This is a genomic window from Aquimarina spinulae, assembly GCF_943373825.1.
Classification (GTDB): Bacteria; Bacteroidota; Bacteroidia; order Flavobacteriales; family Flavobacteriaceae; genus Aquimarina; species Aquimarina spinulae.
In genome coordinates, this window is the sequence record NZ_CALSBP010000002.1 from 1527916 (window position 1) to 1989288 (window position 461373).

Annotated in this window: 398 protein-coding genes, 4 tRNA genes, 1 pseudogene and 2 riboswitches (1 of these 405 only partly in view); of the genes and pseudogenes, 188 read left to right on the forward strand and 215 right to left on the reverse strand. The window is 33.1% G+C overall.

Annotation, left to right across the window (positions count from 1 at the left end; translation table 11 throughout):
- The 3 genes from NNH57_RS12360 to NNH57_RS12370 all read left to right on the forward strand — a co-directional run.
- Positions 1-143: the 3' portion of an STAS domain-containing protein gene (locus NNH57_RS12360; RefSeq protein ID WP_024771957.1), read on the forward strand. Its footprint begins 154 nt before the window's first position; 143 of the gene's 297 nt are visible here — the last part of the coding sequence; its start codon lies beyond the left edge, outside the window; the stop codon is at positions 141-143.
- A gap of 26 nt (positions 144-169) precedes the next feature.
- Complete coding sequence (locus NNH57_RS12365) at positions 170-469, forward strand: hypothetical protein (protein WP_108809112.1); 300 nt, start codon at positions 170-172, stop codon at positions 467-469.
- Positions 470-742: 273 nt separating this feature from the next.
- Positions 743-1960, forward strand: coding sequence for a glycosyltransferase (locus tag NNH57_RS12370; RefSeq protein WP_108809111.1), 1218 nt, complete (start codon positions 743-745; stop codon positions 1958-1960).
- Positions 1961-2052: 92 nt separating this feature from the next.
- On the opposite strand, the gene NNH57_RS12375 is transcribed toward NNH57_RS12370, so the two are convergent.
- Genes NNH57_RS12375 through NNH57_RS12385 form a run of 3 tightly spaced genes read right to left on the reverse strand, consistent with a single transcriptional unit; the run spans position 2053 to position 7921 of the window.
- A complete protein-coding gene (locus tag NNH57_RS12375) occupies positions 2053-3597 on the reverse strand; it encodes a cellulase family glycosylhydrolase (RefSeq protein WP_328515254.1) in 1545 nt (514 codons plus the stop codon).
- Complete coding sequence (locus NNH57_RS12380) at positions 3597-4832, reverse strand: hypothetical protein (protein WP_234423446.1); 1236 nt, start codon at positions 4830-4832, stop codon at positions 3597-3599. Before NNH57_RS12380 ends, NNH57_RS12375 begins: the two co-directional genes overlap by 1 nt.
- A complete protein-coding gene (locus NNH57_RS12385; protein ID WP_074407463.1) occupies positions 4832-7921 on the reverse strand; it encodes a hypothetical protein in 3090 nt (1029 codons plus the stop codon). Before NNH57_RS12385 ends, NNH57_RS12380 begins: the two co-directional genes overlap by 1 nt.
- A 332-nt stretch (positions 7922-8253) precedes the next feature.
- On the opposite strand from NNH57_RS12385, the gene NNH57_RS12390 reads away from it, so the two are divergent.
- A complete protein-coding gene (locus NNH57_RS12390; protein WP_074407462.1) occupies positions 8254-9075 on the forward strand; it encodes a dolichyl-phosphate beta-glucosyltransferase in 822 nt (273 codons plus the stop codon).
- Between the two features lie 123 nt (positions 9076-9198).
- Here the strand turns inward: NNH57_RS12390 and NNH57_RS12395 are convergent, their stop codons facing one another.
- The 5 genes from NNH57_RS12395 to NNH57_RS12415 form a co-directional block, all read right to left on the reverse strand.
- Positions 9199-9852 (reverse strand): class I SAM-dependent methyltransferase, encoded by a 654-nt coding sequence (locus tag NNH57_RS12395; RefSeq protein ID WP_074407461.1) that lies wholly within the window; start codon positions 9850-9852, stop codon positions 9199-9201.
- An 18-nt stretch (positions 9853-9870) separates the two neighbouring features.
- On the reverse strand, positions 9871-10590 hold the full coding sequence (locus tag NNH57_RS12400; RefSeq protein WP_074407460.1) for a DUF4198 domain-containing protein: 720 nt from the start codon (positions 10588-10590) through the stop codon (positions 9871-9873).
- A gap of 58 nt (positions 10591-10648) precedes the next feature.
- Positions 10649-12229 carry a thrombospondin type 3 repeat-containing protein gene (locus NNH57_RS12405; protein ID WP_074407459.1) on the reverse strand — a complete coding sequence of 527 codons (1581 nt, stop codon included), beginning with the start codon at positions 12227-12229 and terminating at the stop codon, positions 10649-10651.
- Positions 12230-12328: 99 nt separating this feature from the next.
- Positions 12329-13627 carry a DUF4374 domain-containing protein gene (locus NNH57_RS12410; protein WP_108809109.1) on the reverse strand — a complete coding sequence of 433 codons (1299 nt, stop codon included), beginning with the start codon at positions 13625-13627 and terminating at the stop codon, positions 12329-12331.
- Between the two features lie 23 nt (positions 13628-13650).
- Positions 13651-16038, reverse strand: a complete 2388-nt coding sequence (locus NNH57_RS12415) for a TonB-dependent receptor (protein WP_108809108.1) — start codon at positions 16036-16038, stop codon at positions 13651-13653.
- Between the two features lie 110 nt (positions 16039-16148).
- On the opposite strand from NNH57_RS12415, the gene NNH57_RS12420 reads away from it, so the two are divergent.
- A complete protein-coding gene (locus tag NNH57_RS12420; RefSeq protein ID WP_108809107.1) occupies positions 16149-17162 on the forward strand; it encodes an AraC family transcriptional regulator in 1014 nt (337 codons plus the stop codon).
- Between the two features lie 44 nt (positions 17163-17206).
- Here NNH57_RS12420 and NNH57_RS12425 read toward each other — a convergent pair whose 3' ends face one another.
- On the reverse strand, positions 17207-17566 hold the full coding sequence (locus NNH57_RS12425) for a hypothetical protein (protein WP_074407455.1): 360 nt from the start codon (positions 17564-17566) through the stop codon (positions 17207-17209).
- A 96-nt stretch (positions 17567-17662) separates the two neighbouring features.
- On the opposite strand from NNH57_RS12425, the gene NNH57_RS12430 reads away from it, so the two are divergent.
- Positions 17663-18211: a flavodoxin gene (locus tag NNH57_RS12430; RefSeq protein ID WP_074407454.1), complete on the forward strand. Its 549-nt coding sequence runs from the start codon at positions 17663-17665 to the stop codon at positions 18209-18211.
- A gap of 5 nt (positions 18212-18216) precedes the next feature.
- Here NNH57_RS12430 and NNH57_RS12435 read toward each other — a convergent pair whose 3' ends face one another.
- The 14 genes from NNH57_RS12435 to NNH57_RS12500 all read right to left on the reverse strand — a co-directional run bounded on the left by NNH57_RS12435 (position 18217) and on the right by NNH57_RS12500 (position 38647).
- Positions 18217-19044 (reverse strand): crotonase/enoyl-CoA hydratase family protein, encoded by an 828-nt coding sequence (locus NNH57_RS12435; RefSeq protein ID WP_074407453.1) that lies wholly within the window; start codon positions 19042-19044, stop codon positions 18217-18219.
- A gap of 4 nt (positions 19045-19048) precedes the next feature.
- Positions 19049-20161, reverse strand: coding sequence for a heparan-alpha-glucosaminide N-acetyltransferase domain-containing protein (locus NNH57_RS12440; protein WP_074407452.1), 1113 nt, complete (start codon positions 20159-20161; stop codon positions 19049-19051).
- A gap of 6 nt (positions 20162-20167) precedes the next feature.
- A complete protein-coding gene (locus tag NNH57_RS12445; RefSeq protein WP_074407451.1) occupies positions 20168-21106 on the reverse strand; it encodes a sterol desaturase family protein in 939 nt (312 codons plus the stop codon).
- A gap of 36 nt (positions 21107-21142) precedes the next feature.
- Positions 21143-22984 carry an IucA/IucC family protein gene (locus NNH57_RS12450; protein ID WP_074407450.1) on the reverse strand — a complete coding sequence of 614 codons (1842 nt, stop codon included), beginning with the start codon at positions 22982-22984 and terminating at the stop codon, positions 21143-21145.
- Positions 22977-23600: a GNAT family N-acetyltransferase gene (locus NNH57_RS12455; protein WP_199915448.1), complete on the reverse strand. Its 624-nt coding sequence runs from the start codon at positions 23598-23600 to the stop codon at positions 22977-22979. The genes NNH57_RS12450 and NNH57_RS12455 overlap by 8 nt, the downstream gene beginning before the upstream one ends.
- A gap of 10 nt (positions 23601-23610) precedes the next feature.
- Positions 23611-26070: a GNAT family N-acetyltransferase gene (locus NNH57_RS12460; protein ID WP_108809106.1), complete on the reverse strand. Its 2460-nt coding sequence runs from the start codon at positions 26068-26070 to the stop codon at positions 23611-23613.
- Positions 26071-26079: 9 nt separating this feature from the next.
- A complete protein-coding gene (locus NNH57_RS12465; RefSeq protein ID WP_234423445.1) occupies positions 26080-27267 on the reverse strand; it encodes an MFS transporter in 1188 nt (395 codons plus the stop codon).
- A gap of 52 nt (positions 27268-27319) precedes the next feature.
- Positions 27320-28651 (reverse strand): lysine N(6)-hydroxylase/L-ornithine N(5)-oxygenase family protein, encoded by a 1332-nt coding sequence (locus tag NNH57_RS12470; RefSeq protein WP_074407448.1) that lies wholly within the window; start codon positions 28649-28651, stop codon positions 27320-27322.
- A gap of 12 nt (positions 28652-28663) precedes the next feature.
- Positions 28664-30166 (reverse strand): pyridoxal phosphate-dependent decarboxylase family protein, encoded by a 1503-nt coding sequence (locus NNH57_RS12475; protein ID WP_074407447.1) that lies wholly within the window; start codon positions 30164-30166, stop codon positions 28664-28666.
- Positions 30167-30530: 364 nt separating this feature from the next.
- On the reverse strand, positions 30531-31361 hold the full coding sequence (locus NNH57_RS12480; protein ID WP_108809105.1) for a DUF5694 domain-containing protein: 831 nt from the start codon (positions 31359-31361) through the stop codon (positions 30531-30533).
- Between the two features lie 278 nt (positions 31362-31639).
- Positions 31640-32743, reverse strand: coding sequence for an alkaline phosphatase family protein (locus tag NNH57_RS12485; RefSeq protein WP_074407445.1), 1104 nt, complete (start codon positions 32741-32743; stop codon positions 31640-31642).
- A 151-nt stretch (positions 32744-32894) separates the two neighbouring features.
- Complete coding sequence (locus NNH57_RS12490; RefSeq protein WP_108809104.1) at positions 32895-34331, reverse strand: SusD/RagB family nutrient-binding outer membrane lipoprotein; 1437 nt, start codon at positions 34329-34331, stop codon at positions 32895-32897.
- 10 nt (positions 34332-34341) lie between these two features.
- Positions 34342-37551, reverse strand: a complete 3210-nt coding sequence (locus tag NNH57_RS12495) for a SusC/RagA family TonB-linked outer membrane protein (protein ID WP_108809103.1) — start codon at positions 37549-37551, stop codon at positions 34342-34344.
- Between the two features lie 367 nt (positions 37552-37918).
- A complete protein-coding gene (locus NNH57_RS12500; protein ID WP_074407442.1) occupies positions 37919-38647 on the reverse strand; it encodes a LexA family transcriptional regulator in 729 nt (242 codons plus the stop codon).
- 310 nt (positions 38648-38957) lie between these two features.
- Here NNH57_RS12500 and NNH57_RS12505 point away from each other — a divergent pair, with 310 nt between their 5' ends.
- The 5 genes from NNH57_RS12505 (at position 38958) to NNH57_RS12525 (ending at position 57114) form a co-directional block, all read left to right on the forward strand.
- The gene (locus NNH57_RS12505; protein ID WP_074407441.1) at positions 38958-39236 is read left to right on the forward strand and encodes a hypothetical protein; all 279 of its coding nucleotides are present in this window, start codon (positions 38958-38960) and stop codon (positions 39234-39236) included.
- A 406-nt stretch (positions 39237-39642) separates the two neighbouring features.
- Entirely contained in the window at positions 39643-40308 is a 666-nt protein-coding gene (locus NNH57_RS12510; protein ID WP_254504169.1) for a hypothetical protein, read from the forward strand.
- A 231-nt stretch (positions 40309-40539) separates the two neighbouring features.
- Positions 40540-41232, forward strand: a complete 693-nt coding sequence (locus NNH57_RS12515; protein ID WP_074407439.1) for a hypothetical protein — start codon at positions 40540-40542, stop codon at positions 41230-41232.
- Between the two features lie 233 nt (positions 41233-41465).
- Positions 41466-45071, forward strand: coding sequence for a hypothetical protein (locus tag NNH57_RS12520; RefSeq protein ID WP_108809102.1), 3606 nt, complete (start codon positions 41466-41468; stop codon positions 45069-45071).
- A gap of 73 nt (positions 45072-45144) precedes the next feature.
- Entirely contained in the window at positions 45145-57114 is an 11970-nt protein-coding gene (locus NNH57_RS12525) for a LysM peptidoglycan-binding domain-containing protein (protein ID WP_108809101.1), read from the forward strand.
- Between the two features lie 262 nt (positions 57115-57376).
- Here the strand turns inward: NNH57_RS12525 and NNH57_RS12530 are convergent, their stop codons facing one another.
- The 11 genes from NNH57_RS12530 to NNH57_RS12575 form a co-directional block, all read right to left on the reverse strand.
- Positions 57377-58237, reverse strand: a complete 861-nt coding sequence (locus tag NNH57_RS12530) for a polysaccharide deacetylase family protein (RefSeq protein ID WP_108809100.1) — start codon at positions 58235-58237, stop codon at positions 57377-57379.
- Positions 58238-58602: 365 nt separating this feature from the next.
- Positions 58603-59265, reverse strand: a complete 663-nt coding sequence (locus tag NNH57_RS12535) for a CPBP family intramembrane glutamic endopeptidase (RefSeq protein WP_074407436.1) — start codon at positions 59263-59265, stop codon at positions 58603-58605.
- Positions 59266-59389: 124 nt separating this feature from the next.
- Positions 59390-60226, reverse strand: a complete 837-nt coding sequence (locus NNH57_RS12540) for a LytR/AlgR family response regulator transcription factor (protein ID WP_074407435.1) — start codon at positions 60224-60226, stop codon at positions 59390-59392.
- Between the two features lie 217 nt (positions 60227-60443).
- Positions 60444-61487 carry an adenylate/guanylate cyclase domain-containing protein gene (locus NNH57_RS12545; RefSeq protein ID WP_108809099.1) on the reverse strand — a complete coding sequence of 348 codons (1044 nt, stop codon included), beginning with the start codon at positions 61485-61487 and terminating at the stop codon, positions 60444-60446.
- Positions 61488-61671: 184 nt separating this feature from the next.
- Positions 61672-61803, reverse strand: coding sequence for a hypothetical protein (locus tag NNH57_RS26460; protein ID WP_255412092.1), 132 nt, complete (start codon positions 61801-61803; stop codon positions 61672-61674).
- A 59-nt stretch (positions 61804-61862) separates the two neighbouring features.
- Complete coding sequence (locus tag NNH57_RS12550; RefSeq protein ID WP_108809098.1) at positions 61863-62165, reverse strand: hypothetical protein; 303 nt, start codon at positions 62163-62165, stop codon at positions 61863-61865.
- Between the two features lie 69 nt (positions 62166-62234).
- Positions 62235-62612, reverse strand: coding sequence for a DUF2200 domain-containing protein (locus NNH57_RS12555; protein WP_074407432.1), 378 nt, complete (start codon positions 62610-62612; stop codon positions 62235-62237).
- A gap of 203 nt (positions 62613-62815) precedes the next feature.
- Positions 62816-63094 (reverse strand): hypothetical protein, encoded by a 279-nt coding sequence (locus NNH57_RS12560; protein WP_108809097.1) that lies wholly within the window; start codon positions 63092-63094, stop codon positions 62816-62818.
- Between the two features lie 216 nt (positions 63095-63310).
- Entirely contained in the window at positions 63311-63697 is a 387-nt protein-coding gene (locus NNH57_RS12565; RefSeq protein ID WP_074407430.1) for a DUF4345 domain-containing protein, read from the reverse strand.
- 68 nt (positions 63698-63765) lie between these two features.
- Positions 63766-64467 carry a helix-turn-helix transcriptional regulator gene (locus NNH57_RS12570; RefSeq protein ID WP_074407429.1) on the reverse strand — a complete coding sequence of 234 codons (702 nt, stop codon included), beginning with the start codon at positions 64465-64467 and terminating at the stop codon, positions 63766-63768.
- 192 nt (positions 64468-64659) lie between these two features.
- A complete protein-coding gene (locus NNH57_RS12575; RefSeq protein WP_108809096.1) occupies positions 64660-65373 on the reverse strand; it encodes a hypothetical protein in 714 nt (237 codons plus the stop codon).
- A 516-nt stretch (positions 65374-65889) separates the two neighbouring features.
- Here NNH57_RS12575 and NNH57_RS12580 point away from each other — a divergent pair.
- The 7 genes from NNH57_RS12580 (at position 65890) to NNH57_RS12610 (ending at position 69931) form a co-directional block, all read left to right on the forward strand.
- Positions 65890-66597: an inorganic diphosphatase gene (locus NNH57_RS12580; RefSeq protein WP_108809095.1), complete on the forward strand. Its 708-nt coding sequence runs from the start codon at positions 65890-65892 to the stop codon at positions 66595-66597.
- Positions 66598-66621: 24 nt separating this feature from the next.
- The gene (locus NNH57_RS12585) at positions 66622-67236 is read left to right on the forward strand and encodes a protein phosphatase 2C domain-containing protein (RefSeq protein WP_199915447.1); all 615 of its coding nucleotides are present in this window, start codon (positions 66622-66624) and stop codon (positions 67234-67236) included.
- 82 nt (positions 67237-67318) lie between these two features.
- Positions 67319-67732, forward strand: a complete 414-nt coding sequence (locus NNH57_RS12590; RefSeq protein WP_132066211.1) for a hypothetical protein — start codon at positions 67319-67321, stop codon at positions 67730-67732.
- 181 nt (positions 67733-67913) lie between these two features.
- Complete coding sequence (locus tag NNH57_RS12595; RefSeq protein ID WP_074407686.1) at positions 67914-68477, forward strand: Crp/Fnr family transcriptional regulator; 564 nt, start codon at positions 67914-67916, stop codon at positions 68475-68477.
- A gap of 131 nt (positions 68478-68608) precedes the next feature.
- Entirely contained in the window at positions 68609-68803 is a 195-nt protein-coding gene (locus tag NNH57_RS12600; protein WP_074407424.1) for a tautomerase family protein, read from the forward strand.
- Positions 68804-68808: 5 nt separating this feature from the next.
- Positions 68809-69552 (forward strand): SDR family NAD(P)-dependent oxidoreductase, encoded by a 744-nt coding sequence (locus tag NNH57_RS12605; protein WP_074407423.1) that lies wholly within the window; start codon positions 68809-68811, stop codon positions 69550-69552.
- Between the two features lie 10 nt (positions 69553-69562).
- On the forward strand, positions 69563-69931 hold the full coding sequence (locus NNH57_RS12610; RefSeq protein WP_074407422.1) for a nuclear transport factor 2 family protein: 369 nt from the start codon (positions 69563-69565) through the stop codon (positions 69929-69931).
- Positions 69932-70015: 84 nt separating this feature from the next.
- Here NNH57_RS12610 and NNH57_RS12615 read toward each other — a convergent pair whose 3' ends face one another.
- Genes NNH57_RS12615 through NNH57_RS12625 form a run of 3 tightly spaced genes read right to left on the reverse strand, consistent with a single transcriptional unit; the run spans position 70016 to position 74208 of the window.
- Positions 70016-70780, reverse strand: a complete 765-nt coding sequence (locus NNH57_RS12615) for a LytR/AlgR family response regulator transcription factor (protein ID WP_132066213.1) — start codon at positions 70778-70780, stop codon at positions 70016-70018.
- Positions 70781-70784: 4 nt separating this feature from the next.
- Positions 70785-71819 carry a sensor histidine kinase gene (locus NNH57_RS12620; protein WP_074407420.1) on the reverse strand — a complete coding sequence of 345 codons (1035 nt, stop codon included), beginning with the start codon at positions 71817-71819 and terminating at the stop codon, positions 70785-70787.
- 16 nt (positions 71820-71835) lie between these two features.
- A complete protein-coding gene (locus NNH57_RS12625; RefSeq protein WP_108809093.1) occupies positions 71836-74208 on the reverse strand; it encodes a TonB-dependent receptor domain-containing protein in 2373 nt (790 codons plus the stop codon).
- Positions 74209-75116: 908 nt separating this feature from the next.
- Here NNH57_RS12625 and NNH57_RS12630 point away from each other — a divergent pair.
- Genes NNH57_RS12630 through NNH57_RS12645 form a run of 4 tightly spaced genes read left to right on the forward strand, consistent with a single transcriptional unit; the run spans position 75117 to position 78362 of the window.
- The gene (locus tag NNH57_RS12630) at positions 75117-76508 is read left to right on the forward strand and encodes an RtcB family protein (RefSeq protein ID WP_074407418.1); all 1392 of its coding nucleotides are present in this window, start codon (positions 75117-75119) and stop codon (positions 76506-76508) included.
- 8 nt (positions 76509-76516) lie between these two features.
- Positions 76517-77212 (forward strand): peptide chain release factor H, encoded by a 696-nt coding sequence (gene prfH, locus NNH57_RS12635; RefSeq protein WP_074407417.1) that lies wholly within the window; start codon positions 76517-76519, stop codon positions 77210-77212.
- A gap of 3 nt (positions 77213-77215) precedes the next feature.
- Positions 77216-77749 carry a tetratricopeptide repeat protein gene (locus tag NNH57_RS12640; RefSeq protein ID WP_025663029.1) on the forward strand — a complete coding sequence of 178 codons (534 nt, stop codon included), beginning with the start codon at positions 77216-77218 and terminating at the stop codon, positions 77747-77749.
- A 49-nt stretch (positions 77750-77798) separates the two neighbouring features.
- Positions 77799-78362: a 3'-5' exonuclease gene (locus NNH57_RS12645; protein WP_074407416.1), complete on the forward strand. Its 564-nt coding sequence runs from the start codon at positions 77799-77801 to the stop codon at positions 78360-78362.
- An 84-nt stretch (positions 78363-78446) separates the two neighbouring features.
- Here the strand turns inward: NNH57_RS12645 and NNH57_RS12650 are convergent, their stop codons facing one another.
- The 6 genes from NNH57_RS12650 to NNH57_RS12675 form a co-directional block, all read right to left on the reverse strand.
- On the reverse strand, positions 78447-80402 hold the full coding sequence (locus NNH57_RS12650; RefSeq protein WP_108809092.1) for an OmpA family protein: 1956 nt from the start codon (positions 80400-80402) through the stop codon (positions 78447-78449).
- An 89-nt stretch (positions 80403-80491) separates the two neighbouring features.
- The gene (locus NNH57_RS12655) at positions 80492-82096 is read right to left on the reverse strand and encodes a PKD domain-containing protein (RefSeq protein WP_074407414.1); all 1605 of its coding nucleotides are present in this window, start codon (positions 82094-82096) and stop codon (positions 80492-80494) included.
- Positions 82097-82377: 281 nt separating this feature from the next.
- Positions 82378-83046, reverse strand: coding sequence for a response regulator (locus tag NNH57_RS12660; RefSeq protein ID WP_074407413.1), 669 nt, complete (start codon positions 83044-83046; stop codon positions 82378-82380).
- 9 nt (positions 83047-83055) lie between these two features.
- Positions 83056-84030: a sensor histidine kinase gene (locus NNH57_RS12665; protein ID WP_254504171.1), complete on the reverse strand. Its 975-nt coding sequence runs from the start codon at positions 84028-84030 to the stop codon at positions 83056-83058.
- Positions 83972-84991, reverse strand: a complete 1020-nt coding sequence (locus tag NNH57_RS12670; protein ID WP_254504173.1) for a hypothetical protein — start codon at positions 84989-84991, stop codon at positions 83972-83974. Before NNH57_RS12670 ends, NNH57_RS12665 begins: the two co-directional genes overlap by 59 nt.
- A gap of 75 nt (positions 84992-85066) precedes the next feature.
- Positions 85067-85231 carry a hypothetical protein gene (locus NNH57_RS12675; protein WP_159099322.1) on the reverse strand — a complete coding sequence of 55 codons (165 nt, stop codon included), beginning with the start codon at positions 85229-85231 and terminating at the stop codon, positions 85067-85069.
- A gap of 202 nt (positions 85232-85433) precedes the next feature.
- Here NNH57_RS12675 and NNH57_RS12680 point away from each other — a divergent pair, with 202 nt between their 5' ends.
- From NNH57_RS12680 to NNH57_RS12745, 14 genes are all read left to right on the forward strand, one after another.
- Positions 85434-86096 carry a hypothetical protein gene (locus NNH57_RS12680; RefSeq protein WP_108809090.1) on the forward strand — a complete coding sequence of 221 codons (663 nt, stop codon included), beginning with the start codon at positions 85434-85436 and terminating at the stop codon, positions 86094-86096.
- 10 nt (positions 86097-86106) lie between these two features.
- Positions 86107-86820 (forward strand): hypothetical protein, encoded by a 714-nt coding sequence (locus NNH57_RS12685; RefSeq protein WP_108809089.1) that lies wholly within the window; start codon positions 86107-86109, stop codon positions 86818-86820.
- A 96-nt stretch (positions 86821-86916) separates the two neighbouring features.
- On the forward strand, positions 86917-90423 hold the full coding sequence (locus NNH57_RS12690; RefSeq protein WP_108809088.1) for a caspase family protein: 3507 nt from the start codon (positions 86917-86919) through the stop codon (positions 90421-90423).
- Positions 90424-90606: 183 nt separating this feature from the next.
- Positions 90607-92070, forward strand: a complete 1464-nt coding sequence (locus NNH57_RS12695; RefSeq protein ID WP_108809087.1) for a cobyric acid synthase — start codon at positions 90607-90609, stop codon at positions 92068-92070.
- A complete protein-coding gene (locus NNH57_RS12700) occupies positions 92067-93089 on the forward strand; it encodes a pyridoxal phosphate-dependent aminotransferase (protein ID WP_108809086.1) in 1023 nt (340 codons plus the stop codon). The genes NNH57_RS12695 and NNH57_RS12700 overlap by 4 nt, the downstream gene beginning before the upstream one ends.
- A complete protein-coding gene (gene cbiB / locus NNH57_RS12705) occupies positions 93071-93997 on the forward strand; it encodes an adenosylcobinamide-phosphate synthase CbiB (RefSeq protein ID WP_108809085.1) in 927 nt (308 codons plus the stop codon). Before NNH57_RS12700 ends, cbiB begins: the two co-directional genes overlap by 19 nt.
- Positions 93997-94521, forward strand: coding sequence for an AAA family ATPase (locus tag NNH57_RS12710; protein ID WP_074407405.1), 525 nt, complete (start codon positions 93997-93999; stop codon positions 94519-94521). The genes cbiB and NNH57_RS12710 overlap by 1 nt, the downstream gene beginning before the upstream one ends.
- A gap of 175 nt (positions 94522-94696) precedes the next feature.
- Positions 94697-94884: riboswitch (cobalamin riboswitch) on the forward strand.
- Positions 94885-94984: 100 nt separating this feature from the next.
- On the forward strand, positions 94985-95806 hold the full coding sequence (locus NNH57_RS12715) for a (2Fe-2S) ferredoxin domain-containing protein (protein WP_074407404.1): 822 nt from the start codon (positions 94985-94987) through the stop codon (positions 95804-95806).
- Entirely contained in the window at positions 95793-96608 is an 816-nt protein-coding gene (locus tag NNH57_RS12720; protein WP_074407403.1) for a Rossmann-fold NAD(P)-binding domain-containing protein, read from the forward strand. The genes NNH57_RS12715 and NNH57_RS12720 overlap by 14 nt, the downstream gene beginning before the upstream one ends.
- Positions 96609-96610: 2 nt before the next feature.
- Complete coding sequence (cobA, locus tag NNH57_RS12725; protein ID WP_074407402.1) at positions 96611-97333, forward strand: uroporphyrinogen-III C-methyltransferase; 723 nt, start codon at positions 96611-96613, stop codon at positions 97331-97333.
- A 163-nt stretch (positions 97334-97496) separates the two neighbouring features.
- Positions 97497-98435: a sirohydrochlorin chelatase gene (locus NNH57_RS12730; protein WP_108809084.1), complete on the forward strand. Its 939-nt coding sequence runs from the start codon at positions 97497-97499 to the stop codon at positions 98433-98435.
- Between the two features lie 347 nt (positions 98436-98782).
- On the forward strand, positions 98783-98959 hold the full coding sequence (locus NNH57_RS12735; RefSeq protein WP_159025424.1) for a hypothetical protein: 177 nt from the start codon (positions 98783-98785) through the stop codon (positions 98957-98959).
- A gap of 3 nt (positions 98960-98962) precedes the next feature.
- The gene (locus NNH57_RS12740; protein ID WP_108809083.1) at positions 98963-99559 is read left to right on the forward strand and encodes a superoxide dismutase; all 597 of its coding nucleotides are present in this window, start codon (positions 98963-98965) and stop codon (positions 99557-99559) included.
- A 1-nt stretch (position 99560) separates the two neighbouring features.
- Positions 99561-100010 (forward strand): tetratricopeptide repeat protein, encoded by a 450-nt coding sequence (locus tag NNH57_RS12745; protein WP_108809082.1) that lies wholly within the window; start codon positions 99561-99563, stop codon positions 100008-100010.
- Between the two features lie 301 nt (positions 100011-100311).
- Here the strand turns inward: NNH57_RS12745 and NNH57_RS12750 are convergent, their stop codons facing one another.
- From NNH57_RS12750 to NNH57_RS12775, 6 genes are all read right to left on the reverse strand, one after another.
- Positions 100312-100857 (reverse strand): hypothetical protein, encoded by a 546-nt coding sequence (locus NNH57_RS12750; RefSeq protein WP_108809081.1) that lies wholly within the window; start codon positions 100855-100857, stop codon positions 100312-100314.
- Positions 100858-100938: 81 nt separating this feature from the next.
- Positions 100939-101616, reverse strand: coding sequence for a helix-turn-helix transcriptional regulator (locus tag NNH57_RS12755; protein ID WP_108809080.1), 678 nt, complete (start codon positions 101614-101616; stop codon positions 100939-100941).
- Between the two features lie 278 nt (positions 101617-101894).
- Positions 101895-103043: an NAD-dependent epimerase/dehydratase family protein gene (locus tag NNH57_RS12760; protein ID WP_108809079.1), complete on the reverse strand. Its 1149-nt coding sequence runs from the start codon at positions 103041-103043 to the stop codon at positions 101895-101897.
- Positions 103044-103106: 63 nt separating this feature from the next.
- The gene (locus NNH57_RS12765) at positions 103107-104174 is read right to left on the reverse strand and encodes a helix-turn-helix domain-containing protein (protein WP_132066158.1); all 1068 of its coding nucleotides are present in this window, start codon (positions 104172-104174) and stop codon (positions 103107-103109) included.
- A gap of 303 nt (positions 104175-104477) precedes the next feature.
- Positions 104478-105521 carry an alpha/beta hydrolase family protein gene (locus tag NNH57_RS12770; RefSeq protein ID WP_108809078.1) on the reverse strand — a complete coding sequence of 348 codons (1044 nt, stop codon included), beginning with the start codon at positions 105519-105521 and terminating at the stop codon, positions 104478-104480.
- A gap of 169 nt (positions 105522-105690) precedes the next feature.
- A complete protein-coding gene (locus NNH57_RS12775) occupies positions 105691-106296 on the reverse strand; it encodes a hypothetical protein (protein ID WP_074407393.1) in 606 nt (201 codons plus the stop codon).
- 169 nt (positions 106297-106465) lie between these two features.
- On the opposite strand from NNH57_RS12775, the gene NNH57_RS12780 reads away from it, so the two are divergent.
- Positions 106466-107332 carry a winged helix-turn-helix domain-containing protein gene (locus tag NNH57_RS12780; protein WP_108809077.1) on the forward strand — a complete coding sequence of 289 codons (867 nt, stop codon included), beginning with the start codon at positions 106466-106468 and terminating at the stop codon, positions 107330-107332.
- A gap of 67 nt (positions 107333-107399) precedes the next feature.
- Here the strand turns inward: NNH57_RS12780 and NNH57_RS12785 are convergent, their stop codons facing one another.
- The 17 genes and pseudogenes from NNH57_RS12785 to NNH57_RS12865 all read right to left on the reverse strand — a co-directional run bounded on the left by NNH57_RS12785 (position 107400) and on the right by NNH57_RS12865 (position 123507).
- On the reverse strand, positions 107400-107618 hold the full coding sequence (locus NNH57_RS12785; protein ID WP_074407391.1) for a hypothetical protein: 219 nt from the start codon (positions 107616-107618) through the stop codon (positions 107400-107402).
- Between the two features lie 14 nt (positions 107619-107632).
- A complete protein-coding gene (locus NNH57_RS12790; RefSeq protein WP_074407390.1) occupies positions 107633-108049 on the reverse strand; it encodes a hypothetical protein in 417 nt (138 codons plus the stop codon).
- Positions 108046-108306 carry an RNA polymerase sigma factor gene (locus NNH57_RS12795; protein ID WP_254504255.1) on the reverse strand — a complete coding sequence of 87 codons (261 nt, stop codon included), beginning with the start codon at positions 108304-108306 and terminating at the stop codon, positions 108046-108048. Before NNH57_RS12795 ends, NNH57_RS12790 begins: the two co-directional genes overlap by 4 nt.
- Before the next feature lie 16 nt (positions 108307-108322).
- Entirely contained in the window at positions 108323-108592 is a 270-nt protein-coding gene (locus NNH57_RS12800) for an RNA polymerase sigma factor (protein WP_254504174.1), read from the reverse strand.
- Positions 108593-108783: 191 nt separating this feature from the next.
- Positions 108784-109365 carry a fibrobacter succinogenes major paralogous domain-containing protein gene (locus NNH57_RS12805; protein WP_159099321.1) on the reverse strand — a complete coding sequence of 194 codons (582 nt, stop codon included), beginning with the start codon at positions 109363-109365 and terminating at the stop codon, positions 108784-108786.
- A 184-nt stretch (positions 109366-109549) separates the two neighbouring features.
- Positions 109550-110674, reverse strand: a complete 1125-nt coding sequence (locus tag NNH57_RS12810; RefSeq protein WP_234423444.1) for a DUF418 domain-containing protein — start codon at positions 110672-110674, stop codon at positions 109550-109552.
- 184 nt (positions 110675-110858) lie between these two features.
- Positions 110859-111614 (reverse strand): alpha/beta fold hydrolase, encoded by a 756-nt coding sequence (locus NNH57_RS12815; protein ID WP_159099320.1) that lies wholly within the window; start codon positions 111612-111614, stop codon positions 110859-110861.
- 241 nt (positions 111615-111855) lie between these two features.
- Positions 111856-112611 (reverse strand): hypothetical protein, encoded by a 756-nt coding sequence (locus NNH57_RS12820; RefSeq protein WP_074407385.1) that lies wholly within the window; start codon positions 112609-112611, stop codon positions 111856-111858.
- 84 nt (positions 112612-112695) lie between these two features.
- Positions 112696-112833, reverse strand: a pseudogene (locus tag NNH57_RS12825) (DUF2200 family protein); the annotation flags it as partial.
- Between the two features lie 16 nt (positions 112834-112849).
- A complete protein-coding gene (locus tag NNH57_RS12830) occupies positions 112850-113278 on the reverse strand; it encodes a hypothetical protein (protein ID WP_132066160.1) in 429 nt (142 codons plus the stop codon).
- Positions 113279-113440: 162 nt separating this feature from the next.
- Positions 113441-113938, reverse strand: a complete 498-nt coding sequence (locus NNH57_RS12835; RefSeq protein WP_074407384.1) for a VOC family protein — start codon at positions 113936-113938, stop codon at positions 113441-113443.
- A 76-nt stretch (positions 113939-114014) separates the two neighbouring features.
- Positions 114015-114830, reverse strand: coding sequence for an AraC family transcriptional regulator (locus NNH57_RS12840; RefSeq protein WP_074407383.1), 816 nt, complete (start codon positions 114828-114830; stop codon positions 114015-114017).
- 118 nt (positions 114831-114948) lie between these two features.
- Entirely contained in the window at positions 114949-115599 is a 651-nt protein-coding gene (locus NNH57_RS12845) for an elongation factor Tu (protein ID WP_108809075.1), read from the reverse strand.
- 211 nt (positions 115600-115810) lie between these two features.
- Entirely contained in the window at positions 115811-116665 is an 855-nt protein-coding gene (locus NNH57_RS12850; protein WP_108809074.1) for a hypothetical protein, read from the reverse strand.
- 118 nt (positions 116666-116783) lie between these two features.
- A complete protein-coding gene (gene cobN, locus NNH57_RS12855) occupies positions 116784-120530 on the reverse strand; it encodes a cobaltochelatase subunit CobN (RefSeq protein ID WP_108809073.1) in 3747 nt (1248 codons plus the stop codon).
- On the reverse strand, positions 120521-121816 hold the full coding sequence (locus NNH57_RS12860; RefSeq protein WP_108809072.1) for a cobyrinate a,c-diamide synthase: 1296 nt from the start codon (positions 121814-121816) through the stop codon (positions 120521-120523). The genes cobN and NNH57_RS12860 overlap by 10 nt, the downstream gene beginning before the upstream one ends.
- A gap of 26 nt (positions 121817-121842) precedes the next feature.
- Positions 121843-123507, reverse strand: a complete 1665-nt coding sequence (locus NNH57_RS12865; protein WP_074407376.1) for a VWA domain-containing protein — start codon at positions 123505-123507, stop codon at positions 121843-121845.
- A gap of 505 nt (positions 123508-124012) precedes the next feature.
- Between NNH57_RS12865 and NNH57_RS12870 the strand changes: the two genes are divergently transcribed.
- Positions 124013-125176, forward strand: coding sequence for a response regulator (locus NNH57_RS12870; protein WP_074407375.1), 1164 nt, complete (start codon positions 124013-124015; stop codon positions 125174-125176).
- A 35-nt stretch (positions 125177-125211) separates the two neighbouring features.
- Here the strand turns inward: NNH57_RS12870 and NNH57_RS12875 are convergent, their stop codons facing one another.
- The 10 genes from NNH57_RS12875 to cbiE form a co-directional block, all read right to left on the reverse strand.
- Positions 125212-125529 (reverse strand): Hpt domain-containing protein, encoded by a 318-nt coding sequence (locus NNH57_RS12875; RefSeq protein ID WP_074407374.1) that lies wholly within the window; start codon positions 125527-125529, stop codon positions 125212-125214.
- Positions 125530-125892: 363 nt separating this feature from the next.
- Positions 125893-126345 (reverse strand): tRNA (cytidine(34)-2'-O)-methyltransferase, encoded by a 453-nt coding sequence (locus NNH57_RS12880; RefSeq protein WP_074407373.1) that lies wholly within the window; start codon positions 126343-126345, stop codon positions 125893-125895.
- A 67-nt stretch (positions 126346-126412) separates the two neighbouring features.
- Entirely contained in the window at positions 126413-127126 is a 714-nt protein-coding gene (locus NNH57_RS12885) for a hypothetical protein (RefSeq protein WP_074407372.1), read from the reverse strand.
- Complete coding sequence (locus tag NNH57_RS12890) at positions 127123-128220, reverse strand: cobalt-precorrin-5B (C(1))-methyltransferase (protein WP_074407371.1); 1098 nt, start codon at positions 128218-128220, stop codon at positions 127123-127125. The genes NNH57_RS12885 and NNH57_RS12890 overlap by 4 nt, the downstream gene beginning before the upstream one ends.
- 190 nt (positions 128221-128410) lie before the next feature.
- On the reverse strand, positions 128411-129142 hold the full coding sequence (locus NNH57_RS12895; RefSeq protein WP_108809071.1) for a precorrin-6A/cobalt-precorrin-6A reductase: 732 nt from the start codon (positions 129140-129142) through the stop codon (positions 128411-128413).
- Positions 129139-130995 (reverse strand): precorrin-4 C(11)-methyltransferase, encoded by a 1857-nt coding sequence (gene cobM, locus NNH57_RS12900; RefSeq protein ID WP_108809070.1) that lies wholly within the window; start codon positions 130993-130995, stop codon positions 129139-129141. Before cobM ends, NNH57_RS12895 begins: the two co-directional genes overlap by 4 nt.
- A gap of 94 nt (positions 130996-131089) precedes the next feature.
- The gene (locus tag NNH57_RS12905; protein ID WP_108809069.1) at positions 131090-132103 is read right to left on the reverse strand and encodes a glycosyltransferase family 2 protein; all 1014 of its coding nucleotides are present in this window, start codon (positions 132101-132103) and stop codon (positions 131090-131092) included.
- Complete coding sequence (locus NNH57_RS12910) at positions 132100-133107, reverse strand: NAD-dependent epimerase/dehydratase family protein (RefSeq protein WP_108809068.1); 1008 nt, start codon at positions 133105-133107, stop codon at positions 132100-132102. Before NNH57_RS12910 ends, NNH57_RS12905 begins: the two co-directional genes overlap by 4 nt.
- A 174-nt stretch (positions 133108-133281) precedes the next feature.
- Complete coding sequence (locus tag NNH57_RS12915; RefSeq protein WP_074407366.1) at positions 133282-133683, reverse strand: hypothetical protein; 402 nt, start codon at positions 133681-133683, stop codon at positions 133282-133284.
- Between the two features lie 122 nt (positions 133684-133805).
- On the reverse strand, positions 133806-135002 hold the full coding sequence (gene cbiE, locus NNH57_RS12920) for a precorrin-6y C5,15-methyltransferase (decarboxylating) subunit CbiE (RefSeq protein ID WP_108809067.1): 1197 nt from the start codon (positions 135000-135002) through the stop codon (positions 133806-133808).
- Between the two features lie 202 nt (positions 135003-135204).
- Positions 135205-135394: riboswitch (cobalamin riboswitch) on the forward strand.
- A 104-nt stretch (positions 135395-135498) separates the two neighbouring features.
- On the opposite strand from cbiE, the gene NNH57_RS12925 reads away from it, so the two are divergent.
- Both NNH57_RS12925 and NNH57_RS12930 read left to right on the forward strand, forming a co-directional pair.
- Positions 135499-137838, forward strand: a complete 2340-nt coding sequence (locus NNH57_RS12925; RefSeq protein WP_108809066.1) for a TonB-dependent receptor — start codon at positions 135499-135501, stop codon at positions 137836-137838.
- A gap of 103 nt (positions 137839-137941) precedes the next feature.
- A complete protein-coding gene (locus tag NNH57_RS12930) occupies positions 137942-139405 on the forward strand; it encodes a PepSY domain-containing protein (RefSeq protein WP_108809065.1) in 1464 nt (487 codons plus the stop codon).
- Positions 139406-139548: 143 nt separating this feature from the next.
- On the opposite strand, the gene bluB is transcribed toward NNH57_RS12930, so the two are convergent.
- From bluB to NNH57_RS13085, 31 genes are all read right to left on the reverse strand, one after another.
- A complete protein-coding gene (gene bluB, locus NNH57_RS12935; RefSeq protein WP_074407362.1) occupies positions 139549-140205 on the reverse strand; it encodes a 5,6-dimethylbenzimidazole synthase in 657 nt (218 codons plus the stop codon).
- Positions 140206-140210: 5 nt separating this feature from the next.
- Positions 140211-141566: a precorrin-3B C(17)-methyltransferase gene (gene cobJ, locus NNH57_RS12940; RefSeq protein ID WP_108809064.1), complete on the reverse strand. Its 1356-nt coding sequence runs from the start codon at positions 141564-141566 to the stop codon at positions 140211-140213.
- Entirely contained in the window at positions 141563-142255 is a 693-nt protein-coding gene (gene cobI, locus NNH57_RS12945) for a precorrin-2 C(20)-methyltransferase (RefSeq protein WP_108809063.1), read from the reverse strand. Before cobI ends, cobJ begins: the two co-directional genes overlap by 4 nt.
- 4 nt (positions 142256-142259) lie before the next feature.
- The gene (locus NNH57_RS12950; RefSeq protein WP_074407359.1) at positions 142260-142844 is read right to left on the reverse strand and encodes a cob(I)yrinic acid a,c-diamide adenosyltransferase; all 585 of its coding nucleotides are present in this window, start codon (positions 142842-142844) and stop codon (positions 142260-142262) included.
- Positions 142845-142890: 46 nt separating this feature from the next.
- Entirely contained in the window at positions 142891-143985 is a 1095-nt protein-coding gene (cobW, locus tag NNH57_RS12955) for a cobalamin biosynthesis protein CobW (protein WP_074407358.1), read from the reverse strand.
- A 351-nt stretch (positions 143986-144336) separates the two neighbouring features.
- On the reverse strand, positions 144337-145179 hold the full coding sequence (locus NNH57_RS12960) for a universal stress protein (RefSeq protein ID WP_108809062.1): 843 nt from the start codon (positions 145177-145179) through the stop codon (positions 144337-144339).
- Between the two features lie 11 nt (positions 145180-145190).
- On the reverse strand, positions 145191-146786 hold the full coding sequence (locus NNH57_RS12965) for a SulP family inorganic anion transporter (protein WP_074407356.1): 1596 nt from the start codon (positions 146784-146786) through the stop codon (positions 145191-145193).
- Between the two features lie 151 nt (positions 146787-146937).
- Positions 146938-147267, reverse strand: a complete 330-nt coding sequence (locus tag NNH57_RS12970; RefSeq protein ID WP_132066276.1) for a hypothetical protein — start codon at positions 147265-147267, stop codon at positions 146938-146940.
- Positions 147264-147935 carry a TetR/AcrR family transcriptional regulator gene (locus tag NNH57_RS12975; protein ID WP_074407354.1) on the reverse strand — a complete coding sequence of 224 codons (672 nt, stop codon included), beginning with the start codon at positions 147933-147935 and terminating at the stop codon, positions 147264-147266. Before NNH57_RS12975 ends, NNH57_RS12970 begins: the two co-directional genes overlap by 4 nt.
- Positions 147936-148029: 94 nt before the next feature.
- On the reverse strand, positions 148030-148599 hold the full coding sequence (locus NNH57_RS12980; protein ID WP_159099319.1) for an RNA polymerase sigma factor: 570 nt from the start codon (positions 148597-148599) through the stop codon (positions 148030-148032).
- Positions 148600-148971: 372 nt separating this feature from the next.
- The gene (locus NNH57_RS12985; RefSeq protein WP_108809060.1) at positions 148972-149640 is read right to left on the reverse strand and encodes a response regulator; all 669 of its coding nucleotides are present in this window, start codon (positions 149638-149640) and stop codon (positions 148972-148974) included.
- A gap of 12 nt (positions 149641-149652) precedes the next feature.
- Positions 149653-151629, reverse strand: coding sequence for a tetratricopeptide repeat-containing sensor histidine kinase (locus NNH57_RS12990; RefSeq protein WP_108809059.1), 1977 nt, complete (start codon positions 151627-151629; stop codon positions 149653-149655).
- A gap of 32 nt (positions 151630-151661) precedes the next feature.
- Positions 151662-151817: a hypothetical protein gene (locus tag NNH57_RS12995; protein ID WP_159099318.1), complete on the reverse strand. Its 156-nt coding sequence runs from the start codon at positions 151815-151817 to the stop codon at positions 151662-151664.
- 579 nt (positions 151818-152396) lie between these two features.
- Positions 152397-152636 (reverse strand): hypothetical protein, encoded by a 240-nt coding sequence (locus tag NNH57_RS13000; protein ID WP_108809058.1) that lies wholly within the window; start codon positions 152634-152636, stop codon positions 152397-152399.
- Positions 152637-153401: 765 nt separating this feature from the next.
- Complete coding sequence (locus NNH57_RS13005; protein ID WP_159099317.1) at positions 153402-154229, reverse strand: endonuclease/exonuclease/phosphatase family protein; 828 nt, start codon at positions 154227-154229, stop codon at positions 153402-153404.
- Positions 154230-154278: 49 nt separating this feature from the next.
- Positions 154279-156222 (reverse strand): glucosamine-6-phosphate deaminase, encoded by a 1944-nt coding sequence (nagB, locus tag NNH57_RS13010; protein WP_108809056.1) that lies wholly within the window; start codon positions 156220-156222, stop codon positions 154279-154281.
- A 169-nt stretch (positions 156223-156391) separates the two neighbouring features.
- Positions 156392-157291 (reverse strand): ROK family protein, encoded by a 900-nt coding sequence (locus tag NNH57_RS13015; protein ID WP_074407348.1) that lies wholly within the window; start codon positions 157289-157291, stop codon positions 156392-156394.
- Between the two features lie 10 nt (positions 157292-157301).
- On the reverse strand, positions 157302-158738 hold the full coding sequence (locus NNH57_RS13020) for a sugar MFS transporter (protein ID WP_108809055.1): 1437 nt from the start codon (positions 158736-158738) through the stop codon (positions 157302-157304).
- A gap of 257 nt (positions 158739-158995) precedes the next feature.
- Positions 158996-160897 carry a SusD/RagB family nutrient-binding outer membrane lipoprotein gene (locus NNH57_RS13025; protein ID WP_108809054.1) on the reverse strand — a complete coding sequence of 634 codons (1902 nt, stop codon included), beginning with the start codon at positions 160895-160897 and terminating at the stop codon, positions 158996-158998.
- A 119-nt stretch (positions 160898-161016) separates the two neighbouring features.
- Positions 161017-164130, reverse strand: coding sequence for a SusC/RagA family TonB-linked outer membrane protein (locus NNH57_RS13030; RefSeq protein ID WP_074407345.1), 3114 nt, complete (start codon positions 164128-164130; stop codon positions 161017-161019).
- A 461-nt stretch (positions 164131-164591) separates the two neighbouring features.
- Positions 164592-166898, reverse strand: coding sequence for a GH92 family glycosyl hydrolase (locus NNH57_RS13035; protein ID WP_082994821.1), 2307 nt, complete (start codon positions 166896-166898; stop codon positions 164592-164594).
- A gap of 46 nt (positions 166899-166944) precedes the next feature.
- A complete protein-coding gene (locus NNH57_RS13040; protein ID WP_108809053.1) occupies positions 166945-169281 on the reverse strand; it encodes a GH92 family glycosyl hydrolase in 2337 nt (778 codons plus the stop codon).
- A 42-nt stretch (positions 169282-169323) separates the two neighbouring features.
- Positions 169324-170676 (reverse strand): alpha-L-fucosidase, encoded by a 1353-nt coding sequence (locus tag NNH57_RS13045; protein WP_108809120.1) that lies wholly within the window; start codon positions 170674-170676, stop codon positions 169324-169326.
- A gap of 25 nt (positions 170677-170701) precedes the next feature.
- Positions 170702-173026: a glycoside hydrolase family 20 protein gene (locus NNH57_RS13050; protein WP_306345555.1), complete on the reverse strand. Its 2325-nt coding sequence runs from the start codon at positions 173024-173026 to the stop codon at positions 170702-170704.
- 91 nt (positions 173027-173117) lie between these two features.
- Complete coding sequence (locus NNH57_RS13055; protein ID WP_175392686.1) at positions 173118-174134, reverse strand: isoaspartyl peptidase/L-asparaginase family protein; 1017 nt, start codon at positions 174132-174134, stop codon at positions 173118-173120.
- A 2-nt stretch (positions 174135-174136) separates the two neighbouring features.
- Positions 174137-176389: a GH92 family glycosyl hydrolase gene (locus tag NNH57_RS13060; RefSeq protein WP_074407342.1), complete on the reverse strand. Its 2253-nt coding sequence runs from the start codon at positions 176387-176389 to the stop codon at positions 174137-174139.
- 57 nt (positions 176390-176446) lie between these two features.
- Entirely contained in the window at positions 176447-177556 is a 1110-nt protein-coding gene (locus NNH57_RS13065) for a glycoside hydrolase family protein (protein WP_074407678.1), read from the reverse strand.
- 1 nt (position 177557) lies between these two features.
- A complete protein-coding gene (locus NNH57_RS13070) occupies positions 177558-178661 on the reverse strand; it encodes a carbohydrate-binding family 9-like protein (protein ID WP_108809052.1) in 1104 nt (367 codons plus the stop codon).
- A gap of 11 nt (positions 178662-178672) precedes the next feature.
- A complete protein-coding gene (locus NNH57_RS13075) occupies positions 178673-179641 on the reverse strand; it encodes a glycoside hydrolase family 130 protein (protein WP_074407341.1) in 969 nt (322 codons plus the stop codon).
- A gap of 39 nt (positions 179642-179680) precedes the next feature.
- Positions 179681-181504 carry a sodium:solute symporter family protein gene (locus tag NNH57_RS13080; protein ID WP_108809051.1) on the reverse strand — a complete coding sequence of 608 codons (1824 nt, stop codon included), beginning with the start codon at positions 181502-181504 and terminating at the stop codon, positions 179681-179683.
- 10 nt (positions 181505-181514) lie between these two features.
- Positions 181515-183785 (reverse strand): GH92 family glycosyl hydrolase, encoded by a 2271-nt coding sequence (locus tag NNH57_RS13085; RefSeq protein ID WP_108809050.1) that lies wholly within the window; start codon positions 183783-183785, stop codon positions 181515-181517.
- Positions 183786-183925: 140 nt separating this feature from the next.
- Between NNH57_RS13085 and NNH57_RS13090 the strand changes: the two genes are divergently transcribed.
- From NNH57_RS13090 to NNH57_RS13120, 7 genes are all read left to right on the forward strand, one after another.
- A complete protein-coding gene (locus NNH57_RS13090; RefSeq protein WP_074407338.1) occupies positions 183926-185005 on the forward strand; it encodes a sensor histidine kinase in 1080 nt (359 codons plus the stop codon).
- Positions 185005-185712, forward strand: coding sequence for a LytR/AlgR family response regulator transcription factor (locus NNH57_RS13095; RefSeq protein WP_108809049.1), 708 nt, complete (start codon positions 185005-185007; stop codon positions 185710-185712). The genes NNH57_RS13090 and NNH57_RS13095 overlap by 1 nt, the downstream gene beginning before the upstream one ends.
- A gap of 139 nt (positions 185713-185851) precedes the next feature.
- Positions 185852-187213 (forward strand): NAD(P)-binding domain-containing protein, encoded by a 1362-nt coding sequence (locus NNH57_RS13100; RefSeq protein ID WP_199915446.1) that lies wholly within the window; start codon positions 185852-185854, stop codon positions 187211-187213.
- Between the two features lie 91 nt (positions 187214-187304).
- Positions 187305-187490 carry a hypothetical protein gene (locus NNH57_RS13105; protein WP_132065974.1) on the forward strand — a complete coding sequence of 62 codons (186 nt, stop codon included), beginning with the start codon at positions 187305-187307 and terminating at the stop codon, positions 187488-187490.
- A complete protein-coding gene (locus NNH57_RS13110) occupies positions 187481-188662 on the forward strand; it encodes an MFS transporter (protein ID WP_108809048.1) in 1182 nt (393 codons plus the stop codon). Before NNH57_RS13105 ends, NNH57_RS13110 begins: the two co-directional genes overlap by 10 nt.
- Positions 188634-189173, forward strand: a complete 540-nt coding sequence (locus NNH57_RS13115; RefSeq protein ID WP_108809047.1) for a sigma-70 family RNA polymerase sigma factor — start codon at positions 188634-188636, stop codon at positions 189171-189173. The genes NNH57_RS13110 and NNH57_RS13115 overlap by 29 nt, the downstream gene beginning before the upstream one ends.
- A 178-nt stretch (positions 189174-189351) precedes the next feature.
- Positions 189352-190404: an ArsO family NAD(P)H-dependent flavin-containing monooxygenase gene (locus tag NNH57_RS13120; protein ID WP_108809046.1), complete on the forward strand. Its 1053-nt coding sequence runs from the start codon at positions 189352-189354 to the stop codon at positions 190402-190404.
- 233 nt (positions 190405-190637) lie between these two features.
- On the opposite strand, the gene NNH57_RS13125 is transcribed toward NNH57_RS13120, so the two are convergent.
- From NNH57_RS13125 to NNH57_RS13215, 19 genes are all read right to left on the reverse strand, one after another.
- Complete coding sequence (locus tag NNH57_RS13125; RefSeq protein ID WP_074407327.1) at positions 190638-190919, reverse strand: hypothetical protein; 282 nt, start codon at positions 190917-190919, stop codon at positions 190638-190640.
- 28 nt (positions 190920-190947) lie between these two features.
- A complete protein-coding gene (locus tag NNH57_RS13130) occupies positions 190948-191907 on the reverse strand; it encodes a hypothetical protein (protein ID WP_108809045.1) in 960 nt (319 codons plus the stop codon).
- A gap of 4 nt (positions 191908-191911) precedes the next feature.
- Positions 191912-192610 carry a DUF6304 family protein gene (locus NNH57_RS13135; protein ID WP_108809044.1) on the reverse strand — a complete coding sequence of 233 codons (699 nt, stop codon included), beginning with the start codon at positions 192608-192610 and terminating at the stop codon, positions 191912-191914.
- A gap of 7 nt (positions 192611-192617) precedes the next feature.
- Positions 192618-193178, reverse strand: coding sequence for a hypothetical protein (locus NNH57_RS13140; protein WP_074407325.1), 561 nt, complete (start codon positions 193176-193178; stop codon positions 192618-192620).
- 39 nt (positions 193179-193217) lie between these two features.
- Positions 193218-194063 carry a hypothetical protein gene (locus NNH57_RS13145; protein WP_074407324.1) on the reverse strand — a complete coding sequence of 282 codons (846 nt, stop codon included), beginning with the start codon at positions 194061-194063 and terminating at the stop codon, positions 193218-193220.
- Between the two features lie 196 nt (positions 194064-194259).
- Positions 194260-194838, reverse strand: coding sequence for a hypothetical protein (locus NNH57_RS13150; RefSeq protein ID WP_074407323.1), 579 nt, complete (start codon positions 194836-194838; stop codon positions 194260-194262).
- Positions 194835-195068: a hypothetical protein gene (locus NNH57_RS13155; RefSeq protein WP_074407322.1), complete on the reverse strand. Its 234-nt coding sequence runs from the start codon at positions 195066-195068 to the stop codon at positions 194835-194837. Before NNH57_RS13155 ends, NNH57_RS13150 begins: the two co-directional genes overlap by 4 nt.
- Positions 195069-195140: 72 nt before the next feature.
- Positions 195141-195647 carry a hypothetical protein gene (locus NNH57_RS13160; RefSeq protein ID WP_108809043.1) on the reverse strand — a complete coding sequence of 169 codons (507 nt, stop codon included), beginning with the start codon at positions 195645-195647 and terminating at the stop codon, positions 195141-195143.
- Between the two features lie 12 nt (positions 195648-195659).
- On the reverse strand, positions 195660-196061 hold the full coding sequence (locus NNH57_RS13165; protein ID WP_132065972.1) for a hypothetical protein: 402 nt from the start codon (positions 196059-196061) through the stop codon (positions 195660-195662).
- Positions 196062-196092: 31 nt separating this feature from the next.
- Positions 196093-196554 (reverse strand): hypothetical protein, encoded by a 462-nt coding sequence (locus NNH57_RS13170; RefSeq protein WP_132065970.1) that lies wholly within the window; start codon positions 196552-196554, stop codon positions 196093-196095.
- Between the two features lie 2 nt (positions 196555-196556).
- Entirely contained in the window at positions 196557-196850 is a 294-nt protein-coding gene (locus tag NNH57_RS13175; RefSeq protein ID WP_074407318.1) for a DUF7677 family protein, read from the reverse strand.
- A gap of 16 nt (positions 196851-196866) precedes the next feature.
- Positions 196867-197598, reverse strand: a complete 732-nt coding sequence (locus NNH57_RS13180; RefSeq protein WP_074407317.1) for a hypothetical protein — start codon at positions 197596-197598, stop codon at positions 196867-196869.
- Positions 197598-198875, reverse strand: a complete 1278-nt coding sequence (locus NNH57_RS13185; RefSeq protein WP_108809040.1) for a PA3715 family protein — start codon at positions 198873-198875, stop codon at positions 197598-197600. The genes NNH57_RS13180 and NNH57_RS13185 overlap by 1 nt, the downstream gene beginning before the upstream one ends.
- Positions 198876-198913: 38 nt before the next feature.
- Entirely contained in the window at positions 198914-199255 is a 342-nt protein-coding gene (locus NNH57_RS13190; protein ID WP_074407316.1) for a hypothetical protein, read from the reverse strand.
- A 15-nt stretch (positions 199256-199270) separates the two neighbouring features.
- A complete protein-coding gene (locus NNH57_RS13195; RefSeq protein ID WP_108809039.1) occupies positions 199271-200119 on the reverse strand; it encodes an NADase-type glycan-binding domain-containing protein in 849 nt (282 codons plus the stop codon).
- A 57-nt stretch (positions 200120-200176) separates the two neighbouring features.
- Positions 200177-200563 (reverse strand): hypothetical protein, encoded by a 387-nt coding sequence (locus tag NNH57_RS13200; protein WP_074407314.1) that lies wholly within the window; start codon positions 200561-200563, stop codon positions 200177-200179.
- 36 nt (positions 200564-200599) lie between these two features.
- The gene (locus NNH57_RS13205) at positions 200600-201166 is read right to left on the reverse strand and encodes a hypothetical protein (RefSeq protein WP_074407313.1); all 567 of its coding nucleotides are present in this window, start codon (positions 201164-201166) and stop codon (positions 200600-200602) included.
- Positions 201167-201302: 136 nt separating this feature from the next.
- Positions 201303-202040 (reverse strand): LytR/AlgR family response regulator transcription factor, encoded by a 738-nt coding sequence (locus tag NNH57_RS13210; protein WP_074407312.1) that lies wholly within the window; start codon positions 202038-202040, stop codon positions 201303-201305.
- Positions 202040-204229: a tetratricopeptide repeat protein gene (locus NNH57_RS13215; protein WP_108809038.1), complete on the reverse strand. Its 2190-nt coding sequence runs from the start codon at positions 204227-204229 to the stop codon at positions 202040-202042. The genes NNH57_RS13210 and NNH57_RS13215 overlap by 1 nt, the downstream gene beginning before the upstream one ends.
- Before the next feature lie 527 nt (positions 204230-204756).
- On the opposite strand from NNH57_RS13215, the gene NNH57_RS13220 reads away from it, so the two are divergent.
- From NNH57_RS13220 to NNH57_RS13230, 3 genes are all read left to right on the forward strand, one after another.
- Positions 204757-206976 (forward strand): TonB-dependent receptor, encoded by a 2220-nt coding sequence (locus NNH57_RS13220; RefSeq protein ID WP_074407308.1) that lies wholly within the window; start codon positions 204757-204759, stop codon positions 206974-206976.
- 134 nt (positions 206977-207110) lie between these two features.
- Positions 207111-209297: a M3 family metallopeptidase gene (locus NNH57_RS13225; protein ID WP_108809037.1), complete on the forward strand. Its 2187-nt coding sequence runs from the start codon at positions 207111-207113 to the stop codon at positions 209295-209297.
- 66 nt (positions 209298-209363) lie between these two features.
- The gene (locus NNH57_RS13230) at positions 209364-210122 is read left to right on the forward strand and encodes a HupE/UreJ family protein (protein WP_074407306.1); all 759 of its coding nucleotides are present in this window, start codon (positions 209364-209366) and stop codon (positions 210120-210122) included.
- Positions 210123-210429: 307 nt separating this feature from the next.
- Here the strand turns inward: NNH57_RS13230 and NNH57_RS13235 are convergent, their stop codons facing one another.
- On the reverse strand, positions 210430-210942 hold the full coding sequence (locus tag NNH57_RS13235) for a hypothetical protein (RefSeq protein WP_074407305.1): 513 nt from the start codon (positions 210940-210942) through the stop codon (positions 210430-210432).
- Positions 210943-211235: 293 nt separating this feature from the next.
- On the opposite strand from NNH57_RS13235, the gene NNH57_RS13240 reads away from it, so the two are divergent.
- The 11 genes from NNH57_RS13240 (at position 211236) to NNH57_RS13290 (ending at position 222297) form a co-directional block, all read left to right on the forward strand.
- Complete coding sequence (locus NNH57_RS13240; protein WP_074407304.1) at positions 211236-211550, forward strand: hypothetical protein; 315 nt, start codon at positions 211236-211238, stop codon at positions 211548-211550.
- Between the two features lie 157 nt (positions 211551-211707).
- A complete protein-coding gene (locus NNH57_RS13245) occupies positions 211708-212925 on the forward strand; it encodes a GTP-binding protein (RefSeq protein ID WP_074407303.1) in 1218 nt (405 codons plus the stop codon).
- An 11-nt stretch (positions 212926-212936) separates the two neighbouring features.
- The gene (locus tag NNH57_RS13250; protein WP_074407302.1) at positions 212937-213653 is read left to right on the forward strand and encodes an ABC transporter ATP-binding protein; all 717 of its coding nucleotides are present in this window, start codon (positions 212937-212939) and stop codon (positions 213651-213653) included.
- Positions 213650-215056: an ABC transporter permease gene (locus NNH57_RS13255; protein ID WP_074407301.1), complete on the forward strand. Its 1407-nt coding sequence runs from the start codon at positions 213650-213652 to the stop codon at positions 215054-215056. Before NNH57_RS13250 ends, NNH57_RS13255 begins: the two co-directional genes overlap by 4 nt.
- Before the next feature lie 2 nt (positions 215057-215058).
- On the forward strand, positions 215059-216483 hold the full coding sequence (locus NNH57_RS13260) for a DUF3526 domain-containing protein (protein WP_108809035.1): 1425 nt from the start codon (positions 215059-215061) through the stop codon (positions 216481-216483).
- A gap of 33 nt (positions 216484-216516) precedes the next feature.
- Positions 216517-216990, forward strand: coding sequence for a hypothetical protein (locus tag NNH57_RS13265; RefSeq protein WP_108809034.1), 474 nt, complete (start codon positions 216517-216519; stop codon positions 216988-216990).
- Positions 216987-217526 (forward strand): hypothetical protein, encoded by a 540-nt coding sequence (locus NNH57_RS13270; RefSeq protein ID WP_074407298.1) that lies wholly within the window; start codon positions 216987-216989, stop codon positions 217524-217526. Before NNH57_RS13265 ends, NNH57_RS13270 begins: the two co-directional genes overlap by 4 nt.
- A 253-nt stretch (positions 217527-217779) precedes the next feature.
- Entirely contained in the window at positions 217780-219192 is a 1413-nt protein-coding gene (locus NNH57_RS13275; protein WP_074407297.1) for an alkaline phosphatase, read from the forward strand.
- A 48-nt stretch (positions 219193-219240) separates the two neighbouring features.
- Positions 219241-220194: a DUF5829 family protein gene (locus tag NNH57_RS13280; protein ID WP_132065968.1), complete on the forward strand. Its 954-nt coding sequence runs from the start codon at positions 219241-219243 to the stop codon at positions 220192-220194.
- Between the two features lie 12 nt (positions 220195-220206).
- Positions 220207-221025 (forward strand): hypothetical protein, encoded by an 819-nt coding sequence (locus NNH57_RS13285; protein ID WP_165944056.1) that lies wholly within the window; start codon positions 220207-220209, stop codon positions 221023-221025.
- Between the two features lie 189 nt (positions 221026-221214).
- Positions 221215-222297, forward strand: a complete 1083-nt coding sequence (locus tag NNH57_RS13290; RefSeq protein ID WP_108809031.1) for a glycosyltransferase family 61 protein — start codon at positions 221215-221217, stop codon at positions 222295-222297.
- Between the two features lie 363 nt (positions 222298-222660).
- Here NNH57_RS13290 and NNH57_RS13295 read toward each other — a convergent pair whose 3' ends face one another.
- The 4 genes from NNH57_RS13295 to NNH57_RS13310 all read right to left on the reverse strand — a co-directional run bounded on the left by NNH57_RS13295 (position 222661) and on the right by NNH57_RS13310 (position 225326).
- The gene (locus NNH57_RS13295; RefSeq protein ID WP_165944055.1) at positions 222661-222828 is read right to left on the reverse strand and encodes a hypothetical protein; all 168 of its coding nucleotides are present in this window, start codon (positions 222826-222828) and stop codon (positions 222661-222663) included.
- 230 nt (positions 222829-223058) lie between these two features.
- Positions 223059-223502, reverse strand: a complete 444-nt coding sequence (locus tag NNH57_RS13300) for a hypothetical protein (RefSeq protein ID WP_108809030.1) — start codon at positions 223500-223502, stop codon at positions 223059-223061.
- Positions 223495-224640 carry an ABC transporter permease gene (locus NNH57_RS13305; protein WP_132065966.1) on the reverse strand — a complete coding sequence of 382 codons (1146 nt, stop codon included), beginning with the start codon at positions 224638-224640 and terminating at the stop codon, positions 223495-223497. Before NNH57_RS13305 ends, NNH57_RS13300 begins: the two co-directional genes overlap by 8 nt.
- Before the next feature lie 53 nt (positions 224641-224693).
- Positions 224694-225326: an ATP-binding cassette domain-containing protein gene (locus NNH57_RS13310; RefSeq protein WP_108809028.1), complete on the reverse strand. Its 633-nt coding sequence runs from the start codon at positions 225324-225326 to the stop codon at positions 224694-224696.
- A gap of 94 nt (positions 225327-225420) precedes the next feature.
- Here NNH57_RS13310 and NNH57_RS13315 point away from each other — a divergent pair, with 94 nt between their 5' ends.
- A complete protein-coding gene (locus NNH57_RS13315; protein ID WP_234423442.1) occupies positions 225421-225825 on the forward strand; it encodes a MerC domain-containing protein in 405 nt (134 codons plus the stop codon).
- A 10-nt stretch (positions 225826-225835) separates the two neighbouring features.
- Positions 225836-226498 (forward strand): GTP cyclohydrolase I FolE, encoded by a 663-nt coding sequence (folE, locus tag NNH57_RS13320; RefSeq protein WP_108809027.1) that lies wholly within the window; start codon positions 225836-225838, stop codon positions 226496-226498.
- Between the two features lie 31 nt (positions 226499-226529).
- Here folE and NNH57_RS13325 read toward each other — a convergent pair whose 3' ends face one another.
- The 6 genes from NNH57_RS13325 to NNH57_RS13350 form a co-directional block, all read right to left on the reverse strand.
- Complete coding sequence (locus NNH57_RS13325) at positions 226530-226871, reverse strand: hypothetical protein (RefSeq protein WP_108809026.1); 342 nt, start codon at positions 226869-226871, stop codon at positions 226530-226532.
- 192 nt (positions 226872-227063) lie between these two features.
- Positions 227064-227432 carry a response regulator gene (locus NNH57_RS13330; protein WP_108809025.1) on the reverse strand — a complete coding sequence of 123 codons (369 nt, stop codon included), beginning with the start codon at positions 227430-227432 and terminating at the stop codon, positions 227064-227066.
- Between the two features lie 82 nt (positions 227433-227514).
- Positions 227515-228165, reverse strand: a complete 651-nt coding sequence (locus tag NNH57_RS13335; RefSeq protein WP_108809024.1) for a response regulator — start codon at positions 228163-228165, stop codon at positions 227515-227517.
- The gene (locus NNH57_RS13340; protein ID WP_108809023.1) at positions 228162-230189 is read right to left on the reverse strand and encodes a tetratricopeptide repeat-containing sensor histidine kinase; all 2028 of its coding nucleotides are present in this window, start codon (positions 230187-230189) and stop codon (positions 228162-228164) included. The genes NNH57_RS13335 and NNH57_RS13340 overlap by 4 nt, the downstream gene beginning before the upstream one ends.
- Positions 230190-230424: 235 nt before the next feature.
- Positions 230425-231966, reverse strand: a complete 1542-nt coding sequence (locus NNH57_RS13345) for a hypothetical protein (protein ID WP_108809022.1) — start codon at positions 231964-231966, stop codon at positions 230425-230427.
- A gap of 299 nt (positions 231967-232265) precedes the next feature.
- Positions 232266-233510, reverse strand: a complete 1245-nt coding sequence (locus tag NNH57_RS13350) for a M12 family metallopeptidase (protein WP_159099315.1) — start codon at positions 233508-233510, stop codon at positions 232266-232268.
- 390 nt (positions 233511-233900) lie between these two features.
- Here NNH57_RS13350 and NNH57_RS13355 point away from each other — a divergent pair, with 390 nt between their 5' ends.
- The 13 genes from NNH57_RS13355 to NNH57_RS13415 all read left to right on the forward strand — a co-directional run bounded on the left by NNH57_RS13355 (position 233901) and on the right by NNH57_RS13415 (position 255453).
- Positions 233901-234182, forward strand: coding sequence for a DUF4172 domain-containing protein (locus NNH57_RS13355; RefSeq protein WP_159099314.1), 282 nt, complete (start codon positions 233901-233903; stop codon positions 234180-234182).
- Between the two features lie 613 nt (positions 234183-234795).
- Positions 234796-238869, forward strand: a complete 4074-nt coding sequence (locus NNH57_RS13360) for a hybrid sensor histidine kinase/response regulator transcription factor (RefSeq protein WP_108809020.1) — start codon at positions 234796-234798, stop codon at positions 238867-238869.
- A gap of 127 nt (positions 238870-238996) precedes the next feature.
- On the forward strand, positions 238997-240628 hold the full coding sequence (locus NNH57_RS13365) for a leucine-rich repeat domain-containing protein (protein ID WP_108809019.1): 1632 nt from the start codon (positions 238997-238999) through the stop codon (positions 240626-240628).
- 38 nt (positions 240629-240666) lie between these two features.
- Positions 240667-242373: a leucine-rich repeat domain-containing protein gene (locus NNH57_RS13370; RefSeq protein WP_108809018.1), complete on the forward strand. Its 1707-nt coding sequence runs from the start codon at positions 240667-240669 to the stop codon at positions 242371-242373.
- Between the two features lie 179 nt (positions 242374-242552).
- Positions 242553-243374 (forward strand): sterol desaturase family protein, encoded by an 822-nt coding sequence (locus tag NNH57_RS13375; RefSeq protein WP_108809017.1) that lies wholly within the window; start codon positions 242553-242555, stop codon positions 243372-243374.
- Between the two features lie 866 nt (positions 243375-244240).
- Positions 244241-245224: a DNA-methyltransferase gene (locus NNH57_RS13380; protein WP_108809016.1), complete on the forward strand. Its 984-nt coding sequence runs from the start codon at positions 244241-244243 to the stop codon at positions 245222-245224.
- Positions 245225-245236: 12 nt separating this feature from the next.
- A complete protein-coding gene (locus NNH57_RS13385) occupies positions 245237-247258 on the forward strand; it encodes an ATP-binding protein (protein WP_108809015.1) in 2022 nt (673 codons plus the stop codon).
- Positions 247259-247262: 4 nt separating this feature from the next.
- Entirely contained in the window at positions 247263-248612 is a 1350-nt protein-coding gene (locus NNH57_RS13390; protein ID WP_132065854.1) for a hypothetical protein, read from the forward strand.
- Positions 248609-250726, forward strand: coding sequence for an AAA family ATPase (locus NNH57_RS13395; protein ID WP_108809013.1), 2118 nt, complete (start codon positions 248609-248611; stop codon positions 250724-250726). The genes NNH57_RS13390 and NNH57_RS13395 overlap by 4 nt, the downstream gene beginning before the upstream one ends.
- On the forward strand, positions 250719-251675 hold the full coding sequence (locus tag NNH57_RS13400) for an HNH endonuclease family protein (RefSeq protein ID WP_108809012.1): 957 nt from the start codon (positions 250719-250721) through the stop codon (positions 251673-251675). Before NNH57_RS13395 ends, NNH57_RS13400 begins: the two co-directional genes overlap by 8 nt.
- A gap of 534 nt (positions 251676-252209) precedes the next feature.
- Positions 252210-253991, forward strand: coding sequence for a hypothetical protein (locus NNH57_RS13405; RefSeq protein ID WP_132065857.1), 1782 nt, complete (start codon positions 252210-252212; stop codon positions 253989-253991).
- 18 nt (positions 253992-254009) lie between these two features.
- Positions 254010-254384, forward strand: a complete 375-nt coding sequence (locus NNH57_RS13410) for a hypothetical protein (RefSeq protein ID WP_108809010.1) — start codon at positions 254010-254012, stop codon at positions 254382-254384.
- Position 254385: 1 nt separating this feature from the next.
- Complete coding sequence (locus NNH57_RS13415) at positions 254386-255453, forward strand: hypothetical protein (RefSeq protein WP_132065859.1); 1068 nt, start codon at positions 254386-254388, stop codon at positions 255451-255453.
- Between the two features lie 372 nt (positions 255454-255825).
- On the opposite strand, the gene NNH57_RS13420 is transcribed toward NNH57_RS13415, so the two are convergent.
- The 6 genes from NNH57_RS13420 to NNH57_RS13445 form a co-directional block, all read right to left on the reverse strand.
- Positions 255826-255898 (reverse strand) — tRNA-Met (locus tag NNH57_RS13420).
- Positions 255899-256085: 187 nt separating this feature from the next.
- Positions 256086-256268: a CPXCG motif-containing cysteine-rich protein gene (locus NNH57_RS13425; RefSeq protein WP_108809008.1), complete on the reverse strand. Its 183-nt coding sequence runs from the start codon at positions 256266-256268 to the stop codon at positions 256086-256088.
- Positions 256269-256433: 165 nt separating this feature from the next.
- Positions 256434-257804, reverse strand: a complete 1371-nt coding sequence (locus NNH57_RS13430) for a TolC family protein (RefSeq protein WP_234423441.1) — start codon at positions 257802-257804, stop codon at positions 256434-256436.
- Entirely contained in the window at positions 257776-261003 is a 3228-nt protein-coding gene (locus NNH57_RS13435; RefSeq protein WP_108809006.1) for an efflux RND transporter permease subunit, read from the reverse strand. Before NNH57_RS13435 ends, NNH57_RS13430 begins: the two co-directional genes overlap by 29 nt.
- 2 nt (positions 261004-261005) lie before the next feature.
- Positions 261006-262172, reverse strand: coding sequence for an efflux RND transporter periplasmic adaptor subunit (locus NNH57_RS13440; protein WP_108809005.1), 1167 nt, complete (start codon positions 262170-262172; stop codon positions 261006-261008).
- 179 nt (positions 262173-262351) lie between these two features.
- The gene (locus NNH57_RS13445) at positions 262352-264274 is read right to left on the reverse strand and encodes an ABC-F family ATP-binding cassette domain-containing protein (protein ID WP_108809004.1); all 1923 of its coding nucleotides are present in this window, start codon (positions 264272-264274) and stop codon (positions 262352-262354) included.
- 57 nt (positions 264275-264331) lie between these two features.
- On the opposite strand from NNH57_RS13445, the gene NNH57_RS13450 reads away from it, so the two are divergent.
- On the forward strand, positions 264332-264718 hold the full coding sequence (locus NNH57_RS13450; RefSeq protein WP_074407276.1) for a DUF983 domain-containing protein: 387 nt from the start codon (positions 264332-264334) through the stop codon (positions 264716-264718).
- Here the strand turns inward: NNH57_RS13450 and NNH57_RS13455 are convergent.
- From NNH57_RS13455 to NNH57_RS13490, 8 genes are all read right to left on the reverse strand, one after another.
- Positions 264713-265759: an NAD(P)/FAD-dependent oxidoreductase gene (locus tag NNH57_RS13455; protein WP_108809003.1), complete on the reverse strand. Its 1047-nt coding sequence runs from the start codon at positions 265757-265759 to the stop codon at positions 264713-264715. The genes NNH57_RS13450 and NNH57_RS13455 overlap by 6 nt on opposite strands.
- Before the next feature lie 210 nt (positions 265760-265969).
- The gene (porN, locus tag NNH57_RS13460) at positions 265970-266860 is read right to left on the reverse strand and encodes a type IX secretion system ring subunit PorN/GldN (RefSeq protein ID WP_025663342.1); all 891 of its coding nucleotides are present in this window, start codon (positions 266858-266860) and stop codon (positions 265970-265972) included.
- Between the two features lie 19 nt (positions 266861-266879).
- Positions 266880-268427 carry a type IX secretion system motor protein PorM/GldM gene (gene porM / locus NNH57_RS13465; protein ID WP_108809002.1) on the reverse strand — a complete coding sequence of 516 codons (1548 nt, stop codon included), beginning with the start codon at positions 268425-268427 and terminating at the stop codon, positions 266880-266882.
- A 49-nt stretch (positions 268428-268476) separates the two neighbouring features.
- Positions 268477-269103: a type IX secretion system motor protein PorL/GldL gene (gene porL / locus NNH57_RS13470; protein ID WP_108809001.1), complete on the reverse strand. Its 627-nt coding sequence runs from the start codon at positions 269101-269103 to the stop codon at positions 268477-268479.
- Positions 269104-269181: 78 nt separating this feature from the next.
- Positions 269182-270555, reverse strand: coding sequence for a T9SS ring complex lipoprotein PorK/GldK (gene porK, locus NNH57_RS13475; protein ID WP_074407272.1), 1374 nt, complete (start codon positions 270553-270555; stop codon positions 269182-269184).
- 110 nt (positions 270556-270665) lie between these two features.
- Complete coding sequence (locus NNH57_RS13480; protein ID WP_108809000.1) at positions 270666-271829, reverse strand: formimidoylglutamase; 1164 nt, start codon at positions 271827-271829, stop codon at positions 270666-270668.
- An 8-nt stretch (positions 271830-271837) separates the two neighbouring features.
- A complete protein-coding gene (topA, locus tag NNH57_RS13485; protein WP_074407270.1) occupies positions 271838-274339 on the reverse strand; it encodes a type I DNA topoisomerase in 2502 nt (833 codons plus the stop codon).
- A 108-nt stretch (positions 274340-274447) separates the two neighbouring features.
- Positions 274448-275236, reverse strand: coding sequence for a hypothetical protein (locus tag NNH57_RS13490; RefSeq protein ID WP_074407269.1), 789 nt, complete (start codon positions 275234-275236; stop codon positions 274448-274450).
- Positions 275237-275369: 133 nt separating this feature from the next.
- Between NNH57_RS13490 and miaB the strand changes: the two genes are divergently transcribed.
- From miaB to groL, 7 genes are all read left to right on the forward strand, one after another.
- On the forward strand, positions 275370-276815 hold the full coding sequence (gene miaB, locus NNH57_RS13495; protein ID WP_074407268.1) for a tRNA (N6-isopentenyl adenosine(37)-C2)-methylthiotransferase MiaB: 1446 nt from the start codon (positions 275370-275372) through the stop codon (positions 276813-276815).
- A gap of 47 nt (positions 276816-276862) precedes the next feature.
- Positions 276863-278128, forward strand: a complete 1266-nt coding sequence (locus NNH57_RS13500) for a sigma-54-dependent transcriptional regulator (RefSeq protein WP_074407267.1) — start codon at positions 276863-276865, stop codon at positions 278126-278128.
- 5 nt (positions 278129-278133) lie between these two features.
- Positions 278134-278640, forward strand: coding sequence for an LptE family protein (locus tag NNH57_RS13505; RefSeq protein WP_074407266.1), 507 nt, complete (start codon positions 278134-278136; stop codon positions 278638-278640).
- A 57-nt stretch (positions 278641-278697) separates the two neighbouring features.
- Positions 278698-279654: a hypothetical protein gene (locus tag NNH57_RS13510; RefSeq protein WP_074407265.1), complete on the forward strand. Its 957-nt coding sequence runs from the start codon at positions 278698-278700 to the stop codon at positions 279652-279654.
- A gap of 7 nt (positions 279655-279661) precedes the next feature.
- Entirely contained in the window at positions 279662-279991 is a 330-nt protein-coding gene (secG, locus tag NNH57_RS13515) for a preprotein translocase subunit SecG (protein ID WP_025663353.1), read from the forward strand.
- A gap of 156 nt (positions 279992-280147) precedes the next feature.
- Complete coding sequence (locus tag NNH57_RS13520) at positions 280148-280423, forward strand: co-chaperone GroES (protein WP_025663354.1); 276 nt, start codon at positions 280148-280150, stop codon at positions 280421-280423.
- 114 nt (positions 280424-280537) lie between these two features.
- Positions 280538-282175: a chaperonin GroEL gene (gene groL, locus NNH57_RS13525; RefSeq protein WP_074407264.1), complete on the forward strand. Its 1638-nt coding sequence runs from the start codon at positions 280538-280540 to the stop codon at positions 282173-282175.
- Positions 282176-282305: 130 nt separating this feature from the next.
- On the opposite strand, the gene NNH57_RS13530 is transcribed toward groL, so the two are convergent.
- Positions 282306-283781, reverse strand: a complete 1476-nt coding sequence (locus NNH57_RS13530) for a helix-turn-helix domain-containing protein (RefSeq protein WP_074407673.1) — start codon at positions 283779-283781, stop codon at positions 282306-282308.
- A gap of 127 nt (positions 283782-283908) precedes the next feature.
- Here NNH57_RS13530 and aceB point away from each other — a divergent pair, with 127 nt between their 5' ends.
- Positions 283909-285507, forward strand: a complete 1599-nt coding sequence (gene aceB, locus NNH57_RS13535) for a malate synthase A (protein WP_074407263.1) — start codon at positions 283909-283911, stop codon at positions 285505-285507.
- A 32-nt stretch (positions 285508-285539) separates the two neighbouring features.
- Complete coding sequence (gene aceA / locus NNH57_RS13540; RefSeq protein WP_074407262.1) at positions 285540-286817, forward strand: isocitrate lyase; 1278 nt, start codon at positions 285540-285542, stop codon at positions 286815-286817.
- A 115-nt stretch (positions 286818-286932) separates the two neighbouring features.
- On the opposite strand, the gene NNH57_RS13545 is transcribed toward aceA, so the two are convergent.
- Together NNH57_RS13545 and NNH57_RS13550 are read right to left on the reverse strand one after the other, a co-directional pair.
- Entirely contained in the window at positions 286933-287697 is a 765-nt protein-coding gene (locus tag NNH57_RS13545) for a M15 family metallopeptidase (RefSeq protein ID WP_234423440.1), read from the reverse strand.
- Positions 287698-287890: 193 nt separating this feature from the next.
- On the reverse strand, positions 287891-288460 hold the full coding sequence (locus NNH57_RS13550) for a DUF3347 domain-containing protein (RefSeq protein WP_108808999.1): 570 nt from the start codon (positions 288458-288460) through the stop codon (positions 287891-287893).
- 182 nt (positions 288461-288642) lie between these two features.
- On the opposite strand from NNH57_RS13550, the gene NNH57_RS13555 reads away from it, so the two are divergent.
- Positions 288643-289098 (forward strand): GAF domain-containing protein, encoded by a 456-nt coding sequence (locus NNH57_RS13555; protein ID WP_074407260.1) that lies wholly within the window; start codon positions 288643-288645, stop codon positions 289096-289098.
- A 42-nt stretch (positions 289099-289140) separates the two neighbouring features.
- A complete protein-coding gene (gene galE / locus NNH57_RS13560) occupies positions 289141-290157 on the forward strand; it encodes a UDP-glucose 4-epimerase GalE (RefSeq protein WP_108808998.1) in 1017 nt (338 codons plus the stop codon).
- 88 nt (positions 290158-290245) lie between these two features.
- Here galE and NNH57_RS26515 read toward each other — a convergent pair whose 3' ends face one another.
- The 9 genes from NNH57_RS26515 to NNH57_RS13600 all read right to left on the reverse strand — a co-directional run bounded on the left by NNH57_RS26515 (position 290246) and on the right by NNH57_RS13600 (position 298623).
- Positions 290246-290950, reverse strand: coding sequence for a peptidyl-prolyl cis-trans isomerase (locus tag NNH57_RS26515; RefSeq protein ID WP_328517064.1), 705 nt, complete (start codon positions 290948-290950; stop codon positions 290246-290248).
- On the reverse strand, positions 290934-292373 hold the full coding sequence (locus NNH57_RS13565; protein WP_328517065.1) for a peptidylprolyl isomerase: 1440 nt from the start codon (positions 292371-292373) through the stop codon (positions 290934-290936). Before NNH57_RS13565 ends, NNH57_RS26515 begins: the two co-directional genes overlap by 17 nt.
- A 147-nt stretch (positions 292374-292520) precedes the next feature.
- Entirely contained in the window at positions 292521-293213 is a 693-nt protein-coding gene (locus NNH57_RS13570; RefSeq protein ID WP_074407257.1) for a lysoplasmalogenase, read from the reverse strand.
- Between the two features lie 13 nt (positions 293214-293226).
- On the reverse strand, positions 293227-294495 hold the full coding sequence (locus NNH57_RS13575) for a hemolysin family protein (RefSeq protein WP_108808997.1): 1269 nt from the start codon (positions 294493-294495) through the stop codon (positions 293227-293229).
- Positions 294496-294498: 3 nt separating this feature from the next.
- Entirely contained in the window at positions 294499-294693 is a 195-nt protein-coding gene (locus NNH57_RS13580; RefSeq protein WP_024771700.1) for a hypothetical protein, read from the reverse strand.
- A 9-nt stretch (positions 294694-294702) separates the two neighbouring features.
- Positions 294703-295233: an LPS export ABC transporter periplasmic protein LptC gene (lptC, locus tag NNH57_RS13585; protein WP_234423439.1), complete on the reverse strand. Its 531-nt coding sequence runs from the start codon at positions 295231-295233 to the stop codon at positions 294703-294705.
- Between the two features lie 26 nt (positions 295234-295259).
- A complete protein-coding gene (locus NNH57_RS13590; RefSeq protein WP_074407254.1) occupies positions 295260-296630 on the reverse strand; it encodes a tetratricopeptide repeat protein in 1371 nt (456 codons plus the stop codon).
- Between the two features lie 20 nt (positions 296631-296650).
- Entirely contained in the window at positions 296651-297895 is a 1245-nt protein-coding gene (locus NNH57_RS13595) for a hypothetical protein (RefSeq protein ID WP_074407253.1), read from the reverse strand.
- Positions 297892-298623, reverse strand: a complete 732-nt coding sequence (locus tag NNH57_RS13600) for a type III pantothenate kinase (protein WP_108808996.1) — start codon at positions 298621-298623, stop codon at positions 297892-297894. The genes NNH57_RS13595 and NNH57_RS13600 overlap by 4 nt, the downstream gene beginning before the upstream one ends.
- Before the next feature lie 98 nt (positions 298624-298721).
- On the opposite strand from NNH57_RS13600, the gene NNH57_RS13605 reads away from it, so the two are divergent.
- Positions 298722-298794 (forward strand) — tRNA-Phe (locus NNH57_RS13605).
- 60 nt (positions 298795-298854) lie between these two features.
- Here the strand turns inward: NNH57_RS13605 and NNH57_RS13610 are convergent.
- Both NNH57_RS13610 and NNH57_RS13615 read right to left on the reverse strand, forming a co-directional pair.
- Positions 298855-299031: a hypothetical protein gene (locus NNH57_RS13610; protein WP_159025415.1), complete on the reverse strand. Its 177-nt coding sequence runs from the start codon at positions 299029-299031 to the stop codon at positions 298855-298857.
- Between the two features lie 129 nt (positions 299032-299160).
- On the reverse strand, positions 299161-300861 hold the full coding sequence (locus NNH57_RS13615; protein ID WP_074407251.1) for a helix-turn-helix domain-containing protein: 1701 nt from the start codon (positions 300859-300861) through the stop codon (positions 299161-299163).
- 337 nt (positions 300862-301198) lie between these two features.
- On the opposite strand from NNH57_RS13615, the gene NNH57_RS13620 reads away from it, so the two are divergent.
- From NNH57_RS13620 to NNH57_RS13630, 3 genes are all read left to right on the forward strand, one after another.
- Complete coding sequence (locus NNH57_RS13620; RefSeq protein WP_074407250.1) at positions 301199-301771, forward strand: hypothetical protein; 573 nt, start codon at positions 301199-301201, stop codon at positions 301769-301771.
- 318 nt (positions 301772-302089) lie between these two features.
- Positions 302090-302263, forward strand: coding sequence for a hypothetical protein (locus tag NNH57_RS13625; protein ID WP_159099313.1), 174 nt, complete (start codon positions 302090-302092; stop codon positions 302261-302263).
- Between the two features lie 58 nt (positions 302264-302321).
- Positions 302322-302495 (forward strand): hypothetical protein, encoded by a 174-nt coding sequence (locus tag NNH57_RS13630; RefSeq protein ID WP_159099312.1) that lies wholly within the window; start codon positions 302322-302324, stop codon positions 302493-302495.
- Positions 302496-302649: 154 nt separating this feature from the next.
- Here NNH57_RS13630 and NNH57_RS13635 read toward each other — a convergent pair whose 3' ends face one another.
- The 12 genes from NNH57_RS13635 to NNH57_RS13690 all read right to left on the reverse strand — a co-directional run bounded on the left by NNH57_RS13635 (position 302650) and on the right by NNH57_RS13690 (position 316298).
- Positions 302650-303780 (reverse strand): T9SS type A sorting domain-containing protein, encoded by a 1131-nt coding sequence (locus NNH57_RS13635; protein ID WP_108808995.1) that lies wholly within the window; start codon positions 303778-303780, stop codon positions 302650-302652.
- Between the two features lie 140 nt (positions 303781-303920).
- Positions 303921-305669, reverse strand: a complete 1749-nt coding sequence (locus NNH57_RS13640; protein ID WP_108808994.1) for a helix-turn-helix domain-containing protein — start codon at positions 305667-305669, stop codon at positions 303921-303923.
- Between the two features lie 128 nt (positions 305670-305797).
- Complete coding sequence (locus NNH57_RS13645) at positions 305798-306490, reverse strand: dioxygenase family protein (RefSeq protein ID WP_074407247.1); 693 nt, start codon at positions 306488-306490, stop codon at positions 305798-305800.
- 203 nt (positions 306491-306693) lie between these two features.
- Complete coding sequence (locus tag NNH57_RS13650) at positions 306694-307869, reverse strand: S41 family peptidase (RefSeq protein WP_108808993.1); 1176 nt, start codon at positions 307867-307869, stop codon at positions 306694-306696.
- Positions 307870-307973: 104 nt separating this feature from the next.
- Positions 307974-308849 (reverse strand): hypothetical protein, encoded by an 876-nt coding sequence (locus NNH57_RS13655; protein WP_108808992.1) that lies wholly within the window; start codon positions 308847-308849, stop codon positions 307974-307976.
- 6 nt (positions 308850-308855) lie between these two features.
- The gene (locus tag NNH57_RS13660) at positions 308856-309464 is read right to left on the reverse strand and encodes a hypothetical protein (protein ID WP_074407244.1); all 609 of its coding nucleotides are present in this window, start codon (positions 309462-309464) and stop codon (positions 308856-308858) included.
- Between the two features lie 100 nt (positions 309465-309564).
- Positions 309565-310434: a DUF4249 family protein gene (locus tag NNH57_RS13665; protein ID WP_108808991.1), complete on the reverse strand. Its 870-nt coding sequence runs from the start codon at positions 310432-310434 to the stop codon at positions 309565-309567.
- Positions 310435-310439: 5 nt separating this feature from the next.
- Complete coding sequence (locus NNH57_RS13670; protein ID WP_108808990.1) at positions 310440-312848, reverse strand: TonB-dependent receptor; 2409 nt, start codon at positions 312846-312848, stop codon at positions 310440-310442.
- An 81-nt stretch (positions 312849-312929) separates the two neighbouring features.
- Positions 312930-314033: a helix-turn-helix domain-containing protein gene (locus NNH57_RS13675; RefSeq protein WP_074407241.1), complete on the reverse strand. Its 1104-nt coding sequence runs from the start codon at positions 314031-314033 to the stop codon at positions 312930-312932.
- Positions 314034-314219: 186 nt separating this feature from the next.
- Positions 314220-314948, reverse strand: a complete 729-nt coding sequence (locus tag NNH57_RS13680; protein WP_074407240.1) for an isochorismatase family protein — start codon at positions 314946-314948, stop codon at positions 314220-314222.
- Between the two features lie 101 nt (positions 314949-315049).
- Complete coding sequence (locus NNH57_RS13685) at positions 315050-315874, reverse strand: helix-turn-helix domain-containing protein (protein ID WP_108808989.1); 825 nt, start codon at positions 315872-315874, stop codon at positions 315050-315052.
- 10 nt (positions 315875-315884) lie between these two features.
- Complete coding sequence (locus NNH57_RS13690) at positions 315885-316298, reverse strand: DUF983 domain-containing protein (protein WP_108808988.1); 414 nt, start codon at positions 316296-316298, stop codon at positions 315885-315887.
- 99 nt (positions 316299-316397) lie between these two features.
- On the opposite strand from NNH57_RS13690, the gene NNH57_RS13695 reads away from it, so the two are divergent.
- Both NNH57_RS13695 and NNH57_RS13700 read left to right on the forward strand, forming a co-directional pair.
- A complete protein-coding gene (locus tag NNH57_RS13695; protein ID WP_074407237.1) occupies positions 316398-317279 on the forward strand; it encodes an AraC family transcriptional regulator in 882 nt (293 codons plus the stop codon).
- 101 nt (positions 317280-317380) lie between these two features.
- Complete coding sequence (locus NNH57_RS13700) at positions 317381-318262, forward strand: phosphatase PAP2 family protein (protein ID WP_108808987.1); 882 nt, start codon at positions 317381-317383, stop codon at positions 318260-318262.
- A 428-nt stretch (positions 318263-318690) separates the two neighbouring features.
- Here NNH57_RS13700 and NNH57_RS13705 read toward each other — a convergent pair whose 3' ends face one another.
- Positions 318691-319701 carry a LacI family DNA-binding transcriptional regulator gene (locus NNH57_RS13705; protein WP_074407235.1) on the reverse strand — a complete coding sequence of 337 codons (1011 nt, stop codon included), beginning with the start codon at positions 319699-319701 and terminating at the stop codon, positions 318691-318693.
- Between the two features lie 280 nt (positions 319702-319981).
- Between NNH57_RS13705 and NNH57_RS13710 the strand changes: the two genes are divergently transcribed.
- The 12 genes from NNH57_RS13710 (at position 319982) to NNH57_RS13765 (ending at position 331899) form a co-directional block, all read left to right on the forward strand.
- Positions 319982-320317, forward strand: coding sequence for an arsenosugar biosynthesis-associated peroxidase-like protein (locus NNH57_RS13710; protein WP_024771685.1), 336 nt, complete (start codon positions 319982-319984; stop codon positions 320315-320317).
- A gap of 126 nt (positions 320318-320443) precedes the next feature.
- Complete coding sequence (gene arsS, locus NNH57_RS13715; RefSeq protein WP_074407234.1) at positions 320444-321511, forward strand: arsenosugar biosynthesis radical SAM (seleno)protein ArsS; 1068 nt, start codon at positions 320444-320446, stop codon at positions 321509-321511.
- Between the two features lie 18 nt (positions 321512-321529).
- Positions 321530-322027 (forward strand): rhodanese-like domain-containing protein, encoded by a 498-nt coding sequence (locus tag NNH57_RS13720; RefSeq protein WP_074407233.1) that lies wholly within the window; start codon positions 321530-321532, stop codon positions 322025-322027.
- Complete coding sequence (locus NNH57_RS13725) at positions 322024-322629, forward strand: TIGR04282 family arsenosugar biosynthesis glycosyltransferase (RefSeq protein ID WP_074407232.1); 606 nt, start codon at positions 322024-322026, stop codon at positions 322627-322629. The genes NNH57_RS13720 and NNH57_RS13725 overlap by 4 nt, the downstream gene beginning before the upstream one ends.
- An 8-nt stretch (positions 322630-322637) precedes the next feature.
- Complete coding sequence (locus NNH57_RS13730; RefSeq protein WP_108808986.1) at positions 322638-323450, forward strand: purine-nucleoside phosphorylase; 813 nt, start codon at positions 322638-322640, stop codon at positions 323448-323450.
- Positions 323451-323548: 98 nt separating this feature from the next.
- The gene (arsM, locus tag NNH57_RS13735) at positions 323549-324517 is read left to right on the forward strand and encodes an arsenosugar biosynthesis arsenite methyltransferase ArsM (protein WP_025663389.1); all 969 of its coding nucleotides are present in this window, start codon (positions 323549-323551) and stop codon (positions 324515-324517) included.
- 149 nt (positions 324518-324666) lie between these two features.
- The gene (locus tag NNH57_RS13740) at positions 324667-325785 is read left to right on the forward strand and encodes an inorganic phosphate transporter (protein WP_108808985.1); all 1119 of its coding nucleotides are present in this window, start codon (positions 324667-324669) and stop codon (positions 325783-325785) included.
- Positions 325786-325885: 100 nt separating this feature from the next.
- On the forward strand, positions 325886-327004 hold the full coding sequence (locus NNH57_RS13745; protein WP_108808984.1) for a pyridoxal phosphate-dependent aminotransferase: 1119 nt from the start codon (positions 325886-325888) through the stop codon (positions 327002-327004).
- Positions 327005-327185: 181 nt separating this feature from the next.
- Positions 327186-328691: a hypothetical protein gene (locus NNH57_RS13750; RefSeq protein ID WP_074407228.1), complete on the forward strand. Its 1506-nt coding sequence runs from the start codon at positions 327186-327188 to the stop codon at positions 328689-328691.
- Between the two features lie 211 nt (positions 328692-328902).
- Entirely contained in the window at positions 328903-329808 is a 906-nt protein-coding gene (locus NNH57_RS13755; protein ID WP_234423438.1) for a DUF547 domain-containing protein, read from the forward strand.
- 378 nt (positions 329809-330186) lie between these two features.
- Positions 330187-330936 carry a DUF547 domain-containing protein gene (locus NNH57_RS13760; protein ID WP_074407226.1) on the forward strand — a complete coding sequence of 250 codons (750 nt, stop codon included), beginning with the start codon at positions 330187-330189 and terminating at the stop codon, positions 330934-330936.
- Between the two features lie 249 nt (positions 330937-331185).
- Positions 331186-331899 carry a TIGR04283 family arsenosugar biosynthesis glycosyltransferase gene (locus NNH57_RS13765; RefSeq protein ID WP_234423437.1) on the forward strand — a complete coding sequence of 238 codons (714 nt, stop codon included), beginning with the start codon at positions 331186-331188 and terminating at the stop codon, positions 331897-331899.
- Here NNH57_RS13765 and NNH57_RS13770 read toward each other — a convergent pair.
- The 3 genes from NNH57_RS13770 to NNH57_RS13780 form a co-directional block, all read right to left on the reverse strand.
- On the reverse strand, positions 331889-332377 hold the full coding sequence (locus NNH57_RS13770; protein WP_108808983.1) for a hypothetical protein: 489 nt from the start codon (positions 332375-332377) through the stop codon (positions 331889-331891). The genes NNH57_RS13765 and NNH57_RS13770 overlap by 11 nt on opposite strands.
- Positions 332378-332538: 161 nt before the next feature.
- Positions 332539-333516: an alpha/beta fold hydrolase gene (locus tag NNH57_RS13775; RefSeq protein WP_108808982.1), complete on the reverse strand. Its 978-nt coding sequence runs from the start codon at positions 333514-333516 to the stop codon at positions 332539-332541.
- A gap of 168 nt (positions 333517-333684) precedes the next feature.
- On the reverse strand, positions 333685-334098 hold the full coding sequence (locus NNH57_RS13780) for a nuclear transport factor 2 family protein (protein ID WP_175392683.1): 414 nt from the start codon (positions 334096-334098) through the stop codon (positions 333685-333687).
- A 291-nt stretch (positions 334099-334389) separates the two neighbouring features.
- Here NNH57_RS13780 and NNH57_RS13785 point away from each other — a divergent pair, with 291 nt between their 5' ends.
- Positions 334390-334584 (forward strand): hypothetical protein, encoded by a 195-nt coding sequence (locus tag NNH57_RS13785; protein WP_132065861.1) that lies wholly within the window; start codon positions 334390-334392, stop codon positions 334582-334584.
- Positions 334585-334666: 82 nt separating this feature from the next.
- Here the strand turns inward: NNH57_RS13785 and NNH57_RS13790 are convergent, their stop codons facing one another.
- The 4 genes from NNH57_RS13790 to NNH57_RS13805 form a co-directional block, all read right to left on the reverse strand.
- On the reverse strand, positions 334667-335926 hold the full coding sequence (locus NNH57_RS13790) for a POTRA domain-containing protein (RefSeq protein WP_108808981.1): 1260 nt from the start codon (positions 335924-335926) through the stop codon (positions 334667-334669).
- The gene (locus tag NNH57_RS13795) at positions 335923-336924 is read right to left on the reverse strand and encodes a glycoside hydrolase family 113 (RefSeq protein ID WP_108808980.1); all 1002 of its coding nucleotides are present in this window, start codon (positions 336922-336924) and stop codon (positions 335923-335925) included. Before NNH57_RS13795 ends, NNH57_RS13790 begins: the two co-directional genes overlap by 4 nt.
- A 45-nt stretch (positions 336925-336969) precedes the next feature.
- Positions 336970-337884 (reverse strand): hypothetical protein, encoded by a 915-nt coding sequence (locus tag NNH57_RS13800; RefSeq protein WP_108808979.1) that lies wholly within the window; start codon positions 337882-337884, stop codon positions 336970-336972.
- Positions 337885-337989: 105 nt separating this feature from the next.
- Positions 337990-338700, reverse strand: coding sequence for a DUF547 domain-containing protein (locus NNH57_RS13805; RefSeq protein ID WP_074407217.1), 711 nt, complete (start codon positions 338698-338700; stop codon positions 337990-337992).
- Between the two features lie 250 nt (positions 338701-338950).
- Between NNH57_RS13805 and NNH57_RS13810 the strand changes: the two genes are divergently transcribed.
- The 12 genes from NNH57_RS13810 (at position 338951) to NNH57_RS13865 (ending at position 353947) form a co-directional block, all read left to right on the forward strand.
- A complete protein-coding gene (locus NNH57_RS13810) occupies positions 338951-340468 on the forward strand; it encodes a T9SS type A sorting domain-containing protein (RefSeq protein ID WP_159099311.1) in 1518 nt (505 codons plus the stop codon).
- A 186-nt stretch (positions 340469-340654) separates the two neighbouring features.
- Positions 340655-341857 (forward strand): T9SS type A sorting domain-containing protein, encoded by a 1203-nt coding sequence (locus NNH57_RS13815; protein WP_108808977.1) that lies wholly within the window; start codon positions 340655-340657, stop codon positions 341855-341857.
- 177 nt (positions 341858-342034) lie between these two features.
- Positions 342035-343435 (forward strand): T9SS type A sorting domain-containing protein, encoded by a 1401-nt coding sequence (locus NNH57_RS13820; protein ID WP_108808976.1) that lies wholly within the window; start codon positions 342035-342037, stop codon positions 343433-343435.
- Between the two features lie 247 nt (positions 343436-343682).
- A complete protein-coding gene (locus NNH57_RS13825; RefSeq protein WP_074407213.1) occupies positions 343683-344984 on the forward strand; it encodes an NAD(P)/FAD-dependent oxidoreductase in 1302 nt (433 codons plus the stop codon).
- Positions 344985-345064: 80 nt separating this feature from the next.
- Positions 345065-346666: a 4Fe-4S binding protein gene (locus NNH57_RS13830; protein WP_074407212.1), complete on the forward strand. Its 1602-nt coding sequence runs from the start codon at positions 345065-345067 to the stop codon at positions 346664-346666.
- 162 nt (positions 346667-346828) lie between these two features.
- Positions 346829-348286: a S41 family peptidase gene (locus NNH57_RS13835; RefSeq protein WP_074407211.1), complete on the forward strand. Its 1458-nt coding sequence runs from the start codon at positions 346829-346831 to the stop codon at positions 348284-348286.
- A 303-nt stretch (positions 348287-348589) separates the two neighbouring features.
- Positions 348590-349069 carry a toxin-antitoxin system YwqK family antitoxin gene (locus tag NNH57_RS13840; protein WP_074407210.1) on the forward strand — a complete coding sequence of 160 codons (480 nt, stop codon included), beginning with the start codon at positions 348590-348592 and terminating at the stop codon, positions 349067-349069.
- Positions 349070-349762: a glycosyltransferase family 2 protein gene (locus NNH57_RS13845; protein WP_074407209.1), complete on the forward strand. Its 693-nt coding sequence runs from the start codon at positions 349070-349072 to the stop codon at positions 349760-349762.
- Positions 349762-351234 (forward strand): cellulose synthase family protein, encoded by a 1473-nt coding sequence (locus NNH57_RS13850; protein ID WP_108808975.1) that lies wholly within the window; start codon positions 349762-349764, stop codon positions 351232-351234. Before NNH57_RS13845 ends, NNH57_RS13850 begins: the two co-directional genes overlap by 1 nt.
- 107 nt (positions 351235-351341) lie before the next feature.
- Positions 351342-352631 carry a mannosyltransferase gene (locus NNH57_RS13855; protein WP_254504178.1) on the forward strand — a complete coding sequence of 430 codons (1290 nt, stop codon included), beginning with the start codon at positions 351342-351344 and terminating at the stop codon, positions 352629-352631.
- A 13-nt stretch (positions 352632-352644) separates the two neighbouring features.
- Entirely contained in the window at positions 352645-353472 is an 828-nt protein-coding gene (locus NNH57_RS13860) for an alpha/beta hydrolase (RefSeq protein WP_108808973.1), read from the forward strand.
- Positions 353473-353512: 40 nt separating this feature from the next.
- Entirely contained in the window at positions 353513-353947 is a 435-nt protein-coding gene (locus NNH57_RS13865; protein WP_108808972.1) for a hypothetical protein, read from the forward strand.
- A gap of 8 nt (positions 353948-353955) precedes the next feature.
- Here the strand turns inward: NNH57_RS13865 and NNH57_RS13870 are convergent, their stop codons facing one another.
- Positions 353956-354840, reverse strand: coding sequence for a pseudouridine synthase (locus NNH57_RS13870; protein WP_108808971.1), 885 nt, complete (start codon positions 354838-354840; stop codon positions 353956-353958).
- Positions 354841-354891: 51 nt separating this feature from the next.
- A complete protein-coding gene (locus NNH57_RS13875; protein WP_108808970.1) occupies positions 354892-355845 on the reverse strand; it encodes a carbon-nitrogen hydrolase family protein in 954 nt (317 codons plus the stop codon).
- A gap of 450 nt (positions 355846-356295) precedes the next feature.
- Between NNH57_RS13875 and NNH57_RS13880 the strand changes: the two genes are divergently transcribed.
- Entirely contained in the window at positions 356296-356640 is a 345-nt protein-coding gene (locus NNH57_RS13880; protein WP_074407203.1) for a hypothetical protein, read from the forward strand.
- Positions 356641-356697: 57 nt separating this feature from the next.
- Here the strand turns inward: NNH57_RS13880 and NNH57_RS13885 are convergent, their stop codons facing one another.
- The 3 genes from NNH57_RS13885 to NNH57_RS13895 form a co-directional block, all read right to left on the reverse strand.
- Positions 356698-357606 carry a geranylgeranylglycerol-phosphate geranylgeranyltransferase gene (locus NNH57_RS13885; RefSeq protein WP_074407202.1) on the reverse strand — a complete coding sequence of 303 codons (909 nt, stop codon included), beginning with the start codon at positions 357604-357606 and terminating at the stop codon, positions 356698-356700.
- A gap of 11 nt (positions 357607-357617) precedes the next feature.
- Positions 357618-358553, reverse strand: a complete 936-nt coding sequence (locus NNH57_RS13890; RefSeq protein ID WP_108808969.1) for a mevalonate kinase family protein — start codon at positions 358551-358553, stop codon at positions 357618-357620.
- Between the two features lie 148 nt (positions 358554-358701).
- Complete coding sequence (locus tag NNH57_RS13895; RefSeq protein ID WP_108808968.1) at positions 358702-359787, reverse strand: diphosphomevalonate decarboxylase; 1086 nt, start codon at positions 359785-359787, stop codon at positions 358702-358704.
- A 272-nt stretch (positions 359788-360059) separates the two neighbouring features.
- Between NNH57_RS13895 and NNH57_RS13900 the strand changes: the two genes are divergently transcribed.
- Positions 360060-360533, forward strand: coding sequence for a TspO/MBR family protein (locus NNH57_RS13900; RefSeq protein ID WP_034247056.1), 474 nt, complete (start codon positions 360060-360062; stop codon positions 360531-360533).
- A gap of 26 nt (positions 360534-360559) precedes the next feature.
- A complete protein-coding gene (locus NNH57_RS13910; RefSeq protein ID WP_025663419.1) occupies positions 360560-361129 on the forward strand; it encodes a TetR/AcrR family transcriptional regulator in 570 nt (189 codons plus the stop codon).
- A gap of 94 nt (positions 361130-361223) precedes the next feature.
- On the opposite strand, the gene NNH57_RS13915 is transcribed toward NNH57_RS13910, so the two are convergent.
- Both NNH57_RS13915 and NNH57_RS13920 read right to left on the reverse strand, forming a co-directional pair.
- A complete protein-coding gene (locus NNH57_RS13915) occupies positions 361224-362012 on the reverse strand; it encodes a hypothetical protein (protein WP_074407199.1) in 789 nt (262 codons plus the stop codon).
- A gap of 159 nt (positions 362013-362171) precedes the next feature.
- Positions 362172-363386, reverse strand: coding sequence for a BaiN/RdsA family NAD(P)/FAD-dependent oxidoreductase (locus NNH57_RS13920; RefSeq protein WP_074407198.1), 1215 nt, complete (start codon positions 363384-363386; stop codon positions 362172-362174).
- 510 nt (positions 363387-363896) lie between these two features.
- On the opposite strand from NNH57_RS13920, the gene NNH57_RS13925 reads away from it, so the two are divergent.
- The 3 genes from NNH57_RS13925 to NNH57_RS13935 all read left to right on the forward strand — a co-directional run bounded on the left by NNH57_RS13925 (position 363897) and on the right by NNH57_RS13935 (position 365821).
- Complete coding sequence (locus tag NNH57_RS13925; protein WP_108808967.1) at positions 363897-364481, forward strand: RNA polymerase sigma factor; 585 nt, start codon at positions 363897-363899, stop codon at positions 364479-364481.
- Position 364482: 1 nt separating this feature from the next.
- Complete coding sequence (locus NNH57_RS13930) at positions 364483-365229, forward strand: hypothetical protein (protein WP_074407196.1); 747 nt, start codon at positions 364483-364485, stop codon at positions 365227-365229.
- Positions 365230-365578: 349 nt separating this feature from the next.
- Positions 365579-365821, forward strand: coding sequence for a hypothetical protein (locus tag NNH57_RS13935; RefSeq protein ID WP_051576040.1), 243 nt, complete (start codon positions 365579-365581; stop codon positions 365819-365821).
- A 186-nt stretch (positions 365822-366007) separates the two neighbouring features.
- Here the strand turns inward: NNH57_RS13935 and NNH57_RS13940 are convergent, their stop codons facing one another.
- Positions 366008-367186 (reverse strand): acyl-CoA dehydrogenase family protein, encoded by a 1179-nt coding sequence (locus NNH57_RS13940; protein WP_074407195.1) that lies wholly within the window; start codon positions 367184-367186, stop codon positions 366008-366010.
- A 441-nt stretch (positions 367187-367627) separates the two neighbouring features.
- On the opposite strand from NNH57_RS13940, the gene NNH57_RS13945 reads away from it, so the two are divergent.
- Positions 367628-367945, forward strand: a complete 318-nt coding sequence (locus NNH57_RS13945) for a hypothetical protein (RefSeq protein ID WP_074407194.1) — start codon at positions 367628-367630, stop codon at positions 367943-367945.
- A gap of 108 nt (positions 367946-368053) precedes the next feature.
- On the opposite strand, the gene NNH57_RS13950 is transcribed toward NNH57_RS13945, so the two are convergent.
- The 3 genes from NNH57_RS13950 to NNH57_RS13960 are packed head-to-tail and all read right to left on the reverse strand — an operon-like array spanning position 368054 to position 369884.
- A complete protein-coding gene (locus NNH57_RS13950; RefSeq protein ID WP_108808965.1) occupies positions 368054-368767 on the reverse strand; it encodes a tRNA1(Val) (adenine(37)-N6)-methyltransferase in 714 nt (237 codons plus the stop codon).
- 32 nt (positions 368768-368799) lie between these two features.
- The gene (rimM, locus tag NNH57_RS13955; RefSeq protein WP_108808964.1) at positions 368800-369324 is read right to left on the reverse strand and encodes a ribosome maturation factor RimM; all 525 of its coding nucleotides are present in this window, start codon (positions 369322-369324) and stop codon (positions 368800-368802) included.
- Between the two features lie 14 nt (positions 369325-369338).
- Positions 369339-369884 carry a 30S ribosomal protein S16 gene (locus tag NNH57_RS13960; RefSeq protein WP_074407191.1) on the reverse strand — a complete coding sequence of 182 codons (546 nt, stop codon included), beginning with the start codon at positions 369882-369884 and terminating at the stop codon, positions 369339-369341.
- A gap of 343 nt (positions 369885-370227) precedes the next feature.
- Between NNH57_RS13960 and NNH57_RS13965 the strand changes: the two genes are divergently transcribed.
- The 11 genes from NNH57_RS13965 to NNH57_RS14015 all read left to right on the forward strand — a co-directional run bounded on the left by NNH57_RS13965 (position 370228) and on the right by NNH57_RS14015 (position 385290).
- Positions 370228-371067, forward strand: a complete 840-nt coding sequence (locus NNH57_RS13965) for a DUF6252 domain-containing protein (protein WP_074407190.1) — start codon at positions 370228-370230, stop codon at positions 371065-371067.
- A 216-nt stretch (positions 371068-371283) separates the two neighbouring features.
- A complete protein-coding gene (gene dnaE / locus NNH57_RS13970; protein WP_074407189.1) occupies positions 371284-375669 on the forward strand; it encodes a DNA polymerase III subunit alpha in 4386 nt (1461 codons plus the stop codon).
- 276 nt (positions 375670-375945) lie between these two features.
- On the forward strand, positions 375946-376632 hold the full coding sequence (locus NNH57_RS13975; protein ID WP_108808963.1) for a hypothetical protein: 687 nt from the start codon (positions 375946-375948) through the stop codon (positions 376630-376632).
- A 186-nt stretch (positions 376633-376818) separates the two neighbouring features.
- Positions 376819-377136: a thioredoxin gene (gene trxA, locus NNH57_RS13980; protein ID WP_025663434.1), complete on the forward strand. Its 318-nt coding sequence runs from the start codon at positions 376819-376821 to the stop codon at positions 377134-377136.
- 139 nt (positions 377137-377275) lie between these two features.
- A complete protein-coding gene (locus NNH57_RS13985) occupies positions 377276-378205 on the forward strand; it encodes a DUF58 domain-containing protein (protein ID WP_074407187.1) in 930 nt (309 codons plus the stop codon).
- Between the two features lie 86 nt (positions 378206-378291).
- A tRNA-Asp gene (locus NNH57_RS13990) sits at positions 378292-378365 on the forward strand.
- 153 nt (positions 378366-378518) lie between these two features.
- Positions 378519-378776, forward strand: coding sequence for a GIY-YIG nuclease family protein (locus NNH57_RS13995; protein ID WP_108808962.1), 258 nt, complete (start codon positions 378519-378521; stop codon positions 378774-378776).
- Between the two features lie 515 nt (positions 378777-379291).
- On the forward strand, positions 379292-380176 hold the full coding sequence (locus tag NNH57_RS14000) for a hypothetical protein (protein WP_254504180.1): 885 nt from the start codon (positions 379292-379294) through the stop codon (positions 380174-380176).
- A 181-nt stretch (positions 380177-380357) separates the two neighbouring features.
- On the forward strand, positions 380358-381104 hold the full coding sequence (locus tag NNH57_RS14005; RefSeq protein WP_254504182.1) for a WG repeat-containing protein: 747 nt from the start codon (positions 380358-380360) through the stop codon (positions 381102-381104).
- 254 nt (positions 381105-381358) lie between these two features.
- Positions 381359-382090, forward strand: a complete 732-nt coding sequence (locus NNH57_RS14010) for an SIMPL domain-containing protein (protein ID WP_108808960.1) — start codon at positions 381359-381361, stop codon at positions 382088-382090.
- Between the two features lie 332 nt (positions 382091-382422).
- A complete protein-coding gene (locus NNH57_RS14015) occupies positions 382423-385290 on the forward strand; it encodes a M4 family metallopeptidase (RefSeq protein WP_108808959.1) in 2868 nt (955 codons plus the stop codon).
- Between the two features lie 209 nt (positions 385291-385499).
- Here the strand turns inward: NNH57_RS14015 and NNH57_RS14020 are convergent, their stop codons facing one another.
- Together NNH57_RS14020 and NNH57_RS14025 are read right to left on the reverse strand one after the other, a co-directional pair.
- Positions 385500-386372, reverse strand: a complete 873-nt coding sequence (locus NNH57_RS14020; RefSeq protein WP_159099310.1) for a helix-turn-helix domain-containing protein — start codon at positions 386370-386372, stop codon at positions 385500-385502.
- A gap of 441 nt (positions 386373-386813) precedes the next feature.
- Positions 386814-387314 (reverse strand): DUF456 domain-containing protein, encoded by a 501-nt coding sequence (locus NNH57_RS14025; RefSeq protein WP_074407182.1) that lies wholly within the window; start codon positions 387312-387314, stop codon positions 386814-386816.
- 170 nt (positions 387315-387484) lie between these two features.
- Between NNH57_RS14025 and NNH57_RS14030 the strand changes: the two genes are divergently transcribed.
- From NNH57_RS14030 to NNH57_RS14100, 15 genes are all read left to right on the forward strand, one after another.
- Positions 387485-387937: a hypothetical protein gene (locus NNH57_RS14030; protein WP_132065987.1), complete on the forward strand. Its 453-nt coding sequence runs from the start codon at positions 387485-387487 to the stop codon at positions 387935-387937.
- Positions 387938-388107: 170 nt separating this feature from the next.
- Positions 388108-388467: a BlaI/MecI/CopY family transcriptional regulator gene (locus NNH57_RS14035; protein ID WP_074407180.1), complete on the forward strand. Its 360-nt coding sequence runs from the start codon at positions 388108-388110 to the stop codon at positions 388465-388467.
- Positions 388468-388472: 5 nt separating this feature from the next.
- A complete protein-coding gene (locus tag NNH57_RS14040; protein WP_254504184.1) occupies positions 388473-389690 on the forward strand; it encodes a M56 family metallopeptidase in 1218 nt (405 codons plus the stop codon).
- Positions 389674-390243, forward strand: coding sequence for a hypothetical protein (locus NNH57_RS14045; RefSeq protein ID WP_254504186.1), 570 nt, complete (start codon positions 389674-389676; stop codon positions 390241-390243). Before NNH57_RS14040 ends, NNH57_RS14045 begins: the two co-directional genes overlap by 17 nt.
- 186 nt (positions 390244-390429) lie before the next feature.
- Positions 390430-391581 (forward strand): tetratricopeptide repeat protein, encoded by a 1152-nt coding sequence (locus NNH57_RS14050; protein ID WP_108808957.1) that lies wholly within the window; start codon positions 390430-390432, stop codon positions 391579-391581.
- A 57-nt stretch (positions 391582-391638) separates the two neighbouring features.
- Positions 391639-392118 (forward strand): hypothetical protein, encoded by a 480-nt coding sequence (locus NNH57_RS14055; RefSeq protein ID WP_108808956.1) that lies wholly within the window; start codon positions 391639-391641, stop codon positions 392116-392118.
- A 54-nt stretch (positions 392119-392172) separates the two neighbouring features.
- Entirely contained in the window at positions 392173-392730 is a 558-nt protein-coding gene (ruvC, locus tag NNH57_RS14060) for a crossover junction endodeoxyribonuclease RuvC (protein ID WP_108808955.1), read from the forward strand.
- A gap of 61 nt (positions 392731-392791) precedes the next feature.
- Positions 392792-393928 carry a radical SAM family heme chaperone HemW gene (gene hemW / locus NNH57_RS14065; protein WP_108808954.1) on the forward strand — a complete coding sequence of 379 codons (1137 nt, stop codon included), beginning with the start codon at positions 392792-392794 and terminating at the stop codon, positions 393926-393928.
- A 30-nt stretch (positions 393929-393958) separates the two neighbouring features.
- Complete coding sequence (locus NNH57_RS14070; RefSeq protein ID WP_074407174.1) at positions 393959-394705, forward strand: cyclase family protein; 747 nt, start codon at positions 393959-393961, stop codon at positions 394703-394705.
- Positions 394706-394707: 2 nt separating this feature from the next.
- Positions 394708-395064 (forward strand): DUF4260 domain-containing protein, encoded by a 357-nt coding sequence (locus NNH57_RS14075; RefSeq protein WP_108808953.1) that lies wholly within the window; start codon positions 394708-394710, stop codon positions 395062-395064.
- An 89-nt stretch (positions 395065-395153) separates the two neighbouring features.
- Complete coding sequence (locus NNH57_RS14080; RefSeq protein ID WP_074407172.1) at positions 395154-395528, forward strand: hypothetical protein; 375 nt, start codon at positions 395154-395156, stop codon at positions 395526-395528.
- A 48-nt stretch (positions 395529-395576) separates the two neighbouring features.
- Positions 395577-396194 (forward strand): DUF4230 domain-containing protein, encoded by a 618-nt coding sequence (locus tag NNH57_RS14085; protein ID WP_074407171.1) that lies wholly within the window; start codon positions 395577-395579, stop codon positions 396192-396194.
- Between the two features lie 6 nt (positions 396195-396200).
- Positions 396201-396605: a GNAT family N-acetyltransferase gene (locus NNH57_RS14090; protein ID WP_074407170.1), complete on the forward strand. Its 405-nt coding sequence runs from the start codon at positions 396201-396203 to the stop codon at positions 396603-396605.
- A 9-nt stretch (positions 396606-396614) separates the two neighbouring features.
- Positions 396615-396971, forward strand: a complete 357-nt coding sequence (locus NNH57_RS14095; protein WP_025663450.1) for an MmcQ/YjbR family DNA-binding protein — start codon at positions 396615-396617, stop codon at positions 396969-396971.
- Between the two features lie 114 nt (positions 396972-397085).
- On the forward strand, positions 397086-398855 hold the full coding sequence (locus NNH57_RS14100; RefSeq protein ID WP_074407169.1) for a MutS-related protein: 1770 nt from the start codon (positions 397086-397088) through the stop codon (positions 398853-398855).
- A 128-nt stretch (positions 398856-398983) separates the two neighbouring features.
- On the opposite strand, the gene NNH57_RS14105 is transcribed toward NNH57_RS14100, so the two are convergent.
- The gene (locus NNH57_RS14105) at positions 398984-399496 is read right to left on the reverse strand and encodes a MarR family winged helix-turn-helix transcriptional regulator (RefSeq protein ID WP_108808952.1); all 513 of its coding nucleotides are present in this window, start codon (positions 399494-399496) and stop codon (positions 398984-398986) included.
- 134 nt (positions 399497-399630) lie between these two features.
- Between NNH57_RS14105 and NNH57_RS14110 the strand changes: the two genes are divergently transcribed.
- The 11 genes from NNH57_RS14110 (at position 399631) to NNH57_RS14155 (ending at position 405796) form a co-directional block, all read left to right on the forward strand.
- Entirely contained in the window at positions 399631-399900 is a 270-nt protein-coding gene (locus NNH57_RS14110; RefSeq protein WP_199915445.1) for a RidA family protein, read from the forward strand.
- 107 nt (positions 399901-400007) lie between these two features.
- Positions 400008-400949 (forward strand): threonine/serine dehydratase, encoded by a 942-nt coding sequence (locus NNH57_RS14115; protein WP_108808951.1) that lies wholly within the window; start codon positions 400008-400010, stop codon positions 400947-400949.
- 578 nt (positions 400950-401527) lie between these two features.
- Positions 401528-402133, forward strand: a complete 606-nt coding sequence (locus NNH57_RS14120; RefSeq protein ID WP_108808950.1) for a TetR/AcrR family transcriptional regulator — start codon at positions 401528-401530, stop codon at positions 402131-402133.
- A 21-nt stretch (positions 402134-402154) separates the two neighbouring features.
- Positions 402155-402559, forward strand: a complete 405-nt coding sequence (locus NNH57_RS14125) for an OsmC family protein (RefSeq protein ID WP_074407164.1) — start codon at positions 402155-402157, stop codon at positions 402557-402559.
- A gap of 73 nt (positions 402560-402632) precedes the next feature.
- Positions 402633-402998, forward strand: a complete 366-nt coding sequence (locus NNH57_RS14130; RefSeq protein ID WP_108808949.1) for a cupin domain-containing protein — start codon at positions 402633-402635, stop codon at positions 402996-402998.
- An 83-nt stretch (positions 402999-403081) separates the two neighbouring features.
- Positions 403082-403513: a MarR family winged helix-turn-helix transcriptional regulator gene (locus NNH57_RS14135; protein ID WP_074407162.1), complete on the forward strand. Its 432-nt coding sequence runs from the start codon at positions 403082-403084 to the stop codon at positions 403511-403513.
- 1 nt (position 403514) lies between these two features.
- Positions 403515-404012 (forward strand): GNAT family N-acetyltransferase, encoded by a 498-nt coding sequence (locus NNH57_RS14140; protein ID WP_074407161.1) that lies wholly within the window; start codon positions 403515-403517, stop codon positions 404010-404012.
- A gap of 239 nt (positions 404013-404251) precedes the next feature.
- A complete protein-coding gene (locus NNH57_RS14145; protein WP_108808948.1) occupies positions 404252-404740 on the forward strand; it encodes a hypothetical protein in 489 nt (162 codons plus the stop codon).
- A 61-nt stretch (positions 404741-404801) separates the two neighbouring features.
- Positions 404802-404954 (forward strand): hypothetical protein, encoded by a 153-nt coding sequence (locus NNH57_RS14150; RefSeq protein WP_159099309.1) that lies wholly within the window; start codon positions 404802-404804, stop codon positions 404952-404954.
- A 104-nt stretch (positions 404955-405058) separates the two neighbouring features.
- Positions 405059-405226, forward strand: a complete 168-nt coding sequence (locus tag NNH57_RS26550) for a DUF3995 domain-containing protein (RefSeq protein ID WP_416358549.1) — start codon at positions 405059-405061, stop codon at positions 405224-405226.
- 30 nt (positions 405227-405256) lie between these two features.
- Positions 405257-405796, forward strand: coding sequence for a hypothetical protein (locus tag NNH57_RS14155; protein WP_254504188.1), 540 nt, complete (start codon positions 405257-405259; stop codon positions 405794-405796).
- Here the strand turns inward: NNH57_RS14155 and NNH57_RS14160 are convergent.
- Positions 405793-406653, reverse strand: coding sequence for an AraC family transcriptional regulator (locus NNH57_RS14160; protein WP_108808946.1), 861 nt, complete (start codon positions 406651-406653; stop codon positions 405793-405795). The two genes, NNH57_RS14155 and NNH57_RS14160, sit on opposite strands and share 4 nt — an antisense overlap.
- A 137-nt stretch (positions 406654-406790) precedes the next feature.
- Here NNH57_RS14160 and NNH57_RS14165 point away from each other — a divergent pair, with 137 nt between their 5' ends.
- The 5 genes from NNH57_RS14165 to NNH57_RS14185 all read left to right on the forward strand — a co-directional run bounded on the left by NNH57_RS14165 (position 406791) and on the right by NNH57_RS14185 (position 413490).
- A complete protein-coding gene (locus NNH57_RS14165) occupies positions 406791-407717 on the forward strand; it encodes a dihydrodipicolinate synthase family protein (RefSeq protein WP_074407156.1) in 927 nt (308 codons plus the stop codon).
- An 89-nt stretch (positions 407718-407806) separates the two neighbouring features.
- Entirely contained in the window at positions 407807-409390 is a 1584-nt protein-coding gene (locus NNH57_RS14170) for an aldehyde dehydrogenase (NADP(+)) (protein WP_108808945.1), read from the forward strand.
- A 39-nt stretch (positions 409391-409429) separates the two neighbouring features.
- The gene (locus NNH57_RS14175) at positions 409430-411160 is read left to right on the forward strand and encodes a DUF885 domain-containing protein (RefSeq protein WP_108808944.1); all 1731 of its coding nucleotides are present in this window, start codon (positions 409430-409432) and stop codon (positions 411158-411160) included.
- Positions 411153-412163, forward strand: a complete 1011-nt coding sequence (locus NNH57_RS14180) for a 4-hydroxyproline epimerase (protein ID WP_108808943.1) — start codon at positions 411153-411155, stop codon at positions 412161-412163. The genes NNH57_RS14175 and NNH57_RS14180 overlap by 8 nt, the downstream gene beginning before the upstream one ends.
- Positions 412164-412242: 79 nt before the next feature.
- Positions 412243-413490, forward strand: a complete 1248-nt coding sequence (locus NNH57_RS14185) for an NAD(P)/FAD-dependent oxidoreductase (RefSeq protein WP_108808942.1) — start codon at positions 412243-412245, stop codon at positions 413488-413490.
- A gap of 74 nt (positions 413491-413564) precedes the next feature.
- Here NNH57_RS14185 and NNH57_RS14190 read toward each other — a convergent pair whose 3' ends face one another.
- Positions 413565-413744: a hypothetical protein gene (locus NNH57_RS14190; protein WP_108808941.1), complete on the reverse strand. Its 180-nt coding sequence runs from the start codon at positions 413742-413744 to the stop codon at positions 413565-413567.
- Positions 413745-413875: 131 nt separating this feature from the next.
- A complete protein-coding gene (locus NNH57_RS14195) occupies positions 413876-415522 on the reverse strand; it encodes an AraC family transcriptional regulator (protein WP_159099308.1) in 1647 nt (548 codons plus the stop codon).
- Between the two features lie 428 nt (positions 415523-415950).
- On the opposite strand from NNH57_RS14195, the gene NNH57_RS14200 reads away from it, so the two are divergent.
- Complete coding sequence (locus NNH57_RS14200) at positions 415951-418158, forward strand: leucine-rich repeat domain-containing protein (protein ID WP_108808939.1); 2208 nt, start codon at positions 415951-415953, stop codon at positions 418156-418158.
- A 236-nt stretch (positions 418159-418394) separates the two neighbouring features.
- On the opposite strand, the gene NNH57_RS14205 is transcribed toward NNH57_RS14200, so the two are convergent.
- From NNH57_RS14205 to NNH57_RS14215, 3 genes are all read right to left on the reverse strand, one after another.
- A complete protein-coding gene (locus tag NNH57_RS14205) occupies positions 418395-419495 on the reverse strand; it encodes a DUF4407 domain-containing protein (protein WP_074407148.1) in 1101 nt (366 codons plus the stop codon).
- Positions 419496-419611: 116 nt separating this feature from the next.
- Positions 419612-421549, reverse strand: coding sequence for a M56 family metallopeptidase (locus tag NNH57_RS14210; protein ID WP_108808938.1), 1938 nt, complete (start codon positions 421547-421549; stop codon positions 419612-419614).
- Positions 421546-421917, reverse strand: coding sequence for a BlaI/MecI/CopY family transcriptional regulator (locus NNH57_RS14215; RefSeq protein WP_025663470.1), 372 nt, complete (start codon positions 421915-421917; stop codon positions 421546-421548). The genes NNH57_RS14210 and NNH57_RS14215 overlap by 4 nt, the downstream gene beginning before the upstream one ends.
- 214 nt (positions 421918-422131) lie before the next feature.
- Between NNH57_RS14215 and NNH57_RS14220 the strand changes: the two genes are divergently transcribed.
- From NNH57_RS14220 to NNH57_RS14235, 4 genes are read left to right on the forward strand one after another with little or no spacing between them, the layout of a single operon-like run.
- Positions 422132-423049, forward strand: a complete 918-nt coding sequence (locus tag NNH57_RS14220) for a hypothetical protein (RefSeq protein ID WP_108808937.1) — start codon at positions 422132-422134, stop codon at positions 423047-423049.
- A 32-nt stretch (positions 423050-423081) separates the two neighbouring features.
- Complete coding sequence (locus NNH57_RS14225) at positions 423082-424083, forward strand: hypothetical protein (protein ID WP_074407145.1); 1002 nt, start codon at positions 423082-423084, stop codon at positions 424081-424083.
- Between the two features lie 29 nt (positions 424084-424112).
- Positions 424113-424865 carry a hypothetical protein gene (locus NNH57_RS14230; RefSeq protein ID WP_082994807.1) on the forward strand — a complete coding sequence of 251 codons (753 nt, stop codon included), beginning with the start codon at positions 424113-424115 and terminating at the stop codon, positions 424863-424865.
- A gap of 3 nt (positions 424866-424868) precedes the next feature.
- Positions 424869-426545, forward strand: a complete 1677-nt coding sequence (locus NNH57_RS14235; RefSeq protein WP_108808936.1) for a 3-coathanger stack domain-containing protein — start codon at positions 424869-424871, stop codon at positions 426543-426545.
- 94 nt (positions 426546-426639) lie between these two features.
- Here the strand turns inward: NNH57_RS14235 and NNH57_RS14240 are convergent, their stop codons facing one another.
- From NNH57_RS14240 to NNH57_RS14250, 3 genes are all read right to left on the reverse strand, one after another.
- Positions 426640-429795 carry a M43 family zinc metalloprotease gene (locus tag NNH57_RS14240; protein ID WP_108808935.1) on the reverse strand — a complete coding sequence of 1052 codons (3156 nt, stop codon included), beginning with the start codon at positions 429793-429795 and terminating at the stop codon, positions 426640-426642.
- Positions 429796-430060: 265 nt separating this feature from the next.
- Positions 430061-432193, reverse strand: a complete 2133-nt coding sequence (locus tag NNH57_RS14245) for a hypothetical protein (RefSeq protein ID WP_108808934.1) — start codon at positions 432191-432193, stop codon at positions 430061-430063.
- Positions 432194-432616: 423 nt separating this feature from the next.
- Positions 432617-434005 carry a dipeptidase gene (locus NNH57_RS14250; RefSeq protein ID WP_108808933.1) on the reverse strand — a complete coding sequence of 463 codons (1389 nt, stop codon included), beginning with the start codon at positions 434003-434005 and terminating at the stop codon, positions 432617-432619.
- Positions 434006-434083: 78 nt separating this feature from the next.
- Between NNH57_RS14250 and NNH57_RS14255 the strand changes: the two genes are divergently transcribed.
- From NNH57_RS14255 to NNH57_RS14325, 15 genes are all read left to right on the forward strand, one after another.
- Positions 434084-434773, forward strand: coding sequence for an aspartyl/asparaginyl beta-hydroxylase domain-containing protein (locus NNH57_RS14255; protein WP_074407140.1), 690 nt, complete (start codon positions 434084-434086; stop codon positions 434771-434773).
- A 170-nt stretch (positions 434774-434943) separates the two neighbouring features.
- Positions 434944-435025: transfer RNA gene (locus tag NNH57_RS14260), tRNA-Leu, on the forward strand.
- 151 nt (positions 435026-435176) lie between these two features.
- Entirely contained in the window at positions 435177-437321 is a 2145-nt protein-coding gene (locus NNH57_RS14265; RefSeq protein WP_108808932.1) for an HsdM family class I SAM-dependent methyltransferase, read from the forward strand.
- Complete coding sequence (locus NNH57_RS14270; protein WP_108808931.1) at positions 437318-438604, forward strand: restriction endonuclease subunit S; 1287 nt, start codon at positions 437318-437320, stop codon at positions 438602-438604. Before NNH57_RS14265 ends, NNH57_RS14270 begins: the two co-directional genes overlap by 4 nt.
- 2 nt (positions 438605-438606) lie before the next feature.
- Entirely contained in the window at positions 438607-441912 is a 3306-nt protein-coding gene (locus tag NNH57_RS14275; RefSeq protein ID WP_108808930.1) for a DEAD/DEAH box helicase family protein, read from the forward strand.
- Positions 441913-442126: 214 nt separating this feature from the next.
- The gene (locus NNH57_RS14280; RefSeq protein WP_108808929.1) at positions 442127-443347 is read left to right on the forward strand and encodes a pentapeptide repeat-containing protein; all 1221 of its coding nucleotides are present in this window, start codon (positions 442127-442129) and stop codon (positions 443345-443347) included.
- Complete coding sequence (locus NNH57_RS14285; RefSeq protein WP_108808928.1) at positions 443347-444171, forward strand: hypothetical protein; 825 nt, start codon at positions 443347-443349, stop codon at positions 444169-444171. Before NNH57_RS14280 ends, NNH57_RS14285 begins: the two co-directional genes overlap by 1 nt.
- Positions 444172-444214: 43 nt before the next feature.
- Complete coding sequence (locus tag NNH57_RS14290; protein WP_108808927.1) at positions 444215-445363, forward strand: hypothetical protein; 1149 nt, start codon at positions 444215-444217, stop codon at positions 445361-445363.
- A gap of 352 nt (positions 445364-445715) precedes the next feature.
- Positions 445716-445991, forward strand: a complete 276-nt coding sequence (locus NNH57_RS14295; protein ID WP_108808926.1) for a helix-turn-helix domain-containing protein — start codon at positions 445716-445718, stop codon at positions 445989-445991.
- Between the two features lie 19 nt (positions 445992-446010).
- On the forward strand, positions 446011-446241 hold the full coding sequence (locus NNH57_RS14300) for a hypothetical protein (RefSeq protein ID WP_108808925.1): 231 nt from the start codon (positions 446011-446013) through the stop codon (positions 446239-446241).
- A gap of 82 nt (positions 446242-446323) precedes the next feature.
- Positions 446324-448453: a toprim domain-containing protein gene (locus NNH57_RS14305; RefSeq protein ID WP_108808924.1), complete on the forward strand. Its 2130-nt coding sequence runs from the start codon at positions 446324-446326 to the stop codon at positions 448451-448453.
- 532 nt (positions 448454-448985) lie between these two features.
- Positions 448986-449339, forward strand: a complete 354-nt coding sequence (locus NNH57_RS14310; RefSeq protein WP_108808923.1) for a hypothetical protein — start codon at positions 448986-448988, stop codon at positions 449337-449339.
- A 13-nt stretch (positions 449340-449352) separates the two neighbouring features.
- Positions 449353-449589, forward strand: coding sequence for a hypothetical protein (locus NNH57_RS14315; protein ID WP_108808922.1), 237 nt, complete (start codon positions 449353-449355; stop codon positions 449587-449589).
- A complete protein-coding gene (locus NNH57_RS14320) occupies positions 449537-449788 on the forward strand; it encodes a hypothetical protein (RefSeq protein ID WP_132066218.1) in 252 nt (83 codons plus the stop codon). The genes NNH57_RS14315 and NNH57_RS14320 overlap by 53 nt, the downstream gene beginning before the upstream one ends.
- A gap of 38 nt (positions 449789-449826) precedes the next feature.
- Positions 449827-449979 (forward strand): hypothetical protein, encoded by a 153-nt coding sequence (locus NNH57_RS14325; protein WP_159099307.1) that lies wholly within the window; start codon positions 449827-449829, stop codon positions 449977-449979.
- Between the two features lie 196 nt (positions 449980-450175).
- On the opposite strand, the gene NNH57_RS14330 is transcribed toward NNH57_RS14325, so the two are convergent.
- The 7 genes from NNH57_RS14330 to NNH57_RS14360 all read right to left on the reverse strand — a co-directional run bounded on the left by NNH57_RS14330 (position 450176) and on the right by NNH57_RS14360 (position 461124).
- Complete coding sequence (locus NNH57_RS14330) at positions 450176-450883, reverse strand: hypothetical protein (protein WP_108808920.1); 708 nt, start codon at positions 450881-450883, stop codon at positions 450176-450178.
- A 106-nt stretch (positions 450884-450989) separates the two neighbouring features.
- Positions 450990-451661: a hypothetical protein gene (locus NNH57_RS14335; RefSeq protein ID WP_254504190.1), complete on the reverse strand. Its 672-nt coding sequence runs from the start codon at positions 451659-451661 to the stop codon at positions 450990-450992.
- A gap of 400 nt (positions 451662-452061) precedes the next feature.
- A complete protein-coding gene (locus tag NNH57_RS14340; RefSeq protein WP_254504192.1) occupies positions 452062-456858 on the reverse strand; it encodes a DUF6443 domain-containing protein in 4797 nt (1598 codons plus the stop codon).
- A gap of 8 nt (positions 456859-456866) precedes the next feature.
- Positions 456867-460064, reverse strand: a complete 3198-nt coding sequence (locus NNH57_RS14345) for an RHS repeat domain-containing protein (protein ID WP_254504194.1) — start codon at positions 460062-460064, stop codon at positions 456867-456869.
- Positions 460065-460250: 186 nt separating this feature from the next.
- On the reverse strand, positions 460251-460607 hold the full coding sequence (locus tag NNH57_RS14350; RefSeq protein ID WP_132066193.1) for a hypothetical protein: 357 nt from the start codon (positions 460605-460607) through the stop codon (positions 460251-460253).
- Positions 460608-460725: 118 nt separating this feature from the next.
- Entirely contained in the window at positions 460726-460947 is a 222-nt protein-coding gene (locus NNH57_RS14355) for a hypothetical protein (RefSeq protein ID WP_108809125.1), read from the reverse strand.
- A 3-nt stretch (positions 460948-460950) separates the two neighbouring features.
- Positions 460951-461124: a hypothetical protein gene (locus NNH57_RS14360; RefSeq protein WP_159099323.1), complete on the reverse strand. Its 174-nt coding sequence runs from the start codon at positions 461122-461124 to the stop codon at positions 460951-460953.
- Positions 461125-461373 lie beyond the last annotated feature (249 nt).

Below are 461373 nucleotides of genomic sequence, written 5' to 3' on the forward strand. Positions count from 1 at the left end.
CTTCAGGTGTTACAGTATTGACCAAATTATTTAGAAATGCTATGGAAAGCAACAAGATTTTTTACATCATTGGAAAAGAAAATAAAAAAGTAAGTAATGCTTTTGGTAAAGTAAGTTACATCCTAAGAAGTGATTTCGTATAAAATATAACCCCAAAATATAAAATATCATGAAACTACAAATAATAAATACCTCAGGAACATTTGAAGTCGTAGGAAACTTTACTTTGGATAATACAGAATTAGTGAAAGATCATTTTAACTACTTATTAGATCATTATGAAGAAGTAGTCATGTCTTTAAAAAAAGTAAAAAAAATCGACAAAAAAGCAATAAAAGTTTTAAAAGAAATCTATGCAAAAGCCAATAGAAGAAGTAAAATACTTTTTGTTTTAGGCAAAGAAAATAATGTAATAGTAAACGCTTTCAAAAAAAATAAAGCAGATCATATTTTTAGAGAAAATTACTAACCTCTAGTTATATAAGTTTTGTATCTGTAACACATACAAAACTCTTTCTAATCGACAACATTATAGTTATTCTTCTTACGTTTCAGTTGTTTTTGTTGTCAGGTTATTATAAATTGTAGTTTATTAGAGCATGTTTAAACATACTCTTATATTAAAAAAAGTAAAGACGTACCCCATTCGTCCTAAAATCTTGAAACCTGTTAACCAACAAGATTTCTACTCGATTTTAATTCGTCTCTGTCTGTTTCTAAAAAAGAATACAAAATTCAACAGATGAAATTAGCAATTGTAACGGCGTATCCGCCTAGTAAGGTGACTTTAAATGAATATGCATACCACCTGGTAAAACATTTTAGACAACATGCCGAGGTATCTGAGCTTGTTTTATTAACCGATGTATCTCCTAAAGATGCTGATACCGTTTTTGAAGAAGAAGGATGTAATGTAGTCGTTAAACAATGTTGGAAATTTAATAGTTATAATAATATCTTCTCTGTTATGAAAGCTATTAAACAAACGCGTCCAGATGCAGTATTATTCAATCTTCAGTTTATGAAATTTGGTGACAAAAAAATAGCTGCAGCACTTGGTTTATTATTACCCAAACGTTGTGTCTTTAACAAAATCCCCACAATAGTTCTATTACATAATATTATGGAGCAAGTAGATCTTGAAAGCTCTGGGTTTACAAAAAATAAAGTTTTACAAAAAATCTATAACGGGATTGGAACAACACTCACCCGGTTTATTTTATCTGCCGATATCGTTGCCGTTACCATTGACAAGTATGTTCACATTTTAAAAGCAAAATATAAAACCGAAAATGTAGTACAGATTCCTCATGGAACTTTTGAAATACCTGAAGAACCAAAATACACGCTTCCCGAAGGTCCATTGCAAATTATGACTTTTGGTAAATTCGGCACCTACAAAAAAGTAGAAATCATGATTGAAGCGGTAGAAAAAATACGATCCAGAACAAATATTGATTTAGAGATTGTAATTGCCGGAACAGACAACCCTAATGTTATTGGGTATCTGCAATCGATGAAAGAAAAATATGTGAATGTACCTCAACTCACTTTTACCGGTTATGTAGAAGAAGTAGATGTACCTCAAATCTTTGCAGAAAGTGCAATGGTCGTATTTCCTTATACCTCTACAACAGGTAGTTCTGGAGTATTACATCAGGCAGGAAGTTACGGTAAAGCAGTGGTTATGCCAGATTTGGGAGATCTAAGCTTATTAGTAAAAGATGAAGGCTACCAGGGAGAATTCTTTAATCCAGAAAGTGTAGACAGTTTGGCTGATGCAATAGAAAAAATAGTATTGGACCCTGCATATCGCACTGCTTTGGGGCAAGCAAATTATAAGGCAGCAACTGCCCTACCAATGAGTAAAATCACAGCAATGTATTTAGAGCAGTTTAATGCTATCAAAAAAAGTAAAGCACGCAAAATTGAAAAGACATACAAAGGGGCTTCTTTATAAAAATATTTCTGCCTGTATAATACTGGCAGGATTGCCCCAAACTTAATGGTTTGTCATAACTGTAAAACACTTGTATCTCTTACAAGTGTTTTTTACTTACTTATAAACTCAAAGGCAGGTTTCTTATTTCCATCGCGATCAATAAACCCAAAGTATTTTTGTTTATGTTTTCGCCAAGGTAATTTACCTACCACGGCACTAGGCACCTCATCAAAATCATATAAAGTCCAGGAGAGATAATGGATATTATCTTGCTTAATGATCTCTTGAAATTGTTTATAATAATTAGCTTGTCCTTTTTCTGAAGGACCAAAAGGGCTCCAAAATCCTCTATTAGAGGATAATCCAAATTCCTGCAATACTATAGGTTTCTTAATTTCGGTATTCATTATAGTATATGCTTCAGAAAAAGTATTGATATCCAGATAATAATGAAAAGAAACAATATCTACTTCATTTTGTAGTAAGCTAGCAGATGCTGTATCAGACCACCCAATTGTTACCAAATGATTAGGATCGAATTGTTTGATCTGGTGGGTCATTTCTTTTAGCCAGGCCAATACATTTTCTTTTCCTCTGGTATCAAAATCCAGATTAGGTTCGTTCTTTATATCCCAGGTAAGAATAGCCTTATGATTTGTAAAAACACTTACAATTTGTTCTGCATGGCGATGAGTTAATGTCCAATCCAATACAGAGTAATCTCCATAAAAATCAAATAATGTAACAATAACTTTAAGGTTTTTGGCTTCTGCCTTATCCAATACTTGTTTAAGTTTTTCTAACTTTTCAGCTTTTACCTTAGCTTTGCCAAAAGCTTCATAAGGTATAAAAATTCGTATCGTATTTAAGCCTGCATTCTTAATAATATCGAAATCGGTAGCAATCACATTAATATCATAATCATCACCAAACATATCCCATGGTGTTTTCTGAGGATAATAGTTAATCCCTTTGATCTGGTATTCTTTATCTTCAACAAATATTTTGTTTCCCATAACTTTAACCGACTTATTGATTTGTGTTACAGGGTCTAGTGAATGATTTTTTTCTTTTACCATATGACGTATTCGCCAAAAACCATCTTCTAGCATTAACAATACTTGATAGTCTGATTGTAATTTTGTTTCTAATAACAGTTCATGATCACGATAAACCCTTTGATATTCTTTTACATCGGTATCTGTTATAACTGCTAATTGGCCATCTGCGCTATAAAAATCTAGTGCTATATTATGAGTAGTTGTAGTGCTATGTATAGCAATATTTTTTTCTTTGTTTGATATTAGTGATGCAAAAATGTGTTTTCGTGCACTTTTGGTATAATAATCGTCTATTCCTTTTGGGGTATTAGTTTGATATGCTGTATTACGTATATACCATGCATTAAGGTAATCTTGTTCTATGTCTTGTAGCGTTTGTTTTTCTATAGGTCGCCCGGGATTGATGGTATCTTTCCACTTTAATTTAGGTAAATATACTTGTTCTTTATGCAAAGCCAGGTGTAGCATCGAACTTCGATCTGCTCCCGTAGTAAGATAGGATAATGTCTGACTGATACCAAAAAGCATTAGTATAATAACTCCAACAAAGGAAATAATGATGAGTGACCTATATATGTTTCTATTCCAACCCATCATTTTAGTGTTATATTCTTAAATTCTTTTTGTATTCCTAAAGCTTTGATCTGCATATTGTAATTTCCTGAAGTATAAAATCCTTCTTGTAACAGGAATCTAACCAACCCACGTGAAGAAGTTTTAACTTTGGTATCTATTTTTTGATTATCCTTAAAAATATCCATCTTTACTATGGTACCGTCGGGGATTAATTGTTCCATAAAACTTATCAGGGGTCCAATAGTAATCTCTCTATTATCGTTGTCAAATTTCACTTCAAAATCATCCAAAACCTGGGTATACGCTATAGTTAGTGTATTGCTCTCTGCCATGCCCGGCACATAGGCTTTAATCTGCCACGTATCTTTATGATCGGGATGTAAAATTTTACCTACTGCGTGGCCATTAACTGTACTTCCTTGTGTATGTAATAATAGCCCTTTTTTATCTTTAATTACAAATTTTACAAGAGAGCCATCACTTACTATATTACCATATTTATCCTTTATTATAGATGTAATAAACTCGGTAATTTGATTACCGTCTGCATATGCATGTTTTCGATTACTTCTAATCTCAAAATTTTCTGGTAGTGAAGGATATACCTCAACAGAAAATTCTTTAGAAACTGTTTCTCCAACCTTCGAAAACAACAATATTCGCCCCGATTGATCATAAGAAAATATGTTTTCCCAGCCTATCATATCTTTGCTCTGTAATATGCTTTCTTTTTCTATATCTAAAAATTGATGCCTGATTAATACTGCTGTACTATCGCGCAATGGATTATCAAAAGAATCTGTAGGAACAACAATTTGCATGGTATAATCTTCTCCCCCTGCAATAATACTAGGAGGCCCTATATAGGATTCTAAATGTACTTTTGTTTTGGTATTAGAAATAATACGTAATTCGCCTTCATATAAACTCCCTGACTCACCAAGTAAGGTATAGGACACTACTCCTTTTTTCTTTGCCATAAACTCTGGAACGGCAAAACGAGCAGTATCATGTTTATCGGGATCGATCACACTACTTCCGAAAGAGGAATGTATAAAAAGTTGAGTTCGAACAGGTATATTAAGCTTAAAATCTAACACAATAGGATTTCCTGCTTCAAATACTCTTTCTTTGGTTAATAACACTGCCGAAATTTCATCTTGTTTTTTTAGTACAGTCGTAAAAGCTATACTTATAGCACAAATTAATACTCCCAAAAACAGTAAAATGATATGTTTCTTTTTTAGCTTCATTAGTTTGGTGCTCCGATATAGGTATTAATTTCAAACTTAATATAACTAAACCCTTTTCCTTCTATTGGTAAAAACTGTACCGATTGGTGTTCAACTTTTCTGCTGGGAACTACTTTATTACTAATTAAAGTATTTAATAATCCATTTACAAAAACGTTCTCCAAATCTTTACTAATAGTATGTACGCCAGATAAATCCAATAACTGATAATCAAAATATTGTTTTCGTTGTGGGCGAATACCTTCTGGTAAATATTGATGATCGACCCACACTAGCTCATGATTTTTACTGTAATAAGAAACTAATAGTAAAGGAACGGTAACCTCTTCTAGTCCTGAGTTAAACAAGACCCCTTCTACATGATCATTTTTTATAGAAAGCTCATTTATAGCAACGCCTTTATATAAATCTACTGTGGTTACATTTCCTGCACATTGCAAATTAAATTTAGCGGGCTTTTCATCAAATTTCATTGCTGTGAACTGATCGGGATCAAACGTTTTTGGTTTATGATCCTCTTTATTTATCCAGGCAATTCCTTCAAAATTAATACGGAAACTAGTAATTTCCTTAGGCATTAATTTATGTTTCATTTGGTGTTTGGCATTATATCTAGCTAACTTTTCATCTTTACCATTATACAATGTACCAGTGATTACAACATCGGCTGGTATATTATCAACATTTTGTATTTCGCCTATAAGGCTATATTGATCACTACATTCAACAATTTTTGCTGATAGTACCTCTAATACAGGTTGTTTAAGAACATCTTCATGATACGTCTGTTCTGAACTAACCCTACGTCTTCCATGATTATAAAAAGCAGTGATGTTTTCTGCAAATAACTGATCAGGAGGAATATCCAAATCATATGCTAATGGTTTTACATACCACTTATTATGATATTTCACCAACTCATGATAGAATGTTTTATCTATTCTTTCTAATGGAGTGATCCAATGTGTAATCGCTTTAACTCTGGCAGTACTATCTGTCTGAGTAGTAATACTTACATTAATTGCATCCATTTTGGCATATGAACTCAATAAACCATCTGTTACGGCAACCTCTAACATATATTGATCTATCGTCTTATCACTTCTTGGATCCAGATAAGAATATGCTCTTTCAAATTCTTTAAAATCTAATGCATCATAATATGCTTCTGTGACATTAACGGGGCTTATTTGTTTTACATTTTTTATATATATCAAATAAAAGCCATATCCTATAAAAATTAACATTAAGAATCCCCATAGATAAGATGCTTTAAAAACTGATTTTTGAAATTCTTTGTAATGTATTCCAAACTTAAAATATACAGGAAAACTTTTGTATCTCGATTTTAATGCGTGTATCCATATCAACTGTACATTAATAATAAATGCTAGTAATACAGTGCATAATGGAATTAAACCCCACATTAATTTTTGAAACATAGGAACATCCTCTTTAGGCAAAATACTGGATAGCGGAGGAACATTTAACTTTTCCCAAACCATAATTCCGTTTTCTAATTGTCGCAGCCTCTGCCAGCCACAGAAATACAAAATAGGGTCATAAAACTTATCATTAGAAAACACATATTTTAAATTATATTTCTCGGGAACAGTAAGAAATTGTTGCAGAGAACCAATACCTTCTACACCTCTGAATTTTGAATTTTCTAAACGCTCTACTGCTCTGGTCGTTAACTCTGGTAATCTTCTTGCAGAATGATAATTACCATCAACTGTCATTGCATTAGTTTGAGCAGAAAGCCACGCCATCTGATCTCCAAACCCCAAAGGAAGGTATCTCCAGTGATCGTGTTGATCCTGACTTAAAAAATTTAAGATGGGCAGCATTTTGATCTTCTGCGGCTGCGAAGGTCTAAAATACCCCAGGCTCATTGTAAAAAGTGTCATAAAAACAAGAACTGCAGTAAATAACCCGCCCAGAATTCTATGATATACACCTCCGTATTTTGTCTGAATCTTTTCTTTTAAATCTCCTTCTATAAATCGATAACCAAATTCGCCAAACATGGGTAAAGCCATAATAGAGGCCCATAGGGTAAACCTGTCTAGTGTAAGGATATTAAACGCATTGTCTCCCAACATCATTCTGGGGATTGGCGTTGTCCCTCCTGTTCCTAATATCGTTAAAAGGGTTATCGATAATCCAAAAAACAAATATCGCTTACTGTAAAATCGATACCATATATAGGGAAGTAAGAATAGTAAAACTCCCCACGGTATCAAAAAGAACACTAATCCTGATGAAGTGACCTCTAAAAAATTATCTCTGGATCCATGTGGTATGGGTACTTGAGTAATTGGGTTGTTTTTAGTATTAATCCAATACGGAAGAATGCAAACAATGATAAGTAGTAGCGATCCAAAACCAAAACCTACAATTCTTTTAAAAAGTGAAAGAAAGCTTTGTAAAAACATTAAAAACCTAATTTCTTTATATGAACCTACCTTTTCTCTGGAAACATCCATGATTACCATACCTATTAACGGAAAAATGAAGAATACCATTCCAAAAATTGGGGTTACATGATGAGAAGTCACTGTAACCGCTAAAAGGCTCAAAGCATTTAATAAATATTTATATTTTCCGATTTTAAGCCATAGATAAATTTCGGGTAATGCATGCAACAGGATAGACAATCCTATAATACTGGGTAATTGCCCAAAAATATGTAGTGTTTCTATAAAAGCAGAAGAAAACACTGCAAGTATAGCTGTGTATCCAGCAACTTTTCTATTAGAGGTAAGTACTAAGGCAAAACGGTATATTCCTGTAATAAAAAGAATGATAGCTATAATAGCTACAGTAAACAAACCAAATTTAAGCCCACCAATATAAGAGAACAATCCAATACTTTGATGCACTAATGGTGGATATCCCATCACTGTAAACCCTGTATACCAACTATAGTTCCAGGGTTCGAACCAATTATTGGCGTAATGATTCCCAAAAAACAGATGAATTAATGCATCGTATGTAGACTCTAGTGTAAAAAAAATTGTTGTACCATGAAAAACCACTCCGATGAGTAATGCACTTATCAAATACTTATTTGTGGTTTTATCCATAAAGACTCGCCGTAGTTTTCGATTTAAATATACGATAAAGGTTTCGGTTTAGAACAAGTCTGAAAAGAATGCAAATTAAAAATTAGTAGTTTATGACTCTGGTTAACTACAAATCAGACTTCTATAGAAACTCACGATCTACTCAAAGTAATCTCACACCCCTCAAAACATTGATTTTCAAGAATCCCAGCATTCTAATATAGTTATAGACGAAAGGTATGTCTTTCGATAAAAACCATTCACCGACAGCAATATTCTACTCATCGAAATACCTTCTCGTACAGCGCATATCGTAGCTACATTTGGAATATAAACCTCAAAATACTACCATTATGAAAACGGGAATTATCATACCATGCTATAACGAAGAAAACAGATTAAATGTAACTGCTTTTTTAAACTTTATACAAAAGGAAGACGATTTCCACTTATGTTTTGTAAACGACGGAAGTAAAGATAATACTGTAGGTGTATTAAAGGAGATTCAATCTCACAACCCTCTTAAAGTAAGTGTTATTGATATCAAAAAAAATTCTGGAAAAGCGGCAGCAGTAAGAGCAGGTGCCAGATACTTACACAGTAGAGGTGATATAGAATTCATTGGTTTTATTGATGCTGATTTATCTACAGATTTTGAAGATTTTAACGGACTTTTAAAAACATTAAAAACAAACAAAAGATTAAGTTTTGTTTTTGGATCTAGAGCTAAAAACGCTTCAGATGATATCAAAAAAGATGGTTTTAGAGCAATGATTTCTAAACTTATTAATATCCTTATTGTATTCATTTTGGGATTATCTATTCAAGATACACAATGTGGAGCCAAAGTGTTCAAAGCAGACCTGGTTCCTGTGATTTTTAACAAAAGCTTCTTTAGCAGATGGTTATTTGATGTAGAAATGTTTATAAAAATGAAAAAGCACTTCGGTGAAACTGAAATTATGAATAAAATTTATGAACAACCTCTTAAAAGATGGGTTCATATGGAAGATTCTAAGTTAGGATTAAAAGATTCGTTAGAAATTCCTTACAGGTTATTATCGATATGGTTTAACTATAATGTACTTCAATCTTTACAGGTTTCATTTTCTAAAGAAATTATCGAACCTACAATAGAAGTATACGGAATGGCTACTCCGGCTTTAGCTGCCTAAGGTATAAGATTACCTTACAAAATTTGACTCGAAATTGCCCCTAAATATATCTATCAATAAAGAGAACATACTTGTATAAAGTATGTTCTCTCTTTTTTATTTTACATCGATCGACTAATAAGGTTACTTAGTAAATTTTACAATGGTATATTCTCTATTCACTATATCTCCTGATTTACTTTCAACAGTTTCTATTTTATCAATAAATTCGATTGATCTGAACGGTATTTTATTTACTAAAATTTCAACTTTATTAGCATCATACAGTTCAAACCTTGAGTTTACAAAAGGTAGTGTTTTCATAAAATTCATATTGGCAAATGCTATAGAACACACTCCGTCTTTTTTTAAAACTCTATAAATTTCTGCTAATAAAAAGAGTGGTTTTTCCCAAAAGTAAATTGTGTTTACCGACAGTATTTTATCAAAAAAATGATCTGAAAAAGGAATCGTATTCCCATCGTAAAGCAAAAATTTAGATTGGTTATTTTTCACAACGTTATTATTAAGCTTCTCAGATTCAATTTTCATTGATTCTGATATTTCTAAACCAACATATGATATGCCGTTTGCTTGCTTTAGAATTTCATTGAGATGAATGGCATTACCATGCCCTAATTCTAAAACATGGTTCTCTTTTTCAAGTTGTAAACTCTCAATCGTATTAAGGATCATCCCTAAGTTAGACTGATTCATTTTTTTTGCTATTTCCAGGCCAGAATCTCCACTAGGGCAACTTAACTGGGATGCTATTGTTTTCAATTCTTTTTCGGTCATAGCCTTTTCTAATATAAATCAATTGATAGTGTATACTGCACAATGCCAGGTAAATTGATATGCTACACTATCATATGTTCCTGGTTTTTTATCTTCGTGTGTTGCTTCAATCACATATCGGGTTTCAAAAGGCAAACTAAATGTTATCATTCCGTTCTTATCGGTTTTTACTTTTTTTGACCAGTCGTCTTTTATGAATAGTGTAACTTCTGCTTCTGCCAGAGGTTTGTCTTTAAAAAGTATTTGAAGCTTAGCCTGTTTAGATGTTGTAGAAAGATCAACTATCGCTATACTTTCGGGATTTATGGCAACCGTTTTATGTGTCGTATTTTTTCCTACTTCTACCTTAGCAACCGAATGGTATTGTGGTCTAAAAATACCATAATCATATTGAGTATAATCTAAAACCTTATATTTCTTATTATCTAAAACGATGGAGTATGTCCCTTCTGATTTTGGAATAAAATTAGCTACATGATAAGCTGATTTTGCTTTGGTCTCTAGTTTTATCTTATTCCCTTGTTGATCCACAACCCAAAGTGTAAAATGTTGTGCATTTTGAAATACTTCACCGTCTGTTTTTTCTATTACTCCACTAGCAAACTCTCCAAAATAGATACGTATTTCGTGTTCTTGGTTTATAGCTCCATTAGGATTGGTTTCTATCCAAAAGAAGTGTGCAAAAGTTTTTGTAGTACATAATAGTAGTATAATTACTAATCCTGTTATTTTTCTCATTTTATGATTTAATTTAAAAAACACTCCTAAATCATTTAGGAGTGTTTTTTAATTATGATTACTTACTTATTTTATAAGTTTTATCTCCTTTTTTGATAATATACAATCCTTTTGAAAGGTTTTGTACCAAAGCTTCTTCTTCCTTTGCAGTTACCATTTTTTGAGTAATTAATACTCCTTGTATCGTATATACCAATATTTGATAAGGTCTATTTTTTGTATTGTTTCTTACTTTAAAAGCTCTTGAAGGAGGATCTCCTGCTCTTACTTTGAAGGGCAAACTAACTTCAGCGCTATAATCTGAGTTTCCTGCAAGAGTTTTTTCAATTCTTATCTGAAGTGTGTAATTACCAGCAGGTAGAGATGCTCCGCTAAAATAAGATCCTTTATCATCAAAATAAAACGAAATAAAAGGTCTATTTTGTCCAGAGTTTAATGGTTCTAACTTAAATACATTATTTGATGGTTTATAGAAAGCTACATTAGGATCATCATTGGCCCATAAATATACATGAACATAGGATGTTTCTGAAGGTGCATTTCCAATATTTTTAACCCCTACTTTAAAGTCCATTCCTTTACTGAAGATGCTTTTATATATATAATGACCTCCAACGACACAACCACTACCTGGAGCATAACAATCACTCTTGAAATCAGATTTTTGTAATTCTTCGAATTGAAGATTTGGATTACCTGTTACTACAGGACAACCATCATTAGAAGCTGGACCAGGTTCGTTAGGGCAATTATCTTGATAATTTTGTACCCCATCTCCATCAGAATCTCTGTTGTCCTGATTATCGCATGCATCACCAATTCCATCATTATCTTTATCTTCTTGATCAGTATTTGCTGTATTAGGGCAATTATCATCTGCGTCTGAGACACCATCTAAATCCGAATCTGGGCATTTAGAGAATTCCAATTTTGCTCTTACTCTATTATGTACGCCAGCTGCGATAAAATAATCGTTTATAGTAATTTTATTTATTGAGCCTGACAAAGAATTAATGCTATAAGTATATTCATAGGTATTATCGTCTACCTTTGTCCAATCAGAGATATTGGTTTTCTTAGTATCTGTTAATGAATTATCCTGCCAAAATTTAATTATCCTATCATTACCATAACTTATTGGTTTATCTACAGGAGTATACAATGTTATTTTTGCATCTGCAGAATTTAAACAGTCTTCACTATTTAAATTCTTATTGGTTAAAGTTATATTGTCATTACATTTTAAAAATCTATAACTAATCAATTCCCTCTCAATTCCCCCTATAGGCCCTCGAGCGTAATAAGTTATTAATACTTTTAACTCATTTGATGTTGTCGAAGTTATGGAAGATAGATCAAATATATAATGATATTCATTTCCAACTATTCTTACATCATTTTTTGTAATTCGCTTTTCTCTTATTGTAGTAAATGAACCGCTTTCTTTTTGTTGAAATTTGATATTAAAATAATTTCTATCACCTGAAAAAACTGGGGATGAAACAAGAACTTTTACAAGTGCCCTTGCCTTGTTTAGACAGTTTTCTGTATTATATGTTTTACCAATCAGTTTTATTGAATTTGAATAACTCGATTGAAGACTACATACAAATAGCAGAAAGAATATTATTTTTTTCATAATGTTTAGGTTTTAAAAGTTTTGTTAAAGAGTACCTAAGCAATTAAGGCACTCTTTATTTTAGATTTGTTTTATTCTATTAAATAACTTTGTATTAGTTTAATTTGTTACTTTGAAAATTCCTTTAAGTGATACTCCTTGTACTTTAGCTCCTTTAGTTGCCGTTGCAGTTTTAGGATCTACAATATACACATGTGTTTCTGTAGCAGTAGAAGCACTTATATACGCTTTGCCATCTTCTACAAACATCGGAGAAGTATATCTCTGACCATGAATTGGCACTCCTTGTACATCGGTTACTGTCTTATTGACCAAATCAATTACAACCATTTTCAAAACGTCTTTTTCTAAAAATGCTTTCCAAGGACCGATAGTGTCATCTATAATAATTCTTGCTATAGCTTTACCATTGCCTACATAATCCATCCAGAAAATTTTCCCACCATTCGGCGCATTTTCTACATCAAAGAAATAATCTTTATCGAATTCTGTAGTTCCGTTTTTAATTCTTAAAATACCTGAAGGCTTTGTTACAGAAGTAAAACCAGCACTTAATGCAGAACTTGAATTTGAATAGATATCCCCATTTTCAGTTTTTTCGATCCCTGTACTATGCCCATTAATTCCTATCGGACTGGTTCTATCATCATAGATTATTTTTTCTAATTCGAATTCGGGATATTTAAAAACAGCAACATAGGCTCTACCTACATCAACTGTTACTGTACTGCCATCTGCTAAGAGTTTTTGATAAGAAACAAACAATTTATCACCTTGTAAAACCATACCAGTAACCCACGGAATCGTTCCTGGATTAGCAGCAGTACCATCACCCACAGTAATATCAATTGGATGTTCTACTATTTTCTGTAATTTTCCAGTTTCAGCATCTATAATATGAAATCTTTTATCAGATAATGCTTGTATAGATCCTTCTTGAGATGTTCCGCCAAAAGTCAATTCTACAGCCAATAATGTATTATCATCTATTGCTGCATAGTTATTCAAAGTAGATTCAAAAGTAAAGTTTCCTTTTTCTACTAATTTACTTTCCGTGTCTAAACCATAAGCTATACATTTATCATCATCACCATATCCCACGGTAAAAACTGTATTTTCGACACCATGAAAGAACCTCCAACCTTTTTGTGGTATTCCTTGTCCCTCTACAGAAATTTCACCTGTTGTAAGGGACTCTAATGAAGGTAGTTCTAAAATATAATCTACCGAAGATGCGTCCCCTACAGGAAACGCCTCAAATCCTACTACATATTTTGAAGTAGAAGTTTGGGAGGAATCTACAATAGCCCCTCTATCATCATCACTACTACAAGAAGTAGTTAGTATTGATACTACTGCTAGCAGCATCAAATATTTAATACAATTTATTATTTTCATTATGATATGATTTATAGTTATTACTAGTTTTTGTTTGTTAAATAGTATCTTAATTTTACATAGAAAGCTCGTCCCGGCTGTTGTATTTCAAAATTATCATACACTTTCTTGTCAGTTACATTTCTTGCCTGTACAGAGATATTATAAGTCCCTTTTTTAAAAGAATATCCTAGTTGTACATTATGTGACAATTGTTCTGGTATAATAGCCCTCTCGTTTGGATCTCCTTCTACAAAAGAGGTTAGTGGATAATCATGTACGTAGTATGAACCCCAGGAGAATGTTACTTGATCGTTGGTAGAAAAAATATCTTTTAAATTACATCCTATTCTGGCATTACCGAATAGATATGGAATATTAGCAATTCGTTGATTTTTTAGAAAATCGACCCCAGAATTCTCTCCTACATTACGATCAATAATATTTTGATAGGTTGCATTAAGATCCAGAAATAGAATATCATTATATAATGTTCTAATTTCGCCTTCTACTCCTGTACTTCTTGCTGCTGCCGTATTATAAAACTTAGAAAAAATTCCTTCAGATCGAATTGCAACAAAATTCTCTGATTCTCTAAGGAAAACGTTAGTATCAAAACGCAATTTGAACTTATTAATATCTGTATTTAAAAGAACTCCAAGATTTGCATTATAACTCTCTTCTGGTAATAACTCTGGATTTGATTTCAACAAAAAACCATCTCCAAAAACCTCATAGCCATCAGGGATCCTGAATGTTTTCTCAAACGAACCTTTTACCTGAACGTGATCTGAAAATTTATAGGTCGATGCAAATCCATACCCTAACTCTTCGAATGTATTCTCAATCTTTGTAAAACGATCTGCTTCTACATTAGTAAATACATCTTCAATAATACCTTCTGAGTTTAGTAAATATCCTTTCGCAAATAGCGTGGTATTCCAGGTAGCATCAAATAAGCTCAAATCATAGGATACACCAAATATATTTTTGTCTATAATATGAGGGTCATTAAAAGGTATTCTTCCCACTCTGGCAGGATCTTCACCTCTTCTTTTAATATAATTCTTGGTAAAATTAATATTGAACTTACTCTTGTCATTGATCTTATAACTCCCATAAGCATTAATCAGATGTGTATTATCCTTAAACTCAAATAAGGTTTTACTGAATTCGAGTTCTCCTAAGTTTTGATCCCCTCTTTCTATAAAATTACCAAACCAATCATATTTTCGTGCAGAAGTATCTACTACTTTGTCATTATTTTGACCAATAGAAGCATAAAGTTTTACTTTCAGTTTTTCCTTGAGTAGATTTGCTTTCTCAAAAGTGACAGAAGCTTTAATTACACCATTCTCTGTAAAAACTTCACCAAATGGATTCTGAGGATCAATAGGATGCTGAATCTCATTTTTATTAGCCGATGCGGTAATCCCAACCAGTAATTTATCTGCAAATTTTTTATCTACAAAACCAGTTTCAATACGGATCATTTGAGAATTATATGCGTCATGAAATCGTCTTACATTATCACGCCTAATCCCTGTATCGTTCCCCAGTTCATCCCTTATTTCAATACCATCTATCTTATAGTCATTATCAGAATAATTATAAAAAGAAGAAACTTTTACAGCAAAGCCTTTTTTACCATAATATTGCCCATTTATCGTAGCACGATGTGTATTAAAAGAACCTGTATCATAGGAAACATCCAGAAAATTATTTTTACGTTGGTTTGTAATGATGTTTACTGCACCTCCCAAAGCATCTGCTCCTAAATATATGGGAACAACACCTTTATAGACCTCGGCTCTGTCTACCAAAGTTGCCGGAAAATTATTTAGTGACAATGAGCTTCCGAAATTTTCTAAAGGAATACCATCGATAAAAAATTTAACTTGTTTGCCGGATAAACCGTTTAATGAAAAGTCAAAACCAGAGCCTAAACCTCCTCTTTGTCTTACATTAACACCAGGAATAGTCATTAAAATAGAGTTAACATCTACGCTTACATTTTTAAGTCCTTTGGTCTGTACAACTTCAACTTCGAATGCTTTTTCTCTTGTATTTCGAGCGTTAGATTTTGCATTTACAATTACATCACTTAGTTGCTTAATATCTTCTTGTAAAACAATTGTTAAGGATGTAGTTGTTGAATTACTTACTGCTATCTTCTTTATGTAGTTTTTAAAACCTACAAAACTAGCTTTTAGAGTATAGGATCCCGGAGGTATTTTTAAACTAAAGTTACCATCAAAATCACTTACAGTCCCTTTATCTTGAAGTTCTAAAACCTGTATAGATGCTTCGGGAATCGGATTAGAATCCTGATCCAAAACCACACCTGTTACCTTGCTCTGAGCGTTACAGACCATTGCGTATAAAAGCAGAAAAAAAAGACAACTGTTTTTTCTTAAAATAATCACTGACATTACAATTTTTTTTAAACAATTTAGTTTAGACTTTATATTATTATTTATATTTGGTCTAAATAAATTTAATTGCAAAATTAGTATCTAGGGAAAGAGAAAAATGACGCATCATGGATAAAAAAAGACGCAATAAAGAGTCTTCAAAAACAACAAACTCAAACAATCAAAATAAATGCACATTACATACTGTTACAGAACTAATTAATACCCAGGAACACTGTGGTATACTTACAAAAAAATTTCAATTCCTACCAGAATATGGAGATGGTTATATAGAGTACAATCATTTTGATGGGTTACATATAGCAATTTTTGATGTATCCTTAAACAAGGATTTCGATATTCATGGGACATATGCGATAAATGCCCTAGAGCTTTCTTACCTAATTGATGGTGAACAAATCATTAAAATTAATGGAAAAAATTATGATCTGATTTATGAAAGCCAGGAAAGTTACCTCGTATATATATCCCAAACTTCTGGATCTATTAAATATCATAAAAACAAATATTTTAAAGAGATTAAGATTAGAATGAGTCTGGATTTTATTAAAAAACATAAACTCGACTCAGCATATGGAATTCGTGAAAAATATGAACTAGAAAAACAGGATAAAGAGTTTACAAAACCTCTATGTACCAAAACCCAGGAAATACTTGCAGAGCTATTAACCGATACTCGACAAGGTCTATTAAAACGTTTATTTCTAGAATCAAAAGTACTAGAGTTACTTTCTCTACAATTAGACATACAAAAGAATGCTAAAACTGAAATCTCAAATACCGATAACCTAATTAAAAAGCTATATGAAGTTCAGTTTATTATAAGCTCTGATTTAACCATTCAATATTCTGTTCACGAATTAACCCGTATGGTTGGACTTAATGACTTTATACTTAAAAAAGAATTTAAACGTGTTTTTGGTACTACAATCTTTGAATATGCTTTGAATTTGAGAATGAGTAAAGCAAAAAAATTATTGCAACACGGAAAAAAACCGATATATGAGATTTCAGAATTAGTAGGCTATAAAAATTCTACTCATTTTACTGCTGCTTTTAAAAAGCTCGAAGGCATTACTCCTAAAAAGTACAGACAAAAAGGATTGGAAACAATAGGATAAAACAACTGTGATATGCATATATCCTCTTAAACAAGTTCGACATACTAATTTATCCGATTATTTTGCAGGATATCATTATATTCTTCATGAAATAAAACCCCTAAGACTAATTCCTCTAACCCATCCAAAATTTCTGGAGTTAATTTAAAATTAATTTCCACCTGTGGAGTATTACATTTTATGGTTTTATAAAAATTTTGATTATCGCAATTATCGCATTGACATCCTTTTCGGGCAGAACGAATAACAGTAAGAAATGTTTTTATTTCTTTGTTATTCATCAAAACGGCAATATCACCTATTTGCAGTTGTATTTTTTGTTTTGCCTCGTTTTCGTCATTATTTTTTTTTACCCTATAGGCGGCACCAGTGCTATTACAATACAATGGATCTAAAATATACATATCTATTAAATTTCGATATTCAAATTTATTGTATTATTTTTATTTAGAATAATTAAAAATAATATATTTTTGTAGAAATATTTAATTGTAACCATTATGGAAAAAATTGGCTTGTTCTATGGATCAGATACCGGATGTACTGATGATATCACCAAAGATTTTGTTTCTCTTTGGGGTAGTGAAGAGTTAGACGTGCGAGAAATTGATGATGTATCTAAAGAGGATTTTGATCAATTTAAAATCCTAATTTTAGGATTATCAACATGGTATGACGGTGATCTGCAAAGTGATTGGGAAGCTTTCTTTGATGATTTTAAAGAAATTGATTTTACCGACAAAGTAGTGGCTATTTATGGTTTGGGAGATCAAATCGGGTATGGAGAATACTTTGTAGATGGTATTGGTATACTTGCCAAAGTTATATTAGAAAACGGAGGAGAGATCATAGGGCATTGGCCTATAGAAGGATATCGATTTACAGATTCTGTAGCTGTCATAGAAGGAAAAGAAGATTATTTTTATGGTCTCGCATTAGATCATGATAACGAATCTCAATTAAGCGATGAACGCTTAGAAAAATGGATCTATCAGTTAAAATTAGAGTTAGAACCTTATCTGGTTTTAGAAGAAGTTGTTTTAAGCTAATCTATTTAGAATTCTACTTTTACTTTTCTAGATTGCGCATTTATGAGGATTTCCATCTTACGAAGATCGAATGTACTGATCTTCATACATGCCTCTACCCATAAATCTGTGATTTTCAAAAGTTCTTCTTTTCGTAGCGGAAAAACATTTTTCTTACTTTTTACATGATGGTACTCAAAATTAAATTTTTCGGTTGTTTTATTTATAAAACTATGTAAAGATACTATTCCCTCTCCTTTTTCGGCCAATTCTTCTATTAACCCCAATGATTGTAAATATCTTGCTTTATGAATTTTATCGCTTTTTAAAATTGTATTAGCATCTCCTGTACTAAGTTTTCTCAATAACAAACTATAGGCTCCCATTCCCGGAAATAGATTGAACTTATTTTCTGGTAAACAAAACTGCGTTTTTCCTTCTGCAATAATATAATCGTGGGCTAATGCACATTCAAATCCACCGCCATATGCATTTCCCTCTACCAAGGCGATCGTTAGTATTGGCAGATCAAAAGAGCTGTAGATATTATAAATCGCATCAATACATAAATGTGCATACATCTTTAAGTTACTTACATTTTTTGACCGTATATTTTCTAAGAAAAACGGAAGATCTCCCCCCATGTTATAAATCCCTTCATGTTCTGAAGCCGAAACAATGAACTTAAGAGGGCGATCCGGGTGTGAAAAATAATCCTTTATCCAAGATGAAAATTCTTTAAACTCTTTCAGTCCTTTTAAACAGAAATTAGGCATTCCTGTATCTTTGATTTTCCATAATAAAAGTTCATGGTTTCTAAAGTATTCTACTGTAATACAATCAAATTGTCGCATGATATTAAGGTTTTTGTAGAGATATTGAATTTTTTGTGATATTATTTTGCTTTTTTGTGTGCTTCGACCAAAATGGTTTATCAAACAGTAATTTTTGGATTCCGAGTGTTAACATTATATAAAAAGGGATCAAAATCAGAACTCCTGTAATGCCAAATTGCTGGTATCCTAAAGCTCCCATTCCCCAACAGATAATTACCCATTGAATGATGTATATCGTAGTTACTCGTTTACTACAGTAATATAGAAACTCAAAAACTCTATTTGCTTTTATATAGGTAACTAATATATGCGCTAACCACATTAGCACTAAATTGAATCCTGCCAGATAAATAGTTCCTCCTGGTCCTAAATGAAAATAATCTCCGAAGTGATACTCAAAATTATAAAAACACAATCCACCCCCGATCAACATCAAAAGAACACCTGCTATAAACATTTTTTTAAATATATGGGCATTACTTTTATTATTCTCTTTATACCACATTCCAAAAAACATCCCAATAAGTATAAAAGAAAACCAAGGAAATACAGCAAAATATACATTCCACTTTGCTCCCCACATTAGGTCCAGGATATAATCCACACTTCCTATTCCTAATTGGAAACCGTGTACCTCCTTGGTTACTACAGCTATTATAAATGCTATAATTAATGGTACATACTTGTTTTTTGAAAATTTGTTTATAATTCCCATAAATAATAGAGAAACTCCAGCAAGTTGTAATATATCACCAGTAAGCAACATATAGATCATGTTATCTATAGTAGCAGGAGCTGTCCAGCCATAGGCTTCTATAAAAGCATCTGGCATTGTCCCAATTAGAACTGGTAAAACAAATTTTAGAAAGTTCATAATATATCCTGCTGCCAGAATATATAATGCCCGTTTTATAGATAATACTATGCTTTGATTTCTGGATAAGGTAAATGAAACTCCCATTGCAATTAAAAACATCGGAGTTCCTTTTCCTATAAAATGAACCACTCCTCCTAGCCAGGTATTTGATTGAGTAGATATATCACCATATATCCATAAGGTATGTACTATGATTACCATCAATACACTTACCCCTCTCGCTAAATCTATTGCTAAAATTCTATTATTATTTCTCATCTGTATTTACGTTTGTACTTCTTTTTGTGTTCGTTTTATTAGTTCGTCTCGTATCCATGCTTCAGATCTATAATCACTTGCTTTTTTACCTCCATCAATATGGTTCCAACCGGGATACATAATCAAGTATTTTAATTTGTCTGATAATTTTTTTGCTGTCTTCATATCGGCCCAAAGCTCTTTCCATAATAGCAATTGAATTTGCCATAAACTCTCACTATTTATACTATCACCCATTAATCCATACACGGGTTTTTCATCATCTAGTTCGACTTGTAGGGTTCCAAAAATTTTATCCCAAATAGAAAAAGTCTCTCCGTAGTTTGTATCTAAGTATTTATGATTTTTGGCATGATGTACTCTATGCAGAGAAGGAGTTATAAGAATCCACTCTAACCAAGGCTGTCTACCGATTAATTTTTCGCTCACATGTTCATAAAGTCCGTACAAATTTGCTATTAACTCTATGATAAAAATCATAAATGGATCAAATCCTAATAGAGGAAGCCATAATATGGTATGCGGCATGTGCAAAAAAATAAGAAATGATCCTCGTACTGCTACCGTTAACTTCATTTCTTCTGCGGTATGATGCACCCCATGGATACACCAAAAGAATCTAATTTTATGCCCTATAAAATGCATTACATAAAACATGAAATCATATAAAAAATAGGCCAGTATCCATATATACCATTCATATCCTAAGGTAAATAAGCGGTATTCATATCCCCACATCATTATTCCCAAAATCACAATCTTACCCAAAAAAATGTACGGAATCGATTCTAATATATAGGATACGATATTTACTACACCTTCTTTATGGCTTTCTATTTTCCTGGTTATAAACAGAATAACCCATTCTATAACGACTAGAGTTATAATAACAATTCCAGAAATACTCTGAAATTTATCTAACCATATTTGAATTGTTTCGTTCATGCCTTATTAGAATAAATAGGTTAAACTGGTCTTCTTTTATAAGTTACTCACAGCTGTAATCCTTACTTTATTATTACGATACTCTGCAATAGGGTTTTTAAGGGTTCCTACTAATTGTAAACTCTCTATAGGGTCTGCCAGATTCAGCATTTGTTTTGTATTGTTTAATTGTAATCTATTGAGGCAACATCTATCAAATTCTGATACAAAAAGGTCATATTTCTTGAATTGCGCTTCTAATTCAGGGTGTTTTCGTTGATATGTGTTAATACAATCGGCAACCAACTCCCAGAATAGTCCATCAGGATACTCACAATATTCTTCAAGTATATCTCCCATAAACCTAAAAAAGCAATCAAACACATCTGTAAAAATTGAAAGTACTTTCATCTTATCAGAAGTTTCGGTATACAGGCGTTTTACTTCTTCGGGTAAGTTTAATTCAGAATTAAAAACGATTACTTCTTCGGTAATATCTTTCATCAGTGCCTTTACAGGAGTATGATTCTCCATCACCATAATCAGATTTTCGCCATGTGGCATAAAAACCAACTCATAAGCATAGAAACAGTGTAATAACGGACTTAGGTAGCATTGTAGATATTTTTTTAACCAGGTTGCAATATCAAATGAAGAAGCTTGTATCAATTCTGCTAACAATGAAGTATTATCATTATCTATATGTAAAAAGGCAGCCATGGTCATTACCTGCTGACCTTCTTTAATCTTAGTCCCAGGAGCTTCTCTCCATAAAGCAGAAAGCATCTTATTACGAGCATTTGTCTTACCTAAAACTTCGTAATTAAGGTTTTTATATCCAACAGTAGCAACTTCACCCAACATGGTAAACCCTGTTTTTTTAAGGTATTTATCATCTTTAAGCAATTCTGTTATCCAAGCAGTGATATGGGGTGTGCTTTGCATATAATATGGAGAAAGACCTCGCATAAACCCCATGTTTAAAATAGATAGTGCTGTTTTTGTATATAATTTATCAGGAGCCGTTTTATTGTATAATGTTCTTATCGATTGTTGCGCAGAATACTGATCTTCTCCTTTTCCCAGAAACACAAGATCCATATTTGCAATATCTGCAGCAAAAATATGAATGATCTTATTATGCCATTGCCAGGGGTGAACGGGTATAAAAACATAGGATTCCATATCCAACCCTAAGTCTTCTAATGTAATATTAAATTTGGCTATGGTAGCGACACCAAGTTCTCGCCTCATTAGTGATTTATATTCAAATCCTTTTACTGCGGTAAATGTCGCTTTATCTTGATGACCAGCCAGCCATATAATCTGAAACGAATTATCGGTTTCGGGGGCATATTTAATGTAATCTTCGGCATCAAAACCTATTCGCCCATTATTAGCCACAAAACAAGGATGTCCTTCGGTCATTGCATGCTCTATTACCTGAAAGCTACATTGTGCTAATTCTTTTGAAGAGCATTTTTTATTGTGATATTTATATGCCGCACCAGATAAGGTACTGGTAATCTCTTCGAGATAGGTAGGCAACATGTCATCAGAAATTCCCAAAGTATTTCTAAATTCTAAAATAAAATGTATGGCATCTACAGTCACCAGATTTCCATTTCGTCTTTTCATAAGGCTATTTTCATCGATATGCCAATGATCAAGACTTCGTTTTTTAGCTTTAAACTCATAGGTAATTCCTGGTATATCTGAGACCAAAACAAAATGTCCCCAATATTTTTCCTGATACTGTGGTTTTGGTTGTAAGAGTAATTCGTGTGTAAATTCGCTAATTGCTTTCTTAACAAGGGCTCGATTTACTTTTTTCCAAACATCAAGTCTTAGATGATCAAGATTAACTTCTGGTTGGATTACCATATCTAACTTAGCCATTGATTTTATTTTTGTGTACTATATTTTTATTTTCTTCTCGTAAGAGTGCTTTCTTATAATCTTTCCTATCACAAAAAGCTAGTGCTGCTGTTTTATGAGGTAATTCAATTTCTTTATGATATTGAAACCCTGCTCGTTTATTGAGTACATGAATTTTTTCATTTCTCACATCTGGTTCTACAACAATGCGATTAGTTTGAGGATCACTAAACAGATATTCGAGAATAGTAGAAAATACATGCCAGGTAAAATTTGGAATCTTTTTTTTGATGGGGCTAACCAAAATATGCATCCCACGGTCTCTTTTTTCTGCCTTATAATATGCCGAAATAGGATCTTTTACAGCAAGGTAACGTTCCATTAAAAAAATAGGTTGGTTATTTAGTACGCCTATGAAAGCATCATGATGATCTGATTCGATTATTTCTTGATACGCAAGTCGTACTTCTTCTAAGGTATGTTCTTGCATACCCCAGTAAGTAGCATAAGACTTAGTAACCCAATCGTGGATAGTTTCTATATCTTTTTCTTTATCCAAAAGACGTAAATGTATATCTCCTAGTCCTTTAATAGTTCTAGAAAAAACTGTGGTTTGTATGGTTGCTGCGTTATTCATAAAAAGGATCTTATACTAGAGAGCTGGGTTTTTCTTTTTTAAAAGCAGCAATAGGGTTTTGTAATCGTCCTGCAAACTGAAGTAATGCAACAGGATCATCCAGATCAATCATCTGTTTATTGTTGCTTAATTGTAGCCTGTTAAGACACGATAGATGAAATTCTGGCGCAAAAAGATCGTATTGTTTAAATTTGGTTGCTTTTTCTGGATAGCGTTCCTGGTAATGTTGAATATTTTCTGCTACCAATTGCCAGAAATTCTCTTCAGAATATCCTGCGTGTTCAACCAAGATATGAGACATGAATCTAAAAAAACCATCAAAAATATCTGTGAAAATTGATAACAATTTCACATCTTCGGGAACAGGAGCATACATACGTTTCAGGTACTCTGGCAATTTAACTTTTGGACTAAGAATACAAGCTTCCTCGGTAATATCTTTCATTAATATTTTTACCGGTATGTTATTTTCTAATACCATGATGATATTTTCGCCGTGAGGCATAAACACCAAATCAAAATGATAAAAACAGTGTATTAGCGGACTTAGATATGCTTTAAAATAATCGTGTAACCATTCTGAGATAGATAGGCCTGAGGCAGCAATAATTTTGGGTAGTAATGCTTCTCCGGTTTGATCAATATGCAGAAAAGCAGCCATTGTGATTGGTTTTTGCCCGTCATCGATCATACCCATCGGGCTTTCTCTCCATAATGAAGCCAGCATTTTATTATAGTCATTATGTGGCCCAAACTCCTTGAAATATGGATTTACATAGCTAACAGAACCTATTTCTCCCAGCATTTTAAATCCTGTTTCTTTAATGTATGGATCATTATACAATAATTCTTCTAGCCAAACTGCCATTTTTGGGGCTGTACCCAAATAATATAAAGGCAATCCTCTCATAAATCCCATATTTAAGATAGAGAGAGCTGTTTTGGTATATAACTTATGGGGATTCGAAATATTAAATAATGTACGAATCGATTGTTGCGCCAGGTATTGATCAGGACCATAACCCAAGCAAATCAGGTTTCCTTTGGCAATCTCTGGAGAGAATATATTAGCTAATTTATTAAACCATTGCCAGGGATGCATCGGAATGAAGTAGTACTCATCTGGATCAAAACCCTTATTTTTTATTACAGTATTAAATGATGAAATTGTATCTGTATCTAATTCTTGTTCAATTAAGGTTTCATACGGTAAATCCTCGATAGCAGCATATACGGTATTACTTTTATGACCTGCTAACCATATGAGATAAAAAGAATTTCCGGCTTCAGGAGCATACGATCTATAATCACTACTATCAAATCCTATTCGGCCATTATTAGCCACAAAACCAGGGTGACCTTCCATCATTGATTGCTCGATAGTCTGAAAATCTGCAGAGACCAAATCTATAGCCAAAGGATTTCTTTTTACATGTTTAAAAGCACTTCCGTACAAGGTGCTAATAATTTCTTCGAGATATACGGGCATTGCAGTAGTATCAATCCCTAATTTTTCTCTAAACTCTTTGATAAATAAAATAGCATCTAGCCTTACCGATTTTTCGGATTCATATTTCTGAATAGAAACTTCGCTAATCCATAAATGATGTAATGCCAACTGTTTTCCTCTAAATTCATATCGAATCTCAGGATTATCGGCTTCCAAAGTATACCTATTCCAACCGTCTCCCAATTTTTCTACTATTCTAGGTTGTATAAGTAACTCATGGCTAAATTCGCATATTGCTTTTTTGATTAGTAAAGTATTTACTTTAACCCATAATTCTGGTTGTATATGGGATACAGATTGCTGGGGCGAAACGGCGTTGTCTAACGTATTCATTGCACTTCTTTTATGGATTTGTGGAAATAATTTAAGTTGGTTATGTTTTTGTCTGGTTAAGAAAGCGAGTTGTGCGGTTTTATGCGGAAGTTCGACAATAGTATCTAGCTGAAAGCCTACACGTTGGCAAATCGAAAACATTTTTTTATTTCGTATATCGGGCTCTACTATAATTCGATGTATTTTTTCATCCTGAAAAACAAAATTCATGATCGTATCAAACATATACCATGTAAAGTTTTCAATTTTACCTTCGGATGGTGGTGCTACTATAATATGAATACCACAGTCATTGCTCTGGGCTGGGTAATGCTTCCCGATAAGATCTTGTTGTGGGTGGTAACGTTCTAATACAAAAACAGGTTGTTCTCTATATACACCAACAAAAATATCATAATGATCTGGTCGTATTAATTTGGCATATTCGGCTTTTACTTTCTCAACCGAACTTTGTTGCATACCCCAGAATAAAGCATAATCCCGATTTACCCAATCGTGTAATACAATACTGTCTGTTTCAACATCAAAATGTCGTATATGAATATCACCAAAGTTCTTATATGATGATGAAAACTCATATCCTTCTTTTGCAGATGTTACTAAACCTGTATGTTCTTGTACTGACATATAAAATCTTTATGTTTTTGCTAGATTCTTTGCTTTTGCTCTAATTGTTGTTCTGATAAACATGAAATAGTACATTGCTAGTGTAATGAAAAAACCTGCTAATGCTACTGTAAATGGAATTTGTAACCCGTGTTGATCTACCACAATCCCTACCGAAAAAGAAGCTAGTAATACTCCCAGGTTTTGAAAAAAATGAACCTTACTGTAATCGATAGCATAAGAATTTGGTGAACTAAACTCAAACAGTAATACATCAAAACGTACTACTCCCTGAAAAATCGCCCAACCATAAATGATTCTTCCTACGATCACAATGGCCTCAACAGGAAGCCCTTGAAGTATGAGTCCAATCATTCCTAGAAATAATGCTGAAATGATGCTCTTATTTTTATTTTCCGGACTATACTTTGTATTGATCCACAGCGCAATTAATGCTACAAAACCAGGTATCGCATATATGCTTCCAGAAATTAATTTACCATCATAATCAGAGAGGCTTTCCCAATATAATGAGAAAAAAGGGCGGATTAGAAAATCACTAAAATATAAGATCATGGTTACTAACCCAATCTTAAGGATAAAACCTTGGGGAATAATTTTATCCTTAGCATCAAGAGTCGATTGAGTTTCAATAATTTTATTTGTATCATATTTTTTGCTACGCAGTACATACATGCTTATTCCCATTTGCATAAAATCTCCAGTGGCCATCACCAGAAAAATATAACTGGCATCAACGAGATCTACGGTCAATCCACCAATCACTGCTCCTAAAATCCCTCCTAGATGTACAACAACAGAGAGCACTCCTATCGTGCTTGTGTGTTCTTTTTTGGTAATAATTTTTAAGATATAGGGGTATACCAAAAGATAACTTCCTTTAAATAATACCATAATCAAGGATATGATCCAGAAATTAACATAAGAGGTGGTCCAATAACAGAATAATGCTAATATTCCTGCTATACATTGCGTATATACCAAAATATTAAGCTCGGACATTTTTTTTGATATATATGCCCAAAACGGAAATGCAATCATCACCATAAAGCAAATGGCAGCAAAATAGTACCCTACATATTTGGGATCTGTAATCCCAAAGCGAGCTTCAAAAAACTGTGGATAAAAGGGGTGTAGCAAATAATCGCTTACCACCGCTACCAGAGTCATAAGAATAAGGATCTTTTTTAGAGTCATTGTAGGGTTACAATTTATAGACCTTACAGATCTGCAAGGCCTGGTTTATGGTTTACCTTAAAACAGGTTTTTCCATACTAATTTCTTCTTCCTGAGTCACTTCAAATTGTTGAAAAGCAATACGTTTTTCTATCGGATAATACTCTTTTCCTGTTAGTTCTTTAATGATGAAAGAATTGCGATAACAAGCCATTCCTAAATCTGGAGTTACGAATCCGTGGGTATGTAATTCTACATTTTGCACATAGATGTCCTTACCTTGTTTATCGATACTATAATTGCGATGTACATCATATCGGTTTTTATCATCCCACTTAATCCGATCTGCGATACCTTCTATAAATTCTGGTTTCTGATAGGTATAGCCAGTTGCTAGTATCAATGCCTCTGTTTGATGACTGTATCGTTTATCTTGTTCAATTTGATGTAGTTCAAGATCAAAAGTATCGTGATTTTCATTATACGCTGCGGTGGTCAACTCAGAATTGGTACGTAATGATATCCTAACATCATTAGTCAACTGCTTGGTATAGATTAGATCATAGATATCTGCAATTAGATCTTGATTAATTCCTTTATAGAGATGTTTTTGATTTTGAATTAAATGATTCTTTTTACTCTGTGGCAGGTTATAGAAGTAATCTACATACTCTGGAGAAGTCATCTCTAGAGTTAATTTAGAATATTCTAATGGAAAGAACCTTGGGGATCTGGTAATCCAGTTTAATTGATATTCTTTTGTTTCAATCTCTTGCAAAAGATCATAAAAAATCTCTGCTGCACTTTGCCCGCTACCTAATATGGTAATAGATTTTTTGGATTGTACTACTGTTTTACTCTTTAAATATGATGAAGAGTGAAATGCTTTTCCTTCTAATTGCCTGCAGCATCCCGGAACATAAGGTTGAGTTCCTGTACCTAAAACCAATTTTCTTGCCTTGTATATTTTTAAGTCATCGGTCTGTGTACATTTTGAAGTAACAACGTAATACTCTTCTTTTTCATTATATTGTATATGAGTTACTTCGGTATTAAAAAACAGGTTAGGCAGTTTTTCTATTACCCATTGGCAATATTGATTGTATTCATTGCGAAGTAATAAGAAATTTTCTTTTATATAGAAGGAGTACATACGTCCTTGCTTTTTGATATAATTCAAAAAACTAAATGGGCTGGTAGGATCTGCAAGAGTTACCAAATCTGCCATAAACGGAATCTGTAATGTTGTATCCTGAAGTAACATCCCGGGATGCCAGTCAAACTTAGAACTTTTGTCTAAAAAAACTCCCTCTAGCCCATCAATAGGTTCGGTTAAACAAGCCAATCCCAGGTTAAAAGGACCAATCCCTACCGCTACAAAATCTATTATTTTAGTATCACTCATCATCGTATTATTTTAATTATTTGTGGCATAGATTAGCCCCTGTTCTTTGATCATTTTAACAACCTCTATCAGATCTTCTTTTGTTGTTCTCGGGTTTAACAAGGTAAATTTTAGGTAGGTTTTACCATTTAGTTTAGTACTGGCTACAGAAGCTTTACCCGCATTAAAAAGCGTATTTTTAATATATAGATTCACAGTATCCAAGATTTTTTCATCTGATACACCAGGAATCTTAAACCGAAATACAAGAGTGCTTAATTCTGGTTTGTGCGCTACTTCAAAATAGATATCATCCTTAATGATGTAATAGATTTCTCTGGCCAGGTGGTGTACTCTTTCTAGAAATCCTCCCAAATTTTTAGCTCCAGTTACTTTTAAAGTAAACCATAGTTTTAAAGCATCAAATCGTCGAGTAGTCTGAATAGATTTCTCAATCAAATCTGGATGTTCTTCATCCCTGTTTTCTATAGGATTAAGATAATCTGCGTAGTAAGAAATATATTTAAAATACTTTGTATCTCTAACCAGAAAGGCACTAGAGCATACTGGTTGAAACAAAGTTTTATGAAAATCGATTGTCATCGAATCGGCATATTCTACGCCATTAAACATATGTTTATGGGTATCGGTTAGGACATAACATCCTCCGTATGCTCCATCTACATGAAACCAGATATTATACTCATTTGCAATTTTAGAGATCGTTTGCAAAGGATCAAAGCTTCCAAAATCTGTTGTCCCAGCTGTAGCAACTATAGCAATTGGTATATTGCCTCGTTGTTTTTCTTTTTCTATAGCCTGTACCAGAGCATCTACTTTCATTTTCATCTTATCATCTGTTTCTACTGGTATTACAGCATCATATCCCATACCTAATAAAGCTGCATTTTTTTTGATACTGAAATGTGCTTTATTTGAACAAAAAATACGAAACTTACTAACCTCATCAGACCATCCATTCTCCTTTAAGTTGATTCCATAATGTGTAAATGCATAATGATCTCGAGCCATCAGAAGTGCCTTAAAATTGGATTGTGTACCCCCGCTGGTAAAAACACCATCTGATTCTGCGGGGAAATTCATTTCATTACAAATCCAACGAATCATCTCTTTTTCTATTAAAGTAGCAGACGTACTTTGATCCCAGGTTTCGATCGCTGTGTTAACAGATGAAGCTATTAAATCTCCTACCAATGCTGGTAATAAAACGGGACAATTAAGATGCGCTACATAATGAGGATGATGAAAAGAAATGGCATGGTCAAGAAACACATCTTTAATCTCTCGTAATGCCTGATCCAAAGATAAATTAGTTTGTGAATTTACTGAAATTCCTTCTTTACGAGACTTAAGCATTTCTGCAGATTCTCCACTATAAAAACAGTCATTATCTAAAAAGGTTTTAATATACTGAACAGCTTTTTGTATATATTCTTCGTATTCATATTTAGAATGAGCATCAAAAAGATAGTCAACCGCGAGGTCAGGTTTAAGGGTAATTTGGGTATCCAACATTATTATTTTTATTTAATCTAAATAAATTATAATGCAAAATTAGGTATCAATTGAAATAACTAAATGACGGAAATTGGATAAAAAATGACGTGAATATTTAACTAGGTGTTACTTAACACATATCTTATATTATTTTAAAATTATTTAAATAAATACCAAGGTTGTTTAAACATTTTTAACTCCTAAATAATTATAGTCTGAATGCCAAAAAGCTCAGCCTAATATATCTTATATAATTGATAAACAGTAGGTTACATAATGTTTAAATTATTATATTACCTTACCTCTGTATACCACTGCTTAGATCGAAGTATTCTAAAAACTGTATATAGGCATGTAGTAATGATCTAGATTCTAAACCGCTCTAGTTTAAATAGTCTGAAATTTCAACATATCTAACATCTTCTCTATCCTCATAAAAATCTTTCAAAACTGCTCGATGCGCTCCTCCTATAATAACTAAAAGCCTATCATCTTTTTGAGTTTGCATATCAATATTAGCCATAATATGAAAATTGCGTTCCCACCATTTTGAAACAAACTGTACTCCAATATAAGTCGAATCGGAAACGAACTGGGCAGTTCCTTTTAAGTATTGATTCTTATTTTTTAAATCTTCTTCATTTGAGTTTTTATACGCAAAGTATTCTAATAATGTTGTTGTTTTTAAACGCTTAGAGTCTTCTTGATCATTTTCTTTGATACTTGATAGGAAAGTTTCAAACTTTTGCTTTTCGTATTTTTCTGCATATTTAGACAATGGTCCAAAAGGAAGTGATATTTTTTGATCTATACAATAAAGCTTTTGGTGCCCTAACTCTTTGGCAAGACGAAAACCTAATTGGTCAATTTCATTAATACTTAGCGTATATATACCATTGAGATATTCTTTATAATCATCATTGAGTTTATCCTCTTTTCTGTAAGGATATTCGACCATAATTTTTGTTGGCCTGTATGTTTTAAGTGCTTCTATTAACAAACGAATTTCTTTTTGCCTTTTAGTCGACCTAAAATCATCAAGATCCATTGATGAATAATCTGAAGTAGTGGCAAAATGGAATGTACCAAATAAAGCAATACTAGGTGATTTTATTTTTTCTTTAGACGATTCTAGCGGTTTAGTTTTCTCACATGACAGAAATAATAAAATAACGGAAAATACTAGTACAGAAAACAGATTTTTAGGATTCATGGGTAACGCATTTATAGTAAAGATGTTAATTTACTCAAGTTGTTACAAAAAAAGGGAAGAATGATAAATAGCAATCAAAGAGTGATAAGTAATGACTGCTTTTTGAAATAAAAATTCTGAATATTCCTTAAAACGGAAGTAAACTCTCACAAAATGCATTGATAATTATTCATTTGCTTATATAGGAATAAGTAACGAGCATTTTGTGAGAGTTTACTTAGATATTCAAAAATAAAAGTTAGAGTTTATGTACTATCTCTTTTTTGACTAAGAAGTGGTTATTTTTTTGATTTCACTATACTCTTAATTGGTTTCCCAGCATTTTTTACAGGATATTCATTTCCCATAATCGCAGCAACAGTAGCCGCTATTTGATTACTGTATAATTGTTCGGTATTCTTTACCTCTCCCAAAACTGTTATTCCTTTTCCGAAAGTAACAATCCAAACCTGTCCTGCATTTTTTATCTTTGTTCCATGGCTCTTCCAGGTATCCAAAGGATCCGTTCCTCGACCATGATCTGTAGAGATAATAAAAACGGTATTATCTTTATAATACGCATCCTGTTGTGTAAACTCCCATAATTCTTTGATCATACCATCTGTATTATGAGCAGCTCTTAGGTAGGCTTCATAGTCTCCATCATGAGCAAAATCATCTGTTTCACCATATGCAATATACACCAAGTCTGGATGGTTTTTCTTCATATACTCTACTGCATAGTGGTGAGTAAAAGCATCTAAACGAACTGTACTCCAAGGGCTCGGAATCTGGTCTTGCAACTGGTTTAAAAATACTTCCCTTTGACTAAGATCATTTCCTGTTACAGCTTCAAAACCTGCATTAACAGGAACCCCAGAACGATCTTCATTTACGATATACGGAAATACATCCCAGCTTCCAAAGGCAGCTACTTTTCCTTTATAATCTGGTAGATTATTTGTTATTTCCAATACCGTTTTATTCGGGTTATTTATCTTTTTATTACTATTGATATTCTTATCATCTGCAACCCCGGTTAAGATCTCATTGTATCCCGGATATGAAAACCACATATTATTCGTTAGATCAACTTTACTTCCTGAGTTTCTATTTCCGTGTAGTTGACCTATAGTAGTGATTTTTTTCCAAAAAAATGGCATCAGAGCTTCTCTTCTCTCTTTTGCTTTTGACCTCCAAAAATCTGCTTTTAACTTTGTAGTATCATTTACATACGTCTTATTTGTTATCAATAGAGAATCGGCACCTGTATAAAGTTCTTGCCAGCGTAATCCATCTAAAGTGATCAAGATTACTTTTGGCGAATTTTCTTTTTGCGCATTGCCATTAACTGCAAACAAATGCAAAGCAAGAACGACTATAAAGATTATATTTTTTTTCATCTGTTTATATGTATTATTTTAGAAACCAGATGGAATCGCACACTAATCATTTTGGCTGGTATTACCGCTCTTAATTATGCTTATTCCATCTGATATTTTCTTATTTATTATGTTCTAAACATGATATCATTACCCTAAAACCTGGTGATCATTAGTTTTCCCACCAGCCTTTTATATTAATATCATTGCCTCCCATTTGGGAAATTGCCTGCTCGTAGCTCTCATTATTAAGTGTTTGTTCGCTATCGGGATATAAAAAACGTACTGGTACACGATCACCATTTACATTGTCTGGTCCCGGAACAATTGCCGAGGGTAATCCTGTTCTTCTGAAATCATACCAAGCCTCAAAACCAACCAAAAATGATGCTAACCATTTTTGAGTGATTATTGTTTCTAACTTATCATCATATGCCACACCAGTTTGTGCAAGATAAGTATTGATATCTTGATTAACCTCCCAATATTCAAAGGATAATCTCACTCCATTTTCGTATGATGTTTTAGCATCTGCGGTGATCCACCCTCGTTGTGCAGCTTCTGCAATGATAAAATGAACTTCGGCTGCTTGTATGATTGCTGCTTTTACACTATTTGGAGAATCATAAAAAAATGATTGATTAATTCTGGATACGTTACTGGCCCCACCATTAAATGTTGATGCATTATCTTCACTCAATCCATTAGTTAACCCTACAAAAAGATTAGGATCATCATCTGGATTATCTGTCGGCTGAAACCACTTTGACAGGCGTTGGTCATTAAATTGTTTCAAAACGGTCTCACTGGTTTCACTAAGTCGGTGTTCATCAAATCCTCCGATTCTACCTGTACTTATAGGCCATGAATCTATTTGTGTTGTTGCTGGATAGGGTACCGCCGCATTATCGGCATTGGTAGCTATAAAAATACCGCTATCTACTATCTCTTTCATTTCTGAAGAAACATCTACTTTGTTCGAAATTCTTAATAGATAACGTAGCCTTAAAGAGTTTGCCAGCTTTCTCCATTTTTCAAGATCGCCTCCATACAAAACATCGCCACCAAGAATAGGCTGTCCTATTGCCAATTGTTCTTCTGCTTTTTTTAAATCCAAGAGGATTGCGGTATAAATCTCTTGTTGATTATCGTATTTAGGAGTGAAGTTATTATTTTGGCCATCTATCGCTTCTGAAAAAGGAATATTTCCCCAATTATCTGTTAGAATAGAAAAGACATAAGATCTAAGGATTAATGCCATCCCTTCATAACTTGTATTTCTGGTTTCTTTTTGTAGTGAAGTCTTCAAAATAAGATCAATTTCTGGGAGAATCCCATAGTATTCATTCCATAATCCAGATTCTGACCCCCATTCATAACGATCAAAACCTGTAAAATTGATCTTTGCAGTTAACTGACCTACAATATTACCTCTATCCCATCCAGATTGCGCTGCTCTATTAGCCACAGTAGAGATAACTGTAGATATTAATAAATCTGAACTTACTTCTTCGGGTTGGTTGGGGTTAGCGTTCGTTTCTTCAAAATCATTAGTACAGGATAGTACTGATACTAATATTGTTAATATTACTATTATATATTTTTTCATCTTTATTGCTTTAGAAAGTTACATTTAGATTAATTCCATAGCTTCTAGAGCTTGGTAATGCCATATCTTCAACTCCTGGTACGATGGTTCCTCCATTAAAAGAGATTGTCTCTGGATCAAAATGAGGGTTTTCTGTCCATAATGCTAAATTTCTACCTACCAATGACAACGACAGGCTCTTAATAATTGTTTTCTTAAGGATTTTTTGAGGAAAATTATATCCCAAACGTACTTCTCGTAGTTTTAAGAAAGAGGCATCAAATATTCCTATTTCTTCGTTACCACGATTATAGCGCCACCAATAATAATCTCGTCCAGAGAGCACTACATCATTTGGTCTATAGCTTCCATCTGCATTTTGGATAACCCCTTCTGAGATGATTCCTGTTTCTCTTCCTACAGCAGTAAAATCCATCATTCCCGAAGTACCACCAATAAGGGTTGTTCTAGACATAATTTCTCCTCCCTGTCTCCAATCAAACAAGAACCCGAAATTAAATCCTTTATATGTAAAAGTATTCTGCCAACCCACAGTAAAATCGGGATTATAATTTCCTAATTTCTTTAAGTTTGGATCTCGTACAGAAAAGCCATCTTCATTATGTACTACCTGACCAAAAAACTGACTGTTAGGATCATCTACGGTTACCAGACCTGTACCATAAATATCACCCATTCTACCTCCGACCTGAGCTAATACATTAACATAATTAGAGGATATCTCATAAGTATCTAAATCATCTATTAAAGATTTTACTTCACCACGTGCACTGGTAAAGTTAACATTGGTCTCCCATGTAAATCCACCTTCACTTTTAATAGGTTTAGCATTCAATACAACCTCGAATCCTGTATTTTCGATTTCACCTGCATTAATAATCCTTGATCCAAATCCTGATGTATTCGATACGGGTAAGGTCAGAATTTGATTTTTTACAATAGATTTATAATAGGTTACATCAAATCCCAAACGATTATTAAAAAATCGGATATCTGCCCCAATTTCGGTTGATGAAGCTTCTTCTGGTTTCAAATTTTCGTTGCGCAATATATCTGATGCACTTACCCGTTGAAAATTACCAAAAGGCTCATTAAATGAGAATGTATTTCTAAGGGCATAGGGATCGGTATCGTTACCAACGACAGCCCAACCACCACGAAGTTTTACAAAAGAAAACATCTCTGGCAACTCTACCATATCAGACACGATAGCACTAAGACCTACCGATGGATAGAAATATGAATTATTGTCTTTTGGTAATGTACTGGACCAATCATTTCTACCTGTGATATCCAGAAAAAGGAAGTTTTTATACGAAAAGTTTGCAAATGCATATAATGAATTGATTTTACGCTTATCGTTAAATTGTGTTTTTGACAATGGTTCTGCCGAATTTTCAAAATTATAAATTCCGGGAACTGATAGCGAGTTTGCACTAATTCGTTTATATCGGTTTTCTTCTTCTCTGGTATTACCTCCCAATGATAATCCCATTGTAAAATCTTCATTTAGGGCTTTATTGTATTGTAGGAGAAAATCGGTGTTTTGCTCTTTGAAGAAAATATCATCTTCACGATACTGTCCTTTTGCAAATCGTTGAGTACTATAGGCACGTCTACTGGCGCGTAGTTCACTAAAATAATCAACACCTGTTCTTAACATAAGAGATAAACTAGGTGTGATATTTATATCTACTCTGGCATTACCAAAAATTCGATTTTTATCAAACCCATTAGTATTTTCATTCAATGTAAAAAATGGATTATCGTGCCAGTTATAGTTATAATTAAATTGCTGTCTCCCTTCGAGGCCGGGTTGCCAATAGTTTCGAAGAGAATTCATATCTATCTGACGCCCAAACCAAACCCATAAATACATGATATTCTCTGTACCATAAGAGTTATTTGGTCTATTATTACTTTTACTATTAACATAGTTAATCGATGAAGAAACCTTTAACCATTTTGTTAGATTATAAGAGCCATTTAATGCATATGTTCTTCTGTCATAATCTGTATTTGGAAGAATGCCTTCACTTTCCAAATTGGTTAAAGAAAGTCTTAAATTTCCAAATTCATTACCACCTGTTAAAGCCAGGTTTGTTGTTATTGTTGATCCTGTTCTGAAAAAATCTTCAATATTATCGGGATTAGATTTCCATGGTGTAGGAATAATTTCATCTGCAAAAGTACCATCGGCATTCCTTGGTCTTACTGCAAAATCTCCTGCTCTAAAACCACTAGTTGTTGGGCTATCATGTTGAGGAATTAATTGACCATTTAAACGCGGTCCCCAGCTCTCATCAATATTATCATTAACACCGCCTCCAAATCCATCAAGAAATGCAAATTCTCCTCCTGCTCCCTGACCGTATTGGTTTTGATACTTTGGTATTCGTAATGCATTTTCGAAAGTTACATTTTGAGTAAAACTAATCCCTAATCCTTTTGTTCTTTCGGCAGATTTCGTAGTTATTAAAACGACTCCGTTTAATCCACGAGATCCGTAAAGAGCTGTTGCATTAGGCCCTTTAAGGATAGAGACAGATTTAACATCATCTGGATTAATATCCTGTGCTCCATTACCATAATCTGTTTCGAGATTTCCTTCGGCTCGATTGCTAATTGTACGGTTACTTATCGGAATACCATCTACTACAAACAAAGGAGAATTATTTCCCGGAATAAGAGAACCTTCTCCACGTATTGTAATTAGCGAAGTTGATCCTACACCCGATCCTCCTCCTGTTATTTGAACTCCTGCTGCACGACCAGCTAATGAGTTCGTAACATTCGTTTCTCTGGCCGTTGTAAGTTGATCTCCCTGCACTTCTTGCACCGAGTACCCTAATCGTTTTTTTTCTTTCTCTATACCCAAAGCTGTGACTACAACTTCGTCCAGAGCTTCTGCAGAAGCAATGAGTTCAATACTTCCCAAATTTTTAATTTCCCCTGGATGTATTGTAATTGAAATCACCTTATCTTCAAAACCAAGATAAGAAATAGCAATACTGTATTGCCCTTCCTGAATTCCAACGATTTCAAAATTACCATCAAAATCTGTTACTACCCCTTTTTGAGTTTCCTGAAGCATAACATTTGCTCCGGGAAGCGGGGTTTGACCGTCTGTAATTATTCCCTTAATACTAGATTCCTGACCGCTGACTACCGTAGAAAAAAAGTAAAATAATACTGAAAAAAGTGTTAATGAACTTTTCATTTGTTAAGTTTAAATTTTACTAATACTAAATTTACCAGCCAAAATTGTATATAAATTTTAATATTAGTAAAATAGAAACGTTATTTAATCATTACTATAATAATGACAAATCGTAAACCTAACGTTAAAAAGATTAACTTAATTTAACCTCGATTTCTAGTTTTTAGGAATGAGGTGTTCTTTTTAAAAAAATTACTTCAAAAAGAAATAATTGTTTAGAATAAAGCATGAATCAACCTACAAAGAAGAGTTCTTGTTATGAATTGAAATTCTGCAGCACTAAAAAAGGTGAAGTCTTACCGAGGAATGAATACGTCGTAAAAGACCAATATTTTGTAGACAAGGGAGTTTTAGAACAAACTCATGATCATCGTCTATTTCTATGCCTTCTTACATCGACAACATTAAAAATTTTGGCCACATCTTTTAGATGCACTTCAATATCATCATAATAATCATTTAAAGAATGAAGGGTTAGTATTCCTTTTTCAACATCGTGCTCTATAATTCTTTTTAGAAGAATACCCTCTTCTTTATGCACGATTACAAAATCCCATTTATTAATATGTAATTTACTATTCCAAAAATCCTGCCTCACATCTCTACAAAGGATAAGATCACCTTCAAGATAACTTTCATAACTACCATTATCCATCGAATCTCCTTTTACCTCAAAAAACACATAATTACCTTTATATTGTCTATCTGCCAGATATGGCATTTTTGGTAATTCTCCTACATAACCTTCATTTTCAAAACCACTTAAATATCCTGCATATGCATATTGATTTACCAAAGGAATCATCATAACATTAACAGAATTTGAATTAACCTGCCCGGTATCATTAGTAGGCTCCATACGATGAATCATTTCGGCTGCATCATTGTTAAGTTTAATATTTTGAACTACGGCCAATAATTCTAAAGGAGGAACTTTTAAAACATCCGATATTTTTAGAAAAGCTTCTAAAGTAATAGCTGTTTTCCCTTTCATATAATTGAAAAGAGTTCCTTTCTTAATCCCTGTTTCTTCAATTAAATCCTTGATTAACTTGCCTTTTTCGTCTGCTATTTCCTTAATCTTTTGTAAATCCATATTCAAAAAGTTAATATTATAAACTTTACAATTTAAAAGTATATTACACGTTTCAATTAAATCAAAATATTAAACTATTATTTTGCATAGTTCAATATTTTAAACTATATTTGTGTTGCTCACAAACAAATATACAAAAAAATGAACAAAAAGAAATTCTCACCTGTATTAAGTCCTATTAAATTGGATTACACCCCGTACTACTCCACTAAAGAAGTTGAAAATTTTGAATTTTAAGATAAGTTGAAAACTTATCATAAATCAGAATAAAAGTGTATTAAAAACAGTAATCATAAAAGAAAAATAAGTTATGGGTATTATTATTAAACACATTAAAACTATAGAACGAATAGATCAACTTACTCGTTTACAAGCTACAGGATCACCAGAACAATTAGCATCTCGTCTGGGGATTTCAAAAACAAAACTCTACCGTATTATAGATCTCATGAAAGAATTAAATGCGCCTATTAACTATGATGTTTCTATACAAAGTTATGTATATGTAGAAGACGTAGGTTTTAAGTTCGGGTTCTACTCAAAAGAACAAAATTCTAATACCAGATCTCATCTAGCATCAGTTTTGTGATCTTTAGGGGAGCAAACGTAATCATGACCACATAGATTGCATATTTTGACACATTTTAATACTGTATAATCAAACTCCTTTTTCAACTTATCTTTTTCAGTTTATAAATGCCTAATTTTTGATGACGGATCGTTAATTTCTGTCATGATTATTTCACTTTTAAGAAAAGTACGCTCTCTTATCTAATATAATTGTAAACCTTCTGATTTTAAGCAATAACCATCCTTTTTTCCCTTCTTTTTTATGGTAAAACCCTTGCTATAAACTTCAAAAACACCACTGTAAACTCCTAAAAAACACGGGTTTATACCTATAGGAAATGTTTTGATTTAAAGGTATCTTAGTACAAGAGTACATTCATACTCAATACACCAACTCACACACACAAATCAAAAAGTAAATAGCAATGCCAATAAATTTCAACTATTTCTTTAAACCCGGGCTTTATGGATTTACAACGAAGAGAATTATATCCTTATGTATAGTTATACTCTTTTTATGTTTTCCAAATCAATCATCGTGCGTGTTAGCATCCAGTCCTGTAGTGAAATTTAACACCTCTAATATTAATCCTATTGCTTTGAAAGAATTTCAACCTCTTGCTGTAGCAATTGAAACGGCAAAACTCAATACTTGTAAGATTGAAATTACTAGTTTTACCGGAGAATCAATTACTGTAGCCTTTTCGGGACTTCCTGCTAATCAACCATCAACATACAAAAATTTTATAGCTATTTGGGAATCATCTGTTATTCCCTGGACAGTAGAGCCCTTAAAAATGATAGAAATAGGGGTTAATACTCAAAGTGGCACTGTTACTATTGATGGCCTTACTATTACATATAATAGCTATGTAGTGGGATACGGTGTAGGTTCTGGAACAGGAAATATTTGTGCCAGTGCGATTCTGGGTGCAGGGGGTATCAAAGCACCGCTGTCTAATGTACATATTGGAATTGAAAATTTAGGGCAAACTTCATTATCAGTTTTCTACCAAACTCTTTCGGGCTACCTGCCCAAAAAAAAACGGAAATTGGGTTGGGTTATGGAAAGGCTATGCTTCGCCATATAACCTACCTCCTGATGCTCTTATTAAAACAAAAATAGATAGTTACTCTAATCAAGGGATTGTAGCGCTAAACAACCTATCACTAGGTAGAGATACAGAATATACCTTAATATACTTTATGGGGGCAGATAATACCACTGCTGCTGCCATCTTAAATTTTAACACAAGTGATCCGGCGTCGGATAAATAGATACATTTTTAAAACCTAAAATTAACATTTAAATCTAAACAATTATGAGTACTGCAACATTAGAAAAACAAGGAAAATCAACAACGGTATTAACAACAAAAATTGAGATTACTACCATTACGGCCAACTCTCTTGACATTACTTATGATACTCTTTCGGGGAATCAACCAAATACTTTTGGAAACCAAGTAGTATTATGGCAGAATAGTAACGAGATTCCATTTGGTACACCACCACTTCAAAGTAAGATCATACCTAGTAATACTCAGGCAGGATCATTAAACTTTGATGGTTTGGATCTTAACAACAATAGCTATATTGTTGGGTATGCTGTTGGTCCTACATTAAACGACCCTGCACAGACTTATGGAAACATTTGTTCTTCTTCATTTATTCCTGCTGCTGGACAACCAAGTCCTACTAATAATTTTGAAGGAACAATCGTTAACGTAAAACCTGGTACAACTAGTGTATCTTTTGGTTTGGAAAATTTCCCAAATCAAATCGATCTTAAAGGTAATGGTTCATGGGCAGCTATCTGGCAAGCAGGAGCTCCTTCTTTCTACGCTCGTCCGTTGTCTGCGGTTCAGATCACCAGTAATAATGGCGGAGCTTTTAACAATGTAAATATCGGTAGAGGTCTTACCTATACTATAGCTATTTTCATGAGTGGATATAATCCTACTGGAAACAGTAATCAGGAAACTATGGCTGCTGCCTATACGTTTACTAATTAATAGCTCAGGTTAATAATTAGTATCTCCTTTACACTATGATTAGGAGTAAGCATTAATTAATGTGTTCAGATAAGTAAAGGCCTATACACATGGGCCTTTACTCACCTGAATATCAAAAATTTAACCCTAGTCATCATCAATGCTTTTTTGTCTAAAAACAAATTAGTAGTGCTCTTATATTCTCTTAAAACAAGGAAAAGCTTATTGCTTTTATCCATCTTAATTAGTTAGACATGACAGTTTTCTCTAAGAAGTTTATCAATCAGTTATATATCGCTGAAAATGCAGCAGATGATCGTGGTTTTATTGCTTTTGTTACACCAGAAGAAATAGATCCTCCCGATGGTACTATTTACTTAAAAGATGCTCTGAGTAACACCTATTATAACGGAAATTTTGTGTTTTCTGCACAGGCACCTTCTATTGAAAATGAAGCAGATGCCGAAATTTTTGTAAAAAACATAAACGAGCTAATCTCCTCTAGTTCTGCCAATAGAGCTATGATATGGCTTGAACAGATTGATATTAATGAAATCGACAAATCTAACACATCTCTCATGGGGCTTAGTGCAGACGGTTCTAGCTTAAACACAGGACTACAAGCACCTCTTACCTCGAGCCTAAACCTTACTATACAAAATGGAATGGGGCTCATCTTAGATGATGCTTCTAGTGTAATTACTCTTAATGGCAACCCAGGTAATCTGGTTATCAATTTTTCGGGAACTTCCTCTCCAAAAACTATTCCTACCAAAATAGGGTACATCGATTTCTCAGGAGAGTTACGGGGTTGTATACGCTTTTCTAATTTTTTCATTAATAGGCTTTCCCTTTTAAATGATCTAAAATGGGGATTTCAATACTTATTTCCAGAGGAAGAAGGTGATGAAGATTCATTATCAGAATGGCTACCATTAGCCCAAAGCACTCCTGCAGGAGATTATCTTGGGTTTAGTATTGTAATCGATCCTTCAGATGTTACGAATGAAGCCTTTGATCCTTGCCCGAATAACGATTCTTCTGTATGTAATATCAATACAGCATACAACTCAAGAAGAACTTATTTCAACTTTACCGGTAAAAACAGTGACCAAAGAGATACTACCCTAAATTCTTATTTTACTTCTAACTATGGAAATGAAATAACACTCCTACCTAAACAAGAAACTAACAATATATACAATGCTCGCCTGGTAATTTCTACAGGTGCTATAAACGATAATAGTAATACAGAAGAATTTCATTTTACTCCCGAAGGAGATTTTGAAATTGAATTTCAAAAAGAAACAACTACTGGTGAATATTACATGATGTGCGGCCTACAGGGTACAGAATTTTTCACCTTAAGTCAAAAAGGAGATACCATTCGTTTTATTTCTAAAAATGCAGCATTGGCACCTAAATTCCCTTTTGAAGCTGCCTCGCCTGTAAAAGCACCAGAATCACCAACAGCTCCTTTATTATCTCATACAAAAGAAACCTCCTGGGCTACTATACTAAACACTTCTGGTAATACGGTTACCTATGTCTCTCAACCAAAAGGATCTGCTCTTTTTGGAGAAGGGAGTTCTTCCTATAAATATCCAGATTTATTTATTCATAATAATTTAGGCTTTACCTATAATGCCGATAATACAACCTTATTTCCGATAGTTCCATACCTGGGGTTAACTGTAGGAAATGGAATCACTTCTTTTTCCGAATCAGACACAGAAAAATTTGAAAGTCAAGTTATTAGCCAGACTCGAAGAAATAACATCGGAAAAGCAAGCACTAATACGTCATTACTATCTGCAAAGCAAATGGTAAATAAAAACGGAGTAACTCCCACTACTTCTACCACTCCGTCAGGACTTTTGGCCACTACAACACAAAGCGGAGGGCAAACCCTATGGAACGAAGTTTTCTTAGGTCAGAATACAGATCACAATGAAGAGTACAAACTAGAGTTTTTAAATCCAGAAAATGAACTGGTCGAAGCACTACAAACCAGCGACCTCTTTTTAGTCACTGCAAACTCAAAATATTTAGAAGCACTAGGCGAAGAAGACCCTCTAACAGCTACATTTAACAATATCATGAGCATTGATAGTTGGGAATTACAGGCCAATGTAGGGCAAGGAAGTGAATACAATAACTATAAAAATATTATGATCATTAAAGGGCGTAAAGGCAAATTATATGATCCTAATCCTGACTCAGAAATCAGTGCTAAAGAAAGCCTGGTTGCTAATCCAAAAAAATGGACACAACGCGATCAATTTGGTTCTCCGTCTACCATTAATTCTGAAGGAGTTCAACAAGAACCCGATGCCGATCAATTAATCATACTATCACAATGGTTACAATCCTATTTTAAAGAAACATATGAACAGTCTGACAACGAATATTTCTCTAAATTTAATGAAATCGCTACCGATGAAAACTGGACAGGTATTTTGGTATTGCGAATGGATATTAAAGAAATCCCTACAAATCTTCAAGGTATTATGGCTGGGATTACTAATCCCGAAGCATTTAATGCACATCATTTTGCAGTAGAAATAAGTCCTGTAAAAAAAGGAGATGCCAAAAACACAGGAGCTGTCGTTGATCAATCCAGTACTATGTTTGGTTTGATTTATTACGTAGATCCAGACTTTGATGACACCATCAACCCACCAGAAACCATCTCCCCGACTACTGCAGATACTTATGATTTTAGGCTCCTCTCGTTAAAAGTTTTATTCGAGAATACTGCTGTAAAAAACTTTGAAAGCTATTCTCAATTAACCATCAATAAACTTTTTGATAGTGAAGTATTAAGTATGGGAAATCCAGAGAATATTTTCAAAAATATTTTACTCAAAGGTAGTTTTCAGATTAATAACGGGAATGCAGTATATAGCATGGGTAGTGTTGAGGATAATATCTTTTTGTTTGACAGTAATATCTATAATAAAATAGAGATCACTAATGTATTATTAACTACACGAGATTCCCCTAAAGAAGGGTATGACGAGTCCTGGTTTAGTATGCAGGGATTCATTGATTACAAAATCATTGAGAATACAAGTGATACGAAAAATATAACCAATTTTGATATTTTCTCTTTTGGAAGCCCTGATAACGATAATCTTACTCCAAGAAGTGGTCTTAATTTCAGTAATCTTGGGATATCTATGATTTATGAAATTGAACATCCACAGCAAAATAAATCCTTGAATTTTGATGCAGGAGAAATCACCTTTGATATCACTACCAGTACTGCCAGAAGCGAAAGTTTATTTATCAATTTTGCATTAGATCTTAAAGGCCTAATTATCGGAAACAGTGAAAAAAGCCCTCAGGACAAAGGTTTCTTAACTGTAATCCCCGACGTTAGATTATCTGGAGTTGATAACTCTGCCTGGTATGGTTTGGATTTTAAACTAAATATGGGAACTCCGGGAGAACTGGCAGGTAAAGTAAGTTTAGACTCTTTTCTGCTATTAAGTTGGGCACCTGATAGCACAGGAGACACTTACAATGCCAACATTGGTATTTCTCTACCAGGTACGGGTGGTGGAGCAAAATTGATTAGCCTACAATCGGTACTTAAACTCTCTATAGGACAGCTTCGATTAGCTTTTGACGATAGTCAAAAATCGTTCCTTCTTATGTTTACCCAAATTGCTTTGAAGTTTTTGGGCTTACTTAAAATTCCACCTAATGGTTCTTCTTTATTTTACCTGTTTGGCAATCCTAATTCTGGAGGAAAATCATCTGGATTAGGCTGGTATGCTATGTATAATAAAGATGACCCAAGCACTATAAAAAGCTTAAAAAGCAATAAGAAAATAGCGACACTGGCAGAATAGTACAGGCATGACATTTATAATCAACATATCATAATTCTGTAAAGAATTACACAAATCATAAAAATATTTTAAGATGGGCGACTTCAATGATCTTTTAACCAAATTAATGCAAGGGCAGGATACTAGCGAGTCTACTACCGGTGCATCAATAAAGGACATGCTTGCACTTATAAAAAGTAAGGATGAACTACGATTTTATGTAGATGGCACCCCTAATTTTGGGCATCAGGCCACTACAGTAAATATTATGAAAAGAATAGTTGATGCTACAGACTATTCTAAAAATATTCTAATGATCTATTCTGGAGCAGATACTCCAAAGAAATTGGCTATACTACTTACCGGTCTTATTCCAGATGACATATCAACAACCAGTATAACTTATGGTAAAGCTACCATTACCTTTTTAGAATATAAAGACACAAAACCAAACCTGGAACAAATTGATTTTGGTTTTACTGGCGGAGCCGATAACAGCCAGGTAAATTATGCAGACCTTTTTAATGTCACCTATTTTTTAAGACTACAGCCCTATTTATGGGAAAAAGCACCTAATCAAATAGAGCGTAAAGGTAAAGATCCGTACGATTTAACAAAAGAATCAGCTTCATTTGCAGAATTAGCGTTCAAATTTCCTGCAGATTCTCTAACAACCGTTCCAGAAACCTTATGGACATGGTATGCAAAAGATCAAACGTATAATGCCGATTTAAAAATAAGATCTATAAATGCCGAGTCGATTTATAATGCCCATACTACTAAAAAAGAACTTCGACTCTGGCCAATATATGGTTTGCATCAGTTTTCCAGTCCGGCAGAAATGACCTTAAACTTAATCCTTTCTGCTTTTACTGCACAAATGAGCAGTAATACACCCATTGCATTTTTTATCCTAAGTGACATTGCCAAAATACAAGAAAAATATCAGGAAATGCCTTTTGATTATGCTTCAGCATTCGCTGTGGATCTAAAAAACAAAAACAGTTCTTTACCCGCCCTTAAAGCAAAAATCAAAGAAGTCTATCTGGATACTGATCTCATGGGAGCTTATGCTCAATTAAGTTTAGATAATTTTATTCTTAAACTAGGGCAACAAGTTAAACCATTAATGGATGGTGGATATACATTATCATTAGTAGAAGGTTACAAAAATGGGAGTTATGTAAAAATTGATGACCTGACCAGTACGCTTACCGGGGCAGGAAATAAAGAAATCGTAGCTATCACTCTTGGGCCAGTTCCTCAGGAAGTTTATAATTATTACTATGCCAATTCGGGATTACCAGGAGTGTTTGAAGGTCAAGGATCATCCAGTTTACCTATTAGTTTAGGACGACCATTTCTACAAATTCCAAAAACCGGAGAAGAAGACAGAGCCAATTATCCTTCTACCTTATCCGCTGTAAACTATTCTCCTGTTGCAGAAGCGGCAAAAACCGCAGCATTAAACTTCAGAAATCAAACTTTTGATACCTATCTGCAAAAAACAAATCCTGGCAAACCTGAAACGTATTACGATGCATTAGCTGTTTCGGGAGCATTTATGGTAAATTCGTATACCGAATCTAATGATGTACACACCTATTTCACAAATTTGGGAGTTTATTATCAACAAGATATTCATGATAAACTAATGCTTGGTCTGGTAGGAGTAAAATTGGTCTTACCTATTGTTACGTTATTAGCATCTTCAAAAGCTCGTACCAAAACTAGTTCTGACACCGATCTAATGGTTTTAGAAGAAGAAGCACTTACATTAGAAGGTGTATATAATAAACTTATCAATAATTATAGTAATGGTGGTGTAAATATCCTAAATGCATTACCAAATACATATCTATCCTCTTTTTTCAAGCTCGTAACAGGTAATTTGTTTTTTATTACTGTAGCCAAAGAGGATATTACAGAAGAAAAAGACGGGGATACGGTAACACAAGTTACCTTATCTAAAGGAACAACAACTGCCTTTGGTCCTGATTTTAATATTACATTAAATTTTACCAGCCCCGAAGAGTCAGTTGTAACAGAGATTGAAACGGAAATAAATCAAAGTTGGAATATCGACGGAATCCCTTGGATAGGTTTCGAAAAGCCTGGTTTCAGTTTAAAAATTAACGAAGCCGGAAGCGCAGTAGAAGGAGGTTTGAAAGGGAATATTATTGGGTCTGGCAAAGATTCTAATAATGATCCTATAGTACTGGAAACAATGATCAAATACCCTGAAGAAGAGAACACCTGGCTTATTACTGGCGGTTTTAGCAGTCCTCTTAGTGTATCCAGTTTTTTCCAGATGGCCGGAGGTATTAATCTGGTTCAAGTACTTCAACCTCCTTTGAATGGAATGGCAGGTTTTGGTTTAAAAGACATTCAACTACACTACAACAATCAAACTCATGCATTTGATTATATGTCGTATGCAATGAGTACAGATACACCCTGGGAATTATCTGCAAATCCTCCTTTTCAAATTAATCCCAGTGTAGATGTGCAAGTCTATAACGTACAGGACGTAGCGAACAGAAAAATTGAATTTACGGTAACCGGTGATTTTACAATAGGTAAAGGAACAGTTAGCGTTTTAGGTACTTATCCTGATTTTAAAGTTCACGGAGGGCTAAGCGATGGTGTTATCCAGCTTAGTGACCTATTAGAATTATTTGGTACAGGACCATTGGATTTAGAAACTGCTGTGACCTTATTGGACTTTGACCTAAAACCAAATGAAAAATATTATCAGCTAAATACGATTCTCGAAGCGGATAAGCCTTTAGTTATAGGACCTCTTTTCACGATTAATAAACTAACAGTTAATATCATTCACAACACAGGTAATAATGAAGTTAGTATCGGAGGGGAATTTGTAGTATTACCCGAAAGTATGAAAATTGGGTTATCGCTACAATCTACTTATGCAACAGGAAGTGGTTGGACATTTACCGGCACACAGACCTCTGGAGCCTTAGAAATTGGGCAACTACTCACTTTTTACATTGCACCAACCTGGAAACCTGAGGATGGATTTGATTATGCGATTGATGGTCTTGGTTTTAAAATCCAGACAAAAACCAAATATTGGGAATTTAGCGGTAAAACTGCTAAACCCTGGGAGATTGATTTCCTTGATCTTAGTGTAGAAGGTAATGCTATGGTAGCATATGGTAAGAAAGATGAAGAAGCAGAGGTAGGATACTACGGTAATATAAATGCCAATGTTACCTGGTTGGGTATTAATTTTCAGGCATTCTATGATTTCGATCCCAGTGTAAAATCCTTTGGAATTATCTGGGAATTCTTAAAAGGTGAAGTAAAGGACATTGGTGTCAATGGAAAACATCATTATGTAGCAGAATTAAGCTTTACTGAGTCTACAACTATCGGTAGTATGGTAGAAAAAATGGTTTCCTGGGCAACAGGAACTCAATTTGGATTAGCTGCTCCCTGGAATCTTCTCGATAAGATACCACTTAACAACCTGAGTCTAAAGTATGATTTCACATCAAAACAGGTTGGCTTCAGCCTGGATATAGGTCCTATTTCATTAGGATTCGCTACTATAGAATCTATTGGGATTACCTACAAATCAAATCAACCTGACCCAAAAGATAATGGAGTGATGGTTACTTTAGATGGGAGTTTCTTATGGCAAGACAACACTAAGGAACCTTTGACCTGGGATGCCGCCAAACCAGAAACTACGCCTTCTCCTTCGGGACAAGGTAACAAATATCTTGATTTGAAATTACTGGCATTAGGTCAACATGTTACAATTCCTGGTTTTCAAAGTGTCGAAAAAGTACAGGAAGCTATAAAAATTATGAGAGAAGATCTTCCGTCAACTGAGCCAGGAGAAATTCCCGGTATCAATTTTGATGCTAACAGTAACTGGCTGGTAGGAATGGATTTTGGAGTACTTAAGCTTGAGGAAGATAAAAAATCTACATCGGCAGTGGCATTGGCAAATGGATCTGAAGCTAGTAGCAGTGGTTACTTTATCACCATGCAGATCGTTTTTAACGACCCTAATTTATATGCGCTACGCCTGGCTCTCGAAGGAGAACCCGCTCGTATTTTTAAAGGTCTGGATTTTCAGATTTTATACAAAAAAATCAGTGATACCATAGGACTATATAAAGCAGAAATCGCTTTACCCACAGTAATGCGAAAAATACAGTTAGGCCAGGTTAACCTTACATTGCCCATTTTTGGCATAGAATTATTCACCAATGGCGATTTTCAGGTAGATATAGGATTCCCGTGGAAAGAAGATTTTTCTCGATCATTTACTTTCCAAACCCTAATTTGGACACCGATAGGTATCCCGATCCCTGTTATGGGTTCTGCCGGAGTTTATTTTGGTAAGCTTAGCAGTGCTACAACTAATAAAGTACCGGATACCACTCTAGGTACTTTTAATCCGGTTCTGGTTTTTGGTTTCGGTATGCAATTTGGATTTGGCTATGATTTTGATGCTGGTATTTTGAAAGCAGGGTTTAGCCTTACTGCAGTAGCAATTTTAGAAGGGGTTCTGGCTAAGTACAATCCATATCAATTAACGACTACCTCTTCATCTAATGATGCTCAGGTAGCAGAGGCGTATTATTTCTGGTTTAGAGGTACAGTGGGTGTTATCGGAAAACTATATGGTACTATTGATTTTGCTATCATAAAAGCTGATCTTAATATTGATATCAGGTTACTGGCTCAATTAACCTTCTCTCCTTATGAGCCTATTGTAATTCAGTTATCAGCTTCGGTAAGTGTTTCATTGAGTGTAAGTATAAATCTGGGGTTATTCAAAATAAAAATGCACTTCAGCTTCTCTGCAAGCATCAGTCAGAGCATTACAATCAAAGCCATAGCAAGTAATCCACCTTGGGGAGATGCTTCTTCTGGCATGGCTTTAAAAGCGTATGCACAGAATGAGTTACAAAATGCAAAACAACTTCGTATCGCTTTACATAACCCACTTACAGTAGCATTGACTCAGGTTACACCAAACTGGTCTAATCTGGAAAAAGCGGCAGTAGTTGCTCCATTAACAGGATATTTGGGGCTAGGGCTTACTATGGCTGGTGATAAAGCTACCGAACTAAGCGAGCAACAAGCATGCTATATTGCTATGCTTTTCTTAGAATCTATGACACCACCACAAGAGGATCGTATAGATGGATATCAAAAAGCTTTTAAAGACACCGCAGATTCTTCTTTTGAGTTGTTAAGTAAAGAAATTTTTAGATGGACAGTCGCTGCGCTTCAGAATGGTTCTATCAGTAGTGAACAAGTAGATAATACTCCTGTCACCAGTTCGCAATTAACACAATTATTAGCGTATTTTAGTGATCCTTCTAATCCTAGTCCAATCCCGACAGAAGCTATAGATTCTTTTATGACAGATCAGTTTGATTTGCATATTCAGGAACAGCCACAGCAAGAAACAGATGTCAACGCCACATTTTTCCCAATGGCATTGTCACTAGAATTATCGACACCAGATTATGATACCGATTATAAAGGAGTGACCTATGATTTTGAAAGTTATAATACTATTTCTTCTACATATATAAGTGATCTTAGAAAATACTTCGATCAATTAGCAATCCAAATGCAAGAGAAAGATCCTGCAACTTTTGCTGCTTTTGCAGAAGGAGAAGATATTTCTGTAGGTAACTTCGTATTTAGTGACTATTTCTTACTGATTGCCAAACAAATGGTTCAGAATGCGCAGGATTCTTTAAAAGATTTTAAATATTACACCAATAGCGGAGATAGCCCAGACAGTATTGTAAAATGGGTTAATGATCATGGTGACCTCTCTGGGGATATGGCATATACTATTGCCGAACTTTTTAACGATAATTCTGGGATAGCACTAAATTCTGGCAAAACCATGTATATTGCTAAAAGTACATATACTGTGCAACAGGGAGATACTTTTGATAGTATTGCTAATCAAGCTATTTATGGAAAGAGCTTTGATGGAAATAGCCTGGCAACTTTAAACCAAGAAATTCAAAACATTCTGCAAGAGGGCATTGCTATTAGTTTTACCTATAACAATTATACATACGATTACACCACTTTACCTTCTCAATCTCTGGTCCAAGTAGTTAAAGCTATCAATGATACCGTACCAAAAGGAAATCAAATTGATATCAATATTTTGATTACTGATGGCGGTATTGCTTCTATAGCGAACTTATTACTTCCTGTTGCAACATTAAACATTGGATTAATTACATATACTACAGTCGAAGGAGATAACCTGAGAAGTGTAGCTTCCAAATTTAATGTTACTCCAGAAGACCTCGCTAATTCTGACGATAAAGATCATAATAACGATAAGATTACAGATCTATTTGATTCTGCTACATTGGATATGGCAAACCTGGAACAGTTTAAAGTAGGCGAACTACTTAAAGAAATTCAGGCTACTCAGGGCATACAACACTTGTCTGGTATGACTTCTCGATATTACCTGGCGGGTCTTAAACTTCCGGTAGATGGAGTTACTCCAAACTATAAAGGGATGTGGGTAGAAGATAATAAAGGTGTTTTATCATACGGGGATCTTGAATCTGCAGGACTATATGCACTAGATGGTCAGCAGTTTCCTATCCCCACTCTTACAGAAGGTAATAATTTTGAAATTACCTTTAGCAAACCAGATCCAGATGCATTAAAATGGTTATCATTTAATGGTGATGATCCTGCTAAAATGGTAATCACTATTAAACCCGATAGTGATGATGCTATCAGCATAAATAAAGTTGCTGAATATGCTACCAAAAACAAATTAAATACTGGCCTTAGCTTCTTAGGTGTTAATGATTTGTTTACCAATAGCGAAGCTAGTTATCCATATACATCAGAGATTGTTTGGAATGCTGCTTCTTCTATTAATCTTCCGTACGGAGGTACTTCTCCTGGTGTACCTACATTAAGTTTATGGCCATTACCAGATACATTACTGCAACTACCAGATCTAAATACACGAGCGGTTAATCCAAGAATGGAATTTTTAATAGGTCAATACGATGACGTCTCTAAAAAGATGATCAATCATGATGTTGCATATTATGGGTTAGGATCTCTGGTAGAGGTTACTATAAAGAAAGTACCTATAGTTTCTGATAGCCCATCTACACAGACCACTTACGAAGTAGTTGGAGCAAATAGTAATAACGCTAATATTCTTGAAAAAATAGTTAGTGAAATTGGTGATAACAATTCACTAATTGCCAGCCTGATCCCTGCTTATGCCGTTGATTCTAATGGAAGCACTCCCGATGGTATCCAGACAGATGCACAAAATGCACTCACAATGGGATTAGCTCAGGTAAATCTTTCTACGGAAACCAGACCTGATATGGCTTTTGATGCATTACTAAAAACGGCATCGATTCCCGAAGACGAAAAAATGCGATTGCTCAATACGCAAACAGATTTCTTACGATTGCTATGGCAAGCCAGCATTACCAGAAACGGAGGATACTATTTATACTACTATAATACAGATAGTAAACAAGGGCTTCCGGATCGTATTTTTGATGATAACGGAGAGGCTACATTATCATTTATTGTAATGTACAGCAAACCTTCTGAAGAAAGCCTTCAAAATACAATAACTTCGTATATGAATGTTTTTGCTAATGGGGAGGCTATTAATAAAGATAACTCTGTACTCTTTGCACAATCCAATCCGAATGCTATAAAATTAGCATCTGCCAATACACAAACATTAGGTGAGCTGGCCTATGCATACTACGGAAATATTGCTGATGTAGCTTCCGATAATCAAAACCTGACCCTTAGATCAGGGATTAAATTAAATATCAATGAAGGCATCTACGAAGTTGGAGTTGGTGGTAATACGCTTCAGGAAATTGCTACTCGTTTTGAGACTACTGTTGCTGCCATACAGGAAATCAATAAACAGAAATCAGGTAGTGAATTACCAGATCAGCTGAACTTATTTGATTCTATTTTCTTACCGCAGCTTACCATCACTGTAGGTACCAGCCCTGGCGGTACTTCCTTCGCTTCATTATCTGATTTTTACGGAGAGAATATTTCTTCTATAGCCAATTACAATCAAGATGTTATAGGGATATTTGCCGATAATCAAGATATTACAATCATTGGTGGTCCAAAAATCAGAACAGCTACCGTTGCAGCAGGTACTACTTCTATAGATGCAATACGACCTATACCTGCTCCTGTTCCCGATAATCCAAAAACAGCAGGTTTTGGAGAACTATTCTTACAAAATGTATATAGTTCACTCACCTATCAGGTAGTCGCTAATGCTTATTTTAACAGTAGTAACATTGGTTTACCTTCTGGTCCGACAACAGATGCAGAAGATCCAGAGAGTACCGATAAAATCCAGGTTCCAAAAACACTAACTGCCAATGATAACTGGAACTACCAGGTAAGCATACCTTATACCCGTTTTAGTAAAGAGGTAGTCGCTTCAGAAAATGATCTTCCCGATGGAAACGATAGTCCATATTTAGGATTAGGTGATATTCTTCAAGTTAATTTTGCATGGCAAGATATTTATGGTAACAGTATTATAAGCGAATTATCAGATCCATCGACAACCAGTAAAGAACCATTAAATGAACCGCCTGTATTAACAGGATATACAGATGCTATTCTTGGACTTAACCAGTGGCCTTCAATTAGTTCTTCCTGGATGGTCACCGGAGAAGAAGGGCAGGCCAAACTAGATACGGGATTAAACTTTGATCCTAGTTATTATCAGGGACTGATCTCTACAACAGCAAAAAGCAGTACTACCATTCTGGGACAATATACTGTAACTGTAGATGAAACCAGTGCTATAGATAAAGCTAACTATACAATTGATCAAAATGTCAATATCGAGTCTATTGTTCTTAATTCTGATAAGAAATCGGTCACTATTACGGTAGATAACATTCCTGAAAATGTAGAAATAACGGTAACCGTAAGTAATGTTAAAGCCGATGTAACGAATCCAAGTGATACAAATGTTCTTGTTTTTAATGGCTGGTCAAAATTTAGCGCTGATAATGATAAAGATCTGGCTACTTCTACAGTGATAGAACAAGCCACAAGAGATCTACAAACCTATACTCAGATTTGGTACCAGTTAACCGATCCTAATGGTATCGCTTTTCAAATAAATACTACATTAACTCCTGATCCTTTTGTACTAAGCAAAGATGATGTGAACAGCTTGGTTCAAGAATGGATTGCTTCTATCTATCTATTCATAGCTAATCGCAGTATGGGAGAAATTACTACTGCAACACCAGATAGTGATCATACCATATCTTTTGACATAGATGCTGCACAAGTAAATACCGATCAAATATTCAGATTAGAGTTAAGTTTTACCATCGAGCGTATCGGAGGTTCTATTTCTGGTGATTTCGAAACTACCGGAGGTATTAAATCTGCCAGTACCAGTATTCCGCCTTTATCAAAAGTTGAAGCAGGAAAAACAACAGGTTTAGAAGACTTTGCTACCGGATTTGAAACTGCTTTATCTAAAAGTGATGTGTATCAACTTAAAGTTACTTCTGGTGTAGACCGCGATGAGAATCTAAGTAATACTGGGGGTACAGAAATATGGGCTACTCGATTAGGTCTTGATTCGACTACCAGTATTGGATATGAGATCAACGATACCAGTAACCCGGTGATTTTTGCACCAAAACCAATATCTAATAAGCTAGAGACAAAAGATCACATTCCTATCTATTATTTTAATCCTAAGACGGGGATAGATTTCTCTACTCCTTCTACCTATACTGATTTTAAAAATATTGATATGGATCTTTGGGGTAAACAGATCTTTTCGAGTATTGATGATGTATTAACTCCAGAATTTACAGCTGCTATTCAATTAGTTGATAATTTCGGAAGTACAACATTCCTTACCGATATGCTGGCCAACAAAAAACGACTGGCAGAAATCCTTAAGCTATCAATGGTGCCTGTTTTTGCAGGGCAGACAGCAGATACATCTAATATTCAGGAAACCTTCTTACAGCAATTATTAGTTAAACTTAGTAATGCGTATACCACTCGTGCTGGAATTCAATTTGCTGCCACGGTACAGGCAGATACCATTCCTGAAGGTGCAGATACTCCTCAATTATACGGAAACATCAATCTGAACTTTATCTTTATGGGAGTAGAATTAGATCAGGAAGAAGCTACTATAGTGTATCTTTTCTTCTCTAATTTTATGAGTAAAGAAGAAGCAGAAAAAATAGGTAATTATACCGTTTCTGATGACATAAATGTTTTAAACGCTTCACTCCTCAGCGAGAATAATCGAATTGTTCGTTTAAAATTAAGTGCCGATGCTGTAATCAACAAAACTATAGTAACTATAACAGATACATTGTTTGATGAAGTTGGAAACGTTATTACACCTCCGCTAAGTCATACCGTACAGAAAAATGTTGATGGCGGTAACTTCAGCTCATCCTTTAGTCTAAGTTCGCCAAAATTGGCATTAAGTGAAAGTAAAGACGCCAAGCTGCCCTTCCTGCTTTCTTCTCCAGATATCATTAGAGGTACCGAAAATGAAGTATTATCCTATGTAGATCTGGGTATTACATATGCTGGCTTTGCTATCGAGCATCAAATTAGTTCGGTTCCGGGAATCGAGGATTATAAAGCTTCTTCATGGTTAAGTTTTATTTCAATAAGCAAAACTCATCCATTAGAAACTTCATTAGGCAATTTTAAAGTTCCTTTGATTTTAAGGTCCTTCCCTACTGCACCTGCAATGGTTAAGCAAGAAGGTTCTTATCCTTATACGACCAATACGAATACGGTAGATGACATCCTAAATTGGAACTACCAGATCACCTATTCTCAAACTTTTCACTACCCTCAGGATCAGGTTGATTTTGAGATTCTGTTTAATGTTCAGGAGAATATGGCTAAAGCTCTTGCCAGTTTTGAAGATGCATTTGCACAGATGGCTGAGTTTATTTCTGTTTTCCCTAACATCAATCAGGTATTTAATGATACATTGATCAAGATCGATGCTACGACTACAGATGCTTCTCAGTTCGAATCAGCTGCGGTAGCTTTATCATCATATAACCAGATGGTTTCCAGAATGGCAGATGCCGCAGAAACCAGTAATGGCTTTGCTCTTAATACTTTTAATGAGCTATTAAAACAAGGCTATACTGCAGATCCGTATTCTTTTTACATCAAAGAAAGTTCTACAACAATAGAAACTACTACAGGAGTATTATTAGTTAATATTTTTGGTGCAGTGCCAGAAGGAATAGGCACACCGATTGTGAATATACCTAATTACAATGCAATTAGTATTGACCCAGAAGATGGAGCCAGTTATAGTTATTATTATACTTCTAAAGATACAGGTAAAATCCTTGAAGCTTCTATTGGGCAATCTATAGCAGATCGTGAGGTACTTATCCCTACGATGAACATCCTAAACAGACAGGATGCCGATACTACTGCAAACCTGAAGCGTAATGTAGAGTTAGTCCCTGGTAAACCATCGGCAGATGATTTTGTATATACCACAGGTAATATTGGGTTTTCGAATGCATTTCACCCAACTATAGATAGTAGCGAACCGCTAAATATTGCAACGATAAATAATCCGTCCAGCCCTAACGTGGGAACATTAGAGCAACAGCTTACCATTTTGTTTGATACATTATTGGCAGAAAACTCCCAGGATACCATTAGTATTTTGATGAATGCTAATTATAGCTATCAAGCAAACAGCAAGCTAAGTGATATTTTCCTTCCGGTAATTATGCAACCATTACAGTCGATACAGGTACTAGGTGATGGATCGGATAAAGCACTAAAACAAATGATTTCTGATTGGGCCAATAGCATTAAAGAATGGTTTAGTACAAATCAGGTAGATGACACCGAAGCATCGCTTTGGTTTGATCTTACTATATTTTCTAATCTAACCGCACAACCTAAACCATTAATTCGATTAAGAACATTAACATTATCACTAGATTATATTACAGACATGTAATACATATGTAAAAACAGGCGAGCCAACCAAAACCTCATACGATTAGTCGTATGGGGTTTTTATTCTTGCAGGTATGCATGGGTGTGACCTTAAGAATCAGATACGCTCTTATACCAGTTCTACTTGTATCTGCTAAAAAATATACAACGTAGGGAATATCAATAATCCAACAACGTAAAATCATTAATACAAGTTACTTAGAATATTAAAATATCGTATTTTAACTTAAGGCTTGAGAAAGGGCTTTACATAGGATATATTGTTATGCACTTTTTTTAATATCATTCCAAGTAACTAATTCGATGTTGTTCTTTGTAAGTTTCGACCTATTTTGCTCACTTGTAAAGAAGTCAAAATCGATTTGTCTCCATTTAGAACCAAAATTTGGATGATTAACGGTTACTCCTTTCATTTCGTTATCATCAAATGCAGGATGAATTAAAATAAGGTTCAATCCACTTGTCAAATTTTCTAAAATTGAATTGTAATAGTCGTTTAGTTTATTAGCCTCGAAATATTCAAGTTCTCCAACATAAGTCCGGTCAACTAGAAAATCTCCTTCTTTAATATTTAATTCAGGATTTAGTCCAACCATTTTCATCAATTGTTTATTTATTAAAACAGGAAGACCATATTTTTTTCCTAAGTCTCTATAGATGTCAAAAAACTCAGGACTTGCACCAATGCTATACATATGCGAATCAATGTGCGTTGGTTTTAATCCAAATTTAATTGCTTTTTCTATTTGTGCTTCCAACTCATTTTTAACATCTTCGGCAGATGCATTTTTTTTAAGTTGTTCTCTTTTTTTGTAAAAATGACCATTCTCATCAACCAAACTGGGAACTTTGGAAACAGGTAAAACAGGTCCAAATCTATAATTTTCCCATTCACAGGTTAGTGTCAAGTGAATTCCATTATCAAATTGTGGGTTATTTTTTGCAAATACTCCCATTTCATAAAACCACGGACACGGAACCATTATGCTATATGAATTCACAAAGCCTTTCTCTAGAGATTGAATTGTTGCTATATTTTCAGAATGCGAAAGTCCCGCATCATCTGCATGGATTATCAACAATTTTGCATTTTCCTCAAACCCCAGTTTTTGTGCTAAATTCATTCTTGATGGATGTTTTTACTCTTTTGTAATTTGATTGTTCATAACGGATTTGTATATGCTTTGTAGCGTATTTCACATACTAAAATATAGTAAATTAAAAACAAATAAAAGATAACAAATATTTTCATAAACCAGCAATTAGTAGCTATGAAGTATATACTATGTTGGCTAAAGTACGAAACACACCAACTGGAATAATCTCAATTATTTTTTCGACTCAGATTAAGCACAACAACTTCGTCTAAATCTCAAAAACTCATCAGGCATAGCCATAGTTCTGTTTTATTTTTATAACAAAATATAGTGTTTAAAAAAGATGCATTTTATTAGGTGAATTCAGGCATAGGTGTTATTAATTAGTATCGCTACGCCAAACCAAAGTAAACACAAGTTAAAGCAATGGTGTTAAAAAAACCATGTACAGCAATAACAAACCACAAATCGTATTTACGCAAGTAGAATATCAGAGCTATGAGTGCTCCGGTAAACCAGGTAACAAGTTGTCCTGTAATGCCTTGTTGCCAATGCATGAAGCCAAAAAAACCAGTAACTAGGACAATATTAAGCACTATACTGATTTTGCTTTCTCCAAAGAATTTCACAAATTGTCGCATAAAATAACCGCGAAAGATTATTTCTTCTCCAAATCCCGCAGTAGCCCACACTATTAATAAAGTAAGTAATAAGGCAGGAAGATTTCCTTTTAATTCATCAAAACTTGAATAATCTATAGGAACTCCAGTTAGTTTTGTAATTACAGGAACCAATGCAAAGAAATAAAAAATAAAGAGCCCTAGTGCAACTAATGGAGCAAGTACGAAAATGTTTTTGGTTGTAAATTTTTCGCGTTGAAACCCAAGTTCTGAAAATGCTTTTCCTTTGTATTCTATGTAATTTGCTATGATGATTACTATTGAAGCAATAATATTTGGAAGGAAACTTAAATTAATTGGTCCAAACCATAAAAAGGAGATGATTGCAAAGGTAATTGAAGGAATTAATATTTGTCGTAAGGTGATTTTGTTCATTGTTTTTTGATTTTAAATTCTAAACGAAATAATGAACAAAATCTCTGAAATCCCCTTTAAACACTTATATTTTTACTGAATGGTCGAAATTTATAACTGAATAGTCGGTAGTTTTTGGCATCTTTTATTGAAACCAATCCATAAATGCTTTTCGCTTGTAACGACTGATATTGATTTCAGCAATTGCATCCTTTTTAATGAAAGCTTTTAATCGAATACGCAACTTGCCATTTTCAATCTTTTCAATTAGGTCTACAGTATCTTTGTGAATGATAATTTGCCGATTAGCTCTAAAAAACAATTGATCGTTTATTTTTTCTTCGAGCTCATTCAATGTAAAATCGGTGTTAATTGTTGTGCCGTCATTTTGAACAGTATATACAATTTTGTTTTCGCTGTAAAAGCACGCAATATTTTCATAGGTAAGCTTCTTCATTTTCGTGCCGCTGTCAATAGTAATTTCTGCATCTCTTATAGATAACTTATATAAATTGTATATGTCTTGAGCATACAATAAACCTATGAGAATAAAACACAATAATAAAGTAATTAGTAGACCAATTAATAAATAATAGAACACTGTCTGTCCACCTACAACTTTATCTATAATAATATTTATAGGAATATACATGATTGTAATATATCCTAGAGTAGAAACCATAAACCTTACGATAGTGACAATTTCTATCTTTTTAGAGAAATGTTTTTTCTTGTAAAATTTAAAATTAAGATCCGCTATGATTCCAACGAGAATAGATAAGACAATAGTCGACAGAAAACCTTCTATGGGAAATCTATACGATTCACTATCCAGAAAATTATCACTCGCTGCTAAATGATTTGCTACTAAAGAAAAAATGATCAATATAATTGCTTTCTGGAACCAACGCCATGCGGCACTACTGATACATGTATGCGATACTGTTTTTACTGTATTCTTGGTTGGTTGTGCGGTACTCATGAATTAGAAGCTCTTTTTTTGTCAAATTCAAAAGTAAAGAATAATTTCTCTATAGAATTTTTGCCAAGAATATTGCTCGTCATTTATTAAATCAAATTTTGACATGTAATTGTAAAAAAAGTGAGTCTGATTAGGTAAAGGTTACTTTGAAGAATATCTCTCGAATATTTTTGCCAACATTAGATGTAAAAAGTGTTTTTATGCTTTTTACATCGTATTATTTACTATTTGTTTGATTAACTGCATAAAGACGTGTTTGGCTTCCTTTTCCTTTAAGTTCTATACTGCCAAGTTCAGAAAAAACAAAACCTAAATTACTTAAATCGTTTTTTAAGCTCTCAGAAATCAAAAACTCTTGCTTAAGTTCATTGCATTGACTTTGAATCCTTGCAGCTGTGTTTATAGTATCTCCATGATATGCAATTTCTTTTTTGTATTTACCTACCTCAGCCACAGTAACGATACCCGAATTCATTCCTGCTTTAAAATGTGGGATACAATTATAATTCTGTAGGTAATACTCTTTTCTTTTATCTAATCGCTGTTTAAAATTGAAATAGCCTTTAAGACAGTTTTGCCCTCTTAATCCGTCCTGAAGCTTCCATGTCAATATTACTTCATCGCCAACATATTGGTAAATTTCCGCTTCGCTTTCTACAGAGATTCCTAAATCAATAAAGCAGTCTTGAATCATTTTACTGTATTTAACGTGACCTAAATTTTCGGCATGCATTGTTGAGGACTGAAGGTCAAGAAACATAAAAATCCTCTTTTCTTCTCGAGGTGTATAGAATCTGCCGCGAAAAAGTTTCCATAAATTATCACTTCCTAAAAAGAGATTTACTTGCCTTAGACCGAACATGAAAATATCGACAGATACTATATATAAATAAATAGCAAAACTACCAGGCTCAAATGCAAACTGAAGAAGCTCAATATCTTCACTGAAAATGAAATATGCTAATAGTATAATAGATGCAACAAATAGAATAGCAAATAGAAACCGAAGAATCAACAGCTTTTGAAATGCTATCTGTTTATATCCGTGTTCTTCGGTCAATATTTGAGCAATACCTGAGACACTTCCGAGAATGGGTCCCATAAAAAAAGAAGCTAGGATCGCTTTCCAAACTTCCATTTGAACAGACCCCAGCTCTTTTGTGCCTTCACCCCGAACAATACTTAAAAAAATGAACGCAATAGTCCATCCAATAATATATTGTTTCAGAATTTGTAATCTGCGTTTATTTCTGAACTTCATTTTATTGTAAATAACGCTAAATTTATGAATCGGAAAAAGGCAAGTACCCCTGAACCAATTGATCTATGTGCGCATTTTTATTTCTTATTCAATTTATAAAAATCTAGCGCCATTGCAAAAAGAAAATGACCTTTGGGCCAAGCACTAAAATTTGCTCTGGTTTTATATATCTTGTTGCAGTTAGTTATTTCCAGTTTTTTCCAAGATATTTTCCATTTCTATAAGAATCAATACCGATAGCATAATTTGGACCGTTAAAATATGTATATTTTTTACCTGTCATTAATTCTCCATTTATGAAATACCCTTCTTGCATAACTCTTTTTTTATTATCGAAAACTCTATAATTTCCTTCATAAGGTATTTCAGGATGTATTAGATCAGTTCTTGTTTTCCCATTTTGATTCCAGTATTTCCATTCTCCAATTCTTTTTTCTTCATATCTAGGAATTCTTCCGACTTTATATTTCCATTATCATGATAAAATTTCCATTTTCCATATTTAAGTTCTTCATTATTAAAAGAAACAACAACATTAAAGATTTGACTATCTTCAATTTGAAAATCTAGAACTTTGAAGAACTTTTTGATTTCTTTGACATATATGCTGTCATTAGCTTGAGATTTAACCTTAAAAAAGTTAAAGATTAAAAATAATATTAGAATTCTAATTTTCATATGTAATTAGCTACAACGTTCTGGCTAAACTGTATTTTAATTCCGTTTAGGCTTTGTTAGCTCCAGTTTCTACTTTTTTTCTTCACGCAAAATTTTCTCCATTTTACGACCTCTTGCCAATTCATCAATCAGTTTTTCCATACGTCTACATTGTCTATACAATTCAAATTCATCCTCTATTTCTTCAATTCGATAACCACAAACGACTCCTTTAATCAAGTGTGCGTTTGGATTTATTTTAGCTTTTTGAAAAAATGTTCTAAAAGTTGCTTTTTCATCAATAAGTGCTTGTAAAGCATCTTGATCAAAACCGGTAAACCATTTAATTACTTGGTTGAGTTCTTCTTTTGTTCTACCATTTTTCTCCAATCTATTCAGGTAAAGTGGATAAATGGATGCAAATATCATATTGGCAACCTTTTCATTTTTTTCGGCCGTAACTTTCATTTTATTTGATTTTGAATTGATTGGTGCTAACGTTTAATAATATGTGTCGTATCTGTATAAATTGTTACCTAACTACAGACACTTTCTGCGCAGGTTTTATACATTTTTCAGCTTTAAAATCACTGCGCCATCATAAATATACAAGAATCCATCGATAAATCACTAGTCAGTTACGATCACATATATCGTGTTACCTACCGTGTTTATTCTTTTTTTAATTCCTGACCATTCCAAATTCCAGTATATTTTTCATCAAGTCCAATTATCGTAAACTTGAAGTTTCCATTTTCCTTGTAACTTATTTTTACATTAAATTCAGATTCCCAGAATTCGTCTCCGTAATTAAAGTCTAGAAGTTTACTAATAAAGACAATTTGGTTTTTTGTATCAAGTATGATGACAAAAAAATATTCAGGATAGCCATTGTCATAAAATTCATCATAACCAGTATTTTGTGAAACTAAAAAAGAACTTTTGCCCAAATTTTTTTAGTTCCGATTTATATGAAATAAAGAGTGAAATTAATATTAAGAAGTAAAATTTTGTCATATGTAGATAACATCTCTTGTATGAGTAGTAGCGGATTTATTGCAACTATTTTCAAATGAAAATAGTTATTAAAAAAAGAAAAACGGTTTGAGGAGCACCCAAACCGCGATTACTTATACACCGTGTTAGCTACTGGCATTATAGTATAACTAACCTAAAACATGAATCAGGCAAAAAGCATTTGCAACACCTAATACAATTTCAAATAAAATTCCTTGAATAATCTGCTTACTTGGTTTTCCATCAACTTTTAGGCTTATTAACCTGCCGATTGCGAAACCTATAAAAATTAATGAAGCGACTAAATGTGAGTTAAAAGTTAGTTTTTCGATAAATGTGCCAAGTAAAATAATCATTCCTGCAAAAAGCATTACTGCAGCGACTCCTCTCATTTCATTTAATAAACTAGCATCATTTTCAAGTTTAATCCCAGAACTTTTTAGATAAGTTTTTATTGGGTTGCTTAATCTCATTACACCAACAAATACGAGCATTAAAGCTGATAATGATAAGACTATAATTCTGATAATTTCCATTTTTAGATTTTTTAATTATTATATCCGCAAATGTAAATCGGGGTTGTGACATGGTTATGTCAAGGGTATTATTGATTTTTCACATATTTTTCAAAATACTCTTTTATAGTCATATTGTGAGGACTAAAAACCTGTTTTTCAGTTGTGATGTTTTCAATAAAATCTATTCTGAAGTGTCTAAAATCATTTCGTAATCGACAAAAAGCTACTAATAAAAAGTCTCCGTGAATACTATAAATCGCAAAAGGTTCAACACTACGGGTAGTTTGTTTCTTTTCAGAAGAAAGGTAATCTATTGTTAATATTTTATATTGGGTAATAGCTGATTGTATTTGCATCAGATTATTACTTGTTTTTTCTTCATTATTGTTACCACTAAAGTAAACTCTCTCTGCTAATAAATCAGCATTTCCTTTTTGAGAGTAGCGCAATATAGCTTTGATTTTTTCTAATGCGCTAGAAATGTTATCAACTAATGACTGGTCTTTGTTTTTTATTGCTAATTGTTCTATTGTGATTAGGGCATTAGCTTCATCCTCTGAAAAAAGAACAGGTGGAAGATGATATCCTTCCATAATTGAATAACCTTTACCTTCTTCTGTTACAATAGGGATTCCTGATTTTTCAAGGGTTCGAATATCTCTATAAATGGTTCTTAAACTTACATTATGCTTTTCAGCAAGTAGTCTTGCAGTAATAATTCTTTTCGATTGTAATTGGGTAAGGATAGCAGTTAATCTCGAAAGTCTTGGTTTTTCTTTTTCTTCCATTTTGTGTTTTCTGCTTGTGGCCAACGTTTAATATATGTATCGTAGCTGTGCAAAATGTTACCTAGCCTTGGACACATCTGCGCAGATTTTATACCTTTTTCAGTTTTAAAATCACTGCGCCATCATAAATATACAAGAACCAATCGATTAAACACTAATCAACTATGATCACATATATAGTGTTACCACACGTTATATTTTTTCAGGCTTATAATTCAATGTATTTCCGGTTTGATGATCAATTAGATTTAACATTTGGTCATTATATTCGAGTATTAAATAGTCTAATGTATCAGATTGATTAACAAGTTTGAGATATTCCATTGGTTTGTGTTCAGTACCTAATTCTTTGAAATATTCTCTATTAATTTTATAATCGTAAATATTATTAGGATAAATTTCTTGGCCTTTATAAAAGAAAAACCATTTTCCGTTTTTAATTTCTATTCCAGAAAGAGAATCGAGTTTACTTATCCATCGTCCATTTTTTAACTCTGTCAATTTAATTATTGGATTTTGAGGTTTTTTTATAGTTTTCCTATTATTTAAAAACTCATAACCTTTATGTTTTAAATATGTGATTCCATCAATTCTAAATTTCGTTTTGGTAAGTAACTCAATTTTAGTTGTGTCAGAACCTCCCAAACTAACAAATTCTAACTGTATTTTTCCATCCAGTTTTATTAATCCAACAAAAGTGAGGCAGGACTTCATTGGTAGAATTTCGGTTCTCTTTATTTCAGATGTGTAGGGTATAGTTTCCCAGAAGGCTGAGTTTTTGTTCTTATCAAAATCTAACCATAATATATTCTCTACGCTTATTTCATTTTTTGGAATCCAAAACCCGTTAAGATTTTCACGAACTGAGTCTATCTGAGTTAAGTCAATTTCATAGTCATTTTTCACTAAAACTAGATTCCTTTTTGGATTTGAACAACTAGATAAGGAAAAAGTTAAAACAAATATGCTTATTATTAATCTCAAGTTTTAAATTTTTTAATGTGTGCTAACAATTGGATATATCCAATTGGGTATATTTCTCTTTTACTCACAAATCTAGAAGATTTTGGATACACCTCAAATTATTTGTTGGCACTTGAGTATAAATTTCTGTTGTTTTGCTTTAACTATGCCTCAATAAGGTTTGGATATAGCCAAATGGCACGGATTTGTACCTTAAATCCACACCATCGGGATGAAACTATTCTATTCATCAAAAATCCTGTAGATTTGTGAAAATATAATCGATATATGTATACTAATACATATACCATTGTTGTTCACGAAATAGAGAAGTCCAGAACTTGAAAGAAAAACCTCAAAAAAATATAGAAAAAGAACAACCGACAAGGTTAGAAACTAGTTTAGTGTAAAGTCCAATCTTTAACTTGTGTATACCATGTTCTTTAACCAACAAAAGCTATGAATAAAAATATTGTCATTTTACTTTGCATTTCTTTATCATTATTCCTCACCAAATGTGATTCAGGACAAACAGATAAAAAATCCGATTCTGTTGAAATCGTTCAGGAAAAAGAAAGTGATACACTTAATTTACTGACTGATATCGCACCTCTTCTGGATGATGGAGATATTAATGCTGTAATTGAGATACCTGCAGGTACATTGGATAAATGGGAGTTAGATAAATCAACTGGAAAAATACGATGGGAATTGATTGACAAAAGACCTCGAATTGTAAAATATATAGGGTACCCCGGTAACTACGGAATGATCCCGAGGACTTTACTTTCAAAAGAAAAAGGTGGTGATGGTGATCCATTAGACATACTCGTCCTTGGTCCCCCAGTAGAAAGAGGTCATATACTAAAATGTAAAATAATTGGCGTCTTATATCTACAGGATAGAGGGGAACAAGATGATAAATTAATTGCTGTTTCGAGCGATTCTCCAATATACGGAGTTAACAGTATAGATGAATTAAACAATGATTACAAAGGAATTACCGAAATAGTGGAATTATGGTTTACAAACTATAAAGGACCAGGGAAAATCGTATCTAAGGGGTTTGGAAATAAAAAAATTGCAATTGACATACTTACAGAAGCAATTAATGAATATCAATTAAAAGATAATAAGCACAACAACGTATCCTATGAAAAGCCTTAAAGCGTTGAAATGACCAAAATTCGAATGAAAATATATAAAACATTACATATTGGCGAGTTTCATACCAACCACTGCGAAGATTTCTTAATTGAGGAGCAAATCGGAACAAATGAAGTACTATTGGCTGTCTTGGATGGCTGTACAATGGGAACAGAATCTGTTTTTGCTTCAATTCTTTTCGGAAAGATTTTACGAAATATTGCTAAAAATAAATTTTATGAAGAGTTTGTAACAGATAATTCAATACAATTAAAAGATAAACTTAAAGAGGTCGTTAAAACATTAATTCATGAGATTAAACTCTTCAAAAATCAACTAGGGCTTGAAACAAATGAACTGCTATCAACTTTAATAATTGGAATTGTCGAAACAAAAGAATCAAAGGCTGAGTTTCTTACAATTGGAGATGGACTAATCTGTAAGGATGGAGAGCTAATTGAATACGAACAAGATGACAAACCTGATTATCTTGGATATCATTTAGATGATGATTTTGATAGCTGGTTTGACAATCAAGAACAAAAAGTCTCAATTTCTAATTTTAAAGATTTATCCATCTGTACAGATGGTATCTTTACATTTAAAAACCTGGAGAACAAATCAAAACAAAAATCTGAAAACGAAAGATTCGAGTATTAAAAGATAAATGGAACCATCTGGTGACAGATGATTTAGCAATAATTAGAATAAAAAACAACATGCCAACATCGTGTTAATTATTATGAAAAGAAAAAAATTACTACTAACTGGAATACTACTAATTGGAATAAGTTCTTATGCTCAAAGTTTGAAATGTGAAGATTTTATGAATGGTGAATTTTATGTCCCAGTTGAAAAAGACATAACAAAAAGTTTTAAAATTAAACGAAATGGAAATAGCCAAATTGAGATTGTAGAAGATAACGGAGTTGAAAAAAAATCTTACATAATTATAAAGTGGATTGATGAATGCACTTATCGTCTCAAGTATGATGAAACTAAGATGGAATATACCGAAGCCGAAAAATTCATTAACTCTCATAATGGTGTACTAGTTGAGAAAATTGAAATTGTTGGAAATTGTTTCCTATACAAGTCAACAATGATAATAGATGGGAAAGAAGAAAGGAAAGATGGAAAAATTTGTAAAGAGTGAATATGAAAAGTAAAAAACTATACTCCATATCATAAAACCAGAATTGTTTAACTTCTGATCAAAAGGCTTTTCTATTGCCAATAGCACTAATTTTTTATAAGTTTAACCAAACGTAAAATAAATACAGAAACCAATGGATTCAGGTATATTTACCTTGCTCTGATTCATGGTAATAATTAAAATGATACACCCACTACGACAACATATCGAAGAAATAATCAGTCTTACCGATGAAGAATTCGATTTCGTTTTGAGTCATTTTGAGCAAATCAAAAGACGTAAACATCAATATATCGTTCAGGAAGGTGAAATTGTTAACAAAGAATACTGGATTATAAAAGGATGTCTAAAAAGCTATTTTATAGACCATACAGGAAAAGAGCATATACTACAATTCGGGATGGAAAATTGGTGGATTACAGATTACGAATCATTTGTAAAACAAACCAAATCCAAAACCTCTATAGACTGTATAGAAGATAGCGAGTTACTCTATATAACTTTTGAAAATAGAGAAAAGCTAACGGCCAAAATGCATAAAATGGAACGTTTTTGGGCGAAAAAAAGTAAAATTGGTCGAATTGCGCTTCAGAATAGAATCTTATCATTACTGAAAAATTCGTCTAAAGAACGATACGAATTACTTCTCGAACAGTATCCAAAACTTTTTCAACGTGTTCCCAAAAAAATGATTGCTGCCTATTTAGGGGTTTCCAGAGAAACGCTTAGCAGATTAAACTCTTAATTATTTTTACTCGTTTATTGCTTAAATCCGGGTTAAAGTGATATACATCACCCTAAAGAAGTGACAATCCTCCTTCGTAATAATTTCATTCTACAACACCTTTGTATGACCATTAATTTAATAAAAAAGTCATGCCATACATTAACATTAAAGTTACTGATGAACAAGTAACGATAGATCAAAAACGTCAATTAATAGAAGGTGCTACACAACTCGTTGTTGACATACTGAACAAAAATCCAAAAACAACTCATGTTGTTATTGAAGAAGTACCTATCGAAAATTGGGGAGTGAACGGGAAACAGTATTTAGGAACTAAAAAATAAAGAACATGAAAAACAAAACAGTAATTATTACAGGTGCATCTACAGGAATTGGTAAAGAAATTGCAAAATATTTTATAGCCCGAGAAAGTAATGTTGTAATGAACTCTGCTAACGAAGAAAACCTGAAAAACGCTTATGAGGAACTCGGTTCTCCTTCGAACGCAATTTACCTGGTCGGGGATATTAGCAAACAAGAAACAGGGCAAAAACTCGTAAGCCTGGCAATAGAAAAATTCAATGCTGTAGATGTTTTAATTAATAATGCAGGAATATTTTCTCCAAAACCGTTTTTAGATGTAGAGGAAAAAGATTTAGATCAATATTGGAATGTGAACCTAAAAGGAACCTATTTTACATCACAAGCTGTGATTCCTCATATGATAAAGCAACAAAATGGTTCGATTATAAACATCGGAACCGTTTTAGTCGACCATGCTATAGATGGATTCCCGGCAACAGCTCCTCTAGCGAGTAAAGGTGCTATACATGCTTTAACCAGGCAACTTGCTGCCGAATTTGGTAAAAACAACATCAAAGTAAACACAATTGCTCCGGGAATAATTAGAAGTCCATTGCAAAGTAAAATCGGAATTGAAGATGCCGATAGCTTAGCGGGATTACATTTATTAAACCGAATTGGAGAAGCTAATGAAATTGCTGAGGCAGCATATTATTTGGCTACATCAAATTTTGTAACCGGTGAAACGATTAATGTGGCAGGAGGGCATACAGTTGGACACGCCATCTAAAAAATAAATTATGTATAAAGAAAATATAAAAGAAATCGAAAGTCTAATTACCGATTATTTTGAGGGAATTTTTTATGGAGATGTAACCAAGCTTGAATCTTGTTTTCATAAAAACGTATATATCTATGGAGATATCAAAGGTGTCGATTATTTAAAAAGTGTAACTGAATATATCGAAGGAGTTAAAAATAGGCAAAGCCCTAAAGATGTAAACGAGCATCTAAAAATGGAAATTATAGGGATAGATATCATGGGTAAAATTGCCATGGCGAAATTACACCTTCCCATGCTAGGTTATAATTATTACGACTATTTATCATTAAGTAAAATCAATAATGATTGGAAAATTGTAAATAAACTATTCACTCATGTGCAATAAATGAAGTGTTATACAAGCCTGATTTGTAAAACAATTTATTCTAAGCCTCTTTACAGAGGCTTTATTTTTTTCCACATAACCTAATCATTGCTCTAGCCACTTTCTAAACATTGAGGTTATTGAGGTACTTGTCATTACTTTTTCGGGATACCCTTTCATTGTGATTAGCAATCGGTTTTTAAAATGATTTTCGATAGTATCGATATATTCTATATGTATGATTTGACTTCTATTGATTTTAAAGAATTTACTAGGTGCTAATTGGCCTTTTAGAACGCCAATACTTTGCGAGATAGGGTATCTTTTTCCGTCATGACGAGTAGCGATACAGAAATCCCCAGAAGCAATAATAACACTAATATCTGCTGTATTTAATAACTGAATACCGTTTGTATGTTTTATCACAAATCGTTGCTTATAGTTAGCCTGCTCCTCCTGTAATGCAGATTTTAAGGCTTTTAGAGTCGAATGGGTTAATGTGTCATAATCACCCTGCCGAAATAGTGTCTGGTATTTTTCTAGTGCATTTTTAAAATCGCTATCTGTATATGGTTTTAATATATATGCTATGCCATTTGTATTAAATGCTTGAAACAAATAATCATCATAAGCAGAACAAAATATTATTGGATAATTTACAGTAAATTCATCAAATAAATCAAAAGAAAGACCATCTAATAATTGAATGTCAGATAGAATGAAATCATACGTATTACTTTTTAAAAACACCTTACCATCTTCAACAGAGCGCGACCAATCATGAGAAACTTCTTCTCCAAAAAAATTATTTAAATGAGTAATTAACATCTGGTACGCCAGAATTTCATCTTCTAAAATTAAAATATTCATTCCTTTAAGATTCACTTCTTAGTTTAATAATTGGAATCGAAATTTTATATTCCAATTCCGTATTTATTATAGTAATCTCCTTATCCGATAACAACTTATATCTTGCATTTAAATTCACTAATCCAGTTCCAAAAGATTCTTCACTGGTCTTAAAATCAGATTTAGTGTTAGATACAATAATCAAATCTTCATTAATTGCTATAGTAACTTTTATGTTATTTTGTTGTCGTGGTTTATTGTGTTTTATAACGTTTTCTAACAATGTCTGCATAGCTCCTGTTGGGATAAATTTATCTGAAAGCGTTGTATTTTGTGTAATCTTAAAATTATAATCTTTACCAAATCGGGTTTCTATCAAAAATATGTAATTCTCTGCGAGCCGCATTTCTTTATGAAGCTCCATAATTTCAGAATCTTTGGTTTTAATTAAGTAGCGATAAATTAAAGATAGACGATTAACGTATTCTTTAGCTATTTCTGTATTACTATCTATTAGCGCAACTACAGAATTTAAATTATTAAACAGGAAATGAGGTTCCATTTGTGAACGTAAGAATTTTAATTCACTTTCTTTTTGTTGCTTTTGTATATCCAAAAGTTTTGTTTGGCTTTCATAAAACTTCTTTGTTAAAAGTAACCCCAAAGGCAATCCTACATTTTCAATACTTACTAATAAACCTTTAGTGATTAGATTAGGAATAGATCTATAGGCTACCATAAGGGCATTCCAATCCCAACTTTTTTCTATCGACCAAAATCCGGCAATTAGTCCAGTTATGCCAATTATCGTCATAAAAAACAGACTAAAAAAGGTAAAATGTATATACCGCTTCTTCTTGATAATATATACCGGAATTAACCAGTACATAAACAAAAAGATAAAAATAAAAATAAGGATAAATCCTGCAGAAAAATCTATCAAATATGCTCTTAGTGAAGCACCTTGTAAATAATACTCATACGAATGTAATAGTATTGGTATCAGTAGTAAATAAATACCGATTAATAGATAATCTGATTTGTTAAGACGTGTATCCATTTATATCGTAAATGTATTAATTATTGTCTTTAATTCTGTTTTGTTCTTCTTTGGATGCTTCCTTTCTACTTTTCTTTCTACTAAACTTAGAACCAAAGCTATATGAAAGTTGCAAATACACATTTTGTCGAGACTGATCGACTATTGCCTCTGCATTAATATTATCATATTTTACAACTCCATTAATTGGGCGATTTAAAATATCGTTCATTCCCATATTAACTTTTAATTGATCTTTCATAAATTTTTTACTCACTGCAACGTTTAATCCTGCCAGCCATTCGTGCTTAAATTGTCCATCCACCCCACTGGTTGAGTAATACCCCGTAAGTTCAGAATTAATACCCCACGGTAATTTGAGTTGGGCACTCGTATACCAGATTAAATTCCATCGTGCTAAATCTAGTTTTGGGGTTAAATTTTTAGATGTATATTTATTATGACTTACTATAACACCAGTAAATCCATCTAATCCTTTAATAAAGTTTAATGGCCCAAATGCTCTGAAACTCCAATTCTCATTTTTGGCTAAATTAATTACAGAACGTTTAGCTTGTCCTGTAGCATCATTCTGTGAGGTAATTTCAAACAAAACATCGGTAGTTTCTTTATAGTTAACACTAAAAAACGGCTGTTCATCATACGTTAAACTAAATTGAAAACTGTTTGTAAACTCTGGTTTAAGATTTGGGTTACCTTCTTCAAAAGTATAGGGATCATAATAGTATACAAAGGAATTTAATGAATTATATGAAGGCCTGCGAATACGATAACTATACGATAAGTTTGCACTAAATTCCTCGGTTAACTTTCTAGTAATTGTAGCACTTGGAAATAGTTTTGATATGTTTCTTGTTTGGGTTTCATTAGTATTAGTAGATGTTCCTTTGGTATTACTATCTTCCCAGCGTAGACCTCCAGACAATAACCAATTCCCTAATTTAGTATCCAGTTTAGAATACAATGCAATGATATTTTCATCTACCAAAAAACGATTGCTTTGGTCAATGTCTAAAACAAAACCCTGATTGCTGTCTTCTGTAAAAGAACGTAAATCACTATCTGTATCTACCACTGAATATTTTGCACCTACCATTACATTAAAAACATCATTAAAAGATCGCTTATAATCCCCTTTATAGGTAAATATCTCATAATTACCATCCTGAAAATAACGCTGGTTATCATACAGAATAGAACTTTGTCCAACCTGATACAAGTTATCAATGTTCTTATTCTTATAATTAATATAGTTAAAGTCTAAAACAAGGGTATTGTTATCGGTATCAAATTCATAATATGGATTAATGCTAAAAATAGTTCGTTCTCTATCATAATTATATGCTGTTATCAACGTATTAGATATATCGTTTTCAATGATAGAAGTATTGTTTGATGCAACTCTGTTTGAGTTTGTTTGAATTCCCCTTGCGCTTATTCCAATACTATGATGATTATTTATATAGTAATCTAATCCTCCACTAACCCGAAACGGTGTTGGATCATATGGAGAAATAGTAGCCTGATCATAGATTTGATTATTAACCTGGCGCTTTAAAAACAAATCTTCACGAGAAGTAGATTTTTGATATCCAGTACTCATTTGCCAATTTAATTTGTTTTTATAACTCGCTAAAGAAGCACTAGCACCATAATTAAATTCATTATTGTACCCCGTATTTAGTTTGATATTTCCGTGAGTTCCTAATTTTACATTTTTCATTAGAATAATGTTTATCAGCGGACCAGAACCTTCTGCATCTAATTGAGCACCAGGCTGTTGGACTAATTCAATTTTTGCAATATTATCGGCGGGCATATCTCGTAAAAGTGAAGCTATATCCATATAATCAGTTGTCTTTCCATTTATTAAAATTCTAATATTTCGTTGGCCTCCATAGCTTAGTTTTCCGTTGGTAACAATAACCCCTGGTAGCTTTTTCATTACATCTTGAAGATTAGAGTTTACCATTTCAGATTTCTCAAGATCTACAATCAATTTTTCTGCAGTTTGTCGTATTACGGGTCTAGAAGATGTTATAACGACCTCATTTAATGTTTGTGTTTCTTCTTCTAGAACAAAATTTACTACTTTTCTTACACTTTCTTTTGAAAGCAAAAAAGGTTCAGATTTTTGGGTTTTAAACCCGAGTATAGAAATTTCTACCCAGTAGTTGCCAGCAGGAATATTTTCAAAAATATAGCTCCCATTATTATCGCTAACAGCACCTGTCAGACTATTCGATATATCAGATGAGTGTAAAATAATATTAGCAAATTCTAATGGTGAATTTGTGTTTTCGGTAACCGTTCCCAAAATTGTATTTTGTGCATTACTGAACAAAATTCCCAGGAAAAAAACTAACGTGATTTTGATTGATGTATTCATGACTTTTCTTTTTTTACACGGTAAAATTGCATGATACGCTAATGGCTTAAAACCAGATTCTGACGAATCAGGATAAAAAAAAGATGAAGAGTTTCTTATAGCGGATAAAGTCTATTAGACATATGAATTCTAATAAATCCTTTGAAGGATTAAAAAATAGCCTCATATTTGCGTCATAATTTTGAACCAAAAAAACAAGTTTCAAGCCTATGTTATTATTTTTCACATATAAAAAGGACGCTGTAAGGCCGTTTTTAAATCAAGAATATAGGTAGTAAACTATACATAAGATATAAAAATCATAAGCGTCCAATACATTGGACGCTTTTTTTATCATCTTTTTTGTATATCTATTTTATCAAACAAAAATGGTATTTGAGAGATAAACATCAGAACAGCAATTGGTTACCAAACAGGTTAATATCCGTTAAAAAACGGACAGGGATTCTCATGCCTAAAAACAACATAAAACACTGATCATCAGTAAATTAAATTTTAAATTTTAGTTGTATAATTAAAAAATAGATTACATATTTGCACCGCAGTTTATAAATTGCAAAACCATAAATAGTTAATCTTTAATAACCGAAGTAATATGATTTTTACAAACATATATTGCAACACTCCAAAAGAACCAGGTTCTTTTAAGAGTATGCTTCGGGACTTCACCAATACATAATTTCCATTATATATGAGAAGAAGTCCGAAGCCATAAAGTTTCGGATTTTTTATTTTTCCTTTTAATCAGACTGCATTGTCACACTAAGTCCTTAGGTAAACTTAGGACAGACTTTGTCGAAGTGTAATTGAAATCTCAATAAAATCTCTCGAAACATTTTATCAAGTTTATGTCAGTAATGAAAATTCATTACATCACTCATTATTGGCAAATATCAAAACCTATACTAATGGGAAAGAAACTAAGCGGAAAGGATCTAATTAAATTAGGCTTTCCAAAGAATAATAGTATTAATGTGACTTTGGGTCAGATTAATCGATATCAAAAGAGAGTAAAAAAAGAACATATATTAATTGAAGCCAAAAAAGTATTGCTTAATCCAGAAGCATATCAGGGTGATGGTATCTGGGGGAAAATAGCAGAGAGTTTATTAAAACCAGTAGAAGTCAAAAGGCATGCATTAAAAACAACTCGATCTCCTTTCCAAATCTATGGGGAGAATGAAATTGATGAACAAGCAAAATATCAATTGTTTGATGCCTTAAAATTACCGGTTGCAACCGCAGGAGCTTTAATGCCAGATGCACATACAGGATATGGTCTTCCTATCGGAGGAGTACTGGCAACAAAGAATGCTGTGATTCCTTATGGAGTTGGAGTCGATATTGGATGTAGAATGTGTTTAACAGTCTATCCAATAGCAATTTCTTATCTCAAAGGAAAAAAGCATCAGTTAGAGAATATACTTTCTGAACATACCAAGTTCGGAATGTATGAAACTCATAAGATAAAGCATGATCATGAGATCTTTGAACGAGATGAATTTAAAACCATCCCGTTAGTCAAAAGATTGAAAGACAAAGCGTATAAGCAATTAGGTACTTCTGGTGGTGGTAATCACTTTGTAGAGTTTGGAGTAATTACAATTACCGATACAACGAACGAATGGGGGTTGCAGACTGGCGAATATTTAGGAGTGTTATCACATAGCGGCTCAAGAGGGTTGGGAGCCAATATCGCCAAACACTATACGTATTTAGCCACTAAGCAATGCCCGTTACCAAAGCATGTACAACAATTGGCCTGGTTAGATTTAGATACTCACGATGGCCAGGAATATTGGTTAGCAATGAATCTTGCTGGTGATTATGCACAGGCTTGTCATGATGATATTCATGCCAGGATAGCAAAGTTATTAGGGTCAAAACCCATAGCAAAAATTGAAAATCATCACAACTTTGCCTGGAAACAAGAGGTTAATGGTGAAGAGTGTATTGTGCATAGAAAAGGTGCCACACCAGCTGCCAAAGGTGAATTAGGGATTATTCCTGGTTCTATGACGGCTCCGGGGTACATCGTAAGAGGATTAGGAAACGAAGCAAGTTTACAATCTGCATCACATGGTGCTGGTCGATTACACTCGAGAAGAAAATGTAAAGAGAAATTTACAAGAAGTGAGATCAAAAAGCAACTAAAAGCACATGATGTAACGCTTATAGGAGGAGGAATTGATGAGGCACCAATGGCATATAAAAACATCGAAAAAGTAATGGCAAATCAACAAGAACTCGTAGAGATTGTTGGAACATTTACTCCAAAAATTGTTCGAATGGATAAATAGATAAGAAAATGAATCAAAAAATTATACAAATAACAGCAGGAAGAGGCCCGGCAGAATGTTGCTGGGTCGTAGCCCAGGTACTTAAGTATTTTTTGGATGATATACGACAAACAAGAATAACCTATAGTATCATACAAAGAGTAAAAGGGATAGAAAACGGTACATTACAATCTGCTACACTAAAACTGCAAGGCGATCAAGTAAACGCTTTGGTAAGTTCCTGGTTAGGCACTGTACAGTGGATAGGAACCTCAACTTTTCGTAAATATCATAAACGAAAAAACTGGTTTATCGGGATCTACGAACTAGATCTTATACACATAGAGAAAATAACCGAAAACGATATTATATTTCAAACGATGCGAAGTTCGGGCCCGGGAGGTCAGCATGTAAATAAGGTAAATTCTGCAGTTAGAGCTACACATAAACTTACAGGTACAAGTGTAGTGGTAATGGATAGTCGTTCACAACATCAAAATCGAAAAATTGCTGTCGAACGATTACAAAACAAAGTAGCCGAGGCACAGTTAGAACAATTAAAAAAATCGGTCTCAGACGAATGGGAAAACCACTTAAATGTTCAACGTGGTAACCCGATTAGAGTATTTAAAGGAACTGATTTCAAAAAGAAAAAAGTGACAAAATCCTTTAAAAACAAAAGAAATCAATTAAAAAATGATTTACACAATCAATTAAAAAATTAGAAAATGAGTAATTTACTAGACAAATATTTATTTCAGGCATTAGACGCTTATCCTTATAACTTAGAGGAAGCTGTAGAATCTTTGAACTATGCATTGTCTTATGATGAAAAAAATCCAATTGCGTTAAGTCTTTTGGGTCAGATATATGCAGAAAGTTTAAAGAACTATGAGGTTGCAAAAGAGTACTATCAACAGGCTTTAGCAGAAGACATGTATGCATTAGATGTATATCCTAAGTATATCAATGTCTTACTTTGGAATGAAGACTATGAAGAAGCCGAAAAACTAGTCGACTTTGCCCTAACCGTAAAGGGAACAGATAAGGCGATGTTATATCTAAAAAAAGGAATTCTTTTTGAGCAAAAAAAGAACTATAAAAAAGCATTAAAATGTCTGAAGTTGGCAAAAGAAAATGCCTACAATAATCATTTCATTAATGATATAAAAGAAGAGGAAGAGCGAATTAAAAATAAAATGCCAAAGCAAAAAAAAGCTAAGGATAAGTCTTCTTCTAAAAAGAAAACAAAGAAATCATAAAGCACATCATTCCAGCTTTTGCTGGAATGATGTATTGAAAACACAAAAAATGAAAACAACAAATACAATTATAATCATAGATCTGGAAGCTACCTGCTGGAATGGACCTATTCCCGCAGGTCAGGTTAATGAAATCATAGAAATAGGAATCTGCCTTTTGGATACGCAAACGGGAAGCATTTCTAAAAATAAAGGGATACTCATTACACCTGAGCAATCAGAAGTCAGTTCTTTTTGCACAGAACTCACTACGATTACTCAAGAATTAGTAGATAAAGAAGGAATTTCTTTTGAAACTGCCTGCGAAATGCTAAAAACTCAATACAAGGGTCATGAATACACCTGGGCGAGTTATGGGCAGTACGATCTAAACATGATGAAAAAACAATGTGCTAACAGAGGAATGGAGTATCCTTTATCACAAAATCATATTAATGTGAAAAAACTTTTTTCTGAGACCAAAGGATTACGAAGAAAAGTTGGAATGAAAGGTGCATTAGGAATTTTAAAAATCCCTCTAGAAGGAACGCATCATAGAGGAGTCGATGATGCCAAAAATATTGCTAAAATCTTACATTGGTGTATTCGGCAAGATAATGATTCGAATGATTAATGTTTTTCATTCATAAAAAAGCCAGTTATAAAAATAACTGGCTTTACTATTGATCAAAACAATGCTAAAATCTTACAATTTATACTAATACCCTTTGATTAAAAATTCGGTTCTTCTGTTTAATGCTTTGCCTTCTTCTGTTAAATTGGTTGTAAAAGGTTCGTTTTCACCATACCCCTTTGCTTCTAATCTATCAGAAGAGATTCCGGCTTCGACCAAATATCTCTTCACCGACTGAGCTCTTTTTAGTGATAATGACATATTTAGAGATTCATCACCTACATTATCAGTATGCCCTCCAATTTCCATAATCATAGTTGGACTATCTTTCATCATTTTGACTATTCTATTAAGGTCTAACCTACTTTCTATAGTTAAATTAGACTTACCAGTATCGAAGAATATATTATTTAATCTGGCTTTGGCACCTACCTTTATCTCTTCCAATATAATATTCCTGTTTACCTCTTTATATTCGGATTGATCATCTAGTCTAAAATTTTGTGAATTAAAGAACCTTCCTTCTGCACTGGCCGTCATACTGTAGCTTCGTCCGGCAGGTAAGATTACAGTATATTTGCCTGTCTTAGGGTTACTACGTGAACTCCCTACATAGTCACCAGTTAATAAATCCTGAATGACGATTTTTGCCTCGATAGGGTTTTGAGATTTGTCCCATACAGAACCTGTTACAATAGTTGTTGCTGTGGGTTTCATATCGGGCGGTAAACCAATTTGATAAATATCCTTTCCGCCTACTCCACCTGGTTTTTCTGAGGCAAAAAACGCATAATCTCCCGATGCCGATGTGGTAAAATATAGGTCTTTATACGGAGTATTAATAACACTACCCATATTAACAGGCTCAGACCACTCTCCGTCAATAAGTACTGTTTTAAACATATCTGTATCGCCATACCCTCCATGACCCGAAGAACTAAAATATAAGGTACGACCATCTGGAGCTAAAAACGGAGATTTTTCTTCACTAGCAGTATTTATAGTATTTCCAACATTTTTGGGGATACTCCACTCTCCTGATTCATTCTTATGACTTATATAAAGATCAGAATGCCCGTATCCTCCCGCTCGACCGGAAGAAAAAACCAGTTTTGATCCATCTGCAGAGATTGAAGGTTGTGCATCCCAACTCGAAGAGTTGATGACTGCCCCCATATTCTTAGGAATTTCCCAGGTCTCTCCATTTAATGATGAGGTATACAAATCACAACCTCCCATACCATCAGGAGCATTACATCTACCGAAGATCATAATTTGCCCATCACCAGTAAAAGTTGAGGCTCCCTCGTTTTTTATTGAGTTTAATGGTTCGGGAAGCAACTGTGCCTGCCCGATTCCTCCTTCGTATAAATTTACAACATATAGATCTTCTTTTCCCGGGTTACCAAACCTACTTCCTCGTTGACTGGTAAAATATAATTTGGTTGCCGAAGGATTGACCATAGGAAAATAATCATCATGTCTACTATTTAAAGATTTGATTAAAACATAGTTATCAGTACCAATTTTATAATCATATTTAGTGATTTTATCATCTTCATCAATATTTTCTCTATCATATCGATCAAAAAAAGTACGGCCGTTTTCATTATACACATTAATTCGGGTTAAATGTTTTGATCCGAAAACAGCAAAAAGTCCAAATTGCCATTTTCCAATATCTTTTCCTTTTTTTATTCGCCAAAAAAAGTCATTATGCCAATTCCCATTTGAAATAATCTGGTAATGTTTTAATGGAATTTTTTTTTCTAAAGTCCGTTGTTTTCCGTTGAGTAAGGTTTCTACTATTTTTAGATCAATGGTTAGTTCTCCATGTACTCCAAAGTTGATATGCCCACTACGAGTTGCTTTATAGACACTTTTATCAGCAACAAAAAATTCATAACTCTCTACGTTTTTCATGTTGACTCTAAAATGAAGTATCGAAAAACTATACGCTGTCTTCGCATATATCTGTGACTGTACCAATTGACATACTACAATGACAATAATGGCAATATAATAGCTTGTTTTTTTCATGTATTTGTGTTTGTATTGTGATAGAGATCAGATCTGTTTCCCCTACAGGTAAATCTGATTTTGTAGTCATCATTTCGATTACATATTAATTATTGTTCTTCATACACCACTTTAATCTCATCATTGGTTAAAGCTCTTGTATAGATACGCAGATCATCGAGTGCTCCTTCATAGTATTCAATTTGATCAGAACTCCCCGTATCTTTTGCTCCCATATAAGAGTTTTCAGACTTTTCAGTTATTTGTGCTCTTGTTATTTCCTCTCTTCCTGAAAGTTTATTATTGATAAAAATCTCGAAAACATCTGTAGCTTTATGTCGTATGGCTACGTGTACCCATGAATTTGCAGGAATCGTTGCTTTTACAATTTCCGTGATACTTATTGAAGCTACTGAATTACCTCTAAATATGACCCTGTATTCAATTTGATCATTTACTTTTCTAATATCGATGTATGATTTTGAGGAGAATAACCCCAAAATGGTAGATTCGGTATTGATATTTGCTGTATTCATCCAAAACGAAAATGTTAAGTCTCCTATATAATCCGGACCAGGTATAGGGTTCGAATAATTTACATAGCCTGATGTTCCATTAAAAGATAATGCGGCATTACTGTTTCCGTTTCGGTCATTTATATAGGTAACATTTCCTTGTGCAATACCCGGATTATTAATATCAACTTCATCCGTAAGGTTAGCATCAAATTTATAATGTGCTATCAAATCTGATATGATATCTATAGCGGGTTTGACATGAATAAAGTTTTCTTTTGTTATCGAGTTTGTACTATCACTGTTACTTACCTCTAGTGTTACCGAGTATGTACCCGCAGTATTGTATTGTACTACCGGGTTTTGTGCTGTAGAGGTTTCTGGAGTTCCGCCAGGGAAAGTCCATAACCATTGCCCTGCATTTGTAGATTGATCTGTGAATGCAACTGTATTTCCTTCAATAATTTCTGTAACATCAGAAGTAAAAGCCGCATTGGCAGGTTCAAAAACAGATATATAGTTATCTTTAACTTCGGTATCTGAATCCTGATCGTTTGAAACGGTTAAAGAAATTCGAAATACACCAGCCTGATTGAAAACTACTTTAGGGTTCTCGATAGTAGAAGTATTAGGAGTTCCTCCCTGAAAAGACCAGCTCCATTGATTCGGATTTCCCGATGACATATCAGAAAAAGTTACTTCAGAACCAACAGCTACATTTCGAATATTTGATTTAAAATCTGCATTTAAATTAGTTCCAGTATTTGTTTTGTCTACCTGAATAGTTTTCTGATCATCATCAGATCCTGCCGAATTAGAAACTTTTAGGGTTGCTTTAAAACTACCTTCGTTCGCATAAAGCACTTTTACTGTTGGTTCGTTTGAACTTGAAATATTTCCTCCCTCAAATATCCATTCGATTTTATCGACTTGACCCGTTGATGCGCTGGTAAACGTAACTTCTTCTCCTGGCTTTATATTTTCTGCACTTACTGTAATTTTTGACGTTGGAGGGTTTATATCCGGATCTGATTCATCTTCACTACATGCTCCTGCTACCACAAGTAGAAGTAAACATAATCCCGATGTATACAGTTTTTGATTTGTTTTCTTAAAGCAATTGTATTGAGTTGCTATAGTGTACTTGGTCCTCCTCAAAAACCAAAATAATAATTGGTTTATATGCGATGTTGCTTTCATAGTTTTAATTTTTGATAATTATTTCTAAATCAATGTTTTATGTGAATTGCATCAAAAATAAAAGCTATACAAGACAATAGCTTGCGGAAATGCGCAACAGGAATATTTTTAAAAAAGGTTTATACCAGTTCTGATGTGAAAATACTCAAAAGGAAAGTCGAAAATTTTTGTTTTAGACAAATACTAAAAATCAATCATAGCCATAGCTACGTTTTATTTTTAATATGAATTATAAGCCATAAAGAGTGATTTAATTCGCTAATTTTACATTAGAAATGATATTAAATCAGTCCTATATCTTTTACAATACTAATAAGGTGAGGAAGAGTATCGGCTTCAAAGAGTATTTTAAGATCCTGCAATCGATATTCTATACTTCTTTTACTACCAGAAGGGATGTTGTTTGCTTTAAAATGTTCAGAAATCTGTTTTTGATTAAGTCCTTTGGCTAATAATCCGAGGATTAATTTATCAGATGTGCTTACCTCTGATATATTCCCCGAATTACGAAGTAATGCTACAATATCCTCGGAGTAATACGAGGTACCTTGTAAGATTGATTTTATAGCCTTGCCCATGTCTTCTGCTTCTCGTCTTCCTTTTGAGATGTACCCATTAATCCCATATTCATCAATTAGTTTCTTAATAACTCCTACACGGTTTTCTATAGAAAAAACAATAATGTCGAGGTTGGGTTGTATTTTTCTGACTTGCCGAATAAGATCTTCGCCAGAATATAATTTTCTTAGTTTATGATCTTCTCTAAAGGATAGATCTGTAATCAAAAGATCAAACGGAACGTTTTTAAGTAAAGAAGATTTTAACTTAAGTAATGCATTATCGCAGTAATCAGCAGTTTCAATGTGGAGGATATCAAGTTCTGTTAAGGTACTTTGTAGTCCTCTACTTATACTTTGTTGGTCTTCTGCGATCAGTATTTTTTTAAACATCACTACGCTCTATTTTTGAAATACTATAGTGGCTCTAAATCCTTGTTCAGGGCTTGTTTCAAAAGTAAGCTTCCCTTTGATATTTTCTATGCGATTTTCCGCATTTACCAATCCATTTGTTTTTATAGTACTAATATTGCACCCTTTTCCATTATCTATATACTTAATCACCCTTTTCTTATCACTGTCCTTTACCATCAATGTTATCCTTTTACAATGGCTATGTTTTTTGGCATTGATAAAAAGTTCCTGCAAAACTCTGTATACTGCTATTTTTTTATAATCAGGTATCGTTGTCCATTCAAATTCTGATACGTTAGTGATTACACTTACATCACTAGTATTGTATTGTTGTATCAGGTTTATGAGTTCTCCTTCAAATTCATCAACATCTACAGTTGCTGTTTCTATCGAAATATCTCTTGCTCTCAGATATATATTTTGCAACTTGTTTCCCAACAGTTCTTTTGTAGAAACAATCGGGATATCTTCTGTTTTTTCTACAAAACTGGTTAAGTGAGAAATATCATTAGCCAATTCATCATGAATCCTTTTAGAAATTCTTTTTTCGGTTTCATAGACTTCTATTTCTTTTTCTTTTCTGTGCTTCTGAACCAGATAATATCTAAAAAAAGCGATGGCAAGCAATAATATAATCCCAGCTAACAGATATATGATTTTTTGAGTTCTCTGTATAGAAACTTCCAGTCGTTGCTTTGCCATAATCACTTTCAGGTTTTCAATTTCTTCAGATTTTAATCGATCATCATACCGTATCTTGGCAAACTGGGTTTTTACCTGTAACTCTTGTTTCTTAAGGCTATCACTTAATGTAATATACCTGTTTTTTATACCAACATCATTGGGTTGTATTCTCATCAAAAACTGTAGCGCATCTAATTCTCCTTTTGGGTTTTTGACCCTCTTAGAGATTCGGATTGCTTTTTGAAACCAGGATATAGCCTCGTTGCTGTCTTTTTGCAAAAAAAAACTCCCCCAGGCGGGTATAACTAGCTATCAATCCAGATTTATCATTGTGTTTAGTTCTAATCTCAAGTGCTTTTAAAAAATCGTTCCTGACATCTAATGTATCCTTACGCCATCTGGCATATGCCAAATTGTCCAAGACCCTTGCTCGTTGTTTTGGGATCTTGTTTATTAGAGAATCCTTTAAAATGCCTTTGAACAATTCAATTGCCTTCTGATATTCTTGAGTACCTATATATACAGTACCTAAATTATTTTTATAAACTAGCAGATTTTTTTGGTCTTTTGTAATCTCTATAGCTTTCTTGTAAAATAGAGTAGCGTCTTTATCATTTAAAAGTTTAAGGTTATTCATAGCCAATACATTATATGCAGAAGCAATATAATTGGTATCTTTTTGTTTGTCTAAATATTGCAAGGCTTCAGTAGTTGTTTCCTTACTACCAAAATAATCACTACAATTTTGTTGAATATGAGCCATATTCAACAAACGCCTACCCACCTGGCTACTATCTGGGATACTTAAAAAATTGTTCTTTGATTTATTATAGTAATAAAAAGAACTATCTAATGAGTATTGGATGGCATGAAGATAATATCCTTTTAGATAATTAGCTTTTCCTGTATAATATAAGTCATTAGATTCCTTTGCTTTTGCCAATAATAAATCATTATAATACGTAAGGCTATCATATTGTTTTTGCGAATAGTGAAGCACACTTTTTCGGTACAGCACTTTAACATATAAGGTATCGTTTTGTTGTGCTACGACCTGTCGATAAGCTTTATCGATTGCCTCTTGTCTACTATCTATCGTTTGTGCTTTATCTTTGGATACATCATAATAATAAACAATACTGTCTATATGCACATCACCAGGATTAGGACTTGTGGTGTGTTTATTATGACAGGAAAATAAAAAGGGGGTAAGGAAAAGGATAAAAGCTTTATAATTCACTTTTCTTTGATTTATCACTAAAGATATAAAAGAAAAGCTGCATATAAAATGCAGCCTTTCATTTTTTTATAAATTTTAGTCTTCGTCATCAGGTTCTTCTATAACCTCACCTTGATCACCTTCTGTTGCATTGATATTTTCTAGTTTTTCAACCTCTGCCAAACTATCTTTTGTACAGGAAATAATCCCAAGGTTTAACACCATTAACATTGCAAATAAAAATTTAATTGAATTTCTCATCTTTTGAAACATTTAATTGTTAGAAAAAATGAGAGGCCTCTCATGTGATTGATAACACTACGTTATCTTGTAACTACGAGAACAAAGTAAATGCAGAGATCATATTTTGGGATTGTCAAAGCATGGACTTGTTGTGGACAATTTTTGGACACCAATAAATACAGTACTTAAGAGATGTCTAATTAATTTGTAATTTTACTTTATGAGTCAAGAAGTTATCAAAAAAATAGCATTATTAGTTTTTGAGAAAGCTAAAAAAGAACTTAGCAATCCTACAAAAAATGCTATTTGCAATCATATTTCAGATACTCTAGATCATACTCCCGAAATAGAAGGTACAATCGATAGCAAAACTATCAAACGGGTATATGAAAAATTTATAGAAGGAAAAGAAAGAGGAACCCCCTCAGAAATTACTCTTAATTATTTAATACAATATTTAGGATACAAAAACTATTCGGATTTTATAAATAAATCAACAGATTCATTAGAAAGAATAGATCTCGTAAAAGAAGAACCTAAAACATTAAAAAAGAAACTACTAAAAAAAATAGTGCTGGTAACTTTTACACTATTCGTTTTGATAATCCTCTTTATTTTTTCTTTTTTTGGAAGAGTACACATAACTTCTGAACAAGATAAAGAAATTGTTGTTTTTGTAATAGACAAGAATAACCAAACTGAATTAGGAAGACTTACCAAACAGAATGGATATCAATTTAATACCTGGCTATCTATAGGAAAGACTGAGTTATACTATTATTCATTAGAAGAACAAGATGGCAAGGAATATCCTGGTGCAGAAATTATAGAAGTACTGCCTTTTTGGAGGTCAATGGCTCCTGTTATCTTATCAAAAATCTGAATTAAACAATATGAAGCACCTATATCTTATACTTGGTATATTTTTAATTTCCGAAAACATATCGGCTCAAAACGAGCAACAAATCAAACTTCTGGCAACAGAGCTTCACACCGATTATTATACCGAAAGAACATATCCAAAAGATCTTTTTACAAATCATGTAGTTTCGGATAGTCTGTTCTCTATATTTCCTGACATAATTCGAAGTTTTGAGTTTTCTCCAGACGACAATCTAAAGTTATATACTGCAACATGTGATCTAAGAGTAAAAAAAATAGAAAAGGAATATAAAAAAGGTAAGGAGTTTTCTAATTTTTGGAAAGAAAACCTGAAAGCATGTTACGGTAAGTATGTACAATCATCACCAGAAATCAGGTTTGCTTTTGAGCTTCAGAGTAATACAACTATCTATCATATCAATGAAGTTTCTGCCTATGTATATCATGCTAAAATCCCCTTAAGTACCGATCGTGATTATTTTAACCATAAAAAAGACGAAAGAGAAAGACTGATTATCGATATTACTAAAATTGGTCAGGAACAAATATTGCAATTAAACCAGGCGCATGCGGTAAAAGATGGTGGACTTGCATTAAATCTAAGGTTATTTTCTTCAGAACACTGGAATGGTAGTTTTGAAAGAGTTAAAGTATTATTACATATCAATTTTAAGTTTACCAACGGACAAGTCATACGATCAGAGCCTTTTATGGTTGAAATGTAATATTGAGGTTGTTTGCGGATTGCCGCAAGTCTTCTAAGAACTATATTTATAGATTGCCATTATAATATATACTTCACTACATTAACACAAATAAAAATGCGACTAAAGCTACTGTTTCTCTTTTTGCTTATTATTCAAACAAATAGTACTTTTTCTCAAAAAAAAAGCACTATAATAATTCAAAAGTCTAATTACTTTAGTGTTTCTGGGCCTCCTTTTGGTATTAACTTTAAACTAAGTGGGGATAAATCTAAAATAGCCTTTTTAACTGATGAAGACATTGAAATATGGGATATTTCTTCAAGAAGAATTTTATTCAAAAAGGAAATTGGAAATAATGCACATAGATTTGGCCTTAACTATTCTGGTGATATATTCTATGTTTTTAAAGAAAATACAAACAAAAAAAAGAGTCTCTGTGTGTTTTATGAAATCACACAAAAAGAACCTATCCTAACCGTAAAATTAGATATTATTGATATCATAAAGTTTGATAAAAAAGGAGAAAAGTTCGGTATAATAAAAAATGGTAAAATAATTAATCAAACTATTGATTTCTATAAAAAAGAAAAGAACAAGTATATCATAGACTATACTCTAAAAAAACCGTATAAGAATTTATTTTCTTTTGTTTTTGATTTAGAGTTTACCAGTGATGAAAAATATTTTGATTTATTTATTGCAGAAAATTGCACAAAAGATTCTCCTGTCATCTTTCAAAAGTGGCATATCGAAAATTATAGTCTTATAAGTTCAAAAAAGTCGAATGGATTTAATTATGGCTGTATTATGACAAATCTAATAAATAACTTTACTCTTATTAACGAATATAAGCCATCTAGTAAAAATTTGAATGAAAAATTATTAGTCAATAATATCTCCTTAAGAGGTAAAAAACATGCTGAATTATTTGATTTTAAATCTGGCACCATAAGGAGTATTAGTAATTCTAATATTGGCTTTCTAAAAGTTGAAATAATAAATAAAAGATTAATCGCGACCATAAATGCTGATTATTCTATTTCTATCTGGGATATACAATCAGGGAATTTGATTAATAGAATGAATTCAATTAAAGTTTCAACAACACAAACTAAATTAAAAACAACTCCTCCCTTAAAAATTTCAAATATCTCAGTAAACGAAAGTAAAAATGAAGTTTATTTTAGTATTAAAGGAAGAGGGCAAATTTGGGTGTGGAACTATAAACATAATCAGCAAGAAATTTTTAGCACAAATATCCTACCTGTTACGTATCCCTTTTTTACATCCGATTCTACAATAATTTATAAAAAAGGAAATCATATTATTCAATATGATTTCAAAAAATTAAAAGTAATCGATAAAATAAAAGAAAGAAATGATGGAACAAGAAACTTTGATTTCAAATATGATCTTAATGCTGGGATCGGAGTTATCAAGGTTAGGGATCAACTAAAAATTTTAGGAATAAACCCATTAAAGATAATTGATTCCATATCTCTTAAAACTTTAAGGCCTTATCCCCTTTCGGACCCAATTTTTATAAGCAAAAAACTTAAACATATTGCCATTATTGAAAATCCAGATTTGAGTATGCAAGAATCAGCAATTTTAAATAACGAAGGTAATCTGGATGTAAGCAAAATTAACACACTTAGTATGATTCCTCCTTCTTCAAAAAAAATTAAAAATTTGTATAAAAATAAATCTTCTTCCAACGTAAACCTATATCAAATCAATAATCAATCAATAACCACGAACGGGAGAATCAAAATCCCTATGTATGCTATAAACGATATCAGTTTTTCGGAAGACAATCAAAAAATACTAATTAATAGTTTTAATTTTAAGAATTTTAATCCCGAAGTAGATATAAGGTGGTCAACTTATCTATATGATATTAATTCTAAGTCCTTAAAAGAAATTTTAAATAATGTAAATGGTAATTCTTCATTTAGTCGATTTTCTAAATTGTTATGTTCTATAAACGAAACAGGCAATCATTATATAATTGAAATAAGAAATTACAATGATTTAAAAACTATTAATAAATTAAAAATAAGCTCTTCATATTCAGTAAGTAAAGAAAAAATCGAACTATCACGAAAACTAAAATTTTTAAACAAATCTCTGATTTTATTTTATGGAAAAGAAAAAAACCTTTTAGTCAATCTTAAATCAGGAAAACAAACTTTTCTTGATTTGAATTATGATCATTTTGATATAAGACAATCAGACTCACTAATTGTGAGTAGCAATACGGGGTTAGAGTTTTTTTCTAAAAATTTCAAAAAAATATTTTCAAAGTATTTTCATAAAGACATGACCAGTAGTTTGATTATTGATAATAAGCTCAACTATCTCAACAAAGGAAAAGGATACGAGTTGGTATCCTTATTTAAAAATAATAGAACATACGGTTTTGAGCAATTCGATCTAAAATACCATAGACCCGATTTGGTCATAGAATCTATAAAAGAAACCATAAGCGATAGTATCTATAATACCAAAGAACTTTATGAATTAGCATATAAGAAAAGGGTACAACGAATTGGTAAAAAGGAAAAAGAATTACAATCTGATATCCATGCACCAAAACTTACCATTACAAATAAGTCACTATTACCCAACAAAACAGATAACCAGGTAATCGATATTGATGTAAAGGCAATAGATCATAGATACTTTTTAAAAAACCTTCAGATCAGTGTTAATGGTATTTTAATCAGAAAACCAAATCATGAATTAAAAGGAAAATCATTTTCTGAAACCATACCATTGGTTTTATCTAATGGAAAAAATAAAATCCTGATATCTGTAATTAATGAACAAGGAACATCTTCTGACCAGGAGGAAATACATATAGAATATGTAGGACAACCCATCTCTTCTGATTTGTATATCGTTTCCTTAGGAGTTTCAGAATACCAGTACCTAAAAAACACTCCGAACTCTTCAAAAGATGCTCAAAAAATAGCAGAAGCTTTTAAGCAAATTAATACGACTACAATAAAATCATTAAGCTTAATCAATGAGCAGGTAACCCCAAATAATTTGAAACAGATTTCTGAGTTTTTATCACAAGCCAAAGAAAACGATGTGATTTTGTTTTTTGTTTCTGGTCATGCCATTCAAGCAGAAAGTGAATATTTCTTTTGTACAAGTACTTCAAAAATTGACAATATTACTACCACTGGCATTACTTATACTGATTTTGATAATCTTCTGGGAAATACACGATCCAGAAACAGGCTACTCATATTAAACACATGTTACTCTGGTGAAGTTTTTGAAGCCAATACTATAAAAGAAATAGAAGCTGTTAATCTAATGAGAAAAGTTTTTGAAGATCTGAAATTAACCAATGGTACTACGGTTATTTCTGCTTCAGAAGGAACTAATAAATACTACGAAAGTAATACTAAAGGAAATGGGATAATAACGCTTGCGATTTTAGATATACTTAATTTGAAGGAAAAAATTACAGTTCAGGAATTTTGCAAAGACATCATTCAATATTGTACCACAAAAAGCGATGAAGATCCTTTTGAGAGTAAACTCAACAAAAACATTCCATTAATCAGACACAACAATATATATAATAACTTCAGGATGTGGTAAGCTCTGAAGAGTAGATTACGAACTAAAATATCGTAGGTTATGGTTGAGTCTGACATAAAACTAATTTGCCTTAAGAAATACACAGATTAATCTTCACTACTATTTTCTCATATGCTTACTACAGAAATTCTTTTCATCAGATTATTTAACTAATTTTGAAACCAATTCATTTCACACATTAGAATGACAAAATTACGGCCTATTATGTTTGTAGGAACAGGATCAGATGTTGGCAAAAGCATTCTTGTTACTGGTATTTGTAGACTATTGAAACAGAAAGGATATACTCCTGCTCCATTTAAAGCACAAAATATGTCGCTTAATAGTTTTGTAACTCCCGATGGATTAGAAATTGGGAGAGCACAAGCTGTACAGGCCGAAGCATGTAAAATTGATTGCGCTACAGATATGAATCCCATCTTATTAAAGCCTTCTGGGGCAAATAAGTCTCAAATCGTTTTGCACGGCAAACCTATTGGTGATCAAACCATTAAAGAGTATTTTTTAGGAAATAATAAACAACAACTTTTTGAAGAAGCCAAAACCGCATTTCTTCGACTTCAGGAAAAATATAATCCTATTGTTTTAGAAGGAGCAGGAAGCATTAGCGAACTTAATCTAAAGCATCGCGATATTGTAAACATGCGTATGGCACAAGCAGCTGGTGCAGATGTATACCTTATTGCCGATATCGATAAAGGAGGAGTTTTTGCAAGTGTATATGGCTCAATAGCACTTCTCGAACCCTGGGAAAAGAAACTTTTGAAAGGAGTAATTATCAACAAATTTAGAGGAGATATTTCTTTATTTGAAGATGGAAAAAAGATGTTAGAAAAGCTAACCGGAATTCCCGTCTTAGGAGTTGTACCTTATGCCAATGACATTTATATTGAAGAAGAAGACTCTGTAGCTCTACAGAAAAAGGAGAAAACCGCAGTGAGTGGGTTAGTGAATATAGCTGTTGTACTATTACCTTATATTTCTAATTATACCGATTTTAATGTATTAGAAAAGGATACAAGAACACATCTCTTTTATTCTAATGATCCCAAAAGTATATCTGAAGCCGATATTATTATACTTCCGGGGAGTAAAAACACTATCCAGGATCTTATATTTCTTAGAGAAAAAGGCATTGCTAAAGTGATATTAGATGCACACAAATCACAAAAAAACATTATCGGTATTTGCGGTGGATATCAGATGCTAGGAAAAATGATAGAAGATCCCCTGGGAGTTGAAAGTGATATTAAAACGATTCCCGGATTAGGTATTTTACCTATAAAAACTCAATTAACTTCAGAAAAGACAACCACGCAATGTAACTTTACATTTAAAGCGTATCCTGAAACCATTTCGGGATATGAAATCCATATGGGAGAAACTACGGTTGAAGGTCATCAACCCTTAAATTATATCGATGGCCAACCAGAAGGATATATCCAGGGGAATTGTTGGGGAACCTATATTCATGGAATTTTGGATCACGCTACCGTAGTTGAAGATGTGTTACAAAATTTCACCAATACCAAAACATCTTTTGATTATGAAGCCTATAAAGAAGAAAATTATGATAAGTTAGCGGCTTTATTAGAAAAAAGTATTGATATCGATTCTATTATTTCTGAAATGCACATTATATCATGATATACGGACACGGTGATGACGGTTATCGTTATGCAATACCATTTAAAGCTAATTTTAGTTCTAATATTTGGCATGAAGGGACTTCAGAGCTATTACTTTCATATCTTAGAGAGCAACTGCCTCTTATTGCTAATTACCCAACGCCTAGTGCAGACCTATTAACACAACAAGTAGCAGAGCACCATAGATTAAATTCATCACAAGTAGTAATAACTAACGGAGCTACAGAAGCTTTTTATAATATAACCCCTCTCTTTTCTGGTAAAAAAGCCGCTATAGGCATTCCTACCTTTTCTGAGTATGAAGATGCTTGTTTAAGGAGTGGCATGAAAATCAGGTACCTTGATCGTTCTGAAGCACTACATACATCTTTTGAAGAAGATCTCGTATTTCTTTGTAACCCTAACAATCCCAATGGTTATAGCAATACGATTCTAGAAATAGAGAAATTAGTATCCGATTTCCCCGATACTACATTTGTTATCGACGAAGCCTACATCGAGTTTACCCATAAGATCAGATCTTGTGTCGAGCTTCTCGAAAAATATACCAATCTCATTATTGTAAAATCGTTAACCAAATTATTCTCGATACCAGGATTACGGTTAGGATACATGTTGTGTAGTACAGCAATAGGTGAAAAACTGCAGCATGCTAAAATACCATGGAATGTTAATACCATGGCAATTGAAGCAGGAAAATATATATTTAAAAACTATAAGGCTTTATACCCGGATATGGCAACACTTCTAGGATATAGCAGTCAATTACAACAACAAATTGATACATTAGATGGATTTACTGTTACCCCATCAAATACTAATTATTTTGTAGTAAAACTAGAAACACCTAGTGCTCCTCTTCTCAAAGATTATTTAGCACATACCCATCAATTATTGATCAGAGATGCTTCAAATTTTAGAGGTTTAGGTAGTCATTACATTCGTATTGCTAGTCAGAGTCCCGAGAAAAATGAACTATTAATTAATGCTTTACAGCAATGGAGTATGCTACAGTAATCATTCCTTTAGTGATTGGGTATATTCTCGATTTGATATTCGGAGATCCCCGGTGGCTTCCTCATCCTATACGATTATTCGGAAATAGTATTGCTTTTGGTGAAAAAAAACTAAACACAAACCCTTTTGCTTTTATAAAGGGAATGGTGCTTACCATTGGATTACTCGCAAGCACAATTACATTCTTTTATTATGTTCAAAAACTCATTTCTCCATATATCATTACCTATTATACGTTCACCTCTGTATTTGTGTTCTACGCCTTAGCAAATAAAAGTTTAATAGATGAAGGCCGAGCTGTTTTTACAGCTTTACAAGAAGGAATAGAGCAAGGTAGAAAACGACTATCATGGATTGTGGGTCGGGAAACAGACCAATTAAATCCACAACAAATAAAAACAGCGGTATTCGAAACATTATCAGAGAATCTTAGTGATGGAGTTATTGCTCCTCTTTTCTACTATGCATTATTTGGAGTGGCCGGTGCTATGGGATACAAAATGATCAATACTCTTGATTCTATGATTGGTTACAAAAATGATAGGTATATAAATTTTGGGAAATTTGCTGCAAAACTAGACGATGTGGTTAACTATATCCCGGCTAGAATTACGGCATTCTTAATGTTACTGGTAACTGGCAAACTTCATAAAATCTCTTTTGTAGTGAAATATGGTAAACAACATTCCAGTCCTAATGCCGGATATCCCGAAGCTGCGCTGGCTGCGATTCTGGATTGTAAATTTGGCGGACCTAATTACTATCACGGAAAACTAATTGAAAAACCTTTTATAGGAACAAATGATCGAATCCTGAAAGATCAGGAAATAAAAACGGTAGCAAGGATCAATCAAAAAGTAACCTTTACATTTGTCCTTTTAATTTGTGTGGTTTACTATTTTTTATAATGCCCAAAAGATATATCATTACCGGAGCACCGGGAACCGGAAAAACAAGTTTAATCCAGGCTTTACAAGCTAATGGATATCAATGCTTTTCTGAAATTTCTAGAAAAATAATACTTGAACAACAACAAATAAAAAGTGACAAAACTCCTTGGGGAGACCTTCCTGCATTTGCTAATTTAGTATATCAAGAAACGATTAGAGAACTACAGCTTCCTATTGAAAAAAATATATTTGTAGATCGAGGACTGCCTGATATTATTGCCTATCTAAAAGCCAAATCTCATCCTATTCCAAAACACCTGTTGGACTTTCCGTTCAAAACACATTATGCGTCTACTGTATTTTTAATGTCTCCCTGGGAAGAAATCTATATCAATGATCCTCAACGTCTTCAATCTTATCAGGAAGCATTACATATTCATAAGCATCTTATAGAAGTCTACCAAAACTTCAATTTTACAATAGAGGTAGTACCTAAAACAACTTTAACAAAACGTGTGGATTTTATCCAATCATTTATTTAGAACTCGTTTGGACTTTATAAATTAAAGCGAAAATTAGCAATTTTGTATTTGAAAGAAGGCTTTTTTGAGTTGCATAGCAGAGCTATGGAAGGAAGAAAAGGCAAAAAACAGATGCAAAAGAGCATTTTTTTAGCAAATTGAAAAAGTTTAAATGAGTTCTTAAACAAAAAAAGTATCTTCGCTGCTGATTTACGGTTCTTTTGGAAGCAAAAGATGAAAAGGGAATTTGGTGAAAATCCAAAACTGTTCCCGCAACTGTAATACATATCTAAAATTATGATCTATATGCCACTGTAGTACAACTATGGGAAGGCGATCATAATTGTGTAAAGTCAGGAGACCTGCCATAAATCAAAATATACTATTAACTCTCGGGTAAAGAGTTGGTCTTGAATAGCTTTATGGATGTACATAAAGTATTCCTATTTTTGACTTCTCTTCCTGTTTTTAATTTCTTTTAATTATGGGAAAAAATCTAAGTAAAGTAAACACCACCTTTCAATTTTGTGATGGAGGGTCTTGCAAAAAAGCAAAAGGTGAGATCGCTATACGTGAAGCCAGAGCATATCTTCGTAACAAAGGGCTTTGGGACGCTACTCATACTATTAAAACAAGATGTAATGGTCGCTGCGAAGATGCACCAACCTGGATTGTACAACCAGGTAACTATTGGTATAAAAACTTAACTCCCGATAAAGCCGTTTCAATTCTAAAATCCCATTTAGAAGAAGATCAACCTGTCGAAGAGTACTTATTATATAAAGAAGGGTGGTCGGTCTTACTAACCGAAAATGAAAAAACCATTGCTCCTATTACTTTTAAAGATAAAACAGATACAGAATTGGGAGAAGCCTTAGTAGCCCGATCTTTTGCCTCTGATCAACACCTTTATCCTTTATTTAAGTACTTATTTCAAGAACCTAAACCTATTGCTGTGCAACAATACGATGCAGCTTCAATTGAAATAAAATCGTCTCACCTGGTAGATTACACCGATGATTATGAAGTCAAAATTACCGGAGAAGACCTTCAGTTACAATTAACTATTGCTGGAATCCCTAAAGACATTTCAGATGAGATAGCCGATCGTAAAGTAAGTGTGGCAGAGGTGATCTGGCTTAAAAAATCTACTATCTTTACCAAGGCAATACGTCTGAAAAATAAAAAAGGAAAACACCTGGTAACATTTTGGATAAAAGAAGAGGATACAGTGACCTGGGAGCATATTCTTACTGTTTATCTAGGGATGTCACCAAATCATATTAGAATCAGTGAAGAAGTCTAAACACATAAGCATATTAGGTTGTGGATGGTTAGGATTACCATTGGCAATAGATCGAATTGCCAACGGAGATACGGTAAAAGGGTCTACCACTACAGAAAGTAAAATCGACAAGCTAAAAGCCGAAGGGATTATACCTCATCTTTTTACACTTGGGAAGTCTTCAGAAAAAGAATATATAGATTTTGTATCCGGAAGCGAAATTGTCATTATCAATTTTCCTCCTAAACGAATCTCTAATATTATAGAAATATACCAAGACCAAATAAAAAGTATACTTCCCTTTATTTCTGAAATTCAAAAAATAATCTTTATCAGCTCTACCTCGGTATATCAAAATACTAATGGAGAGGTAACTGAAACATTGAATATTGAACCAGAAAAAGAATCAGGAAAGGCAGTTGCTGCTGTAGAGCGACTATTGCAAGAACAATTTGAAAATAGAGTGAGCATTATTCGACTATCTGGTCTTATTGGTGATGATCGATTACCAGGTCGATTTCTTGCTAATAAAAAAGAAGTGCAAAATGGAGATGTTCCTATTAATGTAATCCATAGAGAGGATTGTATTGGATTAATTAATGCAGTTATAGAAAAAGAAGCCTGGGGAGAAATTATAAATGGTTGTGCAGACCAACATCCCATACGAAAAGAATACTATACGCTTGCTGCCCAAAAAATTGGACTTACCCCTCCTACTTTTATCAAGCAAGAAAAGCAAGCCTATAAGATTATCTCTAATACCAAAAGCAAAACACTTTTAGGGTATTCTTATATCTATCCCGATCCCTTAAAATTGATTTGATCATGAATATTGTAGCCATAGTAGGTGCTGGTCCCGGAGACCCAGAATTATTAACTGTAAAAGCATCTCGCTTTATCAAAGAAGCAGATGTGATCCTTCATGATAATCTCGTTTCAGATGCTATTTTAGCGATTAATACAACTGGAGAAAAAGTATATGTAGGGCGTAAATTTGGAGATACTTCTGATCAAATAGAACGCCAGCAAAAGATCAATGAATTACTTTGTGCTCATTACCAAAAAGGCAAAAAAGTAGTACGTCTTAAATCTGGTGATCCCTATGTCTACGGAAGAGCGGCTGAGGAAGCACGATATTTAACCAAAAAAAATGTTCCTTTTGAGGTAATTCCCGGTATTTCTGCAGCACTGGCAGCAGCAAATATTTTTAATATTCCCATTACCGAAAGAAATAAATCCAATGCCATGCTGATATGCACGGCACATACAGCTGATTATTCTTTTGAGCAACTCACTGGGATTGCACATATGCTTAAAGCCGGAAATACCATCTCAATATATATGGGACTTAAAAGTCTGCATAGGATTATCCCTAAGCTTTTAGAAGTTTGCGAAGACGATACTATCCCTGTTAACGCAGCCTCTAATGTATCGCGATCTAATCAGGAAATTATAACAGGCACGCTAGGTACTATACAGGAACAGATTAAAAACAGTACATTGCAAATGCCTGTAGTGTTATTAATCGGAGCACATCCAATTCGGTAAATTAATGTTTGTCAATCAGAGCATTTTTTATTCATAAAACAATATTGATAACTGTAGATATAAACAAAAACAATGAAATGAGCCATAACAATTGAGTTGATACCAACCGAGATGTTCAATGGCGAATTCCATCTGACAACTAAAAAACAATAAAAAAGAACAGATGAAAGAAGGAATATTACTTTGTGGACACGGTAGTCGTAGAGAAGCTGCCATTACTTCTTTTAAACGGCTGGTAAGTATCCTAAAAGAACGTTATGAGAATGACTATGAAGTAGATTATGGGTTTTTAGAATTTAATCACCCTACTTATGAAGCTGCAGTAGAGCGTATGTACCTTAATGGAATCCGAAAAATATATGCGCTTCCGGTTATTTTATTTGCCGGATCTCATGCCAAAAATGATATCCCTTATGAATTGAACACCATTCAAAGTTATCATGAAGATCTAACCATTGCTATGGGAAAGCATATTGGTGTCAATTCCTTTTTGTTAGATCTTGCAGTAAAGCGAATCGAAGAGACAGAGGCTACCCTATCTAAACTAGATCGAAAAGAAACCTGCCTGGTGGTTGTGGGCAGAGGGACAACTGACCCCGATGCCAATAGCGATGTATGTAAGCTAACCAGTATGCTCTGGGAAGGAATGGGATATGGATTTGCTACCACAGCATACAGCGGAACAGCCTATCCCAAAGTTGATGAATCGTTACAAATGATTGAAAAATTAGGATTTAAACGAACAATCGTTATTCCTTTTTTCTTTTTTACAGGAGTATTACTAGAACGTATTTATGGTCATGTTACCGATATAAATACATCTTCTACCCTAGAATATATCTATACAGATCCTTTTGGTACCGATGAATTATTGATGAAAGCTTTTGATGAACGCTTAGAAGAAGCTAAAACAGGTACTGCTCATATGAACTGCCAACTTTGTAAATATCGAAAGCAAGTAGTAGGGTTCGAGCAGGATTATGGTAAAGAACAAGTTGGACATCATCTAAACGTAAAAGGTATTCTTTTTGAAGAAGATGAAAAACCAGGTGAAGTAAAAAACTCGTTAGGTAGTAAAATCAAGAAGGTATTAGGGATTTAGATTTTTGAAATTCTTATTCCTTTAATCTCGGTAAAAATAGGATTCCGAGCTTAGCACACATACAATACAAGCCTTATAGAATAGCATTAATTCGCTTTTACTAAGCCATTCTATGTGCGCTGGTATTGTGCCTAGACGATTTCATTCACTTTTTACTTCTTCCTAAAACCCCATACCTTATTAGACACTAATTATCAGTAGTATAAACAAAAAAAACTTCCCCTATACATTTATTAGTATATATAATCATGGTTTTATACATGTTATAAAAATATTTGTAATATATAATTTGTTAGTTAAGACTAACTTTTTTAGTTTTATATAGCTAATAAATTATATATTTACACATGGACTACGTTATTGAACTATTAGAAATGAAGAAACGGCAGTTAAACCGTGAAGTCATGAATCAAAATCTTCTGCAGAAAGATATTAGAAAAGGAATTTCAGAATTATCAAAAATCACAGAAATAACCAAAGCAATAAAGGTTTTAAAATCAAAAAGATACAAATACAAAAACTAAAACATGAAGATCACACAACAATTACCAGGCCTACCGTATGATAAAAAATCACTTGAACCCATAATCACAGAAGAAACTTTTGATTACCATTACGGAAAACATCATGCAGCTTATGTGAACAATTTAAACACATTGATAAAAGACACTCCACTAGTAGACGTCACGATACAAGAAATAATTCAATACGGGTTTCAACATAATGACACTCTTCTTTTCAATAATGCTGCTCAACATTGGAATCATAGTTTTTTCTGGCATTGTTTATCTCCAGATGAAGGAAAAAAACCACATGGGAAGATCAAAAAACTTATCGAAAGAGATTTTGGGACATTCGAAAAATTTAAAAAGCAATTCTCTACCAGTGCCATTAAATTATTTGGTGCAGGCTGGACCTGGCTTGTGCAAAGCCAGGAAGGGAAATTAGAAATTTTATCATTGAAAGATGCTCAAACACCCATAATTGAAAATAAAACTCCTATCCTAACACTTGATGTATGGGAACATGCTTATTATATAGATTATCGTAATGCACGTCCAAAATTCGTAGAGGTTTTTTGGGAGGTTGTAAACTGGAGTTTTGCTAATGAAAATCTAAAATAAGATGAGCGAATTATGTACTAATCAAATTGAAAATTATTGGAAGGCCAAAATAACAACTTCTAACATTTTGTTTAATAAAGGTAAACTCGACCAAGCATTATTAGGATATAAAGACGCTCTATACCGAGCCGAAATACTAAATATAAATCAATCGGATTGTATTCGAGATAATATTCCATTTATACAGATATATATCATTTCTTGTAATAACATTGCTAATACTTATAAGGAATTGAAACAGTACGAAGAGACTGAAAACACACTTAAAAGAGTTGTTTACTACCTTTTACATTTATCCAGTAATATCGACTTAAACATAGATGAAATTAAAGCAGAATTAAAAAGAGCTACCATTGCTTATGTAAATTTTGTGAAGGAAAACGGAGGAGATAGAAAACAACAGGAAACATTATTTACTGTACTAAAAGAACAATTAATAGAAAGCTATTAATTATTACTAAAGCGGGCTATTTTTAGTATAGACCTCACAGGTTTTAAAAACCTGTGAGGTCTGTCTATACCTTATCAAGGTGCTCTTTGTGACATATAAGGTAATTTGTGTAGATCAAAAAGCATTCCTAGTGATCAAAGAACTATCTCTAAGCAACTCACAAGGTAATTTGAAGGGTTATAAAAGTAGCTCGAAGAATTAATGTAATTCTTCAAACTACTTTTGGCTGGGCTCAACCCCTTATCGATATGAGGTACACCTCTGCTAACAAGGGGTATTACAAATGTGTTTGCTCGCTGTTTCACTTGATTTTTGTCATATACATATACCAATTCCATTCCCAGGTTTCTCCATTATCATCAGAGAATGCCTGACTCCAAACCGGCTTGTTTTCATCTCTTACATCCCATCGAAAAACGACTACAATAGGTTTACCTTCAAAAGTATCTTTGGTAAAAAAATAGCCGATATCATTTTCAAAAGATCCAACTACCGGGGGATCAAATTTTCCTCGATTAGAATCTGCCCAGTACATACTCCATAATCGTGTTTGGGGATCAAAAAGCCGTACTGTCATTCCTTCAAATGGTTGCCCGTCTCTTATTGCAAGAAAATTGTCGATATTACCTAAACCGTTCAATACTTTATACATTTCCTGAGTAGATTCGAACTCTGTCCATTCTTCACAATGATTAAGTATTGATTTAAGTTTTTTGTTACGAAGTCTAAATTTTCCTTCAAAGAAATCGAAATCATGTTTAGAAGATGTTGAAGTAGGTGTAATTATTAACTCATTATGAATATCAAAATTTACTTTTGGAATTTCAGAATCATGATTGTTTTTCATATTATTTCATGCTTTTATTGTTTATCTGGCACAAAAATAAATGGGGAGGGTGACAACATTATGTCAGTCAAAAAAGTGAACTCAAAAAATTTTCATATACTCCTGAATAGTGTATGAATGTTCTTTTTTAAAAACCTCTGAAGTACGAACCAATCTATTGATTTTACTTACGATAAAGTCACGATATTCTTCTCTAAGAGAACACCAGGCGATAAGATGCCATTGATTGTTATAAAAAATAATCCCTATAGGCTCTATTGCTCTTTGAGTTTGATTGTTATTATTATCGGTATAATTTATATTGAGAATGTGTTTGTCAACAATAGCATTCTGAATTGCTGATAAATAATGATTCTCATTATTAGAATCAGAAGGCAGATAAATCTCAACTTTTGAAGAAAATTTTTCGAGTTTTTCCCAGTCCTGATATTTTAAAACAGCTTTTATTTTTTCGAGAGCAATATCTGAGTTTTTAGTAATTGATTGGTCTGCAAATTTATAAGCAAGTGTTTGCAATAAAAGAAGAGAATTTGCTTCTTCGATAGTGAACAAAAGAGGTGGTAAAAAATAGCCTTTCATGATACAATATCCTTTGCCAGGTTCAAAATAAACAGGAATTCCCACCTCATTTAATGCTTTGATATCTCTATACACTGTTCGTAAACTAAGTCCGTATTTTTCTGCAAAAGCCTCTGCAGAAACAAATTTTTTGGATTGCAATGTCCATAACATGCTCATCAATCGGTCTACTCTATTCATTTTTTAAAACTATATTTTACGTTTTTTAAAATTACGTGAATAGTTTAAATAAGTTCGATGTACATTAAGAAAAATAGTGTAAAAAGAGGATATCTTCATTTTTACCAAGTACCATGATACATATTCTCTCCTTATGTATTCGATAGATATAACATTTTTGATTATATATCTTAACTATTTCTAATATTTACTATACAGACCTCACAGGTTTTAAAAACCTGTGAGGTCTCTTAATATGTACACTTTTTGTAAATGAATTATTTATGTTTTCAGAAGGTTTATTTTGGTCTGGACAACCATTTTTTTATGACTTCCTTTTCTTTTCCAGCGCTATAGTATTTTATTTGTTTTCCCTGTATTACTTCTCCAAAGGCAATGTCATTTTTGGGATATCTACTTTTGTATCCTTCTAATTGATCAGATATCGTTTCGACCATAGGACGGTTAATTAACCCAGCATTAATAGCTTTCTGCACATTAAAATAATACATTCCTACAGGTTTTGACCTCCATAAAGGCATTATCTTATAAGGAAGAATCCCATTTTTTATAAGAAAATCTCCATCAATCCAATGTAGTTTTTCTGGCATACTTGTAGCATGAATGAGACAGGACACATAATCCTTAAAAGGGGTTGGATTAGAAGCAACATTGAATGCGCCATATATTTTTGATGCTGAACAATGAACGATAAAGTTTGCCAAACTTTTTACATCTGTAACCTGCATGTGATGATCATGAACATTTGGTAATAGTATTTCTCCTCCTCTATAAAATCTAACCGGCCAAAAAGGCTCTTCATTTGGGTTACCTGGATGAGTAACTCTAGAACTTTTCATCCCATGAGATCTATATATCGTAAAATTATCTATTCGTTCTCTAATGGCTTCCTCAGCAAATGTTTTTCTTATGGCATATCTAAAATCTTCGCCTATTGTTTTTGGGAATTCTGGCAGAGGGTTTAAGGGTTCTGATTCCTCAATAAACTTTTTATCCCATTTATCATAAACCGAAATAGTAGATATATAGTGATAATGGCCAAATTGCCCTTTAAACTCTTCAAGGAAATCTGAAACAGCTTTTGGAGATTTTTGCCATGTATCGACAACAACATCCCAATAGGTTTCTTTATATTTTTTATCAATTGTTTTAAGTCCTTCTTTATTTTCTTTTTCCCGGTCACAAATGATAACAGGTAAATATTTAAAAAGTTCGGGATTGGTTTTTCCTCTGTTTAATAATGTTACTTCATAGCCTGATGCTAAAAATGTTTCGACAATAGTAGGGCCCAAAAACCCTCTACCTCCCAGGATAAGCACTTTTTTATTGGTATCACTAAACATTTTAAATCCCGAAGCAGCTATTGGGTTTAAAAAAGTAATGGACGAAGCAATCCCTAATGTTTTAATAAAATCTCTTTTATTCATGTAACTCATATTATGTTAGAATACAAATATGGGGGCAAGTAAAAGAATAGCGGAACTTCTTAATTAATCAGTACTTATTTCTTTTTTGAATTGTCCGGGAGTTTTTCCTGTATGTTTTTTAAAATGATGAAAGAAGGCCGATTTAGAGTTAAACCCGCACTCATAACCTATACCTTCTAAGGTTAAATTTAATTTATTTCCCTCTTTTATTCTGTGTATGGCATACGCTACTCTTTTGGTATTGACTAAATCATAAAAAGTAGTATTCATTTCAGAATTTATGATTTGTGAAAGGTGATGCTTAGGAATATTTACAGATTCTGACAAAATAGCTAATGAAAAATCGGGATGCAAATATGTTTTATTTTCTCCGAAAAAACGATTAATAGAATCTATAAACATAATTATCTCATCATTCTTAAGCGGACTATGTTTATATTTCTTTTTATCGGTTGTAGTATCAAAAGGTACTTCAGGTCGGTATACCATACCATATTTCAATCCATAAAAACCGATCACAGTTACAAGGATAACATATCGTAAAACATCCCAAATTTCAAAATACGCTACTCCCACCAAAAGTTCTATTGCTAATCTTATAAGACTAATTCCTATACTTATAAGAAATAAAATTGCAATAATTCTAACCCAGGAGAGCTCTAGCATACTACTATCAGCCTTATGGGTCTTAAAAAACTTATCTGTTTTATAATAAGAATATAGTATGTACAACGGATAAAGAGTTAAAGAAATCAATTTTGTTATTAGAATTATTATTTCCCATAACAATTCTGATTCCTGTTTAATAAAAAAACTAAACAAGGTAAAGATTATAAAGGGCAAAAAATGCAAAAGATTGATTTTAGTAATATATTGATTAAACAAGGATTTTGTATACAGCAGAAAAAATGGACCATGTAAAAAACTAATTGTTGCTATTAATATCCCGGTTATATCGGTTAGGTATGCGCTTTTACCTATCCCTAATAATAAATGGACAGAGAATACTAAAAACCAAGTCATCAAAATCAGATCTGATAGTTTTCTTTTCTTTTTCAATACAATGAGTATCGCAAATAAAATACTTTGAATAGATCCAATTCCTAAAATTACGACTAATACATTAGACATTTTTATTATAGATTTTGGCTTAAGTTGCCAGGTAGTATCAAAAATTAGGGAAAGATAATATGATTTCACCTTTAATTTCAAAAAATCTTTGACTCTAATACCTTAGTACAACATTCCTTTATCTTCATAATAGGTATTTAAAACGCTCTTAAAATCTTCATTTTTTATCCATTATTTAGAAGATACGCTACACTACTGTTTCCTAAGATTTTTATCATTAGATCACTCAAATAAAACATTATGGTATGCCAAAGGTCTTTAGGATGTTTAATATTCATTTCTATAAAATATCCTTAGATCGTTTTATAGATTTTTTTTAAAAAAATCAACTGCAAGGTTTAGTGTTTTTTTGTGTATTTCTTTTCTATTTACTTTGGGGTGATCTATTGTAATTGCAGGAATAATTTTTTTCCCAAATTCAGTAGGTTCGTTTAAAAACACATAATGATCAACATTTTCATCAAACAAATGTACCTCGCTAGTCGGTATCAAATTATGATAATGAAGAGCATTTTGTTTAACAGGAGTATTGGTGTCTCCTTTACCTGCAACTATACATATAGGAGCGGTAATAGATTGCGTTTGTTTTTTAGAGTGAAATCCAAATCCAATAGCTGGAGACATCACAAAAAATGCTTTTATTCTTTTATCCTTAACCTTGTCTTTGTATTTAATGTAAGATGAAACGATAAGACTATCTTTTTCAAAATCAATAACTTCATCTGTATTTGGAAATTCTGGGGGTGCTTTTCTCTCAACGTCACTTGTGTTATCTGTTTCTCTTTTATTTCTATCGACATACCCTCCTGCAAGAGCAATATTAGTATAACCTCCTAAAGAAAAACCAACACCTCCTATTTTTGTAATATCTATCTTTTTTTTAAAAAATTCATCCTCTAAAACAGTATTAAGCACATACTGAATATCGATTGCTCTTTCCCACCATTTTACAAATTCTCTTGGTAATTTGTTATCAGTAGAATTTCCATAGTGATCTACAGATACAACTATATATCCTTCTTTCACCATTTTTTCAACAAACCAAGTTAATGAAAATCTATTACCTCCAGTTCCATGTGACACTAGCAATAAAGGAAGCTTATCTCCAAGCAAACTTGCATTCGGAATCGTTTCAATAGTTTTGAAAAGTGTTTCTTTTTTAGAAACTGAATCTTTTTTTACATAGTCATCATGAGTTGGATACCATATTTCTGTTACTAACGGGCGATTCCGTGATTCATCTATATAAGTTACTGATTTCTGTCCTACCTGAATGTTTTTATATTTTTCTGAAGAACATGAAGTAAATAAGATTATAGTAATAATAGCTGTTGAAAAAATATTCATTTACCAAGTTTTAATGATAATTAGTCTATAGATGACTAACCATTTTATTTGTTACACTTTCATCAGGCGTTTTATATTTTATTGTTCATATAGCTTAAGAAAAATAGTATCAAAAATCCTCTGTTCTCTAGTTTTTAATACAATGATATTTTACATACCCTCATAAACTTCATCTTTTCTTTTTTACGTTAGATACATCACATAACATATCCGCAAAGATCCCGAAGTGAGCAGATGTTTGTTGTTTTTCTACAGATAAGACTCCAGAGCGTTGTGAAATAACGAATTTTACTTTTTCCATGGTACAGCGTGGTTCAATCACAAATTTAATCAGACCAGCTACTTCAAAATCTTTTTGCGAGTCAATGGTGAGTTTCTGGGTGTAGGTGGTATTACGTTTCACAAAGTTTACCTGTCTACCACTAAAAGAATCATAACTTTCTAACGACTTCGGAAATTCTATAATCGAATCTTTCATGGTAAGATGCTTAGTTTCGTCTAATGAAAGGTTAAAACGTCCCAGGAAATTACCATTGGAGTGCGGAGATACAAAAAAGGACTTATCATATAAATCTATCGAAACAATAAGACGTTGCTCGCCCTTATCTGTGGTATCGGTTTTTAACGCTAACGCATAAAGGTTATCTATTTTATTAATAGTTGCTGTTTTGGCAGTATCTGCCTGAGCAGTTTCTGTTAACACCTTGTCTTTTTGATTATTTTTAGTACAACCAATACTTAATAGTACTATGAATATGATGATAAATTTGTTCATTTTTTGATGATGTTAATAATTAGTACAGGTACACTTTCTTATGATCCTTCTTGTATTATTTTTTATTTTTAGTAAAACTAAATCGAACTGCGGTTAAAAGTGTCAAAAAAATGTCAAAGAAGTGTCAACCACTGTAAAATCTCGTAAGATTGTATGTTATTTGTAGCACATGGAGAACAAAAAGATATATGCATTAGGAGCACTGGCAGGAATTATTTTTCTCATTTTGGGTTTCTCAGATATAAAAGAGCAAACAGAAGAGTTTTCTGAACTAGTAAAAATTGCGTTACGCGATGTTGGTAACCAATTACTATTAGCCAATCAAGATAGTACGTCTTTGGTTTTGCCAGTAGTTAAACTAGAAAAATCAAAGTATCAACTTTCTTTTGAAAATACACTTTCATTCGACCCTGGTGATTTGGTTTCTATTGTAAAAGAAAGTTTTCGAAAAGCCGGATTACCAGAACAATATCGTGTTGAAGTCTTGCGATGTATAAATAAAGAAGTTCCGTATAGTTACCTAATAAGAAATGACGTTGCAAGAGATATTGTTCCTTGTGGTGGAAGGTTTTTACCAAAAAACTGCTATACTATTGAAGTGCGATTTACCGAAACCGCATCAAGTAGTTTTAATAATCAGACATTAATCTATGGTATCCTTTTTATTGTATTTGTGTTCCTTTTATTAATTCTATATAAGCGAAAGCAACTTCGGGATACTAAAGAAAATGATGTACGCTATATATCCCTCGGTAGTTTTCGGTTTTATCCTAAGCAACACAAATTAATTAAACAAACTATCGAAATTAGTCTTTCAAAAAAAGAATGCGAACTACTAGAGATTTTTGTTGCGCATCCCAATCAAATTGTTAAACGAGATGAATTAATTAAAAAAGTATGGGAAGACAATGGTGTAATCGTAGGAAGAAGCCTGGATACGTACATTTCTAAACTCCGTAAGAAATTAAAAGACGACCAGGCGATTAAACTAACAAATATTCATGGTATAGGCTATAAGTTAGAAATAGAACTTTAAGCAGTATCGTTTTCACTTTTTAAAATTCAATTTTGGATTGTTATAGCAGGCTTTTCGTCCAGGGGTTTTAATCCGATAATGTTTTGATATAAAAGCCTTGTATTTCTACCAGGTCAATAACATCTCCCTCTGATAAATTCGTGGTAGCTTCAATTCTAAGTACATTGTCTATATCTTCTAGATCAATTGACCATTTAATGATATCTGAATGATTGTTAAGCATTGGTTTTAATGATCTAACTTTTTTCTTTGATTTAATATCTGTTCGAAATATTAGTAATTCCATATTAAAATATATTGTTATTCTGAATCTGGTTTTGAAGTGTCTTCTTGCACTTGATTTGATTGTCGTTCGATATATTGTTTGTAATATTCATCACCTTCTTCTTTCCAAAATTTATCATAGTATTTCCATTTTGAGAAATCAGTCTTCGAATCTTTTTTACAGTGATCGTTTGAATCTTTTGATGATTTTTTACTGCTACCACTACCACAACCGCCAAGAAGTATTTTGAATAATATAAATACTCCCACAGCTTGCCAATAGGTAAGAGTTGTTAGTCCAAAAATCTCGGGCATAAGCCAATTCCATAACCACATAATGACAAAGCCAAATAAAATGGCTAACCCTGTTATTGCTATGGCACCAAAAATGATTATTCCTACAATCTCTATTGGTGACTTTTTTCTAAATTTATGAGTGAAAAAATTTGTCATAATATATTTTTATTTTTATTAATCTCTACTTCTATTTTTTTATATAATACTGCAATTGCTCTATGTCTTCTAGACATTAATGTCCCTATAGAAATCCCTGTTTTAGTTGAAATCTCTCTATATGTATACCCTTCAAAATCTACAGCTATAATGATATCTTTATATGCTGGTTTTAGCTCTTCGATGCATTTTTTTAATACTACTATCATCTGATCAGAAGTGTAATTATCGTTTGATTGGTGTAGTACCTCTGCCAGTTCTACTAAATCTTCATCAGCGTCTACCGAATTCGTTTTTTTTTGTAGTTCGCATCACATCAATGATTTTGTTTTTTACAGATCTGTAAACAAAACCAGCTACATTATTTATTGGGGCATATCGATCTGCTCCCGAAAATAATTTTAGAGCGACATCCTGGATGATATCTTCTGCATCACGATTGGCTGTGTCACTTATTTTAGTTTTCACATACCACTTGAGAGACTCATATTCTCTTCCAAAAAAGTCGGTAAGCTTTTTACTATTTTCTGATTCCAAATTCATTAAAACCTTTTATGAAGGGCCTTCGATTAAGAAGACGATACTTTTTTAATCTATTGCATTTTTCAATATATTTTTTTGAAAAAAATAAAATTTATGATGGAGTGCTTCTTTTTACTAGCTACTATATAAGCCATGCAGTAGAAAAAAGAGTTTAGACTAAAAGATAAGAATACGTGTTTTAAATACTTAATTTATTTAATACATCGTATAGAAAAAGCATATGTTGGATGTTGTGAAGCTTTTCTGATTTTATTATTACCTTTTTCCAAAATATACGTCCAAATAAAATGTTCCTCTTCTTTAGAATCTGACCAAAACAATGTGTTTTCTCCAAAATTATTTGGATGTTCCTTATTATTTCCTATCCCCGAAGGCCTTATAGAAAACCCACTATTGTTTGAATTTATTTCTCCCTCCCAAAACTGTTTATCTTTATAATTGCCTGCTACATTATTTTTTGAGAAATTAAATAGTTGTTCCCAATCCTCATTATTTGGTAATCTCCACCCTTGAGGGCATACCTTGCATGCTGTTTCGAAATCATATAACAACCCATACAATTGAACATTACTTGAATCATTATCAGGAAAAAAATATTTTACATTGTTTCCATTTATATCTCGTCTAGCTTTAAGATTTTCAGTCATCCAAAAAGTTTCTCCATACTTAGTTATCGAATATTGATTCCCATCAATATCAATCAATTTTGTTGTTTCACTTTTACAACTAATGATCATACAAAAAAGGAGTATTCTATAAAATATTTTATTCATATCTAAGTTTTTTATGATCCGCAACATTATAAGCACAAGTCATAATGAGGTCAAATGCGACCAGGTTATCTAAAACTTTGTATTGACACTAAGCCTGGTTGAGTATACAAGCATTATATCTTTTTCTTTCTAAAATCTCGTTCTACAACAAATATACAAGAAGCTTCGACCAATTCTTTAACTGCTATATTTTATCCTTTGTTGGGTGTAGTATTTTTTTTATAGGTAATAGTTCTTTATATGTTAAACATCTCCAAATCCATTCTAATGGCCCAAATTGGTAATACGTTAACCAAATTTTGCTCAATAATACCTGAAAAACAAAAACCGTAATCGCTGCTAATAATGTCTCTGAAGGACTTAAAGTCTCGTAAAGACTAAATCCTACTGATGAAAATAAGATCAGACCTATAAAGCTTTGCATTATATAATTGGTAAGCGCCATTCTACCAGCATATTTTAAGGGCGATATTATAAATTTATATCTTGTATTATACCAAAACCAACCTATAACCCAAAGATAAAACAATCCCATTGCTATGTCTGAAAACACCATTAGTTTTATAAATATAGGTCGAAAAGTATCTGTTGAATAAATCGCATAGCCCGGAAGTACAAATAAAAATAATACTCTGTATATATTGGTGATAACTGCAATAACCAACATTGGTTTTTTTATTCGTTGGATAAATGTATCTAAAGAATCATAAATTTTGTTTTTACCAAGATAAAGTCCAAGAAGGAACATCGAAATAGCTACTGGGGCTAAAAAACCAAACAGCATAGGAACGTTTGAGAGATATTCTAATAATCGCAATTGTATTCCTTCTAAATAAGTGCCATCTTTTATGATTTGATTGACCGTTTCTCCTGTATAATCGCTCAAATAAATTTCTGGTCTAAAATTTAAAAGTTTGAATACATATTCAAAAAACTGGTCGTAAAAAGGAAAGAAGAGGAAAACTACAGATAAGGTGAGAATTAATTTGTTAGACTTTTTTATCATAACCATGGTTATAAGTCCTAGTAATGCGTAAAGATTTAAAACATCTCCCGACCATAAAAACACGATATGCAAAACTCCAAAAAGAAACAGTATGAACATTCTCCTTGCAAAGAATGAAAATGAAAGCTTGCCGTTATCAAGCATTTTTAAAGCTTGCATTGAAATCCCTAGGCCAAAAAGCAAAGAGAAAATAGGAAAGAACTTTGTGTAAAAAAATAGTTGCAGGATTTTACCCGAAATTAGATCAATATTTGAAGTCCATTGCTTTGCAAATTCATCTTGATTAAGAAAAGTTGAATTCATTATCACAATATTAACAACAAAAATTCCGAGAATTGCAAACCCTCGGAAAACATCTAATACATCAATTCTTTTTTTTACTTTGATCGGTTGTTCATTCAATTTTACAGTGCTTTTTCGTGTGGTAGTATACAACGTTAAATATAACAAACTTCAATGTTCTGAAGAGATATCATGAGTAGTAGCATTATCTTTTATTTAGAAACATTTTTGATTTTATGATAAACTCATCTCTGGTTTCACCCTCATGAGCCCCATGAGAAACATTAGGTAATATCCAAAGATCAGAATTAGGTAGATTTTCCTTCACACGTACTACTTCATTTAGACTCATCCCTTCATCATCATCTCCAATCATGATTAATACTTCGGGTTTTATATTTTGTAATTCTTTGTCACTTAGTTTGACAATATAATTTTTAAACTGATCCATTATTGCTTTGATGTGCTCATCTCCATCATGAGATGTCTTGAGCCAAGGAAAATTGGCTCGATTTTCAAAAGTAAATGCTTCCAAATATTCGGGAAAATCAAGAATTGTCCAAGTCCCTACTGCGCCAATTGTTATCATACATTCTATCAAAGTTGGATTGATCAAGGCAAGTTGATAAAGTACATCCCCGCCAAAACTGAATCCTATCGCTTTGATTTTTTCTAATTTTAAATATTTGATTAGAGAATTAAGATCTTCAGCCACAGATCTTATACTAAGATCTTGCTTAAAAGGCTCCGATCTTCCGTGGCCGGTTAAATCGACTAAGTACACTTCATACTCTTTTTCATAGTCTTTGACATATGATTTCCATGAATTAGAAGACTGTGTGTAACCATGTAAAAGAAACAAAGGCTTTCCTTCTCCATAAATTTCGTAATATATGTTTTTTCCATTTACCGAAACCGATTCAGCTTTCCTTGGTGATTGAGAGCGTATATTAGTTGACATTAATATTAAGGTTAAAAGTATAGTAGTTCTTATCATTAAATTAGTTGTTAGTCTTTAGTTATTGCAGCAAATGTTATAAGAATGTGCTGTAGCAGAGTAAAATTACCTTGCTATCGATAGTTCTGTACTGATTACATGATTTTTCATCATAAAATCTTTGCGCTATAGCAAATATACAAGAACCTTTGATTAATCATATTACCGCTATGGTCACATACTTGAACTTGATGTTGTACAACAGCTATTTTATAGTATTAATTAGGTTTTCTTTCGCTAACTTTAAAATTTCATGTAATTCTTTTAGAGATATTTCTGCTGCATTATTAAAATCAACTAGAACATGGTCATATTTTTTAGGATATTTTTCTTGTATAGCATCTCTAACATACTTTACCGCAGGCCTTAAATGACGATATTCTCCATCAATAACAATAGATGATTCATAGAGTGCACAAAATAAACTATAGGTGTTATTTGATTCACATACTCTATTATCACTTTTATTCCAACTTTTCTTAGAATCCAGTAGTTTAATCGTGTTTTCTATAATTTTTACTTCAATTTCACTTGGCTTAAACCAGTTTCCTTGTAATTGTGCATCTTGAAAGTTAAATTCCTTAATGACCATCGGGAGTATTTTTGTCTCGTCTTCAAAGTTTCCTGCATAATAACCATCTGTATATTGAATAAGAGTTGCTATTCGTTTAGGCATATCGGGCCAAGAAATCTCTACGAATCTTTGAACTGTATCGTTTTTGATAACAGTGAATTGCATTGGAGATTTTCCATATGGAGCGAGAATGATGCTAGTTAAAGCTCTACCATCCTTGATGATGTTATACCTTCCTTGATGTACTTTTCCGTTCTCGTCTGTGTAGGTTCCAAACCAAAGCAGTTCTTTCTGTGCAAAAATAGTACTAGAGAAGAAAAATAGAAATAGTAAAAAAAGGAAGTTTGAATAAAATGGCGATTTGTTTTTTTTGATTGATGTTTGCATGATGTTTATATTTGACTGGTTAAATATAAGAGTACAATTACATCAAAACGTTACATTTCAACAAGATAAGTCCATTTACCTAGCTCACAAAATCTTATCCATCTTACGCCCTTTTGCCAATTCGTTTACTAGTTTGTCTAAGTACCTTACTTGTTGTGTTAACAAATTTTCGATGTCTTCTACTCGATAACCACAAATTACATCAGTAATAAGAGAAGTATTAGTATATCCTCCTTAATTAAAAGCTTATTCTTATCATCGTCATAAAAATTAGTAGCAATGTTAATACCCCAACAACAGTTGTAAATATTCCTACTTTTTTTGATTTTGTCCATCCTGATAATGAAATCATAACTGTTAGAGAAAAGAGTCCAATCATAAAAGTCAGCATCCCAATTATCCTGGGTATTAAAAAGTCATTTATAACAACATTCTTTACATATCCTCCCGGTGTAGTCATCATTGAGATTTGTATCATTGCAAATACAGTGACTAGAAAACAACCAGCAGATAACGTTGCAGACTTCAAAATTTTATTAGTTAGTTTATCTTTCTTGTCAGAAACCAATAGATTAGCAACTACCGTAATAGAAAAACCACTCAATAAAGAGCTTATCAGAATAGTTTGGTTAGCTAAAGTATTCCAATATTCTAATGTTATTTGCATATTCAGTTTGATATTTTTGTTTACTATTATTGGTAATGGTTTTGTCTAAAAGCACTTGCTTTTAAATAGTAATATACCTATTTAAACACAAAAAGCAGTTCGAGCTTGTACCCGAACCACTATTGCTATTATACCTTGTTTTGCGTTTGCTTTTTTCTGTAATCAATTTGGGGAATGTAACCCCATTTTATTTCCTTCAGAATCAAGAAACATTGCGAAATATCCGCTTTCATCGGCATGAGGTGTTTTGGGGACAATAATTTTACCGCTATTTTTCTCGACTTTATCAAGGATTACCTGAAGGTTGTCTCCTCCATTTAGATATATAGTCACGCCATCTGCAGAGGGTTTAAAATCTTCTCCTTTCACAATAACACCAGTAACCATCTGTTCTTCATATGGAAATATACCCATTTCCATACCTGGCATTTCCATTTTCTCAATAGTAATATCCAAAATTGCCTGATAAAATTCGATTGCTCGTGAAATATCTGTTGCCGGAATTTCAAAAATTGAAATATAATTTTTCATGTCTTTTGCACTTTGATTTATGACTGAATCACTCTTTTGTTTCTCTAATTTGGGCTTATCTGTACTATTACAAGCAGCAGAACCCAAGATTAATATTACTGTAAAAAGACTGCATATTATTCTCCTCATGGTTATGTATTAAAATATTGCGGCAAAGTTAAACTGATAATGAGAAACAAAATTGTAAAAATGCGACAGATCTACTTCATTTGTAGAAAATAGAAGAAAGCGTCATGTTTTCATTTCCTAAAAACTCTTTTGGACTAATTCCCGTAAACTCCTTGAAATCTTTGATAAAATGTGCCTGGTCGTAGTATTCACTTTCATAAGCTATGTTAGTAAGGCTTTCTCCTTCTTCGTTAAGCAACATTTTTAAGGCACTTTGTAACCGAATTACTTTACTTAACTGTTTCGGGCTAATCCCTATTTGTTTCACGAACATTCTTTCAAGTTGTCTTCTTTTGGATACATCTTCTTTAAGAATATCACGTATAGATGTACTCCCCTTTGTTGATAAGAGAGTATCTATAGTTGTTTTAACAATATTGTCGACCGTGACCTGCTCACTGAGTTTATTCTGAAGAAAAAATTCGATGATCTCTATTCTTTGTTTTGTATCTGTTGCTTGAATTATCTCTTGTTCTAATTTTCGAGCAGTTTTTTCTCCAAATAACATTTCAATTGGCGTTTCCTTGTTTGCCAATGTTTTGATTGGTGCAGTTACAAAATTGGCAAAACCATAAGGATAAAAACGAATTGCAAATGTGTTGACATATCCCGTTGGCTCTATATAAAAAGGGTCAATGATTTGCCCTAATACCATTGAACGAGGTTGTATAATAAAATTATCCTCGGTAGTATATCGTTTTATATCATCTCCAAGTATAAATGCCATTTCGATTGTGCCATCAGGAATTATTCGCTGTCTTTGGGTATCCTCTGTTGCAGGAACTTCCAAAGTCCAATAACAACTAATTAGCGATTCTAAATCTGGATGGGGCTGAAAAGTTTGATAATTCATTAACTGTTTGTTTTTCTTAAGTGAAACACAATGTCTCGGCTATGGTTAGTAAGGGAATTAAAAGTAGTAATCTTTTGATTAAGTACTTAGCCAAAACCCGTATTAATTTTAAACATTGTTACCTGCTTGCTTTTATTTTTTCATTTCCGAATTCGTTATTAAAATCCCGAATTCTTTTGTCATTTTTATCATATTCTGCATTCACAAGGATGTCTCTCCAGTCTGTTATTGTTAGTTCTATCATTTTTTTCAAATGAACAACATCTTTATTTCCTAAATATATAATTGCTCGGACAATTCTATTGCTCCGAAAAGCCTTGTCAGAAATTATTAATTCTTGAATTTTGGAAAAAGCGATATTCCAATTCTGTCCGAAATCTGATTTTATTCTTTCTATAATGTCTATTGGATATAAATTCAAGTTAATAGATTCACTAGGGATATTTGGGTCAGATTTTAAGTCATTATTTATTATCTCTAAAATTTTTCCATAACCTATAGTTCGAGAGCCTTCACAAAATTTAAATTCCATATTTTCATATAGTCGTTTTGCGAAGTATTCAGTGCCTAAAATTGCAATTTCAGCCGTCACATTATCTCCTGGTTCAGCAATTTCTCGTCCTACATAAGTCTGTTGTCCTGAGGTTAGATATTCAGAATAATTTTCGAATTCAATATGTGGTCTATATCCAGATTTAGTATATTCTTTTCGACCACCTTGTTTCGTAGTTAAAAATTCCAATTCTGCTATAAAATCTGTTCCTTTCATATTTTTTTTGTGCTTTCGGGTAACGTTAAGTGTATAATTTCGTATGGGGTTTCATATTATTATGGGTAACGTTATATATATATCGTAGCAGAGCAAAATGTTACCTTGCTTTTCGATTTTTCTGAGCATTGCACCTTATCAAAAATACAACAACCATTTGATTGATCACTTAGCTGCTATGATCACATATATGTTGTTGACAAGCATAATTTTACTTTTCATACATTCTTTTTAGCACTTGTATTATTTCTCCTAAAACAACTGTTTTATTTTTAAAAGAGCCGTTCTCAATTTTATATTTAGAAACCAAATTAGTAATTACTAAAGATGTAATCCTAGAACAAAGCAATAATACAGTTGAATAGTAACTGCTATTTCCATCAGCTTTTCTAATTGATGAGTTTAATTGTCTGATACTAATATATTCAGAGTGAATATGGTTTGAGTATAGAGAATGTGTTCTTGACAAGTCACCTATTTTTATCATACTATAAATTTCTTCCGGCTTCTTTAATCTTGCATAACGGGGTTTGATATATTTATTTTTTTGTTTTCTTGATGCAGTTTTGAACTCTTCAAGATTCCTTAGTCTATTTAATTCACCAGCAAGTTCATTTCTCATTTTTGCTATTGGTTCAAAATCCTTGGGATGATTACTGGTTAAAGAAATTTGCTGATTCAACCCTTGAATTTTGTAAACGCAAACTTTTAATTGTTGTGATACCTCAAAATCAATAAAAAAAAGATAACTTAAATTTACAAAGGTTTCAATTTGCAATCTTGCGACAGAATATATTGCTGTCATATCATCCATAAGTAAATCCTTGTCACGTATTTTAATGGTAAAACCTTTGGAAAGATCTATCAAACTCGAATTATGCTTTATTATTTGGATTAATAACTTTTCGAGAAGACCAGCATCTTCAAATTTGAGTTCAAAATCAAATAAGTCCTGAGTACAATTGCTTAATAAAGAGTTTAGATCTATTAAAATATCTCTTTGATTTTTGAGAGACATATCATTTAGTGAAAGTAAGGCTTTTATTTTTGTACTTTGTTTTGTCATTTATGCTTGCTAACAATGTTATAAAGGATATATGTCCTTTAAATACTATTGTATCTACAAATCTACTGGTTTTTACCTGATCCAGGACATTAACCTGTTAGCATATATCAATCTACACTTACTCTGTTAATCCTTCACCTTCCATATACAACTCCTCTAATTGTCTTTTAACCTCATCAGATGGATTTGCCCACATCCCTCGTTGTATGGCTTCCAACAAGCGTTCACTCATATCTTTTAAGGCCCAGGGATTATTTTGGCTAATAAATTCTTTATTCTCTGGAGTTAACAAATAGCTTTCTGTAATTCCTTCATACATAAAATCATCAATTAGATTTGTCGTGGCATCATAGGCAAACAAATAATCTAAAGTGGCAGCCATCTCAAAAGCTCCTTTATACCCATGCCGCTGTACTCCGGCAATCCATTTGGGATTAATTACTCGTGAGCGGTATACTTTTAGCAATTCTTCTTTTAATGTTTTTACCTTGGGCGTTTCTGGTCGGGAATGATCTCCAAAATAGATTTCAGCTTCATTACCTTTTACGGTTTTTACGGCATTGGCCAATCCCCCGTGAAATTGATAGTAATCATCACTATCCAAAATATCATGCTCTCTGTTATCCTGGTTTTGCATTACAATTTGCATCGCTTGTAATCGATATTGAAACGATTCATGTGCAGAAACTCCTTTTTTAGAATTGCCGTAGGCATATCCACTCCAATTGATATATACGTTGGCAAGATCTTCCTGAGTTTGCCAGTTCTTCTCATCGATTACTGCTTGCAGTCCTGCTCCGTATGCTCCCGGTTTAGAACCAAACACACGATATAGAGCGCGTTGCGAAGCTACCTCTTGTGGTAATCCTTGTTCCTGCCACTGTGATTGTTCTGTCAAAAATCGTTTTCGAATCGGATTATCTTCTATAGGTTCATCCAGATTCGCCAAACGTGTTACCACCGCATTAAACAGATTGATTACATCTGGAAATGCATCTCTAAAAAACCCCGAGATCCGTAATGTAACATCTACTCTGGGTCTTCCTAATGTTATTAAGGGTATTACTTCAAAATCAGTAACTCTTCGATTGGCATTTTTCCATAACGGGCGTACTCCCATTAATGCAAATGCTTGTGCTATATCATCGCCCCCTGTACGCATGGTAGAGGTTCCCCATACCGAAATTCCAATAGTTTCGGGATAATCCCCGTTTTCCTGCAAATATCGATCAATAATCAGCTGTGCGCTTTTCTCTCCCAAACGGTAGGCTGTTTCGGTAGGAATGGTACGTACATCTACAGAATAAAAATTTCTTCCGGTAGGTAATAAATCCAATCGACCTCGTGTTGGTGCTCCCGATGGCCCAGAGGGAACATAGCATCCATTAAGACCTCCTAATAAATATCGTAGTTCGTCTGTAGTTTGTTGTACTGCAACTAAAGTAGTGGATTTTATATGTTCTACTATTTGATTCAAGAAAGGGTACTCTTCGGTTAGAACATCATTTTCAACATATGCAATCAGTTGTTTTTTTGCAATACCTTCTAATTGTTGAATCACGTGCCCTGCTGTTTTACAAAAAACACCTTCGATAGTCAATTCCATAGGTTCTGTATAAGCAACCTCAAGAATGTTTTTGGTGATTCCTAAATCTTTAGCCAGTGCTTGTGTGATTCCTTCCTGTTGATATCCTGGTACGCGATGCAATGCTATTAACAAATCAATGAGCTGTTCATCTACAGGGGCTTTCCCAAAAATATGGAGTCCATCTCTGATTTGTGCTTCTTTTAATTCACATAAATATCCGTCTAATTTGACTAATAATTCATCTACATCGTCTGAGGCGATTCCCAAATCCACATTTAATTTGGTTTGTGTAACCAGATCAGCTATTTCTTTTTCTAATACACGTGATCGTTTGGGATCTAAGGTAGCTGCTTCATAATATTCATCTACCAGATGTTCCAGTTTCATTAGACTACCATAACTTTCTGCACGAGTCATTGGCGGAATTAAATGATCTATGATCACTGCCTGATTGCGTCGTTTTGCCTGTGTTCCCTCTCCAGGGTCATTAATGATAAACGGATAAAAGTGTGGTAATGCTCCAAATACGGCTGCAGGAAAACAGGTTTCGGGATCTAGTGAAACACTTTTTCCGGGTAACCACTCCAAGTTTCCGTGTTTTCCTAAGTGGATCACTGCATCTGCCTGGTAGTTTTGTTGTAACCAAAAGTAATAGGCAAGATATTGATAGGTTGGTGGCAGATCAGGAGAATGATAGATTGCCTGTGGGTCCTGATTATACCCTCTGGAAGGTTGAATACTCACAAAGATATTTCCCAATAAAAAACCTGAAACTATAAACCCATCACTGGTATAATACGGATCATTTTCTGGTTTCCCCCATTGCGCTGTTACCTTATCTTGTAATGTAGAAGATAATGCTGAAAAACATATATCGAAATCTGCTCGATCAAAAGTCAAAGCATGCGGTCGGGTCATCGTAGTCGTAACATCATTAGTGGTTACCTGTGTAATCCAATGCATTAGCTCTGTACCACTCTTTGGTAATTGCTCTCCTACACTATACCCTTCCGCTTTAAGCGTATCTAATAAAACAATACAACTTTCGGGTGTATCAAGACCTACTCCGTTTGCGAGACGACTATCCTTATTGGGGTAATTTGGTAAAATGACCGCTACCTTTTTATCTATATTCTTTTTATACTGTAATGCTGCCCATCGCTGAGCTAATTCTGCCATAAAATCGCAGGCAGGAATATGAGCTTCATATTTTAAAATAGAGCTATCGGTAAGTGCATCTTTACTAATTTCTTTTTTAAACGAAACTGCACGACCAATAATCCTTCCGTCAATTTCGGGTAAGGCGATATTCATAGCAATATCTGTAGGAGGTAACCCAAAGAGTCCTTCTTCCCATACTTGCTTATTAGCAGTAGAAAATATGGCTTGCAAAACGGGAATTTTAAGTTTTTCAAAGATAAACGCCGAACCATCCATGGGTTTGATCGTAAACCCTGTAGTATTAATAATGGTATGCACATCACGCTTCCCATTATGCGTCATTAATGCTTGTACCTGATCTAACAATTTAGGGTCTCGCAAGTTACTGGCAAAAACCACAAAGGCATTTATTCCTCGTTTCTGGAGTACTGTACTCATCACATGCAACGGCTCCATATTATCGGACAAGAAATGCGTTCGATATCCCAATAATGCCACATTAGGTTTAGAAGTGTTTATAGTACTTTCTAAAGCCTCTTGAGTAGTCATTCCTAACGCTGTAGTATATAAAAACACGTCTGCAATACCTATAGCAGGTACAATCGGAAGTTGTATATCAAAGAAATGAGTTCGTAAATAATTGAATAAAGCAACAGCATTTTCTTTTCCTCCTTCTTGCAAATATTGTCGACACTGATGTACAATTTGTATATCGACAGATGACAATTGCATTAGCTCAAAATCCGGTTCATGAGCTGGTAAAAATAATATCGTATTACCTGTTTGTTCTTGTAAACTCACTAGAGATTCTACCAAATACTTGTAGTAACTGATTCCTCCAAGCATACTACAAACTATAACTTTGGCTTTACTCAATACTTCTTCGAGATAGGTATCTATTGTCAATTCTTGTTTGAGATATACCAGGTTGGTCATTCGTAAACTAGGCAATTTATCTCCTTCGGCTTCGTGTAGTTCCTTATACGCCTCATTTAAGGTATGAATTTCGGTATCTCCGGCACTCAGAAATACAATATCTCCCGGTTGCTGATCGATATAAAAGATACCATCATCATTGGGGTTCCACCCTCCAGGTATGGTTGCGATTAGATGCATAAGTCTATAGGTTCTTCTAACGCTGCCCAGTACAAATGAATGTAGCTGGCATATACGTTTTGATATTGATATATTTTTGTGGCAACTTCTTTTTCTCTTGCCGAGAATACTTGCCCTACAGTGGGTATGATATCATCGTTCATTACTTTGGAATAATGAAATTCATGTCCCCAAATTTCTAAATCATTACACACTACTTTTCGATATCCTAAAGATAATTTTTTGTTTTGCATAGAAGTACGAAACGGAAATATCCCTACCATATCATATTCTTTACCTTCTTCATCAATAATGGTATTTCCCAGATACATCATCCCACCACATTCTGCCAGGATTTTTACTCCTCGATCTGCAGCTTTTTTTAACTGATTTCGCATTGCGATATTATCAGACAACATTTCAAGATATAATTCGGGATACCCTCCTGCCAGATATATCATATCTGCTTCTGGGAGTTTCTGGTCATGAATCGGACTAAAATATAGGATTTCTCCAATAGCTTCTAGCCATTTTAGATTTTGAAGATAGGTAAATGTAAATGCTTCATCTTTTGCTATAGCTATTTTATATTTTTTTTCTGAAGTTATACTAGTCCAAGTTTCTTGATTTATTTTAGGAACTACTTTTGCATATTCTAAAAGTGTTGGTAACGATATATGTGTTGCAATATGTGAGGCTGCTTTTTCAATAACATTTTCAAAAGTACCATCGATATGTAATCCCAAATGACGTGAGGGAATTGCAATTTCTTCATTCGGCGGAATGTATCCTAAAGATGGAATCCCTACAGTATCACATGCTTCTTTAAGGAAGGCATAATGTGATTCTGTTTTTACAAAATTAAATATAACACCTGCTATCTTAACTTCGGGGTCAAAAGTTTTTAACCCGTGTAAGATTGGAGCAATCGTATATGCCATAGCACTTGCATTAACCACCAAAATTACCGGAATATCCAATAATTTAGCTATCGCTGCCGAGCTTCCCTGATCCTTTACTGCACCATCAAACAATCCCATTACTCCTTCTACAATACTGATATCGGCAGACGCACTATACCGTTCAAAAACAGTATTCACATGTTCCTCGGGCATCATTACTGTATCTAAATTCACGGCTGATTTTCGAGCAGCAGTACTGTGATGAATCGTATCAATATAGTCGGGTCCGCATTTAAAAGTTTGCACAGTATTTCCCTGGTTACTAAACCAACGAGACATCCCTAATGTAAGTGTTGTTTTTCCCGAATTACTCCACGGAGCAGCTATTAAAAATGCTTTGGACATATGGTTTTGTTTAGATCACCGTGCTTTTAGAAATCAGAAACTGTAGTATAATTCAATTTTAGCTGTTGTGCTAATTGCTTGGCCTTACCTAATCTTACAAACCCTGTTTCGGTATCAATAACAGTAGCTTTTTGAATCCTCGCCAAGTATTTTTTATACGCGGTGATTGCATATTGAAATGGATTTTCTGCTCCCGCATTTATTTTTCCATCTGTAAAGACAAACAGTTGTACTGTTTGCGTATTTACAGATCGCAGCAACTCATATACTTTTAAAAAAGCAGCTCCTAAGTTCGTTTTTCCTCCTGTTTTTAATTGGTGATTTATATTTGAAATTTCTTGGGTATTAGCCGTAAATTCCTGGATAATTTTTGCTGTAGTATCCTGTAAACCAACTATAGCATACTGGATTTTTTGCAGAGGATACGACATAATTGTTTTCTCTATGATTCCTTTTAAGTATGCCATTTGCTGATCTAGTGCCATAGACGCACTGGTATCTATCAAAAATATAATTCGTGCTGCAGCTTTCTGTGTTGCTTGTTTATATATTGCTCTAAATTTCCCCGTCTTCAGGTATTGTTGTACAGATTGAAGTACAGATATTTCTTGTTGTCGTTCTGCCGGATATGATACCGAGTATAACTTCTGTTGAGTATCTAAAAGGATTTCCTGTTTTTTGGTCGCTTTTGAAGCTGAAAATTTCAATCCTTGTTGTACAGTTTTAGGTAACTGAAATGTGTTATTATTTTGTCCGTTTTGAGGTGCACTTTCTTCCTGAGGTGTATGATTCTCTGCATCAGATGGGTTTTCTTTATTCTGATCTGTTGGAGGTGTATACTCTTTTGCACGATGTTGTAATACAAAAGGTGCTATACTATCTACCATTGCTTCAGTTACCTGTTTCTCATTATAAAATGCTGCATATGCTCTTGCCGTTTTTAAAAGTAAGATATCTGCACGCATTCCTTCTACCTGATTAGCAATAGTTAATGCTGCACATTGTTCTTGTATTGATTCTGGAATATCTATAGCATTAAGTATACGTCTGGCAGAAATAACCTGATTCTTAATTATCTGTTCTTCTTCTTGAAACCGATTATAAAATGCTATTGGATCACTATCAAAACTAAGACGTTGCATTGCAATTTTGGTACGTGTCTTCATTTCTTTAGGAGTCTGGATGGTAACACTTAATCCAAACCGATCTAATAACTGTGGGCGTAATGCTCCTTCTTCTGGGTTCATTGTACCAACAAGACAAAAACGGCTATTCATCCATTGCGAGATTCCTTCACGCTCCAGGTGATACCCTCCTGTTGCCGAAGCGTCTAATAATACATCCATTAGGTAATCATTGAGAAGGTTTACCTCATCGATATACAAAAACCCTTGATGAGCCTGCGATAATAACCCTTTATCTACAATCGTAGTTTTCTGGTTAATCAATGCCTCCAGGTTAATGCTTCCTAATACCCGATCTTCGGTAGCGCCAATAGGTAAGTTAACAAATGGGAAATCTTCTCCCATCAATTGACTCAGCCCTCTTACCATAGTAGTTTTGGCAGTACCTTTATCTCCTGTTGCCAGCACTCCTCCGATACTTGGATCTACCAGATTGAGTAACAAACATAATTTTAAATCTTCCTGATCGGGGATGGCAGTAAAAGGATAGGTATATTTTGGTTTCATCTGTATTTTTGTATGATTGGTAAAAATACGGATTTATATAAGTAGAATTGGTATGCTTTTTTATTTATATCTTCTATTTTCTATATGCACAAAACAAAGAATAATTAGAACTACTATTACCCTCATATTTTTTGGTTACTAATTTTATTTTTGGTGATATCACTTTTAATAACCTCTATTAAGTTCATAAAAAAATACAATAGAAATGAGTTTTAATCTTTACTCAATTATCCTACAAAATCTATAGTACATTATAAAACATTAACACTTTATAAGCTTAGTTTCTTAATAATTTCCTATTTTTAGAATAGTTATTGATTTTCTTTTTAATAGAAAAGTGCTCAATTTCTAGTCAAAATGCAAACGAATAAGAAACCCTATAAAAATTATATTCGTTAAAGAAGTTAGTCTTCTACTCTTACCTAATTACCCCTATTTGTATTTTTTTGAATATACATATATCGATTTTATTTACTGAATTGTTATATCGTGAAACCTACTTTAAATGAAGAAAATTTTAGCAATAGATGACCAACAACTTGTTTTATTATCCATAGAAAAACACCTCTCTGACACAGGATACATTATCAAATGTGCAGATAATGGTCAATTAGGATTAGATCTTTTTGATAGTTTTAAACCAGATATTGTTATTGTAGATATTAATATGGATGGAATGTCTGGTCTTGATGTAATTAAAAATATTCGTCAAGAAAAAAAATCAGATGTTAATATTTTGGTGATGTCAGGTAATACAAATGAAGATACTATTATAGATGGTTTTGATCTGGGGATAGATGACTATATGAAAAAACCATTATCGCTTAATGAAATTTCGGCTCGTATTGCGAGAATTCTTGGTGTAAAACCTACAAAAAAGCTAGAAAACAACTCTAAAGGTCAAATGCTACAAAGACATTGCGTTGGGGTTGTAATCCCTTGTTACAATGAAGAGGCAAGAATTTTGAGTACAGAATTTACCGATTTCGCACACAGTAACTTAGGATATCATTTATGTTTTGTTAATGATGGAAGTACAGATAATACTCTAGAAGTATTAAAAAAACTATCTGAAGGGAGAGAAGATAACATTAGTGTATATAATTGTGTTAAAAATGGAGGAAAAGGAGAAGCTGTAAGACAAGGAGTTCTTCATCTTTCCAAAGACTCACAGTTAGATTATATAGGATATCTAGATGCTGATTTATCAACAGACTTTAAAGATTTTGATGATTTGGTTAAAACTATAGAATCTTCAAAATTTAAAATCGTAAGTGGCTCAAGAATGAGTAGAATGGGAGCAAATATCACCAAAGAGTCTGCACGAAAAATAATAAGCAAAACTATTAATTTGATTATTAGAAACATCTTAGGTATGTCTTTTAACGATACACAATGTGGTGCCAAAATAATGGATAGAGAAATAGTCAATGAAATGTTTAGAGAAAAATTTATTACAAAATGGTTATTTGATGTAGAAATTTTTATGAAGATGCGTAAGTTTTATGGGAAAGAAAAAGCCATTTCTTATATATGTGAGCAACCACTTAAACGATGGGTACATGCTGATGGTTCTAAGTTATCTATGAAAGATTCTGTGAAGATTGTAGGGCAACTTGCTCAAATCGCATATTACTATAATTTTAAAGTCAAATCAAAATTTAAGTAAAATAGTAGAAGCAAAAAAACCAATTATAAAAAGAGTTATAGTGTACTTATGTATTCTGTTATCATTTGTAAAATTTTTTCAAAATCCTCCTTTAGATCATAACTTTCTTCTTTCAAATTGTTTTCATAATCTGTTGCTATTTCATAACTTTTTTCAAGTCCAAAAATACTGACCTTATGCTTTAACTTATGCACATATTCTGCAGTTTTTACAAGGTTTTTATTTTCTAAACTACTGAAATATTGTTCTTTTTCTATCGGAAATTCTTTTCTGATAACATTTAACATCTTTTCCTCAAAGGCTTTATCTCCATTAGATATCTTATTTATTTCTGATAAATTTGGTTCTTCCATTTAGTTGGTTTTTATCAATAAGAGTATTCGAAGTACTAAAAATACTCCTTATTCTATAATTGTTATCCAAATGATACCAATAATACTCTCTGAATATGTTTTTTTATTCTCTTTTTGAAAAAGTAATTACATTATATTATTGCCGCTCCCCTGTTTTCATAATCAGGTTTTAATAATGATCATCAAAATTTCAGCTTTTAAGGTTAAAATTTTAACCATATCACCTCAAAATTGAAAGCTCGTGATTAAATACTTCGTCAAAAAGACCCATCAGAAAGTCTAAGAGACCCGTTATAGAGTCGACGCAGTTAAAATTTGTATAACAAAGGTCAAAAATTTAACTCTGGAAAGTAAAATTAAGAGCTATTTAATATTTCTTATCCCTTCATAGACTACAATACTCACAGCATTGGCTAAGTTTAAACTTCTTACCTTATCACTGTAAATTGGTATTTTATAGAGTTGATCCGGATATTTTTCTGTTATAGTTTTTGGCAAACCAGTAGATTCTTTTCCAAAAACAAAAAATAGATCATCTTCATAGGGTATAGAACAGTAGTCTTTTTCTGCATGGCTCGATAGGTATACCATATTCTTATCCTTATTAACAACATAAAATTCATCTATACTATCATACATATGTACCGAAATATGTTTCCAATAATCCAACCCAGCTCTTTTTAATCTCGAATCACTTAATTCAAATCCAAATGGTTTTACCAAATGTAGATTTGATCCCGATGCTAAACTAAGTCTACCAATATTACCCGTATTCATAGGGATTTCTGGTTCTACAAGTACAATATTATATGCCATTCTTTATTATATCTACACTCTTCAATCACTTATAAGCAATATATGCCAGTAACTAATATACTTAAGGTTATTCAAAAAGTACACTTTGTAATACGATAAGCCCTACTAGTATAGAAATGATACCAATAACACCATTCATCCATTTAAATATAGACATATTACGCTCTATAAAACGGCTCATGGTAAAGATCAGTACATAACTATATATCGCCATAGAGAAGATAATCCCAATAGACTCTACTATTAATATCAGGATAGCATCAGAGATGGTATCTGCACTAATAATTAGTGCAGAGGTTAGCGCACCTCCTGTACCTGCCAATCCATGTAACATCCCTATCCAAAACGATCTGTTAATAGGGTTCATCGCAATTTCTTCGCCTCTTTTTCCATGCAGATGAATAGGATTATTAGCCGTATGCTCATGTTCTTCTATTTTTTTATGATCTGCCATCATCTCATTAATCTTATGATTTCTTTTGATGGCCGTTACGCCTAACCAAATCATAATTGGACCGACAGAAAATTCTGCCCAGAAAGAGATACTCTCTACAAAAGCATGTAAGGCTGCTCTAAATACCAAAGCAATCCCTCCAAACATCAGCAAAGTTACCGAATGTCCTAATGCCCATTGAGATGCTGTAAAGGCAGTCTTAAAAGACACTTTCTTTTTTTGAATAGCATTTTCTGCCGCAAGTACCGATACTGCAGACATATGATCCGGTTCAAAAGAATGTAAAACCCCTGCTATCAGAGGGCGGGCAAGATTCATGATGTTCATATAGTATATGATATGTGAGTTCCATCGTTATTAATCAAATACATAGCAATCGTTACATTTGGCGCTATTTTCTGACAATGATAATGGCATTCTTGTATTAGTTTTTGATAAAAATTTTCCTGGGCTGTAAAAGTAAAAATTTCCCGAAGACGTCCTGCCATATTTAATGCTAAAACTTTGTTAGCAATTTCCTCTGGGTATCCTGCAGATATAGCCAGTTGATATATAAAATCTTTATCCCATGTTGTTTTTCCACTATGTGTATTGGTTCTGCCTTGTGCTAATTTTGATGCTTTTCCTAACATAATCCCCATAGACACCTTAGTAATCTGAGGAGATTGATGAATTTTTTCGAAAGTTTCCTGTATCCAGTTTCCATAATGTATACAAGATACCTCTGAAATATCAGGGAATATAGACCTCAACATTTTCTCACTACGAGCTCCAGAGTTTATTAATAATTCTGTCATACCATTTGCAACAGCAACATCAATCCCTTGTTGAATGCTAGCAATATAAGAAGCGGCAGAAAACGGAGTGACAATACCAGTAGTTCCCAATATTGAAATTCCATGCAATATCCCTAAACGGCTATTCAATGTTCTTTTAGCAAGCTCTTCTCCATTTTTTACAGATATGGTAATGGTTACTCCACTCTTTTCAAGCTGATGGTCTGATACTATCTTTTTACAAACGATACGCATCATATCTCTGGGGACTGGATTAATGGCGGGTTCTCCAACAGGTATTTCTAATCCCGGTAAGGTAATTAGCCCCACTCCTTTTCCTCTTTTAAAAAGAATATTTCCAGTATCATTAAGAGATACAGTAGCCATGATCTCTGCGTTATGGGTTACATCAGGATCATCACCCGCATCTTTTATTGTCGAATATGTAGCTTCCTTTTGTGTTAATTTATTGGGTTGAACTCGAAATGTAGCGATTTCACCTATAGGCAATTGCACTTGGGTCTCAGTAATTTCCTGTTGGGTTACTAAACTCCATAATGCAGCTTTAACGCAAGCCGTGGCGCAGGCTCCTGTGGTATACCCTTTTCGTAATGGTTTATCTGGTATGTCTTGTAATTCGCTCAATACTTATTGATTGTTGGTTTGATCCGATTCTCTTTTCATAAACCATTGTCTTTTCTCTTGGCGTGTCCCTTTGGGTCAGGCTATTCGTTACAACTCCTCACATCGTCTATCCTTCGACAAGCTCAGCAAGACAATACTGCGGGGTTTTCACTACTATCCTTCACGCAAAATACCATCATTAAAGAAATTCTTAACTAATTATTTTAATCAACGCTGCTTTTGTATCGATACAAAGATATCGATTAGAAATTTTTGGTTTTTTGAGAATGACTATCGGGATATTTACAGCCAGAGCCGCAGCTATTTTTTCTTCCAGTTTCCCATTACTTCCACTTTCTTTAGTAAAAATTACAGTTGGAGATAGTTTGGTAAACAACTCCGTTTCGGCTGCTTTAGATTGCGGATATCCAAATAATAACTTTGTTTTTGGAAATCCCGCCTCATCGGCAATCGCCCTGGAGCTATCTCGATCTAAAATACGAAACCAGGTGAGGTGTTCTTCCCAGTAAGATCGTAATTTAGCAATAGTTTGTACTCCCGAAAGTGCCAATAATGAACTATAGTTGTTTTTATTAAAATAACGTATCGCCTCTTCAAAACTATCTACATAAGATACGTTTTGATCTCGTATTCTGGGAGAAAACTGTCTTTGAAAACGTATTAAAGGTAATGCGATCGAAATATCAGAAATCATTTGATGTAATTGTACCGCAAAAGGATGAGAAGCATTAATAATATGTGTAATCTCATGTTTCTTACAAAAAGTTTCTAATAGAGAACGTGTCATTACTCCATGTATTGGAGTTCCTTTTCCTTTATAATCCACTTTTGTTTTGGTTGAATAGTAATATGGATATTCTAGTTCATCCAATATTCTGGCAACTTGTTTCCCTTCCGTAGTACCTCCAAAAACGAGTATCATGAAGATTGAATTTCTTTTTCTTTTTTTCTAAAGATATGATGCCATTTATCATCATATAACCACGATCTGTTTTTACGAGCACCTACTGCTTCGCCAACTACAATAAGCACAGTACGAGTTAGCTTATTTTTTTTGATGATAGTAGTTAGTTCAGAAAGGGTACCAGTCCATACTTCTTCATCTTCCCAACTTACGCGATATAGTATCGCTAATGGTGTATTTTCTGGGTAATGTTCCAAAAGTTGTGCTTGTATTTTTTTAGCTATACCAACACTTAAAAAAATACACATGGTAGCTCTTAATTTTGCCATATCAGCAATTTTTTCATGCTCTGGCATTGGTGTATTTCCCTCTCCCCGGGTAAGGATAATCGTTTGTGCTACTTCGGGAATAGTAAATTCTGATTTGAGATACGCAGCTGCCGCCTGAAATGAGGAAATTCCCGGAACGATATAGTAATCGTATCCTTTTTCGTCAAAAATAGTCATCTGCTCCTGTATCGCTCCATAAATAGAAGGGTCCCCAGAATGCAAGCGCACAATAGATTTTCCTTGTTCATAATATTGATCAATGATCATTATTTGCTCTTCTAAGGTCATCGATGCAGAATTACGTACCAGTGTGCCTTCTTTTGCCATATGTGTCAAAGCTTCTGGCACCAAACTCCCAGCATATAAAATACAGTCTGCATTTTCTAGAATGTACTGCCCTTTTAGAGTCAATAATTCTGGATCTCCTGATCCTGCACCCACAATTGCAATACTTGCTTTACGCTCATATCTGGCCGACAAGCTTAATGCGTAAGTAAATTTCTTACCAGACGGTGTGAGCGCTTTTGTTTTTTCGACCAGCCATTTTGACTGACTTGCTATTAATGCTGCAGCAGCTTCAGAAACACCATAAACACCTACTTTTTCCTTTACAACCTCTGAAGGGTTGGCAACTGTAATAGTATTGAGTTCTTCGCCTGTATAGGTAATAAAAGGAATATTATAATACGCTGCAAAATCAAGATATGCTTGTTCCTCATTCTTAATAGTTGCAGATCCAATAGCGTAGATACTTTCTATCGCGATATGCTGTTCTTCTAATGCAGACTCTAATCCTTTCATTAGTAGTTGAGGCTCTATACCTTTTGCGCACCCACTACCTAATGCCACACAAGGAGGGTAGAAAGAAAGAAGAGGAATCTCTGTAGTAACAAGTTCATAACCCACATATAGTATTAATTCATAGTCGCTATGTTCAAAATCTTTCTGATCATAATAAATGTCTACAAAATCCGGACAGGTTTTCTCCAGGTGTTGAACTCCTTTATTCTTAACTTTTAGCACTAATGCTGTAGATTTCCTATTCACAAACAAAGATATGATCTTATTTGTAGAAATAGAACTCATCATTTTCCATCCATAGGTTTCCGCTAGCGTATCCAGTGCCCATAGGTTTTGCAAATCACTAGATGTAGATAACACAGCTTGTGCATTAAGAATTCTACTGATTTGAGTTGTGAGTGTATTGGCTTTACCAATATGACCGCTAAGTACAGCTTGTACAAATTTTCCCTGATCGTCAACATTGATCACAGCAGGATCACTTGTTTTGTCTTTGATATGTGCGGCGATACTACGCACACAAATCCCTAAAGCCCCTACAAAAATCCATGCATCATAGTTATGAAATGAGTCTTCTATCAACTCTGATACCGAATTGATTTGCTTTATATCTTTACTCGCTTCTACTGTTCTTGTTGTAAACAGCTTAGAGCGATAAAATTCTTTTTGCAAGGTTTTAGCAATAGACAATCCCTGATCTGTAAAACAGAGTATTGCAACTTTTATAGTGTGTTCTGACATGTGTTTTTGAAAAAGCTATTAAATTTTACCTACGATACAAAGATATTAGGTTATTAACGTCTTAAAAAATGTTTATTAAGATTATGCATACTTGTCATGCAAAAAACCAAAAATCAACAACAGGTTTTTTATTCCATAAGAAGAGTAATTCTTCTATTTCTTTTTTCCCTGTTGGTGATGCTACCACAATAATTATCTGAGCATTCTCGAGCGTTTTAACATCGTTATAATGCTCTAGTCGTACTCCATAGATGTCCTTTCCTATTTTTCTCTCATTATCACATACCCAATGAAATTCATCAGAATAAGATTGTAAGAGTTTGGCCATATCTTTTCCATTTTTCCCTGCGCCCCATAGTACTAAAGGTCGTGTTTTATCTCTATCCAATTCATAGAAAAAGCGTAGCTTAAGGTCAAAATATCGATTGTCTTTGTATTCTTCCCAGGTACGTGAGATTCTATCAGACCGGTCTCTCCAGTGATGCAGAATTTTATCAATCCCTACGACAGTTAAACCTAATCTGTAAAATCGAAAACAGAGGTCATAATCTTCTGGGTATATAATCGGATCAAAAGCACCTGCAGCATCAAAATCTTCTTTGTGTAGTAACCAACAATGAGACGGGATAACACATTCTCTATAAATCTCTTGATAGTGAGTACTTGTTCTGGCAACTTCATTAAGCCATTTTTCGTATTTAAGAAACCCATCACCTACAACTCCCTCGTCAACAAAATGCTCAGTTCCTCCTGCAATCACAGTTCCTTTTCCGTGTTTACTCCATTCTTCTACAAGTACTTCTATTTTATACGCTGGCATTTTATCATCAGAATCCATTCTGTTGATCAATGTTCCTTTGGTCTCGGCATATCCCACTTGTAGTGTTGGGATTAATTTAGGTCTATCACTATTAAAAAATCGAATTCTGGTGTCTTTTGCAGCATACTCCTGTAAAATTTTTGGACTAGCATCTGATGAGTGATCATTTACAGCAATAAGTTCCCAGTTTTGATACGTTTGTGCCAGAATAGAATCTAAGCAATCCCGCAAATAAGGAGCCGTATCTTTAACAGCCATTATAATAGTAACTAGTGGTTGATTTGTCATTGCTTTAAAGGTTTTTTCCAGGAATTCGGCAGCTTTTTTGTTATTTCAATGTTTTGGAATTCTTTACTAGAACGCGCCCCATGAGTTTTTACCCATTTGGCCATTTCTAAAAGCCCAGTTTCTAAATCTATATGTTTTTTGGGGTTAAAAACAGTATCAAATTTTGAATGATTAGCATAAGCATGAATCACTTCTTCCCGTTTTTCTAGTTGTTCTATAGCTAGTTCTGATTGCATTGCATTACTAACTGCTATTGCCAGCTCTTTTACAGAGTATACTGTATCATTTCCTATATTAAAAACTGTATTATATGCTTCAGGTATCGTTACCGAACTAGCAATATAAGGTGCGATATCATCAATATGTGTAAAAGCTCTGGTTTGCTTACCATCTCCAAAAATGGTTAACGGTTTATTTTCAAGAATTTGATTCATAAATATCCCAACGACATTACGATATTTATCTCCTATATTTTGGTGTCTTCCGTATACATTATGAGGTCTGAAAATAATATAGTCCATACCAAACATCTTCTGTGCATTTATCAGATCTAATTCTACTGCGTACTTTGCTATTCCATAAGGATCTTCTGGTTGCGGAAATTGTGTTTCTACCAATGGCAATGTATTTGTCCCATAGACTGCAATAGAAGAGGTAAAAACAAAACATTTCACTTCATGGGTTACCGATGCGTTAATCAAATTAACACTACCGATCAGGTTATTCTGGTAGTTGAAATTTCTAATAAAATGACTTAGTCCTTCAGCCGCATAGGCTGCCAAATGATAAACATAGGTGAACTTATACTTATCAAAAAGAGTATGTATTAAGGTAACGTCTAGTATCGAACCTTCATAGAATAGTGCTGCTGAGTTTATATTTTCCTTATCTCCTCCGGAAAGATCATCTAAAACTATAACCTGGTGATTTTGTTTTAGTAAATGATTGACCACATGCGAACCTATAAATCCCGCTCCGCCAGTTACAAGTGAAGTTATTTTCACACGTTGAAATTTTTTAATGCTCGTTTCATTTGGCAAACCTACATAAATTGATCATATATGGGATAGGTTTTGTTTAAAATGAATTATTTTCAAGATCCATAATAGGGCTTGATACAAACTTCTTGTTGTTTACACTCTCTATATAACAGGCTTTACAAACAGACGCTAATGATTCTAAAGCCTATAACGATAATCCAATATCAGAAATGGTGTTATGCGGGTATTTGGGAGTGATTCGATCAAATCTTCTGTGCATGACTCTAGGCAATAACCTTCATTCAATAAAATGTTTTCGTAAGTGACACACTTATTATCATCGTTAGTTTTTGTGGTTTTATCAATAATAATTTCAACATTCGGTAATGGAATGTTTTTAGTATCTATAACTTCTACAATAAGATTATTTGTAAGGAATTTTTCAGAAGAAATAGTACTTATAACACTGTTGGTTTCTTCTACTTCTGTTTCTATTTCTATCTTTTTCATGTCAAGTTTAGACATATCACCATTCTTTCTAAAAGAATATAGAACAGCAGCACCAATCATCAGTAAACTAAGTAGTTTATTTTTTTTCATAATCATATTCTTTTCCTAATACTTAGATACAAAAGTATACACTATGTGAAGTGAATAACACACTGGAAACCGTGAATTTTATTAAAAAAAGCAAACCAGATACTGAATAAAAAATTAGATTTCTATTTGGTTTTAGATCTTAATTTTATTGCTTTAAGCAACGTAATTGGATTGTATTTATCAAATGACAGTATGGATTCTTCTACAACGGTATATCCTATTTTGTTACAACCTGCTTTAAAAGCTTGTACCGAACTTTCTTTTACAGCATTAATTACTATACAGGTTTCAAGTTGTAAAACCGGAGTGATTTTTAGAAAAAGTTCTTCTAATCTGCCGCCGTGACCTCCTATAAAAATTGCTTCAGGCTTTGCAAACTGAGTAAGATCGTGTTCAAAAAAATCTCCCATTACTACCTGAATACCAGGAACGCCAAAACATTTCTGATTTTCTATCATAATTGCTTCACATTCTGGCCTTTTTTCGAAAGCAACTACCGCTATATCTGGGTTTTTTAATTTGGCTTCTATACTAACAGATCCAGTGCAAAAACCGATATCCCATACTATATCAACAGTAAGAATATCTAAATAATGTAAGGTAGTTAATCGAATAGGCATTTTGGTAATCATCTTAGGCCTGCCAGGTAAGCCTTTAAAATCAGCATCCTTTATCCCAAAATCAATTTGACGATGCGCTGTTTTTTTTAGTATCACACAATTCAGTGAGTGAAACTTCATTGTTGAAGCTTCCAATAAAGATAATTTCTGAAATTTTTCCTGTTCTCCTTCTATGTCTTCCCCTACGATAATTTTATAATTATCATATCCATACTCCAAAAGTCTTTTTGCAATGGTGGCTGGAGTTTTTTCTGCATCTGTAAGCACTCCTATACTTTCTTTTTGTTGGATTAAGATAGTATCTAATGCTTTCCAGCTTCTTCCATGCACACTTACGGTTTCTAACTGGTTACTATTCAAATGCATTGCATTAGCCAATAATTGAATCGAACTAAAATAGGGAGTTGTTATGATTTTTGCATCTGGATATTTATTTTTTAATGTATTCGAAAATCCATAAAACAGTGGATTTCCGGAAGCAAAAACAATAATCGGTACTGCTGCTTTTTCATATACCTCGAATACCTGAGACATCGGAGATTGAATAGCTATCCATTGATGATTTTTGGGAAGATAGTCTTTCACCAATTCGTAATGACGTCTTCCTCCACTAAAAACACAGGTGTCCAGAATACTTTGTTGTTGTTCTGTTGTAAAATCCGGGGTCTTATTTCCGATACCTATAATATGGAAGATCATAGTGCTATTGATGTTGTATATATTCTTATTGAATCAACAAAGCTACGAAGTTAAAGTTTATAGAAATCAAAATATTTATCACTCCTCTCTAAAACCATATCCTTTCTCTCATTTACAATTGTTTAGTGTTAGAGCAAAAAATATTCAGTTATTATAAATGAAAACACATCACTTTCAATTTGATCCAACAGCAAAAAAACTATATTTGCGCCCGATAAATGGTTTTTCACCTATGGTGAAAATTAAAAGGGAATTTGGTGAGAGTCCAAAACTGTTCCCGCAACTGTAAGATTCACAAAAAAGTAGTACCATAAAACCACTGTAGCAAAGGCTATGGGAAGGAGGTAATTACCGAATTAAGTCAGGAGACCTGCCATAAAATCTAAATAATTATTAACTCTCGGGTAAAGAGTGAAAATAATAATAACTGCCTTTAACCTAAAAGGTAGTCTTTATTTATTTCTGCATTTTTCCCTGCTTAATCTCAATTTAAAAAATGAAAAAATTAGTATTATGCAGTGTCTTATTGTTATGGGGGTTCATGACCTACGCACAATCAAACATTACAATTACTGGAACTGTAAAAAGTCAAATTTCTGGAAAAGGAATTTCTAATGTATCTGTTTATATACAACAGACAAATCACGAAACAATTACAGATGAAGAAGGAAAGTATTCGATCTCATTAGAAAAAGGGAATTACAACATTTCGTTCTCTGCCATTAGCTATCAACAAATTACTAAAAATATTATTGTGGATAGAGAATCTCTCATTTTGAATGTAACCCTTAAAAAAAACATTACTGGATTAGAAGAAGTATTTATTAATGGGGGAAGTAATAAAACCAATAAAGAAATACTAAATGTAAACAAATTAGGGATCAAAAACATAGACATCCCAGTAACTACCAACAGTATTAATGGAGAAATTATGCAACAACGTAATGTTTTTGATATAGGAGATGCGGTTAAAAGTGTTACAGGCGTAAGGCCTATAAATAGATATGGAGGTTTCCAAACTTTTAGAATTAGAGGATTTAATAATTTTGTTATGCTAGTTGATGGTGTTAGAGATGAACGGCATAACATATCTACCAGTGCACCTTCAACAAACCTGGCAAATGTAGAAAGAATAGAAGTACTCAAAGGCCCTGCAGGGGTTCTATATGGTCATTCGGCATTAGGAGGAATTATAAATATAGTCCGCAAAAAACCTACACATAAACAAAAAGCTAATTTTAAAGCCACTTATGGTAGTTATGACACTTATAATCTTGAAGGTGGTATTGGTGGTCCAGTTTCAGATAAATTACGCTATAGAGTAGATATAGGAACGACACGTACTCAAGGGTGGAGAGATTATGGTATAGCGACTAATAATGGATCCTTAATGTTAGATTATACACCTTCAGCAAATAACAAGTTAGCTTTCTACTTTCAGACTAATAAAGATGTATATGATACAGATACTGGTATTCCTGTAGATGAAGACAGTTCTGTTATCCCAGGAATGGATCCAGAGACCAGATACAACGATCCGCAAGATTATTTAAAACACAAACGTCTTGATTATCAAATAAAATACTCGCATGATTTTAATTCTAATTTAAAGTTATCCAATCTCTTATCATATTCAAATGATGATATAGATTATCTTTCTACAGAGTTTTTAGAGTTAAATCCAACTAAAGATTCTATCACCAGAGCTTTCCCGTTTTATTTTAATCATAAAACCAAAACTTTGCAAAATCAATTAGATTTAAGCTATACATTCAAAACAGGTACTATAAAACATAAGACATTACTAGGGAATTCTATCAGTATTTTAGATCGTAAGACTTTTAGAGGAGAAGTAATTGGCCCTGGAACTTTTACAACTATTTCTGTTCAAAACCCTACTTTAAACCAAGGGCACATTGAGACAATAGATAATAAAGTTGATATAAAAAAAGAGGTAGTATACGCTTTTTACTTGCAAGATTGGATTAAATTTTCTGATAAATTTAAAGCATTAATAGGACTGCGTTATGATACATTTATCGGAACTTATTATAGAGATATTATTGACAATAACAGGAACTTAATTACTTCTGGAGTTCGTACAGAAATCCCTTCATCTTCTTTCACATATCGGGCAGGTATTGTTTACCAACCAATAAAAGATATGATTAGCATTTTTGCTTCATATTCAAACTATTTTAAACCATCAAGAAGAGTAACTCCGGATGGAAAAGTATTTGACCCTGAAACAGGTTTTCAAAATGAATTAGGAATCAAGTTTCAAAAAAACGATTTGTTTACTGCTACACTTTCAGCTTATTTTATGTTAAAAAATAATATCGTAGAAAAAACAAGTGTCGATGATTACCAGCAAATAGGTTCTGCAGATTCTAAAGGGATAGAATTCGATATTGAATCAAAACCTTTTGAAGGATTTTATATTAAAGCAGGATATGCTTTCGTAGATGCCAAAATTAGAGATTATAATAAAACGTTACAGACTATACCAGCAGGAAACAGGTTACCATATGCTCCTAAAAATTCTATTAATTTTTGGGGAAATTATGAATTTCAAAAAGGGTATTTGCAAGGTTTGGGAGCTGGATTAGGGCTAAATTACGTAGATAAAAACTATACCAATTCAAGCAATACATATACATTACCATCGTATACGACCATAGATGGAACTCTTTATTATCAAGCAAAAAAAGTTAGAATAGGATTAAACATAAATAATATTGGCGATACACTTTATTTTACCGATGCGATCTATTCAAATCAGTTTTTCCCTGGCCAGGGAAGAAATTATAAATTAAGTTTGGCATATAAATTTTAAACAAACTTAAAAGGAGAATGTATCGATGTAATCTAACTATCGGTACATTTTCCATTACTTTAATAAAATCTACAATTTATCCACTGAAATATTGTAAAAACAGATGAAACAGATTATTTCTTTACATCATTGGCTTGGCACTTTTTTTTGTGCTTTATTTTTAATTTGGTTTTTATCGGGCTTTGTTATGATGTATCAAAGTTTTCCAAATCTAAGTGAAACTGAAAGAATAGAAATGCTTTCTAGTTCTGTAAATACTGAGGTATTATCCCCTAAAACTGTTTTTAAAAATGATACTATTGACGAGATATCCCAACTTAGACTGAATTATGTTCTCAATAGACCTGTTTTTCATTTGATTACAGATCAGGGGGGAATTTTTTCCAAATATGCAGATAATGGACAAAAAGTAATCCTAACAAAAGAGATAGCGCTAAAAATCGCAGCAAAAAACACAGGAATAACGGCTAATTCTACTATCCAAATATTAGCAGAGCTAGACCAATGGATTCCAAGAACAAAGTATTTACCACATATGCCTATTTTCAAAATTGAATTTGAGGACGAAAACAATACGTTGGTTTATATCTCATCGGTAACGGGAGAGTTACTTGCTATAAATACCAGTTCTGAAAGATTTTGGTCGTGGTTGGGTGCTATTCCTCATTGGATTTACTTTAAGGATATTAGAATTCATAATACATTATGGGCACAACTGGTAACATGGTTAGCCGCATTAGGATTCATCATGGTAATTACAGGTATAATAACTGGATTGGTGAGATACAAAAAGAAACCAAAGGCCAAGTTTAAAAGATTCAAAAACAAATGGTACAATTATCATTATTATTTTGGATTGGTTTTTGGGGTATTTGTATGTACCTGGATTTTTAGTGGGTGGATGAGTATGACCCCTTTTGGATGGACTCCTAGTACACAATTACAAAAAGAAGAAGTTCTAAAATGGCAAATGCAAAAACATACTATAAATTACTATAATGAGGATAGTTGGAGTAGTTTTCTAAATCAGTTAGAACAAAAGAAATTTAAAGAAGTAAGTTTTAATTTTTTTCAAAATAATGTTTATGCCCAAGTTTTTTTTCAAAATACAAGTTCTTTATATAGTTTATATAACGCTAACCCTTCTTTAAGCATAGATAGCTATCAAAAAATTGTAAATTCTTTTTCTCCAGAAAATGAAGTGAAAGAAAGTATTCTCTTAAAAGAATATGACAATTATTATTATAGTCGACATAATGATAAAGATTTACCGATAATTAGAATTAAAACCACTAAAAATATAACCTATTATATCAATCCAAAAACAACCAGGGTAGTATACAAATGTGCTACAAAAAACAAAATTCAACGCTGGATTTATCACGGTTTACATAGTTTAGATTTCTCATTTCTGGCATGGAACAGGCCTTTATGGGATATTGTTCTTTTTATTTTATTAACAGGAGGTACAGTACTTAGTTTTTCGGCAACTGGATTAGGAGTTAAATTCATTAAAAGAAAAAATAGAAAAAGGGTAAAAAGGAAGGAGAAGAAATCTAAAAAATAAAGTTTTACGGTAGAATATCATTAATATATCTATTACTTTTCAATTTGATTGTAGTAATTTCTGTGTAATAAAAATGACAAAATTCACAAACCTCAACCAGAGCAATTCATTTTGCTAAAAACGAAGCGTAGTAACATTCTCAATTATTTATATTTTTCCTGAATAACAACTTCTTTTTGAAGTTTTTTACGATCCCATTTTTTTAATTCTAACTCGGGTTGGTTATAAAACATGTCGGTATACCCAAAACATAAATATCCTATTAATTGGTTTTGTTCTGGAGCATCAAGTACCTGTTTTACTTTTTCAGGATCTAAAATACTTACCCATCCCATACCTATATTTAAGGATCGTGCCATAAGCCACATATTTTGTATCGCACAAACCACACTGTATTTACCCATATTAGGCATACTTGTTTGTCCCAAAACAGGGCCTTCTGCAGGTTTATAAAACACTGCCATATTTAAAGGAGATTCTAAAATCCCTTCTAGTTTAAGCTTGATGTATTCTTTTTGCTTTTCGTCTGTAAATTGAATTGCGGCACGTGCCGTTTCTTCAGAAAAAGTTTCTTTTACAGCTTGCTTCGTTTTTTGATCTCTGATCAATACAAATTCCCAGGGTTGCGAAAACCCTACCGAAGGAGCTGCCAATGCAGCTTCTATGATCCTATCAATTGACTCCTGAGATATGGGAGTATTTAAAAATCGATTCCCTCGGACATCCCTGCGATGCGCCATTACCTCTTCGAGCAATGCTTGTTCTTTATCGTTAAATACACGTTGTGGATGCTCTTTCATATATTCTATAATTTAGCTTCTTCTAGCGTAAATGCTGCATTAACAATAGCCGCTGCAAAATTACTACCTCCTCGCTTTTCGGTAATTAATGCATACGGAATATGAGATATTGCTTTTAGTCGTTCTTTAGATTCAATTACATTGATAAATCCTACTGGCGCTCCAATAACTCCTGTCGGAGATAATATTCCTTCTTGAATCTGATCTGCAATCTCAATTAATGCGGTAGGTGCATTTCCGATAACAAATAGTGCTTTGGGGTATTTTTTTGCAGCTAGTTTTATTCCCGCCTGTGTTCGTGTTAATCCTTCTTTTTCTGCAAGCTGAAGAGATTCCTTATCATTTAATAAACAAATCACCTGGTTACCATATTTGGCGGTATACGCTTTTGTAATTCCTGCAGCCACCATAGTTACATCGGTAACGATTGTTCCTCCATTTTTAAGATAATCATGCCAGGTAGTAATTGCCTGCTTAGAAGTTTCCAGGTAGTTTATATATTCAAAATCACCAGAGGTATGAATACATCGTATTGCTGCCCATAAAGCATCGTTTGCTAATGTATTTGATGGGATATTATTTAATATCTCATTAAAACTAGCTTGCTGTATTTCTACACCAGTCTCTGGTTTTCTGTTTAAATATCCTCTTGGTGTGATTAGATGATCTTTATATCTAAAAGTTTGACTATTCCCTATCAACACCACACAAAACATATCTACCTCATCGACATCTAACTCTGCCAAAGTGGTGATTTTAATCTCTTCTTCTGTTCTTCCTAATTGTTTGCATATCGCTACAGGAGTAGTTTTGGGTCTATATTTAAGGTAAATGGTTTTTAACGCTCCCAATTGCCAATACCGTTTTTTACTTTTAGGATTATACAACCCTGTTACAAAATCTCCCATTGCCGCAGCATGAATACGCTTCTCTATTGTGGTCCAGGGAGTCATTAAATCTGATAAGGAAATACAACAAAAATCATGACCTAAGATAGCTCCTAATTTACTTCCTGCTGTGATAAAGGCAGAAATGCCCGGTATTGTCTCTACAGGAATATCTAATTTTTGCTCTGCAACCTTTTGATATACTATAGATGCCATTGCATATATACTGGCATCACCAGAACCAATTACAACAACATGTTCTCCTTCTAGAGCGTGTTGTATTGCAATTTCTGCTCTTTTTTCTTCTTCACTTAATTCTTTACCGATACATAAAGCATCAGGACGTACTATATGTTGAATAAATTGAAAATAATAGTGATATCCTATGATTACAGAGGCTTCTGAAATTGCCTGTGTAGCCAATGGAATGATATAATCTGAATGCCCGGGACCTAGTCCTACAACTTTGATCATTGTTTGATAATTAATAAAGAGAAATATGGGATTTCTCTATTGGTCAGAGTGGTTAAATCTGTTGTTATATATTCTTGATTGGTTCCTAAACGTTCACAATAATAACATTTCCAATCTTTCTGTACTAATTCTGAGTGAAAATCATTCCAACCAGAGCGTATTTTCATTAATATCACGGTATCAAATTCTAAAAAATATTTAGAGATTTCTGCAATATTTTTTACTCTTGGAACGATTGCAATTTTATCATTAAGTAAACTTAATGGTATTTGGTGTTGCGATGCTCCCAGCGAAAAAGAATTGATTCCCGGCACCAAAGATACTGGTAATTGCAATTCTTGAAGCGCTGTTAATATATACGAAAAAGAAGCATATAAGCTAATATCTCCTTCGCATACAATCGCTATTTTTTTTCCTGCCTTATAAGCTTTTTCTATGTCTTTTACCGTTGTTGCATACGTTTTTGAAGCTTCTTGGCGATCGTATGACATGTTTAGGAAAAATCCTTTTAGTTCTTTATACTCTAATCCATGATATTGTAATATAGGATATACAAAGCTCTTTTTTTGATCTTTGGTAATAGATCCCGGATAAAAGATAAGATCAACTTCTTTTAGTATTCGTAACGCTTTAAGTGTAAGAAGTTCTGGGTCTCCGGGTCCTAAAGCTATTCCATAAATTGTATGCAAATCGTTATGTTCTTTTCTTTTTTCTTTTATACAAAAACAATTGCCATTTTTCTTCTGCTACTCCGGCTTTATCCATTTCTGCTCTGGCCATAGTGAAAAATAAATCTGATAATCTATTAATATAGGCTACCACATATTCTTCTACAGATTCGGGATCTTCATGCATTAAGGTAACTAATCTACGTTCACCTCTTCTGATTTGTGTTCTACACACATGACATAGTGCTGAAATTTCATTTCCACCTGGTAATAAAAAATAGTCAGACGGAGAGCTAATATTGGCTTCCATTTCGTCCATCCATTGTTCACAAAAATCTGCCCCGTCTTTAGGTTTGGGATTAGGGTTTTCTTTTTTAGAATCTGATGGTCTTGCAAGGTGTGACATCATATCCATAAGATCTTTTTGAATTTTATGAAGATTTGGCTGCCACTCGTGGTCATTACCTAATTTTGCACGTAGTAATCCAATAGTAGAATTCGCCTCGTCCAAAGCTCCGTTACATTCTATACGTGCAGAATCTTTAAATTCTCTTTTTCCTCCAAAGACTCCAGTCTTACCTGTATCTCCTTTACGTGTGTATATTTTCAAGGGATTAAAAATTTTAAATTAATACTGAAACTATGTCAATGAATGGTTATACTCCTTCTCCTACCAGCAATTTTTCTTCTAATATTTCCTGAATCTTTTGCTCTTCGAGTTCTTCTCCGATAATTACTAATCGAGTAGCCTTGATTTCTCCATCGATCCACTTTCTATCAAAATAGTTTTCAAACCGATCTGCAACTCCCTGAACAATCATACGCATTGGTTTACCTGGCACATAGATAATTCCTTTAATCCTGTAGATATGATGTTCTGCTACTAATGTTTTTAAATTTTTGATTAGCGTTTCTGGAGTATGAGGTGCTTTAATTTCTATTACAATAGAATTGATCGAATCATCATGATCGTGGTCGTGATGGTGATGACCATGTTCATCATGATCATGGTGGTGGTGATGTTCTTCATGATGAGAATGTTTGTCATCTACATGATCTTCGGCTTTAGCATCAATTCCTAATAATACATCTGCAGGAATATTACCTTTTACTGCAGAAATCAATTTAATGTTGTCACCAACACGATTCTGGATAATATCCCTCACTTGATTATATTCTTCTGTATTGATTAAATCTGATTTGGTCATTATAATCAAATCTGCACAAGAAAGCTGATCTTCGAATAATTCTTCAATAGAAGATTCGTGATCCAGGTTTTCATCGTCTAATCGCTGAGATTGTACTTTATCACGGTCACATATTTCACCTGTGGCCTGTCCTACACAATCGACAACAGTAATTACAGCATCTACAGTGATTTGTGGTTTCAAATCAGGCCAATTAAAAGCTTTTAATAATGGTTTAGGCAATGCTAATCCCGAAGTTTCGATAATAATATGATCAATATCCTGTTTACGCTCCATCAATTGAAGCATAGTGGGCAAAAACTCTTCCTGTACTGTACAACAAAGACATCCATTACTCAACTCTAATATATTTTCTTCTTCACATCCACAATCATTACCCTTTAGAATTTCTCCATCCATTCCTAATTCTCCAAATTCATTAACAATTATTGCTAATCGTCTACCATTTGCATTTTTAGCAATTTGATGTATCAAAGTCGTTTTTCCAGATCCCAGAAACCCTGTAATAATCGTTACAGGTATTTTTTGTGTGTTTAAAGCCATATGTTCTTATCAAAAATGATTCTAAGCAAAACTATCTATTATTGCTTAAAGGAAAAAACAAATTATGATATGTTTATCTTAGATTGCACTCATGTTTCTATAATGATCTACTAATAGAAATATATTAGATCGTTTTATTACGATTTCGCCTCATCATTAGTCTGTAAACATGTATTCATTTCTATTGACAATCTATAAATAAAAAAGCTGTCTAAAAATCACTTTTCAGACAGCTTTTTTATATTTTGATGATCGGTTATTCTTATTCCGGCAATATCCGGATCCAAATCTGGCATAGAGGTGTTATTGCATTTTACCTCTATTTAGTATTTACTCTCATCATCAGCATTTTTAGTTATCCAGTATAAGAACTGGCACATTTGTTTTATTTATGGTTTGTTGAATTTTAGTATCAAAACCAATTGATTTACTTAGTTTTTGTTTGGTTTCTCTTTTTACACAAAGCAATCCCAATTTATTTTTTTCAATATATTTTGAGAGACCACTACTGGTATCCATTCCTTCTTCAAACTCAAAGATTACTGTATTTTCTACAATAGATTGCTCTTCAGGTTGTGAAAATGCCGTTGGTGTTTTAATTTGAGATCCTGTTTTTTTAATTTTAAACAATTTAAAAGGTATATCAGTACACTTTTTTAAATCCTGCACAATCCCAATTTCATTATGGATAGAGGTATCATCAAGAAAACCAAGAGATACATTATGGCCAGAAATAAGATGCTTATCATTTCCAGAAATAAGAATCCCTCCTTTATAATTCTTCAATAAATAAGAAGTTAATCCACCTCTCAAAAAATTCACTCGTTTAGGTTTTCGCTTACCAATAACAACGATATCCGGATTTGTTTTAGCAATATGGCTTTGTACTTCGGTAATAACATTCCCGAAAGCAAAACTGTAAATAATAGGAATATTTTCGTTGTCTGATACAGTGTCGACCAATTTTTGCATTGCCTTTTTTGATGCAATTCTTTCTTCGTCTAATGTTCGTAATGCGGCTATTTGGTTATCATACTGAACAACCTGCATAGGTGATTTTACATAAAAAACCTCTATTCCTGCATCTATAACCTTTGCCAAATTCACAGCATTGCGTAAAGCTGTGTATGAGGATTTGGTTTGATCAATTAATACTAATAGTCTGTATTTTGTTTTTAACATACGTTTTTTCATAAGTTTTTATTTTAAGCGCTTTTAGGGCGTAATCTGAAAAATTTAATAAAACTGTCTGGGTTTTCTATAGTACCTCTTTCTGAAATAAGCTGAATGTCGATATTCCTATTTCTTGCTTTTTCGGAAAAGTCTTCTAGAATTTCGACAATATCATTGTCTAAATATCTTGTTTTTCGAACATCAAGTTCTAAAAAAGTATCTCTGGGAAGGCTGTCCAATTCTTTAAGAATAGCACCTTTATTAAAAAATGTTACTTCTTCTGCCAATGTCATCTTTATTTTATGTTTGCCATTACTCTTATCTTCGATATGTAAGAAGTGTGAATTTTGAAAACTTTTAATCAAAATAACTACAACACCTACTAATAAGCCTAACCCTATCCCTATCAAAAGATCTGTAAATACAATACCTGTAACCGTAACTATAAACGGAACAAATTGTTTCCAACCTAATTGATACATAGTTTTAAACAATCCTGGCTTTGCAAGCTTATATCCAACGATAAAAAGAATTGCAGCTAATACAGATAGCGGAATCTTATTTAGAAGTTTTGGTATTAAAATTATAGAAATTAACAACAAAAATCCATGTAAGATTGCTGCCATTTTGGACTTTCCTCCTGATTGGATATTTGCAGAACTACGCACAATTACCTGGGTAACAGGCAATCCTCCGATAAGTCCAGAAATAATATTTCCTGTTCCCTGAGCCAATAGTTCTCGATTGGTTGGTGTTACACGCTTACGAGGATCTAGCTTATCGGTAGCCTCTACACATAATAAAGTTTCTAGACTAGCTACCAAAGCAATAGTAAATGCAGTTACCCATATTTGAGGGTTGGTAATCGCTCCAAAATTTGGAAAACTGAATTGCGCTAAGAACGAAGATGCATCCTCTGGTACAGGTACACTTACCATATGTTCTGAAGAGATTCCCCAGGTACTATTTCCTGCCATAACTACAAAGTATATAATCCCGGCAGCAACTGCCACCAAAGGCCCTTGAATAAGTTGAAATATTTTCCCTTTTTTAGAGAGTACTTTACTCCATAAAACAAGAATTCCAAGGCCTATAACGGCTATTAAGGTAGCTCCAGGACTAATAGAATTAATTGCATTTAAAATTTCTGAAAACGTATTTTCTCCATCTACCTGAAAGAATGCAAAATCACCTTCTGGATCTGCATCATATCCAAAAAAATGTGGTATTTGTTTAAGTATAATAATAATACCTATTCCTGTAAGCATTCCTTTAATTACCGATGATGGGAAGTAATACCCGATAATTCCTGCTTTCAAAAAACCAAATGCTAATTGTATCACACCACCCAAAACGACTGCCAAAAGGAAGTTTTGATACCCTCCTAATGCACCAATAGCAGTTAGTACAATTGCTGCAAGCCCAGCTGCTGGGCCACTAACACCAATTTCAGATCCACTCATGGCTCCTACTACGATACCTCCTACAATACCTGCTATCAGGCCAGAAAACAGAGGAGCTCCACTGGCTAAAGCGATACCTAAACATAAAGGTAGCGCCACAAAAAAGACGACAATACTGGCCGGAATATCGGCCTTTAAATTTTTAAATAAATTTGAATTATTCATAGCTATTTAGATTTGAAAATGCATACCCATTTAGGTACAAAAACATTGAGCAATTAATAAGTTATTATGTAAATGATGAGTTCCATAGTAATGGAACCAAATTGAAATATGATAAGGATCCGGATTAAAAAGTAGAATCCTAATTTAATAATTACACCTGTTCGGGAGGTGGGATGGGAATTTCGAGATCAAAATCATAATGAGGTTGTAGTACCTGATAACAAGAATGTTCTGAAGCATAGATAAAATGACGATCGTAAGAATTTAAAATTTTAAATTCATTTTTTTTATACTTACAATCATCTTCCTGTTTTTCTTCTTCATCAGAATCTTCTTCCCAATCTACTTCAACTAATTCGATATCATCGTTAGCGAAAAGTGCAATAGTCTGAACTATTGGCTGTAACAACATGCTTACAAACACAACGATAAACGAACTATACTTTATAAAGCTAAATATGTTATGACAAAATAACTTCATGACGCAATAGTTTTTTGTACTAAATCAGTGTAAAATCTCACTACATTGTTTTTTCCTTCTTCGACATCGGTTAACGAAGGAAGATGTTGAGAAAAATAACGTTGATGGTGTGCTCCCTCAATTACTGTTGAGATAAGCATATGCGGGAACTCAAATTTTGGATTTATCTCCAAAACCATATCGCTCACTCTTTGTACAACTCTTTTATACGTTTTATAGAATCCTTTTTTATTTTCTTCATCAACATCCTTTGTATGATAGGCTTTAGCAGATTCTGAAATGATAATTTTATTAAGTAATACTTTATTAATAAAAGTAAAAGAGTTGTCTTCTTTTACTTCTTGAGTAAATAGTGTGATCGCGATGTTCAATTTATCTTTTGCAGAGGTAATATTTGTCGTTGCAAAAACCAATTTATACTCAATCCAACTCCAATACCAATTGATCAAGTATACCAATAACGAATGCTTACTTTCAAAATAACGATAAATCGAACTTTCATTAGATCCTATAGCAACTCCCAACTTTCTAAATGTGAAAGACTCAAAACCTAAATCATTTATCATCTCGATACTAGTTTGCACTATTTTCTTCCCTAAATCAGAGGATTCAGGGTTTTTGGTGTATAACTCTGGATTAATTGTTATATGTATTGGTAAACTTTCCATCTAGAAAAGCAAAGATATGAAAGTATTACTATTAAATCGAGGTCGTTTAACTATTTTTTATGAAAGTATTATACTTATAACTCTCTGATCTATGCTAACATACCGCCTTTAACTCATTATACATTGGATCTTTTTCGATCATATTTAACAGTTTCTTTTTGGCTTCAAATTTCTTTTTTCTGGTATATCCTTCAGAATGTCCTATGATTTTCGAAATTTCTTTCATTGATTTTCCTTCAAAAAAAAGAGATAATAGCTTCTTATTCTCTGTACTTAGTTTTTGAAAGTATTTTCTATAAAGGTGCTCGCGTTCTTGATTTTCAATATCTGCTATTAAGGGTTCACTAGCTCCTTCTTCAAAACGATACCACCCATCATCGATAACGAGTTTTTTCTTTTTCTTTAAGCGATTTCTCCAAAGGTTTTTACAAATCCCGTAAAAATAGGTTTTTATTGGTACTCGTAGTTCTAAAAGACCAGATCGTAATTTCTGATATAACACAACTAAGGCATCCTGAAAGACATCTTCTACATCTTCGGGATTTCCATTATTACGAAGAATGTATCCCTGAATGTATCGAATATTTTCTTTATAAAAACAGGTTAGTATTTTCTCGTCCCCATCAATGATTCCAGCTATGATTATTTGATCGTTATTCATCATTATTGTGAGTTTGTATCTTTTAGGGTTTAGGTAATACCATTTATCTTTTGAATTTACTGAGATAAAATGTTCTTTTTTCACTTCAGTTTCAGAATGAAAATAAACCGTTCCCCAACTATGCTTGATTTTCATTCATCACTGAAGCAAAAAAATCTTAATTTTCTTTTCTGGTAAATTCAAACAACAAATGGTATAAGCTCATTGTCATTTATCGCTCACTTGCCTTTATGATACAAACATAAATCGACTACATTAGATGTCAATACAGATTTCTGTAATGGAGTCCTTTTTTTGAAAAAAAAGTCATTATACTGCTTTTGAAGATGTTTAATACTTCTGTACGATTAGAAGTTTAGATAGGGTATAAAAAAGCTATAATATTCCTAAATCCTTTACAATAGCTACCAGGTGAGTGCTATTCTTAGCTTTGAAGTCATCAAAAAGTTTACTTACTCTTTTATCGATAGCACTTTCACCATTTGGAGATATGTTTTGTTTTTTAAGCTTGATTCGGATTTCTTTTTTGGTAAATCCTTTTGATAATTCTTCTAACAGTATCATATCCAAATCATCTAAGTGAATCAATGTATTCGTGTTAAAATTATTGGTAATCTCTGGCGGTCGCATAGTATTGCCTTGATACACTCCTTTCACGCATGCTACTAATTCTTGTATTGCTTGCTGGCCTTTACAAACGTATCCATTGATATTGAGATTTTCGAATAGCATATTAATTTTGTCTGGCCTGTTTTCCTGAGAATATACAATCACTTTGATATCTGGTTGTATACTTCTGATATCTTTTATGAGTTCGATACCCGAGGTTCTGGTTTGGACCTTATGATCTTCTCTAAATGAAAGATCTGTGATCAATAGCTCAAATACTTCCTGGTCATTATGCGCTTTTCTGAATTTGAGATAGGCATCATCACAGTATTTAGCCTCCTCAATATTATGGATTCCAATTTTATCATTTAATACTTTTATAATGCCTTGATTGGCTATTTCATAGTCTTCTGCTACCAATACTTTAGAAAACATCTTGCTGACTTTTTAATTAGGGATTTGTATTTCGGCTGTAAAGCCTTTTCCTTTTTCTGAGTCAAAGATAAGTGTTCCTAGTATAGCTCGAATACGGTTTTCTGTATTCCGAAGTCCATTTTTGGATTGTAGATGTTCTTTTGTTACTCCCACACCATTATCAGAGTAGTTAATTGTGAGGGTATCGTTAGTATTAGAAAACCTTAATTTAACCAGGCTGGCCTGACTATGTTTCTGCATATTGGTCATCAATTCCTGTAGTACTCTGTATACCGTTATTTTTATGGTTTTATCCATCTCATCCCAATCAATTCTATCAAATCCTATGGCTATTAACTGAATCCCGTTTTGGGTATAGTTTTTTAGCATGTTATTCAATTCTTCTGGATAGGTCACCCCGGTTTCGAATTCATTGTTTTCGCGTGAGATATCACGTGCTTTGAGATAGGTAGTATTGAGTTTATCCTTGATATGAGGGTCATGAGGGTCGTTTTGATATTGCATCATTACCTGAAAAATATCATTCCCCAGCTCATCATGTAATTGTTTAGAAATACGGGTTTCGGTTTCATAACTGGCTTCAAACTGTACTATTTTATTTTGCTGGTTGAGATGATGCATTTGTTGTCTAAAAAAATAGACTATAAACCCAATACCGGTAATTAATAGTAACATCCCGAGAAGGTAGATTGTATTTTCGTTACGAACCTCAGATATTTTTCTGTTTTTTTCTGCGTTCTCCTTGAGTAAGTTTTCATTCTCGAATCGTGTAGGTGCATAGATTTCTCGAGTCTTTTTTCGAAGCTGCATGAGCTTAAGACTAGCTTCTTTAAAACGTTGATGGTCTTCTAAAGACTCTGGATCTAATTCGGTAATCAAAGTTAACACTTCTAACAACCCCTCATAGTTACCAAAATCTTTTAAGCTTTGATAGGCTTCCCGAGCATGATATCTTGCTTTTCCTAAGTCTTTGTTTCTATAATATTTAGCAAGGTGTATGCTACTATTAAATAAACCAACTAAGTTGTTTTTTTGCAACCTTATCTGATGTGCTTCCAATAGCATGGTTTCACTTTCTGAATTCTTTGGATTTTGAAGGAATTTTACATACCCCAGATTATTTAGAATTTGCGCATATCGTGTTCGTTTTTTTATTACGTTCTTATCTTTTAGTAAAGATTGTAAAATATCAATACTTTCTTCATATTTTTTTTGCTCTGCCAAAATATTTGCACGAGTGTTTTTAAAAATGGGTAGATTGCGAATTCCAATTTTCTTTTTAGCAATTGAATCGTTAAGTAATTCTAGAACTTTAGAGTTCCAAAGCAAAGCTTTTTCAGGGTTTTTTAATTGATTAAAAGATATCGATATACCATGATACAGTCCAGATATTATTTTGTGTTCAGAAGAATTCTCTACATATTTTAAACCATCCGTAGCTGTTGTTTTACTGGCATTATGATCTCCTAAAGCAATGTGAATATTAGACATTGCCATCAAACATCTCCCTGCATTGATACTATCCTTAAGATTTCTGTGAACCTTGAACGATTGATTATAATACTCAAAAGCCTCCAGGTAGTTATCTAGTTTTTTGTTATAAAGACCTAACTTATATAATGCTTTTCCTATATAGGCACTATCCATATTTTGTTGAGCAAGTTGTAATAACAAATAGGATTGCTCAATTGCTTTTTCAGGGCCTTTATATTTATGAAGAAGTCTTGTATACAATGAAAGGCCTTTATGTCGTAACGAATCTATTTCTAGTTTCTTAGCTCCCTGTAAAAAGTTGTCCATAGCTTCCAATCTTTTTTCCTTAGCATTGGATTTCTTGAAAGCAAAATCATAGTAACTATTTAAAGAATCGATCTGTTTGATTACCATGGGAGAAATCGAATCATTGGTAACATTATCATTACAAGAATTGAAGAAAACACCTGTTACTATACCTAAAAAAAAGAGGGATAAAACTGTATATCGTTTCATCCCCCAAAAGTACTAAATTATAATGATTAAGATTAAATATCATCTTCTTCTAATATTTCATCATCTCCGGTAGTACTTAACACTTCTGTTTGCAAGGTTTCGTTTTCTTTAACGCTATCATCTGGCGTACAAGAAGCAAAGTTGACTCCTAAAAGTATGGCTATTAGTATGTATTTTAAAGTTCTCATTGTTGCTAAATTTTTTGTTTTCCAAAGTTTAGGGTACGCCCATAGGTGTTAACCCCAGATCGGTATGTTGTTACATACCCATTACCTATGGGAATCATCAATTGGTTTTTGGGAAAGTGTGATCCAATACAGTTGCGATACCTTACTTTCCCCTTTTGGGTAGCAGCAAACTGTAATTAGGATGTTTTTGATGGGTTAGTTTTCTGTATTTTCTATACAATCCAGTTATACCCTTAACAATGTGTTAAGCATACTTATACTGTGGATATTGATTTTTTAGATATACTTGGTTTTCAGGCTTTTTACACCAAAAACTATATATAGCTCTAAAAATCCTATAGTGTTATAGAAAATACTGGTTGGTAGTGTCGGTAACAGCTAGCGTATGTAATTAACGTATAAGAGATGTTACATTGTTAGATACTTGATCGATTATCCTACTCGGTTTTTCATATTAGCACTTGCTAATACGGTGTGTTTATTGCTCGAATGGAAATCGATGTTTTTCTTACTATTGTTTAGTTTGCCTCGAGAGACAAACTCAATCACTAATACGAATTATAATTACTCTTATAAAGTTTACGAAACGAATACTTTACAAGAAACATAACTGCCTTTGATTACTACTTCATGGAAGTTTTTACTTATAAATTGAAGTGTTTCTTCCTTTCTTTCGCCATCTAATGATTCGGATATCACTTTTGGAAGAGGATTAACAACCGAAGTATATAAACCCATCCCAAGGACACTTCCGAATGCATCGGTTAACAGATGGTTTCTGTCCTCCTGTCCTTTTTTAGAATTTTGATTATACTTCATTGTTTTATTTTTTAGTTAATTAATTAGCATATAAATGTTCAGTATGAATACGTATTCTTTTTACGTAGTCAATTCGTATTATTTTTTCTAAAACTGAACAAATAATATACTACTTGTATTGAGATACAAAGATACGGATATTTTTAGGATCCTGCAACTATTTTTTAATATTAATTTATTGATTATCAGGTATTTATAATCAAAATTAAGCAAAGAAATCCCTGTCCGTTTTATAACAGATTTTGGATATTTTGGCAATCACCTAACTACCTGATACTTGCTTTCCAATCACTTACTCTTTATGTACTATTTAGCTTTTACGCATTCCTTTAAAATTTTACTTCTTTTCTTTTAAATTGTTTTATAACATATTACTATTTAAGTGTGTTTTTTACTATTTCCCTCTATTGGTTTTATGATTACGATCAGGTTTTATGCTTTTGAATGTGTTTTATACCAAAAAACCTGAATAAAAAAAGCGTCCAATTTCTTGGACGCTTGCTATATTATATCGTTTTCTAATTTATATCACTTCAAAAAACAATTAAAATAGTCACATAGCGTCCTTTTTTGTAGAAAGACTTCATTAATCCATCGATAATCGCACTGATTAAGCCGCAATATTAATGCCATATGTATACTATTCTGTTTCATTTTGTTATACAAAAAATAACGATTTTAGTCTTATTTTCCAAATTAATGCGCAAATATATGTATTTGAATATGAATTCGATCCAGGAGAAGAAATAAATTTAGTCATGTATCTTATTCTATTCTAATTAAGACCGGTAAATGATCTGAAAGCAATAGATTATTCTTTCTTCTATCATCAACATTGGTATAGCTATTCACTGTTATATTTCTGGTCAGGATGTAATCTATCCTTGAAATTATCTTTTCTTCTACATTGAAACCATTAAAAGTTCCCTTTGGTCCGTACGGAGGAGTTTTACTAATCTCAAATGAGTCTTCTAACTTGGTTTTTAATATTTGAATAGGTTTTGCATTGGGCAAACAGTTTAAATCACCAATTACAGCAATGCGTTCATCTTCTATTTTCATTTTTTTAATTAGCCTAAGTACTAATGTAGAAGAATTTTTCCTTGCTATTTCTCCAAGGTGATCATAATGACAATTAAAAACATGAATAGTATCATTAGTAGATTTATCTTTAAATTTACCATAGGTCACAATTCGCTCCATTGCAGCATCCCAACCAATAGATACAGTATCTATTTTTTCTGAAAGCCAAAATGTTTTAGTTGCTATCAACTCAATAGCATTAGTATTAAAAAATAGAGCAGCATATTCTCCTTTTTGGTTACCATCTTCTCTACCAACACCAACAAAACTGTAATTTGTTAACAGGGTGTCTACATATTTTACCTGATCGTTTAACCCTTCCTGAATTCCTAAAATATCGGGAGTGTAATATTGTATCATCTGTACTACGTCTAGTTTTCTATTCTCCCACCAGTTTTCGTTATCATTAGGATTGTTATATCTTATATTATAAGACATTATAGATTTTTGAGCACTAAGGTTCAAAGTAACTAATACGAATAGAGCGATCAGCTTTATATTTTTTAGCATTTTTTGTTTTATTATCATTAACGAAAATCTATATATTTAGTTTGATTACTTAAAAATAATACTTTTTAAAAGCTTCGATCCCAGCATAGTCTGTCAATCCCAGTGCATGATATTTCTTTGCGGTATCTTTATTACGTTCTTCTGCTCTTACCCAAAATTCTCTGGTATCATCTCCTTGAAACATTACATTATCTTTTTGAGATTGATGAAAAAATATTGCTTTTCGTTTTTTAAGCACCTCATCAGGACTTAGAGGAACAGCCATTTCGATATCATGGATATCCCATTCTTGCCATGCACCACGATATAACCATACCCAACAATCTTTCATAAACTCCTCTTCCTTACTATTTTCTATTACTTCAAACAATATATCCAAACAGACTTTATGGGTACCATGAGGGTCTGCCAAATCTCCTGCGGCATATATTTGATGCGGTTTTATATCTCGTATTAACTTGGTAAGAATGGTTATATCTTTCTTATCATAAGGCTTCTTTTTTACCGTTCCGGTTTCATAGAATGGTAAATCCAAAAAACTCACATGAGTATCAGGTAACCCAAAAAAACGAGTCGCTCCTAATGATTCTACTCTTCTTATAAGCCCTTTAAGGGTTCTAATCGCTATAGCATCAATAGCATTCTCCTTTTTCTTTTTAAGTTCGGTAATGATAGCATCAATATTTACACTTCCTACATTTTCTAATGACATACTTTTAGCAACCTCTGCATATTTAATGGCTTCTTCGTCAGATACTGCTATATTCCCCGAGGTTTGATACGCTACATGTACCTCATGTTTTTGTTCGATCAAGCGAAGAAAAGTACCTCCCATTGATATTACATCATCATCTGGGTGAGGGCTAAGAATCAAAACTCTTTTTTTATGAGGTGTATTACGTTCTGGCCGGTAAGTGTCATCTGCATTTGGCTTACCACCTGGCCATCCAGTAATGGTAGATTGTAGTTTATTAAACATATCGATATTAAGATCATAGGCTGATCCTTTTTCTGCTAACAATCCAGACATTCCGTTGTCATTATAATCTTTATCGGTAAGTTTCAGTATTGGTTTTTGTACTTTCTGACTTAACCAGGCGATTGACTTATTTTTGATTTTTTCATCCCATATACAAGATTCTACTAACCAGGGAGTTTTAATTCTGGTTAATTCTCCTGCTGCTTCCTGATCCAATACAAAAGTGGTATTTTTATGTTCTTGTAGGTACGATGCAGGAATATCAGATTTTACGGCTCCTTCTATTGCTTCTTTTACAACAGGTGCTTTTTTATGCCCAAAGGCCATGATCACTATTCGCTTAGCTTTCTTTATGGTTCCTATTCCCATGGTAATCGCTCTTTTTGGGACGTTTTCTACGCCAAAAAAAGCTTCAGCAGCATCAGATCGGGTGATGTGATTTAATGTGATAATTCGTGTTCCTGAATTTGGATGCGAACCAGGTTCATTAAATCCAATATGCCCCGTTCTTCCGATTCCTAATAACTGAAAATCTAAACCTCCAACAGCATTTATTTTCAACTCATAATCTATACAATATTGATGAAGATCTTTTTGTGACACCATACCATCTGGTATATGGATATTTTCTGGCAAAATATCTATATGATTAAATAGGTGTTCATGCATAAAGTAATGATAGCTTTGCACATCTGTTCTTTCCATAGGGTAGTATTCATCCAAATTGAATACGATAACATTAGCAAAGCTTAGATTGTCTTCTTTATGAAGTCGAACTAATTCTTCGTAAACCTTAATAGGAGATGAACCTGTAGCTAGTCCTAAAACACAATAGTTCTCTTTTGCTTGTTTTTCTTTTATTAATGCAGCTATTTCCTGAGCAATTACTATAGATGCATAATCTGAGTTTTTGAATATAACATTGTGAATTTTTTCAAACTTGGTGTTTTCATAAATTCCGGCTTCCTTATAACTAATATCTTTAACCCTCTTTAATTCAACTTTAGTAATCATAATCCTTTTAAATTGTTATTAGATTTCATGATAAAAATAACGTATTTACTCTTCTTCAACTTTATTATCACTAATAGTTTGTGTAATGAAATCTATTTGTATTAATTTTTAAATTGCTTAATATCTCTAAAATGTACTGTTATAACTATACACCGATGCTTTATTATCGTTATAACTCTTTAAAAAAATCATTATCTATTAATCTGGCTGCACCTATTAGAGCTGCGTTCTCTCTAAGTGTGCTTTTATAAATCGGTATGGTAATATTTAATTTATTAAGTGTTTGGATTAAGCTTTCTATAAAAAACGTCCAGGCGTTACTAATATTACCTCCAATTACTATAGCTTCTGCCTCAAAATCTCGTAGCCAGGGAGCTAGAAAAGTTGCTAAATTCTCTGAGAATTCTTTAAAAATCTGTACGGTTACTGTATTATCTTTTTCAAATCTAATAAGTTCTTTTACTCCACTTATTTCTTTATTGGTAATTTCTTTATAACGTTTTTGAAACCATACAGTAGAAAAATTAGTATCTGCTATGTCGTTTCCGAATGGTAAATGATACAACTCTCCGTATAACGGAACTCCTTTCCCTTCTAATGTAGGAATTCCTTTTTCTAAAAAAGTAGCTCCCAGACCTGTTCCTAAAGTAATTGCAATAGTTTTATTAAAAGAAATCAACTCTCCTACCCAAGCCTCTCCTATTCCGAAACAGGCTGCATCATTATAAAACCGAACAGAAACAGAGGGTTTTAAATTTAATTTTTTGATAATATGATCTTTAAGATTAAGATTACTTAGCTTCTGAAATTTATTTTCTCCTTCGCCAGGAAAAACTCCTTTCTCATAATCAAAAGGGCCTGGCATAGCTATACCTATTCCTTTTAATTTTTGATTTCCTAAATTATCTATTGCCATTTCTATAACACCAATCCAACTATCTAATATCAGATCTGAATCAGATGTATTACTAATTTTCATTGTATAGATGTTCTGTACTTGATTTGGTACATTTTCATCTATAATAGCTACAGAAATATGACTACCTCCGATATCTACTCCTAGAACCATTTTTATATTTTTAAAGTGTATGTTTTATCTTGTATCCAACCAGACCATAGAAAATTAAATACCCATAGCATACGAGAGGTATAAAAAAGGATAGTTTAATACCTATATAATCTGCTACTACTCCTTGTAATAGAGGTATGAGTGCTCCTCCGACTATCATCATTACTAATAATGAAGATGCTTGACTTGTATATTTTCCTAAATCTTTTATCGCTAGTGTAAATATATTTGACCATAAGATTGAGTTAAATGCTCCAATCGCTATAGCGCTCCAAAAGGCTAGTTCTCCATTATATAAGATCATGATCAATAATAATACTATAATTATTCCTGCAAATAAGGTTAATACTTTTGAAGGTTTAGTGCCTCCTATCAGGAAAAACAAATAGTTACTAATTAAGAAAACTACAAATAACCAAATTTTAGAAAATGATAAAAATTGTAGTGAAAATATACCATCCTCAATCTTTATCGCAGTAATAAAATAAAGAACAAAAAAGAACAGAATCGACAATGAAGCCATGAGGAGATATTTTTTCGTTTGGCTGGTAATTTCACTCATAGATACCGATCCCAAAAACCTTCCAATCATTGCACCTCCCCAATAGTATGATAAAAATACTCCTGCCTCTGCTTCTTCCATTCCCATAACGGTTTCCAGACCAAAGAAATTTATCAGAAAACTCCCAATAGACACTTCACCACCTACATAAAAAAAGATAGCAAACATACCCAACACAACATGCCTGAATTTTAATACTCCAAGTCCTTTCTCAATTTTCTCGTTATTGATAAAAGATGGTAACCTAACAAATTTTATGATAATAGCTAATATAAAAAACAGGCTTCCGTATATTAGATATGGCATCTTTAAAGAATCTACTGTAATTTCACCATCAGAGAACACTTTATATAGCAGTATTGCACCTACAATTGGGGCCAATGTAGTGCCAAAAGAATTGAATCCTTGTGCCAGATTAAGTCTACTTGATGCAGTTTCTGGTTTTCCTAGTATGGCCGCATATGGGTTGGCAGTAATTTGCAAAATTGTTACCCCAGAAGCAAGAACAAACAAAGCTCCCAAAAATACAGGATATCGTTGATAAATAGCTGCAGGGTAAAAAAGGCAACAACCAATCCCACACAATATGAGTCCTATAATAATTCCATTTTTATATCCTATCTTAGAAATGGGATCCCCTATACTTACCGAAGTAATAAAATAAATAAGAGAAATGATAAAAAAGGCTCCAAAAAAAGCAAACTGTATTAATGCCGCCTGAAAATAACTAAGTTCGAAAACAGCTTTTAAATGAGGAATTAACACATCATTCATAACCGTAATAAAACCCCATAGAAAAAACAAAAAGATAATCGCAAAAAAGGGTTTATTGTAGTTGTTTTGCTTTTCTGACTTTGTAAGCAAAGAGTTGGTTATATCTGACATATTATTCTTAAGTTATTTTAATTATTTTTTAGAATAAAGGACTGAAGTATCCCATCATTATTTGCTATTAATACTTTTTTACTATTCTTATCATTAAGTATTTCAATTTTTTTAGCATTACTCAATATCTCTGTAGCAGATTCATTTCAAATAATTCATTGAATTGTAGAACAAAAATAATTTCTTTAAAAACCCTCCCTTTATATAGGAGGGTTGATTATTACTATCAAAAAAATCACACTATGAGAACTATAGTTTTATTCTTGTTTAGCCCACCATAAGGGAGTATGTACAGTATCATCTCCTCCCAAATGATTGATAGCTTGTTGATATCCATTTGGTACATTATTAGGGAAATCAGAAGGATATTTTAACCGCTGTCCATAAAACTTCACACTATTAGTCATGAAATTACCACTATTTAATGCTGGTAAATCTGGTAATAGATTTTCGACGGCTGGGTTTTCAAAGAATGGTAAACCTAATCTTCTATGATCACTCCATGCTTCTAGGGGTAACCATGGTGTTTGGGCAATATACTTTTGTGTAATAATTTTGGTTAATAGATCATTTTTTACAGTACCAGATTTGTAAATTGTGTTTTCTGGATAGTTAACACTAACTGATCCCGGGGTACTTGTATAGCCATCGATATAATTCATCGAGACAGTACTAGGCGGCTCTATTACATGTCCCCAACTTACAGAGGTTCCTACTCTATTATAATCCTGAGAACTCAAATATGAGCTTACATGTGAAGAAACATTTAAATGGGTAAAACTCTCACTAATCCCTTGTTCATAAGCTGCCTGACCACTCATTGGGACGTTCCACCCTCTTACAGCAGCTTCTGCAATTAAGAAATACGATTCCCATGAAGCAAAAAATATACGTTCGGCAGCACTATCTCTATACTTATTCGATAAACGTGGTAATGTACCCGCATATCGCAATCCATTTTTTGAACCTTTAGCTCCCCAGTCCCCAGTGGTTGGAGCATTCCAGGTAAATGCAGCATCTATTTCAACAACAACATTGTCTGTATCATCAAGTAAGTCTCTCTTAGTTGTAGTTGCGGCATTGGACCAAGAAGGATAAGTATTAAAATCTGGATCATCAAAATCTCCGGGGATTTTATACATCGCATATGCTCTTGGATCTATACTGCTGTGTAATCCATCAAACCAAAAACCCGCAGAAGGATCATTGGTCATTGTTGTAAAATGATCTTCAAATTTTAATCCGATATAATTTGCTGGTTTTATATTGGTATGTTTATCTACTGGTAATAAATCCTGAGATGTTATACCCCCTAAACCTATCATTAAATTATTAAGAGTTGGAGATAAATACTGGTTGTTCCATTGTCTAGTCATTACTCCTGTATAAGAATTCCACCCATCTACTTCCTGAACCTCAAAATTATCTGCTAAAGATGTTATATACACATCACTCACCGCATCCTCAAACTCCTGTTGTGCTTTAGAAGGATCTACTTCAGATAATCTCATAGCCAAACGCATTCTTAATGAATTAGCATATTTCTTCCATTTGGTATAATCATATCCATACGCAGGGTCAAGTTTTTCTAATCCACTTGGATTAATAATTGACACATCTAATTCTGCTGCGGCCTCTTTCAGCTCAGATAAAAGATAATAATACACATCTTTCACATTGTTATATTCTGGATTTTCTCCTTGGAAACCCTGAATAGGGATAGGTCCAAAATTGTCACTCATTTCGCTCATGACATACGCTCTCCAAATTCTTGCTACTTGCTTTAAATTAGCAGTATATTCTTTGTCTATTCCAGAATCGATATGAGCATCTGCTATTTTGATTCCAGAATTAATATCATTTAACCATTTAGAAACATATCTGTTATAATAGTCACTAGTCCATCCATCATTTTGAAAACCTTCAGATAATGTTCCAATTCTATCCATTCGTCCTGCATCTTTCCAATACAACACAAAAACTCGTTCTGCAATATGTGGGTCTTGTTGCGCTTCTCCAATAGAATTATTTATAAAATATTCTATCTGCACTTGATCTTCATTAGCTGCTATAGGGTCTACATTGATTTCTTCAAAATCAGAACATGAAAACATCAACAAGCTCAAAAGCAAAGCTGTTTTTTTTAATATTTTTTTCATCTGTTTAAATTTATTTTTTTCTAATTATCAGATGGAATTCACCATTGAACATTTCAGTTGGGTAGTATAACTTTATTGTTATGGTTCATTTCATAATTCCATTCAACTATATTAAATTTTTAAAAACTTACCGATACATTCAAAATTATACTACGTGTTGTTGGAGATGAAAGGCTTTCAAAACCTGTAGCATTAGTTGAGGTTGCATAAACTGATTCTGGATCAACACCATTTAAATGACTTTTAATCATCCAAACATTGTTAGCAGAAATTCCTAATGTCATCTTTTGAATTTCTATTTTTTCTAGCCATTTAGATGGAAGAGAATACCTTAAGTTTACATTTCTTAATCGAATATTCGTAGCATCATAAATATTAGCTTCACTTATCCCTAAATTACCAGATCTACCTGTAATTGCTGTCCAATAATTCTCAGGAGAAACAGCTACTGTATTTGTTGTAAAATTACCACTACCATCATCTACTACTCCATCAACCAAAATATCTTGTCTCTCTCCGTTTACTACCGTAACAGCTGCATTACCAGATTCTTGTAGTGCTAGATTTGTTCCCGAAAAGATTTCTCCTCCTAAACGAGCATCTATCAAGAACCCAAGGGAAATATTTTTATAAGTAAATGTGTTGGAAAACCCAATCATAGCATCTGGTTGTTGATTTCCCAAATTGAAACTCTCTTCAGTTGCTAAAGGCAGTCCATCTCCATCAACAATTATTTTGCCAAAATTTGCATCAGATGGGTCTTCTACTCTTCTATATTTGGTTCCCCATATTTCACCATAACCTCCTCCTTTAAATGCCAGGATCGATAAATTATCAAATCCTCCCAAACGATATTTTGTGACCTCATCTGTAAGTTCCTGTATCGTATTTTCATTGGTTGAGTAATTAAGATTTGCATCCCATGAAAACCCTTTCAGGTTATCAAGTATTTTTCCACTTATCCCTAATTCATATCCTTCATTTTGTATATCACCTGCATTAATTATTTCAGAATTAAAACCACTTAATGGATCTAGAGGAATCTCTATTAATTGATTAGTAGCATTGGATTTATACCACGCAAAATCAATAGCTAAGCGACTATTAAAAAATCGTCCTTCAAACCCAACTTCTAACGTTTTAATCAATTCATTTTTTACATCAGAATTAAATAAGACATCACCACTAGTGGCCGTTGTGTTATCATTGGGATCGCTCCCTATTGTATAAAAATTGTAGAGTTTATATGCATCTAGATCATTTCCTACTGAAGCATATGAAGCTCTAATTTTACTAAAATTTAACCACGCCGGCAATTCATTAAACATTTCTGTAAACACTAAAGAAGTACTGATAGATGGGTAGAAAAATGATCGATTCGCTTTGCTTAATGTAGAAGACCAATCATTACGTCCAGTTGCCTCTACAAAGAAATAACCTCCATAGTTTAGTTGCAATGAACCATATAGTGAGTTAATCTTTTTTTCACTAAAAATTTGTTCTATAGTTGCATTATTTATTCCATTATTTAATGAAAATAAATTTGGAACTTCTAGATCTCCAGAATTAGAACTTAATCCACTAACTCTATTGGACATTAAGTTTCCTCCTAAAGTCAATACACCACCAAACTCTCCGACAATATTATTCTTTGAAGCAGTAAGTAAAGCACTATAATTTTTTTCTATAAATGTATTTTTTCCTAAAGAATATCTCCCGGTATCAGAAAGGGGACTACCAGAATACAATTTAGACTCTGCGTTGGTAGTATACAAATCGGCACCTGCTTTAATCTCAGCACTTAACCAGTCGGTCATTTCATACTTTAATGAGCCATTTAATAAAAAACGATCTCTTGAATCTTCACTTAAATTCTTCTCTGTTGACCAATATGGGTTTACTGCGTTAGTATCCAAAAACCATCTCATATTATTTGATTGATCTGTATGCATTTCAAATTCTGCAATATTTAATGATCTTGGCAATAGAGCCACCGTACGATAGGGGTTACTGATATTTGTTCCATTTAACGGCCTGTTTTCTGCTTTTAAGTTGGTATATTGTACTTTAACATCTGTAGTCCATTTGTTTTCTTTACCAAATTTAGATACTGCTCTTGTTAATAAATTTAATCTTTCTAGAGTAGCTCCCGGGATATTACTATCATCATTTAAAAAATTTATCGAAGAATAAACTGATGTTGCATCAGTAACCTGCTGCTGAAATGAAATACTATACGTCTGATTAAATCCTCCGTTATAATAATGGTCTAAATTATCATAAGCTTTTAAGGTAACTTGTTTCCCTTCCCAATCCTCTACTGATTGTCCTTCTATTTTTGGTCCCCAACTTGAAACTGATTGGTTTTCAAAAACTCCGTTTGTTCCTTGTCCGTAAGAGTTTTGAAATTCTGGTTTTAAAAATATACTTTGAAATCCTGTGGTTGCAGAAAAGGTTATCCCTAGTCCTTGTTTTGATTTTCCCGTCTTCGTTGTAATTAGTATCACACCATTTCCTGCACGTGACCCGTACAGCGCAGCGGCAGCCCCTCCTTTTAACACAGAAATGCTTTCTATATCTTCTGGGTTTAAATCCCCTAAACCATTTCCTAAATCCTGTGAGGGATTGAAAAAATCATTTTCGGTAGCTCCTGTAAAATTATTCATTGGTATTCCATCAACTACAATTAATGGTTGATTGTCTCCTGTAAGAGAGCTATTTCCTCTTAATACAATTTTTGAAGAACCTGCTGGACCATTGCTTCCTCTTACAATTTGAAGTCCGGCTACTTTACCAGAAATTGAGTTTGCCAAATTATTCTCTCTTGCTTCTAACACATCAGCACCTTTTACTTCTTGCACAGAATACCCTAGAGATTTTCTCGCTCTTTTAATTCCCAAAGCTGTAACAACAACTTCGCCTAATTGCTCAGTATCTTCAATTAATGACACCTTAATTTCGGATTGTCCATTCATAGGGATTTCCTTTTCTACAAATCCTAGAGAAGAAAATATTAATATACCCGATGGATCCGAAACGACAACAGTATAGTTTCCATCAAAATCTGTTGATGTACCATTAGATGTTCCTTTTTCAATCACATTCACCCCAACTAGTGGTACCCCGTCTTCACCCGTTACAATACCAGAAACGGTTTTTTTACTTTGTGCTAATGTTACATTACTTGACAAACACAACACAATTGTTAAAAAAATCAGTAATTTATCAATCATACTATCTTCTTTTAGTTAATTTATTTCTATATCGACAGTACAAATGTTACTCTAATGTTAATTTTTTATATAAATTTTTCGATCAATGACAACTCAAAAAGGTTAGATAACATCGAATTGATTCATAAAATTTTGTAGATATTGACAAATCAATCGTTTTCAAATCATACCATTTTTATATTATAGTTTCTCATGCAGTCATTTCTATATTTAATATGGTCATTATCCAATGATATAAAAACCAAATTGAATTAATACTTTTCATGTTTTGTATCAAATAGTAAGCTAGTTTATCTTTACTATGAAGTGATTTAAGCTTTTTTCAATTCGCTATAAAAATACTTTTTTCACCCAATTTTTGCGTTTTCCTTACTCTGTAGCGCTGCTATGAAGTGCAAAAACACTTTAATTGATCAAAAACAATTATTTCTCGCCAGAATCAAAAAAGTCTTAAATCACTTCTATTTCAAAACAAACTGTAATCTTCCTTTATTAATTAATTCCTGATGTGAGATAAAATAATCCTGATATTCTTTATCATTTACCAATATGGCATTAATAAAAGCTTCTTTTTCAGGGGTAGTAGAGGTGATTACGATCTTATCATTTTTATAATATTCCTTATCTAAATGAATCGTAATTTTTTCAAATTTTGGAGTACAAAACGTATATATGGGTTGGGCTGGTGAAACCGGGTATATCCCCATCATCGAAAATATAGCCCAGGCAGACATGGTGCCTGTATCATCATTTCCTGGCAACCCATCCGGAGTATTTTTATAATACGTTTCTAAGAGTTCATCGACTGTTTTTTGTGTTCTCCATTCTTCTCCTTTTATGTAATTAAACAAGAAGGGATATGCTATATCTGGCTCATTAGCCATGTCATATTGTTTATTGTCAAAAACTTTCTGCAATTGTTCTAAAAATGGTTGATCGCCTCCCATAAGTTTTTTTAATCCAGAGATATCGTGTGGAACCATAAAAGTATATTGCCATGCATTTCCTTCTATAAACCCAGGGTTTTTTACAAAATTAGCTCCGGTATCAGGGTTATATGGAGATAGCCAACTTCCATCATCATTTTTAGGTCGTAATAAATTAAATTCTTTATCAAAAAGATTTCTGTATGTTAATGACCGCTTTGAAAAACGTAAATGATCTTCTTCTTTTCCCAGTTCTTTAGCTAATTGCGCTATGGCAAAATCTGTAATATTATATTCTTGTGTGGTAGATACCGATCCACTATTAGTTGTTTTTGTGGTGAGATATCCTTTTTCGATATAGTCTTTGATACCGGGACGCAGTGGGTTATCATCCAATTGATCTGCACTGTTAAGCATAGCTTTATATGCTTTTTCAACATCAAAATCCTTAATTCCCCTGAGATAAGTATCTGCAATAATAATTCCTGCAGGATCTCCAACCATAGTTGTTGTTTCTGTTGCATTTAATTCCCACTTAGGTAGCCATCCTGTTTCATCATAAATCTGCAACATACTCTTGATCATATCTGATTGTTGTTTTGGATATACCAAACTCATCAATTGATGTAAATTCCTATAAGTATCCCAAAGTGAAAAAACAGTATAACGGGTTCCTTTTGTTTTTAAAGTCTCTCTGGTTTTCATTTTAGGGTATTCTCCATTTATATCATTCAAGGTATTTGGATGTATAAGCGTATGATATAAGGCAGTATAGAATTTTACTTTATCCTCTTTTTTTCCTCCTTCTACTTCAATTTTTGATAAGTATTGATTCCAGTTTTCCCTGGTTTCTTGTCTAATTTGATCAAAAGTTTTATCTAAAGTTTCTTTTTCCAGATTTTCTCTGGCATTCTCAATACTTACATACGAGATTCCTACTTTCATTTCTACTTGTGTAGGGGTTTCAAAATGATACTTCATATATCCTCCAATACTATCTCCTACTACCTCTTTTGTGTATCCTTTCTTTATTCTTTCTTTTCCATTATACCCCATCCACTGTGCTTCAACTCCTTTGTATTTCTTTGGCTTTTTCCACACTCCAAATTCGTCTGCTGGTCTTGAAAATCGAGCTACAAAATACACTGGGTATGCTTCTTCTGGTTTATAGTAGCAAAATGACCCTACAGAACGTATTCCTTCTATTTCTGTTGAAGATACTATTTTGATCATTCCTCCTTGCTCATTGGTAAGCCCTAATCCCAAATTGAGCATTATATTAGATTCTCCTTTTGGAAAAGTATATTTACTTACCCCTGTTCTGGTCGTAGCGGTTGTCTCTACTTTAATAGTATACTTATCCAGCATATTAGAATAATAGCCTACTTCTGCAATTTCATTAGAATACGTACTACCATATAAAGAATGATCAGTTTCAATTGCTCCTGTGGTCGGCATTGCGAGAATCACACCCAATTCAGGACATCCTACTCCGCTAAGATTTACATGACTAAAACCTGTTAAATACTTATTTTCGTGAACATAAGGTGTAGAAAACCAACGGCTATCTTTTTCTAAAGGAAGATTTTGTTGTCCTGCCACATTAAAAGGGGATATACTTGCCATTCCTCGTACTGCAATTGGCCCTGGATTAGTTGTTCCAAAGTTTGAGGTTCCGATAAACGGGTTTACATACTTTGTCACATCAATTGATAGTTTTTCAGCACTATTATTTTCTTTTGTCTCTTCTACTTTAGTTTTCTTTTGACAAGAGAAAAACAATAGAGCAGTTATTATCCATAGTTTCAAAAAATATATCTTTTTAAAAATAATACTATTCATCTTCTCTTATTTTTATGTAATACCTGAAGGTCTATTTTAAATTAATCTATTCCTTACTTAAAGAATAGGGAACTTCTTCATTTGAGTTGGCCCAGTCTTTATTTGGAGTATTTGTCATTTTGAAATCTAAACGACCCCCTTGCTGAATTGCTACATAATCCAAATAACTATTATGATATGTTTCTCCGTTTAACGAAGCTGATTGGATATAAACATTCTCCTGATTATTTTCTAGAGCATTAATTACAAATTCATTTCCATTTTCTAATGTAATTGTAGCTTTCTTAAACAATGGACTTCCTATTACATATTGGTTCACTCCCGGAGTAACCGGATAAAACCCTAAAGCACTAAAAACATACCAGGCAGAAGTTTGACCATTATCCTCATCTCCACAATACCCATCTGGTGTTGCAGAATACAGTTTAGTTAATACTTCTCGTATTTTTTCCTGAGTTTTATACGCAGCATTAGCATAATTGTAGAGGTAAATCATATGTTGGATAGGTTGATTTCCATGGGCATAGTTTCCCATATTTACAATTTGCATTTCTCTAATTTCATGGATTGTAAACCCATAATAGGAAGCATCGAATTCGGGCGGCATATTAAACACATGATCCAATTGTTTTTCAAATTCAGGTTTCCCTCCCATTAATTGAATCAGACCTTCTATGTCATGAAAAACAGACCATGTATAATGCAAGCTATTGCCTTCGGTAAAGGCATCTCCCCATTTCAAAGGGTTAAAAGGGGATTGAAAACTACCATCTTCGTTCTTACCTCTCATTAATTTAGTAGTAGGATCGAACAAATTTTTATAGTTTTTAGATCGCTCATAGAATGTTTTCGCGATCTCTTTTTTTCCTAGTTTTTCTGCCATTTTAGCAATGGTAAAATCTGCATATGCATATTCTAAGGTTCTTGCTGCATTTTCGTTGATATTAACATCATATGGGACATATCCCAATTTATTATAATAATCAATACCTTCTCTTCCTACAGAGCGGATTTCCTTGCCATTAGATAAGGGACGTCCTTCTGATGTTGTCGCATTTTTGAGGATCGCTTCGAATAAGGTTTCTACATCGATATTAGGGATTTCTTTTAAAAACGCGTCTGCTATTATTGGTGTTGAATTAGAGCCAATCATACAATCTCTATGTCCAGGGCTAGCCCATTCGGGAAGCCATCCCGATTCTTTATACGTATTGGCTAACCCTTCCATTATATGACTATTCAATTCTGGGTACATCATATTGAAGAATGGAAATACTGCTCTGAAAGTATCCCAAAATCCATTATCTGTAAACATATAACCTGGTAGCACTTTCCCATTATATGGACTATAATGTACTACCTCATTCTTTTCATTGAATTCATAGAACTTCCTTGGAAAAAGTAATACTCTATATAAACAGGAATAAAAAGTTTTGATATGATCTAAATTATCATCTTCTATCCGAATTTTACTTAACTCTTTTTCCCAGGCCTTTTTGGCCTTTATTTGAGTCTGTTTGAATGTATCGTTTCCTATTTCCCGGTTTAAATTTAATTGTGCTTGTTCTGGACTAATAAAGGATGATGCTATTTTTACATGTACCGTTTCTCCTTTTTTAGTTTCAAAACCTATTATAGCCCCCACATGCTCCCCTTCATTTTCTTTTGAATTTTCTATCAATTTCCAATCATCTCCCCAGGTATGATTTATTTCAAAATCTTTATCAAATTCGGCCACAAAATAATTGTGAAAATTATCTGGAACGCCTCCACTATTATTTCTACAATACCCAATTATCTTACGTTCTTCTGGAATAATTTTTACCATAGAGCCTTTAAAAAAAGCATCCAGCATAATATAGGATTGTTTAGCTTCGGGGAAAGTGAATTTAAAATGTGCTGCTCGCTCTGTAGGTGTAACTTCGGTTACCACATCATAATCTGCTAAATACACCTTGTAATGATATGGTTTTACGGCTTCTGCTTTATGAGAGAACCAGGAGGCTCTTTCATCTTCTTTATACTTGAGATCTCCTGTTATGGCCATTACTGAAAATGCTGCATAATCATTGATCCATGGGCTTGGTTGATGCGTTTGTTTTATTCCTCTTATTTTGTTCTCATCATATTTATAAGTCCATCCATCTCCCATTTTTGAAGTCATGGGTGTCCAGAAATTCATTGCCCAGGGAGTAGCGATTGCAGGGTAAGTATTACCATTAGATAAGTCAAAAGCTGAGTCGGTTCCCATTAATGGGTTCACATAATCTACCAAACTCTGTGCTAGAACGGTTTCTTTACTTTCTGTCTTTTCTACATTTTGTTCTTTACAGGATAGTATTGATATCACTATCAGACAACTCCATATTCGTCTAGCTTTCATCTTTTATTTCTTTTATATATTAATCTGCTATATCATCTACTGTTAATTTAACTCTACAGCATTTCCATGTCCTCTATACAGTTTTAATTCTCCTTCTAATTCTATCTCCAGAACGGTTACATAGGTATCTAAGTTTTCTTTTTTAGGGACTTCTATTCTTACAATTCCCGGAATATTGTTCCAGGACGCTCCTCCGTTTCGAACAAAAGCTAATTCTTGATCTTTTCCGACTACTTTAATTGATTTTATTTTATTCTGAATTCCTTTTAAAGAGATATAATTTTTAGGCTCATCAAACAGGCATAAATACAATTTTGTAGTATCCTTACTTAGTAGTGTAGGGCCATAAAAGTGACCATATGGCAATCCTGCTTTAGTGCCAAAAACAACTTTTTTATGAGTATTAATCCAATTTCCTAGTACTTCTAATCGTTCTTCTTGTTCTTTAGGAATTGTTCCGTCTGGTTTCATTCCAATATTAAGTAGTAAGTTTCCTCCTGAAGCTATTACCTCAACAAAGGTTCTTATAATCTGGGAGAAAGGCTTATAGTTCGTATCCGAAGGAAAATACCCCCAATTATCATTCATGGTCATACAAAATTCCCATGGGCCTTTTGGCCTCACTACAGGAATCCCTTGTTCGGGAGTACTATAATCTCCATGTGTTTTTAAGCGAGAATTTACAATAGTTTTAGGGTTCCAGGATAGTAATGAATCTTTTAAAGATTGTGCTCTCCATTCTTCACTCGATTTTTCCCAATCTCCATCAAACCAATATAAATCTGGTTGATATCGATTACTTAGCTCTTTTAATTGCCCTTTATAGAATCTAACAAAACGTTCCCATCTTGTTAGGTTCTCCAATCCTTTTTGAGGGTAGTCTTTGTTAGTATCTGGCCTGGGAAATACAACATCATAATCTGGATGCGACCAATCACATAAAGAATAGTATAATCCAACTTTTAATCCTTCATTTCTAAGTGCTTCTACATAAGGAGCTATTAAATCTCTATTTGCGGGTGTTTTTTCTTTAACATTTAGAGTACTGTATTGGGTATCCCACAGAGAAACTCCATCATGGTGTTTCGTAGTCATTACAGAATATCTTGCTCCTATTTTTTTAAACAGTTTAGCCCATTTTACCGGATCATAATGCTTTGCTGTAAATCCATTGCCCTGCTTCATATACTCTTCATATGAGATTTTTTTGTGATATAATGACCAGGATTCCGCTATTCCATTCACGCCATAATATCCCCAGTGAATGAATACCCCTAGTTTGGCATCTTCAAACCAGGATAATCGTTCTTTTTCTGTTGGCTTTTCGTTTTGTGCAACTATCAGATTTCCGATACTCAACAAAACAAGCATGCAAATCGTTCTTATACATTTCATCTGATTCATTTTAAACCTCTAATTATCAGTTAATTAAAATTTCATCTATAAATAGCCAGGTATCTCCTCCTCTTGGGTTTTCTTTTAAGTTTGTTATTTTCACTTTAATGAATCTTGCTGTATGTTTTTCAACATTAATTTTAAAATCTTTTAATTCAATATTTGCATTATCAGCATAGAGTCGTTTTACTTCTCCTACTTTTTTAAAATCTTTTCTATCTATTCCTGTAAACACTTCTATTGCAACCGGAAAATATATTCCCGGGCCTTGATGTTCCATTGATCCAACAATTACCTGATTTATGGTATCTTCTTTTTTAAGATCTATAATAACTTCCATATCATCCTTTAACCATGCCTGCCATTGCCCATCCTGAAAATTTTTGGTTCCTCTTAAGGTATTTACCAATGTAGATTTTCCTGTTCCAGTATATCGATCACTATATGGAATAATATATGCTACAGTACTAGCTACTCCTTTATGAAATACAATGGTATCCTGAAATACTTTACCAATCGGTTTGTTCTCTTTAAATATTGATGCCTTAACTATTGTAGTTTGGGTTAATATAATTGGTTTCTCATATTTAACAGGAGTATCCTCTAGTCTACTATCGTTTAACGCATATCGTATATCTGCATTAGTGTATTCGCTTTGTAGTGTTAACGAAACTGATTTCTTTTCTAAATTTGTCTCGACTTCTGGTCGTATTAGATACGAACTCTTTGCATAATTAATTCCTAAAAATTCATACCGCTGAAACATATTGGTCATTCTATTTGAAAAATCATCCCAATTTTTTTGATTTTTAGCACTCCATACTGCTTCTGACAAGGCTGCTAATCTTGGGTAAATCATATACTGGGAGTGTTCTTTGGTAGGGATATACTCTGACCATAAGTTTGCTTGCCCACCAAGCACATGCTCGGCTTCTTCTTCTGTCATTGAATCTACTACAGGATCAAATTGATATACTTTACTCAATGGTGTATACCCTCCTATTGCTAATGGCTCTTCATTTTGTGGCCCTTGGTAATGATCAAAATAACAATGAGTTCCAGGTGTCATAACCACATCATGTCCTTGTGCTGCGGCTTCTAGCCCTCCTTTTACGCCTCTCCAACTCATCACAGTTGCATCTGGAGCTAATCCTCCTTCTAAAATCTCATCCCAACCTACTAATTTCTTACCATGAGAATTTATAAATTTCTCCATTCGTTTTACAAAATAGCTCTGTAATTCTTCTTCATTTTGTAATCCTTCTTCTACTATTCGTTTCTGACAGTTCTGGCATTTCTCCCAATTAGTTTTAGTCGCTTCATCTCCGCCTATATGTATATATTTTGAAGGAAATATTTCCATAACCTCAATTAATACATCTTCTAAAAAAGTAAACGTACTTTCTTTTCCTGCGCAGTATATATCTGTAATTGGCCAAACTCCACCTGAAGGTACTCCTATTGGATTTTCAAAACATGATAAATGTGGGTATGCGGCAATCGCACTAGATATGTGAGCGGGCATTTCTATTTCGGGTATAACCTCTACATTTCTAGATTGTGCATATTTAACTATTTCTTTTAATTCTTCTTGAGTCAAAAAACCTCCATAAGTCCCTTTATCTTCTGATTTTACAGGCAGCCTGGCATTCCAATGTAAATTCTCCTGATCTACTCTCCATGCTCCTACCTTTGTAAGTTTTGGATATTTTTTTATCTCTATTCGCCATCCTTGATCATCAACCAGGTGCAGGTGTAACACATTCATCTTATGCATAGCTAAGCCATCAATTACCTCTTTGATGTATTCTTTATCAAAAAAATGACGAGAAATGTCCAACATTAGACCCCTCCACTTAAACCGGGGGCCGTCTTTAATTTCTAAATTCGGAATTTCCCAAGTTTTATTTTCTAATTTAGCTTTGCTTTCTATCTCGGGAGGTAGCAATTGACGTATTGTTTGTATTGCATATAAAAAACCAGATGAGCTACTTGCTTTGATTTCTATATGATTATTATCTACTTTAAGGTTATATGTTTCTGGTTTACTGGTTTTGTCAATCGTAAAGGCTATATAATTCTTTTTGGGCTGTTCTTCTGTTATTATTAAATCCCATCCTTCTGCCGTTTTAAAGTTCTCTTTTAAGACATAAATCGGTTCTTTGGATATATCATTTGAAATAAAAAACTTAGTGTTTTCATTAAATTCGAATACTCCAGGATTAATTTTAACCATCTGTGGCTTTGGAGTGATTTTAATATCCTCTTCTGTATACATTCTCTCTTCATTGGTTTTACAACCTAATACCAATAGTAGAATGGCGATGAATATTGTGAGTTCTTTCATCATAATATGGTTTTTGTGTTGATTTAATCTGAACACCTTGTTATACTTATCTTTAATCGACCTGGGCTAGTATTATCTATAACCACCTTCATTTCTAGTTTTCCCAAGCCATTTTAAACGCTGCATCTTCTAGTCTGTTTCCCTTTTCTACATCATTTACTGCATAATTAAAACCTGACCTAAGGCTGTACCCACCATATTCTCCATTTTTATTTAATGCAATAAATCCAACCTGAAGGTATTCAAGATCTTTATGGTTTTTATGTACTTTATAAATTCTCTCTACTATTTCTTTACATGCTTCTGCAGGGGATTTACCTTGCCTCATTAATTCTACTACCATAGCACTTCCTGCAGTACGTATCACAGCTTCACCTAAACCTGTTGCTGCAGCTGCTCCAACTTCATTATCCAGAAATAAACCGGCTCCAATTATTGGAGAATCTCCCACTCTTCCATGCATTTTCCAGGCAGCACCACTCGTAGTACAAGCTCCCGATATATTTCCATCTTCATCTAAAGCCAGCATACTTATCGTATCATGATTTTCGATATTTATTACCGGCTTATAATCAGATTTTTGTAACCATTCTTCGTATGCTTTTTTGGTTTCTGGAGTTAATAAGTTTTCTTTTTCAAACCCTTGATTTAATGCAAATTGCAATGCCCCCGATCCTGTAAGCATTACATGGGGTGTTTCTTCCATTACTTTTCTAGCTACAGAAATGGGATGTTTGATATGTTGCAAAAAGGATACAGCCCCACAATTACTATTGTGATCCATAATACAAGCATCCAAAGTGACATTACCTTCTCTATCAGGAAATCCTCCTATCCCAACACTTTGGTTTTTTGGATCTGCTTCTGTTACTCGAACTCCTTGTTCTACTGCATCCAATGCATTGCCTCCTTTACTTAATATTTTCCATGCCTCGTCATTGGCTGCAATACCATGATTCCAGGTCGAAATAACAATAGGCTTTACACTCTTTTTAATTTCTTTTTCTTCTTTAACAACAGCTGTTTCTCCTTCTTTTTCATTTGTGTTACAACCAAAAGTTGTTAGTATTAAAAAAAGTGATACGTAGCAATACTTAGTGTTAATTCTCATAATCAATATATTTTATTTACTTCTGGTAAGGATGAGTTTTTAAAGGCTTCATCATTTGGAGAATTACTCATTTCAAATTCGAGAAATCCTCCATTTACAATTTCTTTATGTGTTATATACATACGATCAAGTGGCTCTCCATTTAATCTTATGTTCTTAATATATGTATTCTCTTTAGATAGGTTTTTAGCCGTTATTAAAAAAGTTTTTCCTTCTGGTAATTGTATTTCAATATGCTCAAATATCGGTGCTGTAATATGATATACACCTTGTGCCGGATTTACAGGATAAAGCCCAAGGGAACTAAATATGTACCAGGATGACATCTGTCCACAATCTTCGTTTCCGCAATGTCCATTGGGTTCATTTTTGTACTGCTCTTCTAAAATCTTATGGGTTAATTCCTGAGTTTTTGAAGGTTGATTTACGTAATTGTATAGATACGCTACATGGTGACTTGGTTCATTACCATGTGCATATTGCCCTATCATTCCTGTACTAAAAATGGGTAGTTTATCTCCTGGTTTGGGATCATAAGAAAACATAGAATCTAACTTTTGTGTAAATCGTTCTTTTCCTCCTGTTTTTTTTATCAGCCCTTCTACATGCTGAGGTACAAACCAGTAATATTGCCAGGCATTACTTTCACAATAAAAAGAGGTATATTCTTTTGGACTAAAGGGTGCTATAAATTTTCCTAAAGTATCTCTGGGTTGAATCCAGTTATTATTATCGTTATATAAATTTTTCCAGTTCTCAGAACGTTTCATAAAATATACATACTCCTCTTCTTTCCCTAAATCTTTTGCAAACATGGCTATACACCAGTCATCATAGGCATACTCCAGCGTTTTAGAAACAGACCAATTTTCATGATGCTCTCCTACTGGGATATACCCTAAATTCTTATAAATATCTATTTGCCTATCCTCTACCATAGCACTTTCTTTACATGCTTTGTAAGCAAATTCGGCATCAAATTGAAAACCTTTAAAATATGCATCAACTATAACCGGAACGGCATGATATCCTATCATCATATTGGTTTCATTTCCTTGCATAGACCATACTGGTAACACTCCTGTCTCCTTATAATGAGCCAGTATGGATTGGATCATATCAGGAACTCTTTCTTGCTGAATTATTGTATATAAAGGGTGTGCTGCTCTAAAGGTATCCCATAACGAAAATGTATCATAACGATTAAATCCTTTGGCATTTACAATAGAATCGTTTGCTCCTTTATAATTTCCGTCAGGATCACTTAATAATGTTGGGGCCAACATAGATTGATACATCATTGTATAAAAAATACTCTTCTTATCCTTATCTGTAGTCGTAATGTGAATCTTTTGTAATTCACGTTCCCAAATGGCTTGCGCTTTTCTAATATAGTGATCAAAATCGAAGTCAGGAGCTTCTGTATTTAGTGATTCTTGGGCTCCCTTAATACTAGCTGTAGACAACCCGGTTTTAATAGTAACCTGTTCATTTTCTTCTGTGTTATAATGCAGTATAATTTTTGTATTTGTTCCTTGAACGGGAAGTGTAGTTAGTTCTTCATTTTTAAACACTTGATATGTCGTAAAAGGCTTTGAAAACTGCATTACAAAATAGACTCGTTGATCTTTTGCCCATCCAGTAGACATCCGATATCCCTGAATCGTTTTGTCATCTACTTTTTCAATGTAAGTATCAGTAGGTTTATCCCAGTTTATAGCATATCCCAGATCCACATGTATTGCTGTTGCAGTATCTTTAGGAAAGGTATATCTATGTATACCTACTCTATTGGTTGCTGTAAGTTCTGCTTTAATCCCATAATCTAATAAATCTACGGTATAATATCCTGGTGTAGCAAATTCTTTATCATGACTGTATGTAGAGAATGGTTTATAGTTGTTTTCTTTTATTTTTTTTGAAAACCTGCTATTTGTGGGCATTACCAAAATATCATATAAATCTCCAGCTCCGGTCCCGGTAAGATGTGTATGAGAAAAACCGCTAATGATAGAGTCTTTATAGTAGTATCCTGCAATTCTATCCCATCCGGGAATTCCTATATCCGGACTCAACTGTACCATCCCAAATGGGAGTGTTGCTCCCGGGTATGTATTGCCGGGACCATCTGTTCCTATAAATGTATTCACATAAGAAGTTAATGATTGTTCGGGTAGGTTTACTGAAACCTTCTCTTGATTGCAAGACCAAAACAATAGTAAAAGAATAATATGTGAATAGAATATTTTTTTCATTTTTGGTATGAATAAGATTTCACAGATTTTGAAAACCTACTAAGTTCATATATCGAATTACTTTTTTGATTTTTTAATTGCCTCTAGTTGTTCTTCTGTTATTGCATTTCCGTCAAAAAATGAAATCCCTGACGCTCCATTATCTTTTGCTAATTGTATAGCTTTTGATACATCATCTGCACTCATAGGAGGAAGATATATTCCTGTATGCAATTTAGTTTGCTTTCCTTGCAGATCATTAACTCCTTGTTTGGTAGCAAAACCAATCCAATCTACCTCTTCGTTATAAAAGTTGTGATAAATCATAGGTAATACTTCATCTACATCCCATTTATCCCATCGTTGTCTAACCATATGATCTGCCATTTCGGGATATGGAAACACAGCTGCGGTTAACTTTTTATCATATTTATGAGCAATTTCATAAGCCTCATCGACCACTCTTTTTATCTGGTTTAATCTAAATTGTTTCCACTCTATATCTATCGCAACATTTTTAGCTTCTTTTGGGTTTTTATGATGTTCTTGTTCAAAAGTTTTTATACATACATCACAATAGCAAAAATCAAACTCTGGCAGCTCTTCATCTTGTACTAAGTTATATTTTGGTAATAACCCTATAGGCAAATAGATATCTGGATATCGAATATAATCGAGATGTACACTGGTTATGCCTTCAACCTTTGCCAGTTGTTCTACTAATCCCAAAATATGTGCTCTGGATTCTTTTCTGGTAGGACATAACCACTGATAATAATCTACATATGGTCGTGTGTCGTGGCACGATTTACCTTCTCTGCTTACGGCATACCACTCTGGGTGCTCTAAAGCAACTTTGTCACCTGGTCGATTCATGGTAAACATCCAGGCATGCACTTCTAATCCTTCTTTTGTGGCTAAAGGGGTTAGTTTTTTTAACACTTCGGGATCAGCCAATGTATTTATCAATACTGCGTCTATGCCATTTTCTTTATATTTTTTGAACTCTTCTCTATATTCATCATTTGATTTTGAGGGGTTCGCAGTAATCCAGGTCCAGTATTTAAATGATGTTGTCTTTACTTCTTCTACAACTTCTTTTACGATTTCTTCCTCTTTTTCAGTTTCGGTTTTACAACTAACACTAATAAATACACCACATAAGAGTATAATTTTGAGCATCTTCATATCAATCTTCTTTTTGGATAATTTTACCATCTTCTTTAATAATAAACAGGTGTTTTGTATCTGGGCTTACCACTGTTATATTCCAACCTGTTTGGTGATTTTCTATGGTTTTAACAACTTTATTTCCATCAACCAACAGATCATTGGCTTCTAGTTCTTTAAAAGTTTTTGCCCAACGGGTATTCTTTTTAAAATATTCCTTTTGTTTTCTATATAATTGATACAACAATCGTTTTACTTTTTCATCTTCAGGAATTCTGAAATCATCATTTTCTCCTACTTCTTTTGAGGAAAAATATACATATCCCCAATCTTCGGGTTGATGCATATTAATCACACCGATAGGAGACCAAACCCAATTGTATTCTGGTTTAAATTTTCCGTTATCATCTCGCTTTCTGGAGTATTTATTATTCTGAAGTTCAAAATCCCAATTCACTCTGGAAAAATTAACTCTCCAAAACTTATCTTTCGGAATGTTTTTGTGATAATATGAGGTTTTAAACACTTTAAACGGAATAGCTATTTCTAGTATCCATCCTTTATCGGTATCGTGTGGGTTATTTATGGTTCCGTTTACTTTAACTGAAGATTTAAATCCATTCGCATCCCAATCGTTTAATACCGGGGTTCCTTCTCTATATGGTTTTGTAATAAACAAATCCCACAGCGTATTTAATGCATTAACTTCAAATTCATAATAATTATGAGTGTCATTATCTGGATCGACAAAAATTTCGAAATCATTATTATAAAAAATAATAGTATCTTTTTGTTTAAGATTACCCCATACATGAGGTTCTTCCATTTCTGCCAAAAAGTAAAAATACTCATCATCCCAAAGCATTTTTACAGTAGTTTTATATTTTGGGATTTTGCTTCCTTCAATATCTATAAAAAACTCTGTAGATTTTGCTTTACTCCAGGAAGATTCTAAGACAGATCCATCTATATCTATTGATTCTTTGGTATAATGTGCGATATAAGATTTTGGGGATACCTCATTTTTAACACTTTGCCCATAAACAATAGTTGTTTTACTCAAAATTAATACTATGATACAAAGTATTTTATTGATTCTATTTTGAAAAAGTTTCAATTTCATTTTAACCTACTTTATAATGAATTTTCTTTAGTAAACTTAATAATTTCACTTATCCTTCCAAAAGCCAATGCGACCACGGTATCTGCTGCTCCATAATAAATAGCTACTTTATCTTGCTCAATATCTTGTAGAGTTGCACAAGGAAATATCACATTAGGAACATCTCCTATTTGTTCATAGGTCACAGAAGGTGTTAAAAGGTATGGTTTTGTCCTGTACTTTACCTTATCGGGGCTATTCTTATCTAAAATTGCAGCTCCCATAGCGTATCTAAATCCATTACATGTGTTTATTACCCCATGATAAAACATCAACCATCCTTCATCGGTAAGAAAAGGAACAGATCCAGCCCCTATCTTAGTACATTGCCAACCACTTTCTTCAAAAGGAGCTACCTGCATTACGTTTCTATGTTCTCCCCAGTACTTCATATCTGGGCTATAGCTGATAAATATATCGCCAAAAGCGGTATGCCCATTATCGCTTGGACGGCTTAACATTGCATATTTACCATTGATTTTTTCTGGAAATAATACTCCATTTCTATTGAAAGGTAAAAATGCATTTTCGCATTGAAAAAACTCTTTAAAATCAAAAGTATAAGCAATGCCAATAGTAGGTCCGTAATACCCATTACACCATGTAATCCAATATCTATCTTCAATAAAAGTAACTCGAGGATCATACTTGTAATCAGAGTCTATCATTTCTGTATTTCCTGCTTCCATGATAATAGGCTCTTCATTAATCTTCCAATCAATTCCGTTATGACTAAATCCTGTAAAAATATTCATCTGTACAGCTTTATTATCACATCTAAACACTCCTGCATAACCATCATTATAGGGCACAACAGCACTATTAAATATACTATTAGAAGTGGGTATAGCATCTCTAGAGATGATGGGGTTTGCAGAATACCTCCAAATAGCCTCAGTGCATCCTTCAGGTTTATCCTGCCATGGTATTTCTTTTTTCATCGTATTTCTAGTATAAATATTACTACTTTTCAAAAAGTATTATTTTGTCTTAAGTTTATCATACCATGTTCTCTTTAATATTACCGATGTAATAATCATTAATACTATCGCAAAAGCCAAGCTATAATATTCTTTTATAATTAAATACATCGGCACCAGAACAAAGGTCATTTGCCAAATAATCCCAATACCGCAATTAAACATATCTCTCCAGAAGTTTTTATTAGGTAAAAAATCTGGATCTTCTTTTTGTATTGCATCAATAACTGGTTTCCACCATCCCCAGGGTTTGGTGGTTCTATAAAAGTTTTTTAGCACCTCTATATCATCTCGTTTTCCTAATATTACTCCTAAAAAGCATCCAATAAAAGATATCAATAGGATGCCAGGAAATAAGTAAATGGCAGTTGTATCGGGAAAAATTCCGGGTACTATTGTTGCTGCAATAAGTCCTGCCAACATTCCTCCAAAATACCCATAAGAATTAAATCTCCACCATATCCACTTTAATACATTTGCTGCTGCATATCCTCCGTACAAAGCTGAGGTTAACCATATGGTAAGTTCATTAATAGATGATGCAAAAAAACCACCAATCACCCCTACTAATACGATAAGAACAGATGATAAATAACTGTATTTAATATATGTTTTATCAGAAGCTTTCGGGTTGATATATTTCTTATAAATGTCATTAACTATATATGCTGGCGCTGCATTTATAAAAGCAGCAAATGTTCCCATAAAAGCGGCTAATAAACCTGCCAACAATAGCCCTTTAAAACCTATTGGAACAAAGCGATGAATGGCCACTGGCAGTATGGTTTCAAAATCTACATCTATCCCTGCTTGTTGTAATTCTGGTCCTAAATACACCAAACCTAGTACAGCAAAGCCGGTGATCATTAAATACCTGGGTACGAAAAGGACAATGATTGTAAAAGCGCTCATTTTTGAAGCTTCGGCTTCATTTTTAGTAGACAAAACTCGTTGCATATCATAGCTGGGAACGGGGCCTGCAAGGCTGGCAAAAATACCTTTAAAGATCATCATCATAAATAGGAAACCAAATAAAGAAAATCCGTCTTTCTCTATCTTTTCGTTTACGCTATCGATATATCCGGTCCAATCCAAATCCAATTTCATATCAAAGAATAAATTATTCCAGTTTTCTGGTGTGGCCATGGCAATTTGTTCTGTTGTAACAGTGGTAAAAGCAATATATCCAATAACCAAACATGAAATGGTCATAATTACAAACTGAATGACTTCTGTTCCTACTACACTATACATTCCTCCTTTTAAAGTGTATAAAGTAGTTATGCCAATAATTATCAAAGCATAAGATTGCTCTGAAGCTACTACAAATAATCCAAGGTCTATAGATAAGTCCCAAGGAAAAAATACAATTGCAAATTTACCGATCCCTTCAAAAAAGTAGGCTATAAAACCTAAAGTACTGATAACAGCAAAGATTGTTACTATGATATGAGACAATTTAGCACCCATGGCAGATCCGAATCTATAGGTTATCCACTGTGCTCCTGTCATCACATTTGACCTTCGTAACCATGCGGCCATAAAAATCATAATAAAAACCTGATTCCATACGGGCCATAACCAAGGGAGCCAGGCACTTTTCATTCCGTAGACAAATAGAATAGTAACTGTCCACATCGTACCAGAAACATCAAACATCCCTGAAGCATTTGACAATCCGAGATAATACCAGGGTATTTCATTTCCGCCAAGGAAATACGATTTCATATCTTTTGATGCCTTCTTAGCAACATAAAATCCAAAAAGAAGAGTAATAATAATATAACATAGAATTATTACAATATCTACGGTAGCTAGGTTCATTTAGAGTTGGTTATTTCTGTACACTCCAGTTTTTGTTAGGAGATGCTCCCATTACGAAATGCAACGTTCCTCCTTGTGTTATTTCCTGATGAGTAATATATGATCGATTAAATTCTTTTCCGTTTAGAGTTGCAGATTGGATGTATATATTGTTATCTGAAACGTTCTTGGCTTCTATACTAAAACTAAGATCATCTGATAATTTTAAAGTAGCTTTTTCAAAAATCGGACTTCCAATTTGGTATTCTCCAGATGCGGGGTTCATAGGATAAATCCCTAAAGAGCTAAAGACATACCAAGCCGACATTTGCCCACAATCCTCATTGCCACTTAATCCATTAGGTGTTGTATTATATTGTGTTTTCAATATTTGACTTACCCAATATTGAGTTTTCCAGGGAGCATTAGCTTTATTAAACATATAAGCAATATGATGACTGGGTTCATTACCGTGCGCATATTGCCCTATAAGACCTGTAATATCTGCAGAAATATTATCTCCGGTAATTTCAGAATCTTCAGTAAATAACTGTTCGAGCTTTGCTACAAAAGTGGTTTCGTCTCCAAACAATTGTATTAGTTCCTTAACATCATGAGGTACAAACCAACTATGTTGCCATGCATTTCCTTCTGTATAATCGGCATGCACTCTATGCGCAGAGTATTTGGGATCAAATGGTTCATGCCATTTTTTCCCATCCTCAGATTTTCCTCTCATAAACCCTGTCTTAGCATCAAAGAGATGTGTAAATGCTTCAGATCGTTTTAGGAAATACTCATAATCCTCTTCTTTTCCCAGAGATTTAGCTACTTGCGCAACACACCAGTCATTATAAGCATATTCTAATGTAATAGTAACAGATTCATCTAGCAAATTATACGGGATATAACCATATTTTTTATAATACTCCAACCCTCTTTCATCTTGCATCATCGTGGTTTTCATCGCCTCATATGCTTTTTCGATGTCAAAGCCTTTGACACCTTTTAAGTACGCTTCTGCAATTACCGAAACCGAGTGATATCCTGTCATGGTATTGGTTTCGTTAGCATATAAAGTCCATACAGGTAAAATCTTTTTATGTTCATAATAAGCTAACATAGAATTTACGATATCAGAAACTTTATCTGGTTCTAAAAATATGAGTAATGGATGCTCTGCTCTAAAGGTATCCCATAGCGAGAGTGTAGAATATGCAGTAAAATTCTCTGCAAAAACGATACTATCATTTTCTTTTCTAAACGCACCATCCATATCACTATAGGTAACTGGTGCAACCTGAGCATGATATAGCGCAGTATAAAAAATGGTTTTTAACGAATCATTTTTAGTGTCTACTTCTATTTTTGATAGTACATTTTGCCATGATGAATTGGCACTTTCAACGATTTTATCAAATTCGAATTTATTTTTATAGTTAGAAATATTATTTTTTGCATTTTCAACACTTACCGAAGAGATTCCTACTTTAACTTGTATTTGATTTTTATTTCCTTCATTAAAAAACAACTGTGCCGACGATTTTACACCTTTGATAATATTACTATTTTCAACCTTTTTGGTATCTGTATATAAATCATAATCATTGATAGCTTTAGAGAATTTCATCACAAAAAATACTTTTTGATTTTTTGCCCATCCGGTACTATTTCTATATCCTGAAACTGTAAATTTATCTTCAATATGTATTTGTGATTCTAAGGTTTTATCCCAATTAATAGCATATCCCAAATCTAATACTACAGATTGTGTGTCCCCCTCTTTATATTCGTATCGATGAAAAGCTGTTCTAACGGTAGACGTTAATTCTGCATTAATATTAAAATCTTCTAAAAACACATTATAATATCCAGGTGTAGCTTTCTCTTTATCATGAGAATATTTAGACTTAAAAGGTATTTCGTCTCTTGTTTTAAAAGAAGTAGATAAATCCACTTTTTTATTAATTGGCATTAATCTAATATCATTAAGATCTCCAATTCCTGTACCACTAAGGTGTAAATGACTAAAGCCTATAGTTAATGAATCAGAATAATGGTATCCCGAGCACCAATCCCATTCTGAAATACCATTATCTGGACTTACTTGTACCATCCCAAATGGTACTGTTGCTCCCGGATAGGTATGACCATGACCTCCTGTACCAATAAAAGGATTTACATACTTAATTATAGTACTGTCTTTTATTTTTACACTATCCTCATTTTCATGCTCTTTCTTACACGAAAAAGTACTCAATATTACTATTATCAATAATTTAATATTACGAGGTATTTTCATCTATTTATATTTATTTTTTTATCATTGTTCTACAGGAAGAGCAAGTAAAGACATAAATATTTACAAAACTTATGGTTAAAAGAATAATTTTAGATCAATAACAAAGCAACTCAGTTAAACGTCATAAAATTTGGGGAAATATGCTGCAAAAAATTAAAAACGCACTTAATATAACATCTGGTAACAATTATACTATAACAACAAAACATCATGTTATATTCTGGCTCGTATATTTTCTATTTACAACTTTTAAATGGGGAAGTTACTTTAACGACTATGCCTATTCTCTAAAAACCACTATTCTAGGATTTATTATACATATGTCTCTAAGTTATTTCAACATATATTATTTAATGCCAAAATTTGTAGATAAGCGTAAATACCTGATATACATATTTTTACTATTTACATCTCTTTTTACAATGGTCTTGGCAAAATTTTATTTTACTTATTTTCTTGTTAATCATAATGTATGGCCAGAAGGCCCTGAAGTAACCAATAAATTGACCTTAAATTATACTATAGAAATGATGTTGGGTGAGCTTTATGTGGTGTCTTTTGTTTCTGCTATTAAAGTAACCTTAGACAGGTTAAGAGAGCACAAAAAATTAATTGGTGTAGAAAAATTACAATTAGAAACAGAATTACGCTTTCTGAGAGCTCAAATGTCTCCTCATTTCTTTTTTAACACCCTAAATAACATATATTCTCTTTCTGTTGAAAAATCAGACAAAACTCCAAAAACTATATTGAAGTTATCTGAATTAATGCGGTATTTATTGCATGAAACCAATCAAAAAAGACAATATCTTAGTAAAGAAATCATGTGTCTTCAAAACTATTTAGATTTAGAAAGAATTCGATATGGAGATTCCTTAAAAATAAATGTAAATATTTCTGGAGAGATCGAAGGTAAAAAAATCGCTCCAATGTTGCTTCTTTCATTTATAGAAAATGCTTTTAAACATGGAGCTAACAAAAACGTTGGAGAAATCGAAATTAATATCTCTTTCATCATAATAGATGACTTCCTGTATTTTCAGATTACCAACCCAATTCCTTCTAAAAATAATAAAAACAAAATTGATTCCTTTTCTGGTGGTATTGGAATAGGAAACGTAAAAAAAAGGCTTGAATTGGGTTATAAACCCGATGAATATAACTTAACGATTAGTGAAAACGATGATCAATATATTGTTGATTTAAAAATTAAAGTGTAATGGATTTAAAATGTGTTATTATTGATGATGAACCACTGGCAATTAAAGTGATAAAAAACTATGTTGATCAAACAAAAGGATTGATTTTTTTAGCTTCATTTAGCGATGCAACCGAAAGTCTTGACTATTTAAGGAGTCAAGAAATAGATCTTCTTTTTTTAGATATTAACATGCCTCTTTTAGATGGGTTGAATCTATTGAAAAGCATGCATCAAAAACCACTTACCATAATCACTACTGCCCATGAAGAATTTGCAGTAGAAAGTTATGAGTTAGAGGTAGTAGATTATTTGGTAAAACCCATCTCGTTTCATAGGTTCATTATGGCTGTAAATAAAGCTTTCAAAATAAAAGAATATCAACAAAAAGATAGCTTTACTACTCCTAACAAACGAGCGTATATCTTTTTGAAAATCGATAAAAAAAAGATGCAAAAAATATATCTGGATGAAATATTATCTGTCGAAAGCCTTGGGGATTATATTAAAGTAAATACGTCCTCAAGCAACTATATTGCTCATCAAACGTTAAGTAATTTCACAGATGACTTACCTTCTGATAAGTTTATTAGAATTCATAGATCTTATACTATATCAATTGATAAAATAGAATCTATTGAAGGTAATAGTATAGAAATTGCAAATAATCGATATCCAATTGGAAGAAGTTATTTAAATGAAGTAAGAAGTGTTATTTTTAAGGTGTAATCACTTGATTAAATCTCATATATAAAATGATAAAACACGGTCATTTTTTATACCCTTCCTTAATTACTTGAAATTTTATTTAGTACCCTGCATCATTTTTTAAAGTTGTCGTCTTAAGAGATGAATACAAATTTCAAAAATGATGCAAAACAATAATTTACCCATAGCAATAATAGGTGCTGGCCCAGTAGGATTAGCTGCAGCTGCACAATTACTAACACAAAATCTTCCTTTCATTGTATTTGAATCGGGAAGCTCTGTCGGACAAAATATACGTTCCTGGAGCCACGTTCGTGTGTTTTCTCCCTGGAAATATAATATAGATCGAGCTGCCAAAGAATTATTAGAACAAACCAATTGGATAGCTCCCGATGAAAATAAATTACCGACAGGACAACAGTTGGTAGAACGCTATTTTCGTCCATTAGCAAATTTACCTCAGATTAAACCATACATTCATTTGAATAGCAAAGTTCTTTCTATCGGAAGAAAAGGCTTGGATAAAATGAAAACCTGGGGGCGTGAGAATAAACCTTTCTCAATTAAGGTTCAAGAAAATGAAAACATTAGTTATTATGAAGCAAAAGCAGTAATTGATGCTACAGGAACCTGGAATCAACCCAATCCCATTGGTTCTGGCGGTGTGTTTGCCGAAGGAGAGCAAGAACTAAATGAGCATATCTTTTATGGTATCCCAAATGTAAAAGCAAAACATTTAGAACGTTATAAAAACAAAAATGTAGTTGTTGTAGGAGGAGGACATTCTGCTATTAATGCTTTATTAGATTTAGGAGGCATTCAAAAAGAATACCCAGAAACACAACTTAATTGGATATTAAGAAAAGATAATATAAACAAGGTTTATGGCGGGAAACAAGAAGATACGCTAGAAGCCAGAGGTGCTCTTGGTATTCGTATTGAGCAATTGGTCAATAGTGGAAAATTAAATATCTATACGCCTTTCCATATCTTAAAACTGGCCAAAAAAGAAGACGGTATCCAAATCATCGGTGATCAAAATGGTGAAATAGAAGCTATCAATCAAATAGATGAAATAATTAGTAATACAGGTTCTCGACCAAATTTGGAAATGATTCGCGAGGTACGAATAGATTTAGATGCCTCACTAGAATCGGTTTTTGATCTTGCCGAATTAATTGATCCGAATGTTCATAGTTGTGGAACAGTAAGACCTCACGGAGAAAAAGAGCTTCGCCATCCCGAAAAAGATTTTTACATCGTAGGTTCTAAAAGTTATGGTAGAGCTCCAACTTTTTTAATGGCTACAGGGTATGAGCAAGTACGCTCTATAGTAGCTCATATGGCTGGTGATATTGAAGCTGCAGAGCGAGTTGAACTTAATTTACCAGAAACAGGAGTGTGCAGTACCGATTTTGCAACTAGTGAAAAAGATGACAGTGTAGCTTGTTGTTCTTCAGAACTAACTATAGAAGGAGTAGAAACTACAGGTTCGAGTTGCGGTACATCGGGATGTAATTAAAAAAATAAAAATGATGCATCATTATAAAAGTCTTGCGTCTTAAAGAGTGAAAACAATACATAACAGAATAGAAATATTAAAATCAATAATTATGAAAACGAGAAATATAAATAAGCAAGTAGAAACGGTTCAGCAAAGTAGTGTATGCTGTGGATCTACACCGGTACAAGCACAATCTGCACAAAGCTCTTGTTGTGAGCAACCTATTGATGGATCATCGTGTTGTGATACAGATGAGAGTAAAGAAATTAATATTGAAAAAACGGGATGTTGCTAACCAAAAGCTCTCCTATCCCTAAAGAACAAAGCTCCTCATTTCGAGGGGCTTTGCGTGCTAGTGGGGTGATGGCTTTTGCAGGATTAGGTGATGCCGTTTTATACCCTGTACTCCCCATTTATGGTAAAGAATTAGGTTTTTCGGTATTTTTTATTGGCATATTATTATCCATAAACCGATTTGTGAGGATTATTGCAAACACACCTATCGCAAATTGGATACATCGAATCGGAATTCGAAAAATGCTGATTATTACCGCAACACTGGCTACGCTAACTACTTTTGTATACGGGCTGAAATTAGGTTTAATTTCTTTCTTGATAGCAAGAATTTTTTGGGGTTTAAGTTATTCCGGATTAAAAATATCCACTTTATCTTATGCTTCACAAGCTAAAGAAAAGTCTGGTTTAGCATTTGGATTATCACAAAGCATCAAATCATTAGGAGCTTTATTTGTACTTTGGTTTGGGCCAATCGTCATTAGTAAATTTGGCATTCAAAATGGCTTATTTAGCATAGCTTTAATCAGTTCGTTAGGTATACTTTTAGCGTATTCATTACCAAAAATTGAAACTGAGGCAAAAAACGATATCGTAAAAACAAACCTTACTTTTTATCCAAATGCTATCAATTTATTAGTATTTATAATATCTGTTTCAATAGATGGTATTTTAGTCGTATCCCTATCACATTTATTATCAGGAAACATGATCAATTCGAGTGAGTTACTTGGTTATGTGGCATTTTATTTGTTATTAAAACGATTATTTGTTTTGTTGTTTTCTATAATCGGAGGCATGCTCACCATACGTTTTCGACCACTAATCTTATTTTCAATTTCAATTAGTATTTGTTTATTCGCAATGGCATTGATTGCATTCGACAGTACCATTTTGGGCATTATTCTAGCTTTTGTATTCAATACAATTGTGGTTACTTTTTCGCCACTTATCGCCATCAAGAACTCACAAAACAAAGATAATTCCTTACAGGCAATTTCTAGTGTAAGTACATGGTGGGATATAGGTGCTGCTGTTGGTGCATTTATCGGGATCTACGCCATAGAATTTCTTGGAATACAAAACCTATATTTATCTTTGTGTATAACCGGAACAATTTTATTCATCAATTTCTCTATAAAAAATGCAAAATCAAGTCGTTCAACTATATAACCCATTATTGGGGTACGTTAAAAAGCGTGTCCGCAATCAGGAAGATGCCGAAGATTTAACCCAAGATGTATTTTTAAAATTATCCAAATCGAATAGTAATGGTGTCGATAACCTTAAAAGCTGGGTGTATACTATAGCCAAAAACACGATTACCGATTACTACAGGAAAAAGCAGCTGCAAACTAACTCAATTGAAGATGACACCTTTTTTGATTATGACACCAATGAGGATGCTGGCATTGAGCTAGGTAAATGTGTACATTCTTTTGTTAATCAATTGCCAGAAGAGTATCGAGAATTAATGATTTTATCTGAGATAAAGGAAATACCACAAAAAGAAATAGCCGAACAGCTTAATATAAACTATGTTACGGTACGTTCTAAAATTCAGCGGGGAAGAAAAAAGCTTAAAGAATTATTTGAAGGTTGTTGTACTATTTTACAAGGTGGGAAAGGGAGTATAATAGACTTCGAATCAAAAACCGGAAGTAATAAGAAATCATCCTGTTAAAACTTCTCATTTACATCATTTCTCACATACTATGGCTACAGAGATAAACTAATCATATGAATTTATTTGATATACTTCACAACAATTATATGCATCACTTTGCTAAGAGTAATCTCTTCATGTTAATACCTATGTGCCAAAATTCGGGAAGCATTCTACCAAATAAAAATAGCTATAAATGAAAATATACGATACTCTTGTAATTGGTGGTGGACAAGCGGGGCTTTCGGTAGCTTATTTTTTACGCAGACAAAAATTAAACTATCTAATTCTGGATGATAAAGATAAACCAGGAGGCTCTTGGTTACAAACCTGGGATAGCCTCAAATTATTTTCCCCAACAGAATACAGCTCATTATCTGGTTGGGCTATGCCTAAAAGCAAACATGAATATCCAACCAAAAAAGAGTTCATTTATTATCTGGATGCTTATGAGAAACGTTATAAATTTCCGATCCTGAGAAATACACAAGTAATTTCGGTAGCTAAAAACAATGATCTTTTCACAGTCGAAACTAATCAAGGTTTTTTTTACAGTAAAACTGTGGTTAGTGCAACAGGTACAGCACAACGACCTTTTATCCCTCAATACCCAGATCAGGAATTGTTTCAAGGAGAACAGCTGCACTCTTTACATTATAAAAATTCTGAAGATCTTGTTGGCAAAAAAGTGTTAGTCGTTGGCGGAGGAAATTCGAGTGCTCAAATTTTAGCCGAAGTTTCAAAAGTAGCACAAACACAATGGGTTACATTAGAAGAGCCTCATTTTTTACCCGATAATATAGATGGGCGTTATCTATTTAATGCTGCAACTCAACAATTTTTAGGAAAATCTAGCCAAGAAAAAGGTAAAAGTGCTAATGTCTCTTTAGCAAATATCGTTATGGTAGAAAGCGTAAAAGAAGCCCGAAGCAGAAATGTATTGCACGCCAAACGTCCTTTTGCATCCTTTTATGAAAAAGGAGTCATTTGGGAAAATAAAACCAAAGAAGAGTTTGATACAGTGATTTGGTGTACAGGTTTTAAAGCAAATTTAGATCATTTACAATCTCTTAATATCATCGAGAACAATCGTATTAAAACCCAATACACACGTTCGATAAAGGAACCTATGCTTTGGTTAGTTGGTTATGGTAGTTGGACTGGTTTTGCATCAGCAACCATTTATGGTGTAGGTAAAACAGCAAGACAAACTGTTAAAGAAATATCGGCGGTTATATATCAAAAATAGGCCTCCATCCCTTCTGTTATATAAAAAATATACAAACTCTTACCAACCACTTTGCCAATATTCAATTGAGTAAGAGGACCGCATACAAGCTTATGTCTTAGATCAAAGAGCATCCATTCCCACAATTCCTAAGTTGTAAAATTCTCTTTTATTTCTTCAAAAAAAATAGCGGATAATTGTTATACTATGGATGCTAAATTGTAGCACATTGTTCTATGTTTTGCCTCTCTATTTCAAAATTCTGGTAGTACTTTTCCATTTTGTTTTATTTGGTTTAAAATTCCTATAACACCTGCCAAAAGTATATTTTCACTTGTTGTGTATTGCTCTTTCCTTCCATTATGATGATTTCTCAGCTCTGGATAAGATACCATAAACCGGTCGAGTTCTATTTGTTTTTGAATAATTACGGGTTCTTTGGCTTTGCTAAAATATACTTCAATTGTTTCTAAATCTAATAGATTTATTTCTGCTTGCCCGAATCTACTTTTTAAATCTAAAAATAACTCTTCCATACTATTTTGAAAAAAATTATTGCCTTGCTCAGGTATTTTGATGAGTAACTTTTATTTTGGTAATATTGTTTAGATCTATATCAATAATTGTCCCTGTATCTCCGTAGCAGATTAAATGCGTGCCTATGACTTCTACTTTATGGATTGGGTTGGAAAACGTAAAAAAGATAGCCCAATTTAATTCTCCGTTTATTGTTGTTGACGCGACATAGCCTTCGTTTCCCATAGCGCCATCACCAAATACAAATTTTTGATTATTATATTCAAAAGCTCCATGAAAAATACCAACCTCTGTCCAGATATCATCATCATACTTTTCTATACTTTCTAGTGTTGTGTCACATAGTGGTGACCAGTATTGTTTGGTTTCTCCATTATTCGGGTCGTAGGTACTGTATACATTCCCTATTACAAAATCCCCCTCTCCCATGATGATACAATCAAAACCAGGTAAATAGCCTTGTTTCCATTTTTCTTGTATTTTAGGATGCATCATATATTCTAATTCATCAAAGTTTATTTTTTCTATTTCTTGTAAAAAATGTTCAGGCAAATCTTCTAAAAATTGTCTTACCTGGTTTAGTTTATCTGTTACTAAATCGGTGTCATTAAGTCTTCTAATTTCTATCTTTTCTACCTCGCTTGGTTGTAGAATATTGTTAAACGAACTACATAATTGATATTTAAAACCAATTGATTCTTTACCAACGCTTAGAAACACGAATGCATTTAAAAAATGTGGTTTTACGCTTTCGTTTGACCATTGATATTCATCAAAATCTAATTCTAATCGCCACTGCTTATTTAATCCCCAAGCGGCATATTCAAACTGGCAAATAATAGGCAAAGGATGGTTAAACTGTTTTTCTTTTAAAACTTGCTCGTATGCGGGGTCAATACTTTGTTTTATTTTGGTTAACTGTTCTCTTAAAAGCACATTGAGTTCGGTATAAAATTTACTTTTTTTTACAATTTCTAAATCATTCATACTCTTACATCAATTTTGTCCAGCTTTTATAATACCAATCATCTTCAGTTGGTATTTGGTGCTCTGAGCAATCAAAGGTTTCTTGTACAGAAAAGATGTCTCCTTTGTCTACTGCTTCTGGTGTCCATAAATCCAGCAAATCATGTTTATCTTTAACTTCTTTAAGCTTTTCTTTTACCTTTTTAAAGCAATATATATTACCAAACATACCATTTCCAAACGGGCTATAATTAGAATACTTGCAACTTAAACAGGTTTTTAAATAGATATTTTCTGGTAATTGATTTTGCAAAACTATTAAGGCATCTTCCATCCATTCTAGTTTTTTTTCCACTTTAAACTCTCCAAAAGAAGTGGTTAATGTTAAGCAGTTTAATTCATGATCTAACCCTTTAATCGTTGTAGTTTCACCCACTTCAATATGAGCGGTTAGGTTTTCTATAAAGATTTTATCAGTTTCTACGTTAAAGAGTTGTATTGGGATCGTTATGGTTAGTTTAAAATTGGTTACATCTCCAGAACCATCTTGAAACATTTCATAATCGAATTTTGTCTCATCAATTTTATTTGCTGTTAATTGATCAAAATCCGGACCTTCAAAATCAATATTTCTCAAATTAAAATACATATCACTACCGTCTGACTTTATATAGATAGTTTCTGTTCCTCTTTTATCTTGGTATGTTGCTAAGTATTTTCGCATAAGCTGTCTATTTTTCTATCAAATAGGGAAAACCAATATCATTAATCTCACTTTTTGTTCCTATTGGTACCGACTCAAATTGAAATTCGAATGTAGCTTCTTCAATATCATCTTGAGAAATAAATCCTCCCAAAATAGTAACAGCATAACAACCATTTTTTATTACTATTTTTTGTCTGACACCTGCTTTAACAGCTTCTTTTAAACGATGTATTCCATTATTTTCGGTCCAGTTTTTTAAATAAGGTACCGTTACTAAACAAATTTCATCATTAATTACATGTAATACATAACCTGTTTTTTCGAACACTAACAAACTTGAATCTTTTTTGAATACAGACATTTGATCATCGGTGTTAAAAAAAACGGTATATGGTTGATTTTTAATACTGCTCATAGGAATCATAACCCCTTTTTGTATCGCCAATTCTGCACTATCATTTGTGGTAAACTCACTCATCAAATCATCTGATAAATTATTCTCTTGTTTAAACTGCAATAAATTAGCTGGATCTGTTAAAAAGAAATAATCCCAGGTATCATTTAAACATTCTGTAAATTTTATCATTCTCTAATTTTTATTCCAATATTTTATTTTGATATAACATTATTCATTAATAGGTTCTATCCCTTTTTCAGGGTTGTAATCAGGAAAAATATAGTAGTTCTTTAATCCTACATTTGCACTATCTTTTACCAAGGTTAGCATTGATTTTTTTGGAAACTCTTTTGGTTCATAAGCTATAGAGTAGGCAATATTAAGGGTGTCTCCTTCTAATACAATGAGTCTTGTAATAGGTTCTAAAAATTTGTATTGCACTATTTGTATTTTACTACCTCCTATTCTTTTTATGAATTTAGCAACTACTTTTATGGTATCTTGTTTATAGGTGTATGGATTAAAACTACCTCTAGCATTTTGCTCTTGTTTTATGTTGTGTTGCAGTTTAATATTGGTATTAAAATAATCGGTGATTATTTTTCGGTTGCTACTCGTATGCTTGTCAGGAGGTACGTTATAATTAGAACCTCTGTAACCTTCTTTCGTATCAAAATAAACATTACCTATTTCCTTTTTGTATGAAAACAAATCATGAATGGTATAATCGGTATCGTATTCGTGTTGGGTATATTCATCAATTCCATCGCCATATTTAAAAAAAGTCAATCTCCAACTCACATTTTTGTTTTGGATTAAAAAGGAATCTTTCTTTACATAATTAACTATAAAACTGTCTATTTTAATTTTGTGTTGCTCGTTATTGATATCATAATTTTTCACTACAAAAAAATCGTTTCTTCTTTTAGAGAATTTTCCATTGACTGCTGCGGTATCTGTATATACTCTATTAGGTTTTAAATGGAATATTTTGAAGGTTTTGTCTGTTACTCCTTTTTTACAAGAAATAAAGCTTACAAAGAATAGTATGTAGATTAATTGAGTGGTTTTCATAGAATTTAGTTGATGATTCTGTCAAATGCTATTAATATCTCTTTTATATCATTTAGCGTTTCTTTTCGCTCTTCTTTCATACACATTTCAAACAAAACATAATTATCAGGATTGTTATACATCAAAACTCATTCTAAATAACATATCTAAACCGTCATCTGAAAAAAAATCTTGATGTATACGTTTTTTGGCTTCTTCAATTCTCATCTTTTGTTTTTTTAGTTGACTGTTTATGTATTTTTTCCCATTGATGTAATTCTTTTGTAGGGATATCATTAAATCGTTTTATACGACCATCGCAATGCCGATATTCTGCATTTTCTAAAACTTCTATATCTATGTCTATTTCTAAGCCTGTTCCACAAAAAGGAATCCTTAATTCCCTTCGAATAAAGGTTCCCCATTCTCCTTGATTCTTAAATTTTATTTCTCCAGGGTCGAGTTTAATAGTAAGTATAGTGTCATTTTTAATGGAATATGTTTTTTCAAAAGGTTTATAATTCATTCCAAATACGTTAATCTTAAATTTATGATCTACTAATTTTTTAGAACATACATCCCAAGGACTTAATCCGTCAAAATCTGTTTGAATCCCACCGACTCTTTTGTTTCCAGAACTAATTTCTATAATAGCCAATGGGACTTCGGTACGTGAATGAGCATCAATAACTTTAAAAATAGTATGTAACATCCTATTTTCATTGTTAGTAGTTTGAGCATTACTATTTAAAAAGAGTAATAGAACAGATAGATATGTTAGTGCTACTATTTTCATTTAGATTTTTTTATTGTTCTATAAATAATTATTCCTGTTACAATCAGTCCGAGAAACGCAAGAATTCCATATACTTCTTTTGCTTGTTCTGTATAAACTACTCCATCTTCAGGAGATAAAAATTTACCTTCAGGATTATACTCAAAATTTGCTCTTTGGATGTAACTCCAAATACAGAAAGAGGTAATTAATCCAATAATTAAAAGTATGATGTAGCGTATATATTTCATAATTCTTTAAAAATCGTTCTTTTTCACTAACATCTAATGTTCCAGAGTTTTCTACATCTTCATAATAAAGTACTACTCTTTCCAACGATATGGATTTTCTTCCACCAGGGCAAAAGAGGTTAATTGAAAACCGTTTGAGTTTAACCCTTCAACGTCATTTATATTTTCAAAGGTTAATTCGACACCACTTTTTAATCGCAATAAAACACCCAGGTTATCGGTTTTCTTTTTATAATCAATATTGTGTTTATTTAGTTTTGTTAAAACAAATAATAGGTTAAGTTGGTTAACATCTTCGAAGATCCATTTGTTTAATTTTAGTTGGCGACTGCTATCTAGTTTTCCTTCGTACCAATAATCTGAAAATATTAAATAGAGTTTTTTGTTTTCAAAATGCAATTCAATACCGCCATAGGTCCAGATATTGACTTCCTCTGTTAAAAAATTGGTTCCAAAACAATCAGGATCAGGAAAGTTGTTTAAGACCCATTCTTTGGTTTGTCCCAGTTTTAAATAGTCAAACTTCGCTGTCTTAAAAAATTCTAGAATATCAATTTCTATGGGTGTTTTTAGTTTCATTATTTTTTCACCTTAGAACTCTGTCCCTTTATCCCATATATAGGTTTCTTTAGGTACTGATTTTTTTTGCTGAACTTCGTACCAAACCGTAATCCAGGTTTCTTTGTCTTTTTCCCAGGTAAGTTCATCTATTACAATAGATTCGCTTTGTCTTTCTTCTTGGCTGTATGTATTGATAATAGTATTTCTAAATTCTCCATAGGCTTCGTGTAAAATAAATTGTTCTATAGAAGAAGGTGTACCGTATTTATGTATGGCTTCTACTTTTGTTAAAAGCTTCAATTCTTGAATAGATATACTATCTTTTGAATTTTCTACTTTTTCAATTATTTGATTACCATTAGTTTTAGCTTCTTTTGCGTTTTGAGCACAAGAGCTAACTATGACTAAAAGTATATAATAAATATGCTTCACTTTTAGATTTTTATCTCTTGATTTTTCATGATTACTTTTCCTCCTTAAAAACATACTCAACTACTTTTCCATTTAAATGTGTTATGCACGCAATAAGCTTTTTATCCCGTAGCTCTAAAGACAAATACTCTGCGTAAGTACCTTTTGTTTGTTCTGGAATAAAATCAATACTGATTTCTTTATTGTACAACAATTCCCAGTTATAATTTCCTATTTCGTATACTGATTCTTTACCACAGGTTAATATTTCTATTTCTGATACTTTTACTTGTTTTCTATCAAAAAATAACGATAAATAGATTTCGCTACCTGCACAAGGATTGTCATCGGGAGTTTCTTCGTAGACAGCTCCAACTTTTGCTGTGAGTTTTTTGTTTAAATGATTTTTAATTCCCTGGGCATGAGATGATAAACAGCATATACAAAACAGTATCATCACTACAATAGCCTTTTTACTACAGGTATTAAGTTTTATGTTTTTTTTCTTATACATAATTAATGTAATTCTATTTCCCAATCTTCATAAGGGGGTTTAACTTCAAATTCTGGATCGCAATACGAACGAAGGTAATCTACCGCTCTTTTTTCGGCATATTTTGCGTTTAATACATTTCCGTTTTCGTCTAACTCAATCACATTAGCAAATATGGCAAAGACTTGTTCTAGAGCACTGGGTTCTTCTCCATACAGTTTTAGGTAATCAATCCCTTTTAGTTGGTAGTGTGTACCACTCGCCATAAAATAGGCAAAGGTTCGTAGTGCACCGCTAAATGATTCGCTTAGCCTCATGTGTTTATTATTAGAATTAAATTTTTACCCAACCAATGATACTTTGATCTTTTTCTTTTAGAACCACTAAGAACCACTCGTTTTGTTTTTTTATAACAGTTACGGCTTTGTTTTCTATGGCTCTTATCTGGTTTCCTGTTTTAAGATCACCAGTACAAGGATCTGTTTTCTTTTTGTCATCTATAACAGGTTGCGTTCTTAGGATTCCCGAAATTATTTTCTGTTTGAATGTCTTACTAATTGTACTCATTTTTGTATCTGAATAGAGCGCTATCCTGTTTTCGACAAGGGTATTATCACTATTAATAACAAGCGTTGACAACATCGTCATATCAAAGCAACCTATAGCACTGCTTAAAACATACATAGTGGTTTTTTCCCCTTCTTTTAGGCTAACTAATGCTCCTGGCCCATTCCATATTTCAACAAAATCATTACCTTTTTTTAGCAGTAATACAGTTGCTTGATAATGCCGAATATCTTGATAGATGATATCTTTTTCTCCATCATTATTAACATCTACTATATGTATATTTTCGCTATTGATATCAAACACATCTGTATCCCCATTTTTGGTATAGAATTTAGCGTTTTTTATTACTGAAAACCCCGTACTGTCCAAAGAGAATTTATATCCTGATGGATTTTGTAATAGCTGTAATTGTGTTTTTAAACTATTGTTTTGAGCACACCCAGATAGGGTTAAAAATAGACAGCATATGCAAAAAAAGAACTCTAGTTTTTTCATTATTTATTTTTTACATATTCTTTTCCATTAAATTGTAATACTGTTGTTTTAGAAGAGGTTTTACTTTCTTCATCGCATTCTCCGTTTTCATCTACAAAAGTTTTACTTTCCAGAACCTTGCTTTTTACAATAATATCAAAGTATGCATTGGTTTTTTCTTCAGACATAATGAATGTATTTTTAACACTCGTAGATTCTCCCGCACATTGAGTATCCCATTCTCCACCATAATCCTCTACGTCATAATTATGCAACGCTTTTTTTAAAGTATCTCCTGACTTTACAAACAAAGAAATGGTTCTGTTACTATATGGGTTTGGTTTAGACATGCCATAATGATGTACTCGTATCCCGAATGCTCTTTTGTCTTTGGCAACAATGTATGGGGCTGTATCAATTGAAATTTCTGCAAGTACTATTGCATCAGAGACCCAACCATTTGTTTCAGAACTTTCAAAGTATTTGTGCGTTATTTTCCTTGTAATACTATTTACTACTATTATGTGGCTATTTAACTCAAAATGATATTCATCATTATGATCATCTACATATTCAGGAATAACGATAATGGTTTCTTGAGGATTGTTAGGCATTACTTTGGTAACTAATAAATCGGTATTAACCTTTGAAATTTCTAAATTAAGTTGTTGTATTGCGCTATCAATAAGGTTTTCTTCTTGAGAAATAGGTTCTATTTTTCCATTAGCTTTTATTTGAAATGATGTTGTTTCTACTTTCTTTTCATCAATCCATAGTATGTTATTAATGGTTAGCTCGTTTTCTTCAATTTTGGATTCAATTCTCGATTGACCTTCGGCTATTTCATCATAAGAAATGACTTTAGAATCGATAATATTTCCTTCTAAATCGTAATTAATTAGTACAGATTCCATTTCGTGGTCGCCTTTCAGAGTAGTTACTACAATAGAATAAAACTCTCCTGATATTTCTACTCTATAGGAAGCTATTGCTCTATAATGATGACCTTCTTTATTAAAATCAGGATATATATTTTCTAATTTTAACGCTTTAATATTTACTTTTTTATAATCATCTTCATCAATGAAGCTGTCAAAATTTGTAGCGTCTATTAGTGGGGTTGATTTGGTTTTAATTTCGCTAATGATCTTGTTAAAGCTTATAGGACTTACTTCTTTCGTCGAATCGATTGATTCTGCAACAGCATCTTGTGCTTTTACAACGGTTTCTTCTTTTTCTTTTGCCTTTTGAGAACAAGAGATTAATACAAGTAAGACTAGAATGTATCGATTTTTCATTTTTTTACTTTTTTCAATTATTTGGAGGGTTCTTTTTTCTAAATAACATCAACAACCTTCTCTAATACATAATGTATTACTGCCACAACCATAGTAATACCAATAAGAAACATAAACCGAGTAATTGTTGCTTGTATATTGTTTTTTAATTTCTTTTTAAGGTAAAAAACATCCAATAGAATAAACAAAAGGGCGATTACACCTCCAATGCTTCCGCCTATATGAAGTAGGCCTAAATTGTAAAAAATATGGAGCAGATACCATAGACCATCCGAAGATACTTTGTTGGGACCTAAAAGAATACGCATATAAACTATTCCCAGTATAAGTGATACTGCAATCCATATTAAGTAGGTTAAAACTTGTTTTAAGGCTTTCATAGTTTTGCTTTAGGTTTACTCTTTATTCAATAACTCCATAAGATTATATTTTTTATTTAAACCAGGAAGTGCAGTCTTACCTAAATTAGTTTGTATTTCAGAAATACAAACGTCATCGTATTTACTTCCTTTGTAAAAGCTTATTGGTTCTAATGTAATTATATCGTTAGTTTTAAAAATTGCATTCACTTTAAATTCTTGCACTAAAGGTTTATCCATCAAAACTACTGTTTCTACATATTTATGATTAACATATACTTTTATTTCTTTAACTCTTGTGTTCTCATAAAAAAGCGCTTTTGATTTCACGTACCCATTAATTAAACTTAGTTTTATGGGATTCATAATAACCTCATTTGGATTCAGCAATTTTTTGTTTGAATACCTACCACTTAAAAAAGATTTACCCAGGTCTAATTGTATATTTATTTTGACTTTGGTATTAGGTTTAAAAACATAAGCTGTTGAATAATCGGTATCCGAAATATTTGTAATCAGATATTTTTCATTCTTAAAGTTGGAACTAATTTTATAAAACAAATTCTCGGTAAAAGTTAGGTCTGTATTTGAACAACATCTTCCAAATAATTTATCAGACCAGGCACTATGCTCTTCAATCAACTCTTGTTTATAGTAATCGAAAATCGTGGGCAACTCATCATCTATATACTGTTTTATTTCTTTAATGCTTACAGAATCAATTGTAGCTAAGGTTACTTCTTGTTTTTCATCCAATTCTGAAGTGATTATATGATCGCTTGTATCTATTTTGATAGTGTTAACAACTAGTACATCGGCACTTTTCTTTTTATTCGAATTACAAGCAATACATACTAACAATAAGATTATCAATTTTATTTTCATTCGAATGGATTCAATAGATTTGTATACTTAGTAAGTTAGTATAAAAAATGAACATACTTACATAGCGGCTTTACTAATCACTGTTTCCAATTCTTGAAAAGCTTTTTCCTGAGCAGGAGCTAGTACTGTTTCCATTATTTTTCCTGCAATTATTTCAATTATATTTCTTCTTGCTTTAACACTTTTTCCAAAATAAGCATTCATGAGTGAACTTGGTATGATATGATTTATTTTTATTGTATTTTCTTTTGCAAAATATAGCTTTACTGCATGCATTGCACTTTTTTTAAGAACAATACATTGCGCCATTTGCCCGTTGGCATCTGTTCTAACTTCCCAGTTATCATAGTTTTTATAACATTCGAAAGAAGAAGCTGTTTTTAAAAAATCATAAAGTGTATCTAACGAATTGTATTGATCTTTAACTGTAATTATTTTTTCCATTGGTTTAATTTTTTTGGTTTTAGGTAATTCTAAATATTAATAATCCATTTCAATAAGGTTACCATCTAACTTATAATTAAAAGTAAAAGTGGTCCCACCGCTTTCTGGTTTCAACATTACTACATACTCAGCTTTGGTTATGTCTCCATTTTCTGGGAATTTTATAAATGCTATATGTAAAACTGGGTTTTTAATACTCTTTTCGGTTTTTAGTTGTACACTAGATTTTTCTACTAATTCTCCTAATTTTGAGAGACTAATCTTTTCGTTTAACTGAAACATAAAGTCTGCTGCCTTACTACCATCAGGAACTTCGAGAGTGATTTCTGAAGTTTGTCTCCAAGAATCCTGAGATAAAAGCCATTCTCCCATTTTTAAAGATTCTGGCGCTTCTGTAACAGTAACTCCAATAGAATTTCCTAGAGATTCGTTATAAATAATATTCAATTTCGTGAAATAGGCATTTTCACCAAACTTGCTTTTTATTTCCTTTTCTATGGCTTCAAATCCTTGTGCATTGGCCGGTTCCTTACTAATTCTGCCACTACAAGAGATTAGCATAATTAATACTGTTACTATTACTGTAAATTTTAATACTTTCATTTTTAGCGTGTTTTTAGTTCATTTCAACACGATAAAAGTATATAGTACAAGTGGAGTAGGAAATAGGAAATCTATTTCTGAAGTTTTAGAATACATAAGTGCGGTACTTCAAAAAATATCCGTAACAGAAAGAGGTTTAATTGTTATTCCAATTTAAAAAAGTGTTTACGAAGTGTTCCTTTTTTCGGGAAGATACAGGTATTTTTTTACCATTCTTTAAATAAATAACACCAGATTTATCATACTTATCTATAAATTTTAAGTTGACCATAAATGATTGGTGCGGCCGTGTAAAATTGGCTTTAGAAAGGCGTTCTTCAAATTCCTTTAAGGTTTTTGAAACCATATATTTTTTACTATCACTACAATGAAAAGTCGTATAGCCTTTGTCTGACTCACAAAATAGTAATTCATTTAAATCTATAACCTGAAAACTATCATGAAGCGATAATATTAATGTAGAGTCTTCATTATTCCATACCTCTTTTACCGTTTTTATTTGCTTTTTTTGTTCTGTTATCGGTAATGCAATGACTTTTTGTAATGCTATTTGTAATTCATCTATATCTACAGGTTTTAATAGATAATCTACCGCACCAATTTTTAAAGCTTGTAACGCATGCTCTTCATAGGCCGTAATAAAGATCACTTTAAAATTTAGATTTTCTGTCTGCTTTAAAAAATCAAACCCAGTACCGTCGGTAAGATTTATATCTAAAAAAATCAATTCTGGTTTACAGGCGTTTGCTACAACAACAGCATCTTTTACCGATTCACATTCTCCTATTACTTCTATCTCGGCATCTATTAATTGTAATAGATTAAGTAAGCCTTTTCTAATGTATTCCTTATCTTCTACTATTACTGTTTTCATTATACTTCCTGTATTTTATAAGGGATGATCAAAGTGACTAGTGTTCCTTGCTCGTTATATTTCTTTCTATCTTCAACAGAAATCGAGCTTTTCATTTTAAAATCTTTAGATAATATTTTTAATCGCTCAGAAGTTATCGTTGTAGATAATGATTTTTTATTACCCTTTTTATTTTCTTTTTGAGAGTCAACCCCAATACCATTATCTGTAATGGTACAAATCAAATTTTTATTTGAATAAGACAGGTAAACATCAATTATCCTATTTTCTTTTTGATTTACAAATGCATGCTCTATAGCGTTTTCAACAAATGGCTGAATAAGCATAGGAGGTATTTTAAACACAGACACGTCTATAGTGTCCTCTACAAAAACAGTGTATTGATAGGTTTTGTTTTCTAAATTCTGAAGTGCTAAATAGCTTTTTATAGCTGTTAATTCTTGAGAAAGCAACACTATTTTGTCTCTAGAGTTTTCTAAAATAATACGAAGTAATTTTGAAAACTTTGACAAATAGGAAACAGACTTTTTTTCTTCTTTATTCAATATCATTCCTTGTAATACAGAAAGTGAATTAAATATAAAGTGAGGGGTCATCTGTGAGCGCAGCAATTTCTGTTCTATGATTATATTTTGAGTTTTAGATTTTTCATTCCTTAATTTTAAAAAGAAAATTGTTGCTCCTAAAATTAAAGTTGTAACTAAAAAAGCAATCACACCAAGTAATAAATTTCGTTGTGACCTCTCTAAGTTATTGGTTGTAGTTTTAACCGTTTGTGTAAGTCTTAGTTCTCTTTTCTCTGCAGATTCTAACTCATTTTTGTACTTATATTCATACTCTACTTCTGTAATTTTCTGAATATTTTCTCTATTAAAAAGACTGTCGTTCAATATTTTTAATTGCTGATTACTTAAAAGAGCTTTTTTGTGTTCTCCTAATTCATTGTTTATTTTGGAAAGCAATTCATAGGCATCACGTCGGTGTTTTAAAAGTTTATATGTATTTGCCAATTGAGCCCCTTTTTCAGCATTAATTAATGCCAGGTTGTATTTTTTCATATAGTAATATGCACATGCCATACCTATATGAGATTCTACTAATTCGTATTGTTTTTGATTAACAGAAGTAATTTTATTCGCTTCTTTAAAGCTAGCTAAAGCTTCAGAATATTTTTTAATACCCAAATACCCAAAACCTAAACCATTAAGACTAATCGCTAAATGTTCGTCATCCTTAATTTTTCTACTAAGGGTAATTGTTTCCTTAAAATAAGAGATAGCATTAGCAAATTCTTTCTTATCGATATAGATCCCTCCAATATTATTTTTTATCGCAGTACTACTTTTACTATTGTGATTAGCCTGTTTAATAGCTAAAGCTTTTTTATAAAAATCTAGTGCTTTTTCATAAAGCTGTTGTTGTCTATAAATATTTCCGATATTATTTAATGACTGAAAAACACCAATGGAATCTTTAGATTTTTTGGCAATGTCTAATGATTTATGGTTGTATTCTATTGCCAGAGGATAATTACCTTGATCAAGATACACTATAGCCATTGAATTCCAACAGCTAAGTATACCATATTCATTATTATTGCTTGTATATGTTTTTAATGCCTTTTTAAAATTTACTAAAGCTTCTTTATGTTTTCCCATACCAGAGTAAATACCACCAATATTATAGAGGTAATTAGGCATATTCTTTTTCACTCCCAGTTTCTGATCAATTGCTAAAGCTTTTTTATAATATTTTAGAGCGAGTTTTTGATTACCCTTGTATTTATTTAGAACTCCCAAGGCATTATTACAACCTGCTAATCCTTTTAAATCATCTATAGATGTATATAGTTCTATTGCTTTTTCATAATTAACAATAGAAGTTTTAAAATTAGCTTGTTCCATATAAGTAATCCCTTTCATATAAAAACTGCGGGCTTTTCCTTTTACGGATTTTATTTCATCGGCAAGCTTTCCTGCTTGTTCGGCATATGCTAATGATTGAGGAGGATTATTTCTATAGTGATAATAAGCTAAATGATTGAGGATTTTTACTCTAACAGTATCTTTTTTGGTATAAATTTTTAATTCTTTTTTTAAACTGTCTATCTTTTTATTCTGAGATAAAACAGTTACAGAAAAAGACAAGAAACATAATAAGCAAATAATAGATGTATTTATTATTTTCATAAAATAAAGAACGGTTATTAAAATTTTAAATCAAAAAAATAGGGAATTATTCTACTCGATCTTGCTTTGTAGATTTTGATAAAAACACTAAAAAAAGAATTTGTATTAAGGTAAAGAAGAAAAAACGTTTATACATAATAGCAGGAACAGGAGTAATTCCTTCACTACGCTTCGTCGTTGGTCTTTAAGAAAGGCATACACAATACCTGTCGTTTTTACAACTGGTTTTCTTCGTAGCACCCGAGCAACATCTTATCGAACTTTTGGATTACTCATTCTAAATTAATTCTCTCAAAAACCAATTGATTTACAAAAATTATGTAAAACAGATTTTTTTGCTTTTTTACTAGCAAATTTATTTAATCAAATCTTCCAATCCTAAATTGTCCTATCTATTGGGAAGAGGTCACACCTTGATCTAAGGGACGAGAATTTTAGAGAATATTCACAATTAACATTAAACTTTCTTATTGCAATAGTGTTGCATTAAATGTTTTTTTTTAAATTCGTCCACTAAATAATCATAAATGAAGCTACTTTTTTTTACCATTTCATTCTTACTGCTACATTATTCAATATATGCTCAAGTCTTAACCGGTACTGTGGTAAATCAAAATCAGCAAGCAATTAAGGAAGCTAATATCTTAAACAAAACAACAAATGAACACACTCATACGAATACCCATGGTAGTTTTAGTTTAAAAAATATCTCTGTCGGTGACATTCTAAAGTTTTCACGTTTGGGATACCAAAGTGAAGAAGTAACGATCAAAGATTTAAGCACATCTTTGATTATTGTATTGTATCCAGAATCTATTAATTTAGATGAAGTAATTATTTCTTCAGAAGTTAATACACTTCAATTAATTACAGATGTAGATATACAAACCAACCCAGTAAATTCTTCCCAAGATATTTTGAGAAAAGTTCCTGGATTATTTATAGGGCAACATGCCGGAGGAGGAAAAGCAGAACAAATCTTTTTACGTGGTTTTGACATTGATCATGGTACTGATATTAACCTGACTGTTGATGGACTTCCTGTAAATATGGTGTCCCATGCTCACGGACAAGGATATGCTGATTTACACTTCGTAATTCCCGAAACTATTGATAGAGTAGATTTTGGGAAAGGGGTATATTATGAGGACAAGGGTAACTTTGCTACCGCTGGTTATGTAGACTTTAAAACCAAAGAAAACCTGAATACGAGTATGATCAAACTAGAGGCAGGGCAGTTTGACACGTATCGTCTTTTGGGGATGTTTAATATTATGAGTACTGCACAACACAATGCTTATGTAGCATCAGAATATTTATCTACTGATAGTTTTTTTGACAGTCCGCAAAACTTTAATCGGATTAACATTTTAGGAAAATATACTGGTTTTATTACCGATAGCGATAAGCTTGGTGTTACTGTTTCTAACTTTAGCAGTAAATGGGATGCATCAGGACAAATACCACAGCGAGCAGTCGATAGTGATTTGATTTCGCGATTTGGCGCTATTGATGATACAGAAGGAGGCAATACGTCAAGGACTAATTTTTTAGTAAACTATGATAAGATTATTAATGAAAAATCAACCTTAAAAAATAGTGTTTATTGGAGCGCCTATGATTTTGAACTCTATTCTAACTTTACTTTTTTATTAGAGGATCCTATTAATGGGGATCAGATTAGACAAAAGGAAGGTAGAACAATTTTTGGATTGAATAGTGAGTACCAAAAAGCATTTTCTGGTAATAAAGTGGAAGGAACTTGGCAAGCAGGGATTAGTCTTAGGAATGATCAAAGTAAAGACAATGAATTGTCTCGTTCACGTAACAGAATAGAAACCTTACAACAGATTCAGTTTGGAGATATTAACGAAACCAATTTTGGAGCTTACCTTGGGGCAAACATTCACTTGAATAAGTGGACATTCAACCCTTCTATAAGAGTGGATTATTTTGATTTTCAGTATAACGATGCGTTATTAGGGCTTTATAAAACTCAGGAAGAGACAGAAGCTACCATTAGCCCTAAACTGAATATTTTTTATAATGCTTCAAATGAATTACAGGTGTACGCAAAAGCCGGAAAAGGCTTTCACTCCAATGATTCGAGGGTTGTAGTTGCCCGAGAAGGCGAAACGATATTACCATCAGCTTTAGGAACTGATATAGGATTTGTTTGGAAGCCCACTTCTAAGATGCTTTTCAATCTTGCTTATTGGTATTTATATTTAGAACAAGAATTTGTATATGTAGGGGACGCAGGGATCGTAGAACCTAGTGGAGAAACAAGACGTCAAGGAATCGATCTCAGTTACCGATACCAGATTTTCCCTTGGTTGTTTTGTAATTTAGATGCCAATTATACACAAGCTAGGTCTATTGATGGGCCTTCAGATGCAGATTACATCCCCTTAGCAGCAGATTTTACTTTGATAGGTGGATTTAATGTTCTCCATAAATCAGGTTTTTTTGGGAGTGTCAATATTCGGCATCTAAATGATCGTCCTGCCAATGAAGATAACAGTATTGTAGCAGAGGGATATACTATCACGGATCTAAATGTAGGGTATAAATGGAAAAAAATGAGTTTGGGTATTCAAATACAAAACCTATTTGATCAAGATTGGAACGAAACTCAGTTCGCTACTGAATCGCGCTTGGCTGGCGAACCTCAATCTGTTGAAGAAATCCATTTTACCCCGGGGACACCTTTCTTTTTGAAAACAACAGTACAGTATAATTTTTAAAAAGAATTCTGAAACTAATGAAATGAGCTCAATAAAGCCTCTATTTTATAACTATATGTTTTGCTATAGAGAGCGGTTATCAATATAATATCTAACATACAACTATATTTATAAAGTCATAAATAAAACCAAAAATGAAAAAACTCCTTTTTATTATTACAATAGTACTTTTTGGTGCTTGTAAAACTGAAACAAACAAAACTGAAAAAGACAAAACTAAAACGGAAGTATCATCACAAGTATCAGACAATCCATTTTATCAAGAATGGGATACACCATTTGGGGTACCTCCTTTTAACAAAATTAAGGATGAGCATTATATGCCGGCGTTTAAAAAAGGTATGGAAGAAAACCTTGCCGAGATTGATGTAATCGTAAATAATCCTGAGGCGCCAACATTTGCCAATACGCTTGAAGAATTAGAAAGAACTGGAAAGTTACTTACCAAAGCGCAAAGTGTTTTTTATAATTTAACAGGTTCAAATACCAACCCAAAATTACAAGAATTACAACGTGAATTAAGTCCACTGATTTCTGCTCACTACGATAAAATAACGCTGAATGAAGATCTTTTTAAAAGAGTTGAAACAATTTATCAAGAGCGTGAGAACCTTAACCTAAGTAACGAACAACGTAAACTTTTAGAAGATACTCGTAAGTCATTTGTTCGTAGTGGTGCATTGTTGGATAAAGAACAAAAAGTTAAAATTACAGAAATCAATTCTAAAATTTCTGAGCTCACAACCGCATTTGGTCAAAATCTATTAGCCGAAACCAATGGTTTTGAGCTTATTTTGGACAAAGATCATTTAGATGGCCTATCCGATGGTATTATAGCGGCGGCGGCAGAAACAGCTGCACAAAAAATGGAGAAAGCCGAAACTGACGAAGAAAAAGCAAAATACAAAGACAAATATGTATTTACGCCGCATCGCAGCAGTATGTATCCATTCCTAACCGAATCCAACCGACGCGACTTACGTGAACAATTATACACAGCTTATGTACAACGTGGTGATAATGATAATGAAACAGATAATAAAGAGGTTGCTGCAAAAATAGCAAAACTGCGTGCAGAGCGTGCTCAATTAATGGGTTACGAAACTCACGCGCATTTTGTGTTAGAAGAACGTATGCTAAAAACACCAGCAGAAGTTTATGATTTATTAATGCGGTTATGGAAACCTGCATTGGAAAGAGCCAAAGTAGAAGTTGCCGATATGCAGGCAGTTGTAAATAAAGAGGGGCACGATTTTAAAATAGCAGCTTGGGACTGGTGGCAGTATTCTGAGAAAGTTCGAAAAGCTAAATATGATTTAGATGAAGCTGCATTGAAACCGTACTTATCATTAGATAATGTGCTTAACGGTGTATTTGCAACCACAAACAAATTATGGGGCTTAACTTATACAGAGTTATTCGATATTAATGTTTATCATCCAGATGCCCGTGTTTGGGAAGTAAAAGATAAAGATGGTAGCCACCTAGGGGTTTTTATTGGCGATTATTTCACTCGTTCTAACAAACGTGGCGGAGCATGGATGAGTAGTTTTAAAGGACAATCAAATCTTGATGGCAAAGAACGCCCAATCGTAGTAAATGTATGTAATTTCCCAGCACCTGTTGGCGATGATCCGGCGTTACTCAGTTTTGAAAACGTTACTACCTTATTTCATGAATTTGGTCATGCTATGCATGGTATTTTAACTAATGTTACCTATGGTAGTATGGCAGGTACATCTGGACCTCGTGATTTTACCGAGTTTCCAGCACAAATTCTTGAACATTGGGCAAGCGAGCCTGAAATCCTGAAATCGTTCGCAACTCACTATAAAACAGGCGAAGTTATTCCTGACGAATTAATCGACAAATTACTAAAAGCCTCTAAGTTTAATCAAGGTTTTGCAAATACCGAATATTTGGCAGCATCATTACTGGATATGGATTGGCACACCATTAAAGCAGAAGAAGATGTTAAAAATACAGATGCTTTTGAAGAGGCTTCTCTAGCTAAAATTGGCTTAATTAACGAAATAGCACCTCGTTATCGTAGCACCTACTTTGCACATATCTTTGCAGGGGGATACGCTTCTGGATACTATAGTTATGTTCACTCTGCTGTACTTGACTCAGACGGTTTTGAAGCATTTAAAGAAGCAGGAAATGTATTTGACTCAGAACTTGCTGCAAAGTTAAGAACTCATGTTTACGAAAAAGGCTCAACTGAAGAAGCAATGGAACTTTATAAACAATTCCGTGGACGTCAACCTAAAATAGACGCCCTACTGAAAGTGAGAGGGTTAGACGGTTCAACTGACTAACTCAGCTAAAACAATTTGAAAAGCGGTGCGGAAAACCGAGCCGCTTTTGTTTAAAATATCCCTGTTATGCTTATGAGACTTCTTAAAACTCTTATTTTCTGCGCCTTCTTGTGTTCTAGTTCTGTAATTTTCTCTCACCAACGAGACGAACTTGTTATATTAGAAATCGAACAGGGACAACTTGACTTCCAAGATCAAGGAATGACTGCCGAATATGAATATATTGCAGCCATAAAACGTCAGCGTATGCGTAAACTGGAGGCCATGCCTTGGCCAGAAAAATTTTTGTTATTTATTAAGGCAGGTGTTGAGCACATCATCCCGAAAGGTTTAGATCATATTCTTTTTGTGTTAGGGTTATTTTTTTCCAGTCTTATTTTAAGGCGCTTGCTTTGGCAGGTAACCGCTTTTACCCTTGCTCACACAATCACCTTAGCCCTGGCTGCGTTTGGTTTTGTACAGGTTCCAGTCGATATAGTCGAACCTCTTATTGCGCTTTCTATCGTTTGGGTAGCAGTCGAAAATTGTGTGTTTAAACAAGCAAACAAGTGGAGACCTTTCATCGTATTCAGCTTCGGCTTACTACACGGCTTAGGCTTTGCGACTGTGTTAAGTGAATATGGATTACCTAAAAACAATTTTGTTCCTTCGTTACTAGCATTCAATATCGGTGTAGAAATTGGTCAGTTGCTAGTATTAGTTACTGCTGTCGCATTAGTATGGTTTATTCGACACAAGAGCTGGTATCGTCGACGGATACAAATTCCAGCATCTCTAATGATTGCCTTGGTTGGCCTATTTTGGTTTATCGAAAGAGTATTTTAAGTGCAAATTTGGAACTTCAGAAACGAATTTATTATAACTGATTCGCATTTAATTGATTCAAGTTTCCGAAAAATAAGAGCAAAATGGATTTGTATTTTTAAGGTGCAAACCTTAACAACAGCCCAAAATACTCTAGGACAAAAGGAAATAATCTTGTCATTAGATCACTACAGGACCTATTAAACACAGTAAAGATAAAAAATACGATATCTCAAAAAGATCACCAAAATCAATGTTTTACAACTTAAAAAGCCAAATTGAACTCTAGGGAACGATTTGGCTTTTCTATAGCTTATATATGCTTATTTTATTTTTTCTCTGAATTTTCTTCTTCAGTTGCTTTCTCTTGATCTTCTTTTATCAATTTTTTATCTTCTTCTGTAATTCGTTTGTGCTCAGCAGCTATCCCCTGGTGTTCTTTCTCCATGTTTGCATGCTCTGTTTTCATAGACTCATGTTCTGCTGTCATCTGTTCTAAAGTAAATTCTCCAGAAGCATGTTTTGTTTCTAATTCACTATGTTTTTCTATTAATGATTTATGAGCTGCGATAAGTTCACTGTGTTTAGCCAATAAAACCGAATGATTCTTTTCGATTACTAGATGAATAGAATCATTTTCAATAGCTTTATGAGCATCTACCATTTGCTGATGATCATCTTTCATAGTATTGTGTTCAGTAGCCATTGCTTCATGAGAAGTCTCCATTTCTTTATGCTCTTCTACCATGGCTTTGTGCTCTGGTGTTTCTGCTGGGTTTTGTTTACAAGAAAAAAATACAGATAATACTGCGATAAATGTTAATTTGCTGAGTGTTTTCATGATTTTGATAAATTAGTTAGACATTAACAAATGTAATATTTACTAAATAATTGTTTAACATTACTGCCACCATATTTTTAATGTTTGCGTTATCATTAAATCTATCTAAAATTTTTAAGGAGTATTTCACGATTTTTTAGAGGTACCCATCTAATAAATTATAGTTTCCTTTTCAACGTTGTAGGTATCGTGTTAACCATTACAAGGTTTTACAAATCCAAAATTTTTGCCAAAACTTATTCCTTATAAATATCTTAAGATTTAAGAATCCAATTAATTACTATATTTGGCAAATGAGAATGAACATTTGGAAAAATATAATTACTCTTTTTTTTCTATCCGCTTTTCTATTCCTTAGAATTGTTAATGTACATGCTATTTCTCATTTTTCTGATGACGATGATCAAATACATTGTGAGTTGTGTGAAATTATTGCGGTATCATATAAACTTACTCCTTTTACAGATAGTACATTTGTAGAAGTAGAACAAAAATCTGTGATAGATTTCCATGAGTACAAAACCAATTTTTGTTACGAAACATCGCAATACTGTATTACACTACCTAAAAGCATCTACAATAAACCTCCACCCAAATATTTAGGGTAGTTGTGTTTTATTTTTGAAAATTTTCTTTTTGTATGTTGATACTTCTAACCATATGATTTTATAAATCATATTGTAGTGTATACAATAGATCAATTACCCTTCTCTGTTAGTCAGAAAATTTTCTCCAAACATTTTTAATATTTAATTTTTTTTAGTCATGAAAAAATTACCCGTTACTGTATTGAGTGGTTTCCTCGGTGCAGGCAAGACTACATTGCTTAACCATATTTTACATAATAAAGAAGGGTTAAAAGTTGCCGTGATTGTCAATGATATGAGTGAAGTCAATATAGATAGCCAGCTCGTACAAAATGAAAATACCCTTTCTCGAACAGAGGAACGCCTCGTAGAAATGAGCAATGGTTGTATTTGCTGCACCCTTCGAGAAGACCTGATGATAGAAGTCGAAAAATTAGCTAAGGAAAACAGGTTTGACTATCTAATTATCGAGAGTACAGGTATTTCAGAACCTATTCCTGTAGCTCAGACCTTTAGTTTTGCCAGTGAGGACGGCAGTATCGACCTAAGTCGCTTCAGTTATGTCGATACTATGGTTACTGTAGTAGATGCATATAATTTTTTGAAAGACTTTTCGAGTGCTCAATATCTATCCGATAGACAGCTTACAAATATTGAGAACGATGACCGTACAATTGTAAATCTACTTACCGATCAAATAGAATTTGCAAACGTGATTTTACTCAATAAAGTAGATCTGATTACCGAACAAGAATTAAAAAATGTGTATGATATTCTTCATAAATTAAATCCAGGAGCCAGAATATTTCCTACTAAAAATTCACAAATATCATTACAGGAAATTATCAATACAGGGTTGTTTAACTTTGAAGAAGCTGAAAATTCTGCAGGTTGGATACGAGAACTCGAAAATGAACATGTTCCTGAAACCGAAGAGTATGGTATTGGTTCCTTTGTATTCCGTAATAAAAAACCGTTTCATCCAGAACGGTTCCTCGACTATGTTTCTAACCATTTCCCCTCAAATATTATTCGAAGTAAAGGCCTGTTTTGGTTGGCCTCGCGTAGTAATCAAGCCTTGATCTGGAGTACGGCAGGAGGCTCTACAAAAATTGACCCTGCTGGAGTATGGTGGGCGTCTATGTCATTTGCAGAACGAATTAGCTACCCTTCCTTTCTGAATAACCAAAAATCAATAGAGTCAGATTGGATAAACCCTTTCGGGGATCGAAAGATAGAACTCGTCTTTATTGGGCAGCATCTCGATGTTACCGCGATAACCCTACAACTTAAAAAATGTCTGCTTACTAATGAGGAGATACTGGACTGGAAAACAGGAGAATTCTCTAACATCGACAATTGGCCCATCCCAAGCTATCAAGATTCAAACGTATAAATAATAGTATTATGATCATTATTAACAATCTTACAAAGAAATACAACGAACACGTTGCTCTGAACGAATTGAATCTTCAAATCAAAGAAGGTGAAATATATTGTCTTCTCGGAGCTAATGGTGCCGGAAAGACTACCACAATCAACCTCTTGCTAGGTTTTACGACACCAACCTCGGGCAATGCCTCTATAAACCAAATAGACGTACAGGAAAATCCCAAGGCAACCAAGCGTTTCTTAGCTTACATCCCAGAGAATCTAATGCTATATCCAAGCTTAACCGCTTTGGAAAACCTCGATTATTTTTCTGGAATAGCAGGAAAGAAGCTTTCGACAAAAGAATTAAAAGGCTTTTTGGAAGAAGCAGGACTGCAGACAGAAGCCTTTGACAAACGTATCGCTGCATTTTCTAAAGGTATGCGCCAAAAAGTAGGAGTCGCTATTGCCTTGGCCAAAGATGCCAAAGTACTGCTGTTAGACGAACCCACTTCTGGTCTTGATCCTAAGGCTAGTAATGAGTTTGGATTGCTGTTGCATAAGTTAAAGTCAAAGGGGATAGCCACCCTGATGGCGACACACGACCTTTTTCGTGCCAAGGAAGTAGCCACTCATATAGGTATCATGAAAGATGGCAAATTACGACAACAATTTGTGTCCGACGATATTTCCCTTGCCGAGTTAGAAAAGGTATATCTCGATACCATGGACTATAAAGAAATATTATCATGATAACAAAAACTTTTCTTAAGGAAACCAAGGAATTGTTGCGTGACGGTCGCGTTCGCATCTCCTTAATTATCGTATTCTTTTTATTAAGTGTGGCGGTATGGATCAGTGCTCAACAATACCAAAATGTAAACGCACAGTACTCGGCTGCTAAAACGGCAGAACGTGAGGTTTGGGATAATCAAGGTAAAAAGAACCCACATTCTGCAGCACATTATGGTACTTATGCCTTTAAACCAAAATATCCTCTTTCGTTAGTAGATCAAGGCGTAGATAAATATACAGGCACCTCCATTTTTTTGGAGGCTCATAAACGTAACGAGGCACAATTCAGTGCAGCGGCAGATCAAACAGGCCTCGCTCGCTTTGGAGATTTGACACCAGATTTTATGTTGCTCTTCATCATTCCCCTACTCATTGTTCTTCTAGGTTATAACGGTTTTACCAAAGAACGTGAAATGGGTACCTTAACATTGCTCAAGAGTCAAGGTATTTCCCAATGGAAATGGATCTGGGGAAAATGGATGGCACTTTTCTTCCCTATTTTGTTGATTACAGCTATTCTGTTCCTGGTAGCAGGTATCCTACTGTCTAACTTACAAGATTTTGGAGTGTTCAAATGGGAATCATTGTTCTTATTGTTTGTGATATATGTAGTTTACTATATTATCTTTATCAACCTGGTACTATTGATTTCTATCAAAACCAAAAAATCAGGTATCTCGCTCGTAGTGTCCCTATGTATTTGGATCATCGCCTGTTTGGCAGCACCAAAAGCGGCGAGTAACTTTGCCGAAAACAAGTATCCTTACCCAACACGACAAGAATTTACAGCCAATGTCTTAAAAGACAAAAAGTCTGGGCTCGATGGTCATAATCCCTGGAACAAGGAGGCCAAACTTCTAGAAGAAAAAATATTGAAAGAATACGATGTAGATAGCTTATCTCAGCTTCCCTTTAACTATGATGCCTATAGAATGCAAAAAGGCGAGGAACACCAAGCAAAGATCTATCTAAAACACTATAATCATCTCAAGAATCAATATGAGCAGCAGTCGGATGTATACAGGAATTTGGCACTTCTCTCCCCTTATCTTCCTACCCGATTTTTAAGTATGGCCATTGCCCAGACCGATTATGCCACACATTGGGATTTTGCCGATGCTGCAGAGGACTATCGCATCGCTACTCAAAAATTTTTGAATGGTAATTTTGCTAAAAACTCAGAATATGGCAATTGGGGATACCAAGCAGATGCCGAAACCTGGGAACAGTTACCTGACTTTGACTACACTCCTCCTCAACTTGGAGTCATTCTAGAGCAAAATACTTCCAACCTTATTGTCATAGGGCTTTGGTTCTTAGGCTCTTTTGGATTCCTTTTTTTCATTCCTAAAAATTTATAAGTATGTTCAGTTACAATTTTAAATATGAATTAAAGCTGTTGCTCCGTAGCCGATGGATACAGCTCTTGAGTTTGATATTATTGCTTCTCTTTGGTTTTTCGGCCTTTAATGGAAAACAAAAAGTAGAGAAGCGTAAAAATGTCATTGTAAAGGCACAAGAAGAATTACAGGAAAGCGATGCCGAAATGTTAAAACTTCTCGACTCGGTACAACGTGGGATGGAAGTAAGTGCTTCTCGGTGGACCCTCCCCACAAGCCCAATGGCTGTAGGAAATTATCATCCCAGGATTGCTCCCATGGAACCCCAGCTTATGGCATTTGTATCAACGGGCCAGGCAGATCTTTTTACCCATTTTGTAAAACCAACGGCAACAGGCGATGATTTTGCTCTAAATTTTACCGAAATGACCAGCCCTGTGCAATTGCTGTTCGGCAGTTTTGATCTGGCATTTGTGATTGTGTATCTACTGCCTCTTTTGATCATTGCTTTTTCCTATAACGTGCTTTCTGCTGAGAAAGAAAGTGGTGCACTACGATTGCTGGCCGCACAACCCATTGGTATTCCCAATTGGGTAATGCAAAAACTGGGATTACGTTTCTTCTGGATGTCGGTTTTGGTCATTGCAGCTTTAACACTTGTTTTTCTTATCATCGGTATTGACATCCTAAGCCACACGAGTTTAGTTTTAGGGCTATTTACTTTGGTGTTGGGATATATGCTCTTTTGGTTTACTCTAGCCTTTTTGGTCAACCTATGGGTAGGTAGTTCAGCCAAGAATGCCGTAGCTATGCTCGGACTTTGGGTATTGTTTGTATTATTGGTTCCTTCTGTATTAAACCAATTGGGAAGTACCCTTTATCCTATGCCATCGCGTACCCTCATGGTCAATGAGATGCGTGAAGTGAAAGTAGAAATCACCAAAAAACAGGATGAAATCCTTGACAATTATCTACGTGACCATCCAGAGTATGCGATTAATGACACTTCTCAAAAGAGGTCTTTTTGGCACAGGTATATGGCTTCGCAACAGTTGGTCAAAGAAGAATTAGAACCGGTAGTAAGTTCTTTTGAGAACCAATTACAAAAACAACAAGACTGGATGAATAAATTCAAATGGATATCTCCGGCAATCACTGTTCAGGAGTCATTCAACCATTTGGCAGGAACTTCTACAGAAGACTACGAAAGTTACCGAAAACAGGTCATAGACTTTGCAGGAAATTGGCGGAAATATTTTGTTCCCCTTCTTTACAATAATAAAGAGTTTACGCAAAAGGACTATACTACATTACCAAAGTTTCAATATAGCCCAGCCTCATATCAATTGGTTCCAGTGGCTTTAATGCTCTACCTGATATCCACCGTCCTTTTTGGCCTTGGAATTTTCAGCTCGAAGCGTCTAAAAACAAAAGGCATACTCAATTAAGAAAATAATGTTCAATTTTTAAATACAACAATAATGATTACTAAAGAAGAAGTACAAAAAGCACAAATGGAATGGGGCAACGGGGTTGTCGAGATCGGTGCTAAAAAAGATCAAAGAAAGGAATGCGAGCGTTTTACAAGCAAATTTCTGGATGAACGCTATGCTTTTGATAAAAAAAAGGTACTGTTCAAGCCCACCAAAACATCGGTCATTCAATTTAGGCCTGATAAGGAAGGGGCACTTTCGTATTTTATTGCAGGAAACGATCAATACCCAGAGGATGGAGGTTTTGCTATTCAACCCTGGACCAAAGTACGCTTTGAAAACGAAGTTATGATACTCGAAGAAAAAAGAGCTTTGGCTATGGGCAACTATTACTTTACTGACCTAGATGGGCAGGAGGTCAAGGTTGAATATACCTTTGGCTATACTCTTGATTCTTCTGGAAAATTAAAGATAGACGTTCATCATTCCTCTTTACCTTATAATCCTGGGGCATCGGTATGATTTTCTTCGGTAAACAGCAAGAAAAAACCCTTTTTCTGGTTTGCCCTATGGATTTTATAGAACCCGTGATCAGGGAAAGGTATAAAGGAAATTCTTTTTTTTACACCGCCCTGGGGGTTTTTCTTGAGTTCGATGAATCCACCCAGTATAATCTTTATAAGCTAATAAAGAAAGAGAGGATCGATTATATCACATTGGTTGCCAAGGCTGATGGGGATTTCTATCAGGGAGCATTGCTCGATTGGCAGACGCCATTGCACCTTCCTGTGGAGCAATCTTTAGCGCAATTGAAAACTGGTATTGCTCCCAGAATAGAACGACAGAAAGGCTCTTTCTTAAAATCGAGAATGATTATAGGCGAACACCTCAACCAGCAAAGAGAACGTCTTCTTAATACTAAACTTTTAGGGATAGGATTGCTACGTAATGGGATAGGTGTAGATAGTCTTGTTTATGAACCTTCTAATAAAAGTTTTACAACTACTGGAGATGTTTTAAATAGGGCAAAATTATTTGATGGGATGATGGCTAATTAAAAAACGATATGAAATGAAAAACTCATGTTTTTAGTCTTTTTTCTTTGGAAGAAGATTCTCTATGCCATACAAAACGAGATAGACAACTTCCTGCTTCCAAATACCTATCATTATTTCGATGGTAGGTATTGGATATTGATGAAAAATTAGATAAATCCGATTTTTTGAACTTAAGTCATTGAAAATAGAAAGTCCAAAACTGAAATTTAAAATCAATGAAAATAAAGCCTAAACAAAATAATATTATATCGCAATGAATCGAAGGCATTTTTTTAGAAATGGAACGCTTACCGCTCTTGGTGCAGCAATATTATCCCCATATGAATCTATCAGGGCCACCCAATGGGATGGTGTTCAGAAAAACAAAAAAGCCAAGAATATCATCATACTTGTTAGTGATGGTATGAGTACAGGTACCTTGAATATGACGGACCTCTATCTTGATCGAAAAACTGGAAAGGGCAGTAATTGGTTACAACTTTATAAAGAAAACAAAGTATCACGTGCTTTAATGGATATGGCTTCTGCCAGTTCTATCGTTACAGATTCTGCTGCGGCAAGTTCATCTTGGGGCGGTGGGGCACGGATCAGAAATGGGGGCATCAATATTGGGGTTAATGGTGAGCCCCACCTTCCCATTTGGCAAAAATTCAAGGCTGTAGGTAAAAAAGCAGGGTGTGTTACGACTGTACCTATAACCCATGCTACACCGGCCGGTTTTTGTATCAACCAAAAATCAAGAAACGACCAAGCCTCGATTGCCGAAAAATATCTCGAACAGGGTTTTGATCTGTTGATGGGGGGTGGGAATAATTACTTTTCAACAGAAAAACGGAAAGACAAAAAAGATATGTATGAAGCTTTTATAGCTAAGGGCTATCATGTAGTTCGAAATCGTCATGAAATGTTAATGGCTCCAAATAGCAAGCCTCTTTTGGGTGTTTTTACCGATAATGGGCTTCCTTATACCAAGGATAGGGAGAGCAACCGGGAACTCTTAGAAAATGTTCCCAGTCTTGCAGAAATGACACAAAAGGCGATAAACGCATTAAAGGAGCATCCAGAAGGTTTTGTGCTACAGGTAGAAGCAGGAAAAGTAGATTGGGCGGCCCACGGCAATGATATTGCTGGACTGATCTATGACCAAGTAGCCTTTGACGATGCAATTAAAGTGGCTATCGATTTTGCTGAGCGGGACAACGAAACTCTGATCATCATTACCACCGACCACGGCAATGCCAATCCTGGAGTAATTTATGGATCAAATGCCAACCAACAGTTCGATTCTATTCAGAATTACAAACATACCAATGAATGGATTCTAAATGGGATAGGAAAGGAAAGCTCCCCAAATCAAGTTCGGGAACGTGTTGAGTATGCCAATGGATTTGGTTTATCCAATGAAAATGCCAAATTACTATTGAGCTATTATGACACTCTTAATAGGGAAGAAGGCCTGTACAACCCTAAAAGTTTACCGTTTAGAGTTTTGGCTGAAATCCAAAAAAAGCACAATTCTGTAGGTTGGATCAGTATGCACCACTCCGCAGATTATGTAGAATTGGCGCTATTTGGTCCGGGAAACCATTTATTGAAACCTTTTATAAAAAATACAGACCTACACTATCTTATGTTAGAGGCAGCAGAGGTTGAGAATACATTTTAAGGCAAAAAACAAATCATCAATAAGGTAACTTCTAATACAGTTTTAATCATGTTTAACCGAATCACTCTTTATATTTTTCTTTTGATGCTTTCAGTTTCTTGTAAAGATCAAGTGCAAAAAAAGGACGTACCACTTATAATTGACAAAGAAAAGATTGATGCTGCCTTTGGCAAGCATGTTTCTGCGATAATGTTGAATCATTTATATATAGTTCTGGATAGTCTCTCATATTCTAGTTTAACAAAAGACATTGGATGGGGCAAAACTTATGGAGCATTAGATAAAGGACTTCCTTCTTTTGCTCCAATAGATAATGATACACCTATGTGCTATCTGAGAGGGCATAAACATTATATTGAAATTTTAGGGCCTAACAATATATTCAACGAACCTATTGGGAAAAGTGGCATAGGTTTTACTCTAGAGAATGATGATGAACATTTTCATTTAGGCGTTAAACCAAAGCTAAAAGTAGAAAATACTCGATTTCTTAATGCTACAAAAACTGTAGATATGGAATTAAGTAAACAAAAGGAAACTTGGTTCAAAGCGTTTTATACCCCTAGTCCTGGTACTGCTTTACACACCTGGTATGCTTTTTATAATCCTATTTTTCTTGATAGTCTTTACCAAAAACATCATCCTTTTTATTCGCGTGAAGCGTTTTTAGAACCTAACTACGCAAACCAAAAGCTTTTTAACAGTATAAAATCGATTGCAATGACCTGTACTACTGATGACTACATCCGTATTACACAAGAATTATATCACCTGGGGTGTAAATTATTAGAAAAAGACGGTCACATGCTTAGTATTGATGGAGGGGATATAATTATAAAAATTACGGCATCTAATGAGATTGAATATAGCCAAATCACCCAGATACGATGTCATTTAAATAGAACTGACGATAGTGTAATTAATCTGGGAAATGTCACTATTGTCAACAAAGGGAAAGAATCTATATGGAATTTTGATAATCTTCATAAAAATAACTTTTAAAATCAGATAAAAATGAAAACTTATTATTTAACTACCGTAATCCTATCCTTATCTATTACTTTAATAGGGTGTAAACAACAAAAGAAAAATGTTACAGAAGAAGAAACTGCAAACCCATCTGTTGAAGAGTCTGTAGAAATTCAACAATCGATTACCATAGAAAAATTAGAAAACTCTCCTGTTTATACAGATGCTGCACTTACTTTGGATTTACCTGAAACCATAAAAACTTCTCAGGGAGGTGATATGGATTTTGCATTTAATTTAGAGCATTATGAATTAGGTGCTCAAACCCAGGGACCAAATTCTCTAAAGTTGGCAAATTCGGGCAAAGGGCAACATATTCATTTTATTTTGGATAATCAGCCCTACTCAGCACATTACGAACCTCGTTTTAAAAAAGAAATCCCCGATGGTGTGCATCATTTGGTTGCTTTCTTAAGTCGTTCGTACCATGAATCGGTCAAAAACGCAAACTCGGTGGTGGTTAGAAAACTTATGGTTGGTGCCAATCCTCAAGATTCTCTAGGGTTAGATATGAAAGCTCCAACCCTTATCTACAGCCGTCCTAAGGGAGAATATACCGGTAAGGATGCTGAGAATTTATTACTTGATTTTTTTGTATTGAATACCACTCTTTCTGAAGATGGGCATAAAGTTCGTGCTACTATTAATGGTGAAGAATTTATCATTACAGAATGGGTTCCACAGGTTATCAAAGGGCTTCCAATGGGAGAAGTTAGCATTCAATTAGAATTGCTGGATGAAGCCGGAACACTGATTCCTGGTCCTTTTAATAAAGTCACTCGTACTGTACTATTAAAAGAATAATAACACGGCTTATCTATTAGAGAATGGGTAAATCATTGATATTCCTAGTTTAGAAATGCAAAACTATCGCATTTGAATAAAGACCTATTTACGTTTCCTAAACGTTAAGACTTTTGATGGTAATAAAAAACGTTATCATTTATTTTTTTACAGTTACCAAAAAGTGAAACAATGTAATTAAATAATCACATGGAAAATCCAACCCTTGAATTTCTACCTAAGTATGTTATGTCTAAATACATACAGCATCAATTGTTAACCAAGCCATTTGATGATTTGAAATATGATCAATTTGAATCGGTAATTAACACCCAAATGATAAAAGAGGCTAATGTTGAACAACAGGAGTTTCTGTATGTTTATACTGAAAAATGTATTATAGAGCCTACTTTTGGGTGGGCTCTTTCAGAAAATTTTCGGTTAATTGCAGAATCTTATCCTTATGCTCGATTTGTGCTTGACCAGTTCAAACCAACTATTACAAAAACTCATTATTTTCGGCAAAAGAGAGTAACCCTAAACAAGGCTGTTTTGTTATCAGAAAATTACACAAACTATTTTCATTTTCTAAATGACTTTGTTGGACGATTAGCACTACTTGATCGTTTACATGTATCACGAGACATTCCTGTTATTGTATCTGAAGAATTAAGATCAAGTACTTTTTTTCAGCAATTTAGCATGTTATGCCCAAAATTCTTCAATCGTAATTGGATATTTCAGGCTAAAAATGAATATTATGAAATTGAAGATGCTACTTATTTTGTTCAAAACATAACCTGCAAACATGAAAATTTTCGGCCATTGCTTGATGAATTACCTTACGAAGAAAACACTGTTGCTTCTCCTGATAAAATATTTATTACCCGGCGAGGAATCTATGGAAGAGGTTTACTAAATTCTTTGGAAATTGAAAGCATTGCCAAAAACAATAATTTTAAAATAATCGACGCGCAGAACTTTACCATTGCAGAACAAGTTAAGTTATTTACCAATGCTACTCATATCATCGGATTACATGGCGCAGGGCTTATGAACATGATATATTGCAAAAATAAGCATGTTAAAATACTTGAATTATTCCCCGGAAACTTTTACAAAGCCGTTTACTATTGGCTTGCATCACAATTTTCACACAACTATAGTTGTATCAGGGGTTTGCCAACTACAGATAATGAGCAGACCATTACGTCAACATCTGTCATTTTTAAGAGTAATTTTTATATGCCTCCGGATGTTTTCTTGAATAAATTAATGGCATGGCTTAAATAATGATTTTGACAGGAAAGACTTAACCAAGTCTAAAAACCAATGCTGTAGGCACTAAAAAAGATTGGTTTAGACCGTTTACAGGTAAGCGTTCGGCAAACCACATATTCTTTAGTTTCTTTTTAGGTTTTAGTTTTGTGCTATGCAAAAAGAAGACACAAATAGAAAACAGGAAATGTATACTATTCTAAGGAAATGGAGAATAATAATATAGGCTTTAAGTATCTCTATTATGCAGAAATAATGACTGATATACTCTTACTAGATAAAAATCCAAACAAACTATTTTTAAAAAGAACAAACTCGAGTATCAACAGCTAAATAGAAATAACCAGAAGGAATATTCCTTCTGGTTATATTTTTAAATTATCCAACATGACAAAATCCTGATGCACAAGTCCAAGTATCAAGAGGGTTCCCAGCAGTAATACAATCGCCATTGTCTCTACATTCTCTAAGTCCTCCGCTAATAGTTTTTTGCTGCTTTTTTTTGAGAGCAGTAACACCGTTTAAAATCAAAATGTTTTTTAACATAATAAAAATAATTTAAATGATTAATACTATAAAGTTTAAATAACTTCTAAATGTAGATGTTATGAATGTAAAAAACGTTACTAACTATTTCGAAAAAAAATCTTTTTAGGAAGAACTTAACGTTATAGTGTCTAGAGCTACTTCGTTATTTGTTTAGCGTTTGGTAAATTACACAAAGAGTAGATTGCCGAACGCTTACATTTATAGAATATCTACTTAGTTACTTTTTTTTAATTTATCAACCTACCCGTCGCCTCTTTCAATATATAATTACAGTGATCTACATCATCTGTATTAAGTTCGAGAATACCTGTAACCTCTACAATTTGATCTGTTTTATACTTTGGTTTTTGTTTAAAAACAACTTCAACAATACTTTCTGGACCCGCTGCCCCGCAAAAAAAACAGGAAGACTTAGGGTTTTTAGAAATCAAATAAAATTCATCTTCTTCAATAGAAAAATCTAAAAAGTAACCTTTAATTTGAATTTGAGCACCTTGATATGACTTTATGATAGGCCCGAATCTTGGTTTTAGAAAGATATCATCATACTTTGCACTGTAAACATTATAAAATTTTACATCGGCCAAATCGCGCCAAGTTAATGTTTCTTGAGAAAATAGATTAAATTTAGTTACTATAAAAAACAGGATTAGAAAGGCTATTTTATGCATCAGATATTGTTTTAGAAACATTTAATTTAAATAAAGGCAATGAGGCCAGGATTGCTGCCAGGAAGGTGGTTAGGATCACTAGTATCAATATGAGTAGTTCTTTATTGGTAGGAAAGCTAAATACAAAATGGTATCCATATATATTTTCTGTAAAAACTGAAAAAAACCAGATACTTACTCTCCCTAAAAACCACCCTAAAATGGATCCTAACAGGGATAAAAAAAGTGCCTCCAGAAAGACCAATTTTATCAACTGAAAAGTGTTGGCCCCATAGGTACGTAACAAGGCTAACTCTTGTTTTCTTTCTCTTACCGTTTTTATTAAGTTAATAAATATACTAAGGCCAGCTACCAGCAGTATTGCAATAGCAATACCATTAATTGCACGAAAACCAATTCCTAAAAACCTCATCAATCGCTCGATTTCAAATTTGGGGAGTGCCGCTTGCATGGTTGTTTTTTCATTAATACGTCTAGACATTTGCAAAGCCCCAAAAGGATTTCTAAATTTAACTAGTAAAGAGGTTATTTCTCTTTGTTCTTCATGCTCTTCTTCATGATGATTGTGTTCATCATTATGTTCATGTACTTCCCAAATACTTTGCAGATTAGTGATGATAAGGTGATCAATAATCGCTCCTGTTGGTTTTAATATTCCAGTAACGATAAAAGGTTTCTCATCATGAGTTTCTAATCCATTTTTGGCTAAACCATGTGCACTGGTAAAAGTATCTCCTATTTGTAGGTTAATTTTTTTTGCTACATCATTTCCAATAACTACCTCAAAAGGCTTTTCATATAACCTCCCTTCTTGCAAGGTTGCATCATACTTAGCCAAATACTCATTTGATGTACCTAAAACTCTATACCCTCTATAATTATCTCCATAAGAAACGGGTATCATTTCTTTAACCATAGGATTTCTAGCAATTTTTAAGGCTTCATCAAATGGTATATTACCTGTAGGATCATCAATGTGTAAAACAGAAGACAACACTAATTGTAGCGGACTTCCTTTAGCACCAATAACCATATCAAATGGTTTAGTATTATTTTCTAAATGTTGGTTAAGTTGATTTCTTACTTGCAAAACAAAAGTTGCTAACGAAATACTTAGCAACAATAGCAAAACACTCAAAATAGTATTTAAAGGTTTAGAAATCAGATTTCTGTAAGCCAGGTATAACAATTTTATAAAATTATATGATTATCAAAATGTGATTTCACTCTTTTATCATGAGTTATGATCACTAAATTACTTTTACAGATTTGAGCCTCTTTTTTCAGTAGGGAAATAACTTTTTCACAATTCGTATCATCCAGGTTAGATGTGGGTTCATCTGCTAATATAACTTTAGGTTTATGTATAACTCCTAAGGCAATAGAAAGTCGCTGTTGTTGTCCTTCACTTAATTGATACACTCTTTTGCTTTGAAGATCTGAGAGCCCTAACTGCGTGATTAATTCTTCTCTTCGATAACGATCACTTTTCTTTTTGGAAAGTCGCTCGCGCAGCGTTAAATTCTCAAGTAAGGATAAAGATTTGATAAAATAAGCTCGTTGAAAAATTAGCCCAACATTTTGCCCTATGAAACAGTCTAATTGCTTTCGCGTAAGTTTATTTAAACAAGTATTAGCAATAAAAACATCTCCTTCTTTAGGAGGTAAAAGACCTGCCAAAAGATGTAATAATGTCGTTTTGCCAACACCTGAAGGCCCTAAAATCAATATATTTTCTTTAGAAGGCAAATCAATATCTGGAAAACAAAAAGTACGATTTTTTGTATCGCTATAGGTAAACTGAAGAGATTTGGTTCGTATCATAAAATGATTTTTTCAAAAATAGACAAATATTACTAAAGCAACAAGGTTGCATTTGCTAAATAATACTATCTTTGCCTATAAATACATTTTTCTTTTGAACATATCTCACATACGTAATAACTCAGATACTTTAGGAATTGTAGCAAGTAGCTTATGTTTGGCGCATTGCTTAATTACTCCTTTTCTTTTTATCGCTCATACTGGTTCGGTAATGTTACAAGATGTACATCCCGTTTGGTGGAAGTCTTTAGACATTATTTTTTTAGGATTTTCTTTTATAGCGATCAGTAGATCTGTTAAAACCACTACAAAACCCAAAATGAAATATGCTTTTTGGATAAGTTGGCTGCTGTTATTCGTTATTGTTATAAATGAAAAATTTTCCTTAATTTCTTTACCAGAAGCGCTCATTTTTGTAGCATCTCTATTATTAGTGGTTTTACATTTCTACAATCTAAAATACTGTCAATGCAAACAAAAATGTTGTAAAACCAATTAGTACCAGTAAAATGAATAGAAAGAAAATAGAATTGATAGGAGATGCACATATTTCTAATACTATAGAAACTCCTTTACGAGAGGATGCTTTTGAAAAATCTGATAATGAAAAAATCAAAAACATTCAACATCACTTCTCTGAAATAATGAAAGAGTTGGGGCTCGATTTAACAGATGATAGTCTTTCGGGAACTCCGTACAGAGTAGCCAAGATGTATGTAAAAGAGCTTTTTTATGGTTTAAGTCCTAAAAACCGTCCAAAAATTTCAACTTTTGATAATAAGTACGGGTATCAAAAAATGTTGGTAGAGCATAATATTACTATTGATTCTGCCTGCGAGCATCATTTTTTACCAATAATTGGTACTGCGCATGTAGGATATATTCCAAAAAATAAGGTAGTAGGATTGTCAAAAATTAACAGGTTAGTCGATTATTATTCACATCGGCCTCAAGTACAAGAAAGATTATGTCTGCAAATCCTAAAAGACTTACAACAAACTTTAGAAACCAAAGATGTTATTGTTGTAGTAAATGCTAAACACTTATGTGTTTCTTCCAGAGGAATTAAAGATAAAAGTAGTTTTACCACTACGATTGAGTATGGAGGGCAATTTATAGAACCTTCTCTACGAAATGAGTTTTTTGGGATTATTAAAAAAAACAATGAGTAATCTATTTCTTTGGTTCATACATCCTTCGATTTCAAGCGTTCCCTATAACACCGTGAAATAGCAGTATAGAATTTTTTGGATGTACTATTATAGGATACTTGTATTTAGATCTCTCGAGTACTCTGCTTAAAATATTCTCAATAAAAAAAGCCTCAGCTGTAGTTCCTGACTCATTAGATTCTACATTTACTCGATAAATGTTTATTGCATTCAAAAGGTTTCCAAACCGAGGTTCATTTTCTAAAGCATTGACTATATCCGAGCAATTTGTATTAAAACTTCCATATTCTATATCCCTATAATCCTCTGCGAGTAGCATTATATTTAGTCGCTTTGAGGCAGTTCTATTGATTTTAGAATCCCATTTTGACATAGGCAATTGATATTTCAAATCTATTGCGCATAAGGGTGAAAGTAAACAGGTGTTTTCCCCTTTTTGAATAGAGTTTAACCTATATTTCAAAATAGGATTTTAACTATCTAGAAGGAGGTGCTTCGTTTTCGAAAGAATAAAATAAATTCCACAGATTTTGATTATTTATAGTGAGATATGTTTAAACTTCTCTCAATTCTTAGATCGTTTTTTAATGACTTTTTCAACTTCTTGTAGGATGTTTTTAGTAGAAATAATACTAGAAGAAGCTTTAATGTACCTAGTAATCTGAATATTTTTATCAGATATCAGTATAAACTCGGTTGTTAACTCTTTTTTTGAAACTATTTTGATAATATCCAGTGCATTAAGATATGATAATTCATGGTTAAGAATGACAATATCTGGTTTTTTTGTAAGAATATGTCGTAAAGCTTTTATTCCAGAATTTGATATTTTTTTTGTTCGATAAAGTTTTTTTTGTAAAAGATCGTCTATCCCTTTAATCTCTGAAGGGTTTTGATGTACAATTAATATAGATATAGGGGTAAGAGAACTCATTTTTGCAGCAAAGATATTTTCTCTTATGTGTAGAAAAAATACGAGTTAGTACTTAAAATTTAAGTACTAGTACGTATAAAAATTATAGTTCAAGAATGATATTTTTATGATTTAGCGTCCATTTTGTTAATGAGTTGGTTTCTCCTTCTAAGTCTAGTTTAGAAATAATATTACTACGATGTTTTTCTATTGTTCTTTTAGAAACACATAATGATTCTGCAATTTCCAAGGTTGAAATTTGTTGAGCAATGAGTTTCAAAATAACGGTTTCAGAAGGGGTTAAAAACTGAAACTTTTTCAATTCATCGCTAGCATTTTTAAGAAATGAAGTGTCAAAGGATTTACTAAAATAGATTTCTCCATTAATTACTGTGTTGATGCATTTTTCAATCTCAAAAAAAGAGTCTTCTTTAAGCAAATACCCATATATACCCAGTGTTTTGGCTTGCGTAATATATTCAGTTTCTTTATGAAAAGAAAGTACTATAAATTTGGTAGGAACTTCTTTTTCTTTTGCGGTCTTGACAACCTCAAAACCATTAAGTAAAGGCATGTCTATATCTAATAATGCAATGTCTGGTTTTTGGATCAAGATTAATTCTAAAGCCTGCATCCCGTTACTTGCTTGACCAATCACCCTGTACTCGTTCGCGACTAATTCATCATAAAGCCCTTTTAGTAACATAGGGTGATCATCTGCAACAACAATTGAAATATCTTTTTTGTGTATCATGAGTATTTAGGTATAGTGAGTTGTAAGATTGTTCCTTTGTTTGGTGCGCTCTCGATCTTTAATGAAGAATGTATGATCTTAGCTCGTTCCATAAGAGTTTTCATACCAAGACTTGTTGACTGCCTAATCTTTTCTAAAAATTCAAAGCCTTTACCATTATCCTTTACAATGGCTTTTATAGTAGTTGCATTCTTTTCTATGATTACAGAGGCGGCTTTTGCTTCAGCATGTTTTAGCATATTATTTAATGCTTCCTGTATAATTCTATATAGATGAATGGATGTTTCTTTGGTTACTTCCTGGTCTATATTATCAATATCATGAGTAAAGAAAATATCTGTATTTACATCCATTTCATTAACTAAGGATTCTATAGCAGCAGTAATCCCTAATTTTTCGATGCTGGCAGGGTGTAGTCCTCTGGATATTGTTCTTAATTCCTCCAGCGTGTTTCCTGCTAGGCTTTCTATAACAGGGTCATCTAATGATTTTGTTTTTCTATTAAGTAACATGAGTTTTTGTCCCACACTATCATGCAATTCACGAGCTAATCGAACACGTTCTTCTTCCTGCCCTTTGATCAGATTCCTTGAAAATTGAGTTTGAAGCTTTTGTTTTTTTCGCGCAAAACTCCTAGAACGTAGTAAATATAAAATAGCAAATAAGGCAAACAGTCCTGTTCCTCCAAATAGAATCCATTGTGTTTTTATTTCGTTTTTGGTATCCAATAAGGTTATTTCAGAATTCTGAGCCTTAATTTTGGCATCTCTTTTTTCGGTTTCGTATAGCGTTTGATAATAGGCGAGGGCTTTGGTTTTTTGAACTGTTTCAATAGAATCTTTTATTTTTGAGAACTTTTTGTAATGTTCGTAAGCTTTGATATTATTACCCATAGCTTCATAGGTAGTATATAAAAAATTATGTGCATCATAAATATTTTCAAAATGCTTAGAAGATTTGTGTTTTTCCAGATATTTTATACCTGATTCTAAAGCTAAAGGATAATCTCTCTGAGCATAATAAAAGCTTGCTATAGCTTCGAGATACATTCCTTCAAAAACACCAGTAGTATTACGGTTGATGTTTTTTTGAATTTCCTTATGAATCATTTTCGCTTTACTTAGATCGTTCATCCGAGAATATGCTTTTAATAAGGAGTTTAAAAGCCTAGGCTCATAAAGGTCAATTAGTTCTGTCGACTCCCTTGTATATTTCAAAGCCTTTTTTAAGTTGCTAATTTGCTTCTTAAAATTTTTTGTTTTTCGATTATCTATAGATGCATTATACAAGGCTGATAACAATGCCGGATAGTACTTAATCTTCTCAGTTAAAGCTATTACATCATTACGTTCTATTTCAGCTTCTTTAAAAAAACCATTCTGACTGTATAAATTAGCACGAGAATTTCTGGTTAGAATCAATCGAGTCGTGTCGTTTATTTGTCGGTATATTTTTTCGGCTTCTTCAAGAAGTAATGAAGCTTTTACAAAATCCCCTTTATCAGAATAGGCATCTGCTTGATATTCTTTTGCAGAGCCAAGTAACATAGAATCTTTAGATTTTATTGCATGACTTTCAGCGATTTTATATAAATCAATAGCTTTTTCCAGTTTTCCTGTAAAGTAATGACTATCTGCACCATTGATGTAGAGCTCTGCTAATATCCCTTCATGTTTTATATGAATATCTTTATTGATGAAGTCTTCAAAAAAATTTAATGCTTCTTCAGGTTTTCCCAACCTGTTACTTAAATAAAAAATAAGATGAGAAGTATGACGAGTTGCAATGGTAATAGAATCTAATTCAAAAGCATACTCAATAGTATACCTTACAATAGAGTCATAATTAAATTCTTTTTTATTCCTGATGAATAACGATAAGCTATCCATCCATTTTAATTTCTCCCCTTTGTCAGACTGATTAACTTTGTGTTTCAGCTTATTAACTAAAACCTCTGTATTAGTTTCCTGACCAAGAATTGAAATACTAAAGATGAAGATAAAAATAGGAGTTAAGAGTTTCATTTTTAAATCAATTGGCCCTTAAAGATACCAATTATTTACACTTTAATGAATATGTAAAACTACTTAAATTTAGTATGTTTTAGGTAGGTTATTATCGATGAGATAACAAAAAAACACCCTTTTTCAATATTATCAAAGGGTGTTGGCAATTCTTAATAAAAAAATAAATGTTGATTCTTTGACCTAGAACTTATAACCTCATTCATTTACTCCATGACGTCCTCATAGGGTGGTATTAGTTATTGATCTGACTAACTGTAGCAACATTTCCTATTCCATTTTGCAGTACTGTACTCATATGGGACATTCCTTCTTGTGTGACCATTGTCGAGTTGGTATCGCCTATTTGTGCTGTATTAGCAATATTAAGGGTGCCGGTTTGAAGAATGCTACCCATATTATCATTTCCTGTTTGCAGAGAAATAGCAGAATTCTCATCTCCAGTCTGATTAATAATACTAGAGCTATCACTGCCTTGGTTCTGTGTACTTTGAGCAATGTTTAAATTTCCTAGTTGACTAATCTGGCTACTATGCATATCTCCGCTTTGAGAAGAAGTAGAGGTATTATCATCTCCTATTTGTGATGTATTAGCCATATTCAGGCTACCAGTTTGAAACATACTACCAATATTGTTGTTTCCAGTCTGTAGAGAAACGGCAGCATTCTGATCACCTGTCTGAGTAATAGTACTTGTATTGCTATTACCTCCATTTTGAGTACTTTCAGCAGTATTTAAATTTCCTAATTGGATGATCTCACTACTATGCGTATCCCCGTTTTGTCTGGAAGTTGAAGTATTCTCATTTCCTTCTTGGTTGATAAGGCTGATATGATCGCTGTCATTTTGAGTATCTGTTGCGGTATTTAAATTCCCTAACTGAGCTATAGTACTGCTATTTCTTTGCCCTTTTTGGTTAGAAGTTGCAGTATTATCATCTCCGGTTTGAGTCTGGGATACGATATTATTAATACCTCTAAATGTATTATTCCCTTCCTGATTTGATGAAGCAGTATTGCGATTTCCTTCCTGAACTTGAGTGGTAAGATTATTATCTCCAAAAAAATTCACGTTTTGAACGGCTCTGGCATTATTGCCATCACCAGTCTGGCTTTGTAAGATCTGATTATCCCTTTCTTCTTGATTGGCAAACGCTGTATTGTCGTTCCCTAATTGTGTTTGACTGACCATTCCTCTCGTTGAGTTAAACGAATTACTTCCTTGAAGTGATGTGGCAGAATTGCTATTCCCTTCTTGTATAAGCGTGGTCACATTATCATTACCAAACTGTCTTGCACTACCAAAATTATGATCACCAATCCCTGTCTGCGTTACCTGATTTCTATTCCCGTTCTGTTGCGAGGTTACCGTATTGAAACTACCCTCCTGGGATTGAGTAGTACTATTATTTCCTCCGGATCGGGACAAGTTTTGAGTAAGAGAGGCATTATTACTATCTCCTATTTGAGTCTGAAAAGCCTGGTTATTTTCTCGTTCCTGTTCTACAGAAACGATGTTCTCATTTCCGGTTTGCACTTGTTGAATCAATCCTTCGGTAGCTACAGATAGTGTACCATCGGTTAGCACGCTGCCTTGTTGAGTAGTTGCCTGGTTAAGGTTACCTACTTGCTGGATGGTCACAGCATTAGAAGATCCGATCTGATTTACAGTGGTTGTGTTTTCATCTCCGGTAGAGTTGATACTAGATGTGTTTGATTGCGCCCTTAGCAGTGTTACACTTAATACAGCCGCCAAACTTAAAATTACATTTTTCATTGTGTGAATATTTAGATTATTTTATGGGTAATTACCTAAAACAAAGGTATGTAGTCGGTGTATTTTATAAAATACGCATTAGTGCGTAAATACTTAGTAGTAGTACGTATACTATAGGTTTATAATATTAACTTACAGCAGGCTAACTCCTATAGATTCATACTTCAACCCGATTCGATGCGTGAGAATAAAATAGTCTTTTTCAAGTGATTTTGAAAAAGACTATTGTGTATTCCCAATTTCCAAATTTATATAAGGTACTTTTTCTTTTTTTGGCTCATTTTAATTAACCACTGGTATTACAATTTTTTATATACAAATTTTTCCCAAGAACCTATTGATGAACGGTTGCAGGTCATGGATTTATTACCATTTTCAGAAGATAGGTATTTTCCGTTATTACCTTTTAAAGCAAATTGATTTCCACTGGTTTTTTCGTATGTAAATATTTCCCATGATCCAACTCTGATCCTGTTACAAGTAACTGGTTTTTTACCATTTTCGCTACTGATAAATTTACCATTATTGCCTTTAATAACTACTTTATTACCTCCTAAGGAATATATTCTAAATTTTTCCCAGGAACCAGCAGAAGAACGATTACAGTTTATAGCACCTTTGCCATTTTCTGAAGAAACGTATTTTCCATTATTACCTCGTAGTGAATATAGAGATATCTGCGTAGTTTCTGGGTACATTTTAGATACTCCTGCTATATCCCCTGTAGAGAGTCCGTTTCTTTGATAACTGTATGTGCTTCCATTTTTTTTGGTGATCGTTGGTTTGTTTTTGTTTTCTGCAAAAAAATATGCTCCATACATCATAATACTGCCAAAATCGAAATAGTTGGTATATTCATCACCTGCATATCCTCTTTCTATATATGTTTTAAAATTGTGTTCCTTGCCTTGTTGAATATTATCTTCATGAATGGTGATGTATTTATCTCTATCCTTACGTGATTGTTCATGCCATAACCCTACAGCATGCCCTATTTCATGAATTACATTTCCTGTACTACAATCGTCTCCTAGGTTAATAAACTGTTCCCCTCCTTGTTTTCCTACAGGTGAAGAGCAACCATTTGATTTTTTAAAACGTACATAATTGCTTTGATTGGTTCTTGGCACAAACCTAAAGTTGGTTCTATACTCCCAGTGGTTTATAGCATCTGATACTCTATGTTGACTAGGTAAATCTGAGTTAATTACATAATATATAGTTCCATTTGGCCAAAATTTATTCGGATTACCTGTACTTTTACTATGGCTATTTAGATGATCTGGCGTAACTATAATATCGCCATCCACGATATATCTATCTCCGATCTTTTCGGCAGTCATTGGGATGCCTCCTACAGTAATGGGTATCCATTCTCCTCGTACAGTTGGAGATGCCATTTCTGGTCTAGTTTCAAAAGAAGAATATTCAATATTGGTTATTTCTTTTTCAGAAGTTAAGTCTTCTTTTTCACAAGAAGTGAACATAAAAGTTAATAAAGCCATAAAGACTGCGATCTGTTTAATTTTAAGTTGATTTTTCATAATTAGTGAGTTTTAATTTTTAATACTACTTTGTATATATGAGTTCATAATATATTTGAACAGTTCAAAATTAGCAGGCATTTAAATTCTTCACAATACGAAGTACTACGGATATTTTAAGTAGCAGTACGTATGTTTTTAAGGTATTCCAATCGGTTTTAGGGATATAACTAACAATTGTACTTGTGTAGAAAAGAGGAATTTTAATGGATGAAAATGTATTTAGAAATGATACAAAATTAAGATTCTCTTCGAGAGCTATTATATTTTCTACACAGAAGACATACTATAGATTCATCGGGTGAACCTGGTATGTCAATTATATTTCTTCTCAAAGATTATAACCTTAAATCTCATTACAACGAGTCTAATAAATATTATAATCGACTCATGAACTACAATTGGCAACAACCAAATTGGACAAAATTGAGTTATGATCTACATGACGTAGAAGGTGCTCTTTGTGATTTTGTAGAAAAATCAGAATGCATCAGTGCTGTTCTAAAGGCTATACAAAAGCAAGAACACACCCAAACTCTTATCAATATTTTAGTTTCAGAGGCAATTAAAACTTCTGAAATAGAAGGAGAATATTTAAGCCGAAGAGATGTTGCTTCTTCCATTCGTAACAATTCAGGTTTTAATTGTTCATCCAGAATCTGTAAAGGATAAGAGAGCAAAAGGAATGGCCGATCTGATATAAAGCACCAAACAATTGAACGAAAAACCAATATCTAAGATCCAAGATACTATTCGAACAATATCCAGACATTAAAAAAGCATATGAGTTAGTACAGGGGTTAAGAAATATATATTCACAATACAACTACTTCTATTCAAAGCGCTTATACCAAACTAGCACATTGGTATAAGGATGTAGAGCACAATTCAGAGGAGTCAAAAATGTAGAATTCTTTCTATTTAGATGAACCAGAATATTTGCATAAACACAACAATTGGTCTTGGTTCTGTTTTAGGTATGTTTTAAGAAAAGAATAAAAAAAGGGCTTCAATCTCATGAAACCCTTGTCATTACTAGTAGCGGGAACAAGACTAACTCCTTCACTACGTTTTGTCGTTGGACCTTAAAGGGGTGAGCTTGCACAAAGAAAAATAGTTTGCTAAAGAACTAAAAATATTTGGTTAACTTTAATCCAAATATATTAACGTATAATTTCTCCCAAGAGTTGAAAATAAACGCTCCTAAATACCTCTTATGTTTTAAAGGAAGTTGAAATTATAAATTAGTTGTTTTCATACTAATTAATGAATTCTTAGATACATTTTGAGAAAGACTGGATATAAAAAGAATATTATTAAGAAAACACCTATCTACACTGTTTTATTATTGTTGTTTTTAAATCTAAGCTTTTATGTCGCTAGCTCTCAAGAAAAAAGCGAATATATAGATATTACTCCTCGGGAAATATGGAATTCTGGACTTCCACATATTGAAAATTACACTTCTGGAGATTATAAAAGTAGCCCTCAAAATTGGGCATTTACAGAAAGAAACGATGGGTTCTTATATATAGGTAATACCGAAGGAATTATTCAATATGATGGGAATTCATGGAATACAATAGAACTTAAGAACAAAAGTATAGTTAGGTCTCTTGCTGCAACAGATAAAGGAGAAATCTTTGTAGGTGGAGTAGATGAATTAGGTTATCTCGCACCTGATAAAGTGGGGCAAATGAATTTTTATTCATTAAAATCTTTTTTGAATCTTGACAATCAGGATTTTGGTGATATATGGACAACGGTTACCTCGGGAGAACTAACGTTTTTTTCCTGCAGTAAATATCTTTTTAGGTGGAATGGAAAAAAGTTTGATGTTTGGAAACCAAAAGAAAATTTTGGCAATATTTTTAAAGTTAATTCTACTTTATATATTGAAAGCAAAGGAGTAGGGTTACATAAAATGGAAGAAGATTCTCTATACTTGGTTCCTGGAGGAGAATTTCTAAAGGATACAAAAGGTAAAATTGATGTAATGCTTCCTTATCAAAACGATAAAATTTTAATTGCTCATTCCTATTTGGGGCTTCTGCTATATGATGGTGAACATATAACTTCAATTAGCCATAGAAACAACAATTTGTTTCAGAAAAATCGAATTTATAAAGGAGTAACTTTATCTAATGGGGATTATGCAATGGCAACATTAACCTCGGGGGTATATGTTATTGATGGTAAAACGGGAAAAGTAAAAAAGAGATTTGGAAAAAAACATGGATTAATTAGTGATGTACTATATAGTGTCTATGAAGATCGTGGTGGAAATATATGGGTTGGTAGTGATAATGGGATATCTAAGATAGATTGGACATCTCCCTTTAGAGTATTTAATGAATTAGGAGGGTTAAAAGAGAGGATACGGTCACTAAAATATCATAATAACAGGTTTTTGGTAGGCAGTAAAGGAATGTATCAATTGGTAAAGAGTGATTCATATATCGAAAGTAATGAGCTTACTTTTAGAAAAATAGAAGGGATCGAAACTAATATTAGATATATCATTCCTGTGAATAATGATATCCTTGCTTTAGATTCTGAGTATATATATAAAATTGGCAGTTCAAACAAGGCGAAACTTATTAGAAAACAAGATTGGACTTTAACTTCAGTTGTAAAATCTACTATCGACAGTACCAAAATTTATGTTGGTACAATAGATGGTAAACTGTTAGAGTGTAGATTATCAGAAAATCAATGGCATGTAAATCCTCTTTTACAAATTGATGCAGGAATACATGGTATTGTTGAAGAACCCAAAGGGAACCTTTGGCTCGAAACTTATTATAAAGGGATGTATTATGCCCAAAAACAATCTGGAAAACAAGATAAACATATCAGGTTCGAGCTTAAAAAGTATGATACCTTATTAGGACTCCCTTCAATGACTTATAATTTTCCTTATCAATTTGTGGATAAAGTATATGTTACGACTCAGGATGGTATGTATTGTTTTAATCAAACAGACCAAAACTTTGTAAAAGATACGGTATTGATGAAACAATATGATAAGACCGTAGATGCATTTGGTTTTATGGGGCTTGATAAGGATGGGAATATATGGCAAACCGTTAAATCTGGTTTCGAAAACAAAATCTATAAACTTTCTGAAAATAAATTATCTGAACTACAAGAATATAATGTCTTCAATGATTTTGAAACATATAGTATAGAATTTATGGATGATATCATTCTCTTTATAGGACCAAAGGGAATTTTAGGATATAATAAAAATAGTACAAGAATCCCTAATAAAAACCTTACGACCAAATTAAGAAAGGTATGGGTTAATAACGATTCTTTGGTTTATGCAGGTGTAAATGCTCTAAAAAATAAGAATGAAAGCTTCGAAATTCCTTTTGTAAATAATACCTTGAAGTTTGAGTATACCTTACCCTTTTTTAGTAAACCAAAAAACAATGTATATCAGTATTTGTTGGAAGGTTTTGATAATGATTGGTCAACTTGGTCTGCTGAAACGAAAAAAGACTATACTAACCTACCTGCAGGGGATTATAATTTTAAAGTACGTTCTAAAAATGTATTTAATCAAATCGCTGAAGAAGACAGTTTTGCATTTGTTATTATACCACCATGGTATCAAAGTTGGGCAGCTTATTTGTTTTATGGCATTGGGGCTATTGCCGTTTTGATTTTGTTTTCTAAATGGAGATCCCGAGAATTAAAGAAGAAAAATATTGCTTTAGAAGAAGTTATTAAAGAACGTACTCTCGAAATAAGCTATAAAAATGAATTACTTGGTCAACAAACTGAGAAACTTATAGAGATGGGTAATGCCAAAACAAAGCTATACTCCAATATTACACATGAGTTTAGAACACCTCTTACAGTAATTCTTGGTATGGCAGACTCACTTCGGTTAAGTGTAGAGAATGAAAGTTTTGATGGGGCTGAAAAATCTTTAGAAATGATTCATCGTAATGGTGAGAGTTTGTTGCATTTGGTGAATGAAATGTTAGATCTAGCTAAGTCTGAAAGTGGAAATATGGAATTAAAACTTATTCAGACAGATGTAGTTCCTTTAGTAAAATACCTTAGTGAAAGTTTTCATTCTCTTGCAGAAGAAAACCAAATAAAATTAGCAGTGTACTCAGAAATAGACAAATTAGTAATGGATCTTGATCTTACAAAATTAACATCAATCCTATCCAATATTTTATCCAATGCAATAAAATTTACTGCTCCTCTTGGTAAAATTATCGTACATATTAATACTGTTGTTCAAGAAAAGGAAGAATGTTTATTAATTAAAGTTAAGGATGATGGGAAAGGCATTGCAGAAGAAGAATTGCCTAATGTTTTTAATAGGTTTTATCAAACAGAAGAGTCTTCTTCTATACAAAATGGTGGAACAGGTATTGGCTTAGCATTAACCAAAGAACTTGTTGAACTAATGAATGGCACCATAAGTGTTAAAAGTAAACTGGAAACAGGAAGTGAGTTTAGTATTATGATCCCTGTAACTAGAAAAGCTCCAATTAAAAAAGACATTTCAACACCTATTAAATCACATATTTCGGATGCAGATTCTATACCTAAAAAAGTAGATCAAGTACAAATTAATGACCCAGAACTACCATTGGTTCTTATTATAGAAGATAATTTGGATGTAGCACATTATCTGAAAATATGTCTTAAAGAAACATATACCACCATACACGCCGTAAATGGTATTCAAGGAATAGAATTCGCATTAGAAAGAGTTCCCGACATTATTATTTGCGATGTGATGATGCCTGGTAAAAATGGTTATGAAGTATGTGCCACCTTGAAATCTGATGAGCGTACAGATCATATTCCTATTATAATGCTAACGGCCAAAGTAACTCAGGAGGATAGAATTAGAGGGTTGTCGCATGGAGCTGATGCTTATTTGCCAAAACCTTTTAATAAAAAGGAATTATTTATACGATTGAATCAACTCGTTTTAGTACGAAAAAAATTAATAGAAAAAATCCAAAATAATGGATTTTACCAATTTTTGAATAAAAGTTCAGAGAAACCAGAAGCAAAGTTTCTTCAGAAAATAATTAAAATAATTCATGAAGAAATGGATAATTCTAATTTTGGTCCTAGTGAGCTTGCAAAAAATGTACATTTAAGCGAATCTCAGGTTTATCGAAAATTGAAAGCTATTACGGATAAATCTACAGCAGTTTTTATAAGGTCAATACGCCTTCAAAAAGCTAAAGAATTAATCATAACTACGGATAAAACAATATCTGAAATTGCATACGATGTAGGCTTTAATGACCCTTCTTGGTTTAGTCGTGCATTTAAAGAGGAATTCGGCACTTCTCCTAGTGATATTGATAAGTAGTTGATTTGCAAATTCTTATTTCTTGTTTTTTTTAGTGATATGCATAAATACTCCAAAGAAATGAAAAAATAGTGCAAGCCTTTTAGGTAGATAAAATAGTCCTTTGACTCTATAATTCAATAGTGTCATGAAAACTACCAATATATCTAAGAATAACGTTTTTAAAGTAAGTTCAATTATTCTTTTATTAGCCATCTTTTTTAGTACTGGCTGTAGTAAGGATGATGATAATACTCCAGAGGTTAAAAGTTCTGAAAAGGAACTAATAAGTTTTAAGTTTTTGTCTGCTAATAATTCGGTGTTGTCTACAGATGTAATAGCAAGTATAGATAACACAGCCAAAACCGTTATTGCAACATTACCAATTGATACTCCTTTATCTGCATTAACACCTACAATTGACGTATCTGTAAAGGCTAGTTTTAATCCTACCGGAGAGCAAAATTTTACCAATCCTCTAACTTTTACCATTGTTGCAGAGGATAGATCAACAACCAACTATTCGGTAACCATTACTCGTGAATTAAGTGAAAAAGGAGTCCTGCAGCTTATTGTAGATACTAATCCTGATAACACTTTGGATTGGGATTTAGAAAACACTACCGACTTAAATAATTTAAATGGGGTAACTCTTAATGCTCAAGGTAACATTAGTGAATTAGACCTGCCTAATAAAAATCTTGATGAATTACCCTTAGAAATAGGACAATTAACGAGTTTAGAAGTTTTACTATTAGGGGAGAATAATCTTAGTGTTTTACCAAAAGAAATCGGTTTATTATCAAGTTTGAAAGTATTGAATCTATCGGTAAATCAACTTACCTCTTTACCTGATGAAATATCGCTGTTAACTGATTTGGAAGAACTATACTTAAATAGTAATCAATTTAGAACTCTACCATCAGAAATAGGAGCATTGACTAAGCTCATAATTTTTTCACTAAACAATAATCAACTTAGTTCAATACCAGAAGAAATTGGAGCGTTGCGTAATCTAACTGATTTAAATTTAAATATAAACCAACTTGAAAGTATTCCTTCAGAAATAGGTCAATTGAGTACTCTAGAGCGCCTGATTTTAAAGAATAATCGACTAACCACTCTACCCCAAGAGATAGGCTTGTTAACGAACTTAAGTGTTCTTAATTTAGGCAATAATCAACTTAATTCTATTCCAGCTGAATTAGGTTTTCTCATCAACCTAAACTTCTTAGACATTACAAACAATGACTTAACAGTCGTTCCTCGATGTCTTCGATTTTTAGAGCTATTCGGTAATCCAAGCATGGATTTCTTACATGACCTTATCACGTTTCAATCCACTTCTCAAAAAGATGCACTTATTAGCATCTATAGTGCCAATCCTGGTAATACTTTAGAGTGGGGAGTCGATAATTTTCCTGATGTTGATTTTGATGCAAATAATAACCCAACAGGTTTGCGAATAAGTAACAAAAACCTTACCCGATTGCCAGACTTTATAGGAGTACTCACTTCATTAGATATCATCCTCGCAAATAATAATAGTATAGAAGATATTCCAACATCTTTGGGAAATGTAAGTCCGTTAGTAGTTCTAGAATTTGGGAACAATAAACTAGCGACAGTGCCTTCAGAGCTAGGTCAATTGGGTAATCTACAACTATTAAATTTAACCAATAACCCATTAATAAATATACCTACCGAAGTCTGTGATTTACAAACATCAAACGGAGGAATACTTACAATAATCTCTGATACAGGAGAGGGATGTAACTAATAAAGAGAGTTATCATCCATCCTTTTAAATATAAAATCATGAAAACATATATACCTAGTAATTTTTATTTAGTTATTATCTCCTTACTTACTTTTTGTATCATAAGTTGTAGTAAAGATGATGAATCAGCTCCTGTCGATATTCTAAAAAGTAATGCCAAACAAATTACAAGTTTTGTATTTCTGCTTACCAATAATCCGATTGATGTAAATATAGTAGCTACAATAGATGAAGAAAACAAAACCATAGCAGCAACTATGCCTGTAGGAACAGATGTTACCGGACTATTACCAGAAATTAAAACATCTACTCTGGCTACAGTAAATCCTGATACAGCAAAGGATTTTACAAATCCTGTAGAATATGTAGTAACTGCCGAAGATGGTAGTGAAGCAATATATACAGTAATTATAAATGTATTATTAAGTCAGCGGCAAATTTTACAAGCTATTTTGGATGTCAATCCGGCAAGTTCCTTAGATTGGGATCTCCAGACCACAACTGATTTGGGTGATCTGAATGGCGTTGTTACAAATACAGAAAGCGAAATTATCAGATTATCAGTGAATTCTAAAAATATCTCCGAACTCCCACCAGAAATAGGATTCTTGAAAAAGTTGAATTTTTTGGATGTATCTGGTAATACTATTACTGTTTTGCCTAATGAAATTACACTTCTAAGTAATTTATCCGAATTAAGGTTAGAAAGAAACCATATTGAAGCACTTCCTTTGGAAATAAGGCAGCTTGTCAATCTAGAGAAATTAAGTATTTCACAAAATAAATTGACACTCTTATCACCAGAAATAGGAAGATTAAACAAATTAACCATGTTAAATGCAGGTAATAACTCACTTACCGTTTTGCCTAATGAAATAGGTCAACTAAGCAATTTGGAGGAACTTTATTTACAAGATAATAAACTTACTTCATTCCCTGAGGAATTTGGGCAACTTACCAATATATCAAAACTAAAAATAGGAGGAGATACTTTTTCTACCTTTCCTCTAGAAATATTGCAATTAACAAAATTAGAAGTGTTAGCTATATATGCTACCCAAATTAACGCTCTTCCGCCAGAAATAGGTATGCTAAGCAATTTAACTAGTTTAGAATTAATAGGTAATGAACAATTAATGACGATCCCCCCAGAAATTGGGTTTCTTTCTAATTTAGAAAGCTTAGCATATTATAATTTATTAGATTCTTATGCGTTACCAGAATCTGTTTGTAATCTTATTACCTATAATGGCTTAAGCATTTTATACTCCCCTATTCCAGGATTTGACTTTCATAATTGTGCAACTATTTCCCCAAAAGATGCCCTTATTAGTATATATACTGCCAACCCAGGTAATACCTTGGGATGGAGTGTAGATAATTATCCAGAGGTCACTTTTCATACAAATGGTAATCCAAAAACTATAACCATGAATAACAAAAATATCACTCGAATCCCCGATAATATTGATCAACTCACAGGATTAGAAAGCTTAAATGTAAATAGTAATAATCTAGAGGTCATTCCCTCATCAATAGGTAATATGAATACTTTAGAGGTTTTAACATTGGCTAATAATCAATTGAGTACAGTGCCATCTGAGTTGGGGCAGTTAACAGGTTTGGCGCTATTAAGTTTAACAAATAATCCAATATCCAGTATCCCTTCAGAAGTCTGTGATTTGCAAACATCAAACGGAGGAATACTTACAATCCTAACGGATTCTGGAGAAGGATGTAACTAGCGTTTTGGTTTGTTAATGTAGCTAATAATCTAATAAATAATACAATCTATTATCTCGATATTAAATTAAATCTGCTATATAATCAGAAGGGAATAAGATAATTAGATTTAGATAAATATTCCTCAGTATAGAACAAGGATATCCATGTTGAATTCATGGACTTACTAAAATTAATTTTTATGGATACACTCAATCAAATAGTAAGTATTAACCCAAATTATATCGTTATTGGGTTACTAGTATTTTTCTTTTCACTAGAACAGCTAATGAAAAACCCATTTCGGTTTACAAACCGAGTAGGACATCTTTTTCAGAATATGTTGTTTCAGGTAACTCTTGTCATCCTTAATATATTCTTCGTTACTTTTCAGGTCTATTGTATAGAGTGGGTAAACAACAATGAGATAGGTGTTTTATATTTTATTGAGTTACCTTTTTGGAGCAAACTTTTTATTGCAGTAGCGCTATATGACCTAACGGCCTACTGGATACATAGAGCAACACATCGTATCCCCTTGTTATGGAGATTTCATCGGGTACATCATAGTGATACATCTATGGATTCCTCGACTGTATTTAGATTTCATCCAATCGAATTAATACTTGTTTTTGGAATTGGAAATATACTTACAGCGATAATTTTTGGTACAGATGTACTCGCTATGGCAGTATATTATTTGATTCTCTATGTATTTTTCTTTTTTGAACATTCAAATCTTAAATACCCAAGTTGGTTGAATACTACATTAGGATTAGTCTTTGTAACCCCAGATCAACATCGAGTTCACCATCAGCAGGATCAATTTTATACAGACTCCAATTATGCAGATATTTTTATCATATGGGATCGGTTATTTGGAACTTTTAAAAAATTACCACTAAGAGGAATAAAATATGGATTGAAAGAATTTGAAGAAGACAGAAAACAACAGTTTTTGTTTCTAATAAGAAGCCCTTTTATAAAAATTAAAAGAAATGTATCTGGACAAAAAAATGAATAAAGTAAGAGAATAACAGAATTTTAATTAATCGATAAAATCAATATATTCTGGCATTGAAGCATCTACTACAATATCAGTTCTCATAAATCTGGGGTTGTTAAGTTTTTATTCGCTATTCAGCATGGTGTAGCTTGTCCAAATTTTAAATGGCGGTTCGCCAATTATATTAACCCAGTAATAGAACGAAGCACATATGTTTTACTTTCTAGCCTTTTACTACTGCTAATAGACCAATACTCTATTAATCAAAAAAACCTTTGTCAAATCAAGTTTTATCAAAACATTATGACAACAAAAAAAGCCTCACATTTCTGTGAAGCTTTTCTTTAGTAGCGGGAACAGGACTCCCTTCGTCTAGTACCTCGCTCAGGATAAACTTCTCGTCCTGTCAAGTTTTACCAACATTATGACAACAAAAAAAACCTCACATTTCTGTGAAGCTTTTCTTTAGTAGCGGGAACAGGACTCGAACCTGTGACCTTCGGGTTATGAGGGTGAAATCCGATTTTACAACAATTTGTTTATCAATATGTTATAAAATTATGTGCGCGGAAAACAGCCAAAAACACCGCTAAAACCACGCACCAAAACCGCGCACTTGAATTATGGAAAAACACATATATTCTATTAATATTTTTGGCTTGAAATCTGGGGATTATTAATAAGAAAGAAATACAGTAAAAACAGTATTATGAAAACTCAATTGAATTAAGATTCATAATATGATTCTTTTACTTTTTAGTATTTTTTCTATCTTTAGAGAAATTACCCCTCAATTCGAATACTAAAACAGTATTCGAATTCTGGGGTAATTTTATTTATTTACATTAAAAATCAAATATATTCCTTTAAGACAATAATTATTAATGAATGCCAAGACAAAAAAAGGGTACAAAATAAAATACGAAACTGATTCAGGAACTTTGATTCAGGGCAACTCTATCAAATTACTAAACAAAGAATTACGTGATAATTTAAAAGGAAAAGTAAATTTAATAATTACATCTCCTCCTTTCCCTTTAAACAAAAAAAAGAAATATGGGAATGAAAAAGGGGAAGAATATCTAAAATGGTTTGTTGAGATGGCTCCTATCTTTTCGAACCTTCTAACTGAAGATGGTTCATTAGTAATAGAAATAGGCAACTCTTGGGAACCCGAAAGACCTATTCAATCACTGCTACATTTAGAGTGCTTAATGGGATTAGTTAAACATCCAGAAGCTAACCTCCGACTAATACAAGAATTTATTTGCTACAATCCTTCTAAACTTCCATCACCTGCACAGTGGGTTACAGTGAATCGTTTAAGAACAGTTGATAGCTATACACACATATGGTGGATTGCTAAATCAGACTTTCCAAAAGCAGATAATAGTAAAGTCTTAAGACCATATAGTAAGAGTATGCAAAACCTTTTAAAACGACAAAATTATAATTCTGGAAAAAGACCATCTGAACACAACATAAGTGAGAAAGGGTTCTTAAAAGATCACGGCGGTAGTATAGCCCATAATTTCTTCGAAATGGAGGCAGTGGATCAAAATAGAGATGTTAGACTTCCTCATAGTGTTTTAAGTTTTTCAAACACAAATTCAAGTGATTATTTCTTATCAAAGTGCAGAGAAAAAAACATAACACCGCACCCCGCAAGAATGTCAGGAGGTCTTGTAAATTTTTTCATTCAATTTTTAACTGATGAAGATAACCTTGTTTTAGATCCATTTGGAGGCAGTAACACAACTGGTTATTGCGCGGAAAAATTGAAAAGAAAGTGGCTCTCTTTTGAATTAGATGACGGATATATTAAACAAGCAATACTAAGAATGAAAGATCCCATATTAAAAGAATAAAATTAAAAATTTATGAGTAATCTACGACAAGAACTTGAAAGTTTAGCCAAGGTCGATATTTTTGAAGTCGCTAAAGAAAAAAATAATTTTATTGGAAACCCTTTTAAAATAGATTTCAGCAGGACTAGTATTCTAACGTGTGATTATTGGAAGCATAGTGTTGGAGGTATAGCTCAGGGATGCTTTTTATTAGCCTTTTATGAGAATGATTTTGATGGAGAGGAAGTACATGAAGCTATACTTTTAAGAGCTTTAAAACCATGTTCCATACCTAGCGATAGTAGCGTTATTAATTCTAGAATTGAATATTTTAAAGAAGAAATTAATACAGGTGGAAAAAACAGAGAAATTGACCCTTTCACAAGATTTGAATTTAGTTGTTCGGGTTTAGAGTGTGCAATTTTAGGAACATTTTATAAAAACAAAAAAGGGCAAATTGAATTCGGAGCTGACATTGAAAATTTTTTTTCTCCTCATCTATATAAGGTTTATAAACCGTCTGATGAATATCTCAGATTTATTGTAAATCTTCGTGATACCGATGGTCCATTGAAACCTAATTCTAATTTCAAAATAGGCAAAGTAAGGTATAGCTCTACACGTAAAAACTATTCTGAAGAGGAAGACGAAAAAGAAGAAAATAATAAAGAAAGTGTATATGTTCACACAAAGGATGTTTTAGGTAAAAGAACAGCACTTTTTGGCATGACTAGAACAGGTAAATCTAATACTATAAAATCTTTAATTGAAGCTACTGTAGAGCTTTCTGAAAAATCCATCTTAGAATTGGATAAAGTCGAAGAAAAATTTGAAGAAAGTGCTAAACCATTTACTGAAGATGAAGTCCCAAAATATTCTGTAGGACAAATCATCTTTGATGTCAATGGGGAATATGCTAATAAAAATCTACAAGATGGAACAGCCATTTTTGAAAAATATTCATCTAATACTAAAAGATATAGCATTCTTGACAAAGAGCAAGAAGGGTTTTCAATAATGAAGGTTAATTTTTATAAAGATATTCAAACTGGATTTGAATATCTTCTTGAGTTTCTCCGAGAAGATAATAGTACTTTTTTAACAGGATTTAAGGTAATAGATTTTACAAGACCAGAAGAAAAAGATTATAATGGATGGAACATTTATAATAAGCATAAATCTATCTATCTCTGTTGTTTAAAAAAGGCAGGTTTTGCCCCACCAATCTCTATAAAGGTTAAAATCAAGTCGAATGATAAGATAAATTCCATGATCAAAGAGTTTGATAAAGATTATGTACATCCTGCTGAACTTACTTTAGAAGAAGTCTATTATTTCTGGGAAATTATTTGGAAAAATAGAGACCATAAGTGTTTTACGGAACTAAAGAAAGCTAACAAAGGAAACGACTGGTTAACTGAAGAAATTAGATCATTATTAGTCATGCTATTTCAGAAAAAAGAAAGTGGTCAAATGGTAGGTGGTTATCAAAAGTTTAAAGTCGCCTTAAAGCTGCATACAAGTTCGATTAATTCATCTTTTCAAAGAGATATTGTGACCCACCTAAGAAAAGGTGGGATTGTCATAGTAGATTTGTCCCAAGGTAGTCGCGAGGTGCAGCAGATTTTTTCTGAAAAGATTTGTTTAAGTGTATTTAATAGTTCTATGAATAGGTTTATTAAAGCAAAACCAAATAACTTCATCCAATTTTATTTTGAAGAAGCCCACAATTTATTTCCCAAGAAAGAGGATAAAGACTTAAGCCAAATTTATAATAAAATTGCTAAAGAAGGAGCTAAACTTAATTTAGGGATGATGTATGCAACCCAAGAAGTGAGTTCAATTAGCTCAAATATTTTGAAGAACACACAAAATTGGTTTATTGCTCACTTAAATAATGAGGATGAAATTAAAGAGCTTAGAAAGTTCTATGACTTCAGTGATTTTGCAGATTCACTAATAAGGTTTAGTGCAAAAAATGATAAGGGGTATGTCCGAATGAAAACCTATTCAAACCCTTTTATAGTGCCAACTCAAATTAAAAAATTTGTTTAAGCTTATGTCTGATAATAAAAGTTTTGAGCGAGGAAGTAGAATTTCACATAGCTATATAATAAATGATGCAGAAGTAAAAGAGTATTTAAACAATTGTGAGATTCCAATCGAAGCAGAAAATGTAGATTTAAATGATAGTCTAAAACACAATATAATATACCCGCGGAAAAATACTATAGAATTTATAGTTACGGTTGATGGTGAGAGTACGACTATTCCTGTAAAGAAAAGTTTTCCTTCTTCATTAATTACTTTTTTCCAATTCGGATCGCTTCTTATTCAAGGTTCCCATTTAGATGAAATGGAACAAAAACCTTTTGTTTCACCATCAGACGTTAATCAATTAAAAAAAATAGAGAGAGAAAAATTTGTATTACCAACTAAAAATGTCGCGTTAAAAAAGGGAGTAGATTTTAGAACAATAGTTAGAGAAGCTATTCATGAATTCTTTAAAAAAGAGCATTCAGGAAATACACCTCTTCTAGCCACGTTATATTGGTTCATATTCAGATGTTATGATAAAACCTTAACTAAATCGTTTCATGAACTCTCAAAATGCCCACATTGTGAAACAAAGGATATTCATCTAGAAAGGGAAAAGATTGATTTTTCTAATTATTCTTGGAGTTGTACAGTTGATAAGTGTAAAAAAGAAATACTAATTACCGATGTATTCAGGCTCTTTGAAAAGGTTGACAAACACGAAAATGCTGATGCAACCTCTATAACAACTTATTTAGAGAATGTTGTTGAAAGTTTTTTTATAGTCCATACTATTAAAAGTTTATTGGAAATTGAAGATGGATTGGTAAATCGTTTTTTATTTGTTAAAGACGGACCTTTGAGTTTTAGTGGAGAGACAGCGAATATGAATAGTCTAATGCAAAATTTAATAACTTACCTAAACAAAAGTAAAAGAATTAACTTGGTAGGTGTAGAAAATTCAGGGCCATTTGTGGATCATGCACGACAGATAAAAGATAATTTAGATCCGGGTCAAGTATTTCTTTTAAATAACGAACATATATATAACTATATAAAATTTGGTAACCCTAAAGAACAACGTTATGGTAGTACATCATATTATAGTGGCAAATTTATTTATAAATCATTTGATGAAAGAATATATGTCTTAACCCTACCCGTTGAGAATCACAATACTTATTACGATCAACCAGAATTAGGTGACTTAAACAATATTGAAGAAATTCTTATGAATATTGATAAGTTAAGATGTGATATTTATGAAAACGCTATAATTCCAGTTGCTATTGCCAATAAACTTATCTCACTAACCAATCATCCAAGCACAGATATATTGGAGCGATTTGCAAAAAAATCTATGGGAAGATGATAAAGATTGAAAAACAAAATGAGCCGGAATTTCTATCCTCGCAAACTGTTGAGTTGGCGAAGGAAAAAATGGAGGAATTTTTCACTTCTAAAAATAGAAGTCAAAAACGATATAATTGGCCTTTTAATAAAGAAATAGATAACCAGCTAAAAAGTCATCTTCATAATGAATTTCATGGAAAGTGTGGATACTGTGAAATTAAAATACAATCTCCTCAATTAGGTACAATTGATAGATATAGACCCAATAATGGAGTAAGAGACAAAAAGGAATACTATCAAGATTTATATTGGTGGTTAAACTTTAATTGGGAAAATTTAATCTATTCTTGTAAGGAATGTAACCAATATAAAGGAAACTATTTTCCCATTAAAGGAGTCAGAGCATTAGACAGAAAAAATAATTTTAAAAGTGAACACAGACTTTTGTTAAATCCACATCTAGATGAACCTAACAACCATCTAGGATACCAAATACATGGGAAACCTTATCATATTCATGCAATTTCGGATGTAGGTAATCAAACTATAGAATTATTACGTCTGAATAGAACAAACCTTATTGAAGGTAGAATAACGGCAAAAAACGAAATAGCTGAATCAATTAAATTATTTATTAGTGATACATCAAATAAGATAGTTAAAAATCGTTTGCGTAATATCTTTGAATTACAAGATCTTACTGAGGAATTTTTATCTTATAAAAGACAGGTTTTAATAAATGAAATAGATTCAACCCCTTTTTTAGGGGAATTATTAGGTCTGGAGGATTATACAGATGAAAAAAGTTTAATTGAAAAATTTGATTCTTCTTCGAGGGAAGCTTTTTCCAAAGCTGATGTTATAACTAGTGATTATTTTCCTATTGAATATGCACATATCAAAAACTTTAAATCGATTGATGACCTCAGAATTAATTTTAAAGATGATGAGTTAAATAAAAAATCTTGGTTATTCTTACTTGGTGAAAATGGAGTTGGAAAAAGTTCTATACTTCAGGCAATAGCTGTTGGTTTAAAGCTAGATAAAAAAAATATAGATAAAAATATAATTCATTCTTTGATTAAGAAAGGGAAACAAACTTCTGAAATTATAATCAAGGAAAGAAATAGTGAAAATATTATCAAAACTAAGCTAGTACGTAAATCGGGTACAGTTGAACAAAGTGGTAGTTTTAATTCTTATTTAATTGGCTATGGTTCATTAAGACTTTCAGTTGATGAAATAGAAAGTAATTCAAAAAAGGATACCTCAAAAATTAGTTACCAAAATCTATTCAAACCAACTAAAGCTTTGAACGATGTAACTAAATGGCTTAGATCGATACATAAAAAGGATAAAGATTTTTTTGATCGTATAGCATTTTCAATAAAACAATTATTGCCACATGACAATTTGGATAATACACTCTCAATTAAAAGCAATAATATTATTCTTGGTGATTCAGACTCATTATTTGGTGAATTAAGTGATGGATATAAGAGTACTATAATCTTAGCTATTGATATGATGATGAAACTCTCAGGCGCTCATTCCGATATGGATAAAATGTCCGGAATTGTAATTGTTGATGAATTAGGAAATCAATTACACCCAAGATGGCAAATGCGAATTGTAAAACAGTTACGGAAAGTATTTCCTAATATAAATTTTATTATATCTACACATCATCCTCTTTGTTTAAGAGGGGCTGAGAAAGATGAAATATTATTATTAAAGAATATAGAAAATCAAGTAATAGCTGATTCTGAACTACCAAATCCAGCGACTTTAAGAGTTGATCAGATTTTAGCTTCAGAGTTTTTTGGCTTGAGTAGCCACATAGATCCCAAAATAGAAGCTAAATTTAATAGATATTATGAATTATTAGCAAAGAATGATAAGGTTAAGGATGAAGAAAAGATAGAGATAGACCAGTTAAAAGATTTTTTAAGAAATAAAAAACAATTAGGCAATTCTTTAAGAGAGGAATTAATGTATGCTGTAATAGATAAATTATTAGCAGAAAAAGTCTCTTTTAATAAAAATTCAATAGATAGAGATACCTTAAAAGAGGAAGCTATTAGAAGAGTAAAAGAAGTTTGGAAGAATTTAAATCTTGATGATAATGATTAATGTTAAAAGATTAAGATGTCCAGATATTCTAAAAACCAATGCAAACCCTGAAAGCAAAGGTGAGTGGGAAACCAAAGATGCCATAGAATATTATCGAGATGCGGGAAATCTACAAAAAAAATACAAAAAGACAGGAAAAAAAGGAGATAGGACAAAACAAAGTTATTCGATATATACTCATAAAACTGTTAGAAATAAACTAAAAAAAATGTTTCATGATAAATGTGCGTATTGCGAAAGTAAAATAACAGCAATCTATAATGGAGATATTGAACATTTTAGACCTAAAGGTAAAATTCAAGAAGCTAGCCCATCCAAACCAGGTTATTTTTGGTTAGCTTCAGAATGGGAAAATTTGTTATTTGCTTGCCCATTTTGTAACCAAACTAATACACACGAATTCAAAAACGGCGAAAAAGTTGAAGAAGCTGTGTTTGGCAAATTAGATCAATTCCCCTTATTGTCTGAAAATCATAGACTTAATCACACTCATGGAACCACTTATTTTTCTAATAAAGAATTATATTCTCAATCATTTGACCAAGAGGAATCAGAAAGGTTATTGCTAAACCCTTGTAAGGATGAAAATATTGAGAAGTATTTTAAATATGATGATCATGGTGCGATAATAATTAACGACAATTTAAATCCGACAGAAGAAAAACGAGCGCAAACATCAATTTTCACATACGCATTACACAGATTACCTCTAACATTCGCAAGAGAAGAAAAAGTAATTGAAATTAAAGCACAAATTCGAAGAGTAGAAATTGCAGTAAAAAATTATAGTGACAATTTAGATACAACTGACGAGAAAAAAGTTTGGTTCGAGGGAATAATGCGTGAAGAAATGAAGATCCTTAAGAAATTTAAAGACATAAATCAAGAATATGCTGGACTTGCAAGACACATAATTAGCAAATATTTTGATGAAGCTAAATTTTTATGAATCGGATTAAAGTAAATAAACTTAAAAAGAATCGGTTCTTTATTTAAAAAGCAACTTTAAGCCAAATAAAAACACACCCTCAACCGCTTGATAAAGTAGCTAAACCCTTTTTTAAACTAAACCCAATCACCTTATTTACAATTAGTTATGTTAAAAAAATTGAATTGTGTAATTTTCTTTTTATAACCATAGAAATCTATAATTTTTGACTTCAAAATAAAAAAACTACCACATAAACCTCCCACCTGAATTATGACAAATTTTAAAATTATGGAGTAGTTATTCAAATAAAGTTTTCATCATTTTTATTGTCCAAAATCTATATCTCCATCCCCATCAAAAGATATATTATCATTGAAGAAATCATAAAATATATAAGGTTAATTCTTAATAAATTAATATATTTATAACACCCACAAAATCCCCACCTAATTTGTTTTAATCAATTAAGTATTAAACATTTCTGTTTTATACATTTTTTTGTCGTCATCATTGCACTGAAACATTCATATAATTTCAAAAAAAATTATTCTTATGAACAAAAGCGTAATGTTATTATTGATTTTATCATCTTTTGTAGGCTTTGGTCAAAGGAAAACAGATAAAACCATCACATTAAATACACAAACGGGTAAAATTAGTGATGCTGACAAGCTTAAAATTCCATTTGATGAAGCCTTCTATATAACAGGAACCTTCACGAAAAGAGAGGTCAGTTCAGTACAATTAAAATATAAAATAAAAGGCTTTTGTAAAAAGAATAACGACCAGAAGAAAAATGATACTAAACAACAAAGAGATAATACTGAACTTGGAAAAGATAGTATTATCAAATGTAATTACTACAAAAAGAAAGATCACTACTATCTCACAGATAATATCTATCCTATAGATTCTGATGGGTATATAAAGTTCCCAAAGACGAAAGTTGGCGAAAACAAAACTTTTGAAATTTTAATGGACCCTCTGCACGATAATGAAATATATATTCTGGAATTTACATTCTTTGAAAAAGTAGCTCTAGGTGAGAAAGTTCAAAAGACATTAAAACAAGAAATCCTTTCCGAGATTAACAAAACTTATGATCCAAAGAAAAATAAAATAGATGGAGGAGATTTTAAAGAATTAAATAAAAAATTAGAACAAATTGTAATTAAAAAATTAAAATCAGGTAAACTCTATGATGAAACTAATGAACCAATAAACTTACAGCAACAGATCAGCGAAAACCTTGAGATAGATGCAGTCTTTAAAACAGCTAGTAAGAAAAATAATATCATTTATGCAATTTATGAGCAACTAAAATATGAAAGCAATTTTAATGCTTTTTCAATCGAAGAATTGATGAATTCTTTAGATCAAAAACGGGACACCATCTTGAGTGCAATTTCGAACATTTTAGACAAAAAAGAATTCGAAAAAAAAATAAAAAAACCAACAAATTCAGTAATAGATGAAAAAGCTACTTTGGAAAGTATGCTAAGTTTTATTTCAGACGATTTATACAGATGGTCTTCCACATCGTTTCAGAACCCTGATACTTATATTTCTAACAGTTATATTCTGGAAATATTAATGGGTAGAGGAAAAATAGTTGGAAACATCATTAAAAACACCAACAAAAAATATGATTTAAAAAGTGGTCAGCTCTTACTTTCTACTTTTATCAACTTACAAAATATCAGGTACTCCAATAAATCAAGTGTAATAAATAAAAAGACATTATCAGATATTATTTCAAATCTAGAAAAATGGTGTGTACATATAGATAATATTGATAAAAACACAGGTATTCTAAGTAATCTGACTAACAATTTTAAAGACTTATACACGAATGCTTATACTAAATATAAATTAACATTACCGATACATACAATCGAAAACATTGAAACAAAAGAGTCAAATTATTTTGGTTTTGATATTGGTTTAATGGTTGCCCCAAGTATTGGCTCTACTTTTTTCTTTGAAGGAGTAAATTTTCATATTAGACCGGTTAACAGGCATACAAAATTTTCTCAGTTAAAACATAGTGATAGGATCTGGAAAAAATTAAGTTTTTTTCTGGGGATTGCACAAAGAATTGGTTCTTATGAAGATGATAGCTACAAAGAATTAATAGGAGTTGGTTCTCCATTTGTAGGTGCAGGTTGGCGTTTCCATAAAGGGTTCAGATTAAATGGAGGAATAATGTGGTATAAAGTAGATAATCAACATCCATTAATTACAGAAAGTTCTGTTAATCACACTTACTTTTTATCGTTATCAGTAGATGCATCTTTTAAAGATATTATAAAAACAATAGCCGGGATAAAGTAACATAAACTATAAATTAATATGAGCGTAAAAATTATCAACAAAGAAGAACTTGAAGAAATCCCTTTTTCAGCTTACAGTTCTAATGAATCTATAAGTCCATTTGTAAATTTTGTATTTGAGGTCAATGTCTCAGTAGGTAATAATACTTCTATTCTCCTTTCTCTTGAAAGAAATTTGGATGTATTTTTCATAAACAGGAATGATAAACTCACAAGACAATTAAATTTTTATCCTTCCGTCACAGAAAACAATATTTTCCACCGAAGAATTAAGTTTTATACTCATTTACAAATTTCGGAAATAGACAATATGCCATTTATGCTATTTTTAAAACTTCCTACACCAAGTACTACTTGGCAAGATAGTACTACTTCTTACATTAAAACTATATGATATGTTTTCGAAATTATTTACCAAAATAAACATTTTTTTATTTTACTGCTTCTTGTTTCTAAGTTGTAACGGGATAGATTCTGAAACTTTTAGCCCAGATGAAATCATAAAATTAGAAGTTTTGGATTTCGATGAAACACAAACAATTGATGAAGCTTTGGGTGATGGTGAAACAATAATTAAGCTGAAAGCAAAAATACCTTCCAATTCTGCATTTAAAACAGTTAAATTTGAATCAACAGGTGGCACTTTCACTTTAACAGGTACTATGTCTCACGAAAAAACGGTAGATAGTGAAGGTTATTCACAAGTAAATTTGAGGCTTCCTCTGGACAACCAACTTGTTTCCTTAACGGCTTATATTAATAACGACAATGAAACATTTTCTAGTACAAAATCCATTGATCTTATTGGAGTTGATGAAGTAGTAACATTATCGCTTCTAAACAACATGGCAAATACTATTACCGATCCTATAAGGGCAGATGGTGTTACCATTGTAAAATTAAAGGCTACTATCAATCATAACAGAAATGTTTTCAATCAAGTAACGTTTACAACTTCAATGGGAGATCTTCAAGGAACTTCTCCAGTAAATACTGATGAGCAAAACAATGCATATATTGATGTTATAGTTCCCAAATCTGTCCAAAAACTATACTTTTCTGCCAGGGTAGGTAGTTCTAATAACTATTTTGACAACAAAGAGTTAATTCTAGTTCCTTCTCATCCAGATTTTATTCTAATTGAACCATCAATGGTTTCAATGCCATTAAATTCAAGTAATCCAATAGATATATTTCTGAAAAAAAATATTGGTTTTGTGAGCTTAAACAGTACCATATCAATTAGAAGTTATCAAATTTCTGATGATAACTCTGAAGTTGAAGTTGGTAGATTTACTGGACTTTCTAATGCTAGTTCAGACTCAAATGGACTGATTAAGGTAGTTTTCAAGACAGATACTAATGATATAAATGATTCCAAGTCTATTTTTATAGAAGTTATTTCTACAAATGATTTCGGAGAACCAATAAACTCAACTATTGAAATCAATATTAATCAATAAAAAATCAAAAAAGATGTTTAAAAATATAACTATGAGAATTCTTATTCATTAAAAAAGATTAGAAAACTACAGTTCAATTTTATACTTATGACCACAAAAATCTATAGTTTTTGATTTTAAAATTAAAAATACCGCGCACCAATACCGTGCACCAAAACCAAAAAAACAACACGATTATTTTTCAAAATAGATTATAAAAAACTCAATATCAATGTTTTAAACTATTTATTTATTGTAAAATTAATATTTGTGATCTTCGGGTAGGTAACAGGAAGATTGTATATTTTTTATAGTAAAAAATAAGGTTTTCAAGTAAAATAGAAGTAAAAAAAAGGCTAAAACATTTTAAATCAATGTTTTAGCCTTTACTAGTAGCGGGAACAGGACTCGAACCTGTGACCTTCGGGTTATGAGCCCGACGAGCTGCCTACTGCTCTATCCCGCGATGTATATCATGTAAATCAGAAGTCTGATTTATAAATTTTATCTTGTAAAGAACTCTCGATTATCCCTTGTCATAACTCATCTCATAATCGGAGTGCAAATATACAACCATTTTTAATTTAAACAATACTATTTTTATTAAAAAAAAGTAAAAATATCATAACCACCTTTAAGTAAGCTACTTAGTGTCATTGTTCAATATTTAATGCTTCAAAAGATACTAATTTCTGGTTCTCAAATCGAGGATGCAACTCCATAGGGTTACAACATACTTCGCAATCTTCAACATATACCTGGTACGGTACAGAAGAATCCAAAAGCATCGAAATCTCCTCCCAGCAATATGGACATTGAAAATAGTGTTCGAACATAAATTAAATATAATACCTCTTATTCTTTTGTGTAATCAAGAGTTTAATTTTAACAATTTTTGTTAAAAAACCTCACAAAACCACCAAAAAGGTGTCTTTAAATACTTTATATATTTGATGCTTTAAAAAAGAAAAAAACAGGAGTATACTCTAATATTTTGTTCTTTAGAATTCTATATTCAACAATTGCCCTGTTAACTGCAATAGCTGAAGTTCTGCAATTTTAGCATCGTATTTTGCTGAATTCTTATTGGTTTCTGCCAAAATCAGGTTGATCTGCGCCTGCCTGAATTCTATAGAAGTGATTTGTCCTAGTTTAAAACGCTCTTGCGAACGCTCAAAATTATTTTGATTCGTGATTACATTCTGTTGCTGAATCTTAAACACGTTTAAACGGTTCTCATAATTTCCTAATGCATTGGCAATATCTCTTTTTACCTCTTTCTCTATCTGACTTTTTATAATTTCCTGGTTATCCAATGCTATTTTAGCATTTTTTACTCTTGTGATTGTAGCCCCTCCATCAAAAAGATTCCAGGTAAGGCTTACTCCTGCTCCAAGTGTATAGGTATCCGAAATATTACCAGGAAAGAATGTTGATGGTGGATTTCGGTTTTGGTTCCAACCATAAGATCCCGTTAATCCAATCGAAGGTAAGTACCCAGATTTGCTCACTTTAATATCATAATCACTAATTCGAATATTACTTTCATTTTGTAAAAGTGTCACATTATTCTCTGTCGATTTTGATAGATACTCCTCTAGCTCCAGTTTTGGAATAAATTTTATAATGGTATCTACCTCAAATTCATATGCCAGGTCATTATCCAAAATTACATTTAGATCTCTTTTTGTATTTATTAATTGTTGCCGTGTATTTAGTAAATTAATACTATCATTAGCGACATCTACTTCTGCATTAAGTACATTAAGTTTTGTATTCTGGCCATACTCAAACTGATAATTAGATCTTAAAATACGTTCTTTCGAAATACGAAGTGTTTCTTCGAGAATCTCTACATTTTCAGACAGCCTGGCTACTTCGTAATATACAGAGAACAATTGCAAGATTGTATTTTCTATCGTCTCTCTGGCTTGTAATTCTGTAAGATTATATTGTTCTTTTAATCTTTTATAATTATAAAAACGCCCGAGCCCATCAAATAAAGTATAATTAAGATTTAACCCTGCATTATACCGTTGCGTTTCGGCATCTTCGATCTTGATATCTGCTCGTGGCTCTCCTGTGTTTTGATCTATTGCTCCCTGAAAATTAGTATTCGATGTAGCCGATTGATAATTTGCTCCTGCATTACCGGTTAATGTAGGTAAATACCCAGAATTAAGAACTCCTTTATTGTTTTTTGCTACTTCTATGTTATTGGTAGCAATTAATATCCCAAAGTTATTTTCTAAGGTAAGTCGTATAGCTTCCTGCTTTGTTAATTGCTGACTGATTACATTTCCAGAAATCAAAAACAGAAAGAACACTAATTTTAGTATGCTACTACCCTTGCAATTCATGATGCTCTTCATTCTCTTCTTTTTGTTCTTTAATGGCGCGTTCTACTTCTTCTTTGGTGATCTTATTTCCGGTAACTAACCACTTGGTTCTTACTTTCACATTGTTACTAAACGATAAAAACAACGGTAATAGCAATAGGGTTAATACAGTTGCAAAACCAATCCCGTAAGCAATAGAAATAGCCATAGGTTTTAAGAATTGTGCTTGCCTGCTTTTTTCTAATAATAAAGGTGCTAACCCGGCAATAGTAGTAAGTGAGGTAAGAAAAATAGCTCGGAAACGTGATCTCCCAGCTTGGTAAATAGATTCATCAAAACTCAGCCCCTCCCGAAGATTACTATTAAACTTACCAATAAGTACCAAGCCATCATTAACCATAATACCTATAAGAGCAATAATACCCAACATGGATAATATATTGATAGGAAAATTATGTGCCCAATGTCCTAAAGCTACTGCTGGTAAACTTAATGGAATAAGTAACAAGAGTAATAATGGTTGACTATAGCTTCTAAACGTAAATGCAATGGTTATGTAAATCAATGCAAGTACGGTAAGTCCCACAGGTCTTAAAGATCCCAAAAGCTTACCTGCTTCTCTATTTTGTCCTTCATAAGACGGTGTTACCGTTGGATATTTAGAAATAATCTCTGGCATAGTTACCGTACGAATTTCTTGTAAAATATCTGTTGCACTGGTAGTTTCTGCATCTTTTAAATCGGCAGAAATCTGTATTTCACGACGCCCTTCGAGGTGGTTAACCGCTACATCACCTCTTTCTATGCTATAGGTTGCAATTTCATTAAGTGGTACTCGTTCTCCACTAATTGTAGTAATACGCATATCATCCAGATTAGATATCGAAGAACGATTATCTCTATCATATCGAACCCAAACTCTAATTTCATCCTGTCCACGTTGGAAACGTTGTGCCTGCACTCCGAAAAACCCTGCACGAACCTGTGTCATAATATCCCGAAGATTTAACCCCAGTAAATATGCGTTTTCTTTTAATTCTATGCGAATCTCTTTAATTCCTGCTGGGTCATTATCTGTAACATCCTTCAGTAATGAATTATTCACTAATGCTCCTTTTAACTCAGCTTTAGCAGCTTTCAGCTCTGCTATATTATTTCCTAATAATGAAACTGAAACTGGTCTTCCTCCAAAGTTACCTCCACTACCATACACCAGACTTTCTACACCAGCTACTTCTCCCATTTTTTCACTTATAAGATCTGTAACCATAGCCGACCCTACCGCATCGGGACGCTCTTCTCCTGGTAGTAAATTAACGACTAGTGAAGCCGAAGACGACCCGGGACCTATATTGGTAATCACATTTTTGAATAATTTCTTACCTGCATATTCGGGTCCTTTTAAATACTGTTCTGTTAGTTCTTCATTAGTTTCCCAGGCTTTTTCTGCGATCAAAGAGATGATACTATCCGTTATCTTTTCATTGGTTCCGTTGGGCATTGCCAGATTAATTGATATTCGATCACTTGCTATCTGAGGGAAAAAAGAGGTTCGAACGATTCCTCCTCCTACGGTACCTATAGTAAGAACAAGGAGAACAATAAAAAGCGAAAACGTAAAGAGTTTATTTTGCAATGAAAAGCGTAATGCCGGGCTATACATTTTATCTCGCAACCATCTCATAATAGCATCTCCAAACGTATTGATATATCGTAATTTTGCAAATAGTTGTCCAATTCCTGTTTTAGGTTTTGAATCTTGTGGTTTAAGCGCTTTGGAATGTGCCAAATGAGCCGGTAGAATAATCAAAGCTTCGATCAGAGAAACTGATAATGTGAGAATTACAACTACAGAAACTTCTCCAAAAAATTCTCCTATACGACCATCTAAAAACAGAAAAATACCAAAAGCAAGTATTGTAGTAATAATAGCGGAAATAATGGGTGGTATTACTTCCATAGTACCATCTATAGCCGCTTGTACAGGGGTTTTTCCTTTCTCATAATGTTGATAGATATTTTCTGCTATAACAATACCATCATCTACCAGAATTCCAATTACGATGATCATTCCGAACAGAGATAATACATTTATAGTCACATCAAATGAACCTGCAAAAATAAACATTCCCAAAAAAGCTACGGGAAGCCCAAAAGCTACCCAAAATGCTAAGCGTGTATTAAGAAATAAGGATAAAAAAGTGAGTACCAGCAACATTCCTATGATAGCATTTTCTGTAAGAAGTTCTGTACGTTGTACTAATGTAATAGATCGGTCACTAATCACATTAAGTTGTACGTTATTGTACTTCTGATTAAATTCTGCTATATACTCTTTTGCCTTTTCAGCAGAAGAAATAAGGTCTTCGGTATTTGTGCTTGTGATTTCAACATTTACAGCTAAATCTCCATTAAAATAGGTAGCATTAGCGGTTTCTGAAAAACGATCACGTATCTCTGCTACATCTTTAAGACGTATCACACTTCCTGAAGCATCTGCACGTACGATTAGGTTAGAAAGTTCATTACCATAATACGAACGATTATTTGCTCTAATAAGATATTCTTCTGCGTCTGTTTTTATGGTCCCCCCGGTAGTTAGAATATTGGCTCTACTTACTGCTTGTGCTACTTCGCTAAAACTAAGGTTATATGCAAGTAAGTTTTTTTCATCTATGGCTATTTCAATTTCTTCTGCAGGATAGCCACTCACAGAAATTTGGGAAATCCCTTCTATCCCACGAAGATCATTTTCTACCTGTCTTGCAATCTCTTTGAGAGTAACCAATGGTATATTATCTCCGCTTATAGAGAAATTGATGGTCGGTCGAATTGCTTCTTGTTTTGCGACTACCAAAGGTTCCATACCTGTTGGAAATGAAGGTACACGATCTACTGCATTTTTTACTTCTAACAGCATGAAATCGATGTTCTTTCCTTTTTCAATTTCAACATTTATTGTTCCGTTATTTTCTCTCGAAGTTGAGGTTACTCGCTCTACTCCATCCAATCCTTTTAGGTTATCCTCTATCTTAAGCACAATCCCTTCTTCTACTTCTAATGGAGAAGCTCCTGGATACGTAATATTTATAGTGATGTTTTTGGAATCAATTAGCGGAAAAAAGGAAGATTTTAGGGATAGTGCTCCTACAACTCCAAATGCAAAAAACGCAAGTACAATCACATTTACCGCTACGTGATATTTAATAAAAAAAGCAATAATTTTACGCATCACTATTGTTTTTTAGCTGTACTAGCAGAACTATCACTATGCACATTATTATTTTCTTTCTTTCCCTGGTAGATCTTTATCAGCATTCCTGCATATGCTCCCGGAACACTTTTAGATAAAATTATGGTCTCTTCGGGAACTCCCTTAAGTACTACTTTTTTATCAGAAAAATATACGGGTTGTACATCTATAACATCAAGAATACTATCTCTAACCACAAATATTTTGTCTCCTTCCTGAAGCAATCCTCTTTCGATTTCGATAGCATTTTCTTCTTTCTTAGCATCAAGATTGGCCTCGAGGTACATCCCTTCTCTAAGGGATGGGTCTGCTACTTCAATAAAAGTTGTAATGGTCTGGGTGGCTTGATTAACGCTACTATTAATTCTGGACACCTTTCCTGTAAATGTCTTTGTTTTGTTAAGGTTAGAAAGTTCTACCGATTCTCCAACACGAAGCAGATCTCCATATTCCTTGCCTATTGCAACCTGCATTTCATATACTTTGGTGTCGATGTACTCTCCTAATTTTTGTCCCTGCCGAATTAAAGTTCCTTCGGTGACCAGGGCTTCGGTAAGTACACCATTAAAAGGGGCAGAGATGGTATATTTTGCCAATCGCTGCTCCAGGTTTTTTACATTGTAATAGGTGGTATAAATATTTCTTCCTGTTATAAAATATTTTTCTTTTTCTGAAGTAACTTCTGGTAGTTTTGGTGTGGCTTTACTCATATCAAAGGTATTGAGATACCCTTGCCATTTTTCATAAATATCTGGATAATCCAATCGCAAATCCGGCATAATAGAAGTTACCAGATTGTATAAATTACTCTTGGCAGATTGCACACTAGCATAATATTCTGATGCATCGATCCTTATCAATGCCTGTCCTCTTTGATATTTTTGACCGGGTTTAAATAAGTGAGTTCCTCCTTTAAAAATACCTTGAACTTCGGCATATAGCTCTAACCTTCTTTTTGCTATTAAATTACCATTTGCTGCAATTTGAATAGGAATCGTTTTGTTTTTTACAGTATCTACAAAAACAGTTTTTATCACTTTTGCAGATTTGGGTCTAAATCTTTTTTTACTGTCTATTATTTTTCTGGCACCAAAATAAGCTGCCACAATCAAAAGTATCCCTAGGATTGAAAGTATAATTTTTCTCATAGTATATCGGTAACCACACTTTTTGTAGAATCGCTACAAAACTATCAACCACACCCTTGGGATGCAGTTAAAGAACTCATAAAAGTTAACACGAGAGACTTTTACACTATAAAATAGGTTTAACTATATAGAGTCACGATAATAAAAATAAAAATTAGAAGACAATATAAAACAACCCCTTATGCATCGTTTAATGCATCCATTTCTTCTTGTAATATTTCCCAATCTTCCATTAGCGAGGATAAGAGATCTTTTTTTGCCTGGTAATTATCAAAAAAGTTGGGTTGAGCAATCGTTTCATCATAATTGACCGCCAGTTCTACATCAATTTCTTTAATTTCCCTTTCGAGCTTATTGATTTTAGATTCTATATTACTCAACTTATTGCCAAGTGATTTCACTTTTTTCTGATCCTGATAAGATTGTTTTGCTGTTTCTTTGGTATCAGAAGTTGTTTTCTCTTGCTTATCTTTCTTTTCTATATCTCTTAGATCATTTATTCTTTTTTCTTCTAAGTAGAAATTTATATCCCCGAGATATTCTTTGATTTTTTTATCCTTAAATTCATAAACTGTATTGCTTAATCCTTGCAGAAAATCTCTATCATGTGACACCAAAATCAGGGTTCCATCAAAATTTTTCAGAGCTTCTTTTAATACATTTTTCGACTTGATGTCCAAGTGGTTTGTTGGTTCATCCATCACCAATACATTAAAAGGCTGTAAGAGCATTTTACATAGTGCTAATCGGTTTCTCTCTCCTCCAGAAAGTACTTTTACCTTTTTATCCACTTCATCACCTCTAAACAAGAAGGATCCTAACATATCCCGAACCTTGGTTCGTGTTTTTTCATCGGCTGCATGGATCATTGTGTCATGAACAGTTAATTCTCCATCTAGATATTCAGACTGATTCTGAGCAAAATATCCTATCTGTACATTATGACCCAACTTAAACTCTCCTGTATAAGCAATTTCATCAATAATAATCTTAGCCAATGTTGATTTACCCTGACCATTCTGACCTACAAATGCTATTTTAGATCCTCTCTCTACCAGTAAATCAATGTCCTTTAGAATTTCTTTATCACCATAACTTTTGCTTACACTATCGGCTTCAATAACTACTTTTCCTGGTTGTACATGTATAGGAAAACTAATACTCATTACTGCATTATCATCTTCATCTACTTCTATTCTATCAATCTTATCCAATTTCTTAATTAAAGATTGTGCCATAGAAGCTTTAGAAGCTTTGGCTCTAAACTTTTCGATCAGTTTTTCGGTCTGTTCTATCTGCTTAGATTGGTTCTTTTGTGTAGCTAATTGTTGCTCTCTAATCTCTTTACGAAGCACCAAATATTTAGAATAAGGCTTGTTATAATCATAAATACGTCCCAAAGAGATTTCTATAGTTCTATTGGTTACATTATCCAGAAACATTTTATCATGCGAAACAATAACTACTACTCCGGCATAATTTTTTAAAAAATTCTCTAGCCAGATAATAGATTCTATATCTAAATGGTTTGTAGGCTCATCTAATAGTAAAATATCGTTATTCTGTAATAACAACTTTGCTAGTTCGATTCTCATACGCCATCCACCAGAGAATGTATCTGTAAGCTTATTAAAATCTTCACGAGCAAATCCGAGGCCTTGTAAAACCCTTTCTGTCTCTCCTTGATAGTTATACCCTCCCATGATCTCATAATGGTGTGTAAGGTCACTTAAATCGGTAATTAGCTGGTTATATTTTTCACTTTCGTAATCTGTGCGTTCTGCCAGTTGAGCATTAATTGCATCGATATCTCGTTCTGCTTTTTTAATTTCTATAAAGGCTTCATAGGCTTCTTCTAAAACTGTACGCCCAAATACAAAATCTATATCTTGCTTTAAAAAACCAATCTTCACCTCTTTATCCATAGCTATTTGACCAGAATCTGGTTCTTGCTCTTTGGACAAAATCTTAAGCATGGTAGATTTTCCTGCACCATTCTTTCCTATCAATCCAACTCGATCCCCTGCATTTAATCTGAAGCTTATTTCTTCAAAAAGGTATTCTCCTCCAAACGAAATCGATAAGTTATGTATGTTTAACATCTGCTTTTGAATATTTTGTGCAAAGATGATTAATTTTGCGTTAGAATAAAAACGCTCATGAACTTCTTAAAAGGAACAAAAATTTATAGCATTATAACTGGTAGCTGCCCTGTATGCCAGGAAGAAAGTATGTATAAGGAATCGAATCCTTATAAATTAAGCCAAACTTTAAAAATGCAGGACCGTTGTAGTCATTGTGGCACCAAATACAAAATAGAACCTTCTTTTTTTTATGGAGCTATGTATGTGAGTTATCCTGTAGGGATTGCTTTTGCGGTTGCAGCTTTTGTGATTAGTAATCTCATTTTTAAGCTGGATCTAGTGGCTACTTTTATTATAATTTCTATAACGATGATTGCTTTTTTGCCTGTTATTTTAAGGTTATCCCGAAATATATGGATCAACTTTTTTATGCACTACAAAAAAGAAGAGCATTCTTCATAGGTCACTATACCGTTTACAATCTATTTCTTTGTCTAAAGAAGTTCCTTTTTCTATATGTTTATATAGTTCTTTTGCCATAGTAGGAGCCAAGAGTATGCCTCTACTCCCCATACCATTTAAAATATGCACATTAGCATATCTGGCATGTGTTCCTATCAAAGGTCTTCGATCTCTTACTGTAGGACGTATTCCTGCTACCTGATCTACTACCTTGTAGGGCACTTTTAAAAATTTTTCCAGCTTTTTTTGCAATTCCTCCCTGGCAGTAGTTGTTATTTCGGGAGATTTATCCTCGTTATTATATGTTGCCCCTACTTTATATAAATCCTCTCCCAGCGGGATAATAAATATCGAAGATTTTATTGCTTCCTTTTGCTTAAGTGCTTCAGACTTAATAATAATATATTCACCTTTATTACCATATAATGGCAGATCATTAAAAAATGGATTCTTTTTTACTCCATACCCCTCAGCAAATACAATATGCCTGCATTTTATTTCTTTATATTGAATATAATCTTTTGCTACAGTGATTTTATCATACTCAAAGGATTCATCGATTAAAATATCGTTTTCTTTAAGGTTTTTTGCATAGGCAGAAAGCATATTGCTGATATCAATTTTTCCGGTATGTTTTACTTTTCCATAATGAAATGGGATATCTAGCGCCGGATTAGTATTTCGGATCAATTCTGAAGAAAGAAATTCTCCTAAAAGGGGTTTATCACAAGCTTCAAACCAGTTGTTTTGCTCCTCTACGGCATTAAATCTTCGTAATATCGGAAGTTCTGAAACTAACGTTTTCTGGAGTTTTGTTTCTACATTTTTATAAAAAGAGACTGCTGTTTCAATTTGCTGCGAGGCTTGCCAAGCCATCGTAAAGCGCTTTAAAATTATGGGGTTATACAGACCTCCTGCTACTCTCGATGATTTCTGTGAAGCGTCTTCGAAAACTACATATGATTTGTTATGACTTTCTAATTCCTCTACAAAAGATAATCCCGATAATCCTAACCCTACAACAATATAATCTAATAGCATTTAACTTCTTAATTTATCTAACTGGCAATACTCATTAATAAATAATACAATCATAAAATATAAGTTTGAGATTATAACCTAATTCGTAAAAATCGTTTAGATCAAATCGTTTTATGATCCCAAACTCATATTAGCATAGTTCAAAAATAACAAAACGCCCAACTATAGTTGGGCGTTTCGTCTATTATTTATTGAAGAATAGTAAAGTCGTTAATAACTCCACATATCCATTTCAAAATTTCGAATACTCTCCTTAATCCTTTCACTTTCAAGAAGTTGCATCAAGGCGTTATCAATAACGTAATCTTTAATTTCGCGGTCACCTTGAATATTATCTTCTTTATAAATTACAGAATTAAAGCGTCTTGCATTAAGGATATGATCATACGTAAAAGGCATTGATGTATTTTTCCTATTAAATGCCATTGCATTATGAAATATTTCTCTGGCATCAGGATACCATATCCAGAATAATGCTACCATATCTGGTTCATCATCATCGATAAAGTTAACATCGGGTGCTACAGGTGCTAATCCAAGCAATCTGTATCTTAATTCTCCTAGTCTTTTATCAAAATACCAATATCCTCTTATTTTATATTCTGATATATCTGCAGAAGTAATATCTCTTCTGTTAATATACTGAGGATCTACTTCTTCTCCAGCATTATACTGCTCAAATCCCAAATCGGTAGTATCGATTTTAGACATTGTAGACTGAAGATCTTCAAAAGTACGTGTCTCAGTAAAATATGAATCTGAATAAATATTTTTGATTTTTCCGTTTTTGATATTTGTCACCAATACATCATATAAAGATCGACGATTGGCACCAATATTAAATGTATCAATAGGATAGTACAATGGGAAATTTATTCGCTCATCAAGGTCAATAGTTTCCCAAGTGGTTTTTGCCCACAATACATCACGTTTATCTACATATCCGTACTCTAAGGGACGATCATTGTCATATAAAATCTGTTCTTGAGTTTTCTTTCCAATCTCATCAGGATTATTGGCATTTAAAACATTTGCCTGCCCGAAAGAAAGAGAAGAAACCAATAGACCAAAAACGGTTAATACAAAATTTCTCAAATTCATAACTACGTAAGTTTATTTTTTAATTCGTTAACTCAATAATAACCGGAGATATTTTTTTCAATTTATATCCAGAGCTATTAGCTAACCGTGCTTTTATATCAATAATTTGAACAGAAGAACCTCTTTTTGCTTTACGCAAAGCTGATTTTGCTTTAGCATTAAGCCTTCCTCCAGGAACACTTACAGTTGGCTGTCCTTCTACTTTAAATTTAAATCCAGTAACTTTCAATTTAATATCAAAGTCAAAATCAGGCAGAATAGCACCTACAGATGAAATTTCTAAGGCATTTCTTGCCATTTTGATTGCTCCATCTTCACCACGTACTGTTCCTACAGGTCTTGGTATACCTTTAATTCTAAATTTCTTACTATCACTTACTGTAGTACCATTTGCTAGTTTACCACTAACTTTGATATTAACTTCACGAGCTTTTACAGCAGTAACATTCATCATATATTTTCCTGCTCCTCCAACTTTTCTTAATCCAGGGGCAGAAGCATTTACAGCTGGTACACCAGGAATAGAAATTGTCATTGGGTTATTAACTCCACGATACACCACATTCATTTTATCTGCAGAAATTACAGCAGAATTTGGTCTAGGAATTACAGTATATGAACTCTTAATCGGAATCGTTACTGTAGAATCTCCTTCTTTAAATTGAAGTTCTCCAGCCACATCTCTTTCTCCAACATTTCCTGCAGGGAAATCTAACATAATTTGTCCGTTTGTAACTTCTGTTTGCTCTTTACCATTAACCGTTACTTTGGTTGGTTTTAGTGTAGCATCAAAACGTCCAAGAACGATTCTACCTTTAAAACTTTCTCCACTAAAGAAAGCTGTTTTATCTGCAACTACAATCGCCTCATAGTTACTAAAAGAAAGTTCAGATGCTTGTTGTCCAGCTAATAAAGCTGAAAGCACTTTACTTTCTGTTGTTTTAACATCGGCTTGCATTTGAGTAAGCTTAGTTAAAGAAGCAACCAAAGGAAATCCTTCAAAGTTATAGTTTAACCATTTTTTAGTTACTCCTGATCTGTCTTTTACATCATTTGTAGAAAAGGTTTTAATCACATCATCAGCAACCGAAGCATCTACTTCTTTTACTTCTTTGATTGCAGCAGATACACCATCTCTGTATTTTGTGATTTTATCCAAAAATTCCTGAGCCCCGGCAGTAACCTTACCACCTTCAAAAAACTTTTGGTCTAATCTATCTGGTCTATCCATAGTTTCATAATCCGTAGGATCTTCTCTATCGTCAACCAATTCTGCTTTAAGTTGATCTAGATATGAGTTAAACTCATTAGATAAAACACTTATCTGATCTGCTTTTTCTTTTAATGGGGTATATTTTTCTGGCTGTTCTGAAACCTTTTCGGCCAGACCTGCCATAAATCCAGTATTTCGTTGAGTAGCCAACTCATTTGATTCTGTCAATTTTTCTGACATTAAACCAAATGCAGTTAATACTTCTTTTGACATATTTAATGCCATCATCGCGATGAAAACCAAGTACATCAGGTTAATCATCTTCTGCCTTGGGGATAATTTTCCTCCTGCCATATTCTTTTTAGATTTTGGTAGTTATTATAAAATATTTAATTAAAAAATGTTAACTTCTGTTCATTGCAGTTAACATACCACCATATACTCCATTAAGCGAAGAAAGGTTACTAGCAAGGCTTTCCATTTGACTTTGAAGCTTAGTTGCATTTTCGGCAATAGCCTGGTTAGCTTCAGCCTGACGTGCAGAAGATTCTAACTGAACTTTGTATAAGCTATTTAAAGATTCAAGGTGCGACGCTGCACTTGCCATCTCTTCACTATATTTTTTAGTTCCTTCTATAGCATCTGTTGTTGGGCCAAGGTTTCTTGCTGCTCCTTCAAAATTACGAATACTATCACCAAGACTACTCATAAGATTAGTATCGAGTCTAGCTTCCTTAAGCATATCGTCTAATTTTTGAGACAATAATCCTTCTGGAGTTTCTTTCTCTTTTTTGTCTTTTTTGTTTCCTCCTGCTAATTCAGGATACACTAGAGACCAATCTAGATCATTATCTACAGGTTCGAATGCAGAAACAGTAAATACTAATGCTTCTGTGATCAAACCAACAATAAGCATTTCATTACCAAATGGCCAGTGCATAATTTTAAAAAGTGCACCTAATATTACAACGGCTGCTCCCAGACCGTAGACCATGTTCATTAATTTCTTGCTTGCTTTTGAATTTGCCATAATAAATTTGTTTTGTTTTTTTTAAATCTTAAGTTTTAAAAAAGGGTTAGTAATTAAGTTGATAGAAAATTTTGGGACTTAGTTTTGATTTTGAGTATTAGCTTCTCCAGTCGATTCAGTACCCATGTAGTCCTGAACTGTTCTAAATCCGATAAAACTCCTCGCAGAATCTGCGTATTCGTAATCTCTGGTACTTACCTGTAGGAAGTAAGCAACATCTTTCCAGGATCCTCCACGTACAACTTTACGTTTGTTTTCATCATCATTGACATTTGGGTTCATTGATGACACATACTCGTAAGCTGCGGGATCATAAGACGACTGTACCCACTCAGAAACATTACCGGCCATGTTATATAGGTTATAATCATTAGGGTCGAATGTTTTGGCTTCTACAGTATATAAAAAGTTATCTGCTGCGTAGTTTCCTCTAAGAGGCTTAAAGTTTGCTAAGAAGCAACCTCTATCATTTAACGCATATGGGCCTCCCCATGGATACGTAGCTGACTCGAGGCCTCCTCTAGCGGCATACTCCCATTCTGCCTCTGTAGGCAGTCTGAAGTAATTCACAAATTCTTTACCTTTTTTCTTTTGGTAGGTATTTTTCTCGATAGTTCTCCAACGACAGAAGGCTCTAGCTTGTTCCCAAGAAACACCTACTACCGGGTAGTCATCATATGCACTATGCCAAAAATAGTCATTATGCATAGGCTCATTATATGAGTAGTTAAAATCCTTGATCCAAACTGTAGTGTCTGGATATACTTTTATAACTTCTTCTTTTACAAAATCTTTTCTTCCTCCTTTTCTAGCACGTGCAGCTGCCTGAATATCCATCCATGTAAATCTGAATTCAAATTTACTTACATCTAAAGTACGTCTACCATTATAAGATTCTTCTAGAGGAATATACATAGTATCCATAACTTCGGCATAAAACTCATCGGGATAATCATTTATATCCCATTCGATATCTACATCCTTATTAAGTTTTCTACCTTCGTAGCCAGTTTCTCCTGTACCACTATAGTTATCGTACATATATTTTTCATAGACGGACATGTTTTCGGTATCAGCATCCAGGAATGCAAATTCTCCAATACCGTCATCACCTGGGGTCTTACCCAGCTCATCAGCCATTATTGCTAGCCTCATCCTAATAACAGAATCGCGAACCCAATTTACAAATTGTCTATACTCGCTATTAGTCACCTCAGTTTCATCCATGTAAAAAGAACGAACCGTAACCATTCTTGTAGGGGCATTTGCAAGTGCTGCTTTATCATCATCCGACTTACCCATAATAAATGAACCTCCGGGGATGAGGGCCATACCATATGGTTTTTGCGGGTGCCATTTTTTCCCTTGTGCTCCTACCAGTTCTCCTCGGTTTCCACCACCACAACTGTAGAGCATTGCTAAAATAGCAAAGAGTGATACAAATTTCTTCATAACGTGTTTTAGGTTAAGATCTTCTAGATTTAAGGACGTAAACCTATTTATTTATTTCCAGAAAAACAATTTTTTTCTAAAAAAAACCTTAAATCGACCTAATAAAAATGTTAAACTTCGTTTTTTTGTTTTGCCTTATACCATCTTTCAGGTATTTCTTGATTACAAGCACGCTCATAATCGTTGTATGTGCAAGGTAATAACGTATGTCTTTTCAATTTATTATTACCAGATGAAATAAATGGTATTTCTATCCACCATCTTCCGGTCATAATACTTTTATAAAAAGACAAAATTTCGTCTTCTATCGGCACATTATAATGCAGTGTACTTTTTAAATTTTTAATATCAATTTCGTTAGATCTGTAATTGATTCCTTCTACAAAATACCATATCATCTGAGCAATCAATAAGGAAGCCGTTTCTTCGTTTTTAAAGTTTTTAAATTCATAAATTCCAAAACTTTTAACCTTATCACTTATTCCTGCATATCTCGAAATCGCACAAATTTCGCGACCATCAAAACCATTAGGAGAAGCAGCATACCCACTTAAGCTTGTAGAATTAATAACTCCTAAATCTATAGAAACAATATCGGCATCTCGCATAATTGGCTCTACAACAGTTACATCTGAAATAACCTCTCCCAAACGATACGCATCAAAATATAATTTTTCTATCAGATCAATTTCTTCTTGAGTATTAAAATACGTTTGATACCCTATATTACTATAGTTAAACAAGTTATACGGTTGTTCTACAATAATTTTGCCTACAAATGAAGTATTCGTAATCGGCTTAGAAGAATTTCCTAAGTCAAATTTACTATCTACGTTAACCAAATTCACCATTCGCTCTAAAATATCGAATGATCTATATTGCGCATAGACTAAATCTTGACTCCCCCCTATAATGATAGGGATAATATTTTTTACCAATAATGCAGACAATACTTCCTGCACCAAATAGTAAGTATCGCTAACTTCATTACCTGGAGTGATATCTCCCAGATCCACCATATTAGTACTCCAGTTACCGGGATAAAGCTCGTATAACGATTTACGAATAGTATCAAAATTTAAGTTTTCACCCAAAAAATTAATATCATTCCTATTCTCACGAATACCGAGAATAGCAACATCTATTTTTTCCAGATCAGGTACTCCGCTAGCTGTTGTATGAATTTTAATTTGATTTCCTAATGCATGTTCAGAAAGTAAATTAGTATGAGCAGTAACTAAATCACTAACTGGTATAAGAAATTCGAAAGACATATATTGGTTTATTTCTTTTTAGTGGTCTTTTTTGTAGTTTTCTTTTTTGCTGCAGTCTTTTTCTTGGGAGCATTTTTCTCTATGAGATCTTTTACTTTATCCAACGTTAATTTTGAAGCATCAACGGTCTTGGGCAGTTCAATTTTAACTTTACCTTTTATGATATTACTACGACCCCATCTGGCTTTTTCAACTCGAATCCCTTCTTCTTCCCAATTATGAATAACCTTATCAATTTCTTTTTGCTTCTTCTCTTCTATAAGTGACACGATATCATCATCAGATAGATTATCAAAGTCATACTTCTTATTTACATTAATAAACATTCCGTTCCACTTAATAAAGGGGCCAAATCGACCTTTTCCTTTTTGAACAGGAAGGTTTTCATATACATATATAGGAGCATCAGCTTTTTCTTTAGCATCGATTAATTCGATAGCCCTATCCAAAGAAGTGCTTAACGGATCTTCTCCTTTTTCTAAGGAAACAAATTTTTCACCAAAACGCACATAGGGTCCAAAACGACCATTATTAACTACAATAGTTTCTCCTTTATACACACCAAGTTCTTTTGGCAGCTGAAACAAATCCATTGCTTCTTCATAGGTAATACCACTTAATGTTTGTCCAGGAGGTAAACTAGCAAATTTTGGTTTGTCTTCATCATCGGCAGTACCTATCTGAACCATTGGTCCAAATTTACCTAATCGCACACTTACCACCTTACCTGTAGCCGGATCTTCTCCCAAAATACGCTCTCCCACTTCTCGCTCTGCATTCTGCGATACATCCTCTACTCTTGGATGAAACTCTTGATAAAATTCTTTCATCACATGAGTCCAATCTTCCTGACCTTCTGCTATTTCATCAAAATCCTGCTCTACTTTTGCAGTAAAATTATAATCAAGAATTGAAGCAAAATGATTTACCAAAAAATCATTTACAACCATCCCTACATCGGTTGGGATTAATTTCCCTTTATCGCTACCTACTTTCTCAGATAGTTTTTTCTCGTTCACAGCATCTCCCGAGAGAATCATTTGAATATAATTACGAACCTCTCCTTCTTTAGCTCCTTTTTCTACGTAGTTTCTATTCTGAATTGTAGAAATCGTAGGAGCATATGTTGATGGTCTTCCTATTCCCAGTTCTTCTAATTTTTTAACCAACGAAGCTTCTGTATATCGCCCTGGTGCTCTTGTAAATCTTTCTGTTGCAGAAATATAATTATTAAACAAGCTTTCTTGCACTTTCATTGCAGGAAGGATTCCTTCTTGTTCTTCATCCTCATCATCATTTCCTTCTAAGTATACTTTCAAAAAGCCTTCGAACTTTATCACTTCGCCATTGGCAGCAAATTGTTCTTTATGTGTATTAGCATCAATCTTTACATTAGTTCTTTCTAATCTGGCATCACTCATTTGCGAAGCAATAGCTCGTTTCCAAATCAATTCGTACAAACGTTGTTGATCATAATCAACATTTACACTATGTCTTGAAAAATCTGTAGGGCGTATTGCTTCGTGAGCTTCTTGTGCTCCTTTAGATTTCCCTTTATATTGTCTTGGATTGCTATACTCACTACCATAAGCCGAATCAATTTCTGCCTTTGCACCATTTTGAGCTTCTGTAGATAGATTAACACTATCTGTTCTCATATAAGTAATCAAACCTGCTTCATACAATCGTTGCGCCATCGTCATTGTTTTACTCACAGAGAAGTACAATTTTCTTGAAGCTTCTTGCTGTAATGTTGATGTTGTAAATGGCGGAGCTGGTGATTTTTTTGCAGGTTTTGTAGAAAGATCTGCTACCTTAAACGATGCTCCTAGGTTTTTCTTTAAAAATGCTTCTGCTTCTTCTTTGGTTTTAAAATTTTTAGGAAGCTTAGCTTTAAAAGATTTACCGGCCTGATTAGAAAACTCTGCATCAATTCTATATGAAGCTTCAGGTTTAAAACCCAAAATATCACGCTCTCGTTCTACTATCAATCGTACTGAAACAGATTGCACTCTTCCTGCAGATAACCCTCCTTTTACCTTTCTCCATAACACAGGAGACAGTTCATACCCAACCAAACGATCCAAAACACGTCTGGCCTGTTGCGCATTTACAAGGTTGTAATCTATAGAGCGAGGATTCTCTATTGCTTTAAGAATAGCATTTTTAGTAATCTCATGAAAAACAATACGACGTGTTCTATCTTTATCTAATTTAAGAGTTTCTGCAAGATGCCATGCAATAGCCTCTCCTTCTCGATCCTCATCACTTGCCAGCCATACCATATCAGCATTCTTAGAAAGATCTTTTAGCTTTTTCACAACATCTTTCTTATCCTTGGAAATAATGTATTTGGGCTTAAAATCCCCTTCGACATCAACCCCTAATTCTTTGGAAGGTAAATCTGCAATATGTCCAAAACTGGATGCAACTGTATATTCTTTTCCAAGAAACTTTTCTATCGTTTTGGCCTTAGCAGGCGACTCCACAATCACTAAATTCTTAGCCATAGTCCTTTAATTTCTGACGACAAAAGTATATCAATTTTTTGATATCAAGATTCTTTATCAAAAAAATTAGTTCAAAAAAAACCTGCTGATCAGCAGGTTTCTTATTTTTTATTTTACAAATAATGTTTCTTTGTTTTCAAATTCGTCATCTTCAAAACCCAATGCATCCTTATATATAAAATAGATTGGCAGATAAACAAAAGAGGCTGTAAAAAACACCCCCACAAAACATAATATCATTCCTACTAATTGAGATAAAATAGATGCCACTAGTATTAAGCCAAAACAAACTCCCCAAATTTTATTACCTAATTTAAAGCTAGCTTTTATAAGATCTGAAGCACTATACTCTGGATTAAAAGCAAATATAACACCTAATAGCTGCAGCGGAACCATTACATAAAGAAGCGGAAGGTAACATAACAGTGCAGCTAAAATTGCTATCCCAAATATTGCTATTGCCAGCGTAAACACTTTTCCTAAATATTTCCCTTTAAGAAACATAAAATACGAAGATGTCTCTGGCAAACCTAAATCTACCTGTTTACAAACTCTATAAAAATGTGCGGTAATCCCAAATTGAAGTGCAGATGCAATCATACTCACTATCAAAACCAGTATAATAAATAAAAACATTAGACCTACCGATAATTCTTCACTAGGGTGCCCATAGTCACCATAACTTTCATAACTATTTTCGAATCCTGATATGCCCGCAAGAGCAATAATAGGAATATACATCACAAAAAATAAAGGAAGCATAACCAACATCGAAATAAGCAAGTGTACAAAGCCCTGAAGCCATACTTTTTTAAAAAGTTCAATACTTTTATTAAAAATATCACCAAAATCAATAGCCTTACTATTTTCTATTTTTTCAAAGAGTGTATTTGTCATTACATCTACATTTATGGGTTGAAAGTTATCAAATATAGATTTTTTAGAAAATAAATCCCTGCCACTTTGTCATAAATCGTATTAAAAAGTATCTTTGCACACTATTTGACCCCAATCGGTAAGGAATTATTTTATGGAGAAGATTATTGACGAAAGTATACAGGGACAGTCACTTGCTCTTGATCAGAACAAAGAAAATAAACGTAAGCTTTTTATAGAAAGTTACGGTTGCCAGATGAATTTTAGTGATAGTGAAATTGTTGCTTCCATTCTGGCCAAAGAAGGTTTTAACACCACACAACATCTTGAAGATGCTGATTTGGTATTGGTAAACACTTGTTCTATTAGAGAAAAAGCCGAACAAACAGTTAGAAAAAGACTAGAAAAGTATAATGCAGTAAAAAGAATCAATCCAGGAATGAAAGTTGGAGTTCTGGGGTGTATGGCAGAACGCCTAAAAAGTAAATTCCTTGAAGAAGAAAAAATAGTTGATCTTGTTGTTGGGCCAGATGCATATAAAGACCTCCCCAACCTGATCGAAGAAGTAGATGCAGGACGTAATGCGGTTAATGTTGTCCTTTCTAAAGAAGAAACTTATGGTGATATTGCACCTGTTCGTTTACAAAGCAATGGCGTCTCTGCTTTTGTATCTATTACTCGTGGTTGTGATAACATGTGTACGTTTTGTGTAGTGCCATTTACCAGAGGTAGAGAACGCAGTCGCGACCCCCAAAGCATCTCAAAAGAAATCGATGACCTGGTAGCTCAAAATTTTAAGGAAATCACTCTACTAGGACAAAATGTAGATAGTTATTTATGGTATGGTGGTGGCCTGAAAAAAGATTTTGAAAAAGCTAGTGATTTTCAAAAAGCTACAGCAGTAGATTTTGCCAAACTGCTGGATATGACAGCCCAGAGACATCCAAAATTACGCATTCGTTTTTCTACATCTAATCCTCAGGATATGACATTAGATGTGATAGAAATTATGGCAAAACATAAAAATATCTGTAAGCATATCCATCTCCCTATACAAAGTGGTAGTGATCGTATTCTTAAAGAAATGAATCGCTTACATACGCGACAAGAGTATATGGATTTGATTGATAATATTAAACAAATAATCCCGGATTGCTCAATTACTCAGGATATGATTATTGGTTTTCCTACAGAAACAGAAGAAGATCATCAAGATACATTGTCTCTATTAGAATATGTAAAATATGAGCATGGATATATGTACGCTTATTCTGAAAGACCAGGAACACTTGCCGAGCGTAAATTAGAAGATGATGTTCCCGAAGATGTAAAAAAGCGAAGACTCGCAGAAGTTATTGCTCTACAACGAACGCACTGTGCCTATAGACATCAAAGTTATATCGGACAAACTTTTGAAGTATTAATTGAAAAAGAATCTAAAAAATCTGATCAGCATTGGAGCGGGAGAACTACAAAAAATATTGTAGCTATATTCCCAAAAGGAGAATATCAAATAGGAGATTTTGTAATGGTTCGTATCGATGAGTGTACCAGTGCAACCTTACTTGGTGAAGCAATTGGATATTCTGACAATAATTAATGATAACTTTATAGACACACATTTAAAACAAAAAACAAACTCCATAAATGGAATCAATTCAAGCCATAAAACAACGATTCGGAATCATAGGAAACGATCCTAAGTTAAACCGTGCTGTGGAAAAAGCGATCCAGGTAGCTCCTACCGATATTTCGGTTTTAGTAACCGGAGAAAGTGGTGTAGGTAAAGAAAGTATTCCTAAAATTATACACTCTCTGTCTCATCGTAAACACGGTAAGTACATTGCTGTAAACTGTGGAGCAATACCCGAAGGCACAATAGATAGTGAGCTTTTTGGTCACGAAAAAGGAGCCTTTACAGGAGCTACACAAACCCGAAATGGTTATTTTGAAGTAGCCGATGGCGGAACGATATTCTTAGATGAAGTAGGAGAATTACCGCTTACTACACAAGTGCGTTTATTAAGAGTATTAGAGAATGGTGAATTTATTAAAGTAGGATCGTCAAAAGTTCAAAAAACAGATGTTCGTATTGTAGCAGCCACCAATGTTAATATGTTTGATGCAATTAAGAAAGGTAAATTCAGAGAAGATCTTTACTATCGCCTTAGTACAGTAGAAATCCTTTTACCTCCACTTAGAGATCGTAAAGAAGATATTCATTTACTATTCAGAAAATTCGCTTCCGACTTTGCTACCAAATATAAGATGCCTACAATTCGGTTAAGTGAGGATGCGGTTATCTTACTAGAAAAATACCACTGGAGTGGTAATATCAGACAATTGCGCAACATTGCAGAGCAAATTTCAGTCCTTGAACAAAACAGAACGATAACAGGAGCTACCTTACATGGGTACCTACCTAATATCGGAAGTAATTTACCCGCAGTGATTTCTGCAGATAAAAAAGAAAGTGATTTCAGTAACGAAAGAGAAATATTATACAAAGTGCTTTTTGATATGAAAAGTGATCTTAATGATCTCAAAAAACTAACCATGGAGCTAATGCAAAGTGGTAATACACAACAAGTACAAAAAGATAATGAAAGGTTAATTCAAAAAATTTATCAGGAGAAGGAAAAAGAAACACATTTTGAAGAACCTCCGAGACCAGCAACAACCTCTGAAGTGCTCGAAATACCGCCTCAAATTGCAATTCAGCGACAAGAAGATGATAAATACCATTTTGCTGAAGAAATTGAAGAAGAAGAAACATTATCATTGCATGATAAAGAACTGGAATTGATTAAAAAATCTCTAGAACGTCATAGAGGTAAACGTAAAGCAGCGGCAGAAGAATTAGGAATTAGTGAACGCACCTTATACAGAAAAATAAAACAATACGATTTATAACATTGATGAGAAAATTAAAATATATAGCAGCGACACTAATTGTAATAGTCTTGTTTCAAGGATGCGGAGCATACTCCTTTACCGGAACAAATATTTCTCCCGATACAAAAACATTTCAAGTTAATTTTTTCCAAAACCAATCCCCAAGAATTTTCCCTGGAGCCGATCAAACCTTTACGAATCAGCTACAAGATTTAATCCTTAATCAAACTAATCTTAGTTTATCTACTTCTGGAGGAGATATCATCTACGAAGGAGAAATCGTACAAGATTATGTTTCCCCAAATACAGCAACATCAAACATAACAGCTGCTCAAAACCGATTAACGATTGCCATAAACATGAGGTTTTATGACACAAAAGACCCAACTCAAGATCTAGAACAACGTTTTTCTTTTTTCTTTGATTATCCCGCTTCTTCATCAGAAAACACGATAAGAGATCAGGCCTTGGATGTAATTTTTGAAAGAATCACGCAAGATATGTTTAATGCCACACTGGCCAGATGGTAAAAACAATAGTAAACTCTATCAAAGAGTTGAATAATAAATATATATAATTAGTACTAGTTGAATATTAAAGAGTTTTCATATCTACTTCAAAATCCTGCCCAGCTTAATAAGGAGCAGGCAAAATCCCTTGAAAAAATCACAAGAACATTTCCTTATTTTCAGTCAGCACGAGCATTGGTATTAAAATCCTTAAAAGATCAGGAAAGTTTTAGGTACAACCAGGAATTAAAGACCACCGCAGCATACACTACAGATCGCAGTGTATTATTTGATTTTATCACCTCTGATCTTTTTAAAGAAAGTAACATTACCGAAGAAGTAAAAAAGAAACAGAAGTCTGATATAACAGTTATCGATCCAGAAGAGATTAAAATGCTTCCGAGAATAGCTATGGATGATGCTGTAAGAATGAAAATGAAAGAAGCAGAAAATGTTCTGGATCCCAAATTATTTTCTGAAAGAAAAGAAAACAGCACTCTTAAACAAATCGAAATTGCTAAGTCTGCAACTCCTGATATAACAGAAAAAGATCAACCAAAAAACATTCAAGATAAAAACAAAACTCCAGAAGAAACTTTACAAATTGATAAACCTCTGGATTTTAATAAAAAAGAAACACATTCTTTTGCAGAATGGTTAAAACTAACCTCTTTACACCCAATAGACAGAGATTCTGATCAGGAAATCAAAGCTCCGAGCCCTGAAATTGAAGAACAAAAACCTGTTAAATCATTAGATCAAAAACATAAATTCGATTTGATAGATGAGTTTATCGCTAACAATCCTAAGATACAACCTGCTGCCAAGAATACTCCTGCGCGCAATCTGGCTAAGGAAAATCTAGTTCCTTCAGACGAATTAATGACAGAAACTTTGGCCAGAGTATATTTGGTTCAGAAAAACTATAAAAAAGCAATTCAGGCTTATAACATATTAATTTTGAAAAATCCCGAAAAAAGTGGTTTCTTTGCAGACCAAATTCGAGCGATAAAAAAATTACAAGAAAATAAATAACAATATAATGACAACGTTTTCAATATTCTTAATCCTAATCGTTATCGTATCTTTTTTACTGGTAGTAGTAATTATGGTACAGAACCCTAAAGGAGGTGGATTATCTTCTTCTTTTGGTGGCGGCGGAACACAACAACTAGGTGGTGTAAAAAAGACTACAGATTTCTTAGACAAGAGTACCTGGACTTTAGCCACACTATTACTGGTATTAATCCTGTTATCTAATATAGATTTAATGGGTGGAAGCTCTATTCCCGAATCAAAAGTTAATACCGAGGATGTTCAGATAGAAACTCCTGTTACTCCTCCGGCAACAGAAAATGATGACAAAGAATAACATCTATTAAAAAAAACAACAACAAAAATGTCGACTTGTCATATAGTCGGCATTTTTTGTTTCAATTTGTCAGTATCGTCCCACTGGCATAATTTCTGAAATAAGAAGCATCGAAGATTTCATTTTAATTTTAACAAAAAAAAACAACAAATCATAATGGGAGTAAACATCAAACCTCTTTCAGACCGTGTGGTTGTAGAGCCACTTCCTGCAGAGACGCAAACAGCATCAGGATTATTTATTCCTGACTCAGCCCAGGAAAAACAACAAAAAGGTAAAGTAGCTGCTGTAGGTGGCGGTAAAAAAGATCACGATATGACTGTTAAAGTTGGTGATACCGTACTTTATGGTAAATACGCTGGTACCGAATTAAAATTAGATGGAAAGGATTATTTAATCATGCGTGAGGATGACATCCTTGCTATCGTATAAGAAGTATCAATTTAAAAATCACAAAAAACAAATCCACTGCTTTATTCAATATATTCTATGAAAAGGAAGTTTTGAATGTTGAGATTTGGATTTTAATTTTTCAAAAAATTAATTATGGCAAAAGACATAAAATTTGACATAGAAGCACGTGATGGTATCAAACGTGGTGTAGATGCATTAGCTAATGCGGTAAAAGTAACTTTAGGACCTAAAGGTCGTAACGTAATTATCAGTAAATCTTTTGGAGCCCCTACAGTAACTAAAGATGGTGTTTCTGTAGCTAAAGAAGTAGAACTTGAAGATGCTCTTGAGAATATGGGAGCACAAATGGTAAAAGAAGTAGCTTCTAAAACCAATGACCTTGCAGGAGATGGTACTACTACCGCAACTGTATTAGCCCAGGCTATCGTAAAAGAAGGACTTAAAAATGTAGCTGCTGGTGCAAACCCAATGGATCTTAAGCGTGGTATCGATAAAGCTGTAAAAGCAATCACAGAAGACCTTTCGAAACAAACAAAAGAAGTAGGTGACTCTTCTGATAAAATCAAACAGGTAGCAGCTATTTCTGCTAACAATGATGAAACTATTGGAGACCTTATTGCCAAAGCTTTTGAGAAAGTTGGTAAAGAAGGAGTAATCACAGTAGAAGAAGCAAAAGGAACTGATACTACTGTAGATATCGTAGAAGGAATGCAGTTTGACAGAGGATATCTTTCTCCATACTTTGTAACCAACAGCGAAAAAATGACAGCTGATCTGGAAACACCATATATCTTACTTTATGACAAGAAGATTTCTGCTATGAAAGATCTGCTTCCAGTTTTAGAGCCTGTTGCTCAAACTGGGAAACCACTTTTAATTATTGCAGAAGATGTAGACGGAGAAGCATTAGCTACACTTGTAGTAAACAAACTACGTGGAGCCCTTAAAATTGCAGCTGTAAAAGCTCCAGGTTTTGGAGACAGACGTAAAGCAATGCTAGAGGATATTGCCATCCTAACAGGAGGTACTGTAATTTCTGAAGAGCGTGGTTTTACATTAGAAAACACTACTATTGAACACTTAGGTACTGCTGAAAAAGTAGCTATCGACAAAGATAATACGACTGTAGTTAATGGTGCTGGTGGAGAAGATTTAATTAAAAACAGAGTAAATCAAATCAAAGCTCAAATAGAAACTACTACTTCTGATTATGACAAGGAGAAACTACAGGAGCGTTTAGCAAAATTAGCTGGTGGTGTTGCTGTACTATATGTAGGTGCTGCTTCTGAAGTAGAGATGAAAGAAAAGAAAGACCGTGTAGATGATGCACTTCATGCTACTCGTGCTGCTGTAGAAGAAGGTATTGTTGCCGGTGGTGGTGTTGCCCTGGTAAGAGCTAAGGCTGTATTAGACAAAGTAAAAACCGAGAACGCTGACGAGGCTACAGGTGTACAAATTGTAAACCGTGCAATCGAATCACCGCTTAGAACTATTGTAGAAAATGCAGGAGGCGAAGGATCTGTTGTAATTTCTAAAGTTCTTGAAGGTAAAGATAATTTTGGATATGATGCCAAATCTGAAGATTACGTAGACATGCTTAAAGCTGGAATTATCGACCCTAAAAAAGTAACACGTATAGCTCTTGAAAATGCAGCTTCTGTATCTGGTATGATCCTTACTACAGAATGTGCACTAATAGACATTAAAGAGGATGCTCCTGCCGGAGGCGCAATGCCACCAATGGGCGGAGGTATGCCAGGAATGATGTAGTCGCCCGGCGGCAGTAAAAATATTTAGCAAGTTTGTGAATATAAATTTGTTAAGAATACAAAACCCCATTCTGAAAACTCAGGATGGGGTTTTCTTTTACCGAAAAGGCAGTCTTTAAACTTATCTAACACTAAGAATATTGCTTCATAATACCTTCTACCAACTCTGCCGTCTTTTTATGTTTCTCCTTAGCCAATAGTTGTTTAGGAGGAGCCATCCTAACTTCACAATCTAATAGCGAACATGATTCGCAAGTGACCCCCACTTTTTCTTTTAATATTTTTGGATCATTAACAAAATTGATTTTTTTCTCTAGAGTAGAAGATTTCAAAAATCCAATCCCTATACTACGATAATAGTCTTTTTTAAAAGGATCCTTTGTCGCCGAAGTAAACACCAAATACTGTTGATCCGTATCTACATAATCAGAGATTTGGATATTAAACGCATATTCCAAATCTTTAGTAGCCGTATGCTGCAAAATCTTAATAGCCATCCATCGTCTGCAGTAATGCTCATTAACCTCGTTAGCATGAGGTTGCTGTTGGTGCGTAATATGTAATTCTTTAACCAAATTAAACTTCTCTGCCCCTAATTTATGAGTAAACCGAAGAAAGAATACATTTTGCATACCAAAATCTTTTGGCAATATATTAGTAAGACGTTGGTAAAAAGATTCTGGAGAAGCATTATACAATTTCATAATCTTATGAAAAGCTTTCTCAGAGAATCGTTTCATTGAAAATAATTCTTTAAGGTGCTCTTTCAAATGAGCTCTAGGAATAATTAAGACACCAGCAAAGTACGATGCATAAAAATTATGTAACACTTCTTCAAAATTATCATACTTTATCCATGAAAAGGTATAAGGTCTTTCGGTAATTTCCAGGTATTGATATCCCAACTCCTTGGCATAAATAAACGTTTTTTGAGCCTCATCTACTCGATCTGATAACAATAGTGTTTTTGTAGAGGGCACAAATACCGATCTCAGATTATCCAATTCTTCCTGCTTAGGAATCCCGGCAACATTAATTGTATACCCATATTCTTCCTTAAGAATATCTTCTAAATCAGCCGAAGTAATTTTTCCACTTAAATCCAACTGATATGAGTTAGCACATCGCAAAGCCTTATCTTCTAGATCCTTAAAAAAGTTGTTATGCGCTTCTTGATAAGATCGTAAAGAAGCCAGGTAAAAACCTTCACGACTCATATTATAATGTTGTGCAATTTCAATAATTGTACTTATAAACGCATTTACTTTTGATGGCGCATTAGCTATAATATCAATTAAATCGCTTTGCTGTATCCCAAATAATTCTAATGGAATTTCATCTAGTATTCCAGATTGTAAAATTTCACCAATCGGCGCTAGGTTTTTATCTAATTTTAGAGAAACCAAATTATCATAAGGAACATCAAATGTCTCTGCAAGTTTGATAATTTTATCTGTCTTAGGGTACTTTTTTCCTTTTTCTATTTCATTTAAATACGATTTAGAAAGCCCGCATAACTTTGACAATCCGAAAAGAGACAAGTCCTTCTCTGTTCGTATCTGCTTGATTTTCAGTCCAAAAATCAACCTAATATATTCTTCTGCTATCGCCATAGGTTCAAAAGTAACCATTTTTGCGTAATTCACGAAAAAACAAAAAGTTCACATTTAGCGAACGTTCGCTTGTTTTGTAAAAAACTTTTTTATAATATTGTTCACTCAAACGATATAAGTTATGGAAACACAGACAAACCTTAATCAGAAAATTAGCTTCACTAAAGAAGTTAAAAACTACCATCCAGAAATATTGACCGATGGAGCCCTGATTTTTTTAGAGGCCTTACAAGATCGTTTTAACGAAAGACGATTAGTCCTTTTAAAAAATCGCCAAAGCCAGCAACAACTATTTGATCTGGGAACTCATCCTTCTTTCCCAGAAAACACCAAAGAGATTCGCAATAGCGAATGGGCAGCTGCACCAATTCCTATGGATCTACAAGATCGAAGAGTCGAAATCACAGGACCTGTCGACAGAAAAATGGTTATTAACGCTTTAAACTCTGGAGCCAAAACATTTATGGCCGACTTCGAGGATAGCAATGCTCCGCTTTGGGAAAACTGTCTTCAAGGGCAAAAAAATTTAAAAGATGCGATTAACAAAACTATTTCGTTTTATAATCCTAAAAAAGATAAAACCTACAGACTTAACGAAAAGACAGCCACATTAATCGTACGACCCAGAGGTTTACATCTTAATGAAAAACATCTTTTATCAAAAGGTAAGGAAGTATCTGCTTCTCTATTTGATTTTGCTTTGTACCTGTTTCATAACAATGAACAGCTTAAAGAAAACGGCACCGGGCCTTATTATTACATCCCTAAACTAGAGCATTTTACTGAAGCTATATGGTGGAACGATGTAATTGATTTTTCTGAAGACTACTTAGGCATCAAACACGGAACAGTAAAAGTGACGGTTTTGGTAGAAACTATTACAGCAAGTTTTCAACTCGATGAAATTATCTATGCATTAAAAGATCACATCGTTGGGCTGAATTGTGGAAGATGGGATTATATTTTTAGCTACATCAAAAAACTAAGAAATCACCCAGGTTTTGTAGTTCCTGATCGTGCCCAGGTAACAATGACCAGTCCATTTATGGATGCATATAGCAAGCTGGTAATTCAAAGATGTCACAAAAGAAATATCCTGGCAATTGGCGGTATGGCTGCACAAATCCCAATTAAAGAAGACGAAGGCAGAAATGCAATTGCATATGCCAAAGTACAAGCAGACAAAGAGCGAGAAGTAAAAAACGGTCATGACGGCACATGGGTAGCACATCCGGGATTGGTAGCACTGGCAATGCGCGTATTTGATACTCATATGCCAAATCCTAATCAAATGGATGTAAAACGTGATGATATATACATTACCGAAAATGATCTTTTAGCTATCCCAAAAGGTACGATTACCGAAAAAGGAATACGACAAAACATTAATGTAGGAATTCATTATATCGCCACCTGGTTGGGAGGGAATGGAGCAGTAGCATTATATCATCTTATGGAAGATGCCGCTACTGCAGAAATTAGCAGAACTCAAATATGGCAATGGCTACAACAGGAAGTAGTTTTAGAAGATGGCAGAACACTTAATAACTCATTATTCACTACTCTTTTTAAAGATGAACTTGAGGTAATTAAAAAGCAGGTAGGAAACGCACTCTTCAAAACCGAAAATTATCAAAATGCCATCCAGATTTTCGAACAACTGGTAACCTCAGATGAGTTTGAAGAATTTCTTACCACCAGAGCATATCAATACATATAAAGTAAATCAATATATAGTAAAATCAATAAGTCATGAACACAGAACAAAGAATAGAAGAATTGATTATCGATTGGACCACAAATCCAAGATGGAAAAATGTAGAACGCCCTTATACTGCAGAAGAGGTAGTAAAGTTACAAGGCTCATACAAAATCGAGCATAGCGTAGCTAAACAAGGTTCTGAAAAACTATGGATGAAACTAAAAACTCAGAATTTTGTAGCGGGATTAGGAGCATTAACAGGTAACCAGGCTGTACAGGAAGTAGAGGCAGGATTAGAAGCAATATACTTAAGCGGGTGGCAAGTGGCCGCCGATGCAAATCTTGCCGGACAAATGTACCCAGATCAATCTCTATATCCTGTAAATAGTGTTCCGCAAGTTGTAAAGAGAATTAATAACGCATTACTACGAGCAGATCAAATACAAGTAGTAAATGGCGAGAAAAATAAAAAGGACTATTTGGTTCCTATCGTCGCAGATGCCGAAGCTGGTTTTGGAGGAAACCTAAATGCTTTTGAATTGATGAAATCTATGATTGAGTCGGGTGCCAGCGGAGTTCATTTTGAAGATCAATTAAGTTCTGCAAAAAAATGCGGTCATCTTGGCGGAAAAGTATTAGTCCCTACCCAGGAAGCTATTAATAAATTAGTAGCTGCTCGCCTTGCGGCAGATGTAATGGGAGTACCCGCAGTTATTATTGCACGTACCGATGCCGATGCAGCCAATTTATTGACTAGCGACGTAGATGAGCGGGATAGAAAGTTTGTTACAGGAGAACGCACCGATGAAGGTTTCTTTCATGTAAATAACGGAATAGAGCAAGGTATAGACAGAGGGCTATCATATGCACCTTATGCCGATCTTATTTGGATGGAAACCAGTAATCCCGACTTAGAACAAGCTCGTAAATTTGCCGAAGCTATCCATGCCAAATATCCAGATCAAATGCTGGCGTACAATTGCTCTCCTTCTTTTAACTGGGCTGCAAAGCTTTCTGTTTCAGAAATGGAAACATTTAGAGAGGAGTTGGCCGCTATGGGGTACAAATTTCAATTCATTACTCTTGCAGGATTTCATGCATTAAACACAAGTATGTTTGAGTTATCTAAAGCATATAAAGAAAGAGGAATGGCTGGCTATTCTGAATTACAAGAAAGAGAATTTGCGCTACAAAAAGACGGATTTCGTGCTGTAAAACATCAAGGATTTGTAGGCACTACATACTTTGACGCTGTACAAAATACAGTAACTGCAGGTAAAGCTTCGACTGTAGCTATGGAAGGCAGTACAGAAGTCGAGCAATTCTAAATATAAAGCATGATTTTTTCCGATTTTTACAATTATTGTGCTTTAAAACGGCACTCATTAAGGTGAGTGTCGTTTTTTTTAGTCAGTACCACTCACTTTAAAGAACGATAAGGTATCAATCACATTTCCACCTAAAATCTGATATTTTATACTTTGTGTTTCCTTTAAAATTATAGTGCCACCATTCTGTTCTAATGGTCTTAAAGCCATGCTTCTCCATAGTTTCTTTTAACAACTTACGATGCCCAAGTACTGTTTTCGATAGCGATTTATACGAATGATGTGCTTCTTTTCCGAAATGATCAAAATCTGTTCCCATATCGACATGTCCACCAGCTGATCTAACCAAAGTTATATCTACAGCTGCCCCTCTATTATGTACGGATCCTCCTTTTGGGTCTGCTACATATCCAGGATTAGGAAAGATCTTCCACATTTTTTTCTGTACACTATATGGTCGATAGCAATCAAAGAATTTCATTCTGTATCCTTGAGTAAGCAAATCATTATTTACCTTTATAAGTGCTTCTGCTACGTCTTTTCTAACAAAGCATTTGGCGCAAGAATATACTTTTTCTTTTAAAAAATTATCAGAGGTAGCGTATTTCATATCCAAAATAAACTCATCAGACAAGCTCTCTATATTTATAAAATCTTTATCATTCGAAGTAACTTCTATGCTCGGCCCGCCGATAAGCATTACTATCGAATCTTTTTTTCTGAGCATACTCTGTTCTACTTTTTTCCCCCGTAACTGTAGTGCTTTAGATTTTTCTATAAGAGCAATTGTCCGAACCGTAAGCCCAGGAGTCATTTTTGCTTCACTACAGGAAAAAAAGAGTACAGAAAAAATCAACAAGATTAATTTTTTCTCAATCATATCCTTTTTGTTTTATCCCAATTACAATACTAATCCAGTACGTATTAATGTCTTAAATTTCCCTCAAAATTAAGTTTATTTACGCACTTGATTCCTTATAAATATAATCAATATTTCTATTATAAGTATTTTCTTACTTTCCTATACTGGAAATATATTTTATATTTTGTACTAAATAACACGAATTCACCTGCTATTCAAAAGTTTTTTCCACATTTCCACAGGCAAGCATTTTTTTTCCATAATATGGATTTCTAATTTCTTTAGAATCAGATAACCAATATCCTCCTTCTCCATCAAATGCCATAGGGCAAAATTGCTTATACACTTCGCCAGATGTAATTTCTGCTTTACCAATCAGTTTTTCTACTTCACTAGTTAATGTTACAAAAAAATCACGTTGTTTTTTGATGTCTTTGGTTAGTGAAATGAGTTTTGAAACTGCTTTAAGCTGTTCATTCTCTTTTGAATCCTCTATAACAGCTTCTATTTTTTTTGTTTCTGCCTGCACAATACTACTTTCTGAATTTACTAAAGCTGCTTTTACAGATAGATACAAATCATATATTTCTTGAATTTTTACATCAGAAAACTTAACTTCTGATCTAGAATCGGTCTTATTATAATCGGCAATTTCATTTACACTATCATCTACAGTAACCGATTCGGGTTTCTTATCCTTATTACAGGATACACCTGCCAAAGTTATAAATACTATTACTATAAAAAATCTTCCTGTTGTTCTCAAAATACTACTGCACATGCAATTATACGCTAAAAATTAGTCTAGTTTCTTCACCATTAAGATGTCAAAAATACTCTATATATAAAACAATCGCCAATGCATTTTTATTTTTTAAGTGATTTTTTAACAAAACAATACCATTCTAAATAAGAGGCTTTTATATTTTTTTTAGATATTTTTGCCGGGAAAAATTGTTAGGAATGCTTTTTGAAGATTTAAAACCCCAGGTTACTCATATACTTAAGGACAATGACGAATCTGTTACAGATAGACTGTATATGATTTGCAAACTACTTAAAGACAACATAAGCCACTATGATTGGGTTGGTTTTTATTTTAAAAATGAAGACAAAGAAGAATTAAAACTTCGCACATATGTTGGCGAAAAAACAGATCACGATATTATTCCTTTCGGAAAAGGGATTTGCGGTCAGGTTGCTATTTCTAATGAGAATTTTGTGGTTCCTGATGTGCAGGCACAAAACAATTATATCGCATGTAGTCTAACTGTTAAATCAGAAATCGTAATCCCTCTATTCAAGAATGGAGAAAATATTGGGCAGATTGATATTGACTCTGAGAGCTCAGATCCTTTTACAGAAAAAGATGAACGATTTTTAGAATTTGTAAATCAAGAAGTTGCTAAAATCCTTTAATTATTGTTCCTTCGTTGGTACAAATATTAAATCATTTTACATATGAAAATCTTAGTCACGGGGGGATTGGGGTTTATTGGTTCTCACACCGTTGTAGAGTTACAAAACAAAGGGTATGAAGTTGTTATTATCGACAACTGCTCGAATTCATCACCCGATGTGATTAAAGGAATTTGTGAAATCACAGGGAAAGATCTCGTTTTCGAAAAATTTGACCTTAGAGAGAAAGATAAGGTTCAAGAGTTTTTTAACCGTCATAATGACATAGAAGGAGTTATTCATTTTGCAGCATCAAAGGCTGTAGGTGAAAGCGTAGAAAAACCTTTATTATACTATGAGAATAATTTATCGACTCTGGTATATATCCTTCAGCAATTAGCTAATAAACCATCGGCTAGTTTTATTTTTAGCTCTTCTTGTACGGTATATGGCCAGGCAGATGAGTTACCAATTACAGAAGATGCCCCGGTTAAAGCAGCAGAGTCTCCTTACGGAAACACAAAACAGATTGGAGAAGAAATCATAAGGGATACCTGCAAAGTATATCCTGCCTTAAAAGCTATTGCATTACGTTATTTTAATCCAATTGGAGCGCATCCTTCGGCAGAAATTGGAGAACTTCCTATTGGGGTTCCTCAAAACCTGATTCCTTTTATTACACAAACAGCAATAGGGCTAAGAGAGCAATTGTCTGTATTTGGTGACGATTACCCCACATCAGACGGAACCTGCATTAGAGATTACATACATGTCGTAGATCTCGCAAAAGCTCATGTAGTAGCCTTACAACGATTGTTAGACAGCAAGAACGCATCTAATTACGAAGTATTTAATGTAGGCACTGGTACAGGAAGCTCTGTTCTAGAAGTGATACAATCCTTTGAAAAAGTATCTGAACAAAAACTAAACTACAAAATTGTAGAACGAAGAGAAGGTGATATTACAGCAGCTTATGCAGATACTACTAAAGCAAATAGTGAACTAGGATGGAAAGCAAAAAGCAGCTTAGATGATTCTCTTACTTCTGCCTGGAAATGGGAACAAAAGGTTAGAAGCTAGACACAAAAACTAGAACTAGTATATAAAAAACCCTGAAGAGTTATTCTTCAGGGTTTTAATTTTTTAATATATCAATCTAATCTACTTTTTAGTAGAATTTAGATCTCTTATCTTCTATTTCTGCAGCTTCTTTAAGCGCTTCAAAAACTTTGGTATTCACTGCTCCTGTCTGAGCTTTGGAAACTTGTGATGCATAACTCATATATGTATCTAAACCACTAGCTGGTGTTTTCTTAGTTACTTCTATAACATATACTCCGTTATTACCAACAATAGGACCAGATACTTTTCCTGGTTCTAAAGCAAAGGCTGTCCCCACTACTTTTGGCTCTGTTCCTGCTCCGCTAATAGTTGGAGTTTTCATAGTTAATGCAGAAGCGATTTTTACAGTTTGCCCTTGACCTTGAGCAATTGCATCTAGTGCGCTACCAGAAATTTTACTTTTTAATTTTTCTGCTTTCTTTTTATTAACTAAGATAGGTTTTATAGTTAAACTTGCATCTTCTACTTTCATTGATCCCTCATCTTCTTTTTCAGTTAATTGAACTACCGCATATCCTTCAGGGATATCAAAACGTTTTATTTCACCTACTTTAGATTCTTCATTAAAAGCCCATTGCACAACTGCTCTTCTAGCTCCTAATCCAGGGATATTCTCATCTAATTCTTTGATTTTATTTACAGGTCGTACTGTTAATTCATTTTCTTTAGAAACTTCCTCAAAATCTTTGTCTCTAGCCGAAATCTGAAACTTGGTTGTTTCTGTAAAAATAGCATTAATCGTTTTTTTCACTTGGCTCAACCTTTTGAGCTACTGTAGCTACTTTTATAGCTTTTTGCTCATTTTTTTGATCTTCTATATTTATAATATGATATCCAAATTGCGTTTCTATAATTCCCTGATCTCCAGTTTTGTTTTCGAAACAATAATCATTAAAAGCAGGAACCATTCTACCTGGTGAGAAATACCCAAGATCTCCTCCTTTATCTTTACTAGAAGTATCTGCAGAGAATTGTGTTGCCAGCGCTGAGAATTTTGTATTATCTGCTTGGGTTACTGCAATAATACTATCTGCTAAGGTCTTTGCTTCTTCTTTAGTTCGTTTTATATCACCTGCAGTGCCTAATCCAGCCCAAGAAACTAAAATATGACTTGCTTTAACCGAGTCTGGCATTTGCTTTTGCGCAACTACTTTTGAAATTTTAATATAATCTCCATCTTTATATGGGCCATATACGTCTCCTATACCAAGATTATAAATCGTATCTGCTTCTGTAGTTGGTAAATCTTTTTTAAACTTAAATCCACTATCAAATTTTACAGCAGAATTTTGATTTACAAACTCTTCTGCATCTTTTACATCAATGTTTTTGAATCCTAAAACCGAGTCATTCGTTTTAGTTACTTCATTAAACTCTACTTTATCGTCTAATAATGCAGCTACTTCTGCTTTTATTTGATCTTCATCTTCTTGACTAGGAACTTCATTAAATAACACATAACGTATACTTCTCGAAGCTTCTGCCTTATATTGATCTTTATGAGCATCGATATATGCTTTAATTTCTGCATCCGTCACTTCTACTTCTGTATCTTCAATACTAGAGAATGGAAGCTGTACATATTTGATATCTACATTATCATTTTCCATTTTATAAGCCAGCTCTCCTTCTTTTAATGTAGATCCTACACCAGCCTTAATCATATTAAGATAAGTTTGCTCTCTAGCACCTTTACTAACAGAAACCTCAAAATCCAACCATTGTTGATATGCTTGTGGCGAAGTAGCTTTTACATTAGCAACATATTCTTGCATTTTGGCTTTATCAAAAACTCCGGCTTCATTCAAAAACGTTGGGTTATTTGCTAATGACTCTTCTAACAACTGGTTTACCTGATCTTCTCCTACTCTAATATTTAGTTCTTCGAATTGCTCTTCAAAAACTGTTTCTCTCAATTCTTGATTCCATACATAATTTACAGCTTGGATACTTGATGTTCCTCCTCCGAAACTTCTTGATGCTAGTTCTACTTTTCTAGCAAACTCTGTTCGATCAATATCTTTTCCGTTTATTGTTGCAATTGTATTTTCAGCTTTCTGGGAAATAGCCCCTCCATTACGAATCAAATCTGCTAACACAAAAGAGAAAAGTGCTAGTGCAATGATTACAATTAGAAAAACCGAACGCTGTCTGATTTTATTTAAAACTGCCATGGTATATTATAATTTATTCAAAATATAGTGGGCGAAAGTACCATTTTATTGTAATAATACCAATTAAAAAACTGAAAGTCTGTATGAAGTTTTAACTCTTTCGGTTTTTAATATAGAATAGTGTGGTTTTTACGTACTTTTATTACTTTAAAAAATTTGATTTTTTTGCCTTAAAACACCACAAACAATCAAAAGCTGAGCTGTTGCATATGTAGTCATAATCCATACGTTACTCATAGGCAAAGGCTGATAAAACATTGTAAATGCCAAAAGGCTATCAGAGATCATAAAAAACAGGGAACCTATAAAAACCATAAGAAAACTCATTTGGGAGACTCGTTTCTCTCTTAAATATGATGCATTTGACATTAACAAAATCACGATCATATACACCATCACAGGGATTAACATATCTCCTAGCCCAGGATATAACAAATAGAACAAACCTGCTCCATAAGCAACAGTTAGCATAAGAAAAATCTTGTTTTTTTTGTGCTTATTATGCTTTTTAAGAAACAAGAAAATATACATTATATGTGCCAACAAAAACATAACTAAACCTGCAATAAAGAAAAGTTGAGATTGTACAACAAATAAAAGTAGTATATCTCCGGCCAAAGAAAACAACAAGGCCAATATCATTAATCTAAATACAGAAATACCCAGTCCCTTTCTATGCACCAAAAAAAAGATGATTAATGAACCCAGAATTGAAGGTTTTGTAATATTTCTAAAATCCGAATACGCTTCATTACTACTACAAACCAGATCACATATCACAATAATAATGTAAGCTACAACAAATACTACAATCCCCTGGTTTCGTGTTTTTTTGCTCATCGCAATAGTATTATTAATCCTCTGGTATCACATGTAATTCTACAATCTCAATTTTGGTATTAGAAGTCTCTATAATTTTAATTTTGAAACCATCTATTTTCACTTCTTCTCCTTGTTGAGGAATTTCTTCGGTATGGTTTACAATCATCCCTCCCAATGTTTCATAATTTTCATCTTCCGGAAGGTTTAATTTATAGGACTCGTTGATATGATCTACTTCTATTCTTGCAGAAAATCGATAATCATTTTCTGACAATTGTTCTTCGATAAGTTCTACAGAATCATGTTCGTCTTCAATTTCGCCAAAAAGCTCTTCTACAATATCTTCTACTGTAATAATACCACTGGTACCTCCATACTCATCGATCACCACTGCTATACTTTTATGTTTTTTGGTAAGAAGATTAAGTACATCTTTAACAAACATTGTTTCTGGCACAAAAACCACTGGCAAAAGAATTGATCTTAACGATTTAGGTTTTTTAAATAACTCGAAAGAGTGTACATACCCAATGATATCGTCTACAGTATTGTTATACACAATTATTTTTGACAGACCTGTATCTATAAATAAGGTACTTACTTCTTCTATTGATTGTAATTTCTCTACGCCTACTATCTCTGTTCTGGGAACCATTACTTCTCTCGACTTAACGTCTGAAAAATCCAATGCATTCTGAAAAATCTGGATTTCGCTATCAATTTCGTCATGCTCCTCGATAGTTTCCATTTGCTCATTTATATAATCCCCTAGTTCTGTTTTACTAAAAGCAAGTTGAACCTGATCTCCATCTGTTTTCAGAAATTTTTTGAGTACAAAATCAGAAACCCATATTACAAATGATGAAATAGGTGTAAATACAACATAAAAAACATATGCCGGAAATGAAAAGGCTTTGAGTAACGTATTAGAATAAATCTGAAAGAATACTTTAGGTAAAAATTCTGCTGTAATTAGAATCACCAAAGTCGAAATAGTTGTTTGTAGTAGTAATGTAATACTACCTACTATTTCAGGAAAATATCCGGCTATTATTTTCATCAGTATTTCGCCCATATAAAACCCATATACAACCAATGCTATATTGTTACCTACAAGCATTGTTGCAATAAATTTGGAAGGTTTTTTTGTTAATCGAGCTAGGATATTTGAGATAAATCCTCCTTGTTTTTTCTCAATCTCTATGTGTATTTTATTAGAAGAAACATAGGCGATTTCCATACCTGAAAAAAAAGCTGAAAGAATAAGGGAAAGAATAATAACAATGATGTGTAATTCCATGAATTAGTCTTTGTTATTGGCGTCAAATCGTTTTCTAAAGTTTCTTTTAAAGAAAAACATAAAAATTGCGGCGATTGCAAAGAAAATATAAAGCATACTTCTTCCACCTTCTTGTCCCCACTCTACATATGCTTCGTAAATAAAAAAACACATAATAGCCAAGTAGGCATATTCAAAAAATCTAAATACTTTCATCATAGTACTGGATTACTCCTCTATAAACATTACCCCATCATTTATTCTTGAATTCAAGATAGTAAAATCCTGATTAGCATCAAAACCATCTGCTTCATTAATTGTCCCATCTGGCAAATAACTTTTATAGGGTTGGTCTGTGAATATCCAATTAATATTTTGATCCCAATATAACTGTTTGGCTTGTAAATGAGTACTATCGGCAGTTTGTATATCTACATTACCTCTCATATCGATTAGACCCGTTTGCTGGTAAGAAATTGCATAATCTGAAGTAACTACACTTACTTTTCCTTCTTTATCAATGATATCTAACACGATACCTTCTGGGAATTCATGGTACACAAAAGATTTGTTAGAATAATCTAATATTTTTGATGTTTTAAGTATTGCTGTAAGCCTTCCTGAATCTGTATATTTAAGATTTATCTCATACCCCTCTGCAATAGGAGCATCTTCTATAACTAAATCTCCCAGATCATTTTTTGATGTTGATTGACATGAAAAAAACATTGTCACAGCAAATACTGTGACAATGTTCATTATTGTATATATTTTTTTATTCTGCATTATAGCTTTGGCACTCTAACCGTTTCACCAATCCAGCATCCAATACTTATAGATTTTTTTTCTGGGTTATTAAAGATATCAGTTTTTGATGGTGCTTTAGCACGATAGTTAGCTGCAAACTTATTTGCGGTAGATCTTAAACTTGGATCTACTTTTCCTGCTCTTCTAGCATAGTTTTCTGCCAACCAATATACTGCTCTTTTACTAAACACATCAGCTCCACAACTATTTGCACTACTTGCTATCATACTTGCAATTCTAAGATAACAAACTCCCATAGATGGTCTATGCTTAAGTGTTTTTCTATAATAGGATCTAGCTTTACCCTTTGCTCCCTGCTTTTTAAGCATTTCTGCAATTTTGAAATATACTTTAGCCTTATCTCTAGGTTTTTCTTCCATTTCTGCAGCTTGGTCATAGTATTTCCTTGCTGTAGTCATTTTTCTATCTTTTTGTGCTAAGATCCCTAAATAATATGCTGTTTTTGCTGATGGTTCTGCTTTGTGTAAAGCCTCAACCAGTTTAAAGAACAGTGGATCTCCTGTACAGTCTTTTCCCGACATTCTTCCTGCAGCACCTTTTAACCAGCTAACATCTGTTTTTTTAGACTCAAACTGCCCAGCATAAAGAGGTATTAGATTTTTACAATCAGCTAACTCTCCAAGTTTCTGGTTAATTCCTGCTTTTACCTTACTAAAAGCAGTTAAGTTGATTCCAGAATTTTTCAGTTTTCTTTTTTCTTTAGACGATAATGTAGTCCCTGCTTCTTCTTTTTCTGTAAGACCTGCTATTATTTTTGCCAATCTACTTTCTTCATTTTCTATCTTTTCTGTAATATCATCATATAGATCAAAAACTTCCTGAAGTTCTTTTTTTCCTTCACCATGAAGATCTACAAAAAGAGAGAAATAGGTATATAATTTCTTAGGTCTTTTAAAGTTTTTCTTATCTTTTGTATATGCTTTATCAAACTCTACAAACTGACTTTCTTTGGTTCCTATTTTGTTATCATACATTAACTGACCTATATCAGAATGCATATCCCCAATTTTAGTTTTTGCCGGGAAGTATTGAAAACGCTCTTTCCATAATGTAATGATTTCATTTGCAAGAGTAGATTTCTCTGCAGCAGAAGCTTTTTTATACTTAGCTACTAACAATTTTTGTCCAAATTGATATGTTGCGACGCTATATGTAGGACATTCTTTTCTTACTTTCCACAGAGGTTCCTCTGCAGCAGTATAATTCTTTACCTTAGCATGCTCATAAGCGATGGATGCTGTAGTTGCACAGTCTGTAGCCTGAGCACTTACTTTCGTAGTACTTAAAACTAATCCTGTTGCTATTATAAATAAAACTTTAGTATTCATAGCTGTAGTAATTATTGTATTTAATTAAATTTTATTTTCCTGAACCATTTATCATTTAATGACAAACTTAAAGAGATATTAAAAAACTCTTCTTTAACAAGCCCAAAATTTGTTGTTCCCCGTTGACCATACTCGAAACCTATATTAGTATTCGAGAATAATCTACCAACTGGTAAGCCTACTCCAAAAGATATGCCAAACTCATTAATCGAACCGTTATTAATATTTAACCCTGTCTCTTCATAACGAAATCCAGCGCGGTATACCACCCTGCTAAAATAACCTGTTAACGAATTATAATTAGGAATATAATATCCTCCCGCTTTAAATTTTGAGGCGTTCTCATATACAACATTATCCTGGTTAGATACAAGATTAGTAAATTTTCCAGAATCCATGTATATATATTCTGCGCCTACAAACCATTTTTTACGTTCCCCAATCCCGGCACCAAATTTAAATTCGGCAGGAAGATCTATTTCTTTGTTTTCTACTGCAACATCTTGTCTTTCTATAACTCCTTCTCTACCACTATTATCAATTATAACAGTAGCAAGTTCTCTCGTACTATCTGCGGTTAATTCAAAAGAAGGTGTTGATACTGCAGAAGCAACTAGTTCTAGTTTCTCTGTGATCATAGTTTTATACGTCACTCCGAAAGATAAACTAAAGGATGATAAATCCGAATTATTTATTTCTCTTGTATCAAATTGAACACCCGGTCTTCGTAATATTGTTTTGTTTTCAATATTCCCAAAGTTATAATTTAAATCTATACCTACACTCAGATTCTTGTTAACTTTGAACCCTGTTGCCAAAAAGACCTTATTCAATCCTCCGTTCCCGGTGAATCGAAGTTCGCTTCCATCATCTTTAACACTATTAAGTTCATATCCTACAGAGGTAAGGGGAATAACTCCAAAACCAAAACCAAATTTACCAGCTGGAATACCAATAGCCAAATAATCTAATGAGGCATTTTCTCCAGATGATGATTGATTGGCATTACTAATCTTATATCTACGATATGATGCTCCTACCGTATATGTTGTAAGTCTCAAATCTCCATAGGATGCAGGGTTTTGAAGGTTTAAATGGATACTATCTGTATAAATACTCAATCCCCCCATCGATCTGTTTTCTACTGTTCCTTTGAACTTCGGAATCCCTATTCCATAAAAAGAATACGGAGACGAAGTCCCTTCCTGAGCGTAAGATATTATGGCAACGTGTACCAATATGATCACTAAAATCTTCTTTATCATTTACTATTATTAAAAGCTAAAATGCGGTTTAATCCCTCCAACAAAAAATTAGAAGTGGCAAATATGCTATTTTTTAATCTTTTAGACAAAAAATGTGCATCTCCACCAGTTAAAATAACTGTTAAATCAGTATAAATGTTGCAATATTCTTCAATTACTCCATCAATTTCATGCAAAATTCCAAAAACTACTCCCGAATGTATTGCCTCTTCTGTACTGTTTCCTATATAATTTTTTGGATCAGTTACCTGTAACAACGGTAGTTTTGCTGTATAATTATGAAGACTCTCATATCTAAGTCGCACTCCCGGTCCAATTGCACCACCAAGATACTCTTCTTTTTTGTTTTTAAAATCATATGTTATACAAGTTCCTGCATCGATTACCAACACATCCTTATTAGGAAACTGATCTACTGCTGCTGCTACCAAAGCTGATCGATCTATTCCTAGTGTAGTTGGGGTCTTATACAGGTTTTTGAATGGCATTTCTACCTGGTGATCTAACATAAGTGTATTATACAAACGCTTAACATATGTTATATGATTCTCTTCTATAGTAGATACCGAAGAAATTATGGCATTGGTGATCAAAGGGTATTCTTCTTTGATATTTTGAATTGCCTCTTTAAAATGATATTGTTCAATCCTTTTTTTATAGACAATTTTTGATTCTTCAAAAACTCCTATTTTGGTATATGTATTCCCTACATCAATAATGAGATTCATACTTTTATTTGTAAGTCGTAAAAATACAAAACGATTTTTTTAATTTTTTCTTTTGAGTATTAAAAAAAGCGTTCTATATTTGCATCCGCTTACAGCAAGGTGCCTTAGCTCAGTTGGTAGAGCAAAGGACTGAAAATCCTTGTGTCCCTGGTTCGATTCCTGGAGGCACCACCTTAAAAACCCGAACAAATGTTCGGGTTTTTTTATTACATATCATTAAAAGGTTTTATGTTATTCTTCTACCGGAACTGTTTTTGTTAGTATCGTGAAACACTTCTTCTCTGTATTACACAACCTTTGTGAGGCAGGCGGTATACTATCACCTCCTTTGATTGTATTTGCATTCACCAATTTGGTAATTTTTATCTTTTCTAACTTAAATGATTTTATTTTCTTATTTGTTTTCATAACAATTTCGATTTACGTGTTCTTAATATTAAAAATATAGTTTTTAACTAACTCCTAATGCAGCATACTAGTTGATATTTATAAATTTAAGCTATAAAAGCACTGAATTAGACACTATAAGTCTTTACGTTATACCTCTAAATGTTTAATAAAATAGGATGGATAAATACCTGTTTTTTTATAAAATGCAGAAGAAAACGATTGTGCATTTTTAAACCCTACCTCTTCTGCAATAGCCTTAATGGTATAGGAACGTAATGATTTATTAGATGTAAGCTCATCTACTGCAAAATCAATCCTTAAATTATTGAGATAATTTGCAAAGTTCACATTTTTATACACATTTATAATCTTTGATAAATATGCGCTATTTGTATTTAGCTCTTTGGCTAATGAGTTAAGCGTATAATGTTTTTTAGAAAATTTAACCGAATTCTCAAAATTATGAAGCTTTTTTAATACCGTTTCGACAACATCTTTTGGGATATCTATATCTTGTTTTTTTGAAATATTAGTATTGATATCAACAAAATCTAGTAGATTATGCTCTTTGGTTTTTTGATCTTCAAGTAATCTTAAAAAACGTTTTTTATTTACATAGCTTTTTCGAAAACCATATGTAGCAAGTATGATCAAAACAACAAGAAATACAATTAGAATAGTTATCGTTTCTTCTTTTAAGAATTTATCGCGTTGCAACTGATCTATTAATTTTTCTTTTTCAGAAATTAATTCTACAGTATCGTATCTCTCGTTAATGTTTTTGGTTAAATATATTTGATTAGCATGTCTTATACTATCTAATCTTAATAGTGTATTGATATATTCAATTTGTTTTTCAAGATTTTTTTTTGATTTAGAATCAGCAATCAAATAATCATATGTATCGATTAATTCAGGAATAACATCTTCAGTTTCTTTGAGAATACGATCTACATTTCTAAAATATTGTATACTCTGCTCTGCCATACCCTGATCCTGATATGAACGCGCAATATAATAATCACAGATAGCAATTCTTGTTTTTACCTCATCAGACTTTTGTATTAAATTTTTTCCTTTTTCAAGGCTGTCAATTGCCTGATTGTAGTTTTTAGAGAAATATTCATACATCCCCGAATACACAACAAAATTAGAATATATAGATATATCATTTGTTTTTAATGCTTCCCGAATTCCTTTATCAATATAATCTTCGGCCAGTTTAAATTGATTACTATAAATGTATGAATCAGTAAGAGCAAATAGCACTCTATTATACGTACTTGAGGTTTTAAATTTAGGGTTTTGATCTAAAAAGCTTAAATACTCCAAAAAAATAGCTTGAGCTTCTTCCCTTTCTCCAGCTGTATTTTTTAATAATCCTATATTAAATTTCAACTTTAGATATAACAGCTCATTCCCATTTTCTTTTGCAGATTTTGAGGCTATGAGATAAAGTTCTAAAGCCTCTTTATAGTTTCCTTCTTCATAACGCATATTACCCTTGCGTAAATAACCCAATGCCGGATATCTTTCATAATTTTTATTCTTGGTAATTGCAATAAGACTATCTGCATAACGTAATTGATTAGAACGACTTAGTTTGGATAAAAAATAATATGCATCGGCCATACGCAATGTATCTAATCGATTTATGGCTTTATCGAGAGAGCCCTGTGCTATTTTTAATTTTAGGGAGTCTTCTTGTTGCTCTGCAATTATCTCTTTTAATTCATCAAAATCTAGTGAATCCTGAGCACCATTAGGCCTTTTAACCTGTCCGCGTAATTGCTGCGCAAAAACAAATAAAATTAGCAGATAACCTAAAAATGAATACTTCCTGATCATTAAAGTGATTTTTATAGTTCTTGAAAACTGCTCAACAGAATTCGAAAACCATATCTTTTAATTCAATATATAAGTGAATGACATAAAAAATAATACGAAATAAAACTACCAAAAAAAACAATGTGAATAATTTATTCAACACATAGTTTGATATACAATAGCAAAAACCAAACTCTTACAACATACACAAAGTATCGGTTTAAATTTATAAATATCAAGAATATTACTTTGTATTTCATGTACTCATCGTCATATTTTTGAATTCTGTAGGGGATGAATACATACCAATCTTAAAACTAAATTTCATCAAATACTAATTTTTAAAACTCTTAAAACCATGAAAAAAACCAAATTCTTAGTTTCAATTTTAAATTTGACTTTTGCAATATGTTTACTATTGACTTCTTGTGAGTCAGAAAATGAAGAGTTACCTCTAGAGCAAGTTTCTAATACAACTGAAAACAATATCAATACAAAATCAAGGGCTTTGAGTTCTCAAAATGTGTATCGATATTATAGCGGGGGATCTGCATCTCTTCATACCTATAAAACACAAGGAGGTCAAGGTATTGGAATAGGCCGTAGAGAAGGGGTTTCCTTTAGGACCGACGTAGCCAGATCTCGCCGGGAAATCGATTTTAATACATATAACGAGCTATACTTTTTGTTACATCCGAGAAAAATAGATTTCGTTTTAACAACTAGCCCTACCGAAATTTTAACTTTAATCAGTAAAGGCTGGAAAGATGTTTCCCGACTTGTTTTAATACATAAAAAACCAGGTAACGGAAGAAAAAAACTCTATCGTTTTTACAATACTCAACATTCTGATCACCTGTATACCAAAAATTATTCTGAAGGTATTAACGCCGGATATAAATATGAAGGAGTAACTGGCTGGGTGTATTAAAAATATAATCGATAAGAAAAGGTGCCTTCAAAAATCATTTTGAGTTTGTGAGTAAAATACATGTTGATATTTATCTGAAGGAATTACGCCATGAAAAACCCAAACATCTGTTTGGGTTTTTTGTTTTTATAACTTCAATTATACCTCTTTTTTGTTGATACAAAAGCAACCCAAGCTCTTTATAAAATTTAAAAATCCTCAAATTTATAAATCTGATGAAGTGCTAAACAAACCGAACCATCGTTTCAACTACTTTTATATCGAAGCAACTCATCAGCTTCAAAATGTATAAATCAAGTTTAATTAAAAAAAGACATCATGTTACAAAACATTTCAAATTTAAAAGGAGTACAGGTATTAAAAAAAGAAAATGACTTAAGTACTATTAGAGGAGGTGATGATGGTAGAACATATTTTGTTCTGAAAGGAAAAGATGGCAAGGATTATTTTGTACTAAAAGGAAAGGATGGAAAAGATTATTTTGTGCTTTAACACATAAAGAATTAATATCAAAAATTTTATAAATCAAGTTTAACCTAGAAAACACATTATGTTACAAAACATTTTAAATTTAGAAGGAGTTCAACAATTAAATCATGAAGAAAAAAAATCCTTAAAAGCTGGTGATCACGATGAAATGTACGGAGAAGAATACTACGACTGTATTAGAACATGTGGCGGTAGTTGTAGTGCTACTGGACGTTGCTTTGAGATGATAAAGTAAACACAAATTATAATGTTTATTTAAAAAATGGGGTTTAAAAAATTAAACCCCATTTTTTACACATTACATCAACCATATTATAATCAATATTTTACAACAACATTCTTTTTATTTTTTTAAAAGATGTTAAACTCTACCTAATGAAGGTAAAAAATTATTCTTTGACAAAAGTTTTAATAATCCTTTGTTTACCCTTGTAGATATGGAAATAATACATCCCAGAGTTAAGTTTTGAAATATCATGTGTGTATACCGTTTTCATATTAGAATCCCTATCGCTATATTTTTTCTCACCAATTAACAAACCATACATATCATATATCTGTATCTTTTCTGGGATCTCAGAGATTGATATTTCATTCCTAGCAGGATTAGGGTACAATTGTATCGATTTTTGTAAAAGCTTATTACCCGAAAGAGGCAAGTATGAAACATTATTTGATTCATTCAATTCTAATATCATATTGCCTGGATCTACACTGTATAACAGATAGTATTCAACTTCTGGTTTCATATTATTTTGTAAATGACGATACCCTATTCTTACTTCCTGACTTTGTGCTGGTTCTAAAGAAGAAATCTCTCTACTACTTAAAAAAATATCTTGTTTATCGATAATAGTATCTGTAGAAATATAATGATTGATCACAGTCTGAGGTGAAATTTTCTTACCAACATTACTAACAACACAAGTAGATTGTATTTGCCCCAAAATACCATCACCAATAATTAACTCAGCATTAACCGGAAACACCTCAAGGTCAGGTGCAGGGTCTTTAACAATAATCTCTTTATATATAGAGCTTGTAATTGGATAATATTTTGGGTCGGGTAAATTACTCCAAAAGTATTCTGAAGTCATTTCTAAAGCATAATCATTACTAATTAGATTAAATTGAAGGTAATGATGATCTGGAATAAACTCATAACAATTGGCAGTAGAAGGTGTTCTTGTTGGAGGCGGCGGAATGGTTATTATAGGATCTTGCGCCCCATCAATATGTACAACAGATGCCCTGGAATTTTGATTAAAAAAATCATATTGCACCTTAAAATAAGGTGGGGTTATATTGTTCTCATTACATATTATAAATTTAAACCCTACATATTCATCACGATATAATTCATCGGATATAGGGTTAGATACATATAATGTATATCTATCCGCGTCTACTATATCAATATTAACTTCTATTAAATAATCGAAACCAGGGCCAGATTGACCTTGCCCTTGAATAGTTAATGTAAATAAAAGTATGAGAAAAAAAAGTACCTTTTTGATCATAATATTTTGTTTTTAAAGAATTACAAATTGATTCTTGAACTTCAAAAATATTGGGTATTCTCTGTAAAGCTATCATCCTTGTCCTCAAATTTATAAATTTGAGGTTTTTAAAAAATATGGCAACTCTTATACAATTACATTTAAGTGCTTTGGAAGTTTTCACTTTTATCAAGACACTTTATATAAAAGGAAGGATTTAAATTTGTTTTATCTTTAAATGCTTTAACAAATGTGTTACTACTTTTATATCCTACTTCCTGAGCGATAGCTTCTATTGTATAAGATCTGAATTTTGCATTATCATGTAATCTTAAAATCACATGATGGATTCTCAATTCATTTAGATATTGGTTGAATGATTGTTTTTTATATGTATTTATCGTCTTAGAGAGGTATGTTGTATTGGTGTTTATTTTTTTTGCAGTAGTATACAAGTTACATTCTTCGGAAAGAAAAAAAAGTGAATCCTGTAACTTATTTAATTCCTCGAGAATACTATTCACTTTTTCATCTTTAATACTATCTTTTTTTATAGTTTTCTGGTGATTATCAAAGGATTTTTCTTTAATACTTTTCGCAAGTTTTTGAAAGCGCTTTTCATTCTCTTTTGATTTTATTTTAAATCTAAAAAACATAAACACCAATACAAGCAATAAAATAGAAGCAATACCAATAGCTATTGCAGTAGCATACTTCTTTTTATCGTATCTGGCCACTAATGATTCATTATCTATTTTAAGTTTTGAAATATCTCGATTATAAAGCACATCTCTAGCTTTAAGCTGATCTTCACTAATCTTACTAAATGTTTCTCTATAATCTTGATTAAGTGATATTATCAAATTTCTATCTTCTAGTTGTTCTGCTATATGAATAGCTAATTCATACATTTCATGCAGCTTATCCGTTTTTTGGATATTATTTTCTTTGATTACACCAAAGTTATATATCAATAAATCCAATGCCTCTTTAAGTTTTTCTAACTTGAAAAGACAACGTGCACTATAAAATTCTGCTAATAAAATATTTGAAAAATTTGAAGACTGTACACTCTTCAATATTTTTTTACCTTCATTTAGATATCCTAAGGCTTTATGATATTCTCCTTTTTCATAAAAAACATCTCCAGTATTAATATAAAAATTCCCTTTTATATTCTTCAAGTCATACGTATTTGCCAACTCGGTACCTTCTTGATATGTGAGTAAAGCCTCGTCTAATCTATTGAGCTCTTTCAGGCAAAGCCCTTTAGACAAAATGACCCTAATATAGGTATGCTCAAATTGCTTTTTTGTATCTCTATACTCTTCTTTTTCTAATTTTGATATAACCTTCTCTAACACTTCTAAAGCATCAGAATATCGCTTTAATTCAATTCTAACAAAGCCAATATTAGCTATACAAATTAATTCTTTGTTTTTTAAACCTTTATCAATAGCTATTTTTTCGGCTTTCAGATAGGACTTAAGAGATTCATTATAATTAGCCAACCTCATATAAATTCCTCCCTGAAGAATATAGCTATCTACCAATTTAAGAGAATCTTCAATTTTGGTAGCTGCTTCTATCGATATTTCAGTATATGTTAGTGCTTTCCTATACTTTGATTTATTATAGTAAATATAGCTTATATACATACTGGCATACTGTTGTATATTGTAGTTTCCCTGATGTATTCCTTGTTCTAAAAAACCAATACTATATTGCAATGCTAAATCTTTATCAGAACTGTAAGTCTTATAAATCAGCATTTTAACCTCCTTTACAGGCATCTGATAGATTGAATCGTCTGTATCAAATAGTGTAGCTGTTGAATCTTTATTCTGTCCTGAAGTGATCATGCAAAAAAAGATGACATGACCAAGAATTATTAGCTGTAATTTTTGCATGATATTTATATAAACTCCCTAAGATTTATATTAAAAAAATATTAAAAGGCAGACTAATCTAAATTCATCAAAAAAATACAGCAAAACCATTTTTACAACAAAAATTAAAAACTTCGGGCATTTCAAATTCAACCTGATACCTTTATTATCTCTGTAAGAATATATCCATCGGTTATATTTCCTGTTACAGAATTCGCTATACTGCGATTAATATCACCAGAAAATATACCATCCTGAGCATTCGAAGTATCAAAATCTCCCTTATAATTTGTAGTAGCATAGACTGCTTTGGAAATATTTTCGGGAAAAGCAACTTGAGTAATAAGTAATGATTGCCCCGATGATTTTAAAATTTCTAAGTGAAGATGAGGTGCTCTACCCGGGTACCATCCTGGATATATGCTTATAAATGAAGCATTACCGCTGGCATCTGTAGTTTGCCTTCCTCTTAAAAATTTTTGACTTGTAAAATCCCCATCCAACTGACCAGAATACTCAGAATAATTTCCCTTTGCATCACATTGCCAGATATCTACAACCGCTCCTGCTAATGGTTTACAATTATCATTTACATTTTGCACCTGTATTGTTATTTTTAAAGGAATTCCTGTACGATCACCAATTATATTTTCTTTTACCAAATCTGCTGGTGTTTTTATTGGAAACGGCCCTGCTGTTTCCACTGGGGAGACAATACATGATCCATCATCTACTACGCCTCCTGCATCATCATCTTTATTACAAGATGTTATTAACGTTGGAATTGCTATAATAGAACCTATACCTGCCATTCCATTTTTTAAAAATTTCTTTCTATCCATAATATCATAATTTGTGGTTGCAGGGGCGTAATTACATTACTATAATATAGAAACGCCCCACAACACTTTATTAATCTGTATTTTCTATTACAACATTTACTATGAATAACACCCCTTGCTATTACCTACTCTCTCAAAAGACTGAAATACATTTAGATGTTACAAAATGTTATATATAAACAACAACTAAAGTTTATTTTACCCTATTTTTTATTAATATACCCTACAGCAGCATCTAAATGAATATCATCTCCTGCTGTAACTTGGGCAGTGGTGGGTATAGATAATATATCGGGAGTTATACCAATTCCTTCGAAAGATTGAAACGTATTATTATATTTAATTTCTACATCGTGAGTTGAAACCCGGGTTTTCCATTTTCCTCCCCCATTAGTTAAGGTAAAAATATCGCTCCCTGCAAAGATCCCAAAAGTCGTATTTCCTATTGTTCTGGTATGAGATTGGGTTTTGATAGCAGCTGTAAAATACTCTGCTGCACTTGCCGTTCCTTTTGAAGTTAGTACTGCAACTTTTTTGGTAAATTGAAATGTCCCCGAAGCTACAATGGTATTATCTTCAGGAAAAACTCCTGCTACAAAGCCTCCTTCTACTCTGGCATCGGGATATCCTTCGAACTCCTTTGTTGCCCATTCACCAAGAGAAGCAACGGTACTTCCTGCAGATGTCTTTATACGTTGTTGTATCAATTCTATCGGGGTATTGTTTGCAAAAAATCTACCCGCCAAATAATATGCAAATGGTCCTTGTCCACCTCCATTAGTACGAACATCTATAACAATCCCTGCTTTATTTTGCAGTGCTGTTAATGCTTCGTCAACAATAGCTTTAAAATTATTAAACTCGCTATCATTTTCGTTTACTGGTTCAAAATTTTTGGAATTGATATATCCAATATTAGAATCACTGGTTATAGTACCGTACGACAAATATGGATTATTGGTACTGCTCGAGACAATACTTACTTTATCAGCAGTATTGTTTTGGACCATATTTTGAATATTCCTATCAAATTCTGGTTCAAACCCTGCTTCTTGATTGGCATTAAAAGTTAAACTACTATGCCCATCTTTGACAATAGTCCCCATTATCGTTTCAAAAACTCCAAACAATTGATTATCCGAAGTTGTACTTGTAATTTTTGGATAGTATGTATCATACACATTCTGCCAGTCTATATTTTTTCTGTGCATTAAAGGATAATGTCTATCATAGATCTCCCAAAATTCTTTAAATACCTTTTGTTGTTCTATTAAAGTACCATTACCATCTGGTATTATTACATCATCATCTTTATTACAAGAACCAATAATCAATACCAACAAAAAACCTAATAGCGGCAATCTAAATATATTCTTCATCGTTATTTTCTTTTAGTAATTTAAAAATCGAACACATCTTTTTAAACATTTCAATTTATCTAGGTTGTAATCAAAAACCAGATGTATTCGGTTAATTGCATTTATTATCTTTTATAAGTACCATCTGGCAATTTTGCTGGCATTTTATATGTTGGATTTGTAAATATTGCCCAGGCTTTTGTATCAGTTCCTTCTACTTTGCCCCTGGTGTTTAACCTCCATTCGTTGTTAATTTCACCTAATCTATTTTCTTGTGCTCCAAGCATAGAACTCATTATCCAATATAAATATTCGCCAACCTGGCAATTGTAGTCACAGGTAGTATCATCATAAGTATACCAAGCGCTGGCAGGATAGCTAGCTGGAGGAGATTGAAAGTTACCTCCACGGGCAACATCCATTGCTTTACTGATTTCAGATCCAGATTGAGAACTAAAGACATTAGGATAGGCTCTTTCATGCCCGCCATTAGTAATAATATGCCATACCTCTTCTAAAGCAGCATCAAATGATCCCGTATGCCCATTTGTATGCCATGTCGGTACGGTTTCGTCTGCTCCTAAATCTTGCCCAACTTCAAACCCGGCGGGAGGGTTAAAATTATCTCTATCTGCTTCTGTTTTCCACATAAACAAAAAAGCTTTGTTAGATTTCATCGAATTGTGAATCGTTGTATTATCAATCGAACCATCTTCATCATTATCTAAATACTGAGCCATTAAATTAGCAGCATGCAACAGTTTAACATCTTCTACCACAGCTACAGCATAAATTGGAATATCAAAAACCGTAACTTTTCTGTTAAATGCACCAAATCCAGCATCTGTATTTTTTACAATCTTGAAATTAGGGTCATTACCTGGAGTAACTGTTCCCGTTGTTGGTATTGTTGCAATATCATCGTCATTTGAGCAGGCTACACAACTTAAAATGGTGTAGGTTACTGCTATCACATTTACTATTCTAAAATGGTTTTTCATACTTTATTATTTTGTTATTTTATATTGGGTTATCTCTTCTTCAGTCATCCAGTGTACACTTTCTGCTGGAGCGGCTTTAATAGTGAAATAATAAAAATCCTCGGCTTCTTTCTGTGTAAATCCTACCGACTTGTAATAGTTGATATATGGTAAATGCACGGCGTGACCTACAGGATATGAAGTGGCTATTGGTTCTCCGGGACCAGCTCCCCAGGAATGTACCCCGATGCGACTTCCTTGTTCGCGTGTTCTTTTTATCCCTCCTACATACATGTCTACTGCTCCTGAGGCAATGACAGAGCGTGCAGATAAGTGAAACTCTATACCACTATCATGCATTTTTTTGGAAACAATCAAATTAGCATCATCATCATTAGAACCAGGGCAATCCAGCATATTTATTCTTTTCAGCCTGGGGTATTTTGCCAATAGGTTATTAAAATGAACAGGGGTAGTGCTTGTAATCGTACCATTCATTTCGGCTGTTGTATCATTTATAGACTTAAAGATTCCAAAATCACTTTGAGCCACATTGTTATCATCATCATTAGTACACGCCAAAAAGCTTACAGAGATTAAAAACAGAATAATAAGTTGATTTCTTTTCATTTTCATAATTCTAAAATTTTATCGTTTATATCTACAACATTTAAATACAGCTAAACCCTAAAAGTTATTCCACAGAACAAGTCCGAATGCTTCTATCTGGACTTTTTTAATTACTGCTCGGTTGATTTAAAGCACTTATGGCATTCACAGTAAAATTGCCCAAGACAACTTTATTTGAGTTTGAGTTCATAATATTCCCCAAGAGATTTACGGGAGGTGTTGCAAACAATTGGCTCGGATCTCCAGAGCTTTCACTATCATTTGCTTCTAATTGTAGACTTTGATTTAAATAAAACTGATACGAACTAAAATTGATATTACAAAACGTGATTCGTATTTCATTATATATGATTTCGATATCCTCGTCATCCTGTAACCTAAATAAATCAACTTCTACAGATGCACTTTCTTTACCATTAAACACTACATCATTAGATTGTGATGTATTAGATGAGATTAATTGCCCTTCATTAAATAACGCTACGGTAAACTTATAAAAGTTGGTATCATTACCTGGATCACTAAACTCTATTTCTAAAATATCTAAATTTTTAATTTTTGCATTGGTAATAGGGACAACAGGCTTTAATAGCTCTTCTTTTGATTTAAATAGAGTTCCATCATTTAATCGCACTTCTATCCAATACGAATAACCTATTGTAGTCGAAATAGATTGAGCTGAAGTATAGACGCCTTGATCAATCACAAAATCATTTGTAACTAGATTTGTATTTCCCGAAGTATCCTTTGCATACAACGATACCGAAGCATCATTTACAGGTTTTGAAGTTGAAGAATCCTGCAAAGGAACCGATTGTTGAATACGTATCGAAACCGGAGCAGTCTCATTAGAAATAGAACCAAAAATGATAGTCTGAGGCTCATGAGGTACATCAACACTTATTTCTTTGGTACAACTAGAAATACAAAGTATAAGTAAACTACTTGCTATGATTTTTATATATATACTTTTCATCTTACTTAAAATTTAAAATTATAGGTTATAAAAGGTACTGGTGCACCAATTACAGAATATTGAAATGTTTTTAGTTGATTATTTCTCACAGAAGAATACACCGAGAATGGGTTTTTATGACTGTATACATTATAGACTCCGAACACCCAATTGCCACTCCACCTTCTGTTTGGTTTCTTTTTAGGTGTATATGTAAAAGAAATATCTAATCTGTGAGTAGGTTTTAAGCGAAATGCATTTCTGTCTGAGTAGGTAAAAAATTGGTTTCCGCCTACTTCAAACTTCCCTGTTGCATAAGTTGTTGGTCTCCCTGTTTGATATGTAAAAAAAGCTCCGACACTCCATTTTTTGGACAATTCATAATTAGAAGTAATATTAAAAATATGAGGACGATCGTAATTAGAAGGATAATAATTTCCGCTATTAATATTCTCAGAATTAAATGAACTTGTAGTCTTTCTTTTGGTTACCGAATACGTATAATTCGCATTTCCTGTGAGCTTTCCTTTTGTTTTATACCCACTTAATTCTAAGCCATATGAATATCCTTTTGCAGTTAATAGCTGAGTTTCTAAGTTTTCATTCAAAAACAAATCTGCCCCATTTTTATATTCTACCAGATTTTTAAAAGTCTTGTAATATCCTTCTACAGAAAAATTATATTTCCTACTAGGAGTATCATAAGCATATCCGGCAGAAATCTGATTCACTTCTAAAGGTTTTATATGATATCCTGCAGGTTTCCATATATCAAAGGGTAGTGTAGAATAGCTATTAGAAATCAGGTGTATATATTGAAACATCCTGTTGTATCCCAATTTTATAGCTTTCCTATTATTAAGATCATACTTAAGTGCTAATCGGGGCTCAAAACCATGGTAATTTTTAATCACTTCGTTGCTTTTATAACTACGTGATCCTGTAATACTACTCACAGTTTGTGGCACCTGTGTATCATAAAAGGATACTTTATTTGGTCCTAAGTTTCCGAACCAGGAATATCGGAGGCCTATATTTGCAGAAAACTTATTTAATTTCTTTTCGTAAGAAACATAAGGTGCTATTTCCAGGCCTTTTTCTGTGCCAAAGTTCACTGTATTTATAGAAGTATCATTTCCTGTAATCTTTGCAGGAGTAAAACGATATAATGTACTATTAACTCCAAAACGAATTTTGGTCTCTGTATTCTGAAAGAATGTAAAATCGGGTTTAAGTATCCAATTTTCTACAGCCGATTTCCAGGTAAAATTACTAGCCGATCCGGCAGGCCCACCACTACTATTTTCTGATGACAACGAGTAATTATAACGACTGAAGACTCCTGATAAATTCATAAATAATCTTTCAGAAAAAATGTGATTCCATCGTATTGTTGCTGTACTGTTTTTCCAGGAAAAGTTTATACTTTCATTAGTGTTTTGTTGGGTGTTCTGTTGATCCTCATCGGTATCATCAAATTTTAATTTCATCACATCGGCTCCAAAATATCCAGAGGCAAATAGTTTATTTTTTTCGTTGATATCCCAGGAGAGTTTAGCATTTAGATCATAGAAATACACTTTATTTCCTTTTAAACTTTTTATAAGCGGAAATGCTAAATCAAAATAAGAACGCCTACCAGAGACCAAATAACTTAGTTTATCTTTTTTAATCGGCCCTTCGAGAGTTAACCTAGAAAATAAAAGCCCTAATCCTCCTTCTCCTTTAAATTGTTTATTACTTCCTTCACGCTGTCTAATATCTAATACCGAAGAAGCTCTGCCGCCATACCTTGCCGGGATTCCTCCTTTGTATAATTTCATGTCTTTTATCGCATCCGAATTAAAAATGGAAAAGAATCCCCATACATGAGAAGAGTTATAAATGGGTGCTTCATCCAGAAGAATTAAATTTTGATCAATATTACCTCCTCTTACATTAAAACCAGACGTCCCTTCACCCACAGAGGAAACCCCTGCTTGTGTAAGCATAGCTCTGGTTATATCTGGCTCTCCTAATAAGGCCGGTAATTTTTTTATATCCTGAGGTTTCAGATTTATAGAACCGGCAATAATGTTTCCTGTCTGACTTTTGTTGTTTGTATTTGTTGTTATAATAACTTCATCCAAATTATTGCTAATTGGCTTTAATTCGATGTTTATTTTTTTATTTCCCGTTAGATCAATATTTTGAATGATATCCTCATAACCCAGATAAGAAATGATTAACGTATGTTCTCCTTCTTTAAGCGTTAAAGAAAAGAATCCATATTCATTGGTTACAGCTCCTTTTCCCGATTGCTTATCATAGATTGTAGCTCCCAATAGTGTCTCTCCCGTAGTGCTATCTTTAATAGATCCACTAATACTATGAGATTGCGCCTGTAACGTATAAAAGGCAGAAAAAAAAGTAAAAATCAAAAATAGGTGTTTCATAAATTGTATGTATAAAAATTAGGTACATACAAAATAACGCCCCTATCCAGGCATAGTTTCACTCAACAAGTCCAGCTGCTTCTATTCGGACTTTTTTAGCGATAGTTCATACTGCTTAGGAGTCACACCTTCTAGAGTCTTGAAGGTGTTATAAAATGTTGATTTAGAAGAAAACCCTGCTTCCTGAGCTATCCCTAAAATCGATAACTGCTGAGCCATTGGGGTTTGTACTAATCTTTTGAATTCGGTGACCCGAAAACCATTTATAAAATGGTAAAAATTAGTTTTAGCATGAATATTTATAAGTTTGGAGAGTTCTTTTTCTTTTATTTGAAGAGATTCGGAGAGTGTTCGCAAATTTAATTCAGAATTTGCATACAACTTTTCTTTTTCGATTGTACTCTTAACTTCTTCAAATCGTTTTTGATCTTCAGCACTAGTTTCATTAATTGTAATCGTATGTGCTTTGAATGATCCTGAAGGCAAATCTTGCGAATCATGGATAAAAAGAGATGCTTTAAATATCTCTGATTGAGAAAACCCGTTGTAGGCTATCCAATACACCATTACAAATGAAAGTACTATCGAAATCGAATCAAGATACGGATCCACCGTTTCTTCTTCAAAACCTATAAAACCTTCTACAAAATCGAATACAATAAATGCAAGACTAATATAAATGATAGTTTTTATCCAGGATAGTCTCTTATTTTCTAATTCTGAATAGAAATTATTTAACTCTAATTTAAGTCCTTGTAATTTTTTCAAAATCAATACATATAATACAATCTCAATTGCATATTCCATTAAATCAATAGTCCAGATCATTTCTTCAGAGTTTATAACAAATAGAATAATCAAATAGGTTATAAACAAAGGGATAAACACATACTTCAACATTTTTAGGTAAGGTCTATTTATCGTTTGATAGGTATACATGTATAAAAGTGGGGCAATACATAAAGAAATAAGAAAAAAAACACGGTCAAGAAGAGCATCTTCTTCTATTTCATAATCTAATAAATCAACAAAAATATTTAGTGAAAAGATCCAAAGAAATAGCCCCAAAAAAATATTGGCTTTTTTATTAGCAGATTTCATTGTAAAAAAGAGAAGTCCCAACATTAGAGCCCCAGAAAAGGTAAGAAGCTCTAAAACTGAGAAAAAAGATAACTCTATAACCATAGATCCAAAGTAAGAATTATTTAATAAGATTTTAAAGAATCCTCTTTTGTTTTCTACTATTAAAATTCATTTTTAAACAATAAACCCTTGCGAGTAATTATTCACAAGGGTTCCTATCATAAAAAAATCAATCCTCAATTATGAAATAATCACATTTCACATTTTTTTTGTAATCCTAATAGTTTACTATTTAGAACTATTGATTTCTTTAACAATGTCTTTGGTAGTAAAAACATGACTAGCGATCATCTGAAAGTTTACTACTGCTGCCTCATAAGCATTTAAACCGGGTAAAATAGCTCCTGCCGTTGCATCTTTTACTACAGCTACATCAAAACCTGACTCTACAAGATCTCTCATGTGGGATTCTGTACACAGGTTCGCAGACATCCCTGCCAATATTACTTTACTATACCCATGTTTGCGTAATTGTAAGGCTAAATCATTGGATTCTGGTCCATATACTTTGTGAGGACTTGTTACAATTACATTATCCTTTTTAATGTATTTTTTGTATTTATCCAACCAATCTGCTCCAGAGCCTTCAAAACCTTCTGTAGATAATGCATCTTTTCTATCAAACATATTAATTTTATGCATTAATGCTTCTAGTGCTCCTTCTATTTCCCAGGTATGATCATGAGGATAATAATAATGCGGAGAAACAAAAACAGTAATGTTTTTTTGTTGCGCTACTTTAAATAATGCTTCGATATTATCAACAGTATTATTTGCTGTAACACTTTCTCCTACTACTCCCCAGGTTACACCATTAGGGCTTAAAAAATCGTTTTGAGGATCTGTAATTACGATGGCTGTATTTTGATCTACAGTAAATCCCGGATCAGGTAATTGTGCATATACATTTGTTAAACCTGATATAATTAACGTTATTATTATTACTAAATTTTTCATTGTCTTATTCTTTAGATTAATACTTAATTTGACAATGCAAAGATGGTGTAGAGAAGCAAGTCTTTGTTAGGTAACTATTCCCGAAGTGTTGGCAATTTTTCCTAGCTTACTTTTTCTTTGAATTCTGAAGGAGAAATCCCTTCCTGGTTTTTAAAAAATCTGCTAAATGCCTGGACATCCTCATACCCAATTTCGTAAGCGATTTCTTTTATTTGCATACTTGTGTAGTGTAAAAGTCTTCTTGCCTCCAGCATTTTACGATCTTGTATATATTGCAATGGTGTTTTGGAGCCCATCTTTGAAAAAATATTAGACAATGTCTTTGGGGACTTATATAATAACTCGGCATACTCAGATACGTGATGCTTTGTCTTGAAGTACTGTTCTACCAAAAAATTAAACTCTCTTACAATATCAAAGTCTGCTTTTTCATTGGGATAATTCTCTTTTGACTTATATATTCTGGCACAAAGAATCAAATATCTTTTAAGCATCATTTGCAACATCTCTATTTGCAAACTATCATTAGATTGCATCTCTATAGTAAACATTTTCCATAATGTCTCGAATTTATCTAATTCTTCTTCTGGAATTTGAATGATTGGTAATTGTGACGCCCCAAAGAATAAAATACCTTTACAGCCTACCTCGGTATCGTGATCAAGAATACAATAGAAAGGTCTATTAAATCTTAAAAATCTAATACAGTCAATTTTTTCGATTACCACATTGTGAAACTCTGTTAAGAAAACAATTTCATTCTTAGAGAATGTCTGCTTTTTTCCATCAATTATGAGTTCATTGTGATCAGATTCAAACCATAAAATAGTTAGACTGCTTTCTATAGTTTCATTTATTATTTTACTATTTTGATTATTAATGGTCTCTAACTGAAGATACTCCTTTATGTTTCCTAAAAATATCATATAAAGTAAATTATGGTAATTCTGTTTCTTTTGTACCTTCTTTAATAAACGAATTAGTTAATTCTGATTTATTTTGTGCTTTTCTGGTAAACAAATATATCCAAAATATCCTGGCATATTTATAATTTGTAGTGCTCAATAATACAGCACTCACAGATAAAATAATAAAGAAGTGAACTGGTCTTGTTACAAAAAAACTACTTAACAAATAAATTACAATCCCTTCGGCAACGGTTAGACCATAACTCACATACATTGCTCCATAAAAGTAACCAGGTTCAATCAAAAATTTATGATTACAACATGGACATTTCTCATTCATTTTAGGTAATCGCAATGTAAACAATCCTCTTTTTTTAATAAAAACATCTCCTTCTTCACACTTTGAACATTTTCCCTTTAGGATATTTATCACGGTTTTCATAAAAACTATTCTTTTTACTGCAAAATATGGACATTTTGATATTTTTATATTTCATTATTTACACTTTTATTTGTATAATTAAGACATTTATTACACTCTATGAATCTTCCTATTTTAGATATTACGCAATTTCACGATACCGGAAGTGTTGAAAATTTTTATGCAAATGACTTTGCAACTCATCTATTAAATAATCGAGATATCATATCTCATCCGCACAAGCATAATTTTTATCTTTCTGTTTTGTTTATTGAAGGAACTGGAGTTCACGAAATTGATTTTGAATCGTATCCAATTAAACCCGGTAGTGTTTTTCTTTTGAGGCCTGGTCAGACTCATTTTTGGAAATTTAATACAAAAGGAAAAGGGTATATTATTTTTCATTCTAAGGAATTTTACGAAACCAGAGGGCAGAATAAAAACCTTTCTATTTTTCCGTTTTTTTTCTCAAATCAAAACTCTCCCTGTATCTATCTGGATAAAAAGACACAGACATTGATTGAACCTCTTTTCATTTCTATTTTAAATGAATCTCGATCTAATGCATTATTAAAAAAACAAAAACTAGTTAACCTTATTGATCTCATTTATATAGAATTATCACGTCTTGTTCTAAAGGACAATTTTGAGGACCTGGTAAATTCTAAAAATCTTACGATGAAACTACATAAGTTTGAGCAATTGATAGAAGAAAAATATAAGAGAGAAAAATCTGCTATTGCCTATGCAGAATCCATGAATATAAGTGTGAAACACCTAAATCGAATATGCAAAGAGACCATCGGAAAAACGACAACAGATCTTATTTTAGAAAGAGTTATTCTGGAAGCTAAAAGACAAATTCTATACTCAGAAAATAATCTAACAGAGATCGCCTGGGATTTAGGATATGATGACTATTCTCATTTTTCAAAATTATTTAAACAAAAAAGCGGTATATCTCCTTCTCAATTTCAAAAAATGTATCTAAAAAAAACTTAAGTTTTTATTCTTGCATCACATTTCGATTTTTTGCTCAAATATTTCCGGTCGTATGATTTATTTATGAATAAGTTACTATTTTTGCATTGCAAATCCCTACTATGAAATACACTAAATTACTGCTAATCTGCATTTTATTAACCTCTACATTCTCTATTTACGCTCAGGATTCTAATGACATGCAAGATTCTCAAAATGTTGGAGATACACTAGACACTAAGTCCGAAATGACCACCTGGCAAATGATCAAGCATGATGGTATGTCTGTATATGGTGGTGTAAAACATGTTTATACAGGTCCATTAAGATGGAAAGGAAAAGACTGGCTAACCTTTGGTGGAGTTATCGCCGGGAATGCTATTCTTTTGGCAGTAGACGAGCCTGCCAACGATGTTTTCAGAAAACAAGGAGATGGGGTTCCTGATGTTATAAAAGAAGCTGGTTTTAGGTTTGGAAAACCTCTATTAAACTATGGTTTAACGACTAGTGTTTATACTTTAGGGCTTATTACAAAAAATAAAAAAATCAGACGAACTGGTGTTCTTCTTATTGCCTCTGCAACTGCAGGAGGACTTCTTCAAACATTAGGTAAAACTGCTGTGGGTCGTGCACGACCATTAGAAGGTGAAGGGAGCTTAAGTTTCCGTTTTTGGTCTAATGAAGCTGGATATCACTCCTTCCCTTCTGGGCATGCAATTTTGGCATTTACTACAGCACATGCATTTGCTAAACAATTTGATAACTTATTTGTGAAGGGTGGAATTTATGCTCTAGGCTTGGTCACTCCTATTTCGCGATTGTGGGATGGTGCACATTGGTTGACCGATGTAACACTTGGATTAGTAATGAGTGTATTTATTGTTGACAGTGTTGATAATTATTTGAAGAAGGATAAGCGTTATGCTGTTGGCTCTAAAAAACATAAAATTCGATGGAATTTACGAGTAGGTGTAGGCCAAATAGGCCTTGTTGGTAGGTTTTAACTTATTTTACACAAATTCTTTTTCATAATATGTAACAGCCTCTTGTAATAGTAAGTCCAGATATGTGTTTTCGGTTTCAAGTCGGGTTTTATCTCAATTTAGATATTTAATAAGACCTTTCTGATTCTTTAATCAAATCGATTTCCGTTTATTTTAGATATCTAAGTCCACTATGAATAAGTTAAGTAAATTTATTACTGATACCAAAGGCAAAATCATTTTCTCTACCGGGCACTAGAGGCAACATCTAATACAGTTCTTACTCCTGTAACTTCTCCTCCGATCACAACAAGATCATACATTCGTTTTTTGCATTTTGCGACTGCATAGCACCATCTAAAACCGAAAATCTAATCGAATCTTCTTCTTTTGCGATACCCTTATCTTTGTTTACTATAATGGTTTAGATGTTTTCCTCTGCTCATATTTTAATGAGTAGAGTCTCTTAAAATTAAAGATGTTTTAACGATTTCGGTATTGGTTTTGTGGTTTTCAACAAAATCATCCAGTTGGTTTACTAAAATCTGAGCAGCTTTTACTCCTAAGTCCTCGGCATGTTGAGAAACGGTTGTAAGTTTTGGGTACGAATACTTAGACAACAAACCATCGGTAAATCCAATAACGGAAATATCCTCAGGAATTTTGTATCCTAACTTATGTGACATATTTATAGTGATAGCAGCAGCCGTCTCATCTAGTCCAAGAACCGCATCAATATCATTGTTCTTAAGAAATTTCTCTATTTCTTGCTCATTGTTATTAGAGTCTTTTACCACCAATTCTATTAAGGATAGCTGATCATTAACACCTATAGCTTCTCTTGCTCCTTCTAAACGCAAATTGGCTACACTTAGACCGCCAATTGTTGTAATTACCGCTATCTTTTTACAACCTGTATCAATGAGATATTTTGCAGCTGTTTTTGAAGCTTGTTTATCGTCAACAATCACTTTATCACATTCGATCTCTTCTGTTACTCTATCAAACATTACTATCGGCACATTATCTCTTTTTAGTTCTTTGAAATGTTCGAATTCATTGAGAACTTGTGTTTCATGACTTAGCGACACTATAAAACCATCAACACTACTATAGTTTAGCATTTCTACATATTCTACTTCTTTTTTATACGATTCATTTGTAATGCAAGTCACAATTTTATATCCATTTTCTGAAGCTTCCTGTTCAATTCCGTAAAGGACTTTTGCAAAAAAATGATTGAGGATTTCGGGTAATATTACTCCTATAGTTTTGGTTTTATTACTTTTTAAACTTACTGCCAGTGCATTTGGTTTATAATTATAAAAATCTGCAAGTTCATGCACTCTGGTAATTGTTTTTTGACTAATCTCTGAGTCGTTTTTTAACGATTTTGAAACTGTAGAAATAGAAAGGTTTAATTCTCTGGCAAGTTGTTTTAGGGTTACTTTTTTCCTCATAGCTTCAATTTTGGCTTCATAGTATTAGAAGAAGAACTGTCGAACTTCAACGCCTAAATTAAGCTTTTTTCTTAACGTAATATTAATATAGTGATGAGTTTGTAGTGTAATTCCTATATTTTTGCCAAAAAAATAGCTCATTTATTAATTTGGGTTTTTTATCTTACATATCTTTAAGAATTTACATACTTTTTAAAGAAATAAACAATTTCTAATGTAAGTATAACATACCATCAACGACATAATATTGCATGTCTGTAACTCAAAAAAACAATCCCATATGTCAAAAACATATTATGACCCTGCCGACTTAAGAAAATTTGGAAAAATCACTGAATGGAGTGAAGAATTAGGTACTAAATTCTTTGATTACTACGGTAAGGTTTTTGAAGAAGGAGCGCTAAGTGCCCGAGAAAAATCATTAATTGCACTTGCTGTTTCTCATGTTGTGAAATGCCCTTATTGTATCGATGCTTATACCAAGGACGGACTACAACGAGGGATTACAAAAGAAGAAATGATGGAAGCAGTACATGCAGGTGCTGCTATAGAAAGTGGTGCCACCTTGGTTCATGGGGTACAGATGATGAATAAATATGATAAGCTTTCTATGTAGGTTAATATGACCTTATAGAAGCAAAGCTTTATAAGCTTAAATACTAGCTTATATTGAGGTAAGTGAAATCAAAAAAGGTTACCCAAATTAGATAGTCCCAAAAGAAATATAACCCAAGAACGGAAGATGTCAGAAGCTAGAACAAAACAATCTTTACATAAGCGAAATGATCAGTTAGCAAATGCTAACAGGCAATTAGAAATCTTGAATAATGGTATTTTTGCTAGTGGTGAACTCCCTAGATTTGCTGATAAAATAGCAGAAATTGGTCATTCTACTTTGCGCCCTAATAAGCTAGAAATTTTACAAATTAATGTAGGATATATGTGCAATCAGGTTTGTGAGCATTGTCATGTAGATGCAGGCCCCGATCGTAAAGAAATTATGACTAGGGAAACCATGCAGCAATGTCTGGATGTCATTAAAAAAACCGGAGCGCATACCTTGGACTTAACAGGAGGAGCCCCAGAAATGAATCCTAACTTTAGATGGTTTGTAGAAGAAGCAAGTAAAGCAGGAATCAAAGATTTTATTGTACGTAGTAATCTTACGATTATTAGAGCAAATAAAAAATATTATGATCTTCCTGATTTTTTCAAAAAACATAATGTACATGTAGTCTCTTCTATGCCCCACTGGACCAGAGGAAAAACAGATAAACAACGTGGTAGTGGTGTTTTTGACAAATCTATAAAAGCACTTCAGGAGCTTAATGACAGAGGGTATGGTATGCCAGATAGTGGCTTAAGGCTAGATTTGGTATACAATCCTTCGGGAGCATTCTTACCGGGAGATCAGGTATCAATGGAGAAAGATTTTAAAAAGGCTTTGTTAGAAGATTTCAATATCCAATTCCATAATCTTTTTGCAATTACCAATTTACCTATTAGTAGGTTTTTGGATTACCTAATTGCTTCAGAAAATTATGAAGATTATATGTACGCTTTGGTAGAAGCATATAATCCGGCTGCTGTAGCAAATGTAATGTGTACTAATACGATCTCTGTAAGTTGGGATGGATGGTTATATGATTGTGATTTTAATCAGATGCTAGATCTTAAAGTAGCCAGTAAAGTAAAACATATAAGTGAGTATAACGAAGAATTACTTCAGGACAGAAATATTATCATTTCGCAACATTGTTATGGATGTACAGCCGGAGCAGGAAGTAGTTGCCAGGGAACAGTGGCCTAATATTTCTTGAAACCCAAAATGAGGATTTTTATACTTTCAATATCATTCTTTTTTTCTATTATAGCTAGTGCTCAGAATTCGTTAGATGAATTACTACGTCTATACAATAACGAAAGTATTCCTTATATTTCGGTTTCAACATTAAAAACTATTCAGGATACAGTATTAGTACTGGATGCAAGAGAGAGAAAAGAATATCAGATCAGTCATTTAAAAGAGGCAATTCATGTTGGGTATAATAATTTCAAAATAGATTCTATTACAACACAACCGATTCCAAAAAACTCACATATAGTCGTCTATTGCAGTATTGGCATTCGATCAGAAGATATCTCAGAACAGCTTAAAAAAGCTGGATATACTAATGTTTATAATCTGTATGGAGGTATTTTTGAATGGAAAAATAGAGGCTTGCCTATTCTAAACGCTAAAGAAGAATTAACAAATGAAGTCCATACCTATTCTGAAGAATGGAGTAAATGGCTATTTAAAGGAAAAAAAATCTATTCAAATTGAAAGAAAAAAACCTACTTCTAATCTTTACCCGAAATCCAGAATTGGGTAAATGTAAGACCCGGCTGGCAGCGACTATTGGGGATCAGGCAGCTTTGGATATCTATAAATTTCTGCTACAACATACAGTTGATATTACTAAAAATCTAGACGTTCATAAAGAAGTTCATTATTCTGTAAAAATAAGAGATAATGACTCTTGGAGTCCTAATATTTATACCAAAAAACAGCAGATTGGAGATGATTTGGGACAGCGAATGGAGTATGCTTTTGAAGCAGGTTTTGCTAATGGATATCAAAATATTATCATTATCGGAAGTGATCTGTATGATGTAACCCAAAAAGATATTGAAAATGCATTTCTGGCTTTGGCATCTCATGAGTATGTAATTGGCCCCGCAGAAGATGGAGGATACTATTTATTTGGAATGAAATCCTTAAATTCACAAGTTTTTAAAAACAAAACCTGGGGAACACAAACTGTTCTTAAGGATACATTAAAAAATATTCAAAACGAAAACCTAAAATTATTAGAAGAACGCAATGATATTGATTATTATGAAGATATTAAAGACATTGCCGTTTTTCAAAAATTTCTAAGCTAACAAACAATATGATCAAATACATCGAAGAAACCACAGAATTCCTTCAGAAAAAAGGCTTTGAAAATCCTGAAATAGGAATCATACTAGGAACAGGATTAGGACAATTAATTAATGAAATAGAGGTCATTAAAGAAGTAAGTTATAATCATATTCCTAATTTCCCGACAGCTACTGTAGAATTTCATAAAGGAAAATTAATTTATGGAAAACTGGAAGGTAAAAATGTAATCGTTATGCAAGGGCGTTTTCATCTTTATGAAGGATATTCGCTTCAGGATGTGACCTATCCGGTACGTATCATGCATAAACTGGGAATCAAAACCTTATTAGTTTCTAATGCTTCTGGAGCTGTTAATCTCGATTTTAAAAAAGGAGAATTAATGCTTATCGATGATCATATTAACTTACAAGGAGGTTCGCCTTTGGCTTTTAAAGGTGTAGAACAATTAGGAAGTCGTTTTACAGATATGAGTGCTCCTTATAATGCAGATATAAATGCAAAACTCGAATCTATTGCCAGAGAAAATAACATCAATCTTCATAAAGGAGTATATGCCTCTGTAGTGGGACCTCAACTCGAGACTCGTGCAGAGTATCGTTATCTTAAAATCATCGGTGCAGATGCAGTAGGAATGAGTACGGTTCCCGAAGTGATTGTTGCTAATCATCTGGATCTGTCTGTAGCCGCTGTTTCTGTTCTTACCGACGAATGCGATCCCGATAATTTAAAACCGATAAATATCGATGAAATTATTGCAATGGCAGGAAAAGCAGAGCCAGAAATGATACTATTATTTAAAGAATTAATAAAGTCATTGTAAGTAGTAGTGAAAGTTTTTTTCTCACTTTCCGACAAAACTGATTATAACCCAAAATAACTTATATTTCCTTCTTAATAGGAAACGACAAAAATTAATATATGAGCTACTTAAATACCACTCACGATGTGTATAAAGAAGCAGCATTAACTCCAGATATAGGTTTATGCTGTACTACCAACCCTATCTGGGAACTACCTGGACTTAAGATTCCTAAAATTATGCAGGAAATGAATTATGGCTGTGGTAGTACGGTAAATGCACGTGACTTAACTAATTCTCCCAAAGTCCTATATGTTGGCGTTGGGGGCGGAATGGAATTATTACAATTCTCATATTTTTCTCGTCAGAAAAGTGGTGTTATAGGAATAGATGTTGTGAATGAAATGTTGGACGCTTCTCGTAAGAATTTTGAAGAAGCTGAAGCTCAAAATGACTGGTTTAAAAGTGAATTCGTTGATCTAAGGTATGGAGATGCTCTTAATCTTCCTGTAGAAGATAACAGTATTGATGTTGCTGCACAAAATTGTTTGTTTAATATTTTTAAAGCCGATGATCTTCGAAAAGCAATCGAAGAAATGTATCGTGTATTAAAACCACATGGAAGATTGGTTATGAGTGATCCAACTTGTGAACAACCAATGAATGATACACTACGTAACGACGAGCGATTAAGAGCTTTATGCTTAAGCGGAAGTTTACCTATTGCAGAATATGTAAAAGCACTAACCGATGTAGGTTTTGGTACTATCGAAATCAGAGCTCGTAAGCCTTACAGAATTTTGGATCCAAAACATTATGATACCGATGAATTGATCTACATTGAGTCTATAGAAGTAGCAGCAATCAAAGATCCAATGCCAAAAGATGGTCCTTGTGTATTTACAGGAAAAGCAGCTATATACTATGGAGACGAAGATTATTTTGATGATAAAAAAGGACACGTATTACTAAAAAATCAACCCATAGCAATATGTGATAAAACTGCTAGTGCCATAGCTGATTTAAACAGAGATGATATATTTATTAGCGAGTCTACCTACCATTATGATGGAGGTGGGTGCTGTTAAAAGCGAGGGCTAATTAACTATAACCTGAGAAGTCGAAGACAAATATTTGTCTTCGGCTTCTTTTTTTGTTTTCTTTTATGGAGACTGTAAGGTAACCCAAAACAATACGTCGGATTATGGACAATTAATTCTTAACTACATACATCCCGATGATATTGATTCTTCTTTTTATTGCTGCTTGTTTTTTGGCGTATAGTAATGGTGCAAATGATAATTTTAAAGGCGTTGCTACACTCTTCGGAAGTGGAACTACGAATTACAAAAAAGCAATAAATTGGGCCACAATAACAACATTCTCAGGTTCTGTGGCTGCTATCTTTTTAGCAGAAGAATTGGTAAAAAACTTTTCTGGAAAAGGATTGGTACCTAATGAATTAATCCAGATGCCAATTTTTGCAATCTCTATTGCTCTTGGAGCTGCTTTTACCGTATTTATTGCTACAAAAATAGGAATGCCTATATCAACAACTCATAGCCTTGTAGGTGCTCTTTTTGGCGCCGGAGTAATGGCCATTGGTACCGAGTTTAATTTTGCAAAACTCGGGAAAACGTTTTTAGTTCCTCTTATAGTAAGTCCATTAATGGCAGCCGTATTAAGTTTATTATTGTATATCATTTTTAGACATGTCAGGAAAAAATTAAATATTACAAAAAACAGTGGTATCTATATTGATAAAAAACAAGAAGCAGAAGCGATACCAGTGTCTGCACATCATATGAACACAGTTGCTACAGAGACCAAGATCACAACTTCTATTCACCACACTAAAGTAGAGACCTATAATGGAAAACTATTAGGTATTAATTCACAGAAAATATTAGACAGTTTACATTACCTAAGTGCCGGGATTGTTAGTTTTGCACGAGGACTTAACGATACTCCTAAAATTGTAGGCTTACTGTTAATCATTAATGCTTTGGATATTAAGTGGGGGATGATTGCTGTTGCTATAACAATGGCATTAGGAGGGCTCATAAATGCCAAAAAAGTTGGTGTCATTATGAGTAAAAAAATCACTCCTATGAATTCTGGCCAAGGGTTTACCGCTAACATGATCACTGGTCTATTAGTAACCACAGCAAGTATTCATGGCTTACCCGTTTCTACAACACATGTATCTGTCGGTTCTATATTTGGAATTGGTACCGTAACCAAAAAAGCAAATCCTAAGATGATTTCTAAAATATTATTATCCTGGGTGCTCACACTTCCGATAGCGGCTATTGCTAGCGGATTATTATTTAAGTTACTTCAAAGTATACTATAGTCAAATTTCAAAACTTACGAAGTTTAATTAAATCCATAAGAGCTTTAAAATCAATAAATTGTTATCTTTAGAAAGCAAATCATTTTAAAGATAAAACATCATGGATAGAAGACAATGGTTAAAATCTACTTCGTTGGGAGGCAGTTTTGCATTATTTGGAGGTATCGGGATCACTAATGCATTAACATTAGACCAAATCAATACATTCAATCCCAGATCACTATCAAAACATATACGATTAAGTTCTAATGAGAATCCTTATGGCCCTTCAGAAAAGGTAAGAAAAGCTATCATAGCTGCTTTTGATCATAGCTGTAGATATCCATATGCATATGCCGATGAATTAGCTGCAATTTTAGCTCAAAAAGAAGGAGTAACCAAAGATCATATTATCATCTGTGGTGGTTCTACAGAAGGTTTAAAAATCACGGGACTTACTTTTGCCGCAAATGGAGGAGAAATTATTGCGGGGAAGCCTACTTTTCTAGCGATGATGACGTATGCTAAGCAATGGGGAGCAGCCGTAAACTGGGTACCGGTGGGTGATGATAAAGGGTACGATATGGCCGAGATCGAAAAACGAATTTCTTCAAAAACAAAACTAGTTTTTCTCTGCAACCCCAACAATCCAACTTCTACTATTCTTCCTTCAAAAAAGCTAATAGATTTTTGTGATGCTATTAGTAATAAGACTATTTTATTTAGTGATGAAGCTTATTATGACTATATCGAAGATCCTAATTATCCTTCGATGGTCGAACTCGTAAAACAAGAAAAAAATGTCATCGTATCCAGAACATTTTCAAAAGTATATGGTATGGCAGGGCTTCGTATTGGTTATCTTATTGCAAAACCAGCTTTAGCAGAAAAACTTAGAAGAAATATGGTGGCTTATAGTAATGTTCCTGCTATTGCCGCAGCTAAAGAAGCATTGAATGACAAGGAATTTTATAACTTTAGTCTACAAAAAACCCGGGAAGCAAAAGAAATGATTTATAAAACTCTGGATACTTTTAGATTACCTTATGTAAAATCGCATACCAACTTCATCTTCTTTAAATCTGGAAAAGATATACGCACATTACATAAACAAATGTTAGAAAAAGGAGTCTTAATTGGTAGACCGTTTCCTCCTTTCTTTGATTGGTGTAGAATAAGTACAGGAACTATCGAAGAGGTTACTCTTTTCACCCAGGCGTTAGCCAGTCTTTATGAGTAATTTATATAATATTATTATAGATTAGATGTTACATTTAAAGCCATCATTTTTTAAAGAAACAAATCACATAACACACTATAAACAGTCTATTAACCCATTAAACATTAGTCTTTTACCCCTTGATCACTGTTTGTATAATACTTTATTTTAAGTTCGAATATTAACAACAAAAAAAACGAGTATGAACTTAGGAGAAGTAAAAATTGCAGTTGGTATCAACGTAGATATTATTAAGGGAATTGTTACTCATTTATATGCTACAGAAGTTATTCCTTCATCATTTGAATTTGGAGATATTCAAATTCAAATCAACGAACCAACAATAGAGGTTAGAGAGCCTGCCACTAACAATGCCAGGCTAGGTTTACATATTACCGGTGAGTTTAAGAATGGAGATTCTGATGCTTCTCCATTTGATATTTGGATGAAACTTAGACCTTTTGTAAGAAGTGTTTCTGGTTCATCTCCCGTTGCTGCATTATCTGTTGAAGAGGTAGAAGAAGCTACCCCAGAAGATATCGGTGGACTTGTAGGTACATTTGCTACTGGTTTAATCGATGATATCTTACAAAATATGGATATTCCCATTTATAATTCGCTAATCGGAGGAATAGAAGGGTCTGTTTTTGAAGAAGATGAAATTCCTAACCGATCCACCTGGAATACTGATTTCTATCTAGGAGCTATCTCACAAATAGAACATGTACAGGTTGGATTCCCACCGGGACAGCCACAAAATCCACACGTAAGCGATAGTACGATGTTGGACACTACTCCTGCATTAATCGCCACATTAGCATTACCCGGGGAATCTGCTCAAATGCCTGAAAATCATTCTATAGTTCCAGAAAATACCGGAATTCAGATTGTTATATCCAGAGATGCTATGGATACCGTATTGGCCAAAAAAGCAGAAGAAAAAGTAGGAGAAAGTATCGAAGGAGCCACCATAAATGCGATGCAAATGAGTATGCATGATTTAGGAATTGAGATAAGTGGTGAAGCCGAAAAATCGGGAGCAACCATAGAATGGGATGGTGTTTTACTTCTATTTTTTAGAAAATTTTACAATGTAAAAGGCTCTATTCGCTGGCATGATGGATTTGTAAATGTATTTACTAGTGGAATTGATGTTGATGTAGACATCCCTTGGTATATTAAACTGTTGAGAGCATTTTTATTTGTTTTAGGGCCTATTGGCTGGATACTTGACGCCACTTTGATTGCTCCAAAAATAAGTGAAGCAGACGAAGCGCCAGATCTTGTACGAGGAGCTTTTAGAGAAGAGGTTGGCGAAGCACTTCGGGACATGATTGGTAATGTCGGAGGGCTTTCTGGAGAAGATGAAGTTCCCTTTATGGATTTTGGACAAGATTCCTGGGTTCTTAATGGGCATTACACACATAGTATTCTTGCTTTTTCAGGACTTAATCGCGATGAAATAGATAATGTAGAACACGATGTATTCGAAATAGAAGGAGCCCACGGTTCTTCGGTAGGAATGATTAACCTGGCTAGCGGATATCGACTTCATCCCGAAGAATTGGGTAGGTTATTAAAGAAAGGTATTATGGAGATCCCTAATGTACATGGCGTAGAGGCCGATTTTGGGTTCTATGTTAGAACAAATCCTAATGATGATACTTCAGATAACTTAGTCGATCCTTTAGAGATTCATACAGATTGATAATCTATAGTTCTATATTTCGTAGAGTTAAGGTAAAAAGTGTCGATTTGAGTGCTTCTTCTCCTAAAATCGAAGCACTTGAATTGACGAATTTCAGAATTAAAAAACACCAAAAAGTACATCACGTTTAGTTTTTCAAAGAATCTTCATCGTACTCAGAGTTTTATCCGACAGGAAATGTATCTTAGTTAAATTAAAAAGTGATTGTCGAATGAAGAACCTATTTTTTATCGTACTAATTTGTGTATTTGTTGCCTGCGGCGGAAGTAAAAAAGCTATTCAGAATACTACTCCCGATGAGCATACTACAACTAAAAAAAAGGAAAATCCTCCTACAGTTACTGTTCCAGTAGAAGAAAAAGCACCAGATACAACGATTGAAAAAGTAGAACCCGAAGAAGAAGTTGAAGAAGTTTTACCGCAACAAAAAGAAACAATGACACCAAAAGAAGATCCAAAAACTGGTATCATTGAAGCATTTAATCATCAATCGTGGAATGATTTACTCCAGAAACATGTTTCTGCTACTGGCACTGTACGTTATATCGGTTTTAAACAAGATTACCTTGTATTAAAATCATATCTAGAAGCATTACGTAAAAATATCCCAGCAGAAAACTGGAGCAAATCTGATGTCTTAGCATATTGGATAAATGTATATAATGCATTTACTGTAAAATTAATCCTAGACAATTATCCTATAAAAAGCATCAAAGACATTAAGGAACCCTGGGATTTGCGTTTTTTTAAGCTAGGAAACAAATGGTATACTCTTAATGATGTAGAGCATAGAATTTTACGAAAAATGGGAGATCCCAGAATTCATTTTGGTATCAATTGTGCCTCTATTTCTTGCCCTCCATTATTAAACAAAGCATTCACAGCTCAAAATGTGGATCATGAGTTAGAAAAATTAACTATTGACTTTATCAATGATACTAAACGAAATACAATAACTCCTAGCAGTGTTCAACTCTCTAAAATATTTACCTGGTTTGCAAAAGATTTTAAAACCGAGGGTTCTTTAATTCATTTTTTAAATAAATACTCTAGAATTACTATTAATTCTAATGCAAAAAAGAGCTTCAAAAAATACAATTGGAACTTAAATGAATAGTAAAAACACCACAATATTTTACTCATTTCTTGTCTGACTTTTATTCCAATCCAAAATTTCAGAGAAAATAAATAGTTGATTCTGGCTTTTTAAAAAGTTAAAGTTTACCTAAAAACCTTAATCTAATACTGGCAGAGTTACTCTAATTATTCAAAAAACCATTATCGCTATTAAATACTGATAATCAAATACTTAAGACCTGCTATTTAATCACAAGCTACCTCTTCTCCTTATACGTTGCACTTCTAATCATTCACCCAAAAATCAGCTGAAACTAAATTTTAACTGTAAGTTCATTTCTTGATTCTCTACTAAAACCATAGATTTTAAAAGAAGAGTTACTAAAAATTAAATAATAACCATCTAAAACCTAAAAAAATGAAAGCTCCCAAAATTATATTAGTGTTATTTGCCATATTATCTTTAAATCAGATTCAATCACAAAACAGTTTTGATCACATCCTTTGGGATCAAGCATTACTCCTAAATGTATCTGATGACGGACTAGTGGATTATAATGGATTTATGAGAGATAGCTCTCAATTATACAGATATTTTAAACAACTTTCTGATAACCCGCCTCAAGAAAGTTGGACAAGAGAAGAGAAATTAGCGTATTGGATTAATGCTTACAATGCTTATACTATAAAACTTGTTATAGATAGCTACCCATTAAAAAGTATCAAAGACCTTGAAGATCCCTGGGGTAAAAAATTCTTCAAAATTGATGGAGTATGGTATAGTTTGGGTGAGTTAGAACACAAGATTTTAAGAAAATTTGGGGATCCAAGAATTCACTTTGCTATTAATTGTGCATCGATTTCTTGCCCCGTGGTATGGAACAGAGCTTATACTGCAGACAACCTTAATACTGCTTTGGATAGCCAAACTGAAAAATTTATTAACGACCCTACCCGAAATACAATTACAAAAGACAAAGTCATAGTTTCGAAAATATTTAGCTGGTATAAAAGAGATTTTAAAGTAAATGGTGGTGATGTTAAGGATTTTATTAACAGATACGCTGCGATAAAAATTGAAAAACAATCAAAAAAAGGGTATAAAGAATACAACTGGGGATTAAATGAACAGTCAAAAGATTATCCTTCGGCAGTTGTACTGGATTAGAAAACAAAAAAGGGAATAAAGAATATGGTTGGAGTTTAAATCCGCATTATACATTAGAAAATCTATTACGTATTGAAACCACTTCAAAATATACCGTTGCACTACATTTTTCAATTTAACCGTAGCGATGCTATGCTAAAACTAAGAAAATGTCATATTTTCTAGTAGTTTCAAGCCTCATAACGAAGTTCTAATGCATAATGCAGGTTAAATGAGTAAATTTACAGTATAATCGAATTCTTAGTAAAATTGAAAATATCTATTATTATTCCCATTTTAAACGAGGCAAAAACAATTAATCGTTTGATTTCTCACTTAATTAGATCTTGTGATACTAAAGAAAATATAAAAGAAATTATTATTGTAGATGGTGGTAGTGTTGATGATTCTCGAGATATTGTGAATACCATAATAAAGAACGAATCAATTTTGATTAAGCTTCTTACATCAAAAAAAGGTCGTGCTAAACAATTAAATACGGGAGGTAATGCTGCAAAAGGTAATATTCTGTACTTTCTTCATGCAGATTCTTTTCCTCCGCAAGGTTTTGATACTGATATCATAGCAGAAGTTAAAAAAGGAAATAATGCAGGTTGTTTTAGGATGAAATTTGATTCTAATCATTGGTGGTTGCGTTTTCTTGGGTGGTTAACACAATTTAAAAGTAAGCGATGTCGAGGTGGTGATCAGAGTCAATTTATAACCTCAACTCTATTTCGGCAAATCGGCGGTTATGATGAATCTTTTATCGTTTATGAAGATAATGACCTTGTCGACCGACTGTTTGCCATCAAACAGTTTGTAATCATCCCCAAATACGTGATTACTTCTGCCAGACGTTATGAAGAGATTGGTGTCTGGCGTTTGCAATATCACTTTTTAAATATTCATATGCGAAGATGGATGGGAGCCTCATCAGAAGATCTATATCGTTACTATAAAGAAAAAGTTGTTAATCTATAACTCTTAGTTCTTCAATAGTATTGGTAATCTTATTTTTAAATACTACTATTTCTGTACTTTGATCTTCTGTATTAGCTACATCGACGTTATATTTCTTTATTTTCCCATCAGACATTTGTAATATAAAACAAAACCCTCCCTGATCTGCACAATCCGGACACCCATACGTTTTGCCAGTACCATTTTTTAACTCATTAGGAATACTCGATAATAATGAATTGTATTTTTCAAATACTTCTTTTGAATACACAAATGAGCTTTTAAATGTAAAGTCATTGGAATAGTACTTTACTGTAGTATCTTTTGTTATTTTTTCTGCATCTATCTTAAATACAGTAAAACAATCTTCAAGGCATTCTCCAGCATATTTACCAAAAACTAAGGATTCAATAGTATTTTCTATGGTAGTATCATCATCGTTATTGCAGGACAAAAACAAAAAAGTAAAGGAAATTAAAATAAGGTAAAACGATTTCATCTGTATATATTTTTATACTTAGTAGATAACAGATATAAAAAATGGTTGCGTATACCCAAATACCAAAACAACAATCGAACTGCACTACATACAACAAAAAAAACGACTTTTATATAGATTAATATAAAAGTCGTTTTGCGTCGTTTATTGATTTAAACACTCTATTTAATGTTATTTTTCTTTAAAAAATTAAGAATATAACCTGCTATTTCATCTCCTTTTTCTTCTAGTGCAAAATGTCCTGTATCTAATAAATGAAATTCTATATTTTTTAAATCTCTTTTATAGGGATATGCACCTTCTGCCGGAAAAATATGATCATTTTTACCCCAAACAATTAATGTGGGTGGTTGGTAATCTCGTAAGTATTTTTGCCATTTGGGGTACAATGGAATATTGGTACGGTAATCATAAAACATAGCTAGTTGAATCTCATTATTCTCTTTTCGTGTTAAATGCTGCAAATCAATTTCCCAATTGTCAGGACTAATCTTATTAATTTCCCGAACACCATGAGTGTATTGCCATTTCAGCCCTTCTATCTTATGAAAACCTTCTAAAGCTTTACCATTTTTAATCGATGGGTCATTCCAGTATGTTTTAAGAGGATCCCAAAACTCTCTTATACCTTCATTGTATGCATTACCGTTTTGGATAATTAATGACTCTATACGATTAGGATATTTAGAAGCAATTCTAAACCCTACAGGAGCTCCATAATCCATAAGGTATATACTAAACTTCTTTACTTCCTGTGTGGCCAAAAAGCTTTCAATAATGGTAGCCATATTATCAAAAGTATAGTCAAATTCTGATAGTAATGGTTGTTCAGACCTTCCGTATCCTGGATAATCTGGTGCCAAAATATGATAATCATCTGCAAGATCTACAATTAGATTTCTAAACATATGGGATGATGTGGGATATCCATGCAACAATACAATGGTAGGTTTATTTTTTGATCCTGCTTCTCTGTAAAATATATCTACTCCATCTACTTCAACAGTTTTATATAGTGTTGATGTACGTATTGATTTTGTATCCGTATTTCCAGTTTCTAAGCTCTTAGTAAACGAATACATGGTTAACGTAATCATTGCAAGTACTGCAATTCCTAATGTGATTTTTATTATTCTCATGATTTCAAAAGTGTAATGTTAGTAATTTATTTTAATTACCGAACGTTCGGTAATTTTTCTATATAAAAAAATAGTAATCCTACTATATTTTTTTTCTGTTTTACCTTAACGAGTTTTACGTTATTGATAACCCACCGAGATCTATTTTGTTTCTTACCATGATAATTTCTAAATATACTTTCTCTCTCCTTCGGTTATGGCAATATCATTAATACTTGCATATCTTTTTTTCATTAAACCATTTGCATCAAACTCCCACATTTCATTTCCGTATGCTCTATACCAATCTCCCGTTTTATTCTCATACTCATATTCGAATCTTACCGCAATGCGATTATCTGCATGTGCCCAATACTCTTTCTTTAATGTATAGGTAAGTTCTTTTTCCCATTTTTGAGAAAGAAACGTAACGATTTCATCTCTTCCTTTCAGAAATTGATCCCTGTTTCTCCACTCACTATCTATAGTATAGGCCATGCTAACTTTTTCTGGGTCTTTTGTATTCCAGGCATCTTCTGCCATTTGTACTTTTTGTTTTGCCGTTTCTTCTGAAAACGGAGGTAACGGAAATTTTTGTTCCATAATAATTCGGGTTTTGGTGTTTGTATTGTTCTATGATTTAACTTCTAATACGAGTACAAATATAAGGATACATAGTTTTTTACCAAACGTTCGGTAATTAATTAACTTCTTTTTAACGAATAGGTGTGTATGGGTACAAAAAGGCGATTTTAAATCAAAAATTCACTTCTTTTAAACACTAATAAACTAAAACTTCAGCCTATAAAAACATCAAAAAAATTCTTGCAAGAATAGACATAAGCCTGAATGTCTTTAACTGTTCAGGAAAATTATATTTTTAAAACCTTAATTATGTTAAAAAACATTTTGAATTTAAGCGGTGCTCAAAGATTAAGCAAAGATGAGCAGCAATCTGTTCATGGAGGTCGAGCAGGAAATTGCCCAACATACCCTCCTGAAATATGCACCTTTTGTGGTGGTGGTTCATTATTTAATGGTTGTTGTATGGGATCTCCATTAGTGCATCAATGCTTAAATGATTTTTAGTAACTACTTATTATCCCACTAAGTAATAGGGTTTGGTTTGCTTAAAGTCAAGCCCTTTTCTATATTGGATAAAACCAGGTTATTAAAAATATTGCCCTATCCCAAATACAAATCCTTTGGTAGCATCGTCTGTAACTCCATGCCCATAATCAATTCTAAAAATGGCATTAAAAATTCGTTTATGCATAAGACGTAAACCCACACCAGGATATATTCTAAAATTTTGAGAATCTCCAAAATCTCCAAAATCTCCTCCGGGATTACGCCAACTTCCTCCATCTACAAAAACATTACTTTGCAACACAAACCAATCTTTCTCATATAATGTGTGTCTATACTCGGTATTAAGGACAATCACTCCCGTTCCTCGATCAATAGTGTTACCAACTCCTCTAATATTAAGATTATTATCTACTGCAAACGGCGCAAATGGGGAATCATCATTGCTTGCTAATCCTAATCGTAATCTGGAAGACCAATTTCCTTTTTTACCTATTCTTTTATGGTATAAAAAATCATTCCACCCGATAAGAAAATCGGGTAAAACGTTTTCGGTACTCACTACGTATTGTGCATTTAATGTGCTTTTAAATCCCGATACATATTGGTAATCATAATCTAGGTTATCATATTCGTATATTAGTTTATATAATAGCTTATTAACATCAAAATCTTGTGGTATTCCTGCTTCAGTAGCACCGCGTTTGTACGTATAATCTTCATTAAAATAATTCACACCCAATTCAATACGATTCTGAAGATTAAACTGATATAACCCTAATACTTCATACGAGGTATTGTTATACTTATAATCTGCAGTACCATTTTCTAGAAACACGGGTTCTTCGGTAGTAAGATTACTATAATTAAAGGCGATCCCTAATTTCTTACTAAATAAAAATGGGGCTCTTAGATTTGCTCCATAAGAGCTATAAATATCATTTTGATACAATCCTCCCAGAACTATATTTTGGCCAAATAAATTAAACTCATATAATCCTACTCTAAAAGCGAACTCATCATTATTGGTTGTATAGAGATTGGCAGAAGGAATGATCGTAAAATTCTCTTCTATTCCGTAAACTACCTCATAGCCTTCTTCTTTTTCATACACCTCATAATAGGCATGTGCAATAGAAGGTAATCTTTTTAATCTTCTAATATCTGCCTCGATCTGTAAAGAATCTAGGGCTTTGCCTTGCTCAATATTGGTGAGTTTTGTGATAGCCGAAGTTTTGGTCTTTTTATTTCCTTGTATATGAATTTCGGAAACCACTCTATTTTGCCCAAAGGCAACACAAGTAGTAAAAAATATGAAAAAAGCTATTCGAGAAAAATTCATTTTTTTGTTGAGTAAAACTCTTTTATTAGTTGTTCTGAAGGTTTATTTTGTATCGTAAATCGATTATTACGTTCTCCTCCAACTTTACTGTGATTATGGTACCATTTCCAAAGAAATCCTCCTGCAAACCAAGGTTCGTTCCAGAATTCCTGATACAAAGCAGTCAATGCATTATTTTGCCCTTCGAGATCAACTTTACCATCAAAACGGCTAGAATCCCAGGGTTCTTTTCCTGTAAAATGAACACTTCGATAACCGTATTCTGTAAATAAAACAGGTTTCTTCATTTTGGTTTGTATTGTGATAATATCATTTTTATGTTTTTGCCATCCCTTCTTAAGCTCTTCTACCGTTGGTGTTTTACTATGAGAAATCGGAAAATAGGCATCTACACCTATATAATCCAATTGATCCCAAAAGGGTGCTTTATCAAACTGATCCCAATTTTCTGCATAGGTTAATTCTCCTTTATAAACCGATCGTATTTTAGGGATCAATTGATTCCAAAACCCAGGTCTTTTCTGAACAAACGTATGCAACTCTGTACCAATACAAAGTATAGGAACCTTCATTTCTTCTGCCAATACTGCGTAGAGTAGTATAAAATCTTCATATGATTTTTCGAGTGTTTTCCAGTCTTTTTCAGATTTCATACTAATGTTACCAGTAAACTCTCCTCTCCACACCCAAATTTGAGGTTTTAGCATCACCTTAATTTCTCTATCTTGCAATAACTCAATCGTTTTTTTGGCTCCATCTCTTCGCTCTCCCCACCATTGCCTCTCGATATTAAAAACTACAGTGGGAGACTCTAAGTTTTTTATAAATCCAAAAGGCATAACTGCAGCCCAATTGGCATTGACTTCTACAACAGGATCAACCTCTGCAGCAGTAATCTCCTCTGGGGAACCTACAAAACTAACTCCATTAATCTTAGGTCCTTGCCCAGAACACGTACAAAAAATAAAGGCTAACAACAGTAGAAAAATAGTTTTCATGCTCTCTTTTTTTACTGCTGAAAATACAATTTTTATACTAGTATTCTAGAATAATGCTCTTAAACCTAAACTAAATGTTTGCCCTAATCCCTGAAAATTATTTCCTCTAACAATCTTACCGAAGGATGCTTCTAAGTTAAGAACTTCGGTAAGTTGATATTTACCCCCAAATCCTAACTGCGTATAATCCTGATCAAAATCATTTCCTAAATCAAACAAAAAAGCTTGTTGAGCATTTACAAAAATCGTAGATTTTGAACTTGGGAAATAGCTTAAAAAAGCACTTAATGGTACAAACAAACTATTATTTGCGAATCGCTCTGATACATTTTCGCTAGCTGGATCAGCATCTACTGACTTTTCTCCAAAATTATATCCGAAATCTGCTTCTGTAAAAATCTGCCATTTATTACCCCCAAAAGTTTTATCATAGAAAAACTTAGTCTCCCAGAAAAAACTTCTTTTATCTAAATAAGGTGCATTTGGAACATCTTCAAACACAGGGATAAAAAACGAACTGGTAAAAGAAAAATTGGCCACATTTTTAAAAGGTTGAATTCTTATTGATGGTGCAATTGTAGTAAGTCCGCTTCTGGCATCTGTAGTATTATCTTTAAAACTCAGTACTTCCAATGCTCCCGCTCCTCCATAAGTATTTGCTCTAACCTGAAAAATAAGTCCAACATTTACTCTCGAATTTTTACTAATTCCCGTAAATATTTCAGTAGTATTGGTAAAAAAAGTTTGCCTATCTATAGTTACCGATTTAGATCCCGAGTCGGTTTGTTCTGTTTGTGTATATATGCTATTAAAAAACTTAATATCCCATTGTCCTTTCTTTAAAAGTTTTGAGGGTGTAAATTCCTGGATATTTGATTTTCCTGAATCCTCGTCCTGCGCAAATCCTATAGCCAGAATAAAAAGACTTATTGTTGTTATTAGTATTCTTTTGGTTTTCATTATTGCTTTTTTTTACATAAGTATCCTCTTTCAAAGTAGCTTTGATATAAAAACTTTGATGAAAATTCTTATTTATTGTTAAAGATTATGTTGAAATAATTGTGATTATTTAATTTGATTTAAACTCCAATCATAGGAGTAATATGATACTTTGGCCTTTGCCGGAATTTTCTCTTTTCGGAATTTATTTACAAAATCTACCTCTGATCCATTCTGAGTAAAATCTCCCTTATACCATTCAAAAATTTGTGATAACCGTACTTTATTACCCTTCACTTTAATAAAATTAGGGTTATTTAAAGCTTTTACCGTTTGGCGTTGTAATTGATCTTCTAATGTTGAAGGCTTATATGCCGAAGGTATAATCGGTGGACACCCGAGGCCTGCACATACTAACACAAAGTGAAATCGAGCTTCCTTAGGAAAATTTTTGCGAAGGATCTTATTTTCCAGATCATTAAGTGTTGTTTTTTTGCCTCCTAATGTATAGGTCGTTTTATCAAAAAAACCTTTGATGTCTAATGGTGATTTTATTGGGTATTTATCTACTATCCCTTTTATTACTGCTAAGTTATACGCATTAATATAAAAAGCCTGGTAGGTTTTTGGTTTGCCTGTAGTAACTTTTATGGTTGCAGCCATCTCTAATAATTCGTTTAATGAAGACGGATTCTTTTTAATACTTTTATAGTTAACTCTCCCATTAGATACATAGGTTTTAAAAAAGCTATCTGCTTTAGTAAAAAACGCTGTACTACTTTGTGAAAACCCAAATTGAATTGAGAGAAGAACTAATAGCATTGTTATTTTTTTCATCCTTTACCTTTTTATCAGTTCAATCAAAAAACTGAATTCATCGTATTTTATATTGTTAAAATTTACCTTGGTAATGGGCATTCAGTCGAATGGTAAATCATCAACTTACAAACAATTTTAGATTTTATTTTTCTACACAGCTCTCAGATCATAGATCTCAATGTGTCCTGATTCTTTTATAATCAAGGAATCAGGACATACATCATCGCTCCCCTATTTAAATTCGCCGTTCAACAAAAAAACCAAAATCATGATCGTATTAACACAAAAAAAATGGGTGTGTAGCTGTATTGCACTACTAATGCTTACCCTCTCATTACAAGCGCAGGAAGTTATTATTCCTGATGCCCGATTTAAACAAGCATTATTACGAAATCATAATATTGACACCAATAACAACGGCAAAATAGAAGTTAGCGAAGCCCAGGCATATACAGGCACTATAACTGTTTCTGGTGGTCCCATATCTAATCTTATTGGTATTGATGCTTTTAAGAATATTACAGGTTTATCGATTAGCAAAACTAGTATCAGAGAACTCGATCTTAGCAAAAACACCAAATTAAAAACATTAGTATTCTATAAAAACTATAAAGTAACCGACTTAGATCTTAGCAAGAACACCAAATTAATAGATATAGATTGTAGCTATAATAAATTAGAATCACTAATGATACTTAGCCGTGATTTGATCACATTAAATTGTAATTATAATAGACTAAGCAGCTTGTTTCTGCCGAATAGCAGAAAATTACAGAGATTATATTGTAATAATAATAGGATAACCGAACTAAAACTAAGCAGACAAAAAGAATTAAAATACCTGCTTTGCGGTAGCAATAAACTAAAGCAGTTGGATATAAGTAAGAATACTAAATTAGAGAAATTTTATTGTCCTTTTAACAAACTAACAAGCCTAAATGCAGGTAAGAATACTAAGTTAAATTACCTGTCTTGTGGCAGCAATAGCCTAACAAGTCTAAATGTAAGTAAGAATACTAAATTGAATAAATTACTTTGTTTTAACAATAAATTAAAGAATCTAGACGTGAGTAAAAATACTTCTTTGACGCTATTATCATGTAATGATAATAATCTAACTAGTCTAAACGTGAGCAAAAACACCAAATTGGAGATTCTGGCATGTAGTCGTAACTCTATAAAAAGCCTGAACGTAAGCAAAAACATCAAATTGGAGCAATTATTTTGCATGGAGAATAAATTAACAAGTCTAAATGTAAGTAAGAGTCCTAAATTGAAGAGTTTATATTGTTCTACTAATAAATTAAAGAGCTTAGACGTAAGTAAAAATACTAAACTAGAGAAACTATATTGCCAAGTCAATAACCTAACCAGCCTAATAGCATCCAATAATAGTAAATTAGACTATATGGATGCTCGACAAAATTCTATTGATTGTATCGTAGGACATCCAGCAAATGGAGCTACATGGTTAAAAGATCCTGAAACAGAATTTTGTCCAGAAAAATCCAGAACAGCAAAAAAAGAAGAGCTGCATCAAAAAGAGATCACAACTTATCCTAACCCGGTTCAAAATATACTGTATATACAAACTGGTCAGGTAGAAAAATCACCTGTAACCATAGCGTTAACAACATTAAAAAATGGGAGAAGTAGAGCTATAAAACGTATCCCAGATAACAAAGGCGTAGTCTCTATTGATATGAGCGCCTACAAAACAGGATTGTATACTATAAAAATAATAACCAAGGATAGAGTGATCACTCGTAAAATAGTAAAGCAATAATAATTTTTAGAGTTTCGAGACAAACAAGGTATTAAACCTAAGATCCCTCTCGACGTCGAATTTGTTTCAGCATTGAGAGGGATTAGTTTAACTATCTATTTTGAATGCATTGCTCTGCAGCTTTTCAAAACTGAGTTTCACTATTAAAAAACACTCAGAAGTATCTAAACATAAAAAACCAAAATCATGATCATATTAACACAAAAAAAATGGATATGCAGCTGTATTGCATTAGTAACCCTTACCCTCTCACTAAAAGCGCAGGAAGTTATTATTCCTGATACTAAATTTAAACAAGCATTATTACGAAATCACAATATTGATACCAATAACAATGGCAAAATAGAAGTTAGCGAAGCTCAAGCGTATACCGGCACAATAACTGTCTCTGGCGGTCCAATATCTAATCTTATTGGTATTGATGCTTTTAAAAATATTACGGGTTTATCGATTAGCAAAACCAGTATCAGAGAACTCGATCTTAGCAAAAACACCAAATTAAAAACATTAGCATTTAATAGAAACTATAAAGTAACCGATTTAGATCTTAGCAAGAACACCAAATTAATAGATATACGATGTAACCAAAATAATCTAAAATCACTAACAATACTCAGCCGTGATTTGATCTTCTTAAATTGTAACTTTAATAAACTAAGTAGCTTGTTTCTGCCTAATAGCAGAAAATTACAGAAATTATATTGTAGAGATAATGAGATAACCGAACTAAAACTAAGCAGACAAAAAGAATTAAAAGAATTTTCTTGTTCTAGGAATAAAATAACACAATTAGATATAAGTAACAGTACTAAATTAGAAGGACTATATTGTTATAACAATAAATTAAAAAGCTTAAACATAAGTAAGAATACCAAATTGGAGCAATTATATTGCTTTAACAATAAATTAAAAAGCTTAAACATAAGCAAGAATACCAAATTGAAGAAATTACTTTGTGATAACAATAAATTAACCAGCCTAATAGCATCCAATAATAGTAAATTAGACTATATGGATGCTCGACAAAATTCTATTGATTGTATCGTAGGACATCCAGCAAATGGAGCTACATGGTTAAAAGATCCTGAAACAGAATTTTGTCCAGAAAAATCCAGAACAGCAAAAAAAGAAGAGCTGCATCAAAAAGAGATCACAACTTATCCTAACCCGGTTCAAAATATACTGTATATACAAACTGGTCAGGTAGAAAAATCACCTGTAACCATAGCGTTAACAACATTAAAAAATGGGAGAAGTAGAGCTATAAAACGTATCCCAAATAACAAAGGCGTAGTTTCTATTAATATGAGTGCTTACAAAACAGGATTGTATACTCTAAAAATAATAACCAAGGATCGAGTGATCACTCGTAAAATAGTAAAGCAATAATAATTTTTTAGAATTTCGAAACAAACAAGGTATTAAACCTAAGATCTCTCTCGATGTTGAACTTGTTTCAGCATTGAGAGGGATTAGTTCAACTATTTATTTTGAATGCATTGCTCTGCAGCTTTTCAAAACTGAGTTTCACTAATAAAAATACCCAGAAGTACTAAAACCAAAATCATGATAGTACCAACACACAAAGAATGGATATGCTGTATTGCATTACTTATACTTACCCTCTCGCTACAAGCCCAGGAAGTTATTATTCCTAATCCCCTTTTTAAAAAAGCATTACTAGAAGATCACAATATTGACACCAATAACAATGGTAAAATAGAAATTAGCGAAGCCGAGGCATATACAGATTTTATTTATATTAATAACAATTTAATATTCAATATTAATGGCATTAATGCTTTTAAAAATATTACAAGTTTATCAATTAAAAATACCAGCATCAGAAGAATTGATCTTAGCAAAAACACTAAGTTAAAAACATTAGTATTCTATAAAAACTTCAACGTAACTACTTTAGATTTAAGTAAAAACACAAAATTAGATTACATAGATTGTTACAGAAATAACCTAAGATCTCTAACGGTACTCAGCCCCAACTTAAAGACACTACGCTGTGGTGGTAACAAGTTAACAAAGCTGAGCTTACCTAATAGCGGAAAATTAGAATATTTGACTTGTTATAATAACAGTATAACCGAACTAAAACTAAACAATCTAAATAAATTAGAAGTATTGTATTGTTATAAAAACAAACTAAAGCACTTAGATTTAAGTAAAAATACCAAATTAAAAAGTTTACGTTGTGATGATAACAAATTAGAAAATCTAAGTATAGATAAAAATATCAAATTAAAATCCTTAGGGTGTAGTGATAACAAATTAAAAAGCTTAAACGTAAGAAAGAACACTAAACTGTGGCAACTATATGCTTCTACTAATAAATTAACAAGTCTTGACGTAAGTAAAAACACTTCTTTGGAGTATTTTATATGTGCTAATAATAAACTAACCCACTTGAATACAGATAAGAATATCGAATTAAAACAGTTAGACTGTAATACCAATAACATAAAAAGTTTAAGCGTAAGAAAGAACACTAAACTAGAGAAACTATATTGCCAAGACAATAACCTAACTGTCCTGATAGCATCCAATAATAGTAAATTAAACTATATGGATGCTCGACAAAATTCTATTGATTGTATCTTGGGCCATCCAGCAAATGGAGCTACATGGAAAAAAGATCCTGAAACAGAATTTTGCCAAAAAAAGCCCATAGTTATTTCCAGAACAGCAAAAAAAGAAGAGCTGTATCAAAAAGAGAGCATAACCTATCCTAATCCGGTTCAAAATATACTGTACATACAAACTGGTCAGGTAGAAAAATCACCTGCCACTATAACCTTAACAGCATTAAACAACGGGAAAAGTAATACTAAAAAACGTATTCCAAATAGTAAAGGTGTAGTCTCTATTAATATGAGTGCCTACAAAACAGGATTGTATACTATAAAAATAATAACCAAGGATCGAGTGATCACTCGTAAAATAGCAAAGCAATAAAAGAAGTATTAAAACCCAGGGTAAACAAAAAAAGTAAAACTGCCTGAGAAGCTTTTTCTCAGGCAGTTTTTTGTGGTACCAAAAACACATCCCTCCTGTTCGATATAAAGTAGTAACCCTTACAAAGTCACCATTTTTTAGATTCATTCTAAATTAATCCAGCTACTTAAGTTCTTATATTTATATACGACTTACTGACCGAAGTGTTCACTTCTTAGTAAATATTGACAACCAACAATTATCTTTTATGGAACACATTGCAATTATCGGAAATGGAATTTCAGGAGTTACTGCTGCCAGGCATATACGTAAAATGTCTGACAAAAGAATCACTATCATATCTGCCGAGACCGAATATTTCTTTTCACGTACTGCTCTTATGTATATTTATATGGGACATATGAAATTCGAACATACTCAACCTTATGAAAACTGGTTTTGGGAGAAAAACAGAATCGAACTTAAAAATGGTTTTGTTTCCGAAGTTAATCATCAGGCTAATGAACTTGTATTTGCGAGCGGAGAGGTCATGGCATATGATAAACTTATTATTGCAGTAGGTTCTAAACCCAATAAATTTGGTTGGCCGGGTCAGGATCTTGATGGAGTCATGGGTATGTATCATAAACAAGACCTTGAAAATCTAGAAAAACACGCCCCCAATAATAAAGTATGTAACCGTGCTGTAATTGTTGGAGGAGGATTAATCGGTATAGAATTGGCAGAAATGCTTCATTCTCGTAATATTCCGGTTACATTTTTGGTACGCGAAAATAGTTTTTGGGATGCTGTCTTACCTGCTGGTGAAAGCGGAATGATTAATAGGCATATCCAAAATCATCATATAGACCTTAGATTAGGTGTAAACTTAAAAGAAATAGTTGCAGATGATAACGGTAAAGTTAAAGCTGTAGTCGTACAAGAAACAGGAGAAGTCATTGATTGTAATGTCGTTGGATTAACACCGGGTGTATCTCCTAATGTAGATTTCTTAAAAGATTCTGGTATCGAATTAGGTCGAGGTGTAAAAGTGAATAGATTTCTCGAAACCAATATCCCTAATATTTATGCTATTGGTGATTGTGCAGAACAACACGAACCCATAGGAAATCGCCGTCCTATTGAAGCCGTGTGGTATACCGGTCGTATGATGGGAGAAACACTAGCACAGACTATCTGCGGAAACAAAACCGAATACAAACCAGGACATTGGTTTAATAGTGCAAAATTTCTTGATATCGAATATCAAACTTATGGTTGGGTATTTGGTAGACCCAAAGAATACGAACAGCAGTTTCATTGGATACACGAGGATGATACCAAATGCATTACAGTATCCTATCATAAAGAAACCGCAGAGTTTTTAGGAATCAATACATTCGGAATCAGAATGCGACACGAAGTTTTTGATCGTTGGCTTACAGAAAAAAGAGATGTGAATTATGTGATGCAACATCTTGCAGAAGCCAATTTTGATCCAGAATTCTATTCGGTCTATGAGTCTGATATTCTTTCGGCTTATAAAAAATCACAGCTTCAAACCGCTTAAAAAATAAATTATAGATTTCATAGACTTACTGAACCAACCTTTTTCAATATTTCTTGTGAAGTCCAACTAAAAAATATACGATGAGTAACAAATTAGATCATAGCATGTCTCTTGCAACTCCCAATGTCAAAGGGGTTTCAATACAGCAAAAAATAGCGTTGGCCATAGGTTTGGTTGGACTCTTCATTCTGACTCTTGCCATTTTTAATACTAATTTCCCAAATCAAGGAGTATTTTTAACCCTTTCTCTGGTGTTAATTACAGCAGGTACCCTATTATTTGCAAACGATTTATATTTAAAAAAATTAGAAGGAATCAAAAATGATGGAGTCTGGTTTAAGTCTATCTCATCTCGAGGTATTTTGGGATGGCTCACAGGTGTAGGACTAACCGCTTTTTATATTGTATTATATTTTTATGCAGAATTGCTGGGATTAGGCACTAATGGTGAAGCCAATACTGGATTAGTAGCTTTATTCGATCCTCTAAGTAGAATTTTAAGTGGCAACCCTGCAAGCCAATGGTTTGTATACGGAACATTGTATACTATTGCCATCATTGCTTTTGGATATAAATTCATTCTAAAATACAGACATAATCGCTATCAACAGATACGAACTGTTTCGGTAATGTTTTTTCAACTTGGATTCGCATTCCTGATTCCAGAGTTTATGGCAAGATTAAACACTAGTCCAGACTACAATCTTCCTTATTACGATTTAAAAAGTATGTGGCCTCTTAATTATTATCTATTTGATGGATGGTCTCTTGATGGCCTTTTATCATCACAAAACCTTGGTCTGGGAATGTTGATTTTTGGGGTGGTCACTATATTTGTAATCAGCCCTATTTTAACCTACAAATTTGGAAAAAGATGGTACTGTTCCTGGGTTTGTGGTTGTGGTGGATTAGCAGAGACTGCAGGAGACTCTTTTAGACAATTATCAAGTAAAAAAATGAGTGCCTGGAAACTAGAACGTTGGTTAATCCATACCGTTTTAGTCTTTTCTGTAGTGATGACTATGGCCATGATATATACATATCTGGGTAGTGATCCAAATAAATACTGGTTAACCCGAGGTACTTTCCTCGTAGGGGCGGCCACTATTCTGACTCTTGTTTTTGCGGTAGTAATGGTTTTTAAAAGAAAAGAGTTAGGTAAAGATGCCAGATACGGTGCAATTGGATACTTTGTAATTATAATTTCATTTCTGGTAATGCATTATACCGGTACTACAAACGAAGTATTTTTTATCAAATCCGGGAGTCTTAGATCGGCATATGGCTTATACATTGGTTCTATATTTTCTGGTGTTATCGGTACTGGTTTCTATCCTATTTTGGGTAACCGTGCCTGGTGTAGATTTGGTTGTCCTATGGCGGCAATCCTTGGGTTTCAACAACGTTTATTTTCTAGATTTAGAATTACTACCAATGGTGGGCAATGTATATCCTGTGGCAATTGCTCTACCTATTGCGAAATGGGAATCGATGTACGTTCCTATGCTCAAAAAGGTGAAAACATAGTACGATCCAGCTGTGTAGGTTGCGGAGTTTGTTCTGCAGTTTGCCCACGAGGGGTACTAAAACTTGAGAATGATACATTAGACGGCCGTATCAATTCTAATGAGATTTTGTTAGGTAATGATGTAGACTTAATGGATTTTGTAAATAAAAAATAATATCACATACATTACTTACGTATGGTAAATAATAGAGCATCAAAATATATAAACCTCGCTATATAACGAGGTTTATATATTATAGAACAATCGACTTCTATAATGTGTATTGGTATAATTATTGAGGATTCCTCTCACTAATTTAAATATGTATTATACCCTATGAAAAATTCTCTGTTCTTACTTCTTTTTTTATGTTTTATTCCTTGCGTTTCGCAAACCTTAAAAATAGACGAATTAACATCAGATGATTACCTCTCTGATTTGTCTTTATTAAATCAACTTATAAAAAAACAACATCCAAATCCTTATAAAATAATCTCTGAAAAAGAGCAGTTAAAGGAAAAAAAACAGGCTATAGCTCTATTAAAAAAAACGCCTTCATATCCTAATTTCCTAAAATGTATCAATAGAATTGGTGATGGGCATTTGGCATACGGTCCCCCTGATGAGTTTACCTACGACATGATCGAAAATTCATCTTTTTTCCCTTTCCCTGTATTTGTCAAAGGCCATAGAATATTTACCAATATAAAGAGCAAAATACTTCCTTATGGTACAGAAATAACCAGGATTCAAAATATTGCTACACAAGAATTAGTAGACAGAATGAATAAACATATTCATGGAGATAATTATAATGTGACCAAAACGGCGTCAGAACTCACTTCTTCGTTCCCTTTGTACTTCTCTAATCTTATTGAGAGAAACCCAAAAACATTTAAAATCGAATATTTAGATATAAAGACCAAAGATGTAAAAACGATAACCTTATCCTCTATCGATTATTACGAACTATACAGAATAGACAAGCTATCTATTTTACCTATTAATAAATTAGAAAAGGAGAGTACCATACACCCTCATTATTATAAAGAGAAAAAATTTGGTGTACTCACCGTAAATACTTTCGATCTTACAGAAACTTATGCGTATGATGAGTTTAGCAAGTTTTTTAAGCGAGTTAATAAAGAAAAGTACAATAACGTTGCTATTGATCTAAGAAATAACGAAGGAGGTAATCCAAATATAGCTGCTTTGTTATTTTCATTTATTACAGATTCTAGTTTTAAAAATATATTTAATTATAGAGCTTCTAGTATTAAAATTGAAAAAGAAAACTTGCTTAACGATTACGGTAATCCAGTCGGAGAAGATGAAATACGAGGTTTTGAAAACTTCTTATATCAAAGGTTTAACGAAACAAAAGACAGCCTCTATATTGGTAATGATAGACTAAAGGAAGGAGTATTAGAAAATTTCCCTGCAGATAAAGATAATTTTAAAGGTAATGTATATCTAATTGTAGGAGGGCAAACTTTTTCTGCTGCTGTTTATTTTGCTAAACTATTTAAAGATCACAATAGAGGAAAAATTATTGGAGAAGAAACCGGAGGTAATGAAAATTCAACCTTTGCAGGGTATTTTTTAACTTATAAACTCCCAAAAACAAAGTTACAGGTAAGAATTCCAATAACAGAGTTATTTTTTGACAAGAACACAACATCAAAACATGGAATTATACCAGACAATAAAATTCCTATGCAAAAATATTTAGAGTACTCTCATTTGGAAAAAGATCCCGAAATACAATTTTTATTTGATACGTATTTACATTAAAACAAGTAGTATTTGTCACATCATAGAGTTAGAATAAAAGTCTGATTCTATGGTGTGATCCCAAAAAAATCTCTCGAAATCATCAGTTCATATATAGATTCACCGTTATACAAAGTCAAAATAACAACTAATATGTATAGTTTTTTATAATTGTAAATCTATGAAACCATAACAAAGCATTTCAAATATTAAATGATTATATTCAGAGTTCAAACTCTGATGTAGTTTTTTTATCAAATAATTTTAAAAAAATGTTAGTATGGGTATTTACTTTCGTCTAAGAGTCCATATAAAACTGTTACCATGATTCAGAATCTTTGTATCCTTTTATTTATGTTTTCCTTTACCGGAAATCAGGTTACTACAAAAGAATACCATTATGAATACTATCCCAATGGTATACTTAAAGCTGAAGGGTGGAAATTAGGAGAGTACAAAGTAGATTTTTGGCATTTTTATCATCCTAACGGAAAAGTATCAAAAGAAGGACATTTCAGAAATAATAAAAAAAACGGATACTGGTATTTTTATTCAGAAAACAGTAAATTATTGAAAGAAGGGCATTTTGTAAACGATAAAGCTGAGAAATGGTGGATTATTTACGATATTGCAGCCGAAATAACTCGAAAATATCAATATAAAAATAATAAAAGAGAAGGATACTGTCTATTGTATAAAAACAACAAACTTTTTAAAGCCGAACGATATATCAATGATAAGAAGACCGGTGAATGGACTGATATTTTTAGTTTTAAAAGAGACAATCCTAACGCTTCCTTATAAATGCCTCCCATTATAAACGTAATCATACCTGCTTTTAACGAAGAAGATTCCATAGCACATGTAATCAAAGAAATACCAGATATCGTTTCTGAAGTTATTGTGGTAAGTAATAGCTCTACAGATCAAACCGAAAATGTTGCAAAAAAAGCAGGAGCAACAGTGCTGCAAGAAAAGCAAAAAGGATATGGTTATGCATGTCTGAAAGGAATGGAATATATAGCATCAAAAGATATTAAACCAGATATCATCGTATTTTTAGATGGTGATTATAGTGACTATCCTGCAGAGCTTACTCAAATAGTTGCACCTATTATAGAGCAAAATATGGATTTAGTTATAGGATCTAGAGTCAAACATCTACGAGAAGCTGGTTCTATGACATCTCCTCAAATTTTCGGAAATTGGTTGGCTACAGGATTAATGAAACTTTTTTTTGGTGCAAAATTTACAGATCTCGGACCTTTTAGAGCCATTAAGTATGATAAACTATTAGCCCTTGAGATGGTTGATAAAACCTATGGTTGGACAGTAGAAATGCAATTAAAAGTGTTAAAGAAACGTTATAATTATACCGAAGTCCCAGTGCATTACAAAAAGAGAATTGGCGTCTCAAAAGTTTCAGGAACCATAAAAGGTGCTATATTTGCAGGCGTTAAGATTTTAAGTTGGATTTTTAAATATAGCTTTACGTAATGGATATTGCTATCATCATAACCTACACACTAGCCTTACTAATCATATTTATGTATAGTTTGGCACAGCTCAATCTGCTTTTCAACTATCTAAAGTCTCGAAAACAAGCTGATATTTCTCCAACTTTTGATTTTTCTAAAAAAGAAGAAATTCCGCATATTACTGTTCAGCTACCAGTATTTAACGAGTTATATGTAATGGATCGTTTATTGGATAACATTGCCGAACTTGATTATCCTAAAGATAAATTAGAGATCCAGGTTCTGGACGATTCTACAGATGAGTCTGTTATTACTACTGCAAAACATATAGAAAAGTTACAACAAACAGGCTTAGATATAAAACACATTTGTCGTGAAGATCGAACCGGATTTAAGGCCGGAGCCCTAAAAGAAGGACTTAAGATTGCCAAAGGTGAATTTATAGCTATTTTTGATGCAGATTTTTTACCTGGTAAGAATTGGTTACTGCAAACTATCCCATATTTTAAAGATCAAAATATAGGTGTGGTACAAACCCGATGGGGGCATATTAATAGAGATTACTCGATGCTTACCAAAATTCAGGCATTTGCTTTGGATTTTCATTTTACTATGGAGCAGGTAGGTCGTAATTATAAAGATCACTTCATTAATTTTAATGGTACAGCTGGTGTTTGGAGAAAAACCTGTATCGAAGATGCCGGAAACTGGCAGGGAGATACGTTAACCGAAGATCTCGACCTAAGTTATAGGGCGCAATTAAAAAAATGGAAGTTTAAATACCTCGAAGAAGTAGAGACTCCTGCAGAATTACCCGTGGTTATTAGTGCAGCCAGGTCACAACAATTTAGATGGAATAAAGGTGCCGCAGAGAACTTCCAGAAGTTATATTGGAAAATGCTTAGGGATAAAACCGTTCCTTTTAAAACTAAATTTCATAGCTTTTTTCACTTATTAAACAGTAGCATGTTCTTATTAGTGTTATTGGTTGCCGTATTAAGCGTTCCGGTAATGTATATTAAGAATAGTAATCCATTATTTAGCTGGTATTTTAATGTTATTGCATTTTTTGCCTTAAGTACAGTCATATTTTTCTTTTGCTATTGGTTTACTTTTAAAAAGATTCATGGTAAAGGGTTCTGGAATTTTATGGAATACATAAAAATGTTCTTCACCTTTTTCTCTATCGCAATGGGCTTCTCTGTTCATAATTCTATGGCAGTTCTCGAAGGCCATTTTGGAAAAAAGAGCGAATTTATACGTACTCCAAAATTTAATATCAATACGCTAAAAGATTCCTGGAAAGGAAATAAGTATGTAAGCAAGAACATCTCTGGAAACACCATTATAGAAGCATTACTCATGGGATATTTTGGTTTTGCTTTATACAGTGCTTTTAAGCTTCAGGATTTTGGGTTATTCTTGTTTCACATTATGTTATTTCTTGGATTTGGATTTGTATTCTTTAAATCTGTAACATCTAAATTTTAATGTTTCAGCAATGGAAATATAACCGATTTTCCATTCTCCTTATTGTAGCTGGTTTACTTTTTTACTGGAGTTTTTCTTATCAGTTAGAACGAACAGATTTTATTAAAATGATCAGTCTTTGGGCTGCCTTATTTTTTGTTTCTTATAAAATTATTCAACTCAATCCTGGTAATTGGAAACTACTGGCCATTACAGCATTATTGTTTCGGATAGTTTTTTTGTTTGCTATACCTAATTTATCGCAGGATTTTTATCGATTTATATGGGATGGACGTATGCTTCTCGAAGGCTTTAATCCTTACTTATCCCTTCCCGAGGTATGGATAGCTCAAGGAGATGCCCCAATTGCGCAAGCACAAGAGTTGTATACTGGTATGGGCACACTTAACGGAAGTCATTATACCAATTATCCTCCCGTAAGTCAGTTTTGTTATTTTATTGCAGCTTTATTTGCCAGTAAAAGTATTTTGGGATCTGCAATGGTATTTAGGATACTTATCATCTTAGCAGATATCGGTACATTTTTCTTCGGAAGAAAATTATTACAATCATTTAATCTTCCCGAAAAAAGAATCTTCTGGTATATTCTTAATCCTTTTATCATTATAGAGCTTACAGGCAACCTTCACTTTGAAGCTGTGATGGTATTTTTTATCATATGGTCATTATACCTTTTACATAAAGGCTATTGGTACTGGGCTGCTGTTGTTCTGGCACTTTCTGTTTCAGTTAAACTAGTTCCTCTATTATTTTTACCTCTATTTTTTCAGAAATTTATTCTTAATAAACATAAGAGTTTCAATACATCCAGTTTTACTATAGGATTACCAAAACTACTTGGTTTTTATAGTATAGTTATTGGTACATGTCTTTTAATTTTTGCTCCTTTCTTATCAGGAGAATTCTTAGCCAATTTTAGTAAAACAATCACCCTTTGGTTTCAGACTTTCGAATTTAATGCCAGTATTTATTTTATTATTCGCTGGATTGGATTTCAGGTTGTAGGATGGAATATTATTGAAACTACCGGTAAAATTTTACCTCTGGTAGTCATAGTGATTCTTTTAGGGCTAACCTTCTTTAAAAACAACCGAAGCACTCCACAACTAATTACAGGCATGCTTTTAGGTATTTGCATCTACTATTTCTTATCAACTACAGTACATCCCTGGTATATTGCTGTACCATTATCTCTTTGTGTATTTACAAATTACAAATTTCCTATCGTTTGGTCTTTTGTGGTTATTTTCAGTTATACCGCGTATCTTCATCCTGATTTCAAAGAAAACCTATGGATGGTAGGGCTAGAGTATCTTTTTGTTTTCACTATCTTTAGTAAAGAGATTATAAAGGCCTATCAAAACAGAATCCATAATACATTAGAAAACAACTTATAAAAGCATATCAATTTTGAAAATTAATTTCAGGAAAATAGGTCGTAGATTCGCAAGATTTATAGTATTTATTGTTATTCTTATTCTTTCTGGATACTTGTTTTTATATCTAAGGCAGGAACGTTTTTTCTTTAACCCAAAAATTTTGGAGAAAGACTACGTTTTTTCTTTTGATCAACCTTTTGAAGAGATCAATATCGATGTAGAAAAGGATGTTGCTCTTAACGCATTGCTTTTTAAAACAAATACGACCAGTAAAGGTCTTATTCTATATTTTCATGGTAATGCCGGGGCAATTCATGAATGGGGAACACGTGCTTCTTTATATACCGAAAACAAGTTTGACATTCTATTTGTTGATTACAGAGGCTACGGAAAAAGTGATAGTTTTTACGAAGAAGAATCAGAACTATATAACGATGCGCAAAAAGTCTATGATTATGCAAAGACACGATATGACGAAAAAAACATTATTGTTTTAGGCTTTTCTCTGGGAACAGGGTTTGCTGCTTATACTGCAGCAAAAAACAACCCAAAACTTCTTATACTGGAAGCCCCGTACTATGCCTGGAATGATTTTATAGCAAGTATTGCTCCCGTACCAAAAATGCTTATCAATTATGAGATTCCTTCGTATAAATTCTTAAAAGAAGTAACCTGTCCTATTCGAATTTTTCATGGCACTCATGATTTTCTAATTAAACCAGAAGAAAATTCTAAACGATTAGAAGCGTTATATCCAGATAAAATTAAACATACAATGATCAAGGGTGCTGGTCATAATGGTATCTATATCACAAAACAATACTATGATGAGCTCAAAAATCTGTTAGAGCGGTATTAAATAAATTATATTTTATACTTTTAAGACGATCCCCTAACAAATGAAGATGATTAACTTTAGTAAAAACTTACTCCTTCTTGCTCTTCTCATAATAAATTATAATGTGTTCTCTCAGAACACACAAATTGTTCTAAATTCTTTACAAGGAAAATGGTTAATGTGTAAAAGAGTCCAACCTAGAGCTTATTGTGGTCCTAACCTTAACAAAGAAAAATGTGATTATCAAATCGAAATCAAAGAAGATGGATTTATTTTATATCAAAACAATAAAGAGGTCGATTATGGCGAATTTGAACTAGAACACCATTATGATCACGTCTATATTGTCTATTTTTATTCCTTCTTAAGTGATGAAATTTTTGAACTATTAGATGATGACGTAACTTTACATTTCAAAGAAAACAACAAAGAACACTTTTTCGTTATGCCACATAAACATGATTATCAAAGAATGTGTTCATTAAAAAAGATATAAACTACGCCTTACATCATCCTAAGATTAATTACTTCTTGTTCTGTAAGTATTCTCCAATGACCACGAGGTAAATCTTTTTTGGTTAATCCTGCAAAGATTACTCTATCTAATTTAACTACACTATAATTAAGGTGTTCAAAAAGCTTATGAATAATTCCATTTTTAGCAGATTGTAACTGAATCCCTATTTCGTTTTTAGAAGCACCTTCTATATAAGAGATTTCATCTACATTTATAAAACCTTCTTCCAATTTGATTCCATTCTCTATTCTCTGAAGATCTTCAAATTTTAGGTTACGTTCTAATTCTACATGAAATATCTTACGAATTCCACTTTTATGATGTGTTAATTTCTTTTCTAAATCTACATCATTGGTAAAGAGTAATAATCCGGTTGTATTTCTTTCTAGTCTACCTACCGGTTTTAGTACAGATTTAGATGCATTTGCTACTAGATCCATTACCGTTTTAGTTTTCTCAGGACTAGTGCTCGTTACAAAACCTTTAGGTTTATTAAGGAGTACATACTCTTTTTTATGAGGGGTAATGAGTCGTCCATCAAACTTAACCTCATCGGTAAGTTTTACTTTATATCCCATTTCGGTAATGGGCTTACCATTTACCCATACACTTCCTGTTTTAATATATAAATCGGCATCTCTTCTAGAGCAAACACCAGAATTAGCTACATATTTATTAAGTCTTATCTCATCAGAATCGGTGAGTTTTTTTGGTGCTGCATTACTAGCTTTTTTTGCTAATGCTTTACCTCTTACATAAGGTTTATTTCCATAATTAGATTTACCTTTATCATGTGCATTCGATTTACTCTTTCCTTTTCCTTCCTGTTTTCTGCTAGTTTTCCCTTTACCAGAATTATCTCCACGATTCATATCTTAAATTTTGTGCAAAGATAATTGTTTAAAGCATAGGTACAACAACTATTATTCATCAAACCGAACTGTACTTTGGCGCTTTCTATTTATATGTAATTGGGTCACATCTGGTCTCGAATAGTGCCCAACAGGGTCAAAATTCTGGCGCTCTTGTAATACCCTGTTAAAATCTAAGGTTTCGATTAAGAGTCCTTCTTGATTTACTACAGGCTCTATTACCCATTCTCCATCGGGACCTGCAATACATGAGCCTCCATTACCTAAAACATCAGGGGCTTTCTTTAAAATCTCATCCAAATACGGCGTAGTTTTAGGAAAATCTTCTGTTCGCATCAAACTAGAAACCGAAATCACATACGAGCGAGATTCTCTGGCAATAAAACGAGTAATATCTTTGGTGTTATAATCACTACCTGGCCATACCGCTATGTGCAAGTTTTCTCCTTGCCCATATAATGCTGCTCTGGGTAGGGGCATCCAATTTTCCCAACAGTTTAATCCTCCAACGGTAAATGCCTTTAATGGGTGTACCAGCAATCCATTACCATCTCCCGGTGCCCAGGTTAGTCGTTCTTCGTATGTAGGTTGTAATTTACGGTGTACAGATCTAATCTCTCCCTTTTGATCAATATATACTAATGATGCATATAAACTATGTCCTCCCCGATCCATCGGTCGTTCAATGATTCCTAAATATATTGCAATATTGTATTCGGCAGCAAGTTCACATATGGTATCTAAATCTCCATTTTCGATAACAATCGAATTCTGAGCATAATGTGCATGAATCTCTTTTTGAATCTTACTGTCGAATTTTGCACCGTCTGTTAATGACACCCAAAACGGATATCCTGGTAACAGCGACTCTCCAAAAACGATAAGCTCTGCTTTCTTAGAAGCTGCCTCAGTAATAGAATTTTCAATTTTTTTAATTGTAGCTGTTTTATCTAACCAAACCGGAGAGATTTGAGCCAATGCAACTGTTAGTAATTGATCTTTCATGAAAATGTATTAATAGTATATATTTATTCCTAATGATCACTTGTTTTTAAGAGATTTTCAAAATATGATTAACAAATAGTTAACATATAAAAAATTGATTTGCAACACATTAAACATCATAAAAGTGATATGGTAAAACCTTAACTTAACCTTATGGTAACATTAAAATTCTATTAAAAACCTATAAATCGGCATTATTATGATACAAATATTAAGGATTTACTATTCTATAACCAATTTTATATCCATTCTTAAAAAGTAAACATATAAAAAGTATTTATTCTGCAAAGTTTAATTTACGTTAAAACATATGCCTTTTAACATAATCGTAATCATTGTAATACATTCTAATAAAATAAAAAACAAAAATAATGGAGTATTCGACTCTACATTTGTCCTGTACAATTAAAACAAATAATAGTTCAAGCTCAAATCTTAAAACACAAAAAAATGAAAAAGTTAACAATTTTATTCGCAGTATTCGTATTAGGGTCAACGCAAATTTTTGCTTCAAATAACCCTGCTAATTCAGAACAACAATTAAGAAACCAAATAGCAACTCTTCTAGAAAACCCAGGGTTTAAAGTAGACAAACAACAACTTAAGGCTAATATCGAATTTACTTTAAATGGTGAAGGAGAGATCGTAGTTTTAACCGTAGATTCGGAAGATCTAAATGTAAAAAGTTTTGTAAAATCAAGATTGAACTACAAAAAAGTAGATTCAAAAATATCAAACATAGGAAACAAAGTATTTAAGATTTCTTTAAAAATCTTAAAGTCAGAAAGAGTATAAACTTTCTGTCTATACATGATTAAGAAAGCAGTTGTATGTATTTACAGCTGCTTTTTTTTACCAAAGAATTCTATCCAAGATCATATGCACATCAATTAGAATAATACTAAATGTTCCTGCAACAATAATAAGTTTTAAAATATTGTGTAGCCAAACATAGTGTGTTCTTCCCTTTGATCTCCATAAGCCAAGTAAAAATGCAAAAAGGAGTATAATACATGCATAAAAATACAGGTACATAAATCCTATCTCATATCGAGTGAGCAGTAAATAAATAGGAACGCAAGAAGCCAAAACCAAAACACTTACTATTCTTTTTGAGACTAATTCACCATACACAATAGGTATCGTTTTATAGTTCTGAGCAAGGTCTCCTCTTAAATTTCCTAAATCTTTAATCATTTCTCTCATGATCAACATCAAAAACAAAAACGTTGCATGAACAAAAATAACTTCGTCAAAGTTTTTATAATAAATGAATACAGCAAAAAATGGAGTTATTGCCAATAGAGAAGCGATAATATTTCCAATAACAGGAAATTTCTTTAGTTTATGAGAATAGAACCATATCCCGAAAATATATAAAGAGAAAAAAATAACTGCTCTAAAAGAAACATAACTGGCACATACCACAGAGAGAAAATTAAGGACAAAATATCCCGTGAGTTTTGTACGTTGACTCACTAATCGATCCAGCATGGTCTTTTGCGGCCTATTGATTAAATCTTTTTCTTTATCATAAAAATTATTAATGATATACCCTCCTGCAATCACACCGGCAGAAGCCAATACAATAACAAATAGATTTGGATCCAGAATAACATGTCGTAATCTAATCTGAGGTGCTAAAATAAATATTGAGGTAAGATATTGCGCAAATACAATAATCAAGATATTATACCCTCTAACTACAGAAAATAAACTCAATAACTTGAGAAAAATGAGTTTATTTTTTCTGGTAAGCATAACAATGCTTATTAAAAATTGTAGACTACCTCTAACTTATAATCCTTAAGTGAAGCCTGTGCTTTATCAAAATCCTGCGTAAATCCTAAAATATAACCGCCGCCTCCAGAGCCACATAACTTAAGATAATAATCATTGGTTTCTATACCATGTTTCCATAAGGTGTGAAATTGCTTTGGTATCATTGGCTTAAAATTATCCAAAACCACGTGAGAAAGCTCTTTTATATTAAAGAATAGAGATTTAACATCTCCTTTTAAGAAATCATCTACACAAGCGTCTGTATATTTTACAAACTGGTTTTTGAGCATACTACGAAAGCCTTCTTGCTTCATGTTTTCCATAAAAATACTAACCATCGGGGCAGTCTCTCCAACTATACCGCTATCTAATAAGAAAACGGCGCCTTTTTTATTCTCTACACTTTGTGAAGGAATTCCTGCAGGTTCGATATTATCTTTAGAATGAATAAGAATAGGTAGGCTAAGATAACTATTTAAAGGATCCAGTCCAGAACTCTTTCCGTGAAAGAAAGATTCCATAAGTCCAAAAATCTCTTTCAGTTTTAATAATTTATCTCGAGTAAGGTTTTCTAATACAGTAATTTTATTAGCTGCATATTTATCATAAATCGCCGCTACTAATGCACCACTACTTCCTACTCCATATCCCTGAGGAATACTACTATCAAAATACATCCCAGAATTGATATCTAAATGAAGTTTTTCAAAATCAAATTTCACAATTCCTTTATCTTGAATCTCTTCGAGATAGGTTGCAAAATTTTTAAGATTTTCATTGGATTGTATAGCCTCTTGATCAGGTGTTTCTGATACTTTTAATGCACCTTTAAAAAAATTATAAGGTATAGAAAGACCTTTAGAATCTTTAATAATACCATATTCTCCAAACAGAAGTATTTTAGAATAAAATAACGGTCCTTTCATCTATTTATTTATATTGTTTTAGAGGTTAGATAAAATCTTTGACGATTACAATAATCATAACTTCGTATGATTAAAGATTTTTTAATCGAGTTCATTTTATCATCTCTATAAATAGTTATATCTAATTTGTCGCCTTACCAGGATAAAGTTACACTATTTTTGCACCTAATCCTATTTTGTCACAAATATACTGTCCATTCTGACAATACGCAACTAACTCGTTGGTAATGAAATCTAAAACTTGATTTTTTTCGGTATTTGGGTACAACACATGAACATTTGCTCCGGCATCTAGTGTAAAACAAACTTTTGATCCTGTTGTTGTGCGATATTCCCAAATTTTATGAATAACAGATAACGTATTAGGTTTCATTAATATAAAATAAGGTAAAGAAGTCATCATCATTGCATGTAGTGTCAACGCTTCACTTTCTACTATCTTGATAAAGGCGTCTAAATCCCCCGAAATTAATATCTCTTTTAATTTAGTAACATTGCCAGTTGCTTGCTCAAATCGTTTTTCTGCAAAAGGATGACCGTACATTAGATTATGACCTACACTACTACTTACTTGTTTTTCTCCTTTATCAATTAATAAGATTGTATCCTGATAAGCATCAAAATTTTGATGAACTGGAAACGGAAACGGTATTGCATATGCATCACTACTCTGGTTTATATCTGAATGTTTTCCCCAAACGGTAACTGGTCCTTCTATACTTCGGCATGCACTCCCCGAGCCCAAACGAGCCAAAAAAGAAGATTTTTGAAGACATTCTGAATCTGAAATATCCGGGTTTATCTTTTTTTCTAACTGCATTAAGCAATATGCCAGTGCACTCATCCCACTAGCTGATGATGCAATCCCACTACTATGCGGAAATGTATTACTGGTTTCTATTCTGAACGTATATTGCTTTAGGAAAGGAAGATATTCTTGAATCCTTTCAAAAAAACTTTGAATCTTAGGTTTAAAATCTGGTTTAGGTTTTCCTTCAAAAAAGAGTTCAAAATCAAAATCCTCTCCTGCATCATCTCGTCTTTTATATGCTAAACTTGTTGTTGTTTTACAATTATCCAACGTAAAGCTAATCGATGCATTCTCAGGTAATTGCACAGGTCTTTTACCCCAATATTTAACTAGAGCAATATTACTGGGTGAGGTACAAGTTACTACACCTTCTTCGGGTAATTTTGAAACTATAGGTAAGGTAAATTCTGGATAATCCGACATAGTATACAATGATTTTAAGCAAAGATAAGTGTATCCTATATTTTAATCTGTTTTATGTATTAGAAAATCTGTTATAGACCGAAATTATTTGAAACATTATTGCTTTATTTTATTTTTTAATTTAATTCAGGTATTATCGATAATCGTGCAATACTAAAATTAATAAAACACGAGTATGTGTTGTACTTTTAAAATTCTAATGCATAAAGCGGGTTTAAGCGCATTGGTAGTAAAAATAAATTGCTATTTTAGTACTGCGCTAACTTGTTTCAATGAAAAAAAAGTTATTTCGTATTGGTATTGCGGTATTGGTATGTGGTTTGATCGGATTTTTGAGTAGTATTGCTACCCAAACTTCTGTTAACACGTGGTATGCTGCTTTAAATAAACCTTCTTTTACTCCACCAAATTGGATCTTTGGACCAATGTGGGTTCTGCTGTATATTATGATGGGAATTGCGGCCGGAATTGTTTGGAGCAAAGGCTTTTATCATAAATGGGTAAAAACTGCGTTATATCACTTTGGATTTCAATTGTTACTCAATGCAGCGTGGTCTATTTTTTTCTTTGGACTACAAAATCCATTGATTGCATTATTGGATATAATTGCCCTATTTATCCTATTACTGTTTACCATTAAATGGTTTACCGTAGTAAATTCTACCGCTGCCTACCTACTTATCCCTTATGTTGTTTGGGTTGCTTTTGCGACTGCTTTAAATTTTGGCATATGGCAACTAAATTAAACCAGGAATAAGGAATATGATTTTTTATGAGTAAAAAAGCAATAGTCTTACAGACTACTCTAGAATTAATAACTAAACAAGGTATCCATGCCACTTCTCTTTCTCAAATTATTAAAGAATCAGGCGTAGCAAACGGAACTGTATATCATCATTTTAAAAACAAAGAAGAGATCATTACAGAACTCTACTTAATGCTTACCCAGGATTTTGGCACTGTTGTTATGCGTAATACCCCAGAAGACGACATAAAGAAACAATTTACCGTAATGTGGCTTAATCTGTTCTATTATTTTGTCAATAATCCTCTTGCTTTTATATTTTCTGAACAGATTGCACGTTCTCCAGAAATTCCTCAATCTTTAAAAGATAAAGCAAGGCAATATTATGGAGAAATCGAAAGCTATTTCAAAAAAGGAGTAAAACAAAAGGTTTTTAAATCTTATAACACTCTAATCATGGAAGAACTCTTCTTTGGCAATGTGGTATCACTGGTAAAGATTCATGAGAATGAACAAGTAAAACTACAGGAAAAACATATCAATCAAGCTATTGAGATTTCCTGGAGAGGTTTTCTAAAGGATCAAACAATTATTTAGGGCAAATTAATTCGATAGAAATTATTACAAAAAAAAACACATCCTACTGAAAAGCAGGATGTGTTCAACTTAGTATTGAACTCGTTTCATGCATTTAATTAAATACAATATTTACACAAGATTCTTTATATAGGTTTTTAAGCGCAAACTCTACCGCTTTTCGAGAATTACTCGTTTGCCCAATTAACCCTCCTTTATAGGTAAGTTTTCCTGTATTTTCATTCCAATAATACTCTTTACTATCAGATTTAATAATACGTTTTTTGTCTTTGATCATTACTTGAAAAGCATTGAGTTCCTGGCTATATTCGAGGCCAGATGGGAAATATACTTCGGCAATAAACTTAGTAGTGCCTTTCTCATAAAAATAGCAAACACATTCTCCTATATCTTTTGCTTCAGAGACCCGAATCATATTATTTTGCACGATCTTCCATCCGCCATTAATACGTATAGCAACCACATCCATTAACATAGTTCCCTTTTCGGCTAGTCTTTTATCGACAAATGATTCAAAACTGATAACTGCAGAAATAGTTCCTGCTCTTTCTTTTTGACTTTGAAAAACGATTTTATCTATGGTTAATCTAAATTGATAATTATTATCATTAACAATATCACTTAATTGAGAAGAAACATCTTTTTTGGTGTAGTTTTTTCTCACTAGAGTTCCAGATAGATTAACATAGACAGTATTTCCTCTATATTTTTCGTCAAACAAATTCAGTACATCTTCTTTTTGGGTTCCCTGGGTTAATGCATTCATTTTATCGATATAATCTACCAATAACTTTTTTATAGGGTCATTCTCATTAAATGCTTTAACTGGGTGAACACTACTAAATAAAAATATAAGGATAAGAATAAAAGTAATTTTTTTCATAGTGATGGGGTATTAGTTAAACCTTATTAAGGTACGAAAAATTACTCAGAATCGCTAATTTTAACGCACTATTCCTTATCTCAAATTACTTAATTCCAATAACTTAATTACTGTTTTTAAAGTTTTCGACTATGGTATTATATTTCATTTTTTCAAAAACTATCCAGATGTGATTGCTTTTGCTGCAATAAAAGCTCCGGTCCATGCATTCTGAAAATTAAACCCTCCTGTAATTGCATCTATGTTTAACACTTCTCCTGCAAAATATAAATTATGACATTTCTTGCTTTCAAAAGTTTTAAAATTAACTTCTTTAAGATCGATTCCACCTGCAGTTACAAATTCTTCTTTAAATGTACTTTTCCCTTTTATCATAAAAACTCCTTGTGTAAGCTGTTCTGATAATGTTTTAAGCTGAATTTTACTCACATCGGCCCAGCGTGTATCATTTCTTATTTCCGAAGCCAAAATTAAACTCTGCCAAAGTCTTTTTGGTAATTCAAATTGAGTGTATTTACTTATCTGTTGTTTCGGATATTGATTTTTTAACGTTTTAAGTTCCTCAAAAGCCTCCTGCTGTGAATAGTTCTGAAGCCAATTCACTATAATTTCAAAATTATACTGGCATGCATTTAGCTCTATAGCCCCCCAGGCCGAAAGTTTTAGAATTGCTGGTCCACTCATCCCCCAATGCGTAATTAACAATGGCCCCTCACTCGATAGTTTTGAATGTTTGACCTGTACTGACGCATTTGTTACCACACCTGGTAGATTTGCAATTCTTGGATCTTTACTATTAAAAGTAAATAACGAAGGAACTGCATCAACGGTCTGATGTCCTAAACCCTGAACTATTTTCCAGATTTTAGGGTTACTCCCTGTGGCAATCATTAACATGGTAGTCCTAAAATCTCCCTGACTGGTTTCTAAGAGCCATTGTTCATCTTCTTGATAGAAATTTTTAACGGCATGGTTTTTTAAAACTTCAACCCCATATCGTTTTGCTTCCGACAGAAAACAATCGATAATCGTTTCTGAAGAGTTTGAAACTGGAAATATCCTACCATCATCCTCTATCTTAAGTGCTACTCCACGACGATCAAACCATTCCATCGTATCACCTGTCATAAATGTATGAAAAGGTCCTTTGAGTTCTTTTTCTCCCCTTGGGTAATTTTTACTTAATTCGTTAGGGATAAATTCTGCATGAGTTACATTGCATCGCCCACCGCCAGATACCCGAACTTTGGACAACACTTCTTTTCCTCGTTCCAGAATAGCTATTTTTAGTTTTGGGTCATTTTCTGCCACATTAATAGCTGTAAAAAAACCAGCTGCACCGCCACCAACAATTATTAAATCATAGTTCATCATGCAAAATTCGGAAAATCTGTGATGATACCCTCAACTTTCCATGATTTTGATTGCTCAATTCTATATTAAGTTCGCATTACCTATCGATCATATTCAGCACTTCGCTCAATGTAGGTATCATAAATCTCTCTTTTGTTCAAACTGTCGCAACTCCTGTAAAGTATATTATAATACATTTCCTTTACCATTGATAGTTCTATCCAGAATTTCATCATGAGTAACTACCAATTCTTTACTTTTACAACAATGCATCAATCTCGACACCATCTACTTTATAACACAAGGTTTCGGTGATCCATTCTAATGTATTTTCGGTGACTAAAAACCTGCTCCACTATGATGCCCTAATATTTTCACTTATGTCCCTTTGAGCTTGTCGAAGAGCATATTTATTATTTTACATTTTAATTATATGTTATTATATTGATATCAAAGAAACTAAAATTCTTACTTTTACAACAATTTAACATCACCCAAAGGTAACAATCTGTTATTATAGTACATGAACCTATGAATACTACCGAGGATCACAAAATTTTGGAAGGTATCGTCACCGGAAATGAGGTTGTTATTACTACATTTTATAGAAAAAACCTACCTTATATAAGGCAATACATCCTACAAAATTCTGGTAATGAAGAGGATGCCGAAGATGTATTTCAGGATGCGTTGATTTTGATATATCAGAAATTAAAAACAGATTCTCTGGAGTTACATTCTTCATTACGAACCTATTTTTATGGGGTTTGTAAAAATATGTGGAGAAACAGATTACGAAAAAACAAAAAAATGATCATCACAGAAAAATTACCTGAAGATGCAGAAATAATTACCCCTACAGTGATCCAAGATATAGAATATAAAGAACGAGAGCATGTGTATCGCAGACACTTCTTAAAGCTAAGTGATACATGTCGTGAAGTATTGAGCTTACTTTTTCAAGGAAATAGCATGAAAGATATTGCACATATCACCGGATATTCTGAAGGATATACCCGAAAGAAAAAATTTGAATGTAAACGATATCTAATAGAAATGATCGAAAAGGATCACGCCTATCAAGAATTACAACTAAACCCTGAAAAAGAATTATAGTATGGAAAGAACTCCAGAAATATTCGATAAAATAGAAGGGTATCTTTCACATACGTTACCTGAAGAAGAAATAATTGCTTTTGAAAAGGAATTAGCTACTAATCCAGAACTGCAAGAAGAAGTTGAAAAGCACAGGGTTCTCCATAAAACCTTAAGTGATCAAGATACTTTAGGTTTTAAAGAAAAATTAATGCAGATTAGCGCTACTATCAAAGAGGAACAATACAGTCCTTCTGCCAAGACATCTGCTCCTTATTGGAAAATTGCAGCATCTATTACTATACTACTGGGTGTAGGAATGCTATTATGGTACACCTATATCAATCAGCATAATAATACTCAAGATTTATATGGCGCCTATTATGAGCCTTTTCCTGTAGAAGACGCAATGAGAGGTAATGCCAATAATGAAGAAATGCAGAGTATTGTAAAAAACTATGCTAACGGTGCTTATGACTCTGTCGCTGTTGTGTTAGAAAAACACCCAAATTTAGACAACCAACTACAACTATACCTGGGCAATAGTTACTTAAATATTGATCAGGAAGAAAAAGCTGTTTCTTTATTTAAAGACATTAAAAGTAGCGGTAAGTATTATGAAGTTGCGAAATGGTATTTATCCCTCACCTATTTAAAATTAAATACTCCTAAAAAAAGTATTCCACTTCTTAAAGAAATCATTACTTACAATGGAGCATATAAAGATAAAGCTACAAGGCTACTTAATGTCTTAGAAAAAAACAGATAATATTTTTCTCCATAACAACCTATATTGAACTGTATAGATAAGAAAGGATTCTGAAACAAAATCAACACAATTCTATAAAACACTTATCTCTTTTCTCTCTCACTATATACTATAGTTAAAACATTTGTTTTTCGGCACATCGTATTCATAACTATAGTACTCAGAACAAAACATTTATAACTAATCAAGCTAAAAAAATATTACCCGTTAAAAAAATAGAATATACGAGGTAACAAAATTTTATGTCATGACATAAATATATGAACCCCATATATATTGATTAATCTAATAATTCAATCTTCACTCTAAAGAAATAATTATGAATGTTATCATCAAACACGTTGAGCTTATGAATCGAATCGACCAACTAATTCGTTTAAAAGCTACAGGGAACCCTGTAGAACTAGCAGAGCGATTGGGAATTTCAAAAACAAAGCTCTATCGCATCATCAACATTATGAAGGAACTAAATGCTCCTTTAGAATATGATATCGATCTACAAAGTTATGTTTATGTAAAATCTGTAGGTTTTAAATTTGGATTCTTTATAAAAGAAAGAAGTACAAAGGAATTACACTCTTCTGTTGGATAATAAGATTATGATCTATTAAATCAGGTCATTCTTTACAAAAAAACTGAATACAGTATAAGTTTATGTATCACTGAACCGGTCCAAGCCATTTGAAAGTGGGTAGCCAAATGGTCCTTGACTGGTTCAGATTAATAAGTTATAGCTATTTATTTTCAGACAACTTCGATATAAGAATTTCAGTGTTTCTTATTTAAAAGCAGGCATTCCGGTAATATCCATTCCTGTAATTAGTAAATGTATATCGTGTGTTCCTTCATAGGTAATCACACTTTCGAGGTTCATCATATGACGCATGATACTATACTCACCAGTGATTCCCATTCCACCAAGAATTTGCCTGGCTTCTCTTGCGATATTAATCGCCATTTCTACATTATTACGTTTTGCCATAGAGATTTGTGCACTAGTAGCTTTACCCTCATTACGCAACACTCCTAATCGCCATGCTAATAATTGTGCTTTGGTGATTTCTGTAATCATTTCTGCCAGTTTCTTTTGTTGTAATTGGGTTGCTCCAATAGGTTTATCAAACTGAACGCGTTCTTTTGCATATCTTAAAGCAGTATCATAGCAATCCATAGCCGCACCAATTGCACCCCAGGCAATACCATATCGTGCAGAATCCAAACATCCCAGTGGTGCACCAAGACCACTTTTACCCGGTAATATATTTTCTTTTGGCACTTTTACATTATCAAAGATTAACTCTCCTGTTGCAGATGCACGAAGCGACCATTTATTATGTGTCTCTGGAGTTGTAAATCCTTCCATACCACGTTCTACTACAAGGCCATGGATTCTTCCTTCTTCATTTTTTGCCCAAACCACTGCAATATCAGCAAAAGGTGCATTAGAAATCCAAAGTTTAGCACCATTAAGCAAGTAATGATCTCCATTATCTTTAAAATTAGTAGTCATCCCACTAGGGTTTGATCCATGATCTGGTTCTGTAAGACCAAAACATCCAATAAATTCTCCAGATGCCAGCTTAGGTAAATACTTTTTTCGTTGTTCTTCAGAGCCGTATTTCCAAATTGGATACATCACCAATGAAGATTGTACAGAAGATGTAGATCGTACTCCAGAATCTCCTCGCTCTATCTCCTGCATAATCAAACCATAGCTAATCTGATCTAATCCAGCACCACCATACTCTTCGGGTATATAAGGCCCAAATGCTCCTATCTCTGCAAGTCCTTTAATAATCTGTGTAGGGAATTCTGCTCGCTGTGCAAAATCTTCTATAATAGGAGATACTTCGCGTTTTACCCAACTACGAGCAGCATCACGAACCATTTTATGTTCATCACTTAATAATTCGTCAATTTGGTAATAATCTGGTGCCTGGAATAAATCTGGTTTCATTTTTTAAAATATTTTCTAAATTACTGCATATAAGTGCAAAACAAATGTAGGTAATGCTAAAAAAGCAAGCAATTTTTTTGACATTTTTAAAGAGATTGATCATTCTCTTATTACATTTAATATTTTTTGACCAAAAAGACATCCAAATACGTTACTTTATTGTATTCATTTCAATAACAAAAGTCAATTTAGTTTTTACAGAGGTTAAAATTAATCGTATCTGTCTACCAAAAAATTTGTGTATAATTTCCGCAGTTCACCTCTTTTTTCTACACAAACAAGACCACTTAAAAGAGAAAATATCTACTCAATAAACACATAAACAATTGTTTATCAGTTACCTACACTTAAAACAATCTCTCTTGTTTCTTCTGGCATAATTATTCTATATATAAATACATAATAGCATTAAAATTTATTAAAACTAAAATTATAATAACAATGAAAAATTTATTTGTATTACCGGTATTAGCTTTTGGACTATTAGTAGGAACTCAAAACATGAATGCTCAGGAAGTAGCTTCTAATGATGATACAGAAGTAATTACTCCTGTTCAGGAAAAATATATAGATCTAGCTGTAGAAAACTTACCTCAACCTGTTCTTGATGCAGTTGCAAAAGATTATGCTGGTGCGACTATCAAAAGTGCTGGAGCTAAAGAAGATGCTTCAGAATTTAGATTAATATTGAAACAAGGTGATAAGGAAATGGAAGTTTTCTGTGATGCTGATGGAAAATGGATCTCTAAAAAGGGATAAACCTTTAATGGTATATAAGAAAAGGTTTAATTTATTGGTGATATAAATTAAACTGTAGAGTGATTGAATTTAGAAAAAGGAAGATGTAAGTCTTCCTTTTTTTATGAATTACATTTTTAGATAAAATGCCTTAGTAAGGTTTATATATGCATCTGTATAGTGATGTCGTTTCGTTTCTATGACCAATTCATTAGCTTCAAAATTCATTTGATCCCGACCAAATAACAACAAGCTTCTTTTTATTTCTGAAGCTGGTGTTCCTTTTACTCTTGTGATTTTTTGCGGAAACAAATTTACCTGTGCAGCTATATCAATAGCACGTATTTCTTCTTTATATGGGATAATCATTGCAAATTTCCCTTTATGCGATAACAGTTTTGATGCTCCGATTAAAAGATGTTCAAAAGGAAGAGCATCTTCGAATCTAGCCATATCTCGTTTGATATCCGACGTTTTATAGTCCTCTGCATAAAATGGGGGATTACTGATTAGCAAGTCGTATTGATCGTCAATTTCTGATACAAACTCCTGAAAAGAGGCATGATAACAAAACAATCTGTCTCCCCAGGGCGATGCCTCAAAATTTTCGACAGCTTGCTCATAAGCATCTACATCAATTTCTATAGCGTCGATCACTTCTGCCTGAGAACGTTGTGCTGTCATTAAAGCTATGATTCCTGTTCCTGCTCCTATATCAAGAATTGAGGTTACAGTATCATTAATAGGAACCCAGGCTCCAAGCAGGACTCCATCTGTACCTATTTTCATGGCACATCGATCTTGATGAACCGTAAAGTCTTTAAATACAAAAGGCTTAGTCATACTATTAATATCTATCGGGATGTAAAATAAGATTAAAGGTACAAATCAATGAGTCCTTCGGGAGTACGAACTGTAATCGTTTTCGACTCTCTATCAATTTTATCAATAAATTCATCATTCATAGGAATAAGAATCTCGACACCATTACGATCAACCTCGAATAAAGCCTGAGCGGTTGTATCATTAATAGCTTTAATGACTCCTACTTCTCCAAAAACAGTATCAATAATAGTAAAACCAATTATTTCGTGATAATAAAACTGAGTTCCTTCAAGTTTTGGTAATAATGTAAGTGGTAAGTACAGTTCTGCTTTCATGAGATCGTCTGCATCTTCTTCAGCATCTATATCCTCAAATTTTATACGTAGTAAATCACTTTTATGGAGTGAACATTTTTCAATAAAAAATGGAACCAGATTATTGTTATAGTTAACAAATACTGATTCCATTTTCGTATAACTTTCGGGCTCATCGGTATCTAATTTAACCAATACCTCACCCCTAAAGCTAAATTTACTTACGATTTTACCTAGATAGAAGCATTCTTCTTTCTTCATCGTCAATAATGCAACTATTCTTCTTCGTTGCTAGCTTTTTCTGTTACCTCTGCTTCAGCAACTTCTTCAGTAGCAGCTTCTTCCGCTTCAGCAGCAGTTTCTTCAACTTCTTCAGCTTTTGCTGCAGCTTCACGTTTAGCATTTACTTCTTTCTCTGCTTCCAAAGCTTTAGCTTTTGCCGCCGCTTCAGCCTTTGCTAATACATCTTTCTTTGCATCAACAGATCCTTCTTTTTCAGATACCCAAGCTTGGTATTTTTCTTCAGCTTGTTCTTCTGTTAAAGCACCTTTTCTTACTCCACCAGCAAGGTGATTTTTTAATAATGCTCCTTTATAAGATAAGATAGCTTTTGCAGTATCAGTTGGTTGCGCACCATTCTGCAACCACTTTACAGCTCCATCAATATCTAAGTCAATACTTGCAGGATTTACATTAGGATTATAAGTTCCTAATTTTTCAAGAAATCTACCATCTCTTTTTGATCTAGCATCTGCTGCTACGATCCAGTAAAAAGGCTTCCCTTTTTTACCATGTCTCTGTAATCTAATTTTAACAGGCATATAAATTAATTTTTGGGTACTCGACCCTGTTCATAATTAAGGGCGCAAAGGTAACTATTTTTAATCAATTCGAATCAACAAATAAAAGTTTATTCTCTGTAAAATAATCATTTATAGAAATAATATACAAAAAAGCAGGTTTACAAACTCTGTTTTTATGATAAAAAACACTTCTTAATCCCGTATTTTATTAGGACAAAATGATATTTTGTGTATTTCATCGATAAAATATGCTTTTTTTCGATGAAAAAATTGTTTTCTTAATATTTTCATCTTATGTTTGTAGGTGTAAACATGTTTTTACGGTTTTTCCGTAAGAAAATCATACTAAAGCCCCAAGCCTATGATTAAAAAAATTACCCCTCTATTGGCAGTAATCTGCCTTTTTTTAACTTCATGCTCTACAGATATCGAAATAAACACACCTGCTTTACAAGCAAAAATTGATGGTGAGTTATTTAGATCATCTATTAAAAAAGCTGTTATTTATGAAGATGGTACATTAGTAATATCAGGAAGCTCGGGAGACAAATCGATAAGCTTTACGACTACATCTACTAATATCGGAACGTATAAGACAGCTCTTCAAACTATAAGCAAGGTTAGTTTTCAAAAAAATCAAACAAAATTCATTTCTAAAGACGGAGAAACCGAAGGCGAAGTGTCGATAACAGAAATATATAACAATGAAATTTCTGGTAATTTTCATTTTAAAGACCTTAAAGATGACAATGGTAATCCAGTAGATTTTAATAATGGATGGTTTTATAGATTACCATTAGAAAATGGTACAATTGAAGAAGAGGTAACTCAAGAAATTAACCCTTGTTTGCTTAATGCATCTTTAACTGCCTTGGTGAATAATACAGAAATGATTACTGATAATCATACTGCCAAATTATTTGGTGTAGATGATGCTTCTATTCTCATTACTGCTACCAATGAAACCGAAGAAGTAAATATTGTGTTTATGGCTAATGTAGCACCAGGCACATACCCATTAACCGGATCTGGAAATTATAGTGCTTCTTACGAAGTAAATAATGATAAGTCCTCTGCATTGTCAGGAACTCTTATTATTACGAGTCACGATATCGAAACCAAATGTATTAGTGGAAGTTTTGAATTTGAAACCAGAAGTGGTTCTCAAATATCACAAGGTTCCTTTGATTTTGGTTATTAATATTTATTACCCCTAAATAATTACCCTACTCGACTTTGCTCATAAAAAGCGATCATTTATGAAATGATCGCTTTTTTCATACACCTACCTTCTTGTATCGATAACACATAAAACTATAGTTAATAATTCTGAATAACTTTTCGAAAATCGAAGTGTCATTTTGGTTATTTTTGAAAGTCCTTTGTAAGGGATAATTTTCTTGAAACACTTCTTTTTATGTACTTAGTCTTTGATACTGAAACCACAGGTTTACCCAAACGATGGGATGCCCCTATTAGCGATACCGATAACTGGCCAAGATGTATACAAATCGCATGGCAGTTACACGACGCTATGGGAAACTGTATCGAACATCAAGATTACCTGGTACAACCTGATGGGTTTAATATCCCATATGATGCAGAAAAAATTCATGGTATTTCGACTGAGTTAGCAACACAAGACGGGATTACACTACAAGAAGTATTAGATAAATTTAATATCGCCCTATCCAAAACCAAATTTGTTGTCGGACAAAATGTTGGATTTGATGTTAATATTATGGGCGCAGAATTCTACCGCCTTGGCCTAGAAAATAATTTACAGGAGCTTCCTGTTTTGGATACTTGTACCGAAGTCACGGCAGAATTATGCCAAATCCCAGGAGGTCGTGGAGGAAAATTTAAACTCCCTACACTTACAGAACTTCATCAGCACCTATTTGGTACCGCTTTTGGCGAAGCACATAACGCTACTGCCGATGTAGAAGCTACTACCCGATGTTTTCTTGAATTGATTCGTAAACAAATTTTTACCATTGAAGAACTTGATGTAGCACCAGATTATTTTCAAAATTTCGTAGAGGCTAATCCTCAAACGATTCAGCTAATAGGTTTAAAACACATAAATCTCAAAAAGGCTTCTCAAAAAATCCAGGAAGCTCTTACAAAAAAAGGAGATTCTGACTTATCTCAACAAGAGATCGATGATAATATTGCTGTTCTGGATAAAGTTGACTTTGCCCATCTGCATAATCATACTCAGTTCTCGGTATTACAATCAACAACCAGTATCCCTGATTTAATAAAAGTGGCTGCACAACATAAGATGAATGCTGTCGCCATGACAGACCATGCCAATATGATGGGAGCTTTTCATTTTGTTCAGGGGGTCTCTAATCACAATAAAGCTGTAAAAGCAGCTAATGCTGAAGCAATAGAAAATGAACAAGAACCCGAAGGGATAGAAATGAAGCCTATCGTAGGCTGTGAATTCTTTGTTTGCGAAAATCACACAGATAAATCCAGAAAAGATAACGGATATCAAATAGTACTGTTAGCCAAAAACAAAAACGGGTATCACAATCTGGCCAAAATGTCTTCTACCGCTTTTGTTAATGGATTTTATTATGTTCCCAGGATTGACAAAGAAGTCATTAAACAATACAAAGAAGATATTATTGTTCTTACCGGAAACTTGTATGGTGAAGTTCCTAGTAAAGTGCTCAATATTGGAGAAAAACAAGCTGAAGAAGCATTACTATGGTGGCATCAGGAATTCGGAGATGATCTCTATATCGAGATTATGCGGCATAACCAAGAAGATGAAAATAGAGTAAACCAGGTATTGGTTCAATTTGCAAAAAAACACAACATTAAACTCGTTGCCTCTAACAACACATATTACTGCGAAAAAGAAGATGCTAATGCCCATGATATTCTTTTATGTGTAAAAGACGGAGAAAAACAAGCCACCCCTATTGGTCGTGGCAGGGGGTATCGATACGGGTTACCCAATCAAGAATACTATTTTAAGCCTCAGGAAGAGATGAAAAGTCTTTTTAAAGACTTACCTGAAGCCATCATAAACATTCAGGAAGTTGTAGATAAAATAGAACCTTTTGAGCTTGCCAGAGATGTATTGTTACCAGCTTTTGATATCCCAGAAGAGTTTCAATCTGAAGAAGATTTAATCGATGGCGGCAAACGAGGGGAAAATGCATATCTACGACATATCACCTATGAGGGTGCGAAGATTCGTTACAATGAAATTACCCCTGAAATAGATGAACGTCTGGATTTTGAATTAAAAGTAATCGAAAAAACCGGATATCCGGGATATTTCCTGATTGTAGAAGACTTTATTCGTGCCGCCCGGGATATGGGAGTCTCTGTAGGGCCTGGTCGTGGATCGGCAGCAGGGTCGGCAGTAGCTTATTGTCTGTGGATCACTAATCTCGACCCTATTAAATACGACTTACTTTTTGAGCGTTTCTTAAATCCAGATCGTGTAAGTATGCCCGATATTGATATTGATTTTGATGATGAAGGTCGAGGTCGTGTTATGGATTATGTAATCGAAAAATACGGCGCAAATCAGGTAGCACAGATCATTACTTATGGTACAATGGCAGCAAAATCCTCTATACGAGATACTGCACGAGTACTAGACCTTCCTCTTGGTGATGCAGATCGCATTGCAAAGCTTATTCCTAACATGTCGAAACTCGGAAAGATTTTTGGTGTGGACGAGGCTATATTAAAGAAAAAATTTAGAAGTGATGAGTTAGAAAAAGTTAACGAACTCCTTAATATTGCCGAAGGTAGTGACCTTGAAGCAGAAACACTTAACCAGGCCAGAGTATTAGAAGGCTCTGTTAGAAACACGGGAATTCATGCCTGCGGTGTTATTATCACACCAGACGACATTACCAAATTTGTCCCTGTAGCATTAGCTAAGGATTCTGATATGTACTGCACACAGTTTGATAACTCTGTGGTAGAAAACGCAGGGTTACTAAAAATGGATTTCCTGGGGTTAAAAACACTAACCCTGATTAAGGACACCGTTAAGATTGTAAAAGCAAAGCATGGAGTAGAATTAGATCCCGAAAATTTCCCTCTTGACGACGAAGAAACCTATGCTCTTTTCCAAAGAGGAGAAACTGTTGGGGTGTTCCAATATGAATCTCCCGGGATGCAAAAATACATGAAGGAACTTAAGCCTACTGTTTTTGCCGATCTTATTGCAATGAATGCCTTGTATCGCCCTGGACCATTAGAATATATACCTAGTTTTATCAATAGAAAACACGGTACAGAAGAAATCATTTATGACCTCGAAGCTTGCGAAGAGTACTTAAAAGAAACTTACGGAATTACAGTATATCAAGAGCAGGTGATGTTGCTTTCGCAAAAGCTGGCAAATTTCACCAAAGGTGAAGCCGATGTACTTCGTAAAGCAATGGGTAAAAAACAAAAAGCCGTACTTGATAAGATGAAGCCTAAGTTTATAAAACAAGCTTCAGAAAAAGGCCATGCAGAAGACAAACTAGAAAAAATATGGAAAGACTGGGAAGCTTTTGCTGCTTACGCATTTAATAAATCTCACTCTACCTGCTATGCCTGGATTGCATACCAGACAGCATATCTTAAAGCACATTATCCTGCAGAATATATGGCTGCCGTACTGTCTAATAACATGAACGATATCAAACAGGTTACTTTCTTTATGGAAGAATGTAAACGCATGAAGCTAGATGTTCTTGGACCCGATGTAAATGAATCCTACCGTAAATTTTCGGTAAACAAAGATGGGGCCGTTCGTTTTGGAATGGGAGCCATTAAAGGAGTAGGAACTGGCGCTGTAGCCACCATAGTAGAAAGCCGAAAAGAAGATGGACCATACAGATCAATCTTTGACCTAGCTAAACGTATCGATCTTAGAGCAGCTAACAAAAAAGCATTTGAAAGCTTAGCTTTGGCAGGAGGTTTTGATTCCTTTTCTGAAACCCATAGAGGACAATATTTTCATGAAGAAGGAGATGGCGTCACTTTCTTAGAAAAAGCAGTACGATATGGATCCAAATTTCAGGAAAGTGAAAATTCTTCGCAAGTTAGTTTATTTGGAGAATCGAGCGATGTACAAATCCCAGAACCCATTGTACCGCCCTGTGAAGAATGGGGAACAATGGAAAAACTAGCCCGTGAAAAAGAAGTAGTAGGAATATATCTCTCTGGTCATCCGCTAGATGATTTTAAATATGAAATGAAATATTTCTGTAATGGTACCTTGCTTAATTTTGCAGATCTCGAAAGCAACATTAATCGTGAAATTTCTTTTGGAGGAGTGATTTCTAACGTAGAACATCGCACATCTAAAAACGGTAAAGGCTGGGCTACATTTGTGATAGAAGATTATAATACAGCCCATGAATTCAGAATTTTTGGTGAAGAGTATTTAAAACACCGTCCTTTCCTGGTCAAAAGTACATTTGTATACGCCAAAGCTTTTATTAAAGAAGGTTGGGTAAATCGTGATACAGGTAAAAAAGGGGATCCCAGGATACAGTTTAATAGTTTCCAACTACTACACGATGTGATGGAAACCTACGCAAGAAAGCTTACAATTCAAATGGATATTAATGAACTTTCTGATTCTAGAATAGACAACCTAAAAGAATTACTAACAGAGCATTCTGGAAATCACACACTTAATTTTGTAATCTACGAAATGGCCGAGCAATTAAAACTGCACATGCCTAGTCGAAAACAAAAAGTAAACATTTCTCAAGAATTACTCGTAGCTCTTGAAGATGAATCTATCTATTATAAGTTAAATTAAACTATATATACGTATAAGTAGCTTGTGATCTATGAAAAAAACTGATAATGAAAAACCGTTAAGTCGAACATAATTTTCCTATATCTACAAAATTATCAGAAACTTCTTGCTTATTACTTTTCTTGTCATAAGTCAAGAATTTTGATTTGAGAACCTATTACATTTGTTGTGAGTATACAACATTACAATAAAGAACATGTACTCAAATAACACCAAGTACAATTGCTTATAACACTATATAATACACAGCAATTTTGTTAGGTATAAAACTCTGTTATGTTAGAAAATTTAGCTCCTTATATTTCAATTATTTTTATTATCACTACATGTATTACTATTTTTTTATTTTATAAAGCATCACATAGTTCAAAAACGGCTTTGTCTCTTATTATAATATGGGCAAGTATACAGGCGATATTAGGATATTCATCTTTTTATTTAGACACTTCACTACCCCCTCGCTTTGGCTTAGCTATTATTCTTCCAGTGTTATTTATCATTCTCTTGTTTTTTATACAAAAAGGAAAGACATTCATTAGTAAGCTTGATATCAAAATACTCACATTACTCCATATTATAAGAATACCAGTAGAGTTCGTATTATACTGGTTATTTTTACACCAATCTATACCAGAGCTCATGACTTTTTCGGGTAGAAATTTTGATATTCTTGCAGGAATAACAGCTCCATTTGTATACTATTTTGGATATATACATAAAATCGCATCTCCTAAATTTCTATTAGGATGGAATTTGGTGTGCTTATTCTTATTATTATTTATAGTGGTAAATGCTATACTCTCCTTTCCTTTCCCGTTTCAGCAGTTTGGTTTTGATCAGCCTAATGTTGCTTTGTTGTATTTTCCATTCGTTTGGTTAGCATCAGTAGTAGTTCCTATTGTATTATTTTCTCATCTGGTTTCAATACAATATCTATCCAAACAACTTAAAATTCTAAAATAATTAAGCTTATATCACTCATTTTTGAGATGTAATTTGCTATAAAGTAATACTTTCATATTATATTTGGTATCAGAAAACCAAATAACCCTATAGTCAAAACAAATATTACTGATGTAAGCTTTGGCAGAATTATTGACTAATTTTGTGAATATTAAAATAATAAGAATTTTTAAACAATAAATAACTATGGCACTAGAAATAACAGATGCTACTTTTGACGAGGTAGTACTTAAAAGTGACAAACCTGTATTGGTTGATTTTTGGGCAGCTTGGTGTGGTCCATGTAGAATGGTAGGCCCTATCATCGAACAAATTAGTGAAGAATATAATGGAAAAGCCGTTGTTGGTAAAGTGGATGTTGATGCGAATCAAGAATTTGCTGCAAAATACGGTGTAAGAAATATTCCTACAGTATTGGTTTTTCAAAACGGAGAAGTAGTAGGACGTCAGGTAGGAGTTTCTCCTAAGAATGTATATGCAGAAGCATTAGACTCTCTTTTGTAGAAGAATAGTATTAAAAAATTAAAAAGGTTTGACATATGGTCAAACCTTTTTTTATGAATACTAATTTTGTAATACGTATATTGTTATCATTAACATATTAAGGATATAGATCTTCGCTTTTTATAAAAGAACATTACTTATGGACATTCAAAAAGAGATTAATAAAACTGGAGGGTTTACTAACCTGGAGCTACTTGCCAAACAAGTCGTAGAAGGTTTTATCTCTGGTATGCATAAGAGTCCTTTTCATGGTTTTTCTGCAGAGTTTGCAGAACATAAAGTGTATAATAACGGAGAAAGCACTAAACACATAGACTGGAAACTTTTTGCCAAAACAGATAAACTATTTACCAAACGGTACGAAGAAGAAACAAATCTAAGATGTCATATTATTATCGACAATTCTTCTTCTATGCATTATCCTTATGTAAAGGAGCATCACTTGGGCTCATTAAACAAAATTAGTTTTTCGATATTAGCAACGGCCTGTTTGATGAATATTCTTAAAAAACAACGTGATGCTATTGGATTAAGCATTTATAGTGATGAATATGATTATTATGCTCCAGAAAAAGGTAGTGAGAGACATCATCAAATGCTACTTAACCAATTAAATCATACTATAGCGAGTACATCCAAAAGTAAAAATACAGATACGTTTAAGTTTCTACACCTGATTGCCGAAAAAATACATCGTCGATCATTGATTTTTTTGTTCACAGATATGCTACAGGCTACCTCTAATCCCGAAAAATTATTTGAAGCCCTTAGACATCTTAAATACAACAAACATGAGGTTATTCTTTTTCATACATTTGATAGCGAGAAAGAATTAAATTTTGATTTTAGCAACCGACCTACTCGATATGTAGATGTAGAAACAGGTGATCATATTAACCTATATGCAGATAATATAAAAGACAATTATCAAAAAGCAGTATCTTCTTATTTTTATGATCTAAAAATGAAATGTGCACAATATGGTATAAAATATGTTGAGGCTGATACCACCAAAGATTTCGATAAAATATTAACCACTTATTTTGTTGAAAGACAGAAATTTACATAAGCTAAATATTATAAAGGCAAAAAAAACAAAAAAAACATTTGCGGGTAATAAAATGAGGTGTATATTTGCATCCGCAATAAGGCCTTGGTCTGGTAGTTCAGTTGGTTAGAATACCTGCCTGTCACGCAGGGGGTCGCGGGTTCGAGTCCCGTCCAGACCGCAAAATTGCAAAAAAGCCTCAATCTTTGTTGAGGCTTTTTTTAGCAAGAAAATGTTGTGTTGTCTCACACTTAATGTGAGAATGGTTTAGTAGTAAACCGATGAGAAGCTTTTCCATAAATTTGGAGAGGCTTTTTTTAATTCAATATAAAAAATGAATCCAATATACACAGTCTACATAATTCAGAGTTTGAAAGATGATTCTTTTTATATTGGGTACTCTGCAAATATTGAGGAAAGAATGAACAAACACAATAGTGGAAACAGCAGATATACTTCCAAAAAAATTCCATGGAAATTAGTCTACACCGAAGAATTTTCTTCAAAAAGCGATGCAATCAAAAGAGAACGTTTTCTCAAAAAACAAAAAAATAGAAATTTCTACCTCAAATTAATTCAAAATAGAAATTGAGATCGTGGGTTTCCCGAGTACTCGGGATCCAGACCGCAAAATTGCAAAAAAGCCTCAACAAAGATTGAGGCTTTTTTTAGCAAGAAAATGTTGTGTTGTCTCACGCTTAATGTGAGAATGGTTTAGTAGTAAACCGATGAGAAGCTTTTCCATAAATTTGGAGAGGCTTTTTTTAATTCAGAGAGTTTTTCTTCACCAAAATTACGCGCCAAAATCAATTTTAAAAATAGAAATACCACTGAATTCAGGGAAACATAACGCATTCATTATCTATATCTTTGTCTGGTAAAATTAAAAAAATGAAACTGAGACATTAGAATATTATGTTACATAAAGTAAATGAAGCTATAAAAGGGTTTGTTATGTTAAACTCAAACTATAAATAATAGTAGTTAGGACAGTTATTTCTATTGAACATCATGCTACACTTACACTGTTTTCTCATACTATGTTCCGAGCCGTTTTTTTGTCTAATTATAATTTAATTAAGGAGTAAATTTAGCACATCATAAAAAATGAAAAAATATTTATTTGTAACGCTTATAGTATGTGGTTTCTATTCTAATGCTCAAGAAATAAATCCACAAATGGATTCATTTCTAAAGAAAATGGAAGGTAATACATTAGAAGAGATAAAAATATCTATTAATGAAGTCATAGAAGAAATTAAAACGTTCTCTATTTTTTTTAATGTACCAGACGAGGAATCAAAAAATATCCCTAAGATAAAAGAAAAATATGGAACTCCTTTTAAAACAGATACATCAATAGTGAAAAAAGCAATAAAACAATTCTCTAATATGGAATTCTCTCAGGTTTTTAAGGATTTCACTACACAACTTAAGTTTACTATTAAGAAAGAAAAATTTTGGAGTAAAATTAACTTACCCGAAGGAATTGAAGAGGAATTAGAGCCCGTATGTATATATTATAATGACGGTAAAGTAAAAACAGATAAGGTCACTTCGTATGTGATTCGTGCCATTTGGGAAGAAGACTGGGGAGAAGCCAAACCTATAGATAGTATCGCAGTAGCATACCATATTAATTATGCAAAAAAATATGACTCATTAACTTTAACCTCAAAAACAAAAAAGATCAAATATAAGGATGGTATTATAAAAGTAAAAGCATTAAAGGACAACTACATCTATTTTACAGTAAGTGATGCTTTTACTGATAAAATATATGTGCGCGCTTTAAATGAGGAAGGTAAAATATTGGATTTCAGAAGTAGTTCTTCTAGTAATACTCTCCCAAAAAAAACAAATATTGGTATGGTAGAGATACTTAATATTTTAGAGGACGCGAAGGATAAATTATATAAAGATAAGTTTGCCACTGTCCCAGATTTTCGAAAGTATTTATTCGAATCCGTAAAAAAAAACCAAAACGTTTAAAGATACTGATGGTGTTTATCATTATACTTATTTTTTTGAAGGTAATATTTCTAGTCTTAAATTATATATTGGTACTGATTTTGTGTCTCAAACCATTCTATTTTCTATTACCAAAGAGTCTGAGCTCCCAGCTATTATTCATATGCCCACTCCCACTGAAAACATCTTTTTCGACCATAATATGAAAGAGCTTTTTCGATTAGATGCTATTCCTATTACTAGTTTAGGTGCTCGTTTTTATCAAAAAGATAAAACATTTTATCATTTAAACTTATCAAAAAAAAAACTAGATAGCCTTTCGGCCTTTAATATATTTGAGGCTAAAAATGGTATAGGTTTTATACAACAAGATAGCGATACACCTTATGTAATGGTGAATGCTGAAAATGAACAACTGTCGGATCTATTTTTCACCAATATATATGCCCTTGATAATACGTATGTACATGCTCAAGGGGTAAATAAAATGAATTATATTATTGATACTATTGGAAATGTAAAAACCTTACCAAACATTGAAGAAGTTATAATATTGTCTGAAGGGAGACTACTTTCTGTATCAAAGGATAATCGGATGGGGTTTTTGGATACTTCTGGCAAGACGATAATCCCTTTTGATTATAAAAAAGCGAAAGCTTTTTCTGAGGGTCTGGCTGTGGTTCAAAATCAGGAAGGATTCTATGGGTATATTGACAAAAAAGGAACAATACAACTTCCTTTTAAGTATCAAAGTGCAGATTCTTTTCAAAATGGTATTGCCATAATTCGATTTGATCATAAATTCCATCTTATTGATAAAAAAGGTAACATATTGGCAACATCAAATAGTGGAGGGTATAATACTAATGGATCAGGAGTTAAAAAAACATATCTATTTGGAAAGAAAAAATATGACGCTTATGGAAAATTAATAACTAAAGATGATTAGTTAAATTTCTAATGGAAATATAGAAATTAAGATCTAACGAGTTCTTTTTAACACAACACTATAGGTCTAATGAATGATATTATTTTTATTAATGTATGAAATAAGAATTCTAATTTTAGTGATTTTTTTTAGTGAATCAAGTCCAAAAATTGTGTTCATATAAATGTATTAAAAACACGAATATCTCCCTGAATTCAAGGGATTAAAGCAGCCATTTTATCCATATCTTAGTGCCTATATAAAATTTCAAAAAAATGAAAACCAATATTAGTTCTGTTTTATTTTCGTTAGCCATAGTTATTTCCTCTATAGTTTTAGGAAATGCGTATATGAATCGCAATAAACCCGAGAGAACAATTGCAGTAACAGGCCATGGTACCACCAACTTCACTTCGGATCTTATCGTTTGGGAGGGAGAATTCATCAAAACAAATACCAACTTGCAACAAGCGTACAATGACCTAAAAGAAGATAAAAAAACGGTTACCGATTATTTAAATGCTAATGGTATCGATATAAAAACTGTAGTTTTTGATGCTGTGACAACCCATCGTATTACAAAACCTAATTACTCTAGTACAGGTAATTATCTTGGTGAAAGCTTTTCAGGATATCAACTATCACAAACCATAAAAATAAACTCTAGTGAAATCGAAAAGGTTGAAAAAATATCTAGAGAGATCACAATATTATTAAACAAAGGAGTTCAGTTTTCTTCAAAAAAACCACGATATTACTATACAAAACTGGCAGAGTTAAAAATCGAAATGATTTCTAAAGCAACCGAAAACGCACAACTAAGAGCAGAAAAAATAGCTAAGAATTCTGGTTCAACACTTGGAGAACTAACTCTTGCCAAAATGGGTATTTTTCAAATAACTGGTAAATACTCTGGAGAAGATCATTCCTGGGGTGGGGCACTAAACACTTCTTCTAGAGAAAAGACAGCTTCTATTACCACAAAACTCATCTACACACTAAAATGATTTTTTGTAGTTATATTGATATAAGAAAGTAAGAAATTAATCTGCATATTCTTACAGAAAAACAAATCCAGATGCTCTGAATTGACATTATTCTTGCAAAACATGTTAAAATATCAGGGATTTAACACCATTTCTTTTTAACAAACTATCGAAAACCGTTTTCTCTTCATTTTCTATCAAAAATTCATAATCATCTAATTATAAGAACATTAAGATGTCTCAATATTTTACATAAGCCGTCTTAACCATAGTTTAGGACAGGTGTTTGTTGATACAAGGCTTCGTTTAGGATACTTTCGTCTGCTTAATATACAAACACAAAATCAACAATTATGAAAAAAAGATTAAACATCTTAATTGCATTTGCAATGATGCTTATGCTTTCTTCTTATGGACAGGAGAAGTATAACATTGTTCAAAAAGGGGGCAACGGAATGGCTCCAAGAGCGATCGATTTTGATGCTGCTCAAAACGGAGCAAAAAAATCATCATTCTCATCCCCAGAGAATTTTATGTCAGAGCACTTTGACAAAGTACCCGGACAAGGAGTTATTATTTCTGAAATTGTAAAAGACGAATTAGGTTTCACACATTACCGTTTACAACAATCTATCAATGGGATTCCTGTAGAGAGTTCTATGTACCTAATCCATGTTAAAAACGGGCAGGTAACTTCTGCCAACGGAGAATGGTTTACAGCAACACCAGCTAAATCTTTTGCAAAAAGCAGTACGTTATCTTCTGCTCAGGCATTACAAAAAGCAAAAGATGTAATCAAAGCAAAGCAATATGTTTGGGAAGCTAGAGCTCCCAGAGCTAATAACAAAACTTTCAGAGGAGAGGAAGTAGGTGGCGAAGGCGAATTAGTATACATCACTAAAAACAATGCAATGAATGCCAACGCATTGAGATTAGCTTACAAATTCGATATGTATTCTATAGAGCCTTTTGGACGTAAAGAAGTTTTTGTAGATGCTTCAAATGGTGAAATTCTTTTTATTGAAGAAAAGATACACCATGTAGATGGTACTACAGATACAGGATACTATGGTCCTCAAAACATAACGGTTACACAAAATGGAGGTCGATATGAAATGAGACAATCTGGTGACAGAAAGCTTGCTTTGTATGATATGCAAGGAGCACAACTACAAGTTAATGCTACTCAGACAGCAATAATTGAACCTACAAACACTCGTTCTATCTATTCTAGCCAAACTAAAGATTTTAAAATTGGCGGAGAACAAAACCACAGAACTGCAGCATACTGGGGAGCAGAGAAAACCTGGGATATGTTTAAAAACGAATTTAACCGCTCTAGCTATGACAATAGAGGAAGTAATATTAACATATATGTAAATGGAGCAGGTCGATATGGTGATGATAATGCTTTTTGGTCTGGTACCTGGATGTATTTTGGAAATACCAAACAACTTCAAGGTACACCAGTAACTCCATTAGATGTAGTGGGTCATGAAATGGCACACGGGGTTACTCAAGAAACAGGTAAAATGGTATACCAAGGGGAATCTGGAGCACTTAATGAATCTTATAGTGATATGTTTGGATCTTTGGTAGAGTATTACACATTTAATAAAGTAGTAGATGCTAAGGTTTGGAAACTAGCAGATAAGCATCCAGATCAAAGACTTAAAAGAGATCTTTCTAACCCTAAATTGCATAACCAACCTGATACGTACAGAGGTACTAAATGGGTATCAACTGCGCAAGGTTCTGCAGATAATGGAGGTGTGCATACTAATAGTGGTGTAATGAACCATTGGTTCTATATTGTATCTCAAGGAGCCAAAGGATCTAATGATAGCGGAACAGCTTATGACGTAGAAGGTATTGGTATCGAAAAAGCAGGGAAAATTGCTTATCGCTCTCTAACAAATTACCTAACAAGAAGCTCAAAATATGCTGATGCCAGAAATGCAGTAATTAATGCCGCTAAAGATTTACACGGGGCTAACTCTTGTGAAGTAAAAGTCGTAACTAACGCTATGAATGCTGTAGGTGTTGGTGCTAAGTTTACTGGTAATGCTAACTGTGATGGTGGCGGTGGTGACTGTTCTGCTGTAAGTGGAATAGCCGCATCTAATATTACTAAAAACGGTGCTACAATTAACTGGAATGCAGTTACAGGTATCTCTACATACACTTTTGAGTACAAAAAAGCTGCAGATGCATCGTATATTGCATCCTCTGTAACCGGTACCAGCAAAACATTAGATGGGTTAACAGTGGATACTGCATACGAAGTACGTTTAAAATATGCTTGCACCAATGGTGAAACTGCACCATACTCAACCGTAGTGAAATTTACTACTGCTGCAGATGGTGGTGGAGGTGACTGCAACGCCGTTACAGGTGTGAATTCATCTAATATAACTATTAACTCTGCAACTGTAAGCTGGACAAGTATAAGTGGAGTATCAAACTATACTTTTGAGTATAAAAAAGCTGCAGATGCTTCGTATACAGCTTCTACAGTTTCTGGCGCTACTACTAACCTAACAGGTCTAGCAGCAAATACCAAATATGAAGCAAGAGTAAAATACACCTGTTCTACAGATGGTGGTACAGATCCTTGTGCTGGTGTACCAGCATATCAAGCAGGAAACCCATATAAAGTTGGTGATAAGGTTACGTACCAGGGGTATTTATTTGAGTTTACTAACACAGGTTGGCAACAACGTGGTCAATGTGGAACAACTGGTGGTAATCAGGTAGATGCTCCTTATTCTGCTGTGATAAGCTTTACCACCCTAGAAGACACCAATGGTAATAACTGCGATAACATCCCAGAGTATCAACCAGGAAATACGTATCCTGTTGGGTCTAAAGTAAAATACTTTGGTACCATATATGAATTAACTGCTACAGGTTGGGTAGTTATTGGTTCTTGTGACGCTACTTTTTTTGCCTCAGCATTCGGAAACGACCTAAACAAAACTACTGGATTTAATGTGTACCCAAACCCTGCATCGAAAGATCTTAATATATCTTTCAAATCTTTAGATAATGTATCTTCTCAAATCAGAATTGTTAATATACTAGGAAAAGTAGTATACAACAAAGAAGTAAAATCAACTTTAGGGAACAACACCATAAAGGTTGATGTATCTAGATTAAACTCTGGAATTTACTTTGTAAAGAGAGGAAATCAAGATGTAAAGAAAGTAATTATTAAATAGTAAGTTATTTGTGTAGTTATGAATATCAGCTAACTCTTCTAACTCAACTTAGATTTTAGCAGAAAGAATCGCCTGGAAATATTTCCAGGCGATTTAATTTTAATTTCTTAGTTAATCAAGATGACATTCAAGCCTTAAGTAAGATCATCAAAAACATAAATACTATATATCTATCATTGAATAAACCCATAGGTCAATTCTCTTCAAAATTAGACAACATCAGAATTTAGACTCTCAAAATAATCTGTTGGAGAAATACCCACAATATCTTTAAAATTTTTATAAAAAGAAGCTCTCGAATTAAATCCAGCTTCCATAGCTAATGCTGTATTGCTATATTTTTGATACTTCTCTGATTCTATAAGTGTTTTAAATTCTTCAACTCTGTAATGATTAAGGTACATATTAAAGTTTTTATACTCCATCTCATTAATAGTTTTAGAAATGAGACGGCTCGACTCTCCCACTCTTTTTGCAAAAGTTTTTAAAGTCATATCATGATCCAGAAAAGCTTTTTCCTCTACCATAAATCGCTCTATTACTTTGGAAACTCGTTTATAAATTTCCTTATTTTCTTCTTGTTTACGTTTTGATGATTCTACCTCACTTTTAGATGTGATATTAACAATGTTAATTTGTATCAAACATCCTATGGTAAAATAATACAATAATAATGAAGCCAAACTATCAGATACTGTTGTCATATATGTAACACCTGACAAAACGGTCACAGTTCCTAATGCTATTACATGATAAACAATAAATAAAATACAAAATATTTTTAACCACAATAGAGATTTATATTTTGTATCTGTATAAAAGAAAGGCAAAAAAGCAGTATGACTCCTAATAACCAACAGTGTTCTGATACACATATACACTATAAAAACCGAGGCAGAAATTACATACGAATATAAAAATATTATGGCTTTAGGGGAATATACTAAATCCGAGGTATCATTTACTTTAACAAAAACCAAGGACAGAACAAAGAATTCTAGTACAGCAGGAATATAATATCGATACTTATTCCTAATCTCGATACCTGCAGTCTCTGTAGCATAGAAATAAATAAAAACCATGTTCAAGAAATTAAACCGAAAAGGGTTATAAGATGCTATAAATTGATCAGTATTTCGCATCAAAACGTAGCTAAACAATTCTATACTAAGAAAAATGAAAAAAAACCCTAAATATCTATTTACCTTTTGTTTTTTGGATTTATAAAAAAGTAAGATTAAAGCAACTATCAGGGATTGTATACCCAAGACTAAAAAGAAAATAAATATCGTGTCCATAAAAAAAAGTTGAGTTTTGTGTGTGTTTTTGCAAAATACTTATTTTTTTCACAAAATTTATACCAAATACGCAACAAAACCTGTAATACATCTTTTGCATATCTTATATTTATAGATAACCGGTATATGGGGGTATTATTATATAGGATATATAGGCTTATATATCAAAATGAATATTTATGATCAAGATTATCGCTCAGAAAGCTATGGTATTGATATAAGAATTTAAAACAATTCTCCCCAACTCTCCCATACTTTTACAAAAAAGAAGATGAGGAATCCAACAGATACGATAAACTTAAGAAATGTCCCTGCCAAAAAACCAATAAAAGAACCAAAAGCAGCCTTTAATGCTTTCGAAGATTCGCTACTGTCTTTTATAAGCTCCCCAATAAACGCACCAGCAAAAGGACCTATTATAATACCGAAGGGTCCCATAAATATGATCCCGATAATAAGACCAAGAGAACTACCTATCATTCCATATTTAGTACCACCAAATCGTTTTGTACCTAATGCGGGAACGATATAATCAAGAACCCAAACTACTATCGATATCCCCAGTGTAATTCCTAAAAAAGTCCAGTTTTGTGGGATTGCATCCGTAAGGTGAATAATCAATAATCCTATCCACGAAGTAAATGGCCCAGGTAACACAGGAAGAAAACTTCCTACCAAACCCAGAAGGCAAAATAAAAACCCTATGATGATTAATGCTATATCCATGTTCTTTATTTATATGACGATAATGTTTCTGATTTGTTACGCCAATATCAATTAACTATGCCTTTCATCTATTAGTTTCTTTATATACATTTTAATACACTTTTATTTATTTTTTTTGTTCACACAAATACAAATAAATCATTAATTGATTATAAAACTACCCCAAAATTATGCGATCCATTTTAATAGTATCTATTGGATTACTAATGTTTTCTACATCCTTTTCTCAAGATAATCCTTCTATAAAATGTAACAATTCAACAAACGAACGCATAAGAAGAAATTGTATCATTAATACAATTCAGGAATTTGTAGATGCTAATTATGATATCGCAGCAATAACATCCCATGCGAAGCCAGGTTCTAATCGAGTATACACCCGATTTAAAATTGATCAAATTGGTCGAATAGTTGATATCCAGGCAAAATCATCATCTATAGAGCTAGAACTGGAAGCCATAAAAACGCTACAATCTTTTCCGTATACGATTCCAAGATCAGAAAAGACTTCTACAGAAGAGAAAGAAGTTTTTGAAAACGTATACACCCTGCCTATTGTATTCGAAATACAAGCGACAGAGATCAATCTATCTTCAAAAAAAAGAATAACGGGTAACGATTAATTCTGAAAAATTCTGAATCCTTCTTTTTTAAATATACACAGTCAACTTTCTGATTTTTTCAACTAAAAAATTAGTTTAAACTAATTTTTTAGTTATATTTGCTTCATAGAACTAAATTTTTAGTTAAACTATTTTCACTTTACTGAAACGAAATATTTAATAACAAATAGATGAAACAACTTACAAAAGCAGAAGAAGAAGTAATGCAATGGTTATGGCAATTAGAAGAAGCCAATGTTGCTTCTATTATTGAGCAAATGCCTGAACCTAAACCTGCTTATAACACTATTTCAACCATCATCAGAATTCTGGAAAACAAAGAATTTGTTTCTCATCGTAAAGAAGGCAAAGGCTACATCTACTTTCCTCTTGTTAAAAAAGAAGAATATAGCAATCAATCTCTTAACAAGCTGATGAACAATTATTTTAATGGATCTTTTAGAAATATGGTGTCTTTTTTTGTAAAAAAGAATGATATGGATATCAAAGACCTGGAACAGATTTTAAAAGAATTAGATAAAGAAAAATAGAAATCATGCTCTACTACCTCCTACAAACTGTTATTTTTCAAGTCCTGTTTTTGGTTCTTTATGATGTCTTTCATAAAAAGGACACCTTCTTTACTTGGAATAGGCTGTATTTGATTATTACACCACTCTTATCATTAGTGTTGCCATTTATAAAAATCGAGGCCTTTAGAAATCAAACATCTCAAGTGTATGTTACAAAACTGGAAAGAGTTATTACAATTTCTTCAGAAAACTTAGTTGTTTTAGGCACAACAGGAATCGATCAGAATCCCACGAACTGGTGGTTAGTACTATATTGTGCCGGCGCCGGGTTAAGTTTATTGTTACTTATATTAAAGTTTTATAAACTTAACGTTTTGAAAACTGTTTCGTTTAAAACTGACCTTAATAATAAGAGAATAGTCACCCTCCCAAACAGTAATCAAGCTTTTTCTTTTTGGAATAGTATTTATCTGGGAGATGCTTTGAGTGAAGCAGAAAAAAAGCAAATCCTAATCCATGAGATTGTACATGTCGAACAAAAACATTCATTAGATCAAGTATGGTTTGAACTACTTAAGATTGCATTGTGGTGGAATCCAATAATACATATCTACCAATCTAGAATTACCATATTACATGAATATATCGCAGATGCAACTGTTATTGCAACTATAGATAAACAAAACTATATAGAACAATTATTAAATGTGACTTTTCAAACACAGGAAATCACATTTGTTAATCAATTTTTTAATCAATCCTTAATAAAAAAAAGAATCCTTATGTTACAAAAATCCAAATCTAAGACTATTGCAAAATTTAAGTACTTACTATTGATTCCGGTAATCGCAGGAATACTTGTCTACACCTCCTGTAATGAAGAATCAAACCAGTTAACTAACACTATTGAAAATTCAAAAAATAATGAAAGTTCTGATTACTCAAATTCATCAATAAGCCATGAACCTCAATGTCCTAATCAACAATCTTCATACAACAAAAACCTTGACAATTATTTAAAAGTAAGAAATGGAAAAAGTTCTGAAGCTATTCTTGATATTATTTCCACCGAAACTTCAGAAAGAATAAGAACTATTCACTTTTTTAAAAATCAAACCTTTTTTGTACGAAATATACCTGAAGGAAAATACACGATCAATATCAAATATGGTGACAATTATGCTGAAAAAACAGTAGATGGAGTTTGTATAGCCTACTTTAAAGATGAAAAAAACAAATGAAATTGGTGATGATATTCTAGATTTCAATATTCTAAAAACGGAAAAAGAAATAAATATACCGTCCTATAACCTATCTATAGATATGCTAAAAAAAGAATCAGAATTACCTGATGGGTCTTCTGAAGAATCAAACACCACTGTTAATGGAGATAATTATGAACAGGCTGAGCCTAAATGTCCGAATCAAAATTCTAAATACGATAAAAATTTAGATAATTATCTAAGGATTACGACTGGTAATACTACTGAAGTCATAGTTCAAATTGTTACGTTAGACACAGAAAAAAGTATCAGAACAGTCTATATAAAAAGAAATGAAAAGTATTTTGTTAGAAATATACCTGAAAATAAATATAAGCTTATTATCTCATATGGTGACAATTATGGTGAAAAAACCGTTGATGGGCTTTGTATAGCATACTTTAAAGATGAGAAAGCAAATGAAATTGGTGAAGATATTCTTGACTTTACAGTTATCAAAACTGATAAAGGTAAGAATGTTCCATCTTATAATATTACTCTAGATCTAAATGACAATGATCCTATTCATTAATTTTTAAAGATAAATCTAATACCGATCAAGAGTAGATAGCCGAAGCACACAACTTCGGCTTTAATAATATCATCATTTCTCTCTCATAAAAATTTTACGTAGTTTGGTTATTCAACTTATGTTGCACCAAAAAAATAGTATCTTTTAACCACATTACTTTTCTTATACAGAACTGATATTAAAAACATGAATAGAGCTCTAATATTTATTTTATGCATGATCATTCATCAAGCCAATGCTCAGTCTTCGGCCTTGACCATAGCTGATAGTTTATATAGTTTTGGAGATTATTCTAATGCAATTAAAAAGTACCAGAAAATAGTACCTAAAGATCAATATATAGTATTACAAATCGCAAAATCACATAGAGCCAAAGGAACTTATACAGATGCATTATCGTACTACAAACAAGCATTAAAAACCACGAACCTTACCACTTCTGTAAAATTAGAATACGCCAAATTATTAATGATCACGGGTAAACTAAAAAAAGCAGATAGCATGTATACAGACCTTGTTTTGAAGCATCCCAAAAATCCTGATTTTCAATATCGGTTAGGTGTAATCAAAAAAAGATTGAAAGACACACTGGCAATCTCTTATTTTAAAGAAGCTTTTCGTCTAGACAGTACGCATCAGAAAAGCTGTTTTGAAATCTCTAAAAATTACCTGAAGAAAAAAAATTATGACATGGTCTGGAAAACAGCAAATATAGGTTTGCATTCATACCCAGAAAATGTCGAACTCATAAGCATTTTGGGGCAGAATTTTTTATTTCGCAAAGATTATGATACCGCACTCCCCTATTTTCAAAAACTGTTTGATCTAAATCAGGAAAGTGAATTTATACATTCTAAATTAGGATTATGTTACAGTAAAACCTATGCATATGAAAAGGCAATTTCTCATTTTAATGAAGTACTAAAATATAATAACAAATCTCCGAATACATATTCATTACTAGGATACGCTTATCAACAGCTCAAAAAATATGACAATGCATTAGAATATTACAAAAAAGCACTTGCATTAAAAGATATACCCGTAGACGAGGACCTTCTTTCTATCGCATTAATATATCGGTTTCAGGAAAAATGGAAAAATGCGATACAGTATGCCAAACTAGCTATTAAAGAAGATCCAAATAATGATAGAGCCCACTATCAATTAGCAATGTTTGCAGATGCTCACTATCAAGATCCTGAAATTAAACTAAAGTATTACAACAATTATCTGAAAAAGTTTGATACCGATAAAAAAGATTATTTTAATATGATTGTCAAAAAAAGAATAGCCCAATTAGAAGAAGAAATTCAAAATAAAACCAAAAACAACTAATACTTCTCTCTCTTAAAAATTTTATGTAGTTTGGCTATCCGAAATAGTCTACGCATAATGAGTGTAAGGAATTGGTATATAGGTCTATTGGTTTTTACGGTATTTTCATGTAAAGATTTTGTGCTTAAAAAAGAGCATAAAGACGATATCATAAAAGAAGGGTTAGAGAAACTAAATTGGAATGAGGTAGAACAACCCCCACTATTTGCAGCTTGTAAACAAAAATCTGAAGAAGAGCTAGAACAGTGCTTTCAGAATACAATCACACAGCATATACATAACGATCTTATAAAACATACGATTACTGTAAAGGACGCTGTTAATGATACCATATGGGTTCCTTTACTTATAACCAATGAGGGAGAAATCATACTCGAGGATTTTAGTTTACCACTCGATATAGAAACGCAAATCCCTGATCTAAAAGACCGTTTAGAAAAAAGTATTCGCTCTCTACCAGAAATTAAACCTGCTCATACACGTAGTACACCTGTAACTACACTCTATAAACTTCCTTTGGTAATACATATCGATTAAAGCTGTACTTATTTTCGAATTGCTTAGTTTTGTAGTATAAAACAATCTCTTCTTTTGAGTAGCGAAAAAATTATACTAGGTATTGATCCCGGAACCACAATTATGGGGTTTGGACTTATTAAAGTTCAAAATAAAAAGATGTCTTTTCTACAATTAAATGAGCTTCAACTTAGCAAGTATGATGATCATTATATAAAACTAAAACTTATTTTTGAACGTACTATAGAACTTATTGATACCTATCACCCCGATGAAATTGCGATAGAAGCTCCTTTTTTTGGCAAAAACGTACAATCAATGCTTAAACTAGGGAGAGCCCAGGGAGTAGCCATGGCGGCAGGTCTGAGTCGCGAAGTACCTATTACCGAGTATTCTCCAAAAAAAATCAAGATGGCAATTACTGGTAATGGTAATGCTACTAAAGAACAGGTTGCAAAAATGTTACAGAGCCTCTTACAACTCAAAACCTTACCCAAAAACCTAGATTCTACCGATGGTCTGGCCGCAGCAGTATGTCATTTTTATAATATGGGCCGAGCCAACATCGTAGGCAAAAGCTATACAGGTTGGGCGGCTTTTGTAAAACAGAACGAAAAACGGATAAAAAAATAATTATAAATTATGATTTTTGATGATTTTAAATCTATAAATCCTAATTCTAAAATCTAACAATATCAGCGGTATTTATATCCATATTCCTTTCTGTAAGCAAGCTTGCCACTATTGTGATTTTCATTTTTCGACTTCGATGAAGAAAAAAAATGAAATGATTACTGCCCTATGTAATGAAATTAAATTACGAAAACCTGAAATTGATACCAATGAAATCATCAAAACCATATACTTTGGTGGTGGTACACCAACTGTATTATCAATAGATGAATTACAACGTATTATAGATGTGATTTATGAATACTATCAGGTTGCTGAAAAAGCAGAAATAACAATCGAAGCAAATCCAGATGATCTTACCGAAGAGAAAATAGAATTGTTAGCCAAAAGTAATGTAAATCGTTTGAGTATAGGTATTCAGTCTTTCTTTGAAGAAGATCTCAAAATGATGAATCGTGCTCATAATGCCAAAGAAGCGAAAAAATGTCTCTCTGTGGCGAGTCGCTACTTTGATAATATCTCGATAGATTTGATTTATGGCATCCCAAATATGTCAATAGATCGATGGAAACAAAATATACAATTAGCATTAGATTTTAAAGTACCGCATATCTCCTGCTATGCCTTAACCGTAGAACCTAACACTGCATTACCAAAATTGATCGAAAAAGGAGAAATCCCTTCGATTGATGATAATGTGGCGCAAAAACATTTTGAAATCCTCGTAGATTCCTTAGAAAAAGAAGGTTTTATACATTATGAATTATCTAATTTTGGTGCCCCTGGATACTTCAGTAAAAATAATACCGCTTACTGGCAAGGGAAACGTTATCTAGGTATTGGGCCTTCTGCACATTCCTATAACGGAAAACAACGAAGCTGGAACATTAATAACAATGTAAAATATATCAAAGCGTTACAACAAAATCAATTCCCCAGAGAGGTTGAAGATTTAACTGTTGCCGATACCTACAATGAATATATCATGACAGGATTACGTACCATTTGGGGAGTGTCTTTGCAAAAAACAGAAAAGGATTTCGGAGAAAAATACAAAGAATACCTCCTTAAACAAGCTCAAAAACATATGGATACTCATCTTTTATGTTTAAATGGCGATACATTATTGGTAACCAAAAAAGGAAAGTTTTTAAGCGATGGTATTGCAAGTGATCTTTTCTTACTAAATTTAGAGTAATTTTCTCCTTAAAAATAGTTAGAAGGACATATGATTACAACAATAGAACACAATAATCAGTCTTACAAAATTGATCTTTCAAAACCGTTAGATATATCCATTCCTTTAAGAGCATCGCAAGAAAATGTAAACGCATGGTATATTGATGCCCCAAGAATTGAGCCCGTAAAAGATGGAGAATGGATCGGAAAAGTATCTGAAGGAGCTTCAACCAACTTTAATAATATTTATTTCAATCCTCATGGTCATGGTACTCATACCGAGTGCGTTGGCCATATCACTCCCGAATTCTATAACATCAATGATGCATTAAAGCACTACTTTTTTATCGCTGAAGTCATTTCTATTTTACCAGAAAAGCAAGGAGAAGATCATATAATTACCAAAGATCATATTGAAAATGCGATAACTTCTGTACAGCTCGAAGCACTCATTATAAGAACGCTTCCAAATACAAAGAATAAATGCAATAAACACTACTCTAATACGAACTGGCCTTTTCTTACAGAAGAAGCAGCTAGGTATATAAGAACGTTGAATGTAGAACATCTTCTCATTGATTTGCCGTCGGTCGATAAAGAAAAAGATGATGGAAAATTATTAGCCCACAAGGCTTTCTGGGACTATCCCAAAGCAATCCGATATCATGCCACTATCACAGAAATGATTTATGTAGATCCCAAAATCCCAAATGGGCAATATCTTCTTAATCTTCAAATAGCATCTTTTGTAAATGACGCCTCACCAAGTAAACCTGTTTTGTATAAAATGTTGTAAAAATGAAAACAACACTACAACTTGAAGAAATTGCAATGCTCGGATTAGGAGTATATTTATTTGGTTTATTACCCTACTCCTGGTGGTTATTTTTAGCTTTATTCCTTATACCAGACATTGGAATGTTAGGATACATTATAAATAATAAGGTTGGAGCATTCACTTATAATATATTTCATCATAAAGGGATTGCAATTTTGATATATCTTATAGGAATATACTTCTTTAACGAATTAATACAGCTTTCAGGAATTATTCTTTTTTCGCACGCTGCTTTCGACAGGATTCTGGGATATGGTCTAAAATATGAAAAAGGGTTCAAATTCACACATCTGGGTGAAATAGGTAAAAAAGATTAGATTAGCGTTTTTAACTAAAATATAACAACTTCTACAGACAACTTTTTTGATAACATTTCATCTAGGTAATAGATCAAAGTTCAAAAATCATGAAAACAATATCATTTCCTTACTTACTAAAATTTTTTAGTATTCTTTTTTTATGTACTACTTTTTCATTCTCCTGTTCTGGTGATGATGCCAAAAAAACAGATTCTAATACCGGTTTGGCAAAACTTAAAATAACGACTAAGCAATGCAAAGAACCCTGGTTGCATGCAGAAGGAAATACATTAGAAAATAAAGTTTACAACTACCTAAAAGACCTAAATATCGAGCTTAAAGATTTCGAAAATATTACTCCAAAAGATATAGCAATGTGCGAAGCCTGTGAGGTTTGTTCTGGTCCTACAATTACTATAAAAGTAGGCAAAAATCATGTCGATCGTTTGATTAAAGAAGGGTTTTCTCTAATGGCTAATTAATATAAACACCTTTATTTTCTTAAACGATATTCTTCATATCTTTACGCCATGGAGTTATTGTTTATTGGACTTTTGGGAGGTGCTGTTGTAGCATATTTTATTTTTGCAAGATTTAGTGCTGCAAAAAATAAATCATCTGTACGAACACAATCTGTCGTACTTAAAGAAAAAATTAAAAGCGTTTGCAAACTAGTTACTGTCGAAGGTGATTTTGCTGAAATCTACCATTATGAAAGCGTAAAAGAAAAATTTTTTAAATTACTATCGGGAACAAAAAAAGCATTAATTATTATTGAAGCCAAAGCATATGTAGGATTTGATTTATCCCAGATAGCACTAGAGAGTGATACCAAAAATAAACGAATTATCCTTACTCATTTTCCGCAACCAAAACTCTTAACTATAGAAACTGATTTTAAGTACTATGACAAAAAAGAAGGTTGGTTAAACCCCTTTACCTCTGCCGATCTTACAGATCTTAATAAAGAGGCTAAACAATTTATAAAAGATAAAATCCCTCAAAGTGGACTTATGGAATCTGCAAAAAAGGAAGCCCTGACAGCTATTTCGCTTATGGAAACTCTTGCAGAATCTATTGGATGGACATTAGATTACTCTGCTTTAAAAATCAACGACAATAATCAAGACGCAAAACAGTTAGAATAAAGAACAATGAGTATAATTATTTCTACAGATAAAGAGAAATTAGATATCAATTTTATCCATGAGTTTTTAACTCGCTCGTATTGGGCAACAGGAAGAACTAAAGAACAAGTAAAAACCACTATCGAACATTCGATGTGTTTTGGGATATATCTCGATCAAAAACAAATCGGCTTTACAAGGGTGTTAACCGATTATGTAGTATATGCATACTTAATGGATGTATTTATCATAGAACAGCAACAAGGAAATGGATATGCTAAGCAATTAATGCAAGTAATTATGGATCATCCCGAACTACAAGTCATTCGAAGATGGATGCTACTTACAAAAGATGCTCATAAACTATATCAACAATTTGGGTTTGATAATATAGATAACCCTTCGTGGGTGATGGGAAAATTAAATATATAAACTTTAAAAATGAACATCGAAGCATTTAGAGAATATTGTTTATCAAAAAAAGGAGTTACAGAAGAATTCCCTTTTGATGAAAGCACCTTGGTTTTTAAAGTAATGGGTAAAATGTTTGCTTTAACAGGGTTAAATCGAATGCCTTTTAGTGTAAACTTAAAATGTGATCCTGATCGTGCTATCGAACTTCGCGAATATCACCCAGAAATAACTCCAGGATACCATATGAGTAAAAAACATTGGAATACTGTTAACTTTTCTGGTAGTTTACCTACTAATATGATACTCGAATTAATCAATCACTCTTATGACCTAGTAGTAAGTGGTTTGACCAAAAAGGTAAAACAAGAATTAGAAAATCTTTAATAGTAAAAAAATAGTAGAATCATTGATAATCATCTCTAGGGATAATAAGGGAGTTTTATACCCCCAACCCTTTTTATAGAGAGGTATTCAATACTCTTATTTGATAAGTACAAAATGAACGACCCACAACAATTTTATAAAGAGCAAATTTCTCTTCATACTGTATCGCTAAAAAAAATAAAAAAACAACTCACCATCTCTAGTACCATACGTCTGTTTGTTTTTTTGGCAATAGTAGCCGGCATATATTTTGGGTACCCTAATACCCAGATTATCATTGGTAGTATTGTTATAGGGACTGCTGCTTTTATATTTTTAGTAAACCGACATACTGATCTCTCGTATTCTAAAAATAAACTGCAAAAACTAATTGATATCAATACACTGGAGCTTGACGTTTTTAAAGGAGACGTAACCAACCTTACTCCAGGAAAAGAGTATATCGATGCTACACATCCTTATAGTCATGATATCGATCTGTTTGGAGAGCAATCTTTTTTTCAATATGCCAACCGTACAACTACTCTGGCTGGAAAAAATAAACTAGCAACCATACTTAGCGCCAATGCTATAGATCATATTGAGAAAAAACAAGAGGCTATAAAAAATGTCTCAGAACTCCCCGAATGGAGACAAGAATTTAGTGCCATTGCATCACTGGTTAATGTAAGTGTTTCTGTTTCTTTAATACAAAAGTGGTTGCAAAATTACAGCGCTTTTGTTCCCAAAATTATGCGTATACTTCCTGCAATAGTCTCTGGTATTTCGTTGATATTATTAACATTACTATTTCTGGATATAATCACTTTTACTATGTTTTTGGTTTGGTTTTTTATTGGCTTGGGGATAACCGGGACACAGCTTAAAAAAATCAACAAGCTATATAGCAATGCCAATAAAGTAAAAGATACCTTTGAACAGTATTATAAGCTCGTAGATAAAATTGAACATGCAAATTTTGAGGCTGTCTTATTACAAGAAAAGCAACAATTGGTAATTAGCGAACGAGAAAAAGCTTCGCAAACCCTAAAACAGTTTGCCAGTATTCTAAATGCCTTTGATCAACGTAATAATATGATGTTCGGGGTTCTTGCCAACGGATTACTATTATGGGATATTCTACAGAGTTATCGTATCGAACAATGGATCGCCAAAAATCATAATAAAGTAGCACAATGGTTCGAGGTTATTGCCTTTTTTGATGCTTATAATTCTCTTGGAAACTTTACTTTTAATCACCCCGACTATATATATCCAAAGATAACATCAAACAATAGTATACTCAAAGCCAAAGAGCTGGGTCACCCTATGCTTAATACTCATAAAAGAATAGATAATGACATTACGGTAGACAAAGAGCAGTTTTTAATCATCACAGGAGCTAATATGGCTGGGAAAAGTACGTTTTTGCGTACCGTTGCTTTACAAATTGTGATGTCGAACATAGGATTGCCCATTTGTGCAAAATCATGCGAATATCGTCCTATCAAATTGATTAGTAGCATGAGAACATCAGACTCATTAAGTGATGATGCCTCTTATTTCTTTTCAGAATTAACACAACTTAAAAAAATTGTAAATGCCCTGGAAAAAGATGAGTACTTTATCATCCTCGATGAAATCCTAAAAGGTACCAATAGTAAAGACAAAGCAGCAGGATCCCGTAAATTTGTAGAAAAACTGGTTAAGGCAAAAGCAACAGGTATTATAGCAACCCATGATCTAAGTCTTTGTGAAATTGCATCAGAATTACGTCAAGTAGAAAACCGTTTTTTTGATGCTCAAATTGTAAATGACGAGTTATTCTTTGATTATAAATTTAAAGATGGAGTTTGCCAGAACATGAATGCTTCATTCTTATTAAAGAAAATGGGGATTGTGTGATAAAAAAGTATCGCGTATTATAAAAGTACTTTATTTTTAATCCCATCTACAACCAAATCAATTCGTATAAGAAATGAGGCTAAAAATACTGGATCGTTTTTACCTAATTTAAGAACCAGGAAACAGGGTTAGGATATCTTATCTTCTGATTCTAATGATAATAACAATTTTTTGAGCAACTTCGAAAGTGTCGCATGTTCGGTTTTATTAAAAACTTTTACAGTTGATTTTGCTTCACTAAATCTTATTTTTATAGCTTCATCTATAATTTTCATTCCTTTTTTTGTTAATCCGGCCAATTTTATTCGACCATCTTTTATATCCGGAGCCCTATAAATTAATTCTAATTTTGTTAATCTATCTAATAATGCCGTCATAGCACCAGAAGTTATTAAAACTGATTTCATTAATTGTTTTGGAGGCAATGCATAAGGTTTTCCAGAACGTCTTATCGTGGCTAAAACATCTAAATCGGTATAATGAATACCACTATCTAACAATGCATGGCTTGCACTTTTTTCAAGAATTTTGCCCAGTTTTATAATACGTCCTATTACCTGCATTGCCTCTACATCTAGTTCTGGCCTCTCTTGCTTCCACTCAGCTACTAGGATATCTATAATGTCATTATTTTCTATCATACCAAATTGTAAATAATCTTTAAAGCAAAATTACAAAACAAATATCTTTATGTAAAGATAAATTATGTGTATATTTGCATTTTATCTTCATATAAAGATAATTATATTAGAGAGCTAGAAAAAATAACCTCATCATGCAAATTGTAAATCACCCTAATATACCTGCTAGTAATGGTCATTATTCCCAATGCGTAGAACATAATGGTATTTTGTATTTATCGGGGCAACTTCCTATAAATCCATTAACCAGAGATATTCCAGAAACAATAGAAGAACAAACAGATGTAGCATTAAAAAATGTAGAAACTATACTAATAGAAGCTGGAAGTTCTAGAAAGATGGTGTTACAAGCACGCATTTACATCTCTAGTATTAAGTTATGGGCAAAAGTAAACGATATATAGTATATTTTTTGAACATCACAAACCTGCTAGAACTATTATTCCCACACATGAATTACATTTTGGGTGTCTTATAGAAATTGAAGTAACCGCAATTAAATACTAAACTTATGCAAAAAGAAAACCTGATTCAAACCCACCAAAGAATTGAGCCATATATCCATAAAACACCTGTGTTTAGCTCTCAATTAATTGATGAAATAGCAGGAGCAACTCTTTATTTTAAATGTGAAAACTTTCAAAAAACAGGAGCGTTTAAAATGAGAGGAGCTACAAATGCAATTATGCAACTTACCGAGGAACAGAAACAAAAAGGTGTCGTTACGCATTCTTCTGGGAATTTTGCACAGGCACTTTCTCTTGCCGCTCAAAAATTAGGTATCAAAGCATTTATAGTAATGCCCTCTAACGCTCCTCAAGTTAAAAAAGATGCGGTTAAAGGCTATCAAGGAAATATCATCGAATGCGAACCTACACTAGTAGCACGAGAAAATACAGCTAAAGAAATCTCACAAAAAGAAGGAGCCACTTTTGTGCACCCCTATAACGATATTAACGTTATCCTGGGACAAGGAACAGCTTGTAAAGAACTATTAGAAAAACAACCTGATTTAGATTATGTATTTACACCAGTTGGTGGCGGAGGCTTAATTGCAGGAACAGCTTTATCTGCTCTTCATTTTGGAAATGATTGTACTGTAATCGGAGGAGAACCTTTTGAAGTTGATGATGCATATCGATCTTTACAAAGCGGAGTTATCGAGTCTAATTTGACCACAAATACTATTGCAGATGGGCTTAGAGTACAATTAGGAGATAAAAATTTTCCTATAATCCAGCAATATGTAAAAAAGATAACGCGAGTTACAGAAGAAGAAATTGTAGAGGCCATGAGACTAATTTGGGAACGCTTAAAAATTGTTTCAGAACCATCTTCTGCTGTAGCCTTGGCTGCCATGCTAAAAGAGAAAAATAGTTTTAAAAATAAGAAAATAGGTATTATTATTTCAGGAGGAAATGTAGATTTAAACCAACTACCTTTTAGCCTTTAACTAATAAGACAAGAAAATTTTCTATCATTTTTAGTAAAGTAATTAGCAAACTTAATATTGAAAACAAAATGGCTAAGCATTTTTTTGAACATATCAACAAGTTTGTCAAAGTCGGCTAAAAAGACTTTCAAAGAATACTAACCTTCTTTGATTTGCGTAGCGTAAACAAAAAAGAAATTATTGTTAAGATAGGAGATACATGTAATTTCAATCATTTTGTAGTAGACGGTGCCTTCAAATGTTTTATATCAATGATAAAGGAACAGAACGAACTATTCAATTTGCCATTGAGAATTGGCGGATGACAGACTTTTTGGCCTATCACAACCAAAACATATCAAAAAGCTATTGAAAAGTTTGATGAAAAGTATTTATCCCAAATAATAATGGCGGTAATAAATATAAATGCATGGAATAGAATTGCAATAAGCACTCATAAACCTATCGATCAATAACTCGTCTTTAATACACATAATGTTCATAATACTTCACAAAAAGAGATAGCCATTCTCAACATCAATTAAGTAATATACGTTTTAAAAACATACCGATAAGAATGTTTTTTGTATATTTGTCGTATGAATCAAAAAATTAAATCCAAAGAAACTCAAAATTTGATCATTAATAGCGCTTTTGAACTATTCTACAAGCATGGTTATAACAAGACTAGTATTCCTGAAATCATAAAAGGCACAGGACTTTCTAAAGGTGCTTTTTATCATCATTTTAACAGCAAGAAAAATATTGGAGAAAAAGTAATTGATCTTACGGTGAGAAAAAGGGTTTATGAAAGAATGGTTGCGCCTCTCAAAAATCCGGATAACACACCTGTAATACCATTGCTATGTGATGTCTTTATCAAGCGTATAGAGGGTTATTCTGATTTGGAAAAAGATTTAGGTTGCCCCGCAAATAACCTAATCAATGAAATTGGGTATTCAGAAAATTCATTCAGGGACATGCTTAGAGATATAATTGATCATTGGCAGAAGATTATGGTCAACCTATTAGAGCAAGGCAAAATTAAAGATGAAATTAGAAAAAATGTTGACACATCGGCAACAGCCATTTTTCTGATAAGTGCTTTTGAAGGAGTAAGAGGTATTAGAAAAGTATATAATAATGATAAAATATTAGACGAATACCTTATAGCTGTAAAAAGTTATATTGAGCAATTAGCATAATTTTTTAATTAAAAAAATGAAATGGAAGCAATTCGAATAACACTAGAACAAATATCAAATACAGCAATGAAATTAAACAATGACACCATAAAAGTTATTGTAGATCGGCCTATAAGTCAAGGAGGTGGTGGCAATGGGTTAATGGGAGGTCAATACTTATTGACAGGTATTGGCGGCTGTTTTTGTAGTACATTTTTTGCTGCAGCACAATCTAGAAGTTTCGAAATTGAAGGATTTCAGGTTGATGTTATCGCAACTAAAAGTGAAGACTTACCCAAACGTTTTACAGATATACGCCTTGATGTATCTTATAAAAGATGCAGTGATCCAGTAGTTTTTAAAAAGTTACTCAGAATTGCAGAAATGGGTTGTATATCAATTAATACCATTAAAGAAGGAATGGGGTTTAAAGTACATCAAAAATGAAAAAGATTATTCATAACCAGCACAATCTGCATAACCAATAACGATAAATCACATAATTTAAAGTGAAGAGAATATGAAACTTATAGAAAAATTTAAAGACATTACAGGTTACTTTTCTCCAAAAATAATTGGAGAAGTTAATGATACTTATATTAAGCTAGCAAAAATAAAAGGTGACAAAGTACCCTGGCATAATCATGAGCATGAAGACGAACTCTTCTACATTATCGAAGGAAGCCTTCTTTTTGAAGTAGAAGGACAAGACTCTTTTATCATGAATCAAGGAGACCTGTTTATTGTAAAGCGTGGTATTAATCATAGAGTTTCTTCAACAGAGGAATGTAAAATTATGCTAATAGAAAACAAAACGACAGCACATACAGGAAAAGTAAAATCCGAAATCACCAAAAATATCCAAGAACAACAATTAGAATCATGAAAAATCTATTCTAAATGCAAATAAGTAGTGCAAAATATTTTAACAAATACTTGCTTTAAGCAAGTATTTGTTAAATTTGTATTATGGAAAACATAGTCAACAAAATTCGAAGATTTAATCGCTTTTATACCAGAGTTATAGGGGTAATTAATAATCACATATTAGAAAGTCAATATTCACTTTCTGAGGTTCGTGTTATGTACGAAATTTATCATAATCCTAAAATTACAGCTCGACAAATAAAAGAGATTATTGAGGTCGACGAGGGCTACTTAAGTCGCTTAATAAAAAAATTGGTTAAACTAAACATCATCAATAAAATAAAATCGCAAGACGATTATAGGATATCGTACTTAAATCTCACAGAAAATGGTAAAAAAATATTTTTAACCCTTAATCAACGCTCATCAGATGCTATTTCTGAGATCATCCAACATCTTAACAAAAAAGAGCAGGAAGAATTAATTCTATTGTATGAAAAAATAGAAATTTTACTAACGAAAAAAGAAAATTAAAATGCAGCTTAATGACATTTCTATCAGAACGACTATCAAACCTGGTGACCTGGGGTATATCATTTATCGTCATGGTAAAATATATGGAGAAGAGTATAACTACGGAGTAGCATTCGAAACCTATGTGGGGGAGGGAATGCATGAGTTTTATAAAAATTACAATCCCGAAATGGATAGAGTCTGGATATGTGAGCATAATGACAAGATTGTAGGTTTTGTTTTATTGATGCACAGAGAGAATAAAACCGCTCAACTTCGATATTTCTACCTCGAACCTGCATATCGAGGGTTAGGACTTGGAAAAAAATTAATGTCTCTTTTTATGGATTTCTTTTATAAAAAAGGGTATCAATCTGCCTATCTATGGACAACTCATGAATTATCTGCTGCCGCTTCGCTTTATACAAAACACGGGTTTAAATTAACAGAGTCAAAAAAATCAATTGCTTTTGAGAAACCTTTGATAGAAAATCGCTATGATTTGTCGACTACACCTTGAGTTACAGTCAAATTTTAATAAAAACCTGTTAGAGAAGTTAAGCAACGATAATGATAAATTGTCATTAATTCTATTCTTTTTGGCAGTAATGGTTTAACCTACCCTCCTTTTCAGAAATTTTATATATCACTCGAGCCTATAGTTCAATTAAATTTTCATACAATTGTATAACTAAGAAATACCGGCACTAAGACAGTAATGCTTTTATAGTCAAAACATCATAGTAAATAAATAATGATATGAAAAACTTAAACTTAATCTATATAGTACTAATCTGTATCGCTCATATTTCTCTGCATTCTTGTAAAAACAATTCGAATCCTCAGGAAAATAGAACTCCTACACCTCAACAAATAGATAAAGAAGATACTACACCAACAGAAAAAGAACCAAGGCAAGCTAAATATCCAACACTAAACATCAAGCCAAATGACCGAATAAACTCACCCATCAAAATAAAAGTGAATTCTGAAGGGGTTTGGTATGCCAGTGAAGGGGAGCTTGGATGGATTGAGCTAATTGATGACAAAGGAAATGAATTGGCAAAAGGTATATTAAGTGCTGATGGTGATTGGATGAAAAGCGGCCCTGTAATGTTTTCGACCACCTTAACGTTTGATGCAAAAAATATAAAAACCGGTAAACTTATAGTTCACAACGATCCTGGAGAAGGAGATGGTGATGAAGCAGGAGAATCAATAAGTTTTGAAATACCTATTATTTTTTAATCTCAAAGATGAGTTATATCTTTGAAGATATACCTTCTCCTCTAGTTAATATAATTAATCAATGCCAATGATATTACCTATTCTACTAAGTCTTATCTTTTTTATCCTTGGGATTATTCATTTTAATTGGGTTGTCGGAGGAACATTTGGATTTGAAGCCTCATTACCAACTAAGGAAAGTGATGAATGCGTATTGAATCCCAAAAAAAATTGATAGTGCTATAGTAGCACTTAGATTAACTGTTTTTGGTTTTTTTATGTACTCGAATCTGGTCTTATAGCTTATAAGTTGCCTAAATGGCTCCCGAAATATACAAAATGGATTATCCCTTCTATTTTTATACTCAGAGCTTTGGGGATTTTAAATATGTTGGATTTTTTAAACGAATAAAACAAACAAAATTTGGTAGATTAGACACTATGTTTTTTTCTCCATTATGTCTAATTATAGGATCAATCCGACTGATAATAGCCTTAACAAAGTAATAAAAACAAGTGAACACAAAAGATAATTTAATGATGGACGGCTATGAAAGCCTAGATGATTACTGGACAAGGACAAAATTAAATTTATTGCAGAAATTAAAAATACATACTGCTGCTATTTTAATTACCATATTCAAATTTATCATTAAACCTATCAGATTCTTATTTGGTAAAAGCTTTAATTTACTTGCAAATATTGATGAGGATTTAGGTGAATTCGACATATTAGGAAGTAAAAGAAAAGAAGAGTTTGGACAAGATTACCTTACGCAACCAGAAATAGATAAGTTTATAAATAGTGGTATTCATGGACCATTTCGTGTATTAGACACAATGGAAGCCGAAAACCTTGCAAATGAAAGTGATGACCTATTTAAAAAACACTTTCATAAAACTACTATATTCGGTAAAGATATTTTGAATTCGCTAAAAGCATCTGGTGATTACTCTATAAATTATCTAGGTTTTTTTCAGGGATCAAAATACAGAAGGCTTTGGGATGTATTAAAACATCCAAAGACCAATAATAATATAGCAGAATACCCCTATCCTAAAAGAAGTCATGATTAACCAAAACTTGGCTCATGTAATCTCTTTTTATAATCAGAAGGAGTCATCCCTTTTATTTCCTTAAATTTTCTATTAAAATTAGAGAGGTTTTTAAAGCCACTCCGATAAGAAACTTCAGAAATAGTGATATCCAATTCTCTCGATATTAACCTACATGCATTCTCAATTCGTACCTCGATCAAAAACTGAAAGAAGGTTTTATTGGTTCGTTGCTTAAAATATCGACAAAAAGCATTAGGTGTCATATTTGCTAGATCAGCAACTTCTTTCAGCGAAAAATCTCTATTAAACTCATTCATCACCACCTGAAAAACTTTAGCCATTCTTTTTCCTTCATTATCGGTATATGCTCTTTTTGAAATGAACGATGATATGGTTTTGGTCTTTGATGTTTTCAGTATTTTTAAGATCTTCAAAAAAATGGTAAAACGATCTAATTTTTCTTTTTTCTCAACAATTTTCAAAAACTGTTTTTTTAATTTTTCTTTTTTAGAAAACACCCTAATCCCATATACCGAGTTTCTAAAAAATCCCGATAATTCATTAAATTCAGGAAGTTTAAAAAATAGATTTCCAAAAGATTCTTTGGTAAAAAAAAGAGAAATCATATATGACTTTACAGGAGAAGAGGCACTTTTTAATACATGAGGAACATTACTTCCAAAAATCAAAATATCATTCGCTTTATAATCAGTGATCGTATCTCCAACAATTAAACTCCCTTCTCCCGATATTATAATTGATATCTGTATCTCCTCATGTTGATGAAATTTATCATAAAAGACAACTTCCTTATCTTCCTGAACAATCAAAGTGTCGGTCGAGGATTTTGGTATTTTAAAAGGTAATGCTTTCATTTCTAATTCATCTATGAATCAATATTAATCATAATTATGCATATATTAACAATAAAAGGTAATATAGTATCAGATATAGATAATTTCTCAATGTATCTTTCATCGCTTTCATAATATCTTTGAATAAAATTTTAAATATGGTAATAGATTGGAAAGGTGTAATGCCTGCAGTGACTACAAAATTCACAAAAGACGATACACTAGACTTAGAAATGTTTGAAATTAATATCAATGCACAACTTAAAGCCGGAGTTCACGGAATTATATTGGGCGGGACCTTAGGCGAGGCAAGTACATTAAGTGATGACGAAAAAAGAATTTTGGTTAGAACCACAGTTGATATCGTTAAAAACAAAGTTCCAGTTATTATTAATATTGCAGAACAAACTACAAAAGGTGCTATCGAAGCTGCAAAAAAAGCAAAAGAAGATGGAGCTAGTGGTTTGATGATGCTCCCACCAATGCGATATAAAGCAGGAGATCGAGAAACTGTAGTGTATTTTAAAGAGGTAGCTAAAAGTACTGATCTACCCATAATGATTTACAACAATCCTGTTGACTATAAGATAGAAGTCTCTTTGGATATGTTCGAAGAGTTATTAGCACTGGATAATATACAGGCAGTAAAAGAATCTACAAGAGATATTTCTAATATAACACGAATTAAAAATCGCTTTGGTGATAGATTAAAAATTCTAAGTGGAGTAGATACATTAGCTCTCGAAAGTTTATTGATGGGTGCCGATGGCTGGGTTGCAGGACTAGTAGATGCTTTCCCAGAAGAAACTGTAGCTATTTATGAGCTTCAGAAAGCTGGTCGGATTAAAGAAGCTATAGCAATCTATCGTTGGTTTTTACCTTTGCTGGAGTTAGACATAAACCCTAAATTAGTACAAAATATAAAACTGGCAGAAGTAGCTACCGGAATCGGCACAGAGTATGTGCGCCCACCCAGGCTACCACTCGTTGGAGATGAACGTAAAAAAGTATTAGAAATTATTGAAACTGGCCTAAAAACAAGACCACAATTACCCAAATACAAAAACATCGAATTAATAGATTAATCCCTAAAATGATGTAATCAAAAATAATAGAGATGACATCATTCTTTCATTAGAAATTGATCTATTTTCACATTAAATCATTTAGAATTATGATAACAGGTAAAAACTATATAGGAAATCAGCTCTCGGCTATAGGAAATAAAACCTACACAACTTTTAATCCTAAGTTGAATATTGAAAATGAACATACATTTTTTGAAGCTTCGGAAGAAGAAATCGAAAAAGCTGTATCATTAGCTTCAGAAGCTTTTGAAATTTTCGGAAAGGTTTCTGGTGCTAAAAAAGCAGAATTTTTAAATGCAATTGCCGATGAGATTCTGGCTTTAGATGATCTTCTAATAGAAACATACAGATCAGAGACTGGGTTACCAGAAGGAAGAGCAAAAGGTGAAAGAGGTAGAACCATAGGGCAATTAAGAACTTTTGCTGATCTGGTAGCCGATGGCTCTTGGGTAGAAGCTTCTATAGATACTGCCAATTTGGATCGCAGTCCTATTCCTAAGCAGGATATTCGTAAAATGCTCGTTCCTCTAGGACCTGTTGTTGTTTTTGGAGCAAGTAATTTTCCTCTAGCCTACTCTACAGCTGGAGGTGATACCGCCGCTGCATTTGCCGCAGGATGTCCTGTGATTGTAAAATCACACCCAATGCATGCAGGAACCGGAGAATTAGTATCTGCTGCAATTATCAAAGCTGCCACAAAAACAGGAATGCCAAATGGAGTATTCTCTAATCTTAATAGTTCAGGAATTGAAGTAGGTGTTAAATTAGTAGAACATCCCGCAGTAAAAGCAGTTGGTTTTACAGGAAGTATTAGAGGAGGTAGAGCACTATTTGATTTGGCTTCAAAACGACCAGAACCAATCCCGGTATTTGCAGAAATGGGGAGTATAAACCCTGTAGTCCTATTACCCGAAGCAACAATTACCAAAGGAGTCGATTTAGCTAAAACCTATGCAAAATCAATAACAGTAGGAGCCGGACAGTTTTGTACAAACCCTGGTTTGCTTATCGGTATTAAAGGAGAAGCCTTAACTAATTTTATAACAGCACTTTCTGAAGAAATTGTGAAAATTGAACCTTCATGTATGTTGCATCCCAACATTATTGGAAATTTTGAAAGAAACAAAACAAATGCATTGCAACAAAATGGATTATCTGTCACCGCAGAGCTTGATAGTGATATTGCCGTGAATTATGCAAGACAAACAGTTACCACAGTAGAAGGAAAAACATTTTTAGAAAACACAACCTTACATCAAGAAGTATTTGGGCCATTCTCTATGGTTGTGCAATGTAAAGATGTTGAACAATTAGAAACTATAATTAATACCTTAGAAGGGCAACTTACAGGGACTATTATTGCAGAGAATGAAGAAGCACTACAATACAATACAGTAATTGATGCATTACAAAACAGGGTAGGAAGAATTATATTTAATGGTGTTCCTACAGGAGTAGAAGTATGCCCTTCTATGTTACATGGTGGTCCATATCCTGCCTCAACAGATAGTAGATTTACAGCAGTTGGTATTCATTCTATTAAACGTTGGGTACGTCCATTTAGCTACCAAAGTTGGCCAAATAATTTATTACCAAACGAACTTAAGAATGAAAACCCTCTAGGGATTTCCAGGTTAATAAATGGTAAGCATACAGATTCTAAAATCTAATTTTTAGAATTAATATTAAAATAATAATACTCGTTTAGCATGAAATTTTTTAAAATCATAGCAATTCTAATATTGTTTTTCTGTTTTAGCTGTAAAGAACAAAAACAGAAAGACCCGTCAGCTTCATTACATCAAATTATTACAGAAATTGAAGAAAGAGAAGGATATGATGAAGAGGCATATCCTCTAGGTCTTTTTACCAAAGAGTATTTCAAAAAAGAAGCTGATTTTGCTCAAAAAAAGATAGAAGAACTAAATGGTATTGATGCTACATTACTTAAAGAAACCGATAAAATATCTCTTGATTTATTAAAATTTACTTTGCAAAGAACTGTTGATTTTTATGAGTTTGAAGCCTATCTCAATCCCCTATTATCTGATTCTGGATTTCATAGCAATCTCAATTATATGGTTAGGCCATTGGCCAATTATAAACAGGCTAAAAATTACCTAAACAAACTTAATGCAATCCCCGAATTTGTTGATCAACATTTTATAAACTTAAGAGAAGGTCTTGAAAAAGGAGTCTCACAACCAAGAGTCATTTTTAAAGGATATGAATCAACATATAATGACCATATCGTTGATAGTGTTAAAAACAGTTATTTTTATTCTCCTTTTAAAAGCTTGCCAGAAATACTAACAAAGGCTCAAAAGGATTCAATACATAATGCGGCCAAAGAAGTAATTAAAAATAAGGTTATCCCTCAATTTAAAAGAATAAAGACATTCTTTGAAACCGAATATTTACCTAAGACAAGAACCGCAATTGGTGTGTCTCAAACTCCAAATGGCGAAGCTTATTATCAAAACAGGATTAACTTTTATACTACAAGCACTACATATACTGCAGATGAGATTCATAATATCGGATTAAAAGAAGTTGCCAGAATAAAAGCGCAAATGGAGATCATCATAAAAGAGCTTAATTTTCAGGGTAGCTTTTCGGACTTTTTTAAATTTCTTCGTACCGATGAGCAATTCTATGCAAAAACACCAGATGAGTTGCTTATGATTGCCCGAGATATGGCTAAGCGAGCAGATGAACAACTACCTCGTTTTTTTAAAACATTACCCAGAAAACCATATGGGGTAGCCCCTGTACCAGATGCTATAGCTCCAAAATACACCAGTGGTCGATATGTAGGAACAGAAGCGAATAGTACCGATCCAGGATATTATTGGGTAAACACTTATGATTTACCAAGCAGAACACTATATACACTACCATCGCTTACCGTGCATGAAGCTGTACCCGGGCATCACTTGCAAGGCAGTTTAAACAATGAATTAGGGGATAGCATACCACAATTTAGAAAAAATTTATATCTATCTGCATATGGAGAAGGCTGGGGATTATATGCTGAGTTTCTGGCAGAAGAAATGGGGATGTATACCACTCCTTATGAGCAATTTGGAAAACTAACCTATGAAATGTGGCGAGCATGTCGCTTAGTAGTAGACACAGGGATTCATGCAAAAGGATGGACACGTGAACAAGTCATCGATTTTATGTCTTCGAATACAGCATTATCATTACATGAAATACATACAGAAACCGATCGATATATTTCATGGCCTGGCCAGGCTTTGTCGTATAAAATTGGTGAATTAAAAATTAGAGAATTGCGTAAAAAAGCTGAAACCGCTTTGGGAAATAAATTTGATATCCGAGAATTTCATGAAATCGTTCTTGAGCAAGGTACAGTTACGCTTTCAATTTTAGAAAATAGAATTAACACTTATATCGAAAAAACAAAAAATGGCTAGAACCACTTTTAAATGTATCGATGCTCATACCTGCGGAAACCCAGTAAGAGTAGTTACAACGGGCAGACCCGATCTAATTGGAAAAACGATGAGTGAAAAACGGCAACATTTTCTCACCACTTATGATTGGATAAGAAAAGGGCTAATGTATGAGCCTCGAGGACACGATATGATGAGTGGTAGTTTTTTATTCGAACCCCACCATCCCGATAATGATTTTTCTATTCTATTTATAGAAACCTCTGGGTGTCTTCCTATGTGCGGTCATGGTACTATTGGAACCATCACCATTGCCATAGAAGAAGGATTGATACAACCCAAAACTCCTGGAAAAATTAGAATGGAAGCTCCAGCAGGACTGGTAGAAATAGAATACCAGCAAACCAATAAAAAAGTAGATTGGGTAAAACTCAAAAATGTAAAATCATATCTGGCAGCAGAAGGTTTAACTATAGAATGCCCAGAATTAGGAGAACTCGTTTTTGATGTTGCCTATGGTGGAAATTTTTATGCCATTGTAGATCCTCAAAAAAACTTTAGCGGGGTTCATGATTTTACAGCAAGTAAGTTAATCCAGTATTCTCAAGTAGTACGAGAACGTATTAACAAAAAATATCCTAATGCATTTATTCACCCAGAAAATGATACGATTAGAGATGTAAGTCATATGCTTTGGACAGGAGATCCTATCAACCCAGATTCGTCGGGTAGAAATGCTGTTTTTTATGGAGACAAAGCTATTGATCGTTCTCCCTGCGGAACAGGAACCTCTGCAAGAATAGCACAGTTATATGCCAAAGGAAAACTACAACAAGGAGAAGAATTTGTTCATGAAAGTTTTATTGGTAGCACATTCATAGGTAGAGTTGAAGAAGAAACACAATTAGGTGACATAAAAGCCATTATCCCAAGCATTCAGGGTTGGGCAAAAGTTTATGGATACAATACTATCATTATTGATGATGAAGATGATCCTTATGCACATGGTTTTCAGGTTATTTAGCCAAAACTAAAAAGACATAATAAAATACTAAGTAAACACAACAGAATACCACACTAAGCTTGTCTAAGTGTATACAATTATGAGCAAAGAAGTTATTATCATAGGAGGCGGAATCATAGGATTATGTTCTGCATATTATTTACATAAAGAAGGGCATCATGTTACTGTAATTGATCAATCTGCAATGAATTCTGGTGCTTCTTACGTTAATGCAGGCTATCTTTCCCCAAGCCATATCATCCCTCTTGCAGCGCCTGGTGTAATGAAAAAAGGACTAAAATGGATGTTTAACCCCACTAGCCCATTATTTATAAAGCCCCGTCTTAATTTGGATTTCTTACGTTGGACATGGGCATTTAACAAGTCTTGCTCGGTAAAAAATGTAAATCAAGGTATTGCTGCCATTAAAGATATTGCAGTATTAGGTAGAGATTTGTATTCTGAAATCAGATCTGATGAAAATTTTACGTTTCAGCTAGAAAAAAAAGGGCTTTTAATGATCTGCCAAACCGAAAAAATGCTCGAAGAAGAAATTCATGTTGGTAAGATGGCAACCAAAGAAGGATTGCCCGTAAAAGAGCTTTCATTTGACGAATTAAAACAAATGGAACCCAATGTACAATTGCAAGCAAAAGGAGCAGTACTATATGAATGTGATTGGCATACTACCCCGCAAACCTTTATGGATGAAATGAAAGCTTTTCTTGAAGCTTCTGGGGTAACGATTCGCAAAAATGAAAAGGTAGAAGATATTAGTATACAGAACAATAAAATTACTTCGATACATACTAAGAATACATCATACACAGCAGATGAATTTGTACTAGCAGCAGGATCATGGTCAAATTTATTAAGCAAAAAACTAGGGATTAAATTGTTACTGGAAGCCGGAAAAGGATATCGTATTAATGCTGAAAGAGATTTAGGAATAACTATGCCAGCTATACTAACTGAAGCCAAAATTGCAGTAACCCCAATGCAAGGATTTACCAGATTTGCCGGTACTATGGAAATAGCAGGTATTAATCATAATATTAATAAGGTGAGAGTAGAAACTATCGCCAGTGCCACACAGCGGTATTATCCCGATATAAAACTTTCAAATAGAGAAAAAGAAGCAGCTACATCTGGTCTTAGGCCTGTTTCTCCAGATGGGCTACCCTATATTGGTAAGTCTAACACTTGTAATAATCTTACTATTGCTACAGGGCATGCTATGATGGGCTGGACTATGGGAACTTCTACAGGGAAACTGGTTTCAGAAATTATTTCTGATCAAAAACCTTCTTTGAGTCTAGATGCTTATCATCCTGATCGTAAGTTTTAATCAAAGATGGTTCTATAGTCAAAGAAGGCTTTTATTTTCTACAAATAATATTTGTGAAAAATTATAAGATATTATTATCTATTACATGAATGATTCACACCATTTATAATACGAGATATTAAACTACCATCTGTACCGTCAATTCTAATAAGGTCTTCCTTATTTCCTCCCTTTATTCTGGCAATATTAGAATCGGTAAGTTTGGTTACATTCATTTTTTTAAATTCTAGTTTTACTTTTTTATTCGTTTTCATGATGAGTTAATTTGAACTTTGTTATAATGTAAATGTAACTAACAAACACTAATTGTTAGACATATTCCTTTATGTTCTGGGTAAGATTTATAAATATTTAGTGGTATTTACCAAGCATTAAAACCCGTAACTCATTCACCACCATACTCTTTTATGTATTCAGCAGGATTACAACCATTTTTTTTATAAAAAGCCTTAACAAAAGACTGAATATTATTAAAGCCTACTTCTTTTGCCATAGATGTTATAGAATAGTGTCTAAATTTTTTATTACTTTTTATTTGTTGTATACAATATTCAATACGTAAATCATTAATATAGTTGGCAAAGTTTTTTTGTTTATCCATATTGATGATTCTGGATAAATATGTAGAATTTGTTTTTAGTTTTTTGGCAACTATAGCTAATGTTAAACCATTTTTCAAAAAAATTTTATTTTTCTCAAACTCTTCTAAATTCTTTAAAATATCATCTCTTAATTCTGGCGCAATTTCAACATCTTTAGTCTTCTGTACTTTCTTTTTATTTAGATGTTCTGCATTTAGTAATTTTTCCTGGTATTCTTTTTCATAGTTTTTCTTTCTTTTTTTGTAATAATATAAATACCCCAGACTTATCAATACGATGGTTAATCCACCAAAAACCCATAGCTGGTTTATGGTTGTTCTACTATGGTTTTTAATACTATCTATTAATCGTTCTTTGTCTTTGATGAGTTGTACGTTATCATACTTTTTTTCAATATCTATGTGTAACTTTTTATACTTTACAGAAAAACTACTATCTAGTTTTATCAGTTTTTCCATGATTCTTAGCTGATTCGCTTTATCATTTTCCCTCTTGTAATGATCTATAAGTAATGTAAATGCTTCTCTGGTTTCTAATATATAATTAGAAACGTGTACCGCAGAGTCTATTTTTTTAAAATACCCTATAGCCTCTTCTTCCTGTTCTAGCTCTAACAGTGTTTTTCCTAAATATAAATAGGTAATAAGTATATTAGTATATGGAGTCTTTTTGGAAAGAGATAGAGACTTTTTTAAACTATCCTGTGCTATGTTATATTCTTTTCTATAATAACTATTAACCCCATATGATGAAAGTAACTCAGAATAGAAATGTGGGATATCTCCTGATAGAGTCGATGTAATTCCTTTTTTCAAATAGAAATGTGCAGTATCATATTTTTTAAATAAATTATAACTATCCGACAATTTACAGAGAGTAGCTATATAATGTGACCTAAATTTACCTATAGTATCCTGAGTTGATAGGAGGTCTAAATTTTTTTTATAGATTTCTAAAGATTCTCCATCTTTTCCTAAGATGGTCTTAAGTATTGCAATATTATGTGTTATAGCAATGATATGACCAATATTATTATTGATCTCTGCATGTTTTTTCGAAATTAAATACGAAGTTAAGGCTTCATTATATTGTTCTAATTTTTGTAAAAGATAACCTCTTAAAAGATAACCTCTTGCAGGGTAGAATTCATTTTTTACACCTTTGGTAACAACAATCATAGAATCTGTGTATGCCAAAGCTATTTTTGGATTATTTATATTCATTTCGAAGAATATTTGATATCCATTTGCTATCTCAATACTATCCTTGTCTTTCTTTGCTCTGGTAAGATATGTATTCGATATTTTTTTAACTAAAACAGAGTCTTTATAGTGTTTAATAAAAAGTGATCGTAATTCATCAAATGTTTTATGTGTTAATGAATCCGAAACTGAATATTGCTTTTCACTAATCCTGTTTTTTGTTATCATACTTACTCCTTTACCATGGAGAAAGGTGAAACTTATAAAAATTAAAACAATACTATAAATATTCTTCATTCTTATATTCAAAGTGAATAGTTAAAAATTGTTGACAAGATAAGGGATAACCATATAAATAGAGTATGATTTCAATAACAAATCATGAAACTTTCTTAAAAAAAACAAACCTTCTGATAAAAAGCATTTTGAAGCTAAAAACAATGGTTAAGATTTATAAATATATTGATCAAGATTTATAAATCCTAAGTTACTCCTGTTGTTATAGTGCAATTTCGACCTTTATCTTTGTTTCAAATAAGCCAGTATAGATCTATACAAAATTTGATATAAACAATCAAAAAAACATCCTCAATACAAAGCCTAAAAAACAAATTCTATTAACTATTCATCAAATTAAAACTAACTCATTCGTACTTATGAAAAAAATTATCTTTTTGGGTATACTACTATGTCTTACCCTAACCTCTTATGCACAAAATATTTATATCCCTGATGCTAATTTTAAAAATGCTTTACTAGCATCATCAATAAACACCAATAATGATGTAAATATAAGTAAGCAAGAAGCAGAAAAAGCTGTATCCATAAAAGCTGTAAATAAGAATATTGAAAATCTTACAGGAATAGAGCACTTTATAAATCTAAAATACCTTACTATCCCTAAGAATAAGGTAACCTCTTTAAATCTAACAAAAAACACAAAATTACAATACTTGGATGTTAGCCAAAATCAGTTGATTAATTTAAATATATCGGGGTGTACGCAATTAGAACGATTGGATGCAAATAGTAATCAATTAGCACAATTGGATGTATCTAAAAATGTGATATTATTTGAATTAAAAATATACAATAATAGATTTAAAAGAATTAATATTAATAGTAATACAAAATTATCGATACTTCATGCATGGACTAACCAATTAGAAGAATTAAATAGTACTAAAAACCTAAATTTAACCAGGTTATATGTTTGGGGGAATAAATTAACAAGCTTAGATGTTTCCAAAAACACAAAATTAGATGAATTAAATATCGGTAACAACTTACTAACCAACATAGACGCCTCTAAAAATACAATGCTTACTCATCTAGATGTAAGAGAAAGTCTGTTGACTAGTTTAAAATTGCCTGTAACTTCAACATTGAGACGTATAAACGTTGAGAAAAACAAATTAACGTCTATCAATCTTACCGGAAACCCAAATCTAGAAAGATTAGATATAGGTTCTAATGCTTTAACAGAAATAGATCTTTCTAAAAATATCAATCTCGTTTCTCTATATTGTTCAAAAAACAAGATCACTAAACTAGATGCCAGAAACTCTAAAATTGTTAATCTCGATGTTAGTGACAATAGCGAGTTAAAAACCATGTTTTTAACACATCGATACTTAAGTAAATATATTAAGGTCGAAAAATGCCCAAAACTAGAATTTATTTGCTTACACAAATACTATTCTGATACTCCCTACATACAAAATAGAGTTAATGCATTAGGTTATAATTGTGTTATTAGTAGTGATTGTAGCTTAGCTCCTACTTCCACAATCATTAATTTTAATGATCTAAATTTTAAAGCTGGACTCGTATCAAAGTATGATATTGACAGTGATAATGAAATCTCTGTAGACGAAGCAGAAAAAGTTACTCATATCAATCTTGAAAATAGAAATATCACTGATATTACCGGGGTTGAGCATTTTACAAACCTAAAGGTTCTTCTTCTTAAAAACAATCAAATTACTATTGCAAACCTTAATAAGAATGATCAATTAAACACTATAGATCTAGCCAATAATAAGCTAACCTCTATAGACCTTAGAAATAAAGCTCTATTACGTTATCTTACTCTTGATAACAATCAATTATTACAAATATCTCTAAACAGCAGCATAAATTTACAAGTACTACGATTGTCTAATAACCAAATAACTACATTAGATATTACATCAAATACTAATTTAGAGACTGTGGATGTTAGTAGAAACTTAATATCCAAAATTGATATTAGAAATTGTAACGCTATAAATACACTAAACATTAGCAACAATCCAAATCTAAGAGAAGCGTATCTAACAGGAAATCATGCTTTTTACCAAAGTTACCAGCATTTCTCTGGCGTAGTTCATCATGCCAGACGTCTTTACTTAGATGGATGCCCAAATCTAAATTTTGTTTGTGTTAATTCGGTATCTTTTTTAAACGAGATTAACAACTATATACGATTTACATTAGGATATTCTACATGTAACGTCAATACTAGTTGTAAACCTACCAAAACAAGTGCTTTTGATAATCACTTTATACTTTCGCCAAATCCAGCAAGTAATTATTTAGCAATAACCCCAAAAGACCCTACAACTACAGGAAATGCAACTGTAACGATACTAAGACTTTCTGGAGAAATTGTAAAGAAAGTAGTTGTTAAATTTGCCGTAGACCCTAGAGAAGAACTTATACGAGAAGATCCTTTTGCTGCTCCAATTCCAAGAGGCACAAATGATATATTAATGGGTCTTAATTCTGTTTTGATTGATGTTACTGAATTGCCTGTTGGCCAATATATTCTCCATCTTCAATCTAGTAAAGGGTTATTAACAACGAAATTTATTAAAAACTAAATCTCGATACTACCTAAAGAAAAGAGGTTGTGTTATTAGCTATTATTTGTAAATGATCAGGGAAATAGGTTGAGTTAGAAGTACAAAAAACCTGTCATAAGATGAAGAATACATATTCACAACCTTTTTTTCTACAGATAGTATAACCTTTCTTATAAAAAACATTGTTAAACGAACAGACCTCACAAGCTATAGTTTAAGCTTGTGAGGTCTGTTTTTATTTTGGTATACCAAATTTATAAAATCCCAGTTTGCTTTTTATAAAAAGCATCTTGTTGTTTTTTCATCATTTCTCGGGCAATCTTTTTCTTATATGCATATAATTCCTCTTCTTCAGAAAGATCACCATATACTCTATCATTAATCGTATGATCTGTTTCTAATAGTACTTTTCGCTGATCTTCTTTCTGAGCAACCCATGTTTTTATTTCACCTTCTACATCTTCTAATTTAAAGTCATACTCTCCTTTGGGAGAGAATAATTTTGCAAAAATAGGTGAGGTTTCTATAGCCAGAAATAATAAAAAGATAAAAAATGAAGGTAACCAGGGTAACTCATTTAAAGCACTTACTCGAGCCATTAATCCATCAAAATTATCAATAATAGGTTGAGATGTCGACACTTGATTATCATACTCGGCAGTCAATTCTGTTTTTTGAATTTCTAAGGCAGTTATTTTCTCTGCATTCGCTTTTTTCAATTCGGCTAATTCTGCCAAAGCTGCATCATGCTTCTCACGTTTTTCTTTATATACAGGTCCTTTTCCAATAATCTCTGTACCTTTTCTTCCTTCTGCCTCAGCAATATAGGTTTCATAAAGATCGTTAACCTCGGTTTCTTTGGTTGTTACTTCCTGTTTAAGTGTATTAATATCAGAATCAATTGTAGCAATAGCCGGAGTATATTGTGTTGCAATTTGCTCTTGATTAGCTAAAGTAAAATCATTCTTTTGCTCGAGTAAAACACGATCAATTTCTTTCTCAAAAATCTTTAGTTCTAATGGTTTAGAAATGACAATTGCAATAATTACGGCCAAAATAATTCTTGGCGAAGCTTGTAGGAGTTCATCCATAAAACTATCCTTCTTCTTAATAGTAGATACAATAAATCGATCCAGATTAAAGATCAACAAGCCCCAGATTAAACCAAAGAAGATAGCAGTAAAATAAGTATCAAATACGGTATATAAAGCATAACTGGCAGCAATAAAAGCCATTACCGCTGTAAAGAAAACTGTTGCTCCGATACCAGCATATTTATTCTGTTCTCCATCAGAACTATCTGCTAATATATCGGCATCTGCGCCGGAGCATAAAATAAAAAAACGTTTTAACATCATCTAAGGGTTTTTTGATTGATAATAAGTATAACGCTGGTTTATAGCGATATGTTGCACAAAAAAACTCCCTATAGGGAGTTTTCGTTCTTAAAACTATCGGAAAACTGGATCCGTTAATTATTCTCTTTTTGTTTGTTTTCCCGAACTTTTTGTTGTTGTTTTCTAACCTCTTGTATACGTTTTCGCGCTTCTTTTCTTTCTTTGATAGCCTCTTTTCTTACTACATCACGAGCTCTTTTAGCTTCATCCATAGCTTTTCTGCGGGCTTTTTCTGCTTGTCTTCTTGATTTCTCTGCATTATCTCGCGCCATAGCTCTTGCTTTTTCGGCTTGCTCCATAACTTGTTTTGCTTCTTCTCTACTCATTTTTGCATGAACCATTGCCTGTTTCTCTGCTTCAAATCTTGCTCTTTCAGCATTTCTCATGGCTTCTTCTCTTATCTTATAAGATTGCTCCCGGGCTCTATTTGATTCTTCCATAGCGATTACTCTGGCTTTCTCAGCCTGTTCCATGGCTATCGCTCTTACTTGTTCTGCTTTATACCTTGATGCTTCTGCTCTCTCCATTGCCAAGGCTGCTATTTCCTCTTTTACTTCCTCTGCTTCATACCTTACTTCCTCTGCTCGTTCAATAGCGATAGCTTTATCTATTTCTGCCAGTTCTGCGAGTTCAGTTTTTTCCCTTTCTACTTCTTCCTTTATAAGTTCTGCTTCTCTTTCAATTTCCTCAAATTCTGTGTGAGAATAAGAAGGTGCTTTCGGAAGCTTTGATACTTTTGGTGCCTTAAGCGGTTTTGGAGCCTTGGGAGCTTTTAATTTTTTATGTGCTTTAGGAGAAGGCGGAGGCCCAGGAACGACACTTGCTCTCATTTTTGGTGGTGCTGGAGGCGGAGGCGGAATAAGATCATGCCCATCTGGGTTAGCTTTATACAACCTTGTTTTTCGGTATACCTTATTGAGTTTTTTGAGAAACTTATCATTCGTGTTTTCTAGTTTAACACTAAATTGAAACTCTGTTAACTCATGGTCTTTCCACTGTTTTGTAGCATTATCAATAACGGCAGCCACACCAGATAAATCGGTGGTAATTCCATTAATGTTAATTTGTTCTCCACTAACTCTGATTTTCATTTTTTTATCAGGGTGAGTTGGTGCTACGGTAGTGCTGATTGTAGTACTTTTTTGTTGAGCTACCATCTTATTGTTAAACAAAAGAATACATCCTAAAAGGATAGGTAGAAACAGCAACAATCGAGTTGTTGCTTTAGTTTTAGAAAATTGTTGTGACATCATAACGATTCGTTTTTTGGTTAATGAATAATTGATAGGGCTCGCTAATACAGCTTGATGAGAACTGTTTGGATAATTAACGAGTAGGTCCATATATTGATGTATTGAAAACTGTTGCTTCAATACTTTTTGATCTGCAAGAAATTCATGATTTAACTTAATTGATTTTTTTACCCAAAACCATATTGGATTGAACCAAAAAATCACTTGAAAAATCTCTACAAGCAGAATATCTAAAGTATGTCTTTGTTGTACATGAGTTTTCTCATGTAATAATACTTCTTGTGGAATAGCTTTTTTCTGAAATTCTTTTTTAGGAACAAATATGTAATGTAAAAATGTATGCGGAATAATAGAATTCTTGAGTAATACATTAATGTGTGAGGACTCTTTCAGGTTTTCATTTCTTCTTACCTTCTTTACCAAATGGCACATATTTTTTATAAATCTAACTGCAAAAATCAAAACACCTATACCATAAACGATCCATACAATTGTCGAAAAATAGTCTGAAGACGTGGCTTCTACCTGTACATTATCTGATAGGATTAAATGACTTACAGGTTGTTGAATATTTTCCTGATTAATTACTGTATCTGTTTCATAAGTAATAGTAACTAGAGGGATCGTATATGCAAAAATCAAGCTAAAAAGAAGGTAAAACCTTTTAAAATGATGCATGTTCTCTCGTTCTAAAAATAGCCTGTAAAAAGACCATAATAGCACCAAACAAAGAGATGACTTTATTATGTATATAATCATTGCTTTTGTTTTTGGATTTGTTTATCTACTATCTTCTTAAGTTCTTCTAATTCTGTAGTAGATAAGTTGGTTTCTGATGTAAAAAATGATGCAAACTGTGAAGCCGAATCGTTAAAAAAATTCTTAATCAGTCCATTTACATGTTTAGAAAAATAATCTGTCTTTTTTACTAATGGATAATATTCTCTTGATTTTCCATATAACGTATAATTCACAAAACCTTTATCAATCATTCTTTTCAATAGTGTAGCTACAGTAGTAGTTGCAGGTTTAGGTTCTGGAAAAGAATCTAATAAATCCTTCATAAAGGCTTTCTCCAATTTCCAGAGATATTGCATTAATTGTTCTTCAGTTTTTGATAATTGCATTGTTCTACACTATTAGAATTAACTCTACAAATGTAGAATAAAATATTATACATACAAAACTTATTTGTGATTACATTACTATTTTTACGGAAAACCCATATGTAACATATTAATAATCAATTATTTAACATATACTTTACATTTAAAAAAAAAGAATAGAAATAGGGAATTTGTACCTTTAGAAATAAGATTTAACCAATAAATTTATTACACAATGAAAAAAATTATTTTATCAATAGTGACTCTCTTGAGCACTATAGGATTGTCTGCACAGCACAATTATGACAATCAAAACACTATCTATAGTTTGAACGGTAATTTAGGAATTACCACTACTTCACCAACAGCCAAATTACACTTAAACGCATTGGAAAGAAAAGCATTTAGAATTTATCGTGAAAACAAAACTGATAAATACTTAAGCATCTGGCACGGTACAGGCGGTGCAGTAATCGAGCCTATACGTACAGATAATTCTACAGGAGTTTTATACTTGGGCGGCTATGATACACCTACTAATACTTTCTTTGCTAGAAAAGGTGGTAATGTTGCTATAGGAGCAACTAATGTTCAAGCCAAATTACACTTAAATGCACTGGAAAGAAAAGCATTTAGAATTTATCGTGAAAACAAAACTGATAAATACTTAAGCATCTGGCACGGTACAGGCGGTGCAGTAATCGAGCCTATACGTACAGATAATTCTACAGGAGTTTTATACTTGGGTGGCTATGATACACCTACTAATACCTTTTTTGCAAGATCTGGTGGAACTGTTGGTATAGGAACTACTAATACAAGAGGTTATAAGCTTGCCGTAAATGGCAATATTAGAGCCAAAGAGATTGTAGTAGAAGCCTCACCATGGCCAGACTATGTATTTCGTTCTGACTACAAATTACCCTCGTTAAATGAAGTCAAAGAACATATTAAAAACAAAGGGCATCTTCCTAATATACCAAGTGAAAAAGAAGTTCGAGAAAATGGAATTCAAATCGGAAGTATGCATGCAAAATTACTCGAAAAAATAGAAGAACTAATGCTCTACACAATTCAACAGGATGAAGAATTGAAAACTTTGCGAAAAACAGTATCTGCTCTTCAAAATAAAATCCAAAACCTCAGCGAATAAAAATTCATTCTATAACTCTTAAAACCAAAACGATGAAAAAATTATCAAGCTTAATTCTATGCATTTTAGCTGTACTTAACCTTACGGCTCAAGATCAAATTATTAATGGCAAACTTACTGTGACTAAACAAATCAAATGGGGAAGCACAGGAGCCATTATAAATACAGACCAGGGTGCTTCTGTTGAACTAAGGGGGAATGGAGTTCCTTATTTCGATTTCTCTAATGATCCTACTACCGACTATGATATGAGATTAATCCTTAGGAATGATAACTTACTTTCTTTTGAAGGCGGCGATGTTAAAATGAGTAATAAGCTATCTACAGGCCAGAGTATTAGTTGGGGAAATACCGGAGCTATAATAAATACAGATCAAGGTGCTTCTATTGAACTAAGAGGTAATGGAGTTCCCTATTTTGATTTCTCTAATGATCCTACTACCGACTATGATATGAGATTAATCCTTAGGAATGATAACTTACTTTCTTTTGAAGGCGGCGATGTTAAAATGAGTAATAAGCTATCTACAGGCCAGAGTATTAGTTGGGGAAATACCGGAGCTATAATAAATACAGATCAAGGTGCTTCTATTGAACTAAGGGGGAATGGAGTTCCTTATTTCGATTTCTCTAATGATCCTACAACTGACTATGATATGAGGCTAATTTTAAGAGATAATAATACTCTTGGTGTTTCTGGAGGGAATTTAGCAATTGACGGAACCACAAAAACCAAAGAAGTCATAGTAAAGCCTAATGTTTGGTCAGATTTTGTATTCGAATCTGATTATATACTACCAAGTTTAGAAGAGGTTGAACAGCATATAAAAACTAACGGGCACCTAAAAAATATTCCTTCAGAAAAAGAAGTATTTAAAAAAGGAATTTCGATAGGAGAAATGAATGCTAAGCTTCTTCAGAAAGTTGAAGAATTAACACTATACACTATTCAACAAGAAAAAGAAATCAAAAGGTTAAAATCTATTGAGGAAAGATTAGATCAGCTTGAAAAGCTAATAGAATCTAAAAAATAAAAACCTAATTAAACTTAATAAAATAACAGATGAAAAGAATATTAAGCATTTTGTTATTAATCATAACAATTCAAACGACATCCTACAGTCAGCAAACTTTTGATGATAAAATAACCATCAATCAGTTAAACAATAAATATCCATCTTTAAATATTACAACTAGACAAGGTTTATTTAATGGAGGACATCCACATTTGTATTTTTTAAACACAGGAGGAAACTCTACTACACCTACATCAACTCCTGCAAGTAGATTATTAGGGACAATTATTTATTCTGGATTTGATGGACAATCCAACGTACAAATAGGACGAATATCGGTTACTACAACAGGTGCATTTACGCCTGGTAATTATCCTGCCAGAATGAATTTTCGAATAGGAGGAACTAGCACCTGTTGCGGAATCACCAGAATGACTATAGATGGACAGACAGGAAATGTAGGAATAGGAACAACAAATACCGGTTCTCACAGGTTAGCTGTCGAAGGATCCATAGGTGCAAGAGAAATGGTTGTAGAAGCGGGGACTTGGTCTGATTTTGTTTTCTATGACGATTACAAATTACCTACTCTAAAAGAAGTTGAAAATCATATTAAAGAAAATAGACATTTAAAAGATATTCCCAGTGCATCAGAAGTGCAAGAAAATGGAATTTTCTTAGGAGAAATGGATGCAAAACTTCTTCAAAAAATTGAAGAGTTAACTCTATACATTATCGAAATAAATAAAAGGGTCGATGAATTAGAAAAGGAAAACTTACAATTAAAAAATCAAAACTAAACGATGAAAAAATATTTATACGGTATCTGTTTATTAATTGCTTGTAGTATTCAAGCGCAGACCAAAGTAGGAGAAGAAGTTACTAGCACTCACCAAAGTCCGCATCCTTATCAAGGTAACATGACCAGTGTACATAAAATGGTCTGGAGTCAAGAAGTATCTCAAAAAGATGCAGGTTATGTGGCGGTACATTTCAGTAAAATACAATTAGCAGCAAATGACTATATCGTTGTAAGAGATGTAAACAATACTAGATCCTGGAAATACTCTGATAATACAATTCAGAAAAGAGGTAATAGTTTTTGGAGTATTCCTATTTATGATGATAAAATGATCATTGAGATATTTAGTAGTAATCCTAAAGGAGGATTTGGGTATATTATTGATATAGTTGCAAAAGGATATCCTTTAGAATCAATACGAGCTGAACAGGATGAAGCTCTTTGTGGAGCTGATGACTCTAGAAATGCTATTTGTTATTCAAATAACGAGCCTAATGCCTATAATCGTTCACGCGCAGTAGCCAGATTACTAATTAACGGAACATCTGCTTGTACAGGTTGGTTAATCGGAGATAATGGTCAATTAATGACCAATGAACATTGTATCCAAAACCAAGCTGATGCTAATAATGTGACTGTAGAATTCATGGCACAAGGTGCAAATTGTAATTCAAATTGTGATTCTTGGCTTGCCTGCTCAGGTACCGTTGAGGCTACTTCTGCAAATCTTATTCGTGCAAATGCACCATTAGATTATGCTCTTTTACAATTAAACACGACTACTAATTTACCGCAAACCTATGGGTTTCTACAATTAAGAAATACTGGTGCGGTTATAAACGAACGTATCTATATCCCTCAACATCCACGAGCTTGGGGTAAACGAATTGCATTACTTTCTACAAATACAAATGATCAAGGAGGTGTAGCCCGTATATTTTCTTTAACTCGACCTCGTTGTGGTGGAAGTGGTAATGATATAGGATATTTTGCCGATACCCAAGGTGGATCTTCTGGATCTCCTGTTTTGGGATATGGTGATGATCTTGTAGTTGCTTTACATCATTGCGCCAATTGCCCAAACAGAGGAGTACCTATTGAAGAAATTATTCAGAATTTGGGTAATGACTTACCTCCAAATGCTCTCCCATCAAATGGATGTCCTGATAATTTGACTGTGACTCAAAATGTTCCGTCAGGAACCACTGATAATCAAGAAGCCGCAAATATGTTAACTGCAAATAATACCATATCAAATGGTGGTATTGCAACATATACTGCTGGTCAAAAAGTGACACTCTCAACTGGTTTCAAAGCTTCAAGTGGGTCAAAATTTACTGCAAAAATCCAAAATTGTACAACTTCTAGAGAAGTAGAATCCGCATCAATAGAAGAAAATAAAAGTGTTTCTGCCATAGACAAACCTGAATTTGAGGATTTTGTAATACACCCAAATCCTACAAATCATGAGTTCACTATTTCTACATACTCTCTAAAAAATCTAGATAATGCATCTATTAAAGTTTATAACACAATGGGAGTACTACAGGTACACAAAAAAGTACTATCAAAAAACTCAGAAATTAATGTAGATTCATTACCAGAAGGGCTTTATTATGTTATTATTGATGACAATCAAGGTAAAAAATATTCTAAAAAATTACTGATCAAACGATAACTAATTTATTTTATTTCTACATAAAAAAAGCGGGTGTACAGTATATAACTGACACCCGCTTTATGTTTCCTCATTTACAACCAGATTTATTAGGTTATTTCTTTACAATGGTATGTATTTCTGAAGTTCCTTTGGATGTTATTTTCACGAAATAGTTTCCTTTTTCGGTTATTGCTCCTCCAAAAGGAAGTACCCCAGGGTTTCTATCATAGTTTTTGTGATAAATACGTCTTCCTAACAGATCATATACACTCATCGTAAACCTTTCTTTTCCTAATTTTGTTAGGTCAATATTGGTTATTTCGGTAAATGAATTAGGATATACTTTAACCAAATTCTCTGCTTTTTCTGGGCCTGCTGCTGCTGGTCTTTTGGTTAACAATCCCTGACCTGCATTAGTGTTATATGCATAATCTAATATAGTGTACGATAATCCATCATTTGCTACAGTAGCATAAAACCATCCGTAATGTGTATTACCACTAATTTTGAAGGTAAATCCTATATAACCAGATTTACCATTCCAATTGGTATATGAAGAAGAACTTACAATATAGCTATTAGATTCTGCAACAAAATTACTAGAGGCTCCTACTTGTACTCCTTCACCAAGCATAGTTACATTTTTGCTACTACCTTCGCATACAACATCTTTGTTATAAGTAACCAATCGTACCGAATTATTGGTATACCATGCTCCATAATCGCTGTTGTCACCAACTTCTATTCTAAAGAAATCCCAGGTACTTGATGAGCTTACAGAGATATCTTCATTATTTACATAAACCACTCCGTCATTAGTAGCACAAGGAGTACAAGAACCTCCACAGTCTACTCCTGTTTCATCTCCGTTCTGAATACCATCGGTACAGGTAGGATCAGATCCTCCGGTTCCTACAGTAATAGTATAATCTTCTACTTCTCCATAGCTAAAAGATTCACATGCTGTAGGGATACCATTGTATTTCATAGATACTCTCATTCTGGTATTCCCGTTTTTGGCACTAGATGGGATTGTAAAACTACCACTTACTGATGTATCTTTTGAAGCAGCTTTACTCCATACTTGCTCACCTGCATCAGTAAAATCTCCATCCTGGTTATAATCTATCCACACGCTATATCCTTCAGAATATACGGTTCCTGACCAGGTTGGGGTAATAGTAATAGTATGAGAAGCGCCTTTAGATAATGTAGTAGATACCGAAGTATAATCTCCATATCCTCCGGTAGAACCTGTAGAAGAATTATCAATTGTTCCTAATTGTACTCTACCGATATATTCGTCTGATACACTTTTCCCGTTAGAATCACAATATGTTATCGGTGTACTACAAGGCTCACATGATCCACCACAATCTACTCCCGTTTCATCTCCGTTTTGGATGCCATCATTACAGGTAGGAGTTACTACTAATTCTTTACTTCCTGCCTTAATAGTACCATAAGGCTCTGTACTATATGCATAATCTAATAATGTATATGAGTTTCCACTAGCATTTACCTGAAATCGAAGCCATCCGTGGTATTCTTTAGCATTTTTAATAAATCTAAATCCTGCATACCCAGTTTGTCCATCCCAATTGGTATATGAGTTTGTTCTAATCTCATGTAAATCAGGATATGCTCCCCCATCTACCCAATTACTAGTAGTACTAATTGGTGTATCTGCTGGTAGATTTGCAACCCTTTTTGTACTTCCTACAGCAATCATTGCAGCTGTATAAGTTTCGAATTGCAATGCAGGCTGGCCACTTGGATGCCCAGAAGCGTTGTAAAATAACCCTCCGTAATTTGTTCCTCCACCTAAGGATGGAATATTAGCATCTGTAAATGGTTTCCATACCGTAGTGGCATCAACTGTAAGATCACCATTATCTACATAAACTACTTTAAAAGGATCATAAAATGAAAAGTTAAACACTACTTTATCAGAATTTAATGTGCTTGTCCCACCTGAAATAATAGCATTTTTAAGAGTGATTGTACCTGAAGCATTATCAGCAGATCCATGATTATTAGTACTTCCACTGTATTTTACTCTTAATTTCTTATTGTTTATTACCGTTATACTAGCTGAAAATCCTTGAGGAAGGCTTGACGAAAAGTGCGTTCCTTGCGTTAATGTTCCAGAACTTAATGAAAAAGTACCTCCTTCTATATCTATATCATAAGAATCATCTACTAAGGTTCCATTATTAGATAATGATTCTTCAACAGTATTATTATTTACTACTAGTGAAGCTCCGGTAAGATTTACCCCTGTAGCCGTCAAGTTAGCTGGTTGCCATAATGGTTTTCTTGTTGAGTGTTGTAATGCTGCAAGCATTCTATTTATCTGTCCTTGAGTATACATTTTTGCACAACCTGCTGCTGCATCATACCCCATATAATTTTCATAGTTAATCAAATTCCCACAATCGCTGGCTCCGACAACACATCCATCATCTCCAGAATCCGTATCCTCTTTTGGCGTATCACTAACATAATCTCCATTAGGGTCATCACATCCTCCTTCAAAAGTATGTATTAAATTAAGCCAATGCCCGAATTCATGTGTAAAAACAGATGCAAACTCTTTGTTGGTATTACCGTGTAAGTATCGACCGTTATATACTACTCTTGCTATATTTGCATCAGACATTGTTGTATTTGGGTACCATGCTACTCCAGAATTTGTTGCCACTCCATCACCGTAGAGATCACCGGTAATATATACATTCATATATTTATAATTATCCCAGGCATCTGCTGCAACAACAGGGCTACTATAATTACCCATTCCAGAAGCTACAGGATGAATAATTACTCCATTGGTGCTACCTCCATCGGGGTCTATTTTAGCCAACGCAAATCGTATACTTAGTGTTGATTTGCGACCGTCAAAAACGGGGTCAATTGAATTAAAATCATCATTGAGTCCATTAAAATCTTTATTTAACGCATCAAGAGCTCCTTTTATCTTATCATAATCTACAGTTTTTCCGTGCTGTGTTGTACCATATACATGAACCACTACAGGTATAGTATACGTTTCTGCTGCTTTTTGCGAAAAAGCTTTACTCTGAACATAATTTTTGGTAAACGTATTGAAGTTTTCATATTCGGCTTTTGCTTTAGGATTTGCCGAAAAAATATACGCATTGGCATTACTTGCCTCACATCTTTTTGCATCTACTGGCTGCTGCGCCAGAAGAGACGAAACATAGGTAAATAGCATAGCTGCCAAAATAATAATTTTAGTTTTCATAATCGTATTGATTTTGTGTTATAGTTAATTATGAAAATTAAAACTATTGAAGCATTTAGGGTTATACTATTATAACCAAACACTATACTATGTTATCTGTTTCACACTATTTTAACATTTATACTATCAAAAACATAATGTTAAAGTGCAATTGCTATTGATTTTTCACGAAAAAAAGAATATAAATAAGCACCCTATAGTAAGGGTGCCTATTTGTTTTATTAGCCTGCTAGTTATTGATAAACTGAATCTAATTTGTAATAAATCATTGTGAAATAACCGAACTATTACCATTGCCTTCTTGAATTATCGTTACCGATAACGAATTGCCTTCTTGAGAAGCTGTTAAACTATTAGCACTACCAATTTGTTTTGTATTAAGGCTATTATAATTTCCAATCTGAGTAGCATACGTAGTATTAAATGATCCATCCTGAGCAGAAATTACTCCATTCGCTTTTCCTTGTTGTAATTGGGATAAGAAATTTTGTTCACCATCTTGAGTGGCAATAGTACTATTAAGATGACCGCCATCCAGAGTTTGCTCAACAGTATTAAAAAACCCATTTTGCATACTCGTTATTTTATGAGCACCTCCCCAATTATTAGCAGTAGCTATGACACTATTTCCTTCTCCTTTCTGGGTTTGGGTGCTCTTAATACCATTTCCTTCTATTAGCACTTCACCCTTATTAAAAGCCCCTTCTTGATATTGCTCAACGTTGGATTCATAATCACCATATACGGTAGCAGTAGACTTGTTATAATTTCCTGTCTGCCGTTGGGTTACATTAGTATTAAAACTATAAATAGTAGTAGAAGCATCATTTCCTATACCTTCTTGCCTCTGATTCACATAACCTCTAATCTCCAGATTTGCATAAACATAATTACTTTCTCCTACCTGATTCTGAGAAATACCGCCTGGGATTACACCTCCTACAAACGCTCCATTAGTAAAAGCCTCTGCCATATTCCTTATTCCTTTCTGATGTTGACCTATACCCACAGGCAATGAACTTACCTGATAAGCAAAAGCCTGGTTATATTCTCCTGTTTGGCTTTGCTCAATAGTATATATACCATTTTGGATTGCAGTCGCAGTATTATAATTACCATTTTGAGATTGTTTTATCATTCGGTCTCCAAAGCTAGAGCTTGAAAATGGTTGATTGGCAATCAACGTATTTCCTAATCCATTTTGTTCTTGAAAGATGCTATTTGAAATAAAGCCTTCTTCTTGAGTTGCTATTGTATTATTATTCTCTCCGGATTGACGTTGCTCAATACTATTTTGACCAAAACTCTCTTCTTGAGTTGCTATTGCACTATTATACTCTCCGGATTGATGTTGCTCAATACTATTTTGACCATAAGGTAAAAATTGATCTGCCATAGCATGATTAAATACTCCTTTTTGTTCTTGAAAAATACTGCTTCGATCAAACTGATAATCCATAAACTGATGTGCTACCGTACTATTGTTTTCCCCATATTGTATCTGTTCAATAGTATTTGTGTACCAAAAACCTGATTTTTGATTTGCTGTAGCTTGGTTAAACGTTCCTATCTGACTTTGTTTAATAGTATTACTAGCTACTTTCTGGATTGCAGTTGCTATATTATGATTTCCTATTTGTAATTGAGTGATTGTATGAAATCCATAAGCTTCCTCAAAAGCCCACTCCAAAGACATTTGATCAGCAATCGCAACATTCCCTAAACCGTTTTGATCTTGAACAATATAACTTTTAAATCCTTTAGACTGAGTTGCTATTGCTTTATTATTTTTCCCAGATTGCCTCTGTTCAATTCTATTATGGGTTTCAAATTCTATGTATTGATTTGCTGTAGTTTGATTAAATTCTCCTTGTTGATTTTGTGTGATTTTATTATATCCGCCATCATACTGGTTTGCCAATACCATATTGAAGGCTCCATCCTGTGATTGTACAATACTATTCTGAACTTTCATTTCATTAAAAAAATCTGTTCTCTGGGATGCCAATGCTTTGTTATTGTTTCCGATCTGGGTTTGTTCGATTCTACCTTCCAAAATACCAGAATACTGAGTCGCTTCTGCAGTATTCAATGTACCTAACTGATTTTGATACACGGTATTAAAGTCTCCTTGCTGCATAATATATGCCTTATTTTGATCTCCTGTCTGGATTTGACGAATAATACCATTACCTATTGTCTCATTTTCTATACCCTGCTCTACTCTTGCGTTATTATAATTACCATCCTGAACTATTGCTAAAGTATTGTTCACTCCTTTTTGAGAAATTTCTATTTCATTTCCTTTTCCTGTTTGATCGACATCTATAACATTATTTTGAGCAAAGGTGAATGCTACACTTAATAAAGCCGAAAAACTTAATATTGTTTTTTTCATCGTACTATTTTTTAATATTAAAAATTGATTTTAAGAATGTGTATTAATCAAATTAATGTTTACGATAAAACTTTGAAAATAGAAGTTAAGGGGATTTTGTTACCTTAAATTTACGATTAAAAAAAAGCAGAAAAAATAGATATTTTATGTTTTCGACAAAAGGTGTTAAAATGTGTAAATCATAATTTAAACGTAAGTTATTTCATTCATTATCAGAAATTTACATATTGTTAAAGATTGTATAATTTGGATTTAATGAAACCTTTTTTTGTATACGTTAGGGATAGTAGTGGCATCCTTTTTTGTGATCCTAAAACTTCTGAAAAAGACGCTCGAGTGATAGCAAAAAAGATATAACGAATAGCCCGACCCTGATTAATAAATCAGGGTAACGCTATCATTATTTTAATATATATAAGAGTCTTACTTACTTAGTTCGGTAAAATATTTATAGAAGTGTGGGATCGTTTCTATTCCTTTTAAGTAATTCCATACCCCAAAATGTTCGTTAGGAGAGTGTATTGCATCACTATCTAAGCCAAATCCCATTAGGATTGTTTTACTTTTTAATTCTTTTTCGAATAAAGAAACAATAGGAATACTACCCCCGCTACGTTGTGGTATTGGTGTTTTACCAAAGGTATCCTGATATGCTTTACTCGCTGCTTTATATCCAATATTATCTATTGGGGTTACATAACCCTGCCCACCATGATGCGGAGTTACTTTTACCGTTACTGCATCTGGTGCTATGTTTTCAAAGTGATTTTTGAACAGTTCTGTAATTTCTTCCCAATCTTGATTAGGAACCAAACGCATAGAAATTTTGGCATAAGCCTTACTTGCAATAACTGTCTTTGCTCCTTCTCCTGTATAGCCTCCCCAGATTCCGTTTACATCTAATGTGGGTCGAATAGAATTGCGTTCATTAGTTGTATATCCTTCTTCTCCGTACACTGCATTAATATCTAATGATTTTTTATATCCATCAAGAGAGAAAGGTGCTTTTGCCATTTCGGCTCTTTCTTCTGTAGAAAGATTTTCGACTTTATCATAAAAACCAGGAATGGTGATATGATTATTTTCATCGTGCAAAGAAGCAATCATTTTGGTTAATATATTGATTGGATTTGCTACTGCACCACCGTATAAACCACTATGTAAATCTCTATTGGGTCCTGTTACTTCGACTTCGACATAACTTAGTCCTCTTAATCCGGTAGTAATAGAAGGAACATCTTTGGCTATCATTCCTGTATCACTAATTAAGATTACATCATTAGCTAGTTTATCCTGATTACGTTCTACAAACCAACTTAAACTTTTACTTCCTACCTCTTCTTCTCCTTCGATCATAAATTTTACATTACACGGCAACTGGTTCGTTTTGGTCATAATTTCTAATGCCTTTACGTGCATATACATCTGTCCTTTGTCATCACAAGATCCTCTGGCAAAAATGGCTCCTTCGGGGTGGATATCTGTCTTTTTAATTACAGGTTCGAAAGGAGGACTATCCCATAAATCTATCGGATCTGCTGGTTGTACATCATAATGTCCATAAACCAATACTGTCGGAAGGTTTTTATCTATAATTTTTTCTCCATACACTATTGGATATCCTGGAGTTTCGCATATTTCTACGGCATCACATCCTGCATCTTTAAGGCTTTTGCTAATTTCTGATGCTGTTTTAATTACATCATCTTTATATGCTGTATCTGCACTAACAGATGGAATTTTAAGTAGCTCGAAAAGCTCATTTATAAATCGATCTTTATGTTCTTGAACGTAAGATTGTATATTTTGCATGAATCTGAGTTTATTTTCGCCTAAAAGTAGTAAAAATGAAGTAAATTAGTTGTTCTCTATTTAAGTATATCTGCTAATATGAATGCATTTTTGAAACTTCCTTTTTTATTTTCTGAAAATCGCCTTCTGAAAGACTTAAAACATTGCCAATCCTATTCTTTTACTTCTCATTTCAATACTGATGATTATTCTGGTAATTGGAAATCTATTGCGCTTAGATCCCTTAATGGAGATATGAATCAAATTTATGCGCACTCGTCTGGTGCTCATAATTACAAGAATACTTCTCTATTAGATCATTGCCCTTATTTTAAGGAAATAACTGCGCTTTTTAAATGCGAAAAAGAATCTATTCGTTTACTCAATCTTTCTCCTTATAGTAGCATAAAAGAACATACAGATCATAATCTGGGATATGAAGATAGAAGTTTTAGAATTCATATTCCGATCACAACAAATAAGGATGTTCATTTTTACATAAATAACAAAGAAGTAACTATGGCTGTTGGCGAATGTTGGTACGGGAACTTTAATCTACCACATCGGGTAGAAAACAAAGGAGCAACCGATCGTATTCATTTAATTATAGATTGCATTCGTAATAAATGGTCGGATCAATTATTTGCTGAAGCTGGTTATGATTTTACGCTAGAAAATCAACCTCATCAATATTCTAAAACAACTAAATTGAAAATGATCGAAGAGTTAAAAACCATGAATACCGAAGGATCAAAAGCATTGATCGATCACCTAAAATCAGAATTGTAGGAATCAAAAAATGAGAAGATTTTAAAGAAAATATCCTGGTTTCCTAAATTGTTATGTATTACTTTTCATATTATTCAAAAAAAATAATTTAAGTTCTTTGAGATTTATAAGGAATATGTATATTTGCACTCGCTTTTACAGAAAGTCCTAAGTGTTGTAAAAGTATTAATGCGGGCGTGGTGGAATTGGTAGACACGCTAGACTTAGGATCTAGTGCCGCGAGGTGTGAGAGTTCGAGTCTCTCCGCCCGCACAGCAAAGGAAAAGCCGAATCATCTGATTCGGCTTTTTTATTTAGGGTCATACATAGGTCATACTTTTACAAACTTCTCAATACTAAAATTGATACCTTAATTGAATTCAAGGTCATAATTATTACATTTACTTTTTATTTAAATATCTATATGAACAATAACATTCTCCAATACGAATCAAAAATATGGGATACAGCAGATCTATTAATAGGTTCGGGAATTAAGCAGAGTGACTTCCCTAAATATATGATGCCTTATTTTGCTTTAATAATGGTAGAAAGTAGATTAGTTAGAGAATCTAATCGCTTATTAAAAGATTTTGGGAAAGAAAAAATTACCGATTTTGATGAAGAAGAGCTAGAAGAATTTATCGAAGAGTTTTCAGAATTAGATTTAGGATATAACGACTATGTTATTCGTCAGAATAAAACACTGGCTACAATTACTGAAAATGATACCACTTTTGGTGGCGATTTTCATGCTTATATCAATGCGTTTGATAAAAAAACACAATTATTATTAGGTATAAATAGAGGAAATGACGAAGAAAAGTTTCTTAACATTTCAGGTGTTAGTGGAATTTTAGAAAAAAAGAAAATACTATTCGCAACAATTCAGGCTTGGAGCGAAATTGATTTAACTCCTTTTTCTAACTCAGAAATAACCACTCTAGAAGAACACATTAAAAGAAAATGGGCAGATATTTCAGCGGAAACTGCTGGAGAGCAATATACACCAGATGATATTATATTGTTGATTGCAGAATTAATTACATCAAAGTTAGAGGACAATAAACAATTTATAACACTATATGATCCAACGTGCGGTGGAGGGAATATGTTATATGGTGTTGAACATTATTTAAAAGAATATTTTAATGATTCACGACCAATTGCAACTTATGGACAAGATTGGAATGATGCCTTATATGCTTTTGCAAGTATTGAAAGTCGATTTAAAAATGATGCTCATATAGAATATGGAAACACATTAACAGATAGTGGAAAATTCTTTGATAAAGATTTTCTTGTAACTGTAGCCAATCCCCCTTATGGAGTTGATTGGAAAGGATATCAAAAAGATGTACGTAGTGATAGAACTGGACGTTTTGTAGATTATCCTTCGGTTTCTGATGGACAATTGCTCTTTACACAACATATCATTCATAAAATGAATGAAAAAGGATTAGCAGTTGTAGTACATAATGGTTCTACACTTTTTAGTGGAGATGCAGGAAGTGGAGAAAGTAATATTCGTAAGCACTTTTTTGATGAAGATTTAGTAGAAGCAATAATTCAATTACCCACTGATGAGTTTTTCAATACAGGAATCTATACCTACTTATGGATTTTTAATAAAGATAAACCTATAGAACGAAAAGATAAAGTAATAATGATAAATGCTTCTAATTTATTTGAAAAATTGAAGAAATCTAGAGGTAGCAAACGAAAAAGGTTAGCAAAAAAACACAGAGAAAAAGTAGTGTCATTATTCACAGATTTTAAAACTACAGATATAGCGCAAGTACATGATAAGTGGCAGTTTTATTACAATAAACAAGCTATTATTCTAACTAATGTTGATGAAAAAGGAAGGAGCTACGAAGAACATTTGCCCGTTAAAGAGAATAAAGATGGAGAGCTAATTAGAGCTAAAACAATGAGGCTGAATCCAATAAAAATAGAACAGATTGTTGAAGTTGAAAAATTAACGATTAAAGAGTTTGAGATAACTTCTTTTGAAAAAGAATATATAGATGAAAATACAGGAGAGGTTATTGAAAATATATACGATGATTTAAAAACTTATAACAATGAAAAGATCAAACCTTACTTAAATACTTTCAATTATAAAGAAAATGATTTAAAAGTATTTACTGATAAGGAAGTTTATTATTTTGATGTAGACAAGCAAACACTTATAGAAGAGAAAAAAGGAAAAAAGAAGGAATTAGGAAATGGTAAAATTGTAATTAAAAGTGCTTATAAAAAAGCAACCAGAACTAAGAAAGAACAAATTGTAATTACGGTAGAACTAATGCCAGATTATGAAAAAGATTATGAAGTGATTCCTTTTAATCCAAATCCAAAAATAAATCAAGAAACTATAGATGCATACATCACTAAATATATACACAAACCATATAGGTATAGTGATAATGTAATTGGAGCTGAGCTTAATTTTAATAAGCTATTTTATAAACCTAAAACAGTGAGATCAGTAAAAGAAGTTTTAAAAGATCTAAGTATTCTTGAGGATGAGTTAAAAAAAATTGAAAAGGAATTTGGAATATGAAATTAGGAAGGTATAAAAGATATAAAAAGTCTAATTTATCTTTATTAGATGAAATTCCGTTTCATTGGGAAGTAAATAGAATAAAAGATGAAAGTTCGGTTAAAGGAAGAGTCGGTTGGAAAGCATTAAAATCTTCTGAATATGTTAAGTCGGGATATTTTTTTCTATCAACTCCTAATATTAAGTATACTGAAATTGATTATAAAAACGTAAATTATATAACTAAAGAAAGGTATTTAGAATCTCCTGAAATCATGCTCCAAAATGGAGATGTTTTATTAGTAAAAGATGGTTCTACTTTGGGTATTGTTAATATTATTAAAAACCTTCCTTCTCAGGGAACTGTTAACAGCTCAATAGCAGTTTTAAGATATAAAAAACAGAATAGTAAATATAATTTTTACCTTCTTAAGTCGTATTTAATTCAAGATATTATTAATCAAAAAAAAGAAGGAATGGGAGTTCCTCATTTGTTTCAAAAAGATATTAATAATTTTCCAGTATTAATACCTCCATCCCAAGAGCAAATCCGGATTTCAAATTTTCTAGATGATCAAACTCAAAAAATTGATAAAAAAATAATTTGCCTAGGAAAAAAAAGAAAAAAATATGAGGAGTTAAAAATTTCATTGATTAATGAATCTGTTACCTTAGGTATAAATAAAAAAACAGAATTAAAGACAGCAGGTATAGATTGGATAAGTAGAATACCAAAACATTGGAAGTTAGCGAGAATAAATGGATTATTTAAACAACGTAATGAAAAAGTAAGCGATAAATATTACCCTCCTCTTTCTGTAACAAAAAAAGGAATTGTACCTCAACTAAAAAACGCTGCTAAAACAAAACATGGTGATAATAGAAGAAAGGTATTAATAAATGATTTTGTAATAAATAGTAGATCGGATAGAAAAGGTTCATCTGGACTTTCTAACTATAAAGGTTCAGTATCTGTCATCAATATTGTACTTTCCCCAAACGATAAAGTATTTGGTAGATATTATCATTATTTATTTAGGAGTAATGTTTTTACTGAAGAATTCTATAAGCAAGGTCAAGGTATTGTTGATGACTTATGGTCTACAAAGTTTTCAAGTATGAAAATAATTGAAGTTTGCCAACCTCCAATGGAAGAGCAGATAGCTATATCTGATTATCTTGATGTAAAAACGTCAAAAATTGATGTTATTGTGGATAATATCCATAAGCAAATTGAAAGTTTGAAAGAACTTCGAAAGACGTTAATTAATGATGTAGTAACAGGAAAAATAAAAGTTAGCTAAGTATGAATGAATTAGAACTACAAGAAAAATACATCATCCATTTTTTAACACAACGTCAAGATGGATTGCAATATAAAGAAGTAAAACCTAATACGGTTTCGCCTAAGTTTTTTATTGTAGAAGATTTATTGCATATCATTAGTCAAACCCCGGATAACAAAAAAATATACCCTAAATTACTAAAACAATTTACTTCTGAGGATGAACTAATAGAGTCTTTTATGGATTTCTTAAATGAGCGTATAGTCAAAGAAAAAAATATGGCCATATTCTTAAACAATTCTCGTACAGTAACTTTTAAAGGAGTGAAATTACGTTTGTTTTATGAGAGTAACTCGATTTTACACGGAGACGAACGCTTTGAAGAAAACATATTCTCTGTAGTTCAAGAATTACCTTATGCCTATAAAGAAGGGAAAAGTAGATTTGCTTTTCGTCCTGACCTTACATTCTTTGTAAATGGAATGTATTTAGGATATAGCGAAATAAAATCTACATATAATAACCAAAACGCTAAAAAAGAAGGTAGAAATAAGGTTGCCAAAGATTATTATAATGCAGTATTAAAATATCTAGATATAGCAGGAGATAATGATGTAAACGAAAGTATAAGACGTTCTTTTTTAAAAGTATTTGAAAAGGCAATTCATATTACTGCAACAGATGTAAATGATACTTATATTGTAAGAACGATTAATGAATATTTTGAATCTATAAAAGATACTGTCGATGAGCGTTTTTATGATTTCGACAAATTTAAAGAGACATTATTTAAGAGGTCTTTTCAAGCAGTTCCGTATGACAAAACCATTGTAGATTATCCAAGGCAGATTCGTTTTGAGGATATTATGCGTGCAGTTTATGGAAAGAAAATGATTGAAAAAGAAATACTCTACTACAATTTTCTAGAAAGAGAATATGTAAAAGATTCAAAATCTAATAAAAAAGTATATAAGCATAACGATGGAAAGTTAATTGCACCTAGACCAAAACAAAAATTTGGAACAGATAAAATCTTATCTAAAATTGATGAATTTTTAGACAATGAATCCGATCCCAATTATTTAGAGAATAAATTAAAAAAGGAGCTAGAAACAAAAGGTTTTGGGAAAGAACGTATAGAAGAACTTATAGAGCAGCGTGAAAAGTACCTTAACAATAAAAATGTATACTCATTACTATTACAGTATGCAGCAGGTTTTGGGAAAAGTAATATTATTGGCTGGACTGCTTTACAGTTAAAGGATTTAAGAAAAAACGGAAAGCATATCTATGATAAAATAATGTTAGTAGTAGATAGAGTGCAATTAAGAGATCAACTAGATACCAAAATGCTTAATATGAACATATCTAATACTATGTTTATAGAAGCTGATAATCAAAAAAAATTCATTAAAGCATTAAATAGTAAGGTTAGAATTGTTGTAGTAAATCTTCAAAAATTCAATAGTATTCGAGAGGCTTTAGATAAGTCTAATCCTGAGATAACAAAAAAGTTATCTAAAATGCGAATAGCCTTTTTAATTGATGAAATTCATCGCTCACATAGTAATACTCAGCATGAAGAAATGAATAATCTTTTTGCTGAAATTCAAACATCGTTTGACCAAAATAAAGAGTATTTAAAAAATAGAACAAAGAAAAATTTGATTATTGGTTTTACGGCAACACCTAGTGAGCATAGTTTAGCGCGTTTTGGAGAGTTTGATAAGTTTGCGGAAAGTGAAAAAATATGGACTCCGTTTGACAATTATACCATGCGAGAAGCTATAACAGATGGGTTTATCTTAAATCCATTGCCAGGAAGAGTAGCAGTGTCTGCAAAGATGTATTTTGATTTGCCTGATAATGAATTGGAGGGATTTGAAGATGAAGATAGACTGTATAGAGCAATTCCTGATAATATAGAGACAGGAATTGATATAGATGGTAAAAAATATAAAATAAGGAAAAAAGAAATCTATGAAAATGAGAGACGTATTAATGCCATATCAAAATTTATTGTCAAAACCTTAGTAAGTGTAACTTATCATACTATAAAAGGAAAAGATGGTAAAGGTTGGGGCAAGGCAATGCTAGCCGTTTCTTCTATAAAGGCAGCACAACGTTACAAAGTAGCTATTGATAAGTTTTATGAAGAAATAACCCAAGAGCATAAATATGAACGCTTTAAAGAAGCTCCTGTATATTTGGTGTATTCAGATAGTCAAAAACACCAAAACGCGTCCACGTTTAATGAAGGAATAACAGAAAAGAAAGTTTTAGAACGGTTTTCAGTTAAAAAGAATGGACTTATTATAGTAGTTGATAAACTACAAACGGGTTTTGATGAACCAAAATTACATACACTTTTCTTAGATAAAGAGATAAGAGGTATTAACGCTATTCAAACTATTTCAAGAGTAAATAGGAAAACAAAAAACAAGCATGATTGCAAGATTGTAGACTTCTCCTATAAAAATGTAAATATTGAAAATATTGACAAGGCATATAGCAAGTTTAGCAATGTTGTGGACAGTGAATTTTCACCTCTTGAAGACGAAAAACGGCTATTAGAATATTATAAAGAACTTAAAGATAGTACAGTATATAAACAGGTGTTTTCTATATTCTCAAGTTATTATAAAGTAGAAAAAAATATTGACCTGATTTTACAAGTACAAGACTATTTCATTCAATATATAAAAGATAATGCTCAAGGTGCTAAGTATCTTAAAATAAAAGTTTCTAAATATTTCAAAACGTTAAATGTTATTGAAAATATTATAGATTTTGATCCTATTTTGAATGATAGTGTTTTTAAAGACTTCTGGAATAAATTTAATTCAGAATACAATAATTTAAACTTTACAGGAGAGATAATAGATGATGTAGAAATTTATTTTGATAATAGAATTGGAATTGTAATTTCTAAAGAATATGAGGAGAAATTAAATGGAAAGCCAAGTATTGTTTCTGAGCCTAGCGAAGATTATGGGGGTGGCAATAATTACAAATATGATATTCTAAAAGTTATTGAAAAGCGTAATCAGGAAGAAGAAGCTATAGAAGAACTTATATTGGATGTACAGGAAAAAATAGATGGCTTTTTCAATTTTGTTAAGAATGATAAACTAGGGAAACGATTAATTGCTAAAATACTTGATGAAACCTCTGTTTTTGAACAGGAAGAAATCTACAGTGATTTTGCAGTACTTTATAGAATGTTTGTCCGTAGAAGAAAGAAAGATTTAGGGGAAGATTTTATTAAGCAAACAAAAGACTTAACCAATCAATTGTGTGATGATTTTGAGAGAAATTTGAAATAGAAAAGTTATAATTAATGAAATCACCAGCTACATATAAGAAATTTATAAAAGGAGTATTTTAGAGAATATACAATAATGAGTATGACTGGTATTTCTGGTTGAAAATATATAGATTTTAAACAGTTAGAATTAATATCAATTGCTATTCCATCTGAAACTCTTTTAGATAGTTTTGAAGAAATGACTATGGATATAAAAGAAAATCAAAAATCAAATGGCTAGAACACCTATCACAGAACAAGAATTTGACACACAATTTGCATTAGCTGAGGGGTTAGTTAATGCTAATCATCCCATTAGATTCAACTCAAAAGTGTTTGATTTTTATATTGAATTAGAGCCACAGCATAGAGAATTAATTTTCACAGATTGTGAGTTCTTAGAGCCTATACTTTTTTGCAAAGGGATTCCATTAGTAGCAGTAGCTGAAGAAAATAATGAGCAGGCTGATTTGTTTAATCAAACGGAAACAAATGTATTTGATAAAAATGTATTTTTTAATGAGTGTGTTTTTCAAAAACAAATACAATTTGATGATGTAACATTTAGCAATAAGTTTAGAATGCATAATTGTAGTGTAAATAATGCTTCATTTCGTAACACAATCTTTAACGGTTTAGCAGACTTTTGGCTAACTACATTTAAAGAAGATATAATTTTTTATAAAACAGATTTTAATAAAACTACAGTATTTAGCATGGCAACATTCGTAGGGAATGTTTTATTCACCTATAGTTTATTTTCTACTAAAGCTATTTTTGCAAGAACAAAATTTAAAAAAGGCATAGATCTATCACAAACAATAATTTCAGGTGAGTTAAAACCTTTTGATTTACAATTTGATTTTAGAAAATTTGATATAGTGTATGTAGGTAAAGATGATGAAGTCTATCAAAATTATATAGATAGAGACGCGAAAATACCTTTAGTAAATAAAGTACACACTTTTCAAGTTTTAAAGAAAGCTTTTGAGGATAGTGGTAATTATTCAGACTCAATTTTAATGCTTAGAGAAGAAAAAGCTGCATTAAAAAAATTAGTGAAAGCGAAATTAAAAGATAAAAATTCAAATATAAATAGAGGTGATAAATGGATTCTGCTATTAAATAGAATATCAAATCACTACCGTTCAGATTTCAGAAATGGTATTTGGTTTACCTTGCTAGCAGCTATTACTTTCGGTATGCTTACATTAATTTTTACAGAAGCATTTCAGAATAATATTTGTTTCAGCAATTGCTCTTTTAATGAGGATACCTTTATAAAGGGTGTGAAATTTATTTTTACTTTTTTAAACCCTGCTCGTCGCTTATCATATTTAGAAAATTTAAATCCAATTTTTTATGGATTCGCATATCTTTTTGATTTTATAGGCCGTATTGCAGTAGGTTACGGTATATATCAAACAGTTCAGGCATTCAGGAAATTCAAATAATGAATAATACTATAACATATCAACGTAAACTTATAGAAGTAGAAACAAGGTTAGGATTTTTATACATCCCCGCTAAAGCACGAGAACTTTTACCTAAGCATAGTGATGAAGTAACAATAATAATAAAAAACACAAATAATTCTCAAACAAAAAAGTACAATACAGATTACAATCGTATTTTTGGAATGACTTCTTTTTATAATGAATTAAATGTAACTGCTGGAGATATTCTTACTGTAGAAATTTCAGAAAAATTAATAATTATTGATATCATAGAAGTAGAGGTTATTGAAGATTCTGAGGAAAGTGAAAAAGAAAATTTCATAGATACTTCAGGTTTATCTTCTCAGTCAAAAGGAAATATTGGAGAAGATAGGGTTAAAGAAATTATATTATTATATAGCCAAGGGCTCCTTAATGTTTATAAACCCGTAATTGATGATCGTGGTATTGATTTAATAGTTCTTAAAGAGAAAATATATAACCCAATATACATTCAGGTAAAAACACGTTTTAATGTTCATAAACGTAATCGTATGATATTGACAATTAATGGAAGTACATTTAAGGAACATCATTCATATTATATTGTTGGTTTATCATTTAATCCTCATAAAATGGAAATGGATGAACAAATTCTTTTTCTACCCTCGAAAGATGCAGTTAAACTAGCAAGTAGGTTGTCTAATGGAGATTATCGCATAACTATTTCTATGGCAAATGGTAAGACAACAGGTAAGTATAAAAAATACTTCATTTCAAAAGAGGAGTTTATAAATCGTCTTATTGAACGAATTGATCAAGTAAATGAAATAATAAAATAAACGTTAATTGCAATACATTATATGATACAAATAAATAGCAATTATGAATCTAACCAGAAAACAACTATACGATTTAGTATGGTCAAAACCTTTAACACAGCTTGCTAAAGAATATGCGATATCTGACAATGGGCTACGAAAGATTTGCAAAAAGCATAATATTCCTTTACCTAAATTAGGCCATTGGCAAAAATTGCGATATGGTAAAAAACTTCGAGTCATTCCCTTACCTGAAGCAGGAAATGAAGTAGAGATCAGTTTAAAACAAAGAAAAGAAGGTGATGAAAATGAATACAATTATCTTTCAGAATATCATAAACTCAAAAAAGAAATCGAAAATGACACAACACTCAATTTAATTATCCCTGATGAACTATCTAAACCTGACCCTTTAATTATCCAGACAAGAAAAAAGTTAAAAACCATAAAACCTTCCACCTGGACTCAATCAAAAGGGTTAATTATTTCTCCCGAAGATGCTTTGAATATAGAGGCATCAAAATCTAGCATTCCTAGAGCTTTAAGATTTATGGACATCTTAATTAAGGTTCTTAAACAAAGAGGTCATCAGGTTAAGATTAAAGAGCATAGAACTTTTGTTATTATCGAAGAGGAGGAGATAGAAATACGATGTAGAGAAAAAATAAAACGTATTATCTCTGAAAGTAATTCGTGGTCAGAATATATTCCTTCTGGAGTATTATCTTTCAAAATTGATAATTCCTATCCAGATAAAGAATGGAAAGACGGTAAGAAAAAAAGGCTTGAAGATCAACTCTCCAACATCTTAACCTATTTAGAATTAAAAAGCAAAAAGATAAAAAAAGAACGTGCTGAAAGAGAAGAAAGAAAAAGGCAACTTGAAATCCAAAGAAAAAGAGAAGAAGAAGCTAAAAGAATACGAGACAATGAGCTTCAAAAATTTCAAGAATTACTTTCGTTATCACGCAAATATAAAATTGCTTCAGAAATTCGAAGTTTAATAAACACCAAAAAGCAACTTGCCAAAGAACAAAATATTTTTTCTGAAGAGACAAAACAATGGATCAATTGGGCTCAGGATAAAGCTGATTGGATAGATCCTTTTGTTAATAAATCGGAAGATGAAATTTTAGGGATATTAAAAAATGATTATCTAAAAAAGGATGACTATAATACCATTTGCAAATTCAGAAAATGGTATTCTTATTAACTCCAACCAACCTCATTTGACGTTTTTACACCAAAACTCACCCCTCTTAAAGCTCAAAAACACCCAAAAAAGCACTATCAAAACGTTATTGTTTCGTTAAAGTTTGGCATTGTGCTCGATTTTCTCCCCGAAAATTCACTTGCATATATCGACATTAAAAAACATTTGAAAACATATCCCCACATTTGACGATACCAAAAACAGCACTCCAAATTTAGAGCATCTCAACTCTTCTCGTAACCTATTGTTTTTCATAGTTTTTTGTCTAAAATTTGCTTCAGATATCTAAACATATAATTGACTTTGCAAAGTACAATGACCTAAAAGAGTATTCATTAAATCAAAAATCATAATGAAAGGAAAATTCATTGTATTCGAGAAAAAAGCTTTTTATAAGCTAGTAGAAGAAGTTGTACAAAGGGTAAAGAAAACCGAAAAACCCGATAAAGACAAACAGACTTCGGATTGGGTTAGTGCAATAGAAGCCAAAAAGCTACTTGGTATAAAGAGTAATGGTAAATTAAGAAAGCTTCTATATGATAATCATATTGTTGCTTCACAGCATGGGCGTACTATTTTATACTCCAAAAAGAGTATTCTGGCCTTTTTAGAACAACATAAAATCTAACTCTAAATGATAGAATGATATGAAAACATTTATCAGAACGGAGACAGAACTTATTAATCCTGAAGCTGATTATTATAGTCTTAGTGAAATCAGAAAGCTATTCAATCCTCCTATTTCTTATGTAACCATATGGAGATGGCAAAAGAGTGGAATTCTAAAATTGACTCCGTATGTATACGGTAACAAAAAGTATTATCATATAGATGAAGTTAACCAGGAATTAAAAAGACATAAACAGTTAAAGAAATAATACTACGGGGTGTCTTATGTGGTATTTAGAATGATATGCCAGAATATCTTAAGGCATCCCAAAAACTTTAAAAACAAAAAAGATGAACCCAGATATATTAACAAAAGAAAATATCTTGAATAAAGTAAACTTGCAAGATGCTTTTAATCATTACTTGCAACCATATCATAAGAAGGGAATTCTCAAACAAGGGAAACACATCTCTAATCCATTTTTAGCGAACAAGCAAAAAACTCCTTCTTTCAATATTTATAACACTGGTCCTAACAACTGGCGATTTAAAGATTTTGCAACCGGGGACGAAGGAAGCATTTTTGATTTGGTAATGCGATTAAAACAATGTGATTTTAAGGAAGCTCTTATGATCATCAATAAAGACTTTAGTTTGAATCTTACTTATGAAACTCCCAGAGTAGATTTTGATATTCAATGTAAGCAACAATGGCAAGCTATTGATTTAGAATATTGGTTAACTTATGGCATTACTGCTCCTATATTGAAACATTTTAGCGTATACCCAGTAGAAAAATATTGCAGATTAAATAGCCAAGGAAAACGTATTTCTTTTAATTCTTCCTCACAAAATCCTATGTATGGATATAAAATTTCTAGTGACTGTTATAAGATCTACTGTCCGCTTTCAGCTCGCTTTCGTTTTGCGTGGCTGGGTAATAAACCTGAAGCGTATATCTTTGGGTATAAGCAACTGCCTAAAACAGGAAATCGTGTATTTATTACTGGTGGAGAAAAAGACGTGCTCTCACTTTATGCTCGCAATGAACCTGCTATTTGCTTCAATAGTGAAACAGCCAATCCTCCTCCAAAAATTATTGATAATCTTAAGGCTCGATTTAAAGAGGTTATTGTTTTATACGATATAGATCATACAGGGATCTCGCAGTCTATCAAACTCTCTAACAATTATGGTTTACAACGAATGATACTGCCAGAAAAATTAATGGAGGATAAAGGAAAAGACATTGCTGATTTCTATGCGCTTGGTTACAACTTAGATGCTTCTGATATTAAAATAGAAGCTTCAGAACCACTCCCAGAAATACAACTATTATCTACAAAAACACTTGCAAAAGAAAACGACTATATACCATTATTATTGAAAACTCAGAAAGTGCTTACCGAGCGCAAAGCGAAACTAATTCATAAAGTACCTCCTCTACTCTTTCATAAAGATATAGGAATTCTATACCCTAGAACCATCAATGTAATACAAGGAAAAGCGGGTGTACATAAAAGCAGATTAGCAGAAACCATTTGCAGTGCTTTGATCAAAAAAGAATCCTGGGATAGTGATTTATTACACTTTAGAAAAAACGCACAACAAGCAGTAACCATTTGCTATGTAGATACCGAACGTAACCTTACAGAGCAATTTCCATATGCTTTACAACAAATATTAAAAAAAGCAGGACATCAAAGAGAAGATACACCAGAAGATTTTGACTACATTTCATTATTGCAAATTCCTAGAAAGGATCGGTTTTCAGCTCTCACATCCTACATAAAAAGAGTAAAACAGATGTATGCCGGTCACGTGATTATAATACTGGATGTAATTACAGACTGTATACAAGACTTTAACAGGTCGAGCGATAGTATGCAGCTCATAGATTTAATGAACGACAGTATCAACTCTGAAGATGTTACTTTTCTGGCACTTATTCATGAAAACCCGGGTAGTACAGATAAAGCCAGGGGGCATCTTGGTACAGAATTACTTAACAAAGCAACTACGGCAATTCAGATTGGATTTGAAAAAGATAGCAACAGACGACCTACGGACTTGATTGTCTTGAATATATTAAAGTTTAGAGGTGGAAGACGTCCTGAACCTTTTTACATAAAGTATTGTGAACAAACCAATGGACTTGTAGAAGCAGATGCTGATCTTATTGATGAATCTGCAAGATCCAGAAGAACAAAAGCAGATCTTTTTGAAATTCAACAACAGATATCTCGATTGTTAAGAAGTTCCATTCAAGGTAAAACATTGGTAGAAGAACTTGCCTCTTATTTTGATTGTAGTGAACGAACTATTCGAGAGCGCTTACAGGAATGTATTGATAAAAGAATCCCAATACCTAACGGAAAAGGTATTCCTTCTGTACTACAAAAGAAAAAAGAAGGAAAGGAAGTGTTTTATAGCCTTGCTCCTATTAAAAGAGGACAAAAACAAAAGACTCTAGAACTATGACCTCTAAATAACGGAAGTTAGAAATGCGCACATATATAGTATTTCTAACTTCCGTTATCCTTAACTTTCTGAAAAACAAGAATTCACCATCATTAAGAAATAAATCCTGCTTTTCTTATTTCCAATGTGCATTTTCTTATAATTACATATGTTAAAGACAAACTGAAGTATTGTAAATCAAGTTAATACACAGATAACACACATTAGTTATATGTTAATCCGTATTGTATGGGATACAATGTATTTTGGTCTAAATTCAATTTAAAATAATCTATATTAATTTGGGGTAAGACACATTGGAAACTGGAAATAGCAGCTTAGCAAACTTTTAATATTAAGTTTTTAATTTCCAACACTTTATACTCAATAGAAATCGGAAATCCTATATATGTGCGCATTTCTAGTTTCCAAATATCAATTTTTATGATCGATTTATTCTAAAACGTATGAAACAACATTAACTTAGGTTAACTTGGTTTCGTCCTCAATATTCTAACTGTTTCTATCATTATTTTTATTTTAAAATTAGAAGATGATAGAACAAATAAAAGATCTGCTAACAGGAGAATTCTTTACTCCTACTCGTAGTGATCAACGTTTTGCTACCAGAGAAAATCAAATCCGGTATAACAACCTTAAAGCGCGACAAAAACGAAGAGCCAAAGCCGATATCGATAAAGCATTAGATGCCAATCGTAATATTCTTAGAAAAATTTTAAATAATAAAGAAGAAGTTATTAAAACACATGATTTTTTATTAGGAGCTGGATTTAATTTTGGAATCACAACTCATAAAATGAACAAAGAAGGAAAGCTTTGGAGTTGTGTGTATGAATATGCTTTACTGCATTTAGGAGATGATCGGTTAAAAATAACTAAAATATAGCCCATAAAATCTCATGAAACATCCAAATATTATAGACTGCTATAAACTTGATCTCATCAAGGATATCCCTCTAGAGCTTGACTTACTCACCCAACATAGAGATCGGTTATTATTAGATAATCAAAAACTTAAAAAGATAATACTTGCTTTAGGTATAGGGTTTGGCTGCATTATTATCTATAAAATTATTACAGCAAATGGAAAGAAACAGAGAAAAAATGAAGAAGAGGTATACTTCGAGAATGAGTAAAGATAATATTAATACGTTTAGAAAATTCTCAACACAAGGTGATGATTTTCTAAACAAACCAATAGTAAAAACTGTTGCTAAAACCATTCTGATTTCTGGAGGTATTTTTGGAGTGCTCTACATATCCAAATATTTCTTTAGTGTTACTGCAAAAATGATCAAGTCATTTAAAGAAATGAGAAATGCTTGTAAAGAATAATCTATCACTCAATAACGTCTCTTATGAACCCCAATACAATGAATAAATTAGTAGAAAATACCCCAAAACCTGATACCGTTGCCACCGTTGTAAAAGTTATTTTTGGTGCTTTTCTTTTAGTACGTATTATAAAAACAAGTGTAGAATTGTACTATACTTTAGAAGATCGAAAAACGAATAAATGTGAATAGTTATGATGTTATCGTTATTTCAATTTTCCCCAACGTTGCACTAATCATAAAAGCACCTTTACTCATTGTAGTGCTTACTAATACCTTTGTATGAAAGATGGATATAAAAAACAAAGAGGCGGTCTTTTTTTTTGTGTGTTCCATCCTGAAATAAGTTGACATAAATTTGATTTATTTATGAAACATTACACTTTGATTACCATTCATATTCAATTTTAAATACACTTTTGGTTCGAGGGTCAATAAAAAAAGAAAATAAATTGTTTTGTTTTTCTCGTTCAAAAAAACCATAGATTTTAAAAAAAGTAAAATTGTTATCATTAGTAGTATGAAATGTAAATCCTGTAATGGTACTATTCTTTATTTCTCCATAATCCTCATCTATTTTTTTTATACCACTTATCAAAAGATCAACATCAAAATTAAAAAGCGGGTGTATGTCAATTACTGATTTTAAAACGCTATAATCCTTGTTTTTTAATAAATTTCTTATAAAATCAGTCTTTTCCATACAACTCATTACAGTTAAAAGTTTTTCCCGACTATACTCATATTTTTTCAAATCTCCTGAGTAATTAACTGATACCTTGTATTTATCATACTCCTTTCTTTCTTTTTCTGAGATTAAAGAATAAAATACTAACACGATGTTAGAAGGAGGTAAATATTTATATTCACTGAAGTCAGATAAAGCAGAACTTTTATCCACACCTATTTGAAAAAAATGACTGTTTTTATCAGTTCCTATCGAAATAACCTCCTTAGAATAAGAAATATTACCCCCATATATAGAAGCTATGCTATCTAATGCTTTTTTCTCACTAGTACTCACTTCAATTTGAGGGAGAGATGTATTACAAGAATAAATAACTAGCAAAAATAAAATAACAAAAAAATGTTTCATGATTTTTTAAATATTAAAAGTGAATATTATTTAAAAATACAAAAGGTGCAGAATTAACCACACCCTTTATAAAATATCAATAATTAATTTTAAAAATATTAAATCCTTACCATTTTAAATCCATCGCTATAACATTATAATCTACTGTATTTATATAGAATGTAAATAAAGAACTCTCATCCCCTCTTTTCAAAATTCCATATGTTTTAACAAATTCTTTGCCAGAGTCAGTTTTGTTAAAATTGAAACCAGTAATTATAAACCCTTCTATGTCACCTTTTTTTTCATCAATTGATTTAGCCAATTTAATAAAATCATTTGTGTCAAATTCAAAAATATCATGGTGAGTTTCTAAATCTATTTGGTTATAATCCTTATTTTTCCAATAATTACAAAATCTAATTGTTTTATCATAACATGACCTTATCATAGAAAGTTTCTTAGAAGAATACTCATAAGCTCTTAAACCATCTTCATATTGAAGATTAATTTTGTATTTATCATATTGCAACTGGTTTTGTTTGAAAAAGTAATCTAAAATATATGCAATATTTGAAGGAGGTAAATGCTTATAATACTTATAGTCTTCAAGTGTAGTGCTTTTCTCGATATTTAGCTCAATATAATTTATTTTTTTACCATTATCAATAGAAAAACCTCGATAAAGATCGATTTTACCATCATAAGTTTTTGCAATACTATCTAAAACAAGTTCATCTATTTTATTTTTGTTTTTTATGTTCTCATTTTTCTGACATGAAACAAATGTTAAAAACACTATAAAAACTGTATAAAAAATATTTCTCATATCATAAAGTTTGTTCAACTATGTTTTTTAAATCATAATCATTATTAGGAATAAAAAAGAATTTAATCCCATTATCCAAGCTAACATAACAAAAGTAAAAAAAGCATGTAATATTTTTTATTTTAGAAATATCGATTTTTTTCTTTTTAAATAATCCTTTATAAATCAATACAGAATCTTGTACAAAGATGTTTTTTAATAATTTTCCTAAAGCAAATATAATTAAAGATGCACCAGAAGTAATAAACACTGAAAAATAATCCTGTCTGTATATAAAAAATATTGTCATCAATAGAAAAATAATACTTTTAAAATATGCAAAGCATTTATAAAAATTTGTAAAATAAAAACTAACTCTTTTCATGATAATTCATTTTTTTACCGAGGCGCTTCCTTTAATAACACCTTCAAGTTCTATATCAATAGTAACAATAGCACCGAAACTAAAACTTACCCCTTTACTTCTTGAAACTTCCACCTCTGCATCTTCTGGTCTATAAGTAACATCTCCTATAGTAGATATACCTATAGCTTCAAAATACTGATTAGATTCTACACCATCTTTAGTCCTAGTATGCCCCCCTTCTATTCCTGATTCCCCAAGAATAAAACCATTTGTTGTAAAACCATATGTAGAATCATTTGAATCATCTTTTTCTAAATAATCAACAGTAGTTTTCACAAAGCTTTCTCCTTTTTCATTAACTCCACTTTCATAGCCTAGTTCTAAAATTTCAACAGATCCTGCATTAATATCAACCCCAGCTAAACCTTTATAACCTAATACAATTCTGTTTCCGCTACTAATTTTTAAATTTGCATTAACTCCTATGTCACCCTTAAGTCCATTTTTAACCATGTTATTTGTTGCCTCTCCTGTTGCTGCAACAATTGCTCCAGCTTTATTATATCCTTTATCTGCAAGGTACATTCCTGCTTGTGTTGATTTTTCTTGAATATAATTCCCCGCTGATCTAATAGTTGACGCTGCTTTTTTACCTAAATTAACAAGCCATTTTGGAGGATCAATTGAGCCTTGTGGCATCATACCGTCAGGATCAATAAAAAAGATAGGGTTATCAAATCCATAGTTATATGGCGAATGTCTTCTCATCTGTTCTGCTAATGGATCAAGATTCATCCATCTACCTAATGTAGGATCATAGTTACGTGCTGTAATATCTATCCAGCCAAGGTTTAATTCGTCTTGTTTTTCTTTACCACCAAAACCATAGTTATGATTTCTTCCTCGTAATGTTTCATTAATGCCTCTCATTTTTAATCCAAAAGGATAATAATTCTTCTCTTGTACGATTTCATCTTGTGTGATAACGCCATCTTTATTAGCATCTTTATACGAGAGTCTTACATTTTGAAGATGATCGCGATACTGGTAAACATATTTATAGCCATCGGCTTCATGTTCTACAATACCCTCTGAGTGATTAAAAAACTCTAAATTACTGTTTTTGTAGACATAATTGCCAGCATATTCTGTAAAAATCTTACCATTAGTTGTTGTTGCAATCTTTTTAAGCTTTGTCCCAGTAGCATCATATATATAATTAATATATTCTGCACCTCCATTAACATTAATTCTGGTAGGCAAATTTAAGTGATTATATACTATTCCGCTGATATTTTTATTATTATCTACGGTCATGTTTCCATTAGAGTCATACGCATAATCATTACCTGTATTGCTACCATCTTTAAAACCAAAAGTTGTATTTCCGGTATCCGCTACTTTTAAGAGTTTATTACCACTATCATAAGCATATGTCAGGATATCCATATCTCCAAAAGAATTAGCTGCTTCATTAAGATTTCCTTTTCGGTTTAAGGAGAGGATGTTTCCAACTTTATCATAAGTAATACCACTTAAGTTATAGTTGCCATCACTGCTGATTCCTTCTGTGATTCGGTTTAAAGCATCATACTGATATCCATAAGCACGTTTGGTATTGTCATTTGCTGTTTTCCAGATAGTTTCACTAATGTTACCATTGTAAAGGGGCGTTGCTCCCAGGTTCTCTGTAGTGGTGTTATAATTAATGCCGAATGCGAAAAGCTTGTTCCCAAGAGTAGTATTAGGATCGTTGATCTTGGTAAGCCAACCCCGTACATTATAGGTATAATCCACCTCTTGTAATCCTCCCCCTGTTTTCTTACGTTCTAACTGTCCTAAAGCATCATAGGTATTTTGAACAATAGTTTCAACTGCTTGAGTATTGATCTTTTGGGTTTGTATCAACAGCCTACCCATGTCATCATAGGTAAATGTATCTATCGTTACAATGGCAGCATTGCTGTCTTTGATGTGTCTAGTAGTAGTTTCTTCTACCTTACCTACAAAATCAAGATCACTTTCTACGATATCGGTAGTGTTTAAATATTCATTCTTACTAGCTACATAGATAGGCCTTGATTTATTGTCATAATAGGTAACCGTAGTTGTCCAATATGAGGTATCTAATATTTTTACTAAACTTCCGGTTGCCAATGTTTTGGTTTGATCTGAAACTGCTTCTCCATAAATAGTATTCGGCTTTATAAAAGCTTGCTGTGGAGTAGTTCCCAAAAATGCATAGTCATCATAGTAATTAATTGTTAATACCTCACCTGCAAGGGCTTTTGGATAACCACCATCAGTATAGTACATATCTACTCCTCCGATGCTAACCTTAGCTCCTCTGGTTACCCATAGCTCATCTGCATAGCCATTTGCTTCGATTTGTAATTGTTTACGATCTTTTCCTGTAATACTGATTTTACCGGTGTAGGCTACTCTTCTAAACGGATCATATTTGGTAAATAACCAGGTATTGTCTGCTTTTAGATTCGCATCCTGAGTCAGAATAGGCTGGTCTAGTTTATTATACACAATATACTCCCAATCCTTACCTGGGATCTTCTTTTCGATAAGCCTATTACGATTATCATATTTGTATTGATAACACAATTCAGATAACTCGTTCTCTGATACCCCATCTGTTACATTTACTTTAGGCGAAATCACATAGGTAAGTTTGCTAAATCTATCGTAAACATAATAAGTGTCGTGTGCTGCTCCTGCATTATAAGTTCGCTTTAAAACCACTCTACCTTGCTTATCCTTGTATTCTTTGGTCGTATGATTATGACCATCTGCCGCAGTCCAGTTCTCATCTTTGGTGATGGTAACATACAACTGATTGGCAGGGTAAAAACCATCTTGTACTAAGCCCGGGGTTTCTGTATCACCAGGATTGGCAAAATTTACCTTAAAAGCAACCACTTCATTTGCGATATTGGTATCCCAATTAAATTTAATGGTATGATCTGTATCACTATCTTTATTAGCCTTCCAATCCTTACCCGGGGCTCCCTGTTCTACTACTCTGTTAAGAGGAGAAGCTTCAAACACACTCTCTGAATAGGCATTAAAATCCTCATGACCTTTTGCTACTCCAATAAAATCATCAGCGTACTTAGTTTCATAATACTGGTTAATATCGTTAACAATATCAACATCTTTATAACTCCCAACGCTAGTATTCGATTCAAAAGGCAAGTATTGTTTGTCTTGCCTGCCATACTCATCATACCCGATGTGGGTTACAATATCTTTACCATCGGGTGAAGCTTTGATCGCGATTTGCTGTTTTGTTCTACCCAATCCATCAAAATAAGTAACACTCTCTATCACATCTTTATTATAATCTAGCTCATCCGGTGAGGTCATGGGTTCTTGATACACCCGGGTAAATACATAGTTCTCATTAGAGAGATGAAGCTGGTGAGGAATAAAAATACAGCCTTGTTGAGGGCCTGATTTTTCTGGACATTGATCATTATTATTCAATACATATCCCGCAGGTTGGATACACTGTTGTTTTAAAACATTAGGATCCCCAAAACCATCACCATCGGTATCTGCATACCAAACCGTATTAGGGTGGATGGCGGCACTACCATCATCACAATCTCCCAGGGGTTTTACCGTTAAACTATAGCCACTACCTGGATGAGCACATTGGGTTTTGGTCGTACTGGCAAAACCATCACCATCACTATTCTTATACCAAACTGTATTAGGATGAATGGCTGCATTACTATCATCACAATCCCCCAGTGGTTTTACCGTTAAGCTATATCCAGTTCCGGGATTACTACATTGTGTTTTGGTCGTACTGGCAAAGCCATCACCATCACTATTTTTATACCAAACTGTATTAGGATGGATAGCTGCATTATTATCATCACAATCTCCCAGGGGTTTTACCGTTAAACTATATCCAGCTCCGGGATTGGTACATTGTGTTTTGGTAGAGGTTGCAAATCCATCACCATCACTATTCTTATACCAAACCGTATTAGGGTGCATTGCTGCATTATTATCATTACAATCTCCCACGCTTCGGGAGTATCCTGTCGGTTGGCTACACTGTCGTTTTACCGCTCCCAAATCAGAGGCCGTTCCCCAGCCATCACTATCACCATCAGGATACCATACCGTATTGGGGTTTAAACTACTATCGCCATCATGACAATCGGTCACCGGTAGTACTGTACGGGTATACCCTGCTCCGGGGCTACTACATTGCTTTTTTGTTGCAATCGCAAAACCATCACCATCACTATCCTTATACCATACTGTATTAGGGTGTATGGCACTACTGCCATCATTACAATCACTACTATTGGTTACATATCCAGAGGGTTGTACACTGCGATAGGTGCTTATACCAGGATGACCATATCCATCGCCATCGGCATCTCTATAAAAATGTCGAGGAGCAATATTGGTAATCAGACTGGTACTGTCATCTCTATCACTATTATTGGTCACATAACCAGAAGGCTGTACACTACGATAGGTTACTATATTGGGATTACCCCAACCATCTCCATCGGCATCTCTATAAAAGTTCTTAGGTGGGATATTGGTAATCCATTGATTATTATCATTAATATCTCCATATTTAGAAACATATCCACTGGGAATGGTAAGCTGGCAGGTTTTGTTGTTATAATTACCCCAACCATCACCATCGGCATCACGGTAAGAAGTAATACCACAATCTCCCAGAACAGGATCTCCACCCCCAAACTGGGAGAACATCATTGTACTGCTCATCATTACAATAAGCATTATTATATACTGTTGTATTTTAGTATTTCTCATTGTTTTTCTTATTTTTTATACCCGTATTTGTTCTCTGAAATCAGCTTCCCTGCATCATCCTTTACATATTCCAATCTATTGAAGGTATCATAGCTATAATGCATAGTATATCCTTTGGGATCGGTAACAGAGGTTACCCCTATCAGTGGGTCATAGGTATAGGAAGTGATCTGTGCACCTGCAAAATAAGGATGTGCCCGAAGCTGAGCCACCAGATCTCGCATGTTTTGCTCTTTTGCGGTAGTATCTTCACTGTTTGAAACCGTTTTTAACTGATCAATCAAACTCGTTACTGCTTCTGGCACAACCGTATAACTGGATTTTACAACCTTGGCAATAGGGAAACTATCCTGATACCCCCAGATATAAATAAGGTGACTCCCCTCTGATTGTTTTACCTCTAAGGGATTCCCTTTGGCATCATAAGACAGGTATTCGATACGATCTTCCAGGGCCCCTCCTGATTTAGAAGCTTGAATCGCCTTGGGTAAGGTCATACCATTCCAAACCTTATATGTCGTACGTTGTACACTTACTTGTTGATCCCCTACCCAGGTTTCTTGCTGGATAGGCGCTCCTATACGATGACCACTACTCTTTTTAAGAGTACCTATTGCGGTGTACTCCTCGGTAGTAAGAGGTGCTCCAAGAGCGGTAGCAGAGGTTACATCATCTGCAAAAAAACGTTTAGAGGTTATCATCTCTCCAAAGCTATTGGTAGTGGTAGTTGCTATAGGGATGGTTCTCCCCTGATACCCTATATCATAAGTATACTGAGTCGTCGTTTTTACATCTCCCGATGGATAATATGTTGTTTGTTCTCTACCAGAGGGTAAATAGCGTTCACTGATGTTATCATATCTTGCATGTTCATTAAGATCTCCAACCTTACCCATCATCAGGTTTTGTGTTCGTAAATCATCGGTAGGGCTATAGATCGTTTTTGTGGCTTCAACTATGGTGAACTTATCTGTTGATTTCTCATATCGATACTGTTTCTCTTCTAATAACTGACCTCTACGATGTGAATAATCTGTTGCAGGAACCATCAAATTACCAATACCATCAAATACATTAGTAGCATTAATACTCCCATCTGCACTGTAGCTATAGATGTACTGGGTTTTTCCATTTTCTTGACCCTGAGTATACTCGGTAACATTAGTATAATTTACATGAGAACCACCTTGACCATTGAGTGGAAAAATTGCATTTGACCGTAAAACATCCTGGCTACAGTCACTAAAAGGGATCCTACGCGATACAAAAACTGGAGGGTTTAAAGACCTGCCACTAGATACTGTAGCATCATCAAACTTTTGATAGTCATATTTTTTGCTGTTAATCATGGCATTATCATGATCCATAAACTGGATTTCTTTTATCCGTAAGCCTCCAACTATTGCTTCATTGGCCTGGCTTGCATTAATGGCTATTTTTTGAGTAAAAGCAATACTCACAGTATTCCCCGTTTGAAATGGACCATTTTCAATTTTTATGGTATAGCTACCAGCAGATAAACGCTCAATACCGGTCTCATTGGCGGTATTAAAAGTCGTTATAATAGCATCGTCTTTATATAAACGTATCGCCGGGCAATCGTTGTTACTGTATTGACAGGAGGTTTCTGCTGCTACACTATAATAGGCATCAGTAGATTCACTAAGGGTAAAGGTGGTAGAAAAAGTAGCCCCGGGTTGTGAAGCGTCGTTATGCAACTGGGCTCCTGGGATTTGTTGGTCTACCATTTTGGTTCCTATAAAAAAATCTTGATTCCCTGATAAGGTATTGGATTCAAAAATAAACTTGCTTTTTCCTCCTGTGGGATAAACAATCTCTTCTAACAATAAAGCCTTGGTATGCAATTCACTTACGGTTCTATCTGCTCCTGCTACTTCTACAGCAGAAGTATAAGGAACATACACAATACCAGGATATAGTTTAGCATTATTGACTCCGTTATAATACCCCCATAAATCCTGTGAAAACGAAAAACGCTCTGGCAATTGATGGGCCTGGTTATAGGTAAAACGATGAACTTTATTGTCTGTACTACCTTTTTGTTGGGTGATGGTTTTAAGATAAAGACGCTTGGTACGCTGATCTGTATCGCCATAATTCAATAAATGCTCCATACCCCCGGGAGAAGTAAAATAGCCTTGTTCCAACACATATCGATCAATAGTAACATTGTTGCTATCTAACAGTTTGACCCCGGTAAGCGCTTTGTCATTTTTAAGATCTATACGAGTATCATTATATTCTAAAACAATACTGCCTTGAGTAGTCGTGATAGATGATAAATAGGTAGGGGTATACTTATCTTCTGTCAAAGAAACAGGCTCTGCTGCAGTACTGCTACTACACGATGATCCAACTCCTATTAAATTTTTACTTTGCCCCGTTATATTCCAATAGGTAATCTGCTGAGTCCCCTTGGTATAGTTAAAATTGATTTGATTCCCACGATAATCAGAAATCTGAGTTAAGTACCATCCCGTAGTATGTTCTATAATTCTTGAAGGTAAATTAGTTGCTTGCGAAAAAAAACGGGTCTCCTTGATTTCAGCTACCTGTTGAGTAGTTCCGGGAATCTCTCCAAAACTATAGAGCACTCCTTCTGGCGTGGTCACCTGCCATCCTGAAATGGTAATCCCATCCCGAAGCGCCACAATCTTTAAATCACTCTTTTGATGCATAACGATAGTACCGTTCTGATTAAAAAAGAACTTGCCGGACAACCCGGCGACATTAATATGGTAGACATCTGATTCAAAATCCTGGTTGTCTGATATGGCGGATTGAAATAATTGTGCCCGCCCATTGGCATCCTGGGCAAAATAATGATCAATTGTGTTACTGGTATTAATAAAGCCTTCGGTGTGGTCATCGGCAATACCGCGAACCTGGCGGGAGATCATACCTCCACCATGAAGTGACCAGCCCAACCCCACTCGGGAAGCCATCTCACCTACTCTAATCCCTGAAGCATGATAACTCACAGAAACCGAAGCACTCAACATGCCCTCGGAGATACTGGCTAGCGGAATCGAAATATTAGGAGTACCTGTAAAAAGACTCACAGGCACATCAAGATACTTACCCATAGCGGCTACCTCTGGAGTAGGAGGAGCCAGATCTGGTAACTCCTGGCCCGACATCACAGCACTCAGCATAAAAACAAAGAATAAAAGTTGTTTTTTCATAAAAGTAATTTTTGTAATGATTATTTTTTTATGGTCATACCTATTCTTACCATATGTATAAATCAGTAAGAATAGCACAATCCATGATTATTAGTTTGATATTAAGAATTGTTGTTTTTACAAAGGTTACATAAGTTAAATTGCAGTCTTTTTGTTTTCATAGTTAGATAATTATATAGTTAATATTTAAGTACTCCGTGTGCAATAATACACCATGCCAGTTTCATTTTTCGGGACTGGGTAAAAAAAGCTAAAAGTTTTTTTATTTATATTTTCTACCATAGTATACATATGATTCACAGTGGTTTTATTGGAATAAAAACCACAGGTGAATTTGACCGATTCTGCATAATAATACTGCTGTGAAGAGGTGTCGAATTCTACAGGGGCATTAAGTTGTTTCATGATAAAAAGGGTGCGGTATAGTTTGGTTTTAGAGATCTTTAACTTTGCTGCCAGTTCCATAGGAGATCCGGCAGCATTAAGACGGATCAGTTGATCAATACGTTGTATCAATTCGATTTGTTTTAGCATGATATTCATAACTCTAAAGTTTTTCGCGTTCATTAAAAAATCATTGCTATAGGCATAAGCAGGTGTTCACTATCGGTAGATTATGGGAAACGGGGCATGATGTTTTGGGGAAACATCAACAGTGAGGTTATTCATAATAGCCTGAGCCTGCATCATAGAGGTCATCTTCTTCTTCATACTCATCATCACCGTACCAAATTTTATCATATTCAGCACGGTCAACTCCCAGAGGATAGTTATGTCTAGTTTCATAGTGTGATTCCTTATCCTGTATCAGTTTATCTTGCAGTAGGGCAATGGTTAAAGAGAGCATTGATATAATGATGGCTAGTAGCATTACGTTTTTCATAATTCAAATGGTTTTTGTGATATCATTTACAAAAGCATATATTTTAGCATAGATCATCACCTGTTTTGGGTTATCATTTAAAAGTTGGTACATAAACTCACCAGTATCAATATGCAATGCTTTTAAAATGCCATTGAGCATATCTGGTGGTATATCATTTATATCGTCTGGTAACATATTTTCTTAATTAAAAAAGGATACAGGAGTAACCTCAATGGGGTATTACACAAACTCAACTTTAATTATGATTTGGATTACTCCTGTTTTTCCTTTTATCTAAGTAGGCAACACATACACTGATGGTTGTTTACTGTTCGTTTTTTTAGATTATTATTTTTTTCAATAAGAATACAGGAGTAGTACAACGTAATAGTTTTCTATACGGCTACATATCATAAATGAGGTACTATGTAATTGTGAACATAC

Coding starts and splice junctions, on each gene's coding strand:
- NNH57_RS12365 (WP_108809112.1), top strand. CDS start 170: ATGAAACTACAAATAATAAATACCTCAGGAACATTTGAAGTCGTAGGA.
- NNH57_RS12370 (WP_108809111.1), top strand. CDS start 743: ATGAAATTAGCAATTGTAACGGCGTATCCGCCTAGTAAGGTGACTTTA.
- NNH57_RS12375 (WP_328515254.1), bottom strand. CDS start 3,597: ATGGGTTGGAATAGAAACATATATAGGTCACTCATCATTATTTCCTTT.
- NNH57_RS12380 (WP_234423446.1), bottom strand. CDS start 4,832: ATGAAGCTAAAAAAGAAACATATCATTTTACTGTTTTTGGGAGTATTA.
- NNH57_RS12385 (WP_074407463.1), bottom strand. CDS start 7,921: ATGGATAAAACCACAAATAAGTATTTGATAAGTGCATTACTCATCGGA.
- NNH57_RS12390 (WP_074407462.1), top strand. CDS start 8,254: ATGAAAACGGGAATTATCATACCATGCTATAACGAAGAAAACAGATTA.
- NNH57_RS12395 (WP_074407461.1), bottom strand. CDS start 9,852: ATGACCGAAAAAGAATTGAAAACAATAGCATCCCAGTTAAGTTGCCCT.
- NNH57_RS12400 (WP_074407460.1), bottom strand. CDS start 10,590: ATGAGAAAAATAACAGGATTAGTAATTATACTACTATTATGTACTACA.
- NNH57_RS12405 (WP_074407459.1), bottom strand. CDS start 12,229: ATGAAAAAAATAATATTCTTTCTGCTATTTGTATGTAGTCTTCAATCG.
- NNH57_RS12410 (WP_108809109.1), bottom strand. CDS start 13,627: ATGAAAATAATAAATTGTATTAAATATTTGATGCTGCTAGCAGTAGTA.
- NNH57_RS12415 (WP_108809108.1), bottom strand. CDS start 16,038: ATGTCAGTGATTATTTTAAGAAAAAACAGTTGTCTTTTTTTTCTGCTT.
- NNH57_RS12420 (WP_108809107.1), top strand. CDS start 16,149: ATGGATAAAAAAAGACGCAATAAAGAGTCTTCAAAAACAACAAACTCA.
- NNH57_RS12425 (WP_074407455.1), bottom strand. CDS start 17,566: ATGTATATTTTAGATCCATTGTATTGTAATAGCACTGGTGCCGCCTAT.
- NNH57_RS12430 (WP_074407454.1), top strand. CDS start 17,663: ATGGAAAAAATTGGCTTGTTCTATGGATCAGATACCGGATGTACTGAT.
- NNH57_RS12435 (WP_074407453.1), bottom strand. CDS start 19,044: ATGCGACAATTTGATTGTATTACAGTAGAATACTTTAGAAACCATGAA.
- NNH57_RS12440 (WP_074407452.1), bottom strand. CDS start 20,161: ATGAGAAATAATAATAGAATTTTAGCAATAGATTTAGCGAGAGGGGTA.
- NNH57_RS12445 (WP_074407451.1), bottom strand. CDS start 21,106: ATGAACGAAACAATTCAAATATGGTTAGATAAATTTCAGAGTATTTCT.
- NNH57_RS12450 (WP_074407450.1), bottom strand. CDS start 22,984: ATGGCTAAGTTAGATATGGTAATCCAACCAGAAGTTAATCTTGATCAT.
- NNH57_RS12455 (WP_199915448.1), bottom strand. CDS start 23,600: ATGAATAACGCAGCAACCATACAAACCACAGTTTTTTCTAGAACTATT.
- NNH57_RS12460 (WP_108809106.1), bottom strand. CDS start 26,070: ATGTCAGTACAAGAACATACAGGTTTAGTAACATCTGCAAAAGAAGGA.
- NNH57_RS12465 (WP_234423445.1), bottom strand. CDS start 27,267: ATGACTCTAAAAAAGATCCTTATTCTTATGACTCTGGTAGCGGTGGTA.
- NNH57_RS12470 (WP_074407448.1), bottom strand. CDS start 28,651: ATGAGTGATACTAAAATAATAGATTTTGTAGCGGTAGGGATTGGTCCT.
- NNH57_RS12475 (WP_074407447.1), bottom strand. CDS start 30,166: ATGTTGGATACCCAAATTACCCTTAAACCTGACCTCGCGGTTGACTAT.
- NNH57_RS12480 (WP_108809105.1), bottom strand. CDS start 31,361: ATGAATCCTAAAAATCTGTTTTCTGTACTAGTATTTTCCGTTATTTTA.
- NNH57_RS12485 (WP_074407445.1), bottom strand. CDS start 32,743: ATGAAAAAAAATATAATCTTTATAGTCGTTCTTGCTTTGCATTTGTTT.
- NNH57_RS12490 (WP_108809104.1), bottom strand. CDS start 34,331: ATGAAAAAATATATAATAGTAATATTAACAATATTAGTATCAGTACTA.
- NNH57_RS12495 (WP_108809103.1), bottom strand. CDS start 37,551: ATGAAAAGTTCATTAACACTTTTTTCAGTATTATTTTACTTTTTTTCT.
- NNH57_RS12500 (WP_074407442.1), bottom strand. CDS start 38,647: ATGGATTTACAAAAGATTAAGGAAATAGCAGACGAAAAAGGCAAGTTA.
- NNH57_RS12505 (WP_074407441.1), top strand. CDS start 38,958: ATGGGTATTATTATTAAACACATTAAAACTATAGAACGAATAGATCAA.
- NNH57_RS12510 (WP_254504169.1), top strand. CDS start 39,643: ATGCCAATAAATTTCAACTATTTCTTTAAACCCGGGCTTTATGGATTT.
- NNH57_RS12515 (WP_074407439.1), top strand. CDS start 40,540: ATGAGTACTGCAACATTAGAAAAACAAGGAAAATCAACAACGGTATTA.
- NNH57_RS12520 (WP_108809102.1), top strand. CDS start 41,466: ATGACAGTTTTCTCTAAGAAGTTTATCAATCAGTTATATATCGCTGAA.
- NNH57_RS12525 (WP_108809101.1), top strand. CDS start 45,145: ATGGGCGACTTCAATGATCTTTTAACCAAATTAATGCAAGGGCAGGAT.
- NNH57_RS12530 (WP_108809100.1), bottom strand. CDS start 58,237: ATGAATTTAGCACAAAAACTGGGGTTTGAGGAAAATGCAAAATTGTTG.
- NNH57_RS12535 (WP_074407436.1), bottom strand. CDS start 59,265: ATGAACAAAATCACCTTACGACAAATATTAATTCCTTCAATTACCTTT.
- NNH57_RS12540 (WP_074407435.1), bottom strand. CDS start 60,226: ATGAGTACCGCACAACCAACCAAGAATACAGTAAAAACAGTATCGCAT.
- NNH57_RS12545 (WP_108809099.1), bottom strand. CDS start 61,487: ATGAAGTTCAGAAATAAACGCAGATTACAAATTCTGAAACAATATATT.
- NNH57_RS26460 (WP_255412092.1), bottom strand. CDS start 61,803: ATGCAAGAAGGGTATTTCATAAATGGAGAATTAATGACAGGTAAAAAA.
- NNH57_RS12550 (WP_108809098.1), bottom strand. CDS start 62,165: ATGAAAATTAGAATTCTAATATTATTTTTAATCTTTAACTTTTTTAAG.
- NNH57_RS12555 (WP_074407432.1), bottom strand. CDS start 62,612: ATGAAAGTTACGGCCGAAAAAAATGAAAAGGTTGCCAATATGATATTT.
- NNH57_RS12565 (WP_074407430.1), bottom strand. CDS start 63,697: ATGGAAATTATCAGAATTATAGTCTTATCATTATCAGCTTTAATGCTC.
- NNH57_RS12570 (WP_074407429.1), bottom strand. CDS start 64,467: ATGGAAGAAAAAGAAAAACCAAGACTTTCGAGATTAACTGCTATCCTT.
- NNH57_RS12580 (WP_108809095.1), top strand. CDS start 65,890: ATGAATAAAAATATTGTCATTTTACTTTGCATTTCTTTATCATTATTC.
- NNH57_RS12585 (WP_199915447.1), top strand. CDS start 66,622: ATGAAAATATATAAAACATTACATATTGGCGAGTTTCATACCAACCAC.
- NNH57_RS12590 (WP_132066211.1), top strand. CDS start 67,319: ATGAAAAGAAAAAAATTACTACTAACTGGAATACTACTAATTGGAATA.
- NNH57_RS12595 (WP_074407686.1), top strand. CDS start 67,914: ATGATACACCCACTACGACAACATATCGAAGAAATAATCAGTCTTACC.
- NNH57_RS12600 (WP_074407424.1), top strand. CDS start 68,609: ATGCCATACATTAACATTAAAGTTACTGATGAACAAGTAACGATAGAT.
- NNH57_RS12605 (WP_074407423.1), top strand. CDS start 68,809: ATGAAAAACAAAACAGTAATTATTACAGGTGCATCTACAGGAATTGGT.
- NNH57_RS12610 (WP_074407422.1), top strand. CDS start 69,563: ATGTATAAAGAAAATATAAAAGAAATCGAAAGTCTAATTACCGATTAT.
- NNH57_RS12615 (WP_132066213.1), bottom strand. CDS start 70,780: ATGAATATTTTAATTTTAGAAGATGAAATTCTGGCGTACCAGATGTTA.
- NNH57_RS12620 (WP_074407420.1), bottom strand. CDS start 71,819: ATGGATACACGTCTTAACAAATCAGATTATCTATTAATCGGTATTTAT.
- NNH57_RS12625 (WP_108809093.1), bottom strand. CDS start 74,208: ATGAATACATCAATCAAAATCACGTTAGTTTTTTTCCTGGGAATTTTG.
- NNH57_RS12630 (WP_074407418.1), top strand. CDS start 75,117: ATGGGAAAGAAACTAAGCGGAAAGGATCTAATTAAATTAGGCTTTCCA.
- prfH (WP_074407417.1), top strand. CDS start 76,517: ATGAATCAAAAAATTATACAAATAACAGCAGGAAGAGGCCCGGCAGAA.
- NNH57_RS12640 (WP_025663029.1), top strand. CDS start 77,216: ATGAGTAATTTACTAGACAAATATTTATTTCAGGCATTAGACGCTTAT.
- NNH57_RS12645 (WP_074407416.1), top strand. CDS start 77,799: ATGAAAACAACAAATACAATTATAATCATAGATCTGGAAGCTACCTGC.
- NNH57_RS12650 (WP_108809092.1), bottom strand. CDS start 80,402: ATGAAAAAAACAAGCTATTATATTGCCATTATTGTCATTGTAGTATGT.
- NNH57_RS12655 (WP_074407414.1), bottom strand. CDS start 82,096: ATGAAAGCAACATCGCATATAAACCAATTATTATTTTGGTTTTTGAGG.
- NNH57_RS12660 (WP_074407413.1), bottom strand. CDS start 83,046: ATGTTTAAAAAAATACTGATCGCAGAAGACCAACAAAGTATAAGTAGA.
- NNH57_RS12675 (WP_159099322.1), bottom strand. CDS start 85,231: ATGAGAAATTCAATTAAATTTTTATTTGCAATGTTAATGGTGTTAAAC.
- NNH57_RS12680 (WP_108809090.1), top strand. CDS start 85,434: ATGAGTCAAGAAGTTATCAAAAAAATAGCATTATTAGTTTTTGAGAAA.
- NNH57_RS12685 (WP_108809089.1), top strand. CDS start 86,107: ATGAAGCACCTATATCTTATACTTGGTATATTTTTAATTTCCGAAAAC.
- NNH57_RS12690 (WP_108809088.1), top strand. CDS start 86,917: ATGCGACTAAAGCTACTGTTTCTCTTTTTGCTTATTATTCAAACAAAT.
- NNH57_RS12695 (WP_108809087.1), top strand. CDS start 90,607: ATGACAAAATTACGGCCTATTATGTTTGTAGGAACAGGATCAGATGTT.
- NNH57_RS12700 (WP_108809086.1), top strand. CDS start 92,067: ATGATATACGGACACGGTGATGACGGTTATCGTTATGCAATACCATTT.
- cbiB (WP_108809085.1), top strand. CDS start 93,071: ATGGAGTATGCTACAGTAATCATTCCTTTAGTGATTGGGTATATTCTC.
- NNH57_RS12710 (WP_074407405.1), top strand. CDS start 93,997: ATGCCCAAAAGATATATCATTACCGGAGCACCGGGAACCGGAAAAACA.
- NNH57_RS12715 (WP_074407404.1), top strand. CDS start 94,985: ATGGGAAAAAATCTAAGTAAAGTAAACACCACCTTTCAATTTTGTGAT.
- cobA (WP_074407402.1), top strand. CDS start 96,611: ATGAATATTGTAGCCATAGTAGGTGCTGGTCCCGGAGACCCAGAATTA.
- NNH57_RS12730 (WP_108809084.1), top strand. CDS start 97,497: ATGAAAGAAGGAATATTACTTTGTGGACACGGTAGTCGTAGAGAAGCT.
- NNH57_RS12735 (WP_159025424.1), top strand. CDS start 98,783: ATGGACTACGTTATTGAACTATTAGAAATGAAGAAACGGCAGTTAAAC.
- NNH57_RS12740 (WP_108809083.1), top strand. CDS start 98,963: ATGAAGATCACACAACAATTACCAGGCCTACCGTATGATAAAAAATCA.
- NNH57_RS12745 (WP_108809082.1), top strand. CDS start 99,561: ATGAGCGAATTATGTACTAATCAAATTGAAAATTATTGGAAGGCCAAA.
- NNH57_RS12750 (WP_108809081.1), bottom strand. CDS start 100,857: ATGAAAAACAATCATGATTCTGAAATTCCAAAAGTAAATTTTGATATT.
- NNH57_RS12755 (WP_108809080.1), bottom strand. CDS start 101,616: ATGAATAGAGTAGACCGATTGATGAGCATGTTATGGACATTGCAATCC.
- NNH57_RS12760 (WP_108809079.1), bottom strand. CDS start 103,043: ATGAATAAAAGAGATTTTATTAAAACATTAGGGATTGCTTCGTCCATT.
- NNH57_RS12765 (WP_132066158.1), bottom strand. CDS start 104,174: ATGTCTAATGTATTAGTCGTAATTTTAGGAATTGGATCTATTCAAAGT.
- NNH57_RS12770 (WP_108809078.1), bottom strand. CDS start 105,521: ATGAATATTTTTTCAACAGCTATTATTACTATAATCTTATTTACTTCA.
- NNH57_RS12775 (WP_074407393.1), bottom strand. CDS start 106,296: ATGAACAAATTTATCATCATATTCATAGTACTATTAAGTATTGGTTGT.
- NNH57_RS12780 (WP_108809077.1), top strand. CDS start 106,466: ATGGAGAACAAAAAGATATATGCATTAGGAGCACTGGCAGGAATTATT.
- NNH57_RS12785 (WP_074407391.1), bottom strand. CDS start 107,618: ATGGAATTACTAATATTTCGAACAGATATTAAATCAAAGAAAAAAGTT.
- NNH57_RS12790 (WP_074407390.1), bottom strand. CDS start 108,049: ATGACAAATTTTTTCACTCATAAATTTAGAAAAAAGTCACCAATAGAG.
- NNH57_RS12800 (WP_254504174.1), bottom strand. CDS start 108,592: ATGAATTTGGAATCAGAAAATAGTAAAAAGCTTACCGACTTTTTTGGA.
- NNH57_RS12805 (WP_159099321.1), bottom strand. CDS start 109,365: ATGAATAAAATATTTTATAGAATACTCCTTTTTTGTATGATCATTAGT.
- NNH57_RS12810 (WP_234423444.1), bottom strand. CDS start 110,674: ATGAATTCAACTTTTCTTAATCAAGATGAATTTGCAAAGCAATGGACT.
- NNH57_RS12815 (WP_159099320.1), bottom strand. CDS start 111,614: ATGTCAACTAATATACGCTCTCAATCACCAAGGAAAGCTGAATCGGTT.
- NNH57_RS12820 (WP_074407385.1), bottom strand. CDS start 112,611: ATGCAAACATCAATCAAAAAAAACAAATCGCCATTTTATTCAAACTTC.
- NNH57_RS12830 (WP_132066160.1), bottom strand. CDS start 113,278: ATGCAAATAACATTAGAATATTGGAATACTTTAGCTAACCAAACTATT.
- NNH57_RS12835 (WP_074407384.1), bottom strand. CDS start 113,938: ATGAGGAGAATAATATGCAGTCTTTTTACAGTAATATTAATCTTGGGT.
- NNH57_RS12840 (WP_074407383.1), bottom strand. CDS start 114,830: ATGAATTATCAAACTTTTCAGCCCCATCCAGATTTAGAATCGCTAATT.
- NNH57_RS12845 (WP_108809075.1), bottom strand. CDS start 115,599: ATGAAAGGAACAGATTTTATAGCAGAATTGGAATTTTTAACTACGAAA.
- NNH57_RS12850 (WP_108809074.1), bottom strand. CDS start 116,665: ATGACAAAACAAAGTACAAAAATAAAAGCCTTACTTTCACTAAATGAT.
- cobN (WP_108809073.1), bottom strand. CDS start 120,530: ATGCATCTAATCGCAACCATACCTGGAGGGTGGAACCCCAATGATGAT.
- NNH57_RS12860 (WP_108809072.1), bottom strand. CDS start 121,816: ATGTCCAAAGCATTTTTAATAGCTGCTCCGTGGAGTAATTCGGGAAAA.
- NNH57_RS12865 (WP_074407376.1), bottom strand. CDS start 123,507: ATGAAACCAAAATATACCTATCCTTTTACTGCCATCCCCGATCAGGAA.
- NNH57_RS12870 (WP_074407375.1), top strand. CDS start 124,013: ATGAAGAAAATTTTAGCAATAGATGACCAACAACTTGTTTTATTATCC.
- NNH57_RS12875 (WP_074407374.1), bottom strand. CDS start 125,529: ATGGAAGAACCAAATTTATCAGAAATAAATAAGATATCTAATGGAGAT.
- NNH57_RS12880 (WP_074407373.1), bottom strand. CDS start 126,345: ATGGCATATAATATTGTACTTGTAGAACCAGAAATCCCTATGAATACG.
- NNH57_RS12885 (WP_074407372.1), bottom strand. CDS start 127,126: ATGAACATCATGAATCTTGCCCGCCCTCTGATAGCAGGGGTTTTACAT.
- NNH57_RS12895 (WP_108809071.1), bottom strand. CDS start 129,142: ATGATACTCGTTTTTGGAGGTACTACGGAAGGGAAACAAGTTGCCAGA.
- cobM (WP_108809070.1), bottom strand. CDS start 130,995: ATGTCAGAACACACTATAAAAGTTGCAATACTCTGTTTTACAGATCAG.
- NNH57_RS12905 (WP_108809069.1), bottom strand. CDS start 132,103: ATGACAAATCAACCACTAGTTACTATTATAATGGCTGTTAAAGATACG.
- NNH57_RS12915 (WP_074407366.1), bottom strand. CDS start 133,683: ATGAAAAAAAATAAACTACTTAGTTTACTGATGATTGGTGCTGCTGTT.
- cbiE (WP_108809067.1), bottom strand. CDS start 135,002: ATGATCTTCCATATTATAGGTATCGGAAATAAGACCCCGGATTTTACA.
- NNH57_RS12925 (WP_108809066.1), top strand. CDS start 135,499: ATGAAAAAATTAGTATTATGCAGTGTCTTATTGTTATGGGGGTTCATG.
- NNH57_RS12930 (WP_108809065.1), top strand. CDS start 137,942: ATGAAACAGATTATTTCTTTACATCATTGGCTTGGCACTTTTTTTTGT.
- bluB (WP_074407362.1), bottom strand. CDS start 140,205: ATGAAAGAGCATCCACAACGTGTATTTAACGATAAAGAACAAGCATTG.
- cobJ (WP_108809064.1), bottom strand. CDS start 141,566: ATGATCAAAGTTGTAGGACTAGGTCCCGGGCATTCAGATTATATCATT.
- cobW (WP_074407358.1), bottom strand. CDS start 143,985: ATGGCTTTAAACACACAAAAAATACCTGTAACGATTATTACAGGGTTT.
- NNH57_RS12960 (WP_108809062.1), bottom strand. CDS start 145,179: ATGAAAAAACGTATGTTAAAAACAAAATACAGACTATTAGTATTAATT.
- NNH57_RS12965 (WP_074407356.1), bottom strand. CDS start 146,786: ATGAATAATTCAAATTTATTTAAAAATTTAAAGGCCGATATTCCGGCC.
- NNH57_RS12970 (WP_132066276.1), bottom strand. CDS start 147,267: ATGAAGTTATTTTGTCATAACATATTTAGCTTTATAAAGTATAGTTCG.
- NNH57_RS12975 (WP_074407354.1), bottom strand. CDS start 147,935: ATGGAAAGTTTACCAATACATATAACAATTAATCCAGAGTTATACACC.
- NNH57_RS12980 (WP_159099319.1), bottom strand. CDS start 148,599: ATGATGAATAACGATCAAATAATCATAGCTGGAATCATTGATGGGGAC.
- NNH57_RS12985 (WP_108809060.1), bottom strand. CDS start 149,640: ATGTTTTCTAAAGTATTGGTAGCAGAAGACTATGAAATAGCCAATCAA.
- NNH57_RS12990 (WP_108809059.1), bottom strand. CDS start 151,629: ATGAAACGATATACAGTTTTATCCCTCTTTTTTTTAGGTATAGTAACA.
- NNH57_RS12995 (WP_159099318.1), bottom strand. CDS start 151,817: ATGAGAACTTTAAAATACATACTAATAGCCATACTTTTAGGAGTCAAC.
- NNH57_RS13000 (WP_108809058.1), bottom strand. CDS start 152,636: ATGAAGTATAATCAAAATTCTAAAAAAGGACAGGAGGACAGAAACCAT.
- NNH57_RS13005 (WP_159099317.1), bottom strand. CDS start 154,229: ATGCTAAAAAATATAAAGCTGATCGCTCTATTCGTATTAGTTACTTTG.
- nagB (WP_108809056.1), bottom strand. CDS start 156,222: ATGATTACTAAAGTTGAATTAAAGAGGGTTAAAGATATTAGTTATAAG.
- NNH57_RS13015 (WP_074407348.1), bottom strand. CDS start 157,291: ATGGTTCTAGGAGTAGATATCGGAGGTAGTCATATTTCTGTAGCTATT.
- NNH57_RS13020 (WP_108809055.1), bottom strand. CDS start 158,738: ATGTCAGATATAACCAACTCTTTGCTTACAAAGTCAGAAAAGCAAAAC.
- NNH57_RS13025 (WP_108809054.1), bottom strand. CDS start 160,897: ATGAAAAAAATATTAAAAAAAACAGCTTTGCTTTTGAGCTTGTTGATG.
- NNH57_RS13030 (WP_074407345.1), bottom strand. CDS start 164,130: ATGATTGATAAATTACTGATTTTTTTAACAATTGTGTTGTGTTTGTCA.
- NNH57_RS13035 (WP_082994821.1), bottom strand. CDS start 166,898: ATGAATAGTATTATTTTTAAAAAGATATATTTTTTGAAACTATGGATA.
- NNH57_RS13040 (WP_108809053.1), bottom strand. CDS start 169,281: ATGAAAGCTAGACGAATATGGAGTTGTCTGATAGTGATATCAATACTA.
- NNH57_RS13045 (WP_108809120.1), bottom strand. CDS start 170,676: ATGAAATGTATAAGAACGATTTGCATGCTTGTTTTGTTGAGTATCGGA.
- NNH57_RS13050 (WP_306345555.1), bottom strand. CDS start 173,026: ATGATGAAAGAACTCACAATATTCATCGCCATTCTACTATTGGTATTA.
- NNH57_RS13055 (WP_175392686.1), bottom strand. CDS start 174,134: ATGAGAATTAACACTAAGTATTGCTACGTATCACTTTTTTTAATACTA.
- NNH57_RS13060 (WP_074407342.1), bottom strand. CDS start 176,389: ATGAAAAAAATATTCTATTCACATATTATTCTTTTACTATTGTTTTGG.
- NNH57_RS13065 (WP_074407678.1), bottom strand. CDS start 177,556: ATGAAGATGCTCAAAATTATACTCTTATGTGGTGTATTTATTAGTGTT.
- NNH57_RS13070 (WP_108809052.1), bottom strand. CDS start 178,661: ATGAAATTGAAACTTTTTCAAAATAGAATCAATAAAATACTTTGTATC.
- NNH57_RS13075 (WP_074407341.1), bottom strand. CDS start 179,641: ATGAAAAAAGAAATACCATGGCAGGATAAACCTGAAGGATGCACTGAG.
- NNH57_RS13080 (WP_108809051.1), bottom strand. CDS start 181,504: ATGAACCTAGCTACCGTAGATATTGTAATAATTCTATGTTATATTATT.
- NNH57_RS13085 (WP_108809050.1), bottom strand. CDS start 183,785: ATGAAAATACCTCGTAATATTAAATTATTGATAATAGTAATATTGAGT.
- NNH57_RS13090 (WP_074407338.1), top strand. CDS start 183,926: ATGCTGCAAAAAATTAAAAACGCACTTAATATAACATCTGGTAACAAT.
- NNH57_RS13095 (WP_108809049.1), top strand. CDS start 185,005: ATGGATTTAAAATGTGTTATTATTGATGATGAACCACTGGCAATTAAA.
- NNH57_RS13100 (WP_199915446.1), top strand. CDS start 185,852: ATGATGCAAAACAATAATTTACCCATAGCAATAATAGGTGCTGGCCCA.
- NNH57_RS13105 (WP_132065974.1), top strand. CDS start 187,305: ATGAAAACGAGAAATATAAATAAGCAAGTAGAAACGGTTCAGCAAAGT.
- NNH57_RS13110 (WP_108809048.1), top strand. CDS start 187,481: ATGTTGCTAACCAAAAGCTCTCCTATCCCTAAAGAACAAAGCTCCTCA.
- NNH57_RS13115 (WP_108809047.1), top strand. CDS start 188,634: ATGCAAAATCAAGTCGTTCAACTATATAACCCATTATTGGGGTACGTT.
- NNH57_RS13120 (WP_108809046.1), top strand. CDS start 189,352: ATGAAAATATACGATACTCTTGTAATTGGTGGTGGACAAGCGGGGCTT.
- NNH57_RS13125 (WP_074407327.1), bottom strand. CDS start 190,919: ATGGAAGAGTTATTTTTAGATTTAAAAAGTAGATTCGGGCAAGCAGAA.
- NNH57_RS13130 (WP_108809045.1), bottom strand. CDS start 191,907: ATGAATGATTTAGAAATTGTAAAAAAAAGTAAATTTTATACCGAACTC.
- NNH57_RS13135 (WP_108809044.1), bottom strand. CDS start 192,610: ATGCGAAAATACTTAGCAACATACCAAGATAAAAGAGGAACAGAAACT.
- NNH57_RS13140 (WP_074407325.1), bottom strand. CDS start 193,178: ATGATAAAATTTACAGAATGTTTAAATGATACCTGGGATTATTTCTTT.
- NNH57_RS13145 (WP_074407324.1), bottom strand. CDS start 194,063: ATGAAAACCACTCAATTAATCTACATACTATTCTTTGTAAGCTTTATT.
- NNH57_RS13150 (WP_074407323.1), bottom strand. CDS start 194,838: ATGAAAATAGTAGCACTAACATATCTATCTGTTCTATTACTCTTTTTA.
- NNH57_RS13155 (WP_074407322.1), bottom strand. CDS start 195,068: ATGAAATATATACGCTACATCATACTTTTAATTATTGGATTAATTACC.
- NNH57_RS13160 (WP_108809043.1), bottom strand. CDS start 195,647: ATGAAACTAAAAACACCCATAGAAATTGATATTCTAGAATTTTTTAAG.
- NNH57_RS13170 (WP_132065970.1), bottom strand. CDS start 196,554: ATGTATAAGAAAAAAAACATAAAACTTAATACCTGTAGTAAAAAGGCT.
- NNH57_RS13175 (WP_074407318.1), bottom strand. CDS start 196,850: ATGAGGCTAAGCGAATCATTTAGCGGTGCACTACGAACCTTTGCCTAT.
- NNH57_RS13180 (WP_074407317.1), bottom strand. CDS start 197,598: ATGAAAAAACTAGAGTTCTTTTTTTGCATATGCTGTCTATTTTTAACC.
- NNH57_RS13185 (WP_108809040.1), bottom strand. CDS start 198,875: ATGAAAAATCGATACATTCTAGTCTTACTTGTATTAATCTCTTGTTCT.
- NNH57_RS13190 (WP_074407316.1), bottom strand. CDS start 199,255: ATGAAAGCCTTAAAACAAGTTTTAACCTACTTAATATGGATTGCAGTA.
- NNH57_RS13195 (WP_108809039.1), bottom strand. CDS start 200,119: ATGAAAATAAAATTGATAATCTTATTGTTAGTATGTATTGCTTGTAAT.
- NNH57_RS13200 (WP_074407314.1), bottom strand. CDS start 200,563: ATGGAAAAAATAATTACAGTTAAAGATCAATACAATTCGTTAGATACA.
- NNH57_RS13205 (WP_074407313.1), bottom strand. CDS start 201,166: ATGAAAGTATTAAAATTTACAGTAATAGTAACAGTATTAATTATGCTA.
- NNH57_RS13210 (WP_074407312.1), bottom strand. CDS start 202,040: ATGAAAACAGTAATAGTAGAAGATAAGGAATACATTAGAAAAGGCTTA.
- NNH57_RS13215 (WP_108809038.1), bottom strand. CDS start 204,229: ATGAAAATAATAAATACATCTATTATTTGCTTATTATGTTTCTTGTCT.
- NNH57_RS13220 (WP_074407308.1), top strand. CDS start 204,757: ATGAAGCTACTTTTTTTTACCATTTCATTCTTACTGCTACATTATTCA.
- NNH57_RS13225 (WP_108809037.1), top strand. CDS start 207,111: ATGAAAAAACTCCTTTTTATTATTACAATAGTACTTTTTGGTGCTTGT.
- NNH57_RS13230 (WP_074407306.1), top strand. CDS start 209,364: ATGCTTATGAGACTTCTTAAAACTCTTATTTTCTGCGCCTTCTTGTGT.
- NNH57_RS13235 (WP_074407305.1), bottom strand. CDS start 210,942: ATGAAAACACTCAGCAAATTAACATTTATCGCAGTATTATCTGTATTT.
- NNH57_RS13240 (WP_074407304.1), top strand. CDS start 211,236: ATGAGAATGAACATTTGGAAAAATATAATTACTCTTTTTTTTCTATCC.
- NNH57_RS13245 (WP_074407303.1), top strand. CDS start 211,708: ATGAAAAAATTACCCGTTACTGTATTGAGTGGTTTCCTCGGTGCAGGC.
- NNH57_RS13250 (WP_074407302.1), top strand. CDS start 212,937: ATGATCATTATTAACAATCTTACAAAGAAATACAACGAACACGTTGCT.
- NNH57_RS13255 (WP_074407301.1), top strand. CDS start 213,650: ATGATAACAAAAACTTTTCTTAAGGAAACCAAGGAATTGTTGCGTGAC.
- NNH57_RS13260 (WP_108809035.1), top strand. CDS start 215,059: ATGTTCAGTTACAATTTTAAATATGAATTAAAGCTGTTGCTCCGTAGC.
- NNH57_RS13265 (WP_108809034.1), top strand. CDS start 216,517: ATGATTACTAAAGAAGAAGTACAAAAAGCACAAATGGAATGGGGCAAC.
- NNH57_RS13270 (WP_074407298.1), top strand. CDS start 216,987: ATGATTTTCTTCGGTAAACAGCAAGAAAAAACCCTTTTTCTGGTTTGC.
- NNH57_RS13275 (WP_074407297.1), top strand. CDS start 217,780: ATGAATCGAAGGCATTTTTTTAGAAATGGAACGCTTACCGCTCTTGGT.
- NNH57_RS13280 (WP_132065968.1), top strand. CDS start 219,241: ATGTTTAACCGAATCACTCTTTATATTTTTCTTTTGATGCTTTCAGTT.
- NNH57_RS13285 (WP_165944056.1), top strand. CDS start 220,207: ATGAAAACTTATTATTTAACTACCGTAATCCTATCCTTATCTATTACT.
- NNH57_RS13290 (WP_108809031.1), top strand. CDS start 221,215: ATGGAAAATCCAACCCTTGAATTTCTACCTAAGTATGTTATGTCTAAA.
- NNH57_RS13295 (WP_165944055.1), bottom strand. CDS start 222,828: ATGTTAAAAAACATTTTGATTTTAAACGGTGTTACTGCTCTCAAAAAA.
- NNH57_RS13300 (WP_108809030.1), bottom strand. CDS start 223,502: ATGCATAAAATAGCCTTTCTAATCCTGTTTTTTATAGTAACTAAATTT.
- NNH57_RS13310 (WP_108809028.1), bottom strand. CDS start 225,326: ATGATACGAACCAAATCTCTTCAGTTTACCTATAGCGATACAAAAAAT.
- folE (WP_108809027.1), top strand. CDS start 225,836: ATGAATAGAAAGAAAATAGAATTGATAGGAGATGCACATATTTCTAAT.
- NNH57_RS13325 (WP_108809026.1), bottom strand. CDS start 226,871: ATGTCAAAATGGGATTCTAAAATCAATAGAACTGCCTCAAAGCGACTA.
- NNH57_RS13330 (WP_108809025.1), bottom strand. CDS start 227,432: ATGAGTTCTCTTACCCCTATATCTATATTAATTGTACATCAAAACCCT.
- NNH57_RS13335 (WP_108809024.1), bottom strand. CDS start 228,165: ATGATACACAAAAAAGATATTTCAATTGTTGTTGCAGATGATCACCCT.
- NNH57_RS13340 (WP_108809023.1), bottom strand. CDS start 230,189: ATGAAACTCTTAACTCCTATTTTTATCTTCATCTTTAGTATTTCAATT.
- NNH57_RS13345 (WP_108809022.1), bottom strand. CDS start 231,966: ATGAAAAATGTAATTTTAAGTTTGGCGGCTGTATTAAGTGTAACACTG.
- NNH57_RS13350 (WP_159099315.1), bottom strand. CDS start 233,510: ATGAAAAATCAACTTAAAATTAAACAGATCGCAGTCTTTATGGCTTTA.
- NNH57_RS13355 (WP_159099314.1), top strand. CDS start 233,901: ATGAACTACAATTGGCAACAACCAAATTGGACAAAATTGAGTTATGAT.
- NNH57_RS13365 (WP_108809019.1), top strand. CDS start 238,997: ATGAAAACTACCAATATATCTAAGAATAACGTTTTTAAAGTAAGTTCA.
- NNH57_RS13370 (WP_108809018.1), top strand. CDS start 240,667: ATGAAAACATATATACCTAGTAATTTTTATTTAGTTATTATCTCCTTA.
- NNH57_RS13375 (WP_108809017.1), top strand. CDS start 242,553: ATGGATACACTCAATCAAATAGTAAGTATTAACCCAAATTATATCGTT.
- NNH57_RS13380 (WP_108809016.1), top strand. CDS start 244,241: ATGAATGCCAAGACAAAAAAAGGGTACAAAATAAAATACGAAACTGAT.
- NNH57_RS13385 (WP_108809015.1), top strand. CDS start 245,237: ATGAGTAATCTACGACAAGAACTTGAAAGTTTAGCCAAGGTCGATATT.
- NNH57_RS13390 (WP_132065854.1), top strand. CDS start 247,263: ATGTCTGATAATAAAAGTTTTGAGCGAGGAAGTAGAATTTCACATAGC.
- NNH57_RS13395 (WP_108809013.1), top strand. CDS start 248,609: ATGATAAAGATTGAAAAACAAAATGAGCCGGAATTTCTATCCTCGCAA.
- NNH57_RS13400 (WP_108809012.1), top strand. CDS start 250,719: ATGATTAATGTTAAAAGATTAAGATGTCCAGATATTCTAAAAACCAAT.
- NNH57_RS13405 (WP_132065857.1), top strand. CDS start 252,210: ATGAACAAAAGCGTAATGTTATTATTGATTTTATCATCTTTTGTAGGC.
- NNH57_RS13410 (WP_108809010.1), top strand. CDS start 254,010: ATGAGCGTAAAAATTATCAACAAAGAAGAACTTGAAGAAATCCCTTTT.
- NNH57_RS13415 (WP_132065859.1), top strand. CDS start 254,386: ATGTTTTCGAAATTATTTACCAAAATAAACATTTTTTTATTTTACTGC.
- NNH57_RS13425 (WP_108809008.1), bottom strand. CDS start 256,268: ATGTTCGAACACTATTTTCAATGTCCATATTGCTGGGAGGAGATTTCG.
- NNH57_RS13430 (WP_234423441.1), bottom strand. CDS start 257,804: ATGAAGAGCATCATGAATTGCAAGGGTAGTAGCATACTAAAATTAGTG.
- NNH57_RS13435 (WP_108809006.1), bottom strand. CDS start 261,003: ATGCGTAAAATTATTGCTTTTTTTATTAAATATCACGTAGCGGTAAAT.
- NNH57_RS13440 (WP_108809005.1), bottom strand. CDS start 262,172: ATGAGAAAAATTATACTTTCAATCCTAGGGATACTTTTGATTGTGGCA.
- NNH57_RS13445 (WP_108809004.1), bottom strand. CDS start 264,274: ATGTTAAACATACATAACTTATCGATTTCGTTTGGAGGAGAATACCTT.
- NNH57_RS13450 (WP_074407276.1), top strand. CDS start 264,332: ATGAACTTCTTAAAAGGAACAAAAATTTATAGCATTATAACTGGTAGC.
- NNH57_RS13455 (WP_108809003.1), bottom strand. CDS start 265,759: ATGCTATTAGATTATATTGTTGTAGGGTTAGGATTATCGGGATTATCT.
- porN (WP_025663342.1), bottom strand. CDS start 266,860: ATGAATTTGAGAAATTTTGTATTAACCGTTTTTGGTCTATTGGTTTCT.
- porM (WP_108809002.1), bottom strand. CDS start 268,427: ATGGCAGGAGGAAAATTATCCCCAAGGCAGAAGATGATTAACCTGATG.
- porL (WP_108809001.1), bottom strand. CDS start 269,103: ATGGCAAATTCAAAAGCAAGCAAGAAATTAATGAACATGGTCTACGGT.
- porK (WP_074407272.1), bottom strand. CDS start 270,555: ATGAAGAAATTTGTATCACTCTTTGCTATTTTAGCAATGCTCTACAGT.
- NNH57_RS13480 (WP_108809000.1), bottom strand. CDS start 271,829: ATGTCTTTCGAATTTCTTATACCAGTTAGTGATTTAGTTACTGCTCAT.
- topA (WP_074407270.1), bottom strand. CDS start 274,339: ATGGCTAAGAATTTAGTGATTGTGGAGTCGCCTGCTAAGGCCAAAACG.
- NNH57_RS13490 (WP_074407269.1), bottom strand. CDS start 275,236: ATGACAAATACACTCTTTGAAAAAATAGAAAATAGTAAGGCTATTGAT.
- miaB (WP_074407268.1), top strand. CDS start 275,370: ATGGAGAAGATTATTGACGAAAGTATACAGGGACAGTCACTTGCTCTT.
- NNH57_RS13500 (WP_074407267.1), top strand. CDS start 276,863: ATGGAATCAATTCAAGCCATAAAACAACGATTCGGAATCATAGGAAAC.
- NNH57_RS13505 (WP_074407266.1), top strand. CDS start 278,134: ATGAGAAAATTAAAATATATAGCAGCGACACTAATTGTAATAGTCTTG.
- secG (WP_025663353.1), top strand. CDS start 279,662: ATGACAACGTTTTCAATATTCTTAATCCTAATCGTTATCGTATCTTTT.
- NNH57_RS13520 (WP_025663354.1), top strand. CDS start 280,148: ATGGGAGTAAACATCAAACCTCTTTCAGACCGTGTGGTTGTAGAGCCA.
- groL (WP_074407264.1), top strand. CDS start 280,538: ATGGCAAAAGACATAAAATTTGACATAGAAGCACGTGATGGTATCAAA.
- aceB (WP_074407263.1), top strand. CDS start 283,909: ATGGAAACACAGACAAACCTTAATCAGAAAATTAGCTTCACTAAAGAA.
- aceA (WP_074407262.1), top strand. CDS start 285,540: ATGAACACAGAACAAAGAATAGAAGAATTGATTATCGATTGGACCACA.
- NNH57_RS13545 (WP_234423440.1), bottom strand. CDS start 287,697: ATGATTGAGAAAAAATTAATCTTGTTGATTTTTTCTGTACTCTTTTTT.
- NNH57_RS13550 (WP_108808999.1), bottom strand. CDS start 288,460: ATGTGCAGTAGTATTTTGAGAACAACAGGAAGATTTTTTATAGTAATA.
- NNH57_RS13555 (WP_074407260.1), top strand. CDS start 288,643: ATGCTTTTTGAAGATTTAAAACCCCAGGTTACTCATATACTTAAGGAC.
- galE (WP_108808998.1), top strand. CDS start 289,141: ATGAAAATCTTAGTCACGGGGGGATTGGGGTTTATTGGTTCTCACACC.
- NNH57_RS13565 (WP_328517065.1), bottom strand. CDS start 292,373: ATGGCAGTTTTAAATAAAATCAGACAGCGTTCGGTTTTTCTAATTGTA.
- NNH57_RS13570 (WP_074407257.1), bottom strand. CDS start 293,213: ATGAGCAAAAAAACACGAAACCAGGGGATTGTAGTATTTGTTGTAGCT.
- NNH57_RS13575 (WP_108808997.1), bottom strand. CDS start 294,495: ATGGAATTACACATCATTGTTATTATTCTTTCCCTTATTCTTTCAGCT.
- NNH57_RS13580 (WP_024771700.1), bottom strand. CDS start 294,693: ATGATGAAAGTATTTAGATTTTTTGAATATGCCTACTTGGCTATTATG.
- lptC (WP_234423439.1), bottom strand. CDS start 295,233: ATGAACATTGTCACAGTATTTGCTGTGACAATGTTTTTTTCATGTCAA.
- NNH57_RS13590 (WP_074407254.1), bottom strand. CDS start 296,630: ATGAATACTAAAGTTTTATTTATAATAGCAACAGGATTAGTTTTAAGT.
- NNH57_RS13595 (WP_074407253.1), bottom strand. CDS start 297,895: ATGATAAAGAAGATTTTAGTGATCATATTGGTACACGTTGCCATAATA.
- NNH57_RS13600 (WP_108808996.1), bottom strand. CDS start 298,623: ATGAATCTCATTATTGATGTAGGGAATACATATACCAAAATAGGAGTT.
- NNH57_RS13610 (WP_159025415.1), bottom strand. CDS start 299,031: ATGAAAACAAATAAGAAAATAAAATCATTTAAGTTAGAAAAGATAAAA.
- NNH57_RS13615 (WP_074407251.1), bottom strand. CDS start 300,861: ATGATCAGGAAGTATTCATTTTTAGGTTATCTGCTAATTTTATTTGTT.
- NNH57_RS13620 (WP_074407250.1), top strand. CDS start 301,199: ATGAAAAAAACCAAATTCTTAGTTTCAATTTTAAATTTGACTTTTGCA.
- NNH57_RS13625 (WP_159099313.1), top strand. CDS start 302,090: ATGTTACAAAACATTTCAAATTTAAAAGGAGTACAGGTATTAAAAAAA.
- NNH57_RS13630 (WP_159099312.1), top strand. CDS start 302,322: ATGTTACAAAACATTTTAAATTTAGAAGGAGTTCAACAATTAAATCAT.
- NNH57_RS13635 (WP_108808995.1), bottom strand. CDS start 303,780: ATGATCAAAAAGGTACTTTTTTTTCTCATACTTTTATTTACATTAACT.
- NNH57_RS13640 (WP_108808994.1), bottom strand. CDS start 305,669: ATGCAAAAATTACAGCTAATAATTCTTGGTCATGTCATCTTTTTTTGC.
- NNH57_RS13645 (WP_074407247.1), bottom strand. CDS start 306,490: ATGGATAGAAAGAAATTTTTAAAAAATGGAATGGCAGGTATAGGTTCT.
- NNH57_RS13650 (WP_108808993.1), bottom strand. CDS start 307,869: ATGAAGAATATATTTAGATTGCCGCTATTAGGTTTTTTGTTGGTATTG.
- NNH57_RS13655 (WP_108808992.1), bottom strand. CDS start 308,849: ATGAAAAACCATTTTAGAATAGTAAATGTGATAGCAGTAACCTACACC.
- NNH57_RS13660 (WP_074407244.1), bottom strand. CDS start 309,464: ATGAAAATGAAAAGAAATCAACTTATTATTCTGTTTTTAATCTCTGTA.
- NNH57_RS13665 (WP_108808991.1), bottom strand. CDS start 310,434: ATGAAAAGTATATATATAAAAATCATAGCAAGTAGTTTACTTATACTT.
- NNH57_RS13670 (WP_108808990.1), bottom strand. CDS start 312,848: ATGAAACACCTATTTTTGATTTTTACTTTTTTTTCTGCCTTTTATACG.
- NNH57_RS13675 (WP_074407241.1), bottom strand. CDS start 314,033: ATGGTTATAGAGTTATCTTTTTTCTCAGTTTTAGAGCTTCTTACCTTT.
- NNH57_RS13680 (WP_074407240.1), bottom strand. CDS start 314,948: ATGAAAAATTTAGTAATAATAATAACGTTAATTATATCAGGTTTAACA.
- NNH57_RS13685 (WP_108808989.1), bottom strand. CDS start 315,874: ATGATATTTTTAGGAAACATAAAGGAGTATCTTCAGTTAGAGACCATT.
- NNH57_RS13690 (WP_108808988.1), bottom strand. CDS start 316,298: ATGAAAACCGTGATAAATATCCTAAAGGGAAAATGTTCAAAGTGTGAA.
- NNH57_RS13695 (WP_074407237.1), top strand. CDS start 316,398: ATGAATCTTCCTATTTTAGATATTACGCAATTTCACGATACCGGAAGT.
- NNH57_RS13700 (WP_108808987.1), top strand. CDS start 317,381: ATGAAATACACTAAATTACTGCTAATCTGCATTTTATTAACCTCTACA.
- NNH57_RS13705 (WP_074407235.1), bottom strand. CDS start 319,701: ATGAGGAAAAAAGTAACCCTAAAACAACTTGCCAGAGAATTAAACCTT.
- NNH57_RS13710 (WP_024771685.1), top strand. CDS start 319,982: ATGTCAAAAACATATTATGACCCTGCCGACTTAAGAAAATTTGGAAAA.
- arsS (WP_074407234.1), top strand. CDS start 320,444: ATGTCAGAAGCTAGAACAAAACAATCTTTACATAAGCGAAATGATCAG.
- NNH57_RS13720 (WP_074407233.1), top strand. CDS start 321,530: ATGAGGATTTTTATACTTTCAATATCATTCTTTTTTTCTATTATAGCT.
- NNH57_RS13730 (WP_108808986.1), top strand. CDS start 322,638: ATGATCAAATACATCGAAGAAACCACAGAATTCCTTCAGAAAAAAGGC.
- arsM (WP_025663389.1), top strand. CDS start 323,549: ATGAGCTACTTAAATACCACTCACGATGTGTATAAAGAAGCAGCATTA.
- NNH57_RS13740 (WP_108808985.1), top strand. CDS start 324,667: ATGATATTGATTCTTCTTTTTATTGCTGCTTGTTTTTTGGCGTATAGT.
- NNH57_RS13745 (WP_108808984.1), top strand. CDS start 325,886: ATGGATAGAAGACAATGGTTAAAATCTACTTCGTTGGGAGGCAGTTTT.
- NNH57_RS13750 (WP_074407228.1), top strand. CDS start 327,186: ATGAACTTAGGAGAAGTAAAAATTGCAGTTGGTATCAACGTAGATATT.
- NNH57_RS13755 (WP_234423438.1), top strand. CDS start 328,903: ATGAAGAACCTATTTTTTATCGTACTAATTTGTGTATTTGTTGCCTGC.
- NNH57_RS13760 (WP_074407226.1), top strand. CDS start 330,187: ATGAAAGCTCCCAAAATTATATTAGTGTTATTTGCCATATTATCTTTA.
- NNH57_RS13770 (WP_108808983.1), bottom strand. CDS start 332,377: ATGAAATCGTTTTACCTTATTTTAATTTCCTTTACTTTTTTGTTTTTG.
- NNH57_RS13775 (WP_108808982.1), bottom strand. CDS start 333,516: ATGAGAATAATAAAAATCACATTAGGAATTGCAGTACTTGCAATGATT.
- NNH57_RS13780 (WP_175392683.1), bottom strand. CDS start 334,098: ATGGAACAAAAATTTCCGTTACCTCCGTTTTCAGAAGAAACGGCAAAA.
- NNH57_RS13785 (WP_132065861.1), top strand. CDS start 334,390: ATGTTAAAAAACATTTTGAATTTAAGCGGTGCTCAAAGATTAAGCAAA.
- NNH57_RS13790 (WP_108808981.1), bottom strand. CDS start 335,926: ATGAATTTTTCTCGAATAGCTTTTTTCATATTTTTTACTACTTGTGTT.
- NNH57_RS13795 (WP_108808980.1), bottom strand. CDS start 336,924: ATGAAAACTATTTTTCTACTGTTGTTAGCCTTTATTTTTTGTACGTGT.
- NNH57_RS13800 (WP_108808979.1), bottom strand. CDS start 337,884: ATGAAAACCAAAAGAATACTAATAACAACAATAAGTCTTTTTATTCTG.
- NNH57_RS13805 (WP_074407217.1), bottom strand. CDS start 338,700: ATGAAAAAAATAACAATGCTATTAGTTCTTCTCTCAATTCAATTTGGG.
- NNH57_RS13810 (WP_159099311.1), top strand. CDS start 338,951: ATGATCGTATTAACACAAAAAAAATGGGTGTGTAGCTGTATTGCACTA.
- NNH57_RS13815 (WP_108808977.1), top strand. CDS start 340,655: ATGATCATATTAACACAAAAAAAATGGATATGCAGCTGTATTGCATTA.
- NNH57_RS13820 (WP_108808976.1), top strand. CDS start 342,035: ATGATAGTACCAACACACAAAGAATGGATATGCTGTATTGCATTACTT.
- NNH57_RS13825 (WP_074407213.1), top strand. CDS start 343,683: ATGGAACACATTGCAATTATCGGAAATGGAATTTCAGGAGTTACTGCT.
- NNH57_RS13830 (WP_074407212.1), top strand. CDS start 345,065: ATGAGTAACAAATTAGATCATAGCATGTCTCTTGCAACTCCCAATGTC.
- NNH57_RS13835 (WP_074407211.1), top strand. CDS start 346,829: ATGAAAAATTCTCTGTTCTTACTTCTTTTTTTATGTTTTATTCCTTGC.
- NNH57_RS13840 (WP_074407210.1), top strand. CDS start 348,590: ATGATTCAGAATCTTTGTATCCTTTTATTTATGTTTTCCTTTACCGGA.
- NNH57_RS13845 (WP_074407209.1), top strand. CDS start 349,070: ATGCCTCCCATTATAAACGTAATCATACCTGCTTTTAACGAAGAAGAT.
- NNH57_RS13850 (WP_108808975.1), top strand. CDS start 349,762: ATGGATATTGCTATCATCATAACCTACACACTAGCCTTACTAATCATA.
- NNH57_RS13855 (WP_254504178.1), top strand. CDS start 351,342: ATGATCAGTCTTTGGGCTGCCTTATTTTTTGTTTCTTATAAAATTATT.
- NNH57_RS13865 (WP_108808972.1), top strand. CDS start 353,513: ATGAAGATGATTAACTTTAGTAAAAACTTACTCCTTCTTGCTCTTCTC.
- NNH57_RS13870 (WP_108808971.1), bottom strand. CDS start 354,840: ATGAATCGTGGAGATAATTCTGGTAAAGGGAAAACTAGCAGAAAACAG.
- NNH57_RS13875 (WP_108808970.1), bottom strand. CDS start 355,845: ATGAAAGATCAATTACTAACAGTTGCATTGGCTCAAATCTCTCCGGTT.
- NNH57_RS13880 (WP_074407203.1), top strand. CDS start 356,296: ATGAAAAAGTTAACAATTTTATTCGCAGTATTCGTATTAGGGTCAACG.
- NNH57_RS13885 (WP_074407202.1), bottom strand. CDS start 357,606: ATGCTTACCAGAAAAAATAAACTCATTTTTCTCAAGTTATTGAGTTTA.
- NNH57_RS13890 (WP_108808969.1), bottom strand. CDS start 358,553: ATGAAAGGACCGTTATTTTATTCTAAAATACTTCTGTTTGGAGAATAT.
- NNH57_RS13895 (WP_108808968.1), bottom strand. CDS start 359,787: ATGTCGGATTATCCAGAATTTACCTTACCTATAGTTTCAAAATTACCC.
- NNH57_RS13900 (WP_034247056.1), top strand. CDS start 360,060: ATGAAAAAAAAGTTATTTCGTATTGGTATTGCGGTATTGGTATGTGGT.
- NNH57_RS13910 (WP_025663419.1), top strand. CDS start 360,560: ATGAGTAAAAAAGCAATAGTCTTACAGACTACTCTAGAATTAATAACT.
- NNH57_RS13915 (WP_074407199.1), bottom strand. CDS start 362,012: ATGAAAAAAATTACTTTTATTCTTATCCTTATATTTTTATTTAGTAGT.
- NNH57_RS13920 (WP_074407198.1), bottom strand. CDS start 363,386: ATGATGAACTATGATTTAATAATTGTTGGTGGCGGTGCAGCTGGTTTT.
- NNH57_RS13925 (WP_108808967.1), top strand. CDS start 363,897: ATGAATACTACCGAGGATCACAAAATTTTGGAAGGTATCGTCACCGGA.
- NNH57_RS13930 (WP_074407196.1), top strand. CDS start 364,483: ATGGAAAGAACTCCAGAAATATTCGATAAAATAGAAGGGTATCTTTCA.
- NNH57_RS13935 (WP_051576040.1), top strand. CDS start 365,579: ATGAATCGAATCGACCAACTAATTCGTTTAAAAGCTACAGGGAACCCT.
- NNH57_RS13940 (WP_074407195.1), bottom strand. CDS start 367,186: ATGAAACCAGATTTATTCCAGGCACCAGATTATTACCAAATTGACGAA.
- NNH57_RS13945 (WP_074407194.1), top strand. CDS start 367,628: ATGAAAAATTTATTTGTATTACCGGTATTAGCTTTTGGACTATTAGTA.
- NNH57_RS13950 (WP_108808965.1), bottom strand. CDS start 368,767: ATGACTAAGCCTTTTGTATTTAAAGACTTTACGGTTCATCAAGATCGA.
- rimM (WP_108808964.1), bottom strand. CDS start 369,324: ATGAAGAAAGAAGAATGCTTCTATCTAGGTAAAATCGTAAGTAAATTT.
- NNH57_RS13960 (WP_074407191.1), bottom strand. CDS start 369,884: ATGCCTGTTAAAATTAGATTACAGAGACATGGTAAAAAAGGGAAGCCT.
- NNH57_RS13965 (WP_074407190.1), top strand. CDS start 370,228: ATGATTAAAAAAATTACCCCTCTATTGGCAGTAATCTGCCTTTTTTTA.
- dnaE (WP_074407189.1), top strand. CDS start 371,284: ATGTACTTAGTCTTTGATACTGAAACCACAGGTTTACCCAAACGATGG.
- NNH57_RS13975 (WP_108808963.1), top strand. CDS start 375,946: ATGTTAGAAAATTTAGCTCCTTATATTTCAATTATTTTTATTATCACT.
- trxA (WP_025663434.1), top strand. CDS start 376,819: ATGGCACTAGAAATAACAGATGCTACTTTTGACGAGGTAGTACTTAAA.
- NNH57_RS13985 (WP_074407187.1), top strand. CDS start 377,276: ATGGACATTCAAAAAGAGATTAATAAAACTGGAGGGTTTACTAACCTG.
- NNH57_RS13995 (WP_108808962.1), top strand. CDS start 378,519: ATGAATCCAATATACACAGTCTACATAATTCAGAGTTTGAAAGATGAT.
- NNH57_RS14000 (WP_254504180.1), top strand. CDS start 379,292: ATGAAAAAATATTTATTTGTAACGCTTATAGTATGTGGTTTCTATTCT.
- NNH57_RS14005 (WP_254504182.1), top strand. CDS start 380,358: ATGAAAGAGCTTTTTCGATTAGATGCTATTCCTATTACTAGTTTAGGT.
- NNH57_RS14010 (WP_108808960.1), top strand. CDS start 381,359: ATGAAAACCAATATTAGTTCTGTTTTATTTTCGTTAGCCATAGTTATT.
- NNH57_RS14015 (WP_108808959.1), top strand. CDS start 382,423: ATGAAAAAAAGATTAAACATCTTAATTGCATTTGCAATGATGCTTATG.
- NNH57_RS14020 (WP_159099310.1), bottom strand. CDS start 386,372: ATGGTTTTTATTTATTTCTATGCTACAGAGACTGCAGGTATCGAGATT.
- NNH57_RS14025 (WP_074407182.1), bottom strand. CDS start 387,314: ATGGATATAGCATTAATCATCATAGGGTTTTTATTTTGCCTTCTGGGT.
- NNH57_RS14030 (WP_132065987.1), top strand. CDS start 387,485: ATGCGATCCATTTTAATAGTATCTATTGGATTACTAATGTTTTCTACA.
- NNH57_RS14035 (WP_074407180.1), top strand. CDS start 388,108: ATGAAACAACTTACAAAAGCAGAAGAAGAAGTAATGCAATGGTTATGG.
- NNH57_RS14040 (WP_254504184.1), top strand. CDS start 388,473: ATGCTCTACTACCTCCTACAAACTGTTATTTTTCAAGTCCTGTTTTTG.
- NNH57_RS14045 (WP_254504186.1), top strand. CDS start 389,674: ATGAAAAAAACAAATGAAATTGGTGATGATATTCTAGATTTCAATATT.
- NNH57_RS14050 (WP_108808957.1), top strand. CDS start 390,430: ATGAATAGAGCTCTAATATTTATTTTATGCATGATCATTCATCAAGCC.
- NNH57_RS14055 (WP_108808956.1), top strand. CDS start 391,639: ATGAGTGTAAGGAATTGGTATATAGGTCTATTGGTTTTTACGGTATTT.
- NNH57_RS14070 (WP_074407174.1), top strand. CDS start 393,959: ATGATTACAACAATAGAACACAATAATCAGTCTTACAAAATTGATCTT.
- NNH57_RS14075 (WP_108808953.1), top strand. CDS start 394,708: ATGAAAACAACACTACAACTTGAAGAAATTGCAATGCTCGGATTAGGA.
- NNH57_RS14080 (WP_074407172.1), top strand. CDS start 395,154: ATGAAAACAATATCATTTCCTTACTTACTAAAATTTTTTAGTATTCTT.
- NNH57_RS14085 (WP_074407171.1), top strand. CDS start 395,577: ATGGAGTTATTGTTTATTGGACTTTTGGGAGGTGCTGTTGTAGCATAT.
- NNH57_RS14090 (WP_074407170.1), top strand. CDS start 396,201: ATGAGTATAATTATTTCTACAGATAAAGAGAAATTAGATATCAATTTT.
- NNH57_RS14095 (WP_025663450.1), top strand. CDS start 396,615: ATGAACATCGAAGCATTTAGAGAATATTGTTTATCAAAAAAAGGAGTT.
- NNH57_RS14100 (WP_074407169.1), top strand. CDS start 397,086: ATGAACGACCCACAACAATTTTATAAAGAGCAAATTTCTCTTCATACT.
- NNH57_RS14105 (WP_108808952.1), bottom strand. CDS start 399,496: ATGATAGAAAATAATGACATTATAGATATCCTAGTAGCTGAGTGGAAG.
- NNH57_RS14110 (WP_199915445.1), top strand. CDS start 399,631: ATGCAAATTGTAAATCACCCTAATATACCTGCTAGTAATGGTCATTAT.
- NNH57_RS14115 (WP_108808951.1), top strand. CDS start 400,008: ATGCAAAAAGAAAACCTGATTCAAACCCACCAAAGAATTGAGCCATAT.
- NNH57_RS14120 (WP_108808950.1), top strand. CDS start 401,528: ATGAATCAAAAAATTAAATCCAAAGAAACTCAAAATTTGATCATTAAT.
- NNH57_RS14125 (WP_074407164.1), top strand. CDS start 402,155: ATGGAAGCAATTCGAATAACACTAGAACAAATATCAAATACAGCAATG.
- NNH57_RS14130 (WP_108808949.1), top strand. CDS start 402,633: ATGAAACTTATAGAAAAATTTAAAGACATTACAGGTTACTTTTCTCCA.
- NNH57_RS14135 (WP_074407162.1), top strand. CDS start 403,082: ATGGAAAACATAGTCAACAAAATTCGAAGATTTAATCGCTTTTATACC.
- NNH57_RS14140 (WP_074407161.1), top strand. CDS start 403,515: ATGCAGCTTAATGACATTTCTATCAGAACGACTATCAAACCTGGTGAC.
- NNH57_RS14145 (WP_108808948.1), top strand. CDS start 404,252: ATGAAAAACTTAAACTTAATCTATATAGTACTAATCTGTATCGCTCAT.
- NNH57_RS14150 (WP_159099309.1), top strand. CDS start 404,802: ATGCCAATGATATTACCTATTCTACTAAGTCTTATCTTTTTTATCCTT.
- NNH57_RS26550 (WP_416358549.1), top strand. CDS start 405,059: ATGGATTATCCCTTCTATTTTTATACTCAGAGCTTTGGGGATTTTAAA.
- NNH57_RS14155 (WP_254504188.1), top strand. CDS start 405,257: ATGATGGACGGCTATGAAAGCCTAGATGATTACTGGACAAGGACAAAA.
- NNH57_RS14160 (WP_108808946.1), bottom strand. CDS start 406,653: ATGAAAGCATTACCTTTTAAAATACCAAAATCCTCGACCGACACTTTG.
- NNH57_RS14165 (WP_074407156.1), top strand. CDS start 406,791: ATGGTAATAGATTGGAAAGGTGTAATGCCTGCAGTGACTACAAAATTC.
- NNH57_RS14170 (WP_108808945.1), top strand. CDS start 407,807: ATGATAACAGGTAAAAACTATATAGGAAATCAGCTCTCGGCTATAGGA.
- NNH57_RS14175 (WP_108808944.1), top strand. CDS start 409,430: ATGAAATTTTTTAAAATCATAGCAATTCTAATATTGTTTTTCTGTTTT.
- NNH57_RS14180 (WP_108808943.1), top strand. CDS start 411,153: ATGGCTAGAACCACTTTTAAATGTATCGATGCTCATACCTGCGGAAAC.
- NNH57_RS14185 (WP_108808942.1), top strand. CDS start 412,243: ATGAGCAAAGAAGTTATTATCATAGGAGGCGGAATCATAGGATTATGT.
- NNH57_RS14190 (WP_108808941.1), bottom strand. CDS start 413,744: ATGAAAACGAATAAAAAAGTAAAACTAGAATTTAAAAAAATGAATGTA.
- NNH57_RS14195 (WP_159099308.1), bottom strand. CDS start 415,522: ATGATAACAAAAAACAGGATTAGTGAAAAGCAATATTCAGTTTCGGAT.
- NNH57_RS14200 (WP_108808939.1), top strand. CDS start 415,951: ATGAAAAAAATTATCTTTTTGGGTATACTACTATGTCTTACCCTAACC.
- NNH57_RS14205 (WP_074407148.1), bottom strand. CDS start 419,495: ATGTTAAAACGTTTTTTTATTTTATGCTCCGGCGCAGATGCCGATATA.
- NNH57_RS14210 (WP_108808938.1), bottom strand. CDS start 421,549: ATGATTATATACATAATAAAGTCATCTCTTTGTTTGGTGCTATTATGG.
- NNH57_RS14215 (WP_025663470.1), bottom strand. CDS start 421,917: ATGCAATTATCAAAAACTGAAGAACAATTAATGCAATATCTCTGGAAA.
- NNH57_RS14220 (WP_108808937.1), top strand. CDS start 422,132: ATGAAAAAAATTATTTTATCAATAGTGACTCTCTTGAGCACTATAGGA.
- NNH57_RS14225 (WP_074407145.1), top strand. CDS start 423,082: ATGAAAAAATTATCAAGCTTAATTCTATGCATTTTAGCTGTACTTAAC.
- NNH57_RS14230 (WP_082994807.1), top strand. CDS start 424,113: ATGAAAAGAATATTAAGCATTTTGTTATTAATCATAACAATTCAAACG.
- NNH57_RS14235 (WP_108808936.1), top strand. CDS start 424,869: ATGAAAAAATATTTATACGGTATCTGTTTATTAATTGCTTGTAGTATT.
- NNH57_RS14240 (WP_108808935.1), bottom strand. CDS start 429,795: ATGAAAACTAAAATTATTATTTTGGCAGCTATGCTATTTACCTATGTT.
- NNH57_RS14245 (WP_108808934.1), bottom strand. CDS start 432,193: ATGAAAAAAACAATATTAAGTTTTTCGGCTTTATTAAGTGTAGCATTC.
- NNH57_RS14250 (WP_108808933.1), bottom strand. CDS start 434,005: ATGCAAAATATACAATCTTACGTTCAAGAACATAAAGATCGATTTATA.
- NNH57_RS14255 (WP_074407140.1), top strand. CDS start 434,084: ATGAATGCATTTTTGAAACTTCCTTTTTTATTTTCTGAAAATCGCCTT.
- NNH57_RS14265 (WP_108808932.1), top strand. CDS start 435,177: ATGAACAATAACATTCTCCAATACGAATCAAAAATATGGGATACAGCA.
- NNH57_RS14270 (WP_108808931.1), top strand. CDS start 437,318: ATGAAATTAGGAAGGTATAAAAGATATAAAAAGTCTAATTTATCTTTA.
- NNH57_RS14275 (WP_108808930.1), top strand. CDS start 438,607: ATGAATGAATTAGAACTACAAGAAAAATACATCATCCATTTTTTAACA.
- NNH57_RS14280 (WP_108808929.1), top strand. CDS start 442,127: ATGGCTAGAACACCTATCACAGAACAAGAATTTGACACACAATTTGCA.
- NNH57_RS14285 (WP_108808928.1), top strand. CDS start 443,347: ATGAATAATACTATAACATATCAACGTAAACTTATAGAAGTAGAAACA.
- NNH57_RS14290 (WP_108808927.1), top strand. CDS start 444,215: ATGAATCTAACCAGAAAACAACTATACGATTTAGTATGGTCAAAACCT.
- NNH57_RS14295 (WP_108808926.1), top strand. CDS start 445,716: ATGAAAGGAAAATTCATTGTATTCGAGAAAAAAGCTTTTTATAAGCTA.
- NNH57_RS14300 (WP_108808925.1), top strand. CDS start 446,011: ATGAAAACATTTATCAGAACGGAGACAGAACTTATTAATCCTGAAGCT.
- NNH57_RS14305 (WP_108808924.1), top strand. CDS start 446,324: ATGAACCCAGATATATTAACAAAAGAAAATATCTTGAATAAAGTAAAC.
- NNH57_RS14310 (WP_108808923.1), top strand. CDS start 448,986: ATGATAGAACAAATAAAAGATCTGCTAACAGGAGAATTCTTTACTCCT.
- NNH57_RS14315 (WP_108808922.1), top strand. CDS start 449,353: ATGAAACATCCAAATATTATAGACTGCTATAAACTTGATCTCATCAAG.
- NNH57_RS14320 (WP_132066218.1), top strand. CDS start 449,537: ATGGAAAGAAACAGAGAAAAAATGAAGAAGAGGTATACTTCGAGAATG.
- NNH57_RS14325 (WP_159099307.1), top strand. CDS start 449,827: ATGAATAAATTAGTAGAAAATACCCCAAAACCTGATACCGTTGCCACC.
- NNH57_RS14330 (WP_108808920.1), bottom strand. CDS start 450,883: ATGAAACATTTTTTTGTTATTTTATTTTTGCTAGTTATTTATTCTTGT.
- NNH57_RS14340 (WP_254504192.1), bottom strand. CDS start 456,858: ATGAGAAATACTAAAATACAACAGTATATAATAATGCTTATTGTAATG.
- NNH57_RS14345 (WP_254504194.1), bottom strand. CDS start 460,064: ATGAAAAAACAACTTTTATTCTTTGTTTTTATGCTGAGTGCTGTGATG.
- NNH57_RS14350 (WP_132066193.1), bottom strand. CDS start 460,607: ATGAATATCATGCTAAAACAAATCGAATTGATACAACGTATTGATCAA.
- NNH57_RS14355 (WP_108809125.1), bottom strand. CDS start 460,947: ATGAAAAACGTAATGCTACTAGCCATCATTATATCAATGCTCTCTTTA.
- NNH57_RS14360 (WP_159099323.1), bottom strand. CDS start 461,124: ATGTTACCAGACGATATAAATGATATACCACCAGATATGCTCAATGGC.